Here is a 404,415-nt window from a genome sequence, read left to right on the forward strand (position 1 = left end):
TGTTGAGATTTTTCTCGACTCACTGGCGAAAGAGACTTATCCGGCAGAAATTGCCGGGATGGGATATAACATGTATACCCATCAAGGTGGGGTAACGCTGTCTATTTCTGGTTTCAGTCAGAAACAACCTGAACTATTGGCATTAATTCTCGATCGTTTCAAAAAAAGAGAATTCAGTGAACATCGCTTTATGTCCGTTAAAAACCAACTGGAACGGAGCTGGCGAAATGCGGCAAAAGATCGTCCGATTTCACAGTTGTTCAATGCAATGACCGGGTTGTTACAGCCGAATAACCCGCCTTATGAAAGCTTGTTGGAAGCACTGCAAACCATCAAAGTTCAGGAACTGGCACCGTTTGTCGATCAGATGTTATCTCAACTCCATGTAGAGATGTTCATTTATGGTGACTGGAGAAAATCGGATGCATTGCAAATCGGGCAGCAGTTAATTCAAGCGTTGCACGTTCGCGATCAACGTTACGAAGAGTCACTTCGTCCTTTGGTCATGTTGGGTAAACAAGGTACTTTCCGCCGGGAAGTGTTCTGTGATCAGGATGATTCCGCTGTCGTGTTGTACTATCAATGTACTGATATTTCGCCTAAAAGCGTGGCACTTTACTCTTTAGCCAATCACTTGATGTCTGCAACCTTTTTCCATGAAATCAGGACCAAACAGCAGCTCGGTTATATGGTAGGGACAGGAAATCTTCCTCTGAATCGCCATCCGGGAATCGTGATGTATGTGCAATCTCCTCATGCAGCACCGGTGGATTTAATCGCCTCGATTGATGAATTTCTCAATGCCTTTTATCTGGTTTTACTGGAACTGAACGAATACCAATGGCACAGCAGCAAACGAGGTTTGTTCAACCAAATTGCCATTCCGGATCCAACCCTCAGAAGTCGGGCACAACGCTTTTGGGTCGCGATCGGGAATAAAGACCTCCAATTTAATCAACGAGAACTCGTGTTGCAGGAACTGAAACAACTGTCGCGTTCAGATATGATCCGCTTTGTTGTCAATGAACTGAAACCCAGAACGGCCAATCGCCTTATCATGCACACTCAGGGCAATGCGCACCATGATGCCGAGCAGCTTACTCTGGGTCGAGAAATTGGCTCCATTGAAGCATTTCAACTTATGCCGAAAGCTTACGAACTCGGCTAGATTTGATGTTCTGAAGCAATCACTTGTGCCAGTGAGTGGGGATGCAACTTGAGGCAAATATCTCCCTGACGAAAAGCAATTGTCGGGTTTGCCAAGCGCTCCCCCTCTCCTTTTGGCGCGGAACATTTTACCGCAATACCTTGTTGTTCTAATGTCGGCCACATCTGTTCCAGAGCTGGGAAACGCTGCCAAATATCCTGCAAAAAATCATCGACGTTCGTCGCGCTGGAGGGAATCACAAATTCCACATGTTCCCATCCTTGACGGGGATGAGACTTCCCTTTCACCGGATAGGGTAATTCCAAATAGTCTGTTGACCATCTTCCGAGCATGATCGGGTTCTCCAGCGCAATCACAATAATGGGCCGCCCGTTAATTTGTGCCGATGAGATTTCCATTCCTTCATTTAACCAAACCTGATGGGCTGCTTCAGCAAGCTGCCAATCATTGACACGCATGGCAATATGATCCAGTTGGAACGCGGTTAAATCCAATTGCAATACGTCACATAGAGCACTGATTTTATCAATAAAAGCCGTCACATCTTGATACATTTGTGTTGGCATAAGACGGTTTGTGGTAAGAAGAGAATGCATTTGGCTATCATCATCGATTGAAAGACTAGTTGAATCCTAACAGGATCTGGTGGAAAGTAGAAAAATTCAGGCGCTTTTCTCTATAAGAGTGATAATAAAATTGCTATTATGTGCGCCAATTTTTGAACCCGATCGAGATGTGTATCACCATTGAATGATACACAGCAGACAATTCCTAGAAGTGAAGGATAAGTACGTGAATATCCAAGCATTGATAAACGATAAAGTATCTCAAGCACTTGAAGCCGCAGGCGCGCCTGCCGGCAGCCCAGCCGCTGTCCGCCAGTCCGCAAAGTCACAGTTTGGTGATTATCAAGCCAATGGTGTAATGGGGGTTGCCAAAAAACTGGGTACCAATCCACGCGAGTTTGCTCAAAAAGTACTCGATGCACTTGATCTGGAAGGAATTGCCAGCAAAACTGAAATTGCCGGGCCGGGGTTCATCAATATATTCCTCAGCGAAACATTTTTGGCGCAACAGGCCGAACAAGCGCTGGCTGATCCACGACTTGGCGTCGCACAAGAAACACCGCAAACTATCGTCGCTGATTACTCTGCACCGAATGTCGCAAAAGAGATGCACGTTGGTCACCTCCGCTCAACGATTATTGGTGATGCCGTCGTCCGTACCCTTGAATTTTTGGGCCATAAAGTCATTCGGGCCAACCATATCGGGGACTGGGGAACTCAATTTGGTATGTTGATTGCCAATCTGGAGCGCGTTCAGCAAAATGACGATACCCCATCGATGGCACTTGCAGATCTGGAAGCATTCTACCGCGAGTCTAAGCAACGCTATGATCAAGACGAAGCTTTTGCTGAAAAAGCCAGAAGCTACGTAGTAAAACTGCAAAGCGGCGACGCATTCTGCACTCAGATGTGGAAGAAATTGGTCGATATCACCATGACTCAAAATCAGATCAATTATGACCGGCTCAATGTTTCATTGACCCGTGATGATGTCATGGGAGAGAGCATGTATAACGCCATGCTTGCGGAAGTTGTTGCTGATCTCAAAGCACAAGGTTTAGCGCAAGAAGATGATGGCGCCCAAGTCGTATTTCTTGATGAGTACAAGAATAAAGACGGTGAGCCGATGGGTGTGATCATTCAGAAACGTGACGGTGGTTACCTCTATACAACAACCGATATTGCTTGTGCCAAGTACCGTTATGAACAACTGGGAGCTGACCGAGTCTTATATTTTATCGACTCGCGTCAGCATCAGCATCTACAGCAAGCCTGGACAATTGTCCGGAAGGCCGGTTATATCCCGGATAGCGTCTCACTGGAGCATCATGCTTTCGGTATGATGCTGGGCAAAGATGGACGCCCATTTAAAACCCGGGCTGGTGGAACAGTCCGCCTGACCGATCTGCTGGATGAAGCGGAAGATCGTGCAATTCGACTAATTGACAGTAAGAATCCGGAACTGGCTCAAGACGAAAAAATGAAAATCGCCAAAACCGTTGCGATGGCCGCTGTGAAATATGCGGATCTGTCAAAACACCGGACCACTGACTACATATTCGATTGGGACAACATGCTCGCCTTTGAAGGCAACACAGCACCTTACATGCAGTATGCTTATACACGAGTTGCTTCAATTTTCTCTAAAGCTGGTATCACCATGGATAACCTCAATGGCGAGCTTCGGATTAGCGACGAGAAAGAAAAATTGATGATCACCAAGCTATTACAGTTTGAAGAAACCATTCAATCTGTCGCCCGTGAAGGTCAGCCACACTTAATGTGTGCCTACCTGTTTGAATTGGCAGGCCAGTTCTCCAGCTTCTATGAGGCTTGCCCTATTCTATCGGCAGCCGACGAAGCGACGCGAAACAGCCGTCTGAAACTTGCAGCTCTCACGGCAAAAACCATTCAACAGGGTTTAAATCTGTTAGGGATTCAAACACTGGAACGGATGTAAAATTATCAGAATCAGACAAAAAACCCAGCAATTCCACTGGGTTTTTTTATGACACGTTATCGTTTCGTCTTATCTCGTTTTAATCTGGACGCATGGCATACTTGCCTGATCCTAGAAGTAAAATAGTAATAGATGCAAACAAATAGGTCGCGATATCTTCAACAGCCCAAGCGCCATATTCATTCAATGAGAAGAAATTATCCCGGTGCATCAGGCCGATAACGACAATTGAAGTTCCTATCACGGCAGTTGCAGCAAAACGGGTAAACAGACCTAAAACAATCATAATCGGAGCAATCACTTCTCCCAAATAGACTGCATAGGCAAAAAATCCCGGCAGACCGATATCAACAAACATCCCCTGAATAAATGCGGTTCCATCATATATTTTATGAATACCGTGTAATAGAAACATTAAGCCAAAACTCACTCTGAGAATCAACTTAGCAGTATCAGGATGATTCATTCCTGCTTCAAACTTACGGATTAAACTATTCATCAATTACTCCAAATCAATCGTTCTTATTCTCAGTATATCGGTAACAATTGAGAAAACCTTGGTGCATTTTCCATCATCTTCATCAAAAAAATCGAACAAAAATACTAATCTAAATCAAAGTATTAGATATTCATGCTCTTCCATCACTTCAAAAATCAATAAGCCATTTCGCTATAATCAATGAATTGAACGTATCCGTCATGAAGATGTGCTATCCTCACTCAGTTCCATTTTATCGTAGGTACCATGCAATGAGTTTCGAACTCCATCCACAATTACAACAAGATACAACTTACCTTGGTGATTTCCCGCTTTCTCTCGTGTTGTTACATTGGGATCAAGCAGTGCCATGGGTAATTTTGGTCCCGAAACGAGCCGGAATTAAAGAGTTCCACCATTTACCGATGGCAGATCAGCAACAATTCCTGATTGAGTCTCAATGGGTGAGTCAGATTTTAGAGTCTCAGTATCATCCTGATAAAATCAATCTCGGTGCCTTGGGCAATATGGTCCCTCAGCTCCACTATCACCATGTTGCAAGATTTACTGATGATGAAGCATGGCCCGGGCCTATCTGGGGCAATACGACGGGAACCCGCAGAAGTGATGCGGCCCAGCAACATATGGCCAATTTACTAAAAACGTCATTGGCTCAGTCGGGCATTTTCACATCGGCTTAGCTCAAAGAATCGCTGTCAGCGACAGTGTCTGAGGCGGATTCACCGCATAACGAATGCGCCGAACTTCACCATTTTTGCTAGTATCAACAAAACGGGAAATGATCCCTTTTTTGACCCAAATGCCGAGCATGGCATCAACACCATCTTCGCTAATTCGAAAATGACGTGCTAAGGTTGCACCGCTGGTCGTGCCATGCTGTTCCAGATAACTTTTCAGCTCATTCAGAATCATACAATTTGACGCTCAAACTTTTTAATCACATCGCCTTGATGCTTCAACAAACGATATAACCCCCACCCACCGAGCAGGATGAACGTCATCCACAGCATACTTTGTAGCGGATGTTGCATGATATTCATCGCTTGGTAGAAAAATGTTGCCGAACAGTAGGCCAACCCAAAGGTCCAGACAGCAATAAATCTGGCATATCGGACCCCAAACTCTCTGACATAAGCTCCCATAGCTGCCACACAAGGCGTATAGAGTAAAATAAAAATCAGGTACGCAAACGCTGCGGAATGACTTTGAAAGTAATATTGCAGATTACTGTATATCGATGAATCCACATCCTGTGCTTCAGCGGCCAATTGAGTATCAGATAAATCTCCGATTTCAATGCCCAGAGGATCAGAAAAACTCAAAGATATCAGGTTATCAGGGATGGTTTGCAGCGCTTCTTTCAAGCTCGCCAGCAGGTCAAAATCATTGGTTTCATCAGACTGCGAGGAATACAGGTTATTCAGCGTACCGACCACAGCTTCTTTGGCAAAAATACCCGTTACAATCCCAACGGTTGCCGGCCAATTTTCTGGTTGTATTCCAATCGGTGCGAACAGAGGTGTAACGCGTTGTGATACCTTCGACAACACAGATGTATCACTGTTTTCATGACCGAAACTACCGTCAGATCCGACCGAATTTAAAAAACTCAGAATTGTCACCACAACGACAATGGTCTTTCCTGCACCTAATACAAACCGTTTTAATTTTTGCCATGTTTTGATCAAAATATTTTGTAGCGTCGGTAATTCATAGTCCGGTATTTCCATCACCATACTTTCACTACTGCCGGGGTAGATCGTATGTCGTAATACAATACCAGTGAATACCGCAGCAATAATCCCTAATAGATAAAGCGAAAAGACAACATTCTGACCACTATGAGGAAAAAAAGCCGCAGCTAATAACGCATAAACTGGCAACCGGGCTCCACAAGACATAAAAGGAGCCATGGCAGCAGACAATCGTCTTTCTCTTTCCCGATCCAAGGTCCGTGTCGCCATAATCGAAGGAACATTACAACCGAACCCCAGAATAAGCGGTACAAAAGCTTTACCCGGCAGACCGATTTTCTGCATCACTTTGTCGAGTACGAACGCAGCCCGAGCCATATACCCTGAGCTTTCCAGTACCGCTAAAAACAGATAAAGGCAAGCAATCACGGGAATGAAGGTAGCGACCGTTTGGATCCCTCCACCAAGCCCATCAGCTAACAACGTGGCCAGCCATACCGGGAGGTGTTGATCCAATAAAGCATGACCACCATCAACCAGTAAAGCGCCAACAGAAATATCAAAGAAATCGATAAAAGCACTCCCGATATTAATCGAGAACATAAACATCAGGTACATCACAAGAAAGAAGAAAGGAATACCAACCCACTTATTGAGTACCACCTGATCGACACGTTTGGTGAAACTATGCCCCAATACACCTTGCTCACGACGAACATCCTGACATTGCTCATGTAACCATGTGTATTTGACATTGGCGACATGCAAGTCAATATCCAGCAAGTTGTTCAGTTGCAAATCATTCAATTGTCGTCGGGCTGATTCAGATAAAAGATTGGTGATGAGTGTGTCACCGCCCAGCGCACGAATTGCGAGAGCCCGGGGAGAAACAGCTTGTGACGTGCCTGTTTGCAATAAAAACACTGGGGTTGCGGTCTCAATCATCGACTCAAATTGATGGCCATAGTCCAGTTGCAATTCATTGAGAGTAAAGCCCTGTAACAAGGTTTTATCGAGCATCTCTTTCAACTGCAACACCTGAGATTTATTGTTGGCTGAAATGGGATACACCGGACATCCCAGTAATTGCGCTAATCGTTTCACATCAATCGAGCGACGCTCTCTTTTGAGCACATCCATTTTATTGAGCACAACGATCATCGGGCGCCCGAGTTCGCGCAACTGCAAGGTCATATACAGACTTCGCTCAAGACAGGTCACATCAACGACATTCAGAATTAAATCTGCCGAATGTGACAGTACCGCTTGCGATGCAATCGACTCATCAATACTGTAGCTATCATTGCCACTATCCAACGCATAAATGCCCGGTAAATCAGTGAGAGAGAATTCATTCCCAGAATAGGTATATTTACCAGTTTTTTTCTCAACCGTGACACCAGCCCAGTTCCCAACCTGCTGACGCGCACCAGTTAAGCCATTAAACAGCGTTGTTTTACCGCTGTTTGGATTACCGACCGTTAAAATATTGTATTTCATCCGATAATCTCCACTTCAATTGCTGCCGCAATTTTTTCTCTGATCGCCAGAGAAACACCACGAACTTCAACCTGAAGCGGGTCTCCCATGGGTGCTTTTCGAATCAAAAGAACGGGAGTTTCTGGCAAGATCCCCATGATCATCAAGCGCTTTCGAACTTCAGCAGAAAGTTGGTGAAAGCCTAAAATCGATGCACGTTGACCGGGATTTAACTGAGATAGATTCATGGTTAATTCTTACTGGTATGATGTATGAGAAGCATTCTCGTTATCAGATTTCAGTATACGCGCAAATACAAGGGAAATTATTGAGAAGGATCAAAAGCGGATATACTTCGAAACACTCCAAAGCATTTATGATGGCGGCTTTCGTCCGTGGTATAGCGAGCGCTATACCACGTCATTTCTGCAATTATTGCGACATTTTAAAACAGTTGATATAGCTCTGGCTCAAGGTCGTTAAAAACTGGAAATAACTTTCTTTTGCCAGTGGAATATCGGTTGCCAACGGGTCAAGAACCCCGACTTTAGCCGATGTTCCTCGGGTCACACTGGTAATGACCGATGGTAAAAACTGCGGTTCGGAGAAGATACAGACGTTAGGCTGATCTTTGAGTTTGGTCCGAATCTCAATCAAAGTCTTCGCTCCCGGCTTCCGCTCTGGGCTGACGGTGAAATGACCGATATTATTCAAATGATAGTGAGCTTCAAAATACTCATATGCATCGTGAAAGACATAATAGGGATAGTGCTGATACGCGGCCAACTGAGCCTGAATCTGGCTATCCGTTTTGGTTAACTGCGTCAGAAAATGAGTCAAATTTGCCTGATATTGTGCGGTATGGTCAGGATCTTGTTGAATCAGACGCGCAGCAATGGCTTTGGCAACCACTCGAACCTGCTCAACTCCCAGCCAGAAATGAGGGTTGATATTACCATGATGGTGATGCCCATCATCATCATGTGATGCAGAAAAATGTCTGAACGGTACATCTTTGATGTGGCTAATCATCAATTGATTAGTTTGATGTGATAATACTTTCGATAAAAAGGGTTCCAGCCCTTCACCAAACCAGATAACCAAATCAGCCTGCTTGATCCGCTTTACATCCGAAGGACGAAGTGCATAATCATGCGGTGAAGTATTGGGCGCAAGCAACACATCCGGTTGGCTCACACCTGCCATCAATTCGTAACTAATCATTTGAATCGGTTTGATACTGGTTAACACTTCAAGTGCCCATACGGGGACTGACAGACTTAAAAGTAGTATGAATGTGGTGAGACGAAAGAACTTCATGAAATTTATCCCTAACTTATGGCTTCAATTTGTCACAAATGTTATATTATAACATTACCATTTTGCAAACGAGTTATTTCATGTCAACACTGATCGAGCTACAAGACGTCTGCGTAGCATTCAACCAGAAAAACGTGTTAGACCATATCAGCCTCTGTGTCGAGCAAGGAAAAATCACCACCCTCATTGGCCCGAATGGCGCAGGAAAATCAACGTTGGTAAAAGTTTTACTAGGGCTGCAACCCATTCAATCGGGTCAAATTACACGCTCACCACGACTCAAAGTTGGTTATGTTCCGCAAAAGCTTCGTCTGAATGAAACGTTGCCGCTGACTGTACAACACTTTTTGAAACTTGCCGGACGCTATAGTCGGCAGGAATTGAACAATGCCCTGACACTTGTCGGAGCAGCACACCTCACTCATAGCAGTATGCACCATTTGTCTGGCGGAGAAACACAGCGCGTCCTACTGGCTCGGGCATTACTACAGCGCCCGGATGTGTTGGTACTTGATGAACCAACCCAAGGTGTTGATGTTCAAGGTCAGATTGATCTATATGAATTAATTCAAACTCTGAGACAACGGTTTGGCTGTTCTATTTTTATGGTGTCGCATGACCTTCATTTAGTTATGGCGCAAACAGACCATGTGATCTGTCTTCAGCACCATATCTGCTGCCATGGTGCCCCCGCAGATATTACCCAACACCCCAACTATATTGCGTTGTTTGGCCGGTCACGCCATGAAGAGTCTTTAGCCTTTTATCATCACCAGCATCAACATCATCATGATCTAGCCGGACAACCGGTCTCTGGCGAGGCAACCCAATGTAACCATCACACTCACGGACATCACCACCATGGTTGAGATTATACTTCCTGCCATTCTCGCAGGGATTGGGATAGCCCTGATTGCCGGCCCGCTAGGCTCTTTTGTTGTATGGCGAAAAATGGCTTATTTCGGCGATACACTGGCTCATGCTTCTCTGATGGGTTTAGCATTTGGTTTTTTGCTTGATATCAATCTCAACCTCGCACTATTGGTATGCTGTTTAGCTATCGCGACTATTTTAGTCGTTCTACAAAGACAGAAATTCATTGCGACAGATACCTTGTTAGGAATTCTTGCGCATAGCTCCCTGTCGGTCGGTCTGATTGCCGTGAGTTTTCTCGATGATGTTCGGATTGATCTGATGAGCTATCTGTTTGGCGATCTACTCGCTGTCACGCCCAGTGATTTATATTTTATCTGGGGAGGCGTCTTCGTAATTGCGACGTTACTTTATTTTATTTGGCGGCCGCTGCTCTCTGCTACTGTGAATGAAGAACTTGCTTCCGTGGAAGGCACCAATACCGATTTGATGCAATTATTACTGATGCTGATGGTTGGCCTTGTGATTGCCGTCGGGATGAAATTCGTCGGCGCACTGATCATTACTTCGTTATTAATTATTCCGGCAGCCAGTGCCCGACGTTTATCAGCGACCCCGGAACAAATGGCGATGATTGCATCAGCTATTGGTATGATCGCGGTCTTAAGCGGGCTCTATCTCTCCTGGGAGTTTGACACACCGGCAGGTCCATCGGTGGTTATCTCTGCCAGTTGCTTATTTCTTCTGAGCCATTTAGTCAGGAATAAAGCTTAAAAAAATCCCCCTCAATGGTTTGAGGGGGATTTTTCTATTCATTTAAACTGATTCGGTATGCTTACCAGCCAGTGACATCTCTTAAAGCCTGACCGATATTGGCAAGACTTTTCACTGTTTTCACACCCGCAGCTTCAAGTGCAGCGAATTTTTCATCCGCTGTTCCTTTACCACCAGAGATAATCGCACCGGCATGTCCCATCCGTTTACCCGGAGGCGCCGTGACACCAGCAATGTAAGAAACAACCGGTTTAGTCACATGATCTTTAATAAACGCAGCCGCTTCTTCTTCAGCCGTGCCACCGATTTCACCAATCATAACAATTGCTTCTGTTTCTGGATCGTCTTGGAACAACTTCAGAATATCGATAAAGTTAGACCCCGGAATCGGGTCGCCACCGATACCGACGCACGTAGACTGGCCGAACCCTTCGTCTGTCGTTTGCTTCACAGCTTCATAAGTCAGTGTACCTGAGCGGGAAACAATGCCCACTTTACCTTTCTTATGAATATGTCCGGGCATGATTCCGATCTTGCACTCATCCGGTGTAATCACCCCCGGACAGTTCGGACCAATCATACGAACACCAGCTTCATCCAAACGGACTTTAACATCCAGCAAATCAAGTGTCGGAATCCCTTCAGTGATGGTGACGATCAGTTCGATACCTGCATCAATCGCTTCTAGGATTGCATCTTTACAGAAAGGTGCCGGAACATAAATAACAGACGCTGTTGCACCGGTTGCTTCAACCGCTTCACGAACAGTATTGAACACAGGTAGTCCCAAATGCGTTTGACCGCCTTTGCCCGGTGATACCCCACCGACCATCTGTGTACCATACGCGATCGCTTGCTCGGAGTGAAAAGTACCTTGTCCGCCAGTGAATCCCTGACAGATCACTTTGGTCTCTTTATTGATCAATACAGACATTATTTACCCTCCGCAGCAGCTACAACTTTCTCAGCAGCTTCAGTTAACGAAGTTGCAGCAATAATGTTCAATCCACTCTCATCCAGCTTCTTCGTACCGAGTTCAGCGTTGTTCCCTTCAAGACGAACCACAACAGGAACAGAAACACCGACTTCTTCTACGGCACCGATAATACCGTCAGCAATCAGGTCACAGCGTACAATGCCACCGAAGATATTGACCAGAACCGCTTGGACATTCTTATCAGAAAGAATAATTTTGAAAGCTTCGGTCACACGCTCTTTGGTTGCACCGCCACCGACATCCAAGAAATTCGCTGGGCTACCGCCATGCAGGTTAACGATATCCATCGTCCCCATCGCCAAACCGGCACCGTTCACCATGCAGCCGATATTCCCGTCGAGAGCAACGTAGTTAAGTTCCCATTGTGCTGCATGAGCTTCACGCTCATCTTCCTGTGAAGGATCATGCATCTCTCTCAATTTTGGCTGACGATACATTGCATTTGAGTCAATGTTGATTTTCCCATCGAGACACAACAGATTACCGTCTCCGGTAATGATCAGCGGATTAATTTCGAGCAGTGCCAGATCATACTGACTGAACATTTCACCAAGACCCATGAAGATTTTGACGAATTGTTTAATCTGATCCCCTTTTAAACCCAGCTTAAATGCCAGCTCACGTCCCTGATAAGGTTGTGGGCCAACAAGCGGATCAATGGCTGCTTTATGAATCAGTTCTGGTGTTTCTTCAGCAACTTTCTCAATTTCAACCCCACCTTCAGTCGATGCCATAAAGACAACGCGACGACTGGAGCGATCAACCACAGCACCAAGATAAAGTTCGTTCGCAATATCAGATGCAGCTTCAACTAAGATTTTTGTAACCGGCTGACCATTGGCATCGGTTTGGTAAGTCACCAGGTTCTTCCCGAGCCACTTCTGGGCAAAATCACGAATACCATCTTTTGTATCGTGCAGTTCAACGCCACCGGCTTTTCCCCGGCCACCTGCGTGAACCTGACATTTTACGACCCATTTTGTCCCGCCAATTTTACCGGTGGCTTCAGCAGCTTCCTGTGGGGTGCTGCACGCATAACCATCCGGAACCGGCAGACCAAATTCTGCAAAGAGCTGTTTGGCTTGATATTCATGCAAATTCATTGTGCTATTCCGTTGTATATTATTTTTTCATTCAATTTCGCTTCAACGAAACGAAACATTTTGCAGGGTACTCAGTACGCGCTGAAACATGACGGCATGTTTATTTCCATACATGCTGACAACACAAGACCAGGTGTTGAGCAACCCAGCCTGCATAGCAGATATCTGGAAGAAGATACCTGCCATATCATTGATTACACATCCAACAGTAAGCGTGTCGGATCTTCCAGCAATTCTTTAATTGTGACGAGGAATCCTACGGATTCACGGCCATCAATCAGACGATGGTCATAAGAAAGAGCCAGATACATCATCGGCAGAATTTCTACTTTGCCATCGACCGCCATCGGACGATCCTGGATTTTATGCATCCCAAGAATCGCAGCCTGAGGCGGATTGATGATTGGTGTTGACATTAAAGACCCAAAGACACCACCGTTGGTCACCGTAAAGTTACCGCCCGTCAGTTCTTCGACGGTTAACTTACCGTCCCGGCCTTTTTCTGCCAGCGCTTTAATTCCCTTCTCGATCTCGGCAACACTCAACATATCGCAGTCTTTCAGGACTGGCGTCACCAGACCACGCGGTGTTGATACAGCAATACTGATATCAAAGAAGTTATGGTAGACAATATCACTACCATCAATAGACGCATTCACTTCAGGATAACGTTTCAGCGCTTCTGTGACGGCTTTGATGTAGAACGACATAAAGCCGAGACGGATATCATGTCTCTTCTCAAACAGGTCTTTGTACTGTTTGCGCAGATCCATGATTGGTTTCATGTTGACTTCATTGAAAGTCGTCAACATGGCAGTACTGTTTTTCGCTTCCAGCAATCGTTCAGCAACACGCTTACGCAAACGAGTCATCGGAACGCGTTTTTCGCTTCTTGCTGTAGCGGGTACTGCAACCGATTCCTGTTGCTCCGCTGTTGAAGCTTTTGACGCTGACGCCAGATACGCTTCGACATCTTCACGGGTAATTCGACCACCAACACCGGAACCTTTCACCTGAGATACTTCAAGGCCATGCTCTGCCATCAAACGACGCACTGCAGGACTCAACGCATCATTGGTCTCTTCATTCAGGTTTGCTTTATGGCGTTTGTCCGGAGAAGGCTGCGTCGATGTTGTTTTCTCAGACGTTGGCTCACCTGCAACAGCACCGGGCTTAAGGAGCCCCAGCAATTGCTTTGATAGTACCGTGGCACCTTCCTCTTCAGAAATCGACTCAAGCACACCCGCTTCTGGCGCAGGCACTTCTAAGACGACTTTGTCTGTTTCGATTTCAACGAGGACTTCATCACGCTCAACCGCATCACCCGCTTTTTTATGCCAAGTTGCTACGGTTGCATCTGCTACCGATTCAGGTAAATCCGGAACCAGAATTTCAACTGTCATACTTATTTTTCCTTTTATTTCTAGTTCTTAATCTAGTTTCAACGCATCATCAACGAGCGCTTTCTGCTGTTTCAAATGAACCGACATATAACCGACCGCCGGAGAAGCCGAAGCAGGACGCCCTGCATATTTCAGTTCAGCACCAGCAGGAATTGCGGCTCGGAAATTATGTTGGCTGCTATACCATGCGCCCTGATTTTGTGGCTCTTCCTGACACCAAACGTAATCCACAACATTGGTATAAGGGGCAATTGCAGCCCGAACATCTTCCAGCGGAAATGGATACAATTGCTCGATACGAACAATCGCAACATCCCCTTGCTCATTATTACGTCGCTGGGCCAGCAAATCGTAATAGACCTTACCAGAGCAGAAGACAACGCGTTTCACCTGAGCAGCATCGAGTTCATCAACTTCCGGAATCGCGGGCTGGAAAGTCCCACTCGCTAGATCTTCCATCGAAGAGACGCACAACGGATGCCGTAACAGAGATTTCGGTGACATCACAATTAAAGGGCGACGCATCGGACGAACCACCTGACGTCTGAGCATGTGATAAACCTGAGCCGGTGTCGAAGGCACGATCACCTGCATATTTTGCTCGGCGCAAAGTTGCAGGTAACGTTCGAGGCGAGCAGAAGAGTGCTCCGGTCCCTGTCCTTCATAGCCATGCGGCAATAACATTGTAATACCACATAAGCGGGCCCATTTCTGTTCACCAGAAGAAATGAACTGGTCGATCACAACCTGAGCGCCATTGGCAAAATCACCAAATTGCGCTTCCCAGATCGTTAACCCACCGGGTTCAGCTGTGGCATAACCATATTCAAAAGCCAGTACGGCTTCTTCAGATAACACGGAATCAATGACTTGGAATGGCCCTTGATTACTGTGAAGATTCTTCAGCGGAACATAGGTACTCGCATCATTTTGGTTATGAAGCACAGAGTGGCGGTGGAAGAATGTTCCCCGTCCGGAATCCTGACCGGAGATCCGGATCCGATGACCGTCATCAACCAATGTTGCATAGGCCAAGATCTCTGCCATCCCCCAGTCCAGTAATTTCTCACCGTTAATCATCGCCAGACGATCGGTGTAAATTTTCTCGACCCGGCTTTGCAATTGATGACTTTCCGGATACAAACAAACACGCTTACCAATATCTTTCAGCCGATCCAAGTCAAACTCGTTTTTCCACGCTTCATCCCATTCATGAGACAAATAAGGTGACCAGTCAACCGAATGCATGGCCATGGGGCGCCATTCTTTGACAACAACTTCACCATGGTCCAAAGCATCCCGATACTCGTTGACCGCCTGAGTGACAAATTCAGCATCAACATCCTGACGTTCGATCAGCAAATCACCATATAATTTACGCGGTGTCGGATGCTTTTTAATTTTTTGGTACATCAGCGGCTGAGTCGCATTGGGCTCATCCGCTTCGTTGTGACCATGCCGGCGATAACAAACCAGATCAATCACAACATCCTGACGGAATGTATTGCGATAATCCAACGCAATATGGGTAACAAATGCCACCGCTTCCGGATCGTCGGCATTGACGTGGAAAATCGGAGCCTGAACCATTTTTGCGATATCAGTACAATACATGGTCGAACGTGTATCTCGCGGATTTGAGGTTGTAAATCCGACCTGATTGTTAATCACGATACGTACCGTGCCACCGACCTGATAACCACGAGCCTGAGACATATTGAACGTTTCTGCGACCACGCCCTGGCCAGTCACTGCGGAGTCACCATGAATGGTAATCGGCAGCACTTTTGTACCATCTTTATCGCCCAGTCGATCCTGACGAGCCCGGACTGAGCCCATCACAACAGGGTTCACGATCTCCAGATGTGAAGGGTTAAACGCCAATGCTAAGTGAATATTTCCACCCGGGGTCGCAAAATCGGCAGAGAATCCCTGATGGTATTTCACATCACCCGTTCCCCACGTTTCATCGTGCTTACCCGCAAACTCATCAAACAGATCCTGAGGACGCTTACCTAAGACATTGACCAGCATGTTCAGACGCCCGCGGTGAGCCATCCCAACAACCGCTTCGCGCATCCCCTGAGAGCCTGCACGACGGATCAGTTCTTTCATCATCGGTATGAGTGCATCACCACCTTCCAGAGAGAAGCGTTTTGCACCGGGGAATTTGGCTCCCAGATAACGCTCCAAACCTTCAGCAGCAGTCAACTCTTCCAGGAAAGTAATTTTTTCTTCTTTAGTAAAGGATGGCTGGCCTACAACCGATTCCAGACGCTGCTGAATCCAACGCTTTTGCTCGGTATTGGTCATGTGCATATATTCTGCACCGATAGACCCACAATAGATTTGATTCAGAGATTCATGAATATCCTTAAGCTTCATGGTCTCCTGACCTATCGCAAAAGAACCGACATTGAATGTCTCTTCCATGTCTTCGGGGTTGAGATTATGAAATGAGGGGTCAAGCTCAGCCACTGTCGGCCGCTGCCATAGACCGAGAGGGTCTAACTGAGCTGCTTCATGACCGCGAAAGCGGTACGCATTAATTAACTGTAATACTCTTACTTGTTTTGCATCGACATCGGGGTCACTAACTTGGACATTGTAATGCTTTGTCTCTTGAGCGAGTCGACGGAAGTAATCACGGACACGTGAATGCGGTTGTTCAACCACATTGCTATCATCAGGGCTGGATAGCCCCTCAAAAACACGTCTCCACTCCTCACTTACCAGGTCGGGATCACTTAAATAGAGTTCGTAGATATCTTCTACGTACGTTGCATTGGCGCCAGCCAAGTGTGAAGACTCGAGCCATGCCTTCATCACGCCGTTGTGCATATTTTCCCTTTACCAGTAGTTTTCACGTTTTGCTACGGTCTACGCCGAGCTCTGAAAATGCAGGTCCGAAGACCTGCAAACCATCATCTAAACATCTAAACGGAACGTTTAATCAACATTGATTTAATATGACCAATTGCTTTCGTTGGATTGAGACCTTTCGGACAAACACTGACACAATTCATGATGCCATGGCAACGGAAAACACTAAACGCATCATCAAGATTAGACAAGCGTTCATCTGTTGCTGTATCACGACTGTCAATCAACCAACGATAAGCAGCCAACAGTCCGGCTGGTCCGATGAATTTATCCGGATTCCACCAGAATGAAGGGCAAGAGGTCGTACAACATGCACACATAATACATTCATACAATCCATCCAAATGTTCACGATCTTCAGGAGACTGTAAATTTTCTCTGGATGGCGGTAAATTCCCATCAGAAATCAGATAGGGCTTCACTTTTGCGTAATTGTCGTAGAACTGTGTCATGTCAACGATCAAATCCCGAATTACCGGCAACCCCGGTAATGGTCGAATAACAATTTTATCGCCTGATAATGCTGATAACGGTGTAATACAGGCTAGGCCATTTTTGCCATTCATGTTCAAACCGTCAGAACCACAGACGCCTTCCCGACATGAACGACGGAATGCAATCGAAGGATCCTGCTCTTTCAGCTGAATCAATGCATCCAGTACCATCATATCCGAACCTTCAGGAACGTCCAGCGTATAGTCCTTCATGTAAGGCTTTTTATCCACATCCGGATTATAACGATACAGAGAGAAGTTAAGTTTCATCATATGGTCCTCCCCTTAGTATGTACGAATCTTTGGTGGAAATGCATCACGATGAACCGGTGCCATATTGACATCACGCTTACTCATCTGTTCAGTTTCCGGGTTATAAATCGAGTGGTATAACCAATTCTCATCATCCCGGTCAGGATAATCAAAACGAGCATGAGCACCACGACTTTCGGTCCGATAATTGGCAGCGACGGCTGTTGAATAAGCGGTTTCCATCAAGTTATCTAGTTCTAAGCATTCAACACGCTGAGTATTAAACTCACTGGATTTGTCTGCAAGATGCGCGTCTTTCAAACGTTCACGGATAACTTTGAGTTCTTTCAGGCCATCAGCCATAGCATCCCCTTCGCGAAATACCGAGAAGTTATGCTGCATGCATGCCTGAAGGTCTTTGCGGATTTGTACCGGATCTTCACCACCCTTGCTGTTTTCCCAACGCATGTAGCGAGACAACGACGCTTCAATATCCGATTCTGTCACATCACGCGCTTCAGCCTGAGCCGCCAATGTTTCACCGAGATGAAGCCCGGTCGCCCGACCAAAGACTACCAAATCCAGCAGGGAGTTTCCGCCGAGACGATTCGCACCATGCACGGAGACGGATGCAATCTCACCACAAGCAAATAAGCCCTGAACATCGATATCACGACCAGAAGCATCTTGTTTCACCGCTTGACCGGAGACCTGAGTCGGAACCCCGCCCATCATATAGTGACAAGTTGGAATGACCGGAATCGGTTCTTTGACTGGATCAACATGTGCAAACGTCCGGGAAAGCTCACAGATACCCGGTAGACGAGATTCCAGAACTTCTTTACCCAGATGGTCGAGTTTTAGTTTGATATGAGGTCCCCATGGGCCGTCACATCCACGCCCTTCGCGAATCTCAATCATCATTGAACGGGCAACCACATCGCGACCCGCCAAATCTTTTGCATTTGGTGCATAACGTTCCATAAAACGCTCACCATCTTTATTGAGCAGATAACCACCTTCGCCCCGGCAACCTTCAGTCACCAAAACACCAGCACCGGCAATTCCGGTTGGATGGAACTGCCACATTTCCATGTCTTGCATCGGTACACCAGCGCGTAATGCCATGCCAACACCATCACCGGTATTAATATGAGCATTGGTTGTCGAAGCGTAGATGCGTCCGGCACCACCTGTCGCCAGAATGGTTGCCTTCGACTTGAAGTAACACACTTCACCCGTTTCCATACACAGAGCAGTACATCCCATCACGACACCATCTTGGTTTTTCACCAAGTCCAGTGCATACCATTCTGAGAAGATCGTGGTTTTATGCTTGATATTCTGTTGATACAGGGTATGGAGTAAAGCATGACCGGTTCGGTCTGCTGCGGCTGCAGTTCTTGCTGCTTGCTCACCACCAAACTCTTTTGACTGACCGCCAAAAGGGCGTTGATAGATAGAGCCATTTTCAAAACGAGAAAACGGCAAGCCCATCTTTTCTAATTCAATGACAGACTCAGGGCCGTTTTTACACATGTATTCAATCGCATTTTGGTCACCGATATAATCGGAACCTTTTACAGTGTCGTACATGTGCCATTGCCAATTATCTTGATGAGAATTTCCTAGCGCAACAGTAATACCACCCTGTGCAGATACTGTATGAGAACGGGTAGGAAACACTTTAGACAGCAAAGCACAAGACAAGCCTTGCTCTGAAATTTGTAGTGCAGCTCTCATGCCTGCACCACCAGCGCCGATCACAACGGCATCAAACTCTCGAACTGGAATAGTCACTTAAGCACCCCACAATACAAACAGGCCAGAGAAAAAGTATCCAAATAGCACAGCAATCACGGCAAGCTGTAACAAGCCACGTAACGGTGTGGATTTCACATAATCCGTCAGAACCTGCCACAAACCGATCCAGCCGTGAATCAGAACACTCACGAGGGCAATCATTGTGAAGACTTTTGTAAATGTACCACTCCAGAAGTCGAGCCATAGTTGATAGGTAATATCACCGGAGAAAGCAAAAAAACAAACAAGATAAACGGTATAAAGGGCCATCAGAATCGCGGTCGCACGCACTAGCAAAAAGTCGTGAACCCCATTGCGCCCTACAGATGAAACATGCTTTACCATACCATGACTCCTGCAAGCAGAGATAAAACGACTGTCACAGCAAATGCAATTTTTGCTGTTTGAATGCCGGATTCCAACTCTTCAAAGTAACCAAGGTCCATTATCAAATGGCGAACACCACCGACAATATGGTAAGACAATGCGGTCAATATCCCCCACAGGATAAACTTCACGAAGAAGCCGCCTACAAGTTCAGATGCATATTGAAAACCTTCCGGAGAAGATAACGAAACAGACAACAACCACAACAAAATTCCGATAGCTACAAAAGTGATTACACCTGAAACACGGTGAAGAATAGATGCAATCGCAGTGATCGGAAAGCGGATGGTCTGCAAATCAAGATTTACGGGTCTTAAATTTCTTTCTTTCACAGGCTTGCTCACTCAGCTCCCCATTGAGCATTATTGTTATAAACGAAGAGTCAGCCCTAACTGATAAGTTTTAACAATATTTATACAACTATAAGTAGGAAACGGATAAAAATTGATAAAAAGTTGTTAAACTTTAGTTAAGAAATGTAACATAACTTTCTTACTGGTCACTTCTTATACAGTCCAGACTGACTGGATTCCCAGCCAATATAAGGCTCGCAACATTCTAATACAATTGACGTAACAATTTTTGCTACATAGAACATATTTTTAACTTAATTCGTGTAAAAAACGCAATTGAGTGCACACATCACAGGAGAAGAATTGACTTTAATAAAAACCGGAGTTAAATATTCATTCGCAAACATCCTGGACGGATTAAATAATAAACAAAGGAGATTGTTATGGCAGATAAGAAAGCGACCCTTCATGTTGAAGGCAAAGCGCCAATCGAACTGCCAATTATCAACGGTTCTATGGGGCCTGAGGTAATTGATGTTCGACAACTGGGAGCAAACGGGTACTTTACTTTTGATCCTGGTTTTCTTGCCACTGCATCTTGTGAATCTCAAATCACCTATATTGATGGTAACAAAGGTGTACTTCTGCACCGTGGTTATCCCATCGATCAATTAGCGAATAACGCAGACTATCTGGAAGTCTGTTATATTCTTCTTTATGGTGAAGCCCCAAACAGGAAGCAATACTCAGAGTTTAAAAATACAATTTCGCGCCATACGATGGTTCACGAGCAAATCGCTAGCTTTTTCCATGGTTTCCGACGAGATGCTCACCCAATGGCAGTCATGGTAGGTGTTGTTGGTGCACTTGCTGCGTTCTATCATGATTCTCTAGATATCAACAACGACAGTCACCGGGAGATCGCTGCGTATCGTCTTCTCTCAAAAATGCCGACACTGGCATCCATGTGTTATAAATACTCTGTCGGCCAACCATTCATTTATCCTCGCAACGACTTAGGTTATGCGGAAAACTTCCTTCATATGATGTTCGCAACACCATGTGAGGAATATGAAGTAAATCCAATTGTTGCCCGGGCAATGGATAAAATTTTCACCCTGCACGCTGATCATGAACAAAATGCTTCAACGTCCACAGTTCGTCTGGCCGGTTCATCCGGTGCAAACCCATTTGCATGTATTGCAGCGGGGATTGCATCGTTATGGGGGCCTGCTCATGGTGGCGCAAATGAAGCGTGTCTACGAATGCTGGAAGAAATTGGTAGTGTTGATCGCATTCCTGAGTTCGTTGCTCGGGCAAAAGATAAGGACGACCCATTCCGTCTGATGGGCTTCGGTCACCGTGTTTACAAGAATTACGATCCGCGTGCGACCGTAATGCGAGAGTCCTGTCATGAAGTACTGAAAGAACTGAATATCGACGATCCATTACTGGATGTCGCCATGGAATTGGAAAGAATTGCTTTGTCTGACGACTACTTTGTCGATAAGAAGCTTTACCCGAACGTTGATTTCTATTCGGGTATTATTTTGAAAGCAATCGGTATTCCTATTTCTATGTTTACTGTGATTTTCGCGATGTCGCGGACCATCGGTTGGATTGCTCACTGGAATGAAATGCACAGTGATCCTGAAAGTCGGATTGGTCGCCCTCGTCAGCTCTATACCGGATATAAACTTCGCGATTTTTCACCGCTACACGAACGTGAATAATAAAATCCAGATGTTTGCATAAATCAAAGGGCAGGTTGATAAAACCTGCCCTTTTGAGTCTTAGACCATCAGTTTAGACAGGGTTGTCAATATCAACAAACTCAACCGCTATATTTTGAGTTTGGGATAACCATTCCCCTAACGCTTTGACACCATAACGTTCTGTGGCATGATGACCGGCAGAAAAATAGTGAATCCCCTGCTCTCGGGCACTATGTGTGGTCCTTTCAGAGATTTCACCTGAAATAAAAGCATCCAGCCCTTTAGCTGCAGCCAAATCAATAAAATCTTGTCCGCCGCCGGTACACCACCCCACGGTAGATATCAATTGATCTTCACCTGACGCAATATGGAGCGGTTCGCGTTGTAATACGGTTGCTATTCTATGGCTCAAATCCTTGCCAGCTATCGGCTCCTTAAAAGAACCATACATCGCCACCGACTGCGCATGGCCTTCCAATCCACCAATCACATCAATCCCGAGTAACCGGGCAAGACAAGCGTTATTCCCTAGTTCAGGGTGAATATCCAGCGGCAAATGGTAAGCATACAAATTGATGTCCTGCTGAATTAACCGACGAATCCGTTTTCCTTTCATCCCCCGAATCGGTTCGGGTTCCCGTTTCCAAAAATAACCATGGTGTACCAGAATGGCATCGGCTTGTAGATCAATCGCCTTTTCAATCAATGCCTGAGAGGCCGTCACACCAGTGACAATTTTTTTGATTTCAGCGCGGCCCTCAATTTGTAATCCGTTCGGACTGTAATCCTGAATTAAATCGGGACGCAGTTTCTCGTGGAGTAATGCTTCGAGCTCAAGGTTATTCATGATTCTTCCCGCTGTTGTTGTTCTTTTGATGTTCGTGCTAGGCAGGCTACAATGACACCTAAAATACTTCAAGAGGCATTGATAATGGATTTAACCGCAATTGCCCGATGGATCTGTGAGACGCCCGGATTGTTTCTGGCCGAACCTCCGGTAGCGTCATATTCACCGTTTGCAGAATCCGCGCGCTCTACTATCTCATTGTCAGCACTCCCCAATCAGAATCAGCGGCTTGGGCTGCTCTATCAATCGGTCTGTTCAGCCCTGTTTGCATCCAGCCCGACTTATGCACTCGCCGCAGAAGAAGTGCAGATTATTGATAACGGCAAAACGCTGGGTGCCATCGACTTTATTCTCCATAACCGACAAACATCACAGCAGGAACACTGGGAAGTCGCAATCAAATTCTATCTGCTCCATCAAGGACACTGGTTTGGTCCGAATGCCAAAGATCGCCTTGATATCAAACTTAAACATATGCTCAATCATCAATTACCACTGTCTGCGCACCCCATTGTGATCCAGCAATATCCACAATGGCAGGTGACATCTCGACACCTTCTGATACAGGGGCGGCTGTACACAAACCCATTTACGGATGAACCAATTCCTCAGGATTGTCTGGGTTACGCCCTGAATCCAACGCAAATTCAAGGTCACTGGTGCTATCAGGCTCAGTTGCACCTGATCGGTGAACCACTCTATTTACTGGAAAGACATCAGTGGATGACCGGCCGGACAGCAACCAACCTTCGTTACCAACCAGAGACACTGGAACGAGCTGTTCATTGTCAGTCAGAAAGCGGGGTATTCTGGTTTATTGTGCCGGATAGCTGGCCACAGTAAATGATGCTTATTTGTTCAGAATCTTATGCAATCATAAGAACTGAACTTATACTTTGCTCATTAGGTTCAATCATCTCAGAAATCAGCAACACGAATCAAAGGAGAAGAACATGTTCGACCACCTCAGTACCTACGCTATCGACTATGAGGCAACCAAAGCATTTTATGCAGCGGCCTTTGCTCCTCTCGGCTATGGTCTGCAAATGGAATTTGTCGCTGAATGGAATGAAGAATTTCCCCAACAGCGTATGTGTGCGTTCGGCCCGCAAGATAAACCAGCGTTCTGGATTATCGAGACCAAAGCGTTATTTACCCCACGCCATGTCGCCTTTACAGCAGCGTCACGCCAACTTGTTGATCAATTTTATGCCCAAGCAATGGCGCATGGCGGTCAAGACAATGGCAAGCCGGGACTTCGCCCCATGTACCATGAACACTACTATGGTGCCTTTACACTGGATCCGGACGGAAACAATGTAGAAGCGGTCTGTCATGAACCTGAGTAGTTCGCCTGTTTGTTTGCATTACAGGAAATTGCCATGCGGGAGAAACATCAAGGGCGTACCGAAGTACGCCCTTGTCTATTTGATACCTATCCTGATTAGCAACTAAACCCCTGCATCGGCAAAGACTTGATTCACTATCTCCTGAGCTTCTGATTCGATCTGTTTCAGATGGTCTTCACCTTTGAAACTCTCACAGTAGATCTTATAAATATCTTCAGTTCCCGAAGGACGTGCAGCAAACCAGCCAAATTCCGTGGTCACTTTCAGGCCACCAATGGCGGCACCATTTCCCGGTGCATGGGTCAGCCGTGCCGTAATCGGATCTCCGGCCAGCGTCTGAGCGGAAACCATTTCCGGTGATAGTTTTTTCAGGACATCTTTTTGTTGACCGGATGCAACAGCCTGTAGACGACTATATTTCGACTCGCCGTGTTTTGCAGCCAACGCTTCATAATATTGCTGAGGATTTTTCCCGGTGACTGCGGTTATTTCAGCAGCCAATAAGCAAAGAATAATGCCGTCTTTATCCGTCGCCCATGGAGTTCCGTCAAATCTGAGGAAAGATGCACCGGCACTTTCTTCGCCACCAAAACCAAACTGTCCTGAGAATAGCCCATCGACAAACCATTTAAAGCCAACGGGGACTTCACACAGCGTTCGGCCTAAGTCAGCAACAACCCGGTCAATCAATGCACTGGAAACCAAGGTCTTGCCAACTGCAACATCAGCTTTCCAATCACGGTGGCGATACAAGTAATCAATACAAACAGCCAAAAAGTGATTTGGATTCATCAATCCCTTCGATGTCACAATCCCATGGCGGTCATAATCCGGATCATTACCAAATGCCAGATCATATTGATCTTTCAGCGCCAGTAATCCCGCCATCGCATAGGGCGAAGAGCAATCCATCCGGATCACACCGTCTTTATCGAGCGGCATAAACCGAAACGTCGGATCAATCTCCTCATTGACCAACTCTAAATTCAACTGATACGTTGCTGCAATCTGCCGCCAGTATTCAATACCACTGCCTCCGAGTGGATCGACACCAATTTTCAGGTTGGCCTGTTGGATTGCAGGCATATCAATCACATTGACCAGATCATCGACATATGGCGTCACTAAATCCTGTTCAACATAGCGTTCTGATACCATGGCTTGCTGTAACGGAATCCGTTGAACAGCCATCATTCCATCCGCAATAATTTCATTCGCCCGATTTTCGATCGCTTGCGTAACCTCACCTTCAGCCGGGCCGCCATGTGGTGGATTATATTTAATCCCGCCGTCTTGAGGTGGGTTATGAGATGGCGTAATCACAATCCCATCCGCTTTTTGCTCATGCTCGCGGTTATAAGTCAGAATTGCGTGAGAAACACCCGGGGTTGGTGTATACCCCTGCTCAGCCTGAACAATCACCTGAATATCATTGGCGATTAAAACTTCGACAACACTGGAAAATGCACATTCCGACAATGCATGGGTATCTTTACCAACAAAAACAGGGCCTGAGATACCAGCCTGACGTCTCACTTCAGCAATTGCTTGTGTTATCGCCAGAATATGGTTCTCATTAAACGAAGATTTTCCAGAAGTTCCGCGGTGCCCGGACGTGCCAAACTCAACTTTATGCGCCTTTTCGTCGGCATTGGGCTTAAGACGGTAATAATCAGAGACAAGCACAGGGATATTTTGCAAATCGTCATGTTGTGCTTGCTTTCCAGCTCTCGGGTGAATAGCCATATGACATCCTTGGTTTCAAAATAACAGTTTATCTAAACTCACAGTATTTCAAAGAACGGCGTCTCAAATATAAGAAAAGCCCCATCACGGTGATGAGGCTATAAAATTTCATTTAAATTGAAAGCGTTACTTTGTCGATCAGATCGGATGGGAAATTCATCCGAATCATGAGCTGCTCGATCATCTGCTGTTTACGACTGGTATTATTATTGGTGATCACCCAGAAAGGTGTATTGGGAATCGCTTTCGGCTTGGTTGTTTTACCGCTTGCCAGCAAGGTTTCCTCATTGTCAGCAAAGTAAACCCGTTTTCGGCCCTTCACTTCCATCGCTTCGGAAAAACTAACTGAATCAATATGATAAAGTGTAGAAAGAACCAGCATAAACCGATCAATCACTTTTTTCTGAGCTGCAAATTCATCAGAAATCAACAACTCACGAATAACCTGAACACCCGATAACTGTGGTTCTCTTCCAGCATCTTTACTGACAACGATGCCTTGAGTACCAGCCTGAACTTGTGGGTGTACCGATTCATTCGGTATTGATGGAGCAACGTGAGAAACAGGCAGAGACGGATTTTCCTGACCGTCGACATTCAACAACCGACGCAATATATCCGATGCACTCTCACCGATGTGGCATGTCTGACTCGCAATATAACGGTATAATTCCTCATCAACCTCAATTGTTTTCATTCGCTTTTCACAATCTCTATGTTTAAACTCTTTGGGATTATAGCGAGATCTTTTACGATACACCACGATAAACCGAATACAAACAGAGAAAATGTCTACACAACTTCACTATAAAATTGAAGGGGATGGGTCACCGATTGTCCTGCTACACGGGCTGTTCGGCAGCTTGGATAATCTTGGTTTACTGGCCCGTGACCTAAAAAATGACTATCAAGTCATCCGCCCCGATTTAAGAAATCACGGGCTTTCTTTTCAAGCGGCAGCGCATAATTACGAATTGATGGCTGAGGATGTTGCTCATCTGATCCAGTCACTTCATCTGCCCTCCGTGATATTAATCGGCCATTCAATGGGTGGTAAAGTTGCCATGAAGCTGGCAGCCCTGAATCCTCAGCTCGTCAGTAAATTGGTTATCATCGACATGGCTCCGCTGAAATACCATCAGCGCCATCACGATGATGTGTTTGCCGGATTATTCGCAGTACTGGAAAAACACCCGCCAAACCGAGAAGCTGCGATGCAGCTTCTTGCTCAGCATATCGAACAAGAATCGGTCCGCCAGTTTTTAGGCAAGTCGCTCTACAAAAATGGTGACAAAATGACATGGCGTTTTCAGGTTGAGGCACTCTATAACAATTACGAGCATATTCTTGACTGGCAGCCGATTCAGCCAATCCAAATGCCGACACTCTTTCTGAAAGGCGGAAATTCAGACTATATCGGTTCAGATGCTCAGAATCCGATTCTGGAACAATTCCCTCATGCAAAAGCGCATATCATTGCGAACGCAGGGCATTGGCTCCATGCAGAGAAACCTCAGGACGTCCTGAGAGTTATCCGTAAATTCTTATTCAGTGACAACGGAATCCATCAACAATCTACTTCCTGATGGTGCATTAACTTTAACGGACAACAGTGGTATAGTTCGCGCAATCATCAGATCGAAATGGGCATACTGAGTCACTCAATCCAGTAATGCGATAATGAATCGCACATGATGACAATCATGCAGAGATGAATTTTCAGGGTTCCATCCCATAAGTAGACGACACATATATAGGGTAATGATTTTATGGCAAGTGTAGGTATCTTCTTTGGTAGTGATACAGGTAATACTGAAGCCGTTGCAAAAATGATTCAAAAGCAACTTGGTACAAAATTAGTTCATGTGCAAGATATTGCAAAAAGCAGTAAAGAGGACATAGACAACTTTGACTTATTGCTGTTTGGCATCCCCACTTGGTATTACGGTGAAGCACAGTGCGATTGGGATGATTTTTTCCCAGAGCTTGAGGGCATTGATTTTTCAACAAAACTTGTTGCAATCTTTGGCTGTGGCGATCAAGAAGACTATGCTGAATATTTCTGTGATGCCATGGGAACGGTTCGAGATATCATTGAAAGCAAAGGGGCAACCATCATTGGTCATTGGCCGACGGAAGGCTATGAATTTGAAGCATCCAAAGCACTGGTAGATGACAACCATTTTGTCGGTCTATGTATTGATGAAGATCGTCAGCCGGAACTTACTGAAGACCGCGTGAATCGCTGGGTCAATCAAGTCTACGATGAAATGTGTCTTGCTGAGTTAGAAGACTGATTTTTATTGATAAAAGGCCTGCACTTGCAATGAATGTCTAAATTTTGGACAAGCTTTAACAGTTCAGGTCTTTTTATTTATCGGTGGATCTTATAAAGTACAACTATCACTCGCATCTATATATGGAACAAGCTGCACATCTTGTCACACGCTCAGGAAAGACACAATATCCTTTAAAAGTTAGTGGTTTATTGTTTGCGATGACTAACCTATAATAATTCAAATCAAGAAACGCTGTGACTGATGCAGATCATCAACAGGAAAACATATGTCTGATAACAACCAAGCACTCAAGGATGCGGGCCTGAAGGTCACTCTCCCTCGGTTAAAAATTCTCGAAGTTTTGCAGCAGCCGGAGTGCCAGCATATTAGTGCTGAAGAACTGTATAAGAAATTGATTGATCTTGGCGAAGAGATTGGTCTGGCTACCGTTTATCGAGTTCTAAACCAATTTGACGATGCTGGTATTGTGACCCGCCATCACTTCGAAGGTGGAAAATCTGTATTTGAACTATCAACACAAGAACATCATGATCACCTTGTTTGCCTCGATTGTGGCGAAGTGATTGAATTCTCTGATGAAGTGATTGAAGAACGCCAAAGAGAAATTGCTTCTCAATATAATGTACAACTGACAAACCACAGTCTTTATCTTTACGGTAAATGTCGTGAAGGAAGCTGCAAAGACAACCCCAACGCTCATAAGCGTAAGTTTTAAAAAAAACCACCGATAAATCGGTGGTTTTTTTATCTCATCATCAATTACAAGTAATCCCGAACGAGAATTTCTGCAATCTGAACCGCATTGGTTGCGGCCCCTTTCCGGACATTATCAGCAACGACCCATAGATTAATGCCCTGATGGTGGCTGATATCATTACGGATTCTGCCGACAAAAACATTATCCTGTCCGCCAGCATGACTAACCTGCGTCGGAAATTCTTCCCCGGAGAACACCTCGATATTATCAGACTGGCGCAGTAAATCTGCCACCAGCTCCGCATCAATAGGAGCCCGGGTTTCCACATGTAATGCTTCCGCATGACCGTAAAACACCGGTACCCGAACACAAGTCGGATTGACCTGAATCGTTGGATCATTGAAGATTTTCTGAGTTTCCCACACCATCTTCATTTCTTCACGTGTATAACCATTGTCCATAAAAGCATCAATCTGAGGGATACAGTTGAATGCAATCTGCTGGCTGAACTGTTTTGGCTCCGCAGGCACTCCATTCAGTAGGCTGGCAGTTTGCCCGGCTAACTCATCCACACCCGATTTTCCGGCACCGGAAACCGACTGATAGGTCGAAACATTGATGCGTTCAATACCAACGGCATCATGAATCGGCTTTAACGCAACCAACATCTGTATTGTTGAACAATTTGGATTGGCAATAATGTTCCGGTTACGGAATTCAGCAATGGCTTCAGGATTCACTTCGGGTACAACCAGCGGTACATCATAGTCATAGCGGAACTGAGATGTATTATCGATGACGACGACACCTGCATCCGCAGCGATTGGTGCCCATTTTTCCGACAGTTCTCCCCCCGCAGAAAAGAGAGCAATATGTGCCTGAGACCAGTCAAAATCTTCAACGTTCTGGACATACACTGACTTGCCGTTAAACCGGTAGCTTTTTCCTTCGCTGCGCTCACTCGCAAGCAAAAAGAGTGTTTCTACAGGAAACTGGCGTTCCCGAAGCACTTCAATCATTGTCTCGCCGACAGCACCTGTGGCACCGAAAACAACAACGTTAAATTTTTGACTCATGGTGTTACCTCAATCTGAAAACCTAATTCTGACAGCGGACTCAAATGACAGTCTTGCTGACCAGTTATTTTTATTGCACCGTATTCACGACGATCCCAATAGTTTTTACGCATGGCATCAAAAGCACCCGGTTGATTAATCACTCTTCTAAACAGCGCATCGTCCCGGCGAACGTCATAGACCAAGTGGATCAAATTCACCAACGTCGCTTCATCCCAAGCATGAGACAGACAAACTTCAGTGATAGGTGCAACCGGTAAAAGCTTATTCGGACTCGCCCAAAGATCGTAGCCGAGGAAAGTACAATAGCTGTTAAAAATCATCGTTGTTCCACGAGCCTTGCCTTCCAACCCGTAACCGGCAATATGTGGCGTCGCAAATGCGAGTAATGGCAACAACGCCATGTCAACTTCCGGTTCAAACTCAAATACATCTAAAACCGCGGTGAACCCATCTTGTTGCTGCAAGCGACATTTCAGCGCAGCATTATCAACAATCGGCCCCCGGGCTGCATTAATGAGAATCTGATCGGCCCGCAGATTATTAAGCCGCCGCGTATCCATCAGGTGATGAGTCGGCCAAGCGCCATCTTTGACCAACGGAGTATGTAAAGTAACCACATCCGCTGTTTCCAACAGCGTTTCCAGTTCAGTAAACTGACGCGGGTCACCTTCAGCTTCTTTGGGAGGATCATTGAGTAATACGTTTAACCCAATACCACGCAGACAGTCCGCAAGATAGCTGCCGACCTGCCCGGCTCCGATAATACCGACCGTTTTATCAAAAACAGAAAATCCCTGCTGTTGTGCAAGCACCATCAGAACACTGAATACATATTCAGCAACCCCAACTTTGTTGCACCCCGGTGCAGCGGTAAAGAAAATTCCCCGTTCCCGTAAAAGCTTCTGATCAACATGGTCCATACCCGCTGTCGCGGTACCGACAAATTTAAGCTTATCGGCTTTTTGCAGTAATGCATCATTAACCTTCGTCACGGAACGAATCATTAAAGCATCAACATCCACTAAGTCATCAGCAGTTAAATCACGTCCGGATTTTAGAATCACGTCACCCAATTGGCTGAATAGTTGTTCAGCATAGGGCATATTTTCATCTATGAGGATTTTCATACCTGACATCATCTTTTTCGAAATAAAGAGGGATTGTACAGAAAGTCGGAACACGGTTCGATATAAATGTTCTATACGAAAAAATACTCGGTATCGCATGACACCGAGTATTGTATTGAATGGTTCAATCTGAATACGATTGGACTGACAGAGACTCAATCATTGCACGCATAGCAGTGCAAGAAACCCTGACTCAATTAGCCCTGATATTTACGCATCAGCAAGGTTGCATTGGTCCCGCCGAACCCAAAACTGTTCGACATCACCGTTGTCAGTTCCTGCTCTCTACCCTCAGTGACAATATCTAGCCCATGTGCTGCTTCATCAAGATTCTCGATATTCACACTTGGTGCGACAAAGTTATGATGGAGCATCAGCAGAGAATAAATAGCTTCATGGACCCCAGCCGCACCCAGCGCATGACCTGTCATTGCTTTTGTTGCTGAGATCGCAGGGCTTTTTCCACTGAACACTTCCTGAATCGCATGAAGCTCTTTAACATCACCGGCAGGTGTTGATGTCCCATGCGTGTTAATGTAATCGACTCGATCAACATTCTGCATTGCCATCTTCATACAACGCACAGCACCTTCACCAGAAGGAGCAACCATATCATAACCATCAGAAGTTGCACCGTAACCCACGATTTCACCATAGATGGTCGCACCACGAGCCAACGCATGTTCCAGCTCTTCCACGACAACCATACCGCCACCACCGGAGATAACAAATCCGTCACGATCTGCATCATAAGTACGAGAAGCGCGATCAGGCGTATCATTATACTTGGTTGACAATGCACCCATCGCATCAAACATCATGGTCATCGTCCAGTCAAGTTCTTCACCACCACCGGCAAAAACAATATCTTGCTTACCAAGCTGAATGAGTTCTGCTGCATGACCGATACAGTGAGCAGACGTTGAACATGCGGAACTCATACTATAGTTGACACCGCGAATCTTAAATGGCGTCGCCAAACAGGCAGAAACCGTCGATGACATTGTTCTTGTGACCATATAAGGACCAACTCGCTTGACCCCTTTTTCACGCAACGTATCGATAGCAAGAGATTGGTTCAGTGCTGATGCACCACCAGAACCGGCAACCACACCAGTCCGGTCATTTGAAACCATCTCTGGTGTTAATCCGGCATCGGCAATCGCTTGTTCAAGTGACAGATAAGCATAAGCAGCAGCGTCTCCCATAAACCGCATTTGCTTACGATCGATCAGTGTGGATGGATCAATTTTCAGATCACCCCATACTTGAGAGCGCAGACCTTTCTCTTTGAATTGCTCAGACGCTGTAATACCTGATTTTCCAGCTCTCAGAGATGCCAGAACTTCTTCGACATTGTTACCGATACTGGAAACAATACCCATACCGGTTATTACAACTCGTTTCATATAAGATCCCTATTCTTTAAAAATTCGTATAATTTCGCATAAGATGATAGCCGACAAAGTTTATTGAAGTGGTCAGCTTTCCAAGAAATTCGTACAATTCATTCACCGTTAGTATACCGCCCATAAAAGAAAAACGCAGCTATGACTAAAATAACCAACGCCAAACTTGACTGGAACGAGGCCGGAACCCCCGTATCCGGAGAGTTTGACGACGTCTATTTTTCGAATGTGAATGGATTGGAGGAGACAAGATACGTTTTTCTTCAAAAAAATCAATTACCTGAACGCTGGGATCATTTTAATCGAACAAGATTTGTGATTGGAGAAACAGGATTCGGAACTGGGCTTAATTTTCTCGCTGCCTGGCAAGCATTTGATCAATTTCACCGTCAACATCCGGATGCTTCCCTTCAGTCACTTCATTTCATCAGTTTTGAAAAATATCCGGTAACTCGGGATGACTTAATCAAAGCCCATCAAGCTTGGCCGGAACTGGCAGATTATGCCGCAGAGCTCCAACAACATTACCCGCTGGCAGTACCGGAGTGTCACCGTATCACACTCGCTGATGGTGCCGTCACGCTCGATCTGTGGTTCGGTGATATTCATGACTGTATGCCGTTAGTCCCCGTCCCTCGGGATGGCCTGATTGACGCGTGGTTTCTTGATGGTTTTGCACCGAGCAAAAACCCCGACATGTGGAATCAGCACCTGTTTAATCACATGGCGAAACTCGCAAAAGCGGATGCAACTTGTGCCACATTTACCGCTGCCGGCTTTGTCCGGCGAGGATTGATCGAAGCCGGATTTTCGATGCAAAAAGTCAAAGGCTTCGGCACCAAGCGAGACATGTTGGTCGGCACAATAGCAACACCGACCGGATTCACCAATATGCTGCCGTGGTATGCCCACCAGTCAGTTGCTGATTTATCGGATGTGGCCATTATCGGTGGCGGGATCGCCAGCGCCACATTGGCAAAAACCTTAAGCCGCCGGGGCATTCAGGTCACACTCTATTGCCAAGATGACCAAGCGGCGCAAGGTGCATCAGGCAATCGTCAAGGTGCTATCTATCCGCTGTTGAATAGCCAACACGATCCATTATCTCGTTTTTTTGCCGCAAGTTTTTTATATGCGCGACAATTTGTAGAACAGCAGCGCAGTGACGGTCTCGATTTTGATTACCAATGGTGTGGTGTGACCCAACTGATGTGGAATGAGCAGGCGTGCAAGAAATTGAAGCCCATCGCGACAGGCCGTTTTCCCCAAGAACTGGTGACAGGTCTGGATTCACACCAGACATCAGCAACGCTCGGTTTACCGGTGACAGCGGAAAGTCTCTATTATCCGCTCGGTGGCTGGATTTGTCCCGCGCAGCTCACTGGGCAACTACTGTCATCGTTACAGGCATCCGGCCGACTCCGAGCCCATTTCAACACCAAAATTGATCAACTCCATTGGGATGAACAGACAGCAGTCTGGCAACTCCATAGTGCGGATCAAATCTTTCGTCATCAATGTGTCGTCATTGCCAACGGACACCAGTTTGACCAATTTCCCCAGACTCAGGCACTACCACTGGCACAAGTCAAAGGTCAGGTCAGCCATATCCCGACCACGGATACGCTCAAGCATCTCAATACTGTGCTCTGTTACGATGGTTATATGACTCCCGTCAATCCTGCCAACCAACAGCATTGCATTGGTGCCAGTTATGATCGCCAGAATATTGACACTCACTTTGATCCGGCAGCGCAAACACAAAATCGAGACAAGCTGCAAAGCTGTATCCCCGACCAGTCATGGCCAGACGACGTCGATATATCGCACAATCAGTCAAGACAAGGGATTCGCTGTGTCAGCCGCGATCATCTGCCTTTTGCGGGAAATCTGGGTGATTTGCCAACCATCAAAACACAGTATCATGCATTGGTTACACAAACGGCTCAGTCCGCCCCCCAAATCCATCATTATCCACACCTCTACGGGATGTTAGGGCTCGGCTCCAGAGGGCTAAGCTCTGCGCCACTGCTGGCAGAGTGCCTTGCCTCTATCATGTGTGGTGATCCACTGCCGCTATCGGTTGATTTACTGGAACGCATTCATCCCAGCCGGATGTGGGTCAGAAAACTGCGCAAAGGCAAAGCGGTTGCGGCAACATAATTTTTCCGGTCAAACCACATAAAAAAATCACCCGCGGTCTCCCTTCGGGTGATTGATGTTTGGCCGAGGCCACAAAAATCAGGTCTTGAAACGATTATCCCTGTAACGCTTTAACCGCTTGCTCAATTTCAGCCGCAATGGCTGCGTTAGTGACTTGGCCTTTGTCTATGTCAAAGTTGTCGTAAAAGCTTGGTACGGAAATCGATGCTTTTACATCACCACCAAAGAAACCGGCAGAAGCGGTTGCGGCAGCCAATACTGACTGAGCGCCACCGGGGCCCGGAGAGGTGGCTAAATAAACGGCCGGTTTGCTCTTGAAGATATCCCGATCAATTCGGGTCGCCCAGTCAAACAAATTTTTATACGCTGCCGGGTGGTGGCCATTATGCTCCGCGAAAGAAATAACGAATGCATCAGCCTGTGACAAATCATCCAGAAAAGCCTTTGCACCTTCTGCATGGCCGATCTCTTTTTCTAGATCTTCGCTGAACATCGGCACTGAATAATTGTTGATATCAAGCACTTCAACTTCAGCACCTGCGACCAAATTTGCCGCATAAGTTGCTAATGCTTTATTAATTGAAGTGGAACTTGTACTCGCACCAAACGCAATAATTTTCACCGTTATTACCTCTTCATCATCTTAGGATATGTTCAGAATAAGTCTTCATCGCCATGGCAACAACCGCAAAATTTGTATAGATACATTCAAATAATTAGAACTACCGTCACAGGTATCTATGGCGCCTTCGCGAAGTTCATTTGAGACAGAAGCCTTTGCCATAATTGTTGTACAATCACTCGATCCGCCGGTGCCAACTCAGAACGGGCGTTATCCAGACTTGTTTCGATCCGTGCTTTCAGCTCAGCCAGTTCAGTAATACCTTCATCTTCACATGATGCCGCAGCCAGTGAAATATGCCCACGCAGATAACCACCGGCAAATAGTTCATCATCAGAGGCGTGTACAATGCCATCATCGATCAATGCCAGCATTTTTTCTTCAAATTCAATAATCATTTTATACTCTTCATTGCCACTATAGTGACTGATTGTTTGACAACGCAACCATACAATTATCTCAGTCGGGTCACTATATGACCTGAAAAGAGACAATGTCAGACTGACATTATTTCACAACAAATAATGCCGGAGACAACGGATCAGTCTGATAAAAACTCCGCAATGCTTCGGCAAGAAGACCAACCCGTTCGGGCAACCCCTGACCAAGAATCTGCATCACCTCAGCATGGACTTTTACCATAAATTGCAGTCTATCCGGCTCAAAATCGCCATTCAGATTGTCACAACTTACAGAAAAGGGAAAACCGGCACTGACAGACAGAATCCATTCGTAAGCCTGAGGGCGGATTTCAACCTGCTCAAAAGCTGCCTGAACTTCACGAGTCCGACCATCCGGTTCATACCAATAGCCAAAATCTTCCAACTGGCGTCGCTCAGGACCTGCAACACACCAGTGCGCAATCTCATGCAGTGCAGATGCATAAAAACCATGCGCAAAAATAATCCGGTGATAAGGCACTGAATCATCAGCCGGTAAATAGATGGGTTCATCATCTCCCAGCACCAGACGCGTTTGATAACGCTCAGCAAAGGTTTGGTTAAAAATGTTGATTAAGTCCTGATATCGATGAACCATAATTTACTTGATCTGTTGTGACGACGGCGTGCATTTTCCAGTTTTTCCCACGAGAGGTAAAGTCTCACCATAAAAAATGCCCTCAGAGGAGGGCATTCAAGCAAGGTTTTGCGAACAATACGCAAGATAATAGATAATGAGTGGATCAGATTTTCGGCGTCTCAGTCACCACATGCTGGTTTTGACCGCGATGGCGCAACAGGTGATCCATCAAGACAATCGCCAGCATCGCTTCTGCAATCGGCACCGCACGAATCCCGACACATGGGTCATGACGCCCTTTGGTAATCAATTGCGTTTTCTCACCGGTTTTGGTGATGGTGTCTCCGGGAACCGTAATACTGGAAGTCGGTTTCAGCGCGATATTCGCAACAATATCCTGCCCCGTCGAAATACCGCCCAACATACCACCAGCATGATTACTGCCAAACCCCTCCGGTGATAACGTATCCCGGTGCTGACTCCCTTTCTGTTGGACGACAGCAAACCCGTCACCAATTTCAACACCTTTCACCGCATTGATACTCATTAATGCGTGTGCAATATCCGCATCCAGACGGTCAAACACCGGTTCTCCCAAGCCAACGGGTACTGATGTCGCCACAACTTGAATTTTGGCACCAATAGAGTCGCCCTGCTTTTTCAGGTCTCGAATCAGTGCGTCAAATTGTTCGACTTTATCAATATCCGGGCAGAAAAAAGCGTTATTTTCAATTTCATCCCAATCAACTTTATCGATGGAGATATCGCCCATTTGTGACAGATAGGCCCGAATTTCAATGCCGTACGCCTGACGAAGATATTTCTTGGCAACCGCACCGGCAGCAACTCGCATTGCAGTTTCACGCGCTGAAGAGCGACCACCGCCGCGATAATCCCGAATGCCATACTTTTGGTAGTAAGTATAATCAGCATGTCCAGGGCGGAATTTATCTTGAATCTCTGAATAATCTTTCGACCGCTGATCGGTATTTTCAATCAACAACCCAATCGAGGTGCCGGTCGTTTTACCCTCGAATACCCCGGACAAAATTTTCACTTCATCCGGTTCCCGCCGTTGTGTGGTGTAACGTGATGTTCCCGGACGACGTCTGTCGAGATCGACTTGCAGATCAGCTTCTGTCAGTTCGAGCCCCGGAGGGCATCCGTCAACGATACATCCCAGAGCAAGACCGTGACTTTCTCCAAACGTCGTTACACGGAAATGTTGTCCGATACTATTTCCTGCCATGCACTTTCCTGTTTATTCATGTTGTGGTTAACAATTTTCTGAATCACTATTTTCTTCGCTAAATGGCGATTTTTATTTTCATTCATGGTGGTGTCTGGCGAACCCATCCGGTTCATGAGACCCATATTCACTTAAATGTGGCCTCATAGTCGCTTGATTCTGATTTGTTGTAAAGCCCAGCGCGCTTCTCTCACCGGATAGCTTTAATCCCGCAGATAGCTTTAGTTCCACAGATAGCTTTAATCACGATAGTCAGCAAAATGATCAGCACATTCAACTAACTGTTGGCGGGTCAGCATAAAGACCCCATGACCACCGTTGGAAAATTCCAGCCAAGTGAACGGAATATCCGGATACTGTGCCATCATGTGAACCATCGAATTGCCGACTTCGCAGATCAAAATCCCTTGCTCGGTCAAATAATCCGGTGCATTAGCAAGGATTCGACGGACTAATTCTAATCCATCCACCCCGGCTGCCAAACCGAGTGCCGGTTCATGTTCAAATTCTTGCGGCAACGAATCCATGTCTTCCTGATCAACATAAGGCGGATTAGAGACAATCAACTCATAAGTGGCTTTAGGTAAGTCTCTGAACAAATCAGAACGCATCGGGAAGACTTGCTGTTCCAAGCCATGATCCTGGATATTGATTTCGGCAACAGCCAGAGCATCGGTAGAAATATCAACGGCATCCACTTCCGCCTCGGGGAACATATGCGCACATGCAATGGCAATACAGCCACTCCCCGTACAGAGATCCATGATTTTATTCGGTGTTTCCGTCAGCCAAGGCTGAAACTGGTTTTCAATCAACTCACCAATCGGAGAGCGCGGCACCAGTACCCGCTCATCGACAAAAAACTCCAACCCACAAAACCAAGCCTTATTTGTCAAATAAGCAACTGGCTTGCGTTCTTTAATACGCTGAATCACCCGTTCGACAATACCAGCTCTTTCACTCATCGTCAGACGAGAATTTAATACATGTGAAGGCACATCGATCGGCAGATATAAAGTGGGTAAAATCAACTGAACCGCTTCATCCCAAGCATTATCGGTGCCATGACCGTAAAATAATCCGGCAGCGTTAAAGCGACTGACCGCCCAACGAATCATATCCTGAAGTGTATGAAGCTCAGCGACCGCCTCATCGACAAAAATCTTATCCAAAATTGCCTCCAAAAAGCGCTACAATACTGCTTATCCGTATTTAACAAACATATGAACAGCGAATGAGTGACCACGACCCATATCAGGATGATGACTCAACCTTATTCAACGATGCAGTAAAGGGCGTAAAAAAGTTGCATCAGGATACCATAGTCCGGCAACCAAACAGAAATACCAAACAAAATTTAGCACGCCGTAACATTCATAATACCAATGACAATGAGTTTTATTTTTCTGATGAATTCGTGCCTCATCTTGATCAGGAGGGACCAACGCGCTACGCACGCAGTGACGTTTCCAAATATGAGGTCAAGCGGCTACGTCGCGGCGTTTATGTGCCGGACGTTTTTCTGGATATGCACGGCATGACTCAAAAAGAAGCAAAAAGAGAGCTGGCTGCGATGATCGCCTACTGTATTAAAGAAGGCATCCATTGTGCCGGTGTTCAGCATGGTATTGGCAAACACATTCTGAAACAGAAAGTCCCTCTGTGGCTAGCCCAGCACCCTGATGTGATGGCTTTCCATCAGGCCCCGATGGAATTTGGCGGTGATGGCGCGTTACTGGTACTGCTGTCTGTTCCTGAGAAATAGAGTCCGAAAAACAAAGCGCGGCAATACAAAAAATGACGCGCTCAACATCCCCACCGGATACTAATAATCCATATCGGTTGGAATGGTCATTGCTTCTTCATTGAGTTTTGGCCGTTTACCACCGCGTCGCCGATACTGTCGCAGCTGAAACACATAAGCCAAGACTTGAGCCACCGCTAAAAACAAGCCATCAGGAATCTCCTGCTCTAACTCCGTGGTGTGATAAAGTGCACGAGCCAACGGTGGTGCCGGCACAATCTCAATCTCATGCTCTCTGGCCACTTCCCGGATTTTCAGGGCAAGGTGATCAATGCCTTTAGCCACTACAATCGGTGCTTTATCACTATTTTGTTTATACCGTAGTGCCACAGAGAAATGTTCCGGGTTGGTGATAATCACATCGGCTTGGGGGACATCAGCCATCATTCGTCGCTGCGCCGCTTCTCTTTGCAGCATCCGGATCCGGCCTTTGACTTCAGGTTTTCCTTCCGTGTCTTTGTATTCATCTTTGACTTCCTGCTTGGTCATTTTTAACTGATTGGCGTGCTGCCAAATTTGGAAAGGAATATCAATAGCGACCACAATGAGTAAAGTGCAACTAATCAACAGGACGAAATTCAATAAAATCTGCAACGCGTGATAAATATTTTGCGGAAAGGCATCCAGACTCAACTGGAATAAATCCACTTTCTGACTCTCAATCAAAAAGAAAGCCGCACCGGCAACCAGTGTGACTTTCAAGATAGATTTCAGCAATTCGACCCAGCTTTGCAAACCAAACATCCGTTTGAGTCCACTCAGCGGGTTCAATTTTGACATTTTAGGACGGGCAGCTTCTGCCGAAAAAGAAATCCCGCCGACACCGGTTGCACCGAAGAGTGCGGCAATAAATAGCGTCACCAGAATCAACACCATGGGCAAGATCAGCGTCACCAGTGAGCCGAATAAAACATCAAATAATTTAGGCAGGTCAAAGATCTCTTCACGGCTCAGGGTAAATAACCGCCCCATCGACAGATACAAAGCTTTCGCTAAATTTTCTCCAAACCACATCAGCGCAATCGCACCAACGACCAGTACCGAGACCGACGCTAACTCTTTTGAACGGGCAACCTGCCCTTTCTCTTTCGCCTGTTCTCGCCTTCGGGGTGTGGCTTCTTCGGTACGTTCTTGTCCGTCAGACTCAGCCATAGTCTGTCCTCCTTAAGGTGCCTGACAATCCAGTCGTATCAAGCGACAAATCTGAGCCTGTCCCTGCTCCCAAAAAATCTCATAATGACTGTACAGCCCGGTGACAATGTACCAGCACAGCAGCAAACCGACTATGAGCGCAAAAGCAAAACCAAGAGAAAAAATATTCAACTGTGGTGCCGCCCGTGTCATGACGCCAAACGAAAGATTGACGGTCAATAAGGCAATAATGCCGGAAAGAGACATCGTCAACGCGACTTTAAACATAATGCCAAACCACAACGCCAATTCGCGAAAGTCAACAGATGTCAGCCCCCCTTGACCAATCGGTAATGATTTAAAACTAAAGGCAATCAGTTGGAGCATCTTTAAATGCCCGTCACTGGCCAGAAAAAACATCGTCGCCAGAAACATAAAAAACTGCCCCAGTAACGGTGTATTTTGGCCGTTAGCGGGGTCAACCATCGAGGCAAAGCCTAAGCTCGATTGCATCCCGATAATTTGTCCCAGCATGACAAATGTCTGAATCATAAACTGCGTCACCGTTCCCATCGCCACGCCAATAACAATTTGCTCAAACGTAATCATAAATCCCGGCAGGGAAAGCAGTTCAATATTTGAGGGAACAGCCGGAATCACCGGCATGATGGCAAATGTGATGGCAAGGCCAAGATAGAGACGAATGCGGGCAGTGACAAACCGCGCCCCTGTCACAGTCATCACCATCAACATGGCAGAGATCCGAGTCAGCGGCCAAAAATATGTGGCGATCCAATCTAAAATCAGGTTTGCCGGATATGTCATCACAGGTGCCTCAATAGAGGATTTGGGGTAAACGATCAATCATGGAATAAAAGAACTCCATTAAAATCCGAGTCATCCAATGGGCAAACAGCATCAACGCCAGCAATGTTACGATTAAACGGGGGAGAAAGCTGAGGGTCTGCTCGTTAATCGAGGTCGCCGCCTGAAACACTGCAACCGCTAAACCAATCAATAAACCGGGCACAATGATTGCCGAAACCATTAACAATACAATCCATAAAGCATCGCGGAATATTTCAACAAAAGCTTCTGGTGTCATCGTGTCCCCCTAAAGTGCAAAACTGCCTGCGAGTGTCGATAAAATCAGGTTCCATCCATCAACTAACACAAACAACATCAGCTTGAATGGCAAAGAAACAATCATAGGAGACAACATCATCATCCCCATAGCCATCAAGACCGAAGCAACAACCAGATCGATCACTAAAAAAGGAAGAAACAGCATAAACCCGATCTGAAAAGCTGTTTTTAACTCAGATGTAATAAAGGCCGGAATCAATACCGTCATTTCGACATCTTGCGGATCGGTTGCCTGCGAGCCGGACATATTCACAAACGTTTCTAAATCTTTGACCCGCGTCTGCTTGAGCATGAAAGCTCGCATCGGTTTCTGCGCTTCATCAAAGGCTTGTCGCGCATTAATCTGCTCATTGAGATAAGGCTGGATCGCGCGTTCATTCACTTGGTGAAATACCGGAGACATAATAAAAAATGTCAGAAACAACGCAATCCCGATAATGACTTGGTTTGATGGCGTTTGCTGCAACCCCATTGCTTGGCGCAGAATCGACATAACGACCACAATCCGGGTAAACGAGGTCATCAGAATCACTAATGCCGGCAAGAAGCCGAGCATCGTCATTAAACCGAGAATCTGTAAACTAATCGAATAATCCTGACTACCGTCAGGATTGGTCGTCATTGTAATCGCAGGGATGCCGGCTTGATTCGAGTGAGCGGCCGTTGCTGTATTTGAAATACCCTGTGCGGTAATACTCTGTGTGACCAGACTATTGGCAGGCTGAACCTCTCCCGAAGCAGGTGCTGCCCAAGACATCATAGAGAACAACCCTAAACACAGCACCAGCCCGTGAAGGGCCAGTCTGTTCCAATGCGATGTGACTAAATGGAAGCTATATTTTATCATTCTTTTTCAAAAACCGATTAAGTTGGCCCGCAAAGGGGGGTTCCACTGTCCGAGACCCGGATGCCAACGGTTGCTCAAGCTTGGAAATCAATTGAATCGAATGGCTCGTCGCTCCGACTAAAAACTGCTCTTCTCCTGCCTGAACAACCAACAGTTTTTCTTTCGTCCCAATCGGAAGTTGACGAATGATCATCAGATCTTTTTGATGGCCCAACGCTGGTAAACGCATCTTTTTGAGTAACAATGCCAGTACCAGAATCAAGGCAATCACAAAAACCAGAGACCCCAGCGTTGTTAAGATACTCATGGAGTCGCCAACCTCTGCCCAAACGGGAAAGGCACAAAAAAATAGACTAAACAGGCTAATTAATCGTTTCATCAACGCCCTTATCTCAGCTTCTTAATCCGTTCCGTCTGGCTAATCACATCGGTTAAACGGATCCCGAACTTATCGTTGACCACAACAACCTCACCATGGGCAATCAACGTTCCATTGACGAGGACATCCAATGATTCTCCGGCAATCCGATCCAGTTCGACAACCGAGCCTTGGTTCAATTGCAGCAAATTACGGATACTAATTTGTGAGCGACCGACTTCCATCGAAATCGTCACCGGAATATCCATAATCGTATCCAGTTTCCGTCGCTCATCTTCTGAAATAGGTTGTGATGTATCTTTCAACTCTTCAAGTGGCGCTGCCAATATTTCATCAATATCGTCATCTGATGCCGCATTCGGGTCTTCGCCCAGTGCCGCAGCCCACTCATCTGCCAGTTTTTGATCATCAATATCAGACATCTTCGCTACCTACTTTAGTCTTTTACTTCATCTTCTCTTTCAAGATCGGAAATAATATCCTCACTCAAAAAAGCCAAATCTGTTTTCACAACATCAGGACGTTTGATTTTCTGTGAAATCTGAATAGCCAGATTATCTTCGGAACGTCCCATTTTCACACGGAAAGTCGGCAATTCTTCCACAAACATAATCGCATGTTCAGGCATATCGATCGGAATGACATCTCCCGCCTGCAACTCCATCAAATCTCTTAATGCCAAGACTTTTTCCAGCAAGTTCACGCGGAAATTGACCGGCACATCCATAATTTCTTCACGCAGTGCCGAGCTCCAGCGAACATCCGTTTCCATTTTATCCGATTGAACCCCGGCGTCTAAAAGCTCACGGATCGGTTCAAGCATCGAGTATGGCATGACCATATGAAAATCACCACCGCCGCCATCGACCTCAATATGAAACGAACTCACGACAATCACTTCCGTCGGACTGACAATGTTGGCCATACTTGGGTTCACTTCGGAGTCAAGATATTCAAACTCAACCCCCATCACCGGAGACCAAGCCTCTTTATAATCTGCGAACACAATTTTCAGCAACAGTTGAATGACGCGACGCTCTGTCGGAGTAAACTCACGCCCTTCAATTCTGGCGTGAAAACGACCATCTCCACCAAAGAAATTTTCCACCAAGATGAAGACGAGCCGCGCTTCCATGGTGATCAGCGCTGTCCCTTTTAATGGCCGGAAGCGCACCATATTGAGACTGGTCGGGACGTACAGCGTATTCTGATACTCCCCGAACTTCATCATCTGTACACCGTTAATCGACACTTCAGCTGTTTTTCTCAGCATATTAAACAAACTGATACGCAAATGACGCGCAAATCGTTCGTTAATCAACTCAAGCGTCGGCATCCGTCCGCGGACAATACGATCCTGAGAAGAAAAATCAAAACTGGTCGCCTCACGCGTATCCGTGTCTAACTCTTCTTCTTCATCATCGACACTATCGACGCCATGTAATAGCGCATCAATTTCGTCCTGGCTTAATAGATCAGTCACACATCACCTATTGCATTACAAAATCAGTAAACAGAACTCGTTCAATCACTGGCTCACCGACCGCTTTGGTTAAAGCAGTCTGAATATCTTTCGTCGCCCGGTCACGTAACTCAATCCGACCATTGGGAGAGCGCAGTTGCTCTACCGTCGCAGAAGCAAACGTCGAGAGCAGAGAACTTTCGATTAATGGGGAGTGGTAACGGGCCTGATTTTCATTCTCACTTCCTCGAACCATCAGCTGAACTTTGATCTGCACCATCCGATCACGCATATCGCCCGTCACATTAAACACGAACGGTTGAGGAAGACTGACATAAGCCACGGGTTCACTCTTGGTATCAACCTTCGCAACACTTTGCTCAGGTTCTGCACTTGGCGATTCGTCATCCGAGCCCATCATAAAAAATGCGGCACCGCCACCAATTACCAGCAATACCACCAAGGCAATAATGATAATCAAAAGTTTCTTTTTGCCGCCGGAGGCATTTTCTGCGACACCATTTTCATCTGCCATAATTATCTCTGCATGTGCAACATACTAATTTTTAACCTTATGCGTAATAACTAATCCCATCACGCTTCGAACTAATATCCACATCAAGTTTAACACCTGTGTCCGGATTATCATCATGAAAAACCGAATCCTGACCAACCGGAGAGCCTCGTCCGGACGACTGCCCTTGGCCTGAAGCGGCATAACCTTGCTGCTGATGACCACTGCCTTGATGCTGTACAGACGTTTCACCCAACTGTACTCCCTGCTGCGACAACATGTCTCTCAAGCGGGGCATGGAGTGTTCAAGCGCTTCTCGGGCTTGTGGGGTTGCCACAGTAAAATGCACAGTGGCGGCATCACCGGACATGTTCATTCGAATATGCATTCGTCCCAGTTCTGGAGGATCAAGCCGTATATCAATGTTTTTCAAATTTTTAGACATCATCATCTGAACCCGCTCTGAGAGCTGATCGGCAGCCATTGCATCTTTTGCCAAATAAATAGATGACGGAGTCTGAGCGACATCCGCTCTGAGATGATTCTGTACACCCGAGGTCTGTTGACCAGTCAGTGATGACAGTTGATGTGCGAAATGACTTTCTTTACCCGTACCGTCGTCAATCACTCCCTCTGGGCGGGCTTTACCATCGCCAAATCCTGCAAGACGCTGACGAATCCATTGCTCGCGCCCGACGGCACTCGCGGATAAAGTCTGCAATGCCGCCTGAGACACGGCGGAATCGCCGGAAAGAGGCATGAGCGAATTGGTGGAACCTTCACTCTGAATTGCCTGAGTCAACGAATTCACCGGGACAGGTGCTGCTTGAGGCAATTGTTGAGCAGCTGTCTGTTGCTGGGCCATGTGTATATGGTGACGGGGATCTGCTTTTGGCGGTAATTCTTGATTCAGAGACTGTAGTAGCTTTTGTGATAACGCAGCTTTCTCAGTATTGCCTTCCACTCCCGATAAAGCAGCAGTATGAACCTGCTCACTGCCATCGGTTGCCACCACATCCTGCATCTCCGCCTGACCGATAACATTCTGATTTGATACGCCTTGGATATTAACTCCGGCAGGTATCTGAACGGATTTAACCGTGGCTTCTTTATGTCCTGAACCATTGTGTTGCGTATATTTATATTCACCAACGTCTTTGGTCTGTACTTCAGGTGCGACAACGGATGACGCTACACTGCCATTAGCTTGAGCAGTGGTTTCTGTAAGCTGAGATATATCAGCCGTCAACGCTTTCTCCCCTGTCAGTTCATGCACATCCAGTTCTTTGCCTTTAATTGGGGATAAAGAACTGTCCGATTCAGTCTGCGACAAAGACAAATCTGCCGAAGCGGCCGGATCCTGAAGTACTGCCGGGTCTGTCATTTTGGTCTGTTGCACGGTGTTTGCTGCATGTTTGGCTTGCTCAGGATCAGTGACATCCGAAACTGGCAATTTCTTGCCGTTTTGCGACACAAGTTGTTGTTCAGCCCCTTTAAGCCGGCTTAATACCGCTTCACCCTCTCCCATTGTCCGCTGTGCAGCTTCTTTCTGTGCTGATGAGGCGCTTTGCTCGGTAGATTGCAGGGAGGATGACGCAACGGACGGAGTGTTTGACTCGGGACGAGGGGAATTTACCTCTGCGGTATCCCCCCCCTCCTGATGTTGCCCACCAGATGTTTTCGCGCCCGCAATTTGAGCGTTATCCAAATCATCAACATTTTCAGATAAATTCTTCAGCGATAGCGTCTCAGATGAATCCGTCTCAGCCAGATCGATTTGAGACCGTTCTTTTCCTGTCAGTACTTTCCCAGTAGGTGCTTTCCCGGATATTTCTTTATCAGACAATAGGGAATCTGCTGATATATCACCAGCGACATCCGCTGTAGTCTCAACGTTTTTTGCTTCACCGCTCTTGACCGAGGGCTTTTCAGAAACCGAATCCTCTCCCTTAAATAAAGCTGCGAGTTTGGCAAAAAAACCACCGGACTCTTGTGACGATTCAGCAACATCACCAACAACGGCATCATCACTAACCGCTTTATGGTGAGACTGAGCTTTCTGTGTCCCTGACGTGGGCGTGAGGTTGATATTCATATCCAGTACTCTTGCAAACCAAACTAATTGACGGTATTTGCTATCACAGACAAATGACCTTGATGCAAACAACTTGATATTAAATAAGCAAAAAGTAAGCCATATCATTCAGAATCTTAGTTTGATGAACAATATCGTGATTCAGATATGGTAAGGGTTCGTTTAAAATCGTGCTTTGCGGGCATACTGAATCGTTGTAAATTCATCGAGTTGTTTCTGCTCTCGTTTGAGTTCAGCCTGTTGTCTTTCGGCCTGTTTCTTGTCACGTAACCACTCATAAGAACGGCGTGTTTTACGGACTTCAAGCCAATGTTCCTGACAGTTCTCGACTTGATCGATAAAATGCTGCTCGGCACCTCTTTGTTTAGCAAGTGTCTCATCTAGCTGAGTTAAGAAACGATTGAGATGTCCATACTGGCTTGCCGTTAAACCGGCTTTTCCCCGGTCAATCATTTGATGACAATAATCCAGACGATACTGTTCAATCTGACTCACCTGACGGTAGTAACTTTCCAGTTCCTGACGTGCGCTATTTAATGCGAGCACTGCTTTATCTTCATTCTCTTTCGCCTGTTCCAGCAAGAATTCCAGTGCATTTTCCATATCATTCAGAACCTATCTGCAAAACATTCTTCAACATACTGACACACATATCATACGGTACGGTGTCTTTCATGCCTTGTTGCAGGTACATATCGATCTTCGGTTTGAGGGTAAATGCCTGATCAATCGCCGGATCAGAGCCCGGTTTATAAGCGCCTATCGACACCAAATCCTGATTTTTGCGGCAGACAGACAGGACTTGCCGTACTGCTTTTGACATCAGTTGATGTTCATCAGTCGTGATTTGAGGCATCACCCGACTCACCGATTTTTCCACATCAATTGCAGGGTAATGACCGGCATCCGCCAATTCCCGGGATAAAACAATATGCCCATCGAGAATGGCCCGGGATGCATCTGCAATCGGATCCTGAAGATCATCCCCTTCCGTCAACACGGTAAAAAACGCAGTGATCGACCCCTGACCGTCACTACCGTTCCCTGCTCGCTCAACCAGCGCAGGCAATTTGGCAAAGACCGAAGGCGGATATCCCTTGGTCGCCGGGGGTTCACCGACCGAAAGTGCAATTTCCCGTTGTGCCTGCGCAAAGCGAGTCAACGAATCCATCAGTAATAAGACATCTAGCCCTTGATCACGAAAATACTCGGCAATGGTCAGCGCAGTCTGACATCCTTTAAGGCGCATCAGCGGTGATGCATCAGCCGGTGCGGCAACAACGACCGCACGTTGACGGCCATCGATACCTAAAATTTCATCAATAAATTCTTTAACTTCTCGTCCACGTTCACCAATGAGGCCGACCACAACAACTTGAGCAGTCGTTCCGCGAGTCATCATTCCCAATGTTACGGACTTACCCACACCAGAACCGGCAAAAAGTCCGATACGTTGTCCCTTACCGACCGTCAATAATCCATTCACTGATTTCAGGCCGACATCCAGCGGCTCAGAGATTGGTTTGCGGGCAAGGGGGTTAATCGCAACAGATTGAAAAGAAGCTTTATGCTCAGCATAAATCGGCCCTTTGCCATCCAGTGGCATCCCGACCCCATCAATGACTCTTCCCAGTAGTTCCATACCGACGGGGACACCGGTATCACCGTGAATCGGTGTCACTTTCGCGCCGGGCAAAATGCCTGAAACTTGTTCACTCGGCATCAGATAAAGATGAGCACCGGAGAAGCCGACAACCTCCGCTTCAATCTCGCCACTCATCGTTTCGACTTTACACAGACTTCCGATCGGTGCTTTACATCCGGTAGCTTCCAGAGTCAGCCCGACCACTCGTACGAGACGGCCAGAGGCTATAGGACGTGATGACAGTCCCTGAGTTTTGTATTGTGCAAAACGCTCTTCTAACGCTAACACGCATCACCACCATGTCGGTTTGCTTCACAGAAACTTTTCAGCGTGGTTCGGATTCGCTCTTCAATCCGGTAGCTGACACTCGATTCGCCGGCCTCAATCTCAACATCGCCGCGATTGAGAGATGGCTCACTCACTAAAGTCCAATGCCGAAAATCAAGGTCTTCTTCGCCGTAAGAGTGACGAATGACCTCAACATCTTCCGGATTGAGTTTCAGTGTAATGTCATGGCCGGTAATGGGCAGCGACTCAACTGAGGATTTTACCGTATCCAGTATCACCTGAGGATTCATCTGCACTTCAACCCGAACCACTTCTCTTACCAAAGCAAGCACCATATCGACCAGTTGACGTTCAACCTGTGCGTTCATCAGTGCGAGGGGCTGGGCGAATTGATTGGCTAAATTGACAAAACTGGCGACATGTTCATCGATGATTTCCTGACCGGCGGCCAAACCTTCATTTTGTCCGGTTTCTTGTCCTTCCTGATGCCCCGCCTGATAGCCTTCTTCTTTACCTTTATCGTAACCTTGTCTGAAACCGGCTTCTTGACCCTGATGCAACCCTTCTTGATAAGCACCTTGCCGAATCAGTTCGATTTCTTCTTCAGTCAGTTCAAGTGGTGCTTCTTCTACCGAGCGTTCCGTATCCGGTATCCATCCCGGATCGTATTTCAGTGCAGTGTCTTTTGCTTGACCATGAGTCTCGGTCGTGTAATCGGGTAATCCCCACACTTTTGCACGCTCAACATCTGTATCCATTCCCGGACGCAAGAATCCGCGTTTTCTGTCTGACATCGTGACTCCTTAAACCCATCGATCAGAGGAATTCATCAGCACCACCTGACAACATAATTTCACCGTTGTCAGCCATCCTGCGGGCAATCGCCAGAATTTCTTTCTGCGCAGCTTCCACATCTGAAACTTTGATTGGCGGCATCGCTTCAAGATCATCTTTGAGCATTTCGGCTGCACGTTTAGACATATTTTTGAATATTTTCTCTTTCAGGGTGTCATCCGCACCTTTCAGTGCCTTCTGCAAGACATCCTGTGGTACATCCCGCAACAATTTCTGGATACCCTGATCATCAACTTCAGCAAGGTTTTCAAAGACAAACATCAGATCCTGAATTTGTGTTGCCAGATCTTCATCCTGATCACGCATTTGCTCCATCAGGATACCTTCAACGTTATTATCGAGGTAGTTCATAATATCGGCAGCAGCTTTCAGACCACCAATTTTCGCAGCTTGTGCCCCGGCTTGCCCGGCAAACTGTTTCTCCATAATTTCGTTCAACTCTGCCAGTGCTGATGGCTGTACTTCTTCCAGATTGGCAATCCGCATCATCAAGTCCAGTCGATCCCGTTCAGCAAATTGAGCCAAAATCTCAGCCGACTGGTCCGGTTCCAGATAAGACAAAACAATCGTCTGGATCTGCGGGTGTTCATTAACGATGATGCTGGCGACCTGACGGGGATCCATCCATTTCAAAGAGTCCAGACCTTTTGAACCGGTTCCCAGCAGAATTTGATCCACCAAGTTATTGGCTTTGTCTTCTCCTAAGGCCGCGATCAAGGCATTACGCATAAAGTCTTCGCTGCCCATCCCGATATTGGTGTATTTCTGAATGTCTTCCAGAAATGCCCGATGCACAGCACTTACTTTCCCCTGACTCAATTCACTGGAACGAGCCATCGCACTACCAACGCGCTGAACCTGCTTCGGCTCCAGATGACGAATGATACCGGCAGCATCTTCTTCATTCAGACTCAACAAGAGGATTGCAGCTTTTTCATCGCCACTAATTGATGCGACATCAATTTCTTGAGGGATCAGATCACTGCCCTTTTCTTTCTCATCAGCCATCGTTCATCATCCAATTTTTCACAACCTGGGCAGCGAGTTCCGGCTCATTGGCAACCAGAGCCCGTACTGCTTTCAGTACATCTTCGTCTTTATGTAAATTCGGCAGGTCAATCGTCGAACCGAACTCGAACAGATCGCCGGCTTCAATATCTTCACCAATCAGGCTGGTTTCACCATCTGCACCAATCGGTAGTCCATCTGGGCCATAAAGCTGATCTTCATCTGCACTTGCCGGATTGATAAGTTTTTTCATTGCCGGACGAACCAGTACCAGAATCACGACAATGATAACCAATGCACTTGCCAGCCAGCGAATCCAATCGCCAAAGTTCGGGTTTTCCCAAATTGGTACATCGGTGAGCTGTTCCACTTCAGGCTTGGCAAATTGCATACTTAAGACATTCAGTAAATCGCCTCGTTGTTCATTATAGCCAATCGCACCGATCAGTACCTGACGCACAGCATTCAGCTGACTGTCAGACAAAGGTTCATACGTAATTTCCCCCGAATCCGGATTAACAACCTCACGATCTTTAATAGCAACAGAAACGGTCTGACGATTCACCACACCGGTCTGTTTCCGCTCATGACTCACTGTCGTGTTCAATTCGTAATTACGTGTTGCTTCTTTATGAACCGACCCTTGGCCTAAGGTCGAACCATCTTTCATCTGTGCGACATCTTCCGGAATCGAAGAGTCTGCCGGGGGTTGATTACTCAGCGCACCGGGAACACCCGCGACAACATTTGCGTTGTTGTAATCTTCAAGCGTGTATTCACTTCGGGTTGATGGTTTTTGCGGATCAAACTGACGACTGGTTTGCTCAATGGCACTAAAGTCCATTTCGACATCAACCTGTGCAGTGTATTGACCTAGCCCGAGAATCGGGATCAGCACCGAATCAATTTTATCTTTGAGCGCCTGTTCTTGCTTGCGTTCTAATTCCTGCTCTTTACGACGTGCGGTTGACACAGGATCGGCAGAACCGGAGTTGAGCAGACGTCCATGTTGATCGGTGACCGTAATACGGGTGGTTTTCATCCCCGGAACCGCACTGGCAACCATATCGACAATCGAATCGATTTCTTCCTGTTTCAGATTTGCACCCGTTCTCAGCGTCAAAAAAACCGATGCTGAAGCTTCTTGATTTTGACGGACAAACACACTCGATTTAGGCATCGCGAGTAATACGCGCGCTTTTCTCACCTGATTCATGGCTTCAATCGCTTTGGCTAACTGGCGCTCACGGCTCAGTTTTAACCGTTCGATTTCAAGACGCTGTGATACCCCAAAGCCCATATCCTGAAGCAGGATATCATCACCGGCCTGTTTATCCTGATTCAAACCAGCCCGGGCTAAATCCAGTTTGAGTCCGCTGTATTCAGTGACCGGAACCAAAATCGTATTACCATCGAGTTTGTACTCTTTCTTGCTCTGATCGAGGTAATCCAGAATCGGAATCAATTCCTCGGTGTCATAAGCCCCTAGCGGACGCATTTCTGGCTCTTTCACCCAGAAAAACAGCATCATAATCAAAGCGACGCAAATAGAGATAGAAAGAACGAGAACAACCTGACGAATCAGGTCTAAATCACCGACGGCAAAATCGAAACGAGATGAACTTTTCTCATCCAAATCAGGATCCTGATGCTCAACGGGCAAATCCGTGTCTGCGGAAAGTGCACCGCCGTCGCTTAAAGTCAGGTCTGTCGATTGGTTATCTTCGGCCACGTTACTTACCTACAATACTTCAAAATTGATACCGAAACGTCACCGTTAAACCGGCATGTTCATCAGTTCTTTATAAGCATCAACGAGCTTATTCCGAACCTGTACTGTCGCATCAAATGCAACACTTGCTTTATTTCTTGCGATCATCACATCGGACAACGACACCCCTTCATCGCCCCGATCAAAACGAGTTTGCAGATTACTGGATGTCTGCTGTAGTCCATTGACATTATTAATCGCTTTGTTGAGCAAATCGCCAAAGTCAGCACTCACCGACTGTCCGGTTGGTGCCATCGGTTTACCGCTGGCTTCCTGTATCATTGACTGCATTTCAGTCTGTAATCCATCTAGTCTCATAAGTCCCCCTGCCTGATAGCCAATTCTTTGACTCGTATATACATTGCTTATCTCTTATCCAGCAATTAGTGTGCCATTTGATAAATCGCATTTATCCCGGAATATCAATCCCCGCATCTCGCATCTTCGCCAGCTTATAGCGCAAGGTCCTCGGGCTGATACCAAGGCGCTCAGCCATCTCTTTCCGCCGACCTTTACAGGCAATCAGGGTTTCCAGAATAATAGAATATTCCTGATCCCGAAGCTCTCCTCCCAAATCAGAAATACTTGACGGGTGTCTGTTCATCTCGCTGTGAGCCACAGTTTTGACAGTCGGTGGCTCAACCGGTTGTGATGCAGAGCGCGGCTGATCATTTTCAACCAATTTCTGTAAACTGCCGGCATCTTTCCAATCAACCCCTTCTAAGAGGATATGTTCTTCACCGATATTGCCATTCTCACTCAAAATCAAGGCTCTCTGAATAACATTATCCAGTTCACGTACGTTGCCGGGCCACGGGTAAGACAGTAGTTTTTCAACAGCCGACGGAGCGATCCGGGGCATCGCGATGCCAAGCTTTTTACAGTGACGCTCAACCAGATGTTGCGCCAAAGGTTCGATGTCAGCCCGACGCTCTCGCAGCGCCGGCCATGAAATTGGGAACACATTCAGACGGTAGTATAAATCTTCGCGAAATTCACCTTCCTGAACATAGCTTTTTAAATCCCGGTTACTGGTTGCAAGCACCCGGACATCCAACTGAATACTTTTACGGCTTCCCAGACGTTCTACTTCTCTTTCCTGAAGTACTCGTAGTAACTTCGCCTGAAGGTTCAAATCCATTTCACTGATTTCATCAAGTAGAATTGTCCCACCCTGTGCCTGTTCAAATTTACCGGGACAAGCTTGGATAGCTCCGGTAAAAGCCCCTTTCTCATAACCAAACAGGGTCGCTTCCAGCATGTTGTCCGGAATCGCCGCACAATTGATCGCAATAAAAGGGCCATCTTTGCGCAGCGAAGCGTTGTGAATGTAGCGAGACATCACTTCTTTCCCGGAACCACTCGGCCCCAGAATCATAACATTTGCGTCGGTTTTAGCGACTTTCTCCGCTAAAGCCAGTAATTTCACACTTTTCTCATCAGCAACAACCGCATCGCCATTGTCATCAGATTTTACCGGTGCATAACGGCTGACCATATTCAGCAACACTTCAGGCGCAAATGGTTTAGCCATATAATCGATGGCACCTTCTTTCATCGCGGCAACGGCATCTTCAATATTGGCATATGCAGTCATGAGTAATACCGGGAGATTCGGCCAGTGCTGTTTGATATTTCTCAACAGTGCCAGACCACCCATACCAGCCATTTGCACATCAGAGACAACAATATCGACTCCCTCTGACTTTAGCTTTACCAGTGCCTCTTCCGCACAATCAGCTTCGACCCATTCATAACCGGCCAGAGCTAAGGTATCCACCAGTGCCTCGCGCAAACCTTCATCATCTTCAACAATTAATACTTTGCTCTGAGCCATGATTACTCTCCTGTCTCTGAATTCTTATGAGAAACTGTCCGCTCCAGAGGAAGACACATTGTGAAACATGCACCATCCCCCTCTTCAGAAATCAAGTCTAGATGCCCATCGTGCGCACGACAAACCATCTGAACAACCGCAAGCCCTAGCCCCGTTCCCTGAGAACGTGTGGTAAAAAAAGGCTCCATAATTTTATTTTGCATTGCTGCAGGAATACCCGGCCCGTTATCCTGAACAGAAATCTTCAACATGTTCTGAACCGGTCGGAAGAATACATCGATCTGGGCACCTTTGCCTGAATTCTGAATCGCATTCATCACTAAATTACTCAGCGCGGAAGCGATCGCGTTCGGATTGCCCAGTAAAGCCGTCTCCGGATGCTCAATTTCCTGTCCGTAGTCGATCTGATGACTTTGTATCGCCGTTTCGACCATCGGATAAAATTCCTGCACTAACTCATCCAGTGTAAAGGGTTTAACGACTTTATTATCACCTCCCTTGGCGAACAACAGCATATCATTGACCTGTTTATCCAGATCATGCAACCGATCCATCAATTTCGTTTGAAAACGTTCACGCGTGGCAGCCGGCAATTGAGGCGCAGCAAGATTTGACGCGTATAGCATAGCACTAGATAAAGGTGTGCGAACCTGATGTGCCAATGAAGCGACCATTCGACCCAGTGAAGAAAGCCGTTGTAAATCACTCACTCGAGCCTGAAGCAAGCGTGTTTCGGTTAAATCGGTAATGAGAATCAGCTGACCGGTTGACGATGCTGAAATCGCTAACCGCACTTTTCTGCCATTGCGTAGAGAAATTTCGTGCCCATCGTCTTCTTTGGGCGCAAAAGCAGATTGAATCACGGCATACCAGCGCTCACCAACCAATGGAATTTCCAGCAGCCGGACTGCCTCAGGATTTGCCTCACGTACAATGCCCTGCGTATCCAACAAAATAACGCCGGCTGGCATGACATCCAGTACCTGTTTGTATCGTTCAACCTGATCTTCTATAGAATCGAGATGAGAAAGCTGTTGCGCCTGAGATTCTTGCATATTCGTTTTCTGTTCTGTAAAAACAACAATAGCCTGAAAAGCAAAAAGCGTTCCAGACTATTTTCTTTATAAAATTCAAATCATTACATCAACAGAAAAAATATGATGACAATATATTGACTTTTTTCTGACGTTTAACGGTTCATATTATACTTTTTCATTTTTTCAACAAGCGTCGTTCTGCGCATCCCTAACATGTCTGCAGCACGAGCAACCACACCATCTTGAGCATCTAAAGCCTGATTAATCAGATTCACTTCAAGGTCTGCCAATAACTCTTTTAGATTGACACCTTCAGGGGGCAAGGATTGAGGCGCATTGACATGGTTCATCAAATCTTGCTCAATATCACTCAGTTGGAAATCTTCAGCAAAAATGTCTGCCAGAACATCCCGTTCCTGCTCTTCGATACTACTGTAACGGCTGGCCTCCGGTTGGAATTCCGGAATATCGCTATAGCGATATTTAGTTGGTAAGTGATTAACATCAATCAAGCTATTTGGAAAAAGAATGATCATTCGTTCAACTAAATTCGCTAATTCCCGAACATTTCCCGGCCAATCATGTTCCATCAGCGACTGGATCGCTCGCGGGGTAAAACAGATGGGTGAAGCGCCTTCGGATTCCATGCGAGTCAGCAGTTCCTGAATTAGCAAAGGAATGTCGTCTTTACGCTCTTTCAACGCAGGCATTTCAATCGGAAAAACATTCAACCGGTAATAAAGATCTTCGCGGAACAATTCCTTATCGATCATCGATTCCAGATTGCGATGCGTTGCAGCAATCACACGAACATTTACTTTAATCGTGGAATTACCGCCAACCCGTTCAAAACAGCGTTCTTGCAGCACACGCAACAACTTCACCTGCATGGCCATTGGCATATCACCGATTTCATCCAGAAATAATGTTCCGCCTTCTGCCAGTTCAAATCGTCCTTTCCGCGCGGTGAGTGCACCGGTAAATGCACCTTTTTCATGGCCGAAAAGTTCACTTTCCAATAAATCGGCAGGGATCGCACCGCAGTTAATCGGAACAAAAGGTCCGTTACGTCGCGGTGAATGATAATGAACATTCCGTGCAACCACTTCTTTTCCCGTTCCAGATTCACCGAGAATCAGCACATTGGCATCTGTTCCTGAGACTTGCTCAATCAAATGACGGACTTCCTGAACACCAGAACTCTGCCCGACCAAGCTTCTGAACAGGGTTGTTTTACGACTGGTGGTGAATACAGAAATACCCTTGCGCCCCAGAAAATCCTTACAATGCCTCAGAGCTTCAGCCAATTGAGGGTAATTGAGCGGAAAATCAAGTTCGCCAACATAATTGGAGAATGGTTCCAGAGAGTAAGGCTGTTGATCCATCATCAACAGTGGGATATGACTGATATCCTGTAATCGCGTCTGCACCGTCTCCGACAGGTGTCCACTTTGTAATGAACCGAACAGACAACCAGCCCACACATCAGACCAATTTATCTGTTCAAACTGAGACGATTCGATTACCTCGCAAGGTTCACCGACAAAATCTAAAATAATACTGATTTGCTGACGAATTGCAGGATTATCCTCAATCACGAGCAGTTTCGCTAAACCGTGCATAGGTAAGTATATTTGCCTTCATCCATTAGGTTATTGTTACCGTTGAATTTCTACGTTGACTCTATGAGATATTGTTTATTCTATCTCTAGATAACCATAGACAAAAATTCAAACCACCAGCAACAAAAAAGCCACTAATCTATAGTGATAGTGGCCTCTATTCTATTGAATTCAAAAAATATGGCAATAAGAAGGCCACACTCAATCGTTGATTGAGTGAGATGCTTCCAATAAAACCTACACACCTACTTCAGACGAAGTGAGATGATGATACTCTGAAGGAATCTGATCCCAAGCCGATTTTATTTCTCGAATGATATCAATCACATCATCAAGCAGCTCTGGTTCATTGAGATGATTTGCCTGTGTGATCTGAGTAATTACAAATTCGTAAAGCTGGTCCAGATTTCTTGCGATATCCCCACCATCTTCCATCGACAAACAACTCCGTAGACTGATGATGATGTCTAAGGCTTTACCTAAGCGCTCGCCTTTGACAGGAATATTTCCTTGTATCATCGCTGCTTTGCCTTGTATCAGTCGCTCAATCGCGCCGGCCATCAGCATCTGTACGACTTTATGTGGTGAGGCAGCACTGAGCTGGCTGTCCACTGATACTTTTTTGTAAGCCTGTAAAGAACCACGCATAGTCTTCCTCTTTCATAAAAACTTCTTGTACTGCTGAACAGATTTATTCCCATATCGGTACTTTTGCAGTGAATGACCGATACCTGATGTTTTCAGTTGCATCTCTTCAACAAGTCGTTGAGTACGTTCAATTGCACACTGCCATGGCTCTGAACGCGAGAACTGTTGATTTTCTGACGCTTCCTGAACCAATACCTGCAATATCTGATCCCTTTTATCGACTAATAGGTGAATAACTTCAGTGTTTATTTCTCCTTCCTGAAGTCGCTCGCTAATTTCGTGATCAAGATCACTCAATTGATTCAGATACTCATTCATTTGATGAGCCTAACGCATTCATCATTCCTGACAACTGGCTTTGCATTTTACTTGTGGCATCCTGCATCGCCAGAAATTTATCATGAGTGCGCTGTTCTAATGTATTCATCCGGCGATCCAGTGCCTCTTGGTCACCGTCCAAACGACGATTCTGCTCAACCATACTCTTTTCCCGAGTACGCAGAGACCCCGTGACACCGGTCATTCCCTGAATTGCATCTTCAACTCTTTTGGCAAAACCATCCCGGCCACCAAAAAACTCACCGAGTTTATTAAAATTGTTGTTTAGTTGCCGAGTCAGCATATCTTCGTTGATTTCCAACGTGCCTTGCCGAGTCGTTGTAATGCCAAACTCCGTGAGTGTTTTTAAATTTTCGGGGGCTTGCTTGATCTGAGAAGAAAAAACCCGTTTCAACCGTGAGTCCGCATTACGAACCACACTATCCCCCGCAAGGGGGCCGGCTGTGCCTGTCTTTGGATCAACATTTGATAACTCTTTTGACAGTTGATAAAACTGATTGTATGCATTGACGAATTTGTGAATATCATCTTTGACCGTATCCCTGTCATACTCTATATCAATTTCCGCCGGTGGCTGATTGGCCTTGGTTTTACCTTTGACCGTTAAATCAACACCATCAATCGCATTTTCAATAATGTTATTGTTACTTGACAGAGTAGCAACCCCATCCAACATGACCTTCGCATCCTGAGCAGATTGAACTTCTGACATCCCTTGATAGGCGTCAAACGCTTTCTGAGCGGCTTGCAGTTCAGATTGCACTTTTTCCACTTTTTCAATGTAAGCCCGCTCTTCTGGCGACAATTTCGCACGTTCCTGTGCTTTCGCTTCCTCTGGTGTCATTTGACCGGAGCGGACTGCGGCTTCAATCTCAGCTTCTTCCTGCGCTAACTTATCTTTCAGCTTCGCTTGAGCTTCTTTAGGCGTTACATACGAATCATATAATGTTCCTGATGCGGTATTTGACCATCCGGGGACATTTGACGACTTATCGATGGCACTTTGATCCAGCTCCGGTTGCGGCTCCTGATAAGAGTCCAACAACGTCCCGGACGCTGTCTCTGACCATCCGGGAATACGGTCTTCAGGACGAACATAGTCTTGTGCTTTTTTCGCAGCCTCTGCAGCAGCACTAGCTGCTGAATCAGATAATTCATCTGCCGTAGCGGCATCGGATTGCGCTTTTTCAGCAGCTTGGCGAATCTCATCTGCGACAGATTGATCGACCGCTCTGGCTGCCGTTTCTAATTTTTCTGCAACTTTCCCTGCGATTTTTTGCTGTTCTGGTGTAAGAGGCGTAATGAGTTGTTGCGCTTGAGAACGTGCTTTTTCTAAATCCTTAACACGTTGCTCCAGCGTTTTATATTCCAGTTTTTTTAAGCTGCTTCCGTTGGGCGCATCCGCACCTATCTGAATTTTATTCTCTTGACCGGGTTGGTTTGAAGCAATAATGAGGCGAGGCCCGTCGATATCATTAATCACAGAGGCCCGAACCCCCGGATTTCCCTTCGCGGCATTAATGCCGTTCACGACATCCTTCAAGCGCGAATCCGATTGAATATCAACGGTAAAACGATGGTTGCCGAGTGAAATATGCAGCTTACCCGGCCCAAATTTCTCATCTTCCGCAAAAACGTTAGATGCAACTTTATGACTTTGGGCAAGCTGCAACACATCGATAGCGTATCTTCCTGCTATGGCATCCGTTGTCGCTGTCGCTGAGACGACACTCTCATTGGTCGTATCAACTTTTCGCAATGCAAACGCTTTTTCTTGGCGAAAATTTGCCATTAGCGTTTTCATTGTATCCAGCGACTCTCTGAGTCGGCCGTAGGCACTAATACTGGCATTATTTTGTGTCCGCTGATTATCGATCCGTTGCTGCTTGGGAACACGCTCCGAATCGACAATCTTGCGGACCATGGAATTTATATCCATGCCAGAATTCATCCCTAACGGGCCCAGACTCATCCAATCACCTCAAAATAACGTTACACTTTGGTCATCAACAGACCAGATCGATGATCCTGATCTCTGGCCAAGCGTCGCAAGACAACAAGTATCTCTTCTTCCGGAATCTGACGAATTACATCACCGGTATCAGCTTCGTAAATCGTCACCACATCACGTCCGGACTCTTCATCAACTCGAAACGACAACCCTTTATTTAGCGAAGAAACAAATTCATGCATTTGCTCCATCACTCTAGCTCGCTGTTCTTCGTTAATCCGTTTCCGCTCTGTTGACAGTTTTTCTACTGCCTGAGCAGAATCCGCTTGCCGCTCTTTCATCTCTTCGGCAAGTTTGTCCATTCGTTCTGCATCTTTATTCACAGAAACACTTCTTGCACTATTACTGTCATTTTCTGAAGCAATTTTAGTGCCATTTTGTGAGCCGTAAGGCTGGATGTTCGATGTGTAGGATGAAACTTCCATAACAATCTCCCTTCCACCTCATTGGGTTCAAATCATCAGACTACTTTGACCCCAAGCTCAAAATAGTCCGTTGATTATCCCAATAGACTAAGAGCTGCAGATGGAGCCTGCTTCGCCTGCGCCAGTACCGAGGTACTTGCCTGCTGCAGAATTTGCGACTTGGTCATCTGCGTTGTTTCTTTTGCATAGTCAGTATCTTTAATCCGACTCCGTGATGCATTCACGTTTTCGTTAATATTCTCAAGGTTACTGATTGCATGTCCGAAGCGGTTTTGGAAAGCCCCCAAAGAAGCACGCTGACTATCAACCGATTTCAGCGCACCGTCAATGACAGCAACGGCCAGTTGAGAACCACCGACAGTCGAGACATCGACACTCTGAACGGTCATATCCTGACCTTCACCAAAACCGATTTCAGATCCCAGTCCACCACCGATGGTGACATCGCCAGTCACTTTTTGTGAAGAAGCAAATAACTGGAGTTTACCATCGTCTCCGACAGAAGCCTGAATGTCACCATTCTGCCCATTAATGTAAGTCGCGACCTCTTCCAGATCATCGCCAGCTTTCGCATTAATCGTCAACTCTTGAGCTTCACCTTCTTTGTTAGTATAACTCAAGGTTAGATCGGTTGCGTTAGAGACTGTCCAGTCTGATGATTTTCCTTCTTGTGCAACATATGCCCGGCCACCCATGTCTTTCGTGTCGGTACGCATATTACCCATGGTCAAAGATACGGCTTCACCGGAATCAGCACCGATCTGAAAAGATTTGCTACCAAATGTACCATTGAGGAGTTTATTTCCCCCAAATGATGTCGTTTCAGCGATACGGTTCAGTTCATCATTTAATGCTGAAACTTCTTCCTGAATCGCCTTACGCTCCGAACTCGAGTTGGAACCATTCGAAGATTGCAGAGACAGGTCCCGCATCCGCTGCAAGATGGATGTGGTTTCATTCATCGCACCTTCGGCGGTTTGTGCAATTGAGATACCATCGTTCGCATTTCTCACCGCCATGTCTAACCCGTGGCTTTGCGAGGTTAAGCGATTCGAAATTTGCAGCCCGGCGGCATCATCTTTCGCACTGTTAATACGATAACCGGAAGACAGTCGCTCCATTGATTTCTGAGCGCTATCCGCAGCGCTATTCAAATAACGCTGCGCGGTCATACCCGAGATATTGGTATTTACACTAATTGGCATATTGATCTCCTTTAACGGATAGTTGATGTGCTGCTGTGTCTCTCACCTCACTTTCACACATCTCATTTCTCTCTATCTGTTAACGGCTAGGGATCTATATCCTTTAGAATATTTTTAATTTTTTTATTCAATTGTCCTATTGAATAAAAAAAGCGTGAATCACTTCAAAAATTTATTGTCTAAATGGCACCTCTTAATACAAAAAAATCCAGCCGAAGCTGGATTTTTAAACAAGGTCTATCTTGTGATGGATGGCTTATCCAAGCAGGCTCAATGCTGAGTTTGGTGCTTGTTTGGCCTGTGCCAGAATCGAGCTTGATGCCTGACCCAGAATCTGAGACTTGGTCAATGCAGTTGTTTCTTTGGCAAAATCGGTATCTTTGATTCGGCTCTTCGATGCATTCACATTCTCATTGATGTTATCCAAATTACTGATTGCATGGTTGAATCGGTTCTGGAACGCACCCAGTTCAGCACGGTGACTATCAACATACTTTAATGCTGAGTCAATGATAGCAACCGACTGTTGTGCACCACCGACAGAAGTCACATCAATGGTATCGACGGTCACATCTTTACCTTCACCAATCCCTAACTCACCCGCTAATGCGCCACCGAATGAGACGGCACCATCGACTTTATTATTGCCAGCAAAGATTTGGAGTTTGCCATCCTGATCGACCGACGCTTTGATAGCATCTGTCTGACCATTGATGTAGGTTGCAAGTTCTTCAATATCATCACCAGCTTTAGCAGAGATAGAGATGTTTTGCTCTTGCCCATCTTTGTCGACCAGATTAATCTGAAGATCATTCTGCCCTGCCTGAACTGTCCAGTTTTTATCCTTACCATTTTCTGCGATATAGCTGGTACCACCCATCTGTTTATTATCGCTGCGCATATCTCTCAGGTTCAGCATGACGGCTTCACCATTATCAGCACCAATCTGGAAGGATTTTGTTTGGAAAGTACCGTTTAAGAGCTTATTACCACCAAACGAGGTTGTTTCCGCAATCCGATTCAGTTCATCATTCAGTGCTGTGACTTCTTCTTGAATTGCTTTGCGCTCCGATTTAGAGTTCGAACCATTCGCAGACTGGAGTGACAAGTCACGCATCCGTTGCAGAATGTTAGTGGTTTCATTCATTGCCCCTTCAGCGGTTTGTGCAATAGAGATACCATCATTCGCGTTGCGTACGGCGACATCTAAGCCGCGACTTTGTACACTCAAGCGGTTAGAAATTTGCAGACCCGCAGCATCATCTTTCGCGCTATTGATTTTAAAGCCTGATGATAAACGTTCCATTGAAGTATTCTGAGCTTGTGTTGCAGAATTCAGGTAACGTTGTGCGGTCATTGCTGATACGTTTGTGTTTACATTCACTGCCATGATGACTTCTCCAATTGATTTTCCGATGTTTCCGGTTTCCGACGTCTCGGAAAACCAAGTAGCTCTCTCAAAGTTACTTTTATTAACGACGCGGATGGGAAAACCTTAAGGATTTTTTTTATTTTTTTTCGACAAAAAGTCCAATTGCGCAAGTAGTGAGCATTCGATCAAATTCATGGCACTTTTTGCTAAAGATGCTCTCAAAACGGGCGATAAGAAACGTTTTTCTTTTCTTCGCAGCTGCTCATCAACAGCCTTAGAACCGTGACATTAATATGCCGTTTTATAGCTTTTGAGGCTTTTTTACCGCCCATCCCCCATTTCAACTCAGTATGAGAAAACAACAGACAGACATATTAAACAAGCCGGAGAAGTCAACCATCGGACTCACCCCAAATCACTCGGCCCATGCGCTCATTTGATATGATGTGAATAACAAAGTAATTCACAATATAAAGGACAGCGATTCACCGGAGGAATATGATTCACCTGTTTTACCTCAGAGGCCGTTCGTTGCTGCAAAACAGTAAACCCAAAACAAGATACGCTGTATTATCTCAAGACTTTTTTATCTTAATACGATCTATCTTAGTAAGTATAAGGCCATATTGGGTTGTCTTTTAGCCTGCGCCAAAATTGACGTGCTGACCCGTTGCAAAATCTGTTGCTTCATACTTTGGGTTGCTTCCCGGGCATAATCCGTATCCCGGATACGACTTCTGGAAGCGGCCAGATTCTCATGAATATTGTCTAAATTCAGGATTGCATGTCCGAAGCGATTCTGAAATGCGCCCAGTTCAGCCCGGTTTTTATCGACAAACGATAAAGCGGTATCCAAAACGGAAACCGCCCGTTGGGCGCCTCCGACCTGAGTAATATTGAGATCATTAACCGATTCGTAGCCCATCACACCGATTTGCAGTTCACTGGCTAATGATCCACTGAAATCAATCGTGCCAGAGGTCCCTTTGCCGGCCATAAATATCTGCAGTTGCCCCTGCTCATTCACCGAAGCGGAGACTTGATCGGTCTGACCGTTGATATAAGTCGCTAACTGTTCAATATCATCACCGGCTTTTGCTTCAATATCAATCTGTTGATCTACCCCTTGCGCATCCTTAAAGCGCATGGTGAGCTGATTCTGATCCGGCTGAACGCGCCAATTCGATGGTGGCACCTTCTGTGCGAGATAACTAAATCCGCCCATATCGAGCGTATCCGTACGCATGTTACTGAATGAAAGTTGCACCGCTTCTCCGGCACTCGCGCCGATCTGAAAAGACGAGGTGCCAAAAGTTCCGTTCAATAACTTTCTGCCGCCGAAAGATGTCGTCTCTGCAATACGGTTCAACTCATCATTCAAGGCAACATATTCTTCTTGTAAAGCCTGCCGATCCGCCTGGGAATTCGAACCATTGGCCGATTGTAGCGCCAGATCGCGCATCCGCTGTAAAAGCGATGTACTTTCCTGCATGGCGCCCTCTGCGGTCTGCATCATAGAAATACCATCATTCGCATTTCTCACCGCAACATCCAGCCCGCTCATTTGAGTCCCCAGTCGATTCGATATCTGCAAACCGGCCGCATCATCCCTTGCATGATTGATACGATAACCCGAAGATAAACGCTCCATCGCTTGTACCCAAGCACTGTTTGCCTGATTCACATAATGCTGAGCCAGCAATGCCGATATATTGGTATTGACTGTAATTGCCATAATTTCACCTAAAATCACTCAGGATTTTCCCCCTATCGGTGTTTTCAGGGATATCTTTAGCGAAAAAAACCGAGCGCTCAGGCTCGGTCACATTTTGTACAGTAATTATGAGATGAATTTTATAATAATGAACGCTTATCGTATGGTCAGTGACTGTAACATCCCAGCAGATGGTGCAAAGAAGTAAGCACCGGTCACCGCTTGCGTAAAGCGGAGCATTTGATCCGTTTTACCGTCACGCTCACCATACATACTGTCCAGCATCACTTGGAAGTTATGCAGCGTCTGGCAGTATGCAATGAATAGTAAGCCATGATCACCACTTACCGTCCCATACGGCAAGCTATGTCTGAGGATCTTTAGTCCTTGGCCATTTTCTTTCAAATCGACACGACCGACATGAGATGCGGCCGGCACATCATCCAGTTCAACCGAATCGTCTTTGGTTCTGCCGATAACTTTTTCCTGAGCCGCAATATTCAATCTTTCCCATGCCGATAACCGGTGAACAAAGCGCTGCAACATCACATAGCTGCCACCGGCAAATTCACCATCGTGGATCAAGGCTACTTCCTGACGTCGTTCATCTTTCGGGTTCTCAGTACCATCAATGAACCCAGTCATATCCCGTGCATCCAGATAACGATATCCGTAGGTTTCATCAATAATGTCCACCCACTCAGAGATACCACTCATCAATTGGCGCAACACATAAAACAGCAGATCATGACGCTGACCATGCACATGAATCAAAAAATCGACGTCGGTGGCCGGTGCACTGATGTCACCACGACCTAACGGCGTAAAATCCACCAGCTCAGGTGGTAAAGCCGCATCAAGTTGTTTCCAGAATTGATGGCTGAATGCGATGGAGAGAGACAGATCAGCACCGGGCTGAGATGCATTCAGAGTGTCGACCAAATCAGGTAAAGATTGTAGCTGACGCAATACCGATGCCGCCTCTTGCTTCACTTTAAAGATGACATACAGCGCAAATGGTCCGGGCTCAGGCAAAATTGCAGTTTGAGGATAAGACATAAAAGATCCCTGATGTGTAGTTGTCATGGTGCACATCATACTCCGTCGCGCGTGAAGAACAAACTGCTAACTTTACCATTCGCACAAGCGCATCTGTCTTATAAAAACGGTCTTACAAATAACGCTGCTGTAATAACGTCAACACAAAATAATAGCCATCCGGCCCCATCCAGTAATTAATGAGATTCTCGACGCTATGACTGGTATTGGTTGCGCCAGTCAGACCATCAATAGTGAAGCGGTCTTGGCTGCTTTCATGAGGTGCAACCACCCGGAATCGCGCCTGACCATCCGCAACTATCTGTTTTCCCTGAAACTGAGCAAGCCACTGCGCATTGGTCATAATCTTGCCACCCAGCGCGGGAGTCTCACCATGTTCATAAAAGCGGATCCGATGGATCGACAAAGTCTTAAGATCTAAAGACAGATATCCTTTCAATATCGACAGATATCCCTTGCCTTCAATCGGTACTATCAACTGTTTCCCGATGTCTTGGGACGCATCGTCTGCGACGATATATACCATCACCGATTGGTCACGGCTCGTCAAATGGGCAAGATTTTTGTCAGCATCCAGTGTCTGCCGGACCAGTGTATGATTTTTCACACTTTCCCGATAACGCGCAATTGCGTCCGGTTCATCCGTGAGTGTCTGACTTGCCATATTCAGCAAGACAGGGTGAAAGTATTTCTTGAGCAGACTGGCGGTACTATCGTGAACCGTGCCGAGGCCGGCAACATCCAGCAATGTCCGTCTCTCGTCACGATGAATGATTTTATTGTGCTGCGCTTTTAATGACGATGCCACGGACGCTTTCTGCCCGGATTCAGCGTGGTTTTCAGCATCAAAACAACCACCGAGGAGCATAACTCCCGGTAGCATCATCAGTGAGAGTAGAGATTGATATTTCATCTTGAACCATTACATCCTGATAGCAAAAACAGTGAAACAAAAATTAACGGAAAGTAAGAGCGAACACATCGGCTTACTGAACGAACAGACGTACGTTAGCGAATTGACATTGGCACAACCCTTGCGATAACTGTCACCGGACCTTGATTAGTATGCAGAATCAGGCTCACCAGCTCTCCCATTTGCAGCGGCTGGGTGAATCCCATCAGCATGATGTGTGAGGTATTCGGCGTTAAAGCAAGTTTCTGATGTGCAGCAACCGTAATCTGATCCACCGGATGCATCTCACGCTTGCCGCTTTGATAGGTTGTGGTATGCAACATAATATGTTGAAAGCGTTGACTGGTGACCTCACGAATCATGAGCGGCTGCTCTGAACGGTTATAAATCGTCATTTTTGACCCGGTGCTACTGGCATGGCGTTGCGGCATGAATATCTGGGCTTTATCGACTTCAATGTTCTCAGCTGAGGTTGCCGCAAACGTCACACTGGTAAACGTCATGAATATGAGAATCAGCCCCGTACGCCACCATGAAAAGTTCGTCACTGCTTTGTCCTATTCCTGAATCAAATTCACGTAATGATCGAGATCCATCCCGGATGAGTAACCCAGATGAATTATCTTCAGCACACCGTGGCGATCAATAAAAAAAGTCGTGGGGGTAGCAATGACCTGATAACGTTCCTGAGTAATCCCAAGCTGATCGAGCCCGAGAGGCAGAGTCACGCCTAACTGCGCCGCAAAAGCAGAGAGGTTTTCAGGGTATGGCTCAATTCCGACACCGATAAACTGCATTTTCCCGGGGTGATCATCTGCATATTTTTGCCACGCTTTCATCATTACCAGGCAAGCTCCGCAGGTGGATGACCAGAACTCAACGACGACCGGTTTACCGCGCACCTGTTGCAATGTCATCTGCTGCTCATGCGCATTCATCACAGCTAAATCAGGGGCCGGTGCGCCAACGGCCAGAACCTGTTCTTCTTTACAACCGCTGAGAATCGCAAGCACAAGCATCAGGGTACTGATACCAATTTGCTTAATGACCATCGATGCGTTCCTCACCGATATATTTGCCATGTTGCAGGCGAATGATCCGATCAGTGTAACGGCCTAAATCCGGATTATGTGTCACCATAATAATGGTTCGATTCTGTTGATGCAGCCGCTGGAAAATCTCCAGAACAATCCGCTCATTTGCTTCATCCAGATTGCCGGTCGGCTCATCGGCAAATAATATCGGACACTCATTCACCAACGCCCGGGCAATACAGACCCGCTGTTGCTCCCCTCCCGATAACTGACTGGGTAAGTGATTGATTCGCGCCTCAAGGCCAACCTCTGCGAGCACTTTTTTAGCAGCATCGATATCCGTAACACTATGGTAGTGTTGAGCCAGCATAACGTTTTCCAAAGCCGTCAAATAAGGGATCAAATGGAACTGCTGGAACAACAAGCCAATTTTTTCAGCACGAAACGCCCGACGACCATCTTCATCAAGGCTCGCAGCATTATGCCCATCGAGAATGACTTGCCCTTCTGTCGCGGTGTCAAGACAACTCAGAATATTCATCAATGTGGTTTTACCCGACCCCGATGCGCCCATAATGGCCACGAATTCACCCCGGCGGATGGAGAGATTGATATTATCCAACGCACTCACATGCTCAAAACGCTTACACAATCCCTTGGTTTCAATGACAAATTCAGACACATTACTCTCCTTTCAACACTTTCGCCGGATCAACTTTCATTGCGCGTAAAGTGGGGATGATGGCAGCCGCCAGAGCAGCACAAATCGATAAAATCGTCGTGATAATAAAGACCGGCAAACGCAGATCAATAGACGCACTAAACACCGTTTGCCCAAGAATTTGAGCAAGGATATAACCGACACCTAAGCCGATGACAATTGCTGCAATAGTCATCAACAATGTTTCGGACAAAATCTGACGGGTAATCGCTTGATGTGATGCTCCCAGTGCTTTTTGCAACGCAAACTCATGGCGGCGTTCACCAATCATTGCCGTCAGTGTTGTATTCACACACAAGGTAGAAAGTATCAGAATCACCACTGCAACCACGCCCATCAGCAGTTTGATTTTATTGAGCACTTTTCCTTCAGAAGCAGAGACTTTCAGAATCGGACGGATCGTGAGATTCGGGTAACGCGCTTTCAGACGGTCGGCATACTGGTTCACCTGCCCTTGAGCGTTATCGATACTAAACATGGCGTAATTGGCCTGATCGGGTTGGTTCAGCCATTTCTGTAGCATCGAGATATTGACGATCAAATAGTTATCTTCATCAGCACCGGCATCGATAATCCCTTTAATGGTAAAGGTATGACGGGTGTCCCCCTGAATGATACTCAGTTGAGACCCCACTTTCACTTCCAGCTTTTTCGCCAGATTGGCCCCAATCATTGCATTGCGTTGGTCAAAAGAGACGCCTATCCATTCCCCTTGGACCTGCCAATACGGCACCAGCTTTTTCAGTTGGGAAAAATCGACGCCCATTGCCACCACTTTTTCTAAATCTGATTGCACCACACCATACAGATACGGGCTGGATGCCACTAAATGTGCTTTGGGTGCCAAATCAAGCATTGCGCGGTAATCCTGAGTCGATAACGTAGCAGATTCGGCATCAGGCCCCACATAAAAATTCGCCCCGTAATTGCGCAGCTCATGACTCATTTTTTGGTTGATATCGAAATAGACCCCGGCCATCGCGGTCACAATTGCCGCGCCCATCGTCAGCGCAGCGAGCACCACTACCACCCGACGCAGACGGAGTTTCAGTGAACGAATAACCAGCAGGCTTTGCATCGAATGTTTATTGACGGCCATACAAAACCTCAATCGGATAAAGAGCTGCGATTCGTCGGGAGGGGAAATACGTCCCGCACACGGTCATGATGACCGAGATAACCAGAATCAGCGGAATGATAATCCAGTGAAAATGGATAAACGATCCAAACAAGGCATAGCCCATGATTTTCGATAATCCCCATCCAGCAGCACACCCCAGAATTCCGCCCAGTAAACCACACACGATAGATTCTGCATAAAATAGCAAGTACACCTGCCAATTATGGGCACCGAGGGATTTCATCAAACCAATCTCTTTCGAACGCTGTAAAATTGCATTGGTCATGAGAGAAGCAATTCCCATCGATGCGGCAATAAATGCGGCTAATGTCACCATGAACAATAAACTCTGAATTTTACGGATGACGATGCCTTCCGATGCTGCAACCTGCCAGACAGGGCGCACCGCAGCATTACTTAACGCTTTTTCTAACTGGTAAGAAATGGAAGAAACAAATGCGGTACAGAACCATAAGTCATATTCATCTGAATCTAACGATTCCAGATTTTCCCGCGCTTTTTTCGACAACGCATTTTCAGGCACCGTCAACGCAGACACCTTAATACTTTCGACTCGCCCTTCCAGTCCCAGCAATGTCTGTCCGACATGTAACGGCACAATGACGGCCTCTTCCTCACCACTCCCATTGGTCAAAATACCAGTGATGGTGACCTGTTGATGATATTGCTTACCGGACAAGGTCAGCTGATCACCAATGTGCCAGCCCATCCGGCTGGCAAGCGCTGTTCCGACCAATGCCTGCGGCTTACTATCATCCGGCCACTGTCCCTGCACTTTCCAATACTGAGAAATAATTTTATTACCGGTGTGATAATCCGGTTCATCCGGGACGGCAAGGTGCTGATCAAAGAAAGTCCCGACAATGGAGACCTTACTCTGCCCGTGATTGATGGTCACGCTCCCACGAACATAGGGGGCAAACCCGATGATATTATTACGCCAGAAGATATCCTTAATATTGGGTAATTCCGACGCCAGTAACAAGCTATCTTTATCCATATCAGTCAGCGCATTTTTCAACATATAAGGCAGATTCACCTGACCTTCCGGTGTAATTTCGATGTTGGCACCATAGCGTTTCATCTCCACCGACATCTTGTCACCGATCGTAATCGAGATAGCCAATAACGCAGAAATGAGTCCTGCCGCCAGAAAAATAGTGGTTGTTGCCAGCACTTTTCGGCCACGGTCATGACGCCATGACTGACGAAGCATTGTCCATAGCATTATTGCGCCCCTCCTATCGCGGAACTCTGATGAACGTTCCCTTGATGAACAGCACTTTGACGAACATAGTCCCAAGGGTTATCACGGAATGCATCATAAGAGTCCTGCTCAGTAAAGAAATAGGTTTTCCCGCCAAAAGTATAACTAAACGGTGCATCCAGATTGGTCAGTGATTTGCCGTTAACCGGATCAACGACGGTAATTTTCACCACCTCGCTAAAATACTGAAGACCCGATTCGAGCATCGCTTTGCCGATGACGATTTCATTGTTTGTCAACGACCATTTCTCAATCGGAATCGGATTACATCCGCCCGGATTACCAATCGACGGAATAAAAATATGTACACCACAAGCCAGACAGATCACCTGATCACCATCCTGAATATACCCGGCATCACCACACAACATGCAGGCATCCAGTACCACACCAAATTTCATTTCACCGGGATAGCGATCAATGATGAAAAAGCGCACTACTTTGCCGTCACTGGCAATCCACTGATAACGATGTAACTTGCCGTCTTTCAGGGTATCGGTAATCGGAATATGGACCGCATCATCCGCAGATAACTCAATCGTCTGTGCCGGTGAACGTGTCGGCGGCTGGGATGCCACGGCATCCCAATACAGTAGACTGCAAAAAACCATCACCAAACTGACAGCAAAACTTGTCACCCGGCGACGTTGAATATTCAGTCGGGCCTGAAGTTTACGTCTTTCAATCGGCTGCGGCTGCGTTTTCACCGCATCTTTTAACGGTTTCACATCACACCACGCCATCATACTCAGCGGAATCAGGCTCAGCGCCAGCACACAATAAGCATATAACCAGAAGAAATTGGTCACTTTTGAAACGTAGCTCAACAACCCCGGATACAGATCGATCATCTGCAACTTCATACCCGCCAATATCACCTCTCCGGAGAGCGGTAATATTGCCAGCAGGATGAAGATAAAGAAGAGGCTATTTTTTAAGATACGCGAGCGCTGTTCGAACACTTTGCCGATGAAAAAGTGGGTAAAACCAATCAAAACAAACCCGAATATCAATGCAGAGGCATTCAGGATCAGTTCGGTATTAATCACACTGGTCGCGGTCATCATGTCCAGTTTGGCAATCCGGGCCCACATAAATGCTGCCAGCGCCGTCACAATCGCCTGCCAGACTAACAAGAATCGGCTTGGCCGCGTGCTCAGTAATCCGTAACCCAATAACAACAGATAGATGACAATATAGGCACAGCCAATCGAGAAAATGTAGACCTGACTGTAAGGTAACAACGTATAAGCACAAACCCCAATGACAACGGGCAGTACAAACCACCAGAACCTTTGCTTATACGACGTATTTGCACCCGACCAAAGCAAGCCGAACATCATCGCGGGGAGAAGAAAGTGGGAAAGAACCTGAGAAAGATAAAAACTCATATCTGCTCACATGATAAAATTTTTCAGGTGGCTTTAACCAAGCGCAAAGCCACCTTTTTATGAGTCCCTAACTTGGGGGAGGTTTAATTTAGACCGACATATTTAAATTTGTAAGTCACATCGAAAGGTTTGTACCAACGACCAACACCTGTTGCCTCATCGGTGTGACGCAGCAAACCACCTTTCGATGGTGGTTCAATATGGAAAGAAAGCTCATAATTACCGACACCAAGCATTTTCACGTTTGAACCATAATGTGGACCGTCTGATGCAATCATTGGCATGAAAGTGCCCTGTTGCGTTTTACCTGTATCCAGGTTCTTCATTTTATAACTAATTGTCAGATATGGAATCCATTCACCGGCCGCAAAGCCATTTTTATTGCCTTTCAATGCATGGATATCAGCTTCAAGGTGAACATCAGCCTGAGAAGCAGCCATCATCATACCTTGAGGTTCCATCGTCACTGGTTCCAGATAAACAGCAGCCAGTTCCATACCGTTCATTTCAACGGTATCACCTGCCGGGTGTTCACCCGCAATCGCTGCAGAGCCAAATGTCATTGCTGAAATCGCAACTGGGATTAAAAGCTTATTCGTCATGAAAATTATTCCTTCAATAAAAAGTTATCACAGATTGAGTTACTCGGTTTGTCTACCCTGATGCTGAATCACGATCAATGCCAGAATCGCAGCTGCAACAAGCGCGAGTTGAGGAATTAATGTTTCAACATAAGGATAAACCCCCAACAAACTGATTTGCGGAACTGCATCTATGAGTGTCGGGTTAAATACTTTCGCTTCGATGAGCTCTAATACACCTTTACCGGCAAACACAAACGCCATCAGGTACATAAATCCACCGGTAAAGATAAAGAAAGGTTTGAGTGGTAGCTTCACCACGCTATAGCGCATCAAGAAAAAGATAATGGTGAGAATCACAATTCCGACACCGAGGCCGCCAAAGATCCCGATCAATGAGTCTGATGAACCGTCAGCACCCAGTGCATAATAGAAAAGCACTGTTTCTGCACCTTCACGGTAGACAGCCAGAAAGCTGGCAAACCACAGACCAGCAATGGAGCCGGCAGTCAGTGAGCGGGATAATTTATTTTCGAGATACTGTTTCCAATGGGTTGCTTCCACTTTGGACAACAGCCAATAACTCATCATGAACAGCACCACCACTGCAATTAGCATGGTGATACCTTCCAGCATTTCGCGACTGGCACCGGCATTGGTAAACAACCACTGGAACAGTGCCGCGGTGATCAAACTCAATACCACGCCGACTACCACGGAATTCTTAATGATATAGAGTTTGTCGGTGTGTTCGTTCTTCACCAGATAAGCGGTAATTGCAGCGACAATCAGCAGCGCTTCCAAACCTTCACGGAGAATGATGGTGAGGCTGGCGATAAACATTGCCCAAATGCCCTGACTATGGCCTCCCAATATACTGGCACCTTGATCCAGCGCACGACTCAATGCCTGTTGTTGCAACTGAATATCAGCCAGTTCAGAGCGGGCTTTCATCAGACTCACAAGACGGGTGAAGTAGCCTTCCAGTTCAGATTTAAGCGCACTATCCCGGGCACCAACCGCATTTTCCATCCCTGTCGATTCAAAGCGATCAAAATATGTATCCTGAACGGCCATCATCGCATCAGCAACCTGACCTTGTTGGTAGATGTCAATTGCCTGAGCAATGGCAGCATCAATGCCGGTAATCACAGATTGCCAGTCTTGCTTCGCAACTGAACTATCCTCTTCCTGAGTCTGTTGCTGATCATCACGAGTCGCAGGCAACCCGGGAAGCTCATCTTTCAGCCCTTGTGTCAGCGTGGCAACTTGATAACCAAACGCGACTAAATTTTGCATCGCGTATGGTTTGTCAGCCAAATCAATCATGGCTTTGAACATGTCATTATATTGCACTGCTTTTACACCGGAACGATTCAGACGAATTGCAGTTTCCAGATCAGAGTTTTTATAAGCATCAAATTGTGCCTGCCGTATCAGCTTTATCGCCGTTTCCCGCTTTAGCTGTTGTGCCTGTTCTGTCTCAGCCTGAGCTGACGTGCGATAACTGGCCAGCCCTTGATTGACCAAACGTTCAATAGTCAGCACTTGCTCCCGCCAGTAAGGTAGAATCGATGCCTGATGAATGTCTGCAGTTTCAGCAACTAACTGTGTTCCGGATTCTAGAATTGAGGGAACGGATGCGATTTGGGTTTTGAGCCAGTCTACGTTTTCCTTCACGTCATCGAGCGACGCCTGATTGCCAATCATCTTCCGAATTTCACCAAATTTAGCCTCCAGCTGATACGCATATTGCCGGGAATAATTAATTCGGATTGGGCCTTCCAAACCTTCAAATACTTCAAAATATGCCATTTGCACCGTGTGCTTCGCTTGCACGGCATCACCAGAGGCATAAAGTTGTACCGTTTTATCCAGACGAGCATTGATATCATCAGCAGCAGCCTGATAATCCAGTACAGCAGCAACAGAGTAATTAAAAGTAAAAATCGTAGTAATAATGAAAAGCTTTATCAGCTTTACCATGACAAACATCCTGCGAGATAAATCACAAACAAAAATACTAACGAAAATAATTATCATTAGCAACGGAAAAGTTTTGTTACATTTGGAATTTCATATTTAAAAAATGAATGTTTAGCGAAAAAACATAATCTTAGATGAACAATTACCGCTATTCATTTTGGTCGCGATCTGAAACTGAAACATATTTCAAAACAGTACTCTAACCTGTTCGAACAATGGATACAGCTCACAAAGAACAAAAGCCAGAACATTCTGGCTTTTAGGCTTTCGTATTATTGCCCCACGACCAAGGATAACCGTCAGCCAATTCTGCCAAGAATATCAATTTGTGCATGGCTCCGCTGCCTTTGAAAGGATGAATCAGACGAGCCATAAACAATCATTTATTATTTTGATTTTCATACAGTAAAGCGCGATTAAACAACACTCGTTTTCTCGCACTAAAGGGATTTACCCAGACTGGCGGCGATATCATCCTGACGTTCGACAATCCATTGACTATCAAATGGTCCCCAATCGGATAACCGATAGTACCCGTCATTGTGTCGTCTCCCGTCTTGGATAAACATGAGTTGAATGCCTATAGCCGGTAATGCTTTCAACACATCCTGAATTGTGCGACGAGGCCACCCGGTATGTTCAATTAATCTGGGGACATTTGGCCTGTCTAAATTTTCAACCAAGTAGGCTAAATAAAGCCTTCTTGCAAAAACAGGACTCAATTCCATTGACACCTCCTATTCACGTATCAATCCATTATTTCGGTTTTCACACAAAGAGTGTTGCGTTCGATCAATAACTTCATTTTTATCTGTCACTCGATGAATAAAATTCACCAATATCCATCAAGCCTATGGTGAATCGCTACTTTGTCAGCACACTCACTTCCTGCTACGATGCGCTCACAGCCTTCTCTAATTTGAGGAATCATATGACCATTACCCTTTATGGCATCCCCAACTGCGATACAATCAAAAAAGCACGTCGGTGGTTAGATGCCGAAAATGTCGAATATCGTTTTCACGATTTCCGTAAAAACGGTATTGACACCGAACTCGTTGAAGCATTTTGTCAGCATTTAGGGTGGGACAAAGTTGTCAATAAACGTGGAACGACCTATAGACAACTGACACAAGCACAAAAAGACAGCTTAAACAGTGCAACCGTTATTCCCCTATTGGTTGAATATCCGGCAATGATTAAACGCCCGGTTTTGGTGGTAGGCAACACTTTCCACCTTGGTTTTTCTCCTGAACAATACACTGAGATATTTGCATAGAAAGGAACAAATGGATGAGCGATAGTCCGGTACTCGCCCTTGCTAAAGAATTAATTTGTCGTCGTTCGGTTACACCGGAAGACGCAGGATGCCAAGACTTAATGATAGGAAGACTCAAAGCACTGGGCTTTGAAGTGGAAATCATGGTTTTTGAAGATACCACCAACTTCTGGGCCCGACGCGGAACGCAAGCACCACTATTTGCCTTTGCCGGGCATACGGATGTTGTGCCTGCCGGCAAAGCCGAATTATGGCATACCCCACCGTTTGAGCCGACCGTCATCAATGACCATTTATACGGACGGGGCGCCGCCGACATGAAAGGGTCACTCGCCTGTATGATTGTTGCGGTTGAGCGGTTTATTGAAGCACATCCTGACCATCAAGGTTCTATTGCATTTCTGATTACCTCAGATGAGGAAGGCCCGTTTATTAACGGGACAACCCGAGTTGTCGATACATTGATGGCACGGGATGAAATCATTGATATGTGTATTGTTGGTGAACCCTCCAGCACCCACGCTGTCGGAGATGTGGTCAAAAATGGTCGTCGAGGTTCGCTGACCGGTGACTTAGTCGTCAAAGGTATTCAAGGGCATGTTGCCTATCCTCATCTGGCCAATAATCCAGTCCACCAGGCGCTACCAGCCTTGACCGAACTCGCAGCGATTCCATGGGATGAAGGGAATGCATTTTTCCCGCCGACTAGCTTCCAAATTCCGAATATGCAAGCTGGCACAGGGGCATCAAATGTGATTCCGGGCGAATTCCATGTCCAATTTAACTTCCGTTACAGTACAGAGCTGACGGCAGAAGAGATTCAGCGTCGCGTTCATGCCACATTTGATGCGCACGGTCTGGATTATGACCTGAAATGGACCTTAAATGGCAAACCGTTTTTAACCGATGCCGGTAGCCTTGTCGAAGCCGTCACGAAGTCTGTTAGCCAGATTAACCATAAAGAACCGGCACTACTCACAACCGGCGGGACATCCGACGGGCGTTTTATCGCCCAGATGGGAGCTCAGGTGGTTGAACTCGGCCCGGTCAATGCAACGATTCACAAAGTCAATGAGTGTGTCAGTATTCCTGACCTTGAGAAACTGACCGATATGTATCAACACATATTGAACAACTTACTGGCCCGATAATATGACGCCTGAGCAATTAACCGGAAAAAGTGAGCAACATCTGCAAGCATGTCTTGTCGACACCAAGACCTTCTTGATCCATCAGGCGGTCGCTCATGATTTTTTTGCGTTGAAACAGGCGGCTCACCAAGCAGGGTTTCATTTACAGATTGCCAGCGGATTTCGTGATTTCCACAAGCAGCTTTCGATCTGGAATCTTAAATTCTCAGGAGAACGCCCGCTGCTCGATTCACAAAGTCGTCCGCTCGATGCTTTACACCTGCCAGAGCGAGAAAAAGTTCTGGCAATTTTACGCTGGTCAGCCCTTCCCGGAGCCAGCCGGCACCATTGGGGCACAGACTTTGATGTGTATGACAAAAATGCGTTGCCAGCCAATGAATCGCTGCGTCTGGAACCATGGGAATATCAATCCGGTCATCAGGCTCAATTTTCGACATGGTTAGCACAAAATCTCTCCCGGTTCGGCTTTTTCCTGCCGTATCAACGGGATCGGGGTGGCGTTTCGATCGAACCTTGGCATATCAGTCATCACCGTGTTGCAACACAATGTCTGGATCAGATATCCCCTGAGATTATTTTTCAGGCATTAGCTGACGAACCGATCGCAGGCAAAGACACGATTCACAAAATGCTCCATACTATCTACACTCAATTTGTCATCAATGTAGAGCAGAGCGGTGCATAGATATGGATTTCCTGACTTCACCTTGGTTCATCATTACAGTCGTTATCAGCATCATTATTGGGAATATTGCCGCGCTCAAATATCTGACGCCCAAAAACCTCGATAAGCTGAAAAAGAAACAGGGAAATGATCTGGATCGATTGATTGAATTAGACAAAAAGCATCAACAAGAGATCAAAAAAAGGGATGAATAATCATCCCTTTTTATACAAATCACCGTCTAGTGTGATTCGTGAAACAATGCTGATAACGCAGTAGAAAACTCTTTGAGTTTCTCTTCAGCCACAGGTTTGTCATTTTTGCCTGTGATATTGATAGACGTCCGGTTCCCTAAGTCCCCCAGCAATAATGTATATGTGCCGTTATCAAAAGAGATAGGTGCAACACCAAGTGCTTGCCAGACTTCATTATCCGGTTGACTGAATTTAACTTTTATCGTGCCTTGGGAGCGGTTGCGATCTTCGACATGAAAACCAATTTTCACCAGAGAATCAGACAAACGTTGCCACATATTGTCGTATGGTGTTCTGGCAATTACAATCGATAAACCACTACGATCAGATCCCATGGTGACAACAATCTGTTGAGCCATCTGACGAGATTTTCTCGCTGCTTCTTCCTGTACCTGACGATCATATTGCATCATAATCGCATTGGCCATTGTCACGATATAACGATTCTGACTGTAAATCGCTTTTTCTGCCGAACCATCCTGCTGCATGTCCAACAACGACACCTTTATACCGTACTGTTTTCCTTGCTGTATACGGGTATAGCGATATCTCGCTTTCACTGGTACAACTTCATCTTCTGCTGACCATGATATCCAAGCGGTATCAATCAAAGACGGACGAGTTTGCGAACGTACGACTTGATGCTGCTCTAAATACTGTGAAATAACCTGCCAGATTTGATCAGCAAGTTGCGGCTGCACCGTCCAAAAAGTCACCTCATTCTCACTATTGTCGATCCGGACACCCGGAATCAGCGCTAACACAGACTGAGGTGGACGAATATCAACTTGCTCACCCAATCCGCCCTGATATTTTCCATCCGGAATATCGTAATTGTGGTAGAGCTGTAATTCAGCATCCTGAGGCATTTTCCAAGCCGTGGATAATTTTGCGTTTAAATAATCAAAGTCGCCTTCTGCAGTTTGTCGTGTCAACGCACTATCAGAACATCCAGACATCATAAATACAGCCAGTGAACTACAAACTAGCTGATTGAAAAATTTCATTCATACTCCTACACGAAAACCAAAGCTCGGCTTCGTACAACTATTCTCGTACAACGATTGCCATCCCATCATTCTGAAACAGCAATCAAACCTCAAAAATGCACACCAAAAGTTTTCGCCAAACCAAAAACCTATAACCTATAACCTATAACCTATAACCTATAACCTATAACCTATAACAATCCGGCATCAGCCAACGCTTGTAACACAATCGGTTGATAGGGCTCTGATAATTCTGTCATGGGTAAACGTAACAAACCGCCATCAATCAATCCCATTTTATGGGCTGCCCACTTCACCGGGATCGGGCTCGACTCAATAAACAGGTTTTTATGCAAAGCCATTAGCTTTTCATTCAATGCTTCTGCGGCATCAAACTGCCCGTCTAAGGCAAAATGAACCATTTGTGCCATTGCTGCTGCAGCAATATTGTTGGTCACGGAAATCACTCCATGACCACCCAATTTGATAAATTCCAGCCCGGTCGAATCATCTCCACTCAGTAAGACAAAGTCTTCTCCGCAAAGTTCACGGTGTTTCGCAACCCGGCTCAAATCACCAGTCGCATCTTTAATCCCGACAATGTTCTTCACTTCAGCTAAGCGTGCGACCGTCTCCGGCTGCATATCAACCGCTGTACGGCCCGGTACATTATACAAAATAACGGGAATATCAGTCTCTTCTGCAATCGCTTTATAATGCAGAAACAACCCTTGTTGCGTTGGTTTATTGTAATAAGGCGTGACACTCAAAAAGCCAGAAATGCCGGTATTACACAGTAAGCGGCTAAATGTCAGAGACTCGTGTGTTGCATTGGCTCCGGTTCCGGCAATGACAGGAATACGCCCCTCTGCATACTCAACCGTTTTAGATACAACTTTGACATGCTCTTCAATAGTCAGTGTTGCAGATTCTCCAGTGGTGCCAACGGATACAATCGCATCGGTTCCTGCATCTACATGAAAATCGACCAATTTTTTTAGACTTCCGTAGTCTACTTCTCCATCGCTATCAAAAGGGGTAATTAGTGCGACTATACTTCCAGAAAACATGTCTTTCTCCATAAGTTGAATCTCATTGCATGGTACTGTAAGGATACTGAGAAACACAAGTGAATAAGTTCTCTTATTTGAGTAAAACAAGAGAATCTATCCAAATGATTTATCGATGTAGTTTCTTGAAGTTGTGGGGAATATTTACCCGCCGGATTCGAATCTCTGTTTTCTGACAGTCTGACTTGAGTCTCTATGACTCTCAGGGTATAAGATCCCGACAATAGTGATGAATACATATAAAATAAGCTGACAAAAGGAAATATCATGAATCCACTACAAGCAGGTACACCTTCACCGCACTTTTCACTTCCGGATCAAGATGGCAACCCTGTGAGTTTGACTGATTTCAAAGGCAAGAAAGTGCTGCTGTATTTTTATCCGAAAGCCATGACTCCGGGGTGTACCGTTCAGGCACAAGGGCTACGCGATATCAAAGCAGAACTTGATAATAAAAATATTGTTGTGCTGGGAGTGAGTACCGATCCGGTCAAGCGTTTAGGAAAATTCATCGAAAGAGATAACCTGAACTTCACACTACTCTCGGATGAAGATCACCAGCTTGCAGAAGCCTTTGGGGTCTGGGGAGAGAAAAAGTTCATGGGCAAAGTCTACGATGGTTTGCACCGTATCAGTTTTCTCATCAATGAAGAGGGTGTCATCGAGCACGTCTTTGATAAGTTCAAAACCAAAGATCATCATCAGGTCATATTGGACTATCTGGCCTGAACCCCTTATAAAAATGCCAGCCTGACGGCTGGCATTTTTTTCTCTGAATCGTTTAATCACAAATCAAACGATAAATTGATTCAACAGTTTTTCTTGCTGATGGACTTTATCAACCTGTTGCTGCGTTGCATGGCTTGCCCCTTTGGCAGAGTCTGCAACTTCACTACTGATATCTTTAATTTTCACCATGTTATTGTTGATTTCTTCAGCAACCAGACTTTGCTCTTCCGCTGCCGAAGCGATTTGAATATTCATATCACTAATCTGCTGAATCGCTTGACTGATGCGCTGTAATGCCTGATTAGCCACATGAGATTTCTCAACGGCTTCAGCCGCTTTACCTTTGCTCTCTCCCATCGCAGCAGACACAGAAGACGCACCGGATTGCAATTGCTCAATCATGGTACGAATCTCAGTTGTTGATTTCTGCGTTCTCTGTGCCAAAGTCCGGACTTCGTCAGCAACAACAGCAAAACCACGTCCGGATTCTCCGGCTCTGGCCGCCTCAATCGCAGCATTCAATGCCAACAGATTGGTTTGATCCGCAATCTCATTAATCACTTCCAGAATCGTTTCGATATTCGCAGTCGCCGACTCTAATTGTGTGACTTCTTCAACCGCTTGATCAATTCTTGCAGAAAGTTCATTGATGGACTGAGTGGTATAACTCACGACCTCAGCCCCTTCATTCGACGCATCATCCGCTTCTTTTGCTGCTGTCGCTGCATTTTGCGCGTTATGAGCAACTTCAGACGCTGTCGCTGCCATCTCATTCATCGCTGTTGCAAGCTGATCCACTTCCAACATTTGAGATTGCATTCCTTCGGCTGAGTGACTCGAATGATTTGCAATGATTTTGATACCGTCCAGAATATCACGGCTAATTTCTTTCGACTGACTGATTTGATGCTGCAGCTTTTCGGTAAACTGGTTGAAACCAATCGCTAATGTCGCAAATTCATGATCCAAATTCGTTTCCAGTCGTTTGGTTAAATCACCCTCACCGGAAGCAATATCATCAATCGCGGTATTGAGAATACCGAGTGGACGAATCAACCGTTTAATAAGCAGGGATAGCAAGATCAAGCTGATAATCACACCAGCCAGCGTATATAGGATAGAGCTATTTCTTAATGAAGAAAGTGTACTAAAGGCGATAGATTCATCAATCACAGCACCGACATACCAATGTTCACTCGGCACCTCGGTGAAGTTAATCAGGTAGTTTTTACCGTCAATATCCACACGCTGCATACCGGGTTTCAGCTGAGCACCGGGTAGATACTCGGTAAATTTCTTACCATTATATTCCCGATTGGGGTGTGCAATCGTTTCCCCTTTCTCCGTCACGATAAACAGGTGGCCGGCATCAAAAAGGTTCACAGAGTTCACGACGTTCGAGAGGCCCGAGAGATCCAGATCATAATACATCCCTCCGACCCACTGACCATTTTTATAAACAGGTGTCGCGATAGAGATAATGATTTTCTTCGACGTAAAGTCTATATAAGGTTCGGTGACGATCATTTTCCCTTGGTTTTTAACATCAATGTACCAAGGTCGTTTCCTCGGATCATAATCCGATGTTGGCTCCCAGTTATCATCATTTTCGATCACTGCACCATCATCTGTATACCCTAGCCCGACAGCCACAAAATTTGATTTGAGCGTGGGTGTTTCTAACACATTCTTGACATAATCCCGATTGTTGGGATCCAATTGAATAATTTCAGTCATCGAATGAGCCATCCCTTCTTTCGCTTGCATATCAGTCGTGATACTGTTCTTCACACCTGAGACTAACTCTTGCAAACTACTGTAAACCAAGGACTCAAAACTACTTTTAACCGTTCTTAATTGTTGCAAGGACAACAACAAGATCGTCACGATCAAAAGTAGCGATGACGCTGCTACTATCTTTTGGCTAAACCTCATAGCAAACCTCTCTGACACCACAATAAAAACCACACTTATCAACGCGACAAATGTGAAAACAAATATTAAACATACAAGAAAATAATCTCTTCCATTATGAATGATTATCTGTGTAAATGCCGAATTTTATGATGCAGTTTGCGAAGGTTCATCATCAACCTCACCAGCGGGTAAAGCATGCCAAACTGCTTTTACTAAAGTCGCCAGAGGGATGGCAAAAAATACGCCCCAGAATCCCCACATTCCGCCAAAAACCAGCACAGCAACAATAATGGCAACCGGATGAAGATTAACTGCCTCAGAAAACAGAACGGGGACAAGCACATTACCGTCAAGCGTTTGAATAATGCCGTAGACGACTAAGAGCCAATAAAACGGTGGCGTAAATCCCCATTGAAAAACACCGACAATCGCAACCGGAATCGTCACGGCTGCCGCACCGATATAGGGGATAAGAACAGAAAAACCGACAGCCACAGCAAGTAGCACTGAATATCGTAAATCCAGAATAGCGAACGCAATGTAACTCACCCCCCCGACAATCAGTATTTCCAACACTTTACCACGGATATAGTTTGAAATTTGTTCATTCATTTCGAGCCAGACTTTGGTCACCAGTTTCCGGTTTCTGGGCATGATATTACTGGCCGTTTTGAGCATCTCTCCTTTATCTTTCAGGAGAAAGAAAATCAGCAACGGGACCAATATCAGGTACACTGCCAATGTAGCAATACTCACCAGAGAAGCCAGCGACCCTTTGACAACACTTTCACCAAAATGCAGAGCCTGATTCTTAATGTTGTCCATCATCGGTTCAACAATCGCCAGATCAGCCAACTCTGGGTATTTCTCAGGCACAGTATTGATCAGATGTTGTAACTGACTATACATACCCGGAATATCATTAATCAGATTGCCGACTTGATTCCAAATCGTTGGAATCAACACGAATACGGCAACCAACATCAAACTGACGAACACAGCAATGACCAGAATCACACACAATGTTCTTGGTATACCCAACCGGACCATTTGAATGATTGGCCACTCCAGTAGATAAGCCAAAACAATTGCAACCAGAAGCGGAGCAATTAAATGCCCCATAAAATAAATAATCAGAAACCCGAAGAGTAACATCGCAAAAAGACTAACGGCATGAGGGTCAGAAAAGCGCCGTTTGTACCACCGATTCAACATATCGAACATGTAATTGACGTCCTTTTATCACTTTAAGTTGAGCGTAATCATCGAATTACTTACATTCCGTGGATATATGCACACAGACCGATGTGGTCTGAAAATATTCTAAGCTGTTTTTTTACAGATATTGTCAGGCATGAGAAAGCCTGCCTCATCTCTGAAATATTGTTTTCTGGCATTGATATTACCCCATAAAACAAAGAAGATAAGGCCGCACTATGTGTGTTAATCGGGGGGAAATAGCGTTTCATGCTTTCACTTGATGCTTACTACAGGACTGTTATTGTATAGTGTTTTACAACGTATGCCACCGTTAATGATACCGTAAAATAGGAAAACAGATCGCAAAAATCAGTCTGCTGCCTATGTCGGTAAGTCGGGGAAACCAATAACGGAAGAAAAGGTCTTATAGTCAGGACTGCAAAGGAAAAATAGTATTAATATGATGAGTCTACCCATCCGAAGTTTACTCTGTTCATGCCTGTCTGTATCGATGTTGTTGTCTGCATCTGTATCAGCTGATACCAATGACCTTCCTGATATCGGCACGGTCGCTGGCGCAACACTGAGTATTGATCAGGAAGAACAATATGGCGACGCTTACATGCGTATCCTCCGTAGCAAACAACCAATTATCAATGACCCGGTATTAAATGAATATATTAATACACTGGGACACCGCTTGGTTTCACATGCCAATGATGTGAAAACACCATTTACTTTCTTTTTGATCCGCAATCGAGAAATCAATGCGTTTGCCTTCTTCGGCGGTCACGTTGCGCTGCATTCAGGGTTATTTTTACACACCCGGACAGAAAGTGAGCTCGCATCTGTCATGGCTCATGAAATTGCCCATATTACCCAACGCCATCTCGCCAGAAGCATGGAGGCAGAAGCAAAACGCTCTCCGGCAACCATCGCGGCACTTGCGGGATCGCTCCTGTTAGCAATTGCTGCCCCTGAAGCGGGTATCGCGGCAGTCACAGCGACAACTGCAGGCTCCGTTCAGAGTCAGATCAACTATACTCGGGCGAATGAAAAAGAAGCGGATCGTTTTGGCATTGAAACATTGGCAAAATCGGGATTTGATCCCTACGCAATGCCACGATTTTTTGGCAAATTATCTGAAGAGTATCAATACTCCAGCCACCCGCCGGCAATGCTGCTGACTCACCCATTACCGGATAGCCGGATCACCGATAGCCGGGCCAGAGCGCAACACTACAAGCATGTGAATCTCCCTTACACCAAAGACTATCAATTAGCCCGGGCCAGAGTTGTCGTGCGCTATGCGGATATCGACGACAAAGCGGCACTGGACTGGTTACAACGCCAACGGAAAAAGAACGACCCGATTATTCAAGCAGCCTGTGATTACGGCACCGCACTGGTCTATCTAGACAATAAACAGTACGATAAAGCAGCGCCTATTCTGGAACGTCTGCTCAAAGCAGATCCGCAAAATAATTTCTACCTTGATGCGGCATCCGATATCTATATTGGGCAAGATAAACCCAAGCAAGCTATTCAATTACTCGCACAGGCGCTGAAACAGTCACCTCATAATTCAGTCCTGATGATTAACTATGCCAATGCTTTAATGGCGGCCAAGCAATATCAGCATGCTGTACAGACGCTGCAACGCTATACCCACAATCACCCAGATGATTCGAATGGCTGGTCTCTACTCTCACAAGCCAATAATCATATAGGAAATCAACAAGAAGAATATGCAGCACGCGCTGAACTATTTGCGCTGAAAGCAGACTGGGATCAGGCGATCCAGTATTATACCCGTGCCAGCCAGCTCGCCAAGTTAGGCAGTTTAGAACAAGCCCGCTACGATGCAAGAATCGACCAGCTCATCACTCAGCGGGAACAATTCCTCGCTTTACAAAAATAATCAGTTGAAGGAGTCACTATGTCAGTCGTCATTTATCACAACCCCAAATGCTCAAAAAGCAGAGAAACACTTGCCCTTTTGGAAAGTAAAGGGATCCAGCCTCAGGTGATCAAATATCTGGAAACCGAGCTCACGCCGTCGCTCCTAAAAACGCTCTACTCACAACTCGGTGTTCACAGTGTCAGGGATATGATGAGAACCAAAGAAAGTATTTATAAAGAATTAGATTTAGCCCGCGAATCACTCAGTGACGATGATTTGTTTCAAGCAATGGCCGAACACCCGAAACTCATCGAACGCCCGATCGTCGTTGCCAATGGCAAAGCCCGTCACGGTCGCCCTCCCGAGCAGATACTCGATATTCTATGAGCCATCGGATTATTGTGCTCTATTACAGCCGCCACGGTTCTACTCTGACTCTGGCGAGACAAATCGCACGAGGTATCAACGCGATTGCTGGCTGTGAAGCATTACTGAGAACCGTCCCGGACATTCCACCTTCAGCAGAACCGCCATCGGATCCTTATCTGACATGTGATGAATTAAAAGATTGTGATGGTTTGGCAATGGGAAGTCCGGTCTGGTTCGGTAATATGGCAGCGCCACTCAAGCACTTTTGGGACGCAACCACACCACTATGGATCAGTGGTGCGCTGATAGATAAGCCAGCATGTGTCTTTACGTCGTCTTCATCGTTACACGGTGGTCAGGAATCGACATTGCAAAGTATGCAATTGCCCTTACTTCATCATGGAATGCTCATTGTCGGCATCCCCTACAGTGAACCGGCACTGCATACGACTCAAAGCGGAGGCACACCGTACGGTGCCAGTCACCTTGCCACGGTATCCGGTCAATTGAGCGCAGATGAAAAAACACTGGCGCAACGACTTGGTCAACGCCTTGCCTCACTGTCAATGAGGCTCAATCCTCCCGCTCAGAATCCATAAAAAAGGGCCTGAATATGGCCCTTATTTTGTTATGGCGTATCTTGGGAGTCCTGACTCTGGGGCAAATTATCTTGTGAAGCGCCGGTTTGAGAATCATCGTCGTTTGATCGCTCAGAAACCGGGGGCTCACGCCACTGATATAGCAATGTAGATTGACCAGTCTCTGCTGGCGGACTGGTCATCGCCTGAGAATCAACATCATTCACGGACTTCTTTTCTGTCGCATCCTTAGGCGAATGCTCTTCGGACAACGGTTGGTCGGTCGGTGTTCCGTCAACGGTTGTCTCTTCGGATGACGTGGATTGCTCTGCTTGCATATGCTCAACGGGTTGCTCTTCTAAATCTGCAGCCTCATCAGCTTCAGGCAGTCGTTCAATCAAATTGAGTGAGGCAAGCTCCTGTTCAAACGCTTCTTGAGTGGTTAACAAATGAACCCGGAATGTCACCTCATCCCCTTGAATTTGAATGGTGTCGACACTTGCCACAGAACTTAACTGATTGAGCGCTTGTTCCAGTTTGAAAAAGTGGACAGCGCGGCTTAAATGTTTCACATTGAGAATCATGGAATGAGACGATTGTCCGGCAACAATTACGCGATTTTTCTTGGCATAGTACTGCGTCAATTCATCAACCAACTGTGCGAGTTCATCATTACCACTCAGGCTCCCGCCCATTGGTGGCACAGAAATATCTAACAACTTTTCTGGTGTTTGATCGTAGAGCTTCCAGTTAAGCGTGTCTGACTGAGCCCGAATAATCAAAATTGCATCAGGATGATAACGCTCACTCGCATCGCGAATCGGCTGAAGAAACTCCCCCCAGATATCCGATGCTTCAATACTGGTAATATCGTCAAAATCACCGACTGGGACGATAAGAGGCAATCCCCGTTTTTCAGCCAGTTGTTTCAATTGCTGAACATTAGCATTCGCGACATTTTCCCATGCGATATTGCGCTGGAAGTTCTGATCTTCAACGTACCAGACTAGAATCGTCGCCCGTTTTACCGGCCAAAAAGGGAGTTGAGCCTGAGTCAGCAGTGTCCGTATCTGCTTGGCACTAAACTGCATTTTGACTATCTTCTGGTCATCTTTCTGACCATAGCTAATCTGAGACAGATAAAGACGATTCTGAGACAGTGCTTTCTTAATCACTGGATTATCGACAGCATCTTGCTCCCCGGTCGCCCGAATAATCACATTCTCCATGCCCTGAATTCGAGCTTGATCTTCACCTTGTTCCTGATCAAGCTCAACTTCCGAGCGATAAATATTGACCTGAGTTGCCGCATAACCGGAAAAAGTCAGGCATAACAAAATCAGACAAGCGAAATTTCGCATAGTAATCCAAAATACATCAACAATCGTGCCCCGATCATAAGCAACTATTGGTTTCCCGGCAAGAAAACCCTGCCACAATGACAAATATTCCTGATCTCCCCCCTTACAAAAAATAGCTTCCTTGAAGCATGGCAAACGTTTCAATAAGTGATAGAATCCTCAAAATTTGTCTTAATCAGGGAAAAAACATGAAAAATGCCATATTAGGCGTGCAGATGCTCTTTGTTGCATTTGGCGCGCTGGTACTGGTTCCGCTGCTAACGGGACTCGATCCAAACGTCGCTCTCTTTGGCGCCGGTGTCGGAACCCTTCTTTTTCAAATTGTCACCCGCCGCTCCGTCCCTATTTTCCTCGCCTCTTCTTTCGCTTTCATTGCACCCATCCTCTACGGCGTTCAAGCATGGGGTATCCCTGCCACAATGGGTGGCCTGATTGCTGCCGGAGCCGTCTATGTCGTGCTAGGCGGATTAATCAAAATTAATGGCGCTGATTTTATCCATAAACTTCTGCCACCGGTTGTTATCGGCCCGATCATTATGGTGATTGGCCTAGGTCTCGCTCCGACAGCCGTCAATATGGCTCTGGGAAAAACCGGTGACGGTTCCGTCCAGTTAATCGAAGGGCAGGTTGCACTCTGGATTTCATGTATTTCTTTGTTTACGACAATTCTCATCAGTGTCTTTGCTCGCGGAATATTTAAACTGCTGCCGATTTTCGGTGGCATTATTGCCGGTTATACACTGAGCCTGATTTTTGATGTGGTTAGTTTTGAAGCGGTTGAGAATGCAGCTTGGCTTTCGCTTCCTCACTTCACCATGCCTGAATTTAACATAAATGCCATTCTATTTATGATCCCGGTTGCTATAGCACCGGCCGTCGAACATGTGGGAGATATTCTTTCTATCTCAAATGTTACTGGAAAAAATTACCTGAAAAAACCGGGCCTGCACCGCACGATTGCCGGAGACGGCATTGCAACCATCGCAGCAGCAATGGTTGGGGCGCCACCGAATACCACTTATAGTGAAGTCACTGGCGCGGTCATGCTCACCAAAGCATTCAATCCGGTGATTATGACTTGGGCGGCTGTGACTGCCATTATTTTAGCACTGGTCGGCAAACTCGGAGCCTTACTCCAAACCATCCCTGTGCCGGTGATGGGCGGGATTATGATTTTGTTATTCGGCTCAATTGCTTCGGTCGGTTTGAATACCCTGATCAAGAATCATGTTGATCTGCACAAATCGAGAAACCTGGTGATTGTTGCGGTGACTTTGGTATTTGGCATTGGTGGTATGGCCTTCGGTATCGGTGAATTCAGCTTGCAGGGAATTAGTCTCTGTGGTGTCGTCGCTATCTTATTAAATCTAATCTTGCCAGACGATTTGGGCGAAAACCATGTCGTTGACAATGCTCAGATTGAAGACTAATCCACTGCACCATTGATAAAAAATCCTGGGAGTTTGACATTCCCGGGATTTTTTTATCTGCTGTGAAAATGTTTGGAGTTTATTGATGTTCCGGCCCAATCCGATTCACAACCTAAACACATTCACTGTCTAAACATAATGGTAAAAATGTTGCCCGTGTCAGTGCCGCCAGATCCCGGGGGGCTAATTCAATTTCCAGACCTCTCTTGCCCGCACTGACGCAAATTGTTTCTTGGTTCTCAGCGCTGGCGTGAATAAATGTCGGCAACATTTTCTTCTGTCCGAGAGGACTAATGCCACCGACCACATAACCGGTAATTTTCTGTGCAATGTCAGGATTGGCCATTTCCGCTTTTTTTACTCCGGCCGCTTTTGCCGCCAGTTTTAAATTCAGCTTTTGATCAACCGGAATAATCGCGACGGCCAGCGCTTTAGGTTCTCCGTTCAGCGCGAACAGTAATGTTTTAAATACCTTCTTCGGATCCTGCCCGAGCACTTCAGCCGCTTCCAGCCCGAAGCTGGTATGATTCGGGTCATGTTCATACTGATGGATAGTATGAGAAATTTTCTTTTTTTTTGCCAAACGAATCGCAGGAGTCATACGTCAGTCCTTTTTATCAATCAAGCAATGAACCACCTTCTGCAATGAAAAAGGCGGCAATTTTGCCGCCTCAAGTAAAAATCACTCGGGAGTCCGAGTCAAATGCTTTTTATTGATAGGTAATTTCACCTTGAGGTTGATATAGAGAAGCATCAACAGGGCTATGAGCCTGTAAATACTCTTTTAAAACATCAGCATCAACAAATCCAGTATTCACAAAGCCAGCATGCTCCGTGAGTTTTGGATAACCATCACCACCGGCAGCATTAAAACTTGGAATAGTAAACCGATAGGTTTGTGTCATCTGAATCGGTTTTCCACCAATTTTTACGTCAGAAACTCCGGCAGCACTGACCGTCATGGAAAGACCGGCAAACTGTGCGTAGGCACCCGAATCAACTGGTTTTGTCGCCACCTGATTTAGGTATTCGATCACTTCAGCTCCTGACATATCGACATAGGTGAGAATATTGGCAAAAGGCTGCACTTTCAGGACATCTTTATACGTGACATCCCCTGATTCAATTGAATCCCGAACCCCACCGGAATTCATCACAGCAAAGTCAGCCTTAACTTTATCCTTATGTGCCATTGCAATTAAACGTCCCAGATTGGTTTGCCGGAAACGCACCACATTTCTGTCACCTTCCAGACGTCCTTTTACCGTCGCAATTTTTTGCTCTAATTTAGCCTTGCCTTTCTCTTCATAAGGTGTCAAAAACTTCAGTAACGCAGGATCTTCCGGTATCTGTTCATCGACCAATACGCGCTGCTTTTTGCCTTTGAGCGTCACTGTTTTCTTGAGATTGACCGGTATCAGTTGATAACTGATCATCTTCAACTGCCCATTGCGGAACTCATAGTCTGCCCGCCCCACATATTTGCCCCACTCATGAGCCTGAACAATATACGTTCCGTTCTGCATATCCGGCTGACAATCATCCCCCGGTTGAAAATGCGTATCCGCAACGTTCGGTGCTTCCATACAAACCGGCTCCTGAGAATGACCACCAACTATCATATCCAGTGATCCCGGCTCCAGATAACGAGCGAGAGCCACGTCGCCCGGTGCATTAATACCGTGTTGACCGTTGACGTAATGCCCCATATGCGTCACAGCAAAAATCAAATCCGGCTGTTCTGTTTTTTTCAGTTCCGCAATCAATTTCTTCGCTTCAACCTTCGGGTCTCTGAATTCAACATTGCCGATATATTCCGGATTACCGATTTTCGCAGTATCTTCTGTAGTCAAACCAATCACCGCGATACGAATCCCCTGCTCATCAAAAATTTTGTACGGGCGGAACAGTCGTTTGCCGGTGGTTTTGTCATAGATATTAGCCGAGAGCATCGGGAAATTCGCCCATTGGCGCTGTTTGAATAACACAGTCAATGGATTATCAAATTCGTGGTTCCCCACCGCCATTGCATCGTATCCGATGATATTCATCCCTTTAAAATCCGGTTCGGCATCCTGCAAATCTGATTCCGGTACACCTGTGTTGATATCCCCGCCAGAAAATAGCAGTACGCTCCCGCCTTCAGCGGCGACTTCCTGACGAATGTGATCAACCAGCGTTTTGCGGGCAGACATGCCATATTCATCATATTTGTTCTTCCAGAACCGCCCATGATGATCATTGGTGTGAAGTACCGTCAGATGGTAAGTTTGATCCGGATGCCACTGTTTTTCAGGGGTTGTGGTACATCCCCATAAAAACACCAGTAGCAACGCGGTGAGAACGGTTTTCGAGTAACGCCACTGATTTGAAAACCATTGCGTTGAAATAAGTGATAATCGCATAATATTCCTGCCAATCTTGGTCCCTGACATGATTGTCCGTTGCTATTCAAGCCACCTCAAGAGACCTGAATATAAGTTAACCCTATACATTAACCGACTAACAATACTATAAAATTATGAACTTAAGGTCACAAATATTTGATGATGTGATCGCACGTCAGATAGTCGTTCACGAGAGCTCGCACCAGATTACCTGAAGGTCAGGCCTGTATTCAGGAACCCGGCAGACATAAAAAAACCATCGCACAATACGATGGTTTTGATGCATTCTGTCTCATTGGTGAAACAGTTTACTGAATATCTATATCCGCAAAACTCTTGATCAAGTCATCCAGCGCTTTCATTTGTGCCAAAAACGGCTCCAGTTTATTCAAAGGCAATGCTGAAGGGCCATCACATTTCGCCTGTGCCGGGTTCGGATGTGCTTCGATAAACAGTCCGGCAATCCCGGTTGCCAAACCGGCTTTTGCCAGTTCTACAGTCTGCTCACGACGACCACCGGAAGCAGCACCAGTCGGATCACGCATTTGCAGTGAGTGAGTCACATCAAAAATAATCGGGCTGCCATGAGAGACTTTTTTCATCACACCGAAACCCAGCATATCGACAACAAGGTTGTCATAACCATGGCAGGAACCGCGTTCACAAAGAATGATCTGGTCATTGCCACACTCGGCAAATTTTTCGACGATGTTTCCGACCTGCCCCGGACTCATAAACTGTGGCTTCTTGACATTAATCACCGCCCCGGTTTTTGCCATCGCTTCCACCAAATCAGTCTGACGGGCAAGAAATGCCGGTAACTGAATCACATCAACCACATCCGCGACCGGCTGTGCCTGTGCTTCCGTATGAATATCCGTAATAATTTTCACACCGAAAGTCTGTTTCAGTTCCTGAAAGATTTTCATCCCTTCATCAAGACCGGGACCACGATATGAATGAACAGAACTACGGTTCGCCTTATCAAATGAGGCCTTGAATACGTAAGGAATCCCTAACTTTTCCGTCACTTTGACATAATGCTCGCAAACTTGCATCGCAAGATCACGGGATTCCAAGACATTCATACCGGCAAACAAAGTAAACGGGCGGTCATTGGCAACCTCAATATCACCAACTTTTACAACTTTCTGTTCCATCGTATTCTCTCTATAAACCCAATATTAGTGGATTGTTACGGCAGTACTACGCAACAAATTCACCTGATTTTTCAATAATTCAGCAGCGGGATCGTCCGGGCAATGCTCAATAAAATACTGATAATCCGAAAGCGCAATCTGATGACATTCCAGTTGCTGATAAATGAATCCACGGTCACGAATTTCATAAGGATCATCGGGGACAAACGTCAACGCCAGATTGGTACACTTCAACGCCAGAGTATAACGTTCTTCACGCATCAACGCACTTTTCAACAAAGCCAGCCAGCGTCCGATGATTGTCGGGTGATCGCTGACCCGAAGGTGTTTCGGTTTTAATTTGGCAAGAGGTCCTTTACTACCGATCAACCAAGCTTGTAACGTATGCTTCGAAACATATTCGCCAGAAAATGGATTCAAATAAACAAGCTCTTCATCGGACCAGGCTATCTGGATCAAAAACTGGGTCGGAAACATCACCGGTTGCAACGGGAATCCCAGCCGACTACTGAAGTACAATAATAAAGCGCCCAGGCTGACAGGAATCCCTTTGCGATGTTCAAGCACCTGATCGATAAATGCATTACGAGACTCAAAATAAGCCTCGTGATCACCGGAGAATCCCCACTCTTGATAAAATAACCGTAAAAAAGCGGCCAATCGAGCTTTTGGATCTGCATCGTCATCCAGATACGCTTCAGCTTCACGGGTCATCTTCACTAACGTCTGTTCTGCCCATGCCACTCGGGTTTCAGGATTAATGGCCTGATTCAGTACAAGCGCACCTTCCACCAGCTCCATCGCATCAAAATCTTCGTCAAATAATTCAATCATAGACATATCGGCCCAGTATTAATGCATTAATATCGGTAACTTGGTCAAAGAAATTTTTGCGGCCATGGCAACCCAGCCTAGCGCGCCAAGAAATGCCAAACTCCGCAGCAACTTACCCCGGCCTAGTTTCAAGGTAAAAATGCCTAATGCGATATAAGCCAGCATACACATGAGTTTTTCAGTCAGCCAAGCGGCTTCAGGCGTGAAAGGAATAAAGCCAGTCATCACACACAATGCGACACCGGATAACAACAGGAATGTATCCATTACATGCGGTGCGACTTTCAAAAAACGATGATGAAGCGCTTGAGAATTGATCATCATCAGACCATAGCGGAGACAAAATAAAGCGACACTGCCCGCAATTGTGAATAGGTGGAAATATTTTAATCCCAGATACATAAACGTCCTCTTATGGGCACTTTCTTATGACATAACAAGCTATGGCAGAAAGCAACCGACTGTCACGCGATCATTTCCAGAATCATCTTGCTCAGTGTGAATAGACCGATACCCCAGAGATTGCAGTAATTCTCTGACTGACTCAGCTTGATCATAACCGTGTTCAAACAGCAGCCATCCCTGGAGTTGCAGGTATTGCCTTGCTGCGACTGCAATGGTTCTGATATCCGCTAATCCCTGCTCTTCTGCAACTAAGGCAGAAAGCGGTTCAAAACGAACATCTCCACGTTGTAAGTGCGGGTCGTCCGCATCGATATAAGGTGGATTTGAAACGATCAAAGCAAATTTCGTACCTTCATCAATGCCATCAAACCAATTTCCCTGATGAAAACTCACATTGGTGATCCCCAACTGAGCCGCATTCACCTTCGCTAACTCACAGGCTTCTGGCTGAATATCAACTCCCGTCACATTGATATCGGGTAACTCAGAAGCCAGAGCCAAAGCAATTGCCCCTGTCCCGGTACCCAAATCCAAGATAGGCCCGGCAATTTCCCGTGCTTTTTCCAAAGCAACCATCACCAGACATTCAGTATCCGGACGTGGAATCAACGTGGCCGAGGAGACTTGCAGCGGCAAAGACCAGAACTCCCGTTGCCCAAGAATATATGCAATCGGCTCACCGTTCTGACGGCGGGTCAGTAATTCAGCAAACCAATTAAGCTGGGGCTCGGTAAGCGTTTTTTCCGGCCATGTCAACAAATATGAACGGGGTTTTTCAAGAACGTGGCAAAGTAATACCGCAGCATCAATCGCAGGCGAAGGGCTGCCGCTTTCTGATAAAACGGCAGTGCTGTAACGGGTTAATTCATCAATTCGGGCAGGAAGAGACATCATCAGTTAGCTTTGCTCAGCCAATGCCGCCAAGAGATCAGCCTGATGTTCTTGAATAATCGGCCCGATCAGGCCATCCAACTCCCCTTCCATCACTTCGGAAAGACGGTACAGAGTCAAATTGATCCGGTGATCAGATACCCGTCCTTGCGGATAGTTATAAGTTCGGATACGGTCACTGCGATCACCACTGCCTAGCAGATTACGCCGCGTATCTGACACTTCGGCCGCCCGTTTCGCTTGTTCAGCCTGAGCTAGCCGAGCCGCCAGTACAGACATCGCTTTGGCTTTGTTTTTGTGTTGAGAACGTTCATCCTGACACTCAACAACCACGCCGGTCGGCAAGTGAGTAATCCGAATGGCAGAATCGGTCGTGTTGACGTGCTGCCCCCCCGCACCGGAAGAACGGAAGGTATCAATTTTCAGGTCACTGGCTTTAATCTCCGGCAATTCTGCTTCCGGAACTTCCGGCATAATTGCAACCGTACAGGCGGAAGTATGAACCCTTCCCTGAGATTCCGTTGCCGGGACACGCTGAACCCGATGACCGCCAGATTCGAATTTTAAAGTCCCATAGACACCGTCACCATTGACTTTAGCAATCATCTCTTTATAACCGCCGTGTTCAGCTTCACTGAATGACATGACTTCGATACGCCACCCTTTTCTTTCGGCAAAACGGCTATACATACGGAACAGATCGCCCGCGAAGATCCCCGCTTCATCACCACCGGCTCCGGCACGAATCTCAAGAAAGCAATTCCGCTCATCATTCGGATCTTTTGGTAGCAATAATATTTGTAGCGTATCAGTTAATTGCTCAATCGATGCGCGTGCTGCCTCAATCTCTTCCTGAGCCATTTCTCGCATCTCTGCGTCATCTTCTTTCGCCATCTCTTCGGCAGCAACTAAATCTTCTTGCGCCTGCTGATAAGCTTGAAAACACTGAGTCACTTCTTCAAGTTGAGAAAACTCTTTTGATAACGCACGGAATCGGTTTTGATCCCCAATAATATCAGGATCACCAAGCAGGTGCTGAACTTCCTCATAGCGCTCAGCGAGCGTTTCAAGCTTTTGTAAAATTGACGCTTTCATAGTTTCTTCTTAATACGGAAATAATATCGAAATTAAAGATTATCAAGCCCCAGACTCTGTCTGATTATAGCCAACTTCGCAGGTTCCCCTTGCTCGGCTGCTTGCTGTAGTGCACGGGTCGGCGCATGAATTAATTTATTGGTTAACTTATAACTGAGTTCACGGAGGATTCTTTCCGGATCGCCCCCCAACGCGAGCGCCTGGAGACTTTTATTCACAAGCTCTTCACGGATATGATTCGCACTGTCACGATAATCACGGATACTATCAACGGCCTGTAATGACCGCATCCAGCTCATGAAGACCGCGCTTTCTTCACTGACAATCGCTTCGGCCTGAATCGCTTCGACCTTTCTCTGTTCAATATTGCTGTCTACAATTGACTGCAAATCATCGACACTATACAAATAAGCGTCCCCAATCTCGCTGACTTCTGCTTCAACGTCTCTAGGAACAGCAATATCAACCAGCAACATGGGTTGATAACGCCGCGCTTTGAGGGCTTTTTCCACCATCCCTTTGCCGATAATCGGTAAAGGACTGGCTGTCGAACTAATCACAATATCAGCTTTGGCAAGATGATCAGGAATCTCTTGTAAGCGAATCACTTGTGCATCAAACTGCTCCGCTAATCCCATCGCCCTTTCTCGGGTGCGATTCGCCACAATCATGTTCTGACAACCATTGGCAGCGAGATGCTTCGCGACTAATTCGATGGTTTCGCCAGCACCGACAAGCAACACAGTTGCATTGGTCAACGATTCGAAAATATGTTTTGCCAGAGTGCAGGCCGCATAGGCGACAGAGACGGCATTACCACCGATATCCGTTTCAGTCCGGACCCTTTTGGCAACTGAGAATGCTTTCTGAAAGAGTTTCTCTATCGCGGCATCAACGGATGCAAGATCTTTCGACTCTGAATACGCCTGTTTGACCTGCCCAAGAATTTGAGGTTCCCCTAAAACCAAAGAATCGAGCCCACAACAGACCCGCATTAAATGGCGGATTGCGGCTTGCTCTTCATGAATATAAATGCTCGGTTTTAACTCTTGAGGATTAACACGATGAAATTCAGATAACCAATCGATCAAACGTCCTTTACTCGTTGGTTTTATCTCACAGTACACTTCTGTTCGGTTACAGGTCGAAAGTATGACACTCCCTTTAACATCCGCATATTCCCGTAGCTGACTCAGTGCTTCGGGAAGCTTATCCGGACCAAACGCGACTTTTTCACGCAGTTCCAGAGGCGCTGTTTGATGATTAATTCCAATGGCAAGTAAGGACATCGACTGGAGGTACTCTGATCACATCTTCTAAGGGGTAAGAAAGGAATTTTACTGTATGCCCTTATTGAAGAAAAGACTTTAACGGATTTGTTTTTATAACTTCGTGATATCAATGCTATAGTGTTGCTGTTTTAAAGAACCCGTTTTCGACCAACAAAAGCCGTATTTATGACTTATCGCATCCTCCGAGTATTTCTGACTATCATCATTTTGGCTGGCTGTAGCACTGTTCAGACACCACTCCACCCCGTGGAATGGCAATCACACCAGCAGCGTCTCCAACAGATCAGTACTTATCAAATTGCGGGTAAACTGGGCTACATTTCGCCACAAGAGCGCCGCTCGCTCAATTTTCAATGGAAGAAATCTGCCCACCATAGTCAACTGCGACTAACCACCTTTTTGGGACAAACCGTCTTGAAAATGGATATTTATCCCCAGCGAGCGGAAGCCGATACCTATGAAGGACAGCACTACACGGCTCAAACTCCGGAATTATTACTACATCAACTGACCGGGCTCGATATTCCCCTGAGTTCGCTCAGTCAGTGGATTCTGGGGCGCCCGGCCCTTGCGGATACTTTTTCGCTCAAACCGGATAACACGCTGGATAGTCTAGAGAAAAAACTGGCAAATCAGCAATGGCGAGTACAGTACAAAACATACACTGCCGTGACCTTTAAAGAGCAGCAACTACCTCTTCCTGAGCGTTTGTTCCTGCAACAAGGACCAACCAAAATCAATATCCATATCTCGCAATGGAAAGTCACACCATGAATATATCAGATGTTATCAATACCGCCCAAACCGTCTGGCCATCACCAGCCAAACTGAATTTGTTTCTTTATATCACGGGTCTACGGGATGATGGTTATCATGAGCTGCAAACACTTTTCCAGTTTCTCGATTACGGGGATGAACTGACGATCCGGGTCAATACTAGCGGGAACATCTCTGTCTCGCCGGAAATTGATGGCGTTCCATTGCATGATAACCTGATCTGGAAAGCCGCCCGAAAACTTCAACTCAACACACAAACATCGTTAGGCGCTGATATTCACTTGCATAAAGTGTTACCGATGGGCGGCGGGATCGGAGGTGGTTCATCCAATGCGGCGACAGCCTTAGTGGCCCTGAATCATCTCTGGCAATGTGGGTTATCCCAAAGTCAACTGGCTGAAATCGGATTGCAACTCGGTGCTGATGTTCCCGTTTTCGTACAAGGCCATGCGGCTTATGCGGAAGGTGTCGGAGAAAAGCTGACTTTCGTCACACCACAAGAGAGATGGTATCTGGTTGTCAGACCCAATGTCAGTATTTCAACTGCTGCCATTTTTTCGCATCCCAAATTAACTAGAAACACGCTCAAGCGAGATCTGACAATGCTTTTACAAACTCCGTACGAAAACGATTGCGAAAAAATTGTCCGAAAGCTTTACCCAGAGGTTGATAAGCAACTTTCATGGCTGCTACAATACGCGCCGTCGAGATTGACCGGGACTGGGTCATGTGTTTTTGCTGAATTTTCTAGCAAAGATGAAGCACAACAGGTTCTTTCCCGTTTGCCGGATGGAGTTTCTGCTTTTGTAGCAAAAGGATGTAATATTTCGCCGCTAAAAGAAACTTTGACAGGCTATACTCACAGTTGTGAAAACAACAATTGTTAAGATGGATAGTGATATATCAGTTAGTAAATCATCATAACAAGAGTATGATCAATCGGCCCACACCCAACCTATTTTAAATACTGGACGCAACCCTGAGGTTTCCACCGTGCCTGATATGAAGCTATTTGCCGGTAACGCTACCCCTGAACTAGCTCAACGTATTGCTGATCGCTTGTATATTTCTCTTGGAGATGCCACTGTTTCCCGTTTTTCAGACGGTGAAGTTGCAGTACAAATCAACGAGAATGTGCGAGGAAGCGACGTATTTCTCATTCAATCAACCTGTGCACCAACTAACGACAACCTGATGGAACTCGTGGTAATGATTGATGCGATGCGCCGTGCTTCAGCAGGCCGTATTACCGCTGTTATCCCTTATTTTGGATATGCTCGCCAAGACCGTCGTGTCCGTTCTGCCCGTGTGCCAATTACCGCGAAAGTCGTCGCTGACTTTCTTTCGAACGTTGGTGTTGACCGCGTACTGACGATCGATCTACATGCTGAACAGATTCAAGGTTTCTTTGATGTTCCTGTTGATAACATCTTTGGAACGCCCGTCTTGCTTGAAGATATGAAAGCACGAAGTCTGGAAGATCCAGTCGTCGTATCACCTGATCTGGGTGGTGTTGTCCGTGCACGCGCGACAGCCAAAGCACTCGGTGACATCGATATTGCGATTGTTGATAAACGCCGTCCTCGCGCGAACGTTTCTGAAGTCATGAACCTGATTGGTGATGTTGAAGGCCGTGACTGTGTCATTGTCGATGACATGATCGATACCGGTGGCACACTATGTAAAGCGGCTGAGGCTTTAAAAGCACGCGGAGCGAAGCGGGTTTTTGCTTACGCAACTCATGCAGTATTCTCAGGCAATGCAGCTAAGAATATTAAGAACTCAGTTCTCGATCAGGTTGTCATCACTGACTCGATTACGCTTTCGAAAGAAATGCAAGCAACAGGCCGTGTGACTCAGTTGACACTCTCAACGATGCTTGCTGAAGCAATTCGCCGCATCAGTAACGAAGAGTCAATCTCAGCGATGTTCAATTAATCGCTCATCTCTGTTTTTGAAAGCATCTCCTCGGAGATGCTTTTTTATTTCCTAAAGTTTCACCATCAACTCAGATTCCCTGAAAAATGGTTACCACACAAAAATTGCCTCGGTTTATGCCGTGGTTCAGGAAGTTTGGGGATAAAAAATTCTGTGCTATCATACCGCGCTTTTCATTGTAGACATCAGGAGAGCCTGACTGTGAGTCAACCCATAAAACTACTTGTTGGGCTAGCCAACCCGGGCCCAGAGTACGCAAGAACAAGGCATAACGCAGGGGCATGGGTCATCGAAGAATTAGCCCGTGCTCACCATACAGTGTTAAAAAATGAGCCCAAATTTTTTGGTCTGACTGGTCGAATTAGCATTCAAGGTCAGGAGTTACGTTTACTGATTCCGACAACGTATATGAACTTATCAGGGAAAGCGATATCCGCTCTGGCAAAGTTTTATCAGATCCAGCCGGAAGAAATTATGGTGGCTCACGACGAGCTAGACTTACCACCCGGTGTTGCTAAATTTAAACAAGGCGGCAGTCACGGGGGACATAACGGTTTAAAAGATACCATCAGTAAGCTGGGTAATAATAGAGAATTCTACCGTCTCCGGATCGGCATTGGTCATCCGGGACATAAAGATAAAGTTACAGGTTATGTGTTAGGTAAGGCGCCTGAAAAAGAACAGGAATGCCTCGATGCCGCTGTAGACGAGTCTGTCCGCTGTTTGGACATACTGCTCAAAGAAGGTCTTACGAAAGCACAAAATCGTTTACACACATTCAAAGCTGAATAAGGTTATAGTCATGGGGTTTAAATGTGGCATTGTTGGTTTACCAAATGTTGGCAAATCAACACTTTTTAACGCTTTAACCAAAGCAGGAATTGAAGCGGCAAATTTTCCGTTTTGTACCATCGAACCGAATACAGGCATCGTCCCGGTTCCGGATTTGCGCCTTGAGGCGCTCGCTAAAATTGTCAATCCTCAACGGATATTGCCGACCACAATGGAGTTTGTTGATATTGCTGGTTTAGTTGCCGGAGCATCGAAAGGTGAAGGGCTAGGCAATAAGTTCTTGGCCAACATCCGTGAAACTGACGCAATTGGTCATGTGGTTCGTTGTTTCGAAAACGAAAACATCGTACACGTCGCTGGCAAAGTTTCTCCTATCGAAGATATCGAGGTCATTAACTTAGAATTGGCTTTGGCCGATTTAGACACTTGTGAACGAGCGATTCAACGCCAAGCCAAACGTGCTAAAGGCGGTGATAAAGCGGCAAAATTTGAAATTTCCGTTCTGGAAAAACTGCTTCCCGTCCTCACTGAGGGTGGAATGGCCCGCAGTGTGACACTGGCAAAAGAGGAATTGGCGGCAGTTGGTTATCTCAATTTCCTGACCCTCAAACCGACTATGTATATCGCGAACGTGAATGAAGACGGTTTTGAAAATAACCCTTATCTGGATGCCGTTCGAGAATTTGCAGCACAAGAAAATAATGTCGTCGTTGCAGTATGTGCAGCCATTGAGTCAGAACTATCTGAGTTAGATGATGAAGAACGAGATGAGTTCCTTGCCGATCTGGGGATTGAAGAACCGGGATTGAACCGTGTGATTCGTTCAGGTTATGAACTCCTCGAACTGCATACTTATTTTACCGCAGGTGTGAAAGAAGTCAGAGCTTGGACGATTCCGATTGGTTCAACAGCTCCCCAAGCTGCCGGAAAAATTCATACGGACTTCGAACGAGGCTTCATCCGCGCTGAAGTTGTCGGTTATGATGATTTCATCCAGTATAATGGTGAGAGTGGTGCAAAAGAAGCCGGCAAATGGCGTTTGGAAGGGAAAGACTATATTGTCAAAGACGGCGATGTGATCCATTTCCGCTTCAATGTCTAATCTGATTGCCAATATCCTCTGAACATAAAGCCCTCAATAGAGGGCCTTATGTCTCTAATCAGCCACATCTCGTTTTTCTGAAACACCGAACCCAAATCCCCCATACCTGCTCTCAGCCAATTGATTTGCGAGTTATTTTGTCTATAAACAGTTCTGTTTGACTAAAAAAAAAACGAACAGTTGTTTTTCCTCGATTTATTCAAAAAAACTATTGACGCTCTCAAGCCATATCCGCATAATGCGCTCCGTTCGCAGGATTATGGTTCTCCTGCACCGGGGTTTGTGGCTACGTAGCTCAGCTGGTTAGAGCACATCACTCATAATGATGGGGTCACAGGTTCGAATCCCGTCGTAGCCACCATTTCCTAAAGATTTTTAATATGAAAAGTCTTTAGGAAATAGATGCGGAAGTGGCGAAATTGGTAGACGCACCAGATTTAGGTTCTGGCGCCGCAAGGTGTGAGAGTTCAAGTCTCTCCTTCCGCACCATAGTTTTAGGGTAACTTCTCAAGTTACGACGACAGGTCTATCGCCAAGTGGTAAGGCAACGGGTTTTGATCCCGTCATCCCCTGGTTCGAATCCAGGTAGACCTGCCATATTTAATTTGTCTCAATCTGGGAAAAAGAGATTGAAACAAACTGCGGGATTGATTATATTGTCTCGCTCTAAAATGAGGCTACGTAGCTCAGCTGGTTAGAGCACATCACTCATAATGATGGGGTCACAGGTTCAAATCCCGTCGTAGCCACCATATTTAATTCTTTTGCTACTCTTATGCGGTGGTGGCGGAATTGGTAGACGCGCTAGCTTCAGGTGCTAGTGTCCGTTAGGACGTGAGGGTTCAAGTCCCTCCCTCCGCACCAGCAAAAGAATATTACAGGTCTATCGCCAAGTGGTAAGGCAACGGGTTTTGATCCCGTCATTCCCTGGTTCGAATCCAGGTAGACCTGCCATATCAAATGACTTTGAACAGCAGTTGAAAGTCAGAGCGAAAAGCTCAGTACAGTAAAACAATGCGGAAGTGGCGAAATTGGTAGACGCACCAGATTTAGGTTCTGGCGCCGCAAGGTGTGAGAGTTCAAGTCTCTCCTTCCGCACCATATTTAAGATAATTTCTTAAATGAAGTTATGACGACAGGTCTATAGCCAAGTGGTAAGGCAACGGGTTTTGATCCCGTCATTCCCTGGTTCGAATCCAGGTAGACCTGCCATATCAAATGACTTTGAGCAACAGTTGAAAGTCAGAGCGAAAAGCTCAGTGCAGTAAAACAGTGCGGAAGTGGCGAAATTGGTAGACGCACCAGATTTAGGTTCTGGCGCCGCAAGGTGTGAGAGTTCAAGTCTCTCCTTCCGCACCATGATTTTGTTATCAACTAGATAACTAATTATGGCTACGTAGCTCAGTTGGTTAGAGCACATCACTCATAATGATGGGGTCACAGGTTCGAATCCCGTCGTAGCCACCATATTTAATTCTTTTGCTACTGACATGCGGTGGTGGCGGAATTGGTAGACGCGCTAGCTTCAGGTGCTAGTGTCCGTTAGGACGTGAGGGTTCAAGTCCCTCCCTCCGCACCAGCAAAAGAATATTACAGGTCTATCGCCAAGTGGTAAGGCAACGGGTTTTGATCCCGTCATCCCCTGGTTCGAATCCAGGTAGACCTGCCATATCAAATGACTTTGAACATTGATTGTTTGAAACATAACTGTTTAAAAGCGTTGAAAGTCAGAGCGAAAGCTCAAAACGAAACAATGCGGAAGTGGCGAAATTGGTAGACGCACCAGATTTAGGTTCTGGCGCCGCAAGGTGTGAGAGTTCAAGTCTCTCCTTCCGCACCATGATTTTAACCCAGACATCTGTCTGGGTTTTCTTTTATCTGAACTGCGAAAATTACACCTGATGGCCACCGGTTTTCGTGCGTATTCCATTTGGATTAAAGTCTCTTATCCCGTTTGCTAACCATAAAAAAATCCAGCCGAAGCTGGATTTTTCTCGTCAGGATAAAGCAGATTATCCAAGTAGTCCTAATGCAGCACTTGGTGCCTGTTTCGCCTGTGCCAAAACAGAACTTGATGCCTGAGAAAGGATCTGAGACTTCGTCAATGCTGTAGTTTCTTTCGCAAAGTCGGTATCTTTGATTCGGCTCTTCGAAGCATTCACATTCTCATTGATGTTATCCAAGTTACTGATCGCATGTCCGAAACGGTTTTGGAATGCACCAAGCTCAGCACGATGACTATCCACATACTTCAGTGCAGCGTCAACGACTGCAACTGACTGTTGAGCACCGCCAACCGAAGTTACATCAATGTTACTGACTGTTGTCGCTTTACCTTCACCGATTCCAAGTTCACCAGCAAGGCTGCCACCAAAGCTCACTGAACCATCCACTTTATTACTATCTGTGAATAATTGCAGTTTACCTTCATCATCAACAGACGCTTTCACCATGTCAGTCTGACCATTGATATAGGTTGCCAGCTCTTCGATATCATCACCCGCTTTCGCATTGATGTTGATGGTTTGCTCGCCATTGAATTTGTCATTGACTGTGATGGTCAGATCGTTGGCACCATTTTGAACTTGCCAGTCTTTCCCCTTACCATTCTCAGCAATATAAGACATACCGCCCATCATGTTATTGTCGCTACGCATATCTTTCAGATGGAGCATCACAGCTTCACCGCTATCAGAACCGATCTGGAAAGATTTGGTATCGAAAGTACCGTTTAGAAGCTTATTACCACCAAATGATGTTGTTTCCGCAACACGGTTTAATTCATCATTCAATGCTGTAATTTCTTCTTGGATCGCAACACGATCCGATTTCGAGTTAGAACCATTCGCAGATTGAAGAGACAAGTCTCTCATCCGTTGCAGAATGCTGGTTGTTTCATTCATTGCCCCTTCCGCAGTCTGAGCAATTGAAATTCCGTCATTCGCATTACGAACAGCAACACCCAATCCCCGGCTTTGAACACTCAAACGGTTTGAGATTTGAAGGCCAGCCGAATCATCCTTAGCACTGTTGATTCGATATCCTGAGGATAAGCGTTCCATTGATGAGTTCATCGACTTCGTTGCACTGTTAAGATAGCGCTGGGCCGTCATCGCAGAAACGTTTGTGTTAACATTAACCGCCATAGTGGTTTCTCCTATTGATTTTCCGACGTCGCGGAAATTCTTGACTGTTTTCCGACGTCTCGGAAAACTATAGTTCTCTCAAAGTTCGACCTTTTAGCGACTCAGAATGAATTTCCTTTAGAAAAAAGGTGTTTTTTTCATAGCGAAGTGATGGTCCGGAGGGGAAAGTGAGAGAGGTAACACAAATCTCACATAAAACTAAGAAAAGACTCAAGTTTTTCCTCGTTGTGCCGAGGGGCCGGAATTTATGACGCAGATGAGTCAGTCACAATAGCGCTTGCTATCATCTGATTTGGGGATAACGAATTGATATGATGAGAAAAGAAAAAGCCCCTTATCTTTGAGAGAACCGGGGCTATTGGTGGTAAGTCAATCATGTGGAGATCAAGAGAAATGAACACATCATGACTAACCGGGCGCATGATGAGGAATGAATATAAAGCAGGTATTAAACTTGAGAGAGCTTTATACCATCCACAAATCACACTTTACCAAGGAAGCTTTATCACATACCCACGTCTGAGCTGAATGATAAAGCTCCGCAGCTACTGCAATAGTGACATTGCAGAGTTTGGTAACTGTTTTGCCTGAGCAAGTATTGAAGTACCTGCCTGTTGCAATATTTGAGCTTTTGTCATCTGCGTCGTTTCTTTCGCAAAGTCGGTATCTTTAATCCGGCTCTTCGACGCTTCAACATTTTCCTGGATGTTCGACAAATTATTGATACTGTGACTTAAACGGTTCTGTTTTGCCCCTAAATCGGCACGTTGTGCATCAACATAATGAAGGGCAGCATCAAGAACACCGACAGAGTTCTGCGAATTACCAACATTCATGATATCGGTTGTCTGAACCGTCGTATTCCGTCCCGGACCACCATCCAGACCTAACTCGGTGGCTAACCCGCCGGATATGGAGAGGTTCCCCTGAAGATTAGATTCCGGCATGAAGAGCTGCAGGTGTCCATCATCATTCACAGACGCGGTAACATCATCGACCTGACCATTGATATAAGTTGCCAACTCTTCGATGTCATCACCTGGTTTTGCCATGACATCTACGGAAACTTGTTCCCCGTTTTTCTTGGTAAACTCCAGCTTTAGGTCGCGGGCATTCGCAGGAACGCCCCAATTCATGTCTTTCCCTTGTTCGGACACAAATGTCTGGCCGCCCATACGAAAATCATCGGCTCGAATGCTGGTGAGGCCAACAATGATCGCTTCACCGGAGCTGGCACCAATCTGGAAAGCAGACTCTCCAAAAGTACCGTTCAACAGTTTACGGCCACCAAACGAGGTTGTTTCTGCAATTCGGTTCAATTCATCCTGAAGGGCCGTATACTCTTCATTCAGCGCCTTACGCTCAGATGAGGAGTTGGTACCGTTTGCAGACTGGAGTGCCAGATCTCGCATCCGCTGCAATATACTGGTTGACTCATTCATTGCCCCTTCAGCAGTCTGTGCAATCGAAATACCGTCATTGGCATTTCGCATCGCGACATCCAACCCTCGGGACTGAGCAGTCAACCGGTTCGAAATCTGAAGACCTGCCGCATCATCTTTTGCGCTGTTAATCCGGTTTCCCGAAGACAGACGCTCCATGGAGGTGTTCAACTCACCCGTTGCCTTATTCAGGTAACGCTGAGCGGTCATCGCTGACACATTGGTATTGACTGTGATGGTCATAGTTTGCTCTCCTATTGAGTCCGCAAGCTTTCTGCGAAGCGGTCAGCTTTAACTCTTATTTGGAAGCACTGACCGTAAATAACTTGCCACATCTGCAACATTGCCGGTTCCAAACCGATAACTTGCGCTCTGATAGATTTAATTCAATTACTGTGCCAACTTTTAGATAATTTTATTATTAAGTAAAATCAATAAGTTAAAAACAAATAAACCATACAATAACGTATCTGGTTCTCTCTGCAATCCTGTTTCATTTCCGCTTTGCCGCTTCGTTGCCGCTTGATTGCCTCAGCAATAACGACTTTGGCACCTGCAACTGGCAAAGCTTTACTTTCGTAAAACGAGCCTTACATCAAAATGCTCGTCTCAACGAAAAACAATATTCAACACAACTCCTTTCGCGACTTATGGCATGGCACATAAGGCAAATGAAAGTTAGATATAATTGAATAGTGTTAAGTCCTTCGTTTTACTGAAAGCCTGCTGAGATGCCTGAAGTGCACGAGTATTTTCGTTAAACTCGATCACAGCATCCGCATAATCAAGATCCTCAAAACTACTTTTGGATTTTGCCAATGTCAGTTTGAAGTCTTCATGTTCTTGTTCCTGAATATCCAATGTATTCAGTCGCGCACCGATATCCGTTCTCACTTTGGTTAAGTGGATAAAGGCGGCATGAAACTCTCTGGTCACTTGATGGAGCTTAGCGGTCGCTGATCCATCGGCAACGGAGTCGCGTGAATATTCCATTGCCTTTTTGAAACTATCAAAAATGTTGAATGTCTTTCTGGGAGACAGTTCGATGACATCTCCCGGCGAAATTTGTCCTTTCAGTTCAATATTTACGCCTTCGTAATTAATACCGGTTTTGGGATCAAATTCTCCGGCCTGAACGGCACTTCCGTCCTGTTCTAACTGATAGCCATATTTGCCGTTGCCCATATCAACAAAAGTCACCCGATATTGTGATTGATCTTGAGGATCAGTATTGGTGGCTTTTTCCAGCAACAGCTCAGAGCCTTCCTGCAGCCGATAATCGGGTTCATAGTCACCAAAAGGATTGTCGATTTGCATAAATACTTTACTGCCGGGGCTGTTGAACGGCATTTCCAGACTATTGGAGATTCGCATCTTGCGTTGATAATCATCACCGGCATAAGTCACATTGCCTTCTTTATCACGAAAGAAGGGCTGCTTATCCGGTTTGGTACCGGCAAAAATGTAGTTTCCTAGTTCATCTTGAACATTCGACAGATTGAGAAAGTTATCGGCCAACTCTTCCAACTCGCGCTCTTTCGCCTGGCGATCTTCAGGTGATAATGAACCGTTGATCATCTCCATAACGGTACGCTTTGCCTCATCGGCATAATCTTCCGCATTGGAAATAATGACTTCTTGATGTCCCAATCGGTTACGAACCAGAACAATCGAATCAAGATATTGACGCAGTTGCTCTTCTTGTTGACCCACATTTTGAATGTAATGCGTTGCCAGTGGATTATCACTGGGAGACATCAGTTTTTTACCCGACGCTAATTGAGCCTGATTGTGATAAACCTTGGCTTCTTGACGGCGAATGTCATTCTGAACAGCCTGATAGTTATGGAAGCTTGAAATACGACCAACCATAAGATCCTCCTCCCTATCTCAACTGTAAAATGGTATTAAAAGTGTCATTGGCCGCCTGCATAATCCGCGAAGATGCCATATATGCCTGTTGGAATTTCATCATATTGGCAGCTTCTTCATCCAGGTTCACACCTGACACGGAGGCAATCCGTTCTTGGGCGGCCTCTTTCTCGAGGCGGGCCACATCAGTCAACCGAGACGCGGTAGACATTCTCAGACCGACATTGGTATTCAGATTGTGGTAAACATCCAGAATCGTGGACTCATTGTTGTCCAGCTTCTTCTCGGTCTGGATATTCTGCATTTTTCTCAGGTTGCCGTTATCCCCTTCAGAGGGCACCAAGTTCGCGGTAAACTTATCTTTTGGCAAAGCCCCGACAGACAGTTCAAATGTCGTGCCCATTACAGTCACAGGGCCAGACGGCGGATAAGCTTGATTCTCTGCCACAATATTGCCGTCTTTATCTTTAACCGTGAAAGTATCTCCCAGCTCAGAGACATCAATTTCAAATTCTCGCAACTCACCGGCTTGTATAATTTTAAAAGTGGCACTTCCCTGAGCAAAAGTGGTTGAAGCTTCATAACTCTGAGCGGCAATTTTTGCCGGATCGTTCATTTCCATTTTGATAGTTGCCGCACCGGAACGAGTTGGCCGGACGAGCACTCGCTCACCCTCTTTCGGTTCATTGAGAATTTCAATTCTCATCCCATCAATATAGATTTGCCCACTACTGGGAGAAAGCACCCGCTGCTCACCATTCGGTAAAATCGCAATGTATTCACTACCGTCATAAAGTAGTGAATACTCACCACCTTTCAATTGTGAAACATCTTCGATATAGGCCGCCATATCCGCTTCAGAGTCACTACTGGTGATCACCCGTTCTTTGGCAATCCGTTCATCGTTCACATCGGTGAACATCAAGTCACCGATGTCACCATTCAGATCAAGCCCCTGCCGCTGCAACTTATTCACATCATAAGAGAAACTGGTCGCAAGCCGGCCAATCTCATCAAGTACGTTGGGAATTTCGTTATCGCGCATATTAAATAACGCCCCGATCTTGCCCCCCATATCTTTAGACGTAATCGCTTTAATCCCCTTCCCTTCAACCATCGCCAGACGCCATTGATGCGTATCGGGATAACCATCAATCATCTTCAACTGGCTGGCTTCAGTGCCAGAAACTAAGGTGTGTCCATTACCGATATGAATATTGAACCCTTCAGCATTTTTCCGTGGCGTTACAGTCACCTTGGTGTACTCAGAGAGTTCTTTCACTAACTTTTCATGTTGGTCCATCAGATCATTGTGTGGCCCGGGAGTACGCATCATTAAACGCTGTAAATCTCTAATTTCTAAAGCAAGTTGGTTGATTCTCTTGATACCGAGATCCAATCCTTTATTGACCGTCTCATACTGGCGACGAATCGTTTCATGAAAATCATTCAGGTTCTGAGTCATTAACTGAGATTTTTCCAGCACCACTTTCCGTGCGCCCATATCATTGGGGCTATCAGCCAGCGTTTTCAGTGCGTCAAACCACTCGTTCATGTTTTCCGGGATTTTCTTGGAAGCAACAGAAGAGAGCATCTTGGATAACATATCCAGATTTTGCTCGGTATCATGTTTGTAGGAGTAATCCGTTGTGGCAATGTTTAGCTCTTTGACGGCAAACTGATCCCATGAGCGGCGAACATTTTCCACATGGACACCCATGCCATAGGTCTGACCGCCGTACATACGCGGAGCATTCACGCCCTGAATCACAGATTGACGACTGTAACCTTCTGTATTTACGTTAGATATATTGTGACCGGTCGTGTTGAGCTGTCTTTGAGATGTTAAGACACTCTGAGTCCCAATATTCAATAAATCAGACGCCATATCGCCCCCACAAGATAAAAATCATCAGTAAAAACTGAACCTTCTATCAACATGAAGCAATATGTATGCCATTAAATTAATCAGATAAAATACAATGAGTTATTAAGATGCCGGAAGGATATTTCCGCCCGGCAGGAGAAGAGAGGAAGTATACTAATCCATTTGCTGAATTTGAGAACGAACACGCAGAACTTTGTCAGCGTAGTCAGGGTCGGTTGCATATCCTGCTTGATGAATCCCTTCAATGAAAAAAGTAGGATTCCCCTGATGACTATTCAGCGCAGTCATGTAACGAGGATTCTTTTTCAGGAAGTTGACATAATCATCGAAACTGTCTTGATACGAGTCATAAGATCGGAATGAGGCTTTTTCAACAACGGGTGTCTGGTCATAATATTCCAGGGTCTGAGTCGCCATTTTGTCGCCCTGCCAACTCCGATCCGCTTTGATATTAAACAAGTTATGGCTGCTTCCACGGGCGTTCGCGACTACTTTAGTCCCCCAGCCTGTTTCCAGTGCGGCCTGAGCCAACAATACCGAGGCATCAACCCCCAGCACGCGAGCCGCTTTTTCGGCATAAGGCTTCAATGTCTGGATAAAGGATTCAGGTGAATCAAATCGGCGTGGCTCCGTCACAGCAGCAGACTGGTGAACACCGTTCATACTTTCTTGCTCGGAAGTTTGCTGTTGATGAGCCCGAACACGAGCCAATGCCTGCAACAAAGGATCAGGTTGAGATGACTCTTGATCGGGTTGAGAGCTCTTCCCATCTATATTGGCAGAGAGCTGAGCGACAATCATATCTGCAAGCCCTAACCGACCTGAAGAACTCAGTTGGCTCGCCATTTGTTCATCCAGCATTTCGCGGTAAAAATCTTCCGTTTTACTATGCAGCAGATCGGATTCAAAGCCGGAGTTCGCTTTGCGCATCGACTTGAAAAGCATTGATGTAAACACTGCCTCAAATTGTTTGGCTGCAGCGGTTAATGCTGATTTTTCACTCGCTTTATCACCACTGACCGCTTGCTTACGCAATTGGTCCAGTTGGGTAATATCCTGTACAAAGCCGATATCTTTTACGTCATTGACCATCGTGCTTCCCCTTAAATGATAATTAGCTGGCCTTCAATTGCACCGGCCTGTTTCAGAGCTTGCAAGATAGCCATTAAATCCGATGGCGCAGCGCCAACTTCATTGACGGCTCGCACGAGATCGTCAAGTGTGACGCCCGGCTGGAAATTAAACATTTTTCCTTTTTTCTCTTTTACAGAGATATCGGAATCCGGTACCACAGCCGTTTGACCATTTGAGAATGGTTCAGGCTGGCTCACGCTCAGTTTTTCTTTGATAGCAACAGTCATACCACCATGAGTGACGGCAGCCGGTTTCAACCGTACGTATTGACCAACCACAATCGTGCCTGTCCGTGAATTGACAATAATTTTCGCGGCACCCACAGCGGTATTAAACTCAAGGTTTTCAACCGCAGAGAGAAACGCGACTCGTTGCCCCGCATCTCTTGGTGCCCGCACTTGCACGGATGTTGCGTCAATTGCTGTCGCCATTTGAGGGCCAAGAAACTGATTGACGGTATCCGCCATACGCTGGGCTGTGGTGAAGTCAGAGTCGATCAGATTAAAGGTGATATAATCTCCCCGGGCAAATGGGTTGGGGACTTCACGTTCAACACTGGCACCATTAGAAATGATACCGACGGTAGGGTTATTGCCAACGATTTTTGAACCGTCAGCACCATCAGCACTGAATCCACTGACGACTAGATTGCCCTGTGCAATCGCATAAACCTGACCATCCAGACCTTTGAGAAAAGTCTGCATCAGTGTGCCACCACGTAAACTTTTTGCCGAACCAATCGAGGAGACAGTGACATCAATAGTCTGCCCCTGCTTGGAGAATGGCGGCAACTCGGCTGTGACAATCACAGCGGCAATATTTTTAGTCTGCGGTTTTGTTCCCCGCGGCAATTGAATGCCGAAATTTTGCAACATCGCATTGAAACTTTGATCGGTAAATGGCGTTGACTCTCCGGTTCCCGGCAAGCCGGTGACTAAACCATAGCCCACTAACTGGTTACTACGCACTCCGGCCACTTGTGCAACATCTTTAATTCTCGCCGCCTGTACCTGCAAGGAAACAAACAGTGTCACCAGTAAAAAAAGTGTTAACTTTTTCATTCAATTTACCTTGTGCTTCATGCTTCTCTAGCATGCACGTCATCTTCTATGCCAAAAAAACGACGTTTAAACTTAACTTATAAAGCAATATTGAAAAATCGTGCCAAAAAGCCAGGTTCTTGCATATCTTGATTGGTTCCGGTCCCTGAATACTGAATTCGGGCATTCGAAATCCGATTCGATGAAATGGTATTATCAAAGTCAATATCATCCGGACGAACCGTACCGCTCAAACGAATGTACTCATCGCCGGTGTTTAATGTCAGCCATTTTTCACCACGAATCACAAGATTCCCATTGGCAAGAACATCAATGACTTCAACGGTGATTGAACCGGAAATACTGTTACTCTGATTGGCTGCCGCACTGCCGGAAAATTTATTATCATTGCCTAATTTGTATGAAAAGTTGTAATCACCGATTTTCATTTCCTGACCGCCCACTTCCAACGGATCCATCGAAGCATCATTCTTTTTCGATAAATCTGCATCAGCACTTTTTGCCGCTTTAGTGCTTTCATTCAGTGTCACGGTGATGATATCGCCGACTTGTCTGGGCTTTGAATCATTATATAAGCTAGTTGCAGCGCTCAGATTAAACAAAGATCCGGTCTCCGCAGCATAATGCTTCGGACGATGATTGGGATGAATCGGCGCCCAGGCAGGATCATCGGCAACCGGATCAGCTCGCCGGGTCAATCCATCCAACAATCCCTGACCACCCGTATCTCCGGATTTATCGCCTTCGACGGCATCAACCAACGTTGTGCCACTCTCGTTCTGATCTTCCGTGGTCCCCTGTGGCATTAGCGAGCATCCCGATAAGAAACAGATGAATCCCAAAGTGAATAAGCGTTTCATCAAATACCTCTCATATAATCCCGATTAGAGCTGTTGGTTCACGTAGCTCATCATCTTATCTACCGCAGAAATGACTTTGGAGTTCATCTCATACACTCGCTGCGCTTCGATCAGATTGACTAATTCTTCGGTGACATTCACATTGGAGCTTTCCAACATCGACTGACGAATATTGCCCAAGCCATCTAATCCGGGAACCCCTTCTTGCGGATCACCACTGGCACCGGTGGGTAAATATAAGTTCTGGCCGACCGGCTCCAAACCACCGGGGTTAATAAAATCAACCGTCGTAATCTGGCCGATAACCTGATTATTTTGCTGTCCACGGATCCGGACGGAGACCTGACCATCGTTACCGACCGTTACAGAAACTGCATCTTGCGGCACTACGATCTCAGGTTGTAATGGATACCCGGCTCCGGATGTCACAATGGTTCCTTCAGCATTTAAGGTAAACTGCCCGTTACGGGAGTAACCAATATTGCCGTCAGGCATCATGATCTGAAAGAAGCCATCGCCTTCAATCATCATATCCATACTGTTATTGGTCGTTTGCACATTACCGTTAGTATGAACTTTCTGCGTCGCGACGACTTTGGAACCGGCACCGAGCATCAACCCACTTGGCAGTTCGGTATTCTGTGAAGATTGACCACCGGGTTGGTTGATATTTTGATAAAAAAGATCTTCAAACACAGCCCGGCTTTTTTTAAAGCCAACTGTGGAGGCGTTCGCAAGGTTGTTCGAAATCGTCGCAATATTCGTCTGCTGCGCATCTAAACCTGTTTTACTTACCCATAGAGCTGGATGCATGTTCTTCTCCTCTCACTCATTAACCGGTGCGCAACAGAGAATTGGACGCTTTATCCATTTCTTCTGCTGTACTCATCATTTTGACTTGCATTTCAAACTGACGCTGTAGATCAATGAGATTGGTCATTTCTCCGACAGCATTGACATTACTTCCTTCTAAAGCACCGGTCAGTAATGTCACACTCGCGTCCTCATTAAATACAGTATTCGGTGCTTTGGCCCGAAACAGTCCCACCGAGTCTTTGTATAACGTGCGATTATCAGGACGAACCAATTTAATTCGTCCGACGACTTCCAGCGCATCAGCCGGTGCACCTTGGGGAATGACGGACACGGTGCCATCTTTGCCGATCTCAATTTTACTCAGTGGAATTGGCAAGGTAATCGGTGCATCATTGTCACCCAGAACCAGATGCCCACTGCCACTGGTCAGTAAACCATTTGGGTCGATCTGGAAGTTCCCGTTGCGGGTCAGGCCTTCAGTGCCGGTATCATCCAGTACTGAAATCCATCCATCCCCCTGAATGGTGACATCCAAATCTCTGCCTGTCGTCATAACGCTGCCTTGAGCAAAATTATTTCCCGGACGTTCCGTCATATTGAAGACTCGGGTTGGTAGCCCATCACCGTAGCTCTGCATAGAGCGAGCCTGAGCCAGATCAGCCCGAAAGCCAGTCGTGCTCACATTGGCTAAGTTGTTCGCTCTGAGCTGCATTTCCTGCATATTCTGCTTTGCGCCACTCATTGCCAGAAACAATGCACGGTCCATAATTTACTCCTATCATCGTCATACGATAGAGATAAAGCAATTGGTGTGCCAAGTATGAATAACGATATAATTCATATAATTAGCGACAGAAATAAAAACAGAGAGGCTGTTTTTGCCGCAAGATTGCCGGAGGGAGGAAAAAATCAGACCGACTTTGCCGTCGGTCTGAATAAAACGTGATCATTAGCGGATTTGTAGAATCGTCTGTTGGGTCTGATTATGCACTTCCAATGCACGAGAGTTCGCCTGGAAGTTCCGTTGTGCAGAAATCAAATCAACCAACTCTTGGGTCATATCGATATTGGATTGCTCCAACGTCCCACTATTAATCGTACCAAATGAGCCTTTATTGGATTCACCCCAGATCTTATCGCCAGAAGCATTGGTCGAATCCCACTGAGTCCCGCCTTTTCTATCCAGCCCTTGTTCATTCGGAACCCGGACTAAAGCAACACGACCCAAGGTCACATTCTCACCGTTTGAGTATGTCCCAAGAATACTACCTTCTTCATTCACATCGACTTTGGTCAAAAACCCTGTTGTCGCACCATCTTCATCAAACTTCGTCAGCTCAAATGGTGCGGCAAACTGAGTTGAAGAATCCAGACCGAATGAAAGCACTTGGTTAACATCCGCACCATTGAGGTTAATTGGGTTTGTCCCGGTACCTAACGGTTCAGAAACGACATTTTGTCCGTTGTTGATGCTCGCCAAAGTCCCGTCATTATTAAATTTCAAGGTATGGCCAACATGCCCTGTCGGTGTTGTCGCATCACCTCCGACGATGTTGATCGGTTTTTCCCCCTCAGAATCGGTCATCGTATAGTAGACTTGCCAAGTATTCGACTGAGTCTGATCCTTGAGGTAATACGTTGTCATTTTATAAGCTTGCCCCATCGAGTCATAGATGGTCGATGAAGTCGAACGGTTATAGGTTTCCGGATCCTCAAAATCGAACAGCGTCGGATCTTTCAAGTCACCGTTTGCCGGCAGGTTAACACCGACATCAATGTTAGAGGTCTGCTTCGGTTTACCGAACTCAGCAGGAATATTGATTGGGGACGACTCATAAGATAATACATCACCTGTTTCCGGATTGACGTTATATCCGAGCAGGTATTCGTCATTCGAGGTAACCAGATAATTATCATGGTTAATATGAAAAGCACCGTTACGGGTCAACTCATTCTGTTGCGGTACCAGGCGATCTTTTGCGACGGCAAAAAAACCGGTTCCGGAAATCCGCAAATCCATAGGGTTGTTGGTATAAATACTCGACCCTTCATGAAATTGCTGAGCAACCTTATTTATCTGCACCCCTTTCCCCGGCGTTGTTTTCGCATTGGTAAACAATGAATTTGAATAGACATCACCAAATTCTGCACGCGATTCTTTAAAACCATAGGTATTCGCGTTGGCAATATTGTTACTGGTGGTATTGAGGTCAAGTTGAGCGGCCGATAAACCACTTAATGATACATATGACATCCTGAATTCTCCTATCTAGCTAGCGTCTTACGCTTTGCCTACTTCCAGTACCTCAGCAAGTCGAACTGGCGAATCAAAGCCAGCCAGATTGAGTAGTACGTTACCATCACCTTTGCCAAGAAGAACGCTGTTGACGTTTGCATAAGTTGAAACATCAAATTCTTTGCTCTTTCCGTCTACGAGACCTGAAGCTTTAACTTTATATTTGCCTCCCGGTAAAGGGTTGCCGTTTTGGTCTTTGCCGTCCCATTCAATCCGGTTATCACCCGCAGGCTTTGCACCGACATCAAATGTTCTTACCAACTGTCCGGCAGTATCTTCAATCCGGACAAGTAAATTATCAACAGACGCAGGAAGTTTCACCATTGCCGCCATGTCGCCTTGATCTTTCTTCACCCCGCTGGCTCCGGGAACAAGGACGTCCCGACCAACTAATGAAGAGGCCTGTAGTGCTTGATTCGACGTCATCGAAGAGTTAAGACTTTCAAACTGAGAGTTCATCTTTCCGATACCATCAACCGTCGCAAACGATGCCATCTGAGCAATCATCTGGTCATTACTGACCGGCTTAAATGGATCTTGCTGTGCCAGCTGTTTGGTGAGCAGCGACAAAAAGTCTTCCTGTTTCAGATCCTGTTTACCAGTGACCTCATCAGGCTTTTTCTGCTCTTGAAGTTTCTTGAGTTGATCGATATAGGACAAACTGCCATTTTGACCAACATTATCTATTCCGGCCATATGTTATCTCCTATACCTCACTGACCCATCTGCAATGTTCTGAGCAACATCTGCTTACTCGCTTCAGCCAGTTGAACATTGGTTTCATATGCTCGTGAAGCTGAAATCATATTTGCCATTTCTTCCATCACATTCACATTCGGCTTATAAATATAACCATCTTCATTTGCCAGAGGATGGTCAGGATTATATTCCGCAACTAATGGTTTGTTACTTTCCAAGACCCCTAAGACCTTCACCGGTACAGTATAGTCATCTTTCGATTTTGCCCGATTTAACTCAGCGGCAAATATCGGATGACGCGCCTTATAAGTATCTTTTGCAGAACTACTCACACTATCAGCATTCGCCAAATTACTTGAGGTTGTATTTAGACGAACAGACTCAGCACTCATGGCAGAACCTGTAACATTGAATACGTTAAATAGACTCATCTAATTTACTCCCCTTTAATTGCTTTGGTCATTCCTTTGAACTTTCCACCCAGAAAGTCAAGGGAAGCCTGATGACGAAGCTGATTTTGCATAAAAAGATTTCGCTCTAAATCGACATCAACCGTATTGCCGTCACCGGTATCGGGTTGCGTCGGGATGCGGTAAAGCTCTTCCCCTATTACCGACATGGAGGCAGGAATGTGCCGTCCATTGGTACGGGCCAGACTAATACTTGCCCCCGAACTTGCCGCTTGTAATGCTTTGTCAAAATCTAAAGCTTTGGCCTTATATCCTGGCGTATTCGCTTGCGCGATGTTGCTGGAAATCATCTCTGCATTACGCTCACGGACACCGACAGTGTACTGGTGAATGCCTAACGCTTTATCAAATGAGATTGCCATATACGCCTCTTCATGGATATATTGATTTGCCACACCATAACTTTAGCAATTTATGTACCAACATTAACTCTTATCGCTCATCCTGAGATAATCATAGTGAACATATCATCACTTTACTTCATCATGAATATAGGCAAATTTCAGACCAAAGTTGTGACGGTAGAAAAGAAAAACCCGGCAATGCCGGGTCTAAAAAGAGAATAAAAATGTTTATTTAAGTTTATAGATAATGCCGGGATTACAACGCACCATCTCAAAACGGTCCGTCAGGCCAGTCAACGATTCAGAAGCCCCCAGCAACAAATATCCGTTCGGATTCAAGCTATTCGCCATTTGATTGAGAACTTTCGACTTCATATCCGCTGAGAAATAAATTAAAACGTTCCGGCAGAAAATAATATCAAACTTACCCAACAAAGAATAACTTTCCATCAAATTCTGAGGCTTAAAACTCACCAAACGTTTTACATTATCTTTGATTTTCATTCTGCCGTCTCCGGCATCTTCAAAGAAAGCACGGCGGCGCTCGGGGGATAAACCTCGTCCCAGCGCCAGACTATCGTAACTACCGATACGGCAAATATCTAACATTGTTGAGGATATATCCGTCGCGGTAATCGAACAATTCGTTAACAATCCCGGCTTTTTCTGCTGTGTTTCTAGAATCGTCATTGCAATCGAATAAGGTTCCTGACCGGAAGAACTCGCTGCAGACCAAATTTTAATCGGTCGACGACTGGCTGCCAATTCAGGCAGCAATCGTTCTGACAGGACTGTAAACGGGTAACTATCACGAAACCACAAGGTTTCATTGGTTGTCATGGCATCGACAGCGGCAATTCTTAGATCTCGACTGACACCTCTCACCACTTCTTTCAGTAATGTCGATAAGGAGTCCATCTTATATTTTGTAACTAACGGACTAAGACGGCTTCGAACTAGATATTGCTTACTATCCCCAAGTACAATCCCACATTGAGACTCTAAAAAGCGGCAAAAATCTTTATATTCTTGTTCGCTGATCGTTATTGCAGTCATTCACTTCTCTTTAGCCCAGTGTCAACCAATGCAGCTTTTACCGCATTACCAAGTTCATCAGGATTAAACTTCGCGATGAATGTATTCGCGCCTACTCTTTCTACCATAGCCTGATTAAATACACCACTTAATGATGAATGGAGAATAACATAAAGATCTTTCAGCTTCGGATTACGACGAATTTCAGCTGTGAGAGTATATCCATCCATTTCAGGCATTTCGATATCTGAAATAACCAATGAAATATGGTTAAAAATATTATCAGTATCAGAAAGCTCAACCAATTTTTCATAAGCTTCCTTACCATCTTTTACGGCAATAACTTCAAAACCGATTGACTCCACTGCACGTTGAACCTGTTTACGGGCAACGGTTGAATCATCAGCAATCAAGATACGGCGAACAAATTCCTGTTCCGTATTTTCGCCGGCATGAGCAATCTCTTCTACGATGGCTGAATCCATTGTTTCATCAATCGGAGCAATTTCCGCTAAGATTTTCTCAACGTCAATAATTTCAACCAGTTCGTTCTCAATGTTGGTCACAGCCGTCAGATAGTTTGCTTTCCCGGCGCCTTCAGGCGGTGGTAAAATCTCTTCCCAACGCATATTGACGATGCGTTCGACCGAGGCGACGAGAAACGCTTGAATTGTTCGGTTAAACTCAGCGATGACGACAAAACTTTTCTCGACATCAGTCGTTGCCCGTCCGCCAATCGCTAAGCTTAAATCAATGACAGAAACGGTTTGTCCACGAATGTGAGCAACACCTTTTACTAAACGATGTAGATTTGGCATCGCAGTCAACTTCGGGCACTGCAACACCTCTTTTACTTTAAATACATTAATGCCGTAACGCTGGCGCCCATTCAACCGAAATGTCAACAATTCTAAGCGGTTCTGCCCAACGAGTTGTGTACGCTGATTCACAGAATCAAGAATACCCGTCATAACCCCATCTCCATCTCTCAAACTTTTTCCGTAAAAAAGTGATAGTCTACAACAAGCGATGAATAAATTAAGGGAACCAGAATCATGTTCAAGAAACTGTGCCTATCCCCTCTGCCTTTTACTAAGTGTAGAGCTTTCTTTAAACTTTTTTATAGCATTATCGTCATTTTATCTGTTTTCTTTAATATTTCGACTCAGGCAGCAACTCAAGAACAACTTGATCATATTAGAGAAACCGCAGAGAAATACGCTACCACTGTTATCGAGCATCCATCAGGCGGGAAAATTGTTGCCACAGCGGCACCTCTTGATAATCGGATACAAGCATCCGATTGTCCAACTGGATTAAAGGCTTTTTCCTCATCAAGAAATGGTTCTGCAAGCCATATCACTGTTCTTGTTGAATGTCCGACAGATAATTGGCGGATTTATGTTCCCGTTAAATTGGATATCACAGTCCCCGCCGTGCTCGCTGCCACCCCGCTCAATCGAGGACAAATCATTAGTCAACAAGACGTTACTTTGGGTATGGTAGATCTGCTTCGCTTCCGACAGCAAGGTTTTTCGACAATTGATCAAGTGATCGGAGCAAAAGTTAAAAGAAACATTCCACTAAACGATATCATTAGTGACCGGGATATCTGTATTGTCTGCCGTAATGAAACCGTGACAATTAAAGCAGTTAAAAATGGTTTATCCATTATTACGCAAGGCACAGCATTGTCAGACGGTGACTTAGGTGAACAAATTCGGGTTAAAAACGATAAATCCAACCGAATCATTGATGCACAGGTCTCAGGAATTGGTGAAGTGACCGTCCGGTTTTAACATTTCTAGCCATAGCGCATAAAAAAACATCATTTTTGGCAAAGAAAATGCTAAAGTAAGGTGTAGGTCTGTCGATATTGACGGTACAGATGTTTAACTTTGATAAAAAGGCTCAATTATGGCAAGCATTGATAATGTGCGTTCTGGCCAGTCTCTGACAAATACGAGTCGGAAATCGACCCGTACAGAGCACAATACATCAAACTCAGAGAAAATAAATCACCCTTCATCATCGGATAAAAAAGATGCTGTGTCTCTGAGTTCACAAAGTAAAGCAATGGGTGAAATTCATAGCAAACTTGCATCAAGCCCCGCTTTTGATAGCGCGAAAGTCGAGGCAATTAAAGAAGCAATCGCGAATGGTTCTTATCGTGTTGACGCAGAAAAACTAGCAGACAACATGATCAAATTCGAAAAAGAGCTGGATGGCCTGCAATAGTCGATCGATTGTTATCGGTCGATACAACAGACATCTGTGCCAAGAAATCAGGTAATTAAGTCATGGCAGCACTACAAGACCTACTTGAGTTTCAGTTGAAAAACGCTCAGTCTCTCTCCGAACTTCTAGAGCAGGAGAAGGTAGTCATTACCCAACGTAATTCATCGCAAATTGAAGCCATTGCCAAACAAAAAATTACTTTGATTAACCAGCTCAACGAGACTGACCGACGGATTGAATCACATTCTCATGTATCGAGCCTGCAAGAGGATGAGACATTGAAAAGTCTGGTCGAACAGATAAAGGCCGTCATCTGGGATTGCCAACAGGCAAACAGTATTAACGGTGAAGCTCTCAATCGAGCTCAGATGAGTTTCCATAAACTGAATAATTTGATGCAACAGAGTCAGGGAAAAATGGGCATGACTTACACTGCTGAAGGGCAAACGCGTTCCATTTCTACTTTGGGCACGAATATCAAAGCTTGATAGAACTGCTTCCCATGATTCTGTTCTCTCCGTACTCTCGTAGAATTCATTCAATGTAAAAAAGCGGCAATCATTGCCGCTTTTTTATGCTCTGGAGAGAAAGGACTTGCCGCTAATGTGGCAATAAAATTGTCAATCATGACAGATTAAAATAAGGTCTGCTGCCGCTTTTCAGGAACCTGCTGAACTTCACCATAATCTCTCAGCTTTTCCATCTTATCCACGTTCAAACGCAGCTCTGTAACATAACTATCTCCGACTTTATAACTTCTGACAACCTCGGCCCCCCGAATCACTCCATCAACAGCACCAGATGTCGCTTCCGTTCCAAGTCTTTGATCCATGAGTTCCGCTCGCCCGCTAACCCGCATACCATAAACCTGCTCAGCCAGCTCACGATAAGCATCGATTTTAGATGCTCGCATAGCACGAACTTGCTTCTCTTCTACATTGCGACCTTTTTGTTCACTAATCGAAGCATAACCGACAGCCGTCAGCCACTCCTGTTTATTCATGGTCTGCAACGGCTGGCATCCGACCAACAATAAGAACATCGCGCTCATTAACCAAACTTTCATCAGCAACTCCTAAGGACGCAGAATAACAGTGTAAGGCTGAGTCATTGTCGGATCAGAACGAATCAATACTCCATCTTCAGTCCGGACTGCATTCAAGGTATCCAAATCCCGGCCAATCCGATCCGCAGGCAAGAATCCCTGAGCGGTCGCGACAACCACACGGGATTGCATCCCAACCACCCGGGCATTAACTAGCACGCCACCTTCCTGACGCAGCATTGTTCCGGTCAGCACATATTGAATTTCCTGCTGCTGGGCCAGATCTTTCCAATCACGACTAAACGCAAAATCCCCTTGATGGGTCACCTGAATAGAACCTGTCGTTTTAAAATCAACAACTTGGAACCCTCGTTGTTGCAACTGGTGAATGAACCCTTCCGTGACTGAATTCCCCAACCAGTTGGTGGTATCCATATTTTGCAAGTCAACGAACGAAGTGACTGCAATTGGTGTTCTTGCCGTGACACTGGTATTCGACTTCATTAAATCTTCAGTCATACTCTCAACAAAAAAATCTAAAGTGTGACGAGGACTTTCTAATAACATAAACTGGGAGCCTTTATAGGGCTCTTTACCATTATATATCGGGGCATAGGCGCACGCTGTTAAAAATAATGCGGGCACTAACGATAGCCATTTTTTCATTTTCCGCTCTCCAGATAGCTCGGTCATTCAAGCGTCCAGTTTTTGACGCAAAAGTGGAACACTCTTTGCTTTTCTCTTGTTATTCATCATCAAGAAAAGCTTTGCCGATAACTGCTCTTATCACCGTTATCAGAATAACAAGCAAATTTTATACCTGATTGGTAGGTAAATATGAAAAATGTAGGAACCATCCTCTTATCACTTTCTTTGTTCATATGCGGTACAGTGCCGGCAACGGCCTCATGGTATGAAGTCACCGGCAGCGCGGCAGTCGTTTCATCGGAATCTCAGGCAAAGCTATACGCACTTGAAGATGCCGTATATAAAGCGATCAGTTTTTCCGGAGCGGATATCGGTAGCATCAGTAACCTCTACCCATTACTGGATGCTCAACGTACTGAGTTTCAGTTTACCAATCATGAAGTCCGTTACATTCTGGTCGAAGACCAAGCGATCAAAAACAACGTTGCCTATGTCAAAGTCCGGATCGATATTTATCCATCCTCATCAGGTTGTCAGGTGGAACAATATAAGAAAACCGTGTTGGTGAGTAATATCACACTGTCTTCACCACAACAGGCTGTGATGGGGCAAATCTACCAGATTGGCGATGACTTTTCCCAAGTGTTAAATAAACAGTTGGATAAGGAATCTCATAGTTTTATCTCGGTCGGTACAACAGATTATGAGATTGATAAAAACTTTCCGGCTCGACTCAAAATGATCGCTGAAGATAATAATGCCCAATACATTATTGCCGGCAATATCACCGACCTCACGGCAACAGTCGCTGCTGACCCATCAGGAGATGAAGTGATTAATCGTCAGTTTGCAATGGATTTGAGTGTCTTCGATGGCGAAACAGGCAACGCAATCATCAATCGTAATTATCGTGAAATCGCCCGTTGGCCGTTTCCGAGAACCAGCCAGGTTGATACTCAAAGCGCTCGTTTCTGGTCTTCAACCTATGGTGAAATGTTACTCCGTCTCAGCCGCCATGTGATGTTGGATCTTGAATCGGAACTGTCGTGTAAAATCACCTTGCCGGAAGTTATTTCTAAATCAGGCCGTATCGTGATGATGAATTTAGGCAGAGTCCATGGCGTTCAGAAAAAGGATAAACTTCAGTTATGGCATACAGGTTCCTTTATTGATCAAAGAGGATTAGCCCGGAATAAGGTTACTCAAAGCGATATCACACTGACAGTCGAACGCGTTTATGAAACGGAAGCGGAACTGTCGGTTGATCAGCCTGAATTAGCTGATAGCATCCAAATTGGCGACGTAATGAACAAACAGCTCATGAAATAAAATCAAGACTTAACTTATCTCAGTTAAATCAGTACTATATGAACACATTGCTGTACAGTCTTTCCGGGCGTGCAGCAAATACCGATGTCCCCTTAGTTCAGTTGGATAGAACAAGGACCTCCTAAGTCTTAGACGTGAGTTCAAATCTCGCAGGGGACGCCACATCGGCCTATGGCATATTCTTCTTCATTATCGCCTGAACGACATGGCTCCTGCCGCGGTGCATGACACCTTCATAGATCTCCCTTTCTTTCTCTTCAATATACCAAGGGGACAACGTCGGAAGTTCATGAATCAAAACCTGCCGTGATAACATCATATCAGTCTCAGAAGGACCACCAGTTTTATATTTCAACTGCTCTGGCGTATACCCTTCAACCAGATAAACCCCATTCGTTTTGAGACTTCTCGGTAATGACTGGTGTAATTTTTGCCGCACCACGGGCGGAAGATGGCAAAAGACCGCCACAACCGCTTGCCACTGTGCAAGCCCTAAATCGAACTCATTCAGGTCAGCCTGAATAAAACTCACAGACACATGATTCTCGGCGGCAAACCGACGGGCTTTTTCGATCGCTACTGCAGATAAATCCACAGCCGTCACGTCATAGCCACATTTCGCCAGATAGACAGAGTTTCGCCCTTCACCATCAGCCAGACACAAAACCGTTCCTAACGGCAGGTATTGATTTTGCACGCTTTCACGCAGAAAATCATTTGGCTCTTTGCCATAGATATATGTATCGGCCTGATATCGGTCATCCCACATAATATTGCCCCTTTAAATTAGAATATTCTAATTTAAATAAAACGGGATGTCATTTCAAGAACAAGCCAATTCTCTTTCCCATTCAGCTGCTCAACAAAACCGCCATCAGGAGTGAAACCTTGAATCGTACAAACGAAAAAGGCAGCTTACTAAGCTGCCTTAATATTGCTATATGGAAAGTGGGAATATCTAAAATTTATAGCCTCCGGAAATCATCACGATAATCGGATCAATATGAACTTCAGTAGATTGTTCAACGCCGTTGTACTTATAGGTTGCCGTAGAATCAATATCAGCATACCAAATTGAAGCGTTTGCAAACCAGCTGTCATTGATCTTGTAGTCAACACCAGCATTCACCGCCAATCCCCAAGAATCATCCAACTTCAGATCACTTAAACCGGCAGAAGCACCAGTACCATTGATTTTTTCATCAAAGAACGTGGTGTAGTTGATACCAGCGCCCACATAAGGACGAAATTCTGAATTTGACTGACCGAAGTAGTATTCAAACATAAATGTTGGTGGCAGATGTTTGGTCTCACCAATCTCACCTAAATTAGCAAGTTGTGTGGAGATTTCATGAGAAAACGGTGTCGCAGCCAAAACTTCAAAACTGACTTTATCCGTAATCATGTAACCGAAGGTTAAACCCAGCTGAGTATTGGTATTGACTTCCAACTCTTCCTGACTGCCTAAGATTTTATCACTGCTATCATTCGGGATAACCGACGTGATTCCGGCACGCACAATAAAATCACCTTCTTGGTGGGCAAAAGCGCCTGCAGAAACGAAAGCAGTCATGATGGCTAATCCACAAAGTGTTTTTTTCATTATATTTTTCCTTGTCATTGAGCAAAAAGACTTTACTGGCGCACACGGTAGCACATAAAAACCACACTATTTTGATGGAAATCAATTTGTAAAATTTATACACAAAAATCGCATCATTATGATAAAAAAATCACATTTCTCATGAAACATAAAGTTACATAACTAAGAAAAACCATTCATAGCTATAATAAAAAATACCGCTCGAAATTGATTCAAATCAATTTATGTACATATTTTTATTTAATTATCGGAACGAGTTCTACACTAATAAAGAGTTCGAAGATGGCAAACAGGAGGATTATGATGAGCTTAATTCCACGTGACTCATGGTCTGATTTCTATCATTTGTTTGATCATGCTTTTCCGTCAATTCGGCCAAGTTTCAATATCGAATCTTTTTCTCCGCGGGTTGATGTATTGGATAAAGAAACTGCATTTGAAATTATCGCAGATTTACCCGGGGTCGAAAAAGATGATATTTCGGTGAGCTGTCAACATGGCACTCTGACGATCGAAGCATCGACCTTAAAAAATGAGCAGAAAACCGATGGGGATAAAGTCATTCATAGAGAGCGCTATCAAGGTAAAATGGTACGCAGCTTTACTTTAGGTGACAATATCAACGCGAAAGAAATTTATGCGGAGTATCAAGATGGTGTACTGGTTGTTGTCGTGCCGAAAATAGAAATGAAGCCGGACGAAGCAGCCCAGCACATTAAAATCAACTGATGTCTGAAAGCTCCAACGACAAAAAGCGGTGTCTATCACCGCTTTTTCTGTTTGATTCCTAAAGAAATTTTCATTATTTTTCAGAGAGTGGCTGAAGAACGTGCTTCAATGAGCTTCGGTACTTGTGATAACTTTTAACGAACTGAGGGAATAAAGACATCACAATCATACCTATCATAAGGCTGTACTGTATCAGGGTATAAGATTCGCCCACCAACATCAGACCACACAGAATTCCAGCAACAGGATTGGCAACTCCGGCAAAAGTAAATTCAACAACAGAAAGCTGTTTTAGCGTCCAAACACAGAGAGAGTATGCTACCGCAGTATTCAAAATACAGAGCCAAAGCAGTCCTAACAGGTTCTTTCCTGACAGGTGCTGCCACGCATTGATATAGAGAGTCGGTTCATAGCTCAAGTGCACCAATGTAATCAATAACAATGCAAGACCACCAAGAATCAGTTGCCAAGTCAGTACACACCACCATGCTAATTTCTGGCTCAACATTTGAGTCAATGTGCTGCCGCAAATCAGACATAAGATACCAATTAACATCGCGGAAAGCCCGAGCAAACTCAGATTCAGACGGCCAGGATCAAATAGCAGCGCAGCAAATCCTAACAGAGCCAAACCAGAAATGATTTGAATGGCAGAAGGACGCTGTTTCATCACTATCCATTGGATCAGCATTGCAAAAACCGGTACCGACATCATCCCGACACTGGATATTGCTGAAGGTAAGGTAAGCGCCATCACAAATATACAGCAGAAAAATATAGCGATATTCACCAAACCAGTGGTGAGCAATACTTTCCAGGTCCCTTTATCAGGAAAAGTTGGCTTAATTGCAAAAAGGACTAAACCTGCCGGTAAAGCTCGCAATACACCAAGCAACAACGGAGGCCAGCCCGATAATGTTGCCTGAGTGACTGCATAAGTCGTTCCCCACAAAAATGTAGCAACCATCGCTAATATTATATTCATATAAAGTATCTTTACGTTGAGATTTTATTAATCATAAAAAAGTAATTTATCTTTGTAAAGAATCTTTATGTTAAGATATTATTTTAATCTTTTAACGAGATACATGTGGCTATGGATACTATCGACAGGATCGTCAATCAGTGGGCGGCAGAAAAACCAGAACTGAATACACTGCCAATGAGTATTTTTGGCCGGATAATTCATTTGACCAAACATTTAGAACAGGAAATAGCCAGTATTCATAAACGCTATGATCTCAAAATGGGAGAGTTTGACGTACTGGCGACATTACTCCGATCTGGCGCACCTTATCAGTTAACCCCTTCAGCATTAATCAGTACCGTGATGCTGACCTCCGGAGCGATGACAAATCGGCTCGATAAACTGGAACAGAAACATTTAATTACCCGAATTCATAGCGACGTTGATCGTCGGAGTATCTCTGTGCTACTAACCGAACAAGGTTATCAACTCATCAATCAAGCACTAGCGGAACATGTTCAGGCTCAGGAAAGACTGATCAGCGTCTTAAACCCAACGGAGCAATCGCAACTCTCTGCTCTGCTTAAGTCTTGGCTATCGTCATTTACCCAGAATCCCCCCCCGGACAAATAATATTGAGTCAAAAGGCGTATGGGTGTTACTTTTCTTGCAATAAAAATTGAATGGATTTCTCGAATATTGTCACAATTGTTGTGTGTTATCTCAAACTAGATCAGAATACCAGAGGCGTTAGTCGTATGACTTGGATCAGTCTGAATTGAATCCTTATCTGAATTAAGGGATGAATTGGGATTGAGACGCGCTGATCATAACAGCCATGATCTGTATTCTCTGTCTCCTTACTCATGACTGAACTGAAGTGAACGGAACCACTTCACCTTAGTGGTGATTTGATCTACTATTGTTAATAATAAAAATATAGATAACAAACGGATGAAGAAGAGTAATCTTGAAACCAATACTGGCCATCGCTTTATTTCTAAAGCGAAAACAGCTTACAAAATTCACATACATACGCCAGATGATAAAGTTTTACATCGCTCTGTTGGTTTCATTCGTATTGGTGAAAAGAAAGGTCTGAAAAAGGCGATCTTGCTTCGTAATGAACTTGGTCGTCAAATGTGGGGAAAGCACTGGCGAATGCTGCTCAAAGACCCTTATCTGATGACTCGGTTACCTCACAGCCTTGAACCTAAGATTATCTATAAACCTCGCCCCACAAAAGAGAACCCAAGCTATCGGGATGCTTGCTACATTGCAGCCTGGCGGACTTATGACAATCAGGGGAAATGCCACTTCAAGAGCGTTGTCTGTTCAATCAACAAGCATGGTAAACTGGCCGCATATACAAGAACCAAAAAGGCGCTTCTCGACGCTCATAAAGATTATCTCGACATTCTTATTTTTATGGGCAGATTAAATAGCATCGACCTGAAGTAATCACGATCTTACCGTCTTCACCGATTCATTCCATTGGTATCGTGCACATTTCCTATCATGATCTTTTTTACTGACAAATAAGAACGCTGCGATATGCGTGCTTTAAGCTCTCATGTCACAGCGCTCAACAAAGTTGAATCCGATAGTAGCAACTTGTTTATTCTTTAATGACAACCTGATAAGTAAATGTCGGTACTTCAACTTCAACCCGACGGTTTTTCGCCCGGCCTTCTTTGGTGTCGTTGGATGCTACGGGATCTGATTCCCCCATGCCGCGAACGGTGATTCGATCAGCATCAATCCCCTGAGAAACGAGCTGCTCGGCAACAGCCTGAGCTCTTTTCAATGAAAGTGATTGGTTGTATTCCTTTGAACCTGTTGAATCGGTATAACCAGTCACCGTCGCCGTTGCTTGAGAATGACGAGACATCAATTCAACGGCTTCCTGAAGATCAGCAACGCCCTGTTTGTTTAGTACAGCACTGTTTAACGCAAAACTACTTTCACTACTCAGGCTCTTTTTCACCGTTTTAATCACTGGCGTGTCAGCCGGCTCTGCCGGAACAGGTTCAGGTGCTTCTTCAACAACGGCCGGTTCAACAACAGCAGGCCGAGGCTTACTCGTCGTAACGGGTGTAGACTCCGAGTGGCCAAAACGATATGTCACACCTAGTGTTGCCATATTACCTTCAGCTCGAACAATATCATTATTCATATCAGTGAGCGTCTGATATTCCAGACGGACAGCAACATTGTCAGTCGCATTCAGTTCAAGACCAGCCGCCGCCAGATAAGACCAATCATCTTTAGAGCCATAGTCAACGTAAGCACCTCCGAGTTTTGCATACAGGTCGAGGTTTTTATAGAGAGGAAAGTCAAACTTAGGCGCAATGGTCACCGCGTTGACATGTTCATTGACCATACCAGCCCCGGTAAATTTTCCCAGATAATCATATCCGGCCTCAAGTGCCACATGATCCCAAACCTGATATCCAAGAAAAGCACCGACTGCCGATGAATCGTCATCGCAGACATCTGTCGGACGACATCCATCATCCAACCAAGACTGACCCACTTTACCACCGACATAAACCTCGGCATGAATCATTGCGGAAACCATCCATGATGTTACCGATACCACTATTAACATTTTATTCATGCTTCTATTCCTTTTTTATTGTGAATGCTCGAATTTGCCTCAGCACCGAACACATAGAATCAGTGTTACTCTATTGCATCACTGTAAAAAATGAGAGAAGAGGGTGTTAAATTACTGTCACCTTTTATCGAGTCTGAAACACGACAATGGATCAGTTGCATCAATCCAGCTCAATGCAACATATATTATATACGATCGGAATAGAAAAAGCCGCGACATACGTTGCGGCTTCTCAACTATATTCAAATTATCTTGTGGCGTTAGCCTTTAGCCTGCATTCGCTTCTCGCTGCTCAATAAATTCGAGTGCCATCTGAATCCGCTTCATGACACGCGCTTTACCAATGAGTTGCATGGTTGCATCGACAGACGGAGACTGCCCCCCGCCAGTGACTGCAACACGCAACGGCATCCCCACTTTGCCCATCCCGAGTTCAAGGCTCTCACATACATCAGCAATGACCTGATGAAGACTCTCAGTGGTCCACGTCTCCAGCGCTGTTATTTTTTCCAAAGCCAGTGCGAGAGGCTCTTTGGCAACCGGACGTAAATGTTTTTTCGCGGCAGCATCATCAAACGCATCAAAATCTTCATAGAAATAACGCGCCTGCTGCGCCAGCTCAACCAGTGTCTGCACGCGGTCAGCCAGCAGTTGAATCACTTCCGTTACCGCCGGGCCATTTTCAGGGTTGATTCCCTGATGGTCCAGATGCCATTGCAGATGTCCGGCAACATATTCAGGATCCGAGTGTTTGATATAGTGATGGTTTAACCATAACAATTTATCCGTATTAAACGCAGATGCCGATTTGCTAATCGCATTCAGACTAAAATGTTCAATCATTTCATCACGAGAGAAGATTTCCTGATCACCATGAGACCAACCCAGCCGTACTAAATAGTTATTTAATGCTTCTGGCAGGTAGCCTTCATCACGATATTGCATCACCGAAACAGCGCCATGACGTTTCGAGAGTTTGGCACCATCATCCCCTAAGATCATGGCACAATGCGCAAACGTCGGAACCGTTGCTCCCAGCGCTTCATAGATATTGATTTGACGCACGGTGTTGTTGATGTGGTCTTCCCCCCGGACAACATGGGTGATGCCCATATCCCAGTCATCGACAACCACACAGAAATTATAAGTCGGGGAACCGTCGGTCCGGCGGATAATCAAATCATCGAGTTGATCATTACGGATTTCTATCCGTCCGCGAATTTGATCGTCAAATACGACACTTCCCTCTTTCGGATTACGGAAGCGCACCACAAAAGCATCACCATCTTTTGCCGCGTCATTCACAGCTTTGATTTTCGGATGATTGGCATCATAACGAGGATTCTCTTTGTTCGCTTCCTGCTCGGCACGGACTTCATCCAACAGCGCTTTAGATGCATAACACTTATATGCTTTTCCGGCAGCAAGTAACTGCTCCACAACTTCATCATAACGATCAAAACGTTTCGTCTGATAATAAGGGCCTTCATCCCAATCCAACCCTAACCAGCTCATGCCTTCCAGAATTGCATCGACCGCTTCCTGCGTTGAACGCTCTAAATCGGTATCTTCAATTCTTAAAACAAACTCCCCGCCCTGATTTTTTGCATAGAGCCAGGAATACAGTGCCGTACGGGCACCACCGACATGAAGAAACCCTGTAGGGCTTGGAGCAAAACGCGTTTTAACCGTCATGAGATTTACCTTTATTCTGATCGAGTTTATTAACTTCAGATCTAGATGTATCAGCCAAAATTTGGCCAGTATTCTAGCACCTGAGTATCAATCTCGACAATGACCCTTTATCCTGATTTTTCAGACATGTCAGTGGATAGCTCGTCATCGCTTCAGCAACAAGAACCGACAATAGCGAAATGCCTTGACCTTCCCCTTGCGTCAAGGTTTATTTTTAAGCAACATGGGATTGAGGAAGAGGCAAACATGCATCATTTAAAACTACCGTTATCAGGCTTGCATTGTATGGGCTGCGCTCGAAAAGTAGAACGTCAGCTAAAAGCGAATTTGAATGTCGAAATCTGCAATCTATCCCCGTCTCTCATTGAGATGGATACCGATGCATCCATCGATGAGATCGTCGGAAATATCGAATCTCTCGGATATCAGGTTGGTAAAAAACAACACTACACATTGCAGGGGTTGCACTGTGGCAAATGTGTCCAAAAACTCACCGACCTCCTGAGTGAAAGTGAACAGATTCAAGATTTGGATGTGACCAAGGAGTCGCTCTCACTAGTCACAACCTTACCGCAACAGACCATTCTCGATAAAGTTGCATCACTTGGTTATGAAGCTTTTACAGAAACACCTCCTTCAAGCAGAAATCCTGCGCCCCAAGCCACAGAAACAGAAAAACAGACGGAATCAACTCCGGATGCAACAAAACCCCTTCAACAGCATCGTGCGGACATCACGACAAATTTACTCGTCAAAGGGATGACTTGTGCCAGTTGTGTTTCTTCCGTAGAAAAGGCCCTGTTATCCGTTTCTGGTATTGAAGGCGCTCAGGTCAATTTATCAGAACAGAGTGCCGCAGCATTTTCAGCACAACAGCCGAATCAAGAACAGTTGATTGCTGCGATACGCTCTGCCGGATACGACGCTGAAATCGTTGATGACCCGGCACTGCAACAGGAAAAACAGCAAGCCCATTTAATGACGACGCTTAAATATCATCGCCGCCACGCTATCATGGGACTATCACTGGGTGTTCCGATTATGGCATGGGGTATCTTCGGCGGCAGTATGCTGATCCAAACCCAACAACAGCAACTGGGCTGGGGTATCGTCGGCCTGTTATGTTTAGGGCTACTGTGTACCGCAGGCCAAGGCTTCTATCAAAGTGCATGGCAGGCACTGCGGCACAAAAGAGCTACCATGGATACACTGGTCGCTTTAGGTACGGGTGTCGCATGGCTTTACTCAATCATGGTCGTCATCGCTCCAGACTGGTTTCCAATCCAAGCGCGTCATGTCTATTTTGAAGCCAGTGCCATGATTATCGGTCTTATCTCTTTGGGACATGCCATTGAATCAAAAGCCAAAGCAAAAACGACCCAGTCGTTACAGGCATTGATCCAACTCCAACCCCAACAAGCAACACTCATTACCGAAAGTGACGATCAAAGCATTCCTGTATCACAGATTGAGAAAGGCATGCACCTGAGGATTAAACCCGGAGATAAACTCCCGGTTGACGGGGTCGTCATAGACGGAGAATCCTATCTGGATGAATCCATGCTGACCGGAGAACCCATTCCCACACTGAAACGTGCCGGAGATACAGTCTCCGCAGGGACCATCAATCACGATGGCGGTCTGGTGATTGAAGCGACCGGTGTCGGCAGTGACACGATGCTTTCCCGTATTATTCAGATGGTCAGAAGAGCACAAAGTAGTAAACCGCCAATCGCAAAACTCGCCGATCAAATTTCTGCGGTGTTTGTCCCCGTTGTCGTGGCTATCGCTATCGTAGCCGCATTGGTCTGGTTTTGGTTCGGCCCCGAACCCAAAGTAAGCTATATGCTTGTCGTTGCTACAACTGTTCTGATTATCGCTTGCCCCTGCGCATTGGGACTCGCAACCCCGCTATCGGTGACAGTGGGTGTCGGCAAGGCCGCAGAAATGGGTATCCTGATCCGCGATGCCGAGGTACTCCAAACCACCAGCCACATCGATACGGTAGTCTTTGACAAGACAGGTACATTAACTGAAGGAAAACCAAAGGTTCAAGCGGTTGAAAGCTTCCAGCGGGAACAACACGAGTTGTTGTCCATCGCCTACGCACTGGAACAACAATCAGAACACCCGTTAGCTAAAGCGGTGTGTGAGTATGCACGTTCAAAACAAATCTCAGCGGCTCAGATTTCATCATTTCAAAATCTGCGAGGACGTGGTGTCAAAGCCTCTTACAACAGTCATGCTGTTCATATTGGTTCGGTACATTACATGACATCTTTAGGGTTCTCATTCAGCCAGATACAAACCACACTTGATAATGTTCTGGCTCAAGCATGGACACCGATTCTGATTGCCATTGATCAAGATATTCAAGGTGTGATTGCCGTGGCAGACCCAATTAAAGCTGATGCGGCAGAAGCGATTCAAGCACTCAATGCGCTGGGGATCAAAACAGTGATGTTGACGGGTGATCACCACACTGTCGCACAAGGTATTGCCAATCAATTAGGCATTCAGGAGGTTATTGCACAGGTCCTCCCCGATCAAAAAGCAGCACACATCATCGAATGCCAGCAGGCCGGACATAAAGTCGCGATGGTCGGTGATGGCATTAATGATGCTCCAGCGTTAGCACAAGCTGATCTCGGTATTGCAATGGGGAGTGGCAGTGATGTGGCCATCGAAAGTGCCCAGATGACATTTCTCAACAGCTCACCCCTGTCGATTCTTAATGCCATTTCACTATCAAAAGCAACCGTTAAAAACATCAGGCAGAACCTGCTCGGTGCTTTTATTTACAATACCCTCGGTATTCCGGTCGCAGCCGGTGTATTGTATCCATGGTTCGGCTTCCTGCTCAGCCCTGTGATTGCCGGTGCTGCGATGGCTTTATCGTCGATTACCGTGGTCACAAACGCTAACCGGTTACGGCTATTCCAGAATCAGCATCAGCCACATGACTCAGGACAAAAAGCTAAATGATTTTGGGTCATAAACAGTTGCTTATCAGTCACGACGCAATCTATGCTAGCGTTCAGACGAATGCCAGAAGATAGGAAATCAGCTTATGCAACTCCCCCGCCTGCTTTCAGTCGGAGCCATTATTCTCAGCTTCTATACCCACGCTGAGCCATTGTACTGGCTTGCCAGTAAAAATCAGATGCAACTGATGCTATTGGGCTCGATTCATGTCGGGCACCCGGATATGTACCCTTTACCGAAACCGGTGATGGATTTTCTTCGTGACAGTGATGGGTTAATTGTCGAAGCCGATATCCGTCAGGCAAACAATTTGCAGTATCCGCCCGTCAAGTGGACATCACAGCAAGTGCTCTCCGCTTCAGAGCTTGAAAAATTAGAGAGTATCGCTGAACAGTTAAACCTCAATGCTCAGCGTCTGAAAACATCGCCCCCATGGCAAACGGCTATCGGTTTACAAATGCAGGCAATCACTCGGTTAGGGTATCGCGCTGATCTCGGCATTGATCAATATATGATTCAACAGGCAGCGTCAGAATCCGTTCCGATTATCGGCTTCGAATCACTCCAGTCTCAAATCGATCTGCTGGCTGGTATGAAGCAGAATGGTAAAGAGCTACTGACGGCAACGCTGAAAGACTGGGGAGAGAACACACGTGAAACCGAGTGTTTGGTGGCGAGCTGGCATCAGGGCGATCCAGAACAATTGAAACAACTGATTGACCATCATGACATGTCTCAGGAAATGTCTGAACAGCTTGAGATCCAAAGAAATCATCGCTGGTTAAACCAACTGACGTCCCCGCCGATCTTTTCTGGACATCCCTCAAAATACCTCGTCGTCGTTGGCGCCTTACACTTAATCGGTCAGGAAAACTTAATTCAATTACTGACCAAGCAAGGATTCACCGTCACCCGACAAAATACCATTCAGAAAGGGACGATTCAGATGAATGAATGTCACTAAACGAAAAAAGCCTCAGCATGTGCTGAGGCTTCTCAATATGGTCGGTGAAGAGGGATTCGAACCCCCGACCCTCTGGTCCCAAACCAGATGCGCTACCAAACTGCGCTATTCACCGAGTCTTGGTTGGACAGCTGTCAACAGCGTCTCAACGGATGGGTATAATACGGATTCTTGTTATAGACGCAACTCATTTTCGCTAATTTTTCAAAAAAAATAATCAAGTGTTCAAAAGACATCCATCTCTGGCTATAAATGTGACAATGAACACATGAATTTCAACAAATAAGCAACTTCATCAATACACTTGATCCAGATCATCACTTTATTCATTGACTCACTTTATGTTTAGTACGTCTTCGCAACTTTGCAGAAACATCGCTTGAAGCTGAACGTCAGGGTTTTGTTTTGACAGACAGTTTGTTTGGGCAGCTTGTTTTGATAAACAGTTTGTCACTGCGTAAACACAGTTTGGTCACAGTGTGTCGTTTCTTATCAACAAAGTCATGAATGACAAATCTCCTCACTAGATCGCTTAGCTCCTGTAAAAACAGTTATAAGCTATGCACCGGAGCGGACTCTTTTCCACTCCGGTTTTTTATTTTTTATCTGCCGCAAATCTTTCCCATAAATCAAATACCTCCAGCGTAATTCTTTCATCAATACACCGATTTAGCCGGAACCTCATTGCTGATGCTACACAGCTTTGGTAAACGAATGTTACGAGAATCTTGCATCTGAAAGTCACTTCGGTATATATACCAAATGACCTCAAGGTGCGTGATTGACAACAATTCGGAGGAATACGAATGTCTCAGGAAGATTTCGAGTTATTTCAGCAAATGATGGAAGACGTCAAACCTCTGAAGCACGATACTGCCGAACTCAAAAAAGATTTACAGATTACCGATACGCATCTTGCCCGGCAAGATGCGGCGATGAAGCTAGAACAGCATGAATCTGATTACTTGTCTCTGGAACATGCGCCACAAATCAAACCTCATGATCTGATCGAATTTAAGAGAAGCGGGGTTCAAGACGGTGTTTACAGAAAACTCAGACTGGGCAAATATCCGATTCAGGCGCGTTTGGATCTACATCGTAAAACACTGGAACAAGCGCGTGATGAGATTGTAAAATTTTTACGTCAATGTATGCGAATGGATATCCGGACCGTGCTCATTATTCACGGCAAAGGCGAACATTCAAACCCACCGGCACTGATGAAAAGCTACGTATCATACTGGCTTCCCCAGATCGAAGAAGTCCAGTGTATCCACAGTGCACAGCGATTCCACGGTGGAAGTGGTGCACTTTATGTTCTCCTGCGTAAAAGTCAGGTACAAAAACTGGAAAACCGCGAGCGACATCAGAAAAAACGGCCTCACTAAGCAAGACGCCAACAACCGATATACTTTCTTTATCCACGCACGTACTTTGGATGACAAATCCGAAAATAAAAAAACAGTCAGACTTCGCGAGGCTGACTGTTTTTTTATCTGATGAACCAAACTTACTTGGTACCGAAGATTTTATCTCCGGCATCCCCAAGTCCGGGCACAATATAACCCTGTTGATTCAGATGATCATCGATTGCAGCGGTGTACAATTCAACATCCGGGTGGGCTTTTTCTAAAGCCTCAATCCCTTCTGGCGCGGCCACCAAAACCAAGACTTTAAACTGTGTGCATCCCTGCGCTTTTAGCAGATCGATCGTTGCGATCATCGACCCACCAGTTGCCAGCATCGGGTCAACCACCAAAGCAATTCGCTCCTCGATATTTGAAGCAATCTTATTAAAATAAGGCACCGGTTCGAGTGTTTCTTCATCCCGATAGATACCCACCACGCTAATGCGGGCACTCGGAATATGCTCAAGTACCCCATCCATCATTCCCAACCCGGCACGAAGGATTGGCACAACGGTGACTTTTTTACCTTTGAGTTGATCCACTTCAACCGAGCCATTCCACCCCTCAATAGTCACTTTTTCTGTTTCAAAGTCTGCAGTTGCTTCATAAGTGAGTAAGCTGCCGACTTCAGAGGCTAACTCGCGAAAACGCTTGGTGCTAATATCTATCTCTCTCATCAAACCCAATTTGTGTTTGACAAGCGGGTGCTTCACTTCAACAACTTTCATCTGCATCTCCGACATTCAATCAAATAAACTTTCCAATTATACATACTTTCTATCGTTAATTTTATCCTTAACCTCAAGGGATATCATGATTTAGCGCATCGAGAAGCCATGATTGCCAAGTATTTTCAGTCTATCCCGCCAGATAAAAAAATCAGCGCAAACGTTTTCCTTTTACTTTGTTCCCCTGTAGAATAGCGCCGTTTTCATATCCAACCAAAGAACGAGGATGACCCCGTGAGTGGCAAAAACACATCTCTGAGCTATAAAGATGCAGGCGTTGATATTGATGCAGGCAACGCGCTTGTAGAGCGAATTAAAGGTGCAGTAAAGAAAACGCGTCGCCCGGAAGTGATGGGTGGTATCGGTGGTTTCGGTGCCCTGTGTGAATTACCAACCAAATATAAGCATCCTGTGCTTGTATCAGGAACGGACGGTGTCGGCACTAAATTACGTCTGGCACTGGATATGAAAAAGCATGACACAATTGGGATCGATTTAGTCGCAATGTGTGTCAACGACTTGATTGTACAAGGTGCAGAGCCACTGTTTTTCCTTGACTACTATGCCACCGGAAAACTGGATGTCGATACCGCAGCAGACGTCGTTTCAGGGATTGCCGAAGGCTGTCTTCAGGCCGGTTGTGCGCTGATCGGCGGAGAGACCGCAGAGATGCCCGGCATGTATGAAGGCGAAGATTACGATGTCGCTGGATTCTGTGTCGGTGTCGTCGAAAAAGAAGCGATTATCGACGGTTCTAAAGTTGAGTCCGGTAACAGTTTAATTGCCGTCGGTTCGAGTGGCCCTCACTCAAATGGTTATTCACTGATCCGTAAAATTCTGGAAGTATCAAATGCTGATAAATCTGAATTGCTGGAAGGAAAAGCCGTCGGTGAACATTTACTCGAACCCACTAAAATCTACATAAAATCAGCACTCAAGCTCGTTGCTGAACACGATATCCACGCCATTTCTCATATTACTGGTGGCGGATTCTGGGAAAATATTCCGCGTGTGTTACCGCAAGGAACCAAAGCCGTCATCGATGGTAGCAGTTGGGAATGGCCGGCTATTTTCAAATGGCTGCAAGAAAAAGGGAACGTCGAGACTTACGAAATGTACCGTACTTTCAACTGTGGCGTCGGTTTGATTATCGCGTTGCCGGAAGCGCAAGCGCAAGCGGCGGTCGAACTTCTCCAGTCAGAAGGAGAAAACGCTTGGATCATCGGACATATTGCCGAAGCACAGGCTAATGAAGCGCAAGTAGAGATTAAATAGTTCATGAAAAGTATTGTCGTTTTAGTTTCGGGCAACGGGACCAACTTACAAGCAATCATTGATGCTTGTGACTCTAAAATGCCTAATGGCAGGGTTACTGCTGTTTTTTCAAACAAAGCAGATGCTTATGCGCTGGAAAGAGCCAAAAAAGCAAATGCAGCGGCAATCTTTGTCGATCCCAAAGCCTTTGACACGCGGGATGCATTTGACCGTTCACTGATGGAGCAGATTGATGAATACGCGCCAGACCTGATAATTCTGGCGGGTTATATGCGTATTCTGAGCGCAGAGTTTGTTCGTCATTACATGGGAAAAATGATTAACATTCACCCTTCACTGCTGCCGAAATATCCCGGGCTGAATACTTATCAGAGAGCCATTCTTGCCGGCGATGAAGAGCACGGTACCAGCGTTCACTTCGTGACAGAACAACTTGATGGCGGCCCGGTCATTCTACAAGCCCGGGTTCCTATCGATGACGGGGATACTATTGAATCCCTGACTCGTAAAGTTCAAGAGCAGGAGCACCGGATCTACCCTCTGGTTGCCCAATGGTTTGTTGAAGATCGTGTCGAAATGCGTGACGGCAAAGCCTATCTTGACGGCGAGCAACTGGGGATTTACGGCTATAAAGGCCATTCAGCGCGTTAATCACTGATTTTTTCTCAATCTTGAATAGGCGTCTCTTCGGAGCCGCCTTTTTTATTTCATCTTCGATTATATTCACGCCAGTATTCAACTGGCCTTGTACTGATACTTTTATTCACCATTCTGTTCACAACCGTGTCACATCGCTTACGCCTTACGCAAACCTAACAAATGCATCTATTTGCACCATATCAATATAAAGACTATGGTTATTCAAATACACATAGACTGGATCACTAAATATGTTAGATATCAATACATTATTATTAGATTTCCGCATTACATCCTACTGTAATCTCGACTGTGATTTATGCTTCAGAAACCCGGGAATTGAAGATCAATCAACCGAAAGTGCATTAAAGATATTAGACAAAATGTATCAAGTCGGATTTCGCCGAGTGGGGTTTACCGGAGGAGAACCAACCACACGGAAAGATTTTCTAGTTTTAATCGAACACGCTAAAAAACTTGGCTTTATGACTTATCTGTCAACCGTTGGTCACCGCTTTATTATGGACCACGAGCGGTTAAATGGTGTGCTGGACTGGGTTGGCATTCCTATTGATGGTATAGAAAAACAAACCAACAGTGACATCAGAAGTGAGAAAATGGGAAACCAACATCGCGTGATCAAAGATATCCTCACCTGGTTATCACAGACAAATAACACCATCAATATCAAACTCACCACCGTTGTTTCTCAGACCAATGCCCATCAAATCTCCGATATTGTTCGTTGGGTAAATAGTTTCCCCTATAAGATTCAATCGTGGCGATTTTATCAATTCTGTCCGCTCGGTGTGGGTAAGGAAAAACGGGATAAATTGGAAATTGATACTGATTTATTTCTCAGCACAATGACACAGACAAAAAATGAATTCCCGGATTTGCCATTGAGTTGGGCCACATTTGAAGAACGGGACAAAGCCAATATCGTTATGGAACCCAACTTTGATGTCATTATTCCCGACGGAGAAAACTATACCTATCTGTGTAATATGGAAAAAGATTCGCCAGAACAGATCATTCACCATATTTTTGGTCAACCTGAAATTATGGAAAAATGTGAAAACAATCGCTTCTGGCTTGATGAAATGGAGTTTGTCTCATGAATCAACATCATCTCTATACTCCCCCTTGGACAGTCGATGAACTGCCGGATGCACCCAATGCCAACCCATTATATATTGTTCTGTCCGGTAACTCCGGTGTTGGTAAAAGCACGCTACTCCGTGCGATCTCAACCCATATTTATGAAAACAATCCTCAGACAATTGCGATTGATGAAAAGTCACTTCATCATCCATTACTACAAAACCTTTTTGATAAAACAGCAACGTACGGTTACCCATTACAGCTTAATTTTATGATCCAGCGAGTGCTTCTGGTTAAATCTTGGCTAGATAAAGGCGTTAATGTTATTATGGAGCGTTCTCATATCGAGGATTATATATTTGCAAATTTTATGTATAAGCAAGGATATATATCTGGAGAACAACATAAAGTGTATATGTCTTTATGGCATGAACTTATGGATATCATTCCCGAACCTGATGTGATTATTTACATGAATTTTCCGCCCGACTTTTCATTAAAAAATTTATTCAATGACGAGTTAAAAGGAATTCGTCCCCGGGAGTTTCCTGATGAGGCCACTAAACAACAGTGGATTCATGGCTGGGGAGAAGAATATCAATCATTGCTTGATAACTTACCGGCACATTTGAAAGATCGGGTCATTGAATATAATCAGCAGATGACGATTGAAGCCATTACCAATCTAGTTATCAATAAAATTCAGAATAAACAGGAGCCTTTATGCGACAGCGAACCATTGTTTGTCCCTTGATTACCAATAACGGGGATTACTTACTTTGTAAAATGGCGAATGATCGCGGTGTATTCCCCGGTCAATGGGCGCTTCCCGGGGGAGGAATGGAACCGGGAGAAACAATGGAAGAAGCATTAAGGCGTGAAATCAGAGAAGAGTTAGGCCCTGATTTAGAACTCACGCGAATTTCCCCTTGGACATTCAGAGACGATACTCGGGTCAAAACTTATCCCGATGGGACTCAAGAAGAAATCTATATGATTTATCTGATATTCGACTGTGAAAGTGCCAATCGGCATATTGCAATTAATGATGAGTTCCAAGAATTTAAATGGGCAAGTCCCGAAGAACTCCTAACGCTGGATCTCAATGACGCGACAAAGGTGACCTTCGCACAGAAAGGGCTGTTGAAATAATGCCGGAGGCTTGCACATTTGCAAGCCTCTGCTGTTGCTTTATTCGAGTGGCTCCGTCGGTGCCTGAGAGCCGGGTTTTGCTTCCGCGAACGGTACATCGGCTAACTGACACTGGTTGGTATCAATCAACTCTCCTTGATGAAAGACATTGTATTCTCCGGGCTTCATTCGATGCCACTGCTCGTTCAACGTCAGTGGCTGAGTCGCAATCACCGTAACCACATCATTGGGTGTCGTTTCTTCCTGAAAATTGACTTCGACTTCCTCGTCAATCAACGTCGCCTGACCAAAAGGTGAGCGGCGTGTAATTGAGTATAGATGGTTAGTGCAGTAGGTCATCACATGCTCACCATCTGTCAGGAGCATATTAAACACGCCCATCTGTCGAAGTTGATCACACTGCGTGGCAATAAAGCGACAAACTTCTATCGCATCATCGGGTGGTGTCGGATATTGATCATCCAGACGCTTTAACAGCCAACAGAATGCCAACTCACTGTCTGTTTCTCCCACCGGCCGATGATTGGCAGTATCGAGATCCTGATAACCACTCAGTTGTCCATTATGAGCAAATGTCCAGAAACGCCCCCAAAGTTCGCGTGTAAACGGATGGGTATTCTCTAAACTGACCCCACCACGATTGGCCTGACGAATATGGCTAATCACCGCACGACTTTTGATTGGATATTTCCGAACTAACTCTGCAATAGTGGACTGATAGCCCGGCTTCGGGTCCTTGAATGTGCGAAACCCCTTCCCTTCATAAAACGTAATCCCCCAGCCGTCACGATGCGGGCCTGTTTTACCACTGCGTTGAATCCAGCCAGTAAAACTAAAACAGATATCGGTCGGAACATTAGCGCTCATGCCGAGCAATTCACACATAACCAGTATTCTCCCTATTGAATGGATACTTTAAGCCATTTCTTTCTCGATCAACATGATCAAGATATGGATGATTTTAATATGGATTTCCTGAATGCGATCAGCATAACCGAAATGAGGGACTCGAATCTCAACATCAGCGATGCCAGCCATTTTGCCGCCATCTTTACCAGTTAACGCAATTGTTTTCATCCCTTTGGCTTGTGCCGCTTCAATCGCTTTCAGAATATTACCGGAATTCCCCGAGGTCGAAAGCCCGAACAATACGTCACCTTTGGCACCGACAGCCTCAACATAACGAGAAAAAACAAATTCATAGCCAAAATCATTACTGACGCACGACAGATGGCTAGGATCTGAAATCGCAATTCCCGGATAACCCGGCCGATTATCACGGTAACGTCCCGTCAACTCTTCAGCAAAATGCATCGCATCACAATGGGATCCACCGTTCCCACAAGAAAGCACTTTACCACCCAGTTTAAAAGAATCTGCAATCAGCTTGGCAGCCGCCTCAATCTGAGCAATATTGTGCTCATCACTTAAAAACTTGTTTAGTACGTCGGCAGCTTCGTTCAGCTCGTTCTTAATTAAATCGTGGTACATAACTCAATTCTCTTTGATGTATGCTGAAATGGCACTCTTACGACAAGAGCGATACATGTTTACCCGGCTCACTCAGGATATCGTGGTAAAACCTTCCGGGGATAATCATGAGTTTACCCCAACAATTCATTCTGTCGAGCCTTGCCCTGCAAGAATACTGTTTCTTCCCTCAGATCCAGCGCATCATCTCACCAAATCATCAGAAAGTGACTCACAATTCGATCTCCTTAACACTTTTGCAACATTGCAACTGGTAAGACCTCTTTGATAGTTCTACGATAAAAACATCTGAATCTCCCGATTAAGGAAAAGAATATGAGTATTTTGCTCTCGATCGTCGTATTACTCGCGGTATGGGGAATTTGCGCCTATCATCGTCTCTCAATGGCATTGGGAACAGGAATGCTTACTGCGTCACTGATTGTGTTAACGCTACTTGGCCATGTCGGTTTCACATTCTGGGTCATTTACGCACTGATCATTGCCTGCATCACTGTTCCATCGATTCGGCAAAACCTGGCGACATCCCAAATTTTTACGCTCTTTAAACGTCAACTCCCAACGATGTCTAAAACCGAAAAAGAGGCCTTAGATGCAGGAACTGTGTGGTGGGAAGCCGAGCTATTCCGAGGCAAACCAGACTGGCAACAACTGCACCGCTATCAGGCACCTCATTTGACCGAAGAAGAGCGTGCATTTTTAGACGGACCGGTCAATCAAGTCTGTGAAATGGTTAACGACTATCAGGTCTCTCATGAACTGGCAGACTTACCACCTGAAATCTGGGAATACCTCAAAGAACAGAAATTCTTTGCCATGATTATCAAAAAACAATATGGCGGCCTGGAATTTTCAGCCTACGCACAATCTCTGGTGCTACAAAAACTTGCCGGTGTATCCGGTATTCTGGCTATCACGGTTGGTGTCCCAAACTCTTTAGGTCCCGGAGAATTATTGCAACATTACGGTACCGAGGATCAAAAAGACTATTATCTACCCCGGCTAGCAACCGGTCAGGAAATTCCCTGTTTTGCCCTCACCAGCCCTGAAGCGGGTTCCGATGCCGGTTCAATCCCTGACTTTGGCGTGGTTTGTAAAGGAACATGGGAAGGAAAAGAAGTCGTCGGAATGCGTCTGACCTGGAATAAACGCTATATCACGCTTGCCCCCGTGGCAACCGTATTAGGGTTAGCATTTAAGTTACAAGACCCGGAACATTTACTTGGTGAAGAAGAAAATATCGGCATTACCTGTGCGTTGATTCCAACCGATATGGCTGGTGTGGAGATTGGTCGTCGTCACTTCCCACTGAATATTCCATTCCAAAACGGTCCGACTCAGGGAAAAGATGTGTTTGTTCCGCTCGATTTCATTATCGGTGGCCCGAATATGGCCGGTAACGGCTGGCGCATGCTGGTTGAATGTCTGTCGGTTGGCCGCGGCATCACCCTGCCATCCAACTCAACCGGTGTCACCAAAACGGCGGCAGTCACAACCGGAGCTTATGCAAGAATCCGTCGTCAGTTCAAGCAACCGATTGGAAAAATGGAAGGGATTGAGGAACCGCTGGCACGCTTAGGCGGAAATGCTTACCTCATGGACGCTGCCTGTCAACTCACCGTAACTGGCATTATGAAAGGTGAAAAGCCCTCAGTTATTTCAGCAATCGTCAAATATCACTGTACCCATCGGGCTCAACAGTGCCTCAAAGATGCAATGGATATAACCGGCGGGAAAGGAATTTGCCTTGGCCCATCGAATTTCCTTGCCAAGAACTATCAAGGAGCCCCAATCGCAATTACGGTTGAAGGCGCAAATATTCTGACCCGTTCAATGATTATCTTTGGTCAAGGCGCAATTCGCTGTCATCCCTATATACTCAAAGAAATGGAACTGGCCCATTCTCAAAGTGATAATGCGATGGCGCAGTTCGACCAGACACTCAGTGCGCATATCGCTTACACCGTGAGTAATGCCGCTCGCAGTTTCTGGCTGGGTCTCACCAATGGGCTCGGGTCCGCAGCACCACATCAGGATGAAACCAAACGTTACTATCAGAGACTTAACCGTTACAGCGCCAATCTCGCACTCATGGCAGATCTGACAATGCTGACACTCGGGGGTAGTCTGAAACGTAAAGAACGCATATCTGCCCGTCTGGGAGATTTGCTGAGCCAATTGTATTTGTCTTCAGCGACACTGAAACGTTATGACGATGATGGCCGTCATACTGAAGATTTAGCCTTAGTTCGTTGGGCTCTGGAAGATAGTCTGAAACAGATGGAAGTAGCGCTGTCTGAATTGCTGGACAACTACCCGTCTCCTATCTTGGGTTATCTGCTCAAACGGGTACTGATGCCCTTTGGACGTGTTTGCCACGGTCCCAGTGACAAACTGGACCATCAGGTTGCGAAACTATTGCAATCCAACACTGCACCAAGAAACCGTCTGGGTCGTTATCAATACTGGTATGCAAGCGAACATAACCCAGCGGGTCGGATTCATCAGGCGCTGGACACAATCATTCAGGCAGAACCGATTTTTGATAAAATCTGTCAGTTGAAAAATAAACATTATCCATTCACTAATTTGGACCAACTGGCGAAAACAGCGCTGGATGAACAACTGATTTCAAGCGACGAGTCCGATTTACTGATCAAGGCAGAACAGGAACGACTCTATGTGATTAATGTCGATGACTTTGCCCCGGAAACGTTAGCAGCAGGATCACCGGATCATCCGAAACAGGAAAAAACCAAACGTACTAGCCGCAAAGCAGCCAGTCCGGTACAAGAATCATAACCGGCAGGTGTCGTAGAAAGTAGAAAAGGCAGTGTTATCCCCATAAGCAAGAATGCCAGTCAGTGATGCTGACTGGCATTCTTTTATACGAATAGCGTTCCCAAAATCACTCAGGATACCACCATTACTTTTTCGGCATATCGAGCTGTAGTGACACTTCAGATTTTTTCGCTTTCATCTTACGGACAACCATCCAGATCACTAATCCCAGAATCAAAGCGCCGATATTCCCTAATGCGATATAAATCAGCTTCCACTTCCTCGCTGACTCCCGCTGTTGCAGTATCTCTTCCTGCTGTTCCTGCTTAATTTTTTCAGCGAGGGCTTTCTCTTGCATAAGACGCGTCTGCTCGATATTCAGATCTTCCACCACACTATACGTATGCTCAGGGATAGGGAAAATAAGCGGCCGCTGAGAGTTGACCTCAGTCGCATAGACTTGGCCATTCCATTTAAAGTTACCCACTTCGCCATTGTTAGGAATCGCCAGTTTAACGGTCAGGGATTCACGGCCGGACTGACCTTCGGCAACAAAGTGATTGTCATATCGATCCCAGTGATCGATATGTGCAATCACCGACCCCGGTTCGATGGTTCCTTCTAATCCGGTAAACACCACTTGATGGGGTTGATCATCAACTCGGGACTGAATAAAAGACGTGGTAATCGGTGACGGATAAACCAGCACTTCCTGTTCCTGAGCGCGTAAAAAAACACCATTCCCTGAGGTAATCCGGGCCCGGTATCTTCCCGGTTCAGAGAAAATGTTCAATTTGACGGTGAAGACACCATCTCCGGGTTTCTCATCGAGTCCTCGGCCATCATCGGAAAACTCCCCGATCACATCCGGAGTCGGGCGTGCTTCTTTGACCAATTGGGCTTCATTCTCGATATATTTAGTAAAGGTCACTTTTAATTTTACGCGATCCAAAAAATCACGAATCGTTAACGGCTTATCATCTGAAGTCAGTCTGGCGGTAAATTTAATCTCTTCGCCCTGATATAACCGTAACGGGAGCTGGTCGGTGGTCAACGCCAGATTTGAGATCAATCTGATATTATTTTTGGGTGTCACTTTCCCCACCGCTTGCCAAGGGCCGGGCATAGGCTTATCAATTGAGATAATATCCATTGATGGTTCCTGATACCAACGCACATTATCCGGATGCCGCCATGAATAGTATTTGGTACCATCGGGGCGAACTAATACGACAGGTTTCGAGGGCTTTTCTCGGTAAACGACGAAAGTAATCTGACTGATCGTCGGGTCCACCCGAACACGATTATCCAACAAAGACACCGGAGAATTTGTTGCAGCATAACTTCCCAGCGATACCCATAGCCCGATAAAGATCGTTAACACCCGCAACATATATATTCACTCTCCTACTGACGCCAAAGACAGCTGCCATTTTTTTCAACTAAATCTAAACGATCTTGATGTGCTTGTATTTCATCGGCAGTTGCGCTTAAAACCTTTAGTGATTTTCGGCCGGCAGCCACTCTGCGAATCGCTTCTCCGCCATCTCCGGAGCTTTGTCCTGCCGAAAACTGCAGGGAGGTTTGCCCACCGGTCATGAACAGATAAACGTCAGCAAGAATCTCCGCATCGAGCAAAGCCCCGTGCAATGTCCGATGTGAGTTATCGATGCCATACCGTTCACATAACACATCCAGATTGTTCCGCTTACCGGGGAAAATCCGTTTGGCCATTGCCAGTGTATCCGTCACCTTGCAATACTGCTCGGTTTTACCAATATTGGCATTCAGCTTGGCAAATTCATAATCCATGAAGCCGACGTCGAACGGTGCGTTGTGGGCGATCAGCTCAGCCCCGCGAATAAATTCCAGAAAAGCCGCATGGACATCTTTATATTCCGGTTTATCGACGAGAAATTCATCGGTAATACCGTGAACTTCAATCGCTTCGGGCTGAATTTGACGATCCGGCTTGAGATAGACATGAAAATGTCTGCCGGTCAGTTTACGATTGATGATTTCAACCGCTCCGATCTCGACGATCCGATGTCCCTCATAGTGCGGACCACCATCTTGGTTCATACCTGTGGTTTCCGTATCAAGAACCACGATGCGATGTATTTCAGAATTGTTGCTAGTATTCATTGGGATAACTGTGTCAGACTATATTGATTCAATCACTGTGGCTTATAGTATCAAATCATGGCGAAACAGGTGGAAATTTTCACAGATGGTTCTTGTCTCGGCAATCCGGGACCGGGTGGGTATGGCATTGTTCTGCGTTATAAAAGCACTGAAAAAAATCTTTCTCAAGGCTTTCGGTTAACCACGAACAACCGAATGGAAATGATGGCAGCCGTTGTCGCACTGAAAAGCCTCAAAGAGTCCTGTCATGTCATTCTGACAACGGACAGCCAGTACGTCCGACAGGGAATTACTCAATGGATTCATAACTGGAAAAAGAAAGGCTGGAAAACCGCAGATAAGAAGCCCGTCAAAAATGCAGACTTATGGCAAGCACTGGATCAAGAAACCCAGCGCCATAAAATTGAGTGGCGCTGGGTCAAAGGCCATGCCGGTCACCGGGAAAATGAAATTTGCGATGAGCTGGCTCGCACAGCGGCCGAATCCCCCACCGCTGATGATGAGGGATATCAACCGTAACCTATTGCTCAGAATGGACGCTGTAGTTGACTCGAACCGGGCTCAGCGAACGTTTTAACCGCCAGTGCGGTTTAATCGGAATCAGCGGATAGGTTCTTTTTCTGGCAACGATAAAGTACAGACTGCCGAAAGTACGACAGCAATCACTGATATTGTTTTCCAGCCAAGTCCAGAGCGGGCGATAATTCTGAACCGGAAACAATGCATACCGTTCACATTCAAGCACTTGATAGTTCAAAACGCCTAGCCAATCACTAATACGGCTGGGCGTGAACATGCGCCCACTCCACGGCAAATATTTCTTGCGCCACGGTAAGATACTCGCACATCCGGTCAGACTCATCGGATTAAATCCAGTCACAATCAGATAACCATCATCAACCATCACCCGATCAACTTCTCTGAGCATTCGGTGCGGATCGTTACAATAATCGAGCTGGTGCGCCAAAATGACCACATCAATACTTTTTTCCAGAAAGGGTAAATCATAACCATCGGCAATGAGCGTATGCAACGGGTTTTCCAGATCCAAATGGACTTGATGTTGAATATTTGAAAGACTACTGGCAAGCTCACAACTTAAGCCACCCAATTTCAGCATATGATAACCAAATAATCTCGGCCACCACTCATCTAACCGGGTTTGTATCGACTCACTGACCCATTGACCATTTTTCAACTGGTCCCAAGAGTGTGGCTTATCGATTTTTTTTTCACTGCGTGCCGGTTCCATGACTGCCCCGCTACATAAGCTCAATAAAAAGAAGGTGAATGGAGATAACTCATGTTAAACATCAAAAGCATACCTGCATTTCGCGATAATTACATCTGGCTCATCCAAAATCGAGATCAACACTGCGTCGTTGTCGATCCCGGTGATGCTGGCGTTGTCATCGACTACCTTACATCCAATCACCTGACTTTAGATGCCATCCTCATTACACATCATCATGCCGATCATATCGGTGGCATCAGTGAACTCGTGCGACACTTTCCTCATATTCATGTCGTCGGCCCGGCCAATGAAGCAATACCGGGCATCACTCATGCCGTCTCCGGTGGTGATCAAATTGAAGTTTTCGACCATATATTCCATATTCTCGATTTAAAAGGTCATACAATGGGACATATTGGCTATTTGGGTGAATCTGAAGTTTTCTGTGGTGACACGCTATTTTCTGCCGGATGTGGCCGCCTATTTGAAGGGACTGCGGAGGAAATGTGGCAGTCATTACAAAAATTGAGTGCCTTGCCGGAAGATACCAAGGTCTACTGTGCTCATGAATATACGGCCAGTAATATTGCTTTTGCATTAGCCGTTGAGCCGGAAAACCAAGCATTACAAGCTTATCGCGATACAGTTAACCGCTTGCGTGCCCATCATCAATCCACTGTACCAACAACCATCGGGCTAGAGAAACAAATTAATCCTTTTTTGCGCCCGGATCAGGCCGAAATTATTAAATCCGTCTCAGATAGGACCTCTGACCTTGACCCCCTTTCAGTTTTTACGGTATTACGTGAATGGAAAAATGAATTTTAACACTTCCTCTCTTGTCATCGTTATCCTGAGACAAGTATTATCACGGGCTGTGTAAAAAGGGCTGTTATTAATCTATGAAAATACATATCAGTTGGGTGCTAATGCTGTTAGTCGCCGGATGTCAAACCACCCAACCGTTTGAACAAGCGAGTGTTTCCGAACCGACACATACACAGTCTCCGGAGCATTCAGAAAAAGCAGCCGCAAAGCCGCCTGCAATGTTCCAGACGGCTGTCGAAAAACAGAAAAAAATCCCCTCCCCACAGGAACAGGCCGACTTGTGGCAACGCATTATTATGCAGTTTCGTCTGTCGGTGCCGGATGAAGCATCGGTGAACCGCTATCGGGCTTGGTATCTCAAACACCCCATACATTTAGAAACGGTCGCCCAAAGAGCAACACCATTTCTCTATCTGATCACTGAAAAAATTGAACAACGTCATCTACCGCTGGAACTCGCACTACTCCCCGTCGTTGAGAGCTCGTTCGATGCTTTTGCCTACTCTTATGGCAGAGCCGCCGGTTTATGGCAGTTTGTACCTTCAACCGGAAAAATATATGGTCTGAAACAAAATTTTTGGTATGACGGGCGCAGAGACGTTGATGCGGCAACCGACGCTGCGTTAGATTATCTTTCGTATTTGAACAAGAAATTCGATGGCAATTGGTACCATGCCATTGCAGCTTATAATAGCGGCAGTGGCCGAGTCTCATCTGCGATTCGAAGAAATAAAAGAAAAGGGCTGCCAACCGACTTCTTCTCATTAGATTTACCCAAAGAGACCAGTAGTTATGTGCCTAAACTGCTGGCACTGGTCGATGTGATTGCCCATCATCAGCAATACGGAATTAAACTGCCACCGATTACCAACCAACAAGTATTGGCTCGCGTCGATCCCCAAAAGCAGCTCGATCTTGCCGTTGCCGCAAAGTATGCCGGTATCAGTGTCAAAGAGCTTCAGAGCTATAATCCAGCTTTCAATCAATGGGCAACATCACCGAACGGTCCATATCAGTTACTGATTCCTGTAGATAAAGTCAGCACTTTTGAACAGGCCATCGAGGCCGATGACGGACAAGGCATGAAACTGATCCGTTATCAGGTCCAGTCCGGGGATGCACTGAGTACCATTGCTCAAAAATACAATACGACAACGAAAGTCATCCAAACAGTCAATCATCTCGATGGGATGCTGATTCGGGTCGGACAGTATCTGATGATTCCAACCTCAGTCAAAGATGAAAAAGCTTATGCACTCAGTATGAGTAATCGACTGGCGAAGATTCAGTCCAAAGTCAGAGGGCAATATAAGATGACTCATCGAGTGCGCTCAGGGGAAAGTTTATGGACGATTGCCAAACACTACCATGTCTCTCATCAGTCTCTGGCAAAATGGAATGGGATGAGCCCGAAAGATCCGCTCAAGATTGGCAAATCACTGGTTATCTGGAAAAAAGCCAGTGACGGAGCGATCATTCGAACCTTATTTTACAAGGTTCGCAATGGTGATACTCTCAGTGGCATTGCCAGTAAATTCAGAATCAGCACGTCAGATATTATCAAATGGAATAGCCTGATGGAAGAACAGTACCTCCAACCCGGCCAGCAATTGAAATTATATGTCGATGTAACCAAAGTCAGTGTTTAAGCACAGCAATCGCTTTACCGGTACAGTCATAACGTACCGGTAAAGCCCTTCCGATTGCGTAATAGAACTCACTTCTGAATAAAATACCTACTTCGGTAGAGAGAAAGAGACCAGAATCGGATTATGATCCGATGCAGTGGTCTGAACCACACTAGCCTGCTTGAGAATCAACCCTCGGTAAAAGACATGATCAAGCGGATGAGAAAGAAACTGCTTACGCTGATCATGAGTAAAGTGCACTTCCTGCATTGATAATGATGCCATCATCTGATTGACCAATTGAATCCTCACATCACTCCAGCTATTAAAATCACCGGCAAACAAGATCGGTCCCTGATGAGACGCCAATTGTTGTGTCAGCTGTTGTAGCTGCCCCTGAAATGCTTCTATCCCAAGAGAAAAATTAATAGCATGGACATTCACCACAGCCAGCGTCTGCGCCTGAGATTGACTTAACGGGTAATAGGCGACCAAAGCCGATTTCGGCAGACGAATCAGCGGCTCGTCAGCAGTATACGCACAAGCTGAGATGGGCAGTTGCCGCGCAATATTCATCACACCGGCAGACTGATTAAAAACCGAAAAGGCGCGGACCTGTAACGCAGACAGATTCTGTTGCATCAACCATTGATACAGCGGCGAACCAAAACTTGATTCCTGAAGCAAGATCAACTGTTTGTGGCGACTATATTCGGTCAGTGCCGGCTCCCAATCGGAGCGATTTTCTTTATAGATATTCCAAACCAAAACATTCAAAACCCCTTGGTTATCAATCGCAGCAGGAGTATGACCATTTTGATAACATTGCTCAGCAAATGAAGGCGCGGATGACTTGGCAGGTATCAACGTCATCAATTGCGGTGAATCCGGTACTTGAAAAACAATCGTCGCACCTAATCCAGAAAGGAGTAACAAGACAGCAAGAATGATCGCCAATCTTTTTTTCATGGTGTGTTTTCCGGGAAATAATCAAAGAATAAAACGGCAGGATAAATCAATCGTTCATGACAAAGAAGGAGCCAACGGCTCCTTCCGTTAATTAGCTTCCGTTAGTTAAATAGCGTCTTCGTCTTCTTCACCCGTGCGGATCCGAATCACTCGCTCAACATCTGTAATAAATATTTTGCCGTCGCCAATTTTTCCTGTTTGTGCCGTCTCAATAATGGCATCAACACACTTGTCAACAACATCGCTGGATACAACGATTTCCAGTTTCACTTTCGGCAAAAAATCCACCATATATTCAGCGCCGCGATATAGCTCAGTGTGACCTTTCTGACGACCAAATCCTTTGACCTCTGACACGGTCATTCCCGTAATTCCGACATCGGCAAGCGCTTCCCGAACATCATCGAGTTTGAACGGTTTAATAATAGCTTCTATCTTTTTCATGTTCATCCTTTAAACTTTATGGGTTGCTGACATTATCGATTACCAGAAGAAAACATTCAACAATCCCTCAACTGACAAGCAATCATCGCGCCAATATGAAATGAATGGATTAATAACTTTTTCTTGGCATCATCTACGACCAGCACCTTAAGATTCGATTCATCCGAATCAACCTCAAACTAGCACAACGAGAGACTTGTGCAATACCATCAAACGGCATGGCTTTCTCAATCATAGGTTGTTTCGCTTTGATATCTAGCTTCAGCTATCTATGTAGCAGTGCCCCAAATCAGCTCATAGTCTGAACCATAAAAGTGCTCATCAACAAACAAACCCGCCACGGCTATCACTTGTTGTCTGCTGATCAGAATCGGCATTCTCCGCCGTTGCCAGCTAGGAATCCGGTATTCTTGAAACAGCTTCTTCAATTTGTGTCGTCCTCTCCGTCCAACGGGAGAAGCAACCAGACCTTCAGGGTTAAAGGTCACCCGAAGGGGCATCGACAGACAACGTTTATCCAACCCAAACGCAGCTTGTTTCTCAGTCGTGCCCTCTGTCAGTAAAACACTCTCTGTCAGTAAAGCACTCTCTGTCAATAAAGTGCTCTCGGTTAATGTTAGTGTGCCCAGTCCATCAGGAAGTTCAACCGGATGATTGATTTTTATCTGGCATTGCCAGTCACTGATATCTGCATAAACAGGAATACAATAGAGATAACCGTCAAAGCGACGAACTTCATCATTACCGATACGACAGCGCGGATTAGCATCTGCTTTGGCCTGCAAAACCTGATGACTGATATTTTCCAGCTGAACCCGACTCGGCATCTGATGTCCGAGCTGCTCAAGCCACATGCGTAATATCTGTGCCTGCACCGCTTTGCCACAATCTAATAAGTAACCAGTCGACAAACCATTGTCCGGCTGCAATGCTGCCTGATAACGTTCTTGGAGTAACTCGTTGAGTAAGGCTTCTTGACTGGCACATAACTCGGCACTGCGTTGTACCGCTTGTGGAAAATGAGGCCAGCGATCCACCAGCAAAGGCATCACCTCGTGACGAATAAAATTCCGGTCAAAACGAGTATCCTGATTACTCTCATCTTCAACCCAACTTAACTGATGTGTATTGGCATACGCCTCAATCTCTGCTCTGGAGCGATGCAATAATGGACGCAATAGCCATCCCTGATGAAATGACATCGATGCCGCCATACCCGATAATCCTTTCGGACCACTTCCCCGTTTGAGAGCCAGCAGAAATGTTTCCAGTTGATCATCACGATGTTGTCCGGTCAGCAGCAGATCGCCCTTGTCGATATAGCGCTGTAACGCCTGATATCTTGCCTGACGCGCCGCAGCTTCCACACCTTTACCTTGCATCTCGAGCTGAATATATTCCACCTGAAAAGGTATCTCTTCCTCTGCACACCATTGCCGGCAACATTCAACCCATTGGTCAGCAGACGCACTCAGTCCATGATGGACGTGCACCGCCATTGCCGGACATTGATTGTCCCGCATATAGCGAGCCAATAGATGAAGCAAGACTCGCGAATCAACACCACCACTCAATGCCAGAATACATCGAGCCTGCGATGATTGAATATGGTTGGTCATAAACTGAGAAAAATCGTGATAAAGCATTGCGGTCGCATTTCAAAAAATCACAGGAGGCAGTCAGTTTACCTTGGGCTTTTGCCAGTGAAAACCGGAATTAGCCTCAATGAAGTAACGACGCATAAGTAAAAGGGAGATCCGATTCGGATCTCCCTTTTAATCGTATTCAATACGCAGGTACAACAAAACACGTTTGTACCATCAATCGCACTTAACAATAACCATAACTCATTAGTCGCTGATAGCGGCGATCTAATAAAACATCCTGATCGAATTGACGCAGTTCCTGAAGCTGTCGTTGCAACGTCGCTTTCATTCGCTGTGCCATTTGCTGATGATGGCTATGTGCCCCCCCTAAAGGCTCTTCGATAACCTCATCAATCAGTCCCAGCTCTTTCAATCGTGGCGCAGTTAGCCCCATGGCTTCTGCCGCTTGAGGTGCTTTATCAGAATCACGCCACAAAATAGAGGCACACCCTTCAGGAGAAATTACAGCGTAGGTTGAATATTGCAACATGTTGACATAATCACCGACACCGATAGCCAAAGCACCACCGGAGCCCCCTTCACCAACCACGTTACAAATGACCGGCACTTTCAAACTGGACATCACTTTCAGATTAGTGGCAATCGCTTCTGATTGGCCGCGTTCTTCAGCACCGACACCGGGATAAGCACCAGCCGTATCGATAAACGTAATAATCGGCATGTTAAAACGCTCCGCCATTTCCATCAGACGCAGGGCTTTACGATAACCTTCTGGTTTTGGCATCCCAAAGTTACGCTTCACCTTCTCCCGAGTTTCACGCCCCTTCTGATGACCAATGATCATCACAGGCTGCCCATCCAGACGCGCCATACCACCGACAATGGCTTTATCATCGGCATAAGCACGATCACCAGCCAGTTCATCAAAATCAGTAAAGACATGTTTGATGTAGTCCAAAGTATACGGACGCTGAGGGTGACGGGCTAATTGAGCGACTTGCCACGCACCTAAATCACTAAAGATTTTTTTCTTCAGTTCGATGCTTTTATTTTCTAGCTGTTCGATCTCTTTATCGAGATCGATTGAGGTACTCCCGCCATGACGGGAAACATCTCGCAACGCTTCAATTTTCGCTTCAAGTTCTGCAATTGGTTTTTCAAATTCTAGAAAATTCAGGCTCATTTACCGATCCTTTTTGACTCAGCTTTCTCTGTTTTCAGCTGAATTTAGTTAAATTCGAGTTCAACTTGGCCGGGACCAAGCAGTTGTTTCAGTTCATCCAGCAATGTATCGTTCGGCGTCACTCGCCATTCTGTACCCAAGGTCATTTTCGCTCTGGCATCAACCCGTTGATAATAAATATGTATCGGTACACTGCCGGAGCGGTGAGGTTCCAGAATACGGCTGAAACGCTCAAAAAATGGTTCATCAATCTGTGTTTGAGTGATTGATAAAGACAAACTCTTGGCATATTTTTCTCGTGCTGAATCTAAATCCATCACTTCGCGGACAGTCATTTTAAGCCCACCACTGAAGTCATCAAAGCTGACCTGTCCGTTTAGGACCAGAATTTTATCTTTTTCAAGCAATTCTGCATACTGTTCCAGCGCATCGGAGAACAACATGGCTTCTAACCGACCGGAACGGTCATCCAATGTCAATATTCCGATACGCGAGCCTCGCTTCGTCGTCATTACCCGTGCGGCAATCACCAATCCCGCTACTTTTAGTGATTGATCGCGCCGGGTTGGCGTCACATCCTTTAATCGACAATCGGTATAATAATTGAGTTCCTTCAGATACGCATTCACTGGGTGCCCAGTTAAATAAAGCCCCAGCGTATCTCTTTCACCTTCAAGCCATACCTTTTCCGGCCATGGCGGCACTTGGGTATACCGTTGTTCTACCGCTTCCGGAGCATCGGTCAACACACCGAACATATCCGTTTGACCAAATGATTCGGCCTGACGATGTTGGCTGGCAGCTTTGACAGCGTCATCCAGAGAAGCCATCATTGCTGCGCGATGTGGTCCCAGACGATCAAGCGCACCGGCATAAACCAGCTTCTCGATAACACGCTTATTCACCCGTTTTAGATCAACACGCGCACAAAAATCAAATAAGTCTTTAAAATGTCCGCCGGCATTGCGGGCTTCGAGAATAGCATCAATCGGACCTTCACCAACACCTTTTATCGCCCCGATACCGTACACGATAGCGCCCTGTTCATCGACATTAAACCGATAAAGCCCTGAATTAATATCAGGCGGTAGCACCGTCAGATTCATTCGGATACATTCATCGACCAAACCGACTACTTTTTCGGTATTGTCCATATCCGCAGTCATCACCGCGGCCATAAACTCCGCTGGATAGTGCGTTTTCAGCCATAATGTCTGATATGAGACTAGTGCATACGCTGCCGAATGCGACTTGTTAAACCCATAACCGGCGAATTTCTCCACCAAGTCAAAGATTTTCATCGCAAGTTCGCCATCAATACCGTTATTGATCGCGCCTTGTTCGAATATCGCCCGCTGCTTCGCCATTTCCTCTGGCTTCTTTTTCCCCATTGCACGACGCAACATATCAGCACCGCCCAATGTATAGCCAGCCAAGACCTGAGCGATTTGCATGACCTGTTCCTGATAAAGAATGATGCCATACGTTGGCTCAAGAATCTCTTTGAGCGACTCATGCTGCCACTTTTCATCAGGATAAGAGATCGGCTCGCGCCCATGCTTCCGGTCAATAAAGTTATCCACCATCCCTGACTGCAAAGGCCCGGGACGGAATAACGCCACCAATGCGATAATATCTTCGAAACAGTCCGGCTGAAGTCGTTTAATCAGGTCTTTCATCCCACGCGATTCAAGCTGGAACACCGCAGTTGTTTCTGAGTTTTGCAGGTTGCGGAATGATTGTGAGTCAGCAAGTGGAATCGCTTCGATACGAACCGGAGGTTCCCCTCGCTTTTCTCGTCGTGGATTAATCAGACCCAGCGCCCAGTCGATAATCGTCAGTGTCCGCAGCCCCAAAAAGTCAAACTTCACCAGCCCCGCTGTCTCGACATCATTTTTATCGAACTGAGTGACCGGATAGTGACCTTCCGGATCACAATAGATGGGGGCAAAATCGGTAATCGTCGTCGGTGAGATTACCACCCCACCGGCATGTTTACCCGCATTTCGGGTACATCCTTCCAGAATCCGACACTTGTCGATCAGCTCTCGGACTTCCTCATCGACATCATAGAGTTCTTGCAGCGCCGGCTCAGCTTTAAATGCTTTTTCCAGAGTCATGCCCGGATCGGGTGGCACCAGTTTGGAAATACGATCCACGAATCCAAACGGATGTCCCAAAACCCGTCCCACATCACGAATGACTGCTTTCGCCGCCATCGTACCGAAGGTAATGATCTGAGAAACCGCATCTCTTCCGTACATCTCGGCAACGTGTTCGATCACTCGGTCACGCTTATCCATGCAGAAATCGACATCAAAGTCAGGCATGGAAACCCGCTCAGGGTTAAGAAAACGTTCGAAAAGCAGATCGTATTCCAACGGATCCAAGTCAGTAATTTTCAGCGCGTAGGCCACCAGAGAGCCGGCACCTGAGCCTCGCCCGGGCCCCACTGGGATATCATTATCTTTGGACCACTGAATAAACTCCATGACGATCAGGAAGTAACCGGGAAATCCCATCTGGTTAATCACATCGAGTTCAATCTGCAAACGCTCATCGTATGCCGGACGTTTTTCCTGCCTGACTTGTGGATCAGGAAAGAGGAATTCAAGTCGTTCTTCTAGTCCTTCTTGCGATTTTTTGACTAAAAAGTCATCGATATTCATCCCTTCCGTGGGGAAATTCGGTAAGAAATACTCACCGAGCCGCACCGTCACATTACAGCGTTTGGCGATTTCGACTGTATTTTGCAGCGCTTCGGGAATATCTTTGAACAGCTCACACATCTCATCTTCGCTACGGAGATATTGCTGCTCACTATAGTGTTTGGGTCTGCGAGGATCCTCGAGCGTGTAACCGTCATGAATTGCCACTCGAATTTCATGCGCATCAAATAGATCCCGGCTTAAGAAGACGACTTCATTGGTGGCCACGACCGGTAAATCATATTGCTCCGCCAATTCGATGGCAAAGTGCAGATAGGTTTCTTCGTCAAGGCGGCCGGTTCGGATTAACTCAAGATAAAAACGATCAGGGAAATAGGTCTGATAAAAGTCGACATACTGCTCAACCAGTTTCTGATTACCTTTCAGTAACGCCTGACCAATATCTCCGTTTTTACCACCGGACAAGACGATTAAACCTTCCGAGTGTTCAGCCAACCATTCTTGGTCAATCACGGGCTGATGCTGGATATGTCCGCGGAGATAGGCTTGTGAGATAAGCCAAGTCAGATTTTTATAGCCGGTGTTATCAGCCGCAAGCAATGTCAGGCGAGTCAGATCATCACCGAATGCCTGCGAACGGACTGAAAAATCAGCACCGATAATCGGCTTCACACCACAGTTATGAGCTGTACTGTAAAATTTCACTAAACCGCACAGGTTAGTAAAATCAGTTAACGCCATCGCCGGCATTCCCATCTCTGCAACCTTCTTGACTAAAGGCGGCACTTTTGACAGCCCATCAATCATAGAAAAATCACTATGAACTCTGAGATGGATAAATTTAGGGTCAGACATGTTGATGAATATCCTGTTCAGAAACGGTAAAAAACCACCGTCTCCGTATGTAAAAACGCAATAACCAAATATTGTACGTGATTATCGATCTAAGTCCAAAATACGTCGTACAGGTTTGAAACTTCTGCGATGCGCGTCAATCACACCATAATGTTCAATCGCTTCCAGATGCGCTTTGGTCGGGTAGCCTTTATGCTGTGCAAATCCATATTTGGGATATTGCTGATCCAATTGCATCATTTCCTGATCTCGAGTGACTTTCGCCAAAATCGAGGCGGCACTAATTTCTGCCACGCGCAGATCGCCTTTTACGACAGCCGCCGCAGGTACAGATAATGACGGAATCCGGTTACCATCCACCAAAACAAACTCAGCCGCAACCGGCAAGGCATGAACGGCTCGCTGCATGGCCACCATGGTTGCCTGCAAGATATTGAGCCGATCGATTTCTTCCGCAGAACAACGTCCAATCGCCCATGCGATTGCCTTTTCCTGAATTTCGGGAAAGAGCGCCAATCGTTTTTTTTCGGATAATTTTTTCGAATCGGTTAAACCCGAGATCGGCCGAGTCGGATCTAAAATCACTGCAGCTGTCACGACATCGCCAACGAGAGGCCCGCGACCAACCTCATCCACCCCGGCAAAACGTTGGTAACCGAGCGGGTATTCAAAAGGAGGGAATTCAATGTTAGCCATTTACAATCGCTCTATCAGGTTTAAAACAGCGTTGGCCGCCTGTTTATCTGCATCTTTGCGGATCAACTGGTGAATTTCTGTGAACTTACTTTGCATCAGACGATTATCACCATCGAATAGAACACAGACTTCCCGGTATAAATTTTCCACCGTACATTCGTCCAGCAATAATTCCTTCACGATCTCTTCATCAGCAAGGATATTCGGTAACGAAACATATTTTGTTTTGACTAATCGCTTCGCTAAGAAATTGGTTATCGCATTAAATCGGTAGCCGACCACCATGGGACGATTTACCAGCATGCATTCTAATGCCACGGTCCCGGAAGCAAGCAGTACCGCATCCGCCGCAGTAATCACAGTTCTCGCTGTACCGTCAACGAGCACAAAATCTAATTCAGGTGCAACTTCCTGCCACACTGCTTCAAATTGAGCACGTCGTTTATTATTCACCAGTGCCACTACAAACCCTAAATCGGGATAGCGCTGACGAAGTTTCTGACAAGTTTCAATAAAAGGGCGACATAACATTTTCAGTTCGCTACCCCGGCTACCGGGAAGCACGGCTAACCAACGTTTTTCTATCTCCAGCCCTAATGCTGCCCGGGCCTCATTTTTATCCGAAGACAACGGAATCGCATCCGCCAATGTATGGCCGATAAATTCACATGGCACGTTAAACCGATCATAAAAAGCTTTCTCAAACGGCAGAAATGCCAAGACCAGATTGGTTGCCTGAGCAATCTTATAAATACGCTTTTGACGCCATGCCCAAACAGAAGGGCTCACATAATGAACAGTGATGGTACCGGCATCTTTCAAATTACGCTCCAGGCGCAAATTAAAATCCGGGGCATCAATACCAACAAATACATCCAGGTCAGCTGCTTTAAAATAGCGAACGAGCTGAGATTTGATCTTGAAAAGGCGAGGCAGTCTTCCTAAAACCTCGGCTAACCCCATGACAGCCAGTTCTTCCATATCAAATAAAGATTCACAACCCAGCGCTTTCATTTTAGGGCCAGCGATTCCGACAAAATGAGCATTAGGATACTGTTCTCGGATCGCTTTAATTAGCCCTTCACCCAGCGTATCACCGGATAACTCACCGACCACGATGCCAATATTGAGCGGCTTACTTTTATCCAACATGATTGATTTTGAATCCCTAACAGACAGCATAAATGGAGACCAACAAAAAAAGATCGCTCAATTCAAAGCGATCTTTTCTGCTGATTGTTCATAAATCAGCGGATAATACCGCGTACAGACTGCATCAGAAAGTCCAGAAAAACCTGAACAGCGGGGCTTGATTGCGCTTCTTTTGCAATTTCCGTTTTGGCTTCGTCCAGCTTAAGACCACTACGGTACAATAATTTATAGGCACGGCGAATTGCGTGAATCTCAGATTTTTCAAATCCACGTCGCTTCAGACCTTCGACATTAATACCGAATGGAGCACAATGGTTCCCCTGAGCCGTGACATAAGGCGGAACATCTTGAACGACTATCGAGCCACCACCCAACATCACATGCTCGCCAATATGGCAAAACTGATGAATCGCACACATCCCGCCCACAATTGCATAGTTTCCGACAGTTACGTGTCCGGCAAGCGTTGCGTTGTTGGCAAAAATACACCGATCACCAACGATACAATCGTGTGCAACATGCGCATTGATCATAAACAGGTTATCGCTGCCGACTTGCGTAATTCCCTGATCCTGCACTGTACCACGATGCATTGTGACACTCTCACGGATGGTGTTTCGATCACCAATCACCAGTTGTGTGTCTTCGCCTTTGTATTTTAAATCCTGACAAGCTTCACCGATTGAAGCAAACTGAAAAATACGGTTATCTTGGCCGATTTTCGTTGTGCCTTTAACAACAACATGGGACAGTAACTCGGTTCCGTCACCGATTTCCACACTGCTTTCGATATAACAAAATGGGCCGATTTTTACATTCGCACCGATCAGAGCACCGTCTTCAACGACTGCTGTAGGGTGTATCTGAGCTGTTTCATGAATCATACTAAAACTCTCTACGAGCACATTTTAGTTCCGCCGAGCAAACGACTTCACCATCAACTTTTGCCACTCCGGTGAACAACGCAATTCCCCGACGATCTTTCAGGAACTCCACTTCAACGATTAATTGATCTCCCGGAGAAACCGGTTTGCGAAACTTCGCATTGTCAATACTAGCAAAATAATAAAGCTCATTCTCTTTAGGCGCGCCAAAAGTTTTAAATGCGAGTAAACCGGTCGCCTGAGCCATCGCTTCAAGAATCATGACTCCCGGAAACACCGGTAATTGAGGAAAATGTCCGGTGAACTGAGGCTCATTGAATGAAACATTTTTCAAGCCAACTAAATACTTCCCTTCCTCATAATCCATCACGCGATCAATCAGCAAGAATGGGTAACGATGTGGAAGGAGTTTCTGAATCTCAGTGATATCCATCGTCTTATTTTCAGTAGTCAAAGTCATATTCCTATATAAATCAATAAAAACCAATATGGGCATTCCCAACAAAAAAGGCTCACACGATGCGAGCCTTTCTCTATACCCTTCCCCGTTCAATCAAATCCGGCTCAGGATACATCGCAGAATTAAGATTCCACTTGTTGCTCCAACTGTTGTTCAACGGCTTTCAACCGTTTATGCATATCTTCAATCCGAAGGACTCGGGCTGCAGTCTTACGCCACTCTTTATTCGGTTGAAGAGGAATTCCTGAAGAATAAACACCCTTCTCAGGAAGACTCCGCATCACCATCGCCATGCCAGTAATTGTAACACCATCTACAATTTCAATATGTCCATTGATAACTGAAGCACCACCGATGACACAATATTTTCCTATCGTAGTACTTCCGGCAATAATCGTACCACCAGCTATTGCCGTACCATATCCGATGTGCACGTTATGGGCGATCTGCATCTGATTATCAAGGATAACATTCCCCTCAATGACCGTATCATCGAGAGTTCCCCGATCAATCGTCGTCGATGCGCCGATTTCAACACGGTTACCGATTCTGACTGTACCCAACTGAGGAATTTTAATCCACTCTCCTTGTTCGTTGGCATAACCAAAACCATCAGAACCGATAACGCTGCCCGATTGAACCAAGCAATCAGAGCCAATCACCACCCGATGATAAATACTAACATTCGCCCATAAACGGGTATTATCACCAATCTCAGCATGTTGACCAATAAAACAGCCGGCACCAATGACAACATTATCTCCCAAAACGACGCCAGATTCGATGACAGAATTGGCGCCTATCGAGACATTGCTTCCCAGAACAGCATCTTCAGCAATGACAGCAGATGCAGCAATACCTGATGAAGGTGCCGGAGTCGTATCCAAGGCTTGAGCCACTTTTGCAAAAGCAACATACGGGTCATTCACGACCAATACATTCTTTGGACATAGCGACTGATGTGAAGCCTTGACCATGATCACCGATGCCTGACAGCTACCTAAATGCTGCGCATATTTCGGATTGGACAAGAAAGTGATATCACCTTCTTTTGCGGTATTCATCGGTGCGACAGCCCCGACCGTAACGGTCGGGTCGCCAATTATTTCACCATTGGTGATATCTGCCAGCTCGGCTAATGTCAGTTTTACCATCATATAATTATTTCAACGCTTTAATAACCTTGTCTGATAGGTCATATTCTGGTTTGCCGTATTGCATAACCTGTGTATCAATGACCATATCAAAACCTTCTTTCTGAGCAATTTTTTCTACCGCATCATGAATGACTTTCAGTAGTTTACCCTTTTCTTCCGCTTCTCTCTTAGAAGAAGCTTGTTCTAATGCCTGCGATTTAATTTTAAACTTACTATCAAGTTGTCCAATTTCGATGCGAAGTTTCTCGACTTCACTTTCACTCATCAATGAACTGTCTCTTTTCAGTTTTTCAACTTTCTCTTTTGCTTCAGTCCGAATACTTTGTAGCTCAGCGGCTTTATCCTGAAACTCCTGCTTCATTTTTTGCAGAACAACTTCTCTTTGAGGAAGCTGTTGGAACACTCTTGCAGTGTTGACATAGCCGATCTTCTGCGCAGCTTCGGCTGCCAGACTAAAACATGACATGCTCAAAACAGCTAAACCAACACAGATCGCTTTGATATGATTCCTCACAATTAATATCCTCATTATTAGAAAGTTTTACCTATCGTGAAGGAGAAAAATTCTTCATCGTCCCCTTCATATTTCTTAATCGGCTTGGCAATTGCAAACACAAGTGGACCCATAGGAGACATCCATTGCAATGAAACCCCATACGACGAACGGTAGTTCGTCGGATCAGAATAATCGTAATAGTATTCATTACCATAATCTGAACCACGATCACTATAACTAAATTCAGTATCCCAAACGCTCGCCATATCATAGAAGACACTTGTCCGAACCTGATTCTGAGCTTCTTCAGATACAAACGGAGTCGGCACAATCAACTCGGCACTGGCTTGCATCACTGCATTACCACCAGCCGATTCATCGGTCGCGGTCAATGTGCCATTGTTGCTGTCTGCGAAGCTTTTAAATACGGCTCTGGGGCCCACCGAGTTTGAACTGAATCCTCGTAACGTAGAGAATCCACCTGCATAAAAGTTCTCATAAAATGGGTAAAGGTTATCACTATCACCATTTTTCCCATAACCATTCCCGTAACCCAGCCTTCCTCTGAGCAGCAAGGTAAAATTGTGCTGCTTCGTCAGTGGGAAATATTGTTTGATGTTATATTGAACCTTGAAATACTGGGTATCAGACCCCGGAACCGTAATTTTATAAGAAGCACGTTGATAATTGCCTTCCGTCGGGAAATAGCCTTTATCGAGATTGTTACGTGTCCAGGTAAAATTGAGGTCAAAATCGTTAGTCACAAAACTAACCGTTGAACTTGTATTGGCGTCGACTCCCTGAGATAACAAAAACTTTTCAATCTGCACATAAGGAGACAGATCACCAATCATGTTATGTGTATATCCGATACCAAACGCAAAGCGGTTGAGTTCATCGTAAGGGAATCCCCACGTCAGACTAGTTCCATAACTCTCATTGGTATAGTCAACAATTCCTGCTTCAGACGCTTCAAATTCATTATAGAAGATCTTACCCCCTAAGCTAATACCATCCAAATTCCAATAAGGATCGTTATAGCTCAAAGTGACATTTTTCTGAGAATCATTGATAGTCGTCGTAATACCGACACTATTTCCGGTTCCCAAGAAGTTTTCTTGTTGTAATCCCACCTGAAAACTCATGCCTGAATCGGTACCATAACCGATACCAAAATTGACACTACCTGAGTTGGCTTCTTTGACGTTATAGACGAGATCGACCTGATCATCACTACCGGGTACCCGGACTGTCTGCACATCAACCGTTTCAAAAAATCCCAGACGATTCAAACGTGTTTTACCGGCATCAATCGATTTAGAGTTCAGCCAACTGCCTTCCATCTGACGCATTTCACGACGGAGGACTTCATCTTTAGTCACCGTGTTACCGACAAAACGAATATCTCGGACGTAAATCCGCTTTCCGGGAGACACTTGAACGACAAGAGAAACTTCTTGTTTGTCGTCATCAAATTCAGGGATGGTTCGGACTGTCGGATAAGCGTAGCCGGATTCACCAAGAATTTTCTTGATGCTGCTTTCCATTGCCGTCACGGAAGAGCCTTTGTAGATATCCCCTTTTTCAAAAGGTACCAGTGTCTCAAACTCTTTTTCTTTGCCGATTAAATCACCCCTGAAGGTCACTTTTTTAACCGTATAAGGCCGACCTTCATTTAGGTTGAGGGTAATATAAACCCCCTTCTTATCCGGAGAAATTGAGACTTGAGTCGAATCAGCCTGAAATTTCAGATACCCGCGATCAAGATAAAATGACTTGAGCTTTTCCAAATCACCGGCAAGGATTTGCTTTTGATATTTATCTGAAGATAAGAAGTTCCACCACGAGACATCGGCATTCAGATCAAAAAGTGCCAGTAATTCTTCATCACTGAACACATGGTTACCAATGAAATTGATCTGCTGAATTTTGGCAGAAACACCTTCGGTAAACACAAATTTGAGGTCGGCTCGATTACGTGGCAGCGGTGTGACAACCGCCTTTACTGTCGCATTGTATTTTCCGACACTGTAATAGAAATCTTCCAGACCTTTTTCGATATTACTCAGCGCAGTACGATCAAGCGCTTCGCTAACCCGCACACCTGAAGCTTTCAGGTTTTCAGTTAACTGCTCATCTTTAATCGCTTTGTTACCTGAAAAAGAGACACTGGAAATCGTTGGCCGCTCTTTCACTTTGACGACCAACGTTCCCTCATCCCGAAATACCTGAATATTCTCAAAGTTACCGGATGAATAGAGAGCCTTGATTAAATCGGCAATGTCCTGAGATCCAACCGTGTCTCCGACACGAATAGGCATTTTCAATAATGCAGCCCCAAGCGTGACGCGCTGCAATCCATCAACTTGAATGTCCTGAACAACAAACCGCTCGGCACCGTAAACAGACATACTGCTGACAAGCGCTGTTGTCAGGATAAGCTTTTTTATCGCCATCGTTATTCTAATTATTCCTTTGTACAACCATGCCTAATCAATGCAGATTAATCACAGGCGTGTAAAATCATTAAACATGGCGATTGCCATGAGTGAAAAAATAATTGCGCCACCGATTCGGTACCCAATCTCTTGTACCTTTTCCGGAACAGGATGTCTGGTAATTGCCTCAATCGCAAAAAACATCAGATGTCCCCCATCCAACATCGGAAGCGGCACTAAATTGATGATTCCCAGATTAATGCTAATTAATGCCAAAAATCCTAAGAAATAAACCAATCCATATTCTGCTGTTGTTCCGGCACCTTTCGCGATTGAAATCGGTCCACTTAAATTATTCAGTCCGACATCACCAACCAGCAGCTTTTTCAACATGCTGAGGGTCAGATGAATCACTTGTCCCGTTTTCTCAACAGCCTTGGGAATGGCCTCAAAAACACCGTACTGTAGATTATAACGATAATTTGCTGGCCACTCATCCACTGTTGGTGAGATTCCCGCAAAACCGATAGTTCTACCATCCGATAATGTTTTAGCATTCGGAACCAGCGTGACATCAAGATGTTGTCCATCCCTTAATACCGACAAACCCAGTGCTTCATTCGGACTATTTTGTACCGACTGAACCAACTGTTGCCAAGAAGACACCTCTTTACCGTCGATAGCAACAATCTTATCACCTTTTATTAATCCGGCGACAGCACCTGCACCTTCGTCAATCACCTGTTGCAAAACTGTTGAGACCTTCGGCGAATATGGTTTAAAACCAAGAGCCTTCATTGGAGACTCTTTTTCCGGGTCAAAGTTCCATGCTGACAGATCAAGATGCAAAATTTCCTGATGCCCGATAGCATCCGGTTCACGAACTGTGAGTGTCATTTGTGCATCGCCAATATGGGAAATAAGCGCCATATTGACCGATTCCCAGTCCCCGGTTTCCACACCTGATACCGACTGAATTTCCATACCGGAACGTAATCCGGCATCCGCAACAATCGAAGTGGGCGCGACTTCGCCAACAACCGGTTTTACTGCGGGAATCCCAATACAATACACAGCCCAATAAGCGAAAACTGCAAACAAAAAATTAAAGACTGGGCCTGCGGCAACTATTGCGGTCCGTCTCCATAAATTTTTCTGATCAAATGCCAAATGCCGCAAATGTTCAGGGACATCAGCAACGCGACTATCGAGCATCTTCACATATCCCCCCAACGGGATCACTGAGATGCTATATTCGGTTCCATCTTTTGCGATGCGACGCCAAATAGAGCGTCCGAAACCGATGGAAAACTTCTCGACCTTGACACCACAACGCCGTGCTACCCAAAAATGACCGAATTCATGCACGGCAACCAATATGCCCAATGCCAGAATGAATGAAATGAGATTCCACAGAATACTGTTCATAACGAATACTCTTTGACTAATTGCTGTGCCGATTGTCGCGCTATCTTATCGAGCTCCAGCAAATATTCCAAATTCATGACAGAAGAGGCACTCGCTGTTGCACACATTTTTGACAAGACACGCTCATTAATCACGGCAATGTCGGTAAAGCGAATCCCGCGATTTAAAAATGCTGCAACAGCAATTTCATTCGCGGCATTCAAAGATGTCGTCGCGTGCTGCCCCTCGTAACAAGCATCAATTGCCAACTGTAAACAAGGATAACGCTCCATATCGGCCTGCATGAATGTCAGTTCACTCAACTGAGAGAAATCCAGTGGTGCGACGCCCGACGAAAGTCGCTGTTTGGGATAACCCATCACATAAGCAATCGGTGTTGCCATATCAGGTTCTCCCATCTGAGCAATCACACTTCCATCACAATACTGAACCATGGAATGAATCACTGACTGAGGATGAATAAGAACCTTCAGTTGCTCGCGCGAGGTATTAAATAACCATTTCGCTTCAATATACTCAAGCCCTTTATTCATCATTGTGGCGGAATCAACAGAAATCTTAGGCCCCATAGACCAATTAGGATGAGCAATGGCCTGCTCTGGCGATACATCAGAAAGTGTATGAATCGGACTATAACGAAACGGGCCACCGGAACCGGTTAACAAGAGGTGGGAGATACCACTCTCAGCCAGATTGCACCGCCCTAAAACTTGTTGGCAATTCGGCGGAAGTGATTGAAAAATCGCATTGTGCTCACTGTCAACGGGAAGTAGCTGAGCACCATACTCTTCGACAGCATTGATAAATAACTGGCCGGACATGACTAAGGCTTCTTTATTGGCCAGTAATACCCGTTTCCCAGCTTTAATAGCAGACATTGTCGGTAGTAATCCTGCAGCACCAACAATCGCAGACATGACTGTATCGACCTCATCGAGTGCCGCAACGTCACACATGGCCTGTATGCCGGACAAGACCTCAGTCTGAACTGCGTCTGAGTGTAAACGCAGCCTCAGTTGATGAGCTGCCGATTCTGATGCCATCACAGCATATTGCGGTTGCCAGCGACAACACAGATGGTACATTTTCTCAACATCACTGCCGGCAACTAAAGCAACAATAGAAAATCGTTCGGGATTTTCTTCAATGACCCGAAGTGTACTGGCACCAATGGATCCTGTAGCACCTAAAATGGTTAATTTACGCATAAAAGAAATCGTATCGCTCTTTTGGGACATCATTGCAAAACCCGAACTACCAGCAACCTACTACACCTGAAAGTACAGGAATGCAAATACAGGAAATGCGGCAGTCAAACTATCAATGCGATCTAAAATACCACCATGCCCGGGAATAATACGACTACTGTCTTTGATTCCTGCGACACGCTTAAACATACTCTCGACCAAGTCACCGAGTACCGAGAAAATAACCGTCAATAAAATTGTCACTAACATCATGCTGGTACTCGAGAAATGCAATTCAAACCATTCAACCAATCCAAAAGCAACAAGACATGCAGCCACGACCCCACCGATTAAACCCTCGATGGTTTTATTCGGACTGACTTCTGGCGCCATTTTATGCTTTCCAAAAAATCGGCCAGAAAAATAAGCAGCACTATCTGCCACCCAAACAATCATACAGACAAAGAGAACCAACTTTGCACCGTGGTACGGATTAATTGATAATTCTTCCGTTCTTAACAGTAAAACACTCCAGAAGAATGGAATGAGTGTGAGTAACCCAAACAGATGTTTGAGTCCTTTTGAATGTTCCCAAAGCGGTCGGGATTTTGGGTAAGAAACAGCAAGATAACTTGCAACAACCCACCATAGAAAGCCACTCCATAAAAGAACTTGATAAGGAAGCGGGAGAGTGTGACTCATCGAAAAATTTTCAGGCAAACACCACAAACTCAAACCACCGATGAAGACAGCGGGCAGCAGCGAAATAAGACGAGCATCTAAACTAATAAATTGTGTCCATTCCCAAAAACCAAACAGCGCCAACAGAGCTAATACAGCGATGAAAATACTCAATGGTAATTTAAAAATCCCTAATACGACTAGGGGAGCCAACACCAAGGCGGTAATAATTCTCAGCTTCAAATCCTGAACCTTTATCTTTTATCCATCATTGCTTTAATTTGTTCACCGGTACACCCAAAACGTCGTTCACGATTCACAAACCAAGTTATTGCTTCAATTAAGCTTTCTTCATTAAAATCTGGCCAAAAAGTCGGTGTGAAATATAACTCAGCGTAAGCAAGCTGCCACAACATAAAATTACTGATCCGGCACTCACCACTCGTTCTAATTAACAAATCAACATTTGGTAAATCGGACATCGTCAGATATTGAGCCAGTATACTTTCGGTAATGTCGGCGGGGGTCAGTTCCCCTGTCGCAACTCTTTCAGCGACTTGCCTTGCGGCTTGAGTAATGTCCCATTGCCCACCGTAGTTTGCTGCAATATTCACGACCATTCCGGTATTCTGAGCCGTTAGCATTTCTGTCTGAGCAATTTTATCCTGTAAGCGAGAATTAAAGCGAGAGGTATCACCAATGACCCGTAATCGAAGATTATTTTTGTGAAGTTTCTTTGCTTCTGTAGACAAAGCTGTGATAAATAACTCCATCAGCACCCCGACTTCATCTTCAGGTCGTCGCCAATTTTCGCTACTAAAAGCAAATAGAGTTACTGCCTGAATACCAAGCTGGGCTGATGTCATTATCGTTTTTCTGACCGCTTTAACACCATTTTTATGTCCGAAAACTCTCGGTTTTCCTCTAGCTTTGGCCCATCGTCCATTACCATCCATAATAATAGCAATATGTTGGGGAAGTGCATCAGACGAGAGTTGTGATTTTTGCATAAGAAACGAATTGATTTTCAATAAAATATTTCAAACAAAAAGGCGCTGTACTGGCTTCACTCAGCGCCTCAATTAGATATGAGAAGACCAATTAAACTTCCATCAACTCTTTTTCTTTTGCGGCAAGAACTTCATCGATATTCTTCACGGCAGCATCAGTCAGTTTTTGGATGTCTTCTTGGGCTTTACGCTCTTCATCTTCTGAAATTTCTTTATCTTTCAATAAGTTTTTCAGATCATTATTTGCATCACGACGAATATTACGTACTGCAACCCGTCCGCCTTCTGCTTCTCCGCGAACAATTTTAACCAAATCACGACGACGCTCTTCCGTCAACGCTGGCAGTGGTACGCGGATGACAGTACCGGCAGACATTGGGTTTAATCCCAAGTCAGACATCATAATGGCTTTTTCTACCTTCGGTGCCAATTCTTTGTCAAAAACAGTAATCGCAAGTGTTCTTGAGTCTTCAGCAATGACATTCGCAACCTGATTCAATGGTGTCGGTGCGCCATAGTATTCTACGGAAATGCCAGAAAGCAAACTGGGATGAGCTCGCCCCGTACGAACTTTAGATAGGTTACTTTTGAGCGCATCTACGCTCTTGTCCATTCTCTCTTGAGCGTCTTTTTTGATTTCATTAATCACATTATCACCTTAATTCTTACTCAACCTATAAAGATTACAATGAAGCCTTGTTGCTAATGAGTGTCCCTTCAGCTTCACCCATCACAATACGACGCAGAGCTCCAGGTTTATTCATATTAAAGACTCGGATTGGCATTTGATGATCTCTGGCAAGCGTAAAGGCCGCCAAATCCATGACCCGTAGTTCCTTTTCAAGGACATCGTTATAAGTCAGCCTATCATACAGTTCTGCATCAGGGTTTGCTACCGGATCAGCACTATAAACACCATCAACTTTTGTTGCTTTGAGCACAACGTCAGCTTCAATCTCAATACCACGTAAACATGCAGCAGAATCAGTCGTAAAGAAAGGGTTCCCGGTTCCTGCTGAAAAGATCACCACGCGTCCCTGACGCAGCTGGCTGATTGCATTGGCCCAGTTATAATCATCACATACACCGTTCAATGGAATTGCAGACATCACTCGAGCATTGACATAAGCCCGGTGCAGCGCATCACGCATTGCCAGTCCATTCATGACGGTTGCCAGCATCCCCATATGGTCACCAACAACACGATTCATCCCTGCTTTAGCAAGTCCTTCGCCACGAAATAGATTTCCGCCACCAATCACAACACCGACCTGAACGCCTAACTCAACCAGTTCTTTCACTTCCTGAGCCATCCGATCAAGCACGGTCGGATCAATACCAAAGCCTTGCTCACCTTGCAGAGCTTCACCACTGAGTTTTAACAAAATACGTTGATATGCAGGTTTCGGATTCGTTGTCATGGTGTTTTTACCTTCTCAAGAAAGTTATTCATCGATTAATGGTCATGAATAGATGCTTGCAGATAATTATAAACACATATTCATCACAATTAATGATGGTTTCATTCGTGAAAAGACCGTAGCAATAGCCACGGTCCTTTTAATCGCTTCACGAATCAGAAATTAACCTTTCTGAGCCAGTGCAACTTCTTCAGCAAAACTTAGGCTTTCTTTCTTTTCAATGCCTTCACCGACTTCAAGACGGACAAACGCAGAAACAGAAGCACCTTTTTCTTTCAGAATTTCGCCGACAGATTTCTTAGGTTCCATCACGAAAGGCTGACCAGTCAGAGAAACTTCGCCTGTGAATTTCTTCATCCGGCCTTCAACCATTTTCTCTGCGATTTCTTTTGGCTTACCTTCATTCATCGCGATTTCGACTTGAACTTCACGCTCTTTCGCAACAACGTCAGCAGGTACATCGTCAGGCGTCACGTACTCAGGGCGAGATGCAGCGACGTGCATTGCGATGTGCTTGAGTGTTTCAGCGTCACCTTCACCAGCAACAACAACGCCAATTTTTTCACCGTGACGATAAGACGCCATCGCTGAACCTTCAATATACTGAACACGGCGGATAGTGACGTTCTCACCGATTTTTGCAACTAATGCAACGCGCGTGTCTTCAAATTTAGCCTGTAGTTCTTCTACAGATGCTTTAGAAGCGAGGGCTTCAGCAGCCACTTCATTGGCAAATGCGCTAAAGTTTTCATCTTTCGCAACAAAGTCAGTTTGGCAGTTCACTTCAAGAAGAGCGGCAATGCCTTCACCTTCTTTGATAATGATAGCGCCTTCAGCTGCCAGATTACCTGCTTTTTTAGCAGCTTTAGCAGCACCACTTTTACGCATGTTTTCGATTGCAAGTTCAATATCGCCGTCGGTTTCAACAAGCGCTTTCTTACATTCCATCATACCTGCGCCAGTACGCTCGCGCAGTTCTTTTACTAGAGCAGCAGTAACAGCCATTCTCTATTCCTCGATTGATTCTGGATATGGTAAAAATTAGGGGCCAGTTTTCGGCCCCCAATGTTAACTATAACCTAGTCGATATGTCACCGATGTTTCACATCAGACTAAGTGTGACTCAGAGCCGCAATTATTCAGCTTCTACGAAACCATCTTTTTCAGCAACAGCAACAGAAACAACATCTTTGTTACGGCCTTCGCTGATAGATGAAGCAGCAGCATTCAGATAAAGTTGAACTGCACGGATTGCATCATCGTTACCTGGGATAATATAGTCAACACCATCTGGGTTAGAGTTCGTATCAACGACTGCGAATACAGGGATACCCAGATTGTTCGCTTCTTTAACTGCGATGTGCTCGTGATCAGCATCGATGATGAACAGAGCGTCTGGTAAACCACCCATATCTTTGATACCACCAAGAGATTTCTCTAGCTTCTCCATTTCGCGAGTACGCATCAGAGCTTCTTTCTTGGTCAGCTTGTCGAAAGTACCGTCTGTTGATTGAGCTTCAAGGTCTTTCAGACGCTTGATTGACTGACGAACGGTTTTCCAGTTGGTTAGCATGCCGCCTAACCAGCGATTGTTAACATAGTATTGGTTGCTTGCTAATGCAGCTTCTTTGACAGATTCAGATGCAGCGCGCTTTGTCCCTACAAACAGAACTTTTCCTTTTTTCTCACCGATTTTTGCCAGCTCAGCCAGCGCTTCGTTGAACATAGGAACAGTTTTTTCTAGGTTAATGATATGAACACGGTTACGAGCACCGAAAATGAAAGGCTTCATTTTTGGATTCCAGTAACGAGTTTGGTGACCGAAGTGAACACCAGCTTTTAGCATATCGCGCATTGATACAGTTGCCATATTTTCATCCTCTATGGGGTTAGGCCTCCACATCTCCCATGCATCCGACCTTTGAACTTTTCAGCCAAGGCACCCCGGAACACGTGTCGAAATGTGTGTGATTTAAAGAAGTAAATGGAAGAAATGCAAATAGACTCATACCTCTTGTGTGAGATAGGAATCGAGTCTGTCATTCCGGCGCGCTTTATATCATATTTTGCTGCTTACTGGCTAGAAAAAAATATCATTCCCATAGGCATCACCGCTTAGTATTCAGGTTTATCATGTTGCATTGATGTTGCTAGCTTGCGCTCCAGCCTGCGATTGTTAAAATAAGCTATCAGCACGATACAGTGCATATCAAATAAATAGAGATTACCGATGTCTGTAAATATAAAAACCGCAGAAGAAATTGAAAAGATGCGTGTTGCCGGCCAGCTTGCGGCAGATGTACTCGAAATGATTGAACCCCACGTCAAACCCGGTGTAACGACAGAAGAGCTGGATCAGATCTGCCATCGGTACATCACAGAAACCCAACAGGCTATTCCGGCTCCGCTCAATTACCATGGCTTCACAAAATCTATTTGTACGTCCATCAATCATGTTGTCTGTCATGGTATTCCGGCGACTGAAGATAGCACATATGGCCAAATTCTGCGCCCGGCAGTCCTGAAAGATGGTGACATCATCAACATTGACATCACCGTCATTAAAGATGGATATCACGGCGATACTTCCAGAATGTTTTTGGTCGGAGATGTCTCTCCGGCAGATAAGCGCTTGTGTATGGTGGCACAGGAAAGCCTTTATCTGGCGATGAAAATCGTGAAACCCGGAATTCGGCTGGGTGAAATCGGCACCGCGATCGAAAAATACATCAAAACGAACAATAAAAATAATCCACGGATGAAGTTTTCGATTGTGAAAGATTACTGTGGTCACGGTATCGGGGCCGGATTCCATGAGGAGCCACAGGTTGTGCACTATAAAAACAGTGACAGAACTGTACTTCAAGCGGGGATGACATTTACTATCGAGCCGATGATTAATGCGGGTAAGTTTAGCTGCCGTCTGGACGAAGAGGACGGGTGGACGGTCTATACCGCAGATTGCAAAAACTCAGCACAGTGGGAACATACACTACTCGTCACCGATACGGGTTGTGAAGTGCTCACCTTACGCAAAGACGAAACAATTCCCCGTTATTTAAACAATCTCTAAATCAAAATCAGCCTGCATGTCGCGATGCTCTCTGGCATTGCAGGCACCTTTCACTCGCTAAGAATCGATACGATTTACCACTCAAGACGTATAAACTCGCTTCATCACAGCTGTTTTTTCCAATTGGACGCACAGGGAAAAGGTAGGTTTCTGCCTGTATCTTTGATAAATTCATATTCACAATCAAGATGTATGTCGCATGGATGCTACTAATATGCATGTTCAATCCCCACTAACACTACAAGATGAACAACTGACGCTCGAATCGCTGAAAAATCAGCTGGAAATGTTTGCCGATGAGCAAAAACAACAGTTTCTCAATGCTCATTCAGTACCGGATCTGGTTTATGGCCGGGCAGAATACATGGATCAATTACTGCAACGTTTATGGCAGTTTTACAATTTCCATCAGATCGACGCCCTCACGCTGATTGCTGTGGGCGGTTATGGCAGAAAAGAACTTCACCCGTTATCAGATATTGATATTTTAATTCTTTCCAAACAAAAGCTTCCGGCTCAAGTTCAGACACAGATCAGCAAATTCATCACACTGCTCTGGGATTTAAAACTTGAAATCGGTCATGCCGTCAGGACAATTGAAGAGTGCAGTCTGATTGGCCGTGAAGATTTAACCGTCGCCACCAACCTGCAGGAAGCCAGAAGGCTCGCTGGTTGCGAAGAGATATTTCATCAACTCAAACTCATTATTCTGTCGGAATCATTCTGGCCGACAGAAACATTTTACCGCGCCAAAGTTGAGGAGCAGAAAGCTCGTCATGCCCGTTATCACGATACCACTTACAATTTAGAACCCGATATCAAATCAACCCCCGGAGGGTTGAGAGACATTCATACACTCAGTTGGATAGCCAGACGACATTTCGGAGCAACCTCATTATTTGAAATGAGTAGCCACGGGTTCCTCACTGATGCCGAATACCGGGAGCTGGCTGAATGTCAGGAGTTTTTGTGGCGGGTACGCTTTGCCCTGCATCTGGAGCTTAAACGCTACGATAATCGCCTGACGTTTGCCCATCAGGCTCAAGTCGCACAACATCTTGGTTTTCAGGGAGAAGGCAATCATGCTGTAGAGATGATGATGAAAGAGTTCTACCGCACACTTAGACGGGTCGCAGAACTCAATAAAATGTTACTCAAACTCTTTGATCAAGCCATTCTGGATGAAGGTGAAATATTCCTACCGACAGTCATCAATGACGATTTCCAAAAACGGGGCAATCTGATCGAACTTCGGACCGAAGGACTTTTCCAACAACATCCGGAAACGATCTTGGACATGTTTATTCACATTGCGAACGACTCCCAGATTGAAGGGGTCGCCCCGATGACCATGAGGCAACTTAGAACAGCCCGGCGTCGGCTCAGCTATTTTTTACACACCCTGCCTTTAGCACGAGAGAAGTTCATGGAACTGGTCCGGCATCCGAATGCCCTGACCAAAGCTTTCAGTCTGATGCATCGTCATGGTGTCTTATCCGCATATCTGCCGCAATGGAGTCACATTGTCGGACAAATGCAGTTTGACCTCTTTCATGTTTATACTGTCGATGAACACAGTATTCGTTTGCTTAAACATATCCGGATTTTCAGTGACCCCAAAAATCATGAACACCACCCGATCTGCTGTGAAGTCTACCCCCGTCTGCAAAAGAAAGAGTTACTGATCCTCGCCGCCATCTTCCATGATATCGGTAAAGGACGTGGCGGTGATCATTCAGAAATCGGAGCTACAGAAGCCTATGATTTCTGTATTGAGCACTGCTTATCCAAGCCCGAGGCAAAATTGGTATCATGGCTGGTCCAAAATCACTTACTGATGTCGGTGACAGCCCAGCGACGCGACATTTATGATCCAGAAGTAATTATCGAGTTTGCCAAAACGGTTCGTGATGAAGAGTATCTTGAATTTCTCGTCTGTCTGACCGTTGCGGATATCTGTGCAACAAATCCAGAATTGTGGAACAGTTGGAAAAGAACTTTACTGGCAGAACTGTTTTATTCGACTCAACGGGCACTCCGCAGAGGTCTGGAGAATCCGGTCGACGTCAGAGAGCGAATCCGACACAACCAGCAACTCTCTTCAGCTTTATTAAGAAAAGAAGGCTTCAGCCTGCAGGAGATTGATTTGTTATGGCAACGTTTCAAAGCAGACTATTTCTTACGCCATACGCATAAGCAAATCGCTTGGCATTGTACTCATATGTTGCGCCACCAAACGCCAGATGAACCACTGATCTTAATCAGTAAGAAAGCCACTCGTGGCGGAACGGAAATTTTTGTTTATACCAAAGATCAACATGCGCTGTTTGCCACGGTTGTCGCTGAACTTGATCGCAAAGGTCTGAATGTTCACGACGCTCAGATCATGACCAGTAAAGATGGTTACGCACTCGATACATTTATGGTGCTGGATCAAAATGGAGATACAATTGATGAAGAACGCCATCAAGCACTAACATCTCACCTCCACCGAGCCATTGGACAAGGAACGCCAGCCCTGCATAAAACTCGTAGGACACCCAGTAACTTAAAACATTTTACAGTCAAAACACAGGTTGATTTTCTGCCGACCAAAAGTAAAAAACGTACGCTTGTTGAGTTTGTCGCACTGGATATGCCCGGGCTACTCGCGACCGTCGGTGCAACATTTTCTGAGCTGGGATTCGATATTCACGGAGCCAAAATCACAACCATCGGTGAAAGAGCTGAAGACTTATTCATCATTACCAGTACCACTCACGGCAAACTGAGCATAGAAGAGCAGGAAAACCTGAGACAGGTTTTAATCGAGAACGTAGACGCACTGATGCCCCATTAAGAGGCATCCGTATCTCCTCAAACCGGATATCAATAGAGCGATCTATACCACAACTTTCGATGTAAAATAGGAACATGCGCTATCTCAACCGATAAGAGGCTGATACATTGATATTATTACTAGTCATCGGAGAGACAGCCTATGTTCCCACACCTCAGCAATCTGGGAATCAATGATCCCACCCAAATAGAACGCTATACAGTCCGTCAGGAAGCCCTGAAAGATGTGCTGAAGATTTATTTTCGTAAACAAAAAGGAGAACTGTTTGCGAAGAGTGTCAAGTTTAAGTACCCGAGACAAGTGAAAAATGTGCTGGTCGATAGTGGTAGTCACCAGTACAAAGAGGTCACCGAAATCAGTCGTAATCTCACATTAGTTATTGATGAGCTCAACCACATCACAACCCCAGAACAATTCTCCGAACAAGATCTGAAAGAAAAAATACTTAGTGATCTGCGCCATCTGGAAAAAGTAGTGACCAGTAAGATCCACGAAATTGAAAATGATTTAATGAAATTAAAATGATGGACAGAGGTTCCCGGCAGGGAACCTCCTTTTCACCGTATTTCAGCCAAACCATCCGCTACCAAAACCGATTCCCGCAAGTACAATCCCTGACATCACACCGGCGAGCACATCATCAATCATGATGCCGAATCCTCCTGCGACATGCTGATCGAGCCAGCTAATCGGCCATGGTTTAACCATATCGAAAAAGCGAAATAACACAAAACCGAGGACGATCCATGACCACTCACCGCTCCCCTGGACCATATAGGGAACGATTAACATGGTGATCCAAAAACCGACAAATTCATCCCAGACAATCGAACCATGATCGTGAACATTCATATCATCTGAAGCCTGCTGACAAATCTTTATACCGATCAATGCAGCAAAGAGAGTCACAGCCAGATATATCCCAAATGGCAGTTGAGACAACAATAGATAAAATGGAATTGCGGCCAGCGTTCCCATGGTGCCGGGAATAATCGGGGATAAACCACTGCCAAACCCTGTCGCCAACAAATGCCAAGGATTACGAAGATGCAACCGTTCTGTAGGTTTCATCAATTACTTCTCCTGCTGAAAATGATCATAACCTGCCAACTCCCACGACAAAGGATTGCCTTCATGATGTAATTCCCATTGTCCCTGAGGCCGAATTTGTCCAATGCAAGTCAGCGGTGTATCACAATGAGAAAGCGTACTTGCTAATGAACCTTTATTCTCCTCAGAGACGGTAAAACAGAGTTCATACTCTTCGCCACTGGTTAACGCATACTGTTGTGCTTTGACCCTATCGCCCCCCAAATGCTGTAACAGCGCTTCGGAAATAGGTAAACGACTGACATCAATGCTGGCGCCCACCGCTGAACCCGTCAGAATATGTTGTATATCAGCAATCAAACCATCAGATATATCGATGGCAGCCGATGCCTGTGTTAATAATGATTGTCCGGCAAGAATTCTGGGGGTTGCAAAGTAGTGACGCTTTTCGAGCTCCCGGCTCACATCATCAAGGTTTTGCTCCGCAGATAAAATCAGTTCCAACCCGGCTTTACTGTCTCCCAGTGTTCCTGTGACATAAATCCAGTCTCCGACCTTTGCTCCGTTTCGAGTCAACGCCTGCGCTTCCGGCACGAAACCATGTACCGTCAGCGTGATACTCAGCGGTCCTCGGGTGGTGTCACCACCGATCAATTGGATGTTGTAGTAACTTGCCAACTCAAAAAAGGCATCACAAAATCGACTCAACCACACTGTGTCCGTTTCAGGTAATGTTAAAGCCAGCGTACACCATGCCGGAGTTGCCCCCATCGCAGCCAAATCACTTAAATTAGAGACAAGAGCTTTATGTGCGATCCAAGCCGGATCGGCCTCAGGAAGAAAATGAGTTCCAGATACCATCGTATCTGTACTGATCGCAAGCCGGACTTGCTCGGGTACTTTTACAATCGCGCAATCATCGCCAATACCAAGCTGAACATCTTTACGCTGTGTTTGCCGTTGTTTAAAGAAACGATCAATTAAACGAAATTCACCAGTCATAAATTTTTCCTGAATATGGAGACATGTAAATCATGCACATAAAAAAGGTCAGCTCTCGCTGACCTTCTTATTTTAATCGCTTTTTACTTCTTGCGGACACTTATTTCTTACGAACATGAGGTGCCGCTTTATCCAGCACACCATTGACAAATTTATGGCTGTCTTCTGCTGCAAAAGATTTCGCGAGTTCAATCGCTTCATTGATCACGACTTTATAAGGCACATCTTCGCGACGTGTCATCTCATACATCGCTAAACGAAGCAAAGCAAGTTCCATCATATCGAGGTCTTGCATCGGACGAGAAGCATAAGGACGAATTTTACTATCCAGCTCAGTGTGGTTCAGCACGACACCGGCGAGCAAATCACGAAAATACTCAACATCAGTTTCAGGCGCACGAAGTGCTGGTTCTGTTGAGCGATGCTCTTCATCATCATATTTATCACTAGAGAGAAACTGAGCCTCAATCGTTGAGACATTCTCACGGGTAATTTGCCAAGAATAAATAGCCTGTAAAGCAAACTGGCGTGCATTACGACGTGCGGCTGGTTTCACATGAGCCCCCATTAGGAATCAATTGCAGAAAGAACATTAATCATTTCAAGTGCGCTCAGTGCAGCCTCTGCACCTTTATTACCAGCCTTGGTTCCTGCGCGTTCAATCGCTTGATCGATAGTATCAACCGTCAAGACACCAAAAGCGACAGGCAAGCTATACTCGAGAGAAACTTGAGCTAAGCCTTTATTACACTCATTACAAACATAGTCAAAGTGTGGCGTACCACCTCGGATTACCGTCCCAAGAGAGACGATCGCGTCAAACTGACCGGTTTTTGCGACTCGCTGCGCAACAAGTGGTAGTTCAACGGCACCCGGACAACGAACAACCGTAATATTCTCATCACTTACCTGACCATGACGTTTCAACGTGTCAATTGCACCGGAAAGTAAACTTTCATTAATAAAACTATTAAACCGTGAAATGACAATCGCAATTTTCGCGTGAGGTGCCGGGAAACCTCCCTCAATCACTTTCATAAACTTTCCTTAAAACTCTGTTCATCAGCGAGAATCGGCGGATTCTAGCATAGTTCCATCATTAATTTCTAATGGTATTTCTGAAGGCGCTCGGAAACAGATTCCCTGTTTTCATCCGAGCCTCTCCCCCGGATGGCTTACTGACTGACATACTCCACAACATTCAGTCCAAACCCACCCAATGCATGATACTTTTTATTCGCAGACGAGAGCAGCTTCATATCTGTGACTCCCAAATCAGCAAGGATCTGTGAACCCACACCGACACGACGAGAAGTCCCTTGTTTTTTCGCCATCGCAGGTGCTTCACCTTTATCCTGTAACTCAAACATCTTGATCCGATGAATAATCAGTTCAGGAGACTCTTCATTACCGAGCAGAACCAGTACGCCGCCTTCAGCACTAATGCGTTTCATCGCATCTTCAATACTCCAACTCCGATCAGCATTTCGATCACTATGAAGTACATCCGTAAATGTATTAATCAGGTGAACACGGACCAGAGGAATATTCTGACTCTCTTGCTCTTTTACCAGCGCATAGTGAACCTGATTATCGATCACATCACGATAAGTGATTAAATCAAATTCCCCATAAGCGGTTGGCAACCGACAAGTCGCAACACGCTCAATGGTTGTTTCCGTGTTGTTCCGGTATTCAATAAGGTCGGCAATTGTCCCCAGCTTAATTTGGTGTTTCTCTGCAAAGATTTCCAAATCGGGACGTCTTGCCATGCTACCGTCTTCTTTAAGAATCTCAACAATCACCGAAGCTGGTTCCAAACCGGCTAATCTTGCCAAATCACATCCAGCTTCAGTATGTCCGGCGCGAGTCAATACGCCACCATCCTGAGCGGCAAGTGGGAAGATATGCCCCGGCTGAACGAGATCAGAGGCTTTCGCATCTGATGCAACCGCAGCCTGAACAGTCCGGGCACGATCACCGGCTGAAATACCAGTTGTGACCCCTTCCGCAGCTTCAATCGAGACCGTAAAATTGGTGGTAAACTGGGCGTTATTATCTTGCACCATCGGCGCCAGTCCCAAACGCTGACAACGCTCTTTGGTCATCGTCAGACAAATCAGCCCCCGCCCATGCGTTGCCATAAAATTAATCGCTTCTGGTGTAATATGCTCTGCGGCAATAATCATATCACCTTCATTTTCGCGATCTTCATCGTCCATCAGGATAACTATTTTACCCTGACGAATATCTTCGATAATTTCTTGGGGGGTGCTAATTGCCATCGTTTTTATCCTCGGTACTGAATTTAGTCTATTGTTCTGTATGATGCTTCAATGCAATCTCAAACAGCAAATGGCCATCATTCAAGCAAAACCATTTTGTTGCAAAAATTCGAGTGTCATGGAAGCGTTCTGTTCACGCTTCTCAGTAGCTCCGGCACTCAGTAATCGCTCCAGATAGCGAGCCATTACATCGACTTCAAGATTCACTTGTCGTCCGACCCGGAATGCATGAATGGTGGTTTCTGACGACGTATGGGGAATGATCGTCAGTTTAAAAGCATTGTGGCGTAATGCATTGACCGTCAGGCTGATCCCATCGACAGTGATTGAACCTTTTTCCGCCACGTAACGACAAATGTCTTCCGGTAAAGCAATCCAAAATTCTATCGCTCGACCAACCTGAGCACGCTCAATAATCTCACCAACCCCATCGACATGACCGGAGACAATGTGTCCGCCAAAGCGAGTGGTCGGTAACATTGCCTTTTCCAGATTGACGCGATCTCCCACTTGGGCGTGGGCAAAACTCGACTTATTGAGTGTTTCCAGCGATAAATCAGCGGTATAACTTCTTTCTGTCATCTCAACAACCGTCAGACATACACCGTTAGTCGCAATGCTGTCACCCAGTTTTACGTCTGACATATCCAGAGAACCGACTTCAACCTGAATGGAAACATCTTCACCTTTCGGGGTAATCGCGGTGAGAGTCCCGATAGATTCAACAATACCAGTAAACATGATGTTACTCTTATATTTATACTTTGGGAGAATGATACTGCGGTATCACAGTCATACGAATGTCGGGGCCAACCCGAACCACATCAGAGATATCGAGCTGCAATACATCTTGCATCGATTCGAAACCAAACTGACCAAACAATCCTCGTCCGTCACTACCCATTAATTTCGGAGCCAGATAGAGAATAATTTCATCAACTAACTGCTGTGACAGCAATGCCTGAGAGAGTGTCGCACCCGCTTCAACCCAAAGATGATTCACTTGATGCTTGTCAGCTAACTGACGTAACAGAGAACGAAGATCGAGCTTACCTGTCGAGTCAACAGCGACACAAATATCTGCGTCGTTCTGCCCCACCGTCAGCACCGTCCCGTCGCCATCATACAGCTTCAGCCGGGCATGTAAGCGGTGATGCTGATCCAAAATGATTCGTGTCGGTTGACGGATATCAGCCAATGGATAAGCCTGACAAACCGATTCAGGAAGCGCACGACGCCGAACTGTCAGCGCTGCATCATCCGCAATAACCGTTTGGCTGGTTGACAAAATTGCACTGGCTTTGGCCCGAAACTTTTGCACGTCGGCCCGAGCTTGCGGCGATGTGATCCACTGGCTTACACCGTTTGCTAAAGCAGTTTGCCCGTCAAGACTAGCTGCCATTTTTAACTGAACCCATGGCATTCCGGTTCTCATTCGTTTAAGAAAAGCAGGATTCAGTGCACTTGCATCCGCTTCCAGTAATCCGCTCAGGACTTCAATTCCCGCAGCTTGCAGCATCGCAATACCACGGCCGGCTACTTGTGGATTTGGGTCTTGCATCGCACAAATGACTTTCACCACCCCAGCCTGAATCAAACCTTCAGCACAGGGGGGCGTTCGACCATAGTGGGAACAAGGCTCCAGTGTAACGTAGGCCGTTGCGCCTTGTGCTTGCGCGCCAGCCTGCCGCAACGCATGAACTTCCGCATGAGGTCCACCAGCCTGCACATGATAACCTTCCCCCACCACTTGACCAGCTTTGACTAAAACACAGCCAACATTGGGGTTTGGGGATGTGGTGTAGACGCCTCTCTTTGCTAACGCGATCGCTTTTGACATCATTTGATAATCAAACGCGCTGAAAACACTCATCAATACAGCCTTCTAGTCTTCCAATCTGGCAATTTCTTCACCAAATTCCCGAATATCTTCGAAGCTCCGGTAAACCGAGGCGAAACGAATGTAAGCGACTTTATCCAGCTCTTTCAACTGTTCCATCACTAAGTTACCAATCAAATCACTAGGAACTTCTCGCTCACCTGTCGCCCGCAACCGCGACTTAATCGTGCTGATTGATAGATCAATGGCATCAGCACTGACCGGCCGCTTTTCCAGCGCCCTCAGCATACCATTGACCATTTTATCCTCATCAAACGGTTCACGGTTACCATTTGACTTAATCACTCTGGGCATCACGAGCTCTGCGGTTTCAAATGTTGTAAACCGCTCATGACAAGCCAGACACTGTCGGCGACGGCGCACTTGGTGTCCATCGGCAACCAAACGCGAATCGATCACTTTCGTATCATTTTCCGAACAAAAAGGGCAATGCATAACACCTCCACTCCAATGAGAGTGAGTTTAACGGAATTGCTAACAGGAGGGAAAGAAAAAGGGGCAGAAATGCCCGCTTATCACACAATCCATTTGATTCATCTGAAAATATCAACTTCTGGACAAATAATCGGCTCGGCCGACCCACTTATAGCTAGTGAGTTCTTCCAGCCCCATCGGTCCTCGCGCATGTAATTTCTGCGTTGAAACAGCAACTTCAGCACCTAAACCAAACTGGGCACCGTCAGTAAAACGCGTTGAAGCATTGACATACACCGCAGCGGAATCGACAGCATTGATAAATTGTTCAGCATGATCGAGCCGATTGGTCATAATTGCATCCGAGTGACTGGCATGATGCTCACGCATATGCTGAATGGCTTGATCGATATTCTTAACCACTTTCACACCAAGCGTATAGCTCAGCCACTCCGTATCAAAATCACCATCCTGAGCTGCTCTCAGAGATGCTGCGCCCGTCAGCCCCGCCTGCGCTGATGCATCAGCAACAAAAGTCACCTGTTCATTCAAACGCTGAGCCAACAATGGTAAAAACTCAGCGGCAATCTGCTCATGAACCAATAGTGTATCCAAAGCATTACAGGCAGATGGACGTTGCACTTTTGCATTTTCAATCACATCCAGAGAGCGGTTCAGGTCAGCACTGTCGTCGATAAACATATGACTGATACCAAATCCACCGATAATCACCGGAATGGTGCTATTTTCCTGACACATCTTGTGTAATCCGGCACCACCGCGTGGAATAATCATATCGACATATTGATCCAGCTTCAGTAGCTCGCTGACCAGTGCTCGTTCCGGATTATCAATATATTGAACGGATGCGGCTGGCAATCCGGCTTTTTCCAATGATGATTGAATGACTTTAACCAGTGCCATATTTGAGTTAAACGTCTCTTTTCCGCCTCGCAATATACTGGCGTTACCGGTTTTCAGACATAGCGCGGCAATATCGATCGTAACATTGGGCCGGGCTTCATAAATAACCCCGACAACTCCCAATGGCACACGACGACGAGAAAGAGACATCCCATTTTCCAGAATACGACTATCCATTTCTCGACCAACAGGGTCCTGTAAACCAACCACATTCCGTACATCACTGGCAATGCCGGCTAAACGCTCTGTGTTGAGTAATAACCGATCCAACAAAGCATCACTCAATCCCGACTGACGCCCCAGATCAATATCCTGCGCATTCGCTGCCAAAATTGCATCTCGGTTAGCTTCCAGTTCATCAGCAATGATTGTTAAAGCTCGGTTTTTCTGTGCCGTTGTGGCGGTTGATAATTGAAAAGCGGCTTCTTTGGCTGCTTTTCCCATCAATATTAGGTCCACGCTATACTTCCTTCTTATTCTTGAATCACGACCATATCATCCCGATGTACCACTTCGGAACCATAATCATGTCCTAACAGTTCATGAATTTCTTTACTATGTTTGCCCTGAATGATCTCCAGATCCTGACTGGAATACGAAGAAATCCCCCGGGCAATGACCTGCCTTGACTGATTGAGAATGATTGCCACATCACCCCGAGAAAATACACCGTAAATTGCGATGATCCCTTTTGCCAGTAAACTACTTCCCTGAGAAACAACTGCGTTCACGGCACCATCATCAATCATAATCTCACCGGATGCAGCTGGCCCTGCCAGAATCCAACGCTTGCGATTTTCCAACGCTTCTTCCAGCGGTAAGAATCGAGTGCCTTGAGGATGTTCGCTCAATGAATCCGCAATCACATTCGGGGCCCGTCCAGAAGCAACAATGACTTCAATACCGGCTCGACGAGCAATATCTGCGGCTTGTAACTTGGTTGCCATACCGCCGGTTCCGAGTGTTGTGCCGCTTCCCCCTGCAATTTTCCGCAGCGTGTCATCAATTTTTTTGACTTCTCGAATCAACTCAGCATTCGGATCCTTGCGTGGGTCAGCCGTAAATAATCCTTTTTGATCCGTTAAAAGCAGTAGCTTATCTGCACCGCATAATATCCCGACCAGCGCGGATAAATTGTCATTATCGCCAACTTTAATTTCAACGGTTGCCACTGCATCGTTTTCATTCACTATCGGGATAATGTCATGCGCTATCAACGAATTCACGGTATCTCGTGCATTTAAAAAACGTTCACGATCTTCTAAATCGGCACGTGTCAGTAACATCTGACCAATTTTGAGACCATAAATCGAGAATAGAGACTCCCAAGTCTGGATGAGCTGGCTTTGACCAACGGCGGCCAATAACTGCTTACTTGCGATCGTATTCGGTAATGCCGGATAGCCGAGGTGCTCTCTTCCGGCAGCAATCGCCCCGGAAGAAACTAAAACAACGGCATGTCCCTGACGCTTCAGCTCAGCACACTGTCGGACAAGCTCTACCATTTGTGCCCGGTCAAGCGCTAGCGTTCCGCCAGTCAGAACACTGGTTCCCAACTTGATAATAATTGTTTTTGATTGTCGTTCTTTTTCAGGTTGTTCTATCGCCATATCAATCATACGATCTAAGTAGAAAAGGAGAGATTCTTTTTAGCAATCAAAAGGGCAATTCACAAGTAGAAAAAGGTGCAACTGCACCTTTTTTAACAGAATGAGAAAATAAGATGAGAACTATTTATCAACCAAAAGCGGATCGCAGGTGGTTAGCTCACAGCCGAATTGATCTTTGAGTAACGTTTCCAGCTTCGCATGGAATGCTTTTTGAGTTCGATGAACTTCTTCTAATGCCTGAGATTGAGGCTCTTCAAGAACCCAATTTCCAGCGCGATCATATCGACCAATCGCATATGTTGCTTCAAACAGCTGTTCATCCGAATGTGATAATGACATCCACCACCCCCAAAATTCCCTCACTTCCGGTGATTTTTTATCATTGACGCAAACGGCCAGACAATCAAACAGGTAAGTTCCACTCTGATATTGTTCTTCTCTCAAATATGGACCTAACAATCTAAAGGCTGCATTTAACCGGTGATGGGTTGGTTCCTTACTCAATTCTGGCATTTCAGCACTCCTTTTTTACAGAATTGCATGTCACTCTAAAATTCAACAAAGCGCATATCTTTTAAATAAAATAGCACAAAAAGTCACTGTATCAGTTCATCTTCAAGCCAGTTTATCGCCAAATCGAGGGCTTGCTCATATCCGTGAAATAATGTCTTTGACTTAATCTCTTTTGCCCGACCACCAACACTATAAGATGCAACTAGTTGGTTATCTGAATAAGGCGATACCGGATCACCTTCCAATCCCAAAGCCAGAATGGGTGTTTTTGTCTTTCTACCGACAAGGAATCCTTGGGCTTTGAGTGACCACGCCCGCAACTGCATTGATAAACTGTCGATATCGACCACGCTTTTTCCTAATCTGGATGCCAGTACATCCAGATACATCTTCGGCATCCGTTTCAGTTTTTCAGGAGAAGACAGAATATCATGCACCGGTGCCCCCAAAGAGATACAAGCCCGGATTTTACTGGATTCAACAAATGACAACCGGATCATCGCATTGCCGCCAAAACGAAAACCAATTAATCCGACCCGGTGGTGATCGATCCAAGGTAAACGAGCCAGCTGATTAAGAACGGTTTGGTGAAGAACGGAGGTGTCTTCGGTTAAAGGCCATTGCGAGTTATACCCAATGGACGGCATATCAATCGTCAACATCGCAATATCTCTCTGCGCCAGATAATCTCGGAATAAACGCCACATATCGGTTTGCAGACTATCCAGACCGGCCGTCACAATCACAACAGGTTGAGGGCGCTCTGTATGTGATAAGTGCAGATGAGCAATAATTTTCTTGTTCTTATACGGAAACTCCAACTGTTTCACAACGTATCCAGAACGTTTTGCAGCTTCCGTATAGGCGGTGTTTGCCAATGCCTGAGCCTGAATGGCAAGCGTGTCATTCTTAAGATGTGGGTATCCAGCGATACTAAAACATAAGGATGCAGCAAACATTCGATCAGCCGCAGCTTCGCCCTCAAGCTGATCGGACTCATGCTGATAACGGACTCCTAATTTATTCCACTCATAAGCCCAGTTTCCTTGTCGATATCCCATCACCGTATCCAGCCATGCATCAATGGTTCTGGAGTGTGATGAAGATGCGATCCGCGCTAAAACTTCTTCCTGATCTATCGAGTCAATGCCCTGCCATGCCCATTGCATTCGCCTCAGTGTCCGATACCAAGCTCCCTCAATTTTCTGAGTCACAAATCCTTGGCTACTTGACATGTATTGGGTCAATGCAGAGGTTTCTTTAGCCTGTTTATGGTTGTCAAACAACCGCTCAGAAAGGTTTTCACTGTTCTTATTACTCTTAGGCATAAATCGGGACCACTTCGGAAAACGTTTAAATTCATCAAAAAAATGGTCCATAACAGGACCATTTTCTCAGATTAGCATCAATTCATACGAAAAAATCTATTTCAGCTTACGATTCACTGGCTCAACATAGGATAGTACAGTATCCCAAGGTTGTTCAATCCATGTATCCTGAGCAACATCAACGATATATTCATCGACTAAATCTTTACCGGCTGGCTTGGCACATACAGTCACAAGTTTCGCTTTTGGATACAATTCGCGAATTTTACGTGCTGTATCACCACTATCTACCAAGTCATCAACAATCAAATACCCTTCACCATCATGTTCAGGTGCTTTCAGTATGCTCATATCTCGCTGATGATCATGGTCATAGCTAGAAATACAGATAGTATCGACGTAACGAATACCCAATTCTCGGGCAAGAATTGCGGCTGGCACAAGTCCACCGCGACTCACCCCTATCAGACCTTTCCACTGTTCTGCGGGCATCTGGCGCTCAGCAAGCTGACGACAATACATCTGCATATTATCCCATGTAATCAGGAATCTTTTGCTCATTGTTTTCTATCCAATTTTTTATCTAAAATCTAATTCGTTAACCTGCGATATATTTTACAACAAAAATCGCAGCCATGAACCACACGCTGAGTGAAACATGACGGGCTTTACCACTCAAGAGTTTAATCACTGCATAGGAAATAAAACCTAAAGAGATACCTTCTGCAATTGAAGATGTGAGAGGCATCATTAAACAAGTCACAACAACGGGAGCAGCCTCTGTGAGATCACGCCAGTCAATACCAACCAATCCAGAGAGCATCAGAATAGAAACATAAAGCAGCGCACCTGCGGTTGCATACGCGGGAATCATCCCTGCAAGAGGCGCAAAGAATAAAGCAAACAGGAAGAGAATTCCAACCACAACAGCCGTCAATCCAGTCCGTCCGCCAGTCGCGACACCAGCAGCACTTTCAATATAAGAAGTCGTATTCGATGTTCCGAGTAACGCTCCAGCAACGGTTGCTGAAGAATCAGCCAATAATGCCCGGTTCAGACGAGGAATTTTTCCGTCTTCACCGATGAGATCAGCTTTTTGAGCAACGCCCACTAATGTTCCGGCCGTATCAAACAGATCGACAAACAAGAATGCAAATACAACCGAAATCATGCCGACATCTAACAGCGCGGAGAAATCCAGTTGTAAAAATGTCGGAGCAATGCTCGGTGGCATAGAAATCAAACCGCCCCAGTGAACATCACCCAGCATCAGGCCAATCGCACTGATTGCCAGAATAGAAATCATCACACCGCCTTTCACATTACGATAAACCAGTGCGATCGTGAGAAAGAAACCGAGGGCGCCTAAAACACAATGCAGCGAAGTAATATGACCAAGAGAAACCAGTGTAGCTGGATTATCAACGATGATACCTGCATTTTTTAACGCGATAAAAGCAAGAAACAGACCGATCCCCGATGATATACCGGTTCTCAAAGACATCGGTATCGAATTGATAATCCATTCCCGAATCTTAAATAAACTCAGCAAGATGAACAACACACCTGAAGCAAATACCGCAGCCAAAGCAACCTGCCACGTGTACCCCATACCAAGCACGACGGTATAGGTGAAAAATGCATTCAGTCCCATCCCGGGAGCCAACGCAATCGGATAATTTGCGATAAAGCCCATAATGAAACAACCAACGGCGGCTGCCAGACAGGTTGCAACAAAAACAGCGCCACGATCCATGCCTGTATCGGCTAAGATCGCTGGATTGACAAAAATGATGTAAGCCATGGTCAGAAAAGTCGTAATTCCCGCAATGACTTCTGTTCGCATGGTTGTCCCATGTTCACTCAGTTTAAATAGCTTCTCGAGCATGATGGTTCCTGTGTAGATTCAAGTAAACGGTTGCGTAAACGATTGGGGGGCGATTATAGAGAGTAAAGACGGCAAATTCTAGCGTAATTGATATAAAAACTGACCTAATAGTCAAGTTTATGAAACCTTGTAAATATTCCGATTTACATTATAAAAATCATCAAAAATACGCTTGTCATCCCCATCTGTGACTTCATAAGGGTGGCAGGCAATACCGTATAATAAGGATAAAAAAACGCCACTTCACATGAAGTGGCGCTGGAAAGGGGTCAAAATCTTCCAATAAAATTTAGGGGTGAACAAAAATGTCCGAGCTGCAAGTTTCTATCGTTTCCAACTCTACAACAGACCATCAGAGCAAATTGGTCAAGCCAGGCTCCCGAATATCCCCCATCAATCTCGCCGGGGAAGTGCTTCATTCAGGCAACTCCATAAACTGGTTAAATAGAAGCATTGCAAACAGAGTTAAATATACCATAAAGAAAATTTATTACAATATTATAGTGACAAAAATCAAATAAACCGCGCGAGAGTTATTTTATATTGAGATTTATGTAATTAAATTACCAAAACACCTCTATTTTGTGAAAATTTATTCCTTAATGACAACCACCAATAACCAACTAAGCTCATATTTATTTTTAAAAAACATTTCTCATGCTATCCCCTGCATGATGAGGGTGATATTCTCTTGCTATCGACTGGTGCGCATGGGTCTTCAGTACAAGCTTGTCTTCACTAACGAATGCTTCAGTACAATGAAGCCTTAAGCACCAATTCAGTTTGATTTGATCCACTTTTCATTGACCACCTTGTGAAACAGGAGTCTTCAGTGTCAGAATTCCAATCCGAAATTAGTCAACTTTCACCCTCTCTCGTCTGGAAGTTTTTCGATAAAATATGTTCTATCCCGCATCCTTCATACCATGAAGAAAATCTGGCGCAATACATTATCGAATGGGCTCAAGGGCAATCATTTGATGTCAGACGGGATCCAACGGGTAATATTTTTATTAAGAAACCAGCAACATCAGGTATGGAAAACCGAAAGGGTGTCGTGCTGCAAGCGCATCTGGATATGGTACCTCAGAAAAATGAAGAGACCGTTCATAACTTCGAACAAGATCCGATTCGTCCTTATATCGATGGTGACTGGGTCACCGCTCAAGGCACGACTCTCGGTGCAGACAATGGTATCGGAATGGCAACCTGTCTGGCGGTTTTAGCCTCAGACAACATCCAACACGGTCCTTTAGAAGTGCTGTTAACGATCAATGAAGAAGCCGGTATGACCGGTGCATTTGGTCTGGAAGCAGGTTACCTTGAAGGAGAGATCCTGCTAAATACCGACTCAGAGCAGGAAGGGGAAGTTTACGTCGGATGCGCCGGAGGAATTAACGGACTGCTCGCTTTTGATATTGAACGCTGTCAAGTTCCGGCAAATCATGTGGTCCGAAAACTCCAGCTCAAAGGTCTCAAAGGCGGCCATTCTGGCTGTGATATCCATCTCGGCCGGGGCAATGCCAATAAACTCTTCGCCCGATTTTTGGCGCAACATGCCGAACCCCTCGCGCTCCGGCTGATTGATTTTCAAGGCGGCTCGCTGAGAAATGCCATTCCTCGTGAAAGTTTTGTTACTTTATGTCTGCCTGCAGAAAATGTATCCAAACTGACTGAAGCATTCCAATGTTTCACCGCAACGATTCGTCAGGAGCTGGAACAAGCTGAAGGGAATATCATAACTGAATGCCATGACATTGAGCTGAACCCGAAACAACATCAGGTATTTGATTTATCGACTCAGCAACGTTTCATTGCAACACTCAATGCCAGTCCCAATGGCGTGATTCGCATGAGTGATGATTTTCCCGGTGTGGTCGAAACATCACTGAATATAGGGGTCGTCAAGACTGAAGCATCAACGATTTCGATCCTCAGTTTGGTTCGTTCTTTAATCGACTCTGGTCGTCAACAGGTAGAAAGCAGTCTGAGGTCTATTGCCGAGCTCGCACATGCGAAAGTTAATTTCTATGATGCTTATCCTGGTTGGAAGCCTGATACGAATTCAGCCATTATGGCCATTTTCAGAGAGCAGTACGAGAATATCTATGGCCATAAACCGAATATTATGGTGATCCACGCAGGCCTCGAGTGTGGATTATTTAAGCGCCCCTATCCGGATATGGACATGGTGTCGTTCGGTCCGACCATTAAGTTCCCGCATTCTCCGGATGAAAAAGTGCAGATCAGCACGGTTCAGCAATTCTGGGAACAAATGATCGTCATGCTGAAAAGCATCCCCGAAAAAGACTAAGTCATGATATACCGTAGCGGAAAATAGCACCGTCCGCTACGGTGCACACTACTCGAACATGATGTAAAATCAAGCAATCTATCTTATTGAAAATAAAAATAATTTAGTCGCAAGTTTCAGTGTACGGCATCCATCATGATTATTTATCGTTACGGATAATTTTTTTATTCGCTCAATACTGAAACTGCTGGTAGTGTTCCCTCAGGCAAAGTCACATCTGTTTAAAAATTAAGCGCGCTTCTGTATAAGATGCTCCCTAATAGCTATGATTGCCAATGGGGGAATAGCCTTGCAGGAATAAAATTGCCCAGCGCCTTTCCTATCGATTCAACGTCTATTAATCGAAGAACATAAAAATGAATGAAAAAATTATGATTGGCTGGAGAGAAACACTCAGTCTTCCAGCTTTGGGAATTCACACGATCAATGCAAAGATCGATACTGGCGCAAAGACATCTTGTCTCCACGCATTTAAAGTAAAAACCTTCAAAAAAGAAGGCGTACAATGGGTACGATTCTGGTTACATCCCCATCAAAAGGACGATTCAGAAGTTGTCATTTGTGAGGCGCCAGTAATCGACCGACGCATCGTCAGAAACTCCGGCGGCTATGAGGAAAAACGTTATGTAATCCGTACAGAGATCAAGCTTGGTACGGAGCAATGGCCAGTCGATATTACGCTGACGAACCGTGAAAATATGGCATTCCGAATGTTATTAGGCAGGACAGCGATGCGCCCGAGAATCATCGTTGACCCGGATGCATCATTTCTACTGACTTCTGGTGATAACAGATGAAATTTGGCATTCTTTCGAGAAATAGTTCGCTCTATTCAACTCAGCGACTGATAGAAGCATGTAAAGAGCGAGGACATGAATATAAAGTGATCGACGCCTTACGTTGTTACATGAATATCAACTCAGAAAAACCTGAAATCCATTTTAAAGGGGAGCAGTTATCTGGGTTTGATGCCATTATTCCTCGCATCGGGGCATCGGTGACTTTTTATGGCACGGCAGTCTTACGTCAGTTTGAAATGATGGGGGTTTATCCAGTGAATGAATCCGTCGCCATCAGCCGTTCCAGAGACAAACTTCGCTCCATGCAATTACTGTCCAGAAAAGGCATTGGTATGCCTATTACCGGATTTGCCAGCAAACCAGATGATATAAAAGACTTATTGAATATGGTCGGCGGTGCACCTGTTGTGATCAAACTTCTTGAAGGAACACAAGGGATTGGCGTTGTTTTAGCCGAAAACCGCAAAGCAGCGGAAAGTGTGATTGAGGCCTTTATGGGGCTCAAAGCAAACATTATGGTTCAAGAATACGTCAGGGAAGCCGGCGGCGCTGATATCCGCTGTTTTGTTATTGGTGATAAAGTGATCGCATCGATGAAGCGCCAAGGCGCTGAAGGTGAGTTTCGTTCAAACCTGCACCGAGGCGGGACAGCAACATTAGTCAAGATTTCGCCTCAAGAAAGAAAAACAGCCATTGACGCTGCAAAGATTATGGGACTCAACGTTGCCGGTGTTGACATCCTCCGCTCCTCTCGCGGCCCACTGGTGATGGAAGTCAATTCATCACCCGGTTTAGAAGGTATTGAAAAAGCAACAGGCAAAGATATCGCAGGGATGATCATTGAGTTTGCCGAAAAGAATGCGCAATCGAGAAAAACAAGAACTCGGGGACGAGGATAACTTATCCCCTCAAGAGCCAGGTGACAGGCTCTTGAGGGTACATCTGTCACTGAGATCGAGTTACAGAAATAGCAATACGAGTCACTACCCTACTGAGAAAATAGAGAAAACCATATCACGGCGACAACAAAGAGAGGGCAAACATATTTAATATATGCCGGCCATAAACGTCCGAACCAATGTTGAGAAACGCCCGGAAAACCGTGCTCAAGTTCGGTAATTTTAGCGCGATGACGCCAAACCCATCCCCCAAACAGACAGAACATTAAAGCTGCAAGCGGCTGTAGGTATTGTGTTGCCATCATCACAACCAACCCAAAAAGTTCAGCGAAATGATAGAGCACCACCACACTAAAGAGCGCTATGACCGTGCCCAAAGCCCACGTTGTACCATTCCGGCTGGTATTCCACCGTTCACTGACAAGCGTCACCGGACATTCAAGCATTGATATCGATGAAGTCAGCGCAGCAATGGTCAATAGCAAAAAGAAGATGATGGCAAAAAACTGCCCGAAAACTCCCAAACTCTCAAACATCATCGGTAATACACGGAAAACCAATGTATCGGAATTGAGTAAACTCCCATCCGCTGCATAAATTTCAACACCTTGCTTCATTGCTACAAACATCGCAGGCATAACGACCAATCCCGCAATAAAGGCAACCCCGGTATCAACCAGTGTGACACTCAACGCCATTTTGGGGAGATTCTCTTTTTTACTCAAATAGGAGCCATACACCAACATTGAGCAACCGCCAATGGTCAGCGAGAAGAACCCTTGTCCCATTGCAGCAAGGAGCAAATCTTTATTCCATATTTTCGTGAAGTCAGGAATCAGATACTGCTTGAGTCCGTCAACGGCTCCGTCTTGCATCAAAATATAAATGAACAATACTGCAAAGAGGACAAACAGAGCCGGCATCAAACGCGTAGACCATTTTTCGATGCCCTGCTTAACACCGCCCTGAACAATCAGAATCGTTAAAACATAGAAAATAACGGTTCCTAGCAAATTACGTTCAACCGAGAAGCCTTCTAACCACTGAGAGAGTTCTCCCCACCCCAATAGCTGACAGAATGCGGCCAGAAAGAAACAAATGATCCAACCGCCGACAATACTGTAAAACGCAAGTACCGCACAGGGAACACTTAATCCCAACCACCCTACGCCAGCTGCAAATTTCTGGGTTTTCGGTTCAGATGAAAGAGCTCGCATACTATCGACTGGATTCGCTTGACCGTGGCGTCCTATTGCCATTTCAACGACTAACATCGGAAAAGCAACAAAAGCAATCAGAATCAGATAAACCAGCAGGAAAGCACCACCACCATTACTGGCAACCTGAGTCGGAAATCCCCAGATATTACCCAACCCCACCGCAGCACCAGAAGCCGAAAGAATAAACCCAAGTCGAGACGCGAAAAAATCACGCGAAGAAGATTGTGCCATACCACTCATACAACATATCAATAAACTAGTTGACAAGTACAATAATCAAAAAATTGGTTTTTCACAACCAAAAAAGAGTGTATTCGGTGTTCATAGCTCAAATGTTCTTATATTTAACTGTAAATAAACATAAACAAACGATAAGTCTCTATTTTTTATCTGTCACTGGATAGGACATCGCGGGTGGCGGAAAATGCGGTAAAGCAGCTGATTTCAAGTCACCAGTCAAAACTCATTTGCTCTTTTTCACTCGGTTCGACATTCAGTCCAACAGACAAACCGATAAGGCGAATCCCTCGCCCTTGCTGCCTCAACAGCGCATCTCGCAATAACACAGTAAAAAAATTCTTATCTAAAGTTTGTTGTTTGTGTTCAACTGTCGTTTGCTTAAAATCATCAAATTTCAGCTTAACCCCTTGCCGGATAATTCCCTTTTCCGGGGATATTTTTTCAAGCCGAGTCACTAAAGATGGATATAAGCGGCCAATCACGTCTAAACACTCTGCTTCAGTATAGATATCGGTGCTAAATGTTCTTTCAACACCGACGGACTTTCTAACCCGCGAGACTTCAACAGCCCTTTTATCGATACCATGACATCTGTCCCACAGTGTTTGACCAAAACGACCAAAGTGTTTGACTAACAGATGATGTTCATATGCTTTCACGTCCTTGCCATGAAACAGGCCTAACTTGTGTAGCTTTTCTAAGGTAACTTTCCCCACCCCGGGAATTTTTCCCAGTCCCAAGCCATCAATAAAGGTATGCAACTCATTCGGGGGAATGACACAAATTCCGTTTGGCTTGTTAATATCCGAGGCCACTTTCGCAACAAATTTAAGCGGAGCGACACCTGCACTTGCCGTCAGATTCAACTCAGATTCAATGGTCTTTCTGATATCTTGAGCAATCAATGTCGCAGAGCCTTTAAACAGCGTGGTATGCGTTACATCCAGATAGGCTTCATCTAAAGACAGCGGCTCAATCACATCTGTATATCGGGTAAAAATTTCACGTATTTGCTGAGAAACAGCTTTGTACTTCTCCATATTTCCAGAAATCACCGTCAGTTGCGGACATAGCCTGAGCGCATGAGAAGTTGGCATTGCCGAACGAATACCATATTGACGAGCTTCATAATTACAAGTGGAGAGCACCCCACGCCCAAACTGAGATCCCCCGATAGCCAATGGAATACCTCTCAGGCTGGGATTGTCTCTTGCTTCAACCGCTGCATAATAACAATCAAGGTCTATGTGAATGATTTTATTGGTCATAGTCATTCTCGATACTCAGTGACGTGTATTGAATTGGCTATCAAATAGATTGGTTCTGCTGATCAGTTATGAATAGTATATACTGTAATTATATACAGTATATACTATTTTTTCATGACCTCTTTTAAGTGAGCATGAGTAAAAAACTGCTTGATGAAAGATCAGCAAGGAGCGAGTTCCGTCACTATCGAGATTGATATAAAAGTTCTGTTGCTACACCGAACATAAAAAAGGCGGGAACCACCCGCCTTTCTCATTTGTTCATCGCGTGAATTCACCTAGAATTCAGAGCAAGGTTTAGGCTTGCGTTTCAACAGATGAATTCGTGGCAGTAGCAGGCCTGTAATGACAATCGCAATCCCGAGTAATTGTAACTGAGTCACGGCATGACCGAGCATGAATGAGGTGAGCACAGAAAAGATCGGGACAAAGTTGAAAAACAGTGCCGCATTCGCTGATCCAAGGTGACGTACACCATTTAACCACAGTAAATAACCCGCAACTGTGCTAAACATGCCAATGTAAACCACTTCCGATATGCCTAATGCTGTACTATTCCACAATTCAGCGAACGGATACACTTCTGGTGATATCAGACACATGATACCAATCACCAAAGCTCCGCTCAGCATACCGATAAAGGTATAAGAAATTACAGGCATCCAACGACTAATCTCCTGACTAACATAGGTATAAAAGCTCCAAGCAAGCATACCACCAAAGATCAACTGATCGCCGTGGTTGATCTGCATAGAGAATAACGTTTCAAGATGCCCGTTGGTGATCACCATCAGTACGCCGGCCAGACTCACCAGCAGACTGAAACATTGTACAAAAGACGGAAAAGTGCGCAGTGCAATACACGCGATCAGAGATGTCATCAGCGGACTAAGCGCCATAATCAGTGAACCGTTGGTCGCATTGGTGGTCGCCAGTCCCGTAAACAGACCAAGGTTGAGCCCGCCCACCCCGACAACGCTGGCCGAAATGACCCAACACCATTGATACCCGCTCAAGTGCATTTTTGGCATACGTTTAACTTTGAGGTATACCGCCAGACATGTGGCCGCAATAATGAAGCGCCAGAACACTAAGGTGAGTGCGTGCACTTCATCTAACGCATGCTTACCAATTGGAAAGCTGCTGCCCCAAAAGAAGGTACAGATAATGAGAAGAACAACCGCTTTCATCGTTGAATTAGATTCCATCGTCACTCCGAATGACTTGCCAAAACTTACTACTTAGTGTATTGCTTTCAATAATTAGATAAATAAGCAATTTTAAGACAGTAAATACCAATAATGAAACCTAGCTATTCATTAGACGACTTGCGCTGTTTTTGTGCTGTCGCACATGCAGGCAGTTTCAAAGATGCTGCCCAATCTTTGGGGATGCCACTCTCTACTTTGAGCCGTCGTATCCGCCAGTTAGAAGCGGATCTACAGCTTCGTCTACTCAATCGAGACGCTCACCGAGTTATGCTGACCAGTACCGGTGAGCAGTATTTCCAGCGCTCCGCCATGCTGTTTGATGAACTCAATAATATTGACGAAGATCTCCATCGGGATAAATATCAGCCGCAGGGAAAAATCCGCATTTCCGCGCCAATCAACGCTGGTTCATACTTCCTGCGAGATATCTTCTATGATTTTTTGCTGCAATATCCAGATATTCAGCTGGATTTGAATTTTTCCAACTCTCTGATTGATATTGAAGCGGAAGGGATGGACGTGGTGTTTCGAGTCGGTAATCCGGTTGTCGACAACTGGATTGCGAGACCATTAAAGCATATCCATTTTATTTTGTGCTCTCATTCTGATTACGATATTTCCAGCATAACCACACCAGAAAGGTTGTGTGGTCACCCCACCATCATTTGTCGTCCAATGATACCGTGGCAGTTAGTACACAAAAAGAATAGTGAAACGTTTGATTATCATCCCCAGAAAGGAATAAGGCTGGAGGTGGATGAAATTTTGACGCTAATTCACGCCATAAAAGCAGGACTCGGTATCGGATACGTACCGGATTACTTTGCACTACCGATGATAGCTCAGGGGGAAATCAATCATGTGCTACCTGACTGGCGCAGCATAGCTCGCACATTATTTATGCTATATCGCGACCGGGACAACTTACCGATGCGAGTCCGCCTGTTCGTCGAGTTTATGATCAAGCACTTTAACGAACACTAACTTCATCGCCAACAGATGACAAAGAGACTGATGTACCTTTTTCATCTCAAAACAGCACCATTTGATCACCACGCCGAGGCGGAACTTGAAAGCGACTGTAATCCAATGGTTCCGATTTTCGTTCCTCAGCACCCATTTTACGTCTTGCCAGATGAAAACGTTGTCGAATGAAATCAGCATAAACACCACTGCCGGTCATTCGTTTACCAAATTCGCCTTGATAGAGTTGCCCACCATGCATACTACGGAGATGACTAAGCACTCGCTCAGCCCGTAGAGGAAAATGTATGTGTAACCAATCTTCAAATAAAGGAGCAACCTCGTGGGGCAAGCGCAACATTACATAACCAACACGCTCAGCCCCCGCTTCAACACTTGCCTGAACTAATGTCTCTATTTCATGATCGTTAATAAAAGGGATCACTGGCGCGATCATCACGGTCACAGGTATATTTTTCTCTCTCAACGCACGAATCATTTTCAAACGGACAGATCCCGGAACAGCTCTCGGTTCGAGTCTACGCGATAAGTCATTATCAAGCGTCGTTAAGCTGACACCGACATGTACGAGCTGTTCTGATGCCATCGATTGCAATAGGTCAATATCCCTCAAAATCAGAGAGCTTTTCGTGATCAAAGAAATCGGTTGTTTATATTCATAGGCGATATTCAATAGTTTCTGAGTAATCTTTAGCTCTTTTTCTATCGGTTGATAGGCATCGGTATTGATACCAAGCGCAATCGGTTGACACTGATAATTCGGATGTCTGAGTTCTGTTTCAAAAACCTCAGGGGCATTTATCTTTGCCGTCAGGCGTGTTTCAAAATCAATGCCGGGAGAAAGATCCAGATACGCGTGTGTCGGCCGGGCAAAACAGTAAATACAACCATGCTCGCAACCTCGATACGGATTTATCGAAAAACGAAACGGAATATCCGGAGATTGATTCGATGTAATCAAGGTCTTGGCATATTCGTAGCGAATCTCTGTGTTCGGTGAAGATACAGAATGAAAGCCATCTTCCGTTTCAATCATGCGGACTTCAAAACGCCCAGGGATGGCTGACATCGTTCCGCGGCCTTGGAACCGCTTCCCTGATACATCGCGTGACATAACAACTCATAACACTGTTTATATATACAGTATATCATAGACGCAATTTCTCGAGATCGCGATCTAATTTTTTGTGGTTCACCAAATAATTGCAATCACGTCCTACATGACTGACAGTGTCCAATAGAGAGAATCAAGGAGAGGATGAATTGGAGGGCAGGATGCCGCTCTCAATATGGAAGAGTCCCCGTTGAGAGCAGCACAAACGTAAACAGAGCTAAGCTCAATTAAGCAATACGGTCTTTGTTCCATTCAGCTAAACGTTCAGCTCTAGCAGCCGCTTTAGCTTCGCGTTTCTTGCGAGCATCACAAGGTTCAGGACAGTTGCAGACTTTTTCAATACCGACAGCCCCCAGACCACCACAGCTACCACTCACCATTTTCTTTTGGAATATATATCCAACCGCCATCGCTGCAATCACAACAACAAACATTGCAAAAGTGATTAGGAAAGTACTCATATTATACCTCATTCACGGTTCAGACAGGCGGGAAGCAATCCGGAGAGAGCTTCTTTGAACCACATTTCGTTTCACAATCACTACAACTTCAGTGATTCATCCACCAACTGATCATTTTTCCCCGATTACCAAAAACCTCAATCTCACCAACAAACCTTTTAGTCCCCTCGATGAGATACTCTGTCATTCAACCATGACAAAATTCAGCACTTGGATAAAACAATGGCTGACTTTACAGTCAGCCATATCATACAGGGGATGAAATGACGGCTTAACCGCCGAAGTCATCCAGAAGAATATTTTCTTCTTCGACACCTAGCTCTTTCAGCATGTTAATCACGGCTGCATTCATCACTGGTGGTCCACACATGTAGTATTCACAATCTTCCGGTGCGTCATGATCCTTCAGATAGTTCTCATACAGAACGTTGTGAATAAAACCGGTATAGCCATCCCAGTTATCTTCTGGTAATGGATCTGACAGGGCACAGAACCACTTGAAGTTGTCGTTCTCTTCTTGTAAAGCATCAAAATCTTCTACATAGAACATTTCACGCTTCGAACGTGCACCATACCAGAAACTGATCTTACGCTTAGACTTCAGACGTTTCAGCTGATCAAAGATATGTGAACGCATTGGCGCCATACCTGCACCACCACCGATAAAGACCATTTCTGCATCGGTATCTTTGGCAAAGAATTCTCCAAATGGACCAGAAATTGTTACCTTATCGCCCTCTTTCAGAGACCAGATATAAGATGACATTTGACCTGGCGGTACATTCGGATTATTCGGTGGCGGTGTTGCGATCCGAACATTCAGCATAATAATGCCAAATTCTTCAGGATAGTTTGCCATCGAATATGCCCGAATGATGTCTTCGTCAACTTTCGACTCATAACGGAACAGGTTAAATTTTTCCCAATCAGAGCGATACTCTTCAGGGACATCAAAATCTGAGTACTTAATATGGTGCGCTGGCGCTTCAATCTGAATATATCCGCCCGCACGGAACGGTACAGATTCGCCATCAGGGATTTGTAACTTCAGCTCCTTAATGAAAGTCGCCTTGTTATCATTAGAGATAACAGTACATTCCCACTTTTTCACCCCAAAGATGTCTTCCGGCAATTCAATTTCCATATCTGCTTTTACGGAAACCTGACAAGCCAGACGTTCACCTTCGCGAGCTTCACCTTTAGAAATATGGCTTAATTCTGTAGGAAGAATGTCACCACCACCCGATTTAACTCTTACTTTGCACTGGCCACAAGAACCACCACCACCACAAGCGGATGATACGAAAATACCAGATCCTGACAGTGCGCCCAGAAGTTTACCGCCCGGGCTTGTGACGATCGCTTTCTCAGGATCGTCATTAATTAAAATCGTAATGTCACCTGTTGGAACAAGCTTAGATTTGGCAAATAGAATCACCAAAACTAAAACCAGTACAATCAGAGTAAACATCACTACACCAAGAATAATGTCCATTGACTATTCCTTATTGCTGCGGTTTACCCGACTTACAGTTGAACACCAGAGAATGACATAAAGCCTAACGCCATCAAACCGACCGTGATAAACGTGATACCAAGACCACGTAACCCAGGAGGGACGTCAGAATATTTCATTTTCTCACGGATACCTGCAAGCGCAACGATTGCAAGCATCCAACCAGCACCGGAGCCAAAGCCATAAACAATTGACTCAGTAAAATCATACTCGCGCTGTACCATAAACGATACACCACCAAAGATCGCACAGTTCACCGTAATGAGTGGTAAGAAAATACCCAGTGCGTTGTATAAAGGTGGGAAGAAACGGTCAAGAACCATTTCCAGAATCTGTACTAACGCAGCGATCACACCGATGAAAGTGATAAAGTTCAGGAAAGTCAGATCAATACCATCGACCAGTGCATTTTCTTTCAAAACGAGGTTATAAACCAAGTTATTGACTGGCACCGAAATGGTTAACACAACAGTAACGGCAATCCCCAAGCCAAACGCTGTTTTGACTTGCTTTGAAACAGCCAGAAACGTACACATCCCCAGAAAGAAAGCCAGAGCCATGTTTTCCAGGAAAATGGATCGTACGAGTAAACTAATATAATGTTCCATTGTTCCTTACTCCTTCGCTTCCACTTGTTCTGGTTTGAATACACGGATGACCCAAATCAAGAAGCCAATCAAGAAGAATGCAGATGGTGCAAGCAGCATCAAACCGTTTGGTTGATACCAACCACCATTATTCACTAATGGCAGAACTTCCATTCCAAAAATTTTACCCGAGCCAAATAATTCACGGAAAAAGCCAACACTGATCAGGACAAAACCATATCCCAGACCATTTGCAATTCCGTCAATAAAAGAAGGTATCGGTGCTTCTTTCATCGCAAATGCTTCAGCACGTCCCATAACAATACAGTTCGTGATGATCAAACCAACGAAAACTGAAAGTTGTTTTGAAATATCATAAAGATACGCTTTCAGTACTTGGTCAACCACTATAACTAATGAAGCAATAATTGCCATCTGGACAATGATTCGCACACTGTTAGGAATATGGTTACGAATCAATGAAACGAAAAAGTTAGAAAGAGCGGTTACAAATGTTACCGCTAATGTCATAACAAATGCTGTTTCTAGCTTCGTTGTGACCGCAAGTGCGGAACATACACCGAGGACCTGCAATGCAATCGGGTTGTTATCCAACACCGGCGCCAACAGACTCTTTTTCAGATCTTTCACAGTAGACATTAGTTCAGACCTCCGTCACGGACTTTTGCCAGGAATGGACCAAAGCCCTTATCACCCAGCCAGAAGTCAAATTGATGCTGGACACCTACACTGGTCAGCGTCGCACCAGACAGTGCATCAACGCCATGTGTAGATCCTGCAGGTGCACCACCTTTGACGATCTTAATTGCTGGTTTGTGATTTTCATCATAAAGCTTTTTACCAACAAACTGTTCACGCCAGCTTGGGTTTTCCACTTCACCACCGAGCCCAGGGGTTTCACCTTGCTCATAGTAAATGATGCCATCAATAGTATTACCGTCGGTCTCTACAGAGATAAAGGCATACATCATTGACCATAGCCCTTTACCATGAATTGGCAGGATCAAACGCTGAATTTTGCCATCTTGCTTCACAAGATAAACCAAACCATAATCAGCTCTATAGCGGATTTTTGCTGGATCTTCAGCTTCAGATAGTTTCAGAGATTGTGATTCATTTTTTGAAGCAGTACGCTGATCATACTGAGAAGCTGTTTGTCCCTCAGGTGTTTTCTCAACAAATTCACCTGTTTTAAAATCCACCAGTTTCGGTTCGATATATTGCGTATAAAGTTCTTTTACACTACCGGATGACATATCAATACCGGAAACTTCCAGAATCTTTTCCTGCTTATCCAAAACTGCGTTGATTTGTTGCTTACTACGCAACCCTACAGCTGCCGTTGAAACGATGATTGAGCACACTAAGCTCAATACGATAACAACAAACAACGTTTTCTTAATGCTATCGTTATTGTTTGCCATAGCGCGCTAATCTCCGTTTGACATTCTTTTCAACAACAATATGGTCGAACAATGGTGCAAAAAGATTCGAGAACAGAATCGCCAGCATCATTCCTTCCGGATAAGCTGGGTTGACAACGCGAATCAGGACACACATTGCTCCAATCAACATTCCATAAGCCCATTTACCTTTATCGGTAAACGATGCTGAAACGGGATCGGTCGCCATAAAGAACATACCAAAAGCAAATCCACCAAGAACTAGGTGCCAATGCCAAGGCATATTAAACATTGCGTTGGTATCTGAGCCAATCACATTAAACAGGGTTGAAAGCGCAATCATACCGATCATCACACCACCGATGATCCGCCATGAAGCAATCCCCATGTACACGATAAAAGCAGCACCAATAGCGAGCGCTAACGTAGACACTTCACCAATCGAACCGGGAATGTTGCCAAGGAATGCATCCATCCAAGAGATAGTAGCGCCTGTGACATTATTCACCAATGCACTATGACCGCCTTGTGCCCACTGACTCAGTGCAGTTGCACCAGAGAAACCGTCGGCAGCAGTCCAAACCACATCACCGGAGATCTGGGCCGGATAAGCAAAGAACAGGAATGCACGGCCTGCTAACGCAGGATTGAGGAAGTTACGCCCCGTGCCACCGAACACTTCTTTACCCACAACGACACCAAAGGTGATCCCTAGAGCGGCCTGCCATAAAGGCAATGTAGGCGGAACAATCAGTGCAAACAGAATGGACGTCACAAAGAAGCCTTCATTGACTTCATGTTTCCGCACAATACAGAACAAGACTTCCCAGAAACCACCGACAATAAATACGGTCAGGTAAATCGGAAGAAAATATGTCGCACCAAGCAACATTTTACTACCCCAACCTGCCGTATCGGCCATCAGGGTGCCACCCAATAGTTCGGTAAACCAATAATGCCAATTGCCATCAATCACACTTAGCAGTTGTTGACCCTGATAGAGGTGATTCAATGCAGCAATTGCCTGACCGCCAGCGTTGTACATTCCCCAGAACATTGCTGGGAAAACCGCTAACCAAACCATGATCATAATACGCTTTAGATCAACGCTATCACGAACATGTGAGCTTTTTTTCGTCACCGTGCCCGGTGTATAGAAAATTGTCGCGGCCGCTTCATACAGCGCATACAATTTCTCATACTTGGCTCCCGGCTCAAAATGATGCTCGATGTCTTCAAGAAACTTTTTAAGACCCATGGAAATTACCCTTCCTTCTCAATCTTGTCGAGACACTCGCGGAGTAACATGCCGTACTCGTATTTGCCTGGACACACAAAGGTACACAATGAGAGATCTTCTTCATCGAGCTCTAAAATCCCGAGACGCTGAGCACTGTCAGTGTCACCGGAACAGAGATCACGAAGGAGCAATGTCGGTTCCATGTCAAGTGGCATTATTTTTTCATAATTGCCGATTGGAACCATCGCACGCTCACTACCATTTGTGGAGGTTGTCATATTGAAAAGCTGGCCTTGGAAAAGGTGTCCAAGGTACGAACGTGTGACCGAGAATTTATGTTTACCGGGAACTAACCAGCCAAACAATTCTTTCTCACGACCTTCTCGAAGCACTGAGACTTGAAGATGATAACGGCCAAGATAAGCGTGAGGACCACTGGCTTTCACTCCGGAAAGGACTGAACCAGAAATCACACGAACTTCTCCGGGCATAATTTCGTTATCGACCAATTCGTCTAAGCTGGCTCCAATCGTCGTACGAACCAGACGAGGTTTATTCACAACCGGTCCAGCCAGAGAAACCACACGATCAACGTACAACTCTCCGGTCAAGAATAAATGACCGATAGCAATAACGTCCTGATAGTTGATACTCCAAGCCACATGGTTGAGATCCACAGGATAGAGGAAATGCATGTGTGTTCCGGGCAATCCAGCTGGATGCGGCCCTTCGAATACATGCTCTTCCACATTCGATTGAGCAGAGCGAGGTAAGCTCTTTCCTTGTTTACAAACGTAGACTTTACCTTCTGTCAAAACAGATAAAATGTCTAAACCTGCAACGAAAGCATCTGATTGTTCATTAATAATCAGTTGTGGATCAGCAGCCAAAGGATTCGTATCTATTGCGGTTACAAAGATAGCCTTGGTTGCAGAATCGATAGCAGGAACCTTGCTAAAGGGACGAGTACGGAACGCAGTCCACATGCCGGAATCAACCAACTGTGTTCTAACTTGCTCGCGATCCAAGCTTGCAAGTTGACTAGCGTCAAACTTATCGAATGTCTCCTGCGCATCACCAGCAGCTTCAATCACAACTGATTGAAGTACCCGTTTTGCACCACGGTTCACTTCGACAACTTTACCGCAGACCGGTGAAGTAAATTTCACACCCGGATTCTTCTTATCTTCAAAAAGAATTTGAGCTTTCTTTACTTCATCACCTACGCGGACATGCATCGTAGGACGCATACCAACGTACTCTTCGCCAAGCAAGGCGACTTTGCTGATGGCTTTACCATCACTTATCACCTGGGAAGGAGTTCCAGCAATAGGAAGATCCAATCCCTTCTTTATTGTAATCATACGCACTTGCACTATTTTATCGGGAAAAAGATTCTTTAAAATTCTGTAAATAACTGGCTTTGTTTAGTTATTCAAATCGGGCATAAACGCCGAGAAAACTAAATGAGCCCTAGACACGACACTGGTATCCAGCCTTGATTCTTATTTGCAACAAGGTCATAACACCCTATTTAAAACACGTCTCTCACTCATGTGAGGCATATTTATCAGACACGGGAGTGTACCATCTTTTAGGCATTTGATGCCATGATCTAAGCTGCTTTTCTTTCTTCATTACGGTGCAATATAATGCAAAAAATTATCATAAATTTGATGAATAGCACACTTATCGCAAGCAATGTCGAAAATGTATATTTTTAGTAAATAAGTTGTTCAATCAAATAGATAAGCGGATTTAAAATTCAAACAGTCACAGTGGAGACAATCATGTGTCATGATTGTAAATGCACTCACATTCAATTTTCTTTCTGGCCGCCACCATGACACATCGGACTATCAGGCACCTGAGTATTTTGTCGCCACTGTTCAGGGGTATAGGTATGAATCGACAATGCATGAACCTGACCGGCTAATTCCTCAGCTAAAACCTGATTGACTGCTCGGTGCTGTTCAATTAAACGTCGTCCGTCAAACGAAGGGCTGACAATCACAACTTTGAAATGGCTTTCAGATCCAGCAGGCACATTGTGCATATAACTTTCATTAAGCACTTGCAGGTATTCTGGCTGGAATGCCTGATGTAGCTTCGCTTCAATAGTTTCTTGTATCATGTACTTTCTCTCTCCGAGATCACCGGAAAAACGTGTTGAGCACAGCTAAAAATATTCCGGTGAACCTGTGGCGACATATATTACTACTCTCTGACGTTTAGAAAAAGGTTTCAGTATCTTGTTTGTGCTGCATTTGCGACAATAATCGACAATTTAATAAATCGACTCACCTGATTAAAAACGATGAAGACAGAATTATCATTCAACGAACGTACGCTGACATTACATCGCTACCCTGAGCAACATTATGAAAATCTACAGGCATGGGATGCCGGAGACGAATATCTCATCCATCATGTAGAAGCAATGGCATTATCTCCGGGAAAGCATATCTTGATTCTGAATGATCATTTTGGCGCCCTGTCATGTTGGTTTGCCCGCAATCATCACGTCACGCTGATGAGTGATTCATATCTGTCACATCAAGGCGTGCAACAAAATTTAGCCCGAAACGGCAACGACACAATATCTTGCCTGACAACAATGGCTGAGCTCCCTGCTGATATTGATTTGGTTTTATTTCAGTTACCCAAAAATAATCGCCACCTCATCTGGCAACTCACTCAGCTCCGCACCTCTCTACCGGAAAACTGTCCGGTTATTGCGGTCAATAAGGCAAAAGAAATTCATACATCGACATTGCAACTGTTTGAGAAATATCTGGGCACAACTCAAACGTCACTCGCTTGGAAGAAACATCGCTTGGTGTTTGCCAGTGCCGACGCGCCTCGCCAGTCAGTATCCTCGGAACTGATATGGGACATAGAGATAGATCATCAGCCGATCCGGTTGGCTAATCTACCCAATGTCTTCTCCGGAGAAAGTCTTGATCTGGGGGCGCGCTTTTTTCTTTGCCACATTCCGGAAAAACCGAACTGCAAACACATCATCGATTTAGGATGCGGTAACGGTGTGCTCTCAATCAAAGCAGGACAACAAAATCCTCAAGCAGCTTTAACTTGTATTGATGAAAGTTTCATGGCGGTTGAATCAGCCCGAAAGAATTTACACTATCATTTCGGCAACCGGGCAAATATGCAGTTTATCGCGAATAATTGTCTGGATGGTTTAGCCCCCGCGTCAGCGGATTTGATTTTATGTAATCCACCGTTTCACCAACAGAATGCCATTACCGATCATATTGCCTGGCAGATGTTCTGTGATGCAAAGCATGTTCTGGAAAAGAGAGGTGAATTATTAGTGATCGGTAACCGTCACCTCGGCTACGATGGAAAACTCACAAGAATATTTGGAAAATCTAACGTAAAAACTGTCGCGATGAACAAAAAATTTGTTATCTTACAGGCAACTAAACCGTAAGCCGCTAAACTTCTGACCATGTGGGTCAGAGAACATGAAGGACAATGGATAGATGATATCAAACCGCGCTATTCTCTCTTCAGTTTTCAGTATTGGCTTATGGATGAATCTATGATGTTTTTACACACACTTAGCGTTCCACACAGACTTGGTTTTCCATACATATCTGTTAACGTGATTACTCGATTTTGAACAAGGAACCACTCATGAAAAAACTGGTTATTGCAGCGACTGTCGCACTGCTTGCCGCCTGTTCAGGCCCACAGCAGCAACAAATCAACTTTGCCCCTCAGCCGGCCCTCAGCCAGAGTGATATTGTAAAAGGGAAATCGTTTACTCTGACGAGTAAAGATGTCAGAACCTCTCAATATGTTGCGTTAGTTGACAGCGGACGTGCCCATATCGAACCGGTTCATGCGCGTCAGAATGTTCGTATCGCGATTGAGAATGCGTTGTCACAACAATTTTCTTCTCAAGGGTTTACAACCAGCGTCAATAGCGAAAACTCAGTGACGGTAGAAATCCAAGAAGCGCTCGTTTCAGTGAAACATTCAATTATGGAAAGCGAAATGAATGCAAGCGTTGTTCTTGAAATCACCGCAGAAACGCCAACCGGAAAATTGGTAAAGACTTACCATGGTACCGCGAAGAAAACGTCAACATTTAGTGCATCAAATGATGATATCGAAATGGTCTTTAATGATGTCGTCAACAATGTCCTGAAAAAGATTGCCCAAGATGACGAGCTGAAAAACTACATGCGGGAGCACTTTTAATGCGTCAGTATCGCTTCTCAGCCCTACTGGCCTGTTGCTTTTTTTCACTGTTTAGTCTTGGCGCTTCTGCATCTCCCAGCGTGGCATTTGAAACCACGCTGGGTTCGTTTACAGTCGACTTGAACACTGAGCAAGCGCCAGTCACGGTCAAAAATTTCTTGCGTTATGTTGAAGACGGCAGTTACGTCGGCAGTATTTTTCACCGCGTCATTCCCGGCTTCATGGTTCAGGGGGGGGGATTCAGCACCCAAATGGAACGATTGAAAACTTACCCGCCAATCGCGAATGAAGCCAATAACGGTTTGTTAAATCAAACCGGAACCATTGCAATGGCCAGAACGCAGGATCCGAACTCGGCAACCCGACAATTCTTTATCAACTTGGTTGATAATGATTTTCTCAATTATGGAGAACGGCCACCAGGTTACGCGGTGTTTGGCCGGGTCACTTCAGGGTTTGACGTGATTCAAAAGATGGGTCAGCAAAAAACAGGCGTCCGGAACTACATGAAAGATGTCCCCGTAGAGCCGATTATTATCACGCGTGTTTTTGTTGTCCCTGAAAAAGACACCACAGCAACGACGCCATCAGCACAATAGAGGTTTATTCGTTGCAAAAATCATCCTATACGTGGAAAGCCACTGTTCAGAGTTATCTCGATAAACGCTTAGCATGGGTTCTCATGCTCGGCTGTTCCAGTGGCTTTCCTTGGGTCTTGATTGGTTCCAATATGTCCGGCTGGCTCAAAGATGCAGGATTTACCAATACGGATATTGGTTATTTCAGCAGTATTTTTGTCGCCTATTCGGTGAATTTTTTATGGTCTCCCCTCGTCGACCGGCTCCATATCCCGCTGGTGAGCCGATGGCTCGGGCAGCGGCGTAGCTGGATTTTTGTCTGCCAATGCATCATCTTGTTGTGCACATTAGCTATTGCTTCGTTCTCCAACCCTACCACTCATTTTATGATGACCTACGTTGTTGCGTTGGTGATCGCATTTGTCTCGGCGACTCAAGATATTGCGATTGATGCTTTCCGGATCGATAGCTTCAATAAAGCTGAAGAATCAAAGCTTCCTCAAGCTTCAGCAATGGCAGTGATCGGTTGGTGGACCGGTTATTCTCTGCCCGGTTATCTGGCATTTACCAACGCAGATCAGTACGGCTGGAACACGGTCTATTTTGGGATGGCAGCGGTGATGGTTGTGCTGATAATCTTCACGCTGATGACTAAAGAGCCAGCCACCCACCGGGATCGTTTACAGCAAAAAGCTGAAGAGCGTCACCATCAGTATATTAAATCTCCGGTACTACTGTGGCTTTCTGTCACCGTGGTCGAACCGTTTGTTGATTTCTTTAGACGAAACGGGATTCGGGTTGCGTTAACCATCTTATTATTCGTATTTTTGTTTAAAATTGGCGAAGCGTTTCTTGGTAAAATGTCAATTTCATTTTACCGGGAAGTGGGATTCACCAATGAACAAATTGGTTACTATTCGAAAATGATCGGTTGGTGGACAACGATGCTATTTACCCTGCTCGGAAGCATGGTGACTGTACGCTTCGGCATTGTGAAAGGCTTGATGATCGGGGGCGTTGCTATGTCAGCCAGCAATCTGATGTTTTCATGGATTGCGCAGACCGGCCCGAATGAACACCTGTTTCTTGCAACCATACTCGTTGATAATTTTACCACCGCGTTTTCGACCGTTGCCTTTGTCTCGTTCCTCACCTTGATGACAGGGCAAGCCTTTTCTGCAACCCAATATGCGCTATTAGCGTCTTTGGGAAATGCCGGACGTACCGTTCTCTCATCATTCAGTGGCGCGATGGTCGATTATCTGAACAACTGGCCGTTATTTTTTGTCCTGACTGCGGTCATGGTCGTCCCGAGTCTGATTATGCTTTACTTACTCCGACAGTACTTTACGGATCTGCTGGAAAAAGCGAAAGCATCCAGAAAACAGGATTGCATTTAAATCAGGCTTAATTAGACTCGCTAATCGTTGGGAACAAATTAATGAGCCATCGTAAAGCATGAATATTCTGGTTATCGGCCCGGGAGCAATCGGCTCGCTTTGGGCCATCAAATTACAGCAAGACGGACATCAGGTCGCAGTATTTGGCAGACAGACAGACTCTGAGTATCAATGCCAATTCGATGAGTCATTCTACATATTTAACAATCGTCAGCCCGATGACGTCAAACGCGCTGATCTTATTTTGCTGACCGTCAAAGCCTGGCAGGTAGCTTCTGCCCTTGATTCACTGGCCGATCTAATCGATCCGGACACAATCATCATGCTGATGCACAACGGGATGGGGAGTGTTGATGCAATTAGCGCTTTATTCCCCATCAATCCGATAATTGTAGCGACGACGACACATGGTGCTTTCAAACCATCACCATCACAACTCATCCATACCGGACAAGGGGAAACCTTGATCGGAGCCGCAAATGCGCAAGGCGACCGGTGTCAGTTTCTGAGAGATGTCTTCGACCATGCGTTGCCGGTCGTTCACTGGCACCCACAGATTGAACACGCACTATGGCGCAAACTTGCCGTCAACTGTGTAATCAACCCTTTAACCGCAATCCACCAATGTCCGAATGGCAATTTAGCATTCCCCGAATATCAAGCGCTCATCACCCGTTTGATTGCAGAAGTAAGCACAGTCATGGCCGCTGAAAAGATTCCGGTTCATGTTGAACAGCTGACCGCTCATATTTACCAAGTCATCCACGCAACATCGAAAAATCAGTCATCGATGCATCAGGATGTTTACTACCGGAGAAAAACTGAAATAGACTTTATTACCGGATACCTGCTCAGAAGTGCTCACAAACATGGGATTGCAGTCCCGGAAAATGAAGCCTTATATCAACATATCAAGACATTGGAACAACAGTGGGAGTCACTCATATGAGTTATAACATTTTGGTGCCAATTGCGACCGGCAGTGAAGAAATCGAAGCCATCACAATCATTGATGTGATGGTTCGGGCAGGTTATCACGTTGTGATTGCCAGCGCAGATCCGACCGAACAACTCGTCGTGAAAGCTTCGCGAGGCGTCATGTTGACCGCCGATATCCCGCTTCGCCAGTCATACACCAACCGTTTGATGCGATTATCCTGCCCGGAGGTCTCACCGGTGCCGAAAACTTTCGCGATAATCCGCACCTCATTGAGCAACTCAGACAGCAAAAACAAGCCGGGCGACTGGTTGCTGCCATCTGTGCGGCACCAGCGATTGTATTACATCATCATTGCCTGTTCCCGGATGCTCAGCTCACCTGTCATCCGAACTTTCAGCAACAGATTCCGGCAGCTCAGAGAAGTCAACAACGCGTGGTGTATGACAGCTCAGCCAATTTGTTAACCAGCCAAGGTCCCGGAACAGCCTTGGAGTTTTCTCTGGCAGTGATTCGTCTGCTCTCCGGAGAACAACACATGTGGCAGGTCGCTGAACCAATGGTTCCGCCTGCCGGCATAACCCCAGCTCAACCGCTTAATGAGTCGTAACCGCAATGACACTTGATATTTCGGCCATTCGCCAACAATTTTCGTCGTTAAATGATGCTTCTTATGTCTATCTGGACAGCGCCGCAACCACGCAGAAGCCACAATGCGTGATTGATCGGCTGTCTCACTATTATCAGCATCAGAATGCCAATGTTCACCGTGGCAGCCACCATCTTACCGCTGAAGCGACACAAGCATTCGAACAAGCTCGTTCATTGGTTGCTTGCTTTGTCGGTGCGGCCTCGGAGCAGGAAATTATCTGGACAAGAGGGGCAACAGAATCCCTGAACCTGATCGCTCAGAGTTGGGGAAGAGCAAACTTAGCCGCCGACGACGAAATACTGGTGAGTGAAACTGAGCATCACGCCAATATTGTGCCGTGGCAATTAGTCGCAAAGCAAACCGGTGCAAGGGTTGTCAAAATCCCGATGACGGCACAGGGTGAATTTGGCTGGGAGGCTTATACACAACTGCTCAATGCCAGGACCAAACTGGTGGCTGTCGCTCACATGACCAATGTCACCGGAGCCCGCCTACCGTTAGAAGCGATTATTCCGCTGGCTCACCAGGCGGGAGCTTTAGTCGTGGTTGACGGGGCGCAAGGCATCGTTCATGAATCGGTCAACATGGTTGAGATGGACGCTGATTTCTATGTTTTCTCCGGACATAAACTGTATGCGCCCACCGGTATCGGTGTTCTGTATGGCAAAAAGCACCTGTTGGATGCCATGCCGCCTTGGCAAGGGGGGGGCAAAATGGTCGAAAAGGTTTCTTTTGAGAAAACCACATTTACCGGATTACCCGGTAAATTTGAAGCAGGAACACCCAACATAGCCGGTGCGATTACGCTGGCTGAAGCCATTCGCTGGTATCAGTCTGTTGCAGTTGAAGACCGGGAACAGCACCTGCACCAATTACAACAGTTGGCCTATCAGGGATTAAGTCAGTATGAAGATGTGCGGGTGATCGGATACCAGCCCAACGCCAGTATTCTCAGTTTTGTGGTGGAAGGGGTTCATCATCAGGATGTTGCTACGCTCTTGGATCAACAAGGCATTATTGTCAGAGCCGGGCATCACTGCGCGCATCCTTGTATGGATGCGTTTGGCATACAGGGAACCATTCGCCTGTCTTTCGGGATATATAACACCATCGAGGATGTCAAAAAATTCATTGCCGCGTTGGAAAAAAGTCTGAGCTTTTTCTAGCGGCAGCGATCCGCATCCGCACGACACCGAGTCGTATACTGCCTGTCTGTCAGTGCTGACTCAGTGTCTGGATTTGCCGGACGATAGCACGGAGTCCGTTCCCCCGGGACGGGCTGAGATGATTCAACAGTCCTAAACGGGAAAAATAGTCTTCAATGGGAAAAGCAGCAATCGCATCGCGCGTTTTTCCTTGATAAGCAGCCATCACAATCGCGATCAATCCGCGGACAATTCTGGCATCGGAGTCCGCACAAAAAAACCACCGATCCTGTTCTGATTCAGCCACCAGCCAGACCTGACTTTCACAACCCGAGACCTGAACCCGTTCGGATTTTAAATCCTCCGGCATCACGGGTAACTGTTTCCCCCACAAAATCACCTGACGATACTTATCTTCCCAGCCGTGAAGGTTTTCCATGATCTGCTGCACATCGTCAGCGGTAATCTCGTGACCAAATGGCGACAGCGGTAAATTTGACATCATCATTCCCCTTCCGTCACTGTTGATATTTGCGGATCAATTTTTCGACAATTTTTGCGGCAGCCACAAAGCCAAAGCTTGCTGTCACCATGGTCGCAGCACCAAATCCCGTCGCACAATCCATCCGCTTCGGGCCTTCGGCCGTCGATTTCATCGCACAAACCGAGCCGTCAGGCTGCGGATATTTTAATTGTTCTGTCGAGAAAACACACTCAATGCCAAACTTGCGAGCCGGATTCTTCGGGAAATTGTAGTCTCGCCGTAAACGATCTTTCAATTTCTTCGCCAGTGGATCCTGAATGGTACGAGTCAAATCCGCCACTTGTATCTGAGTCGGATCAATTTGTCCGCCGGCACCACCAACCGTGATCACTTTGATTTTATGACGTCGGCAATAGGCTAATAAAGCCGCTTTGGCTTTCAGGCTATCGATAGCATCCAGCACATAATCAAATTCAGATTTCAGATACAGATGCTGATTGTCAGGAGAAATGAAATCATCAATCAAATTGATGCGACACTCGGGATTAATCAACCGGATTCGCTCCGCCATGACTTCGATTTTACTCTGACCAACCGTTCCTTGCATCGCATGGATCTGACGATTGACATTAGTCACGCATACATCATCCATATCGATTAAAGTCAGTTCACCGATGCCGGTTCTTGCCAGCGCTTCTGCCCCCCATGAACCAACACCACCCAAACCAATGACACAAACATGTGCCGCACGGAGAATCTCAACCGCATCATGACCGTACAGGCGACGAGTTCCGCCAAAACGCTGGTTGTAATCATCAGAAGCCGGCGTATCTAATTCACGCATCACATTCCCCAAAATTAAATATTTTGCAAAAACATCTCGAAAAAGAAAGAGTGCGATTTATACGCACTCTTGCTGCAAAAGTCTAGAACACCAGCCGTAAACTATTCTAACTTTTCCGGCGGTAAAGCCCATGGTGCCTGCGTCGGAGAATTTTCTAACCCCAGTTTCCACACCCGGCCAAAATGACGATAATGACCGGCGGCAATCCCTGCGCGTTCGCCCATGCCATGATACAGATCGAGATGATTATCTTTCACTGCACCACCGGTATCGAGCACAATCAACACTCGCAACTCATGTGTCCCACTCCAACTGCCATCCGCATTGAGTAATGGTACTTCCGCCAGAATCGGGGTGCCCATCGGAAATATCCGTCGGTCACCGGCAACCGAAGCCATGGGAAGCAGTTGAATGCCTGCCGAACCGGTCACTGGGGCCGCGGCTCTCGGTTCAAAAAACACATAGGAAGGATTCTGTTCCAGCAAGGTTTTCACTTCATCTTCAGGATGCGTCATGACCCAGTGCTTGATGGCTTTTAACGACATTTCTTCACGCGGAATCTCGCCCTGATCGATCAGCACTTTACCGATACTGATATAGGCCTTGTTGTTTTTACCGGCATACGCAAAATATTCCAGAGAATCGTCATCGCCGAAATGGACAAATCCGCTACCCTGAACCTCCATAATGAACGGGTCAATCAGATTGGCGGCATAACCCAGTTCCAATCCTTGTCCGGTGAGTGCCCCGGCATAAATCTGTGCCCGGGTCGGACAATCGGCCTCACAGACCGGCATGGCATACACCGGATAATGAAACACCTCATCCGGTGTATGACGCAATTCAATCACCGGTGAAAAATAGCCGGTGAATAATACATTTCCCTGTTGATCGCCACCTTGGAGCTGAGCAGCCTGAATCCCGTACTGTTGTAATTCTGCCGGATCGCCACTTTGTTGTATCCACTCTTTCAGCTGTTGATAAAGCGGCTGATAAAGCATCGCCAGCGACGGAGAGTTCTGTACCACCAGATCACTCTGGAGCGGAAATTCGGTAAAGTCCCGCGGCGTATTCGACGTAATGCTTTCAGTGCGGTTGAGATCATCTGGCAGTGTGCCGTCAAGATATTGCTGAGCACGATCGGTCGGGTGCACACACCCATTGAGTATCACAGACGCCAACATCAAGCCCAATATTTTTTTCACAGTTCGTTTTCCATCATTTACGGTTGGCAAAGCATGACAAATTGATCCATCATCTGCAATCGACAGTACGGATATTTAGACGAAATTTATCAACTTCTGACGTGCAAACCATCATGAACGAAAAAGCAATAAAAAACGCTTGCTCAAGACTGAATAAAAAGTCATTATTTCAACATAAATAAACATGGATATTTCACTGTGAAAAATAGAAGTACTGCACTGGTTAAAGGTTTTCGCCAATCAACACCATACGTCAATGCTCACCGTGGGAAGACAATGGTCATCATGCTCGGCGGTGAAGCGGTCGCGGACAAAAATTTCACCAATATCATCAGTGATATTGCCCTGCTTCACAGTCTGGGGGTAAAGCTGGTCGTGGTTCATGGTGCTCGTCCGCAAATCAATCAGATTTTGCAGGAGCAAGATTGCGCAACGCCTTACTATAAGGGCATCCGGATCACCAATGAGAAGGCTTTACCGCTCGTCATGCAGGCCGCAGGTCAACTCCAGCTGTCAATTACCGGCAAACTCTCCTTAAGTCTGAATAATACCCCCATGGCGGGAAACCAGCTGAATATCGTCAGTGGTAACTTTGTCATTGCCCAGCCTTTAGGGATTGATGAAGGGATTGATTACTGTCACAGCGGACGAGTGCGCCGTATCAATATCGATGGGATTAACCGGGCTTTAGAACAGGGCTCCATTGTCTTGCTGGGACCAATCGCCAGCTCAGTCACCGGTGAATGTTTTAACCTGTTGTCGGAAGAAGTCGCCACGCAAGTCGCCATTCGTCTCAAAGCCGACAAACTGATCGGGTTTTGTTCCGAACAAGGTATTATTGATGAGCACGGCAATGCGATTGCCGAACTGTTTCCGGCCGATGTCGAAGCGCTACTGAACCGAATGGAACCCGATCCCGAAGACAAAGAGCAACAGGACAATCATACCGGCAGAGTTCGTTTCCTCAGAGCAGCGATTTCAGCCTGTCGTGCGGGGGTGCCTCGCAGCCACTTGGTCAGCTACAAAGAAGATGGTGCGTTGATTCAAGAGTTGTTCTCTTTTGATGGTATCGGTACTCAGGTCGTCATGGCCAGTTCAGAACAAATTCGTCAGGCCACCATCGACGACATCGGTGGTATTTTCGATTTAATTCAGCCGCTGGAAGAGAAAGGCATTTTGGTTCGCCGTTCGCGAGAACAGCTTGAACAAGAGATTCATCGCTTCACCATCATTGACCGAGATGGCCTGATTATCGGCTGTGCCGCGCTTTATCCCTATGTGGAAGAGAGCATGGCAGAAATGGCATGTGTCGCCATTCATAATGAATACCGAGATAGTAACCGAGGGTTGATGCTACTGAATCATATGAAAGGTCAGGCGAAAAACATGGGCATTAAATCTATGTTCGTGCTTACCACGCATAGCTTACACTGGTTCAGAGAACAGGGATTTGTCGAAATGGATGTCAGTTCACTACCAGCGATCAAACAAAACCTGTACAACTATCAGCGCCGCTCTAAAGTTTTGAGTCTCGAACTGTAACGGGTGTGGATGGTCAAGGCTTGGAAGATCACTTGATGCGATCAATCATGTTGCTACATCCAAGCCAGTTCATTGCACTGAAACTGAACAGATAACAAACAGCTTTACTCTATTTTCAAATTGTGTAAAATTCACCCAATCAGTTGAGGGATACAATTTTTGCAACGCAGATCACAGTATTTACTCAAGATGAAAAGTAATGCAAGGATGCTTTTAGTCACTAAATTAGTCATTAAGAGCACAGAAATATGAAAACGGTTATCTGTAATTCACTTCAAAGCTTCTGGGATATGGGAGACCATCAGTTTTTAGAAGGCCACAACGTTCATTGCGTTTTTCCGATAAACGAGCAAGTTAAAAGCTTTATTCTGGAATGTCAGTCTCGTTATAAAATTCGCACGATCACATTCACATCAATTCATTTAAACCGATAAATGATGTTCACCGATTTGCAGGCTAATTCCGGCATTTACCGGAATTAGCCTAAGCATATCACTTTGCCATTTTTTCTCTTAAGCCACTCACTCGCTCTGTTTTTACCCGGACCGCAGCCTGCAAAATTTTGGGTGATGTAAAGAGTGCCAACTGCTTTCTCGCCCGTGTAATACCGGTATAAACCAATTCTCGCGTCAAAAGCGGTGTATGATCCGGTGGCAACAGCAGCAATGTAAAATCAAATTCACTTCCCTGCGACTTATGGATTGTCATGGCATAAGCGGTTTCATGTTGAGGAATCCGACTCGGCAGAAACCCCCGAACATGGCCGTCAAATTGCTCAAAATAGACCTTCAGCCGCTCGTCCTGAGGATCGCGCATACAGATGCCAATATCCCCATTATATAACTCAAGATGGTGATCATTACGGGTGATCATCACCGGACGACCTTCGTACCACGGTTCATCACTTTTACGAATCAGCTGATGACGGCTTAAGGCGCGCTCAACTCTCTGATTGACACCTGTAACACCAAAGTCGCCGTCTCTAACCGCACACAATAATCGACAGCGGTGAAATAAATGCAGCACATATGCCGCTTTTTTCTCAGGGGACGCCCCCTCATCAACTGCGGATTGATCCGTAATCGCATGCAAATAATGAGCGTACTCCGCCACCAGTGTCTGTAACATCTGATGATAACTTTCGCTATCCAAATCATGAATTTGCACATCGGCGTAGCTTTGTTGAGTCAACTGCAGAAGCTGAGATACATCCCCTGCATTGACGGCTTTGGCCAGTTGTCCGATCCCGGAGCGAGCATGAAAACGGTAACTTTTCTGCAATAGACATAAACTGTCTGCCAGTGCCGGCACATCTTGATGAGGGAGTTGTGGTTCAAATTGGTATCCCGTTAATCGGGCTAACTGAGCCATTTGACTCCGGCTGTAGCCATGAGTCTGAAACGCACAGATATCCCCTAATACCGCTCCGGCCTCGACAGACGCTAACTGGTCCTTATCTCCCAGAAGTACCAAGCGGGCATGATTAGGTAAAGCCATCAACAATTTATACATCATCGGTAAATCGATCATCGACGCCTCATCAACCACCAGCAGATCGACATGAAGCGGATTGTGCTGATGATGACGAAACTCAGCACTATTCGGAATTGCCCCGAGTAACCGGTGTAACGTACTTGCCTGAGTCGGTATCAGTGCTTTCATCTCAGGGGGAATGGTCAATCTTTCAACCGCCTGCCCGATAGATTCAGTCAATCGCGCAGCCGCCTTTCCGGTCGGAGCAACCAGTTTAATCACCAACTTTTGCTGAACCGAACTATTTTGACTTACCAATGCCGCCAGCAACCGCGCGACGGTGGTGGTTTTCCCCGTCCCCGGCCCACCGGAAATCACTGCGAAACGGCGACTCAACGCAATCGCGGCTGCGACTTTCTGCCAATTCAGACATACTGACTCCGGCACCAGCGTATCCAGCCCCGAGAGTGCTGAACTACTTGATGCTTGCTGTAACAAGTCGTCAATCGACGCCCAGTCCAACGCAGATTCCCGGACGACATCCAAAGATTCACAAACCAGACGCTGCCGCTCTCCCACCGATGCCACCTGCTGTAGTGCCTGAAATAAAGCGTCATAGGGACGGGGAAATAATTGATTCAACGTTTCAGCTAAATATTCAGTTTGCGCCGTATCGATCGAAACGGGTGATGACAGCATCTGCAAGCGTGACGCCAACTGGTGTTCATAAAACCAGTAACGCTGGAGATAAAGTCGCTTTCCGTCAAAAATCAGTGGCAGATAGCTACCCGGCTCACCAATCAACGGACAGCACTCAATCACCGCCAACCAATCGAGGGATTCAACACACGCTCTGATCGAGTACAACTCAGCCACAGCATGGCCGAATAATAATGGCGAAAGTGCCACTCGCCCTTCGTCGTCTACCAACGGCACACAGATGTGTCCCCGGCCCAGTTCATAACTGACCAGCGCAGCTAACCAAGCCACCGCTGCCTGATCCTGTGAACACTGGTGAGCAATAAACCGGGCAAATTGTTGATCCAGCGGACGGATTACACGTTTTTCAGCTAACAATTTCAGAGACTGAGCCAGTTGTGTCATAAATCAAGCTCCATCTGTCCTTCCTGCGTTGTCCGCATATTGTCATCTTCTCCGGCAAAAAAACGGTCTAATGCACTAATCAGGGCAAACTTTGGACGATGGGCAAACACCCCCGATGAGGTCTGCCCGTCCATACCACGCAGAAACAGATAATACACACCGCCAAAATGCTGTTCATAGGTATAGTCAACCAAACGACTCGCCAAAAAGCGATGCAGTGCCAACGTATAAATTTGATACTGAAAATCATATCGGTGTTCAACCATCGCAGCGCTGAGACGAGACGGACTATAATCTTCGACCTGATTTCCCAAATGGTTTGATTTCCAGTCCAGTACGTAATATCGCCCCTGATATTCAAACACAAGGTCGATAAATCCCTTCAGCATCCCTTCGACTTGCGCAAAATTCAGCTCCCCGGCTTGAGCGGATAAAGCATCGTATCGTTTCAGAATCCGGTTCAACAGCGGTGAGCGTAATTTATCGATCGGCAACAGAAACTCCATTTCAACCAAACGCTGCTGTGCCGGTATCTGCCCCAATCGCAATTTTTTACCATCTAATGGCGTCTGTAATACATGCGTGAGCATTTGCTGTAGCACCGGCTGCCAAGACTCGGCAATAGCGGCTGAGTCCATCAAATTTTGTATCATCGTGACATTTGCTGCACTGTCCGGCCCTTCGGTGAATTCAATCTGTTCAAACAAACTGTGTAGAAATGTCCCCGCGGTAGCACCTTTCGGAAAGGTAAAAATCGTCTGTTCTTCAGGATCGAACAGATATTCGTCCACTTCTCCGGCCGAATCGAGATCGAATCCCGGCACTTCCTGCGTGGCATCGAGAAAAGTCCCATGTCCGGACTGCTTGACCAGATTAGAATAGCTGGTCATTCGCCAGGCCCGCTCAATCGGATGTTGTTTCTGCTGTGCCGTCAAGGTCTGTTGTGATACATCAACCCGTGACAAAGGTGACTCGGGAAGTTGTGGTGGTAAGTCGATAACAGTGTGCCCCCCTTCATCACATTGCGATGCAATTCCCTGCCTCAACAATCCGGCATCACCGGGTTCACCCTGTTGCAACAAATAACCGATTGCTGATAAATGAGCGCTGCTTGTCCCCTTACCTCGCCCTTTCAATGAGGCAATCCCGACATAACAACCATACACAGAACGGGTTAAAGCCACATACAACAAGCGTAAATCTTCAGCCAGCCGTTCTTTTTCAGCTTTGGCGAGCGCCTCTTCTTTGCGGGTCATATCCAGTACAATGCGGTCCTGTGTTTCATCGTAGTAACGCGCTTCTTTGGCCTCACGAAAGCTCATCACAAACGGAAGAAACACCAGATCATATTCGAGCCCTTTTGACTTATGAATCGTCACGATTTGCACCAGATTTTTCTCTGACTCCAACCGCTGGATCGACGTTTCCGGATGACTCCCCTGCGCCACATCAATCATCGATTGAGTCAGCCAGCGCAACAGACCATGGTCGCTTTCGATTTCAGCGCCCGCTTGCTGTAACAGCTCACCGATGTGCAAATAGTCCGTCAACAGTCGCTCTCCCCCTTTCAGGGCAAGCCAGCGCTCAGCAAGATGGCGCTGATAAAGCACTGCTCGCAACATTGGCAAAATGCCGCGTTCTGACCAGAGACTCCGATACTGGCGAAACTCCTGTACAACCCGCTCCCATAACGATTCATTGCGATTTAATGCATCCAGATCGTGAATATCCAGTCCGAATAAGGGAGATGCCAGCGCAGCCCGTAACGGCCGTTCCTGTTCCGGGGTCAACACCGCTTGTAACAAACGCTGAATATCCACCGCAATGTCACTGGCAAAAACACTCTCCCGGTTAGACAGATAGACACTGGCAATATCCTGACGCGCCAATGCTTCTTTGATGAGCCGTCCTTCACGTCCCGTGCGAACTAATACGGCGATGTGTCCGGGCTCAATGTTTTTCTGTCCATTCTTGGTATAAAGGTGGCCTTCCCCATCCTGCGCAGCCTGCAGAATCGTTTGGATTTGGGCGGCGGTCGCATTGGCCATGACTTGTTCGTATTCACCTTTGGTCATCACAGCATCCGGTTCAACATCCTCCGGCCACCAGTAAGTCATGGCGGGTTGTGTCTGCTGATATAGTTGCCATTGGCGTTGCCGCGCCTCGGGTGGTGCTGAGACCTGAATGAACGGAATATCCGCATCATGGAGAAAAGGACTGTCAGACGATGCAAACAATCGATTCACCGCATCGATCATCGACTGCCCGGAGCGCCAGTTAGTCGCCAAGGTAAAATGGGAACGTACCTGACGACGCGCTTTGATATAAGTGAAAATATCCGCTCCGCGGAACGCATAAATGGCTTGCTTCGGATCACCAATCATCAACAAGCCACAATCCGGATGCGATGCATAAATGTGGCTGAAAATATGGTATTGCAACGGATCGGTATCCTGAAATTCATCAATCATCGCGACCGGGTATAACATGCGAATCCGCTGCGCTAACAGGCCTGAGGTATCAAGATCTAAAGCAGATGAAAGCTGAGACAGCAAATCATCAAACGATAACCACTGCTGTTCAGACTTCGCTTTCGCCAACAAATAACGACAGGTTTCAATCGCATGGGCTTTCAACGGTGCTTCAATCGACACCGGTGTCGCAAGAAAGTCATCGACGATCTCAAATAACGGATGCTCCGGTGGTGTCCCGGTTGGCGTTTTCTCATACAGCTCTTGTTGCGAAAAACGAGATAACTGTTCGGGAACCCGGTAACTGTCGGTCTCTGCTTCAGCCCATTGGGACACTTGCTCAATCCACTGCGGCCGGGATTTTTTGGTATAAACCCGCCTATTCACACCAGATTCGGCAATACATGCATCAATCTCAGACTGATACCGGCGCCACTGCGCCTTCATCTCAACGATACGTTGCAAGTTATCTTGATGCAGTTGTGCAAGGCTGGCATCCATCGCGCTGACAGAAAGAGACAGCGGATGACCACTCAGATAGGAGCCAATTTGTGCGAGTAAAGCGTTTGGTGTCGGCCATAAGTGACGAACTTCAGCAGCCAGCTCAACCGACAGCGGATAAAACTGGCGTCGCCAGTAATCCGCCACCACCTGTGCTTTGAGACGACTTTCATCGGTAATGAACTCGTGATGGAAACGGCTGCCTGATTCAAACGCATTTTGCACTAACATCCGCTGACAGAAGCCGTGAATGGTATAAACCGCCATCGTATCCATCTCCCGCTCTGCCTGAAGCAAAATACTGGCAGCCTCAGTATGAGCAGGGATTTCATCGAGAAGGGATTTCAGCAGAGGGTCATCACTATGATGCCGGGCAAACGCCAGCCGGGCTTCATGAATCCGGGCACGAATCCGTCCTTTCAACTCTGCGGTCGCCGCTTCGGTAAATGTCACCACTAAAATCTGATCCACCCGCAATGGCGTGGCGTGGCGATTCTGTGCATCGCCATGTCCCAACAACAGACGCAAGTAGAGACCGGCAATCGTAAATGTTTTTCCCGTCCCTGCCGATGCTTCAATCAAGCGCATCCCATGCAACGGAAATCGCATTGGTTCCAGCGGGATCATGGCATCAGATGTTGTGTGACTCATACCCGTTCTTTTCTCCAAGTTAACCGTCGGTTCAGCATAATGGAGTGTGATCTAAGCAATAGAATTGACATAAATCGATTCACGCCTGTTATGCCTGACAAGAGAGTGAGATCTGATTCACGGATAACTAACTCTTTCATCATTAATATCTCGTTCCGAGTTGAACACCACTCTCAGATGAATGGCATGTCCGACTCACCGAATTGTGGTCCCTCTGACCTGTGGCCGTACAGCAAACACCCTACACAAAATAACGATTTCCTGGCGGCCACCCACTTTCCTCTGTGCACCATCTCGAACTGATCGCTTTGGTGATATCGTGAACGTCACTGTTCGTCTGGATGCTCTTCTGCCCACTCTTTTGCCCAAAGCATGGGGGGCTGCAAAACCTGTGCGGCATAAGAACGTACCACCTGACTTAAAGTCTCTGACCACTGCGGCCAGACGCGGGCAATATACGCATTTTGCCCTTCACCGCCAACCACGCTAAAGTCATTACCGATGAAAGCCTCTTGCATTTTTTTCGCTGCTTTTTCCTCATCTTCATGCCATTCCCGCTGACGGTTGAAACCCGCTTCAATCCCAGCCAACGCCACTTGCGGAAAATAAGCTAAAGGCTGATTCATGCCCTCAATGTAGAGCCGGACAAACTCATCCAGATAGGTTTTGGCTTGCCGGGCAGCGATTGGCGGATAGTAAAGATGCTGAACCCCATTTTTGCGCTCATAACCGATAAGATGAGTCGGACAGGATTCACCCATCACCGCGACAGCAAGATGATCCAGCCATGCCGACAAATAATCCTGCGCCCGGATTCGACCCACCCGATAGCGCACCAGACCGGATTGAAAATAACGGGTCACCCAGCCGAGCAATTGAATCGGGCGCTCAGCGCCTAAAACCGTGGTGGTGAGATTGAGCTCACAGTCGGACTTCGGCTGCTGACACAGACTATCAATGACTTCTGTCAGCGCCAGCGCTTGTTCATAATTCTCTCGGAATTCAAGTTCACCAAAAGCCCCGACCGGGAGTTGTCCTTGTGCCCGCTTTGCTTGAATAAAATACTCAACCTGTTGAGTTTCCGACAATTGCGCAGCCGTGCTCGAATGACTTGTCTGCTCAGAAGCAGTGCGACGCGCCTCAAGCAGGACAGCCACTAATTCATCCAGCAGTTGATAACGGGCCAGACCATTGAGTGAAAACGGCTCTTCATCTTGTAATGACACCAACTCATTTTCGAACCAAACCCGTAAACGACGGTTGAAAAAATACTGAACGGGCAAACGCCAGAAACGCTGTAGTTCAACAAAGTCCAGTTCCAACGGAAATGTCACATCCGCGAAAAAGTCAGGTAATGGCGACGTCTCTGCCATTGGCGAGGGTAACGCCGTCCCCGTCGCGGCCGGCAGCCACTCCCGGGCATAACTCCCATGTGGACCGGCAAATGCGTCAGGACTGTACGGCACCATCGGATGAGAACAAGTCAAGTGTTGGACCAGACGCTCACCGGAGATATCACTGGCAAGCGCTTGATCACCATCCAGACAGTAATTCTGATGGCAATATGCCACCAGCTCACTCACCAGAACCGATGGCAAACTGATACTATTATCTTGCACAGAACGTCCGACATAACTGATATAAAGACGCTCCCGGGCGGAGAGCAATGCCTCAAGAAACAGATAGCGATCATCGTCCCGCCGCGAACGATCCCCGGGGCGAGCCTGCTCGATCATTAAGTCAAAGCCCTCGGCTGGCACCGTTCGGGGGTAAATCCCATCGTTCATCCCCAGTAAGCACACCACCCGAAAAGGAATCGAGCGCATCGGCATCAAGGTACAGAAGTTGACTTGGCCGGCTAAAAAACGCTGACTGACACGGGCATTGGATAACTGCCCGGCAAGATAGTGATATAAAATGTCCGGAGCGATGGGTTCCTGATAGTGAGCGTCCTGCAATTGTTCCTGAAGGTGGTTGAGTGTATCGCGGATGTGCTGAAAGCTGACTTCCTCTTCCACCGCAGCAACAAAAAAATCATCGAGCAAGCCATGCAGTAACTCGCGCCATTCGGCAACCGGTAATGTCTGTCGCAGTTGCCGGCGGTAATCGCGAATCCGGCCGATAAACGCAGCCAGTTTTCCGGCCAGCTCAGCGTCGAGCCCCTGAATTTCGTTATACGGGGCAACATTGTGATCACCCAGTTCCAGCATGGTTGCTGAATCGGACATCGCATAGCCGGCAAGCATTCGGTCAATCCCGAATTCCCACGTGTTCTGTCGCGTCGGCGGTAAATCGAATTCGCTCGCCGTCTGCTCATTCAATCCCCAACGAATTCCGGAGGCTTCAACCCAACCTTTTGCCTGTAAAAATTCGGCTTCATTGATCTCAAAACGCGCCATCATCGTCGGGGTTTCCAACAATTCAAGTAACTCAGAAGCCAGACAACGGGAACGCGGCAGTTGGAGCAACCGCATGAAGGCCTGCAAAACCGGGGATTCTTGATCCGCAGTGCGATCAGAGATAGAAAAAGGGATATAGCGCTCGGCAGATGCATTGCCGAATACCGCTTCAATCACCGGACTATAAGTATTGATATCGGCAACCATCACAATCACATCGCGAGGGTTGATCTCAGGGTTGCGGTCAAACAGTGACAACAGTTCATCATGCAGCACTTCCACTTCTCGCAGCGGACTATGGCACTGATGGATCGATAAAGAATCATCACCATCGTCAATCTTCTGTTTGTGCTCGCTGGAGGTCAGAATCTGATCGTCCTGATGCTCTTCGAGATGGAAGATATCGGCCTGAATCTGGTGTAACAGCGTATCCCGGGGGGGAACAATAAAAAACTCATGCTCTTCGCTCTCGATCTGCGACAGCAGATAAAGATTATCCCGGCCAAGTTTCCCCATCGATGCCAGCAAGCTATTGCCAACCGCTTGCTGCAAATGCAATTCATCCTCAAGATTGCCGTCGATGCCCCCTTTTAATGGCGAACGCTCGCCACCGATAACCCATCGACCATCCTGTAATACAACCTGTTTACGCTTCAGACTCGCGACACGGGCCAAATATTTTCGGTCCCGGATTTCCCCCCAATAATGCTGACACGGATTGGTCAGCATCAGGTGGACATCCGTCTGCTCACCCAGTGCTTGCAGCGCATCCAGATAACGAGGCGGCAGCGCCGTTATACCAAAAATAAATAACCGCTTGGGCAGCACACCGTCCGGAATCTGAGTCTGTTGTAACTGTTCGATAAACTGTTGATACAAATTGCCCCGATGATAATGGGACTGCCCCAACCGCTTGGTGTCCTCAAACAAACGTTGCCACAATATCGGTTGCCACGGATGACGTTCAGCCAGTGATTCAATCGTTTTATCGGCTTCCCAACACTCGATCCAGTCGGGACGATAAACCAGGTAACCATCGAAAATATCGGCAATTTTTTCAGCCAGCTGAAAACGTTTCAATGCAGAATCATCATCCGCCAGATACTGCTGCAACGGCATAAACTCGGCTTGGTCAAGCATCTCCGGTAAAAGCCGCATCAGCTTCCAGGTTATGGCTTCTTTATTGAAAGCACTCCGCTTCGGTACCCCCGGTAACACACTGGCAAACATCTCCCAGATAAACGTCGCCGGCAACGGGAAATTAATGTTGGCCGTGATTCCCAGCTCCTGTGCCAGTGTCATTTTCAGCCATTGCGACATCCCCGGACTCTGAACCAAAATTTGCTCGGCTTCAAACGGGTGAGTCAATGGCTCACTTTTAATTAAATGAACCAGCAGGATCTTGAGCGTATCAAGTTGATTTGAATGATAAACAGTAAACAAGCGTTATCCGGGTTGAGAAATCATCATTGCTGACTAGATTAGCATATTGCTTGTCAGCTTTCCCATGTCGGCGACTTGAATAAAAAGATAAAATATCGAAAGATGTAGATTCTTATCCGTTGAAAACTGAATCCAATATGCTCACTCATATTACACTCCGCCAGTTGCACATTTTTACGGTAGTCACCCGTAACAGCACCCTAACAGAAGCCTCAGAAGAGCTATTTCTGTCAAAAGCAGCCGTGAGTATGGCGCTCTCGGAGTTGGAGAAACAGTTGGGACATGCACTATTTGACCGGGTCAATCATCGACTAATTCTTAATCAAGAAGGCCGTAAACTGCTCCCTTTAGCCGATGAACTGTTAAACCGGGCCAATAATATTCCCCGGCTGTTTGAGCATGAAAACCGGCTGCACGGACAGTTACGGATTGGTGCCAGTGATACCATCGGTAATCAAGTCGCGCCTTACCTGCTGAGTCATTTCCGGCAACAATATCAGCACAGTACCCAAACGTTATTTATTTCGAATTCCGCTCAAATTTGCCAAAAACTCGTCGATTACGAGCTGGATATTGCCTTAATTGAAGGAAAAACGTTACATCCGGCCTTGGTGTCCAAACAATTTAGTCAGGATGAAATGTGCATCATCTGCGCGCCTGAACATCCGCTGACCCAAAAAGCTAATGTTCAGTTATCAGATTTTGAGCATAGCCAGTGGTTGCTACGTGAAGCGGGTTCCGGCTCCAGAGAATTTTTTCTCCGCACCATCGCGCCACGTCTGGAAAGATGGTATGAAGCATTTGAACTCAATACGACCGAAGCGCTGATTAACAGTGTATCTGCCGGATTAGGATTCGGCTGTCTGTCCCGACTGGCGGCAAAAGCAGCTTTACAGGATGGTCGGGTTGTCTCGTTATCAGTCCCTTTGGATATGCGCCGACGCTTCTGGCTACTGGTCCACAAAGAGAAATATCAAAATCCGCTCTTGAAATGCTTTATTCAGTTTTGCTTTGAATGGCGTCGCAATGAATAGACTTATGAATATTTTTACTGTATAAAATAACAGTATTTTATCATTCAACCAAAACAGAGGAATTACCATGGCTGTAATCGTCAAGTACGTGGTCGAGCGGAATGGAGAAGAAAAAATGACTTTTACCTCTAAAGCCGAGGCAGATGCTTATGACAAAATGCTCGATATGGCAGATGAATTATTCACTTTACTCAGCAAGAGTGAATTAGTGGATAATGAAGAAAAGCAAGAAGAACTGGCAATGTATCTGGCACAAAACAAAGAAGAAGTGCTGTACGCCTTAGGTGCCAAACGCAGACCGGCACCGGCCAAACCCAAGTCAGAAAAGAAGTCAGCGCCTAAAGCAGCGACCACAGATTCCGATGATCAGGCGGCCTGATTAAAAGTTTCTTTATAGGATGATATATCGCTAAAACGACAATTCATATCGATTGACAGACGTTCTGCGTTTGAAGGCTTTCATCCTGTTTAGTGGCTCTTTATGATGGTCATATCTGATTTCAATGCCCGCGTTGCTTACTCAGACAAATGGTTCAACATCATGAACTAACGTCACAACGCGATTCATCAACGGAGAAAACAATGGCTTATTTTGCACTAGCGCTTGGCACAGCAACGAAAAACCGTGACGGAAAAGTTATCGAAGCATATTTTCCAACCCCGATTCTCAACCCGAGTGATGCTTTGGTTTCCCAACTGACCCCAATACTCGACTATCAGGGTGGCAACGAAACATTTGAAATCACGCAGGCTCAGGCCGCAGAGTTGGCGCAAGCGTTTCAGTCTCAGCAGGAAACGGCCAGCGCAGCGTTTGCCACGCAGGCAGCGTCATCTGAACAGCCACTTGTCGGTGTGATTCTGGCAAGCGATGACAAACCGCAAACCGTCGCAGAAGGATTCCTTAAGCTTCAGTTGATCTCACACCGTTTGGTTCAACCACACGGCACCGTACTCGATGGCATCTTCGGCCTACTCCATAACATTGCCTGGACCAACGAAGGGCCGATTGACTTACCGGAACTCCCGGAACGCCAAATGGAAGCCCGCCTGGCTGGTCGTATCCTCAGCGTTGACTGCGTCGATAAGTTTCCGAAGATGGTTGACTACGTTGTACCGGCAGGCGTTCGGATTGCGGATACCTCACGTGTTCGTTTGGGCGCACATGTGGGCGAAGGCACCACCGTCATGCATGAAGGATTTATTAACTTTAACGCCGGAACGACAGGTGTCAGTATGGTTGAAGGCCGGATTTCTGCGGGCGTACTTGTCGGCAATGGTTCAGATATCGGTGGCGGTGCATCCATCATGGGGACGCTCTCCGGTGGTGGTAAAGTTGTTGTATCTATCGGTGAAAACTCACTCCTCGGTGCAAATGCCGGGCTGGGCTTCCCTCTGGGTGATCGCTGTACGCTTGAATCTGGCTTATATATCACTGCCGGAACCAAAGTCCAAATGCTGGATAGAGATGGCAACAAAGTTGAAGTGGTCAAAGCGCGTGATTTAGCAGGAGTCTCCGATCTACTGTTCAGACGTAACTCTCAGACCGGTCAGGTCGAGTGTCTTGCCAACAAATCAGCAGTAGAACTCAATGATGAACTCCACAGCAATAACTAAATCAGCATGATGCATGAGTTCATTTCGTGTGTATTCATCTCTCATTGATTAAAACGAAAGGCCGGCACTGATGTGTCGGCCTTTCTGTTATGACATTCGTCACTCGCCTCTCCATTGGATCTGCTCAAACTCGTCAACCCCTCACCATATCGAACCTGCTAGCAAAGCACAGATTCTTTGCCAGACAAGTGATGAACAAGACGTATTTTTTCAGTAGAATCCGTGGCACTGATATTATGGCGGGCCAAACAAATATATTACACACCGCTATCATCATCAAATATCATTGAATCACTTTGATTCTCTATTGATTACCTGATTGTTACAGAGGCAGATATGCAAAACTTTATCCAGAATCTACCCAAAGTAGAGTTACATCTTCATATTGAAGGCACACTCGAACCAGAATTGATGTTTCAACTGGCAAAACGTAATCAGGTCAATATTCCATTCAATACACCCGAAGAAGTTCAGGCCGCTTATCAGTTTACCAATTTGCAATCCTTCCTTGATATCTATTATCAAGGTGCCAATGTATTGATTGATGAACAGGATTTCTTTGACTTGACCTGGGCTTACCTCCTGCGCTGTCAGGCTGATCATGTCATCCATACTGAAATCTTTTTTGACCCACAGACACATACTGCCCGTGGAGTTGCATTTGAAACCGTGGTCAACGGTATCTTTGCTGCGTTAGACAAAGCCAAACAAGAGTTGGGCATTTCCAGTCAGTTAATCATGTGTTTCCTGCGTCATCTCAGCGAAGCCGATGCCATTGAAACCTTAAAACAGGCCCTGCCTTATCAGGATAAAATCATCGGCGTTGGGCTGGATTCTTCGGAGCAAGGTCACCCACCGGAAAAATTTGCCCGAGTATTCCAAATGGCACGGGATGCGGGCTTTATTCCCGTCGCCCATGCGGGAGAAGAAGGTCCGGCCAGTAACATCGACGATGCATTGAATCTTCTGGGCGTACAACGGGTGGATCACGGGGTTCGTTGTGTCGAAGATCCACAACTGGTGCAACAACTGGCCGAGACACGAATGCCGCTTACGGTTTGTCCGCTTTCCAATATCAAGCTACGCGTATTTGAACATATGCAGCAGCACAACATCGTCGCGTTATTGCGACAAGGGCTATGTGTCACAATTAATTCCGATGATCCGGCTTATTTCGGTGGTTATATGACTGATAACTTCATGGCAGTTGCCAACGCCCACGAGATGACTCATGCTGAACTCGCTCAGTTCACACTTAATGCGATTGAAGCCAGTTTTATCTCAGCCGCAGAAAAAGCGCGCATGACATCAGAAGTTAAAGCCTATCTCAATCACACCGATACAGAGTAAATAACGGCATCACAGCGGAGGTTTTGTGGCAATTTACATTTTTGGCTATGGGAGCCTGATGAATTCATCTTCACGACAGTTGACCGGACAGACCGGTGTAACCTGCCCGGCTGTGGTTGACGGCTTAACCCGAACCTGGGGGATGGTGGATGACAGCTATCAAGCTTCACCACTGGTTGCTCAGCTCGGTGACGGTATCGTAAATGGGGTGCTGCTCAATGTATCAACCCAAGAACTGGCCCAGTTTGACCAGCGTGAGCGGGGATACCATCGTATTCAGCTAGAGGTCGACAACATCGAGACTGAATTGTCACTTTCCGAGCAAGATGCGGTGTGGGTTTATGTCAAGAATGAACCAATGCCACCAAGTCATGAGAGCCCAATCCTGCAAACGTATGTCGATACGGTTCTCACTGGTTGTCTTGAAGTTTCAGAGGCCTTTGCACACCTTTTCGTCAAACACACGTGTGGTTGGGAGCATCCTCTGGAAAATGATCGTCACGCCCCGAAGTATGTCAATTACGCGGGGATTCATCCGGAACACTGGCCTAAAATCGACCAAATCCTCACTCAGGTATTGGCCTGACAATTCAGGGCCTCTTCACCGAGGCCTTATTTTATATTGCCCTCACGAAAACGCAGACTTTTGCGGTCGCTACATTTTTATGCCTGTACGTTCATGATAGAATCCGCGTGTTTACAGAAAAGATCATCAGGATGGCATCATCCGAAGACATATCCCATCTTAATTTAACGGGCTGTGATGTCATCGTTTCGCTGCGCCATGTTTTATCTGAATGATGTATAGAGGAATGCAATGGCAACGATCAAAGACGTTGCACGTGAAGCCGGTGTGTCCGTCGCAACCGTTTCGCGTGTCGTGAATCAGTCTCCGAAAGCCAGTCAGTCATCGATTACGGCAGTAAAAGCCGCAATGCAAAAGTTAGGCTATCGTCCCAATGCCGCAGCCCGGGCTCTGGTGAGTCAAAGCACCAATATTATCGGTGTTCTGGTCAATGATGTATCCGATCCATTTTTTGGCACACTGGTGAAAGCTGTCGATAAAATAGCCCACGCGAATGGTAAACAGGTACTGATCGGTCATGGTTATCATCATGCTGAACAGGAACGCAAAGCCATGGAGCTGTTGATCAACAGTCGTTGTGATGCGCTGGTCATTCATGCGAAAGCACTTACAGATGAAGAGCTGATCGACTATGCCCGTGAGGTCAAGTCACTGGTTGTGATTAATCGTTACATTCCTGAAATCGCGGATCGCTGTATCTCTCTGGATAATTTTAAAGGGGCATATCTGGCGACGGAATATCTGATTAAAAATGGTCATCGCAATATTGCCTGCATCAGTTCTTCACACCTGATTGAAGATACCGACCAACGTATTTGCGGATATAAAGCGGCGCTTCATGATTATGGCATCTTACTGCCTGCCAGTTATATTGAACAAGCAGAGCCCAATACCGAAGGGGGCGAAATCGCCACCACCAACTTATTGCTAAAATCGCTGGATATCACAGCGATCGTTGCCTACAACGATAATATGGCCGCCGGTGCAATTTTTGTATTGGAAGAAAACGGCTTAAAGTTACCGGATCAGGTCTCCATTGTCGGTTTTGATGATGCATTAATTGCTCGCTATGTCAGCCCTAAATTAACCACGGTTCTCTACCCGATTCAACTGATGGGGGAACAAGCTGCACAGCTAGCGCTCAATCTAGCCAAAGGCACCCCGTCAGAATCGCAACCGCTGCGTTTTTCACCGACGTTGATCAGGCGGGACTCGGTTAAAAAACAGGTCTAACCACTCGTCAAAAAAACCTCCGCGCTGAAAAGTTGCTCCGAACCTGCCGTTGTCACAACCGGAGAGAGTGGAAAGAATGAATTTTTTCGACCACTGACTGCTATTTTTATGCACAATTCTTCTAAACTAAAAAGTAAGGAATCGGTGAGAAAATCGTAGCAAGGGTATCGACATGAACCATCTTGATCACAACGATATTCAACAGACATCCCATCAGCGCAGTCTGAATGAGCAGTTTGTTGAAATTCATGAACATATTCGCGAGCAACTGCCTCAAATCGCCCGAATTTCATTCGCCCTGTACGAATCATTTTCAGACCACTTAAAAACTTATGCCGACAGCACTCCGGATCATGAAATTTTACGCCACTACGAATATCCGCTGAGCCAGCTCCCCGTACTGAAAGCCTGTGCTGTTGAGCAATGTGATCGTTGTGTCAACGAGCCAACTCAGTCGCTGGAAACCGATACTCCTCACAACCAATGGCTCAAACAGCAACGTTTTGGCGCATCACTTGCCTCACCGATGTATTATGAACATGAATTTATTGGTTTTATTTTTATTAATACTGCCGAAGGATATCGCTTCGACGAGTCGCTCTGCCAGCAACTGTCAACGCATATTGATACCATTCGTCAGGCAATTGAGAGTGAATATGAAACCATCCATAAGATTCTGGATATGACGGGTTTCATTCTCAAACAGAATCCGAGACATCTGGCTCAAGGCCGCGATCATCAAGAGAGAATGTATTATTTCACCAAAATCATCGCCCAGGGCGTCTCACAGCAATATCATTTGGACGATGAACAGATCGACCATATCACGCTCTTTTCTCGGTTGCATGATATCGGTAAGCTCTCGATACCACATCATTTGCTGTTAAAACCCGGTGGACTGGGGGTGATGGAAAGGAAACAGGTCATCGGGCATATTGACAAAGGGATTGCGATTATTGAATCAGTCTTGTCCCGAGCCAACTGTCTGAATCATGCCTGCATCCAGACCCTAAAAGAGATTGTTTCCTATCATCATGAGTTGATGGATGGTAGCGGTTACCCGTTCGGTCTCAAAGCCGATGACATTCCGGTCTCCGCGAGAATCATCACTGTCGCGAATATTTTTGATGCCCTGACCACTCATCGACCTTATAAACAAGCTCGCTCTGTCCCGTTTGCCCTACTGGAATTAGAGAAAATGGTGGCTGAGGGTAAACTCGATAAACATTGTGTCAATGCGCTGAGAAACCATCAGGCGTTTTTGAAAGACATCACCCGAAAATACCCGGAGCCGGATCCCAGTCATTTCTCCGACTAAATCGCCATACCTTTGTTTCAGCTACCGAGAACATCAAGATGCGAAGTGGGTAACTTTCCGACACGACTTATCACGAAATACATCACAAAAACGAATTTCATAAAGAACAAATTTATCGAAATAATCTTAAAGTAAAGCTAACCCAATCAAAACTTTGAAATTCATTGGAACAGCCAGCTTATGGCTAGCTATACATATAGTACGAGTAAAGATAAAGGTCTGTGTCTGATGACGCCCTCCAAATCACTATCGGGAGTTCATGGACATAAGCGCCGCCAAAAATAATACAGTCTAATAATGGATATACCCTATGCTCAACAAAGGACATCAAACACATACCGATTGCAGTTCGTTGGCAACACCCTACGAATGTTTACTCCACTGGGCAGAATCGCGACCTGATGATATCTATCTGAAACAGATCAGACATCGCCGCTTTGAGACGTATACATTTGCTCAAGTGGCCGACCATGCTCAAAGGTTGGTCAGTGCATTACATGAGCTTAACCTGAAACCTGAAGACCGGGTCGCAATCATTTCGAAAAATTGTGCTGAGTGGTTTATTTGTGATCTGGCGATTATGCTGGGCGGTTTTGTCAGCGTACCGATTTTTCCAACTGCCAACGCAGACACCATCGATTATTGTCTTACTCACAGTGAGTGCAAAGCAGCGTTCATCGGCAAACTGGATGACATGACAGCAGTGATGGAAGTTCTGAACCACAAACCTGATTTGATCAGTATTTCCCTCCCGTATGATAGTGCGCCACACTGCCAGTATCAGTACCACCAACTGATTCATGATCATCCTCCCACAACCTACAAGCCGGAACACCATGATCAATCATTGATGTCAATTGTATATACCTCGGGTACATCCGGTACGCCCAAAGGGGCAATGTTAAATTATGAGGGGTTCGCTTGGTCAGTGCGTCAGTTAAGCCAGTGTATCGGCATCAAGACCCATGATCGGCTGTTCTCATATCTGCCTCTGGCTCATATCACAGAACGCGTTTATATATTTGGTTCTTCTATCTTTTCCGGAGTGCAGACAGCGTTTCCGGAGTCTCTCGATACATTTATCGAAGATGTTAAAATGCATAACCCGACACTATTCATTTCAGTCCCCCGGTTATGGACACTTTTTCAGCAACGTATTCTCGATACCGTTCCACAGAAACGACTTGATCTTCTCCTCAAAATCCCATTGATTCGAACCATCATTCGCAAGAAGGTCGCCCATGCATTAGGCTTGAATAAAGCGAGAGTCCTCGGCTGCGGATCGGCTCCGGTTTCTCCTGATTTATTACTTTGGTACGATAAATTGGGCCTGAAGATTACAGAGGCTTGGGGAATGACGGAGTCTTTCGCCTACTCAACACTTAACTATCCTTATCAGAAATCCAAAGTAGGTAGTGTCGGCCTTGCCGGGCCCGGTGTGACGCTCAAGATAGCGGAAGAAGGTGAAGTCTTAGTTCAGAGTAAGGGGCTATTTACAGGTTACTACAAAAATGAACAGGCAACCCGTGAAGTCTTAACTGATGACGGCTGGTTGAAAACCGGTGATATTGGCAAGATCGATTCGGAAGGTTATCTGTTCCTCGTAGGGAGGAAAAACGACACCTTCAAAACAGCAAAAGGTAAATTTGTTTCTCCGGTTCCGATTGAGAAAAAACTCTATCAAGCCAGCCGCGTTGAAATGTTATGTCTTATCGGTTTGGGTCTCCCCGGACCAATACTGTTGGTTGTCCCGCACCACATCCCTAATTTCGATAAAGCCCGATATGAACGTTCAGCCAAACGTATCGTCGCAACGATCAATCAGGAATTGCAATCTCATGAGCAGATCAAAGGGGTGTTAATGGTTAAAGATGACTGGAGCATTGAGAATGGTATTCTGACACCAACACTAAAAATCAAAAGGCACTTACTGGAGAAACAATATCACCAACTCGGATTACACTGGCCAAAAGATAAGCTTGTGGTATGGGAAGAGGCCATCTCCGAAAATCATCCATATGGTTAATCTAACGAATGATTTTCGGATACTTGGTACAAAAGACAAACACCGGAATAATAGTTGATTAATCCCAGAAATATTTTTGGCACTCTTTCCGGGCGTCTTCCCGACTTAAACCGATATCTTCCAACAGATGTTCCGGCAATTCTGATAATTGTCGGCGTGTCTGATAATTTTGCTGCCAGTGTTTTATCAAAGAGTAGATATTCTTAACCCAAAAACGATAAGTATCAATCAAAGGTGGTTGAATTTTATTGACAATCTCGTTCATAGTTTATCCTTGATATATGGTGTTTTCGTGATTAAATAATCATCGAAAATAGTTCATGGCACAAACGATAAAATCTGACACTCAATTAAGGAAAACTTAAGTGAAAAGTCGCCTACCTCCTTTACAATCTGTCTATTATTTTTACATGGCAGCACAAGCAGGCAGTTTCAAAATTGCATCCGAACAACTCTTTGTCAGTGCCGCTGCAATCAGTCAGCAAATTCGTCAGTTAGAGGAGTGGTTGAAATGTGAATTGTTCATTCGTCAGCACAGGCGTGTTCATCTGACAACAGAAGGACAAATCCTCTATAAGTATGCGCAAAAAGGGTTTTCCGAACTCTATGCGGGTATACAACATTTAACGCAGGATCCGTCACCGAACCAGCTGTCTATTTCGACCCATCCAGCTTTTGCCCAACACTGGCTCGTTCCCAAACTTCAGGAGTTCAGACAGAAACATCCGGATATCATACTGCTGATCGACCCGAAAGATGCATTGGTGACATTTCAGGATGATTCAGTTGATCTCTGTATTCGTTATGGACAAGGGAACTATGAAAATCTGACCAGTATCAAGCTGATGGATGAAGTGCTCTATCCCGTTTGTCATCCGCTTTATCAAAAACAGCATCAAATCGAATCGGTCAATGACTTGTACCGCGTTGATTTAATTGAAGATATGATCCCAGATATGAGCTGGGAACTGTGGCTAAACTCTATCGGTGCCCCGACCGGGTGCCCGACACTTCAGTATGAAGGATCGCTGTTTGTATTGGAAGGGGCGTTAGCCGTACAAGGTGTCGCCCTGATGAAGCACACTCTGGCCCACCGCTATATTCAGGAAGGAAAACTCATCCGCATTGGGCATCAGGCCATTCGCTCCCGTTATAGTTACTATATCTGTGCCCCTGAAAGCTACCTGCAAAGGAAAAAGGTCAAGGTCTTTATCGCTTGGATACAAGAACAAATCGCAACGTTCACGTTTTCGGGTTTAAACGAACTCGATATTATCGAGCGAACCATCATCGAACGGACATAGTAAGTTTCAGCGCGGATTCACCGCAACTACAAACTGTCACCACCGCCCGGCGGGTTATAGATGACAACAAAAAGCCCCGTTAGCTTTCGCTACGGGGCTTTATCGTTAAAGGGTTAACCTAAAAATTACTTCTTAGCGTTACGCTCTTTAACTTCTGCAATCACTTTCTCAGCAACGTTTGCTGGACATGCTGCGTATTTTTCGAACTCCATCGAGAACTGACCACGACCAGAAGTCATCGTACGTAGAGTACCGATGTAGCCGAACATTTCAGAAAGAGGAACGTCAGCTTTGATACGTACGCCAGTTACACCAGCTTGCTGGTCTTTAATCATACCACGACGACGGTTCAGGTCACCGATGACGTCACCAACGTGGTCTTCTGGAGTGAACACGTCAACTTTCATGATAGGTTCTAGAAGCTGAGCACCCGCTTTTGGCATTGACTGACGGAATGCGCCTTTCGCTGCGATTTCAAATGCGATTGCAGATGAGTCAACTGCGTGGAAGCCACCGTCGAACAGTTCAACTTCAACATCCAGAGTCGGGAAGCCAGCCAGCACACCGTGCTGCATCATGCCTTCAAAACCTTTCTCAACTGCTGGCCAGAATTCCTTAGGAACGTTACCACCAACAACAGTTGATTTGAAAGTGAAGCCAGAGTTTGGCTCACCTGGTTTGATACGGTAGTCGATCTTACCGAACTGACCAGAACCACCAGACTGTTTCTTGTGCGTGTAGCTATCTTCGATTGCTTTGGTGATAGTTTCACGGTAAGCCACCTGAGGAGCACCAACTTCCAGCTCAACGCCGTAAGTCCGTTTCAGGATGTCTACTTTGATGTCTAGGTGAAGTTCGCCCATACCTTTCAGGATGGTTTCGCCAGAATCTTCGTCAGTCTCAACCTGGAATGATGGATCTTCTGCAACCATCTTACCGATCGCGATACCCATTTTCTCAGTTGAACCTTTATCTTTCGGAGAAACCGCGATAGAGATTACTGGTTCTGGGAAGATCATTGGTTCCAGAGTACATTCGTGTTTTGGATCACACAGTGTGTGACCAGTTTGAACGTTCTTCATACCAACAACTGCAATGATGTCACCCGCTTGTGCTGAAGTGATTTCAGTACGGTCATCAGCTTGCATCTCAACCATACGGCCGATACGCTCAGTTTTACCGGTTGCAGCGTTAAGAACTGTATCGCCTTTCTTCATCACACCTGAGTAGATACGGATGAAAGTCAGCGCACCGAAGCGGTCATCCATAATCTTGAATGCCAGCGCTTTCAGAGGTTCTGCCGCGTCAACGATCGCTTTCTCACCAGTAGGCTCACCAGTTTGTGGATCAGTCAGGTCTTGTGGATCAACTTCAGTTGGGTCTGGCAGGTAATCAACAACTGCGTCCAGAACCAGCTGAACACCTTTGTTCTTAAATGCAGAACCACAGAAAGTTGGGAAGAACGCCAGATCACGAGTCCCTTTACGAATACATGCTTTGACTTGCTCAACAGTTGGTTCTTCACCTTCCATATAAGCCATCATCAGATCGTCGTCTTGTTCTACAGCCGATTCGATCAGAAGCTCACGGTACTCTTCTACTTGATCAACCATATCTGCTGGAACTTCTTTAATTTCGTAGTTTTCTGGCAGACCTGAGTCATCCCATACGTAGGCTTGACGGTTCAGTACGTCTACAACACCAACGAAGTCATCTTCACGACCGATCGGTAGCGTCATAACCAGTGGGTTTGCTGCCAATACGTTCTTCACTTGTTCAACAACGTTGAAGAAATCTGCACCCATACGGTCCAGTTTGTTGACGAAGATGATACGAGCAACTTCTGATTCGTTCGCGTAGCGCCAGTTAGTCTCTGACTGAGGTTCAACACCGCCAGAACCACAGAATACACCGATACCGCCATCTAGAACTTTCAGTGAACGGTATACTTCTACTGTAAAGTCAACGTGTCCAGGAGTATCGATAACGTTTAGACGGTGGTTTTTCCACTCACAAGTTACCGCAGCTGATTGGATAGTAATACCGCGCTCTGCTTCCTGCTCCATGAAGTCTGTAGTCGATTCACCATCGTGAACCTCACCAGTTTTATGGATTTTACCAGTAAGCTTAAGAATACGCTCAGTGGTAGTGGTTTTACCCGCGTCAACGTGCGCGAAAATACCAATGTTTCTGTATTTCGATAAATCTGCCATTGTCTTACTCTGTTAATAAGGTATAAAGTGCGCGCAGAGTATATCATAATCCGTCAAGACTGATAGCCCCGCTCGCGGTTTGGTGAAAAATATTTTCTATCCCCATATTTGCAAGGACTTCCAATATTTTTGTCGGTTATTCATTTGAGAAACAAGTACATTTCCCAATCTGTGCAGTTAAAGCTCATCAAATGCCTGAATCGCATCGGCCAATTTTTTAACCGCATGGATTTGCATCCCTTCTATCCCGCCTTTCGGCATATTTGCATGAGGGATAATGGCTTTTTTAAACCCATGTTTGAAAGCTTCATTTAACCGCTCCTGCCCGCTCGGTACCGGCCGAATCTCTCCGGCGAGGCCAACTTCACCAAAAATGACCACATCTTTGGGTAAAGCCCGGTCCCGAAAGCTCGACAATAGGGCCATCACCAGTGCCAGATCTGCACTGGTTTCGGTGACTTTCACGCCACCAACCACATTCACAAACACATCTTGATCAGCCATCATCAGACCGCCGTGCTTATGTAAAACAGCCAGAAGCAAAGAAAGACGGTTTTGTTCAAGGCCGACCGCCACCCGACGCGGATTCGCAAGTTGCGAGTAGTCTACCAGCGCTTGAATCTCGACCAGTAGCGGACGCGTGCCTTCCCAGACCACCATGACAGAACTACCGGATGTTTCTTCTTCACCTCTGGATAAGAATATAGCAGAGGGATTGTTGACTTCTCTCATACCTTGCCCGGTCATCGCAAAAACGCCCAGTTCGTTCACGGCTCCGAAGCGGTTTTTGTGACTTCTTAGTGTGCGAAAACGGCTGTCTGTCCCGCCGTCCAACAACACTGAGCAGTCAATAATATGTTCCAGCACTTTCGGCCCTGCCAGCGTACCATCTTTCGTGACGTGACCGACAATAAACAGTGCAACATGATTTTGTTTAGCGTAACGGGTCAATGCCGTAGCGGATTCCCGAACTTGAGCGACACTGCCCGGCGATGACTGAACATCAGCAACATGCATGACCTGAATCGAGTCTATCACCATGACCTTCGGCTGCTCTTGTTCGGCAATCTGGCAGATTCGGTCAACACTGGTTTCAGATAACATTCGGAGCCGATCTTTCGGCAATCCCAAACGAGAAGCTCGCATCGCAACCTGCTGGAGCGACTCCTCTCCGGTGACATACAGTGTCGGAACCCCGTGAGCGAGATAACACATAACCTGTAACAATAACGTTGATTTCCCGGCTCCGGGGTTACCACCGATCAGGATTGCAGCGCCGGGGACGACGCCACCGCCCAAAACACGGTCCAGTTCTTTGAACCCACTGGTAAAACGCGGGACTTCTTGCAGGTCAATATCTGCCAGTGTCTGAACTTTGGCTTCAGTCGTTCCGCCTGCATAACCACTCAATCGCTCGTTCCGAGAAACCTGAGGAGATGCAGCCAAACGGACTTCCGTAATGGTATTCCATGCGCCACATGCATTACATTGCCCTTGCCAGCGAGGAAAATCCGCACCACAATCATTACAAACGTATGCTCTTTTTGTCTTCGCCATATCCCCTCAACTCGACTATGGAATGTGATTCAGTATACAGTTTAATTCGACCAAACCCGAAAATAACAAATAACTCATTAAATAATTGACGAAAAAGGCCGATAATTATTTCAGAGCGTGGACATCATAAATAATTATGCAGAAAACAGAAATTAGATCTATCGCGGAAAAATTAATTCCAGCTTATAAGTCAGAGGATTTTGAAAAAATTCTGTCACAGATGACAGAAGGTGACCAGCCCTCTGTCAAATTGTTAGTGAAAATGGAGTTGAACCGGGTCATGGGGCCCTGTACCAAGATCGTCGATCTCCGTGGACGCGTTCAGGGGGAATGTCGAGAATACCATCTGGATGGTCTGCGCCATTGGCTTGATGATGTCGCCTTTAATGACTACTACAAATATATCAAAAAATTTGGCGGTTATACCGAAGGGGTATGGGAAGCGCTTTATAATACCCGTAACAATTTTCGGGTTATGAAAGAGAGAAATATCGACAACCAGCCCAGTGTTACTGATTCGAATAGCCCTTTTGAAGTAGAAACGATTCAATTAGGTTACGACCTGAAGCGCAGAGAAAACCGGATGAAGCTTGCTTCACAGGTTGATATCACATTATCAAATGGACAGTTGGTTGCTGCCGTCACACTCGACTTTTCCCCTTCTGGTGCAAAGATCAAAGTTCCCTCAGCTTTTAGCTATAAATTAGGAGAAAGCATTCAGCTTCATTTCACGGAACTGGAGCAAAAACATCCGCATATTGAAGCTCTGCAATCTCCGATAGAGTATCGCATACTTGGTATTGATGAATCGCTTGAAAATGATGCGGTCAAGTTTCTTCGGCTGATCAAGCTGACCGAAACGCAGGTGATCGAGCAAGTTATTCAGGAACACCTGTTCAATGAAACCCAAAAAGCACGTCACGACAATCAAGACAAAATCATGCGGGCCAGAACCCGAGCCTACGAACATACATTTCTGAAACATGCTTGCCAGTTGCCAATGTTCTTTGAGGGGAATGAGCTCAAAGTTGTCCTTTTAACTGAAAGCAACCATGACATCTGGCAGTATTGGCATGATGAAAGAAATCAACAGTCGCTGGGCAATCTGTTTAACCCGCAACGAATGTCGCTTCTTGCTAAGCAAGGGGTGAGTGAAAGCAGCAATACTCTCTATACCTTTAAACATGACTATCAGGAAAGATGTTTGTTTTTTTCCATGATGAAGTCAGAAGCGACACCTGAACTACGTAAATTATTTTGGCACATCGGTGCAAAGAAGGAATCGTGGCGCGCTTTCCGAATCTCAATGTTTGAACTCAGCGCTCAGGAACGGGAAAGTCTTGCCACAGAATCACCGGAGCTGACCAAGCATCTTTCATCACTGACTCACTGCGGGATATTACAAGAAGTCAGTAATCCAGAAACCGCTTCAGATTACTTGCTCGTCGATAAACCGAAAATGCCCAGCAGTGAGTTAAATATCTTTCGTCATCCAAGAAAAGTGAACGGCTACCCTATTTCGATTTTCTTTGATGCCCGTTCTCAGCGCAAAGAACCCCGTTATCGGTTAAGTTCTCCGGTCACGATTCAAACGGCTCAAGGCGATGCCATCAGTGGCAAAACTATTGATCTGTCCAAACGGGGGGTTTACATCACCCTTGAAACGCCCGTTGTCCTGAAGGTCGGGGATCCGGTCAGTGTCGATTTTATTGAACTAAAACTCTATAACAAGAAATTACCATTGGATCAGGTCCCCTATCAGGTCGCCCGAATCACACCGAATGGTCAACGGATTCAGTTAGCGATTCAGGAAGATAGTCAAACCATCAAAATTATTCGTTTTTTCAATCGATTAATTGAAAGCAACCGAGATAAGTTAACCGAAAACGATGAAGTTCGCCCCACTTTGGCGCTACTCGAAGGGCTGCATCACATTCTGTTGGATAAAATTGTCTGCTCACCGATCTTTGTCGAACGTCAGGGCGCTTATCTCAAAACCACTGCGATTGGGATCAGTAGTCCACTGTCTCCCTATCAGGTTTTGCTGGCCAAACTCGGGCACGGGGAAGGCTATATGTCCCTTGATCCGATTTTTAAAGGACATAGTAATACCCTGATCGCGCAACCGATGAAACATGTCGATGGCGCAAGGCCTCACTATTTTGATATCTATTTTTCCGTCAGAAAATACGGTAGCCGGATCCAGTCGATTGAAACACGCTTGTTATCCGATTTTACAACTGCCCAAGAACGGATTTCCTTTATTCAGGACTCATTAGTTATGGGCGATATTTATATTCTCAGATATTGTGCCATCGCTGTATTTCACCCTGTCGCGACATTACTACGTTCCGATCTGGATGAACTGTCACTCATTAGTATGCATCACGCCAAAAGCATCGAAAAATCGATTGCTTCAATTGTCGGTTATGGTGAATTTTTCGATATTACCGAAGAAGTGCTACTCCGTCTGGAAATCAACTAGTTCGGCATCGGAAGAGGCGGCAAGATACGAGATGCCAATCGTATCCTGCTGCCCATCACGAAAACGGTGATAACTAAAACGGCAATACTAAGATTGCAATACCAAGCTTACGGATAAAATACAGAGAATGCCACCCAACTGAGCATAGCGAATCGCAGACTGAGCCTGAGCTTCGACTTTCGGTTTGGCATGAAACGCAATCCCTAATCCGGCAGCATCCATCATCACCAAGTCATTTGCACCATCACCGACCGCAATCGTATTGGCTGGTTTAAGACCATATTGAGCCGTCAGGCGGCATAGAATATCTGCTTTGGTCTGCGCAGAAACGACATCACCCAATACGTTCCCTGTCAGTTGACCATCGACAATTTCCAGTACATTAGATTGCGCGAAATCCAGTGCGAGCGTCTCTTGCAAGTAATCAGAGAAATAAGTAAATCCACCGGACGCAATTGCAGTTCGCCAACCGAACTCTTTTAATGCCGAGATCAACTCCCGCAACTCCGGCATCAAAGGCAGCACCTCCCGAACCTGCGTGAGAATATTTGCATCCGCACCGGTTAGTTGAGCGACACGCTGACGGAGACTCTGCTCGAAATCAAGCTCTCCCTGCATCGCTCGTTCCGTGACTGCTGATACTTCTGCCCCAACCCCGGCCAGTTTGGCGATTTCATCAATACATTCAATCTGAATTGCAGTGGAGTCCATGTCCATCAGTAACAATCCCGGTTGGCTCAAATCGGGGAGCGCTTCAAGGCTGGCATAGTCAACCTGTAACTGTTGAAGACTCTGTTCATGAGATCTCGTTAAATCTCCGGCCATCAAAGCTACATCATAGTGACCGACTCGCCAAATTCGACGGATCGGATTGTACATGCCGGTTAATTCATCAAGCTGAGTAAAAAAATCAGGAGACAGGGAGGCACTGTATAAAATCCAGTTCGCCTGAACATCTTGAATCCGTTGCTGCAACTGTTCAGCGAGTGCCGTCTTTTGTGTAATTAACAATGTCTTTTGCGAGTTCATGAAATTTACCTGTAATGAAAGTAACCCGACGTTAACCTATTGCAATTTAAAAACGCAAGTATCAATATGACTTCTGATAAAATTTTTGTGGTTAAGGTACGATGAGTGGTTCCCTGTTCTCGCTACGCGTAGTTCTACGCATCATTGCAGTCCTCTGTGTTGTCATGATGTTTGTCTTTACGGCAGAAAACAGTGTGATGATTAGTAAAGGCAATGAAAAAATTCAGGCCAATCAACTGGAGACCCTGACGAAACTGCTGATCTCACAAGCCTCGCTCACGGCCAGTAGCTTTTTAGTTGATCAGGATGAAGAAAAGCTGAAGTCTCTGACCAATCAACTGGCACGCGATCGATTAGTGTTTGACGCAACGATTTATGATGCTGAAGGTGTGCAAATTGCCGCAAGCGACTCAGCACTCAGTGTCCGGGATGTCTTAGGTCTGGATACACCGCTGAAAACAGCGAGTATTGGCAGACAACAGTTGGTTGAACCGGTTCTACACGACAACAATGTAATCGGTTTCATTCGCATTACTTTTGAAACGGGGAAAGTGACGGCCATCTCCGATCACCATTATCGGAAAAGTGATCGTTATATGTATTTAATGATCTTGGCTAGCTTTACCAGCGGTATTCTGCTGACCCTATTACTCCACCGTCAAAAAAGACGAGCTCGTCAGGGTGAAAATTTACTATTAAAAAATGCAGGGTGAACACTGCCACCCTGTCATTCAATTGCTCAACCAAGTGTAGCCTTACTGCGCATCACCAATCAATACGGATTCAAGCGCAATCTCAATCATGTCGCTGAAGGTCGTTTGACGCTCCTGAGCGGTGGTCTGTTCACCAGTCTTGATATGATCGGATACGGTACAAATCGTTAATGCTTTCGCACCATATTCGGCAGCGACACCATAAATACCGGCCGCTTCCATTTCTACACCGATAATGCCGTATTTATCCATCACATCAAACATGTCTGGATCCGGTGTATAAAATAGCTCCGCTGAAAACAGGTTACCGACTTTCACATCAATACCGCGCGCTTTGGCAGCTTCTTCAGCCGCTTTCACCATCTGATAATCAGCAATAGCCGAAAAATCATGATTCTTAAAGCGGATACGATTGACTTTTGAATCGGTACAAGCACCCATTCCGATGACCACATCACGAATATGTACATCTGAACGAACTGCACCACAACTGCCAACGCGAATCACTTTCTTCACACCAAAATCTTTAATCAGCTCTGTGACATAAATAGAACAAGATGGAATCCCCATGCCATGTCCCATCACAGAAATCTTCCGACCTTTATACGTTCCGGTATAACCGAACATGTTTCTCACGTCGCAAACTTGTACAACGTCGTCTAAAAAGGTTTCAGCAATATATTTTGCTCTAAGTGGATCTCCCGGCATCAAGACGACATCGGCAAAATCTCCCATTTCAGCATTAATATGTGGCGTAGCCATCTCTTTCTCCTTAACTAACTATCAGATCACACGGATTAATATGAATCAGAACTTTGAGCTGCTTCTGTACCTTCCAATGTTGCCAATAGATCATTCAACAAACTGGATGCTCCGAAACGGTAGTGGCGACTGTCAGCCCAAGCTTCTCCCATCATCTCGTCAACCATCGACAGGTACAGCGCTGCTTCCTGTGCTGTTTTTACACCACCGGCTGGTTTAAAACCGACTTTATCAGCCACACCCAGATCACGGATCACTTCCAACATCATCTTGGCATACTCGGGTGTCGCATTCTCTGCTACTTTACCGGTCGAAGTTTTAATAAAGTCAGCACCCGCGCGAATCGCGATTTCCGAAGCTTGCTTGATCAATGCTTCTGTTTTCAATTCACCTGTTTCAAGAATTACTTTTAGCAGAACGTCATCACCGCAAGCCGCTTTACATTGTTTGACCAAGTCAAAACCAACCTGTTCATTCCCGTTCATTAAAGCGCGATAAGGAAAAACCACATCAACATCATCTGCACCGTCAGCAACCGCAGCTCGGGTTTCCGCAACCGCAGCCTCAATATCATCCCGTCCATGAGGGAAATTGGTGACCGTCGCGATCCTGATATTGGGTGTACCTTGCTCTTGGAGCGTTTTTTTAGCAATAGGAATAAAGCGAGGATAAATACAAATAGCAGCCGTTGTTCCAAAAGGTGTCTTTGCACTCTGACACAATGAAATTACTTTTTCTTCAGTATCATCGTCATTCAACGTGGTTAAATCCATTAAGGTTAACGCCCGTTGAGCAGCTAATTGTAATTCGTTCATACACGACTCCTTTAATAAACCATCTCAAATCGACATCTGACCATTTTATCTCACTAACAAGTCGGGATATAGGAGAAGAGTTTCTCTACTGATAGCGCAATCGGTTTGTATCTCATTCTATTATTGGCGATCGAAATCGTCACAAATAAAAAAGGCCTCAAGGTCTCGACCCTGAGGCGCAATCATAATCAGTAATCACCTTGCTCTTAATTAAAAAGAGAGGAAGAATCCGGCAATTGTTGCAGCCATCAGATTCGATAATGTCCCGGCAATTACGGCTTTCACACCCATTCGCGCAATGTCATGCCTGCGATTCGGTGCGATTCCACCCAAACCACCTAACAAAATGGCAATAGAAGATAAGTTCGCAAAACCGCATAAGGCGAAAGAGATAATTGCTGTTGTTTTCTCTGACATCACGTGTCCTGTCGCAGCAACAACCTGAGCCTGATCACCAATGTAAGGCACAAAATTGGAATAAGCGACAAACTCATTCAAGACGATTTTTTGCCCGATAAATGAACCGGCCGTTGTTGCCTCAGCCCAAGGAACGCCGATGATAAAGGCCAATGGTGAGAACAACCAGCCAAGAAGCAGATTTAAAGAAAGTTCTGGCATCCCAAACCAACCGCCAATACCACCAAGCATACCGTTGATTAAAGCAATCAAACCGATGAACGCCAGTAACATAGCACCGATATTCAGCGCCAGTTGCATCCCTGTGGACGCACCGCTTGCTGCCGCATCAATCAAGTTCGATGGTTTGTCATTGCCTTCATCAAAATCCGTCAGTTCCTGACTATGTGGCGTTTCGGTTTCTGGTTTCATAATTTTCGCAAACAGTAAACCACCCGGTGCGGCCATAAAAGAGGCTGCAACCAGAAACTCCAAACGAACACCCATTGCAGCATATCCGGCAAGAACACTACCCGCAATCGAAGCCAAGCCACCACACATGATGGCAAACAGCTCAGACTGTGTCATTTTCGGCACATAAGGACGCACCACTAATGGTGCCTCGGTTTGGCCAACGAAGATGTTTGCAGCAGCAGACATGGATTCCGCACGAGAAGTCCCCAACGCTTTCTGCAATGCACCACCAATGATTTTAATGGCAATCGGCATAATACCAATGTAGTACAGCACCGCAATCAGAGAGCAGAAGAACACCACCGCCGGGAGAACTTGAAACGCGAAGATGAAACCCAGCCCATCAACCGAGAAGTTCACTAAGTTGCCAAACAAGAATCCTGTACCATCCTTGCCGTAGTTAATGACGTTCTGCACACCAGCGGTTAACCCCGCCAGAAGATCACGTCCCCAAGGGTTATAAAGAACAAAACCACCTAATAAAAATTGGATGGCAAAAGCTCCGCCAACCGTTCTAAAATTGATCGCTTTACGATTATCTGAAAGCAGAAAGGCAATTCCAATTAGAACAGCCATTCCCACTAAGCTCATAAACAAGCCCATAGTTTATGAATCCTTATATGTGAATTATTCGTTTGAGTGGAGGAAGACGTTTCGGTGGCGGATTATACGATGCCCCAAATCAAAAGCAATTACAGGTCACACATTTATCCACAAAAGAAAAATCATTCACCACAATTATTGATACTAATCACAAAAACTGCCAAACCGAAAGTCATTCAATATTTTTTGTTAACAAAAAATCAACATCACGCAAACAAGGTTATATGCAATAGATACACAATACGACCGTTTGCAGATATCAAACGATTGCCCCAAAAATAGAATCAGCTAGCAAAAATAACTATATCAGATAAACCACTTGAGAATTTTGTGGCATATCAAACATTACATTATATAGAAATATCAACTATTTGATGTTGAACTTCCTTGCTCTTGAGATTGCACCAAAATGAAACAACATTAATTAAATTACAAAAATAGATGATACATATCGCAAAAAATTACATATTTTATTATAAAGTATGCTGTTTTTAACAAAAAACAAACACAAACAGTTAAATACCATATTAAACATTAAAAAAAATGTGATCTATACGAAAAAGTCGATTTTTTGCTTACTCAATCGATAGGCTGAACAACTATCCATATATTTATGAATTTACTCAGTGAATACGTTGCCATTAAGGGTAGACCAACAATGGCATTTCAATATAGGAATATAGGTATATAAAGGTGAAAAGTGAGGCGCTGATAATTATCTCTGCGACATCTGAATATCATTCATGTGATGAGACACAACCTGCACCTTGTACTGGGGGATATGAAAAATTTGTTTTCATCCGCTTAACCTCTGCTGCCAGCGGTAATCCAAACAAGTGATTGAATTCACAATTGAATTGAGAGGGACTCCATTTGCGCCATTGCAGACAAGATGGTACGTGTTGATCGGGCGATGTTGGTATTCAGGAAATCGCACATTGAGCAGTCAATCTGCATCAATACCAAAGATCTGATGACTATTCAGCCATAAGCGCTCTGCAATATCCGCCACGACACACTCCCTCAGTTGCGCCAAAGCTTGTAAAACCAACGGTAAATATTTGGGATGATTCGGCTGCCCCTGCAATCCGCACAGTGGCATGTCGGGGGCATCCGTTTCCAGCACTAAAGCCTCGATCGGAAGTCGAGCAACGGTTCGCCGTGTCTTTGCGGCCCGTGGATAGGTAATCACACCACCGATACCAATTTTAAACCCTAACTGGATAAATGCCTGCGCTTGTTGTTCACTGCCAGAAAATGCATGTAAGACTCCACCGTGGGTAAACTGATGCTGTTTGATCAGCTGTAACAAGCGTGACTGAGTCTTACGACTATGGAGAATCACCGGTAATCCGGCATTCTGAGCGATTCTCAGTTGAGCGATAAAGAACTCTTCCTGAATCGTCGGCGGAACATCGACCACCGCATCCAATCCACACTCCCCGATCGCGACACAATTCTCATCAGAAGCGGCCAGACGCTCTTCTAAAAACGCCATCCGTTCAGAGCCACTCATTTCTGCGCTATCGGTATTTAAAAAATAGGGATGAAAACCAAGTGCATAGTATAATTGCTGCGGTGCGATAGTCGCCAATTTTTGCACCGCATCCCAGTTACTGCTCCCCACCGAAGGAATCAGAAGGCGTGAAACACCGGCATCAGAAGCCTGCTGCCAGTGCCACGCTATTTCAGACTGAAATGGCTCAAAATCAAAATGGCAATGCGTATCAAACAGTCGAGGCTTAACTATCTTTACCATCTTTTTGCTTTGCATTGCTCGTCTCACTCCGATAAGGCACGCAACTTCGTTTTTGTGCCGGGGTTAAGCCCATACGCTGACACCAGTTATCGTAACGAGCCAGACAACGTTTCAACCAACGCCACATCAGCCTGTCCTCCGAACAATTACTGTTCTTCTCGTTTGAAAACCAATTCTGTTGCAGTGGACTCTCCGGCATCATAGCGATACCCGGCAACATCGAATTCCAACAATTTCTCTACAGATGAAATCCGATTCTCAATAATATAACGAGCCATCATGCCTCTCGCTTTTTTTGCGTAGAAGCTAATCACTTTATATTGACTATTTTTACAGTCTTTAAATACCGGAGTGATCACTTGAGCATCCAATCCTTTGACATGAACCGCTTTAAAATACTCGTTTGATGCCAGATTCACCAGAATGTTATCTCCCTGCTCTTGAATAGCCTCATTCAGCTTGTCAGTAATCACATCGCCCCAAAACTGATAAAGATTATTGCCACGAGGATTGCTCAGTTTCGTCCCCATTTCCAACCGATAAGGCTGCATTAAATCAAGAGGCTTCAGTAAACCATAAAGGCCTGATAACATCCGCAAATGTAGCTGCGCATAATCCAGATCATCGTCAGAGAGGGTTTCAGCTTCAAGGCCGGTATAAACATCCCCTTTGAATGCCAGAATGGCTTGACGAGCATTTTCAAAAGAGAACTTTTTATCCCACTCTGCGAATCGGGCGACATTCAGGCCGGCAATCTTATCACTCACTTTCATCAGCGAAGCAATATCAGCCGGAGTAAGCTGACGGCAGACTTCGATTAAAATTTCTGAATGTTCGAGCAATTCAGGCAGCGTATGTTTATCGGTCTTTAAGGGCGACTCATAATCCAGGGTTTTAGCGGGGGAAACGACGATTAACATACTCTATTCCTTTCTCTGCTGATCAATATTGATGTTATATGTGTGACGAATCAGATTCACAGTGAATCCGATACTTTCTATTGCATAGCGTACAAAAAAAGCCATGCGTTGTCTGCATGGCTTTCTCAATCCTTACTATCGGTTTTACCAATAATTAATCTTTCGACTTTTCCCAAATGCCTTCTTCTAGCTGAGATTGCAATTCAGGGTAGTCCTTCACATTAAAGGTTGGTAGTTTGCCGGCTTTCAACTGGCGGTTATAATCTTTTGCCAACTTCACGACGATGCCGGATAACAACAGAATCGCAATCAGATTGACAATTGCCATCAGTCCCATCGACACATCCGCCATCGACCAAACAGTCGGTAATGTCGCTAAAGAACCAAACATGACCATCGCCAGGAAAACTACCCGGAAAATCGCTAAGCCTTTTTTATTGTTGTGTTCAAGGAACACCAAGTTTGTTTCAGCATAAGAGTAGTTGGCAATAATTGACGTGAAGGCAAAAAAGAAAATAGCAAAGGCAACAAAAATACTGCCCCATCCACCGACCTGAGAGTCCAGCGCACGCTGAGTTAATTCAATCCCGGTAATTTCACCATGCGGCACATACTCACCCGACATCAAAATAATCGCAACTGTGGCAGAACAGATCACGATAGTATCAATAAACACACCCAGCATCTGTACATAGCCCTGAGACGCAGGGTGCGGTGGATATGGTGTCGCCGTTGCAGCAGCATTCGGTGCAGACCCCATCCCTGCCTCATTTGAAAACAGTCCACGTTTGACGCCATTGATCATCGCTTGAGCAATCATATAGCCCAGACCACCGGCAGCGGCTTCCTGAAAACCAAAAGCACTTTTAAAAATCAGGCCAAATACTGCCGGAAGCTTATCGAGGTTCGTCAGTAGAATGAAAATCGCAATCGCCAAATAGGCCAGAGCCATCACCGGAACAATTAATTCAGCCGTGCGGGCAATTTTCCGGATACCACCGAAAATTACAAACGCGGATAAAATAACAATACCAATCCCGATATACATCGGTTCATAGCCAAATGCGGTATTCATGGCATTGGTAATCGAGTTGGCTTGCACAGCATTGAAAACCAAGCCGAATGCAATCATCAGGAAAATGGAGAACAGCACCCCCATCCAACGCATTCCTAAACCTTTTTCCATGTAATAAGCAGGACCACCACGATAGTTACCATCACGATCTTTGGTCTTATATAATTGCGCTAATGTACTTTCGGCAAAGGACGTCGCCATCCCGACCATCGCAGTCATCCACATCCAAAAAATAGCGCCCGGCCCACCGGCTGTGAGTGCCACGGCAACACCTGCCATGTTTCCGGTTCCGACTCTGGCGGCAAGACTGGTACATAAAGCCTGAAAAGAAGAAATGCCCGCAGTATCTGATTTACGGCTATTTTTCAACACACTGAACATATGGCGGAAATGACGAATTTGAATAAACTCAAGTCGGACAGTAAAGTAAATCCCGACGCCCACCAATAGATAAACAAGGATTGACCCCCAAAGCAGGTCATTTAATAAATTGATTAAGTCTGTCACAAGAACCTCTTTAAAGAGTTCAGAGCACAAGTTTGCTCTACACCATCACTTGATATTTCCCTATCTTATAATAATTTATTAGCAACAGTCCCTGTTGTTCCTAGCATATATATCCGAACAAATCGCAAACACATTCACTCAGCGCCGAAGATAATGCTATCGAACAGACAAAAAATCAATACACAACACTGTTCGAAAAGGCTATTTTTATAATCATACTCTTAACAAACTCACACAAGTAAAAAACAAAAAACCAACATTTATTTAAAATAATGCTTTACAAAGTTGCCAAAAAAAGCGAATTTTAGAGCGACAGAGGCGTTGTATGATTCAAGCGTTTCACCAATGTTGACAGTTACCTAAGGCGTTACCGAAGACAAGTCACCTGATTCGTTTGGAACATCACCTCAAAATTGACACATTCAGTTGTCCATCACTCAAGTTTGTTAACAATCTCAGAAAAATTTGTAGTATGCTCGCGACGTCTGATAGCACAAAAAACGTACAATTTTATTTTCCTCAGCATAAAAACAGGGATCTTTGTTCAGAAATAAGTCATCAAATCGAAACAAATGAGAAACATATCATAGATATACTTACTTCAGTTGTGATATTTAAGACTCATACAGAGCAGATTTCGTCATAGAGCATACATAATAGAAGAGGCTAATTATGGATGATTTGCACTTTGAAGATTTACTTGAAAAAGAGATTAGTAAAATCCGAGTAACCCGCTCTAAACCAACAAAGCGAATGTGGAGAGAAATAGAAGCAATACGCGATAAACGCCGATTACAGAAAGAACTGATGGATATGGATATCAGTCTTGAACTCGATGATATCGATATCTGAGAGAGTGAAAAAAGGTTCCCCTTCGGGAACCTTTTTTCGTATTATTTACCTTCCAGCATCTCTTCTCTAACAAGCTGAGCAAGCTGCTTATACCGATCAGCAATGGTCTCACCGAAAACGGGGTCATCTTCGTTTTGTGTCCATTGCCCTTCAACATGCTGCCAATCCTCAACAGTAAAGGTCTGCTTAATTAGCGGCAAAATGTCTTTTTCTTCCAGATCCAAATGACGTTTCTGTTCCACAATAAAATCAGATAACTGATTGATAAATACATCCTGAGGAACAATAACGTCCTGCAAAATCATATCAATCACACCAAGGAACTCATGCGTTTTTTCCGACAGATTACGATGGTCAGCTTCCAGATCAGCGATATACTCCTTTTCCCCGTACTTTTCCATATAGTACTGGTAGATTAAATCCTCTTTTGGATGATGCGCGGCTTCTGAATGTGAACACAAATAATCGACAATCTCTTTAATCAGGGAGTAATTGACGGCCTGTTCACTCTGAAGTCTTTGCAACTTCCGTTTGAGGATGGCTAATAAACGGGTCATGTAACCATGTTCCCGACGAATCCGTTCTATCATCATGTCGCCTCTCCGGTTCATAATGTGATAAACAAATTGTATATAACTTATCGGGGGGCTGATTTGATTCTGGTCGTAAAAAATACAATTTCTCTGCGATGATCTAGTCCAGAATCGGCTGCCAGTTAACAGGCGTCTCGCCATGTTCTTGAAGATACTGATTTGCTTTAGAAAAATGTTTACAGCCAAAGAAGCCGCGATGAGCCGATAAAGGAGAGGGATGAGGCGCAGTTAAAACACAATGCTTTTGACGATCAATAAAATGCCCTTTTTTCTGCGCGTGAGATCCCCACAGAAGAAAGACAACGTTTTGTCGATGCCGGTTAATTTCTGCAATCACTTTGTCTGTAAATGTCTCCCAGCCGGTACCCGCATGAGAATGAGCTTTCCCCTGCTCGACGGTTAAAACCGTATTCAGCAGGAATACACCTTGCTCAGCCCAATTTTTCAAGTAACCGTGCTCCGGTATCGAAAAGCCGGGGATATCTTGAGCAAGCTCTTTATACATATTGACTAAGGACGGTGGTGTTTTCACGCCCGGCAACACAGAAAAACAGAGTCCATGTGCCTGATTGGGCCCGTGATACGGGTCTTGTCCGAGGATGACAACTTTCACGTCACTGAACTCTGTATAGCGAAAAGCGTTAAACACATCTTTCGCTGGCGGATAAACCACCTTTCCTTGCCGACGCTGTTGCTCTACATAAGCAAGCGTTTCCTGAAAATAAGGCTGCTGTTTTTCCGCACCGATTACATCGTGCCACGTCAGTGAGTTTGTCATGAACCATCCTAAAGTAATGTCGAGAATGGTTCTATTCTACTCATAAACAGAATCGAGTTGCACCGCAAAGATGCCAATTTGTTTTATCGACCACGCGGTGGCACACCGCGATGGCGTCCCCCCGGTCCGGAGACATGACGGTTCGGTGTCGGTAAAGGAGATGACGGACGGGATATTGAATGGGTAATGTATGACATAGCAGCCTCCAGAGACACAATGTCTAAAAATGAAACACCCAATATCCCATGAAAAAAATGTGCCAAGTTATGCAGGAACGATATCTGAATTAACAGTTGTGGAGTAGTCACGTAAAGTCTGAATTTCTTGCGGCCATAATTCTGGTTTAATTGTCTCTAAAATCAATGGGATATCATTAAAACGCGGATCTTTGGCAATATATTCAAAGCAATCCCAACCGATCATCCCTTCCCCTAATGCATGATGACGGTCAACCCGACCACCCAGATCGATTTTTGAATCATTAAGATGCATTGCTCTGAGGTAGTGCATCCCAACACGTTGATCAAACTCAGCAAACGTCTGCTGACAAGCGGTTGCCGTTCTCAGGTCGTATCCAGCGGCAAATAAGTGGCAAGTATCCAGACACACACCGACTCGTTCCTGATCATCGACCAACTCGATAATTCGAGCCAGATGTTCAAACTGCCAACCGAGATTACTGCCCTGTCCTGCCGTATTCTCAATCACGGCAATCACTTCAGGTACCTGTTGATGAGCGAGATTAATGGATGCAGCAATCGTTTCCAGACACGCATCTTCACTGATCTGGTTAAGATGACTGCCGGGATGAAAGTTCAGTAGGCGTAGTCCGAGCAACCGACAGCGCTCCATTTCATCAACGAAAGCAGCACGTGATTTCTCCAGCTTTTCCGGATCCGGGGCGCCCAAATTAATTAAATAGGAATCATGCGGCAGAATATGTTGGGGTTCAAACCCATATGTCCGGCAGTTCGCCTGAAATGCATCAATGGAACTTTGCAACAACGGTTTCGCCTGCCACTGTCGCTGATTTTTAGTAAAAAGTGCAAAACTGTTTGCACCAATTTCATGCGCACGGAGCGGTGCATTTTCAACACCTCCCGCAGCAGACACATGGGCACCGATAAATTTTTGTTCTTGCATTAAATCGTCTCACATCAATCAATTGCGCAGTTGTATTCACTTCACTGAATACATTTTGTTGTAAATTTACAACATTTATTAATTTAAAAAATATTTTAAATATTAAAAAAAATTTAAATTTATATTTTTGAATCACTTATTGATAAAAATCAACAAAAACGATTAATCTGAAGATAATTTAGTTGTTATATTTTGACCTATATCAATACAATAAAAAAGGTTATCTGCTATATAATACTTAGCTCAACTTATTTTGAAAGTTAACACCAATCAGCGCCACAATCAGTGGATGAGGAGAAAGCAATGCTTCAAGGTATCCAAATTACAAAAGCCGCGAATGACAACCTGATCAACTCTATCTGGTTACTTGACCAAGAGAAAAATGAAGCACGCTGCATGGCAGCAACTGCCGGGTATCAATTCGATCAAGTGATTCCTGCCAGCGATCTGGGTGAGTATGAATCTCGTGAGCTCGCTATTGAGAAAGCACCGCGTATTGAAGGCGGTCAGCACCTCAACGTTAATGTCCTGAAACGTGAGACACTAGAAGACGCCGTTGCACACCCAGAAAAGTATCCACAACTGACCATTCGTGTCTCAGGTTATGCTGTACGTTTCAACTCACTGACACCAGAACAGCAACGTGATGTGATTGCACGTACTTTTACTGAAACGCTATAATTCATGATGCTCTATGCGAGATAAACAACGACACGCTTGAGTTCTTCGACAGACCATCAAAAACGGCACCTTTCGGTGCCGTTTTTCGACGTTTATGACTGAACGCGACGTAAAATCGCTTTCAGAGCTTCAAAATCATCATCAAGTTCTTCAGAAAGTAATGCCATTTGGGCATGTTTTGCCAATGGTCCCGGCAGCGGGATATCTGTCTCCAGAATCTCATCGACAACTTCTTTAAATTTCGCAGGATGAGCGGTACATAGGAATAATCCTGTCTCTCCCGGTTGGAGTTGTTGAACTAAGGTTCGATAAGCAATCGCACCATGCGGCTCACACAAATAACCCAAATCATAAAGCTCACGCACGGATGCCGCACTTTGCTCATCTGTAACCGCACCTTTGCCGAGTGTTTCTAAGCCCCACCCCTGAATACGGCACAACTCTTCGATTCGTGGCCAGTTGTTTGGCTGACTCACATCCATTGCATTAGACGTCGTGGCAATTGTAGCTTTAGGTTCCCATTTACCGGTTTCCAGATAGCGTGGCACGGTATCATTGACATTCGTTGCAGCGATAAAACGCTGAATCGGCAAGCCCAATGCTTTGGCTAGCATTCCAGCCGTTAAATTACCAAAATTACCACTTGGCACGGAAACAACCAGATTGTCGCGTTCAGTTTTGGTCATTTGAGCTGCCGCTTCAAAGTAGTAACAGATCTGTGCCATCAGACGGCTGATATTAATTGAATTGGCAGAGTTGAGTCCAATTTCATCCCGTAGCGCCTGATCATCAAAAGCTTTTTTGACTAACGCCTGACATGCATCGAAATCACTGTCAATGGCAACCGTATGAATGTTTTTACCCAGTGTGCAGAATAGCTTTTCCTGCAACGGACTGATCTTGCCTTTCGGATATAAGATCACCACCTGAATATTCTCCATGCCATAAAAAGCATGTGCCACGGCTGCACCGGTATCACCGGAGGTTGCTGTCAGAATGGTGATTTTGCCACCATCCGATACGGCCGCCAAAGACTGAGCCATAAAACGACCACCAAAGTCTTTAAACGCTAATGTCGGACCGTGGAACAGTTCCAGTGCATAAACTTGATCTTTCACCTTCTGAATCGGTGCCGGAAACTGAAACGCATTCCCGACTAACGCTTTTACCGTTTCAGGAGACAGCTCATCGCCAATCAACGCAGATAGAATTTTTGCACTGCGGGAGACAAAATCTTCAGCTAATAACCCATCAATATCCTCAAAACGCGGGAGTTCTGATGGAAAAAATAACCCTTGATTACGGCCAAGCCCCTGACGGACGGCCTGACCAAAAGAAACCTGTTCATCGTTCTCTTTAATATTATAAAGCTTCATAGCTTACTTCCTGTCTGTTTGGAGCCTTGCTTATTCAGGCGACAAATGTGGACGAATCCATTTTCGTTCTGTACATAATTCTGTTCGAGCCATTGTGCGACACGTTCTGCGACATCACGCTCCCGGCAAACACTAAACAACGTCGGGCCACTTCCGGAAATCCCCGTGGCTAAAGCACCGGCTGAGGACGCATACTGACGAGCCGCAGCAAAACCGGGTAAAAGTTTCTCACGATACGGTTCGGCAATCACATCTTTAATCATTTTTGCCGCCAACTCCGGTTGATTCGAGTGACAAGCATGGATAAATCCGGACAGATAGCGACCATGTGCAATGATGTCCTGACGTCGGTATTGGGCCGGTAAAATCGCGCGCGCTTCAGCGGTCGAGACTTTGATTCCCGGATAAGCCATCACCCAGAACCAATCATCAAAACAAGGGATCTCTTGACTGATAATCCCCAACTCTTCGATCATCAGTTGTACACCGCCAAGATAGCACGGTGCAACATTATCATAATGAACGCCACCGGAGATCTGCCCTTCCATCTCACCCATCAGTGCAAGCAGTTCCGTCTCATTCAAAGGGTTACCATGAAACTGATTCAGTGCATCCAAAGCTGCCACGATCGAACAGGCACTCGACCCGAGTCCTGAACCGATGGGCATGTTCTTTTCAAGCGTCATTTCAAGCGGCTTTAAATCAACTGCTTTCTTTTTCAGTTCCCGGCCAAAAACAACCCAGCAATCATAGACAATGTTTTCTTGCGGGTTGGTCGGCAGTTTATCGACAAAGCGCCCGACCGCTTTGAGAGAAAAAGGAGATTCACTGCTTTTCACTTCAACACGGTCGCCGAGCAATGTACCGTCCACCGGAGAAACCGCCGCGCCCAGAACATCAAATCCGACACTGACATTGCCGATGGAAGCCGGTGCATAGATCACCACACTTTCTTGTTGTGTGCTCATAAAATTAAACCCCTAATTTCCAACCGAGTGTCCGCATCACATCCGCAAAGACACCTGCGGCCGTGACTTCTGTACCTGCACCATATCCTCTCAGCACCAGAGGAATCGGTTGATAATAACGGCTATAAAATGCCAATGCATTCTCGCCATCTTTGATTTTAAACATCGGATTATCTTCACTCACCTGTGCAATACGCACGCGACAGCAACCATCCGCAATTTCGCCGACATAGCGTAAAACTTTACCTTCTCCGGCCGCTTTTGTATAAAGTGATGCAAAATAATCATCCGCTTGAGGTAAACGCGCCATAAACTCATCGATACTGCCTGAAGCATCAAAACCCGGTGGCAATGCTTGATCAATTTCGATATCACTCAGTTCAAGCTTCATTCCGGCTTCACGTGCCAGAATCAATAGTTTCCGGGCAACATCCATTCCTGACAGGTCATCCCGAGGATCGGGCTCGGTAAACCCTTTATCTTTCGCAACCTGAGTCGCCTGACTTAACGTCAATCCTTCATCCAGTTTACCGAAAATAAATGAGAGCGATCCCGATAGAATCCCGTTGAAACGCTCCAGTTCATCTCCGGCAGCAATCAGATTCTGGAGATTTTCAATCACTGGCAGACCGGCACCGACGGTTGTCTCATACATCAGTTTCCGACGAGAGTTTCTCGACACTTGACGCAATTGCTGATAGTACGCCATGCTCGCAGTGTTCGCCCGCTTATTCGGTGTAACCACATGGAAACCAGCACTGAGGAAATCAACATATTGATTGGCAATCACTTCACTGGAAGTACAGTCAACCAAGACCGGATTAATAATATGATTCCGCTGCACCAAAGCGATCAGCCGAGCCAAACTGAATGACTCAGAAGCACCTTCCTGTAAACGCTGACGCCAGTTGTCAAGTGGGAGTCCTTCGGCATCCAACAAGCAACCTTTACTGTTGGCAAGGCCGCATACCCGGATGACAATATCTTTCGATGCTAACTTCTCTTGTTGACGATTGATTTGATCAATCAGCTCACCGCCGACGCCACCGACCCCAACAACAAAGACATCCAGATAGTGTTTTGAATTGAACAAATTCTCATGACACGCTTTGATCGCTTCAGAAATCTTATCTTCCGGAATCACTGCTGAAATCGCACGTTCAGATGATCCCTGAGCAATCGCGACAATATTGACGTGAACCTCGGCCAGAGATGAGAAAAATTGCGATGCAATACCACGCGCGGTTCTCATCCCATCACCAACCAGTGTCACAATTGCCAGATCATCCATGAAATCAACCGGTTCCAGCAAACCATCTTTCAATTCTAACTCAAACGCTTCAGACAACGCTCGTTTAGCCTTCTCTTTATCCTGAGATTCGATACAAAAACTGATTGAGTATTCAGATGAAGATTGGGTAATCAATACAATCGAAACCCCGGCAGAAGACATCGAACCAAAGACTCGGCTAGCCATCCCGACCATTCCTTTCATTCCGGGACCAGAGACGTTGACCATGGTTAGATCGTTCAGCGTGGTAATGCCTTTGATTGGCAGCTTGTCTTCACCGGTATCTTGGCCGATGAGCGTACCGACACCTTGCGGGTTGAAACTATTTTTAATCAGACAGGGAATATGGAAACGGGCAATCGGGGCAATGGTTTTGGGATGTAACACGGAAGCACCGAAATAAGAGAGTTCCATCGCTTCTTGATAACTCAGCGACTTGAGTAGTCGGGCGTCATTCACTAAACGCGGATCACAGTTGTAAACACCGTCAACATCAGTCCAGATCTCACAGCATTCAGCCCGTAAACACGCGGCTAAAACAGCCGCAGAATAATCCGAACCATTACGCCCTAAACAAACCAGCTCACCTTTCGGATTACCCGCAGTAAAACCGGGCATGATATACACATGATTTTGAGGCAGTGGTGAGCGTTTAAAGTTTTCTGTAGAGGCATCCACATCCACCATAGCTTCCAGATAGCTGCCGTTGGCTCGCAAATATTTCACCGGATCAATCAGACTGACATCATGGCCTTTGGCTTCAAGAACCGCCTTCATCAATTGGATCGAGATGCGTTCACCTTTGCTGATAATCCGCGCATTGACATGATCCGGGCATGCGCCTAACAGTCCGATCCCGTGGACATAACTTCTCAGTTGGGACATCGACTGACGGACCGTCTCGTCAAATGCTTCGCTCTTGAGGTTGGGTAATTCAGACAGAATGTCCTGATACAAACTGTGAAAAGAGGATTCCAGCTCATTAATCTGTAACCCGGCTTCTCCGATGGTCAGGGCAGATTCAATCACTGCAACTAACTTGTTGGTCGTTTTTCCCGGTGCTGAAAGCACCACAGAAATATCTTCTTGTTGGGCATTGTTGGCGATAATTTGTGCAGCTCTAAGAAAACGGTCGGCATCCGCCAAAGATGACCCACCAAACTTTAATACACGCATCCCTTCCTCCAGTGTGATTAAATAGTATAAAAAAAGGCCTGTATCTTGTGGGGATACAGGCCTTTTTTTGAAGTTTTTTCGCTCAGCAGCCTGCCCCAACATTGGTGGTGTCGGTAATAATAATGGTGGTGGTACTAATCATTACTACAGGTTGGCTGAATGTCATGTAAACTTCGACTCAATAAGATAACGTTTTCTTACGTGTACCTTATTATTAGGGGAAGAGTCAATCAAAAATTATATTTTTTTGCTGTTCGAGATAAAATACGCTCAAAATAAGATTCTTTATAACTTTCCCTGAATGTTTCCAACTGAAACTATAAGTGAATTAGTTAACTTCTAATGGTTGCTCTGAAATCAGAATCCCATTCCAGTCAGCATAAATATAGTCTCCGGGTTGAATCATCTGATTCATGATAGAGAGTGTCACATTGACCAGACCCGCATCCTTTTTCTCCGTTTTAAACGGGCAGGCCCCTAAAGCTTTCACGCCTAAGTCCAGCTCTGACAATGCCACGACATCTCGGACTGCGCCATAGATGATGATCCCTTCCCAACCGTTTTTTACGGCTTCGAACGCCATCATATCTCCCATGAGTGCTTTCTTACATGAGCCGTGTCCATCAACGACTAACACTTTTCCCTTACCGTTTTGTTGCAGCATGTCTCTCACTTTCGAGTTATCGTGGTAGCAACGAATCGTGACAATTTCTCCCCAAAAGGCATCTCTTTGCCCAAAGTTTTGTAAAGGTAGGTCAAGCAAAGTCACCTGAGACTCGTACTTGTCGCAAAGATCTGGTGTTATATCTCTCATCATTCCTCCATGATATCTCATTCTAAATTTGGCTACAGACGGATCACTACCCTCCTCGTCGTACTGGTCTACAGGTCAATCTCAACCGTTCTAACGAGGTCAATATTCAGTCATCCGGACACATAAGTTCTTTCGGACAATACTCCTAATTTATCACATCGGGAATCAATACAGGAATGCAAGAAAACCGTCTCGTTCTGGACATAAAATATAGCATTCTGTTCAAACTTTCGGCCTAAATTCAAAGCTAATTCAAGACAAATTGCAACTGCAAAACTTTCTTCTACCCACTCAAAAGCCGCATCACCGGCTAAAACAGGGGCCCACGGATAGCGGTTGAGCTGATGACATAATTGCTCATTATTCGTGCTGTTCTCTTGATAAGACAGTCGATAGCTTCGCGGGTTCCATGCCGTGATGATAGAAAACGCCGGCTCCGAAAACGGCTGAGAAAAAAGAAAATGTGTCGATGCATAAGCTTGCCACAGTCGATCATCAATCTGATGCTTTCCCATCATATCATCCCTATAAATATGCAGATGTTTCAGGCACTCACGTCTATTGACATAAATCAACAAACTGTTGGGTATTAACAATCTATCGTTGTTACCATGCTGTTAACAATATAAAATCCACCGCAACAAACGGTAAAAACAGACAAGGTTACGGAGCACCTTGCAGTACGCATCCACGGATGGCGGGCAATGAGTATGTTGTATTCTATGTGAATACTTTGATTTTTTATCAACATATCATTACTGGTGTGTTATATATTACCAATAATAAGTTCTATATTTAGTACAAATTTTTCATAAATTAGGTACCGCCGATGCAAACCCCGCAGATTCTTATCGTAGAAGACGAGCAAGTCACTCGTAACACTCTTAAGAGTATTTTCGAAGCAGAGGGATACGCTGTATACGAAGCTAGTAATGGCGAAGAGATGAACCATATTCTCTCAGATAAATCCGTAAATCTGGTGATTATGGACATCAATTTACCGGGCAAAAATGGACTACTCCTCGCACGAGAGCTAAGAGAACAAGCCGACGTTGCGCTGATGTTCCTGACCGGTCGTGATAATGAAGTCGATAAAATTCTTGGCCTAGAAATCGGTGCCGACGACTACATCACCAAGCCATTTAACCCGAGAGAACTCACGATTCGTGCCCGCAACCTCTTGAGCCGATCCATGAGTTCAAATACTACACATGAAGAGAAACGTTCAGTCGAGCGTTATGTTTTCAATGGTTGGGAATTGGATATCAATAGTCGTTCGCTGATCAATCCCGATGGTGAAAGCTATAAGCTGCCTCGCTCTGAGTTCAGAGCACTGCTGCATTTCTGTGAAAATCCCGGCAAAATTCAGACGCGTGCCGATCTGCTGAAAAAAATGACGGGGCGTGAGCTCAAACCTCATGATCGTACGGTTGATGTCACGATTCGCAGAATTCGGAAACATTTTGAATCAATTCCGGGTACGCCTGAGATTATCGCGACCATCCACGGTGAAGGTTATCGCTTCTGTGGTGATATCGAAGAATAACCGCTTCGCGTTCATACTGTTCAAATCAGCCTCCTCATGCGGAGGCTTTTTTATCCGTCATTTTTCGCTGAGCCATTGCCGAAGCAGTTGGATATCTTGCGAATATTCAGTCTTTATCTCTTCAACCCAATCGGTAATATTTTCCCACCAAGCCGGTGCTTGCGGTGATTGTGCCTTTTGAGCCACCGCCTGAATCCGGGCCAAACCGATGGAACCCGCCGCACCTTTGATTTTATGCGCTTCAGAAACAATCCCATTTTGATCTTTGGCAACCATATTTGAATCCAAAATATCCAGATAATCCGGCATCATTGATTCAAACATAGTAATACTGTCCAGAACCGGCTGCTTGCCGACAATATCAACATAAGAATTCAACATATCCAGATCCAGAATTCGGCTATACTGATCCTGTTTCTTATCGCTTTCTGTATGAAGACGAGGCATATCGACCACATTGTCGTTGCGCGACTCGGTGTCATGCTCAGCTTCATGTACCGCACCAAAATAATGATGAATGACGTTCTGAACGGCAATCACTGAAAGCGGCTTACTGATGGCATCATCCATCCCTTTCGCCAGATATTCCCGCTTATCTTTGAGCACATTGGCCGTTAAAGCGACCAGTGGTGGTAGCTGATAGTCCTGCCCATATTGTTCCCGGTAGAACTGAGCCACATCAAAACCGGTCATATCCGGCAACTGAATATCGAGCAAGACCAAGTCATAACGATCTGGCACAAAAAGTTTTTTCGCTTCTTCACCACACATTGCCACCGTAATGGAATGGCCTAAACTTTCCAGCAGCGATTTAGCAACCGTCACATTCAATTCAATATCTTCAACCATAAAGATGTTGAGTTTTTTCTGCGTTACAGGAGAGCTCGGCATCAGTAGTGCCTCATCAGCTAAAGGCACGTTCAGTGAAATAGTAAATGTACTGCCAAACCCTTCTTCACTACTCACGGTAATGTCACCATCCATAAGGTTCATCAGTTGCCGTGATACAGCCAGACCAATACCGGTTCCGACGGCATGAAGATTATCCTTGCCCGATTTCACCTGATAATACATGGCAAAAATCTTATCTAATTCTGCTTCGGCAATCCCAATCCCCGTATCTTCAATATCCATGACGATATGTGCATTATCGTCCTCGATCTCGGAACTGACGGTCATCACGATGCCACCTTCCCGGGTAAACTTCATCGCATTACTGATCAGGTTCCAAAGTACCTGTCGTAACCGGGTGCCATCGACCATCACCACGTATGACAGTTCGGTCAGTCTTTCCAGATCAAAACGCAATCCTTTCTGTTCTGCCATTAATGCAGCCAGACTCTCAATTTCCGTGACAAACTCACCCAAATTCAGCGGTTGCGGGAAAAGCTCGAGTTTGCGCTGATCAAATTTATCCATATCAATAATATCGTTGAAAATATTGCCTAATGTCACCGCGCTGACATGAATGGTTTGCAGATATTTCCGCTGTTCCTGAGTCATGGTTGTATCCAATAACATACGACTCAGCCCCACAATCCCATTCAACGGGGTTCTCAGCTCATGGCTGATAGTGGCAATAAATGTGGTTTTATCGCGGCTGGCTTTTTCGAGTGACTCTTCATGGCGCTTACGCTCAGTGATATCCCGACCGAACCCAACCAACCCTAAATGGCGTCCCTCTTTGCTGTAAAACGGCACTTTCCTGATTTCAAAATAGTTTTTGCGCCCATCGGGATATTCCAGCCACTGTTCATAGGTAATCGCGCAATTTTGCGAGAACAGCTGCTGATCCGTTTCTACAATTGGCTGCGCAATTTCCTCACTATAAACATCCCACGGTGTCAGCCCGACCAACTCTCGCTCTTTTTTCCCGGTCAGCTCTTCCATCGCCCGGTTACAACCGGAGAAAACACCATCGGCATTACGGTAATAAATCAAATCAGGAGAAGCATCGATAAATGAACGCAGTAGTGCAGTTCGCTCGGCTAATTCCAACTGGGTCTTTTCCCGCTGATAAACCTCATTTTCCAGATCAGCCATAGCTTCTTCGCGCGCTTCTTCGGCTTTGATCCGCTCTTCAATTTCCTGATTCAGTTTGACAATATTCTGCTGTAACTGGTAATTCAGCTCTTGATCGCGAGAGCGCATATCTTTCAATTTTGCGACCAGTTTGGATAACCGCTGTCTCGATTCTTCCAGTTGATCCACCACGACAGAAAGAAAATAGACCGCCCAGGGGGTAATAATTAATCCGAAAAAAACCGAACGGATAATATCGATATTATCGACATAGCCATGCAGTGCGAGGGTAATCCCGACCTGAACAACCACCGCCAACGCCACCAGCGCAAGGGCTAAAAGAATTGAAAAACGGAGAATCCCCAGCTTAACCAATAGGTCCACATAATACTGAGCCAGATTTTTCATCGGTTTCATTAAAAACGCTCCAGACAACGATATCGCGCTAAATTCGGCAGGAATAACAAGTTCGGACCAAGGCCGTCCAAACGGTGTGCAGGCAATTCATCATCGCCTGCCCAAAGATTCATAATAGACACATGTGCGGTTACGTCCCTGCATTTTGGCCTGATGCAGTGCCTGCTCCGCGTAGGCGACAAACTGTTCTGACGACTCATCGGTTTTCGGTATCAGAGAAACGATCCCCATACTCACCGTGACGTGATTCGAGACATCCGACACCGGATGGGGCAACTGAATTTGTTTAAATTCGGAATGAATTTTTTCAGCGACCCAACAAGCACCGTCAATATGGGTATTGGGCAAAATAAAGGCAAACCGATCACCGTCATAGCGGGCAATACAATCTGAAGAGCGGCTCATCACTCGTTGCAAAGCCAACGCAACCGAGCAGAGCGTCTCGTCCCCTTGCTCATCACCATAGTGTTGGTTGTAACTCTCAAAACAGTCGACATCACACAAGATGACAGCCAATGGCTGCTTTTCCCGGATATGAATGTGCCATAGCGTATCCAACGTTTCATCGAAACGCTGCCGGCTGACAATTCCTGTCAGTTGATCAAAAGAGTGAATGTGGTGAGCATTGATCAGCTGCGCTGAAGGTTCACCGGAATACCACGCGGTAATATCGCGGATAATCAACAGTGCCAGCACTTGACTGGTCGCAGGTGAACGATAAACAGATTTGATCACATCAAACCATTGCCGGGGTTCTCTGGCTAACTGATCAATGTAGCGAATGGGTTGTTTGGCAGCAAGGTCTTGTTCGGTCAACGTGAACAGCTGTTGAAAAAAGGGCGCCTCTTGTGTCGGCCAAGTGAGCCGCTGACCAGTCACGTGTGTCATCTCCTCCTGACCCAACAAATGTGCAAACGACAAATTACAAGAACGACAGTAACCATCATCCTGAATGACCGCAATCGCATCCGGAGAGGCATCCCAGAGTTGTTGCATCAAATCATCACCTTGAATCGTGTGCTGTTCGTCAGTGAATTCCATACGTTCATGATGAATCAGCATTTGCACCATCCAGGCTGTTTGTCCTTGAAACACCGTATCCTTGACCTGAAATTCAATCTGTACTGAATGCTCTTCCCCCACCGGCCAGTCGATGAACTGGCGGGAATGCTCTTGATAGCTTTTATCGATGAGTTCGGAGAAATGCTGACGTTGAGAGGCACTCACCCAAGGAGAGAACTGCACAAGACGCCCATGTGTTTGCAACTGTAGGGCATGTTGTGCCAGTTCGTTGGCAAACAAAATTTGATGATTTTTCCGCGACACCATTAACAACGCACATGGCACATGGACAAATATATCATGCAAATGGCGAACTTTTCGGCGGTATAACATCCATAAGGCAATTCCGGCGAGTACAGTAATGATACTCCCCATACCAAGCGCAATTTCCAGCTGAGTATAATGCTCCCATATCAACTGCGACATCGCTATTACCTTCTGTTAACAATTCTTCTTATAAGAATAACAAGTTATTTCATAAATACTCTATATGTTTGAGTAAGATATCTAACTGTGTCACTGAAAAAATACAAAGTGCCTCAAAAATAGCCCATCGGTTCCCCGCTGCACTGGTTTTCCGTCACTTGATGCTTTGATCATGAGGAAAAACAAATTCTTCACCGATCAAAGAACCTTGTCCTCCTTTTTGGTTGAGGACGCGTTCAATTTCCATCATCGCAAGCCAGCGATTTTCACACCATAACGGTGCGAGTAAGGTCGGCCTGCGGGCTGATGCGGAGACCCGATGATAAATTACATCGGCCGGTGTTCTGCGAATCATGTCACTGGCCGTTTCAACATAGTGAGATAATTCCGGTGCCTGAAGTCTGCCGGCACGCCAAGACTTAGCCATTACACTCCCTTCGACAATATGTAACCCATGTAGCTTCAGACCGTCAGTGCCCGTATTCAGAACCTGCTCAAGCGTCTCAAAATTATCCTGCTGCGATTCACCGGGAAGCCCGACAATCAGATGGGTGCAAACTTTCAGCCCCAGCGCCCGGGCTTGTCTGGTGACCTGATCATAGCAGGAAAAATCATGACCCCGATTAATCCGTTTCAAGGTGCGCTGATGCGCGGTCTGCAATCCCAGTTCCAGCCATATTTCATAACCTTGTTGTTGATAATCGGCCAGCAGCTCCAGTACCCCGGGTGCAACACAATCCGGACGAGTACCGACACACAACCCAACCACATCTGCTGTGCAAAGCGCTTCTTCATACATATGTCTGAGCCGCTCAACCTCAGCATAGGTACTGGTATATGCTTGAAAATAAGCAAGATACTTTCTGGCACGTGAGACCTCTCCCGCTCTGGCGGCCAGTTGTTCACTAATACTTTGATGCTGGGTCTGTTCATCAGCAAATGAAGCTACATTGCAAAACGTGCATCCACCCCGGCCAATCGAGCCATCCCGGTTCGGGCAACTGAATCCGCCATGTAACGTTAACTTATGGACCCGTTCACCATAACGACGTTTCAGATCTTGCCCTAATGTATTCACCAGCTCATGTAACTGTTTCAAACCCGGCCCCGAAATAAATATTTAATTGTATCAATGACAAATGTCGCCAAACTCATTCGTGCACCGGTCCCTAACCACGTCATTCCACAGAAGAAACAACAAGCTGCTACGAAATAAAATTACAACATCCTGATAATTTCACTCATTTTAGAATAATCAATTCAGGGACGCCCTAACCCACATCAATAAATAAACACCCATTTAATGTTAAATAAAGGTTAATATTTGTCCCATTTGCAATCGATTAACTTGCATAAAAATTCCATTGCTTTGCTATTGGATTTTATGTCACAAAAATGTAGGATAGTTTCAGTTTTGTTCGTATTTGTCATATTTGGAGACGATGGAACGGATGAAACTTCGGTGATAAGCAAACCTACCAAAATAAAGCACTAGTTGCATATAAAGAATGACCTGTATATCACCAAGGATTGTTTTTCCCACCCTATTTCCGGTGGGAGACGGAACGGATTCAGGTCGGCACCACCTGTCGGCTTTGAGACACAATAAAGATAAAAAAAGGACCAGACACACCATCACCCGGGAGAAGTATTCCCCGGTCAGTGTGCGTCTTTATTGAACTGGAAGGATGTATCAATGTTAAATTCATCAGGGCTATACACGCCCGAACTGGAGCATGACGCCTGCGGTATCGGCTTTGTCGCCCATTTAAAAAACCGTAAATCCCATCAGGTTGTCACTCAGGCACTGGACATGCTGGCCCGAATGGAACACCGCGGCGGTCAGGGATGTGACCCATGTAGCGGCGACGGTGCAGGCATTCTCCTACAAAAACCGCATGAGTTTCTGCTCGAAGAAACCGTTAAACTCGGGATTCGTTTGCCCTCATTCGACCAATACGGGGTGGGTGTGGTGCTATTTCCGAAGGATGAGTACAAACGCGAACAGTGCCGTGACATTCTGCAAAGAAATGCCAAGCGTCTGGATTTGGAAATTCTCGGCTACCGGGTTCTCCCGACCGATAACCATATGTTAGGTGCTGATCCACTCAGTACCGAGCCACAATTCGAGCACGTCTTTATCAGTGGTGGCCCCGGTGTCACCCCTGAAGAACTGGAACGCAAACTCTATGTGCTGCGTAACTATACGGTTCGTGTCTGTCTGGAAAGTATCTCCAATATCGGTGATGACTTTTACATCAACTCGATGTCATATAAGACGCTGATCTACAAAGGACAGTTAACCACCGAGCAAGTCCCGCAGTATTTCCTTGATCTGCAAAATCCGACGATGGTGACTGCGCTGGCGTTGGTCCATTCTCGCTTTTCAACCAATACCTTCCCGAAATGGCGTCTGGCTCAGCCTTTTCGTTATATTGCCCATAACGGTGAAATCAATACGGTTCGCGGCAACCTCAACTGGATGAAAGCCAGAGAAGCAATTCTCGAATCTGAGCGCTTTACCCAAGCTGAAATCGATATGCTGTTACCGATTTGTCAGGAAGACAGCTCCGATTCATCCAACTTCGATATGGTGTTAGAACTACTGGTTCTCTCGGGGCGTAGTTTGCCTCATGCGCTAATGATGATGATTCCGGAAGCATGGCAGGAAAATAAAAAAATGGACGCCAAGCGCCGTGCGTTCTACCAGTATCATGCTAATGTGATGGAACCATGGGACGGTCCGGCATCGGTCTGTTTCAGTGATGGTGTGATGGTCGGTGCCACTTTGGATCGCAATGGCCTGCGTCCTTCCCGCTATACCGTCACGAAAGATGATTTCCTGATCATGGCCTCAGAATCAGGCGTGGTCGATATCGCAGCAGACAATATTCAATATCGGGGTCGCCTCCAGCCCGGCAAAATTTTTGTTGCTGATCTCGAAGAAGGCCGGATCATTTCCGACGAAGAGATCAAAGAGAGTATTGCCAATGCACAGCCTTACGAGCAGTGGGTTGAGGATAACCTGCTCAGCCTCAAAGGGCTTCCTGAAGCAGAAACCGGACACAGTCAACCGAAACCGGAACGATTACTCCACCGCCAGCAGGCATTTGGGATCACCAGTGAAGAAGTTAATCAGATTATTCTGACACTGGCTCAAACCGGCTACGAACCCTTAGGCTCGATGGGCGCGGACTGGCCGCTGGCCGTGCTGTCTCACCAGTCCCAGCATTTATCTCACTATTTCAAACAGTTGTTTGCTCAGGTCACCAACCCGCCGATCGATCCGATCCGGGAACGGATGGTAATGTCACTGAACACCTATCTGGGCAAAGATCAAAACTTGCTGAGTGAGTCACCGGCACACTGCCGTAAAGTCGAACTCGAATCACCGATGATTTCCAATGCTGAACTGGAAAAACTCAGAGCAATTGATAATGAGCACCTGCAAGCGAAAACGCTGGATATTGTGTTTCAGGCCAGTGGTGAACCGGGCAAACTCGAACGCGCACTAAAACGTATTTGCCAGTATGCAGAAGATGCGGTGATCGACGGGTATTCGATTATCTTGCTGACCGACCGCGCAGTAAACTCAAACCATGCCGCTATTCCGGGGATGCTGGCTGTCGGTGCAGTCCACCATCACCTGATCCGTAAAGGACTACGGGCCAAATGCGGTATCGTTATCGAAACGGGCGATGCACGGGAAACCCACCACTTTGCGACGTTACTCGGTTATGGTGCCAATGCCGTCAACCCGTATCTGGTGACGGAAACCATTGTCGATCTGCAACAGAAGAACAAACTGGATTCGGAAGCGGATATCCATACGCTCTTCGACAACTATCGCAAAGGGATCAATGGCGGCCTGCTGAAGATTTTCTCGAAGATGGGGATTTCAACCCTTCAGTCTTATCACGGTGCACAAATTTTTGAAGCGCTGGGGATTAGCAAAGCTGTTGTCGATAAATACTTTACCGGGACGGTTACCCGGATTCAGGGACTCACGCTGGACGATATCGCCAAAGAAGTCCTGATCCGTCATCGCCTCGGCTATCCGTTACGCGAAATTCCGCTGCAAGTCTTGGATGTCGGTGGGGTTTACCAGTGGAAACAACGGGGTGAACAACACTTGTTCAATCCGGAAACCATTCACCTGTTACAACACTCAACCCGCAATCAAGACTACGCGCAGTTCAAAGCGTATGCCGAAGCGGTTGATCGTCAGGGTGACAAAGCCGTCACACTCCGTAGTCAGCTTGAAATGGTAAAAAATCCGGCCGGGCAGATTGCACTGGATGACGTTGAGCCGGTCGAAAGTATCGTCAAACGCTTTGCCACCGGTGCTATGTCATTCGGTTCAATCTCTTATGAAGCACACGCCACTTTAGCAGTTGCGATGAACCGCCTCGGTGCAAAATCGAACTCCGGTGAAGGGGGTGAAGATCCGATCCGCTTTGACAAGAAAGACAATGGTGACTGGGAACGCTCCGCCATCAAACAGGTGGCTTCAGGCCGTTTCGGGGTTACCGCCTATTATCTGACTAATGCGGATGAACTACAGATCAAAATGGCTCAAGGGGCGAAGCCCGGTGAAGGCGGACAGCTCCCCGGAGATAAAGTTGATGATTGGATCGGGGCCACCCGCCACTCCACACCGGGGGTCGGTCTGATTTCACCACCACCGCACCATGACATTTATTCTATCGAAGATTTGGCCCAGCTAATTTTTGATCTGAAAAATGCCAACCGTGCCGGTCGTGTCAACGTCAAACTGGTTTCTGAAGCCGGTGTCGGCACAATCGCTTCCGGGGTTGCCAAAGCCAAAGCCGATGTGGTGTTGATCGCCGGTTATGACGGTGGCACGGGGGCATCTCCGATTTCATCAATTCGCCATACCGGCCTGCCATGGGAACTGGGTCTGGCGGAAACGCACCAGACCTTACTGAAAAACGGGCTGCGCAACCGTATCGTCGTTCAGGCTGACGGACAGATGAAAACCCCACGGGATCTGGCGATTGCCACCTTGCTCGGCGCAGAAGAATGGGGCGTTGCCACCGCAGCACTGGTGGTTGAAGGCTGTATTATGATGCGCAAGTGTCACAAAAATACTTGTCCGGTCGGCATTGCAACGCAGAATAAAACCCTACGAGAACGGTTTGACGGTCGCGTTGAAGATGTAGTGACATTCTTCCGCTATATGGCACAAGGACTCCGCGAAATCATGGCTGAACTCGGATTCAGAACCATTGATGAAATGGTCGGTCAAGCCAACAAACTGAAAGTCAGAAGCAACATCGAACACTGGAAATATCGCAACCTTGACTTAAGTCCGCTATTACATATGGAGTCACCCAGAAGCGGTGATGGCATTTTCTGCCAGACCACTCAGAACCATGCGCTGGAAAATATTCTCGACCGCCAGCTCATTGAGTTGGCTCAACCGGCATTACAAGACGGAAAAGCCGTTCAGGCTGAGTTTCCGATCTGCAATACCGACCGGAGTACCGGTACCATGCTCTCGAATGAAATTTCGAAAGTGTACCGCGATCAGGGCTTACCTCAGCCGATGCACGTCAAATTTACCGGGTCAGCCGGCCAGTCTTTCGGCGCCTTCCTGAATAAAGGGGTGCAGTTTGAAGTCGAAGGGGATGCGAATGACTACTGGGGCAAAGGGTTATCCGGCGGCACACTGATTCTTTATCCGAATCACAATGCCTCTCTGGTTGCCGAAGAGAATATTGTTGTCGGTAATGTCTGTTTCTATGGCGCGACATCCGGTGAGTCTTACATCCGGGGGAAAGCCGGTGAGCGTTTCTGCGTCAGAAACTCCGGCGCCCGCGTCGTGGTGGAAGGTATTGGCGATCACGGTTGTGAATACATGACCGGTGGTGTTGCGGTCATTCTGGGTTCAACCGGTCGCAATTTCGCAGCCGGTATGAGTGGCGGTGTCGCTTATGTCTGGGATACGGATGGTGATTTCCATAACAAACTCAATCCGGAACTGGTTGACCTTGATCCACTGGATAGCAAGGACATCGACTTGCTGGAGACCATGCTCAATAACCATATCCGTTTCACTGGCAGTGAAGTGGCACAGAGATTTATGGACAACTTTGAGCAGAATCTGCAATCGCTGGTAAAAGTCATGCCGAGAGATTACAAAGCCGTCTTGCAAAAACGACAGGCTGCCCAACAAGTACCAACAACGGAAGCGGAGGCCGTGTAATGGGAAAACCAACTGGATTTTTAGAACATGGCCGGGAACTGCCCGCCAAAGTGGCACCGGAAGTCAGAATTCAGCACAACAAAGAGTTTGTGCTCAATGACGAATTCGGTGACAAAATTAATACGCAGGCTTCCCGTTGTATGGATTGTGGTGTGCCTTTCTGTCACAGCGGCTGCCCGATCGGCAATATCATTCCTGAATTTAACGATGCGGTGTACCGTAACAGTTGGCAAGAAGCATGGCAGATCCTCAGCTCGACCAATAACTTCCCGGAATTTACCGGTCGCGTCTGCCCTGCCCCCTGTGAAAGTGCCTGTGTACTGGGAATCAATCAGGATCCGATTACCATCTGTAATATTGAGAAAACGATTGTCGAAACCGCTTATCGCGAAGGGTACGCCCAACCCAAAACTCCGCGTAGCCGCACCGGAAAAACCATCGCCATTATCGGTTCGGGCCCGTCAGGGTTGTCTGCTGCCGAACAACTCAATAGCGCAGGTCATACGGTCACTGTATATGAGCGGGATGAAAAAGTCGGTGGATTGCTGCGCTTTGGCATACCGGACTTTAAACTGGGGATGGATGTCATTGATCGCAAGATTGAACTGATGCGTCAGGCCGGGATCAAATTTGTTGTCGATGCCCATATCGGTGTCAACATCAATGCGCAGCAACTGCGTCAGGAATACGATGTGGTGCTTCTGACCGGCGGCTCGACCGTCCCTCGCGATCTGCCGATTCCGGGCCGGGAGTTGGATGGGGTTTACTTTGCCATGCAGTTTCTCGCTCAGAATAACCGTCGCGCCAACAACATGGATCTGAAAGGCGAAGCAATTCACGCCAAAGGGAAACATGTGGTTGTGATCGGTGGCGGTGATACAGGCTCCGACTGCGTGGGCACGTCAAACCGTCACGGAGCAGCAAGCATTACTCAGGTTGAGATCATGCCAATGCCACCAGAGAAACGCCCTGCCAATATGCCGTGGCCACAATATCCGATGATTCTTCGTACCTCGACCTCTCATGAAGAAGGGTGCCAACGTCACTGGAATATCCTGACCAAAGCATTTATCGGCAATGAGCAAGGCCAAGTCACCGGTCTGAAGGTTGCTGACATTGTCTGGCAACCGGCCAAAGCCGGAGAACGTCCGACTTATGAGGAAGTGGCTGGCAGTGAACGGGTCATGCCGTGCGATATGGCATTTCTGGCAATGGGCTTTCTTCACCCGGAACCACATGGGGTGTTGGCTCAGTTGGATATTCAGCTCGACGAACGTGGCAATGTCGCGACAACCGATTACCAAACCAATCAGGCTGGCGTGTTCGCAGCCGGCGACATGCGCACCGGGCAATCACTGGTCGTGCGCTGTATCAATGAAGGGCGGGAATGTGCCCGTGCCATTGATGCTTACCTGATGGGAGAGAGTAACCTCGAAGCCAGAGCCGACTCTCTGATGCGTTCGGCCTAAATCGTCTATATCGGCCTCTCTGTCTCCCCCACTCTGACAGAGAGGTCACCTCAATCAGCATCGCCTTCCTCCCGCCTATCAGACACATTTCCCTCTTAAATCTTAGACATATCAATCGCCTCATAATCGTTACTTATTCACCTGACCCATTTATTGCCGCTATTTTTTATGAATCACTTGATCTTTGGTTCCATAAAGGATAGCGTTTAAAGTCCGCATTAATTCGGGCGCCTAATTGAATGTATTTTTAACCCGATTTAATGCATAAAGATTCAAAAAAATAACAATAACATAGAATAGTTAGTCATTCACTGTCGAAGACAGAACGCAAAGGGAGACTTGCAATGGCTCTATATGATCCAAGTCTTGAGAGAGACAACTGTGGGTTTGGCCTGATCGCGCACATGGAAGGTCAGGCAAGTCACAAACTGGTTCGTACCGCAATTTCAGCACTGGACCGTATGACACACCGTGGCGGTATCGCAGCCGACGGAAAAACGGGGGATGGCTGTGGTTTACTTCTGCAAAAGCCAGATTCTTATCTCAGACACATTGCACAAGAGCAAAACTGGAAGCTGAGTAAACAATATGCCGTCGGGATGATTTTCCTGAGCCGCGATCCGGTCAAAGCCCAATCAGCCTGTGACATTATCAATCAAGAGCTTGCCCAAGAAACACTCTCGGTAAGCGGATGGCGTCACGTGCCAACCAACCCGGATGTACTCGGGCCTATCGCAGCCCAGTCATTACCAGATATTCAGCAAGTCTTTATTTCTGCGCCTGCCGGATGGGGACAGCAGGATATTGAACGACGCCTGTATATCGCCCGACGTCGTATTGAGAAAAAAATTACCGATGATACGGATTTCTACATCTGCTCACTGTCGACTCAGGTCATCGTCTATAAAGGGCTGTGTATGCCCGCAGACTTACCCCGCTTCTATCTGGATTTAGCCGATCTGCGCATGGAGTCTGCAATTTGTTTATTCCACCAACGCTTCTCGACCAATACGCAGCCACGCTGGCCGCTGGCTCAGCCTTTCCGTTATCTGGCCCATAACGGTGAAATCAACACCATTGAAGGAAACCGCCAGTGGGCAAGGGCCCGGGCATATAAGTTCGCTTCGCCTTTATTGCCGGACCTCCAGTCAGCCGCTCCGTTTGTCAACGAAACCGGCTCTGACTCATCCAGTCTCGACAACATGCTGGATCTGTTCCTCGCAGGCGGGATGGATCTGTTCAGGGCGATGCGGATGCTGGTGCCGCCGGCATGGCAAAACCATCCGGATATGGATCCGGAGCTACGCGCCTTCTACGATTTTAACTCCAAACATATGGAACCATGGGATGGCCCGGCCGGGATTGTTCTGTCTGACGGACGTCATGCAGCCTGTAATCTCGATCGCAATGGACTGCGACCTGCCCGTTATGTCATTACCAAAGATAAACTCATCACGCTGGCATCAGAAGTCGGCATCTGGGATTACGCACCGGATGAAGTCGCGACCAAAGGCCGGGTTGGCCCCGGTGAATTATTGGTCATTGATACCAAGACCGGCAAACTGTGGCAATCATCAGAAATCGATAACGAGCTGAAGAGTCGCCATCCGTATCAAGAGTGGATGAAACATAACGTCTATCGCCTCAAGCCATTTACAGAACTGGGCGACGATCAAATTGGTCAACGTGATTTCGATAACTCCCAACTGAAGATCTATCAGAAACAGTTTGTCATGACCAATGAAGAGATGGATCAGGTACTGCGGGTGTTAGGCGACATGGGACAGGAAGCCGTCGGCTCAATGGGTGACGACACCCCAATGGCCGTTCTTTCTTCTAAAGAGCGTCTGATCAGTGACTACTTCCGGCAAAAATTTGCGCAGGTCACCAACCCACCGATCGATCCATTACGTGAAAAACATGTGATGTCGCTGGCAACCAGTATCGGTCAGGAGATGAATGTCTTCTGCGAAACGGATGGCCATGCTCACCGTGTGACCTTCGATTCACCGGTGCTGCTTTATTCCGACATGCAGCAGATCTTAAGTCTGGATGACAAACACTATAAAAACACCATATTAGACATCAATTATGATCCACAGGAAAAAGATCTCAAACAAGCGATTCTCGACCTGTGTGACGCTGCCGAACAGGCAGTACGTGACGGCACGGTTCTGATCATTTTATCGGATCGCGCTATCACCAAACAGAAACTACCGATCCCTGCCGCAATGGTTGTCGGAGCTGTTCAGACTCGTCTGGTTAATACGCAATTGCGTTGTGATGCCAACATTATTGTCGAAACGGCAACCGCCCGGGATCCACACCAGTTTGCGGTTCTGCTTGGCTTTGGTGCGACAGCGATTTACCCCTACCTCGCTTACGAAGCGCTCAGCAAAATGCTGGATGAAGGGGTGCTCGACAAAAGTTACCGGGAAGTCATGCAAAACTACCGTTACGGGATCGATAAAGGCCTGTACAAAATCATGTCGAAAATGGGGATCTCAACCGTTGCTTCTTATCGCTGTTCCCAGCTTTTCGAAGCGGTCGGACTCCACCGGGAGCTGGTTGATCTCTGCTTCCGCGGCGTAGCGACCCGGATTCAGGGCGCTAACTTCGAGGACTTCCAACAGGATCTGTTTAACCTGTCACGCAAAGCATGGGCGAAACGCAAATCCATTGACCATGGCGGATTGCTGAAATTTGTCCACGGCGGTGAATACCACGCGTATAACCCGGACGTAGTCAATCATCTGCAAGCTGCGGTTCGCTCCGGTGATACGCAGGACTACCAACAATTTGCCGCCCAAGTCAATCAACGCCCTGTGGCGATGTTGCGTGACTTGATGACACTGAAGAAATCAGATACGCCACTGCCACTGGAGAAAATTGAACCGGTGACCGGCCTGTTTAAGCGGTTCGATTCAGCGGCGATGTCAATCGGCGCTCTCAGTCCGGAAGCACACGAAGCGCTGGCAACGGCGATGAACCGTTTAGGCGGCTATTCCAACTCCGGAGAAGGCGGTGAAGATCCGCGCCGTTTCGGCACTGAACGTAACTCACGTATCAAGCAGGTCGCATCCGGTCGTTTTGGGGTGACTCCTCATTATCTGACCAATGCCGATGTATTGCAGATCAAAGTCGCGCAAGGTGCGAAACCCGGTGAAGGCGGTCAGTTGCCCGGCCATAAAGTCACGGCCGAAATTGCCCGACTGCGTCATTCCGTCCAAGGGGTGACCCTGATTTCGCCGCCACCGCACCACGACATTTACTCGATTGAAGATTTAGCACAACTGATCTTCGATCTGAAGCAAGTCAACCCCAATGCACTGGTTTCGGTCAAACTAGTTTCCGAACCGGGGGTAGGCACCATCGCAACGGGCGTTGCCAAAGCCTATGCCGATTTAATTACCATCTCCGGTTATGACGGCGGGACGGCAGCAAGCCCGATTACTTCGGTCAAATATGCCGGTAGTCCGTGGGAGCTGGGTCTGGCAGAAACCCAACAAGCACTCGTCGCCAATGGTCTGCGGCATAAAATCCGTCTTCAGGTCGATGGCGGTCTGAAAACTGGGTTGGATGTGATTAAAGGGGCGATTCTGGGGGCAGAAAGCTTTGGATTCGGCACAGCACCAATGATTGCCATGGGATGTAAATTCCTGAGAATCTGTCACCTGAATAACTGTGCTACGGGTGTTGCAACTCAAGATGAAACCCTGCGCCGGGATTATTTCAAAGGGTTACCGGAGATGGTCATCAACTACTTCACCGGATTGGCCAATGAAGTCCGCGGCTATCTGGCTGAATTAGGCGTTGAGAAATTAACCGATCTGATCGGACGTACCGACTTGCTGGAAGTGGTTGCAGGCATGACGGCCAAACAGACCAAACTGGATCTGTCAGGCATTCTGGAAGCACCGGTCTCCCCGGCGGGTCACCCACTCTTCTGTACGGAACCCAATAAGCCATTCGATAAAGCGGCTCTCAACCAGAAAATTGTTGAAGATGCACTCAGTGCAATCGAGAATCAGCAATCTTTGAATCTGTACTACGACATCATCAACACCGATCGCTCTGTCGGGGCACGGTTGTCCGGAGAAATTGCCAAACGCTACGGCAACCAAGGACTGGCCGCATCGCCCATCCGTATCTACCTCGAAGGAACTGCCGGGCAGTCATTCGGTGTCTGGAATGCAGGCGGTTTGGAGCTTCATCTGACCGGTGATGCAAACGACTATGTCGGTAAAGGTATGGCAGGCGGCAAAATTGTCATCAAGCCACATTTGGGAACGGCTTTCAAATGTAATGAAGCCACCATCATCGGTAATACCTGTTTATACGGTGCAACGGGCGGAAAACTGTTCGCTGCCGGTAAAGCGGGTGAACGTTTCGGGGTGCGTAACTCCGGCACGATTGCGGTGATCGAAGGGGCTGGTGACAACGCCTGTGAATACATGACCGGTGGTGTTGTGGCAATACTGGGAGCAACCGGAGTTAACTTCGGTGCCGGGATGACCGGTGGATTTGCCTATGTACTCGATGAGAACGATGACTTCCAAGGCCGTGTGAATAATGAATCCGTAGAGACGATTTCGCTGCAAGAGCTCTACATTCATCAGGAACATTTACGTGGTTTAATTGCAGAACATCTGGAGCAAACCGGCTCCGTTCACGCTGAATCGATCTTAGCTAATTTCGATGCGTGGATTCCGAAGTTCTATCTCGTTAAACCACAAGCGGCTGATCTGCAAACACTGCTCGGGCATCAAAGCCGCAGTGCTGCAGAACTTCGCGTTCAAGCACAATAATTGGAAGGAGCCAGATTATAATGAGCCAGAACGTTTATCAGTTCATTGATGTCAATCGTGTCGATCCGGCCAAAAAGCCGCTGAATATACGCAAAATCGAATTTGTTGAAATTTATGAACCCTTTACCCGTCAACAGGCAACCGCTCAGGCAGATCGCTGTCTCGACTGCGGCAACCCCTATTGTGAATGGAAATGCCCGGTCCATAACTACATCCCTCAATGGCTGAAACTGGCTAATGAGGGCCGGATTATCGAAGCGGCGGAACTCTCGCATCAAACCAACAGTCTGCCGGAAGTGTGTGGCCGGGTTTGCCCGCAAGACCGTCTGTGTGAAGGGTCTTGTACACTGAATGACGATTTCGGTGCGGTCACCATCGGGAATATTGAAAAATATATTAACGATAAAGCCTTTGAAATGGGCTGGAAACCCGATCTTTCTCAAGTCGAGTGGACAGACAAGAAGGTCGCGATTATCGGTGCCGGCCCCGCAGGTTTAGCGGCAGCTGATGTGTTGGTCAGAAACGGGGTCAAAGCGGTCGTTTTTGATCGCTATCCCGAAATCGGTGGATTGCTCACTTTCGGAATCCCTTCATTCAAGCTGGAAAAAGAAGTGATGCAAAACCGACGACGCATTTTTACCGAAATGGGCGTTGAATTCCGGTTGAATACTGAGGTTGGTAAAGATGTCGAACTTCAATCGTTGCTCGATGAATACGACGCTGTATTTCTTGGCGTCGGCACATATAAAAACATGCGTGCCGGGCTGGAAAATGAAAATGCCAAAGGAGTGTATGATGCCTTACCGTTTTTGGTGTCCAATACCTATCGTGTGATGCAGCTGGAAGATCCACAACCCTTTATTGATATGGCCGGAAAAAACGTGGTCGTGTTAGGCGGAGGAGATACAGCAATGGACTGTGTCCGCACTTCAATCCGCCAACAAGCATCACATGTTATCTGTGCCTATCGACGCGATGAAGAGAACATGCCGGGCTCACGCCGAGAAGTCAAAAACGCCAGAGAAGAAGGTGTAGAGTTCATGTTTAACCTGCAACCGCTCGGTATTGAAGTGGATGACCGTGGTCAGGTCACCGGTGTGAAAGTAGTCAAAACCGCACTGGGTGAACCGGATGAAGCCGGTCGGCGTCGCCCGGAGCCTGTCCCGGGCAGTGAACATGTGCTTGCTGCCGATGCCGTCATTATGGCATTTGGCTTCCAGCCTCATGCCATGCCATGGCTGGAACCCTTTGGGGTCGAGCTGGATCAATGGGGGCGTCTCAAAGCACCGGATGACGGTCAGTACCCTTATCAGACCACCAACGCAAAAATCTTCGCCGGTGGCGATGCGGTACGCGGTTCCGATCTGGTTGTCACCGCCATTGACGAAGGCCGCAAAGCTGCCGGTGGCATTCTGGACTATTTGGACGTCTAAATAACCGAGCTCATTGCGGGCCATTCAAACTGTGTGTTTTTCACCGGCAATCATCTCCCAGTACCTCGGTGCTGGGATTTTTTTGCGCCGGATTCCGCTGCGGATAACTAGTTGAATCCCAAAAAATCATGCTAAACTCAGCGCTAATCTGAATAAAGAAAAAGAGACTTGATATGAAAATTGGCATCATTGGCGCAATGGAGCAAGAAGTCGCGATTCTCAAATCGTCAATCCAGAATCTGCAACAAGAAAAAAAAGGTGGATGCACCTATTATTCTGGTCAAATCAACGGTTTGGATGTAGTACTTCTCCAATCAGGTATCGGTAAAGTTGCCGCGGCAGTCGGCACGGCCTTGCTGTTAGAACTCTACAAACCGAATGTCGTCATCAATACGGGTTCGGCCGGTGGTTTTGATCCATCACTAACGATGGGTGACGTTGTCATTTCAACTGAAGTCAGACACCATGATGCCGATGTGACTGCGTTTGGCTATGAAATCGGTCAAATGGCAGGCCAGCCCGCAGCTTTCCAGGCCGATGAAAAATTAATTCAACTGGCAGAAGATGCGCTCTCACAATTGGCAGACAAACATGCGGTACACGGTCTGATTTGTACTGGCGATACTTTTGTCTGTCAGCCGGAACGACAAGCATTGATCCGCCAAAACTTCCCACAAGCAATTGCCGTTGAGATGGAAGCCTCAGCAATTGCGCAGACTTGCCATCAGTTCAACACGCCGTTTGTGGTTGTCCGGGCAATTTCTGACGTAGCAGATAAAGAATCACCGATGTCGTTTGATGAGTTCTTACCCCTCGCTGCTGCGAGTTCTTCGGAGATGGTTCTGAAGATTCTAGAACGTCTTAGTCAGGCATAATCTGACCGTTTCCGACGCTCATGAATCATCTTCAAGAAATCCTGCAAACACACAGTGCGCTCTTCATCATGTGGGGAGCGCTGCTGATTCATCTTGTGCTGCCTTTGCCAAGAGCAGCTCACCCAGCCCTGTTGTGGCATAAGTTTGCAGAGATTCTGGCTGAAAAGGTGAATACGCAAGGAAGCTATGCACAGCGAACCCTGTCCGGCACATTAGCCACATTGATGATGCTGATTCCGGCACTGATGGTTCTGGTCGCACTGGAACCGCTGGTCTGGCAACCTGAACTCTATCACCTGTTATTATTAATTCTGGCCCTCGACTGGCGAGGATTAACCTCGTTGAGTAAACCATTGTTTCAGGCACTGGCGGTAGAGGATAAACCCCAAGCCCGCCAGCTACTCGCAGAGCGACTCAATCGTCAGACGGATACCCTGTCCGTGGTTGGTTTGGGTAAGGCGAGTGCTGAGTTACTGATTGTCGGTCAAGCCCGTCAGGTCATTACAGTCCTGTTCTGGTATGGCTTACTGGGTGGCATCGGTGCCTTCATGTACCGTCTGATTGTTGAGCTAAGCCGGGTTTGGTCACCGTCTGTTCCAGACAACTATCCTTTTGGTCTGGCAGCGAGTCGCCTCAACGCCGGGTGTGAATGGATTCCGGCCCGACTCTTTGCGCTGTTACTGATGGCCGGGCAAAGCCTGTCATCAATCTGGACCCAAACTCGCCAGCAAAGTTGTTCCTGGCCATCCCGAACCGTCGGCTGGCTCCTGTGTTCGGTCGGCCATAAACTCAATCTTTCGCTCGGTGGGCCGGCAATTTATGCGGGGAAAAAAAGTGTCCGGGCCAAACTCGGTGGCAGGGTGATTCCCTCGGCCTTACATCTGTTCCAGATTCAGCGGCTGCTCAATCAACGCACTTATGTTTGGATCGGTGTCGAAAGTCTGCTGATCTTCATCGCTGCACAACTGTTCTAAATCATAAATAGCCCGGATCATAAACGACTCATGCGTAAGCTGTCTCAATCACAAGGTTACCAAATGTTGATTCACCGACTTCATTTATTCGCATTGCTGCTTTTTATCCCGAGTTTCACAACAGCAGCGACCTCGGTTCAACGCATTATTACGCTGGCGCCTCACGCAACAGAACTCGCCTATGCTGCCGGTCTCGGCAATAAAATCGTTGCCGTCAGTGATTACAGCGACTATCCGCCCGAAGCAAAAAACTTACCCAAAGTTGCCAACTATAAAGGGATTAAGATTGAAAAAATTCTCAGCCTTAAACCGGATTTAGTGATCATTTGGCCGGATGGCAATCCGCCCCGGGAATTACAGAAACTGAAACAGATGGGGGTTCGAACCTATCCCTCTCAAATTCATCGCTTAGACGACATTGCTGATAATATCGAAGCACTCAGCCAGTATGCCGATGATCCTCAGATTGGCCGTAAAAATGCGCAACAATTTCGCCAGCAGTTGGCAGCCCTAAAACAGCGTTATCAACATGCCCGGAAGGTTCGTTTCTTCTACCAACTCAGCGAGAAACCTATCATCACCATCGCTCAAAATCGCTGGCCCAGTGAAGTGTTTGAGTTTTGTGGCGGAGAAAATGTGTTTAGAAATAGCCCGGCCCCCTACCCGCAAGTGAGCCGGGAGCAGGTATTACTGGCCCAGCCTGACGTCATTTTTAATTCCCGCCATGCGGTTGAAAATCTGCATATGTGGACAGACTGGCCTCGCATTCCAGCCGTTCGCTTGCATCAGGTCTGGACGCTCAATTCAGACTGGCTCAATCGTCCTACCCCCAGAACCATTCGAGCGATTGAAGAAATCTGTGATTACCTTGATGAGGCCCGAAAAAATAGCCAGACTTTATCAACTGAAAAGTCTGGCTATAAAACTATCGATTAACGCGGTTTTCCCGTACAATGCGCCCTGTTTTTCTCTATACCTAAAAATAATCGCTCTGTGCTCAAATAATTCTGTACTCAAATAATATTGTGGAACCCCTCAACGTATGTTTCTCTATCTGATTGATTTATTCGGAACAATTGTATTTGCCATTTCCGGTGTACTGTTAGCAGGCCGTTTGAAAATGGACCCATTCGGAGTGGTCGTCCTTGCCAGCGTGACCGCAATTGGCGGTGGAACCATGCGCGATATTGCTTTGGGAGCCACCCCGGTATTCTGGATTACCGATACCACCTATCTTTGGGTCATTCTTGCCACCAGCTTCCTGACGATGCTCATCGTCCGTCGCCCCAAACGCCTGTCGTGGTGGGTTCTGCCGGTCTGTGACGCTATCGGGTTGTCTGTCTTTGTTGGCATTGGTGTCGATAAATCACTGCTTTATCAGGATTCTTCGCTGGTCGCCATTATTATGGGCGTTCTGACCGGATGTGGCGGCGGTATCATTCGCGATATTCTCGCCCGAGAAATACCGATGGTGCTGCGCAGCGAAGTGTATGCAACCGCCTGCATCATCGGTGGAATTTTCCATACCACGGCACTGCAAATGGGCTACGACCACAAGACGGCATTCTTATCCGGGTTCCTCTCGACCCTAATCATTCGTCTTGGTGCAATTCGTTGGCATTTATCACTCCCGGTTTTTGCCATTAATCGCTAGTATCCTTGTCTCTGCCTGCCTCTGGACACATTTTTTTCCTCTCAAGCATTCCTTTATCGCAATCAGAGACAGCTTTCGCTAAAGTAAGCGAAAGCTCTCTTTGATTGATTCGGAAACCCATGTTGCTTGAAGGTATTGAAACGCTCTTGATTCTCAGCAAAGAAAAGACCATGAGTCGGACAGGGAGCGTGCTTTATATCAGTCAGTCTGCTGTCAGCAAACGCATCGCCAATTTAGAAAACCGACTGGGGAAAAAACTGGTTGTGCCCGATGGACGGCACATCAAACTCACGGCTGATGCTCAGGCTCTTATCGAGCGAGTCGGCCCGAGCTTTCATGAACTGAGCGGATTAATATTCGAACAACAAGCACTGGAAGATCACACCCTGATCCGCTTTGATTGTTCAGAAACACTGGTGGCAGGTTTACTCAGTCATGTGATGGGAGAATATTTCAGCCATGATCCCAGAATTACTATCACCACCAATCACACTCCCAGAATCGTTGAACATGTCCGGTCAGGCAAAGCCACTCTCGGGCTGTGTGCCGGTTATCTGCCCGGTAATCATGGCCTGCAAACCTTTCATCTCTACAATGAACCGGTTTTTATTGTCAGTCAGACACCACTGCAACAGCTTCCGCAACAAATTATCACCAATGATCTGTCTAACAGTGCTAATACTTATCAGGCATCCGTGCTGGACCATCTCGCGATTACGCCCATCATGGAAATGGATTCATACACAGCTGCGGCACAGCTTGCATTACAAGGCGTCGCACCAGCTTTGATCCCACTATCCATCGTGCATACCCTGTCGATCGTACCTCGTTACTGTTTCAGCTTTGAGGAACTTCAGCCGTTATACCGCCCGGTTCATCTCTGTTTGAGGGCGATGACTTACCGTTCTCCACGTATCAAATCACTGATAGCAGCCATTGTTGATGCTGTTCCCAAAGTAACTTCAGAGCCATGGATAAAGACATCAGAATAACCAGTGGCCGAATCCATTTCTGACCTTGATTAATCACAATGCGAGCGCCGACTCTCGCCCCGAGAAATTGTCCGACAGCCATCACCAGTCCAAGTTTCCAGATCGGTAGTCCTGCAGCCAGAAAGAAAATCAGTGCTGCAATATTCGATGTAAAATTCAGTACTTTCGCGCGTGCTGTTGCTTCAATAATCGACAACCGGCTAATGACGACAAAACAAACGGCAAAGATTGCCCCGGTCCCCGGACCGAAGAAACCATCGTAGAATCCAATACTTGTTCCAACCAGCAAAGCAAACAATCCGTCGGATAACGCCGCTTTTTTATCCGTCTCAGCCTTGGTTTGGGGAGCCAGTAAAAAATACAGTGAAATCGCAATCAATAAGCCGGGAATCAAGCTGGTTAATAGCTCAGCATCCAAAATCTGCACTAATTCAGCACCGATGGCAGCACCGATAAAGGTACAAACAATTGCCATCCACATTTGCCGCAGAGAAACCAAACCATTACGGACAAAATAAAATGTAGAAGAAAAGCTACCGAATGAACTTTGCAGTTTATTGGTTGCAATCGCTTGTGCCGGTGAGATACCGGTAGCCATTAACACCGGTAGTGTAATCAAACCGCCACCACCGGCAATCGCATCAATACATCCAGCCAGTGACGATGCCACAAAAAGCAACGCCAGTATATCGATTGAAATCTCCATATTATTCCTTAAGCGATTAGATAGGGCTCAAAATTACCATTTAAAAATAAACAGATATAGTGAAAACACGGACAGCGTCCTATTCCATATATTCATCATTACGTATGATGCGCAGATGAACGTGTCGCGATCAAAAAACCCGGGAAAATCCCGGGTTTTGATAACACACAACAACGGACGCGTTATTGATTAAGCACGTCGTCTGACTTGCTCATGCATTTCTTGTACAGAAATAACAGAAGCTTTCGGATCAGCGGTATGCCCCATCGCAGTGGCAAATGCAGCATTCAGGGTCGTTGCATAATTGACTTTCTCAGCCAACGCACCTCGGCGTAGAACTTTTGAATCTTCAATGGCCTGACGCCCGGAAGCTGTGTTGATAATGTAGGTATATTCATTATTCTTGATCCGATCAAGAATATGAGGACGCCCTTCATGCACCTTGTTTACCAGACGAGGATTAATACCAGCTTCACCCAGAACTACTGCCGTGCCATGCGTTGCATCCAGTTGATAGCCTAATCGAACCAACTTTTCTGCCAAAGCAACCGCACGCTGCTTATCGCTTTCGCGAACAGAGATCAGCGCACGTCCGCCTTCAGGGTAGACACAACCACATGCCAACTCCGCTTTTGCAAACGCTTCAGCAAATGTGCGCCCGACACCCATCACTTCTCCGGTTGAACGCATCTCAGGACCAAGTAGTGGGTCAACCCCCGGGAACTTATTAAATGGCAATACAACTTCTTTCACCGAGTAATACGGTGGAATGATTTCTTGAGTAAAGCCTTGTTGTTCCAGACTCTGTCCGGCCATCACCCGCGCAGCAATTTTTGCCAGCGGCGCTCCGGTTGCTTTAGAGACAAACGGTACCGTCCGCGCAGCGCGTGGGTTGACCTCAATCAGATAAACTTCGTTGTTCTTGACTGCGAACTGTGTATTCATCAATCCGCGGACACCCAGTTCAAACGCCAGTTTTTCAACCTGCTCACGCATGACATTCTGGATATCCTGACTCAGCGTATAAGCTGGCAGTGAACATGCAGAATCACCAGAGTGAACCCCAGCCTGTTCAATGTGCTCCATAATGCCACCGATGACGACACGTTCACCATCGCAAATCGCGTCAATATCGACTTCGACCGCATCATCAAGGAAATGATCCAGCAAGACCGGAGATTCATTGGAGACACTGACCGCTTCATTGAAATAACGACGTAAATCAGCTTCATCGTACACAATTTCCATCGCACGGCCACCGAGGACATAAGATGGACGCACAACCAATGGATAGCCTATTTCTTTGGCTTTATCTACGGCTTGCTCAAGTGCTGTGACGGTTGCGTTTTCCGGCTGTTTGAGACCTAAACGATCAACCGCTTGTTGGAAACGCTCGCGATCCTCGGCACGGTCAATAGCATCCGGGCTGGTTCCGATAATCGGCACACCGGCGGCTTCTAACGCACGCGCCAGTTTCAGCGGTGTCTGACCACCATACTGAACGATGACCCCCGTAGGCTTCTCAACCCGGGCAATTGCTAAGACATCTTCCAATGTCACCGGCTCAAAGTAGAGACGATCAGAGGTATCGTAGTCTGTCGAAACGGTTTCAGGGTTACAGTTAACCATGATGGTTTCATACCCGTCTTCCCGTAATGCCAACGAGGCATGAACACAGCAGTAGTCAAACTCAATGCCTTGACCGATACGGTTCGGGCCACCACCCAGAACCATAATCTTCTTCCTGTCCGTCGGATAGGCTTCACACTCTTCATCATATGAGGAATACATATAGGCGGTTGAAGAAGCAAATTCCGCGGCACACGTATCGACACGCTTATAAACCGGATGGATGTCGAACTGATCGCGCAAGCGACGAATTTCATGTTCAGAAACACCAACCAATTTAGATAGACGTGCATCGGCGAAACCTTTGCGTTTCATACGACGGAGCACATCTTGGGTCAATCCGGCAAAGCCATTGGTTTTAATCTCTGTTTCCAGCTGAATCAACTCTTCAATCTGAACAAGGAACCAGTGATCAATCCCTGTCAGGTTATAGATTGCGTCAACAGACATGCCGGCACGGAAAGCATCGCCGATGTACCAGATACGCTCAGCACCGGCTTCTTTCAGCTCATGACGAATCTTAGTCAGTGCTTCCGGAGAATCCAGATCAACCATTTCATCAAAGCCGTCAACACCAACTTCAAGACCACGTAGTGCTTTTTGTAGAGACTCTTGTTGGTTACGCCCAATCGCCATCACTTCACCGACCGACTTCATCTGAGTTGTGAGTTTGGTATTGGCACCGGCAAATTTTTCAAAGTTAAACCGAGGAATCTTGGTCACCACATAGTCGATCGTTGGTTCGAACGATGCCGGTGTTGCGCCCCCGGTAATATCATTGGTCAACTCGTCAAGCGTGAAACCAACCGCCAGCTTCGCTGCAATCTTAGCAATCGGGAAACCCGTCGCTTTCGATGCCAGTGCAGAAGAGCGAGAAACCCGCGGGTTCATTTCAATAATCACCATCCGGCCATCTTCCGGATTGATACCGAATTGCACATTCGATCCACCGGTTTCAACACCGATTTCACGTAATACCGCTAAAGAGGCGTTTCTCATCAGCTGGTATTCTTTATCTGTTAATGTCTGAGCCGGAGCAACCGTAATTGAATCCCCGGTGTGAATCCCCATTGGATCAAAGTTTTCAATTGAACAGACGATGATACAGTTGTCGTTCTTATCTCGAACCACTTCCATTTCATACTCTTTCCAGCCAATCAGCGACTCGTCAATCAGCAGCTCATTGGTTGGAGAAAGGTCTAATCCGCGGTGGCAGATTTCTTCAAACTCTTCTTTGTTATAAGCGATACCACCACCGGTTCCACCCATCGTAAACGACGGACGGATAATACATGGAAAGCCGACTTTCTCTAGGACTTGATAAGCTTCTTCCATGGTCTTTGCAGTATCCGCCCGGGGACATTCCAGACCAATTGATTTCATCGCAGCATCGAAACGAGAACGGTCTTCCGCTTTATCAATCGCATCGGCAGTTGCACCGATCATTTCAACACCGAACTCAGCCAGAACCCCTTGGCGATCCAGCTCAAGTGCACAGTTCAACGCTGTCTGACCACCCATCGTCGGCAGTACGGCATCAGGACGTTCTTTTTCAATAATTTTACGGACAACTTCCCACTGAATCGGCTCGATGTAAGTCGCATCTGCCATCTCAGGATCAGTCATAATCGTTGCCGGATTCGAGTTGACCAGAATAACCCGATAACCTTCTTCTCTCAGAGCCTTACATGCTTGAGCTCCGGAGTAATCAAACTCACAGGCTTGGCCGATTACAATCGGACCCGCACCTAAGATAAGAATACTTTGTATGTCACTACGTTTTGGCATCGTCTACTCGCTCCGAATTAAGCACGGTGTTGTTGGATAAGTTCAATAAAGTGATCAAATAGAGGCGCTGCATCATGTGGCCCGGGGCTCGCTTCGGGATGCCCCTGGAAACTAAACGCAGGTTTATCAGTACGATGAATGCCTTGAAGAGAACCGTCAAATAATGATTTATGGGTCGCTTTCAGCGTTGCCGGCAAACTGGCTTCATCTGCTGCAAAGCCGTGGTTTTGCGAGGTAATCATCACGACATTGCGCTCGAGATCTTTGACCGGATGGTTCGCACCATGGTGACCAAACTTCATTTTGATGGTTTTTGCACCCGAGGCAAGTGCGAGGATTTGGTGTCCCAAACAGATACCAAAGACTGGAATCTCTTTTTCCAAAAAGGTTTTTGTCGCTTCAATGGCATATGTACAAGGTTCCGGATCCCCCGGTCCATTCGACAGGAAAATACCATCAGGATTCATTGCTAAAACCGTTTCTGCTGGTGTTTCTGCCGGTACAACGGTCAGACGACATCCGCGGTCAACCAACATCCGCAGAATGTTTCTCTTGGCACCAAAATCGTATGCAACGACATGATAAGGGAGCTCACTGTCATGTTTAGCCTGAGGGAATCCACTTGCCAAAGACCAAGATCCTTGCGTCCACTCATAAGCTTCTTTGGTCGTCACAACTTTTGCCAAATCCATGCCTTTCAGGCCCGGAAACTCTTTCGCTTTAGTTAAAGCAAGTGACTCATCCAAGTTATCACCCGCCATAATACAACCGCTTTGAGCGCCTTTCTCACGAAGGATCCGAGTCAGTTTTCGTGTGTCGATGTCCGCGATTCCAACGATATTTCGGCCCTTCAAATACTCAGATAGGCTCTGCTCACTTCTGAAGTTCGATGCAATCAATGGCAAATCACGAATGATCAGCCCTTGGGCATGAATGTCTGAGGATTCTTCATCTTCTGAGTTGGTGCCGGTATTGCCAATGTGGGGATAAGTCAGAGTAACGATTTGTTGAGAGTAGGAAGGATCAGTGAGGATTTCTTGGTACCCCGTCATCGAGGTATTAAAAACGATTTCACCAACGGAGACGCCATCTGCGCCAATGGACAGTCCGTGGAACACTGTCCCATCTTCTAGGACTAACAGTGCTGACTTGCTCAAGACAACCTCCAGAATAAAAATGCAAAAAATTTAGATTAAACTGCAAATTTGCCTTCCTTAATCACTATAGGTTAGAACCATAGTGTATTTCGGACAAATTAGACGCATTCTATAGATATGTGTGATTTGTGTCAATATTCAAAACTTATCAAATATGTTTTTTTACCGAGTTATATAAAAAAATAAAACGAACAGAGTAAAAAGACACATTAAATATGCATTATCAAACGACTAAAGGGAGACATAAGTCAAAAAAAGGAGAAATGTAGAAAAAAAACTCATAAAAAAATAAATAAACCAACGCAATCGATAACGGAAGCGCCAAAAGATAACTTTTCTTGCCTTTAATACAAATAGAACACCATATCTTTTATTATATAAAATAAAAAATCCACTCGCGTGACTGATGATGGTGTAAAAATAAAATTTATAATTTGAGCGAAAATCAAATGCGCCGGAGAGATCCAGCGCATAATTATGTATTTAAAGCTGATTAAGAGAAAGGACATCGGTCATAGTGTAAAAACCAGCGGGTTTGTCTGATAACCAAATCGCAGCTCTCACAGCACCATTGGCAAAAGTCATCCGGTCAGACGCTTTATGTGAAATCTCAACCCGCTCACCAAGATCAGCGAACATTGCGGTATGTTCACCCACAATATCTCCGGCACGAATCGTCGCGAAACCAATTTCTTCCCGACGTCTTTCACCCGTAATTCCTTCTCTGGCATAGACAGCCACATCTTTCAGTTCATTACCCATTGCATGAGCAATCGCTTCTCCCATACCTAAGGCTGTCCCGGACGGTGCATCCACTTTGTAGCGATGGTGAGCTTCGACAATTTCGATATCACAGTAACTCCCCATCACCTTGGCGGCTTTTTCCAGTAACTTGAATACCAAATTCACACCGACACTATAGTTGGGAGCCATGACAACCGGAATATCTTGTGCTGCCTGATGAATTTGTGCAATCTCGGGCTCAGAAAATCCAGTGGTGCCAATCACAATGCTTTTGCCGTGCTTTTTACATAACGCGATATTTGCCAAAGTGCTCACGGGGGACGTGAAGTCAATAATGACATCAAATTGATCAATTGCATTTTCCAGATTATCAACCAATGAGACACCAAAATGTCCCTCACCACATAACTCTCCGATATCAACCCCTATCAGTGATGATTCAGGACGTTCAGAACCAACTCCCACAGTTGCGACATCATGATGATGCGTAGCTTTGACTAGGTTGCGGCCCATTCGACCAGCAGCACCTGCTATTGCAATTTTAACCATTGCGAACTTCTCCATTCTGCTCAGATACGAATCGAAAACTCCATCCGTATTTCATATATATCAATTTATTTGTCTAAACTACCAATATTCAGTCAATGTGGCTAGGCTTGTTCACGCTTCTGACGTAATATCGCTGCCTCGACGCCGACTCGGCTCAGCGGGAAAAATCACGAATAAGTTGTTCAACGATAGGTTCATTGGCTTCAGGAAATTGATAGTCGGCCAGTGCAGTAACAGAAACCCATCGCCCTTCCTGACCTTCTCTGCCATAAGGTGTGCCGGTAAAATCCGTTACCGAGATAAAATCGAACACCAGTGACTTGTCCGGATAATCATGAGTCAGATGTTGATAAGGATGTTGAACCGTGACCTCAATACCAATCTCTTCGTCTAACTCACGGTGAATCGCTGCTTCAATTGACTCTCCGCTTTCCACTTTACCGCCGGGAAACTCCCAAAATCCGCCTTTATGCAGATGAGCAGGTCGCTTGGTAATATAAACTTGTGATTGATCCTGATTGAAAATGATCGCAGCAACAATATGTGTTCTTTTCATACATTCCTCTGGTACAGCGTTGTCCATCAAGTCTAACGATAATTGCATGGCAAAAAAAGAGCCGCTTTCTCAGCGGCTCTCAAATCATATTGAATTTTTATGCAATGCGGCCATGGCATTGCTTATATTTTTTACCGCTGCCACATGGACAAGGCTCATTACGTCCGACTTTTTTCTCTTCACGAACCAGCGGCTGCTGCCCTTCTTGTGATTCGTCGCCTTGTAAAGTATCACTCGCAGCATGTTGTGCTTGCGCATAACGAGCAGCCTCTTCAACTTGAGCCTGACGACGTGCTTCCATCTCGTCAACTTCTTCAGGTTGTTGAACCCGAACTTTTGACAGAATGGTAATCACATCAGATTTCAGAGAATCGAGCAGACCTTCAAACAGTTCAAACGACTCGCGCTTATATTCCTGCTTAGGGTTCTTTTGTGCATATCCGCGTAAGTGTATCCCTTGTCGTAAATGATCCATCGCTGCCAGATGCTCTTTCCATAATGTATCCAGCGTTTGTAGCATGACGGATTTTTCGAAATTACGCAGCACTTCCGCGCCCACTAATGTTTCTTTCTCTTGGTAAACTTTAACGGCTTCTTGAATGATGCGCTCACGAAGGACTTCTTCATACAACTTATCATCTTCATCCAGCCATGACTGGATCGGCAAATTCAGATCAAAATCATGCTTCAGGCGATTGTGTAATCCCTGAATATCCCACATATCTTCCAGTGACTGAGGTGGAATATATTCGTCAATGACTGCGGTGAACACATCGAAGCGGTTCTGCTCGAGCATTTCCTGAATATCTTCCGCTTCCATCAACTCATCACGGAGTTCATAAACAACCTTACGCTGATCATTGGCAACATCATCATATTCCAGCAACTGCTTACGAATATCGAAGTTGCGTCCTTCGACCTTCCGTTGTGCTTTTTCAATCGAACGGGACAGCAGTTTACTTTCAATCGCTTCTCCTTCATCCATACCACTTTGAATCAGGCCAGCCATTCGATCTGAGGTAAAGATTCTCAGCAGAGCATCTTCCATGGAAAGATAGAAACGCGATGACCCCGGATCCCCTTGGCGACCGGAACGTCCTCTCAACTGGTTATCGATCCGACGAGATTCATGCCGCTCAGTACCGATAATATGCAAACCACCGGCTTGAAGTACCTGTTCATGTACTTTTCGCCATTCCGCTTTGATTTGATCAATCTGTTCCTGAGTCGGATTATCCAGAGCATCCACTTTTGACTGCCAGCTACCGCCTAATACGATATCTGTCCCACGACCAGCCATATTGGTTGCGATCGTAACAGAACCGGGCTTACCCGCTTCAGCAACAATTTCAGCTTCTTTTTCATGAAACTTAGCATTCAATACATTGTGTTTTACTTTGGCTTTTTTAAGAGCCTGAGACAGCAGTTCAGATTTCTCAATCGAAATCGTCCCGACCAACACAGGTTGGCCTTTCTGCACACGCTCTTTGATATCCTCAATGATTGCGGCAAATTTCTCGGCTTCGGTCCGGTAGACAACGTCCGCCATATCATCACGGATCATCGGTTTGTTGGTTGGGATAACCACTGTTTCCAAACCATAAATCGTCTGGAATTCGAATGCTTCGGTATCGGCAGTCCCTGTCATACCTGACAGTTTGTCGTAGAGACGGAAGTAGTTCTGGAAGGTAATCGAGGCTAATGTCTGGTTCTCATTTTGGATTTTCACCCCTTCTTTGGCTTCGACCGCTTGATGTAAACCATCAGACCAGCGACGACCAGGCATTGTCCGTCCGGTATGTTCATCGACAATAATCACTTCACCTTCGTTTGAGACGATGTAATCGACATCTTTCTCAAACAACACATGCGCTCGAAGCGCTGCATTCACGTGATGGAGCAGGCTGATATTCGCCGGAGAGTATAGTGTATCGCCTTCATTCATCAGGCCATTTTTAACCAACAGTTCCTCGACATATTCTTGCCCGGTTTCAGTCAGATAGACCTGTTTCACTTTCTCATCAACGGTGTAGTGCCCGTCACCACGGTATTCTTCCGAGTCTTCTTTCTCTTGCCTTTCCAGCGAAGGAATCAAGGTATTAATGCGGGTGTACAATTCAGAGCTGTCTTCAGCAGGACCGGAAATAATCAATGGCGTTCTGGCTTCATCAATAAGAATAGAGTCCACCTCATCGACGATTGCAAAAAAGCGAGCTCGCTGAACACGGTCTTCTTTGCGAAATGCCATATTATCGCGCAAGTAATCAAAGCCGAATTCATTGTTTGTCCCATAAATAATATCAGCCAGATAAGCTTGTTGCTTCTCTTGAGGCATCATGCCTGGGACGTTGACACCAACAGTCATGCCCAAAAACTCAAACAGCGGTCGGTTGGTTTCAGCATCCCGTTTGGCGAGATAATCGTTCACAGTGACCACATGGACACCGTATCCCGGTAAAGCATTCAGGTAAGCAGACAGTGTCGCAGTCAGGGTTTTCCCCTCACCAGTACGCATCTCAGCGATTTGTCCGCCATTGAGGACCATCCCACCAATCAGCTGAACATCAAAATGACGCATCCCGAACACGCGTTTAGATGCTTCACGAACCGTTGCGAACGCTTCAGGAAGGAGTTGATCGAGTGTTTCTCCCTGAGCCAAGCGCTCCCGAAATTCAATCGTTTTCGCTTTTAAGTCTTCATCAGAGAACGCTTCATAAACAGGTTCATAATTATTGATTTCTTTAACAATTTTTCTCAGGCGTCGCAATGTTCTGTCATTGCGGCTACCAATAACCTTAGTCAGTAGCTTAGTTATCATTTTTATCCGAATCTCTCTATGCTTAGATCATTTGAGATCTATTCTTGTTCCATCAGTCTCTACCAGTCATCAACTAAGTGTACTGAGATAAATCATGTCTATCCGATGATATTGAGGCTTATCGATGGTTTTTCAAGGCAATCCTTTTTAAGAAGGACATAGTGTAAGGAATTTTTAGTCTGATCACCAATATCACCAACGATTTGTTTGATTGCAACACTTAAAATGATTCATCAAACGAAGAAAGAAACACCGGACACGGCATTGACGAGCGATTTGAGATAGAATAGAACAGCAAGAGTGATGCAAACTGGATCCTATGATGAGAAACCACCGCCCGACTGCGACGAATGAGCTAATCAGCCATTCAAAGCTGAAAGAGATTCAGAAACATGCTGAGTCAATCAATCGTCTCAGTCAGATTATTATGCCGCTGCTTCCAAAGGGATCTCAGCCTTATGTGCGCGTGGCAAATCTTCGCCGCAACCATTTAGTGCTGGAAGTTGCCAGCGCGGCAATCAAGATGAAAGTGGACTATGAACGCTTGCAAATTCTGAGTCTTTTACGCAGTCAGGGATTTGCTCACCTGATCAGTCTAGAAGTGGTGATCAATCCGTCAATTTATCGAACCGCTTCATCTTCAAGTGAAGATAAAATGCCTAAAAATCCACGAGTAATTTCTTCTCAAACAGCAGATCTACTCAAATGCATCGCAGATCATGCTTCACCGAAAGTGAAAAAAAGACTGGAAAATATTGCCTGTCTTGCCAACAAGAAAAACGAGTAACTCTTCAACTCACTCATATTAGCAACGGCCAAATGTAAAAAACCAGACATGATGTCTGGTTTTTTATACGAAAAATATAGTCGATTATGCGAGTACAGTACTCGGATCGGCAAAAGCAACCGGAGAACCGACCTCTTCACCAAACGTTGCCCATTCCCATGCTTCCTGGTCTGCTAGAAGAGTGCGTAATAACTGATTGTTCAGACCATGTCCGGATTTGTAAGCTCTGAATTCACCAACAATAGAATGACCACACATGTAAAGATCACCAATGGCATCCAAAACTTTATGCGTAACGAACTCATTTGCAAAACGTAAGCCGTCTTCATTCAGAATACGATAGTCATCCAGAACGATTGCACAATCAAAACTACCACCCAGACAAAGATTCTGTGACTGCAGGTATTCGATATCACGCATGAAACCGAATGTTCTCGCTCGGGAAATATCCCGAACAAACGATTGAGACGAAAAGTCAAACAATAGTCGCTGTTCATCGGATTCAATTGCTGGATGGTTAAAATCAATCTCAAAATCCATCCGAAAACCTTGGTAAGGGACTAATTCGGCCCACTTATCACCATCTTCAAAACGAACTGGCTTTTTCACCCGAATGAATCGCTTCGGCGCATTCTGAACTTCAATACCCGCTTGCTGTAAGAGAAATACAAATGGGCTGGCACTTCCGTCCATAATCGGAATTTCCGGTGCGTCGACTTCAACCACTGCATTATCGATTCCCATCCCAGCAAGAGCAGCATTTAAGTGCTCTACGGTAGAAATCCGGATGCCTTCGTCATTCACAAGCGCTGTACACAACATGGTGTCACGTACATTTTCTGGATTTGCCGGAAAATCAACAGGTGGTGTAACGTCAGTACGGCGATAAATAATACCGGTGTTTGCAGCGGCAGGGCGAAGAGTTAACGTGACTTTTCGACCAGAGTGAAGTCCCACCCCAGTTGTTTTCACTATCTCTTTCAACGTACGTTGTCTGATCATCTGCTTGCCTCAATGTCAGTGCTACAAAACACGGCCAATTTACTTATTGGCCGCAAATAATATCACAATTGTGAGCGGTGTCAAATTATGATAAATCAATCAGCCTGACGACGTAAAAAAGCTGGAATATCGAGATAACCACTTTCTTTCTCTTTCGGAGCAGTACTCTGACCTGCGCCTTGAGAATTTGCCGATGAAGGCTGAGATTTTGACTCAACATTTCCTTGCAACTTCGGTGCCACTTTCTCTTCAGTTTTCGCAGCAACATGAGGAACACCGCCTTGCTGTGATGAAGTGACTGGTTGCTGAGTACCGACAGCCTGTGAGTTTGCTTTGCCACCGGCAACAAGCGTAATATCCGGTTTTTTCTCATTGCCGATGCCTGTTGCAACAACAGTGACACGAATTTCATCAGCCATATCCGGGTCAAGCGAGGTACCAATAACAACAGTTGCGTTATCCGAAGCAAATGCTTTCACCGTATTACCAACCGTTTCGAACTCATCCAGACGCATATCAAGACCAGCGGTAATGTTAACCAATACGCCACGTGCACCTGCGAGGTCGATATCTTCCAGCAGCGGACTAGAAATAGCCATTTCAGCGGCTTCTTCTGCCCGGTCTTCACCTTTTGCGACACCACTCCCCATCATTGCATGTCCCATTTCAGACATGACTGTTCTCACGTCTGCAAAGTCCACGTTGATCATGCCGGGGCGGGTAATCAATTCAGCAATCCCCTGAACTGCATTCTTCAATACGTCGTTCGCACTGGCAAAGGCTTCAAGTAACGTGATACCGCGTCCCAATACCTTAAGCAGCTTCTCATTCGGAATCGTAATCAAAGAGTCAACATGTTTTGATAACTCTTCAATGCCTTGTTCTGCAAAGGCGAGCCGTTTCTTTCCTTCAAAGCTAAAAGGCTTGGTGACCACAGCAACCGTTAACACACCCAGTTCTTTTGCTACTTCAGCAATCACTGGAGCTGCTCCAGTACCGGTTCCACCACCCATACCAGCTGCGATAAACACCATATCGGCACCCATTAGGGATTCTTTAATTTTTTCTTTATCTTCAAGAGCAGCATCACGTCCTACTTGAGGATTTGCACCAGCACCTAACCCTTTGGTGATATCGCCACCAATTTGAATCACAGTACTTACACTCGTCTTACGAAGTGCCTGTGCATCTGTGTTAACACTGATGAATTCCACGCCTTCGATGGATTCACGCACCATGTGTTCTACAGCGTTACCGCCGCCGCCACCAACTCCAACGACTTTAATTACAGCATCGTCAGACATTTCCATCATCGGTTCAAACATGTGTTATCTCCGTTTTTCCTGCAACTCAGGTTAAAACTCTTTCTGTATCCAATTACGCAAACGACCAAATAGTCCGGACATCGATTGGCGTTTAGGTTCGCTATATTCTGTCTCGTCGCTAATTTGACTATCCCTTGCATAATGGAGTAAACCAACCGCCGTAGAATGATACGGCTCTTTTACGTAGTCCGTGAGTCCACTCACTTCAAGTGGTTTTCCAACACGAACCTGATTGCGGAAAACACGTTCCGCACATTCAACCAGTCCTTCAATCTGAGCAGCACCACCCGTCAGGACGATCCCCGCAGCTAAATGATGTTTGATCCCTTCGGATCGTAACTTTTCCTGCACAGTATCGATAGTCTGGTGAACCAGTCCCATTAATTCAGTGTAGCGAGGCTCTATCACTTCCGACAAGGTTTGACGCTGCAAACTACGGGAAGGACGTCCCCCGACACTGGGTACATTGACCGTGTCATCTTTACTGACTAACTCACTCAATGCACATCCATATTTTACTTTTATCTCTTCAGCATCGCTGACTGGCGTCCCGAATGCAAATGCAATATCACTAGTCACAGCATTGCCGGCATACGAAAAAACTTCCGTATGACGCAGTGCACCGCCAGTCCAAATTGCAATATCCATCGTTCCGGCACCGATATCGACCACACAGACACCGAGTTCTCGTTCATCTTCAGTGATCACAGCGTTGCTGGCAGCAAGTCCTGAATAGACCAGTTGTTCAACTTTTAACCCGCAACGCTCCACAGCCTTAATAATATTTCTAGCCATATCATTATGACAGGAAATAAGGTGTACACTGACTTCCATGCGCACACCTGATAAACCAAGCGGGTTTTTAATGCCTTCTTGGTAATCAATTGTAAATTCTTGGGGAATGACATGCAGGATTCGCTGCTCATCGCCAATCTTAATTGATTTCGCTGTATGAATGGCTCGATCCATATCTTCCTGAGAAACTTCTTCCTCAGAAATTGTCCCCATTCCCTTTTCAATCCGACTCGCAATATGTTTACCAGAGATTGATAAAAAAACATTGCGAATTTGACACTCAGCCATCAGTTCAGCTTGATCGATCGCTCGCTGAACAGACTTTACAACCGATTCCAAATCATTGACACCACCCTTATCCATTCCTCTGGATGGGCTTGTTCCTGCACCGATGATATTAATCTGCCCATCAGGCAATATTTCTCCGACTAAAGCAGAAACAGTTGCCGTGCCAACATCGAGACCTACAATTATGTTGTCATCGGTCATTTTTGTCATCCGTTGTATTCTCTTGCTCTAACTCTTGTTCCGAAAACCACCCGACAGCAGCTCCGGTATCATATCTGAGGTCAATATAGCTTATTTTTTCAGCTTTTTGACCAAAATAACGATAAAGTGCAACGAACCTCATGATTCGCTCCTTGATGGATTCTTTCCCCAGTTCAAGGCGAATACCGTTATCCAGTATTATCTGCCAGGCTCTGCGTTCATTCAGCAATAGAGAGGAAATATTCAATCCTAACTTTTGAAACTCAGGATTATATTTTCGCCACATATCAAGTACTTCAACTGACGAATTTTCCGGACCATATAATTTGACATGTTCCCCTTGCACAAGCCCTAAATCGCCATGAAACACAACACCATGTTCGTCTAAAAGAGACTGACCGTTCCATATTGCCTGAACTTGATGTTCAGTCAGAAACACTTTAATCGTATCAGGCCATTGCTTACGAATCGACGCATGTTCAACCCAAGGGATCATTTGAACACTACGTTGTAACTGATCCACATCCTGAGACATAAATGTTCCGACGTGATCCAACGTGGCAAACGCCTGCTGGACATCATGTGCCGTGACATACTTCAAGTGTCCCTGCAAAATGATTCGGGACAACGGTAATCGGTCTTCATCCCACATCCAACTTAACGCAGAATAAAGTAACAACCCGATGAAGAAAGTCACCGATAACAGAAAAATCCCACCCCAGACTCGTTCTCTGAACCATGGTGATAGTGACAGCTGATGGCTTCTCATTAATATTTGCTTCATTCAAGTTCACCGTCAGCCATCAATTGACTTTGTACATCCTGCTTTCGAATTACAATTGCGGCAAAAACATTCACTATAACTTTCGGATTATACTGAGCTCACTAAAAGTATCAAATAAAGAAAAACAGAAATTTAGCTCTGATGCCAACTTCCCCATTTTTGCAACAGATAAATACTAGTTTTTTATCCTACTTGTTGCATCTTTTCGATGTTCAACTGCAATGATGCTAATTGTCTCGCTACTTTGCCAATATCGCCAGCGCCTTGCGTCAGCACTAAGTCACCATCTTGTAATACATTGGCGAGAACACTCGGTAATATCTGAGTATCCGGAACAAAAATTGGGTCTATTTTGCCACGGCTTCGAATCGTCCGGCATAATGAACGCCCATCAGCTCCGGCAATCGGTTTTTCTCCTGCCGGATAAACATCCAGCATAATCAACACATCAACCTGTTCAAGTACATTGGCAAAGTCATCGTATAAATCTCGGGTGCGACTATAGCGATGTGGTTGAAAAATCATCACTAAACGTTTTTCTGTCCAACCACTTCTGGCAGCCTGAATCGTCACATCTACTTCGGTCGGATGATGGCCATAATCATCAACCAGCATGACCTTGCCTCGCCCTGAATCAAATACACCTAAGTGATCAAAGCGGCGACCGGTTCCCTGAGTACTTTCCATCGCTTTCAAAATCGCTTCATCACTAATGTCATCTTCCGTCGCGACGGCAATCGCAGCAGCAGCATTCATCGCATTATGTCGTCCCGGAATATTCAAGGTAATCGATAAATCAGAACGCCCTTTACGGACCACGGTAAATTTACCCTGCTGGCCGTTTTGTTGATAATTTTCGATACGAACATCGGCATCCGATGAGAAGCCATATGTCACCACATGGCGACTCAATTGAGGAATCAGTTCCCGGACTACCGGATCATCAATGCAGAGGATCGCCTGTCCATAAAAAGGCAAATTATGTAAAAACTCGATAAACGTCCGTTTCAGAGTTTCAAAATCTCCTTGATAGGTATCCATATGATCTGCTTCGATATTGGTCACAATACTGACCATCGGCTGCAAGTGTAAGAAAGAGGCATCACTTTCATCGGCTTCCGCGATTAAAATACGGCTACTCCCCAACCTTGCATTGGTCCCTGCACTTTTGACTAATCCGCCATTGACAAACGTCGGATCTAGCCCGGCTTCGGAATAGATTTGTGTGACTAAAGCAGTCGTCGTCGTTTTTCCATGTGTCCCCGCGACAGCAATCCCATGACGGAACCGCATCAGTTCAGCCAACATTTCTGCCCGACGCACAATCGGCACACGTCTCTCTCTGGCTTCAACGAGTTCAGGGTTGTTCATATCAATTGCAGTGGAAACAACAACAACACTCGCTTGTGCAACATTTGCCGCCTGATGCCCAATATGAATGGTCGCACCTTTCGCTTTTAAATTATCGGTGATCGCATTTGCCGCGATATCAGATCCGGTGATCTGATAGCCTTCATTCAATAGAACCTCAGCAATACCACTCATTCCGGCACCGCCAATCCCGACAAAGTGAATGCATTTAACCCGACGCATTTCAGGAACGATTGTTCTTAGCTGGGATAGATCGGGCGTATATGTCATGGTCATGAAACTTTCCATTATTCAGTTAAAGAGATGATCGCATTCGCAACGATCTTATCGGCATCAGGCTGCGCGACTTCTCGGGCCTTGACGGCCATATCGAGCAATCGACTTCGGTCAAGTTGAGCAATGGCATCAGCCATTATCTGCGCGCTGAGTCGGGGTTGCTCGATCATGAGCGCAGCCCCTGCGGCAACCAAATGATCGGCATTCAGAGCTTGTTGACGATCTTTATGCATGAAAGGAACAAAAATGGCCCCCACACCGACAGCGGCTATTTCGGAAACGGTTAGCGCCCCGGATCGACAGATCAGCAAATCAGCCCATGCATAAGCTTCTGCCACATCATCGATAAACTCTGTGACATGAACAGACTCGATCTGTTGCTGGCGATATTGTTCCTCAACGGACGATTGATTTCCCTTACCGGCCTGATGACGAATTTCAAATGTGTCATGCGGTAATAATGCCATCGCTTCAGGCATGGTTTGGTTCAAAATACGAGCGCCTTGACTCCCGCCCATCACCAAGATACGAACGGGACCATTGCGACCGTTCATTCTCTGCATCGGTTCCGCCAGTCGGGCAACATCACTCCGCACCGGATTACCGACAACATCTGCATTCGGGAATGCCCCGGGAAAGGCCTGAAAAACACGTCGGGCAATGCGAGCAAGCCAACGATTGGTTAAACCGGCAACCGCATTTTGTTCATGCAATACAACGGGGATCCCCAACAACCATGCCGCAACACCTCCGGGACCGCTGACATAGCCGCCCATGCCTAACACCACATCAGGTTGCCACTGTTTGATATAAGCTCTGGCCTGAAAAATTGCATTGATAATTTGAAACGGCGCTTTTAATAAACGTAAAATTCCCTGTCCCCGCAATCCTTTGACTTGGATAAAATCAATGTCAATCTGGTGCTTAGGAACCAATTCAGCTTCCATTCTGTCGGATGTTCCCAACCAACGGATTTCCCATCCTTGAGCTTGTAATGCTTTGGCAACGGCAAGCCCGGGGAAAACGTGTCCGCCTGTACCACCCGCCATTACCATTAAACGTTTATTCTTGATCATCTGCGTTCTTTACAACTTCTTTTTCCACATCTGCGAGCCGGCATTCAAAATCAATTCTCAATAAAATTGAAACCGCGACAGACATTACAATTAAGCTCGAACCACCATAACTAATCAGTGGCAGCGTTAACCCCTTGGTCGGAACAATCCCGGCAGCGGCACCAACATTGACCAAGGTCTGAAAGGCAAACCAAATACCAATACCGAAAGCAAGATATCCGCCAAACTGTTGTTCATGTTCAAATGCCTTTTTACCAATGAATACCGCCTTCATCACTAGCCACATCAGTAACAGTAAGACCAGAACAACCCCGACGAATCCAAGTTCCTCGGCTAAGACGGCAAAGACAAAATCGGTATGCGCCTCAGGTAAATACTCCAGCTTTTGAATCGAATTTCCGAGTCCCTGACCAAACCAACCACCACGCCCGAAAGCCATCAGTGATTGTGTCAATTGATAACCACTGCCGAAAGGGTCTTCCCAGGGGTCGAGAAACGATGTCACCCGGCGAATCCGATACGGTTCAGCAATGATCAGTCCAATCACTGAAAGCACTCCGGCGACCATCAACGCAATAAACTGTGACAACTTTGCTCCGGCAATAAACAGCATGCCGAATAAAGTTACTAACATCACGATAACGGTTCCCAAGTCAGGCTGCAGTAGCAGTAAAATAGCCAGACATGAAAACACCATAATCGGTTTCATGAACCCGCCAAAAAAGGTTTGCCTGACTTCATCATGCTTTCTGACCAAATAGCCAGACATAAAAATAAATAACGTCAGTTTTGCAACTTCTGCAGGCTGTAGGTTAAACAGCCCCAAAGGAATCCAACGAGACGCACCATTCACCGACTTCCCGGTAATCAGTACTATCACCAACAGCACAAATGAGATCGCTAATAGCAATGAACTGTACTGGAACCAACGATGTAAGGGGACTTGCAAAACCACAGCAGACACAACTAATGCCAACGCTAAAAAAGTCGCCTGCCGAAACATAAAATGGAACGGTTGATCGGTCAGCCGCGAGCTCACGGGAAATGATGCCGAAGTCACCATCACCAAACCGATTAACACCAGTCCCAGTGCAATCCATACCAATTGCCGATCAAACAATACCTGAGGACTCGGGGTCTTCAGCCATCGGATCATTCTGGCGGTTGCTTTCGATACGAGTGACACAAATAACCCTACATTATGCGTATTGGTGCGCTAAGTCGGCAAAAGCATCGCCTCTTGCCATAAAATTCTTAAACTGATCAAAGCTGGCGCAGGCAGGTGAAAGCATCACGATATCTCCTTGTAACAACTGAGGTGCAATATCGGCAATCACATCAGCCATCGTATCGTACAGTTTTGCTGCCGGGTGCAACTGCATAAACTGCTGACCATCACGCCCAAAACAACAGAGCCGAACATTCAGTGAATTCAGAACCGGAGCCAACGGTGAAAAATCTGCTCCTTTACCGACACCACCGACTAACAAATACAACGTCCCTTTTAAAGCCAAACCCGATAGCGCTGCCAGTGTACTGGCAACATTCGTTGCCTTAGAATCATTGACCCACTGAATCCCACGATTATCTTCAACAACTTGGCACCGATGTGTCAATCCAGTGTAAGATTTGAGGACATCAAGCCCTTTTTCATAGCAAATCCCTGAGTGTTGCAACAGTGCCAATACAGTTAAAACATTAGCTAAGTTATGTCGTCCGACTAACTTGAGTTGATCACAGGCAATCACCGGATGTCCATTCGCTATCAGATATTCACAACCATCAATAGATTGAAGAGAAAAATCGGCCGCTTGCGAAATAGAAAAAGTAACAACCTCACCGGAGAAAGCGTCAGGATATGTCTCTGGGTCATCGCGATTGACGATAGCGGCTTCGGTATGAGTAAAAATACGCAGTTTTGCCTGACGATATCCATCAATATCCCGATAGCGATCCATATGGTCTTCAGACAAATTCAAAAACGCCGCGGCTTTCAGTTTTAGATCATTCGTCGTCTCTAGTTGAAAACTAGACAACTCCAGAACATACAAATCAACAGACTCATCAATCAAATCCAGTGCCGGAACACCGATATTACCACCTACAGCCACCCGAAGACCGGCCGCAGCGGCCATTTTTCCGGTTAAATCAGTGACGGTACTCTTGCCATTGGAGCCTGTAATGGCGATGACAGGTTTGTCGATATGCCAGGCAAATAACTCAATATCACCGACAACGGGAGTGCCAGTCTGGATGACATGTTGAATTTCTGGCGTCGCTAACGCGATGCCGGGATTAATGACGACTAAATCAGCGGCTGCTAACCATTCACTGCACCAGCCGCCTTGATGACATTCAATCCCCGTCGGTAACTCACTCAATCCCGGAGGATTGTCTCGGGTATCAATAACTTTGACAGCAATATTCGGATGATATCTACCAAGATATTTCACGACCGAAAGGCCCGTGATCCCCAAACCAACGACAACGACACTCTTTACATCTTGCCAATCATTCATCTTATACACGCCATTCCAAGCCGACTCTTAAGCTATCACACCAAGATAGACGGCATCGTAACCTCAAAACCACCATAGCACAGCGCCATTCAACGCACAGCAACTGGATGGAACAAAGTATCAACGGACTTTCAGTGTTGCCAAGCCAATCAGAACCAGCACAATTGAAATAATCCAGAAACGCACGATTACACGAGGCTCGGGCCACCCCTTCAACTCATAGTGATGATGGATGGGTGCCATTCTGAAAATACGTTGTCCACGTAATTTATAAGACCCGACCTGTAGAATCACCGAGAGCGTTTCCATCACAAATACCCCGCCCATGATCACCAGAACAAATTCTTGTCGAACAAGCACAGCAATAGTTCCCAGCGCACCACCTAAAGCGAGTGATCCAACATCTCCCATAAAGACCTGTGCAGGATAAGTATTGAACCATAGAAACCCAAGCCCGGCGCCGACGATAGCGGTGCAGACGACGGAAAGTTCGGAAGCATAAGCGATATAAGGAATATGGAGATAATTGGCAAAATTCACATTTCCCGTAGCCCAGGAAATAACCCCAAAACCGGCAGCGACTAAAACAGTCGGCATAATCGCCAGCCCATCCAGTCCATCCGTCAAATTGACCGCGTTACTGGTTCCGACAATCACGAAGTAAGTCAGAACAATATAAAACATTCCCAATTGTGGCATGACATCTTTAAAGAAAGGCACCACAAGTTCTGTCGCGCTGGTATCTTTGCCATGAATATACAAAGCAAATGCGACACATAAAGCAATCAGAGACTGCCAAAAATACTTCCATCGCGCGATGAGGCCATCCGTATTTTTGTGCACAACTTTACGATAATCATCAACAAAGCCAACCGCGCCATAACCGAGCAGAACAACCATCACAGCCCAGACGTAAGGATTGGACAAATCGGTCCACAATAACACCGTAATAAAGATCGACGCGAGAATCATCACTCCGCCCATGGTCGGCGTCCCGCGCTTGCTGAAGTGAGACTCAGGTCCGTCATTACGAACAACTTGCCCGATTTGTAGCAATTGAAGTCGCTTAATAAGGCGAGGTCCCATCCAGAGGGAAAGCGCCAATGCGGTCAAAATACTAAGGATGGCTCTGAATGACAGATATTCAAACAGACGAAAGAAAGAAAAATATGGCTGTAATAATTCTGCAAGCCAAATAATCATGCGTATTTCTCCTTGAGAGCAGCAACTATCTTACCCATGCCGGCACTATGCGCGCCTTTAACGAGTAAAACATGCTCTTGATTTTGATTCTTATCGAGTTGCCGCTCGATATACTCCAGCATATGTTGATGTGAAGAGAAATGTACGCCTTGGCACACCTCACTGATAACTTTGGCATCGTCGCCATATGTCAGCACATAATCAAACCCACAGGGGGCTGCATGTTCACCGACTTGGCGATGATGTGCAAGACTTTCATCACCAAGCTCAGCCATATTTCCTAAAATAAGCCACCGCACTGCAGAGAATGTTGCCAGCAGATCAATAGCAGATTTTACAGCCGGTACACTGGCATTATAGCTATCATCGATCAAACGAATGTTTGGCGTCAGCATCGACACATCCACACGCCCCTGCACATTTTTCGCCTTTTCTAATCCAGTTTTTATTTCATCTAACGTTGCACCGGCAGACGTTGCCAATGCAGCCGCAGCCAAGGCATTGGCAATATTATGTTCACCGATAATATTCAATTGAACATTTCGCTGACCTTGAGGTGACACCAGTGTAAAGCTTGGTCGTGCAGATGCATCCAGACGAATTGACTGAGCATAAAAGTCAGCAGACGCATGTTGGCGTGAGAAAGTCACAACATGCTTATCAGCGAGGATCTTTTCCCACACAGAATTCCCCTGACTATCGAGATTAATCACCGCTGTCGCTCCGGGATTCAGCCCTTCAAAGATCTCTCCTTTGGCGACTTTGACGCCCTCTAAAGATCCAAATCCTTCTAAGTGGGACGCAGCAACATTATTGACCAATGCCGCATCCGGTCTGACTAAGCGAGTCGTATAAGCAATTTCACCGACATGATTCGCTCCCAGCTCAATAATAGCAAAATCATCTTCAGGGCAAGATTGAAGTAAGGTTAAAGGTACGCCAATTTCATTGTTGAAATTCCCTTGCGTATAAAGCACCCGACCTTTTTGGGATAAAATCTCAGCAACCATTTCTTTCACGGTCGTCTTACCGCAACTTCCCGTGATTGCGACGGTTTTCGTCTGACACTGCTGATGAACCCACGCAGCAACTTTCCCTAAAGCTTGGCGAGTATCGCGTACCACAATCTGAGGGACATTAACTTTCAACGCCCGATTCACCAGTAACGCCTGCGCACCTTGCTCGATCGCGTGATCCGCAAAATCATGCGCATCAAACCGTTCACCGGCCAAGGCAATAAACAACGCTCCCTTGTCGATATGGCGGGTATCCGTTGAAATTGTCTGAATATCAAGATCTTCGCCAATCAGTTCTGCTTCAAGAACATTTGCCAATTGTGATAGTGAAACCTGAATCATGCCGTTAACTCCAACAGTCTTATTGCCGTCTCTCGATCAGAATAGTGATGAACCCCTTCGGCCGTCACCTGATAATCTTCATGCCCTTTTCCTGCCAGCAAGATAATATCATTCTCATCGGCATGAGCGAGTGCATATTCAGCCGCTTTTTGTCGTTGATGCTCAATATATACATCCGCCGGAGACTGTAAGCCTTGCAACATATCCTCAATAATCAGCTGCGCCGCTTCACTGCGTGGATTGTCATCGGTCAGTATGACATGATCAGCCAACCGCTCTGCAATTGCAGCCATCAGCGGACGCTTGCCCCGATCCCGATCACCACCACAACCAAAGATAGCCCATAGCTTGCCATGACAATGAACCCTCAGTGCAGACAGTGCTTTTTCAAGCGCATCAGGGGTATGTGCATAATCAACGACTATTTTTGCTCGTCCCGCAGTTTGGAATAACTCCATACGACCCACAACAGGAGATAAATGCCCGGCAGTTGCGACTAAATCATCTTTATCAAATCCAAGAGCCAGCATGGTCGTAAAGGTCAGTAACACGTTACTGGCGTTGAATGCTCCGATTAAAGGCACTGAAAAACTGCCGCTTCCCCATGAACCATCAAACGAGAGGTGAATACCATCTTCACTGTAGCGGATATCCGTTGCCCAAACGCCAAGGCGGGTTTGTGGACGTCCCGACAAAGAGACCCCGATCGCTTCATCCAGATCATCACACCATGAACGACCAACCGGGTCATCAACGTTTATCACTGCGCGTTGGCAGTGATGCGTACAGAATAGTAACTGCTTCGCTTGCGCATAAGTCTCCATATCACCATGATAATCAAGGTGATCGCGACTCAAGTTGGAGAACACGCCCACATCAAAATACAAAGCTTTGACTCGCCCTTGAACCAGACCGTGGGATGACACTTCCATCGCAGTATAGTTCGCCCCTTGATTCACCAAAGCGGATAATGTTGCCTGAATGTCAATCGCGCTGCCGGTTGTATTGCCGACTGGCTGTAACTGTTCAAGAAAACCATTCCCTGTCGTGCCCATCACGGCACACTGATTTCCCAATACATTTAACCACTGGGCAATCAATTGAGAAATCGTTGTTTTGCCATTCGTTCCGGTGATCCCCACCAACGAGTGATGTTGACTCGGATGATGATACAACCGACTGGCCAATTCGGAGAGATGAGCATTCAATTCATCCAAATAGATGATCGGCACTGAAGCGTGAGACTCGATGGTACCGTGTTGTTTGTGTGAATCAGACTGGGCAATAATCAGATTGGCTCCCGCAGTGACAGCAGTATCAATAAACCCCCGTCCATCAACTTGATGGCCGATGACGGCAACAAAAGTATCTCCGGGATAAATCTGCCGACTATCGAGTACCAACCGGCGAATCGGGATATCAGCATATGTGGTTGCTTCTAATTGAAGCCAGGGAGAAATCAATTCCGCAATCGATATACTTTCACACATACGTATTCCTTATTTACTCCGGGGCTGATTATCATCGGGAGCAATATTCATAATCTGGAGTGCCCCTTTCATTATTTCTGCAAAAACAGGCGCGGCAACCGAGCCGCCGTAATATTCGTCTCCCTGAGGCTCATTGACAACCACCACTAAAGCTAAACGGGGATCACTGACCGGTGCAATCCCAGCAGTAATATTGACATATTCATCACTATACCCCCCTTTTGTTGCTTTCCGTGATGTACCCGTCTTTGCTGCAATCCGATATCCGGGAATCGCAGCCTTGGTTGCCGTTCCTCCGGGCTGAGTCACCGTTTCCATATATCCCAGCACTAACTTTGCGACATCATGGTCAATCACTTTTTTGGACAGGTTCTGCTGGTTGTTTTCAATAATATGTAACGGTTGATAAACGCCATAATTCCCCAGCGTGGCATAAGCGTGAGCCAGTTGAATCGGAGTGACAGAGATGCCATAACCGAATGCTAAGGTCGCAATCTCAAATTTGGACCACCGCGTCCGGTTTGGAAAAATCCCCGTCGATTCCCCCACGATATTCAATCCGGATAATTCCCCGAGTCCGACTGAGCCATATAATCCCAGTAACGCCTGAATCGGCATCCGTAAAGCCAGTTTTGCGACCCCAATATTGCTCGATTTCTGGAGAATTTTTTGTAAGTTGGCTTTTCCGACCCGAGACACATCCCGAACACGACTACCACCGATTCGGAAAACGCCGTTCTCGGTATCAATCACCGTATCTTGATTGGCAACGCCATTTTCAATCGCAGCAATCTCCGTGAACGGTTTAATGGTTGAGCCCGGTTCCATTGCATCGGTCAACACCCGGTTTCTCATCCGAAAAGTTTGTAGGTCCGAACGATTATTCGGGTTATATGATGGCGCGTTGACCATGGCCAGAATGGCACCACTTTTGACATCCACAATAATTGCTGATGCCGATGTTGCCCGGTGATCCGCCTTCGCTTGTTTCACCGCTCGATAAGCAATGGCCTGAATTCTTTGATCAATGGTGAGTTGTAACGGTTTCCCTTCCTGCTTGGCTTCCAGAGCAATATTTTCAACCACCCGGCCATAGCGGTCTTTCCGAATCACCTGCTTGCCGGCTTCGCCACTGAGCCAGTTATCATAACTTTTCTCGACCCCTTCTAATCCGTGACCATCAATCCCGGTGACCCCAATCAAGTGGGCACTCACTTCACCAGAAGGATAATAGCGCCGCGATTCCGACTTCAGGCCGACACCTTTTAACTTCAACTCACGGATGTATTTTGCCATCGGTGGATTCACCTGACGCTGCAAGTAAATAAAACGACGACTTTTATTTTCAGAAATTTTATCAATCAAGGCTTGCCGATCGAGTCCCAATACATCAGCTAAAGCGTACCATCGGTTCCGATCATCCAATTCATGATATTTAAAAATAGTGGCGGGGTCGGCCCATACGGCATCAACAGGAACGCTCACAGCCAACGGCTCTCCGTTCCGGTCAGATATGATCCCCCGTGCTGATGGGATTGTTTTCGCACGGATTGAACGCAAATCTCCCTGATACACCAAATTATCAGGCTCAATGACCTGAATATAGGCGGTACGCCCAATCAGAATGCCAAAGGCGGAGAAAACAAAGAATAAAATAATATAGAAGCGCCAGCGGATGAATACATGGCTTTGAGAAGGCTGCTTTTTTGGAGAGGGCTCTATCTTTTTCATTTCAGAGGAACTACCACTTCCTTGTCTGCATCGGGACGAATCATATTCAGATCTTTCTGAGCCAGATCCTGAACTCGGCTGTTATCTGAAAGCGCAGTTTCTTCCAGTAACAGGTTACGCCATTCACTATCTAAGTGCTCTCGTTCAACCATCTCATGTTCTCTCGCTGTGATAGCCATTCGAGCTTGATGTGTGGTAAATACGATTCCCATCGCGGTAGCGAACATAATAAAAAGCAAAAACAGCGCTAACCGACCCACGGTGAATAGATCGGTCAAAATCAATCGAACCAGATTCGGACTGGATTGGCTGTTTTTTGTCTGTGTCATGCTAGTTTTTCCGCAATCCGGAGTACCGAACTTCTGGAGCGGGTATTCTGTGCGACTTCTTGTTCAGAAGGTTTGATAGCCTTACCAATCGTCTTAAGACGAGCACTGCCCAATGCCTGTATCTGAGCATCGGTCAAAGGAAGCCCCTGGGGAACCTCCGGCCCTTTGCTCTCTTTACGCATAAAGTGCTTCACCATGCGGTCTTCCAACGAATGAAAGCTAATCACGGATAAACGACCCTGTGGTGCAAGAATCGACAGTGCCCCTTTTAACGCCAGATCGATTTCATCCAGTTCACTGTTGATATAAATCCGAAACGCCTGAAAAGCACGAGTGGCCGGATGTTTCTTCTCTTTATAATTTTTCGGCACCGCATCGGCAATCAGTTGTGCCAATTGCCGGGTCCGTAATAACGGTTCATTTTCGTCATCGTTACGATAATTGACAATCGCTTTGGCAATTCTGCGGGCGTAACGATCTTCACCAAACTCACGAATGACCCAAGTAATATCATCTAAATCCGCATCCTTCAGCCACTGAGAAACCGGAACACCTGATGTCGGATCCATCCGCATATCGAGCGGACCGTCTTTTAAAAAGCTGAACCCGCGATCAGCATCATCCAACTGAGGCGAGGAGACGCCTAAATCAAACAGAACACCATCCACTTTACCGCTCAAGCCATATTCTTCGGCATAGTCAGCAATGGCAGAAAAAGGGCCATGAATGATCGTAAAACGGGGATCATCAATCTGTCGGGCGGCTTCAATCGCCTGAGGGTCACGATCGATACTATAAAGTTTTCCGTGGGGGCCAAGTTTGGATAAAATCGTGCGCGAATGTCCACCCCGGCCAAATGTGCCGTCGATATAGATACCGTCCGGTTTGATATCCAGTCCGCGGACCGACTCATCCAACAGGACGGAAATATGTTGAAATGCTGTTTGCGTCATGTGTTCTCTCGTAAACCTATGCAGGCAACCCATCCCATATGCAATAAACGCAAGGATTAGAATACGTTCAACCTGCCCAGGACATATGGTAGTAGAATGCCAGAAACACCGCTACTACCTTCCTGAATACCAGACGTGATATTGCGCCAAGTTTAAACGATCTGGGACAGATAACGTCAATATAAAGCAAAAAACCCATCATGACTGAATATCATGATGGGTCAAGAATAGCCGGAGTTAACCTATAAGCCGGGTTCTGTTCCGTTTTGCAACGGTAGTAGCCATTCCTCTAGGCCAGCAATCGCTCACTGGCTCAAGCAACCTACCCGCTCCCAGACGCGAGCCACGCCATATGAGAGCCTATTTGGTCTTGCTCCGGGTGGAGTTTACCTTGCTACGAACTGTTGCCAGTCGCACGGTGCGCTCTTACCGCACCCTTTCACCCTTACCTGACCACAAGGGTCATCGGCGGTCTTCTCTCTGCTGCACTTGTCGTAGGCTTTCGCCCCCCAGGCGTTACCTGGCACCCTGCTCTATGGAGCCCGGACTTTCCTCCCCTTTATCAGTCTCCCCCGGTCAAAACCAAGGGACATCAATAAAGCAGCGACTACCCAGTCAACTCCGAGCGCGAATTGTATAGAGAAAGGGGAACGCTGTCTACCGGTGAAAAAGCGACTGGTTGTTTTTCCATCCGCTGTCAAAGCAATTCAAGCACATCAATCCAGATGGTCAAGTCCCCACTTATAAAGTGCATTTTTCTTCAGGTGATACATTTCAGCCACTAGCCCCGCCGCTTTTTTCAAAGGAAGCTCCTGAACGAGGATTTTAAGCATTCGAACAGCGTCCTCAGAAAATTCATCTGACTCAGAACGCCGATACCCATGAATAAGTAACACCATTTCACCCTTGCGACGGTTTTCATCGGCCATCACCCACGGGATCAGTTCTCCCAACGGCAATCCCTGAATCGTCTCAAAGGTTTTCGTCAATTCTCTTGCCAGAACGACTTCTCGCTCAGGGCCGAGCACTTCCTGTAAATCGTGGAGTGATTCAATGATGCGATGAGTGGATTCATAGAAAATACAAGTCCGTTCATCATGGGCGATATCTGCTATCTTATCTTTACGAGCTTTTGTTTTCGGGGGAAGGAAACCTTCAAAACTAAATCGATCCGATGGTAAACCGGAAGCACTTAATGCCGCGATGACCGCACAAGCTCCGGGCAGAGGAACGACTTTTACACCCGCCTGACGACAAAGTTTCACAAGATGATATCCTGGATCGCTGATTAATGGTGTTCCGGCATCAGACACTAAAGCAATCGACTGTCCGGATAGCAGTTTATCAACCAACACTGAAGCTTTCTCCTGCTCATTATGATCATGGAGAGAAAACGTTTTAGTTTGAATATTCAGGTGAGATAAAAGCTTCCCGGTGTGGCGCGTATCCTCAGCAGCAATCATGTCGACCTGAGAAAGAACATCAATGGCTCTTTGCGTTATATCGCCTAAATTACCAATTGGCGTAGGAACAATGTATAGTGTTGGCGCTTGCTCCTGCAACGTTTTATGATTAGTCATTTGTTTATCATCACTTCAAAGATTATTATAGAGACAATTTTACCGGAATAATGTACAGCTCATGGCTCAGAAAAAGCATAACAGACTCAATGTAGCACGCCTAATCGCTCAGATTACATTCACCATTCTTCTTGCGGCATGTGCTTCCAATTCAACAGACTCGAACCGTGTCGATATTACTCAAAGTCCGACACTCAGTTCTCAGGACTATCTCATGAGAGCCGACAGCAATGAAGGGTCAATACAAAACGACTGGCTGATCATGGCGCTTAAAGCTGCGGTGAAAGAGAATCAAGTCGCCCAAGCGAATCTGCTGTTATTCCGACTCACTAAACAAAATCTGACTGAAACGCAGCAAGCGGAATGGCAACTTGCCCGGGCCAGACTGTTTTTGAATAATAATCAGAATGAAGCAGCACTCGAACGACTGGTTTTTAAGCCGTGGTGGAAACTGCCTGATGCTCAATGGCTAGCATTCTATCAGACTAAAGCTGATATTTTTATAAGTCTTGAAAAATGGTTTGATGCCGCTCGGGCTCTAGTTGAGGTTTATGACCTGAGCCCACAAAACATTCAGCCCAAAGTTGCCCGTCAGATCTGGCAAAATCTTTCTCACTATTCTGCAATAGAGATTACAGAGTTAAATGTTTCATCAGATGAAGATGAATTAGCCGGTTGGCTGCAACTCGCTATTTATATGAAAACACTGGATGGTGATCTCTCCCAACTCAAAAATACACTCGAAAAATGGTTAGCAGAAAATAGCCATCACCCGGCAGCAATTCATATGCCCGGGGGTGTCAAAGCGGTTCTGGCCATGAAAATTTCAACGCCGAAAAGAACAGCTTTACTCCTGCCACTGAGTGGTAAATTTTCTCAGCAGGCTCAATTGATCCGTGATGGATTTATGTTTGCAATGATGAATGACCGGGACAGAGACGCAGATATGACGCTGAATGTGATCGATACCAACGAACAATCATTTTCAGACACTTTGAATCAGTTGATGCAAGAACATATCGACTTCGTCGTCGGTCCGCTAATCAAAGAAGATATCACCCAGCTACAACAGATAGAAAAGCAAAAGAAACATCAAATCCCGATGCTGGCCTTAAATATTCCCGAAAATATCAGCTCAAATTCATCCGCATGTTACTTTGCCCTGTCTCCTGAACAAGAGGCCAGCCAAGCAGCAAAACATTTGTTCCGCTTGGGATACCAGTATCCGATGATCCTTGTGCCTCAAGGAAGTTACGGAGAAAGAGTGGCAGAAGCCTTCCAACAAGAGTGGAAAAAATATAGTAAGCACCCGCTTACGATTAGTATGTTTGGCGATAAACGTCATTTACAGCAAAATATCAATGCGGTCTTTGGCCTACAGGACAGTCAAAAAAATATTGCTCAAATGGAATCATTACTCGATATGAAGCTGGAAAGTCAGCCTCGTAGCAGACGCGATATCGATACCGTCTATATTGTTGCCAATAGCGCGGAGCTCACACTCCTCAAGCCATTCATCGAAGTTGCGATTAATCCGGATACAACGCAGCCGAAACTGTTTTCAAGTTCTCGGAGTAATAGTAGCAATCAGTATGAAGATCTCACGGGAGTCACATTTAGTGATATTCCGTTACTGCTCAAGCCTCAGGCTGCGACCAAAGAACAAATGGAAGACTTGTGGCCTAAAGATTCCAATGCTGAAAAAAGACTGAAAGCGATGGGGATGGATGCGTACACTTTAATGACATCGCTCCCGCAAATGAAAGCGGTCGAGGGATATCAAGTTGAGGGGCAAACAGGCACACTCAGTATTGATAAGCAGTGTATCGTTCAGCAAGAATTAACTTGGGGAGAGTATGGCTCGCTCTAGCCATCGAGAGATCGGTGCTCACTATGAACAAGCAGCGTCGGCTTTTTTAGTGGCGCGTGGCTTACAGTTGATCACTCAGAACTTTTCATGTCGCACGGGTGAAATTGATCTCATTATGCATGATCAACAAACGACTGTATTTGTTGAAGTTAAATATAGAAAGAATCGATACTTCGGTCATGCGGCTGAAGCCGTCACACCGACAAAAGCAAAAAAATTAATTCAGACCGCTCAGTTCTGGTTATTAAAACAAGGTTTGTCACCTTATGACACCGATTTTCGTTTCGATGTGGTTGCCATTCATCAAGATGGTCGTCACATCGATTGGTTCCAAAATGCAATAACACAGGGATAGTCGATGCTCGAAAGCATTAAAGCTAGTTTTACTGAAAGTATCCAAATTCAGATTGCTGCCGCTGAAGCATTACCAGATGCTATTACACATGCAGCACAGGCCATGGTTGCCAGTTTGCTTAATGGTAACAAAATCCTTTGTTGTGGGAATGGGGGGTCATCAGCAAACGCTCAACAGTTTGCGTCTTGCCTGCTCAACCGTTTCGAAACTGAACGCCCTAGTCTGCCGGCTATGGCTCTGACGGCAGACAATACGACGATGACTGCCGTCGCCAATGATTACCATTACCAAGAAATTTTTTCCAAACAAGTACGAGCCTTTGGACAAGCAAACGACATCTTGCTGGCAATTTCAACCAGTGGTAATAGTAAAAATATTATCAAAGCCATGGAAGCGGCAGTAACCCGAGACATGACTATCATTGCCCTGACCGGAAAAGATGGTGGTGAAATGGCTGGTTTACTGGGAGAAAACGATGTAGAAATTCGCATTCCTTCTCTCCGGACGGCCCGTATTCATGAAGTCCATATGGTCACATTGCACTGTCTCTGTGACCTGATTGATCAAGTTTTATTTCCGCCCCATGAAGAGTAAATCATGAAAAACTTAACCATTCTGATTACGTTATCTCTTGCTGTCATGTTATCCGGATGTGTTGGGTTGTTTATTGCCGGTGCAGCAACGACAGCCGATATCGTTACGGATCCACGAACCACTCAGGAAATCTGGGATGACAATTACATTGAAGCCGAAATAACCGGCTTGATCAGAAAGCCACCTTATCGCGGCAAGACCCGAATCATATCGAACTCTTTTCGAGGCGTCGTTGTATTGATGGGTCAATCTCAAGATGACAATCTGTTGGAATCATTGGAAAAAGACGTCCGACAAATTAAGGGCGTCAAAGATGTTCATGATCAGGTTAGAATTCGTCAGCCTTTAAGTACATCGGACATCAGCCAAGACAGTTGGATCACAACCAAGGTTAAATCTTCACTGTTAACGGATAATCAACTGAACGGTGTTAAGATTAAAGTGATTACTGAAGATAAAGAGGTATTCTTATTCGGCTATGTCACACCTGAACATGGTAACCATGCAGCAGAAGTCGCACGTAATATCTCCGGTGTGAAACGCGTGATTAAAGCATTCCAATATGCGCCCAGTCAGAAGAAGCAATAAATAATAGACGGTGGGCAAAAATGTATCACCGCCGTTATGATTCCCAAAAAAAAGCAGCTTAAGCTGCTTTTTTATTCCGAATTTTTGACTAAATCTCAACCAGACTATCTATTTTACTACTCTCAGACTCGGTTTTCCGCGAGGACGAGGAGGCTCATCATCAGGAGAGACAGAGTCGTCAGCATCGGTAGTCTCTACGACATCAATACTTTGCTGCTCTTCCTGCTCTTGAGCCTGTTCAAGTTGCTGAATATATGAGTCTTCCGGTTCAAACATCGTTCCTGCACCATTTTCACGCGCATAAATGGCTTGAACAGCGAAAATAGGAACAATAACGGAATGAGGACGCCCGCCAAAACGAGCGCTAAACATAATTGCATCGTTGCCTAACTCTAGATTCCCGACAGCTCTTGGGGCAATGTTCAGAATAATCTGCCCGTCCTGAATGAATTCTACAGGCACCCGAACACCAGGAAGTGTTGCGTCAACAACCAGATGAGGTGTCAGATCGTTCTCTAATAACCAGTCATAAAAGGCCCGAAGCATATACGGGCGCCGAGGCGTCATATTATCCATGAGTTATACATCCTACCCGAATTAACGAGATAAACGCATCTCACGCTCAGTTTCAGTCAAAGAAGCCAAGAATGAATCTCGTTCAAAAACACGGTTCATATATACTTTTAACTCTTTTGAACCCGGACCAATAAGATCGATTCCCAATACAGGTAAACGCCATAATAACGGGGCAAGGTAACAATCCACCAGACTAAATTCTTCACTCATGAAATATTCAAATTCAGCAAACACTGGTGCTAATGTCAGTAAATCATTTTGTAACTTACTTCTTGCTGTCTCAGCTTCGCTAACAGAACCATTTATAATTTTATCAGCGAGTGAATACCAGTTCCGCTCAATACGATAAACCATTAAACGGCTATTACCGCGTGCTACAGGATAAACTGGCATCAGTGGTGGATGAGGAAAACGCTCATCCAAATATTCCATAATAATTTTTGAGTCATAGAGTGCAAGTTCACGATCGACAAGGGTCGGTACTGATTTATATGGATTTAACTCGATCAGTTCCGCAGGTAAGTTTGATTCATCAACTAACTCTACCTCAACACTTACACCTTTCTCAGCCAGAACAATTCTCACCTGATGACTATACATATCTGAGGTACTTGAAAATAAAGTCATCACAGAACGTTTATTGGCAGCAACAGCCATGGAACCCTCCAGCACACAATAATAATAAAAACAATGGAGGCAAGCCTCCATTGATAATTCAAAACCCTGACAAACAGCACGGTATAGTAGCATAATTAGTGCACATCACGCCAACACTCTTTCTTCAGAGAACAAAGAATCACCTAATGAAACTTCTTTAGAAGATAATATGCTATGCGCCAGGCTCAGTACTGTAATGACCATCGATTGTAGTCTAGCCCCCAAAAATTCATCTCTTGAGAAGCAACTTAAACACATGACACCTACAGTTTTACATATGGGTTCAATGCATAAGTCTGCCAAACGAACGGCTCGATCATCCATAAACAACAAGTATAAAAAAACCCGGCATATTGCCGGGTTTTCGAAACCACATAAAACGTAATTAACGTTTTGAGAACTGTGGACGACGACGTGCTTTACGTAGACCAACTTTCTTACGTTCAACGCGACGAGCGTCACGAGTAACGTAGCCAGCTGCGCGTAGAGCAGGACGTAGAGACTCATCGTATTCCATCAGAGCACGAGTGATACCGTGACGAATAGCACCAGCCTGACCTGAAATACCGCCACCTTTAACAGTGATGTACAGATCAAGTTTGTCAGTCATCTCAACCAACTCAAGCGGTTGTTGAACAACCATACGAGCTGTAGGACGACCAAAGTACTCATCAAGGCTACGCTTGTTGATTACGATGTTACCGCTGCCTGGTTTAATAAAAACACGTGCAGCTGAGCTTTTGCGACGGCCAGTGCCGTAGTATTGATTCTCTGCCATTTCCGAAATCCCCAATTAGATGTCTAGTACTTTTGGTTGTTGAGCAGCATGGTTGTGCTCAGCGCCAGCGTAAACTTTCAGTTTACGGTACATAGCACGGCCTAGAGGACCACGTGGAAGCATACCTTTAACCGCTAGCTCGATAACCATCTCTGGTTTGTGGTCGATCAGCTTATCAAAAGTGATAGACTTGATGCCACCAGGAAACTCAGAGTGACGATAATAAGTCTTAGCTGCAGATTTATTACCTGTTACAGTCACTTTCTCAGCGTTAACAACGATGATGTAATCACCAGTATCAACGTGAGGCGTATATTCAGCTTTATGCTTGCCACGTAAGCGAGATGCAATTTCACTTGCTAGACGACCAAGAGTTTTACCCTCTGCGTCCACAACATACCAGTCGCGTTTTACAGTTTCTGGTTTAGCAACGAAAGTTTTCATGCTAATAATAACCCGTTATTTAAAATTTACACTTAAGGAGCAATCGCTCCCACTGTCTAGAGCCCAGTCATCACCCCTTCGAGTGGTTGGCACTCTCGGTCTGAATAAAAAAACAGACCTACAGTAACGGTGGGTCGCAGGATTATAGAGAAGTGAGAAAAAAAAATCATCTTTTTTCTGACAAAAATTTATTTTTTAACTCAATCAATTTAGAAGCTTGTAAAGCGATTATGACAAGTGCTCTTTCAGCAAATATTCACGACTTTGCATTTCAATCAGACGAGAGCGACAACGCTGAAATTCAAATGTTAATTGCCCACCTTGATACAAGGTATCCAATGCAACTTCTGCTGAAATGATTAATTTAACGTGACGCTCATAAAATTCGTCAACGAGGGCAATAAAGCGCCGGGTTGCATCATCCAGCGTTGCATTCATCTGCTTCACATCAGCCAATAAAACAGTATGGTACAAACGAGACAATTCAATGTAATCATTCTGGCTTCTCATACTCTGACACAGCTGTGCAAATGTCGCGAACAACACCCCATTTCCTGCTTTTAGTATCGGTACCTGTCGATGGTTGACTTCAATACTTGTCGTGATATCAGACTCATGGGTGATGAGTTGACGATAGTAGCTCTCCAAACTGGCTCTTGATTGTTCATCATTCGGGAAATGATAAATTTCTGCCTGTTCGAGTGTCCTCAGCCGATAGTCAACGCCACTATCCACATTCATCACCAGACAATGCTCTTTAATTAACTCGATAGCCGGGAGAAAGCGTGCCCGTTGTAAGCCGTTGCGATATAAATCGTCCGGGGGAATGTTCGAGGTAGCAACCAAAATCATATTCCGAGCGAAAAGTGCCTGAAAAAGTGTGCCCAAAATCATGGCATCGGTAATATCCGAGACAAAAAACTCGTCGAAACAGATGATTTCAGTTTCAGCGCTAAACTTATCAGCAACAATTTCGAGTGGGTCATTGACATGATGGAGTCGCTTCAGCTCTTCATGAACCCGATACATAAAGCGATGAAAATGTACTCTCATCCTTCTCTGAGTGGGGAGTGCATCATAAAAAGTATCCATCAGGTAAGTTTTCCCTCTCCCGACGCCACCCCAGAAATATACCCCTTTGGGAGGGGCTGGGCTCTGAACTTTTTTTCTGAGCAGACGAGCCAATAAAGAATCTCGTTCAACCGGCCTTTCCAGATAGGCGAGGAATCGATGATAAAGATCCTCTAAAGCATCAACTGCCATTAACTGAGCTTCATCTTTCTGAAAATTGTTGTCTTTCAAATCCTGATCGTAACGTTGCCTAGGTGTCATAAATATCGAGTAAAATAAGAAGAGAGGAAAGTGTGCAGCGCAACACATGCTTTTTGCTTTATCAGCTAAGGAAGTCATAGTACCATGTCCTTTGAGCATGTGTAACCTTTTGGTAAAAAACATGTTAAATAACAACAATAAGGAGCGGTTATGCCTTGGATCTATACCATCATAGGTTTGCTGATTGGATGTGTCGTCGGTGTCGTGATCACTCGCCTGACAACCCCCCAATATAAAAACCAGAAGTCCGTACAGAAAGACTTGGATAATGCGAAGTTTGAGCTGGAGCAACAACGGCAAGAACTGATGGATCATTTTGCCCAAACCGCAGAGATGCTGGACACAATCGGCAAAGATTATACCAAACTCTATCAACATTTAGCGAAAACGTCTTCAGAGCTAATTCCGAATCTTCCTGAGCAAGATAATCCATTTATCAAAACGATCGTCAAGCACCAAGAGGTTGAATCGCAAGAATCTCCAGACAGCCTGCCGCCCAAAGACTACGCGTTAGGTGCTTCAGGTCAGCTAAGAAATGAAGAAAAGCCGATCATCCACTCAAAAGATATTATCAACGCACAAGCAAATTAAAATTTTTTGTGAACTTTGCTAAGGTTTTTGAGTCTTAAAACACACTGACGCTGTTGAAAATTTTATATCAAGATATCAAATAGTTACAACAGGTGATTTCCAAAGAGGAGTTTTAAGATGAAAAAACCTTTGCTTGCATTAGCAACCCTATCATTATGCATGAGTTCGATCATCACCCCGCTACCAGCAGCGGCAGCTCTGCCTATCGCCGTTAACGGAGAACAATTACCAAGTCTGGCACCAATGCTTGAGCATGTGACACCGGCAGTCGTTTCTATCGCTGTTGAAGGAACACAAGTATCCCATCAACGCCTTCCAGAACAATTCCGTTTCTTCTTCGGCCCGAACTTTCCAACCGAACAGCTTGAGGAACGTCCTTTTAAAGCACTTGGTTCCGGGGTCATTATTAATGCAGACAAAGGATATGTCGTAACCAATTACCATGTCATTAACGGTGCCGACAAAATCCGAGTAAAACTCTACGATGGTCGTGAATATAAAGCCGAACTCGTCGGTGGCGACAAAATGTCAGATATCGCGCTCATTAAATTGGATAAAGCGAAAAACCTTACTCAAATCAAACTATCCGATTCAGACAAAATCCGAGTTGGTGATTTTGCAGTCGCGATTGGTAATCCATTCGGTCTGGGACAGACCGTTACTTCCGGCATTATCTCTGCTTTAGGCCGAAGTGGACTGAATATTGAAAACTTCGAGAACTTCATCCAGACCGATGCAGCAATCAATAGCGGTAACTCGGGTGGTGCACTGGTGAACCTAAAAGGTGAACTGATCGGGATTAACACCGCAATACTTGGTCCGAATGGCGGTAATGTGGGCATCGGTTTTGCGATTCCAGCCAACATGATGAAAAACCTAACGGATCAGATCCTCGAATACGGTGAAGTCAAACGTGGAATGCTTGGTGTTCAGGGTGGAGAAGTCACTTCTGAGCTGGCACAAGCAATGGGCTATGAATCAAGCAAAGGTGCTTTTGTTAGCCAAGTCGTCCCGGACAGTGCAGCGGATAAAGCTGGGTTAAAAGCTGGTGACATCATTGTCTCCGTCAATGGTAAAGATATTGATTCTTTCTCTGAACTCCGTGCAAAAGTGGCGACACTAGGTGCGGGTAAGAAAGTGAAACTGGGTATCCTCAGAGATGGAAAAGAGCAAACATTCGATGTCACGCTAGGTAAACAGAGTGAGACCAAAACTCAGGCGAAAGCTCTGTATGAGGGACTATCTGGCGCCGAACTGTCTAACACAACTTCAAGCGACCCAATTCAAGGGGTCAAAGTGACCCATGTCGAAAAAGGTTCTCCTGCTGAAGGCTATCAGCTACAAGAGGGAGACATCATTATTGGCCTGAACAGACAGCGTGTAAAAAATATCGCTGAGTTGAGAAAAATTCTGGAGAAATCACCAAGTATTCTTGCTCTGAATATTCAACGTAATGATCGGACCATCTACCTCGTTATCCGTTAATTCATTCATTATTGGGCCTTTCTGATGAAAGGCCCATTTTCTATTGATTCAGAGAGTGCTATTCTTTCCACCCTATATACATGTTTATAATGGTTCTGTGGATTGAAATATGATAGCTAACTTACTTCGTTCTGTTGGAATTGGATTAGTGACCGCGCTGATCGTCATTATTTCTGTTCCTTCTTTGAGAAGCCATATTTTCCCACCGGCAAAGAATCCACAACCAACCAATATCAACTCGCTGCAAATTACCTTCAATCAAGCAGTGCGTAGAGCGGCACCAGCGGTAGTTAACATTTATAGCCGCAAATATGCTGCCAATGACCGCTCAAAGTTATCAACACAAGGGCTGGGTTCTGGCGTTATTGTCAGTGAAAAAGGGTACATTATTACCAATTACCACGTCATTGCTCAGGCCGACCAAGTGATCGTTGCGCTTCAGGACGGTCGGGTTGCAGCAGCACAACTGGTCGGTAAAGATCGCCGTTCGGATATTGCTGTACTTAGAATTGAAGACTCAAACCTTCCGGTCATTCCCCAGAACCCGAACTACTCGCCTCAAGTCGGTGATGTCGTCCTCGCGATAGGTAACCCCTATAATCTAGGCCAAACCACCACCTTCGGAATCATTTCAGCAACCGGGAGATCGTCCATCAGTATTGATGGTCGGCAGGCATTTATTCAGACTGACGCCGCAATCAACGAAGGCAACTCTGGTGGTGCTTTAGTAAATACCCAAGGTGAGCTTGTCGGTATCAATACCGCTTCATTCCAGCAAGCAACCGATCTGGAAACCTACGGTATATCTTTTGCTATTCCCTATAAGCTTGCCAATAAGATTATGGAAAAAATCATTGCCGACGGGCGGGTGATTCGAGGATATATAGGGATTGACGGGCAAGATATCAGTTCGGTTGCATCTCGGCTTCTCGGCAATGAACATATCGGCGGGATTATTGTTCTCGGTGTCGATCCGAATGGTCCGGCAGCCTCAGCAGGATTTAAACCACAAGACATCATCATAAAAATTGATGGCAAAAAAATTAACGGACGTCAAAGCGTCATGGATTTAGTGACCGATCTGCGCCCGGGGACAACCATTCATGTCGATGTTATCAGGAAAGGCAAGGAAATCACCATTCCGGTCACTGTCGTTGAAGATACTCGGGATTAATTCAATCATCTTTCATATCCCTCGCGTTATAAAAGAAGACATAAAAAACGGAGCCAGATGGCTCCGTTTTTTGAGAACGCATGTCTGAGACAGCATTACTTCTTCGCAAGTTTCTCTTTAATACGAGCAGACTTACCAGAGCGTTCGCGTAGATAGTACAACTTGGCACGACGTACTGCACCACGACGCTTAACTTCAATACTGTCAACAGCTGGAGAGTGTGTTTGGAACGTACGCTCAACACCTTCACCGTTAGAAATTTTACGAACGGTAAATGCTGAGTGAAGACCACGGTTACGAACAGCGATTACAACACCTTCAAATGCCTGTAAACGCTCACGCTCACCTTCTTTTACCTTTACTTGCACAACGACAGTGTCGCCAGGTGCAAACTTAGGTAGGTCTTGTTTCATTTGCTCTTCTTCAAGAGCTTTGATGATATTACTCATTGTTAATTTTCCTAGAATAAACTGATACTCAATTAATTGAAGTTACTTAGCTTGATATTCTTGAATGAATTCAACTAGTAACTGTTCCTGTTCGTCAGTCAGAGCTAGGTTTTCCAGGAGCTCCGGTCTTCTTAGCCAAGTACGGCCTAACGACTGTTTCAGTCGCCAACGACGAATGTCACGATGATTTCCCGATTTCAATACGGTAGGAATTTCTTTCCCATCCAATACTTCCGGGCGCGTATAATGTGGACAATCCAGCAATCCATTAGCAAAAGAATCTTCTTCTGCTGATGCAAAATCCCCAAGAACACCGGGGACAAACCGAGCAGCTGCATCAATCATAGTCATTGCCGGCAATTCACCGCCTGTCATGACAAAGTCTCCGACAGACCACTCTTCATCGACTTCAGACTCAATAATACGCTCATCGACGCCTTCGTACCGGCCACAAATCAAAATTAAGTTTTCATTTGCTGCCAGTTCTTCAACCCCACATTGGTCGAGTTTTCGTCCCTGTGGAGAAAGGTATATCACTTTCGTCTTTCCGGGAGCTGATGCTTTGGCTGCGTGGATGGCATCACGCAAAGGCTGTACCATCATGAGCATACCAGGCCCACCCCCATAGGGTTTATCGTCAACTGTACGATGTCTATCATGAGTAAAGTCTCTCGGATTCCAGACTTCAACTGATAGCAACCCTTTTTTTACCGCTTGACCTGTGACCCCATAATCAGTCACAGAACGAAACATTTCAGGAAAAAGGCTAATAACGCCAACCCACATCATTTTCTCGCTCTGTACCGTGGAATCAGAATCCAGGATCCCAGTCAACTTCGATCCGTTGAGCGGAGCGATCAATATTTTTAATCACTTGCTCTTCAAGGAACGGAATTAAACGTTCCTTTTGTCCAAAAGCATCTTTTAGATTCGCTTTCACAACCAAAACATCGTTTGAGCCGGTTTCCATGAGGTCAACGACCTCGCCCAGATGGTAGCCACCTGTGGTGATCACCTGCATCCCAAATAATTCTCGCCAGTAGAACTCATCTTCTGACAGTTCAGGCAGTGAAGCAGAGTCAACTGAAATTTCAAAATTGGTTAAAAGATGGGAGTCTTCACGAAGATCCAATCCTTCAAGCTTAACCACCATCCCTTTGTTATGGCGTTTCCAGCTTTCAATTTTGTATTCAATCCACTCTCCCTTACGGTTGATATACCAAGGGCTATAATCAAAAATACTTTCCGGATTGTCTGTGAAGGAAAAAACCTTAAGCCAACCGCGAATGCCGTAAGTTGATCCAAACTTACCAACAACTATTTTACTTTTCGGTTCACTCATTGTGCCTTGACCTTCCATCGACGTTTACTAGTCATCTACAGATAGATTAAGCCGCTTTTTGAGCGTCTTTTACTAGTTTTGCTACACGATCAGACAGAGATGCACCTTGTCCAACCCAGTGGTTTACTCGATCCAGATCAAGGCGAAGACCTTCTTCCTGACCAGATGCTGTAGGGTTAAAGAAACCTACTTTCTCGATGAAACGACCAGTAGCAGCATTGCGGCTGTCCGCAACTACAATTTGATAAAATGGACGCTTTTTAGCGCCGTGACGTGCCAAACGAATGGTTACCATATCGTCCTCTTTGCTTGCTTATATAATAAAATTAACCCCAAGAACTGTTTTTCAGAACAGTCGATTGGGGTCTCGTGCCAATTTAAAGCCCCCGAATTTTACTCTTATTGCGAGCTATTGCAAGGGCTTTAGCTATTTTTTAGCCATTGTGAATGAACATACACACAACGATAGTATTTACCGTCCGAATGGGTTAAAGCCACCGCCTCCCATCATGCCTTGCATGTTTCTCATCATGCCTTTCATGCCGCCTTTCTGCATTTTTTTCATCATTTTCTGCATTTGCGTAAACTGTTTCAGTAATCGATTCACATCCTGAACCTGAGTCCCGGAACCAGCAGCGATTCTTTTCTTCCGAGAACCCTTAATCACATCCGGGTTCTGACGCTCTTTCATCGTCATAGAGCTGATAATCGCTTCCATCTGTTTGAACATGCGATCATCAACTTTATCTTTGATGCCTTCTTTCATGTTTGCCATTCCGGGAAGTTTATCCAGCATTCCCATCATGCCACCCATATTTTGCATCTGCCCTAGTTGCTCACGGAAGTCTTCCAAATCGAAGCCTTTTTTCTCTTTAAACTTTTGAGCAAGTTTCTGAGCTTTTTCCTGATCAACGTTACGTTGTAAATCTTCAATGAGAGAAAGAACATCCCCCATCCCCAAAATACGCGACGCGACTCGGTCAGGATGGAAAGGTTCTAAAGCATCCGTTTTTTCTCCGACACCCAAAAACTTGATTGGCTTTCCAGTCACATGACGAACAGATAGCGCCGCACCACCACGCGCGTCACCATCAACTTTGGTTAAGATCACCCCCGTCAGAGGCAATGCATCACCAAAAGCCTTCGCGGTATTTGCAGCATCCTGCCCCGTCATCGCATCGACAACAAACAGCGTCTCAACAGGATTAACCGCCCGATGAAGCTCCTGAATTTCAGACATCATCAGTTCATCAATAGCCAGGCGCCCTGCCGTATCGACGATTAAGACGTCGTAAAACTTTTTCCGCGCCTGATCAATGGCGGCTAAAGCAATATCAATCGGTTTCTGATCAGCGCTTGAAGGGAAGAAGTCAACGCCAATATCACTTGCCAGTGTTTCCAATTGTTTGATTGCGGCAGGACGATAAACGTCTGCGGAAACAACTAAGACTTTTTTCTTATCCCGCTCTTTCAGTAATTTTGACAGCTTACCGACACTGGTTGTTTTACCTGCCCCCTGTAAGCCCGCCATCAAGACGACTGCCGGTGGTTGAGCGGCAAGGTTCAGCGCTTCATTCGAGGCCCCCATCACCGCTTCAAGTTCAGCTTGTACAATCTTGATGAACTCCTGCCCCGGAGTGAGTGATTTGGAAACTTCGACGCCGACGGCACCTTCTTTGACCCGACTGACAAATTCACGGATAACAGGAAGTGCGACATCAGCCTCAAGCAGAGCCATCCGCACTTCTCTCAGGGTTTCTTTGATGTTTTCTTCGGTCAAACGACCTTTACCACTGATATTTTTCAGCGTCTTGGACAAACGATCAGTTAGATTCTCAAACATACTGCATCTCTTCGCGGTGCTGTGAATTTCTATAATTGGGTCCGAGTATACCTTAGCCAAAGCAGATAGTCATATCTGTTCAGCCATCGATATCACTTCTCTGGCCCCAATATTCTACCGAAATAGGTCATGACTCATTTGGGCTGTAAACGATTTGTTTTATGTCATTCAAAATTAAGTAGCCAACCGTGGCTCATTGACGCTTAGACATGTATAATTCATCTTCTTTACAATCTTTTTTGATGAGATATATGGATAAGTTTATCGCAATAGTTGCTTCGCTTTTTTACTTTCTCGCTATTGCAACCATCATTCCGGGACTGGTCAATCAAACGGGTATCAAAGCAAAAGCCGTCTTGATTTGTGCTGCAACTGCGCTGCTGTTACATGCGTGGTTACTCAGCGATCTGATCTTTCACCCTAACGGCCAGAATCTAAGCATTCTGAACGTTGGCTCTCTCATCAGTTTCATCATTGGCTTAGTGATGAGCGGTGCGATGCTAAAAACTCGGTTGTGGTTTATGCTGCCGGTGGTTTACGGTTTTGCGGCAATTAATCTGTCGGCTGCTGCGAGCCTTCCCGGAAACTTCATCACTCATATGGAAGATAATCTGCCGCTGCTGATCCATATTTTCCTGGCTCTGTTCTCTTATTCAACACTGACAATCGGTGCACTGTATGCACTCCAATTAGCTTGGCTGGATCATAAATTAAAAAAGAAAAAGTCATTAGCGATTAATCCAAACCTCCCGCCTTTACTCCAGATAGAGAGACAGCTATTCCGTATCATTCTGATCGGTAATCTGTTGTTAACCGGTACCTTAATCACAGGTTTTATCTTCATTGAAGAAATCTTTGCTCAGGGGAAAGCGCACAAAGGTATCTTGTCGGTCATTGCCTGGGTCGTGTATACCGTACTTTTGTGGGGCCACTATCAGAAAGGATGGCGGGGAAGAAAAGTAACCTGGTTTGCGATTGCCGGGGCTTTTATTTTAACTCTGGCTTACTTCGGCAGTCGTTTTGTCCGAGAATTTATCTTACATTAACTTGTTGAAATACTTTATGGATTGACAGCAGAATAGAGTTCAGCCATAGAAGTCACAACATCAATAAAGGAAGCAATTTATTTTGGACGACATATCAACTGGTGTCTTATTTACGCTACTTGCGTGTCTTATCATCATCTCAGGATATTTCTCCGGTTCAGAAACAGGCATGATGGCATTGAACCGCTATCGCCTGAAGCATCTGGCTAAAACTGGCCATAAAGGTGCAAAGCGTGTTGAAAAACTATTAAGCCGTCCGGACCGTCTGATCGGTCTGATTCTGATCGGCAATAACTTAGTCAATATTCTAGCTTCCGCAATTGCCACGATTCTCGGGATGCGGCTGGGTGGAAACCTCGGAGTCGCGATTGCAACGGGTGTTTTGACCCTGGTAATTCTCGTCTTTGCCGAAGTAACACCGAAGACACTGGCAGCACTCTATCCAGAAAAAGTGTCTTATATCAGTAGTTACCTACTGAGCATCCTTATGAAACTTCTGTCGCCACTGGTGCTCTTCGTCAATCTAATCACCAACGGATTTATTAAGTTGCTGGGTGTTTCAGCACGACAAAGTGGCGGTGATCATCTCAGTTCAGAAGAGCTGAGAACAGTCGTCAATGAGGCAGGCGGTCTGATTCCGAAACGACATCAAGACATGCTGCTATCTATTCTCGACTTAGAGCACGTCACCGTAAACGATATTATGGTCCCTCGTAATGAGATTACCGGTATTAATATCAATGATGACTGGAAATCGATTGTCCGTCAGCTAACTCATTCACCGCATGGTCGGGTGGTTCTCTATCGGGATAATATTGACGAAGTCGTAGGGATTTTAAAACTCAGAGACCCCTTCCGTCTGATGCTTGAGAAAAACGAGTTTAATAAAGAAATGCTACTTCGAGCCGCAGATGAAGTTTATTTCATTCCGGAGTCGACGCCACTCAATGTACAATTGCTCAAGTTCCAGAGAAATAAGGAACGGATTGGACTGATTGTTGATGAATATGGCGATATTAATGGTCTTGTCACGCTTGAAGATATTCTCGAAGAGATTGTCGGTGAGTTTACGACTTCTATTTCGCCAAGCCTTGCGGATGAAATTACACCGCAGAGCGATGGTAGTTTCTTAATAGAAGGGAGTGCCAACATCCGTGATATCAATAAAAGTCTCAAATGGAAATTACCAACCAATGGGCCAAGAACCTTGAACGGTTTAATTTTGGAACATCTGGAAGATATTCCTCAAACCCAACTCAGTATCAATGTTGCCCAACATGCGATGGAACTGATTGATATTGAAGAGAATAGAATTAAGCTCGTCAAAGTTTTTCCAAACAAAGCTAATAAAAAGTCGTAACCGATCATTGGCTTCACTTCAGTTGGATAGAATAAGCCCACACATCCGTTAAAAGTAAAAAAGCTTGGCACATGACCAAGCTTTTTAATGCGGCGCTGTATGAGAAATAATCAGTCCACTTTCAGTTCCTGAAGCATTGATTCAGGTAACGCCAGATCATCATTCTGATTGACACTGATACCACTTGAGATGACCGTTTGAGCAATCTCTTTTGCCTCACCCAGAGAGTGCATTGCTGCGGTGCCGCATTGATAAATGTTTAATTCCGGGATTTTGTTCTGGTCTTCAACCTTCAGAACATCCTGCATTGCTGCTAGCCAGGCATTCGCAACTCGCTGCTCAGAAGGCACACCAATCAGGCTCATGTAAAAGCCAGTCCGACATCCCATCGGAGAAATATCAATGATTTCAACACCGTCACCATTAAGATGAGCTCTCATAAAGCCTGCAAATAAGTGTTCTAATGTATGAATGCCTTTCTCAGAAAGGATATCTTGATTCGGAACGGTAAAACGTAAATCAAACACCGTGATCGTATCGCCTTTAGGGGTATTCATGGTTTTAGCAACACGGACGGCAGGTGCGTTCATACGAGTATGATCCACCGTAAAACTATCTAATAATGGCATAATGACAATTCTCCATTTTGACTGATTCTAAACAACCAGTATCAATTGTATCTCTTTGGTCGTACAACGTTATCTCAGATAACCTTCACTAAACTACACGTTTGATGTTTAGAGAATGAGTCATTTCCACGACAACCCGACATCTGATTATTCACATGCAGCCCGGGCTGGCTGCTCTTCCTGAGTATTCAGGTACGAAAAATACTGCTGTAAAAACGTATCGAAATCACAATGATCATCTTGTTCAATCTGATACTGCTCCATCACGGAACGAGTGACTTCTTCTTCCATCAACTTTTGCGAGTAATGCTGATAATTATGCGTCAGATGATACTGACGATAAACTTCACCAAACGCTCTGCCCGTTTTGCCTAATCCACCAGACTGTTTAATCTGTTCCAATAGCTGCCCGGATAACGTATTTTCCGGCTGATCAATGCAAACAGATAACTGCTGGCAAACATCCTGATAAGCGTGATCACCCGCAGCTTGATCCATCCATTCTGCGACAAGTTTTAATTCACCGAAAACGCGCTTCGCCCAATCTTGTAAAGTCAGCACCTCACCATGACAGCCGATTTGCAGCTCTAATCCGGGCTTTCTTCCTTCCAGAATCACTTTTTGCCAGTTTTCTCTCCAGCAATTTAACTCACAGTCATTCATCGGTTCTGAGTCCGATAAAGCAGCCCACGTCAGGAACAGATCCAAGAAACGTATTTGGGTTTCAGTAATTCCTATCGGACTGAATGGATTCACATCCAACGAGCGCACTTCAATATATTCAATGCCTCGGTTAGCCAATGCTTCAGAAGGTTTTTCGCCGCTCTGGGTCACACGCTTGGGCCGAATCGGAGCATATAATTCGTTTTCGATTTGAAGCACATTACTATTCAGCTGACGGTATTCACCATTCACTTTCACACCGATCTGAGCAAATTTTTCCGAAGGAGAATGGATCGCCTGACGAAGTCCTTCAAGATATTCTTCAAGGCTATTGAAACCGATTCTGAGAACACTCTGAGCACTATTGGTATAGCCTAAATCACTCAATCGCAACGAGGTTGCATGTGGCAGGTATAATGTCTCACCGATATTTTCAAAAGGCAGCGATGTTTCACGGCCTTTGATAAACGATGAACATAATGCCGGCGATGCACCAAACAGATAAGGCAACAACCAGCCAAATCGATAGTAATTACGAATCACACCCAGATAAGCTTCTGACTTAGAAGCACAGCGTTCACTATCGGATTGCGTACCGAATAAAGTATCCCAGAAGCTTTCCGGAAAAGAGAAATTGAAATGGACGCCGGAAATAATCTGCATCAAACTGCCGTAACGATTCTTTAAACCCTGACGATACAGCGTTTTCATCTTACCGATGTTCGAAGTTCCATATTTGGCGAGTTTGATATTCTCTTCATCACCGACATAACAAGGCATCGACATCGGCCATAGCCCTTCATCATTGATCGTAACCTGAGCAAAACGATGGATGTCGGATAACTGCTCAACCAACGTCGAAATATCCTGACTCACTGGTGTAATGAACTCAAGCAGCTGCTCGGCAAAGTCTGTGGTAATAAACTGGTTTGTTAATGCTGCGCCCAATGCTTCCGGATGCGGTGTCTGAACTAAATGTCCATCCTTGGTATATCGTAATGTCTCTCGTTCAACACCCCGGTTAAAAGCGTTGACGATACCCGGTTGTTGAGCAACCAACTTTAGTCGTGTGGCAAAATTAGTCAAAATATTATTCGCTTCTTGTAAGTTTGTCGTACCAAGTCAGAAAATCCCAAGACACACCGACAATATAATAAGCTTCTCGTGTAGTCTTTATGTGTACTCTAGTGGACGATTTCAAGTTCTTCCATCGGGATTTTTAACTTTTCTAACTTTGGTTTCAGGGTCTTCATGTCACCCACAACAATAATCTGATAATCCTTCGGATTGAACCATTTTTTTGCCAGTTGATCCAATACATCTCGATCGACAGTCGCAACAATTTGATTTCTCTGCTGAAGATAATCATGGTCCAAACTATATGCCATAATACCATTCAACAATTGAGATTTCTGTGATGGTGTTTCATAAGCTAAGGCATCTTGCTGTCCGATAGCAAGGCGCATAAAACGTATCTCTTCAGCCGTCATACCCGATTGGCTGTAACGCTGCATTTCACGCTGCATTTCCCGAATCGCATTCACTGTTGCATCCTGGCGAACTGAGGCACTATAGATCATCACACCGATTTCCCGGTTTCCCGCCAGCGTGCTGTCCACACCATAGGTATAGCCTTTGTCCTCTCTCAGGTTCTGATTCATCCGGCTGTTAAAATTCCCGGCTAAATTAAAATTCGCCAGTTGTGTCAGAAACTGCTCACCAGTAGCGCCAAACGGTAATCCTTGACGGACATAACGAACAATACTCTGCAAAGCACCGGGTTTATCCACAAGATAGATTTTCTGTCCATGCAGTACAGGGACAATCTGGGGATCCAGTAATGGTGCATCATCACCTTGCCATTCCGATAAAAAAGCAACGGACTTAATTGCATCTTGCTTGGAAATATCACCAACGACAGCGATCTGGGTACCATGTGGCGTATAGTGCTGACGATAAAAAGACTTCACATCATCTAAAGTGATTGCAGCAAGCGACGTTTCAGTCCCCTCACTGATCCGGGCAAACAACGAATCACCGAACAACACTTGCTGAGTAGCTTGTGATGCGAGCCAACCCAACTTTTGATGTTGATAAATCGCACCTTGAATCATTTGGTTTTGAATCCGCTTAAAATCTGACACGGCAAACTTAGGCTGGAATAGCATCTCATCAACAATGGCCAGTGTTTGAGTCAAATTCTTACTCAAACTCGACACGGTAATACGCGTGGTATAAGTTTGCGTATCAACAGAGATCACTGAGCCGAGCTTATCCAGCTCGGATTGGATTTGCTCTGCTGAGTGAGCCAGGCTGCCTTCAGATAATAGGAGAGCCGTTAATTCAGCCAGCCCCTCTTTTCCCTGAGGAACAAAGCGATTTCCTGCGGGTAAATTAATGTTCACCAAAACGGTCGGGGTTTCTGTCGTGACCGTCCCCATCAGCTCAATCCCATTTTCATAATACGCACTGTAGAGCTTCGGCATGTGCAGTGTCACAGGCCCAGATACTGAAGGAGTCACCGAGCGGTCAAAAGAGTCGACAACAGTTCGCAGTGCCAGATCTTGATCATCAATATGACGGGGGGCAGCACTGATATGCTTTGGCGCGACAAAGTTTGCAGACCTGACTGCCAGATTATTTTTACCTTGTGGCACGACACTTAAAGTCACTTTGTGATGATTGACAATAAATTGTCGCAGCACGCGCTGAACCGAAGCAGAAGAGACCATGTCAAGATCATCCAGCTCTTGCTGCAACCGATCCGGCTGGCCGAAGAATGTCTGATTGCTGGCTAACTGAGCAACCTTACCTTTGACACTTTCCAAGGCAAAAACTGCATTGGCTTTTGCCATGCCTTTAATTTCATCCAATCGTTCCTGTACAACACCTTGCTGTTCGAGCTTTCTGACAATGCTGAGTAGCTGCTGAGATAATTGTTGCAAATCATGCTGCTTGTCCGATGGTGCCATCGCATACACATAGAATGTACAGGCAAGCTCTCCACACTTCTGAAAAGCACCGGCGCTTAACGCTTGCTGAGTTTTAACCAGTGACTGATAGAGTAAACTGTTATTACCATCACCGAGTACCTGAGCCAGAACATCCAGTGAAACCTGGCTTTCGGCGCCCTTATATTCTGTCGGCCACCCAATCACAACCATCGGCTGTTGGATACGATCCTCCATCGTGACATATCGGTCTGCCGACAAAGTAACCGGACGTTTTGGGGCAGACTTGACCTCCGGTCCTTTCGGGATCGGGCCGAAATACTTGGCGACCCAAGCTAATGTTTGTTCAACATCAATATCCCCCCCAATGGTCAAAACAGCATTATTCGGGCCATACCAACGAAGGAAGAATGATTTTAAATCATTGACATCAACATGATCCAAATCCTGTACATATCCGATCGACTGCCATGAATAAGGATGCCCCGGAGGAAACATTGCTTCGCCCATTTTTTCCCACATCAAGCCATAGGGACGATTATCATAATTCTGAGCCCGCTCATTTTTAACGGTGTCGCGCTGAATTTCGAATTTTCTTTGAGAGACAGCATCCAGTAAAAAACCCATCCGGTCAGACTCAAGCCACAGCACTTTTTCAAGCTGGTTAGCCGGCACCGTTTCATAATAATTGGTGCGATCCTGATTGGTAGACCCATTCAAAGAACCACCCGCTTCGGTAATTAACTTAAAGTGCTGTTGATCCTTCACATGCTTTGAGCCTTGAAACATCATATGTTCAAAAAAATGAGCAAATCCGGTTCTACCCTGAGATTCTCTGGCAGAACCGACATGATAAGTGACATCGACATGCACTAATGGATCAGAATGATCCGGAGATAGAATCACTGTCAGGCCATTGGCTAATTTATATTTAGAATATGGAATTTGTACTGTACCGGGTTGAGGCAACTGCTTGTCAACCAAAGTCACACCTTGAGGGAGAGCGTCAGAATCACTAACGGAAGAACAACCGGAAAAAACCACCAGACAGAGAAGGCAAAGCAATAGCTTTCTCATCTTATCTCCTTAAAACAAACCATAAAATAACGCAGCCAATATGGCATATCGAATCGCTTTACCAATCAGGATCAAACACATAGAAGGAAGAAAGCGCATCCGCAGCCAGCCAGCGGCAATACACATCGCATCGCCAATCACAGGTAACCAACTAAATAACAAAGCCCAGTAACCATATTGTCTTAACCAAGCTAAAGACTTCTGACCGCGTTTATTCTCCTGAGTTCTGTTCGGAAGCCATATTCCGATCCAATAGTTCACCATGCCACCAAGCGTATTGCCTAAAGTGGCCACAGCAATAATCGTTAAGGTCGGATATTGATGAAGATTGAGGGTCGCAATTAAAGCTGCTTCAGATCCACCCGGTAGAATGGTAGCACTGAGAAAGCCACCAATGAATAGTATCCAAAGTGCTGATTCCTGAAGAGAAAGACCGAATCCTGAAAAAAATGCTTCCAAGCATTCTAACATTGCATATCAAGCAAAATTTTGCCTCGAGTATGGCCTGTTGCAACCTGACGATGTGCTTCTTGCACCTCATGCAGCGGATAAACATGCTGAATTTCTGTTTTCAGTAGACCGACACCGACCATATAGAGCATGGTATCCAGTTGTTCAGGATCCGGATCAACCAGCATTCCCATAGCATGGAAGCCGAGTAATTTGGCCTTTTCACAAATCATCTCCGCAGTCACCGTCGGTACGGTGACAACCGTTGCCTGATCTCTTAAACACTTCAAGGCATCCAATGCAACCTGCCCACCGACCAAATCGATCAGCACGTCCACATCTTCCAGCCGTTCAGATACCGGTGCAAAGTTATAATTAATTGCATGCGCGCCCAGCGTTGCCAGATAATCAAGATTCTCTTCACTGCACGTGGTGTAAACTTCAGCTTTGGCAGCCACAGCGATCTGAACCGCTAAATGCCCGACCCCACCGGCTCCGGCAAGAATCAACACCCGATCACCTTCTTTCACCTGTGCTTTATTTAATGCCTGAACCGCGGTTTGACCAGCCAGTGGCAATACGGCAGCCGCTTCCAGTGTAACCGAAGGCGGCACATAACTTAATTCACTTTCAGGCACACAGACATATTGACTGTAGCCACCGCCCTTCAAAGGAAAACCAATAAAGCCAGCGACAAAATCATTCATCTGAAACCGTTCAGCGTCTTGGCCACACCGAACCACGGTCCCGGAAATATCATAACCGGGCACCCATGGCAGTTGATCTTTATTCTGATCTGCAGCCCATCCCAAGCCGGATCTGGTTTTTACATCGATTGGGTTGATACCAGCAAAAGCAACTTTGACCAAAACTTCTCCGGCTCCGGGTTCTGGTATTGAATTGGATTGAATCACCAATACATCTTCGTCACCAAACTGGGTTATCGCAATTTGCTTGTTATCCATATCCAAAGTTCCTTTACCTATTCATATCGATGCAAAAATCAAAGGAATACCCTGAGGTATTCCTTTGAATATATATCATTTTACCCTGTATCGTGAACCTCTGACGGTAAATTTGCAGAAAAATTAACCGACTAGCGCTAAAAGAATACCCGCAGCAACCGCAGATCCTAAAACACCAGCCACATTGGGCCCCATCGCGTGCATCAGTAAAAAGTTCTGTGGGTTTGCCTGCAATCCGACCTTATTCACCACCCGGGCAGCCATCGGAACAGCGGAGACACCCGCTGCACCAATCAGCGGATTAATATTTTCTTTAGATAACTTATTCAATAATTTAGCCATCAATACCCCACCGGCGGTCCCGATACTAAATGCCACAGCGCCTAACGCAAGAATGCCTAATGTTTCAAGATTTAAAAACTTATCGGACTGTAATTTAGAACCGACCCCTAAGCCAAGGAAGATCGTCACGATATTAATCAGTTCATTCTGAGCGGTTTTTGATAAACGCTCTACAACCCCGACTTCCCGCATGAGATTGCCGAGACAAAACATGCCGACTAAAGGCGTTGCTGACGGCAAAAAGAGGATCGTCATCAATAACACCAGCATCGGGAAGAAGATTTTCTCTAGCTTGCCAACATACCGCAATTGTGCCATTTGTATTTGCCGTTCTGCTGGTGTGGTCAGCGCTTTCATGATCGGTGGCTGAATAATCGGCACTAGAGCCATATAGCTATATGCAGCAACTGCAATCGCCCCTAATAAATCAGGCGATAAGCGGCTTGCAAGAAATATCGCTGTCGGCCCATCAGCCCCACCAATGATTGCAATTGACGAAGCATCCGCCATCGAGAATTCCATGCCCGGCACCAAATTGAGTAAAATCGCGCCAATCAAGGTGGCAAAAATTCCCAATTGAGCCGCAGCCCCCAACCATAACGTCTTCGGATTCGCGATCAGTGCGCCAAAATCAGTCATCGCACCGACACCCATAAAGATCAGCAACGGGAATACGCCTGACTCAATACCAACATGATAGATGTAATAAAGTAATCCACCCGGCTCGGTAAAGCCTGCGTTGGGAATATTGGCTAAAATGGCACCAAAGCCAATCGGCAATAGCAGTAAGGGTTCAAACCCTTTAGCAACCGCTAAAAATAGCAACAGACATCCGACAAGGATCATGCAAATCTGACCAAATTCAAAATTTGCAATGCCGGTCTCTGCCCATAAGGTTAGTAATCCGTCCATGAGTCACCCTTATGCCAAACTGAATAACGGTGAACCGACATGCACCGAGTCACCTTCTTTCACCAAAACGTCCTGTACGGTTCCATTTTTAGCGGCACGAACCTCGGTCTCCATTTTCATCGCTTCTAATACAATCAAGACATCTCCCTCGTTCACGGGATGACCGGGCAAAGCATTCACTTTAAAAATCGTTCCCGCCAAAGGCGCAGCAATCACCTCGGCATCACCTTTCGGGGCCGTCTCGCTTAGTTGTGGCGTAGCTGATGTCACGGAAGTTAACTGGCCTTGAGGGCCGACTTCAACTTCATAGACTTGACCATCGACTTTCACACTATAAGTTTCAATCCCTTGAGTGCCAGATACAGTACTTGGCGCAGCTTTTACCGCAGTAGCCTCTTCAACGGTCGGTAATGGCTCAAACGCATCAGGGTTATTTCTGTTTTTAAGAAACTTCAAGCCAACCTGAGGGAAAAGCGCATACGTCAGAACATCATCGACCACCGACTCGGCCAAATCGATACCTTCAGCTTTGGCTTTCTTCGTCAACTCGTCGGTCAATATTGCCATTTCAGACTCAATCAAATCCGCAGGGCGACAAGTAATTGGCTGTTGACCTTCAAGTACCCGAGCCTGAAGTTCAGCATTGACAGGGGCAGGTGCAGCACCATACTCCCCTTTCAAAACCCCGGCAGTTTCTTTGGTTATGCTCTTATAACGTTCCCCCATGAGCACGTTAATCACAGCCTGAGTCCCGACAATTTGTGATGTCGGTGTGACCAGGGGGATATAACCGAGATCATGGCGAACTTTCGGAATTTCAGCCAAAACTTCATCAATACGATCGGCCGCACCTTGATCCTTTAACTGACCTTCCATATTGGTGAGCATTCCACCGGGCACTTGAGCGATCAGAATGCGAGAATCAACCCCTTTAAGCTGCCCTTCCCATTTCGCGTATTTCTTACGGACATCACGAAAATAAGTTGCAATGGGTTCCAACTGCGCCAGAGAAAGTCCTGTATCTCGCTCACTCTGCTCTAACATGGCAACAACCGTCTCGGTCGGTGTGTGTCCATAAGTCTGACTCATCGATGAAATCGCTGTATCTAAAATATCGATTCCCGCTTCAACGGCTTTGATGGCTGTTGCGGTCGATAAACCCGTGGTCGCATGGCAATGCAGTGCTAACGGCACATCACAAGACTGTTTAATTCTCCGAATTAACGTTTCCGCTTCATAAGGTTTCAACAATCCTGACATGTCTTTAATACATAAAGAATGACACCCCAGGTCTTCCAGACGCTTCGCCAGATCGACCCACACATCAATGTTATGAACAGGGCTCGTAGTATAAGAAAGCGTACCCTGTGCGTGCGCCCCGACATCGATCGTCGATTGAACCGCTTTCTTGAAGTTACGCACATCGTTCATCGCATCAAAAATTCGAAACACGTCCATCCCATTACGATGCGCCCGCTCGACAAACTTTTCGACGACATCATCAGCGTAATGACGATATCCCAATAAATTCTGACCACGCAAAAGCATCTGCATCGGGGTTTTCGGCATGGCTTGTTTCAGCGTTCTGAGCCGCTCCCACGGATCTTCTCCCAGAAAGCGAATACAAGCATCGAATGTAGCGCCTCCCCAAGTTTCTAAAGACCAATAACCAACCTGATCAAGCGCTGATGCGATAGGTAACATATCTTCAATACGCATCCGGGTCGCAAACAAAGACTGATGCGCGTCACGGAGAACAACATCAGTAAGTGCCAATGGTTTAGACATACAACACTCCTATTTATAATTTATGTTTGGCTGATGAGCGATATTGGTGTACAGCTGCTGAAATGGCAGCAACAACCTGAGGGCTAACATCCGTTGAATGGGTAGACTGACTGACGTCAGGCGGTAATGGTGGCGTTTCTTGAGGAACAATCTTGGACATCAGAGTGACGAGATAGACCATGATCGTCAGAAATGCGAAGACGACCAGCATTCCAGTCATCATTAAGGTAGCAGCTTCCGACAATAAGCTTCCTATATGACTCATTCTATTTCCTTTTCATCGATTTTCTGGGAAGGGTATTTGTTAAACATCCGTATCAACAAACTTAAACGGGCTCATCTCAAATCTTGACTGAAGTCATTTCACCATACACATGGTAGAAAGCCCGAATATCACATCAAAAATTCAACGCGAACAGTATCGAATAAAGTTTATGCAAATGCTGAGAGAAAGATAGAAAAAAGGAATAAATCAAGACGGCAATACGTGAGTAAGCTATCAAAAAATAAAAGAATAATCGAAAAGCAGATAAGGAGAAATATAAAGAAATGGCGCGCTCGGAAGGATTCGAACCTTCGACCGCCTGGTTCGTAGCCAGGTACTCTATCCAGCTGAGCTACGAGCGCGCTGATGAAATGCATTATTGTTCAAAAAATCGAAATAATGGCGCGCTCGGAAGGATTCGAACCTTCGACCGCCTGGTTCGTAGCCAGGTACTCTATCCAGCTGAGCTACGAGCGCACTGTTAAATCAATTTACTGATGTTGCCGTTAACATTAAAGTGGCGCGCTCGGAAGGATTCGAACCTTCGACCGCCTGGTTCGTAGCCAGGTACTCTATCCAGCTGAGCTACGAGCGCGCAATACTTCAACATTCTCTGACACAGTGTTGTTCCAATTCACGAATGAACCGTGCTTATGGCGGTGAGGGAGGGATTCGAACCCTCGATACGGCTATAAACCGTATACTCCCTTAGCAGGGGAGCGCCTTCAGCCTCTCGGCCACCTCACCACAACACAATCATAAAGTGGCGCGCTCGGAAGGATTCGAACCTTCGACCGCCTGGTTCGTAGCCAGGTACTCTATCCAGCTGAGCTACGAGCGCGCAATACTTCATGAATCAAGCAAGACATGGCGGTGAGGGAGGGATTCGAACCCTCGATACGGCTATAAACCGTATACTCCCTTAGCAGGGGAGCGCCTTCAGCCTCTCGGCCACCTCACCGTCTTGCGGAGGCACATATTACGATTTACCAAAAATATGTCAAACATTTTCTTGGAAAAAACAGGAAAAAACGCATCAAGCGTTGGCTATTTAATCAATGTGAAATAAATTGCCTCTTTTATCGCCAGCCGAGACACATCGCTCACACTAAGTCACCAATCAATCGATTTGTGATTCGAATCATCAACACGATAAAAAGCAGGAAGATAGAGAGAATCATCGCTATCCGGTTGGTATAAAAAAGGCTGACAAAAAATGATTGCCAGCCTTTCATCGAGGATTAATAGCTCGGTGTACCTGAGCTGCTATTCCCCCCTTTTTCTGCCTGAATACGCATGTATATTTCTTCACGGTGAACAGATACTTCTTTGGGAGCATTGACACCAATTCTCACTTGGTTGCCTTTCACACCGAGTACAGTTACTGTGACTTCATCACCTATCATGAGCGTTTCGCCTACACGGCGAGTCAAAATTAGCATTCTTTGGCTCCTTGAGTCATCTCTGTTTTGCCTTAACCACATTATTATCTATTAAAAAACCTATAGGGGTAAACTGTCTCATACAAAATCAGCCCATAAAACGCTGTTTGGGCTCATGATCAACAAATGAACCGGAAATGACATAAGCTTCATGAATGACATTCGCTGCACTATCTATTTGTTCAGGCGCGATCACCAGACTATGAGATAAGTTATCAGAATAACCACTATCTATCAGAATATTGGCAGAACAAAGCAACTGATATGTTGAATCAATCAAATCATTCGCTTTCTTGCCGACAATCGTCAGTAAGCTAACTGGCTTACTATTACGGATTTTATCTTCAAACACCAGTCCCAACTTAGCACTAGCATCCTGTTTAATCAGTAAAGCTGTGAATTCTGTATCACCGATCACATTCCATACATCAATTCCTAACAAATGGCATTGTTTCAGAATGGAATCAACGTGATGAGGTTCAAAACTCAGCTTGATCATCTCTTTTTGGACCGCGATACCACACACATCATACGGTGAGCTTTCCCCACGAATGAGAGTCCCCTCATTATGTTCAAATGTCGATAAAACCCGCAACGGAACCTGATGTTGCCACGCATATTGGACGCACGGTAAATGAAGCACTTTCGCGCCTTTCCGGGACATCTCTTCCATTGACGGGAAATCGATAACATCGAGTTTTTTGGCATTTCCGACTATTCTGGGATCCGTGCTGTAAATGCCATCGACATCGGTAAATATCTGACATTCATCCGCTGCCAGCATTCCGGCAAGCGTCACTGCGGTCGTATCAGAACCACCGCGTCCCAGCGTCGTGATATCACCGTTCTCACTCACGCCCTGAAAACCAGCAACAATCACGATCGTATCTTCATTCAATAACTGCTGAATTTTCGCTGTATCAGCTTGTAGAATCGTCGCATCGTTATACTGATTTGTCGTCACAATACCAAGCTGGGAACCTGTGAATGAACGCGCTGAATACCCCATTTTATGCAGCGTCATTGCCAGCAGAGCCATTGATACCTGCTCTCCTGCGGATAAAATCACATCCAGTTCCCTAGCATTTGGAACCCGATCAACCTGATGGGCTAAATCTAATAATCGATTGGTTTCACCAGACATAGCCGACACTACGACCACCACCTGCTGACCACTCGCTTTCGCATCGATTACATGTTGTGCTACCGTATGGATTCTTTCAATCGAACCCATTGATGTCCCACCAAATTTTTGAACTATAAGGGGAGTTTTCACCAGTCGTCACCTTCCTAAGACAAAGTCTCTCTCAGAAATCAACCCAGACAGTCTGTTTGGGTATCATTCGGTACATGGCGATGTCATCTCAGATTCAAGAACATCACCGTAAAAAATGTGATAAAAACAAAACCAAGCGGCTTATCAGCTTAGTTTAGAGACGCTAATTAAACCACTTGGTCAGGGATAAATAATTATTTTGAATCAATCTAAAGTTATATGTAACTCAGATTATAACTGGGATTCGATCCATACTTCTGCCGATGCCAAAGCTTGAGGCAATGCATTCACATCGCTACCGCCAGCCTGAGCCATATCCGGACGACCTCCGCCCTTACCACCGACTTGCTGAGCAACCAGATTGACAAGCTCACCGGCTTTCACCCGACTGGTCAAATCTTTCGTCACCCCGGCAATGAGGCCGACTTTATCGTCATTGACATTACCCAACATAATCACTCCGCTGCCCAGCTGATTTTTCAACTCATCAACCATACCGCGAAGTGCTTTATTATCCGCACCTTGTAATTGAGCAACCAAGACTTTAACGCCCGCAATCTCTTTCACTTGCTGAAGCAGATTTGAACTAGCCTGAGATGCCAGCTTATCTTTCATCTGCTGGATCTCTTTTTCCAACTGTCTTGCTTTCTGAGCCGCTTCAGCCAACTTACCTTCATAAGTTGCTTGCTGCTCATCAATCATATCCAGCGCAGCTTCACCAGTGACCGCTTCAATCCGGCGAACACCGGCAGCAATACCACTTTCAGAGACAATCTTAAATAACCCAATATCACCGGTACTGCTCGCATGGACACCACCACACAGTTCGGTCGAAAAGTCTCCCATCGACAACACGCGGACTTTGGTATCGTACTTTTCACCAAATAAAGCCATCGCGCCTTTAGCTTTCGCTTCATCCAGCCCCATGATATTCGTTTCAACCGTATGGTTATTCCGGATATGCTGGTTTACCATCCGTTCAACTTCTTTCAGTTCTTCAGTAGTCATGGCTTCCATGTGAGAGAAGTCAAATCGTAAACTTTCCGCTCTGACTAAAGAACCTTTCTGAGTCACGTGTTCACCCAAAACGCGGCGCAAGGCCTCATGTAACAAATGCGTTGCAGAATGGTTCAGTGACGTGGCCAATCTTCTTTTGGCATCAACCTGAGCTTCAGCCGTTTCGCCTTGATTCAGAACCCCTTCAATCAATGAGCCATAATGAATGATGGCATTGCCCTGCTTCTGAGTGTCTACAACCTGAAACACACCGCTATCGGTACGGATAACACCCGCATCACCGCACTGGCCACCCGATTCCGCATAAAATGGCGTTTCATCCAATACTAGCATTGCGAGATCACCGGATGAAAGTGTCTCAACCGATTCACCATGAACAAACAGAGCAACGATCTTGCCTTGTCCTTCCGTGCCTTCATAACCACAGAACTGACTTGAAGCATCAACTTTAATGATGGTGTTGTAATCCGTACCGAACTGTCCGGCTTCACGAGCACGTTGACGTTGTGCTTCCATTGCCTGTTCAAATCCGGCTTCATCAATACTGAGGCCATGCTCACGCACAACATCATTGGTCAAATCCGCAGGGAAACCATAAGTGTCATAAAGTTTGAAGACTGTTTCTCCGTCAAGAACTTTTCCATCCAGATTTTCCAGCGCTTCATTCAGAATAGACATGCCGCGTTCCAGTGTTCGTCCGAAGTTTTCTTCTTCGATACGAAGCACTTTTTCAACTATAGTCTGCTGTTTTTTCAACTCTTTACCGGCACTGCCCATAATCTCGGCCAATGGACCAACCAATTTATGGAAGAATACGCCCTGAGCACCCAGTTTGTTGCCATGACGTACAGCACGACGAATAATGCGCCGCAGGACATAACCACGACCTTCGTTAGACGGCAGTACTCCATCAACAATTAAGAACGAACAAGAGCGAATATGATCTGCAACCACGCGAAGCGACTGATTTGAAAGGTCATCACATCCAATCACTTGCGCAGCTTCTTTAATCAGGGTCTGGAAGACGTCGATTTCATAATTTGAGTGCACACTTTGCATGATTGCTGAAATACGCTCAATCCCCATTCCTGTATCGACAGACGGTTTTGGCAGAGGTTCCATCGTGCCATCAGCATGACGGTTATACTGCATGAAAACGTTATTCCAGATTTCAATAAATCGATCACCGTCTTCTTCTGGTGATCCCGGAGGACCGCCCCAAATGCTCTCACCATGATCATAAAAAATTTCAGAACACGGACCACAAGGGCCGGTATCACCCATTTGCCAGAAGTTATCTGACTCATAAGGCTTGCCACCCTTTTTATCACCAATGCGGATAATCCGATCAGCAGGCAGACCGATCTGCTTGTGCCAGATATCGAACGCTTCATCATCAGTCTGATAAACGGTGACTAACAGACGCTCCTGAGGTAACTTGAGGACTTCAGTCAGAAACTCCCACGCATACTGAATGGCGTCTTGCTTAAAATAATCACCGAAACTGAAGTTACCCAACATTTCAAAAAATGTATGGTGTCGCGCAGTAAAGCCGACATTTTCCAGATCATTATGCTTACCACCAGCCCGAACACAGCGTTGCGCAGTAACAGCTCGTGTATAATCGCGCTTTTCTAAACCAAGAAAACAGTCTTTAAACTGGTTCATCCCCGCATTCGTGAATAGCAGTGTTGGATCATTGGCAGGGACCAAAGATGAACTGTCTACGATTTGGTGTCCTTTTGTTTCAAAGAACGAGAGGAACGCCTGGCGAACCTCGTCAGTGCTCATGTACATGTGCTATTCCTGAAATATTCAAAGATTCAACTAAAATTTTGCGCCCTATTGTAAAGCATGGATAAGTGTTCGCCTAGTTTTGTTTTGAAGTGTAAATACAGATAAACAAGGTCGATCATCGACTATAGAAGACAGGTCAGCGAAGCTAATCTTTACGGAATTTCCCAAAAATGGGAGAACACATTATCTGTGGTTGGGATTCAATGCATATTGAATCTGTTCAAAATTAAACCCCCGATATTGCAAAAAACGGACTTGTTTCGCATACACCTTGGGATCTTTTACCGGCTCTTCCGGGCTGATACCAAACTTTCTCTCCGCCGTTGATTTAGCTAATTCAAACCAATTCATATCCAATGCAGCCAACTGTTCAGCGATGATTGACTCATCAACTTGCTTTTGTTTCAACGATTGATAGATTCTCTGTTCACCGTGACCTTTGGCAATATGATGTCGAATCATGCCTTGCGTATAGCGCATATCATCCAAGTAGCCATACTGTTCACAAGCCTGTACAGCCTGTTCGACTTCATTGTCGTCAAAGCCTTTTGCCATCAACTTATGGTATAACTCGATACGGCCATGATCCCGGCGGCTTAATAGCTGGATCGCGGTTTCCAAACAGGTTCTCGAATGTAATTTATGCATCTGAAATCCCCTTTAAAAAAGCCCTGCATCTGCAGGGCTGTTTCACGATCTTATCGCTTATCGCGTCATCTGAGTACGTCGCGAATTAATTTTCTTCTTGCTGAAGTGCTGTCTCAACCCCTTCCTGATCGTCTTCAGGAATCGGGTCATTACTCAGCAACATTTCACGAATTTTATGATCAATGACTTTGGCAACTTCAGGGTTTTCACGCAGGTATTTACAAGCATTCGCTTTCCCCTGACCAATTTTATCCCCGTTATAGCTGTACCAAGCACCCGCTTTTTCAACCAGTTTATGCTTCACGCCTAAATCAACCAGCTCACCTTCGCGGTTAAATCCTTGACCATACATAATTTGCGTATTTGCTTCTTTAAACGGCGCAGCAATTTTGTTTTTCACCACTTTGATACGCGTTTCATTACCAACCACCTCGTCGCCTTCTTTAATTGATCCGGTACGACGAATATCGAGACGGACAGAAGCATAGAATTTTAAGGCATTCCCACCAGTGGTTGTTTCAGGGTTACCAAACATGACCCCGATTTTCATCCGGATTTGGTTGATAAAAATACACATACAGTTCGATTGCTTCAGGTTTCCGGTCAACTTACGCATCGCCTGAGATAACATCCGCGCCTGTAGCCCCATATGGCTATCACCCATCTCACCTTCAATCTCTGCTTTCGGCGTCAATGCTGCAACCGAGTCAACGACCATGACATCAATAGCACCGGAGCGCGCCAATGCATCACAAATTTCCAGCGCTTGTTCACCGGTATCTGGCTGAGAGACGAGCAATTCATCAATATTAACCCCAAGTTTCTTCGCATAAACCGGATCCAATGCATGTTCAGCATCGATAAATGCACAGGTTTTACCTTCACGTTGTGCTGCAGCGATGACTTCCAGAGTCAATGTTGTCTTACCTGAAGATTCAGGACCGTAGATTTCAACGATCCGTCCCATTGGTAAACCGCCGGCACCTAAAGCGATATCCAGTGAAAGAGACCCTGTAGAGATCGTTTCAACGTCCATGGTACGGTTATCACCAAGACGCATGATTGACCCTTTACCAAACTGCTTTTCAATTTGTCCCAGTGCCGCGGCCAGTGCTTTTTGTTTGTTCTCGTCCATTACGTTCTCCAGACAGTCACTTTCAGATATTAAGTCTATGGGTTGTTTCCCAAAAATATGTTGAATGATTATACTGTAAATTCATACAGTGTCCAGACCTGTCGATGAATTTTCCTAACAGGTTTGAATCCTTGGGATCATATCACTTTCAGGCCATGTTTTTATACGGTATGCCACTCATTCAACGCCATGAACAGCAGAAGGCGAGCAGATCAAACAATGGTTGCTTTCATGACTGTGAGACACGCTCATGTGTCAGATAATCATGAATCGTCTGCAAAGCATGGTAAACCGCTTGAGAGCGAACTTGCGTGCGACTTCCTGAAAAATGGACAGTTTCAACCTTCTCCCACCCCGAACGTGTTTGCCAGGCAAAACAAACGGTTCCCACGGGTTTCTCGACACTGCCGCCACCGGGGCCGGCAATACCACTCACGGAGACCGCCAGCGATGCCTGAGAATGCAATAGAGCCCCTGCGGCCATTTCTAAAACAGTCTGCTCACTGACAGCCCCCCACTGTGACAGCGTTTCCTGTCGGACGCCCAGGATTTGCATTTTGGCTTCATTACTATAAGTAACAAACGCACGATCAAACCAAGCGGAGCTCCCGGCAATCTCTGTAATAGCAGTTGCAATACCGCCACCGGTACAGGATTCGGCCGTTACCAGGATACCCCCACATGCCAAAAGTAATTCTCCGATACGTTGACTTAAAGTTTCATGTAATTCCATCGATGTTCCCTTCGTGTTGCGATTGCTCAGTTTGCCTCAATTCGCACATCCTAAGCGCTCATTAAGTCAAAGAAAAGCAGTTGCCCTGAAACGACCACCGATCAAATTTGTCCTTCGTAAGCCGTTTTTATGCTTATCGCACCCATAAAAAATGGCAGCCTTTGCTGCCATTGACAAACAAATCCGCTAATTGGCTAGACTGGATATTGATGATATCCGAGTTGCTCAGAAATATTTTTGCCAGCCTGCTGAAGTAGCCCGACATAATAAGACATCCGTTTTTCATCGAAACGAATGGTTGGAAACGAGATCGACAATCCGGCAATAATATTCCCAAATCGGTCATATACGGGAGCGGCAAGACAACGCAGACCGGATTCCTGCTCTTCATTATCTTCGGCAAAATGTCGTTCTCTGACATACGCCAGTTCCGCTAATAACTGATCCACATTCTCTAATGTTTTATCGGTATGCTTGACGAATTCGACCGGCTCAAGAATCTGACGGACAAAGGACTCATCTCGCTCAGACAGTAAAACTTTACCAATCGCGGTACTGTAGAGCGGATTCCGTCGCCCGATACGGGATTGCATCCGTAGGTTATAACCGGAATCAATCTTATGAATATAAATAATGGCGCCGTCGTCTAAAGCCCCCAAATGCACCGCTTCATTGGTTTTTTCAGAGATACAGTGCATCTCTTTATCAGCGAGAGAAACCAAATCAACGTACTCAAGAGATTTTGCGCCAAGTTCAAACAGCTTGAGCGTCAGCGAATATTTATCGGCCTCACCTTCCTGAGAGATATATCCGAGAGACTTCATCGTCTGCAAAAAGCGGTAGGTCGTTGCCTTAGACATCATCAGTCGTTGAGATAGCTCAGATACACCGATTTCTTTTTGTTCGCCTAACGCCTGAAGAATACTAAATACTTTCAACACCGAAGAAACGGCTTCTGGCTGGGTAGATTTCTGCATGAATAATCTATTCCTACAAGTTTGTCTTTTTCTCATTATAACGAAGAGAAGTCAGAGAGCCAGTAATTTAAAAAAGCCATTTCAAAAATTTAGAACCAGCACCAGACGAGCACAAAATAAATACATGAATCATATTTTATGAAAAAGCGTTTCAAAAAAAATTGCCTGTTATGTTTTTTTTGTGTAGTGTAAATCATACAAAACGTGAACGATCATGATTCATTCGCGCTGCATGTTACCACTGGAGGAAGCAGAATATGATTCTCGATTCATTTAACCTGCAAGGAAAGGTTGCAATTGTCACTGGATGTGACACAGGATTAGGTCAGGGAATGGCATTAGGTTTAGCAGGTGCTGGCTGTGATATTGTCGGAGTCAACATTGCTCACCCCACTGAAACCATCGAAAAAGTTCAAGCGCTCGGTCGCAAGTTCGTGGCGATTCAAGCAAATCTGATGAAGCTGGACGATATTCCCAATATTATTGATCGCGCGATCACCGAGCTTGGTCGCATTGATATTCTAGTCAACAATGCAGGCATTATCCGCCGCAATGATGCTATCGAATTTTCAGAAAAAGACTGGGATGATGTCATGGACATCAATGTGAAATCCGTTTTCTTTATGTCTCAGGCAGTTGCCAAACAATTCATGGCGCAAGGCACCGGAGGCAAAATCATTAACATTGCTTCGATGCTTTCTTTTCAAGGTGGTATTCGTGTTCCTTCGTATACTGCATCAAAAAGTGGTGTGATGGGCATTACGCGTCTCATGGCCAATGAATGGGCGCAACACCAGATTAATGTCAACGCGATTGCACCCGGTTATATGGCCACCAATAACACGGCTGCTCTCCGGGCTGATGAATCACGTAACCAAGAAATTGTCGAGCGGATTCCGGCAGCACGTTGGGGGCTTCCTGAAGATTTAGCCGGTCCTTGTGTATTCTTGGCATCATCAGCATCAGACTATATCAATGGCTATACGATTGCCGTTGACGGTGGTTGGCTGGCTCGTTAATTCGGGCAAATAGAGAAAAACAATCCATCGAATCGGGAATCGAATCAGATTTCCGATTGATTGTCCTTCAGTTAAATTAAAGAGGGGGAAAAATGTTCGTTTATAACCAAGAGGTTGTGCTGGAAGATCTTGGGAATGGTGTGTCACGGAAAATACTCGCCTACAGCGATAATATCATGAGCGTTGAAGTTCATTTTGAAAAAGGCGCTGTTGGTCCGATGCATAACCACCCCCACGAACAACTCACTTATGTATTATCCGGTGAATTTGAATTTACGATTGGCGATGAAACAAAAATCGTTAAAGCTGGAGACGTGCTTTATAAAGAGCCGAATGTCATGCACGGGTGTGTCTGTCTCGAGCCCGGCGTGTTACTCGATAACTTTACACCGATGCGGCAAGATTTCCTCAAATCATAAATCTATATTGCGGTTTTTAACCGCAGGAGCATAAACATGAAAATCGCGTTAATGATGGAAAACAGTCAAGCGGCTAAAAACGCTGTGGTCCTGAATGAGTTGACTCAAGTCGTGACACCACAAGGTGACTCAGTCTACAACGTGGGTATGAGTGACGAAAATGATCACCACCTCACCTATATTCATCTTGGTATCATGGCAAGCCTGCTTTTGAATTCAGAAGCCGTAGATTTTGTCGTCGCCGGATGTGGTACAGGTCAGGGGGCGATGATGTCACTCAACATTCATCCCGGTGTTGTGTGCGGGTACTGTCTGGAACCATCCGATGCATTTCTGTTCAACCAAATCAACAACGGTAATGCACTCTCATTGGCCTTTGCTAAAGGTTATGGCTGGGGAGCAGAACTAAACATTCGTTATATTTTTGAAAAAGCATTCACCACAGGCGAACGTGGACAGGGTTACCCGCTGGAACGTGCCGTGCCACAAAAACAAAATGCCGGGATCCTCAATCAGGTCAAATCTGCTGTCGTCAAAGATAACTATCTCGATACGTTAAAAGCGATTGATCAAGAACTAGTCAAAACAGCGGTGTCAGGACCTCGTTTTCAGGAATGTTTCTTCGACAATTGCAAGAAGCCAGACATTGCAGCATACGTACGTGACTTGCTGAAATAGTTTCACTGATCTGATCTACCTACCTAACAAAGATTAAGAATCAGTTACTTGTCAGCCTGTTATGGGCTGACTTTTTTCTTGTGCCAACTCCCGAAATCAGACATGGCGTGTAAGTTTTGGTGATGTTGTGTGCAAGTAATCAATGATCAATCAAAGATCTTAGTCACATAAAAATGAAACATTATTTTATTTTTAATCAATAATAAATAAAATAGCTTTTTACCCGGTTGTTATTCTCAGGAGCTTTTATGTTGCCAATAACTCAGGTCGCCATTATTGGTGAGTGTATGGTTGAATTGCGGCGAGCCAATCATCAGGTTGAACAAGGATTTGGCGGGGATACGCTCAACACCGCAATCTATCTGTCAAGATTAACTCACTCACAGGGGATTACCACCGCTTATGTGACAGGATTGGGAAGAGATCCATTCAGTCAAGATATGCTCAGCGCATGGCAGCAGGAAAACATTGATACCAGTATGGTTGCCATTTCACCTGACAAGTTACCCGGCATTTATGCCATAGAAACCGCAGCAGATGGTGAACGCAGTTTTTACTATTGGCGTAATGACTCAGCAGCAAAATACTGGTTACGGCAACAGACACCAACCGAACTTGCAGCGCGCTTAGCGCAATATGGTTTAATTTACTTAAGTGGTATCAGTCTGGCAATTCTGCCCGTAGACTGTCGCGAAATTTTACTTGAGTCGCTTCGCCTCTGTCATCAAGATGGTATTGCCATTGCGTTTGATAATAATTATCGGCCGACCTTGTGGGAGACTGCCACAGAAGCCCAACATTGGTATACCCAAGTATTATCCATAACTGACTATGCATTCCTGACATTTGATGATGAAACCGCGCTTTGGGGTGATACACAAACGTCTCAGACACTTGCGCGGACTCAAGAGCTCGGGGTCAAAGAAATCGTGATTAAACAAGGTGGTGAAGCTTGTATCGTCACTTGCGATTCGTCTCAGTGGTCAGTCTCGCCTGAGCCAGTCAAACAGATCGTGGACACGACAGCAGCCGGTGATTCTTTCAGTGCCGGATATCTCGCCGCTCGTCTTCTAGGTAAATCCTGCGAATTATCGGCTCAATCAGCCCACCAGCTTGCCGGGCTAGTCATTCAACATCGTGGTGCGATTATTCCCAAACAAAATATGCCTGAAATTGAGACGCCCGTTGATGTGGAAACAATATAAACACAATTGATCGAATATTCAGTATCGGATAATGAGGAAAAAAGATGAAAACACTTGAACAACAGTTAGAAGCCATCGGCGTCATTCCGGTCATCGCGCTGGACGATGCCCAAAAGGCAGTCAAACTGGCACAGGTTCTCATTGAAAATGGCCTGCCTTGTGCTGAAGTCACGTTCAGGACCGCACAAGCAGCACAAGCGATTGCCAGTATGCGCGAAGCATATCCAGAGATATTAATCGGGGCAGGAACAGTGCTTACTCCCGCTCAGGTTGATGCTGCAATAGATGCGGGTGCAGATTTTATTGTCAGTCCGGGATTTAACCCAACGACCGTTAGATATTGCCAGCAAAGACAAATCGCCGTCATTCCGGGTATCAATACGCCCAGTCTGGTTGAGCAAGCGATGGAAATGGGGTTGAAAACACTTAAGTTCTTCCCTGCCGAGCCATCAGGTGGTACCGCGATGCTCAAAGCGATGTCAGCTGTCTATCCGGTACGTTTTATGCCAACGGGAGGCATTAATCCTCAGAATATTAAAGAGTACCTGAACATCCCAAGCGTACTGGCTTGCGGTGGTACATGGATGGTTCCCAATCAACTGATTGATGGGGAAAAGTGGGATGAACTGGCAGCACTCATCAAGGAAGTCGCGACCATCATTCGCTAAACCAGCAGTAACATAGCCATACGAACGGCTCTCGCAGAAATCATACCGGAGTAAATCAATCCGGTGTCTTTAGGCGAGAGTTTTTTCTTTAGACGGTATTCAATGAGAAACGATCATAAATAGGAAGGCTACGATAGTATTTTTCTACGATAGACGGTTAACCAGCCCTGAGTCACCATGCGATAGAAATAGATAACACCACGAATCCACCAATCCATATACATCCCGAGCCAGACACCATAGATATTCATTTCCAGCGTGATCCCGAGAATATACCCCAGCATCATTCTTCCGCCCCACATACTGACAATCGCTACCCACATACAGAAAGTTGCATCCTTCGCCCCTTTAAATGCAGCAGGTAAGACAAAAGAAGCGCCCCAAACAGGCGTCATCAGTGCATTGATCAGCAACAGATTGGTCACAACACCGACTACATGATTGTCCGAGATATAAAAACGGGCAACCGTCTCCGCCATTGGCACAATCAGTACCGCAAACAGCGTCAGTAATCCGGTTGCAAGCCAGAAGATCAACTTCATTTCTTGGTACGCCACATTCGGTTTATATTGTCCCAAACGTTTACCAATTAACACTGTCGATGTCATCGCCAGTGTATTTCCCGGAATATTTAACAAGAGTAATACCGAGAAGGTCACAACATTACCTGCCATCGCGACCGTTCCCATCCCTGCAACCATGATCTGAGTGATAAGTTTCCCCAGATTAAACATCAACGACTCAATGCTGGAAGGAATACCGATGGCCAGAATCTCCACCAGCGTTTCCCGCTGGAAAGGGCGGAAATATCGCTGTAACTGAATTTTTAAAGTTGTATTGCGGATCAGACAAATCACGATAAGCACAGCGCCGACCCAACGGGCAGCAATAATCCCGATACCAGAGCCAACCAACCCCAAACCGCTCCAGCTGCCGGGAAAAAATTCATCAACCCCGTAGATCAACGGATAACTGAATGCAACATTCAGCAGGTTCATCATGATATTACTCAACGCAGGCAAACGAGAGTTTCCGACGGCTCGCAACACCCCACTGCCAGCCAATGTAATCGCTAAGGCTGGGTAACTGAAAACAATAAGCTGAAGATACAGCTCACTCAAATCAATCACCTGACCCGTTGCTCCATAGGCGACCACAGATAAAATCGGGGCCACCAAGTAATAGATGAGCAGTAAGGCGAACAGGCTCATCAAGACACTCAATGACATCACCTGACTCGCGCAGGCCTGTGCTTTTTCCCGATCCGAACGCCCAAAAGCTTGTGCGATCACCACCGAGCCACCCAACGCAATCGCAGACAGCAATGAGATAACAACCCAAGTGATACTATCCGTAATACCAACGGCTGCCGTCTCTTCCGCACCAAGTCGGCTCACCAGAATCGTACTGATGATGCCCATCATGACCACACAAGTCAGTTCAATAAAAATCGGCCAGGCAAATGGCCAAATATCATGTTGGAATAATACGCGATGCCGCTGACGTAACCCAAAGCGCCTGCCGAGAGTCGTATTGATCACAGAGAAAGGTTTCATTCACTCAGCCGGTCCCGTTGACATCGCCATCTCAGGATAAGGCTGCTCATAAATGATATCGCGGTCGTACACCACTTTGATCTCTCCGGCAATACGCTGTTCACCGTGTAAATACCCACCAGTGGAAAATAATGGCGGGAGCTGCGCATAACACTGTTGGTATGCAGCTTCTATCGCCACTAAAGCATAAGGAAGCGGGTCATCGAGTCGCGCATTTTCCTGTTGAGGATGGGCAATAAACAATCCACTCTCCGCGTGATAATGGCGTGCCAATAAATTCTCCGCCACGACATCTGCCAAACGCAACACTTCAGATTCGGGATGATATTGATTCAGCTCTAACAACGCAAAAATCAGATAAGCCGATGTACATGAGGTTGTTTGGGCGAGACGGATGGGAACCAGCGTTACGGGATCAAGCGCTCCTAATTTGAATCGCGCAAACATGCGGCTCACCAGTTGGCATAATTCAGGATCCCCCGTCAACAATGCAGCTTTCATCAACGGGAATAAATATGCAGGATCAGCGGGTTGTCGCGACAACGTAGTGCCTTTATCACCATAGTAGCCATCCCGGACAAAGGTATACCCTGTCATATCTTGTCCGCTATTCCACATCGGGATCATTTGGTTGTCTTGTTCATCCCAAGCATAGCGAAAATAAGCTTTTAATCCGTCAGCGATCCATTCAAGCCATTGCCGGTCACCGACTTGCTCCGCACAAGCCATCATCGCCAGCGGATTATCCATGATTAACGGCCAACAGTCCCGAAACAGTACATTGGCTTCACGGGCGATCGCACCAAACTCAGGGCCAAACTGACGAGCCGCCCGATCTCCAAACCAAGAGTAAGTTAAACGGTCATCGTCCGGGACAGGTTCACGCTGTCGCGGAGAAGAAAACTGGTAAACCGGCATTCCCGTCTCCGGGTGACGTGCCAAAACAAACTGATGATATAAATGTTTCGCCCAGTTTAAAGCATCTTGATCACCGGTATAGCGATAGTAATGGACAGCCGCATAGATCAAATCGGTTGACGCATTAACAAAGGTTAAACCAACTGTTTCCGGCAGTTGTGGCCATTGGCGCGGATCCACCACCGGCTCAGGGGAGTACTGTTGAAAGATATTTGCAAGAAACGGTTGTCCATACTCACCATGCCGGGTGAGATCCAGTTTTTGCCAATCGGTCACATGAGCAGCCCAGAATCCTCGCAGATAACACTCCGTCACCTCGGGGCGAATTTGGTGTAGCAGATCATAATAAGGAAAATGATGCTTCAGCTCATGCACCCGAGCTTTACTCTCCGGCCCTTCCGGATGACCTGAATTGAGATCAACAAACAGATGTCCGCCCCAGTAAAATAATCCACTGCGCTGATCAACATGATGATCCAAAAAATAGGCAGTCGTCTCTTGTGCCTGACGCAAAAAAGCGCCGTCTCCTGTCACAATACTGATTGCCGTCAATCCACGCATCAGGTTTTGCTGGCTGGCAAAGTTACTCATGGCAACGCGCCGGCCATCCGGATAAGTCCAGCAAACCGGCTCCCCGGATGTCACACAAAGACCATCAGCCAACAGTGGAGAAATATCAGAATGCGCCAATTTTAGCGCCTGTCGATAAAAACGAGTCACAATAGCCAGCCGCGAGTGCCGAGATGCAGACATGCAAACCCTCCAATTCAAAATAGATATAGCCCCGAGACCGGGGCTTTTATCGAATGGAAACACAGAATAAAAAAGCGCAATAAACCCATGCGATGGGCAGGACAATGACGTTAATCAGCAATCCGTTTTAACACTCGGTTGCCACGGCGCAGGAAGTTTCTGGCCGCGCCTTCTACATCAGTCTGATCATAATCCAGTTGCTGCATTGACTCTGCAAATAACTCCAGTAATTGTGCATTATCCGTATAAGGCGTCGGAACAATATGCTTCGGCAATTGCTGCGCTAAACGATAACCTTGATAAGACAAGCTCTTATCATCAATCTGACCATCATCCTGTAAGGTTTTAAATCCAGCCAAACTGATTGGCATACCACGGGCTAGCCCCATAGCTTTGACGCCTGCAGGATCATTGAGCAAAAAGTCTACCAGTAGCGCCGCTTCTTTCGGGTGTTTGGTATTGCGCCCAATGGAGAACATCATCGAAGGTCTTGCCAGCAACCCTGAGTCCGTCGCCCCATCAAGCATCGGATATGGCCCAAGCTCCAACGTCATTGGTGGCGCTAAATTAGCCGCATATTTACCAATGGCGGTATCCCACATATACAACCCACCAAAACGACCATCGATCCACGGGCGCATCTCGTACATATTCCCTTTTCCGTAAGAAGCAAACTCTTTGGTTGATGGGAAAAGATGACTTTTTACCTGATCGACGTAAAGCTGGAAGAACTGTGTCATTTCTTCTTGGTTAAAGTTGATCAGATTGGTGTCGTGATTGATGATATCTTTGCCATATTTCTGAATAAAATAAGAGCGGTTCATGGCAAAAACATCACGCGCTTCAATCACCAACGGATAATAATCATCGCCAAGTTTTTCTTTGAAAGCCAGTCCGACTTTCATCAGTTCATCCCATGATCGTGGATAGCCGACGCCAGCTTTCATCCACATATTACGATTATAAAAGAACACGCGGGAGGTCATACTGACCGGCAACCCATTCAGTTTACCGTCAATTGTCGTCAGATCGAGCGCACCGGGGAAATTAAACAAATGCAGCGTTTCTGCCTGAGCATTCATGTCATAAAAACCCTGACCATCCCGGGAAAAAATCGGCATCCAGTTCCAGTTGGTCTGCATGACATCCGGTTCCGTATTGCCCGCAATTTGCGTGGTCAGACGGGACAAATGCCCATCCCAGCCGGTATATTCGCCTTTGATTTTAATATCAGGGTATTTTTCCTGAAATTTTTCCAATGCTTGCAGAGTGGCTTGGTGACGGTTATTCCCCCCCCACCATGACATTCGCAGTTCTGTTTGAGCCTGTACAGCCACAGAAGCGGTTGCAATCACAGCAGAAATCAGTGTAGTCAGTACCTTTCTATTCATGGATTAGTCTCCAAATAAGTTTATTGTTGTTCTCCAATTTATTTATTGTTTTGTATTGAGATATTCTTTTCTGTCTCCTTGTCGAAGATGTGTGCTTTATTCATGTCCACAACAAACATCACCCCTTTCCTTAATTCCATGTTGAGCTTATCGCGGACATCATCGATCGGAATTCTGGCAATAAAATCATACTGCCCGATCCGGAAATGGACATAGACTTCATGTCCCATATTCTCCATGCGAATCACATCCCCGATGATGGTTTGTTGTCCGACATCCGGCTCCGTCAGCGCAAGTGTGATGCTATCAGGACGAATCCCCAACACGGTTTTTTGATACCCGTGACTGCGGATTGTGGCCGCCTTATGCGGGGGCAGCTGTAAAATTTGATCACCTAACAGGGCGGCCATGCCACCGTCCTGTTCAGAGAGAATGACATCGCACATATTCATCTCCGGTGCACCGATAAATCCGGCCACGAACATATTGACCGGGTTGTTATACAGTTCATCCGGTGTATCAACCTGCATGATCTCCCCCTGCTTCATGACGCAGATGCGATCACCCATCGTCATCGCCTCCGTTTGATCATGGGTGACATAAACCGCTGTTGCCGGATGATTTTCACGCTTCAGATGGCGGTGCAGGTCAGTAATTCGAACCCGCATCGATGCACGTAGTTTGGCATCCAGGTTCGATAGGGGTTCATCGAACAGAAAAACCTCGGGTTTTTTGACAATCGCCCGTCCGACAGCAACTCGTTGTGCCTGCCCGCCGGACAACTGCCTTGGTAAACGATCAAGTAATTCCTCGATTTCGAGGATATTTGCTGCTTCTTCAACGCGCTGGTCAATTTCATGCTTTGGTAGTTTTTGCAGTTTCAGACCAAACCCCAGATTTTCCCGCACCGTCATATGCGGATACAACGCATAATTCTGGAAGACCATCGCAATCCCCCGATCTTTCGGGGCCAGATTATTGACGACTTGTCCCCCAATCACGATTTCGCCACCGCTCACATTTTCCAGACCGGCAAGCATGCGTAATGTGGTCGATTTGGCACAGCCAGAAGGACCGACAATCACCATAAACTCACCGTCATGAATGGTTAAATCAACACCATGGACTGCTTTAAAACCGTTCGAGTAGACTTTCTCTAATTTGTTAAACTTCACTTCCGCCATTGTGATTACTCCTCAGAATTTAACCTTTAATACCGCTGCTGGTGACGCCTTCAACAAAATATTTCTGTGACATAAAGAACACCAGAATTGAAGGAATGATAGCGATTGAAGCCATTGCCAGAATTTCGTTCCACCTTGCACCTTCCGTGACATCAATGGACATTTTCAACGCCAGTGCTATGGGGTACTTTTCAACGCTGGAGATATAAATGAGCGGGCCAAGGAAGTCATTCACCGACCACATGAACTGGAACAGTGCCACGGAGATAATCGCAGGGCGAATGACCGGAACAACCACATGCCAGAGCACTTGAAAAGAGTTACACCCATCAATCATTGCGGCCTCTTCCATATCGGTCGGAACCCCGCGCAAAAACTGGATCAGCATGAAGACAAAGAATCCCTGTGTTGCAAATGCGAAAGGCAGATAGAGCGGCAAATAGGTGTCGAGCAATCCCATCTCACGAAACATCAAATATTGTGGGATCAACAAGACCGATTGAGGCAGCAAAATGGTGGCGATCAGGGTTGCAAACCAAAACTTCTTCCATGGGATATCAAACCGGGCAAACCCATAAGCGACAATGGTTGAAGACACTACCGTGACAAAAACCTTCGGCAGCACATAGGCAAAGGTATTCAGGATATAATGACCGAACGTATATTCCGTCCCGGTCTTCCACCCATTGATGAACCCATCCAGACTCCATTCACTCGGAATCAGATTCATCGACGAAAAGATTTCATGGTTTGGTTTCATTGCGGCAGAAAACATCCACAGCAACGGATAGAGCATCATCACGCCGACAATGATCAGAATCGTATAACGAATCGCCGCATTAATTTTTTCACGACGAATGGTGCGATCATTCTCCACATAGCTATGATGTGCTTGATTACTTTGTTTCTGTTCGGCAGAAACACTCACGACAGAAGCCATAATTATTTACCCCCCTTATCACCTGAATAGAACACCCAGTACTTCGAAGAACGGAATGTGATGGATGTAAATATGGCTACGACAATAAACAGCGCCCATGCCAATGCACTCCCATACCCCATATCAAAAAACTTAAACGCGGTTTCGTAGATGTAGAGCGAGATCAGATAGGTTGACTTCATCGGCCCGCCACCGGTAATCACATACGGTGCGGTAAACTCCTGAAAAGCCTGAGTGGTTTGCATAATAAAGTTAAAGAAAATGACAGGTGTAATGAGCGGTACCGTGACCTTGATAAACATCTGCCATTTGCTGGCACCATCAATCAATGCCGCTTCATACTGAGACTGAGGAACATTTTGCAAAGCCGCCAAAAAAATCACCATCGCTGACCCAAACTGCCAAGCACGCAATAATGTGATTGAAAACAGCGCAAAAGACGGCTCACCAAGCCAGTTCACAGCATCAATACCAACGAGGGCTAACATACCGTTTAATACCCCGTCGATGGCAAACAATGCCCGCCATAAAACTGCAATGGCAATACTACTTCCCAAAATTGAAGGGATATAATACGCCGTTCTGAAAAATCGAATCCCCCGTAACTTAAAATTCAAGATAAAGGCAATGAATAAGGCAAACGCCAACTTTACTGGAATAGTCAGGAACACATACAAGAATGTGACACTCATCGACTTCCAGAACAGGTCATCTTCCGTCAGCATATACCGATAGTTTTCAATACCAACGTACTCTGGTGATGTCATCAGATCGTAATCGGTGAAACTCATCAGAAATGACGATACAAAGGGAAATGCAGTAAAAACCAATAGCCCGATGATATAAGGCGACAAGTAAGCAAGTCCCAGCTTACGACTTTCATACATATTGTTTTCGTCCTCTGAAAAAAATCAACAGTGGCCGAATGATCATTCGGGTGAATGTCCCATTCGGATTCGTTATTTCTATTAAACTGAATCCCACCTGAACTACCAGCACTCAACCTCATATTTGTGATCTTGAATGCTATTTTATAAATTGATAAACAAAAAATGTGAAATATGGTTTCATTTTTATATTTTAAATTGAAACAATATAATTATTCTTCATTAGCAACATGCATATGCGGTACATTTGATATCAAACCAAGCTAGTATGAATGAACAAAAATGGATAGAAGGTGACTAAAATCAAATAAATATCCAATGCAGTTCCAATATCACACATCAGATCAAAACCAATAAAAACAAAATATTATCAATCACATAAATTAAAACGTTAAAAAAACATACCATTCCTTTTTTCATCGACACAAAATCACAAAGAAAATCCTACAAATACTAAAGAGATCACGTTTATTGATACATTTATATTAAAACACCGCTTCACAGATCACGTTATTCATACCAACCAGTTCAAAGAGTTCAAAATCGGATCTAAATTGAACCGCGAGAATACAAATAACAAAACGGTGTTTCAATATGAAAAATAAATTAATTACCTCTGCTCTACTCATTGGTTTAACCGCAAGCGCAGCACATGCGACTTCACTTAATGTTCGCCATGAATTCATTCCTGAAGAGGGTGAAAAAGCAGCACGTCATCGCGATCGACTAGTGATTTCACATCTGTTTGATAATGGCATTGGTATCAGCGAAGAAGTGAAATGGGGCTACGAAAAAGACAGTGTCAATTTCAGTGAAATGAAGAGTGTCGGTCACGAAACAAAGATCGGTTACAACTACACCATCAATAAGGACTTTAAAATTCAACCAGCCTATGCACTCGACTCATCTTCAAGTGCTATCGTGCATAAGTTTGATCTGAAAGGAGTCTATAAAATCAGTGACAGCTGGAATGCATCCCTACGCTATCGTTACGGGATGAAAGTGCCGTCCAACGACTCGCCGAATTCACATTACAGTCAGGTCAACTTGGTCACAGCATATAAGTTCGATCAATACCAAGTGGGGGTCGACTTCGAAGGCAAGTTCGAGCAATCTGCCTCCAGCGGCTATGACGGTGATAACAATTACCTGAATCTGGTTAACTTGTTCGCTGAATATCAGGGCTGGGATAACGGCTGGCGTCCGTTTGTCGAATTCGGGCTGACATCTCAGGAAACCACCAAAAGTACAGCAGGCAAAGATCAATACGTCCCACGCTACCGGGTGGGTTTGAAATACAATTTCTAACTTGCTGATTTTGATCGTTGGTCATTCAGGCAGATATCGAATCACCACTGCACTAGGGATGCGACAGCCCAACAACAGGGATCTCGCCGCATTTTATCGATATCTGCCACCCCAAAGTGGCTCTTCGACAGTGAGACACAACCCCAACCGTTTCAAAACGCATAGTTTTTAAACACATAGTTTTCAAAACATATAGTTTCAAAACAATAGCTCCAGAACTCATGAATCGGACTGTTATATGGGGACATGTGAAGATGTCACACGGCTTCGAATTCAGCCTTTTTCTTTTTCAATACGAGGTTCACCATGATGAAACTGCACAGAACGACATTACTGATGACGTCGATTTTGTCTTTATCTGCCTGCTCACAATACAGCGCCCTCCCCGCGCCTCAGGATTTAACCTGGCAGGCGATCACCTTCGGCCAGTCAACCGATCTGAATTTTGCTTCGACGATTTTACCGGAAAAAGTCGGACTCAATGCTGTCACCTTCAATGGTCAGCCGGTACAACCGGGGGCGCTGCTCAACACCTTTACCATAGAAAGTCGTGGCGGCAAACTGGCGAATTCACATGAAGGCGTGACGTACTACTACACCAAGCTCCCTGCCAATGCGAACTTCACCTTATCAGCCGACATGACACTCAACCAACTGGGTCCGGAAACAGGCTCAACCCCGAATCGTCAGGAAGGCGCAGGCATCATGGTCCGTGATATTCTGGGCTCTCCGCGTTTAGATCCTCAGCCTCCCGGTGCAGAAGAATTCCCCGCAGCATCCAATATGGTGATGCATGTGCTGCGCGCTAATAAAAAGAAAAATAACGGTCTGATCAATGTGAACGCTACCTACCGGGAAGGAGTCTACCAACCTTGGGGAACCAAGGGCAATCGCATTGTCCGGGATGAATTTATCAAGGGTGTTCCCTATGGAAACAACATCACTTACCAGATGTCACTGAGCCGGACCGACGCAGGCTATAGCGTGACCTATCATTATGGTGATATCAGCGAAAGCCATCCCATCAAAGGCGCCAATACCAATATCATCGCCATGCAAGATCCCAAGTATCAATATGTGGGTTTCTTTGCTTCGCGTAATGCCAAAGTTACCATCAGCAATGCGCACCTGACTGTTGAATCCGGTACGCTGACCAATGCTCCGACCTATCACCCTCAACCTACATCACTGGTACTACAGCCAGCATCTCCCGAGCAATCTGCCACAGCTGATTATCTGTTTCAGTCACGCGCCAGTAACACCGGTGCATTTACCCTCTATCAAGACGGTAAGTTACTGGTTAAAAATCAACAAGTTTCTGCGGGTCAACTGTTCAGCGTAAAAACCCACTTAGAAACCCCAAAAACGCTATTTTCGATCCACTTTACACCGACAGAAGGTGCTGACCGATCTTCCAGACAGTACCAGCAAACCGTTACCCAAGTTGCGCTCAAAGATCCAATGCATTTACGTGTCAATCCTAACGGTGATCATGGCCGACTCACCCTCAAAGATGCCATTCGACTGCTCCCTCCGGGTGGGACCATCACGCTAGAAGATGGCGAATATGGTGAACTGCTCATTCCACTGACAGCTAGTGGGCAAGCGAACCAGGTCAAAACCCTGAAAGCCGGGGGAGATCATGTTCGTTTTACGGGTGACATCACCCATCAAGCAAACTATTGGCATGTTTCTCATCTTGAAGTCGCTGGTGCACGCTATATTGTCAATGGCAGTCACAATGCATTTGAGCGCATCATCACTCATGACGCATCAGATACCGGTTTTCAAATTACCTCACCAGCCAAATCCCCCCGCGCATTTTGGGCAAGTCATAACCTTGTGCGGGATAGTCAAAGTTATAACAACATGGATCCATCCCAGATCAATGCTGACGGTTTCGCTGCAAAAATGCGTATCGGTGATGGCAACACCTTCATCCACTGTATCTCTCACCACAACATCGATGATGGCTGGGATCTGTTCAATAAAGTGGAAGATGGCCCCAATGGCGTCGTGACCATTATCGATTCCATTTCTTATAAAAATGGTCAGACTCTACAGGTCAAAGCCAGAGGCGGGAGCCGAGGGAATGGGTTTAAACTTGGCGGAGAAGGGCTGCCTGTTGCACATATCATTAAGAACAACCTCGCTTATCAAAACAATATGGACGGCTTTACCGATAATTTTAATCCGGGTCGCCTAACCCTTGAAAACAATGTTGCCATTGATAATAAGCGCTTCAACTTCCTGATCAGAAAGAGCCCTTACACTGATACTCAGAAGCAAGGCACATTCATCGGTAATCGGTCTTATCGCTTCTATTCTGCCAGTCCATACGATGATGTCGTCAATGCAGAAACGCGTCGGGACAATACGCTGATTGTTGAGGGGCAATCCACTGATGCTCAGGGAGAACATCCTTCTGCTGAGATGTTAACTAAACTGAAACAGGCTGCCAAAATTTCATCGGAGGCACCAATCCCCGGTCAAACGGCCGTACAAAACATCCGAACATGGTTGAATCAGCACCCCTGATCCACCTCTTGTCCACTTTGATGTGACTTGTCAGGTTTCACCCAGAAACCTGACATCCCTCGCAATTAATAACTATAACCATCTGATTTATATGGATTCAAGATCCATTCCTGCCAAGGTGTTCTACACTCGTTCAATCATGACTCGTGAGTAAGCGCTTCGTCTATCCGGTGATTTATCTCCTCTCCAGTCGTGCACTTCTGCTGACTCGATGCCTGTCAGTAAGATCACTCTTAATCACGACACGCATCACACTTAATCATAAAAAAACAAAAAATGAACCGTCGTTTTGATATTAATCACACACCTTTTTATTTTTTTGTTTAAAAATAGACTTATCAAATACTCATAAAGGAATAAGCAATGCAATATGATTATCTTGTGATTGCAGGTTACTTCATACTGATGATCGCGATCAGTCTACTATTTAAGAAAATGGCGAGCGCCAGTACCAGTGACTACTTCAGAGGTGGCGGTAAAATGCTGTGGTGGATGGTGGGTGCAACTGCATTTATGACTCAGTTTTCTGCCTGGACGTTTACCGGCGCTGCCGGTAAGGCATTTAACGATGGGTTCGCAGTGCTTGCTGTTTTCATCGGTAATATGGTCGCTTATGTTTTTGCACATTTCTATTTTGCCCGCCGTTTTCGCCAAATGCGTGTTGATACACCAACCGAAGGCATCAGACGCCGTTTCGGTAATGGGAACGAGCAGTTCTTTACGTGGGTGATTATTCCGTTAAGTGTCATTAATGCCGGGGTGTGGTTGAACGGACTTGGCGTTTTCGCATCAGCGGTCTTTAATGCCGATATTATTACCACAATTTATGTCACTGGTGCTGCGGTTCTGATCATTTCACTGCTGAGTGGTGCCTGGGGGGTAGTCGCATCGGACTTCATTCAGACATTGGTCGTTGCCGTGGTTTCTGTGGCCTGTGCCGCGGTTGCCCTGTACTTCGTCGGTGGCCCTGGCGAAATTATCCGCGAATTCCCCGGCGGGTTTGTTTCTGGCCCGGATATGAATTATCCGCTACTGTTGGTTTGTACTTTTATCTTCTTCATCGTTAAACAGTTACAAAGTATCAATAACATGCAGGAGTCATATCGTTTCCTCAATGCCAAAGATTCACGGAATGCAAGTAAAGCCGCATTAATGGCGTTAATCATGATGATGGTTGGTGCTGTGATTTGGTTTATTCCACCTTGGGCATCAGCTATTCTTTATCCTGATGCAGCCAAAGCCTATCCAGAACTTGGTGCCAAAGCCAGAGACGCCGTATATTTAGTCTTTGCCAGAGAAACCATGCCGTTAGGTACCGTCGGACTGCTCATGGCCGGTCTTTTCGCTGCCACCATGTCATCGATGGATTCCGCACTGAACCGAAACTCAGGGATCTTCGTCCGTAGTTTCTACTCCAACATTGTCCGTCGTGGTAAAGCGAATGACAAAGAGCTGCTACGCGTCGGTCAACTGGCCTGTCTGGTCAATGGTATTCTGGTTATTCTAATGGCTCAATTCTTTAACTCACTGAAAAGCTTGAGCCTGTTTGACCTGATGATGCAGGTTGCGACCTTATTGCAATCCCCGATTCTGGTGCCATTATTCCTTGGTATCTTAATTCGTAAAACACCGAAATGGGCGCCTTGGGCAACGGTTGTGGTCGGTATGTTGGTGTCTTTACTGGTTGTCAAAGTACTCACGCCACAATTTGTCGCGGGTTGGTTTGGTATTGAGACGCTGACAGGAAGAGAAGCCAGTGAAATGCGGACTATGATTACCATCGCTGCGCATCTGTTCTTAACGGCTGGGTTCTTCTGTCTGACCACTCTCTTTTACCAAGAGTCTCATGACATCTATAAAGTCGAAACAGACAAATTCTTTGTTGATGTGGAAAGAGAATGTGTGGTCACCGATAAAGATCAGGATCAATTTGACCGGATGCAGCGTGCCAAACTAGGAACATTAGTCATCTATATGGCTTGTGGTCTGACTCTGATGATTCTTATCCCGAACCCACTTTGGGGACGACTGATGTTTCTTGCCTGTGCCGCAGTCATTTTCATCATCGGTTTTGCATTGAAAAAAAGTGCCCGGGTAGAAGAGCTTCAGGGAAAAGCAGTTCCCGTTCGTTAACTCAAGCTCATGAGCTCAGGCTCGTTCAATCAATATGATAAGGGCTGCCGATAGTGGCAGCCTGACATAACAGGAGAACATTCATGGCCAAAGGTGATGTAATCAACCTTGATTTTGAAAGCTTCATCGATTCAGATACTCAAGTCAAGGTGACACGACTGACACCCAAGAATGTGATATGCCATCGCAACTATTTTTATCAGAAATGCTTTACCCAAGACGGACAAAAATTGTTATTTGCCGGAGATTTCGACACCAATAGAAATTACTATTTACTCGACCTCACCACACAGCAGGCAACACAATTGACGGAGGGCCGCGGAGATAACACGTTTGGCGGGTTTATTTCATCCGATGACCAGAGTTTCTTCTATGTCAAAAATGAACGCAACTTGATGAAGGTTGATTTCAAGACCCTAGAAGAAACTCAGATTTACACCGTCGATGAGGCGTGGAAAGGTTACGGCACCTGGGTTGCCAACTCGTCCTGTACCAAACTGGTCGGGATTGAAATCCACAAAGATAGCTGGCAACCACTTACATCATGGGAGAAGTTTGCTGAGTTTTATCATACCAACCCAACCTGCCGACTCATTCAAGTCGATATTGCGACTGGCGATGTCAAAGTTATTCATCAAGAAGATGCTTGGCTAGGCCACCCGATTTATCGTCCATTTGATGATCAGACCATCGGATTCTGCCATGAAGGACCTCATGATCTCGTCGATGCCAGAATGTGGCTGGTCGATGGGGACGGCAATCACGTTCGCAAAGTCAAATCCCATGCTCCGGGAGAATCCTGTACTCATGAATTCTGGATTCCGGACGGGAGTGCCATGGCGTACGTTTCTTACCTGAAAGGACAAACCGAACGGGTCATCTGTCGTGTCGATCCTCAAACATTAACAAATGAAGTGGTGATGGAAATGCCACCGTGTTCCCACTTGATGAGTAACTTTGATGGCTCACTGATGGTCGGTGACGGATGTGACACGCCACCTGATGTAAACGACACCGATAGCTACAACATCGAGAATGATCCATTTCTCTATATTCTCAATACACACAAGAAAACGTTTGCCCGGTTAGCAAAACACAGTACATCCTGGCAAGTGCTCGATGGTGATCGCCAAATCACTCATCCCCATCCTTCATTTACACCCAATGATCAAGGGGTGTTGTTTACCAGTGACTTTGAAGGTGTGCCGGCAGTGTATATTGCTGATCTTCCCAACGAACTAAAGTAGCACTTGTTTTTCAGAGAGGCGCAACGCCTCTCTTGCCATCATACGCACAGAGCGCTCAAACGCTTCAACTCCCCCAATTCGAAGCGTTTGTTGCGCTCTTCATTGCAGGTTTGCTATTCTTTTCACCCACAGCTCAGCACTCGTATGTAATTATTCCGGGCGCAAAGCATTCATCATCCGGACCACCAGCGCATTCAACATAATCGCGCCTTCCGGTGAGCCGTTTTATCACGACCTAATTGGCATTGAAATATAAAAAATGATCGATAATCCGACCTCAAATAAAGCACCAGAAAGTAAACATACGCCCATGATGCAACAGTATCTGAAGCTCAAGGCCGAAAATCCTGATATTTTGCTGTTTTATCGTATGGGGGACTTTTACGAACTATTTTATGATGATGCGAAACGCGCCTCTCAGTTGCTTGATATTTCACTGACCAAACGTGGTGCATCTGCCGGAGAACCGATTCCGATGGCTGGTGTTCCTTTCCATGCCGTCGAAGGCTATTTAGCCAAGCTGGTTCAGCTTGGTGAGTCGGTTGCCATTTGTGAGCAAATCGGAGACCCCGCCACCAGTAAAGGGCCAGTAGAGCGAAAAGTTGTCCGCATCGTCACCCCGGGAACAATTACCGACGAAGCCCTGTTGCCGGAAAGACTCGATAACCTGATTGCTGCCATTTACCAACAAGGTCAACAGTTCGGCTATGCCACGCTTGATATGACTTCGGGGCGTTTTCAGCTCTGTGAACTAGACAGTGAAGAAGCAATGGCAGCCGAATTACAGCGCACTGCACCAAAAGAACTGCTCTTTCCTGAAGACTTTCAGGCTGTTCACCTTATGGGAAGCCGTAAAGGAAACCGTCGTCGCCCGGTGTGGGAGTTTGAACTGGAAACAGCCAGACAACAGTTAAACCAACAGTTCGGCACCAAAGATTTAGTCGGCTTCGGGGTCGAGACAGCCGAGAAAGGATTGTGTGCCGCCGGCTGTCTGATTCAATATGCCAAAGATACCCAAAGAACCGCGCTCCCTCATATTCGTTCTCTGATCTATGATCGTCAAGACACCACTGTGATTATGGATGCCGCCACCCGACGAAATCTGGAACTGACCCAAAACCTTTCCGGGGGGACGGAACACACGCTGGCTGAAATTCTCGATCATTGTGCGACACCGATGGGAAGCCGAATGCTCAAACGTTGGTTACATCAACCGATGCGTCAGATTGAGACACTTAATCATCGGCTTGATGCCATCGGTGAACTCAAAGATCAGGGTGTTTTCAGCGATGTGCAACCGGTCTTGAAACAGATTGGTGATATTGAGCGAATTCTGGCTCGTTTAGCTATCCGTTCAGCCCGCCCACGGGATCTTGCCCGTTTGCGTCACGCCCTGCATCAATTACCGGCGTTACAGACAAGCCTCTCATCACTGACGCATCCGCACTTGCAGCAGCTGGCTCAAGATTGTCAACCGATTGAGCCGATCACAGCCTTGCTAGAACAAGCAATCGTGGAAAACCCTCCGGTGGTGATTCGCGATGGTGGCGTCATCGCAACCGGCTATCATGCCGAACTGGATGAATGGCGCAATTTGGCTGATGGTGCAACCGAGTATTTAGAACAGCTGGAACATGACGAGCGGGAACGTCATGGCATTGATACGCTGAAAGTCGGTTATAACAATGTCCATGGTTTTTATATTCAGGTGAGCCGTGGGCAAAGTCACCTGGTGCCACCTTACTATGTACGTCGTCAGACGCTGAAAAATGCGGAACGCTACATCATTCCTGAGCTCAAAGAGCATGAAGATAAAGTGCTGAACTCAAAATCAAAAGCACTGGCGCTGGAGAAACAACTCTGGGAAGCATTATTCGATCAATTACTGCCTTATCTGGCACAGCTTCAAGAACTCTCCGCGGCGGTATCACAACTTGATGTCCTGCAAAATCTGGCGGAACGGGCGGATACACTCGATTACTGTCGTCCGGAACTCACCACGGAAGCTGGGATTCATATTCAGTCAGGGCGTCATCCGGTTGTCGAGCAGGTAATGCAAGACCCCTTTATTGCCAATCCGGTGGCGCTGCATCCTCAACGGAAAATGTTGATTATTACCGGTCCGAATATGGGCGGTAAATCTACCTATATGCGTCAAACGGCGCTGATTGCATTGATGGCACATATTGGCTGTTATGTCCCAGCGGAGTCGGCCAAGATCGGCCTCATGGATCGCATCTTCACTCGTATCGGAGCATCTGATGATCTGGCTTCGGGACGTTCAACCTTTATGGTTGAGATGACGGAAACAGCCAATATTTTACACAATGCCACCCAATATAGTTTGGTATTGATGGATGAAATCGGGCGCGGTACCAGTACCTACGATGGTCTGTCTCTGGCTTGGGCAAGTGCCGAATGGCTGGCGACAGAAATTGGTGCGCTGACACTATTTGCCACCCATTATTTCGAATTGACCGAACTGCCTGATTTGTTGCCGCATCTCGCCAATGTCCACCTTGACGCGGTCGAACATGGCGATAGCATTGCATTCATGCATGCGGTACAAGAAGGAGCAGCCAGTAAATCTTACGGATTAGCTGTCGCCGGACTGGCTGGCGTGCCGAAAGCTGTGATCAAAAATGCTCGGATGAAATTATCCCAGCTAGAACAAAGCCACCAGCTGGATGGAAAACGGACCGGGCAATCGCCCACGGTTGATATCGCCAATCAACTGAGTCTGATGCCGGAACCGTCTGAAGTCGAGCGACGACTCGCGGAGATCGATCCGGATAGTCTTACGCCAAGGCAAGCACTCGAACAGCTCTATCAATTAAAACGCTATCTCTAAATCAACCAAAGCGCAGCCATTAGGCTGCGCTTTTCAATCTTGTATCCTCATCAATCCGTTATACCGTAGACAGATACGACTGACTATCATCATATTCTTGAAGAATTCGGAAAAAATCCGCTTGTCTGCGCTCAAAAATTTCTACCAATTGGGGATCAAACTTCACGCCGGACTGTTCATGGATATAAGTAACAATCTCTTTTTCACCCCATGGTTCTTTATAACAGCGCTTACTTGCCAACGCATCAAAGACATCAGCCAACGCGACAATACGGCCATAAATATGAATGTCCGTGCCGGACAACCCTTGCGGATAGCCGTGACCATTCCAGTCTTCATGGTGCTGACTGGCAATAATAGCCCCAGCTTGCATGACCGGTTGATGGGAACCTTTCAAACAATTTTCTCCTGCGGTGGTATGCTTTTTCATCTGCTCCCATTCTTCATCGTTCAATTTGTCCGGCTTATTCAGAATATAGTCCGGAACACTAATCTTACCGATATCATGAAGTGGTGCTGCATAGAAAATCTCTTCACACTGAGCAGGACTCAACCCAATTTCTTCAGCCATTAACCGGGAATAATAAGCAACGCGCCGAACATGGTTACCCGTTTCTTTCGAGCGGCTTTCAGCTAAGCCACAAATTGCATAGACAATCTCTTTCTGAGTATTTCGCAAACTATCATTGAGCCGTAAATTATCCAAAGCTATCGCCATGTTATTACAGAACATCTCAATGAGATGTATATCAACATTTTTAAACTGATGCTTACCGGAAATATTTAAGATAGTCTCTACACCGTTAATATTGGAAATATGGCAAATATTGTCTTCTTGATAATGGAGCTCTTGGTCGCTGCCTCGGGCAACATCGAGCTCTTCCTGAGAGATTGACGCTTTGAACGCTTGCTCGGAAATATCCCCAACCTGAGCCAGAACATGCACATTATCGATATTTTTTTCTGCCAATACCCCTTCGATTTCAGACAGCATCGTGCCATCTTTCATGTACAGCAATGACGAGACTTGCTCTAACACACCTTGAGCAAAACCTTCCATTGATTTTTGTTTGAGAATATTGGCTGTCGCAGTGATAACTTTTTCCAGACCAATCTTGTGATTTTCTAATGCCAACATGTCACGGTAGGAACGGAGTGCTGTATAAACCGTCGAATGAAGCTTACGCTTGGTCAGTTCGGTTTTTTCTCGATAATCATTAATATCATACTGTTCTATAATGTCTTTTTCCGGAATTGTTCCCGGTTGGCCGGTACGCAAAATAATCCGAATCAGATGATTGTCCAGCACATCACGAATGTATTCAGCCACCTCCAGACCCGCTTCTTCCGTTTCCATCACCACATCCAATAAAACCACGGCGATATCATTTTCAGATGACAGAATCTCTTTTGCCTGAGCCACATTGTATGCACTGAGGAATGTAAGTCCTTTCCCGGCGAATTGGGTCCGATTCAAAGCCAGCTTGGTGATTGTGTGAACCCCCTCTTCATCATCGACAATCAGAATGTTCCACTTTGAAGGTAACTCTTTAGATCCGTTCATTTGAGCCGATTGACTAAGATTACCTGACTCATCAAATAGCATATCCTGCTCTGACATTTTCCCTACCCTCTCTGATCCCAGCCGAACCTGACCATTTTTATTTGCCCATTCACGATATGAGACTTGATTTTTACTGCTTTGTTAATCAATTTTAGTATATGAATAAACTTTTACATATACGAATGCAAAGCAACTCGATTCTTATTATTCTCAACTGCGATCACTGGAGATAGCGCATGTCTATCTATTACCGAATCACAATTTTTTGCTTGCTTCTGGTTTTCTTATGCATGGGGGCCTTTGGCTATATATCAAACCAAGCGGGTGCAAACCTGCTAAATCAATCGGTTAATAAACTCTTAAATGCAATCGCAACAAACCAACAAGACCGAATCTACAATCTCATTCATGCTTGGAAAGATCGGGTAGCTTTAATCGCCAGCAGAACGCAGCTACGCTTGAGTCTCAACGATTATTTACTCAATCCCAATCAGCAATCATTAAAAAAAATGAACAGTATCATTGAGGATGCTATCAACTCTGTCTCAAAAGTGAAGTCGATTCAACTGAAAAAAGTCAGTGGTGAAATCGTAACTCAGACGGCACCGAATCAAGCCAATAAAGTTGCGGCGACACTTAATCTGACCGACAACAGCCAAAACGATATTGTATTAAAGACCATGACGCGCGACTTAAACGGGGGACTATATGTTCACATCGAATCTCCCATGGTTCTTCAAGGTGAACTGATCGGTGTGATGGTCGTAACGCTAGCAGCCGATGAATTACTCAACAGCACTCAAAGCTATACAGGAATGGGCATATCAGGAGAGACCATCCTCTTCACCGAGAACCGAGCCGGGAAGTTAGTCTATATCACTCCTCTACGTTACCCTCAATATTTGACAAAGCCAGCAGATGCCGCCTCTTTTGCACTCGCAGACAGAGACTCTCTCGTTCAGGCCATTGAATTTCACACCCAAGACATTATTCAATCGAACGACTATCGAAATACAGATGTGATAGCGGTTGCTCGTTATTTAAAAGAGCTGAACTGGACCATTATCGTGAAGGTGGATCAACATGAAATTATGCAGCCGATGAAACATTACCAATATTTGCTGGCGATTGCAGCATGTGTGCTGGGAATCATCGCGATCATCATTGGTCTGGCGCTTGGACGGGCCATTTCAGCTCCGATTGTCAAACTTGCCGCTGATAGTCGCAGAATTCGTCTCGGAGAACATCAGTTAAGAGCGAACGTCCATCCGACTCAAGCAAAAGAACTCAATGAACTCGCCCGCAGTTTTAATAATCTGGCGGAAAACCTACTCACCACCAATAACGAACTGGAAGACAAAGTTGCCGAGAGAACCGTAGAACTGCAAGAACTGAATGAAACGCTGGAGCAGCGAGTTGTAGCCAGAACGGTTGATCTGCAACGGGCCAATCAAGAAATACAAGAAACACTTGAAAATCTCAAGAAAACCCAGCGTGAACTTGTGGAGTCAGAAAAAATGGCGGCATTGGGAGGATTGGTTGCAGGAGTTGCGCATGAAATTAATACGCCACTAGGCATTGCCATTACCGGAACCACTCACCTCCATGAGGAGATACAGGAAATTCATACCAAAGTGCTATCAGGTAAATTGACCCGAAATGAATTAGAAGATTTTGTCGAAGATGCGAATCAAGCTACAGAATTAATGTGTTCACAACTGGAACAAGCATCAAAGCTCATCTCTAATTTTAAAGAAATAGCAGTGGATCAATCGAGCCCGGACTATCGGACCATTTCAGTGCAAGAATACCTGTCAAAGATCGTGGCGACCATGCAACCCAATTTTAAGAAAACGCCTCATCATCTCTCTATCAATATCGAGCAAGATTTGCACCTGATCACCTGCCCGGGAGCACTCGCACAAGTGCTAACGATTTTGATCACTAATAGCCTCACACACGCATTTTATCCGTCTGATAGTGATCAATCTAACACGATCAACGGGCAGGTCACGATTTCAGCCCAAAAAGTGCAAGGGAAAAATTTAATTATCGTTGCCGATAACGGAACAGGTATACCGCCCCAAGATCTCCCCAAACTCTTTGAACCTTTTTTTACCACCAAACGAGGTCACGGCGGCAGCGGTTTAGGGCTCAGTATTGCGCATAATATCGTGAAAGATATTCTGCATGGGAAGATACACTGTGAAAGTCAATTCGGTCAGGGGAGCACATTTATTATCACACTACCGGATCAGCCGATGTCATCCCACTCTGTCGAGCGATCCGCATAGTTCCGTATAGTCGAACAGCTTCCGTAGTCGAACAGGGCTGCACAAAGCGCTAACCTTGCCCATAACAACTCCCATCGGGATGACTCACTGTTGTATCCGTCATTCAGATCGACATATCAACCGCTTTTATCCCAGCGGGCCCGCAACAATGGTTTCTCTGAGCCCTTCAATAATATGCTGTCCCGTTTCGGTTTTTAATGACTTATACCAAGCCAAGGTCTGCTCCATCTGTTTTCCATGGGTAATATCGCACCGCTTTCTCGCTTTCAAAACCAGAGATCTCACCCGCTCTAATCGTTCGTTTTGATAATCAAGCAACGCAGTTTTAATATCATGATTTCGTGAAAAGGATTGTCCCAAAACCACTGCATCTTCCATCGCTGCACACCCACCTTGGCCAATATCCGGGGTGGTACTGTGTCCGGCATCTCCCAGTAAAGCGATCCGGCCATTAACCAACTGCTCAAAAGGATCAATATCGTGGATCTCGATTCGGTTGGTTGTTTCAGGATTAATTTGCTCAATCAATGTCTGAACATTAGGAGCCCAATCGCGAAAGTAACGACGGAGATCAGCTTTCAAAGTTGTCCGATCTTCCGCGAGTCCTTTCGGCAAAGGGACATCGAAAAAGAAATAAAATCGGTTGTCAGCAATCGGCATCACCGAAACTCGCTTGCCTTCTGCGACAAAAGTCGTCCATTGATCCGCTGGTGCAATCGCTGTATCGATCTCAACCAATCCATTCCAGTTGACATACCCCGCATATCTTCGTTCGACTGAATGGCCTAAAACATCCGCACGAACTACCGAATGTGTGCCGTCCGCGGCAATCATAAAGTCACCTTCGGCAACAGATCCATCACTGAACCAAGCCATCACCCCTTCCTCGGTTTGTTCGACCCGCTCAACCCGCTTACCGAAATGAATTTGCTCGCGCCCCCACCAATCCAGCATGCTGGCTTGTAAATCAGCACGAGAAACCGGGCAAGGTCTTGTTCCGACCGCTTCAACCAATGGCATCAAACTGAAGCGAGTCATTGTGGTACCAGAGAAGCCATCCTGATAAGACATATAGTGCATCGCACCACCCAGTTTATCCATGAGATGGCCCATACCAAGATGATGCATACATTTCACCCCATTAGACCATACGGAAATAGCTGCCCCTACCGGTTTAATCTCTCTGACCGCTTCATAGATTTCACATGTGATTCCATTTCTTTTCAGTGCAGCAGCGGCAGACATACCACCGATTCCTGCCCCGATAATGAGCGCTTTCATCACTTCACCTTATCCCTATTATTGTGCTGAATACTAAACGGCAAGCATAATTTATTCCACGGCAACCTTGATGCTAAGAACATATAATTAATTGTTTTTCCAACATAAAAATAATAGTTTATTTGTCGTAATTCTCACCTTGGTTCAAATCTGTGCACATGGAGGTACAAACGTTTTAGTTTGGTGCACATTACTCGCAGTTCGTTGCCCAGCGGAGGGCCGTAACCCAAACCGCTACATAGTCAATAAAACGATTTATTTTATATTCATATATGCCACTTAACGCATAAATATTGCAAGTAACAGAAATGAGAATTTCAAAATAAGATGATCGATGATTCAATAAACCAAATAAATGAAACAATGTTTTGGATTTTTTCTTATTCAAATGCTAATAGTATAAACGAGCGTTTTATTTGCTCAGGTTATTTATAATAAGAATCGATATCCTATCCATATAAAAAGCGAGAAGGGAACATTATTATGATTCATCGAGTAACGGTGGTTCTACTTTCATTTCTGTCATGTCAGTTTGCAATGGCTGGTGATTTAACACTCATGCTATACCAACAAGACGCACAAACCATCCTGAGTTGGTCATCTGATCAGGATAGTATTGTTCGTCAAGAAGTTTACCGAAAATCCACATTGTCAGACGAAGGAGAAAGAATTGCGGTTCTGACCCCAGATGAAAGAACGTTTGAAGATACAACAGCAGATGGCTACAACGATTATTACTACCAGATCAAAGCAGTAGACGATCAGGATCACATTTTTACCTCAAATAATACCAGTACAAACCCCAGCGAAGAAAATTATTTAACCACCAGTTTAGCGGCTGCCAGTTCATCTGAGTGCTACGCTGGTGCTGTGATTAAGAACAAAACAGTTGACTGCCAAGGCAAGACGATCGGATTAAGTTGTAACGGGGATAAAGAGGGTCAAAAAGCCGTCCTTACCTTACATAACGCAACTGTTAAAAATGTCCGTATTTCCAAGAATGGCGGTGCAGATGGTATTCATTGTGAATCCGGTAACTGCACCTTACAAAACGTCATTTGGGAAGATATCTGTGAAGATGCAGCCACCAATAACGGCAAAAAAATGACGATTATCGGTGGCGTTGCTTACAACAGTGCCAATGGCCCGGGCGGCAAGCCTGATAAAGTTTTCCAACACAATTCTAAAAATAGCACCACAGAAATCCGCGGTAACTTTACCCTCACAGGCGAACACGGAAAACTATATCGTTCTTGTGGAAACTGTACCAACAATGGCGGTCCTAGATACCTGTCAATCAATGGTGTAAATGTTGATGCTAGTATTGGCTCTATTGTAGGAGTAAACAAAAACTATGGCGATTCAGCAACCATCCGAAACCTGAAAATCAAGAACTATAAATCCGGTAAACCTAAAGTCTGTCTAGAGTATATCGGTGTTCAAAAAGGCCAGGGTGAGTCGAAAAAAGCAAACAACGAAGATCAATGGAATACCAGTGCATGCAACGTGTCTAAATCAGATGTTAGAAAACTGTAATTTGTTTAAGAAGTAAAACAGAAACCCCGTATAAACGGGGTTTCGCTTAAAATGATCGGTTACTAATTTTTATGATGTCTTATTCTTCACTCTCTACATCGAACAAAGACTCCATGTTCAAGCCTTGTTTCAGTAGAATTTCTCTCAAACGACGTAGTCCCTCGACTTGGATTTGACGACCCCGCTCACGCGTTAAATTAATCTCTTTACCAACCTCTTCTAAAGTGGATGGCTCATATCCGAGCAAGCCAAAACGCCTTGCCAACACTTCTTTCTGTTTTGGATTCAGTTCATCTAACCAATGTAGGAGTGAAGATTTAATATCATCATCTTCTGTCGAATATTCTGGGTCATAGTGTTTCGCATCAGGAATAATATCCAACAATGCTTTATCACCATCACCACCAATAGGTGTATCAACAGAACTAATACGTTCGTTCAAACGGAGCATCTTACTGACATCATCAACCGACTTATCCAGCTCAAACGCGATGTCTTCCGCTGTAGGTTCATGGTCTAACTTCTGTGACAGCTCACGTGCTGTACGTAAATAAATATTAAGTTCTTTGACAACGTGAATAGGTAAACGAATCGTTCTGGTTTGATTCATCAACGCCCGTTCAATCGTTTGTCGGATCCACCAAGTTGCATACGTAGAAAAACGGAATCCTCTTTCAGGATCAAACTTTTCAACGGCCCGAATCAACCCGAGATTGCCTTCTTCGATTAGATCCAGCAAAGCCAGACCACGGTTACTATATCGGCGAGATATTTTGACGACGAGACGTAGGTTACTCTCAATCATTCGTTTACGAGCGGCCTCATCACCTCGGAGAGCCCGACGTGCGTACAAGATTTCTTCCTCTGCGGTTAACAAAGGAGAAAAACCGATTTCGCCTAAATAGAGTTGAGTCGCATCTAAACTCTTGGAAGTTACTTCATAATCTTCTCGAGTTTCGACGGTTGCAGCGTCAGAACTGACCTCATTGTCCAATGTATTGAGATCAAACGCTTCTGAATCAAAATCAAATTGATCGACCTTAGTTACTGAATTGCTTTTACTCATGATGCCTCCCCCTGGCGAGCTAGCAAGACACTACTACTTTTAATGTCGCTATATGGTGCTTACGCTTATCAATTCAAATACTTATGGTAAGTAGCGTTTTGGATTCACTGGCTTACCCTGATAGCGAATTTCAAAATGTAAACGAACACTGCTGGTACCGGAACTCCCCATCGTTGCGATTTTCTGGCCAGCTTTTACACTTTGTCCCTCACTCACTAGCAACCGATCATTGTGCGCGTATGCGCTAAGATATTTATCATTATGCTTAATAATCACAAGATTTCCGTAACCTCTTAAAGCATTCCCCGAATAAACCACGGTTCCTGCAGCTGAAGATACGACGGACTGACCTCGCTGCCCTGCAATATCAATCCCTTTATTTCCTTGATCAATAGCTGAAAATTGTCGGATAATCCTCCCTTTTGTTGGCCACAACCACCTATCAATTTTGGTGGTATGTGCTAAATTAGTAGTTAGTAAATTAGAATTAACATTTTCTTTACCTGCGGATTCACCATACCCCTTTGATTGTGAAGATTCAATACTTTTACCTGATGGTTTTTTAACTTTGTCATATTTATTCTCTAAATTGTTAGAGATTTGCTTATTCTTAGAATCTTTTAATGATACATTAGTTAACACTTCATCAGAACCTTTGATCCCTATCCCATTTTTACTCGCAACAGCAGACTGAGACTTCCCATAAGAAGGTGGTGTATAAGCAGGTTTCCACAGGTGGAGTTTTTGACCGGGATAGATGGTATAAGGGGGAGAAAGGTGGTTATAGCTGATCAAATCTTCTACATTTTTATCGGTAAGGTAAGCAATAAAGTAAAGTGTATCTCCTTTCTTAACTTGATAGTAACTCCCTCGGTAACTTCCCCGGGAAGCCTTCTTTACGTCAGACACCGGAGCGGGTGATGTCGCGACACATCCCATCAGATAGATTGATAAAACTGCCAAAATTAAAAGTCTGATGCTGCTTCTCATTGTTAGGCTAAATCACCTGCAACTAAAGGAACGAATCGGACCATTTCAATAATTTCTGAGTGAAATGACCCATCATCCCGGGTTATTCTCAGTAGCTGTTGCTCGTCACTACCAACGGGGATCACCAATCGTCCCCCGTCAGCCAGTTGATCCAACAGCGCTTGAGGTATTTCAGAAGCAGCAGCAGTGACAATAATGGCATCAAAAGGTGCCTTGGTCCGCCATCCCTGCCAACCATCGCCATGTTTCATGGATACGTTGTAAATATCCAGTTGTCTCAGACGACGTTTTGCTTCCCATTGCAACGTTTTAATTCGCTCAATCGAGCACACATGCTCCACTAAACGTGCCAATACCGCAGTCTGATACCCTGAGCCGGTTCCGACTTCCAGTACCCGACTTGTCGGTGTCAGAGCTAACAACTGGGTCATCTTGGCAACGATATAAGGCTGGGAAATCGTCTGCCCCAACCCTATCGGTAATGCATTATTTTCATACGCCTGATGAACCATGGCCTGTGAAACGAAATTCTCTCTCGGTAGTTCACGCATAGTGTCCAGAACACGTAAATCTTCAATGCCGTTTCTGACAAGAAAGTCGATCAACTTATCAGCGAGTGAATTTGACATGTCAACTACCTTTCTAACCAATCTGTCATCGCGTTGATCGACTCATGGGCAGTCAAATCCACTTGCAATGGTGAGATCGAAACAACCCCATGATCAACGGTGTAAAAATCTGTGCCTTCCCCCGCATCCTGTTCTTTCCCCGGAGGTCCCAACCAATAAATATCATGTCCTCGCGGATCTTTTTGCCGAATCATACTTTCCGCATGATGGCGGGCTCCCAGGCGAGTCACTTTCATACCGTGAATTTGGTCCAACGGTAGATCAGGAATATTGACATTCAGCAATCGATTGGTAGGGATCGGAGAGTGCAGATGCTGTTTTACAATCTGGCGGGCAATATGAGCGGCAGTGTCAAAATGAGTCTCGCCCACCAACGAAAATGCGATTGATTGTACGCCTAAAAAATGCCCTTCCATCGCTGCGGCAACGGTTCCCGAATAAAAAACATCATCGCCTAAATTCGCGCCGTGATTAATACCGCTCAAGACCAGATCGGGTAAAGCATCTTTCATTAATTCATTCAAAGCATAGTGAACACAGTCCGTTGGCGTCCCTTGAACAGAGTAAACCGCCGGTGCGATTTGCTGAATACGGAGGGGTTGCTCCAGTGTCAGAGAGTTGGAAGCCCCGGAACGATTTCGATCCGGGGCCACAATCACGACTTCAGCCAAATCAGACAATACTTCAGCTAAAGTATTAATTCCCCGAGCATAGACACCATCATCATTGCTCAACAAAATTTTCATCAATTAGAACTCCCTTTCCACAGGTATTTCTTCAATTAGCTCTCGTAATAAAGAAGTCGCAAAGCATCCCGCATCAAGCGAAAAATTCAATATAACCTCATTTTTTCCCAGCTTCCAATCCAGTTGCTGAGGTTTGAGAGCAATATTCCGCCTTTCATGCTTCATGCGATTCCCGCGAATCAATTTCATTAAGTCAGGTTCATCATCGACAAATCGCTGTTCTAAAGCGAGAGCCTCTCGGCCGGTCGGTAATGCATTATCTCCCGCCAGTGCGGCTGAAATGCCGGCCTGATGCTGCGCAACGGACGATTGCCACTGGGCCAGCATATCGTCACCGTCAATGCGGAGCTGTTCATCCCCTTGCAGTACGATATCGCCATCAATCAAATGATGGAAACAATCCATTGAAATCCGTTCTGAGACGATCTGGTTAAAGATCCAAGAGCGAGCTGTAGAAAGGTAGAGACTGCGCTGATTCTGGTTGCGAGAGCGGACATTCTCACGCCCCCATCGCCGGGCCTCATTCAAGTTATTGCCCTGATGACCGAAACGTTGCGCACCAAAATAGTTCGGTACAGCTTGCTCACGAATCATGTTCAACCGCTGTTCGACATCCGCGATATCCGAAACTTCTGTTAACGTAATCTGAAAATGATTTCCGCGCAGATCTCCCGGTCTTAATTTGCGCCGATGGCGGGTAGTTTCAAGGATCTCAATGTGGGGATAACGCGTCAGAAAGGCAGAAAAGTCCGGTGTTTCTCCTTTCGGTAAGTGAACACTCAACCATTGCTCGGTGACAGCATGGCGATCTTTTAACCCCGCCCAGCTCACATCTTTTGACTTCACACCACATGCTTTGGCTAACTCATTGGCGACAAAGCTGGTATTTTCTCCGGTCTTACGAATGCGCACCATCAGGTGCTCGCCCACACCATCCAGTGGAAATCCGAGATCTTCCGTGACGATAAAATGTTCAGGTTTTACTTTAATTTTCGCCTTCGCAACTGGTTTCCCATACAAATAGGCCAGATTGGCTAAAACATCATCCATTCGGATATCCTCGCTATGATGGTCAAGCCATCCCCCTGACGGGGTTATTTACAACTGAATTCATGACGAAATGCGTGAATTACTTCATCAATAACACAACAGCTTCACAGGCAATCCCTTCCTTACGTCCGGTAAATCCCAATCGTTCGGTTGTCGTCGCTTTCACATTGACATGACTGATATCTGTTGCCAAATCATCAGCAATCAAAGCTCGCATTTGATCAATATAAGGCGCCATTTTCGGAGCCTGAGCAATAATCGTAATATCTGCATTACCCAATCGATAGCCATGCGCAATGACTTTTTGATAGACACACCGCAACAGCTCGCGACTATCCGCGCCTTGCCACTGTTCATCCGTATCCGGGAAATGACGTCCGATATCCCCGGCAGCAATGGCGCCCAGTAATGCATCGGTTAATGCGTGCAAAGCAACGTCGCCATCGGAATGAGCCAGCAGCCCTTGTTCATAAGGGATCGACACTCCGCCAATCATGATTGGCCCTTCGCCTCCAAACTTATGAACATCAAACCCATGACCAATTCTAAACATAACGGTTCCTTACTGCTTTATTCTCTAGGATACACATCTTTTAGGCCGATGATTCTCGACTGAGATAAAACTCAGCCAGAGCTAAATCTTCGGGTTGTGTAATCTTAATATTATCGGCATGACCCGACACGATACGGGGTTTGTCACCATGCCATTCCATGACCGACGCTTCATCAGTTACGGCTATATGCTGAGCAATCACCCGGGATAAGGCCCGATGTAACTCAACTGTCCGGAACATTTGGGGAGTCAATGCGTGCCAAAGGTTCTCTCGCTCTACGGTGCCGACAATATCTTGGGTGTGATTCGAACGCTTCATCGTATCCCGGACCGGTACTGCCAAAATCCCCCCCACATCATGTGGCATAACTGCTTCAATCAAGCGATCAATATCACTTAAACGAACACATGGACGCGCAGCATCATGCACCATCACCCAGGTTGTCGGTATAGACTTCACCACATAATCGAGCGCGGCAAAGACCGAGTCTGAACGTTCCTGCCCGCCGGAAACCCGAATGATATCAGGATCAGAAGCAAGAGATAATTGACTGAAATAAGGGTCATCATCACTGACGGCAATCACAACCTTGCCAACCTGTGGGTGGGCACGCAACTTTTCGACTGTATGCTCCAGAATCGTTTTGCCGTGAATCGTCAAATATTGTTTCGGTTTATCGGTTAACATCCGCCGACCGACACCGGCAGCCGGAATAACAACTGAAATAAGTTCCTGTCTCATCTAGGGGTGATCCTCATTGATAACACGGTAAAACGTTTCACCCTCTTTCACCATACCAAGCTCGTGCCTTGCTCTTTCTTCAATTGCATCCAGCCCCTGACGTAAATCATCTATTTCTGCATACATTTCTTTATTTCGTTTTTGTAAATGAACATTGACAGAACGCTGGATCTCTATTTCATCAGAGACACGATGAAAATCAGCAACGCCATTTTTGCCAAACCACAATGAATACTGGAGCAGCATTAGAAATAGAGTCAGTGTTAAAGCAAATACTCGCATGACGCTCACTTGTGATTTCAAATAGGATTATCGGGAAGTCTATCAAAACTGACCGAAAAGAACTTCCCTCTTATACCATAAGTCCGTTAAAGGACAACTTACTGACCGACAGGCCTTGCGACACGACGGTTTTCCACAATTAATAAGCCCAGTACAGTAAAATACCACCGAAAACGATGCGATAAATACCAAACGCATTAAATGTAAAGCGGTTCAGGAAAGCTAAGAAAACTTTCATCACAACCCAAGCGGCTATATAAGAAGTGATAAAACCAACCATCAGAGGTAATGCACTTTCACCTTGAAAACTCTGATGATGCTTCAATAAGTCCAAACCACTCGCAGCAAGCATGACTGGCAAAGCCAACAGAAATGAAAATTCAGCACTCGCTTTACGACTGACGCCCACGAGTAAAGCACCGACAATCGTTGACCCGGCCCGACTGGTTCCCGGCACTAAAGCAAACACCTGGGCAATCCCAATCCAAATCGCTTGCCGATAGGTGATCTGATCCAATGTTTCAGCCGTCGGTGCATGATTTTTCAAAAAGCGTTCCACCATCAGAAAAATAATTCCCCCGATAATGAACATGATCGGGACAACCTGAATGGTAAACAGGGCTTTCACTTGATTTTGAAACAGAAAACCGATGGCTGCGATGGGTAAAAACGCGATGACAACTTTCACCCATAACGCAAGATATCGGAGATGGAAACGATCTTTATAATTCGTCAGTACGGCCAAAATAGCAGAAAGCTGAATAATGACTTCAAAAGCTTTATTACTCTCAGTTTGGGGTAAACCAAGCCAATCACTGACAATAATTAAATGTCCGGTTGATGAAATTGGTAAAAATTCGGTAATACCTTCAACCAATCCAAGTATAACACTATGAATTAAATCCATTATTTACTCTTTATGTTGGGAAAATCAGTTTCAGTGAACCAGAATTCTACAGGCTTCAAAACTTCCAGATTGTCAGCCTTAAGCCAAATTTGCCGAACACTTCGTCCGTCACCCGGCAATAGAAGATCAGGACACAGTTCAAACAGTGGCTGAATCACAAACGGATATTGGTAAATATCTTGACGGGGTAACTGCGGGGCTTCAGAGCGGACAACATCACCAAATAAGATGATATCCAGATCCAATGTCCGATCCTGATATTTTTGGGCATCGGGCTGTCGCCCCCAGCTTAGCTCGATATCCTTGAGCATTCCGACCAAAGCAGTCAATGAAAGATCGGTACGCATTTCAATCACTAAATTGAAAAATGCCCCTCCCTGAAACCCTTGTGACGGTGATTCATAAATCGTTGAAAGACGAAGTTGCTCTCCCAACTTTTTCAGTTCACTGACCGCGACCTCGACATGCTTATGTCGGTCGATATTGGAACCGACACCGACATAAACCAACGTCATAACTGGCCCCTTTCAATCACGACACCAACACCAACAGCCTGAGCAACGGCTCCCGGTTTCGTCAGACGGATCCTGAGCCAAGGCACCGCAAAAGTTGTCATGATCAGATCGGCGACCTCTTCAGCGACACGTTCTATGAGTAAAAATCTTCCATTTTCAACATATTGGATGACTTGTTGGCTCACCTGAGCATAATCCAACGCATCAGTGACATCATCACTCTTACCAGCTGGGCGATTGTCATGCGCCATTTCAATATCGAAAACGAGCTTCTGCTTGATCTGCTGTTCCCAATCGTAAACACCGATCGTTGTAACAACAACTAACTGTTCTATAAATACTTTATCCATCAATTATCTCACTACATTTCTATCCCAAATATTGAATTGAGATAAAAAATAATCGTCCTGTATCATCTATCACCAGACATGACCTCAAAGATGCCCGGGAAGCGAGCATCATCAGATGCACAACAAATATTTCGGTCTAAAACCGCATTTTAAGATCATTTTGGCATATACCCAAGCCTCATTGGGATGACTTAGGTATAGTGATTATCATATACTTAAACGATTTCAATATGCGAAATTAATATAGATTTTTATCGATATAACCATACACCTAAACTTGCACGCAACTCAGGGCCCAAATGACGCCATTGATACTTCTGATCATTATCTCAGCTTACCTGCTTGGCTCGATTTCAAGTGCAGTGCTCGTGTGTCGTCTGTTCCGGCTTCCCGATCCCAGAGAGTCCGGTTCTCATAATCCGGGCGCAACAAACGTTCTCAGAGTCGGAGGGAAAAAAGCAGCCGTAATCGTTCTGCTATGCGATATGCTGAAAGGCACAATCCCGGTCTGGGGAAGCTACTTTCTGGGGGTAACGCCATTTCTGCTCGGCGTTATCGCGATTGCCGCCTGTTTAGGACATATTTATCCTATTTTCTTCCATTTCAGAGGAGGAAAGGGCGTCGCGACAGCATTAGGCGCAATCGCGCCGATCGGACTGGACTTAACCGGGGTTGTGATGGCGACATGGCTGATAACGCTTCTTGTTTCCCGATACTCCTCGCTGGCTGCATTGGTCACCGTATTACTCGCGCCGCTCTACACTTGGATGATCAAACCCAATTACACCCTGCCTGTTGCCATGCTGTGTTGTCTGATTGTTTTCCGACATCAAGAGAATATAAAACGCCTGCTCACAGGCACAGAACCTAAAGTCGGTGAAAAAAGCTGATCATGCAATCAAGGCCAAAGCACACCGACAATAGCCTTGATTAGGTAGATAAGGTTTATGAGATTTAACGTGTCAGTGTTCCGAGGAAATCTTGCAACGCTTGGGTGACGAACTCGGGTTGCTCCAGATTACTGATATGACCCGCCTGAGGAATCACAATCAGTTGACTCCCCGCGATTGCATCTTGCATCAGATGTGACTCTAACACCGGCCGAGGCTTATCTTGCTCACCCACCATGATCAATACTGGCAGATTCAGATCACCGATTTCATCTATCAGATCCCGGCGACCAAACACGAGCTTGCCGATTCGCCCCATTTCTGCAACCTGCGGACCCGATGTTTCCATCAAAAACATTCGAAACGCAGTGACAAAATCGGGTTCTGGCGTTTGCTGTAAAGCATTGTCGGAGAAAAACATCGGCACAACTTGTGGAATCAACGGATCAGGAAAAGACTGCGTTGCAATTGCCGCATCAAGCATCGCAAAATATTTGGCGTGCATCACTTCAGGCTCAAGCCCGATAAAGGTATCCATCAAAACCAACGCTTTTACTCGCTCTGGTGCGATCAAGGCCAGCTCACTCCCCCACATGCCACCGACAGATAACCCAATCACCGAAAATGATCCAATGGCAAGATGATCCATGAGCGCCAACATATGATCGGCATAATCTTTCAGCGAATGCATCGTGTCAGGGGCAGCATCAGATTGACCGTGCGACCACAAATCAGGAACGATACATCGATAATTCTGGCTCAACACTGCAACTTGTGGTTGCCACATCTGGCTACTCCAAAGGTAACTATGACCGAACAGCAACACCTCGCCAGTTCCGACATCCTGATAACGCATGGTTTTGCCGTTCACTGTAAATGATTTCATTCGTTTGATAACCTTCTATCTATGGTGATTCGTACTATTTATTGGTAACGATCATTATTGGTAATACTCACTGATTTTGAATAATCACTGACAGAAAAACAGCCCAAGCTATCATCTAATCCAGCTAAAAAGCACGGGTTGGACATCACACTTGGGCTGTCGTTATTTAGAATTAAAGTTCAGGCATGAACTGCCTGAAGCTGATCAATTGACCAGCGGGGCGTCGCCTGAACGGCGAGACCGGATGTTTCACCATTTTTGAAGCGTTGCATGCCGGCATAAGCAATCATCGCCCCATTATCAGTACAAAATTCAGTTCGCGGATAATAAACCGCACCACCGACTTTCTGTGCTAACTGCGCTAAATCGGCTCTCAATCGTTGATTGGCACTCACCCCGCCAGCAATCACGATCCGCTTCAATCCGGTTTGTTCCAGTGCCCGACGGCATTTGATCACCAACGTATCACATACGGCTTCCTGAAAAGCGTAAGCGATATCTGCCCGGGTCTGCTCATCATCGCCATGAGCGGCAATCGTATTGGCAGCAAAAGTTTTCAATCCGGAGAAACTCATGTCCAGCCCCGGCCGATCTGTCATCGGGCGAGGAAAACGAAATCGTCCCTGAGTGCCTTTTTCAGCCAAACGTGCCAATAACGGCCCTCCCGGATAATCCAGCCCCATTAACTTTGCCGTCTTATCAAATGCTTCTCCGGCCGCATCATCGATTGATTCACCGAGAATCCGATACGCACCAATCCCCCGGACTTCAACAATCATGGTATGTCCACCCGAAACCAACACGGCAACAAAAGGAAACTCAGGCGGATTCTCCTCCAGCATCGGTGCCAGCAAATGCCCTTCCATATGATGAACCGGTACTGCCGGCACATTCCAGGCATAAGCGAGACTACGCCCGATCGTGGCACCGACCAACAAAGCACCGACTAACCCCGGTCCGGCAGTATAAGCAACCCCATCAATATCTTCCGGACGGCAATTAGCCTCGGCCATCGCAGCCTGAATCAGAGGAATTGTTTTTTTAACGTGATCCCTTGAAGCAAGCTCCGGGACAACGCCACCATAATCAGCGTGAAGTTTTATCTGACTATATAATTGATGAGCCAGTAAGCCTTGTTCATCATCGTAAATCGCAATCCCCGTCTCATCACAAGAGGTTTCAATACCTAATACACGCATAATTTTCCGGAAAACTTCCATCTCGACATCAAAATTGACGCCATGTTACCTTGCCTTCAGATGACAGACAAATTTTGCACAGAGATTCATCCATAAAATACTTTACAAAGCCTTTCCATTCAGATTAAAATTCCGCACCATTTTTGATTGTGCTGGTAAGTACCGGAAACATTCCGACTAAGCGAGACCAGCGTTAACGAATATCCCCTGAGGTGAAAGGCATATGCCAGTAGTTAAAGTACGTGAAAACGAACCGTTCGACGTCGCTCTGCGTCGTTTCAAGCGCTCTTGTGAAAAAGCAGGTATTCTTTCTGAAGTGCGTCGTCGTGAGCACTATGAGAAACCAACCACTGTTCGCAAACGCGCTAAAGCAGCAGCTCAAAAGCGTCATGCTAAGAAGCTAGCTCGCGAAAACGCTCGTCGCGTTCGCCTGTACTAATAACTCCTTCGGAAAGGAATGAGTTATGGCTCTGATTGACAAGCTCAAAGAAGAGCAAAAACTTGCGATGAAAGCCAAGGATAAAATTCGCCTTGGCACTATTCGTTTAGCCATGTCAGCAATCAAACAACGTGAAGTTGATGAGCGAATTACGCTAACCGACGATGATATCGTTGCCGTTCTGACAAAAATGGTCAAACAACGTCGCGATTCTGTCGCACAATATGAATCTGCGGGACGACAAGACCTAGCAGATGCGGAAAGCAACGAAATCACAGTACTTGAGGAATTTATGCCTCAGCCATTCACTGATGATGAAGTGCTGCAACTCATTGATGACGCAATTACCGCTTCCGGTGCTCAAAGCATGCAGGATATGGGTAACGTCATGGCTGTATTGAGACCGCAAATTCAAGGGCGTGCAGATATGGGAAAAGTCAGCGGCTTAGTTAAAAGCAGACTCACTTAACCCACTCCTCTAAACATCAAGCCGTGCTATTCTATATGGCACGGCTTGTTTGTATACACGCTAACATGTAAATTAGCTATCTACAGTAACATTAGCTATCAGGTCTTATGGCTGGGTATATTCCTCGAAACTTCATCAATGATTTACTCGCTCGACTGGATATCGTCGATGTTATCGACGCTCGCGTCAAACTTAAAAAAAAGGGTAAAAACTACAGCGCCTGCTGCCCTTTTCATAATGAAAAAACCCCGTCCTTTAGTGTCAGTCAAGACAAACAGTTCTACCACTGCTTCGGTTGTGGTGTGCATGGGAATGCCATCGACTTCATGATGGAATACGAACGTTTAGAGTTCGTCGAAGCTATTGAGGAGTTAGCCGGCTTACTTGGATTAGAAGTACCGAGAGAAAAAGGCGCAACACCATTCGATGCCCAAAAATCACAGGCGCGCAAAGAACAAAAGCGTACCTTGTATGATTTAATGGAACAGATTGCACAGTTTTATCGCCACCAGCTCAGACATTCCAGCAGTAAAGTGGCTATCGATTATTTAAAAAATCGTGGACTCTCTAAGGAGATCGTCCAAAAATTCGGGATCGGCTATGTCGCTGATGAATGGGATCTGGTTCAGAAAAATTTTTCCCGTTCGCCAGAATCAGAGCAGATGCTTACCGCAGCGGGAATGCTGGTTGAGAATGACAACGGGCGTCGCTATGACCGTTTTCGAGGCCGGGTCATGTTTCCCATCCGGGATCGCCGCGGCCGTGTAATTGGCTTCGGGGGCCGGGTCCTCGGGGACGGAACACCCAAGTATCTCAACTCACCGGAAACCGATATTTTCCATAAAGGAAAAGAGTTATACGGTTTATACGAAGTCCTTCAGGCGCATCGTGAACCGCCACAAATTCTGGTAACTGAAGGTTACATGGATGTCGTTGCTCTGGCTCAGTATGGCGTTGATTATGCGGTCGCGTCTTTGGGAACATCGACAACCAACGACCATTTGCAGGTTCTTTTCCGACAAACCAACGCTGTCGTTTGTTGCTATGATGGCGATAATGCCGGACGGCAAGCCGCATGGCGTGCATTAGAGAATGCGATCTCACTACTCAGTGGTAATAAAACCCTGAAATTTATGTTTTTACCGGACAAAGAAGACCCCGACTCATACATCCGTCAACATGGTACAGAAGCATTCGAACAACAAGTTCAGCAATCGATGTCTTTCTCTGATTTCCTGTTTCAGGGACTTATGGCACGCGTGGTTGACAACAGCAGCCGGGAAGGTCGTTTTCGAGTCGTCCACCTGGCGGAACCTTTAATTAATCAGGTTCAAGATGAGGCGCTGAAAATTTATCTGTGGGAAGAATTGTCATTGCGCACCGGCCTCGGCGCCAATGCTATTCAAGCAGCATTGAATAAAAAGCAAATTTCGGAACAAACGCCGGCTATCCGTCCACAGGCGGAAATGAAGCGCACGCCAATGAGAGAAGTTATCGCTTTGCTTCTGCAAAATCCGAACTATGCTGATAGAATACCGGATCTTTCAAGTATCGCGACACTTGATATTCCCGGTTTGAGCTTATTTATTGAGGTCCTTGAAAAATGCCGAGATTACCCCAATGTAACAACAGGCCAGCTACTTGAAAACTGGCGAGGCCATCGAAATGAACCTCTTCTATCACGTCTTGCCAGCTGGGATATCCCACTCGTAGAAGACAATCAAGAAGAAATATTTTTAGACTCACTGGATAAAATTATTACCCAGTGTGTTGAAAAACAAATTGAAAATCTGCAGGCAAAAGAGAGAAGCGTTGGTTTATCAGCTGACGAGAAAAGGGAACTGCTAGCGTTAATGCTAGATTTGAAAGCGTAATCCCTTATTTATAGCCAACAAATGATTAATTTGTTAGAATACGTGGTTTGCATTCCGCATACTAATTCCGTCACTAGAAATGAAGTTGGATACCGTCTATGGATCAAAATCCGCAGTCACAGCTTAAATCACTTGTCCTTAAGGGCAAAGAACAAGGCTATCTGACCTACGCTGAAGTCAATGACCACCTCCCTGCAGAAATTGTAGATTCTGAGCAGGTAGAAGACATTATTCAGATGATTAACGACATGGGTATCAAGGTGGTAGAAACTGCACCTGATGCTGATGATCTGGCACTGAATGATGATACGAACATTACGGATGAAGATGTTGCAGAAGCAGCCGCAGCAGCTCTATCCAGTGTTGAAAGTGAAATTGGCCGTACGACAGATCCGGTTCGCATGTACATGCGTGAAATGGGAACTGTCGAGCTTCTCACTCGTGAAGGTGAAATCGATATAGCAAAGCGCATTGAAGAAGGGATTAACCAAGTTCAAAGCGCTGTTGCCGAATATCCGGGAACAATTCCTTATATCCTTGAACAATTCGACAAAGTTGAAACTGAAGAGTTAAGACTGACCGATTTGATTTCAGGCTTTGTTGATCCAGATGCTGATGAAACAACATCACCAACTGCAACCCATATCGGTTCAGAACTGACCGGTGCGGATCTGGACGATGAAGATATGCCTCTGTCATCGAAGAATAAAGATGATGAAGAGGAAGATGACGAAGATGAAGAGAGTGATAGCAATGACGATGATAGTGACGAAGATGTCGGTATCGATCCTGAGCTAGCACAAGAGAAGTTCAACAATCTTCGTAATAAATATCGTGACTACCAGTTAGCGCTGAATGAATTTGGCGAGTCGAATGAACAAACATCACAAGCATCCGGTATGGTTCTGGATGCCTTCCGTGAGTTCCGTCTGACACCCAAACAGTTTGATAACCTGGTTGAAACACTTCGCGGTTCGATGGATCGGGTCAAAACGCAAGAACGCTTAATCATGAAGCATGTGGTTGAACATGCCAAGATGCCGAAAAAAGCGTTTATTACTGCATTTACCGGCCATGAGTCTGACGAAAACTGGTTAGATACCCTTCTCGCATCTGACAAGCCCTATGTTGACAAAATTCGTAAGAGCGAAGAAGACATCCGCCGTTCGATCCAGAAACTCAGAGCGATTGAAGAAGAAACTTCTTTAAGTGTCGTTCGGATCAAAGATATCAGCCGCCGCATGTCTATCGGTGAAGCGAAAGCGCGTCGAGCCAAGAAAGAAATGGTTGAAGCGAACTTACGTCTGGTAATTTCAATTGCGAAAAAATACACCAACCGAGGCCTGCAATTCCTTGATTTAATTCAGGAAGGGAATATCGGTCTGATGAAAGCCGTTGATAAGTTTGAATACCGTCGCGGTTACAAGTTCTCTACTTACGCAACCTGGTGGATTCGTCAGGCTATTACCCGCTCGATTGCGGATCAGGCTCGGACGATTCGTATTCCGGTACATATGATCGAAACCATCAACAAACTGAACCGTATTTCTCGTCAAATGCTTCAGGAAATGGGTCGAGAGCCGCTGCCGGAAGAATTGGCAGAGCGGATGCAAATGCCGGAAGACAAAATCCGCAAAGTGCTGAAAATTGCCAAAGAGCCTATCTCAATGGAGACACCAATCGGTGACGATGAAGATTCGCATCTGGGTGATTTCATTGAAGATACCACGCTGGATCTGCCAATTGACTCAGCCACTGCGACCAGCTTAAAGGCTGCGACGCGTGATGTTCTGGCAGGTCTGACACCTCGCGAAGCAAAAGTGCTTCGGATGCGCTTCGGTATCGACATGAACACAGACCACACTCTTGAAGAAGTTGGCAAACAGTTTGATGTCACCCGTGAACGGATTCGTCAAATCGAAGCCAAAGCACTGCGTAAATTACGACACCCAAGTCGCTCAGAAACACTTCGCAGTTTCTTGGATGAGTAAGCCTGATTTAATGTAATGAACAAAAGGTGAGCAAATGCTCACCTTTTTTATTACCTGTGATTTAAGTGAATAAATTATAAGCATATTTAGGTATCATTGAGTCTAGACAGCATCGGGCGTATCCCCTATAATCGTCCGTCTTAAGGGGCCTTTAGCTCAGTTGGTTAGAGCATCCGACTCATAATCGGCAGGTCCTGGGTTCAAGTCCCGGAAGGCCCACCATATTCAAGACCGTAACAGTCCGTTACGGTCTTTTTTATTGCCAAAACTCATTATATATCAATCAATTACAATAACTTAGCGTCTTGAGAAGTTCAAAGGCGTTTCCTAAAATCCACAATTTAAAGTAACATTAATAGTAACACTGACCTATCAATACACTTATAGGTGTTACTATGAGCCGAAAAATAGCCCCACTAACAGCAACCCAGATTAAACAAGCCAAGCCCAAGGAAAAGGAATACAACCTATCTGATGGTGATGGTCTAATGCTCAGGATAAAACCAAACGGTTCCAAAAATTGGATTTTTAATTACTATCGTCCATACACCAAAAAACGAGCAAATATCGGTTTGGGATCTTACCCAGAAGTAACACTAGCAAATGCAAGAGCAAAACGAGCTGAATCCAGAGAACTACTCTCACAGAATATCGATCCTAAAACCTACAAGGACGAACAAGCTCAATTAAGTAAAGAAATATTAGAAAATACGTTCGGTGTGTTAGCTCAAAAATGGCTGGAACTAAAGAGACAGGAAGTAAAACCGGAAACAGCAACTAAAAGTTATCAAACGCTACAAAGACATATCCTCCCTTCACTGGAAAATGTCCCTATTAGTACCATTCGTCAAAAACAGATTATTCAGATCCTTCAGCCTGTCATTGCTCAAGGAGCATTAGAAACCGTAAAAAGGTTATGCCAAATCATCAATGAAATTATGAGACTGGCAGTTGCTGGTGGCCTCATTGAAGTAAATTACCTAGCTGATGTAACTAAGTTATTCCCCTCCCCTAAGAAAAAAAATATGGCCACAATAGAACCAGAAAGACTCCCCGAGCTCATACAGTCTCTTCATGGTGCAAACATAACGAGAACAACCCGTTGTTTGATAGAATGGCAGCTACATACGATGACCCGGCCAATTGAGGCCGCTACTGCCGAATGGGCAGATATCGATATGGAAGCCCAAGTATGGGTAATCCCAGCAGAACGGATGAAAATGAAGCGTCCACATACAATCCCTCTGACACCACAAACACTGGCTTTACTGGAAGTAATGAAACCAATTAGCGGTAATCGTCAATACATATTTCCCAGCCACAGAGATCCCAAAAAGCATTCGAATAGTCAGACGGCTAATATGGCATTAAAAAGAATGGGATATGAAGGAGAACTGGTTTCTCATGGTCTACGGGCATTAGCATCCACTACATTGAACGAACAAGGTTTTGATCCGGACGTCATTGAATCAGCCTTAGCTCATGTCGATAAGAATGAGGTGAGACGGGCATATAACAGAGCTGAATACATAGAACGCAGACGTAAACTAATGCACTGGTGGAGTGAACATATCGAGCAAGCAAGTATCGGTAGCCTTTCGGTGACAGGCTTTAAGACACTAAAAGTTGTAGGAAGTTAGTCTCTTTTCATCCATTAGCGATCACCAAGGTATTGACTCTTCTGAAAAAGTGCTCCATAATCTCCCAATCATGTGTAGTTGCGCGTGAACGAAAGCCGTCCTTACCGACGGCTTTTTTTATACCTAAAATTTCATCAACTTATCGATAAGCCCACTTCCTTCCCGGAGTGGGCTTTTTTTATGCCTGTCTGGAGGAAAAGCAATGACTGAAAGTGTGAATTTCTGGAAATTAAAAAAAGTCATGGAAAGTACAACTTTGTCCAAATCAACCATTTATGCATACATCGCTGAAGACAGATTTCCCAAACCCGTTTCACTGGGTGCAAGGTCTGTTGCATGGGTAGAAAGTGAAATCAATGAGTGGAAGGCGCAACAGGTCGCAATGCGTGATGAGGCGGCGGCATGATGAGAGAGGAAAGCACCCTGCTACAGAAAACACCAGTTCACATGGGAAGTGATTTTCGTTCAGCCAATACATTGGAAGTGTTCAATAGCCCGCAGTTTGGCGACCTGACGATACTAACCCATGCAGACGGTAACCCTTGGTTTATTGGCAAAGAAGTGGCCTTAAAGCTGGGGCACAAAAATATAAATGATGCACTGACGAGATATGCCAAGAAAAGAAAACTCAGTCGGGATTTCCGATTGAGTTCACATCGATACTTCGGGCAGCGAGGAATTATTTTAATCCCAGAGTCTGACTTATACCGGTTGACCATGAGAAGTACGTTGCCAGAAGCCGAAGCCTTTCAAGACTGGATATGTGAGGAAGTATTGCCATCCATCCGCAAATATGGGGCTTATGCTCAGGGACAGGCGATGTTCAGTGCAGAAGAACTCATGGCGAAAGCGTTGCTGATAGCGAAAAGCACACTCAATAAACAGGCTCAGGAGAATGACCAGTTATCCAATACGATTGAAGACCTGACGCATCAGTTTGCAGTCGGTATGACTATCCCAGCCTTTTGTATGCAACTGAACGGCGTAAATACCCGGGAGGTGCAAAATACACTGGTGACAATGGGGATACTGGTGAAAGAGGCGCATGGTTACAGACCATCATCACCATATCGCAATCGAGAGTTCGAATGCGCGCCTTATCAATATGCTGATGGAAAATATAGCTACAAAGCACTGGTGACCCATAAGGGAGCATCCCTGCTCTACAAACTCTATCGAAACAATAAATTGCCAATGCGCAAAAACTGGGATCACAAGTTCACCACCAGCCAGCTAACCAAAGCACAACAGACAGCCCACCACTAACAGAGAATCAGACCATGAAAAATACAGGATATGCGGTATACCCGCAGGGGGGCGGTTTGCCTGAATTCAGACTGACTCTAACCACGCTCACCATTTCTCACACTATATCAGCCTGTCAACAGTTACAAAGTACATCGCTCATGTTGATACCCCGGAGGGAAATCGCGTGAAATACCTACTGATTGAGCACATACAGCAAACCCATGATTTTGACTTCATTGACTGGCAGACGCTCACCCAACTGATAAGTTCTCCACCATTCATTCAGACCAGCGTCGCCCGGCAAGCGAAAAAACTCAGTAAGGCCATTACAGCAACGGATTGCCCGAACAAACGTCTGGAAGACATCACCACGCATAATCATTTTACGCTGCTACGTCTGGATTTGGATGATACCGAACATTGCATGAAGACCATCAACGACACCTTGCTTGGTCTGGGGATTCATTCTTTCCTTGTTCATACAACAGCAAGCCATAAACAGGAGGGTAAAGGAAACCGATACCGGGTTTATATCGAACTGGGGCATGGACTCAACCTTGATGAGTGGCGCATTATCCAGACTTATCTGGCCTATTGTCTTCTTGCCGATGACTGTTCAAACCGCCCCCAGCAAATCATGTTCTTACCCGTGCGTTTCACCGGCAGTGAATATCACTGCCATATCAATACCGGGGCTCCGCTTAATTTATATGGCTCGCAGCTATTCGATGATGCAACTACATTTGATACCGAGCAGAAACGACAGGCTCAGGTCATCAAGCAAGAAAGAGCTGGTCAAATCAAACCATCCCATCCGGAGCACCTGATCAACGGACAGATCTCAATCATCGATATAGTCAACCAGAGCTATTCTTGGCCTGAGTTATTGAATCAGTACGGATACAGGCGACAAGGCCGAGCATGGCTTCCCCCGGAGTCCACCAGCAAAATAGCCGGGGCTTATATTCTTTCCGGCCCCGATGGAAAAGCGCGTTATTACTCCCATCATACCAGCGATCCCTGTGCTACTGGTAAATGTATCGATCAATTTGATTTTCTCACTCTCCGCTCTTTTGCCGGGGATAGCGGTACTGCACTAAAAGCACTCGCTAAATACTTCCCGGAGCAGGACGCACATAATAAACGTCAGTATATTGCCTATCAGCAGGCGTTAAAGCTCCACAGTATCCGGGAGGGACGATAAATGAGTGATATCCCAAAGCCTGCCAACATCTCTTCGCTAAACACACCACTCCAGCCGACTGTGGATGAAGTCAGTATGCCGGAATTCCCTCATATCCGGCCAAGAGGCAATGGTATGCCCCAGATATTGAATACCGCGGATAATCTGGCAACCCTGCTTGACCATCTGGGTGTTCAGGGCGCCCTGAATGAAATGACGTTCGAACTGGAGATATTACAACGTGGTCAACCCACTCAGTCGCCGGACGCCATACGCAGCAGAATCATTTCAGCCATGTCTATCTGTGATATGCCGAGACAGGCCATCGACGATCACCTGACCGCGCTATCAGAGCATAACCTCTATCACCCGGTCAAAAACTGGCTGGGAAACGGGCAGTGGGATGGGATCCACCGGGTCAGCACCGTGATTGAATGTTTAAACGCAAACAACCCTGAAATTGCATGGATAGTGATGTCCCGCTGGCTGGTGGGCGCTGTCGCCTCACTGTATGAGCCCCGGTTTAAAAGTAAGTTAACCCCGGTGTTACAAGGCAATCAGTCTGTGATGAAAACGGCCTTTATTGACCGGATAGCCAACATGTTACCCCGAGCCTTTCTGGAAGGTGCGGAGCTGAATCCGAATAGTAAAGATAGTGTATTACACGCGATTCGTTCGTTTATTGTCGAACTTGGCGAGCTGGAGCGAACCACAAAAAGCCGCTTTGCCCATCAGGGTTCTATAAAAGCCTTCTTAACCAAACAGGTGGATACAGTACGCCCACCGTTTGCGAAAAGTGATGTCAGAAAGCCAAGGAAGACCCACTTTATTGCCAGTGTAAACGGTACCGACTTCCTGAAAGACGAAACCGGGAACAGTCGCTATGGGGTGATTGAGATTAGCCGTCCGATTGATATGGACAAAGTGAATGAAATTCTCGGCTGGCACTATGACGGAAGCGGCAGTCTGACCCACCGGCATCCGGAGCTGTTAAAACAGTTCTGGCTGGAAGTAAAATCCATGTACGACAGTGGTTACGGATGGATGCTGACCGCAGCAGAGCAGCGTTTAGTCAGTCGCGCTACCGAACGACACAATGACAAAGGCGACTGGTATCATGTTCTCTATGACAAGTTTGTCCATGTGCCGGAAAGTCAGTACCGCAAAGGTGAATGGTTAACCGCTACGGAAGTCTGTGAATATCTGGGAGAGCAAAAGCAACGCAGCCGAACCATCGGCAAAGCCCTGACCAAACTTGCCAGTGAAGGACTGATTGAATCAAGAACCAGCCGGGGGAAGAGCCAATACCTGATCGTCGTTGTGGCGAACCGCAGGGAGTAGTCATCTTCATCGTTATAGGCCGTTTCGGTTGATAAGCAAAATCTCGGTGTGACTGATTCTCTCATCCACTCGCTGATTAGTGTATTTCTTGTTCAATCCGGCTTTTTTGTGGTGGGTTTAGTGGTGGATTAGTGGAAAGTGGTGGGACACATTTCGGCTAACCCACCACGCTTCATCCCAGTAGTAGCAATGCTTAGAACGTAATATGGTGGGACTGGTGGGTTAAAATGTAGGTTTAGTTCTGGAGGGAGCAGAGGCTGTGCCTGTAACATGATTCGGGGACAGAAACGATTTAGCGGTATTGTGCTAAACCGTTTTTAGTAGATGAGAAAGTATCTTGAAACCTTATAGTCTTCTGTTGTATTCGTCTCTTTTAGAAAGTTGCACGTGTCGATAATCAAACCTCTCCACGACAGCCAGACTTAACAAAGCACCTCCAATACATGCTCCGAGTATTGTTACGATGTTAATAAGCATACTAGTAAGCGAGCTTGCATCAGTATTAATCTCGAACTGAGCTTGATTGTACTGGAGCTCACTAAGCTTCATGCGATATTCATTTCGCTCTTTCTCTTCATTGTTTTGAGGTTTATTCGTCAACAAACGAAGCATGATTTCATATTGCTTTTGAGATAACTCCACTTGCATTTTTGCTTTATAGAATGACATTTGAGTAGCAGTGAAAGCAGTTAATACACAAATAACAAAACCACAGGCAACTTTTGAGCGACTCGGTCTTTTGATATCCACGATCCAGTATCTCGCGCAGATAAATGTAACAAAACCCCAAGCAAGGAAAAGCAAACCAGTGTATAGAAAATATTCTTCCATTTACCACCTAAAACATTGTT

360 protein-coding genes, 22 tRNA genes, 1 other RNA gene, 1 pseudogene and 1 other annotated feature (1 of these 385 cut by a window edge) are annotated in these 404,415 nt (G+C 45.8%); of the genes and pseudogenes, 132 read left to right on the top strand and 252 right to left on the bottom strand.

Annotation, left to right across the window (positions count from 1 at the left end):
• Positions 1-1,168, top strand: the 3' portion of a protein-coding gene (locus AC55NX_RS00260) for an insulinase family protein (protein ID WP_496993946.1). It extends 1,610 nt beyond the left edge of the window; the window shows 1,168 of its 2,778 coding nt (coding positions 1,611-2,778); the start codon falls outside the window, past its left edge; its stop codon occupies positions 1,166-1,168.
• Here the strand turns inward: AC55NX_RS00260 and AC55NX_RS00265 are convergent.
• A complete protein-coding gene (locus tag AC55NX_RS00265; RefSeq protein WP_496993947.1) occupies positions 1,165-1,764 on the bottom strand; it encodes a VOC family protein in 600 nt (199 codons plus the stop codon). The two genes, AC55NX_RS00260 and AC55NX_RS00265, sit on opposite strands and share 4 nt — an antisense overlap.
• A 196-nt stretch (positions 1,765-1,960) precedes the next feature.
• On the opposite strand from AC55NX_RS00265, the gene argS reads away from it, so the two are divergent.
• Positions 1,961-3,694: an arginine--tRNA ligase gene (gene argS, locus AC55NX_RS00270; protein WP_496993948.1), complete on the top strand. Its 1,734-nt coding sequence runs from the start codon at positions 1,961-1,963 to the stop codon at positions 3,692-3,694.
• 79 nt (positions 3,695-3,773) lie between these two features.
• On the opposite strand, the gene AC55NX_RS00275 is transcribed toward argS, so the two are convergent.
• On the bottom strand, positions 3,774-4,193 hold the full coding sequence (locus AC55NX_RS00275; protein WP_496993949.1) for a DoxX family protein: 420 nt from the start codon (positions 4,191-4,193) through the stop codon (positions 3,774-3,776).
• Between the two features lie 251 nt (positions 4,194-4,444).
• Here AC55NX_RS00275 and AC55NX_RS00280 point away from each other — a divergent pair, with 251 nt between their 5' ends.
• Positions 4,445-4,873 (top strand): HIT domain-containing protein, encoded by a 429-nt coding sequence (locus AC55NX_RS00280; RefSeq protein WP_496993950.1) that lies wholly within the window; start codon positions 4,445-4,447, stop codon positions 4,871-4,873.
• Between the two features lies 1 nt (position 4,874).
• Here the strand turns inward: AC55NX_RS00280 and AC55NX_RS00285 are convergent, their stop codons facing one another.
• From AC55NX_RS00285 to AC55NX_RS00300, 4 genes are all read right to left on the bottom strand, one after another.
• On the bottom strand, positions 4,875-5,105 hold the full coding sequence (locus AC55NX_RS00285) for a FeoC-like transcriptional regulator (protein WP_496993951.1): 231 nt from the start codon (positions 5,103-5,105) through the stop codon (positions 4,875-4,877).
• On the bottom strand, positions 5,102-7,387 hold the full coding sequence (feoB, locus tag AC55NX_RS00290; RefSeq protein ID WP_496993952.1) for a Fe(2+) transporter permease subunit FeoB: 2,286 nt from the start codon (positions 7,385-7,387) through the stop codon (positions 5,102-5,104). The genes AC55NX_RS00285 and feoB overlap by 4 nt, the downstream gene beginning before the upstream one ends.
• On the bottom strand, positions 7,384-7,614 hold the full coding sequence (locus tag AC55NX_RS00295) for a FeoA family protein (RefSeq protein ID WP_496993953.1): 231 nt from the start codon (positions 7,612-7,614) through the stop codon (positions 7,384-7,386). The genes feoB and AC55NX_RS00295 overlap by 4 nt, the downstream gene beginning before the upstream one ends.
• A gap of 184 nt (positions 7,615-7,798) precedes the next feature.
• Complete coding sequence (locus AC55NX_RS00300) at positions 7,799-8,686, bottom strand: zinc ABC transporter substrate-binding protein (RefSeq protein WP_496993954.1); 888 nt, start codon at positions 8,684-8,686, stop codon at positions 7,799-7,801.
• An 80-nt stretch (positions 8,687-8,766) separates the two neighbouring features.
• Here AC55NX_RS00300 and znuC point away from each other — a divergent pair, with 80 nt between their 5' ends.
• Both znuC and znuB read left to right on the top strand, forming a co-directional pair.
• Positions 8,767-9,555 (top strand): zinc ABC transporter ATP-binding protein ZnuC, encoded by a 789-nt coding sequence (znuC, locus tag AC55NX_RS00305; RefSeq protein WP_496993955.1) that lies wholly within the window; start codon positions 8,767-8,769, stop codon positions 9,553-9,555.
• Entirely contained in the window at positions 9,548-10,333 is a 786-nt protein-coding gene (gene znuB / locus AC55NX_RS00310) for a zinc ABC transporter permease subunit ZnuB (protein ID WP_059121261.1), read from the top strand. Before znuC ends, znuB begins: the two co-directional genes overlap by 8 nt.
• Positions 10,334-10,394: 61 nt before the next feature.
• On the opposite strand, the gene sucD is transcribed toward znuB, so the two are convergent.
• The 8 genes from sucD to sdhC form a co-directional block, all read right to left on the bottom strand.
• Positions 10,395-11,267, bottom strand: a complete 873-nt coding sequence (sucD, locus tag AC55NX_RS00315; RefSeq protein ID WP_059121262.1) for a succinate--CoA ligase subunit alpha — start codon at positions 11,265-11,267, stop codon at positions 10,395-10,397.
• Complete coding sequence (gene sucC, locus AC55NX_RS00320) at positions 11,267-12,433, bottom strand: ADP-forming succinate--CoA ligase subunit beta (RefSeq protein WP_496993956.1); 1,167 nt, start codon at positions 12,431-12,433, stop codon at positions 11,267-11,269. The genes sucD and sucC overlap by 1 nt, the downstream gene beginning before the upstream one ends.
• Before the next feature lie 194 nt (positions 12,434-12,627).
• Positions 12,628-13,836 carry a 2-oxoglutarate dehydrogenase complex dihydrolipoyllysine-residue succinyltransferase gene (odhB, locus tag AC55NX_RS00325; protein ID WP_496993957.1) on the bottom strand — a complete coding sequence of 403 codons (1,209 nt, stop codon included), beginning with the start codon at positions 13,834-13,836 and terminating at the stop codon, positions 12,628-12,630.
• A 27-nt stretch (positions 13,837-13,863) separates the two neighbouring features.
• Positions 13,864-16,677, bottom strand: a complete 2,814-nt coding sequence (sucA, locus tag AC55NX_RS00330; protein WP_496993958.1) for a 2-oxoglutarate dehydrogenase E1 component — start codon at positions 16,675-16,677, stop codon at positions 13,864-13,866.
• A gap of 95 nt (positions 16,678-16,772) precedes the next feature.
• Complete coding sequence (locus AC55NX_RS00335) at positions 16,773-17,483, bottom strand: succinate dehydrogenase iron-sulfur subunit (RefSeq protein ID WP_038179902.1); 711 nt, start codon at positions 17,481-17,483, stop codon at positions 16,773-16,775.
• A 15-nt stretch (positions 17,484-17,498) separates the two neighbouring features.
• On the bottom strand, positions 17,499-19,265 hold the full coding sequence (sdhA, locus tag AC55NX_RS00340) for a succinate dehydrogenase flavoprotein subunit (protein WP_496993959.1): 1,767 nt from the start codon (positions 19,263-19,265) through the stop codon (positions 17,499-17,501).
• Positions 19,266-19,613, bottom strand: a complete 348-nt coding sequence (gene sdhD, locus AC55NX_RS00345; protein ID WP_077333835.1) for a succinate dehydrogenase, hydrophobic membrane anchor protein — start codon at positions 19,611-19,613, stop codon at positions 19,266-19,268.
• The gene (sdhC, locus tag AC55NX_RS00350; protein ID WP_496993960.1) at positions 19,607-19,999 is read right to left on the bottom strand and encodes a succinate dehydrogenase cytochrome b556 subunit; all 393 of its coding nucleotides are present in this window, start codon (positions 19,997-19,999) and stop codon (positions 19,607-19,609) included. The genes sdhD and sdhC overlap by 7 nt, the downstream gene beginning before the upstream one ends.
• 392 nt (positions 20,000-20,391) lie before the next feature.
• Between sdhC and AC55NX_RS00355 the strand changes: the two genes are divergently transcribed.
• Positions 20,392-21,681: a citrate synthase gene (locus tag AC55NX_RS00355; RefSeq protein ID WP_496993961.1), complete on the top strand. Its 1,290-nt coding sequence runs from the start codon at positions 20,392-20,394 to the stop codon at positions 21,679-21,681.
• A gap of 73 nt (positions 21,682-21,754) precedes the next feature.
• Here the strand turns inward: AC55NX_RS00355 and AC55NX_RS00360 are convergent, their stop codons facing one another.
• A complete protein-coding gene (locus tag AC55NX_RS00360) occupies positions 21,755-22,510 on the bottom strand; it encodes a Nif3-like dinuclear metal center hexameric protein (protein WP_496993962.1) in 756 nt (251 codons plus the stop codon).
• 84 nt (positions 22,511-22,594) lie between these two features.
• Here AC55NX_RS00360 and AC55NX_RS00365 point away from each other — a divergent pair, with 84 nt between their 5' ends.
• The gene (locus AC55NX_RS00365; protein WP_496993963.1) at positions 22,595-23,353 is read left to right on the top strand and encodes a DUF1853 family protein; all 759 of its coding nucleotides are present in this window, start codon (positions 22,595-22,597) and stop codon (positions 23,351-23,353) included.
• A 110-nt stretch (positions 23,354-23,463) separates the two neighbouring features.
• Positions 23,464-23,859 carry a VOC family protein gene (locus AC55NX_RS00370; RefSeq protein ID WP_496993964.1) on the top strand — a complete coding sequence of 132 codons (396 nt, stop codon included), beginning with the start codon at positions 23,464-23,466 and terminating at the stop codon, positions 23,857-23,859.
• A gap of 102 nt (positions 23,860-23,961) precedes the next feature.
• On the opposite strand, the gene pgm is transcribed toward AC55NX_RS00370, so the two are convergent.
• A complete protein-coding gene (pgm, locus tag AC55NX_RS00375; RefSeq protein ID WP_496993965.1) occupies positions 23,962-25,605 on the bottom strand; it encodes a phosphoglucomutase (alpha-D-glucose-1,6-bisphosphate-dependent) in 1,644 nt (547 codons plus the stop codon).
• 112 nt (positions 25,606-25,717) lie between these two features.
• A complete protein-coding gene (gene seqA / locus AC55NX_RS00380; protein WP_496993966.1) occupies positions 25,718-26,302 on the bottom strand; it encodes a replication initiation negative regulator SeqA in 585 nt (194 codons plus the stop codon).
• Between the two features lie 91 nt (positions 26,303-26,393).
• On the opposite strand from seqA, the gene AC55NX_RS00385 reads away from it, so the two are divergent.
• The 3 genes from AC55NX_RS00385 (at position 26,394) to fcrX (ending at position 28,620) form a co-directional block, all read left to right on the top strand.
• The gene (locus AC55NX_RS00385; RefSeq protein ID WP_496993967.1) at positions 26,394-27,191 is read left to right on the top strand and encodes an alpha/beta fold hydrolase; all 798 of its coding nucleotides are present in this window, start codon (positions 26,394-26,396) and stop codon (positions 27,189-27,191) included.
• Between the two features lie 183 nt (positions 27,192-27,374).
• Positions 27,375-27,902: a flavodoxin FldA gene (gene fldA, locus AC55NX_RS00390; protein WP_496993968.1), complete on the top strand. Its 528-nt coding sequence runs from the start codon at positions 27,375-27,377 to the stop codon at positions 27,900-27,902.
• A 268-nt stretch (positions 27,903-28,170) separates the two neighbouring features.
• Positions 28,171-28,620: a ferric iron uptake transcriptional regulator FcrX gene (gene fcrX, locus AC55NX_RS00395; RefSeq protein WP_059121277.1), complete on the top strand. Its 450-nt coding sequence runs from the start codon at positions 28,171-28,173 to the stop codon at positions 28,618-28,620.
• A gap of 44 nt (positions 28,621-28,664) precedes the next feature.
• On the opposite strand, the gene AC55NX_RS00400 is transcribed toward fcrX, so the two are convergent.
• The 3 genes from AC55NX_RS00400 to fabB all read right to left on the bottom strand — a co-directional run bounded on the left by AC55NX_RS00400 (position 28,665) and on the right by fabB (position 32,217).
• Complete coding sequence (locus AC55NX_RS00400) at positions 28,665-29,678, bottom strand: aspartate-semialdehyde dehydrogenase (protein WP_496993969.1); 1,014 nt, start codon at positions 29,676-29,678, stop codon at positions 28,665-28,667.
• Positions 29,675-30,808 (bottom strand): 4-phosphoerythronate dehydrogenase, encoded by a 1,134-nt coding sequence (locus tag AC55NX_RS00405; RefSeq protein ID WP_496993970.1) that lies wholly within the window; start codon positions 30,806-30,808, stop codon positions 29,675-29,677. Before AC55NX_RS00405 ends, AC55NX_RS00400 begins: the two co-directional genes overlap by 4 nt.
• 197 nt (positions 30,809-31,005) lie before the next feature.
• Entirely contained in the window at positions 31,006-32,217 is a 1,212-nt protein-coding gene (fabB, locus tag AC55NX_RS00410) for a beta-ketoacyl-ACP synthase I (protein WP_496993971.1), read from the bottom strand.
• Positions 32,218-32,358: 141 nt separating this feature from the next.
• Between fabB and mnmC the strand changes: the two genes are divergently transcribed.
• Positions 32,359-34,380, top strand: coding sequence for a bifunctional tRNA (5-methylaminomethyl-2-thiouridine)(34)-methyltransferase MnmC2/FAD-dependent 5-carboxymethylaminomethyl-2-thiouridine(34) oxidoreductase MnmC1 (mnmC, locus tag AC55NX_RS00415; RefSeq protein ID WP_496993972.1), 2,022 nt, complete (start codon positions 32,359-32,361; stop codon positions 34,378-34,380).
• A 94-nt stretch (positions 34,381-34,474) separates the two neighbouring features.
• Here the strand turns inward: mnmC and AC55NX_RS00420 are convergent, their stop codons facing one another.
• From AC55NX_RS00420 to prmB, 5 genes are all read right to left on the bottom strand, one after another.
• On the bottom strand, positions 34,475-35,002 hold the full coding sequence (locus AC55NX_RS00420; protein WP_496993973.1) for an NADPH-dependent FMN reductase: 528 nt from the start codon (positions 35,000-35,002) through the stop codon (positions 34,475-34,477).
• Between the two features lie 116 nt (positions 35,003-35,118).
• On the bottom strand, positions 35,119-35,400 hold the full coding sequence (locus AC55NX_RS00425) for a YfcL family protein (protein ID WP_059121282.1): 282 nt from the start codon (positions 35,398-35,400) through the stop codon (positions 35,119-35,121).
• Between the two features lie 109 nt (positions 35,401-35,509).
• Positions 35,510-36,040, bottom strand: coding sequence for an elongation factor P hydroxylase (locus AC55NX_RS00430; RefSeq protein WP_496993974.1), 531 nt, complete (start codon positions 36,038-36,040; stop codon positions 35,510-35,512).
• A gap of 145 nt (positions 36,041-36,185) precedes the next feature.
• Positions 36,186-37,271 (bottom strand): chorismate synthase, encoded by a 1,086-nt coding sequence (gene aroC, locus AC55NX_RS00435; protein WP_496993975.1) that lies wholly within the window; start codon positions 37,269-37,271, stop codon positions 36,186-36,188.
• A gap of 239 nt (positions 37,272-37,510) precedes the next feature.
• Positions 37,511-38,443 carry a 50S ribosomal protein L3 N(5)-glutamine methyltransferase gene (prmB, locus tag AC55NX_RS00440; protein ID WP_059121285.1) on the bottom strand — a complete coding sequence of 311 codons (933 nt, stop codon included), beginning with the start codon at positions 38,441-38,443 and terminating at the stop codon, positions 37,511-37,513.
• 62 nt (positions 38,444-38,505) lie between these two features.
• Between prmB and smrB the strand changes: the two genes are divergently transcribed.
• Positions 38,506-39,036 (top strand): endonuclease SmrB, encoded by a 531-nt coding sequence (gene smrB, locus AC55NX_RS00445; protein WP_059121286.1) that lies wholly within the window; start codon positions 38,506-38,508, stop codon positions 39,034-39,036.
• 60 nt (positions 39,037-39,096) lie between these two features.
• Here the strand turns inward: smrB and flhB are convergent, their stop codons facing one another.
• The 36 genes from flhB to AC55NX_RS00625 all read right to left on the bottom strand — a co-directional run bounded on the left by flhB (position 39,097) and on the right by AC55NX_RS00625 (position 75,247).
• Entirely contained in the window at positions 39,097-40,227 is a 1,131-nt protein-coding gene (flhB, locus tag AC55NX_RS00450) for a flagellar biosynthesis protein FlhB (RefSeq protein ID WP_496993976.1), read from the bottom strand.
• 12 nt (positions 40,228-40,239) lie between these two features.
• Positions 40,240-41,031 (bottom strand): flagellar biosynthetic protein FliR, encoded by a 792-nt coding sequence (fliR, locus tag AC55NX_RS00455; RefSeq protein WP_496993977.1) that lies wholly within the window; start codon positions 41,029-41,031, stop codon positions 40,240-40,242.
• A gap of 10 nt (positions 41,032-41,041) precedes the next feature.
• On the bottom strand, positions 41,042-41,311 hold the full coding sequence (gene fliQ, locus AC55NX_RS00460; protein ID WP_059121289.1) for a flagellar biosynthesis protein FliQ: 270 nt from the start codon (positions 41,309-41,311) through the stop codon (positions 41,042-41,044).
• A gap of 9 nt (positions 41,312-41,320) precedes the next feature.
• Positions 41,321-42,199 (bottom strand): flagellar type III secretion system pore protein FliP, encoded by an 879-nt coding sequence (gene fliP, locus AC55NX_RS00465; RefSeq protein WP_496993978.1) that lies wholly within the window; start codon positions 42,197-42,199, stop codon positions 41,321-41,323.
• The gene (gene fliO, locus AC55NX_RS00470; RefSeq protein ID WP_496993979.1) at positions 42,186-42,506 is read right to left on the bottom strand and encodes a flagellar biosynthetic protein FliO; all 321 of its coding nucleotides are present in this window, start codon (positions 42,504-42,506) and stop codon (positions 42,186-42,188) included. The genes fliP and fliO overlap by 14 nt, the downstream gene beginning before the upstream one ends.
• A gap of 80 nt (positions 42,507-42,586) precedes the next feature.
• Positions 42,587-43,000, bottom strand: coding sequence for a flagellar motor switch protein FliN (gene fliN, locus AC55NX_RS00475; protein WP_059121292.1), 414 nt, complete (start codon positions 42,998-43,000; stop codon positions 42,587-42,589).
• Positions 43,001-43,014: 14 nt separating this feature from the next.
• On the bottom strand, positions 43,015-44,061 hold the full coding sequence (gene fliM, locus AC55NX_RS00480; protein WP_496993980.1) for a flagellar motor switch protein FliM: 1,047 nt from the start codon (positions 44,059-44,061) through the stop codon (positions 43,015-43,017).
• A 7-nt stretch (positions 44,062-44,068) separates the two neighbouring features.
• Complete coding sequence (fliL, locus tag AC55NX_RS00485; protein WP_496993981.1) at positions 44,069-44,575, bottom strand: flagellar basal body-associated protein FliL; 507 nt, start codon at positions 44,573-44,575, stop codon at positions 44,069-44,071.
• Positions 44,576-44,612: 37 nt separating this feature from the next.
• A complete protein-coding gene (locus AC55NX_RS00490; protein WP_496993982.1) occupies positions 44,613-46,649 on the bottom strand; it encodes a flagellar hook-length control protein FliK in 2,037 nt (678 codons plus the stop codon).
• A gap of 162 nt (positions 46,650-46,811) precedes the next feature.
• Entirely contained in the window at positions 46,812-47,252 is a 441-nt protein-coding gene (gene fliJ, locus AC55NX_RS00495) for a flagellar export protein FliJ (protein ID WP_496993983.1), read from the bottom strand.
• Position 47,253: 1 nt separating this feature from the next.
• On the bottom strand, positions 47,254-48,582 hold the full coding sequence (gene fliI, locus AC55NX_RS00500) for a flagellar protein export ATPase FliI (protein ID WP_496993984.1): 1,329 nt from the start codon (positions 48,580-48,582) through the stop codon (positions 47,254-47,256).
• Positions 48,576-49,376 carry a flagellar assembly protein FliH gene (gene fliH / locus AC55NX_RS00505; RefSeq protein ID WP_496993985.1) on the bottom strand — a complete coding sequence of 267 codons (801 nt, stop codon included), beginning with the start codon at positions 49,374-49,376 and terminating at the stop codon, positions 48,576-48,578. The genes fliI and fliH overlap by 7 nt, the downstream gene beginning before the upstream one ends.
• 22 nt (positions 49,377-49,398) lie before the next feature.
• Positions 49,399-50,445, bottom strand: coding sequence for a flagellar motor switch protein FliG (fliG, locus tag AC55NX_RS00510; protein WP_059121299.1), 1,047 nt, complete (start codon positions 50,443-50,445; stop codon positions 49,399-49,401).
• Complete coding sequence (fliF, locus tag AC55NX_RS00515; RefSeq protein WP_496993986.1) at positions 50,438-52,177, bottom strand: flagellar basal-body MS-ring/collar protein FliF; 1,740 nt, start codon at positions 52,175-52,177, stop codon at positions 50,438-50,440. Before fliF ends, fliG begins: the two co-directional genes overlap by 8 nt.
• 45 nt (positions 52,178-52,222) lie before the next feature.
• Positions 52,223-52,534, bottom strand: coding sequence for a flagellar hook-basal body complex protein FliE (fliE, locus tag AC55NX_RS00520; RefSeq protein WP_311844622.1), 312 nt, complete (start codon positions 52,532-52,534; stop codon positions 52,223-52,225).
• 91 nt (positions 52,535-52,625) lie between these two features.
• Positions 52,626-54,053: a sigma-54-dependent transcriptional regulator gene (locus tag AC55NX_RS00525; RefSeq protein WP_496993987.1), complete on the bottom strand. Its 1,428-nt coding sequence runs from the start codon at positions 54,051-54,053 to the stop codon at positions 52,626-52,628.
• A gap of 2 nt (positions 54,054-54,055) precedes the next feature.
• The gene (locus AC55NX_RS00530) at positions 54,056-55,108 is read right to left on the bottom strand and encodes a sensor histidine kinase (protein ID WP_496993988.1); all 1,053 of its coding nucleotides are present in this window, start codon (positions 55,106-55,108) and stop codon (positions 54,056-54,058) included.
• Between the two features lie 134 nt (positions 55,109-55,242).
• Positions 55,243-56,712 (bottom strand): sigma-54 dependent transcriptional regulator, encoded by a 1,470-nt coding sequence (locus AC55NX_RS00535; protein ID WP_496993989.1) that lies wholly within the window; start codon positions 56,710-56,712, stop codon positions 55,243-55,245.
• Positions 56,713-56,949: 237 nt separating this feature from the next.
• A complete protein-coding gene (gene fliS, locus AC55NX_RS00540) occupies positions 56,950-57,360 on the bottom strand; it encodes a flagellar export chaperone FliS (RefSeq protein ID WP_496993990.1) in 411 nt (136 codons plus the stop codon).
• 12 nt (positions 57,361-57,372) lie between these two features.
• Positions 57,373-57,678, bottom strand: coding sequence for a flagellar protein FliT (locus tag AC55NX_RS00545; RefSeq protein WP_496993991.1), 306 nt, complete (start codon positions 57,676-57,678; stop codon positions 57,373-57,375).
• Positions 57,671-59,671: a flagellar filament capping protein FliD gene (gene fliD, locus AC55NX_RS00550; protein ID WP_496993992.1), complete on the bottom strand. Its 2,001-nt coding sequence runs from the start codon at positions 59,669-59,671 to the stop codon at positions 57,671-57,673. Before fliD ends, AC55NX_RS00545 begins: the two co-directional genes overlap by 8 nt.
• Positions 59,672-59,691: 20 nt before the next feature.
• Positions 59,692-60,135 (bottom strand): flagellar protein FlaG, encoded by a 444-nt coding sequence (gene flaG, locus AC55NX_RS00555; RefSeq protein WP_496993993.1) that lies wholly within the window; start codon positions 60,133-60,135, stop codon positions 59,692-59,694.
• Positions 60,136-60,209: 74 nt separating this feature from the next.
• A complete protein-coding gene (locus AC55NX_RS00560; RefSeq protein ID WP_496993994.1) occupies positions 60,210-61,340 on the bottom strand; it encodes a flagellin in 1,131 nt (376 codons plus the stop codon).
• A gap of 256 nt (positions 61,341-61,596) precedes the next feature.
• Positions 61,597-62,730, bottom strand: coding sequence for a flagellin (locus AC55NX_RS00565; protein ID WP_496993995.1), 1,134 nt, complete (start codon positions 62,728-62,730; stop codon positions 61,597-61,599).
• A 583-nt stretch (positions 62,731-63,313) separates the two neighbouring features.
• Positions 63,314-64,447 (bottom strand): flagellin, encoded by a 1,134-nt coding sequence (locus AC55NX_RS00570; RefSeq protein ID WP_496993996.1) that lies wholly within the window; start codon positions 64,445-64,447, stop codon positions 63,314-63,316.
• Between the two features lie 135 nt (positions 64,448-64,582).
• Entirely contained in the window at positions 64,583-65,485 is a 903-nt protein-coding gene (locus AC55NX_RS00575) for a Dyp-type peroxidase (protein WP_496993997.1), read from the bottom strand.
• A 112-nt stretch (positions 65,486-65,597) separates the two neighbouring features.
• Positions 65,598-66,398, bottom strand: a complete 801-nt coding sequence (locus AC55NX_RS00580) for an FMN-binding protein (RefSeq protein WP_496993998.1) — start codon at positions 66,396-66,398, stop codon at positions 65,598-65,600.
• A 95-nt stretch (positions 66,399-66,493) separates the two neighbouring features.
• Complete coding sequence (locus tag AC55NX_RS00585) at positions 66,494-66,946, bottom strand: copper chaperone PCu(A)C (protein WP_496993999.1); 453 nt, start codon at positions 66,944-66,946, stop codon at positions 66,494-66,496.
• 9 nt (positions 66,947-66,955) lie between these two features.
• The gene (locus tag AC55NX_RS00590; protein ID WP_496994000.1) at positions 66,956-67,450 is read right to left on the bottom strand and encodes a TlpA family protein disulfide reductase; all 495 of its coding nucleotides are present in this window, start codon (positions 67,448-67,450) and stop codon (positions 66,956-66,958) included.
• Positions 67,440-68,114 (bottom strand): ABC transporter ATP-binding protein, encoded by a 675-nt coding sequence (locus AC55NX_RS00595; protein WP_059121317.1) that lies wholly within the window; start codon positions 68,112-68,114, stop codon positions 67,440-67,442. The genes AC55NX_RS00590 and AC55NX_RS00595 overlap by 11 nt, the downstream gene beginning before the upstream one ends.
• A gap of 1 nt (position 68,115) precedes the next feature.
• Positions 68,116-69,252 (bottom strand): ABC transporter permease, encoded by a 1,137-nt coding sequence (locus AC55NX_RS00600; protein ID WP_059121318.1) that lies wholly within the window; start codon positions 69,250-69,252, stop codon positions 68,116-68,118.
• Entirely contained in the window at positions 69,239-70,522 is a 1,284-nt protein-coding gene (locus AC55NX_RS00605; protein ID WP_496994001.1) for an ABC transporter permease, read from the bottom strand. The genes AC55NX_RS00600 and AC55NX_RS00605 overlap by 14 nt, the downstream gene beginning before the upstream one ends.
• On the bottom strand, positions 70,522-71,952 hold the full coding sequence (locus AC55NX_RS00610) for a Fe-S-containing protein (protein WP_496994002.1): 1,431 nt from the start codon (positions 71,950-71,952) through the stop codon (positions 70,522-70,524). Before AC55NX_RS00610 ends, AC55NX_RS00605 begins: the two co-directional genes overlap by 1 nt.
• An 83-nt stretch (positions 71,953-72,035) precedes the next feature.
• Positions 72,036-72,554 (bottom strand): iron transporter, encoded by a 519-nt coding sequence (locus AC55NX_RS00615; protein ID WP_496994003.1) that lies wholly within the window; start codon positions 72,552-72,554, stop codon positions 72,036-72,038.
• Positions 72,555-72,593: 39 nt separating this feature from the next.
• Positions 72,594-74,519 carry an FTR1 family iron permease gene (locus AC55NX_RS00620; protein ID WP_496994004.1) on the bottom strand — a complete coding sequence of 642 codons (1,926 nt, stop codon included), beginning with the start codon at positions 74,517-74,519 and terminating at the stop codon, positions 72,594-72,596.
• Positions 74,520-74,959: 440 nt separating this feature from the next.
• Positions 74,960-75,247 carry a winged helix-turn-helix domain-containing protein gene (locus AC55NX_RS00625; protein ID WP_038183694.1) on the bottom strand — a complete coding sequence of 96 codons (288 nt, stop codon included), beginning with the start codon at positions 75,245-75,247 and terminating at the stop codon, positions 74,960-74,962.
• A gap of 203 nt (positions 75,248-75,450) precedes the next feature.
• Here AC55NX_RS00625 and AC55NX_RS00630 point away from each other — a divergent pair, with 203 nt between their 5' ends.
• From AC55NX_RS00630 to AC55NX_RS00645, 4 genes are read left to right on the top strand one after another with little or no spacing between them, the layout of a single operon-like run.
• Positions 75,451-75,798 (top strand): ArsC family reductase, encoded by a 348-nt coding sequence (locus AC55NX_RS00630; protein ID WP_496994005.1) that lies wholly within the window; start codon positions 75,451-75,453, stop codon positions 75,796-75,798.
• Positions 75,799-75,812: 14 nt separating this feature from the next.
• Positions 75,813-76,949, top strand: coding sequence for a succinyl-diaminopimelate desuccinylase (gene dapE, locus AC55NX_RS00635; protein WP_496994006.1), 1,137 nt, complete (start codon positions 75,813-75,815; stop codon positions 76,947-76,949).
• Position 76,950: 1 nt separating this feature from the next.
• Positions 76,951-77,634 carry a M15 family metallopeptidase gene (locus AC55NX_RS00640; protein ID WP_496994007.1) on the top strand — a complete coding sequence of 228 codons (684 nt, stop codon included), beginning with the start codon at positions 76,951-76,953 and terminating at the stop codon, positions 77,632-77,634.
• 2 nt (positions 77,635-77,636) lie between these two features.
• Positions 77,637-77,828: a DUF2897 family protein gene (locus tag AC55NX_RS00645; RefSeq protein ID WP_059121325.1), complete on the top strand. Its 192-nt coding sequence runs from the start codon at positions 77,637-77,639 to the stop codon at positions 77,826-77,828.
• 26 nt (positions 77,829-77,854) lie between these two features.
• Here AC55NX_RS00645 and bamC read toward each other — a convergent pair whose 3' ends face one another.
• Both bamC and dapA read right to left on the bottom strand, forming a co-directional pair.
• Positions 77,855-78,874, bottom strand: a complete 1,020-nt coding sequence (gene bamC / locus AC55NX_RS00650; RefSeq protein ID WP_496994008.1) for an NlpB/DapX family lipoprotein — start codon at positions 78,872-78,874, stop codon at positions 77,855-77,857.
• Positions 78,875-79,047: 173 nt separating this feature from the next.
• Positions 79,048-79,926 carry a 4-hydroxy-tetrahydrodipicolinate synthase gene (gene dapA / locus AC55NX_RS00655; protein WP_496994009.1) on the bottom strand — a complete coding sequence of 293 codons (879 nt, stop codon included), beginning with the start codon at positions 79,924-79,926 and terminating at the stop codon, positions 79,048-79,050.
• A 267-nt stretch (positions 79,927-80,193) separates the two neighbouring features.
• Here dapA and bcp point away from each other — a divergent pair, with 267 nt between their 5' ends.
• On the top strand, positions 80,194-80,655 hold the full coding sequence (gene bcp, locus AC55NX_RS00660) for a thioredoxin-dependent thiol peroxidase (RefSeq protein WP_496994010.1): 462 nt from the start codon (positions 80,194-80,196) through the stop codon (positions 80,653-80,655).
• 63 nt (positions 80,656-80,718) lie between these two features.
• Here the strand turns inward: bcp and AC55NX_RS00665 are convergent, their stop codons facing one another.
• Entirely contained in the window at positions 80,719-82,590 is a 1,872-nt protein-coding gene (locus tag AC55NX_RS00665) for a methyl-accepting chemotaxis protein (protein WP_496994011.1), read from the bottom strand.
• A 126-nt stretch (positions 82,591-82,716) separates the two neighbouring features.
• Entirely contained in the window at positions 82,717-83,796 is a 1,080-nt protein-coding gene (locus AC55NX_RS00670; RefSeq protein ID WP_496994012.1) for an AI-2E family transporter, read from the bottom strand.
• 439 nt (positions 83,797-84,235) lie between these two features.
• On the opposite strand from AC55NX_RS00670, the gene bepA reads away from it, so the two are divergent.
• The 3 genes from bepA to wrbA are packed head-to-tail and all read left to right on the top strand — an operon-like array spanning position 84,236 to position 86,643.
• Positions 84,236-85,693 carry a beta-barrel assembly-enhancing protease gene (gene bepA / locus AC55NX_RS00675; RefSeq protein ID WP_496994240.1) on the top strand — a complete coding sequence of 486 codons (1,458 nt, stop codon included), beginning with the start codon at positions 84,236-84,238 and terminating at the stop codon, positions 85,691-85,693.
• Between the two features lie 18 nt (positions 85,694-85,711).
• Complete coding sequence (gene arsC, locus AC55NX_RS00680; RefSeq protein WP_496994013.1) at positions 85,712-86,062, top strand: arsenate reductase (glutaredoxin); 351 nt, start codon at positions 85,712-85,714, stop codon at positions 86,060-86,062.
• Positions 86,059-86,643 carry an NAD(P)H:quinone oxidoreductase gene (gene wrbA, locus AC55NX_RS00685; protein ID WP_496994014.1) on the top strand — a complete coding sequence of 195 codons (585 nt, stop codon included), beginning with the start codon at positions 86,059-86,061 and terminating at the stop codon, positions 86,641-86,643. Before arsC ends, wrbA begins: the two co-directional genes overlap by 4 nt.
• Before the next feature lie 29 nt (positions 86,644-86,672).
• Here the strand turns inward: wrbA and AC55NX_RS00690 are convergent, their stop codons facing one another.
• Complete coding sequence (locus AC55NX_RS00690) at positions 86,673-88,067, bottom strand: DUF8605 domain-containing protein (protein WP_496994015.1); 1,395 nt, start codon at positions 88,065-88,067, stop codon at positions 86,673-86,675.
• Between the two features lie 104 nt (positions 88,068-88,171).
• Between AC55NX_RS00690 and AC55NX_RS00695 the strand changes: the two genes are divergently transcribed.
• Positions 88,172-89,413 (top strand): uracil-xanthine permease family protein, encoded by a 1,242-nt coding sequence (locus tag AC55NX_RS00695; protein ID WP_496994016.1) that lies wholly within the window; start codon positions 88,172-88,174, stop codon positions 89,411-89,413.
• A gap of 112 nt (positions 89,414-89,525) precedes the next feature.
• Here AC55NX_RS00695 and ybaK read toward each other — a convergent pair whose 3' ends face one another.
• The 8 genes from ybaK to hemA form a co-directional block, all read right to left on the bottom strand.
• Entirely contained in the window at positions 89,526-90,014 is a 489-nt protein-coding gene (gene ybaK / locus AC55NX_RS00700) for a Cys-tRNA(Pro) deacylase (RefSeq protein ID WP_059121346.1), read from the bottom strand.
• 109 nt (positions 90,015-90,123) lie between these two features.
• Entirely contained in the window at positions 90,124-91,818 is a 1,695-nt protein-coding gene (gene ushA, locus AC55NX_RS00705; protein ID WP_496994017.1) for a bifunctional UDP-sugar hydrolase/5'-nucleotidase UshA, read from the bottom strand.
• Positions 91,819-92,108: 290 nt separating this feature from the next.
• On the bottom strand, positions 92,109-92,960 hold the full coding sequence (gene kdsA, locus AC55NX_RS00710; protein ID WP_059121348.1) for a 3-deoxy-8-phosphooctulonate synthase: 852 nt from the start codon (positions 92,958-92,960) through the stop codon (positions 92,109-92,111).
• Between the two features lie 24 nt (positions 92,961-92,984).
• Positions 92,985-93,794, bottom strand: a complete 810-nt coding sequence (locus AC55NX_RS00715; protein ID WP_059122737.1) for a SirB1 family protein — start codon at positions 93,792-93,794, stop codon at positions 92,985-92,987.
• A gap of 18 nt (positions 93,795-93,812) precedes the next feature.
• Positions 93,813-94,196 carry a SirB2 family protein gene (locus AC55NX_RS00720; protein WP_496994018.1) on the bottom strand — a complete coding sequence of 128 codons (384 nt, stop codon included), beginning with the start codon at positions 94,194-94,196 and terminating at the stop codon, positions 93,813-93,815.
• Positions 94,197-94,235: 39 nt separating this feature from the next.
• The gene (prmC, locus tag AC55NX_RS00725; protein WP_496994241.1) at positions 94,236-95,090 is read right to left on the bottom strand and encodes a peptide chain release factor N(5)-glutamine methyltransferase; all 855 of its coding nucleotides are present in this window, start codon (positions 95,088-95,090) and stop codon (positions 94,236-94,238) included.
• Positions 95,091-95,096: 6 nt separating this feature from the next.
• Entirely contained in the window at positions 95,097-96,185 is a 1,089-nt protein-coding gene (prfA, locus tag AC55NX_RS00730) for a peptide chain release factor 1 (protein ID WP_496994019.1), read from the bottom strand.
• Positions 96,186-96,217: 32 nt separating this feature from the next.
• Entirely contained in the window at positions 96,218-97,474 is a 1,257-nt protein-coding gene (hemA, locus tag AC55NX_RS00735) for a glutamyl-tRNA reductase (RefSeq protein ID WP_496994020.1), read from the bottom strand.
• A gap of 168 nt (positions 97,475-97,642) precedes the next feature.
• On the opposite strand from hemA, the gene lolB reads away from it, so the two are divergent.
• The 18 genes from lolB to AC55NX_RS00825 all read left to right on the top strand — a co-directional run bounded on the left by lolB (position 97,643) and on the right by AC55NX_RS00825 (position 103,926).
• On the top strand, positions 97,643-98,251 hold the full coding sequence (gene lolB / locus AC55NX_RS00740; protein ID WP_496994021.1) for a lipoprotein insertase outer membrane protein LolB: 609 nt from the start codon (positions 97,643-97,645) through the stop codon (positions 98,249-98,251).
• Complete coding sequence (gene ispE / locus AC55NX_RS00745) at positions 98,233-99,141, top strand: 4-(cytidine 5'-diphospho)-2-C-methyl-D-erythritol kinase (RefSeq protein WP_496994022.1); 909 nt, start codon at positions 98,233-98,235, stop codon at positions 99,139-99,141. Before lolB ends, ispE begins: the two co-directional genes overlap by 19 nt.
• Before the next feature lie 106 nt (positions 99,142-99,247).
• Entirely contained in the window at positions 99,248-100,192 is a 945-nt protein-coding gene (locus AC55NX_RS00750; RefSeq protein WP_496994023.1) for a ribose-phosphate pyrophosphokinase, read from the top strand.
• A 201-nt stretch (positions 100,193-100,393) separates the two neighbouring features.
• A complete protein-coding gene (pth, locus tag AC55NX_RS00755; RefSeq protein ID WP_496994024.1) occupies positions 100,394-100,984 on the top strand; it encodes an aminoacyl-tRNA hydrolase in 591 nt (196 codons plus the stop codon).
• Positions 100,985-100,994: 10 nt separating this feature from the next.
• Positions 100,995-102,086: a redox-regulated ATPase YchF gene (ychF, locus tag AC55NX_RS00760; protein ID WP_496994025.1), complete on the top strand. Its 1,092-nt coding sequence runs from the start codon at positions 100,995-100,997 to the stop codon at positions 102,084-102,086.
• Positions 102,087-102,370: 284 nt separating this feature from the next.
• Positions 102,371-102,447, top strand: a tRNA-Met gene (locus tag AC55NX_RS00765).
• Positions 102,448-102,490: 43 nt separating this feature from the next.
• Positions 102,491-102,575, top strand: a tRNA-Leu gene (locus AC55NX_RS00770).
• 33 nt (positions 102,576-102,608) lie between these two features.
• A tRNA-Gln gene (locus tag AC55NX_RS00775) sits at positions 102,609-102,683 on the top strand.
• A 78-nt stretch (positions 102,684-102,761) separates the two neighbouring features.
• Positions 102,762-102,838, top strand: a tRNA-Met gene (locus AC55NX_RS00780).
• Positions 102,839-102,863: 25 nt separating this feature from the next.
• Positions 102,864-102,950: transfer RNA gene (locus tag AC55NX_RS00785), tRNA-Leu, on the top strand.
• Positions 102,951-102,965: 15 nt separating this feature from the next.
• Positions 102,966-103,040, top strand: a tRNA-Gln gene (locus AC55NX_RS00790).
• A 62-nt stretch (positions 103,041-103,102) separates the two neighbouring features.
• Positions 103,103-103,187: transfer RNA gene (locus tag AC55NX_RS00795), tRNA-Leu, on the top strand.
• 36 nt (positions 103,188-103,223) lie between these two features.
• A tRNA-Gln gene (locus AC55NX_RS00800) sits at positions 103,224-103,298 on the top strand.
• Between the two features lie 62 nt (positions 103,299-103,360).
• Positions 103,361-103,445 (top strand) — tRNA-Leu (locus tag AC55NX_RS00805).
• A gap of 31 nt (positions 103,446-103,476) precedes the next feature.
• Positions 103,477-103,553 (top strand) — tRNA-Met (locus AC55NX_RS00810).
• Positions 103,554-103,578: 25 nt separating this feature from the next.
• Positions 103,579-103,665 (top strand) — tRNA-Leu (locus tag AC55NX_RS00815).
• Positions 103,666-103,680: 15 nt separating this feature from the next.
• Positions 103,681-103,755: transfer RNA gene (locus tag AC55NX_RS00820), tRNA-Gln, on the top strand.
• 86 nt (positions 103,756-103,841) lie between these two features.
• A tRNA-Leu gene (locus tag AC55NX_RS00825) sits at positions 103,842-103,926 on the top strand.
• Between the two features lie 172 nt (positions 103,927-104,098).
• Here the strand turns inward: AC55NX_RS00825 and AC55NX_RS00830 are convergent.
• The 15 genes from AC55NX_RS00830 to AC55NX_RS00900 form a co-directional block, all read right to left on the bottom strand.
• Complete coding sequence (locus AC55NX_RS00830; protein WP_496994026.1) at positions 104,099-105,232, bottom strand: flagellin; 1,134 nt, start codon at positions 105,230-105,232, stop codon at positions 104,099-104,101.
• A gap of 545 nt (positions 105,233-105,777) precedes the next feature.
• Complete coding sequence (locus AC55NX_RS00835) at positions 105,778-106,917, bottom strand: flagellin (protein ID WP_496994027.1); 1,140 nt, start codon at positions 106,915-106,917, stop codon at positions 105,778-105,780.
• A gap of 435 nt (positions 106,918-107,352) precedes the next feature.
• Positions 107,353-108,546, bottom strand: a complete 1,194-nt coding sequence (gene flgL, locus AC55NX_RS00840) for a flagellar hook-associated protein FlgL (protein WP_496994028.1) — start codon at positions 108,544-108,546, stop codon at positions 107,353-107,355.
• A gap of 13 nt (positions 108,547-108,559) precedes the next feature.
• Positions 108,560-110,434 (bottom strand): flagellar hook-associated protein FlgK, encoded by a 1,875-nt coding sequence (flgK, locus tag AC55NX_RS00845; RefSeq protein WP_496994029.1) that lies wholly within the window; start codon positions 110,432-110,434, stop codon positions 108,560-108,562.
• 153 nt (positions 110,435-110,587) lie between these two features.
• A complete protein-coding gene (gene flgJ / locus AC55NX_RS00850; protein WP_496994030.1) occupies positions 110,588-111,526 on the bottom strand; it encodes a flagellar assembly peptidoglycan hydrolase FlgJ in 939 nt (312 codons plus the stop codon).
• Positions 111,527-111,537: 11 nt separating this feature from the next.
• Entirely contained in the window at positions 111,538-112,629 is a 1,092-nt protein-coding gene (locus tag AC55NX_RS00855; protein ID WP_496994031.1) for a flagellar basal body P-ring protein FlgI, read from the bottom strand.
• A 77-nt stretch (positions 112,630-112,706) separates the two neighbouring features.
• Positions 112,707-113,489 (bottom strand): flagellar basal body L-ring protein FlgH, encoded by a 783-nt coding sequence (gene flgH / locus AC55NX_RS00860; protein WP_496994032.1) that lies wholly within the window; start codon positions 113,487-113,489, stop codon positions 112,707-112,709.
• A 24-nt stretch (positions 113,490-113,513) separates the two neighbouring features.
• Positions 113,514-114,302 (bottom strand): flagellar basal-body rod protein FlgG, encoded by a 789-nt coding sequence (gene flgG / locus AC55NX_RS00865; RefSeq protein ID WP_496994033.1) that lies wholly within the window; start codon positions 114,300-114,302, stop codon positions 113,514-113,516.
• Positions 114,303-114,321: 19 nt separating this feature from the next.
• Positions 114,322-115,071 carry a flagellar basal body rod protein FlgF gene (locus tag AC55NX_RS00870; RefSeq protein WP_496994034.1) on the bottom strand — a complete coding sequence of 250 codons (750 nt, stop codon included), beginning with the start codon at positions 115,069-115,071 and terminating at the stop codon, positions 114,322-114,324.
• 183 nt (positions 115,072-115,254) lie between these two features.
• Positions 115,255-116,559: a flagellar hook protein FlgE gene (flgE, locus tag AC55NX_RS00875; protein ID WP_496994035.1), complete on the bottom strand. Its 1,305-nt coding sequence runs from the start codon at positions 116,557-116,559 to the stop codon at positions 115,255-115,257.
• A 27-nt stretch (positions 116,560-116,586) separates the two neighbouring features.
• Positions 116,587-117,297 carry a flagellar hook assembly protein FlgD gene (gene flgD, locus AC55NX_RS00880; RefSeq protein WP_496994036.1) on the bottom strand — a complete coding sequence of 237 codons (711 nt, stop codon included), beginning with the start codon at positions 117,295-117,297 and terminating at the stop codon, positions 116,587-116,589.
• A gap of 17 nt (positions 117,298-117,314) precedes the next feature.
• Entirely contained in the window at positions 117,315-117,731 is a 417-nt protein-coding gene (gene flgC, locus AC55NX_RS00885) for a flagellar basal body rod protein FlgC (RefSeq protein WP_077334050.1), read from the bottom strand.
• Between the two features lie 5 nt (positions 117,732-117,736).
• Positions 117,737-118,132, bottom strand: coding sequence for a flagellar basal body rod protein FlgB (gene flgB, locus AC55NX_RS00890; RefSeq protein ID WP_038183588.1), 396 nt, complete (start codon positions 118,130-118,132; stop codon positions 117,737-117,739).
• Positions 118,133-118,342: 210 nt separating this feature from the next.
• Complete coding sequence (locus AC55NX_RS00895) at positions 118,343-119,170, bottom strand: CheR family methyltransferase (RefSeq protein ID WP_496994037.1); 828 nt, start codon at positions 119,168-119,170, stop codon at positions 118,343-118,345.
• Positions 119,167-120,120 (bottom strand): chemotaxis protein CheV, encoded by a 954-nt coding sequence (locus tag AC55NX_RS00900; RefSeq protein WP_496994038.1) that lies wholly within the window; start codon positions 120,118-120,120, stop codon positions 119,167-119,169. The genes AC55NX_RS00895 and AC55NX_RS00900 overlap by 4 nt, the downstream gene beginning before the upstream one ends.
• 84 nt (positions 120,121-120,204) lie before the next feature.
• On the opposite strand from AC55NX_RS00900, the gene flgA reads away from it, so the two are divergent.
• The 3 genes from flgA (at position 120,205) to AC55NX_RS00915 (ending at position 121,875) form a co-directional block, all read left to right on the top strand.
• On the top strand, positions 120,205-120,948 hold the full coding sequence (gene flgA / locus AC55NX_RS00905) for a flagellar basal body P-ring formation chaperone FlgA (protein ID WP_496994039.1): 744 nt from the start codon (positions 120,205-120,207) through the stop codon (positions 120,946-120,948).
• Positions 120,949-121,066: 118 nt separating this feature from the next.
• Entirely contained in the window at positions 121,067-121,387 is a 321-nt protein-coding gene (gene flgM, locus AC55NX_RS00910) for a flagellar biosynthesis anti-sigma factor FlgM (RefSeq protein ID WP_496994040.1), read from the top strand.
• A gap of 62 nt (positions 121,388-121,449) precedes the next feature.
• On the top strand, positions 121,450-121,875 hold the full coding sequence (locus AC55NX_RS00915) for a flagella synthesis protein FlgN (protein WP_496994041.1): 426 nt from the start codon (positions 121,450-121,452) through the stop codon (positions 121,873-121,875).
• A 146-nt stretch (positions 121,876-122,021) separates the two neighbouring features.
• Here the strand turns inward: AC55NX_RS00915 and flgP are convergent, their stop codons facing one another.
• A complete protein-coding gene (flgP, locus tag AC55NX_RS00920; protein ID WP_496994042.1) occupies positions 122,022-122,453 on the bottom strand; it encodes a flagellar assembly lipoprotein FlgP in 432 nt (143 codons plus the stop codon).
• A gap of 9 nt (positions 122,454-122,462) precedes the next feature.
• Positions 122,463-123,098 carry a FlgO family outer membrane protein gene (locus AC55NX_RS00925; RefSeq protein WP_038183568.1) on the bottom strand — a complete coding sequence of 212 codons (636 nt, stop codon included), beginning with the start codon at positions 123,096-123,098 and terminating at the stop codon, positions 122,463-122,465.
• 171 nt (positions 123,099-123,269) lie between these two features.
• Between AC55NX_RS00925 and AC55NX_RS00930 the strand changes: the two genes are divergently transcribed.
• Together AC55NX_RS00930 and AC55NX_RS00935 are read left to right on the top strand one after the other, a co-directional pair.
• Positions 123,270-124,409, top strand: a complete 1,140-nt coding sequence (locus AC55NX_RS00930; RefSeq protein ID WP_496994043.1) for a flagellar assembly protein FlgT — start codon at positions 123,270-123,272, stop codon at positions 124,407-124,409.
• An 86-nt stretch (positions 124,410-124,495) separates the two neighbouring features.
• A tRNA-Arg gene (locus tag AC55NX_RS00935) sits at positions 124,496-124,571 on the top strand.
• 7 nt (positions 124,572-124,578) lie between these two features.
• On the opposite strand, the gene AC55NX_RS00940 is transcribed toward AC55NX_RS00935, so the two are convergent.
• Together AC55NX_RS00940 and ompW are read right to left on the bottom strand one after the other, a co-directional pair.
• The gene (locus AC55NX_RS00940; RefSeq protein ID WP_496994044.1) at positions 124,579-125,178 is read right to left on the bottom strand and encodes a class I SAM-dependent methyltransferase; all 600 of its coding nucleotides are present in this window, start codon (positions 125,176-125,178) and stop codon (positions 124,579-124,581) included.
• Between the two features lie 189 nt (positions 125,179-125,367).
• Positions 125,368-126,012 (bottom strand): outer membrane protein OmpW, encoded by a 645-nt coding sequence (gene ompW, locus AC55NX_RS00945; RefSeq protein WP_496994045.1) that lies wholly within the window; start codon positions 126,010-126,012, stop codon positions 125,368-125,370.
• Between the two features lie 300 nt (positions 126,013-126,312).
• On the opposite strand from ompW, the gene AC55NX_RS00950 reads away from it, so the two are divergent.
• The gene (locus tag AC55NX_RS00950) at positions 126,313-126,741 is read left to right on the top strand and encodes an Hsp20/alpha crystallin family protein (protein WP_496994046.1); all 429 of its coding nucleotides are present in this window, start codon (positions 126,313-126,315) and stop codon (positions 126,739-126,741) included.
• Positions 126,742-126,814: 73 nt separating this feature from the next.
• On the opposite strand, the gene AC55NX_RS00955 is transcribed toward AC55NX_RS00950, so the two are convergent.
• Positions 126,815-127,726, bottom strand: a complete 912-nt coding sequence (locus AC55NX_RS00955; protein WP_496994047.1) for a DMT family transporter — start codon at positions 127,724-127,726, stop codon at positions 126,815-126,817.
• A gap of 111 nt (positions 127,727-127,837) precedes the next feature.
• Between AC55NX_RS00955 and AC55NX_RS00960 the strand changes: the two genes are divergently transcribed.
• Both AC55NX_RS00960 and AC55NX_RS00965 read left to right on the top strand, forming a co-directional pair.
• Positions 127,838-128,341 carry a MarR family winged helix-turn-helix transcriptional regulator gene (locus AC55NX_RS00960; protein WP_496994242.1) on the top strand — a complete coding sequence of 168 codons (504 nt, stop codon included), beginning with the start codon at positions 127,838-127,840 and terminating at the stop codon, positions 128,339-128,341.
• A 321-nt stretch (positions 128,342-128,662) separates the two neighbouring features.
• Entirely contained in the window at positions 128,663-129,169 is a 507-nt protein-coding gene (locus AC55NX_RS00965; protein ID WP_059121380.1) for a hypothetical protein, read from the top strand.
• A 157-nt stretch (positions 129,170-129,326) separates the two neighbouring features.
• Here the strand turns inward: AC55NX_RS00965 and AC55NX_RS00970 are convergent, their stop codons facing one another.
• A complete protein-coding gene (locus AC55NX_RS00970) occupies positions 129,327-130,328 on the bottom strand; it encodes an OmpA family protein (protein WP_496994048.1) in 1,002 nt (333 codons plus the stop codon).
• 267 nt (positions 130,329-130,595) lie between these two features.
• Positions 130,596-132,023: a glutamate--tRNA ligase gene (gene gltX, locus AC55NX_RS00975; protein WP_496994049.1), complete on the bottom strand. Its 1,428-nt coding sequence runs from the start codon at positions 132,021-132,023 to the stop codon at positions 130,596-130,598.
• Positions 132,024-132,269: 246 nt separating this feature from the next.
• Between gltX and AC55NX_RS00980 the strand changes: the two genes are divergently transcribed.
• Together AC55NX_RS00980 and AC55NX_RS00985 are read left to right on the top strand one after the other, a co-directional pair.
• Positions 132,270-135,008: a heavy metal translocating P-type ATPase gene (locus tag AC55NX_RS00980; RefSeq protein ID WP_496994050.1), complete on the top strand. Its 2,739-nt coding sequence runs from the start codon at positions 132,270-132,272 to the stop codon at positions 135,006-135,008.
• Between the two features lie 85 nt (positions 135,009-135,093).
• A complete protein-coding gene (locus tag AC55NX_RS00985) occupies positions 135,094-135,972 on the top strand; it encodes a TraB/GumN family protein (protein ID WP_496994051.1) in 879 nt (292 codons plus the stop codon).
• A 38-nt stretch (positions 135,973-136,010) separates the two neighbouring features.
• On the opposite strand, the gene AC55NX_RS00990 is transcribed toward AC55NX_RS00985, so the two are convergent.
• A tRNA-Pro gene (locus AC55NX_RS00990) sits at positions 136,011-136,087 on the bottom strand.
• A gap of 691 nt (positions 136,088-136,778) precedes the next feature.
• On the opposite strand from AC55NX_RS00990, the gene smrA reads away from it, so the two are divergent.
• Positions 136,779-137,360: a DNA endonuclease SmrA gene (gene smrA, locus AC55NX_RS00995; protein WP_496994052.1), complete on the top strand. Its 582-nt coding sequence runs from the start codon at positions 136,779-136,781 to the stop codon at positions 137,358-137,360.
• Between the two features lie 122 nt (positions 137,361-137,482).
• Here smrA and upp read toward each other — a convergent pair whose 3' ends face one another.
• Positions 137,483-138,109: a uracil phosphoribosyltransferase gene (upp, locus tag AC55NX_RS01000; protein ID WP_496994053.1), complete on the bottom strand. Its 627-nt coding sequence runs from the start codon at positions 138,107-138,109 to the stop codon at positions 137,483-137,485.
• 234 nt (positions 138,110-138,343) lie between these two features.
• Here upp and purM point away from each other — a divergent pair, with 234 nt between their 5' ends.
• The 5 genes from purM (at position 138,344) to nudI (ending at position 142,279) form a co-directional block, all read left to right on the top strand.
• Positions 138,344-139,384: a phosphoribosylformylglycinamidine cyclo-ligase gene (gene purM / locus AC55NX_RS01005; protein WP_059121386.1), complete on the top strand. Its 1,041-nt coding sequence runs from the start codon at positions 138,344-138,346 to the stop codon at positions 139,382-139,384.
• A 3-nt stretch (positions 139,385-139,387) separates the two neighbouring features.
• Positions 139,388-140,035, top strand: coding sequence for a phosphoribosylglycinamide formyltransferase (gene purN / locus AC55NX_RS01010; RefSeq protein WP_496994054.1), 648 nt, complete (start codon positions 139,388-139,390; stop codon positions 140,033-140,035).
• Between the two features lie 239 nt (positions 140,036-140,274).
• Positions 140,275-141,144, top strand: a complete 870-nt coding sequence (locus AC55NX_RS01015; RefSeq protein ID WP_496994055.1) for a radical SAM protein — start codon at positions 140,275-140,277, stop codon at positions 141,142-141,144.
• Entirely contained in the window at positions 141,141-141,881 is a 741-nt protein-coding gene (locus AC55NX_RS01020) for a deoxynucleoside kinase (RefSeq protein ID WP_496994056.1), read from the top strand. Before AC55NX_RS01015 ends, AC55NX_RS01020 begins: the two co-directional genes overlap by 4 nt.
• On the top strand, positions 141,851-142,279 hold the full coding sequence (gene nudI / locus AC55NX_RS01025) for a nucleoside triphosphatase NudI (protein ID WP_059121390.1): 429 nt from the start codon (positions 141,851-141,853) through the stop codon (positions 142,277-142,279). The genes AC55NX_RS01020 and nudI overlap by 31 nt, the downstream gene beginning before the upstream one ends.
• Before the next feature lie 39 nt (positions 142,280-142,318).
• Here the strand turns inward: nudI and AC55NX_RS01030 are convergent, their stop codons facing one another.
• Entirely contained in the window at positions 142,319-143,164 is an 846-nt protein-coding gene (locus tag AC55NX_RS01030; protein WP_496994057.1) for a class II glutamine amidotransferase, read from the bottom strand.
• Between the two features lie 30 nt (positions 143,165-143,194).
• The gene (gene lpcA, locus AC55NX_RS01035) at positions 143,195-143,770 is read right to left on the bottom strand and encodes a D-sedoheptulose 7-phosphate isomerase (protein WP_496994058.1); all 576 of its coding nucleotides are present in this window, start codon (positions 143,768-143,770) and stop codon (positions 143,195-143,197) included.
• A gap of 315 nt (positions 143,771-144,085) precedes the next feature.
• On the opposite strand from lpcA, the gene fadE reads away from it, so the two are divergent.
• Entirely contained in the window at positions 144,086-146,572 is a 2,487-nt protein-coding gene (gene fadE, locus AC55NX_RS01040) for an acyl-CoA dehydrogenase FadE (protein WP_496994059.1), read from the top strand.
• Between the two features lie 124 nt (positions 146,573-146,696).
• Here fadE and AC55NX_RS01045 read toward each other — a convergent pair whose 3' ends face one another.
• Together AC55NX_RS01045 and dnaQ are read right to left on the bottom strand one after the other, a co-directional pair.
• A complete protein-coding gene (locus AC55NX_RS01045) occupies positions 146,697-147,944 on the bottom strand; it encodes a TIGR03503 family protein (protein WP_496994060.1) in 1,248 nt (415 codons plus the stop codon).
• A gap of 14 nt (positions 147,945-147,958) precedes the next feature.
• Entirely contained in the window at positions 147,959-148,696 is a 738-nt protein-coding gene (dnaQ, locus tag AC55NX_RS01050) for a DNA polymerase III subunit epsilon (RefSeq protein ID WP_496994061.1), read from the bottom strand.
• A gap of 57 nt (positions 148,697-148,753) precedes the next feature.
• On the opposite strand from dnaQ, the gene rnhA reads away from it, so the two are divergent.
• Positions 148,754-149,215, top strand: coding sequence for a ribonuclease HI (gene rnhA, locus AC55NX_RS01055; RefSeq protein ID WP_496994062.1), 462 nt, complete (start codon positions 148,754-148,756; stop codon positions 149,213-149,215).
• Between the two features lies 1 nt (position 149,216).
• Here rnhA and AC55NX_RS01060 read toward each other — a convergent pair whose 3' ends face one another.
• Positions 149,217-149,948 carry a class I SAM-dependent methyltransferase gene (locus AC55NX_RS01060; protein ID WP_496994063.1) on the bottom strand — a complete coding sequence of 244 codons (732 nt, stop codon included), beginning with the start codon at positions 149,946-149,948 and terminating at the stop codon, positions 149,217-149,219.
• Positions 149,949-149,999: 51 nt separating this feature from the next.
• Between AC55NX_RS01060 and gloB the strand changes: the two genes are divergently transcribed.
• Together gloB and AC55NX_RS01070 are read left to right on the top strand one after the other, a co-directional pair.
• Positions 150,000-150,758 carry a hydroxyacylglutathione hydrolase gene (gloB, locus tag AC55NX_RS01065; RefSeq protein WP_496994064.1) on the top strand — a complete coding sequence of 253 codons (759 nt, stop codon included), beginning with the start codon at positions 150,000-150,002 and terminating at the stop codon, positions 150,756-150,758.
• A 74-nt stretch (positions 150,759-150,832) separates the two neighbouring features.
• The gene (locus tag AC55NX_RS01070) at positions 150,833-152,407 is read left to right on the top strand and encodes a lytic transglycosylase (RefSeq protein WP_496994065.1); all 1,575 of its coding nucleotides are present in this window, start codon (positions 150,833-150,835) and stop codon (positions 152,405-152,407) included.
• Between the two features lie 87 nt (positions 152,408-152,494).
• Here AC55NX_RS01070 and AC55NX_RS01075 read toward each other — a convergent pair whose 3' ends face one another.
• The 20 genes from AC55NX_RS01075 to rpsB form a co-directional block, all read right to left on the bottom strand.
• Entirely contained in the window at positions 152,495-153,355 is an 861-nt protein-coding gene (locus AC55NX_RS01075) for an endonuclease/exonuclease/phosphatase family protein (RefSeq protein ID WP_496994066.1), read from the bottom strand.
• Between the two features lie 105 nt (positions 153,356-153,460).
• A complete protein-coding gene (gene glnB / locus AC55NX_RS01080; RefSeq protein WP_038183495.1) occupies positions 153,461-153,799 on the bottom strand; it encodes a nitrogen regulatory protein P-II in 339 nt (112 codons plus the stop codon).
• Positions 153,800-154,068: 269 nt separating this feature from the next.
• On the bottom strand, positions 154,069-155,445 hold the full coding sequence (gene tilS, locus AC55NX_RS01085; RefSeq protein WP_496994067.1) for a tRNA lysidine(34) synthetase TilS: 1,377 nt from the start codon (positions 155,443-155,445) through the stop codon (positions 154,069-154,071).
• 184 nt (positions 155,446-155,629) lie between these two features.
• Positions 155,630-156,589, bottom strand: coding sequence for an acetyl-CoA carboxylase carboxyl transferase subunit alpha (gene accA, locus AC55NX_RS01090; protein ID WP_496994068.1), 960 nt, complete (start codon positions 156,587-156,589; stop codon positions 155,630-155,632).
• A gap of 44 nt (positions 156,590-156,633) precedes the next feature.
• Entirely contained in the window at positions 156,634-160,113 is a 3,480-nt protein-coding gene (dnaE, locus tag AC55NX_RS01095) for a DNA polymerase III subunit alpha (RefSeq protein ID WP_496994069.1), read from the bottom strand.
• A gap of 81 nt (positions 160,114-160,194) precedes the next feature.
• Positions 160,195-160,809, bottom strand: a complete 615-nt coding sequence (gene rnhB, locus AC55NX_RS01100; protein ID WP_496994070.1) for a ribonuclease HII — start codon at positions 160,807-160,809, stop codon at positions 160,195-160,197.
• Positions 160,810-161,961, bottom strand: coding sequence for a lipid-A-disaccharide synthase (gene lpxB, locus AC55NX_RS01105; RefSeq protein ID WP_496994071.1), 1,152 nt, complete (start codon positions 161,959-161,961; stop codon positions 160,810-160,812).
• A 95-nt stretch (positions 161,962-162,056) separates the two neighbouring features.
• Complete coding sequence (gene lpxA / locus AC55NX_RS01110; protein WP_496994072.1) at positions 162,057-162,845, bottom strand: acyl-ACP--UDP-N-acetylglucosamine O-acyltransferase; 789 nt, start codon at positions 162,843-162,845, stop codon at positions 162,057-162,059.
• A gap of 1 nt (position 162,846) precedes the next feature.
• Positions 162,847-163,278: a 3-hydroxyacyl-ACP dehydratase FabZ gene (gene fabZ / locus AC55NX_RS01115; protein WP_197413155.1), complete on the bottom strand. Its 432-nt coding sequence runs from the start codon at positions 163,276-163,278 to the stop codon at positions 162,847-162,849.
• A 149-nt stretch (positions 163,279-163,427) separates the two neighbouring features.
• Positions 163,428-164,459 carry a UDP-3-O-(3-hydroxymyristoyl)glucosamine N-acyltransferase gene (gene lpxD, locus AC55NX_RS01120; protein ID WP_496994243.1) on the bottom strand — a complete coding sequence of 344 codons (1,032 nt, stop codon included), beginning with the start codon at positions 164,457-164,459 and terminating at the stop codon, positions 163,428-163,430.
• Positions 164,460-164,466: 7 nt separating this feature from the next.
• Entirely contained in the window at positions 164,467-164,976 is a 510-nt protein-coding gene (locus AC55NX_RS01125; protein ID WP_496994073.1) for an OmpH/Skp family outer membrane protein, read from the bottom strand.
• A 17-nt stretch (positions 164,977-164,993) separates the two neighbouring features.
• Complete coding sequence (gene bamA, locus AC55NX_RS01130) at positions 164,994-167,414, bottom strand: outer membrane protein assembly factor BamA (protein ID WP_496994074.1); 2,421 nt, start codon at positions 167,412-167,414, stop codon at positions 164,994-164,996.
• A 51-nt stretch (positions 167,415-167,465) separates the two neighbouring features.
• Positions 167,466-168,824: a sigma E protease regulator RseP gene (gene rseP / locus AC55NX_RS01135; protein WP_496994075.1), complete on the bottom strand. Its 1,359-nt coding sequence runs from the start codon at positions 168,822-168,824 to the stop codon at positions 167,466-167,468.
• Entirely contained in the window at positions 168,821-170,032 is a 1,212-nt protein-coding gene (ispC, locus tag AC55NX_RS01140; RefSeq protein WP_496994244.1) for a 1-deoxy-D-xylulose-5-phosphate reductoisomerase, read from the bottom strand. Before ispC ends, rseP begins: the two co-directional genes overlap by 4 nt.
• 60 nt (positions 170,033-170,092) lie before the next feature.
• Positions 170,093-170,935: a phosphatidate cytidylyltransferase gene (locus tag AC55NX_RS01145; RefSeq protein WP_496994076.1), complete on the bottom strand. Its 843-nt coding sequence runs from the start codon at positions 170,933-170,935 to the stop codon at positions 170,093-170,095.
• A gap of 11 nt (positions 170,936-170,946) precedes the next feature.
• Positions 170,947-171,702 (bottom strand): undecaprenyl pyrophosphate synthase, encoded by a 756-nt coding sequence (gene uppS, locus AC55NX_RS01150; RefSeq protein ID WP_496994077.1) that lies wholly within the window; start codon positions 171,700-171,702, stop codon positions 170,947-170,949.
• Positions 171,703-171,793: 91 nt separating this feature from the next.
• Positions 171,794-172,351, bottom strand: coding sequence for a ribosome recycling factor (frr, locus tag AC55NX_RS01155; protein ID WP_496994078.1), 558 nt, complete (start codon positions 172,349-172,351; stop codon positions 171,794-171,796).
• 34 nt (positions 172,352-172,385) lie between these two features.
• Entirely contained in the window at positions 172,386-173,123 is a 738-nt protein-coding gene (gene pyrH, locus AC55NX_RS01160; protein WP_077334140.1) for a UMP kinase, read from the bottom strand.
• A 162-nt stretch (positions 173,124-173,285) separates the two neighbouring features.
• The gene (gene tsf, locus AC55NX_RS01165) at positions 173,286-174,128 is read right to left on the bottom strand and encodes a translation elongation factor Ts (protein ID WP_496994079.1); all 843 of its coding nucleotides are present in this window, start codon (positions 174,126-174,128) and stop codon (positions 173,286-173,288) included.
• 130 nt (positions 174,129-174,258) lie between these two features.
• A complete protein-coding gene (rpsB, locus tag AC55NX_RS01170; RefSeq protein WP_496994080.1) occupies positions 174,259-174,993 on the bottom strand; it encodes a 30S ribosomal protein S2 in 735 nt (244 codons plus the stop codon).
• Between the two features lie 360 nt (positions 174,994-175,353).
• Between rpsB and map the strand changes: the two genes are divergently transcribed.
• The 3 genes from map (at position 175,354) to AC55NX_RS01185 (ending at position 179,560) form a co-directional block, all read left to right on the top strand.
• Positions 175,354-176,196 (top strand): type I methionyl aminopeptidase, encoded by an 843-nt coding sequence (map, locus tag AC55NX_RS01175; RefSeq protein ID WP_496994081.1) that lies wholly within the window; start codon positions 175,354-175,356, stop codon positions 176,194-176,196.
• Positions 176,197-176,395: 199 nt separating this feature from the next.
• A complete protein-coding gene (gene glnD, locus AC55NX_RS01180; protein WP_496994082.1) occupies positions 176,396-179,035 on the top strand; it encodes a bifunctional uridylyltransferase/uridylyl-removing protein GlnD in 2,640 nt (879 codons plus the stop codon).
• A 141-nt stretch (positions 179,036-179,176) separates the two neighbouring features.
• The gene (locus AC55NX_RS01185; RefSeq protein ID WP_496994083.1) at positions 179,177-179,560 is read left to right on the top strand and encodes a DUF3461 family protein; all 384 of its coding nucleotides are present in this window, start codon (positions 179,177-179,179) and stop codon (positions 179,558-179,560) included.
• A gap of 42 nt (positions 179,561-179,602) precedes the next feature.
• On the opposite strand, the gene pgpA is transcribed toward AC55NX_RS01185, so the two are convergent.
• The 14 genes from pgpA to AC55NX_RS01255 form a co-directional block, all read right to left on the bottom strand.
• The gene (pgpA, locus tag AC55NX_RS01190; protein ID WP_496994084.1) at positions 179,603-180,109 is read right to left on the bottom strand and encodes a phosphatidylglycerophosphatase A; all 507 of its coding nucleotides are present in this window, start codon (positions 180,107-180,109) and stop codon (positions 179,603-179,605) included.
• Entirely contained in the window at positions 180,110-181,087 is a 978-nt protein-coding gene (thiL, locus tag AC55NX_RS01195; protein WP_496994085.1) for a thiamine-phosphate kinase, read from the bottom strand.
• A 100-nt stretch (positions 181,088-181,187) separates the two neighbouring features.
• Positions 181,188-181,655 (bottom strand): transcription antitermination factor NusB, encoded by a 468-nt coding sequence (nusB, locus tag AC55NX_RS01200; RefSeq protein WP_038183436.1) that lies wholly within the window; start codon positions 181,653-181,655, stop codon positions 181,188-181,190.
• Positions 181,655-182,125, bottom strand: coding sequence for a 6,7-dimethyl-8-ribityllumazine synthase (ribH, locus tag AC55NX_RS01205; RefSeq protein ID WP_072956243.1), 471 nt, complete (start codon positions 182,123-182,125; stop codon positions 181,655-181,657). Before ribH ends, nusB begins: the two co-directional genes overlap by 1 nt.
• Before the next feature lie 137 nt (positions 182,126-182,262).
• A complete protein-coding gene (gene ribBA, locus AC55NX_RS01210; protein ID WP_496994086.1) occupies positions 182,263-183,372 on the bottom strand; it encodes a bifunctional 3,4-dihydroxy-2-butanone-4-phosphate synthase/GTP cyclohydrolase II in 1,110 nt (369 codons plus the stop codon).
• A gap of 81 nt (positions 183,373-183,453) precedes the next feature.
• Complete coding sequence (locus AC55NX_RS01215; protein ID WP_496994087.1) at positions 183,454-184,113, bottom strand: riboflavin synthase; 660 nt, start codon at positions 184,111-184,113, stop codon at positions 183,454-183,456.
• Between the two features lie 16 nt (positions 184,114-184,129).
• Positions 184,130-185,245 carry a bifunctional diaminohydroxyphosphoribosylaminopyrimidine deaminase/5-amino-6-(5-phosphoribosylamino)uracil reductase RibD gene (ribD, locus tag AC55NX_RS01220; protein ID WP_496994088.1) on the bottom strand — a complete coding sequence of 372 codons (1,116 nt, stop codon included), beginning with the start codon at positions 185,243-185,245 and terminating at the stop codon, positions 184,130-184,132.
• 12 nt (positions 185,246-185,257) lie between these two features.
• Positions 185,258-185,707 (bottom strand): transcriptional regulator NrdR, encoded by a 450-nt coding sequence (gene nrdR, locus AC55NX_RS01225; protein WP_038183424.1) that lies wholly within the window; start codon positions 185,705-185,707, stop codon positions 185,258-185,260.
• Positions 185,708-185,818: 111 nt separating this feature from the next.
• Complete coding sequence (locus AC55NX_RS01230) at positions 185,819-187,069, bottom strand: glutamate-5-semialdehyde dehydrogenase (RefSeq protein ID WP_496994089.1); 1,251 nt, start codon at positions 187,067-187,069, stop codon at positions 185,819-185,821.
• A 14-nt stretch (positions 187,070-187,083) separates the two neighbouring features.
• Positions 187,084-188,220: a glutamate 5-kinase gene (proB, locus tag AC55NX_RS01235; protein WP_496994090.1), complete on the bottom strand. Its 1,137-nt coding sequence runs from the start codon at positions 188,218-188,220 to the stop codon at positions 187,084-187,086.
• 120 nt (positions 188,221-188,340) lie between these two features.
• Positions 188,341-188,733: a sigma factor-binding protein Crl gene (gene crl, locus AC55NX_RS01240; RefSeq protein WP_496994091.1), complete on the bottom strand. Its 393-nt coding sequence runs from the start codon at positions 188,731-188,733 to the stop codon at positions 188,341-188,343.
• Between the two features lie 83 nt (positions 188,734-188,816).
• Positions 188,817-190,061, bottom strand: a complete 1,245-nt coding sequence (gene frsA, locus AC55NX_RS01245; protein WP_496994092.1) for an esterase FrsA — start codon at positions 190,059-190,061, stop codon at positions 188,817-188,819.
• A gap of 96 nt (positions 190,062-190,157) precedes the next feature.
• Complete coding sequence (gpt, locus tag AC55NX_RS01250) at positions 190,158-190,622, bottom strand: xanthine phosphoribosyltransferase (RefSeq protein ID WP_496994093.1); 465 nt, start codon at positions 190,620-190,622, stop codon at positions 190,158-190,160.
• Between the two features lie 37 nt (positions 190,623-190,659).
• Positions 190,660-191,949 (bottom strand): NCS2 family permease, encoded by a 1,290-nt coding sequence (locus AC55NX_RS01255; RefSeq protein ID WP_496994094.1) that lies wholly within the window; start codon positions 191,947-191,949, stop codon positions 190,660-190,662.
• Positions 191,950-192,781: 832 nt separating this feature from the next.
• On the opposite strand from AC55NX_RS01255, the gene AC55NX_RS01260 reads away from it, so the two are divergent.
• The 3 genes from AC55NX_RS01260 to rimK all read left to right on the top strand — a co-directional run bounded on the left by AC55NX_RS01260 (position 192,782) and on the right by rimK (position 195,962).
• A complete protein-coding gene (locus tag AC55NX_RS01260) occupies positions 192,782-194,263 on the top strand; it encodes an aminoacyl-histidine dipeptidase (RefSeq protein ID WP_496994095.1) in 1,482 nt (493 codons plus the stop codon).
• A 356-nt stretch (positions 194,264-194,619) separates the two neighbouring features.
• On the top strand, positions 194,620-195,060 hold the full coding sequence (locus AC55NX_RS01265) for an ATP-dependent zinc protease family protein (RefSeq protein ID WP_496994096.1): 441 nt from the start codon (positions 194,620-194,622) through the stop codon (positions 195,058-195,060).
• The gene (gene rimK, locus AC55NX_RS01270; RefSeq protein WP_496994097.1) at positions 195,057-195,962 is read left to right on the top strand and encodes a 30S ribosomal protein S6--L-glutamate ligase; all 906 of its coding nucleotides are present in this window, start codon (positions 195,057-195,059) and stop codon (positions 195,960-195,962) included. Before AC55NX_RS01265 ends, rimK begins: the two co-directional genes overlap by 4 nt.
• Before the next feature lie 89 nt (positions 195,963-196,051).
• Here the strand turns inward: rimK and AC55NX_RS01275 are convergent, their stop codons facing one another.
• From AC55NX_RS01275 to AC55NX_RS01285, 3 genes are all read right to left on the bottom strand, one after another.
• Positions 196,052-197,413, bottom strand: coding sequence for a sodium-dependent transporter (locus tag AC55NX_RS01275; protein ID WP_496994245.1), 1,362 nt, complete (start codon positions 197,411-197,413; stop codon positions 196,052-196,054).
• Positions 197,414-197,631: 218 nt separating this feature from the next.
• Complete coding sequence (gene dinB, locus AC55NX_RS01280) at positions 197,632-198,690, bottom strand: DNA polymerase IV (protein ID WP_059122743.1); 1,059 nt, start codon at positions 198,688-198,690, stop codon at positions 197,632-197,634.
• A 278-nt stretch (positions 198,691-198,968) separates the two neighbouring features.
• The gene (locus AC55NX_RS01285; protein ID WP_059121439.1) at positions 198,969-199,898 is read right to left on the bottom strand and encodes a DMT family transporter; all 930 of its coding nucleotides are present in this window, start codon (positions 199,896-199,898) and stop codon (positions 198,969-198,971) included.
• Positions 199,899-199,991: 93 nt separating this feature from the next.
• Here AC55NX_RS01285 and AC55NX_RS01290 point away from each other — a divergent pair, with 93 nt between their 5' ends.
• The gene (locus AC55NX_RS01290; protein WP_496994098.1) at positions 199,992-200,885 is read left to right on the top strand and encodes a LysR family transcriptional regulator; all 894 of its coding nucleotides are present in this window, start codon (positions 199,992-199,994) and stop codon (positions 200,883-200,885) included.
• Positions 200,886-200,931: 46 nt separating this feature from the next.
• Here the strand turns inward: AC55NX_RS01290 and AC55NX_RS01295 are convergent, their stop codons facing one another.
• From AC55NX_RS01295 to bolA, 9 genes are all read right to left on the bottom strand, one after another.
• Entirely contained in the window at positions 200,932-201,999 is a 1,068-nt protein-coding gene (locus AC55NX_RS01295) for a PA0069 family radical SAM protein (protein WP_496994099.1), read from the bottom strand.
• A gap of 227 nt (positions 202,000-202,226) precedes the next feature.
• Positions 202,227-202,460: a (Na+)-NQR maturation NqrM gene (gene nqrM / locus AC55NX_RS01300; RefSeq protein WP_059121442.1), complete on the bottom strand. Its 234-nt coding sequence runs from the start codon at positions 202,458-202,460 to the stop codon at positions 202,227-202,229.
• Positions 202,461-202,731: 271 nt separating this feature from the next.
• Positions 202,732-203,955 (bottom strand): NADH:ubiquinone reductase (Na(+)-transporting) subunit F, encoded by a 1,224-nt coding sequence (nqrF, locus tag AC55NX_RS01305; RefSeq protein ID WP_496994100.1) that lies wholly within the window; start codon positions 203,953-203,955, stop codon positions 202,732-202,734.
• Between the two features lie 32 nt (positions 203,956-203,987).
• Positions 203,988-204,584, bottom strand: a complete 597-nt coding sequence (nqrE, locus tag AC55NX_RS01310; protein WP_496994101.1) for an NADH:ubiquinone reductase (Na(+)-transporting) subunit E — start codon at positions 204,582-204,584, stop codon at positions 203,988-203,990.
• Between the two features lie 6 nt (positions 204,585-204,590).
• On the bottom strand, positions 204,591-205,223 hold the full coding sequence (locus AC55NX_RS01315) for an NADH:ubiquinone reductase (Na(+)-transporting) subunit D (RefSeq protein ID WP_496994102.1): 633 nt from the start codon (positions 205,221-205,223) through the stop codon (positions 204,591-204,593).
• Positions 205,223-206,008: a Na(+)-translocating NADH-quinone reductase subunit C gene (locus AC55NX_RS01320; protein ID WP_496994103.1), complete on the bottom strand. Its 786-nt coding sequence runs from the start codon at positions 206,006-206,008 to the stop codon at positions 205,223-205,225. The genes AC55NX_RS01315 and AC55NX_RS01320 overlap by 1 nt, the downstream gene beginning before the upstream one ends.
• Positions 205,995-207,245, bottom strand: a complete 1,251-nt coding sequence (locus tag AC55NX_RS01325; RefSeq protein WP_496994104.1) for an NADH:ubiquinone reductase (Na(+)-transporting) subunit B — start codon at positions 207,243-207,245, stop codon at positions 205,995-205,997. Before AC55NX_RS01325 ends, AC55NX_RS01320 begins: the two co-directional genes overlap by 14 nt.
• A gap of 5 nt (positions 207,246-207,250) precedes the next feature.
• Positions 207,251-208,591 (bottom strand): Na(+)-translocating NADH-quinone reductase subunit A, encoded by a 1,341-nt coding sequence (locus tag AC55NX_RS01330; RefSeq protein ID WP_496994105.1) that lies wholly within the window; start codon positions 208,589-208,591, stop codon positions 207,251-207,253.
• A gap of 455 nt (positions 208,592-209,046) precedes the next feature.
• A complete protein-coding gene (bolA, locus tag AC55NX_RS01335) occupies positions 209,047-209,361 on the bottom strand; it encodes a transcriptional regulator BolA (RefSeq protein ID WP_496994106.1) in 315 nt (104 codons plus the stop codon).
• 183 nt (positions 209,362-209,544) lie between these two features.
• Between bolA and AC55NX_RS01340 the strand changes: the two genes are divergently transcribed.
• The 7 genes and pseudogenes from AC55NX_RS01340 (at position 209,545) to AC55NX_RS01370 (ending at position 216,190) form a co-directional block, all read left to right on the top strand.
• Positions 209,545-210,681, top strand: coding sequence for a methyltransferase (locus tag AC55NX_RS01340; RefSeq protein ID WP_496994107.1), 1,137 nt, complete (start codon positions 209,545-209,547; stop codon positions 210,679-210,681).
• Between the two features lie 206 nt (positions 210,682-210,887).
• Entirely contained in the window at positions 210,888-211,457 is a 570-nt protein-coding gene (locus AC55NX_RS01345; protein WP_496994108.1) for a YajG family lipoprotein, read from the top strand.
• On the top strand, positions 211,457-212,056 hold the full coding sequence (locus tag AC55NX_RS01350; RefSeq protein WP_496994109.1) for a peptidylprolyl isomerase: 600 nt from the start codon (positions 211,457-211,459) through the stop codon (positions 212,054-212,056). The genes AC55NX_RS01345 and AC55NX_RS01350 overlap by 1 nt, the downstream gene beginning before the upstream one ends.
• A gap of 11 nt (positions 212,057-212,067) precedes the next feature.
• Positions 212,068-213,435, top strand: coding sequence for an AmpG family muropeptide MFS transporter (locus AC55NX_RS01355; RefSeq protein ID WP_496994110.1), 1,368 nt, complete (start codon positions 212,068-212,070; stop codon positions 213,433-213,435).
• 58 nt (positions 213,436-213,493) lie between these two features.
• Positions 213,494-214,384 (top strand): 2-dehydropantoate 2-reductase, encoded by an 891-nt coding sequence (gene panE / locus AC55NX_RS01360; protein ID WP_496994111.1) that lies wholly within the window; start codon positions 213,494-213,496, stop codon positions 214,382-214,384.
• A pseudogene (locus tag AC55NX_RS01365) lies at positions 214,381-214,982 on the top strand (DJ-1 family glyoxalase III). Before panE ends, AC55NX_RS01365 begins: the two are co-directional and overlap by 4 nt.
• 5 nt (positions 214,983-214,987) lie before the next feature.
• Positions 214,988-216,190, top strand: coding sequence for an aminotransferase class V-fold PLP-dependent enzyme (locus tag AC55NX_RS01370; protein WP_496994112.1), 1,203 nt, complete (start codon positions 214,988-214,990; stop codon positions 216,188-216,190).
• 49 nt (positions 216,191-216,239) lie between these two features.
• Here the strand turns inward: AC55NX_RS01370 and csdE are convergent, their stop codons facing one another.
• The 3 genes from csdE to mltA form a co-directional block, all read right to left on the bottom strand.
• On the bottom strand, positions 216,240-216,671 hold the full coding sequence (gene csdE, locus AC55NX_RS01375) for a cysteine desulfurase sulfur acceptor subunit CsdE (RefSeq protein WP_496994246.1): 432 nt from the start codon (positions 216,669-216,671) through the stop codon (positions 216,240-216,242).
• 16 nt (positions 216,672-216,687) lie between these two features.
• A complete protein-coding gene (gene tcdA, locus AC55NX_RS01380) occupies positions 216,688-217,497 on the bottom strand; it encodes a tRNA cyclic N6-threonylcarbamoyladenosine(37) synthase TcdA (RefSeq protein WP_496994113.1) in 810 nt (269 codons plus the stop codon).
• Positions 217,498-217,598: 101 nt separating this feature from the next.
• A complete protein-coding gene (gene mltA, locus AC55NX_RS01385) occupies positions 217,599-218,702 on the bottom strand; it encodes a murein transglycosylase A (protein ID WP_496994114.1) in 1,104 nt (367 codons plus the stop codon).
• Positions 218,703-218,900: 198 nt separating this feature from the next.
• Here mltA and argA point away from each other — a divergent pair, with 198 nt between their 5' ends.
• On the top strand, positions 218,901-220,244 hold the full coding sequence (gene argA, locus AC55NX_RS01390) for an amino-acid N-acetyltransferase (RefSeq protein WP_496994115.1): 1,344 nt from the start codon (positions 218,901-218,903) through the stop codon (positions 220,242-220,244).
• A 248-nt stretch (positions 220,245-220,492) separates the two neighbouring features.
• The gene (locus AC55NX_RS01395) at positions 220,493-220,678 is read left to right on the top strand and encodes a hypothetical protein (RefSeq protein ID WP_496994116.1); all 186 of its coding nucleotides are present in this window, start codon (positions 220,493-220,495) and stop codon (positions 220,676-220,678) included.
• A gap of 58 nt (positions 220,679-220,736) precedes the next feature.
• On the opposite strand, the gene recD is transcribed toward AC55NX_RS01395, so the two are convergent.
• The 3 genes from recD to recC form a co-directional block, all read right to left on the bottom strand.
• Positions 220,737-222,821 (bottom strand): exodeoxyribonuclease V subunit alpha, encoded by a 2,085-nt coding sequence (recD, locus tag AC55NX_RS01400; protein WP_496994117.1) that lies wholly within the window; start codon positions 222,819-222,821, stop codon positions 220,737-220,739.
• Positions 222,818-226,444: an exodeoxyribonuclease V subunit beta gene (gene recB / locus AC55NX_RS01405; RefSeq protein ID WP_496994118.1), complete on the bottom strand. Its 3,627-nt coding sequence runs from the start codon at positions 226,442-226,444 to the stop codon at positions 222,818-222,820. Before recB ends, recD begins: the two co-directional genes overlap by 4 nt.
• Before the next feature lie 326 nt (positions 226,445-226,770).
• Positions 226,771-230,286, bottom strand: coding sequence for an exodeoxyribonuclease V subunit gamma (recC, locus tag AC55NX_RS01410; protein WP_496994119.1), 3,516 nt, complete (start codon positions 230,284-230,286; stop codon positions 226,771-226,773).
• A 137-nt stretch (positions 230,287-230,423) separates the two neighbouring features.
• Between recC and AC55NX_RS01415 the strand changes: the two genes are divergently transcribed.
• The 8 genes from AC55NX_RS01415 (at position 230,424) to AC55NX_RS01450 (ending at position 239,447) form a co-directional block, all read left to right on the top strand.
• Positions 230,424-231,320, top strand: coding sequence for a LysR substrate-binding domain-containing protein (locus tag AC55NX_RS01415; protein ID WP_496994120.1), 897 nt, complete (start codon positions 230,424-230,426; stop codon positions 231,318-231,320).
• 67 nt (positions 231,321-231,387) lie between these two features.
• Entirely contained in the window at positions 231,388-231,699 is a 312-nt protein-coding gene (locus AC55NX_RS01420; RefSeq protein WP_496994121.1) for a YebG family protein, read from the top strand.
• A gap of 203 nt (positions 231,700-231,902) precedes the next feature.
• Positions 231,903-232,934: a 2,3,4,5-tetrahydropyridine-2,6-dicarboxylate N-succinyltransferase gene (gene dapD / locus AC55NX_RS01425; protein ID WP_496994122.1), complete on the top strand. Its 1,032-nt coding sequence runs from the start codon at positions 231,903-231,905 to the stop codon at positions 232,932-232,934.
• 336 nt (positions 232,935-233,270) lie between these two features.
• Positions 233,271-234,284 carry an adenosine deaminase gene (locus AC55NX_RS01430; protein ID WP_496994123.1) on the top strand — a complete coding sequence of 338 codons (1,014 nt, stop codon included), beginning with the start codon at positions 233,271-233,273 and terminating at the stop codon, positions 234,282-234,284.
• Positions 234,285-234,315: 31 nt separating this feature from the next.
• Positions 234,316-234,870 (top strand): gamma-glutamylcyclotransferase family protein, encoded by a 555-nt coding sequence (locus AC55NX_RS01435; RefSeq protein WP_496994247.1) that lies wholly within the window; start codon positions 234,316-234,318, stop codon positions 234,868-234,870.
• A 231-nt stretch (positions 234,871-235,101) separates the two neighbouring features.
• On the top strand, positions 235,102-236,103 hold the full coding sequence (locus AC55NX_RS01440; protein ID WP_496994124.1) for a substrate-binding domain-containing protein: 1,002 nt from the start codon (positions 235,102-235,104) through the stop codon (positions 236,101-236,103).
• A gap of 172 nt (positions 236,104-236,275) precedes the next feature.
• Entirely contained in the window at positions 236,276-237,421 is a 1,146-nt protein-coding gene (locus AC55NX_RS01445; RefSeq protein WP_496994125.1) for an HD-GYP domain-containing protein, read from the top strand.
• 310 nt (positions 237,422-237,731) lie between these two features.
• Entirely contained in the window at positions 237,732-239,447 is a 1,716-nt protein-coding gene (locus AC55NX_RS01450) for an AMP-binding protein (protein WP_496994126.1), read from the top strand.
• Between the two features lie 58 nt (positions 239,448-239,505).
• Here AC55NX_RS01450 and AC55NX_RS01455 read toward each other — a convergent pair whose 3' ends face one another.
• Positions 239,506-239,712 carry a DUF1127 domain-containing protein gene (locus AC55NX_RS01455; RefSeq protein ID WP_496994127.1) on the bottom strand — a complete coding sequence of 69 codons (207 nt, stop codon included), beginning with the start codon at positions 239,710-239,712 and terminating at the stop codon, positions 239,506-239,508.
• A 100-nt stretch (positions 239,713-239,812) separates the two neighbouring features.
• On the opposite strand from AC55NX_RS01455, the gene AC55NX_RS01460 reads away from it, so the two are divergent.
• Complete coding sequence (locus AC55NX_RS01460) at positions 239,813-240,751, top strand: LysR substrate-binding domain-containing protein (RefSeq protein WP_496994128.1); 939 nt, start codon at positions 239,813-239,815, stop codon at positions 240,749-240,751.
• A gap of 125 nt (positions 240,752-240,876) precedes the next feature.
• Here AC55NX_RS01460 and fusA read toward each other — a convergent pair whose 3' ends face one another.
• Entirely contained in the window at positions 240,877-242,964 is a 2,088-nt protein-coding gene (gene fusA, locus AC55NX_RS01465; protein ID WP_496994129.1) for an elongation factor G, read from the bottom strand.
• 177 nt (positions 242,965-243,141) lie between these two features.
• Entirely contained in the window at positions 243,142-244,521 is a 1,380-nt protein-coding gene (radA, locus tag AC55NX_RS01470; protein ID WP_496994130.1) for a DNA repair protein RadA, read from the bottom strand.
• Between the two features lie 136 nt (positions 244,522-244,657).
• On the opposite strand from radA, the gene AC55NX_RS01475 reads away from it, so the two are divergent.
• Complete coding sequence (locus AC55NX_RS01475) at positions 244,658-247,006, top strand: PilZ domain-containing protein (RefSeq protein ID WP_496994131.1); 2,349 nt, start codon at positions 244,658-244,660, stop codon at positions 247,004-247,006.
• Between the two features lie 87 nt (positions 247,007-247,093).
• Here AC55NX_RS01475 and serB read toward each other — a convergent pair whose 3' ends face one another.
• Complete coding sequence (gene serB / locus AC55NX_RS01480) at positions 247,094-248,035, bottom strand: phosphoserine phosphatase (RefSeq protein ID WP_496994132.1); 942 nt, start codon at positions 248,033-248,035, stop codon at positions 247,094-247,096.
• A gap of 101 nt (positions 248,036-248,136) precedes the next feature.
• On the opposite strand from serB, the gene AC55NX_RS01485 reads away from it, so the two are divergent.
• Positions 248,137-248,748, top strand: a complete 612-nt coding sequence (locus tag AC55NX_RS01485; RefSeq protein WP_496994133.1) for a YtjB family periplasmic protein — start codon at positions 248,137-248,139, stop codon at positions 248,746-248,748.
• A 42-nt stretch (positions 248,749-248,790) separates the two neighbouring features.
• Here the strand turns inward: AC55NX_RS01485 and deoD are convergent, their stop codons facing one another.
• The 7 genes from deoD to AC55NX_RS01520 form a co-directional block, all read right to left on the bottom strand.
• Positions 248,791-249,510, bottom strand: coding sequence for a purine-nucleoside phosphorylase (gene deoD, locus AC55NX_RS01490; RefSeq protein ID WP_496994134.1), 720 nt, complete (start codon positions 249,508-249,510; stop codon positions 248,791-248,793).
• A 35-nt stretch (positions 249,511-249,545) separates the two neighbouring features.
• Entirely contained in the window at positions 249,546-250,325 is a 780-nt protein-coding gene (gene deoC, locus AC55NX_RS01495) for a deoxyribose-phosphate aldolase (RefSeq protein ID WP_496994135.1), read from the bottom strand.
• Between the two features lie 210 nt (positions 250,326-250,535).
• Positions 250,536-251,798, bottom strand: coding sequence for a NupC/NupG family nucleoside CNT transporter (locus tag AC55NX_RS01500; RefSeq protein WP_496994136.1), 1,263 nt, complete (start codon positions 251,796-251,798; stop codon positions 250,536-250,538).
• Between the two features lie 946 nt (positions 251,799-252,744).
• The gene (locus tag AC55NX_RS01505; protein WP_496994137.1) at positions 252,745-253,557 is read right to left on the bottom strand and encodes a TatD family hydrolase; all 813 of its coding nucleotides are present in this window, start codon (positions 253,555-253,557) and stop codon (positions 252,745-252,747) included.
• Entirely contained in the window at positions 253,541-253,684 is a 144-nt protein-coding gene (locus tag AC55NX_RS01510) for a DUF5363 family protein (RefSeq protein ID WP_197413094.1), read from the bottom strand. Before AC55NX_RS01510 ends, AC55NX_RS01505 begins: the two co-directional genes overlap by 17 nt.
• Positions 253,685-253,703: 19 nt before the next feature.
• Positions 253,704-254,477: a peroxide stress protein YaaA gene (gene yaaA, locus AC55NX_RS01515; protein WP_496994138.1), complete on the bottom strand. Its 774-nt coding sequence runs from the start codon at positions 254,475-254,477 to the stop codon at positions 253,704-253,706.
• 154 nt (positions 254,478-254,631) lie between these two features.
• Positions 254,632-256,059, bottom strand: coding sequence for an alanine/glycine:cation symporter family protein (locus tag AC55NX_RS01520; protein WP_496994139.1), 1,428 nt, complete (start codon positions 256,057-256,059; stop codon positions 254,632-254,634).
• Between the two features lie 672 nt (positions 256,060-256,731).
• Between AC55NX_RS01520 and AC55NX_RS01525 the strand changes: the two genes are divergently transcribed.
• Positions 256,732-256,911 carry a DUF3545 family protein gene (locus tag AC55NX_RS01525; RefSeq protein ID WP_496994140.1) on the top strand — a complete coding sequence of 60 codons (180 nt, stop codon included), beginning with the start codon at positions 256,732-256,734 and terminating at the stop codon, positions 256,909-256,911.
• Between the two features lie 41 nt (positions 256,912-256,952).
• Here AC55NX_RS01525 and AC55NX_RS01530 read toward each other — a convergent pair whose 3' ends face one another.
• The 3 genes from AC55NX_RS01530 to nfo all read right to left on the bottom strand — a co-directional run bounded on the left by AC55NX_RS01530 (position 256,953) and on the right by nfo (position 259,425).
• A complete protein-coding gene (locus AC55NX_RS01530) occupies positions 256,953-257,504 on the bottom strand; it encodes a hemerythrin domain-containing protein (protein WP_496994141.1) in 552 nt (183 codons plus the stop codon).
• Between the two features lie 100 nt (positions 257,505-257,604).
• Complete coding sequence (gene ung, locus AC55NX_RS01535; RefSeq protein ID WP_496994142.1) at positions 257,605-258,282, bottom strand: uracil-DNA glycosylase; 678 nt, start codon at positions 258,280-258,282, stop codon at positions 257,605-257,607.
• Between the two features lie 264 nt (positions 258,283-258,546).
• Complete coding sequence (gene nfo / locus AC55NX_RS01540) at positions 258,547-259,425, bottom strand: deoxyribonuclease IV (protein ID WP_496994143.1); 879 nt, start codon at positions 259,423-259,425, stop codon at positions 258,547-258,549.
• A 303-nt stretch (positions 259,426-259,728) separates the two neighbouring features.
• Here nfo and grcA point away from each other — a divergent pair, with 303 nt between their 5' ends.
• Positions 259,729-260,106 carry an autonomous glycyl radical cofactor GrcA gene (gene grcA / locus AC55NX_RS01545; RefSeq protein ID WP_311844507.1) on the top strand — a complete coding sequence of 126 codons (378 nt, stop codon included), beginning with the start codon at positions 259,729-259,731 and terminating at the stop codon, positions 260,104-260,106.
• Between the two features lie 92 nt (positions 260,107-260,198).
• Here the strand turns inward: grcA and thrC are convergent, their stop codons facing one another.
• From thrC to AC55NX_RS01570, 5 genes are all read right to left on the bottom strand, one after another.
• Positions 260,199-261,482: a threonine synthase gene (thrC, locus tag AC55NX_RS01550; RefSeq protein WP_496994144.1), complete on the bottom strand. Its 1,284-nt coding sequence runs from the start codon at positions 261,480-261,482 to the stop codon at positions 260,199-260,201.
• Positions 261,479-262,450 (bottom strand): homoserine kinase, encoded by a 972-nt coding sequence (gene thrB, locus AC55NX_RS01555; RefSeq protein WP_496994145.1) that lies wholly within the window; start codon positions 262,448-262,450, stop codon positions 261,479-261,481. Before thrB ends, thrC begins: the two co-directional genes overlap by 4 nt.
• 4 nt (positions 262,451-262,454) lie before the next feature.
• Entirely contained in the window at positions 262,455-264,917 is a 2,463-nt protein-coding gene (thrA, locus tag AC55NX_RS01560; protein WP_496994146.1) for a bifunctional aspartate kinase/homoserine dehydrogenase I, read from the bottom strand.
• A 27-nt stretch (positions 264,918-264,944) separates the two neighbouring features.
• Positions 264,945-265,061 (bottom strand) — a sequence feature (Thr leader region).
• 184 nt (positions 265,062-265,245) lie between these two features.
• The gene (locus AC55NX_RS01565) at positions 265,246-265,731 is read right to left on the bottom strand and encodes a putative 4-hydroxy-4-methyl-2-oxoglutarate aldolase (protein WP_496994147.1); all 486 of its coding nucleotides are present in this window, start codon (positions 265,729-265,731) and stop codon (positions 265,246-265,248) included.
• Positions 265,732-265,841: 110 nt separating this feature from the next.
• Entirely contained in the window at positions 265,842-266,249 is a 408-nt protein-coding gene (locus AC55NX_RS01570) for a DUF3293 domain-containing protein (protein WP_496994148.1), read from the bottom strand.
• A gap of 311 nt (positions 266,250-266,560) precedes the next feature.
• On the opposite strand from AC55NX_RS01570, the gene arcA reads away from it, so the two are divergent.
• Positions 266,561-267,277: a two-component system response regulator ArcA gene (arcA, locus tag AC55NX_RS01575; protein WP_059121492.1), complete on the top strand. Its 717-nt coding sequence runs from the start codon at positions 266,561-266,563 to the stop codon at positions 267,275-267,277.
• A gap of 57 nt (positions 267,278-267,334) precedes the next feature.
• Here arcA and arcB read toward each other — a convergent pair whose 3' ends face one another.
• The 3 genes from arcB to mnmL form a co-directional block, all read right to left on the bottom strand.
• Positions 267,335-269,716, bottom strand: a complete 2,382-nt coding sequence (gene arcB / locus AC55NX_RS01580; protein ID WP_496994149.1) for an aerobic respiration two-component sensor histidine kinase ArcB — start codon at positions 269,714-269,716, stop codon at positions 267,335-267,337.
• A 90-nt stretch (positions 269,717-269,806) separates the two neighbouring features.
• Positions 269,807-271,204: a GGDEF domain-containing protein gene (locus tag AC55NX_RS01585; protein ID WP_496994150.1), complete on the bottom strand. Its 1,398-nt coding sequence runs from the start codon at positions 271,202-271,204 to the stop codon at positions 269,807-269,809.
• A gap of 154 nt (positions 271,205-271,358) precedes the next feature.
• Entirely contained in the window at positions 271,359-272,303 is a 945-nt protein-coding gene (gene mnmL, locus AC55NX_RS01590; RefSeq protein WP_496994151.1) for a tRNA modification radical SAM protein MnmL/YtqA, read from the bottom strand.
• A 597-nt stretch (positions 272,304-272,900) separates the two neighbouring features.
• Between mnmL and gltB (AC55NX_RS01595) the strand changes: the two genes are divergently transcribed.
• The 9 genes from gltB (AC55NX_RS01595) (at position 272,901) to AC55NX_RS01635 (ending at position 289,638) form a co-directional block, all read left to right on the top strand.
• Positions 272,901-277,433 carry a glutamate synthase large subunit gene (gene gltB / locus AC55NX_RS01595; protein ID WP_496994152.1) on the top strand — a complete coding sequence of 1,511 codons (4,533 nt, stop codon included), beginning with the start codon at positions 272,901-272,903 and terminating at the stop codon, positions 277,431-277,433.
• Entirely contained in the window at positions 277,433-278,902 is a 1,470-nt protein-coding gene (locus AC55NX_RS01600) for a glutamate synthase subunit beta (RefSeq protein WP_496994153.1), read from the top strand. Before gltB (AC55NX_RS01595) ends, AC55NX_RS01600 begins: the two co-directional genes overlap by 1 nt.
• 344 nt (positions 278,903-279,246) lie before the next feature.
• Entirely contained in the window at positions 279,247-283,710 is a 4,464-nt protein-coding gene (gene gltB / locus AC55NX_RS01605) for a glutamate synthase large subunit (protein WP_496994154.1), read from the top strand.
• Positions 283,711-283,730: 20 nt separating this feature from the next.
• Positions 283,731-285,143 (top strand): FAD-dependent oxidoreductase, encoded by a 1,413-nt coding sequence (locus AC55NX_RS01610; protein WP_496994155.1) that lies wholly within the window; start codon positions 283,731-283,733, stop codon positions 285,141-285,143.
• Positions 285,144-285,316: 173 nt separating this feature from the next.
• Positions 285,317-286,018, top strand: a complete 702-nt coding sequence (gene mtnN, locus AC55NX_RS01615; protein WP_496994156.1) for a 5'-methylthioadenosine/S-adenosylhomocysteine nucleosidase — start codon at positions 285,317-285,319, stop codon at positions 286,016-286,018.
• 20 nt (positions 286,019-286,038) lie between these two features.
• Positions 286,039-286,992 carry a cobalamin biosynthesis family protein gene (locus tag AC55NX_RS01620; RefSeq protein WP_496994157.1) on the top strand — a complete coding sequence of 318 codons (954 nt, stop codon included), beginning with the start codon at positions 286,039-286,041 and terminating at the stop codon, positions 286,990-286,992.
• Positions 286,993-287,055: 63 nt separating this feature from the next.
• Positions 287,056-287,928 (top strand): vitamin B12 ABC transporter substrate-binding protein BtuF, encoded by an 873-nt coding sequence (gene btuF / locus AC55NX_RS01625; protein ID WP_496994248.1) that lies wholly within the window; start codon positions 287,056-287,058, stop codon positions 287,926-287,928.
• A 106-nt stretch (positions 287,929-288,034) separates the two neighbouring features.
• On the top strand, positions 288,035-288,646 hold the full coding sequence (locus AC55NX_RS01630) for a TRIC cation channel family protein (RefSeq protein WP_496994158.1): 612 nt from the start codon (positions 288,035-288,037) through the stop codon (positions 288,644-288,646).
• Between the two features lie 119 nt (positions 288,647-288,765).
• Entirely contained in the window at positions 288,766-289,638 is an 873-nt protein-coding gene (locus tag AC55NX_RS01635; protein ID WP_496994159.1) for a LysR family transcriptional regulator, read from the top strand.
• On the opposite strand, the gene AC55NX_RS01640 is transcribed toward AC55NX_RS01635, so the two are convergent.
• From AC55NX_RS01640 to secA, 6 genes are all read right to left on the bottom strand, one after another.
• Positions 289,562-290,344 (bottom strand): TSUP family transporter, encoded by a 783-nt coding sequence (locus tag AC55NX_RS01640; protein WP_496994160.1) that lies wholly within the window; start codon positions 290,342-290,344, stop codon positions 289,562-289,564. The two genes, AC55NX_RS01635 and AC55NX_RS01640, sit on opposite strands and share 77 nt — an antisense overlap.
• 189 nt (positions 290,345-290,533) lie before the next feature.
• Positions 290,534-293,761, bottom strand: a complete 3,228-nt coding sequence (gene carB / locus AC55NX_RS01645) for a carbamoyl-phosphate synthase large subunit (protein ID WP_496994161.1) — start codon at positions 293,759-293,761, stop codon at positions 290,534-290,536.
• 17 nt (positions 293,762-293,778) lie between these two features.
• Entirely contained in the window at positions 293,779-294,918 is a 1,140-nt protein-coding gene (gene carA / locus AC55NX_RS01650) for a glutamine-hydrolyzing carbamoyl-phosphate synthase small subunit (RefSeq protein ID WP_059121506.1), read from the bottom strand.
• Between the two features lie 483 nt (positions 294,919-295,401).
• Positions 295,402-296,211: a 4-hydroxy-tetrahydrodipicolinate reductase gene (gene dapB, locus AC55NX_RS01655; protein ID WP_496994162.1), complete on the bottom strand. Its 810-nt coding sequence runs from the start codon at positions 296,209-296,211 to the stop codon at positions 295,402-295,404.
• 154 nt (positions 296,212-296,365) lie between these two features.
• Entirely contained in the window at positions 296,366-296,767 is a 402-nt protein-coding gene (gene mutT / locus AC55NX_RS01660) for an 8-oxo-dGTP diphosphatase MutT (RefSeq protein ID WP_059121508.1), read from the bottom strand.
• A 97-nt stretch (positions 296,768-296,864) separates the two neighbouring features.
• Entirely contained in the window at positions 296,865-299,585 is a 2,721-nt protein-coding gene (secA, locus tag AC55NX_RS01665; protein ID WP_496994163.1) for a preprotein translocase subunit SecA, read from the bottom strand.
• Positions 299,586-299,907: 322 nt separating this feature from the next.
• On the opposite strand from secA, the gene AC55NX_RS01670 reads away from it, so the two are divergent.
• Positions 299,908-300,372, top strand: coding sequence for a DUF721 domain-containing protein (locus AC55NX_RS01670; RefSeq protein WP_496994249.1), 465 nt, complete (start codon positions 299,908-299,910; stop codon positions 300,370-300,372).
• Positions 300,373-300,456: 84 nt separating this feature from the next.
• On the opposite strand, the gene lpxC is transcribed toward AC55NX_RS01670, so the two are convergent.
• The 16 genes from lpxC to rsmI form a co-directional block, all read right to left on the bottom strand.
• The gene (gene lpxC, locus AC55NX_RS01675; RefSeq protein WP_496994164.1) at positions 300,457-301,374 is read right to left on the bottom strand and encodes a UDP-3-O-acyl-N-acetylglucosamine deacetylase; all 918 of its coding nucleotides are present in this window, start codon (positions 301,372-301,374) and stop codon (positions 300,457-300,459) included.
• 95 nt (positions 301,375-301,469) lie between these two features.
• On the bottom strand, positions 301,470-302,699 hold the full coding sequence (gene ftsZ, locus AC55NX_RS01680; protein WP_496994165.1) for a cell division protein FtsZ: 1,230 nt from the start codon (positions 302,697-302,699) through the stop codon (positions 301,470-301,472).
• A 30-nt stretch (positions 302,700-302,729) separates the two neighbouring features.
• On the bottom strand, positions 302,730-303,992 hold the full coding sequence (gene ftsA, locus AC55NX_RS01685) for a cell division protein FtsA (protein ID WP_059121513.1): 1,263 nt from the start codon (positions 303,990-303,992) through the stop codon (positions 302,730-302,732).
• On the bottom strand, positions 303,973-304,767 hold the full coding sequence (locus AC55NX_RS01690; protein ID WP_496994166.1) for a cell division protein FtsQ/DivIB: 795 nt from the start codon (positions 304,765-304,767) through the stop codon (positions 303,973-303,975). The genes ftsA and AC55NX_RS01690 overlap by 20 nt, the downstream gene beginning before the upstream one ends.
• Before the next feature lie 183 nt (positions 304,768-304,950).
• Complete coding sequence (gene murC, locus AC55NX_RS01695; protein WP_496994167.1) at positions 304,951-306,414, bottom strand: UDP-N-acetylmuramate--L-alanine ligase; 1,464 nt, start codon at positions 306,412-306,414, stop codon at positions 304,951-304,953.
• Positions 306,415-306,425: 11 nt separating this feature from the next.
• The gene (gene murG / locus AC55NX_RS01700; RefSeq protein WP_496994168.1) at positions 306,426-307,490 is read right to left on the bottom strand and encodes an undecaprenyldiphospho-muramoylpentapeptide beta-N-acetylglucosaminyltransferase; all 1,065 of its coding nucleotides are present in this window, start codon (positions 307,488-307,490) and stop codon (positions 306,426-306,428) included.
• Positions 307,477-308,646: a cell division protein FtsW gene (gene ftsW / locus AC55NX_RS01705; RefSeq protein ID WP_496994250.1), complete on the bottom strand. Its 1,170-nt coding sequence runs from the start codon at positions 308,644-308,646 to the stop codon at positions 307,477-307,479. Before ftsW ends, murG begins: the two co-directional genes overlap by 14 nt.
• A gap of 43 nt (positions 308,647-308,689) precedes the next feature.
• Entirely contained in the window at positions 308,690-310,009 is a 1,320-nt protein-coding gene (gene murD, locus AC55NX_RS01710) for a UDP-N-acetylmuramoyl-L-alanine--D-glutamate ligase (protein WP_496994169.1), read from the bottom strand.
• A gap of 120 nt (positions 310,010-310,129) precedes the next feature.
• On the bottom strand, positions 310,130-311,212 hold the full coding sequence (gene mraY / locus AC55NX_RS01715; RefSeq protein WP_496994170.1) for a phospho-N-acetylmuramoyl-pentapeptide-transferase: 1,083 nt from the start codon (positions 311,210-311,212) through the stop codon (positions 310,130-310,132).
• A complete protein-coding gene (gene murF / locus AC55NX_RS01720; protein WP_496994171.1) occupies positions 311,209-312,570 on the bottom strand; it encodes a UDP-N-acetylmuramoyl-tripeptide--D-alanyl-D-alanine ligase in 1,362 nt (453 codons plus the stop codon). The genes mraY and murF overlap by 4 nt, the downstream gene beginning before the upstream one ends.
• Positions 312,567-314,060: a UDP-N-acetylmuramoyl-L-alanyl-D-glutamate--2,6-diaminopimelate ligase gene (murE, locus tag AC55NX_RS01725; RefSeq protein ID WP_496994172.1), complete on the bottom strand. Its 1,494-nt coding sequence runs from the start codon at positions 314,058-314,060 to the stop codon at positions 312,567-312,569. The genes murF and murE overlap by 4 nt, the downstream gene beginning before the upstream one ends.
• 9 nt (positions 314,061-314,069) lie before the next feature.
• Positions 314,070-315,791 carry a penicillin-binding transpeptidase domain-containing protein gene (locus AC55NX_RS01730; protein ID WP_059121522.1) on the bottom strand — a complete coding sequence of 574 codons (1,722 nt, stop codon included), beginning with the start codon at positions 315,789-315,791 and terminating at the stop codon, positions 314,070-314,072.
• A complete protein-coding gene (gene ftsL, locus AC55NX_RS01735) occupies positions 315,788-316,120 on the bottom strand; it encodes a cell division protein FtsL (protein ID WP_059121523.1) in 333 nt (110 codons plus the stop codon). The genes AC55NX_RS01730 and ftsL overlap by 4 nt, the downstream gene beginning before the upstream one ends.
• Positions 316,117-317,073, bottom strand: a complete 957-nt coding sequence (gene rsmH, locus AC55NX_RS01740) for a 16S rRNA (cytosine(1402)-N(4))-methyltransferase RsmH (protein ID WP_496994173.1) — start codon at positions 317,071-317,073, stop codon at positions 316,117-316,119. The genes ftsL and rsmH overlap by 4 nt, the downstream gene beginning before the upstream one ends.
• A 229-nt stretch (positions 317,074-317,302) precedes the next feature.
• Positions 317,303-317,696: RNase P RNA component class A (rnpB, locus tag AC55NX_RS01745), an RNA gene on the bottom strand.
• 93 nt (positions 317,697-317,789) lie between these two features.
• On the bottom strand, positions 317,790-318,653 hold the full coding sequence (gene rsmI, locus AC55NX_RS01750) for a 16S rRNA (cytidine(1402)-2'-O)-methyltransferase (RefSeq protein ID WP_496994174.1): 864 nt from the start codon (positions 318,651-318,653) through the stop codon (positions 317,790-317,792).
• Between the two features lie 61 nt (positions 318,654-318,714).
• On the opposite strand from rsmI, the gene AC55NX_RS01755 reads away from it, so the two are divergent.
• The 4 genes from AC55NX_RS01755 to AC55NX_RS01770 are packed head-to-tail and all read left to right on the top strand — an operon-like array spanning position 318,715 to position 322,060.
• Positions 318,715-320,523, top strand: a complete 1,809-nt coding sequence (locus tag AC55NX_RS01755; RefSeq protein WP_496994175.1) for a penicillin-binding protein activator — start codon at positions 318,715-318,717, stop codon at positions 320,521-320,523.
• Positions 320,510-320,878: a YraN family protein gene (locus AC55NX_RS01760; RefSeq protein ID WP_496994176.1), complete on the top strand. Its 369-nt coding sequence runs from the start codon at positions 320,510-320,512 to the stop codon at positions 320,876-320,878. Before AC55NX_RS01755 ends, AC55NX_RS01760 begins: the two co-directional genes overlap by 14 nt.
• Before the next feature lie 3 nt (positions 320,879-320,881).
• Positions 320,882-321,472 (top strand): phosphoheptose isomerase, encoded by a 591-nt coding sequence (locus tag AC55NX_RS01765; protein WP_038183172.1) that lies wholly within the window; start codon positions 320,882-320,884, stop codon positions 321,470-321,472.
• A 3-nt stretch (positions 321,473-321,475) separates the two neighbouring features.
• Positions 321,476-322,060: a BON domain-containing protein gene (locus AC55NX_RS01770; RefSeq protein ID WP_496994177.1), complete on the top strand. Its 585-nt coding sequence runs from the start codon at positions 321,476-321,478 to the stop codon at positions 322,058-322,060.
• Positions 322,061-322,168: 108 nt separating this feature from the next.
• Here the strand turns inward: AC55NX_RS01770 and sspB are convergent, their stop codons facing one another.
• From sspB to zapE, 5 genes are all read right to left on the bottom strand, one after another.
• Complete coding sequence (gene sspB / locus AC55NX_RS01775) at positions 322,169-322,627, bottom strand: ClpXP protease specificity-enhancing factor (protein WP_496994251.1); 459 nt, start codon at positions 322,625-322,627, stop codon at positions 322,169-322,171.
• Between the two features lie 30 nt (positions 322,628-322,657).
• Positions 322,658-323,293: a stringent starvation protein SspA gene (gene sspA / locus AC55NX_RS01780; RefSeq protein WP_496994178.1), complete on the bottom strand. Its 636-nt coding sequence runs from the start codon at positions 323,291-323,293 to the stop codon at positions 322,658-322,660.
• A gap of 385 nt (positions 323,294-323,678) precedes the next feature.
• Positions 323,679-324,071: a 30S ribosomal protein S9 gene (gene rpsI / locus AC55NX_RS01785; RefSeq protein WP_038183163.1), complete on the bottom strand. Its 393-nt coding sequence runs from the start codon at positions 324,069-324,071 to the stop codon at positions 323,679-323,681.
• 15 nt (positions 324,072-324,086) lie between these two features.
• Positions 324,087-324,515 (bottom strand): 50S ribosomal protein L13, encoded by a 429-nt coding sequence (gene rplM, locus AC55NX_RS01790; RefSeq protein ID WP_038183160.1) that lies wholly within the window; start codon positions 324,513-324,515, stop codon positions 324,087-324,089.
• A 228-nt stretch (positions 324,516-324,743) separates the two neighbouring features.
• Positions 324,744-325,847, bottom strand: a complete 1,104-nt coding sequence (zapE, locus tag AC55NX_RS01795; protein WP_496994252.1) for a cell division protein ZapE — start codon at positions 325,845-325,847, stop codon at positions 324,744-324,746.
• Between the two features lie 150 nt (positions 325,848-325,997).
• On the opposite strand from zapE, the gene zapG reads away from it, so the two are divergent.
• The 3 genes from zapG to degS all read left to right on the top strand — a co-directional run bounded on the left by zapG (position 325,998) and on the right by degS (position 329,097).
• Positions 325,998-326,438, top strand: a complete 441-nt coding sequence (gene zapG / locus AC55NX_RS01800; RefSeq protein WP_496994179.1) for a Z-ring associated protein ZapG — start codon at positions 325,998-326,000, stop codon at positions 326,436-326,438.
• Between the two features lie 117 nt (positions 326,439-326,555).
• Positions 326,556-327,923: a DegQ family serine endoprotease gene (locus AC55NX_RS01805; protein WP_496994180.1), complete on the top strand. Its 1,368-nt coding sequence runs from the start codon at positions 326,556-326,558 to the stop codon at positions 327,921-327,923.
• Between the two features lie 109 nt (positions 327,924-328,032).
• Entirely contained in the window at positions 328,033-329,097 is a 1,065-nt protein-coding gene (gene degS / locus AC55NX_RS01810) for an outer membrane-stress sensor serine endopeptidase DegS (RefSeq protein ID WP_496994181.1), read from the top strand.
• A 95-nt stretch (positions 329,098-329,192) separates the two neighbouring features.
• On the opposite strand, the gene rplS is transcribed toward degS, so the two are convergent.
• From rplS to ffh, 5 genes are all read right to left on the bottom strand, one after another.
• Entirely contained in the window at positions 329,193-329,546 is a 354-nt protein-coding gene (gene rplS, locus AC55NX_RS01815) for a 50S ribosomal protein L19 (protein ID WP_496994182.1), read from the bottom strand.
• 42 nt (positions 329,547-329,588) lie between these two features.
• Positions 329,589-330,332: a tRNA (guanosine(37)-N1)-methyltransferase TrmD gene (gene trmD / locus AC55NX_RS01820; protein ID WP_496994253.1), complete on the bottom strand. Its 744-nt coding sequence runs from the start codon at positions 330,330-330,332 to the stop codon at positions 329,589-329,591.
• A gap of 25 nt (positions 330,333-330,357) precedes the next feature.
• Positions 330,358-330,906, bottom strand: a complete 549-nt coding sequence (gene rimM, locus AC55NX_RS01825) for a ribosome maturation factor RimM (RefSeq protein WP_496994183.1) — start codon at positions 330,904-330,906, stop codon at positions 330,358-330,360.
• 28 nt (positions 330,907-330,934) lie between these two features.
• A complete protein-coding gene (gene rpsP / locus AC55NX_RS01830) occupies positions 330,935-331,183 on the bottom strand; it encodes a 30S ribosomal protein S16 (RefSeq protein WP_059121562.1) in 249 nt (82 codons plus the stop codon).
• A gap of 177 nt (positions 331,184-331,360) precedes the next feature.
• Entirely contained in the window at positions 331,361-332,731 is a 1,371-nt protein-coding gene (gene ffh / locus AC55NX_RS01835; RefSeq protein WP_496994184.1) for a signal recognition particle protein, read from the bottom strand.
• A gap of 251 nt (positions 332,732-332,982) precedes the next feature.
• On the opposite strand from ffh, the gene AC55NX_RS01840 reads away from it, so the two are divergent.
• A complete protein-coding gene (locus AC55NX_RS01840) occupies positions 332,983-333,777 on the top strand; it encodes a cytochrome C assembly family protein (protein ID WP_496994185.1) in 795 nt (264 codons plus the stop codon).
• Between the two features lie 82 nt (positions 333,778-333,859).
• A complete protein-coding gene (locus AC55NX_RS01845) occupies positions 333,860-335,137 on the top strand; it encodes an HlyC/CorC family transporter (protein ID WP_496994186.1) in 1,278 nt (425 codons plus the stop codon).
• Between the two features lie 110 nt (positions 335,138-335,247).
• Here the strand turns inward: AC55NX_RS01845 and luxS are convergent, their stop codons facing one another.
• The 21 genes from luxS to kdgR form a co-directional block, all read right to left on the bottom strand.
• Positions 335,248-335,766: an S-ribosylhomocysteine lyase gene (gene luxS / locus AC55NX_RS01850; protein WP_496994187.1), complete on the bottom strand. Its 519-nt coding sequence runs from the start codon at positions 335,764-335,766 to the stop codon at positions 335,248-335,250.
• A 147-nt stretch (positions 335,767-335,913) separates the two neighbouring features.
• Positions 335,914-337,515 carry a glutamate--cysteine ligase gene (gshA, locus tag AC55NX_RS01855; RefSeq protein ID WP_496994188.1) on the bottom strand — a complete coding sequence of 534 codons (1,602 nt, stop codon included), beginning with the start codon at positions 337,513-337,515 and terminating at the stop codon, positions 335,914-335,916.
• Between the two features lie 98 nt (positions 337,516-337,613).
• On the bottom strand, positions 337,614-340,457 hold the full coding sequence (locus AC55NX_RS01860) for a M16 family metallopeptidase (RefSeq protein WP_496994189.1): 2,844 nt from the start codon (positions 340,455-340,457) through the stop codon (positions 337,614-337,616).
• 9 nt (positions 340,458-340,466) lie between these two features.
• On the bottom strand, positions 340,467-340,928 hold the full coding sequence (locus AC55NX_RS01865) for a YqaA family protein (RefSeq protein WP_496994190.1): 462 nt from the start codon (positions 340,926-340,928) through the stop codon (positions 340,467-340,469).
• A complete protein-coding gene (locus AC55NX_RS01870) occupies positions 340,922-341,872 on the bottom strand; it encodes an NADP-dependent oxidoreductase (protein ID WP_496994191.1) in 951 nt (316 codons plus the stop codon). Before AC55NX_RS01870 ends, AC55NX_RS01865 begins: the two co-directional genes overlap by 7 nt.
• Before the next feature lie 123 nt (positions 341,873-341,995).
• Positions 341,996-343,126 (bottom strand): sodium ion-translocating decarboxylase subunit beta, encoded by a 1,131-nt coding sequence (locus AC55NX_RS01875; protein ID WP_059121571.1) that lies wholly within the window; start codon positions 343,124-343,126, stop codon positions 341,996-341,998.
• Positions 343,127-343,135: 9 nt separating this feature from the next.
• On the bottom strand, positions 343,136-344,914 hold the full coding sequence (gene oadA / locus AC55NX_RS01880; RefSeq protein WP_496994192.1) for a sodium-extruding oxaloacetate decarboxylase subunit alpha: 1,779 nt from the start codon (positions 344,912-344,914) through the stop codon (positions 343,136-343,138).
• A gap of 13 nt (positions 344,915-344,927) precedes the next feature.
• Positions 344,928-345,179 (bottom strand): oxaloacetate decarboxylase subunit gamma, encoded by a 252-nt coding sequence (locus AC55NX_RS01885; RefSeq protein WP_496994193.1) that lies wholly within the window; start codon positions 345,177-345,179, stop codon positions 344,928-344,930.
• 285 nt (positions 345,180-345,464) lie between these two features.
• Positions 345,465-345,541, bottom strand: a tRNA-Arg gene (locus AC55NX_RS01890).
• A gap of 38 nt (positions 345,542-345,579) precedes the next feature.
• Positions 345,580-345,656, bottom strand: a tRNA-Arg gene (locus AC55NX_RS01895).
• Between the two features lie 41 nt (positions 345,657-345,697).
• Positions 345,698-345,774 (bottom strand) — tRNA-Arg (locus tag AC55NX_RS01900).
• A gap of 59 nt (positions 345,775-345,833) precedes the next feature.
• Positions 345,834-345,926 (bottom strand) — tRNA-Ser (locus AC55NX_RS01905).
• 17 nt (positions 345,927-345,943) lie between these two features.
• Positions 345,944-346,020: transfer RNA gene (locus tag AC55NX_RS01910), tRNA-Arg, on the bottom strand.
• Between the two features lie 27 nt (positions 346,021-346,047).
• Positions 346,048-346,140 (bottom strand) — tRNA-Ser (locus AC55NX_RS01915).
• Between the two features lie 280 nt (positions 346,141-346,420).
• Entirely contained in the window at positions 346,421-346,621 is a 201-nt protein-coding gene (gene csrA / locus AC55NX_RS01920; protein ID WP_072955909.1) for a carbon storage regulator CsrA, read from the bottom strand.
• 88 nt (positions 346,622-346,709) lie between these two features.
• Positions 346,710-347,897 carry an aspartate kinase gene (locus tag AC55NX_RS01925; RefSeq protein ID WP_496994194.1) on the bottom strand — a complete coding sequence of 396 codons (1,188 nt, stop codon included), beginning with the start codon at positions 347,895-347,897 and terminating at the stop codon, positions 346,710-346,712.
• A 231-nt stretch (positions 347,898-348,128) separates the two neighbouring features.
• A complete protein-coding gene (gene alaS / locus AC55NX_RS01930) occupies positions 348,129-350,711 on the bottom strand; it encodes an alanine--tRNA ligase (protein WP_496994195.1) in 2,583 nt (860 codons plus the stop codon).
• A 183-nt stretch (positions 350,712-350,894) separates the two neighbouring features.
• A complete protein-coding gene (recX, locus tag AC55NX_RS01935) occupies positions 350,895-351,359 on the bottom strand; it encodes a recombination regulator RecX (RefSeq protein ID WP_496994196.1) in 465 nt (154 codons plus the stop codon).
• 85 nt (positions 351,360-351,444) lie between these two features.
• Positions 351,445-352,494: a recombinase RecA gene (gene recA / locus AC55NX_RS01940; RefSeq protein ID WP_496994197.1), complete on the bottom strand. Its 1,050-nt coding sequence runs from the start codon at positions 352,492-352,494 to the stop codon at positions 351,445-351,447.
• 229 nt (positions 352,495-352,723) lie between these two features.
• On the bottom strand, positions 352,724-353,227 hold the full coding sequence (gene pncC, locus AC55NX_RS01945) for a nicotinamide-nucleotide amidase (RefSeq protein ID WP_496994198.1): 504 nt from the start codon (positions 353,225-353,227) through the stop codon (positions 352,724-352,726).
• 194 nt (positions 353,228-353,421) lie between these two features.
• On the bottom strand, positions 353,422-354,204 hold the full coding sequence (gene kdgR / locus AC55NX_RS01950; protein ID WP_496994199.1) for a DNA-binding transcriptional regulator KdgR: 783 nt from the start codon (positions 354,202-354,204) through the stop codon (positions 353,422-353,424).
• 257 nt (positions 354,205-354,461) lie between these two features.
• Here kdgR and kduD point away from each other — a divergent pair, with 257 nt between their 5' ends.
• The 5 genes from kduD (at position 354,462) to AC55NX_RS01975 (ending at position 358,193) form a co-directional block, all read left to right on the top strand.
• Positions 354,462-355,223 carry a 2-dehydro-3-deoxy-D-gluconate 5-dehydrogenase KduD gene (gene kduD / locus AC55NX_RS01955; RefSeq protein ID WP_496994200.1) on the top strand — a complete coding sequence of 254 codons (762 nt, stop codon included), beginning with the start codon at positions 354,462-354,464 and terminating at the stop codon, positions 355,221-355,223.
• Between the two features lie 92 nt (positions 355,224-355,315).
• Positions 355,316-355,642, top strand: coding sequence for a cupin domain-containing protein (locus tag AC55NX_RS01960; RefSeq protein ID WP_496994201.1), 327 nt, complete (start codon positions 355,316-355,318; stop codon positions 355,640-355,642).
• 36 nt (positions 355,643-355,678) lie between these two features.
• Complete coding sequence (locus tag AC55NX_RS01965; RefSeq protein ID WP_496994202.1) at positions 355,679-356,320, top strand: RpiB/LacA/LacB family sugar-phosphate isomerase; 642 nt, start codon at positions 355,679-355,681, stop codon at positions 356,318-356,320.
• Between the two features lie 248 nt (positions 356,321-356,568).
• On the top strand, positions 356,569-357,525 hold the full coding sequence (kdgK, locus tag AC55NX_RS01970) for a 2-dehydro-3-deoxygluconokinase (RefSeq protein WP_496994203.1): 957 nt from the start codon (positions 356,569-356,571) through the stop codon (positions 357,523-357,525).
• Between the two features lie 44 nt (positions 357,526-357,569).
• Entirely contained in the window at positions 357,570-358,193 is a 624-nt protein-coding gene (locus tag AC55NX_RS01975) for a bifunctional 4-hydroxy-2-oxoglutarate aldolase/2-dehydro-3-deoxy-phosphogluconate aldolase (RefSeq protein WP_496994204.1), read from the top strand.
• Between the two features lie 128 nt (positions 358,194-358,321).
• Here AC55NX_RS01975 and AC55NX_RS01980 read toward each other — a convergent pair whose 3' ends face one another.
• The 6 genes from AC55NX_RS01980 to AC55NX_RS02005 form a co-directional block, all read right to left on the bottom strand.
• On the bottom strand, positions 358,322-359,749 hold the full coding sequence (locus AC55NX_RS01980) for an EmmdR/YeeO family multidrug/toxin efflux MATE transporter (RefSeq protein WP_496994205.1): 1,428 nt from the start codon (positions 359,747-359,749) through the stop codon (positions 358,322-358,324).
• Positions 359,750-361,420 carry a pectate lyase gene (locus AC55NX_RS01985; RefSeq protein ID WP_496994206.1) on the bottom strand — a complete coding sequence of 557 codons (1,671 nt, stop codon included), beginning with the start codon at positions 361,418-361,420 and terminating at the stop codon, positions 359,750-359,752.
• Positions 361,421-361,530: 110 nt separating this feature from the next.
• Positions 361,531-362,811, bottom strand: coding sequence for an ABC transporter substrate-binding protein (locus tag AC55NX_RS01990; protein ID WP_496994207.1), 1,281 nt, complete (start codon positions 362,809-362,811; stop codon positions 361,531-361,533).
• 38 nt (positions 362,812-362,849) lie between these two features.
• Positions 362,850-363,995 carry an ABC transporter ATP-binding protein gene (locus AC55NX_RS01995; RefSeq protein ID WP_496994208.1) on the bottom strand — a complete coding sequence of 382 codons (1,146 nt, stop codon included), beginning with the start codon at positions 363,993-363,995 and terminating at the stop codon, positions 362,850-362,852.
• A 19-nt stretch (positions 363,996-364,014) separates the two neighbouring features.
• Positions 364,015-364,935 (bottom strand): carbohydrate ABC transporter permease, encoded by a 921-nt coding sequence (locus AC55NX_RS02000; RefSeq protein WP_496994209.1) that lies wholly within the window; start codon positions 364,933-364,935, stop codon positions 364,015-364,017.
• Positions 364,936-364,937: 2 nt separating this feature from the next.
• The gene (locus AC55NX_RS02005; RefSeq protein WP_059121587.1) at positions 364,938-365,822 is read right to left on the bottom strand and encodes a carbohydrate ABC transporter permease; all 885 of its coding nucleotides are present in this window, start codon (positions 365,820-365,822) and stop codon (positions 364,938-364,940) included.
• 594 nt (positions 365,823-366,416) lie between these two features.
• On the opposite strand from AC55NX_RS02005, the gene AC55NX_RS02010 reads away from it, so the two are divergent.
• The 5 genes from AC55NX_RS02010 (at position 366,417) to mutS (ending at position 375,899) form a co-directional block, all read left to right on the top strand.
• Positions 366,417-367,130 (top strand): oligogalacturonate-specific porin KdgM family protein, encoded by a 714-nt coding sequence (locus AC55NX_RS02010; protein WP_496994210.1) that lies wholly within the window; start codon positions 366,417-366,419, stop codon positions 367,128-367,130.
• Positions 367,131-367,439: 309 nt separating this feature from the next.
• The gene (locus tag AC55NX_RS02015) at positions 367,440-369,668 is read left to right on the top strand and encodes a right-handed parallel beta-helix repeat-containing protein (protein WP_496994254.1); all 2,229 of its coding nucleotides are present in this window, start codon (positions 367,440-367,442) and stop codon (positions 369,666-369,668) included.
• Between the two features lie 363 nt (positions 369,669-370,031).
• Positions 370,032-371,801, top strand: coding sequence for a sodium:solute symporter family protein (locus AC55NX_RS02020; protein ID WP_496994211.1), 1,770 nt, complete (start codon positions 370,032-370,034; stop codon positions 371,799-371,801).
• Positions 371,802-371,884: 83 nt separating this feature from the next.
• Positions 371,885-373,048, top strand: a complete 1,164-nt coding sequence (locus AC55NX_RS02025; RefSeq protein ID WP_496994212.1) for an oligogalacturonate lyase family protein — start codon at positions 371,885-371,887, stop codon at positions 373,046-373,048.
• 259 nt (positions 373,049-373,307) lie between these two features.
• The gene (mutS, locus tag AC55NX_RS02030; RefSeq protein WP_496994213.1) at positions 373,308-375,899 is read left to right on the top strand and encodes a DNA mismatch repair protein MutS; all 2,592 of its coding nucleotides are present in this window, start codon (positions 373,308-373,310) and stop codon (positions 375,897-375,899) included.
• Positions 375,900-375,957: 58 nt separating this feature from the next.
• Here mutS and AC55NX_RS02035 read toward each other — a convergent pair whose 3' ends face one another.
• Positions 375,958-377,520, bottom strand: coding sequence for an HD domain-containing phosphohydrolase (locus AC55NX_RS02035; protein ID WP_496994214.1), 1,563 nt, complete (start codon positions 377,518-377,520; stop codon positions 375,958-375,960).
• Positions 377,521-377,699: 179 nt separating this feature from the next.
• On the opposite strand from AC55NX_RS02035, the gene AC55NX_RS02040 reads away from it, so the two are divergent.
• Entirely contained in the window at positions 377,700-379,757 is a 2,058-nt protein-coding gene (locus AC55NX_RS02040) for a sensor histidine kinase (protein WP_496994215.1), read from the top strand.
• A 126-nt stretch (positions 379,758-379,883) separates the two neighbouring features.
• Here the strand turns inward: AC55NX_RS02040 and hpxO are convergent, their stop codons facing one another.
• Positions 379,884-381,038 carry an FAD-dependent urate hydroxylase HpxO gene (gene hpxO, locus AC55NX_RS02045; protein WP_496994216.1) on the bottom strand — a complete coding sequence of 385 codons (1,155 nt, stop codon included), beginning with the start codon at positions 381,036-381,038 and terminating at the stop codon, positions 379,884-379,886.
• Positions 381,039-381,521: 483 nt separating this feature from the next.
• On the opposite strand from hpxO, the gene AC55NX_RS02050 reads away from it, so the two are divergent.
• Entirely contained in the window at positions 381,522-382,574 is a 1,053-nt protein-coding gene (locus AC55NX_RS02050; protein ID WP_496994217.1) for a pectate lyase, read from the top strand.
• A gap of 79 nt (positions 382,575-382,653) precedes the next feature.
• Here AC55NX_RS02050 and rpoS read toward each other — a convergent pair whose 3' ends face one another.
• The 11 genes from rpoS to folB form a co-directional block, all read right to left on the bottom strand.
• Complete coding sequence (gene rpoS, locus AC55NX_RS02055) at positions 382,654-383,640, bottom strand: RNA polymerase sigma factor RpoS (RefSeq protein ID WP_496994218.1); 987 nt, start codon at positions 383,638-383,640, stop codon at positions 382,654-382,656.
• A gap of 81 nt (positions 383,641-383,721) precedes the next feature.
• Entirely contained in the window at positions 383,722-384,630 is a 909-nt protein-coding gene (locus AC55NX_RS02060; RefSeq protein WP_496994219.1) for a peptidoglycan DD-metalloendopeptidase family protein, read from the bottom strand.
• Between the two features lie 2 nt (positions 384,631-384,632).
• Positions 384,633-385,259, bottom strand: coding sequence for a protein-L-isoaspartate(D-aspartate) O-methyltransferase (locus AC55NX_RS02065; protein WP_496994220.1), 627 nt, complete (start codon positions 385,257-385,259; stop codon positions 384,633-384,635).
• Positions 385,260-385,264: 5 nt separating this feature from the next.
• Positions 385,265-386,005, bottom strand: coding sequence for a 5'/3'-nucleotidase SurE (gene surE / locus AC55NX_RS02070; RefSeq protein WP_496994221.1), 741 nt, complete (start codon positions 386,003-386,005; stop codon positions 385,265-385,267).
• A gap of 3 nt (positions 386,006-386,008) precedes the next feature.
• Positions 386,009-387,055 carry a tRNA pseudouridine(13) synthase TruD gene (truD, locus tag AC55NX_RS02075; RefSeq protein ID WP_496994222.1) on the bottom strand — a complete coding sequence of 349 codons (1,047 nt, stop codon included), beginning with the start codon at positions 387,053-387,055 and terminating at the stop codon, positions 386,009-386,011.
• A 79-nt stretch (positions 387,056-387,134) separates the two neighbouring features.
• Positions 387,135-387,608: a 2-C-methyl-D-erythritol 2,4-cyclodiphosphate synthase gene (gene ispF, locus AC55NX_RS02080; protein WP_496994223.1), complete on the bottom strand. Its 474-nt coding sequence runs from the start codon at positions 387,606-387,608 to the stop codon at positions 387,135-387,137.
• A 40-nt stretch (positions 387,609-387,648) separates the two neighbouring features.
• The gene (ispD, locus tag AC55NX_RS02085; protein WP_496994224.1) at positions 387,649-388,350 is read right to left on the bottom strand and encodes a 2-C-methyl-D-erythritol 4-phosphate cytidylyltransferase; all 702 of its coding nucleotides are present in this window, start codon (positions 388,348-388,350) and stop codon (positions 387,649-387,651) included.
• Positions 388,351-388,632: a cell division protein FtsB gene (gene ftsB, locus AC55NX_RS02090; protein WP_496994255.1), complete on the bottom strand. Its 282-nt coding sequence runs from the start codon at positions 388,630-388,632 to the stop codon at positions 388,351-388,353.
• Positions 388,633-388,771: 139 nt separating this feature from the next.
• Entirely contained in the window at positions 388,772-389,539 is a 768-nt protein-coding gene (locus AC55NX_RS02095) for an undecaprenyl-diphosphate phosphatase (RefSeq protein ID WP_496994225.1), read from the bottom strand.
• The gene (gene folK / locus AC55NX_RS02100) at positions 389,539-390,054 is read right to left on the bottom strand and encodes a 2-amino-4-hydroxy-6-hydroxymethyldihydropteridine diphosphokinase (RefSeq protein WP_496994226.1); all 516 of its coding nucleotides are present in this window, start codon (positions 390,052-390,054) and stop codon (positions 389,539-389,541) included. Before folK ends, AC55NX_RS02095 begins: the two co-directional genes overlap by 1 nt.
• Positions 390,051-390,404: a bifunctional dihydroneopterin aldolase/7,8-dihydroneopterin epimerase gene (gene folB / locus AC55NX_RS02105; protein ID WP_496994227.1), complete on the bottom strand. Its 354-nt coding sequence runs from the start codon at positions 390,402-390,404 to the stop codon at positions 390,051-390,053. The genes folK and folB overlap by 4 nt, the downstream gene beginning before the upstream one ends.
• Positions 390,405-390,703: 299 nt before the next feature.
• Between folB and plsY the strand changes: the two genes are divergently transcribed.
• The gene (gene plsY, locus AC55NX_RS02110) at positions 390,704-391,294 is read left to right on the top strand and encodes a glycerol-3-phosphate 1-O-acyltransferase PlsY (RefSeq protein WP_496994228.1); all 591 of its coding nucleotides are present in this window, start codon (positions 390,704-390,706) and stop codon (positions 391,292-391,294) included.
• 64 nt (positions 391,295-391,358) lie between these two features.
• Here the strand turns inward: plsY and AC55NX_RS02115 are convergent, their stop codons facing one another.
• Both AC55NX_RS02115 and tsaD read right to left on the bottom strand, forming a co-directional pair.
• Entirely contained in the window at positions 391,359-392,180 is an 822-nt protein-coding gene (locus AC55NX_RS02115) for an alpha/beta fold hydrolase (RefSeq protein WP_496994229.1), read from the bottom strand.
• A 179-nt stretch (positions 392,181-392,359) separates the two neighbouring features.
• Entirely contained in the window at positions 392,360-393,379 is a 1,020-nt protein-coding gene (tsaD, locus tag AC55NX_RS02120) for a tRNA (adenosine(37)-N6)-threonylcarbamoyltransferase complex transferase subunit TsaD (RefSeq protein WP_496994230.1), read from the bottom strand.
• Between the two features lie 223 nt (positions 393,380-393,602).
• Here tsaD and rpsU point away from each other — a divergent pair, with 223 nt between their 5' ends.
• The 10 genes from rpsU to AC55NX_RS02170 all read left to right on the top strand — a co-directional run bounded on the left by rpsU (position 393,603) and on the right by AC55NX_RS02170 (position 403,564).
• On the top strand, positions 393,603-393,818 hold the full coding sequence (rpsU, locus tag AC55NX_RS02125; protein WP_001145625.1) for a 30S ribosomal protein S21: 216 nt from the start codon (positions 393,603-393,605) through the stop codon (positions 393,816-393,818).
• Positions 393,819-393,843: 25 nt separating this feature from the next.
• Positions 393,844-394,287, top strand: a complete 444-nt coding sequence (locus AC55NX_RS02130; RefSeq protein WP_496994231.1) for a GatB/YqeY domain-containing protein — start codon at positions 393,844-393,846, stop codon at positions 394,285-394,287.
• A gap of 107 nt (positions 394,288-394,394) precedes the next feature.
• A complete protein-coding gene (gene dnaG / locus AC55NX_RS02135; protein ID WP_496994232.1) occupies positions 394,395-396,161 on the top strand; it encodes a DNA primase in 1,767 nt (588 codons plus the stop codon).
• A gap of 98 nt (positions 396,162-396,259) precedes the next feature.
• Positions 396,260-398,152 (top strand): RNA polymerase sigma factor RpoD, encoded by a 1,893-nt coding sequence (rpoD, locus tag AC55NX_RS02140; protein ID WP_496994233.1) that lies wholly within the window; start codon positions 396,260-396,262, stop codon positions 398,150-398,152.
• Positions 398,153-398,297: 145 nt separating this feature from the next.
• A tRNA-Ile gene (locus AC55NX_RS02145) sits at positions 398,298-398,374 on the top strand.
• 173 nt (positions 398,375-398,547) lie between these two features.
• Positions 398,548-399,792 carry an integrase domain-containing protein gene (locus tag AC55NX_RS02150; protein WP_496994234.1) on the top strand — a complete coding sequence of 415 codons (1,245 nt, stop codon included), beginning with the start codon at positions 398,548-398,550 and terminating at the stop codon, positions 399,790-399,792.
• Positions 399,793-399,994: 202 nt separating this feature from the next.
• A complete protein-coding gene (locus AC55NX_RS02155) occupies positions 399,995-400,198 on the top strand; it encodes a helix-turn-helix transcriptional regulator (RefSeq protein WP_234993538.1) in 204 nt (67 codons plus the stop codon).
• Complete coding sequence (locus AC55NX_RS02160; RefSeq protein WP_496994235.1) at positions 400,195-401,058, top strand: BRO-N domain-containing protein; 864 nt, start codon at positions 400,195-400,197, stop codon at positions 401,056-401,058. The genes AC55NX_RS02155 and AC55NX_RS02160 overlap by 4 nt, the downstream gene beginning before the upstream one ends.
• Positions 401,059-401,224: 166 nt before the next feature.
• Positions 401,225-402,244, top strand: coding sequence for a hypothetical protein (locus AC55NX_RS02165; RefSeq protein ID WP_496994236.1), 1,020 nt, complete (start codon positions 401,225-401,227; stop codon positions 402,242-402,244).
• Positions 402,245-403,564, top strand: coding sequence for a VapE domain-containing protein (locus tag AC55NX_RS02170; RefSeq protein ID WP_496994237.1), 1,320 nt, complete (start codon positions 402,245-402,247; stop codon positions 403,562-403,564). It abuts the gene before it with no gap.
• Positions 403,565-403,909: 345 nt separating this feature from the next.
• On the opposite strand, the gene AC55NX_RS02175 is transcribed toward AC55NX_RS02170, so the two are convergent.
• Entirely contained in the window at positions 403,910-404,395 is a 486-nt protein-coding gene (locus AC55NX_RS02175) for a hypothetical protein (protein WP_496994238.1), read from the bottom strand.
• Positions 404,396-404,415 lie beyond the last annotated feature (20 nt).

The organism is Vibrio rubrogenes (genome assembly GCF_059641415.1).

What these genes read in the sequence shown, in the direction of transcription:
- AC55NX_RS00265 (WP_496993947.1), bottom strand. Translation starts at nt 1,764, where the DNA reads ATGCATTCTCTTCTTACCACAAACCGTCTTATGCCAACACAAATGTAT.
- AC55NX_RS00275 (WP_496993949.1), bottom strand. Translation starts at nt 4,193, where the DNA reads ATGAATAGTTTAATCCGTAAGTTTGAAGCAGGAATGAATCATCCTGAT.
- AC55NX_RS00280 (WP_496993950.1), top strand. Translation starts at nt 4,445, where the DNA reads ATGAGTTTCGAACTCCATCCACAATTACAACAAGATACAACTTACCTT.
- AC55NX_RS00285 (WP_496993951.1), bottom strand. Translation starts at nt 5,105, where the DNA reads ATGATTCTGAATGAGCTGAAAAGTTATCTGGAACAGCATGGCACGACC.
- feoB (WP_496993952.1), bottom strand. Translation starts at nt 7,387, where the DNA reads ATGAAATACAATATTTTAACGGTCGGTAATCCAAACAGCGGTAAAACA.
- AC55NX_RS00295 (WP_496993953.1), bottom strand. Translation starts at nt 7,614, where the DNA reads ATGAATCTATCTCAGTTAAATCCCGGTCAACGTGCATCGATTTTAGGC.
- AC55NX_RS00300 (WP_496993954.1), bottom strand. Translation starts at nt 8,686, where the DNA reads ATGAAGTTCTTTCGTCTCACCACATTCATACTACTTTTAAGTCTGTCA.
- znuC (WP_496993955.1), top strand. Translation starts at nt 8,767, where the DNA reads ATGTCAACACTGATCGAGCTACAAGACGTCTGCGTAGCATTCAACCAG.
- znuB (WP_059121261.1), top strand. Translation starts at nt 9,548, where the DNA reads ATGGTTGAGATTATACTTCCTGCCATTCTCGCAGGGATTGGGATAGCC.
- sucD (WP_059121262.1), bottom strand. Translation starts at nt 11,267, where the DNA reads ATGTCTGTATTGATCAATAAAGAGACCAAAGTGATCTGTCAGGGATTC.
- sucC (WP_496993956.1), bottom strand. Translation starts at nt 12,433, where the DNA reads ATGAATTTGCATGAATATCAAGCCAAACAGCTCTTTGCAGAATTTGGT.
- odhB (WP_496993957.1), bottom strand. Translation starts at nt 13,836, where the DNA reads ATGACAGTTGAAATTCTGGTTCCGGATTTACCTGAATCGGTAGCAGAT.
- sucA (WP_496993958.1), bottom strand. Translation starts at nt 16,677, where the DNA reads ATGCACAACGGCGTGATGAAGGCATGGCTCGAGTCTTCACACTTGGCT.
- AC55NX_RS00335 (WP_038179902.1), bottom strand. Translation starts at nt 17,483, where the DNA reads ATGAAACTTAACTTCTCTCTGTATCGTTATAATCCGGATGTGGATAAA.
- sdhD (WP_077333835.1), bottom strand. Translation starts at nt 19,613, where the DNA reads ATGGTAAAGCATGTTTCATCTGTAGGGCGCAATGGGGTTCACGACTTT.
- AC55NX_RS00355 (WP_496993961.1), top strand. Translation starts at nt 20,392, where the DNA reads ATGGCAGATAAGAAAGCGACCCTTCATGTTGAAGGCAAAGCGCCAATC.
- AC55NX_RS00360 (WP_496993962.1), bottom strand. Translation starts at nt 22,510, where the DNA reads ATGAATAACCTTGAGCTCGAAGCATTACTCCACGAGAAACTGCGTCCC.
- AC55NX_RS00365 (WP_496993963.1), top strand. Translation starts at nt 22,595, where the DNA reads ATGGATTTAACCGCAATTGCCCGATGGATCTGTGAGACGCCCGGATTG.
- AC55NX_RS00370 (WP_496993964.1), top strand. Translation starts at nt 23,464, where the DNA reads ATGTTCGACCACCTCAGTACCTACGCTATCGACTATGAGGCAACCAAA.
- pgm (WP_496993965.1), bottom strand. Translation starts at nt 25,605, where the DNA reads ATGGCTATTCACCCGAGAGCTGGAAAGCAAGCACAACATGACGATTTG.
- seqA (WP_496993966.1), bottom strand. Translation starts at nt 26,302, where the DNA reads ATGAAAACAATTGAGGTTGATGAGGAATTATACCGTTATATTGCGAGT.
- AC55NX_RS00385 (WP_496993967.1), top strand. Translation starts at nt 26,394, where the DNA reads ATGTCTACACAACTTCACTATAAAATTGAAGGGGATGGGTCACCGATT.
- fldA (WP_496993968.1), top strand. Translation starts at nt 27,375, where the DNA reads ATGGCAAGTGTAGGTATCTTCTTTGGTAGTGATACAGGTAATACTGAA.
- fcrX (WP_059121277.1), top strand. Translation starts at nt 28,171, where the DNA reads ATGTCTGATAACAACCAAGCACTCAAGGATGCGGGCCTGAAGGTCACT.
- AC55NX_RS00400 (WP_496993969.1), bottom strand. Translation starts at nt 29,678, where the DNA reads ATGAGTCAAAAATTTAACGTTGTTGTTTTCGGTGCCACAGGTGCTGTC.
- AC55NX_RS00405 (WP_496993970.1), bottom strand. Translation starts at nt 30,808, where the DNA reads ATGAAAATCCTCATAGATGAAAATATGCCCTATGCTGAACAACTATTC.
- fabB (WP_496993971.1), bottom strand. Translation starts at nt 32,217, where the DNA reads ATGAAACGAGTTGTAATAACCGGTATGGGTATTGTTTCCAGTATCGGT.
- mnmC (WP_496993972.1), top strand. Translation starts at nt 32,359, where the DNA reads ATGACTAAAATAACCAACGCCAAACTTGACTGGAACGAGGCCGGAACC.
- AC55NX_RS00425 (WP_059121282.1), bottom strand. Translation starts at nt 35,400, where the DNA reads ATGATTATTGAATTTGAAGAAAAAATGCTGGCATTGATCGATGATGGC.
- AC55NX_RS00430 (WP_496993974.1), bottom strand. Translation starts at nt 36,040, where the DNA reads ATGGTTCATCGATATCAGGACTTAATCAACATTTTTAACCAAACCTTT.
- aroC (WP_496993975.1), bottom strand. Translation starts at nt 37,271, where the DNA reads ATGGCAGGAAATAGTATCGGACAACATTTCCGTGTAACGACGTTTGGA.
- smrB (WP_059121286.1), top strand. Translation starts at nt 38,506, where the DNA reads ATGAGTGACCACGACCCATATCAGGATGATGACTCAACCTTATTCAAC.
- flhB (WP_496993976.1), bottom strand. Translation starts at nt 40,227, where the DNA reads ATGGCTGAGTCTGACGGACAAGAACGTACCGAAGAAGCCACACCCCGA.
- fliR (WP_496993977.1), bottom strand. Translation starts at nt 41,031, where the DNA reads ATGACATATCCGGCAAACCTGATTTTAGATTGGATCGCCACATATTTT.
- fliQ (WP_059121289.1), bottom strand. Translation starts at nt 41,311, where the DNA reads ATGACACCAGAAGCTTTTGTTGAAATATTCCGCGATGCTTTATGGATT.
- fliP (WP_496993978.1), bottom strand. Translation starts at nt 42,199, where the DNA reads ATGATAAAATATAGCTTCCATTTAGTCACATCGCATTGGAACAGACTG.
- fliO (WP_496993979.1), bottom strand. Translation starts at nt 42,506, where the DNA reads ATGAGTATCTTAACAACGCTGGGGTCTCTGGTTTTTGTGATTGCCTTG.
- fliN (WP_059121292.1), bottom strand. Translation starts at nt 43,000, where the DNA reads ATGTCTGATATTGATGATCAAAAACTGGCAGATGAGTGGGCTGCGGCA.
- fliL (WP_496993981.1), bottom strand. Translation starts at nt 44,575, where the DNA reads ATGGCAGATGAAAATGGTGTCGCAGAAAATGCCTCCGGCGGCAAAAAG.
- AC55NX_RS00490 (WP_496993982.1), bottom strand. Translation starts at nt 46,649, where the DNA reads ATGAATATCAACCTCACGCCCACGTCAGGGACACAGAAAGCTCAGTCT.
- fliJ (WP_496993983.1), bottom strand. Translation starts at nt 47,252, where the DNA reads ATGGAAAATGCACTGGAATTCTTGCTGGAACAGGCGAAAGAGAATGAA.
- fliH (WP_496993985.1), bottom strand. Translation starts at nt 49,376, where the DNA reads ATGTCAGACAGAAAACGCGGATTCTTGCGTCCGGGAATGGATACAGAT.
- fliG (WP_059121299.1), bottom strand. Translation starts at nt 50,445, where the DNA reads ATGGCTGATGAGAAAGAAAAGGGCAGTGATCTGATCCCTCAAGAAATT.
- fliE (WP_311844622.1), bottom strand. Translation starts at nt 52,534, where the DNA reads ATGAGACTAGATGGATTACAGACTGAAATGCAGTCAATGATACAGGAA.
- AC55NX_RS00525 (WP_496993987.1), bottom strand. Translation starts at nt 54,053, where the DNA reads ATGGCTCAGAGCAAAGTATTAATTGTTGAAGATGATGAAGGTTTGCGC.
- AC55NX_RS00530 (WP_496993988.1), bottom strand. Translation starts at nt 55,108, where the DNA reads ATGCAAGAATCTCAGGCGCAACAGCTTTCTCATCTCGATTCTATAGAA.
- AC55NX_RS00535 (WP_496993989.1), bottom strand. Translation starts at nt 56,712, where the DNA reads ATGCACGGTTTAGCGAAACTGCTCGTGATTGAGGATAATCCTGCAATT.
- fliS (WP_496993990.1), bottom strand. Translation starts at nt 57,360, where the DNA reads ATGCGTGGTTCTTTACAGGCTTACAAAAAAGTATCAGTGGACAGCCAG.
- AC55NX_RS00545 (WP_496993991.1), bottom strand. Translation starts at nt 57,678, where the DNA reads ATGAATGAGTATCTGAATCAATTGAGTGATCTTGATCACGAAATTAGC.
- fliD (WP_496993992.1), bottom strand. Translation starts at nt 59,671, where the DNA reads ATGAGTCTGGGCCCGTTAGGGATGAATTCTGGCATGGATATAAATTCC.
- flaG (WP_496993993.1), bottom strand. Translation starts at nt 60,135, where the DNA reads ATGGAAGTTTCATCCTACACATCGAACATCCAGCCTTACGGCTCACAA.
- AC55NX_RS00560 (WP_496993994.1), bottom strand. Translation starts at nt 61,340, where the DNA reads ATGCCAATTAGTGTAAATACCAATATCTCGGGTATGACCGCGCAGCGT.
- AC55NX_RS00565 (WP_496993995.1), bottom strand. Translation starts at nt 62,730, where the DNA reads ATGGCAGTGAATGTAAACACAAACGTATCAGCAATGACCGCACAACGT.
- AC55NX_RS00570 (WP_496993996.1), bottom strand. Translation starts at nt 64,447, where the DNA reads ATGGCAATTACAGTCAATACCAATATATCGGCATTGCTGGCTCAGCAT.
- AC55NX_RS00575 (WP_496993997.1), bottom strand. Translation starts at nt 65,485, where the DNA reads ATGTCTTATCCTCAAACTGCAATTTTGCCTGAGCCCGGACCATTTGCG.
- AC55NX_RS00580 (WP_496993998.1), bottom strand. Translation starts at nt 66,398, where the DNA reads ATGAAATATCAATCTCTACTCTCACTGATGATGCTACCGGGAGTTATG.
- AC55NX_RS00590 (WP_496994000.1), bottom strand. Translation starts at nt 67,450, where the DNA reads ATGGTCATTAAGCAAATTGGTATCAGTACCCTGATGCTTGTGCTTGCG.
- AC55NX_RS00600 (WP_059121318.1), bottom strand. Translation starts at nt 69,252, where the DNA reads ATGGCCGTCAATAAACATTCGATGCAAAGCCTGCTGGTTATTCGTTCA.
- AC55NX_RS00605 (WP_496994001.1), bottom strand. Translation starts at nt 70,522, where the DNA reads ATGCTATGGACAATGCTTCGTCAGTCATGGCGTCATGACCGTGGCCGA.
- AC55NX_RS00610 (WP_496994002.1), bottom strand. Translation starts at nt 71,952, where the DNA reads ATGAGTTTTTATCTTTCTCAGGTTCTTTCCCACTTTCTTCTCCCCGCG.
- AC55NX_RS00615 (WP_496994003.1), bottom strand. Translation starts at nt 72,554, where the DNA reads ATGACGAATAAGCTTTTAATCCCAGTTGCGATTTCAGCAATGACATTT.
- AC55NX_RS00620 (WP_496994004.1), bottom strand. Translation starts at nt 74,519, where the DNA reads ATGGTAAAGCTGATAAAGCTTTTCATTATTACTACGATTTTTACTTTT.
- AC55NX_RS00625 (WP_038183694.1), bottom strand. Translation starts at nt 75,247, where the DNA reads ATGGAATTGAGTCCTGTTTTTGCAAGAAGGCTTTATTTAGCCTACTTG.
- AC55NX_RS00630 (WP_496994005.1), top strand. Translation starts at nt 75,451, where the DNA reads ATGACCATTACCCTTTATGGCATCCCCAACTGCGATACAATCAAAAAA.
- dapE (WP_496994006.1), top strand. Translation starts at nt 75,813, where the DNA reads ATGAGCGATAGTCCGGTACTCGCCCTTGCTAAAGAATTAATTTGTCGT.
- AC55NX_RS00640 (WP_496994007.1), top strand. Translation starts at nt 76,951, where the DNA reads ATGACGCCTGAGCAATTAACCGGAAAAAGTGAGCAACATCTGCAAGCA.
- AC55NX_RS00645 (WP_059121325.1), top strand. Translation starts at nt 77,637, where the DNA reads ATGGATTTCCTGACTTCACCTTGGTTCATCATTACAGTCGTTATCAGC.
- bamC (WP_496994008.1), bottom strand. Translation starts at nt 78,874, where the DNA reads ATGAAATTTTTCAATCAGCTAGTTTGTAGTTCACTGGCTGTATTTATG.
- dapA (WP_496994009.1), bottom strand. Translation starts at nt 79,926, where the DNA reads ATGTTTTCTGGAAGTATAGTCGCACTAATTACCCCTTTTGATAGCGAT.
- bcp (WP_496994010.1), top strand. Translation starts at nt 80,194, where the DNA reads ATGAATCCACTACAAGCAGGTACACCTTCACCGCACTTTTCACTTCCG.
- AC55NX_RS00665 (WP_496994011.1), bottom strand. Translation starts at nt 82,590, where the DNA reads ATGAGGTTTAGCCAAAAGATAGTAGCAGCGTCATCGCTACTTTTGATC.
- AC55NX_RS00670 (WP_496994012.1), bottom strand. Translation starts at nt 83,796, where the DNA reads ATGTTCGATATGTTGAATCGGTGGTACAAACGGCGCTTTTCTGACCCT.
- bepA (WP_496994240.1), top strand. Translation starts at nt 84,236, where the DNA reads ATGAGTCTACCCATCCGAAGTTTACTCTGTTCATGCCTGTCTGTATCG.
- arsC (WP_496994013.1), top strand. Translation starts at nt 85,712, where the DNA reads ATGTCAGTCGTCATTTATCACAACCCCAAATGCTCAAAAAGCAGAGAA.
- wrbA (WP_496994014.1), top strand. Translation starts at nt 86,059, where the DNA reads ATGAGCCATCGGATTATTGTGCTCTATTACAGCCGCCACGGTTCTACT.
- AC55NX_RS00695 (WP_496994016.1), top strand. Translation starts at nt 88,172, where the DNA reads ATGAAAAATGCCATATTAGGCGTGCAGATGCTCTTTGTTGCATTTGGC.
- ybaK (WP_059121346.1), bottom strand. Translation starts at nt 90,014, where the DNA reads ATGACTCCTGCGATTCGTTTGGCAAAAAAAAAGAAAATTTCTCATACT.
- ushA (WP_496994017.1), bottom strand. Translation starts at nt 91,818, where the DNA reads ATGCGATTATCACTTATTTCAACGCAATGGTTTTCAAATCAGTGGCGT.
- kdsA (WP_059121348.1), bottom strand. Translation starts at nt 92,960, where the DNA reads ATGGAACAGAAAGTTGTAAAAGTTGGTGATATTGAGGTTGCCAATGAC.
- AC55NX_RS00715 (WP_059122737.1), bottom strand. Translation starts at nt 93,794, where the DNA reads ATGATTGAATTATTTGACGAAGATTTTGATGCGATGGAGCTGGTGGAA.
- AC55NX_RS00720 (WP_496994018.1), bottom strand. Translation starts at nt 94,196, where the DNA reads ATGTATCTGGGATTAAAATATTTCCACCTATTCACAATTGCGGGCAGT.
- prmC (WP_496994241.1), bottom strand. Translation starts at nt 95,090, where the DNA reads ATGTCTCTTCCTGCCCGAATTGATGAATTAACCCGTTACAGCACTGCC.
- prfA (WP_496994019.1), bottom strand. Translation starts at nt 96,185, where the DNA reads ATGAAAGCGTCAATTTTACAAAAGCTTGAAACGCTCGCTGAGCGCTAT.
- hemA (WP_496994020.1), bottom strand. Translation starts at nt 97,474, where the DNA reads ATGTCCTTACTTGCCATTGGAATTAATCATCAAACAGCGCCTCTGGAA.
- lolB (WP_496994021.1), top strand. Translation starts at nt 97,643, where the DNA reads ATGACTTATCGCATCCTCCGAGTATTTCTGACTATCATCATTTTGGCT.
- ispE (WP_496994022.1), top strand. Translation starts at nt 98,233, where the DNA reads ATGGAAAGTCACACCATGAATATATCAGATGTTATCAATACCGCCCAA.
- ychF (WP_496994025.1), top strand. Translation starts at nt 100,995, where the DNA reads ATGGGGTTTAAATGTGGCATTGTTGGTTTACCAAATGTTGGCAAATCA.
- AC55NX_RS00830 (WP_496994026.1), bottom strand. Translation starts at nt 105,232, where the DNA reads ATGGCGGTTAATGTTAACACAAACGTTTCTGCGATGACGGCCCAGCGC.
- AC55NX_RS00835 (WP_496994027.1), bottom strand. Translation starts at nt 106,917, where the DNA reads ATGACCATCACAGTCAATACCAATGTGTCAGCGATGACCGCTCAGCGT.
- flgL (WP_496994028.1), bottom strand. Translation starts at nt 108,546, where the DNA reads ATGGTTGGTCGTATTTCAAGCTTCCATAACTATCAGGCTGTTCAGAAT.
- flgK (WP_496994029.1), bottom strand. Translation starts at nt 110,434, where the DNA reads ATGGCGTCTGATTTATTGAATATTGGGACTCAGAGTGTCTTAACATCT.
- flgJ (WP_496994030.1), bottom strand. Translation starts at nt 111,526, where the DNA reads ATGGTCAATGACGTAAAAGATATCGGCTTTGTACAGGATATTACCCAA.
- AC55NX_RS00855 (WP_496994031.1), bottom strand. Translation starts at nt 112,629, where the DNA reads ATGAAAAAGTTAACACTTTTTTTACTGGTGACACTGTTTGTTTCCTTG.
- flgH (WP_496994032.1), bottom strand. Translation starts at nt 113,489, where the DNA reads ATGAAACGCTTATTCACTTTGGGATTCATCTGTTTCTTATCGGGATGC.
- flgG (WP_496994033.1), bottom strand. Translation starts at nt 114,302, where the DNA reads ATGCATCCAGCTCTATGGGTAAGTAAAACAGGTTTAGATGCGCAGCAG.
- AC55NX_RS00870 (WP_496994034.1), bottom strand. Translation starts at nt 115,071, where the DNA reads ATGGACCGTGCATTGTTTCTGGCAATGAGTGGCGCAAAGCAGAATATG.
- flgE (WP_496994035.1), bottom strand. Translation starts at nt 116,559, where the DNA reads ATGTCATATGTATCATTAAGTGGTTTATCGGCCGCTCAACTTGACCTC.
- flgD (WP_496994036.1), bottom strand. Translation starts at nt 117,297, where the DNA reads ATGGCCGGAATAGATAATGTTGGTCAAAATGGCAGTTTGTCCTATATC.
- flgC (WP_077334050.1), bottom strand. Translation starts at nt 117,731, where the DNA reads ATGAGTCTATTTAACGTATTCAATGTTACAGGTTCTGCCATGAGTGCT.
- flgB (WP_038183588.1), bottom strand. Translation starts at nt 118,132, where the DNA reads ATGGCAATCTCATTTGATAAAGCGTTAGGCATTCACCAGTACACTGTC.
- AC55NX_RS00895 (WP_496994037.1), bottom strand. Translation starts at nt 119,170, where the DNA reads ATGACTGCAATAACGATCAGCGAACAAGAATATAAAGATTTTTGCCGC.
- AC55NX_RS00900 (WP_496994038.1), bottom strand. Translation starts at nt 120,120, where the DNA reads ATGACGGGTATTCTTGATTCTGTGAATCAGCGTACACAACTCGTTGGG.
- flgA (WP_496994039.1), top strand. Translation starts at nt 120,205, where the DNA reads ATGTTCAAGAAACTGTGCCTATCCCCTCTGCCTTTTACTAAGTGTAGA.
- flgM (WP_496994040.1), top strand. Translation starts at nt 121,067, where the DNA reads ATGGCAAGCATTGATAATGTGCGTTCTGGCCAGTCTCTGACAAATACG.
- AC55NX_RS00915 (WP_496994041.1), top strand. Translation starts at nt 121,450, where the DNA reads ATGGCAGCACTACAAGACCTACTTGAGTTTCAGTTGAAAAACGCTCAG.
- flgP (WP_496994042.1), bottom strand. Translation starts at nt 122,453, where the DNA reads ATGAAAGTTTGGTTAATGAGCGCGATGTTCTTATTGTTGGTCGGATGC.
- AC55NX_RS00925 (WP_038183568.1), bottom strand. Translation starts at nt 123,098, where the DNA reads ATGAAAAAATGGCTATCGTTAGTGCCCGCATTATTTTTAACAGCGTGC.
- AC55NX_RS00930 (WP_496994043.1), top strand. Translation starts at nt 123,270, where the DNA reads ATGAAAAATGTAGGAACCATCCTCTTATCACTTTCTTTGTTCATATGC.
- AC55NX_RS00940 (WP_496994044.1), bottom strand. Translation starts at nt 125,178, where the DNA reads ATGTGGGATGACCGATATCAGGCCGATACATATATCTATGGCAAAGAG.
- ompW (WP_496994045.1), bottom strand. Translation starts at nt 126,012, where the DNA reads ATGAAAAAAACACTTTGTGGATTAGCCATCATGACTGCTTTCGTTTCT.
- AC55NX_RS00950 (WP_496994046.1), top strand. Translation starts at nt 126,313, where the DNA reads ATGATGAGCTTAATTCCACGTGACTCATGGTCTGATTTCTATCATTTG.
- AC55NX_RS00955 (WP_496994047.1), bottom strand. Translation starts at nt 127,726, where the DNA reads ATGAATATAATATTAGCGATGGTTGCTACATTTTTGTGGGGAACGACT.
- AC55NX_RS00960 (WP_496994242.1), top strand. Translation starts at nt 127,838, where the DNA reads ATGGATACTATCGACAGGATCGTCAATCAGTGGGCGGCAGAAAAACCA.
- AC55NX_RS00965 (WP_059121380.1), top strand. Translation starts at nt 128,663, where the DNA reads ATGAAGAAGAGTAATCTTGAAACCAATACTGGCCATCGCTTTATTTCT.
- AC55NX_RS00970 (WP_496994048.1), bottom strand. Translation starts at nt 130,328, where the DNA reads ATGAATAAAATGTTAATAGTGGTATCGGTAACATCATGGATGGTTTCC.
- gltX (WP_496994049.1), bottom strand. Translation starts at nt 132,023, where the DNA reads ATGACGGTTAAAACGCGTTTTGCTCCAAGCCCTACAGGGTTTCTTCAT.
- AC55NX_RS00980 (WP_496994050.1), top strand. Translation starts at nt 132,270, where the DNA reads ATGCATCATTTAAAACTACCGTTATCAGGCTTGCATTGTATGGGCTGC.
- AC55NX_RS00985 (WP_496994051.1), top strand. Translation starts at nt 135,094, where the DNA reads ATGCAACTCCCCCGCCTGCTTTCAGTCGGAGCCATTATTCTCAGCTTC.
- smrA (WP_496994052.1), top strand. Translation starts at nt 136,779, where the DNA reads ATGTCTCAGGAAGATTTCGAGTTATTTCAGCAAATGATGGAAGACGTC.
- upp (WP_496994053.1), bottom strand. Translation starts at nt 138,109, where the DNA reads ATGAAAGTTGTTGAAGTGAAGCACCCGCTTGTCAAACACAAATTGGGT.
- purN (WP_496994054.1), top strand. Translation starts at nt 139,388, where the DNA reads ATGAAAAGTATTGTCGTTTTAGTTTCGGGCAACGGGACCAACTTACAA.
- AC55NX_RS01015 (WP_496994055.1), top strand. Translation starts at nt 140,275, where the DNA reads ATGTTAGATATCAATACATTATTATTAGATTTCCGCATTACATCCTAC.
- AC55NX_RS01020 (WP_496994056.1), top strand. Translation starts at nt 141,141, where the DNA reads ATGAATCAACATCATCTCTATACTCCCCCTTGGACAGTCGATGAACTG.
- nudI (WP_059121390.1), top strand. Translation starts at nt 141,851, where the DNA reads ATGCGACAGCGAACCATTGTTTGTCCCTTGATTACCAATAACGGGGAT.
- AC55NX_RS01030 (WP_496994057.1), bottom strand. Translation starts at nt 143,164, where the DNA reads ATGTGTGAATTGCTCGGCATGAGCGCTAATGTTCCGACCGATATCTGT.
- lpcA (WP_496994058.1), bottom strand. Translation starts at nt 143,770, where the DNA reads ATGTACCACGATTTAATTAAGAACGAGCTGAACGAAGCTGCCGACGTA.
- fadE (WP_496994059.1), top strand. Translation starts at nt 144,086, where the DNA reads ATGAGTATTTTGCTCTCGATCGTCGTATTACTCGCGGTATGGGGAATT.
- AC55NX_RS01045 (WP_496994060.1), bottom strand. Translation starts at nt 147,944, where the DNA reads ATGTTGCGGGTGTTAACGATCTTTATCGGGCTATGGGTATCGCTGGGA.
- dnaQ (WP_496994061.1), bottom strand. Translation starts at nt 148,696, where the DNA reads ATGAATACTAGCAACAATTCTGAAATACATCGCATCGTGGTTCTTGAT.
- rnhA (WP_496994062.1), top strand. Translation starts at nt 148,754, where the DNA reads ATGGCGAAACAGGTGGAAATTTTCACAGATGGTTCTTGTCTCGGCAAT.
- AC55NX_RS01060 (WP_496994063.1), bottom strand. Translation starts at nt 149,948, where the DNA reads ATGGAACCGGCACGCAGTGAAAAAAAAATCGATAAGCCACACTCTTGG.
- gloB (WP_496994064.1), top strand. Translation starts at nt 150,000, where the DNA reads ATGTTAAACATCAAAAGCATACCTGCATTTCGCGATAATTACATCTGG.
- AC55NX_RS01070 (WP_496994065.1), top strand. Translation starts at nt 150,833, where the DNA reads ATGAAAATACATATCAGTTGGGTGCTAATGCTGTTAGTCGCCGGATGT.
- AC55NX_RS01075 (WP_496994066.1), bottom strand. Translation starts at nt 153,355, where the DNA reads ATGAAAAAAAGATTGGCGATCATTCTTGCTGTCTTGTTACTCCTTTCT.
- glnB (WP_038183495.1), bottom strand. Translation starts at nt 153,799, where the DNA reads ATGAAAAAGATAGAAGCTATTATTAAACCGTTCAAACTCGATGATGTT.
- tilS (WP_496994067.1), bottom strand. Translation starts at nt 155,445, where the DNA reads ATGCTTTATCACGATTTTTCTCAGTTTATGACCAACCATATTCAATCA.
- accA (WP_496994068.1), bottom strand. Translation starts at nt 156,589, where the DNA reads ATGAGCCTGAATTTTCTAGAATTTGAAAAACCAATTGCAGAACTTGAA.
- dnaE (WP_496994069.1), bottom strand. Translation starts at nt 160,113, where the DNA reads ATGTCTGACCCTAAATTTATCCATCTCAGAGTTCATAGTGATTTTTCT.
- rnhB (WP_496994070.1), bottom strand. Translation starts at nt 160,809, where the DNA reads ATGGCTAACATTGAATTCCCTCCTTTTGAATACCCGCTCGGTTACCAA.
- lpxB (WP_496994071.1), bottom strand. Translation starts at nt 161,961, where the DNA reads ATGTTGGATAAAAGTAAGCCGCTCAATATTGGCATCGTGGTCGGTGAG.
- lpxA (WP_496994072.1), bottom strand. Translation starts at nt 162,845, where the DNA reads ATGATTCATGAAACAGCTCAGATACACCCTACAGCAGTCGTTGAAGAC.
- fabZ (WP_197413155.1), bottom strand. Translation starts at nt 163,278, where the DNA reads ATGGATATCACTGAGATTCAGAAACTCCTTCCACATCGTTACCCATTC.
- lpxD (WP_496994243.1), bottom strand. Translation starts at nt 164,459, where the DNA reads ATGGTAAAACTGACATTAGCCGAGCTGGCAGATATCACCAATGGTGAA.
- bamA (WP_496994074.1), bottom strand. Translation starts at nt 167,414, where the DNA reads ATGGCGATAAAAAAGCTTATCCTGACAACAGCGCTTGTCAGCAGTATG.
- rseP (WP_496994075.1), bottom strand. Translation starts at nt 168,824, where the DNA reads ATGAACAGTATTCTGTGGAATCTCATTTCATTCATTCTGGCATTGGGC.
- ispC (WP_496994244.1), bottom strand. Translation starts at nt 170,032, where the DNA reads ATGCGTAAATTAACCATTTTAGGTGCTACAGGATCCATTGGTGCCAGT.
- uppS (WP_496994077.1), bottom strand. Translation starts at nt 171,702, where the DNA reads ATGCAAAAATCACAACTCTCGTCTGATGCACTTCCCCAACATATTGCT.
- pyrH (WP_077334140.1), bottom strand. Translation starts at nt 173,123, where the DNA reads ATGACAACGAATCCGAAACCTGCATATCAACGTATTTTGTTAAAACTC.
- tsf (WP_496994079.1), bottom strand. Translation starts at nt 174,128, where the DNA reads ATGGCTGTTACTGCTGCTCTAGTAAAAGAACTGCGCGAGCGTACTGGC.
- rpsB (WP_496994080.1), bottom strand. Translation starts at nt 174,993, where the DNA reads ATGGCAACTGTATCAATGCGCGATATGCTAAAAGCTGGTGTTCACTTC.
- map (WP_496994081.1), top strand. Translation starts at nt 175,354, where the DNA reads ATGTCTGTAAATATAAAAACCGCAGAAGAAATTGAAAAGATGCGTGTT.
- glnD (WP_496994082.1), top strand. Translation starts at nt 176,396, where the DNA reads ATGGATGCTACTAATATGCATGTTCAATCCCCACTAACACTACAAGAT.
- AC55NX_RS01185 (WP_496994083.1), top strand. Translation starts at nt 179,177, where the DNA reads ATGTTCCCACACCTCAGCAATCTGGGAATCAATGATCCCACCCAAATA.
- thiL (WP_496994085.1), bottom strand. Translation starts at nt 181,087, where the DNA reads ATGACTGGTGAATTTCGTTTAATTGATCGTTTCTTTAAACAACGGCAA.
- nusB (WP_038183436.1), bottom strand. Translation starts at nt 181,655, where the DNA reads ATGGGGGCTCATGTGAAACCAGCCGCACGTCGTAATGCACGCCAGTTT.
- ribH (WP_072956243.1), bottom strand. Translation starts at nt 182,125, where the DNA reads ATGAAAGTGATTGAGGGAGGTTTCCCGGCACCTCACGCGAAAATTGCG.
- ribBA (WP_496994086.1), bottom strand. Translation starts at nt 183,372, where the DNA reads ATGGCAATTAGCACCCCCCAAGAAATTATCGAAGATATTCGTCAGGGT.
- AC55NX_RS01215 (WP_496994087.1), bottom strand. Translation starts at nt 184,113, where the DNA reads ATGTTTACTGGTATTGTTGAATCTATCGGGACTCTCACCGCGATTACC.
- ribD (WP_496994088.1), bottom strand. Translation starts at nt 185,245, where the DNA reads ATGAGTGTTTTCAGCGCGTTTGATTATCAAATGATGTCAAAAGCGATC.
- nrdR (WP_038183424.1), bottom strand. Translation starts at nt 185,707, where the DNA reads ATGCATTGCCCTTTTTGTTCGGAAAATGATACGAAAGTGATCGATTCG.
- proB (WP_496994090.1), bottom strand. Translation starts at nt 188,220, where the DNA reads ATGGCGATAGAACAACCTGAAAAAGAACGACAATCAAAAACAATTATT.
- crl (WP_496994091.1), bottom strand. Translation starts at nt 188,733, where the DNA reads ATGCCAGAATTGAGTAAGGAACCAACCCATCACCGGTTAAATGCAGCC.
- frsA (WP_496994092.1), bottom strand. Translation starts at nt 190,061, where the DNA reads ATGCCTAAGAGTAATAAGAACAGTGAAAACCTTTCTGAGCGGTTGTTT.
- gpt (WP_496994093.1), bottom strand. Translation starts at nt 190,622, where the DNA reads ATGAGCAAAAGATTCCTGATTACATGGGATAATATGCAGATGTATTGT.
- AC55NX_RS01255 (WP_496994094.1), bottom strand. Translation starts at nt 191,949, where the DNA reads ATGCTCGAGAAGCTATTTAAACTGAGTGAACATGGGACAACCATGCGA.
- AC55NX_RS01265 (WP_496994096.1), top strand. Translation starts at nt 194,620, where the DNA reads ATGAATGAAAAAATTATGATTGGCTGGAGAGAAACACTCAGTCTTCCA.
- rimK (WP_496994097.1), top strand. Translation starts at nt 195,057, where the DNA reads ATGAAATTTGGCATTCTTTCGAGAAATAGTTCGCTCTATTCAACTCAG.
- AC55NX_RS01275 (WP_496994245.1), bottom strand. Translation starts at nt 197,413, where the DNA reads ATGGCACAATCTTCTTCGCGTGATTTTTTCGCGTCTCGACTTGGGTTT.
- dinB (WP_059122743.1), bottom strand. Translation starts at nt 198,690, where the DNA reads ATGACCAATAAAATCATTCACATAGACCTTGATTGTTATTATGCAGCG.
- AC55NX_RS01285 (WP_059121439.1), bottom strand. Translation starts at nt 199,898, where the DNA reads ATGGAATCTAATTCAACGATGAAAGCGGTTGTTCTTCTCATTATCTGT.
- AC55NX_RS01290 (WP_496994098.1), top strand. Translation starts at nt 199,992, where the DNA reads ATGAAACCTAGCTATTCATTAGACGACTTGCGCTGTTTTTGTGCTGTC.
- AC55NX_RS01295 (WP_496994099.1), bottom strand. Translation starts at nt 201,999, where the DNA reads ATGTCACGCGATGTATCAGGGAAGCGGTTCCAAGGCCGCGGAACGATG.
- nqrM (WP_059121442.1), bottom strand. Translation starts at nt 202,460, where the DNA reads ATGAGTACTTTCCTAATCACTTTTGCAATGTTTGTTGTTGTGATTGCA.
- nqrF (WP_496994100.1), bottom strand. Translation starts at nt 203,955, where the DNA reads ATGGACATTATTCTTGGTGTAGTGATGTTTACTCTGATTGTACTGGTT.
- nqrE (WP_496994101.1), bottom strand. Translation starts at nt 204,584, where the DNA reads ATGGAACATTATATTAGTTTACTCGTACGATCCATTTTCCTGGAAAAC.
- AC55NX_RS01315 (WP_496994102.1), bottom strand. Translation starts at nt 205,223, where the DNA reads ATGTCTACTGTGAAAGATCTGAAAAAGAGTCTGTTGGCGCCGGTGTTG.
- AC55NX_RS01320 (WP_496994103.1), bottom strand. Translation starts at nt 206,008, where the DNA reads ATGGCAAACAATAACGATAGCATTAAGAAAACGTTGTTTGTTGTTATC.
- AC55NX_RS01325 (WP_496994104.1), bottom strand. Translation starts at nt 207,245, where the DNA reads ATGGGTCTTAAAAAGTTTCTTGAAGACATCGAGCATCATTTTGAGCCG.
- AC55NX_RS01330 (WP_496994105.1), bottom strand. Translation starts at nt 208,591, where the DNA reads ATGATTACAATAAAGAAGGGATTGGATCTTCCTATTGCTGGAACTCCT.
- bolA (WP_496994106.1), bottom strand. Translation starts at nt 209,361, where the DNA reads ATGATACAAGAAACTATTGAAGCGAAGCTACATCAGGCATTCCAGCCA.
- AC55NX_RS01340 (WP_496994107.1), top strand. Translation starts at nt 209,545, where the DNA reads ATGAAGACAGAATTATCATTCAACGAACGTACGCTGACATTACATCGC.
- AC55NX_RS01345 (WP_496994108.1), top strand. Translation starts at nt 210,888, where the DNA reads ATGAAAAAACTGGTTATTGCAGCGACTGTCGCACTGCTTGCCGCCTGT.
- AC55NX_RS01350 (WP_496994109.1), top strand. Translation starts at nt 211,457, where the DNA reads ATGCGTCAGTATCGCTTCTCAGCCCTACTGGCCTGTTGCTTTTTTTCA.
- panE (WP_496994111.1), top strand. Translation starts at nt 213,494, where the DNA reads ATGAATATTCTGGTTATCGGCCCGGGAGCAATCGGCTCGCTTTGGGCC.
- AC55NX_RS01370 (WP_496994112.1), top strand. Translation starts at nt 214,988, where the DNA reads ATGACACTTGATATTTCGGCCATTCGCCAACAATTTTCGTCGTTAAAT.
- csdE (WP_496994246.1), bottom strand. Translation starts at nt 216,671, where the DNA reads ATGTCAAATTTACCGCTGTCGCCATTTGGTCACGAGATTACCGCTGAC.
- tcdA (WP_496994113.1), bottom strand. Translation starts at nt 217,497, where the DNA reads ATGCGTGAATTAGATACGCCGGCTTCTGATGATTACAACCAGCGTTTT.
- AC55NX_RS01395 (WP_496994116.1), top strand. Translation starts at nt 220,493, where the DNA reads ATGAAAACGGTTATCTGTAATTCACTTCAAAGCTTCTGGGATATGGGA.
- recD (WP_496994117.1), bottom strand. Translation starts at nt 222,821, where the DNA reads ATGACACAACTGGCTCAGTCTCTGAAATTGTTAGCTGAAAAACGTGTA.
- recB (WP_496994118.1), bottom strand. Translation starts at nt 226,444, where the DNA reads ATGAGTCACACAACATCTGATGCCATGATCCCGCTGGAACCAATGCGA.
- AC55NX_RS01415 (WP_496994120.1), top strand. Translation starts at nt 230,424, where the DNA reads ATGCTCACTCATATTACACTCCGCCAGTTGCACATTTTTACGGTAGTC.
- AC55NX_RS01420 (WP_496994121.1), top strand. Translation starts at nt 231,388, where the DNA reads ATGGCTGTAATCGTCAAGTACGTGGTCGAGCGGAATGGAGAAGAAAAA.
- dapD (WP_496994122.1), top strand. Translation starts at nt 231,903, where the DNA reads ATGGCTTATTTTGCACTAGCGCTTGGCACAGCAACGAAAAACCGTGAC.
- AC55NX_RS01430 (WP_496994123.1), top strand. Translation starts at nt 233,271, where the DNA reads ATGCAAAACTTTATCCAGAATCTACCCAAAGTAGAGTTACATCTTCAT.
- AC55NX_RS01440 (WP_496994124.1), top strand. Translation starts at nt 235,102, where the DNA reads ATGGCAACGATCAAAGACGTTGCACGTGAAGCCGGTGTGTCCGTCGCA.
- AC55NX_RS01445 (WP_496994125.1), top strand. Translation starts at nt 236,276, where the DNA reads ATGAACCATCTTGATCACAACGATATTCAACAGACATCCCATCAGCGC.
- AC55NX_RS01450 (WP_496994126.1), top strand. Translation starts at nt 237,732, where the DNA reads ATGCTCAACAAAGGACATCAAACACATACCGATTGCAGTTCGTTGGCA.
- AC55NX_RS01455 (WP_496994127.1), bottom strand. Translation starts at nt 239,712, where the DNA reads ATGAACGAGATTGTCAATAAAATTCAACCACCTTTGATTGATACTTAT.
- fusA (WP_496994129.1), bottom strand. Translation starts at nt 242,964, where the DNA reads ATGGCAGATTTATCGAAATACAGAAACATTGGTATTTTCGCGCACGTT.
- radA (WP_496994130.1), bottom strand. Translation starts at nt 244,521, where the DNA reads ATGGCGAAGACAAAAAGAGCATACGTTTGTAATGATTGTGGTGCGGAT.
- AC55NX_RS01475 (WP_496994131.1), top strand. Translation starts at nt 244,658, where the DNA reads ATGCAGAAAACAGAAATTAGATCTATCGCGGAAAAATTAATTCCAGCT.
- serB (WP_496994132.1), bottom strand. Translation starts at nt 248,035, where the DNA reads ATGAACTCGCAAAAGACATTGTTAATTACACAAAAGACGGCACTCGCT.
- AC55NX_RS01485 (WP_496994133.1), top strand. Translation starts at nt 248,137, where the DNA reads ATGAGTGGTTCCCTGTTCTCGCTACGCGTAGTTCTACGCATCATTGCA.
- deoD (WP_496994134.1), bottom strand. Translation starts at nt 249,510, where the DNA reads ATGGCTACGCCACATATTAATGCTGAAATGGGAGATTTTGCCGATGTC.
- deoC (WP_496994135.1), bottom strand. Translation starts at nt 250,325, where the DNA reads ATGAACGAATTACAATTAGCTGCTCAACGGGCGTTAACCTTAATGGAT.
- AC55NX_RS01500 (WP_496994136.1), bottom strand. Translation starts at nt 251,798, where the DNA reads ATGGGCTTGTTTATGAGCTTAGTGGGAATGGCTGTTCTAATTGGAATT.
- AC55NX_RS01505 (WP_496994137.1), bottom strand. Translation starts at nt 253,557, where the DNA reads ATGGTAAAGATAGTTAAGCCTCGACTGTTTGATACGCATTGCCATTTT.
- AC55NX_RS01510 (WP_197413094.1), bottom strand. Translation starts at nt 253,684, where the DNA reads ATGTGGCGTTGGTTGAAACGTTGTCTGGCTCGTTACGATAACTGGTGT.
- yaaA (WP_496994138.1), bottom strand. Translation starts at nt 254,477, where the DNA reads ATGTTAATCGTCGTTTCCCCCGCTAAAACCCTGGATTATGAGTCGCCC.
- AC55NX_RS01525 (WP_496994140.1), top strand. Translation starts at nt 256,732, where the DNA reads ATGGATGATTTGCACTTTGAAGATTTACTTGAAAAAGAGATTAGTAAA.
- AC55NX_RS01530 (WP_496994141.1), bottom strand. Translation starts at nt 257,504, where the DNA reads ATGATGATAGAACGGATTCGTCGGGAACATGGTTACATGACCCGTTTA.
- ung (WP_496994142.1), bottom strand. Translation starts at nt 258,282, where the DNA reads ATGACAAACTCACTGACGTGGCACGATGTAATCGGTGCGGAAAAACAG.
- nfo (WP_496994143.1), bottom strand. Translation starts at nt 259,425, where the DNA reads ATGCAAGAACAAAAATTTATCGGTGCCCATGTGTCTGCTGCGGGAGGT.
- grcA (WP_311844507.1), top strand. Translation starts at nt 259,729, where the DNA reads ATGCTTCAAGGTATCCAAATTACAAAAGCCGCGAATGACAACCTGATC.
- thrC (WP_496994144.1), bottom strand. Translation starts at nt 261,482, where the DNA reads ATGAAGCTTTATAATATTAAAGAGAACGATGAACAGGTTTCTTTTGGT.
- thrB (WP_496994145.1), bottom strand. Translation starts at nt 262,450, where the DNA reads ATGAGCACACAACAAGAAAGTGTGGTGATCTATGCACCGGCTTCCATC.
- thrA (WP_496994146.1), bottom strand. Translation starts at nt 264,917, where the DNA reads ATGCGTGTATTAAAGTTTGGTGGGTCATCTTTGGCGGATGCCGACCGT.
- AC55NX_RS01565 (WP_496994147.1), bottom strand. Translation starts at nt 265,731, where the DNA reads ATGAGAGATATAACACCAGATCTTTGCGACAAGTACGAGTCTCAGGTG.
- AC55NX_RS01570 (WP_496994148.1), bottom strand. Translation starts at nt 266,249, where the DNA reads ATGATGGGAAAGCATCAGATTGATGATCGACTGTGGCAAGCTTATGCA.
- arcA (WP_059121492.1), top strand. Translation starts at nt 266,561, where the DNA reads ATGCAAACCCCGCAGATTCTTATCGTAGAAGACGAGCAAGTCACTCGT.
- arcB (WP_496994149.1), bottom strand. Translation starts at nt 269,716, where the DNA reads ATGAAACCGATGAAAAATCTGGCTCAGTATTATGTGGACCTATTGGTT.
- AC55NX_RS01585 (WP_496994150.1), bottom strand. Translation starts at nt 271,204, where the DNA reads ATGTCGCAGTTGATATGGGAGCATTATACTCAGCTGGAAATTGCGCTT.
- gltB (WP_496994152.1), top strand. Translation starts at nt 272,901, where the DNA reads ATGTTAAATTCATCAGGGCTATACACGCCCGAACTGGAGCATGACGCC.
- AC55NX_RS01600 (WP_496994153.1), top strand. Translation starts at nt 277,433, where the DNA reads ATGGGAAAACCAACTGGATTTTTAGAACATGGCCGGGAACTGCCCGCC.
- gltB (WP_496994154.1), top strand. Translation starts at nt 279,247, where the DNA reads ATGGCTCTATATGATCCAAGTCTTGAGAGAGACAACTGTGGGTTTGGC.
- AC55NX_RS01610 (WP_496994155.1), top strand. Translation starts at nt 283,731, where the DNA reads ATGAGCCAGAACGTTTATCAGTTCATTGATGTCAATCGTGTCGATCCG.
- mtnN (WP_496994156.1), top strand. Translation starts at nt 285,317, where the DNA reads ATGAAAATTGGCATCATTGGCGCAATGGAGCAAGAAGTCGCGATTCTC.
- AC55NX_RS01620 (WP_496994157.1), top strand. Translation starts at nt 286,039, where the DNA reads ATGAATCATCTTCAAGAAATCCTGCAAACACACAGTGCGCTCTTCATC.
- btuF (WP_496994248.1), top strand. Translation starts at nt 287,056, where the DNA reads ATGTTGATTCACCGACTTCATTTATTCGCATTGCTGCTTTTTATCCCG.
- AC55NX_RS01630 (WP_496994158.1), top strand. Translation starts at nt 288,035, where the DNA reads ATGTTTCTCTATCTGATTGATTTATTCGGAACAATTGTATTTGCCATT.
- AC55NX_RS01635 (WP_496994159.1), top strand. Translation starts at nt 288,766, where the DNA reads ATGTTGCTTGAAGGTATTGAAACGCTCTTGATTCTCAGCAAAGAAAAG.
- AC55NX_RS01640 (WP_496994160.1), bottom strand. Translation starts at nt 290,344, where the DNA reads ATGGAGATTTCAATCGATATACTGGCGTTGCTTTTTGTGGCATCGTCA.
- carB (WP_496994161.1), bottom strand. Translation starts at nt 293,761, where the DNA reads ATGCCAAAACGTAGTGACATACAAAGTATTCTTATCTTAGGTGCGGGT.
- dapB (WP_496994162.1), bottom strand. Translation starts at nt 296,211, where the DNA reads ATGGTTAAAATTGCAATAGCAGGTGCTGCTGGTCGAATGGGCCGCAAC.
- mutT (WP_059121508.1), bottom strand. Translation starts at nt 296,767, where the DNA reads ATGAAAAGAACACATATTGTTGCTGCGATCATTTTCAATCAGGATCAA.
- secA (WP_496994163.1), bottom strand. Translation starts at nt 299,585, where the DNA reads ATGATAACTAAGCTACTGACTAAGGTTATTGGTAGCCGCAATGACAGA.
- AC55NX_RS01670 (WP_496994249.1), top strand. Translation starts at nt 299,908, where the DNA reads ATGAGAAACCACCGCCCGACTGCGACGAATGAGCTAATCAGCCATTCA.
- lpxC (WP_496994164.1), bottom strand. Translation starts at nt 301,374, where the DNA reads ATGATCAGACAACGTACGTTGAAAGAGATAGTGAAAACAACTGGGGTG.
- ftsZ (WP_496994165.1), bottom strand. Translation starts at nt 302,699, where the DNA reads ATGTTTGAACCGATGATGGAAATGTCTGACGATGCTGTAATTAAAGTC.
- ftsA (WP_059121513.1), bottom strand. Translation starts at nt 303,992, where the DNA reads ATGACAAAAATGACCGATGACAACATAATTGTAGGTCTCGATGTTGGC.
- AC55NX_RS01690 (WP_496994166.1), bottom strand. Translation starts at nt 304,767, where the DNA reads ATGAAGCAAATATTAATGAGAAGCCATCAGCTGTCACTATCACCATGG.
- murC (WP_496994167.1), bottom strand. Translation starts at nt 306,414, where the DNA reads ATGACCATGACATATACGCCCGATCTATCCCAGCTAAGAACAATCGTT.
- murG (WP_496994168.1), bottom strand. Translation starts at nt 307,490, where the DNA reads ATGATCAAGAATAAACGTTTAATGGTAATGGCGGGTGGTACAGGCGGA.
- ftsW (WP_496994250.1), bottom strand. Translation starts at nt 308,646, where the DNA reads ATGATCCGATGGCTGAAGACCCCGAGTCCTCAGGTATTGTTTGATCGG.
- murD (WP_496994169.1), bottom strand. Translation starts at nt 310,009, where the DNA reads ATGAATGATTGGCAAGATGTAAAGAGTGTCGTTGTCGTTGGTTTGGGG.
- mraY (WP_496994170.1), bottom strand. Translation starts at nt 311,212, where the DNA reads ATGATTATTTGGCTTGCAGAATTATTACAGCCATATTTTTCTTTCTTT.
- murF (WP_496994171.1), bottom strand. Translation starts at nt 312,570, where the DNA reads ATGATTCAGGTTTCACTATCACAATTGGCAAATGTTCTTGAAGCAGAA.
- murE (WP_496994172.1), bottom strand. Translation starts at nt 314,060, where the DNA reads ATGTGTGAAAGTATATCGATTGCGGAATTGATTTCTCCCTGGCTTCAA.
- AC55NX_RS01730 (WP_059121522.1), bottom strand. Translation starts at nt 315,791, where the DNA reads ATGAAAAAGATAGAGCCCTCTCCAAAAAAGCAGCCTTCTCAAAGCCAT.
- ftsL (WP_059121523.1), bottom strand. Translation starts at nt 316,120, where the DNA reads ATGACACAGACAAAAAACAGCCAATCCAGTCCGAATCTGGTTCGATTG.
- rsmH (WP_496994173.1), bottom strand. Translation starts at nt 317,073, where the DNA reads ATGACGCAAACAGCATTTCAACATATTTCCGTCCTGTTGGATGAGTCG.
- rsmI (WP_496994174.1), bottom strand. Translation starts at nt 318,653, where the DNA reads ATGACTAATCATAAAACGTTGCAGGAGCAAGCGCCAACACTATACATT.
- AC55NX_RS01755 (WP_496994175.1), top strand. Translation starts at nt 318,715, where the DNA reads ATGGCTCAGAAAAAGCATAACAGACTCAATGTAGCACGCCTAATCGCT.
- AC55NX_RS01760 (WP_496994176.1), top strand. Translation starts at nt 320,510, where the DNA reads ATGGCTCGCTCTAGCCATCGAGAGATCGGTGCTCACTATGAACAAGCA.
- AC55NX_RS01765 (WP_038183172.1), top strand. Translation starts at nt 320,882, where the DNA reads ATGCTCGAAAGCATTAAAGCTAGTTTTACTGAAAGTATCCAAATTCAG.
- AC55NX_RS01770 (WP_496994177.1), top strand. Translation starts at nt 321,476, where the DNA reads ATGAAAAACTTAACCATTCTGATTACGTTATCTCTTGCTGTCATGTTA.
- sspB (WP_496994251.1), bottom strand. Translation starts at nt 322,627, where the DNA reads ATGACGCCTCGGCGCCCGTATATGCTTCGGGCCTTTTATGACTGGTTA.
- sspA (WP_496994178.1), bottom strand. Translation starts at nt 323,293, where the DNA reads ATGGCTGTTGCTGCCAATAAACGTTCTGTGATGACTTTATTTTCAAGT.
- rpsI (WP_038183163.1), bottom strand. Translation starts at nt 324,071, where the DNA reads ATGGCAGAGAATCAATACTACGGCACTGGCCGTCGCAAAAGCTCAGCT.
- rplM (WP_038183160.1), bottom strand. Translation starts at nt 324,515, where the DNA reads ATGAAAACTTTCGTTGCTAAACCAGAAACTGTAAAACGCGACTGGTAT.
- zapE (WP_496994252.1), bottom strand. Translation starts at nt 325,847, where the DNA reads ATGACACCTAGGCAACGTTACGATCAGGATTTGAAAGACAACAATTTT.
- zapG (WP_496994179.1), top strand. Translation starts at nt 325,998, where the DNA reads ATGCCTTGGATCTATACCATCATAGGTTTGCTGATTGGATGTGTCGTC.
- AC55NX_RS01805 (WP_496994180.1), top strand. Translation starts at nt 326,556, where the DNA reads ATGAAAAAACCTTTGCTTGCATTAGCAACCCTATCATTATGCATGAGT.
- degS (WP_496994181.1), top strand. Translation starts at nt 328,033, where the DNA reads ATGATAGCTAACTTACTTCGTTCTGTTGGAATTGGATTAGTGACCGCG.
- rplS (WP_496994182.1), bottom strand. Translation starts at nt 329,546, where the DNA reads ATGAGTAATATCATCAAAGCTCTTGAAGAAGAGCAAATGAAACAAGAC.
- trmD (WP_496994253.1), bottom strand. Translation starts at nt 330,332, where the DNA reads ATGTGGGTTGGCGTTATTAGCCTTTTTCCTGAAATGTTTCGTTCTGTG.
- rimM (WP_496994183.1), bottom strand. Translation starts at nt 330,906, where the DNA reads ATGGAAGGTCAAGGCACAATGAGTGAACCGAAAAGTAAAATAGTTGTT.
- rpsP (WP_059121562.1), bottom strand. Translation starts at nt 331,183, where the DNA reads ATGGTAACCATTCGTTTGGCACGTCACGGCGCTAAAAAGCGTCCATTT.
- ffh (WP_496994184.1), bottom strand. Translation starts at nt 332,731, where the DNA reads ATGTTTGAGAATCTAACTGATCGTTTGTCCAAGACGCTGAAAAATATC.
- AC55NX_RS01840 (WP_496994185.1), top strand. Translation starts at nt 332,983, where the DNA reads ATGGATAAGTTTATCGCAATAGTTGCTTCGCTTTTTTACTTTCTCGCT.
- luxS (WP_496994187.1), bottom strand. Translation starts at nt 335,766, where the DNA reads ATGCCATTATTAGATAGTTTTACGGTGGATCATACTCGTATGAACGCA.
- AC55NX_RS01860 (WP_496994189.1), bottom strand. Translation starts at nt 340,457, where the DNA reads ATGAGAAAGCTATTGCTTTGCCTTCTCTGTCTGGTGGTTTTTTCCGGT.
- AC55NX_RS01865 (WP_496994190.1), bottom strand. Translation starts at nt 340,928, where the DNA reads ATGTTAGAATGCTTGGAAGCATTTTTTTCAGGATTCGGTCTTTCTCTT.
- AC55NX_RS01870 (WP_496994191.1), bottom strand. Translation starts at nt 341,872, where the DNA reads ATGGATAACAAGCAAATTGCGATAACCCAGTTTGGTGACGAAGATGTA.
- AC55NX_RS01875 (WP_059121571.1), bottom strand. Translation starts at nt 343,126, where the DNA reads ATGGACGGATTACTAACCTTATGGGCAGAGACCGGCATTGCAAATTTT.
- oadA (WP_496994192.1), bottom strand. Translation starts at nt 344,914, where the DNA reads ATGTCTAAACCATTGGCACTTACTGATGTTGTTCTCCGTGACGCGCAT.
- AC55NX_RS01885 (WP_496994193.1), bottom strand. Translation starts at nt 345,179, where the DNA reads ATGAGTCATATAGGAAGCTTATTGTCGGAAGCTGCTACCTTAATGATG.
- csrA (WP_072955909.1), bottom strand. Translation starts at nt 346,621, where the DNA reads ATGCTAATTTTGACTCGCCGTGTAGGCGAAACGCTCATGATAGGTGAT.
- alaS (WP_496994195.1), bottom strand. Translation starts at nt 350,711, where the DNA reads ATGTACATGAGCACTGACGAGGTTCGCCAGGCGTTCCTCTCGTTCTTT.
- recX (WP_496994196.1), bottom strand. Translation starts at nt 351,359, where the DNA reads ATGCATAAATTACATTCGAGAACCTGTTTGGAAACCGCGATCCAGCTA.
- recA (WP_496994197.1), bottom strand. Translation starts at nt 352,494, where the DNA reads ATGGACGAGAACAAACAAAAAGCACTGGCCGCGGCACTGGGACAAATT.
- pncC (WP_496994198.1), bottom strand. Translation starts at nt 353,227, where the DNA reads ATGGAATTACATGAAACTTTAAGTCAACGTATCGGAGAATTACTTTTG.
- kdgR (WP_496994199.1), bottom strand. Translation starts at nt 354,204, where the DNA reads ATGCAGAAATCTACCCAGCCAGAAGCCGTTTCTTCGGTGTTGAAAGTA.
- kduD (WP_496994200.1), top strand. Translation starts at nt 354,462, where the DNA reads ATGATTCTCGATTCATTTAACCTGCAAGGAAAGGTTGCAATTGTCACT.
- AC55NX_RS01960 (WP_496994201.1), top strand. Translation starts at nt 355,316, where the DNA reads ATGTTCGTTTATAACCAAGAGGTTGTGCTGGAAGATCTTGGGAATGGT.
- AC55NX_RS01965 (WP_496994202.1), top strand. Translation starts at nt 355,679, where the DNA reads ATGAAAATCGCGTTAATGATGGAAAACAGTCAAGCGGCTAAAAACGCT.
- kdgK (WP_496994203.1), top strand. Translation starts at nt 356,569, where the DNA reads ATGTTGCCAATAACTCAGGTCGCCATTATTGGTGAGTGTATGGTTGAA.
- AC55NX_RS01975 (WP_496994204.1), top strand. Translation starts at nt 357,570, where the DNA reads ATGAAAACACTTGAACAACAGTTAGAAGCCATCGGCGTCATTCCGGTC.
- AC55NX_RS01980 (WP_496994205.1), bottom strand. Translation starts at nt 359,749, where the DNA reads ATGAAACCTTTCTCTGTGATCAATACGACTCTCGGCAGGCGCTTTGGG.
- AC55NX_RS01985 (WP_496994206.1), bottom strand. Translation starts at nt 361,420, where the DNA reads ATGTCTGCATCTCGGCACTCGCGGCTGGCTATTGTGACTCGTTTTTAT.
- AC55NX_RS01990 (WP_496994207.1), bottom strand. Translation starts at nt 362,811, where the DNA reads ATGAATAGAAAGGTACTGACTACACTGATTTCTGCTGTGATTGCAACC.
- AC55NX_RS01995 (WP_496994208.1), bottom strand. Translation starts at nt 363,995, where the DNA reads ATGGCGGAAGTGAAGTTTAACAAATTAGAGAAAGTCTACTCGAACGGT.
- AC55NX_RS02000 (WP_496994209.1), bottom strand. Translation starts at nt 364,935, where the DNA reads ATGGCTTCTGTCGTGAGTGTTTCTGCCGAACAGAAACAAAGTAATCAA.
- AC55NX_RS02005 (WP_059121587.1), bottom strand. Translation starts at nt 365,822, where the DNA reads ATGTATGAAAGTCGTAAGCTGGGACTTGCTTACTTGTCGCCTTATATC.
- AC55NX_RS02010 (WP_496994210.1), top strand. Translation starts at nt 366,417, where the DNA reads ATGAAAAATAAATTAATTACCTCTGCTCTACTCATTGGTTTAACCGCA.
- AC55NX_RS02015 (WP_496994254.1), top strand. Translation starts at nt 367,440, where the DNA reads ATGAAACTGCACAGAACGACATTACTGATGACGTCGATTTTGTCTTTA.
- AC55NX_RS02020 (WP_496994211.1), top strand. Translation starts at nt 370,032, where the DNA reads ATGCAATATGATTATCTTGTGATTGCAGGTTACTTCATACTGATGATC.
- AC55NX_RS02025 (WP_496994212.1), top strand. Translation starts at nt 371,885, where the DNA reads ATGGCCAAAGGTGATGTAATCAACCTTGATTTTGAAAGCTTCATCGAT.
- mutS (WP_496994213.1), top strand. Translation starts at nt 373,308, where the DNA reads ATGATCGATAATCCGACCTCAAATAAAGCACCAGAAAGTAAACATACG.
- AC55NX_RS02035 (WP_496994214.1), bottom strand. Translation starts at nt 377,520, where the DNA reads ATGTCAGAGCAGGATATGCTATTTGATGAGTCAGGTAATCTTAGTCAA.
- AC55NX_RS02040 (WP_496994215.1), top strand. Translation starts at nt 377,700, where the DNA reads ATGTCTATCTATTACCGAATCACAATTTTTTGCTTGCTTCTGGTTTTC.
- hpxO (WP_496994216.1), bottom strand. Translation starts at nt 381,038, where the DNA reads ATGAAAGCGCTCATTATCGGGGCAGGAATCGGTGGTATGTCTGCCGCT.
- AC55NX_RS02050 (WP_496994217.1), top strand. Translation starts at nt 381,522, where the DNA reads ATGATTCATCGAGTAACGGTGGTTCTACTTTCATTTCTGTCATGTCAG.
- rpoS (WP_496994218.1), bottom strand. Translation starts at nt 383,640, where the DNA reads ATGAGTAAAAGCAATTCAGTAACTAAGGTCGATCAATTTGATTTTGAT.
- AC55NX_RS02060 (WP_496994219.1), bottom strand. Translation starts at nt 384,630, where the DNA reads ATGAGAAGCAGCATCAGACTTTTAATTTTGGCAGTTTTATCAATCTAT.
- AC55NX_RS02065 (WP_496994220.1), bottom strand. Translation starts at nt 385,259, where the DNA reads ATGTCAAATTCACTCGCTGATAAGTTGATCGACTTTCTTGTCAGAAAC.
- surE (WP_496994221.1), bottom strand. Translation starts at nt 386,005, where the DNA reads ATGAAAATTTTGTTGAGCAATGATGATGGTGTCTATGCTCGGGGAATT.
- truD (WP_496994222.1), bottom strand. Translation starts at nt 387,055, where the DNA reads ATGGATGATGTTTTAGCCAATCTGGCCTATTTGTATGGGAAACCAGTT.
- ispF (WP_496994223.1), bottom strand. Translation starts at nt 387,608, where the DNA reads ATGTTTAGAATTGGTCATGGGTTTGATGTTCATAAGTTTGGAGGCGAA.
- ispD (WP_496994224.1), bottom strand. Translation starts at nt 388,350, where the DNA reads ATGAGACAGGAACTTATTTCAGTTGTTATTCCGGCTGCCGGTGTCGGT.
- ftsB (WP_496994255.1), bottom strand. Translation starts at nt 388,632, where the DNA reads ATGCGAGTATTTGCTTTAACACTGACTCTATTTCTAATGCTGCTCCAG.
- AC55NX_RS02095 (WP_496994225.1), bottom strand. Translation starts at nt 389,539, where the DNA reads ATGGATTTAATTCATAGTGTTATACTTGGATTGGTTGAAGGTATTACC.
- folK (WP_496994226.1), bottom strand. Translation starts at nt 390,054, where the DNA reads ATGACGTTGGTTTATGTCGGTGTCGGTTCCAATATCGACCGACATAAG.
- folB (WP_496994227.1), bottom strand. Translation starts at nt 390,404, where the DNA reads ATGGATAAAGTATTTATAGAACAGTTAGTTGTTGTTACAACGATCGGT.
- plsY (WP_496994228.1), top strand. Translation starts at nt 390,704, where the DNA reads ATGACGCCATTGATACTTCTGATCATTATCTCAGCTTACCTGCTTGGC.
- AC55NX_RS02115 (WP_496994229.1), bottom strand. Translation starts at nt 392,180, where the DNA reads ATGAAATCATTTACAGTGAACGGCAAAACCATGCGTTATCAGGATGTC.
- tsaD (WP_496994230.1), bottom strand. Translation starts at nt 393,379, where the DNA reads ATGCGTGTATTAGGTATTGAAACCTCTTGTGATGAGACGGGGATTGCG.
- rpsU (WP_001145625.1), top strand. Translation starts at nt 393,603, where the DNA reads ATGCCAGTAGTTAAAGTACGTGAAAACGAACCGTTCGACGTCGCTCTG.
- AC55NX_RS02130 (WP_496994231.1), top strand. Translation starts at nt 393,844, where the DNA reads ATGGCTCTGATTGACAAGCTCAAAGAAGAGCAAAAACTTGCGATGAAA.
- dnaG (WP_496994232.1), top strand. Translation starts at nt 394,395, where the DNA reads ATGGCTGGGTATATTCCTCGAAACTTCATCAATGATTTACTCGCTCGA.
- rpoD (WP_496994233.1), top strand. Translation starts at nt 396,260, where the DNA reads ATGGATCAAAATCCGCAGTCACAGCTTAAATCACTTGTCCTTAAGGGC.
- AC55NX_RS02150 (WP_496994234.1), top strand. Translation starts at nt 398,548, where the DNA reads ATGAGCCGAAAAATAGCCCCACTAACAGCAACCCAGATTAAACAAGCC.
- AC55NX_RS02155 (WP_234993538.1), top strand. Translation starts at nt 399,995, where the DNA reads ATGACTGAAAGTGTGAATTTCTGGAAATTAAAAAAAGTCATGGAAAGT.
- AC55NX_RS02160 (WP_496994235.1), top strand. Translation starts at nt 400,195, where the DNA reads ATGATGAGAGAGGAAAGCACCCTGCTACAGAAAACACCAGTTCACATG.
- AC55NX_RS02170 (WP_496994237.1), top strand. Translation starts at nt 402,245, where the DNA reads ATGAGTGATATCCCAAAGCCTGCCAACATCTCTTCGCTAAACACACCA.
- AC55NX_RS02175 (WP_496994238.1), bottom strand. Translation starts at nt 404,395, where the DNA reads ATGGAAGAATATTTTCTATACACTGGTTTGCTTTTCCTTGCTTGGGGT.